The following is a 453,576-nucleotide window of genomic DNA, read 5'->3' on the forward strand; positions in this document are numbered from 1 at the left end:
GTCATTTCGGCGTTCCCTCCGCGGATTCCGGCATCAGACACCACCCACGCTAGGGGAGACGGCCTCGGTGGTCTTCTCAACGATTGCCGCAGGATTCAGGAGTTCTTCCCGCAACCGAAAAGAATCCGGCCTCCGTCGATCTTGTTAAATTCCCGTTATGGTCGATTTCGTCGTGGTTGGGGCCGGTGCGTCCGGTTGCGTCCTCGCTAACCGGTTGAGCGCGGATCCGTCCGTCTCCGTCGTGCTGATCGAAGCCGGGTCGTCCGACGATCATCCGAACTTCCAGGTCCCCGTCGCCGGTGGGAAGTTCTTCAAGACCCGGTACGACTGGGATTTCGACACCCATCAGGAGCCGCACCTCGGGGGGCGGCGGGTCTACCTGCCGCAGGCCCGAGTCGTCGGCGGCGGAAGTTCGGTGAACGGCGGCGCCTATGTCCGGGGTAACCGCGCCGACTTCGACGAGTGGGCACAGCCTGGCTGGGATTTCGTCGGGATACTCCCGTTCTTCCGGCGTTCGGAGGACAACGAACGCGGCGAGGACGAATTCCACGGTGTCGGCGGACCCCTGCGGGTCAGCGACGGGCGGATGGGGAACCCCAGTTCCGCCGCGTTCATCGAGGCCGCGATCGAGGCGGGCTACCACCACAACTCCGACTTCAACGGCGTCACCCAGGACGGGTTCGGCGCGTTTCAGGTGACACAGCGGGATGGCCGCCGGGCGAGTACCTCGTCGGAGTTCCTGCGTCCGGTACTGGGCCGTCCGAATCTCACCGTCGAGACCGACCTCGAAGTGCACCGCGTGCTCGTCGAAAACGGCCGGGCGGTCGGGATCGTCGGCAACCGGCTCGACGAGATCATCGAGATCCGCGCCGAGCGCGAGGTCATCATCAGTGCCGGTACCTACAACTCGCCGAAGATCCTGATGCACTCGGGGATCGGCCCGGCCGATCACCTCCGCGCGTTCGGTCTCGACGTCGCCGTAGACCTGCCCGACGTCGGGCAGCATCTCCAGGACCATCCGCATGTCTGGCTGAGTTTCGGCCACGACCAGCCGGTGAGCCTGCTCGCCGCCGGCGAGCCCGAGCACGCCGAGCGGTACGAACGCGAGGCGGCGGGTTTCCTCACTTCGGGTGGCCCGGAGACCGGCGGCTTCGTGACGGTCTCCGGTGACGCCCCGGATCTCCAGCTCATCTGTATGCCCTTGATGGTCTCCGACGGCTTCCTCTCGCCGCCGTCCCGCCACGCGCTTTCGTTCGGCGCCTCCGTGGCGAAACCGCGCACCCGCGGGAACGTGACCCTGTTCAGCCCCGAACCCACCGCCAAACCGAAGATCGTGCAGAACTACCTCGCCGATCCGGCCGACCTGGCGATGGCGATCGAAGGCGTGCGGACCAGCCTGCAACTCTCCCGGCAGGTGGCGCTCAAGCCGTACACGCTCGACGCCATAGCGGCGCCCGCCTCCGACACGGAAGCGGATCTGGAGGATTTCACCCGACGTAACGTGCTCACCGGCCACCATCCGGTGGGTACCTGTGGAATGGGCCGCGTCGTGGATGCGCGATTGCGGGTTCTTGGAATAGAATCACTTCGTGTCGTGGACGCTTCCGTCATGCCGACGATCGTGCGGGGCAATACCAACGCCCCGGTCATCGCCATCGCCGAAAAGGCTGCGGAGTTGATTCTCCACCCGGGCATCTGAACTACGACGGCTCCTGAACTACGACGAGGAAGATTCGAGATTATGGCTGACAACACACCGCAGGCGATCGATGTGACCTTCACGGCCGAAGTGATTCCCGACAGCAACAGTGGCTGGCCGTGTGTGAACATGCCGGACTCCGCCGAGTTCTTCGGCACCGGCAAGGCCGTGAAGGTCAGCGGCACCGTGGACGGCCACGACTACGAGGCGAGCATGCTGCCGATCGGCGGCGGCGTCCACATGATGCCGCTGCGCAAGCCGTTCCGGAAGGTCATCCAGAAAGAGATCGGCGACAAGGTCACCGTGCACCTGACCAAGCGGATTTCCTAGTTGGCACAAGCGAAAGGGCCGGACCGAGTGACTCGGTCCGGCCCTTTCGTGTCGGCCTATTCGCTGCCGGTCCAGATCGGCCGCAGCTCGACGTTCTGACCGGGCGCGGCGAACTCCGCGGCGATCTCGTCGGCACGCGCCTGGTCCTTGGCCTCGATCAGGAAGAAGCCGGCGAGGTGGTCCTTCGTCGCCGAGTACGGGCCTTCGCTCTTCTTCGCCGAGCCGGATTCGTACTCGTAAAGGCTCGCTTTGGCGGGGTCACCGAGCGCTTCTCCGCCGACCAGCTCACCGTTTTCGTGCAAACGGCCGAGCAAGGCCTCGAAATCCTCGAAGTGCTTCTTGCGCTCGTCCGCGGAAAGACCAGCGAACTCCGGGGTGAATTCCTCCACCGGATGTCCCCAAGGCTCGGGGTGCGAGTAGAGCAGGACCATGTACTTCATCGTATTTCTCCTTTTTACTTACGCTTGTAGGCCCACATGGTGGCGGAACCGAACCCGGCGATCAACAGCGCGCTGGCGACGAGCACCCAGATGATCTCGCCGACGTTCGGGCTGCCGCTCATCAGGCCCCGCATCGCGGTGACCAGATGGGTGATCGGGTTCCAGCTGACCGCGGCTTCGAGCCAGCCGGGCATGGTGGACGGCTGCACGAACACGTTGGACAGGAACGTCAGCGGGAACAGCGCCACCATGCTCACGCTCATCACGGTCTTCTCCGACCGCATGGAAAGCCCGAGGAACGTCCAGATCCAGGAGAGCGAGAACGAGAACACCAGCAGCAGCGCCACGGCGCCGACCGTGCCGGCGACGCTTCCCAGGTTGTAACCCATGATCAGGCCGACGCCGATGATGACGACGCAGCCGATGAGGTAGCGCAGGAAGTCACCGAGCAGGTAGCCGACGATCGTGGCGGGTCGCCAGATCGGCAGCGTCCGGAAACGGTCGAAGACACCCTTGGCGATATCGCTGTTCACCGCGACACCGGTGTACATCGTGATCATCACGACGGTGATCGCGAGGATGCCGGGGAGCAGGTAGTCCAGGTACGCCTCGGTCGAACCGCCGATGGCGCCACCGAAGAGGTACGTGAACATCACGGTCATGATGATCGGGAAGCCCGTGACGTCGAACAGCTGCTCGGGCAGATGCTTGATCTTCAGCGCGGCCCGCCACCCGAAGGTGAGCGAGGCGGACAGCGCGCTCGGGCGCTTGGGTCGTTCGACCGACGCCAGTACCGCGTCGAGCGCGGTGGGGTCGGTGGCCCGCGTCTCTTCGGGGGCCTCGGTCGTTTCGGTCGGCTTGATGGTGGAAGTCATCGGTTCGCCCCTTCCTTGGCGGCGTTGTCCGGCGTCGTGGGCCGGTCGGTCAGCGCCAGGAACACTTCGTCGAGGCTCGGCTGCCCGAGGGAGAACTCGTCGACGACGATGTCGCGCAGCGAAAGCTCGTGCAGGGCCTTGGAAGCCCACTCGGCCATGCCGGCGTCACCGTCCACACCGGGGATACGGGCGCTGACGAGGACCTCGTCGTGCTCCGACAGCGTGGGCTGCTCCAGGAACCGCGCGAGCACACCCTGCGCGTCGGCCCGCTGGTTGGCGTTCCGCAGTCGCAGGTGGATCGCGCCGACGCCGATCGACGCCTTCAGCTGGCCCGGCGTGCCCTCGGCGATGACCTTGCCGTTGTCGACGACCGCGATGCGGCTCGCGAGCTGGTCGGCCTCGTCGAGGTACTGGGTGGTCAGCAGCACCGTGGTGCCGCGTTTGACGACCGCGCGCACGATGTCCCAGACCTGGTTGCGGCTACGCGGGTCGAGACCGGTGGTCGGCTCGTCAAGGAAGAGCAGATCCGGGGTGTTCACGATGCTGGCCGCGATGTCGAGCCGCCGCCGCATACCGCCGGAATAGTTCTTCACCTGACGACCGGCGGCCTCGGTCAGCCCGAAGGCGTCGAGAAGCTGCTCGGTGCGCGCCTTCGAGGCGGCCTTGCCGTAGCCGAGCAGACGGCACAGCAGGATCAGGTTCTCCGTGCCGGTCAGGTCGTCGTCCACCGAGGCGTACTGGCCTGTCAGGCTCACCCGCGCTCGGACGGCGTCCGACTCGCGCACCACGTCGTGACCGAAGACCTTGGCCTGTCCTCCGTCGGGACGCAGCAACGTCGCCAGCACCTTGACCGCCGTAGTCTTCCCCGCCCCGTTGGGGCCGAGGACGCCGTACACCGTTCCCGCGGGAACGGTGAGGTCGAGACCGTCGAGCGCTCGTTTCTCACCGTAGATCTTCGTCAACCCGGACGCTTCGATCGCGGGATCCCCGTCGCGGACCTTTGCCATGATTGAACCCTTCTGGTTCTGTTTACCTTTTATTGTGTCGACGGCGGATTACCACGAACAGTGATCAGGCCACGACCGCGATGTGAAGAGTTCATGGTCGTCGATCAAGGGCGCGGAACCCTCTCTTGTCGTGCTGTCTCCTTTCCCGCGCGCAGTCGAGGAGATGTCTTGGGTGCGGGACGGCCGAGAATCTTCAGCATTGCCTGCTGGCGCTTTAGGGAGGACGAAAATGAGCTGGTACTCCGACGATGGCCTGTGGTCGGGCTTCTCCGAGCTGATGTGGCCGCAGCGGCTGACGGTGGAGGCGGACGAACTCGTGCGGGAATCGCCGTTGCTGGCCTTCCCGTCGGGCTCGCAGGTGCTCGACCTGTGCTGCGGGCCGGGCCGGTTCGTCGTTCCGCTCGCCCGCAAGGGCTACCAGGTGACCGGGGTCGATCTCAACGCCCCCGTCCTGGACCGCGCCAAGCAGGCCGCCGCCGACGCGGGTGTCTCGGCGGAGCTGGTCCAGGGCGACATGCTCGAATTCGTCCGTCCCGGCGGTTTCGACGTCGTGTTGAACATGTACACGTCGTTCGGCTACTTCGACGACGCCGAGAAGAACCTTCAGGTGCTGCGTAACGCGCACACCAGCCTGGCGCCGGGCGGCAAACTGCTGCTGGAGGTGTACGGCAAGGAGATCGTCGCGAAGAACATCGGCCGCACGCACGCTTTCCCGCAGCCCGACGGAATCGCGTACATGCGGCACAGTGTCCTCGACGACTGGACGAAGCTGCGTACCGACTGGACGCTGGTCGACGGCGACACCGCCCGCTCGGCGCACATCCAGTCCTACATCTACAGCGCCGCCGAACTGCGCCGCCTGTTCGAGGACGCCGGCTTCACCGACATCGAGGCCTACGGTGGTTTCGACGGCGCGCCTTACGACAAGCGCGCCAAGCGGCTGATCGTACAGGGTGTTCGCGCCTGATCGACGCCAGTGAAAGGCCCCTTCCCGTCCGGGCGGAAAGGGGCCTTTCGCGTTCCGTCACACGGGCGCCGGAGTGTCCACAAGGGACGCCAAGAGTTCGCGGACCCGGCGGTCCATGTCGTCCCGCAACGGCCGGATCCCGGTGACCCCTTCGTGTTCCGGGTTGGGGACGACCCATTCGACGTACCGTGTCCCCTCGGCGACCGGACAGGTCGTGCAGCCCATGGTGATCACGACGTCGGCCGCCGCCACGTCCTCGTAAGTGACCTGACTCGGCACCTCGCCCGTTATGTCGACGTCCCATTCCGCCAGCGCGCCCGCCACCAGCGGATTGATCCGTTCCGCCGGATCGCAGCCCGCGGAACGCACGGTCACTCGGCCGAATCCGTGGTGCTTCAGCAGTGCGGCGGCCATCTGCGATCGGCTCGCGTTGTGCACGCATACGAAGAGGATGTCCGTCATCGCCCGCCCATTCTGTCGGTTCTGTGGCCTCGTACCGAGATTACCCGTGGAATACTCATCATCGGCACCTGGGGAAAAGAGTGGCAATCGAGGAGAACTTCATCGGAGGCGTCCCATTCGCAGCATGGGAGAAGAGGATGTCGTATGAGCACTGCCACACTTTTCCGGTGCGTGAAAAAGACGGTGGGGGTTGTCGATGACCGAGATACGGGTGAGGGGTGCCGTCATGGCACATCCCCGGCGCAGGGAAGAAGCGGAAGCGCTCGCGCGGCTCGATCCCGCCGGCGCGACGCGGGTCGTGTTGGACCCCGAACCGGATGGTCCACCGATGGCCGCGCGCACCACGAAACTGGCCTGGAGCAGTGTTCCCGACGACGCGACGCACTTTCTCGTCCTGCAGGACGATGTCCAGCTCGCCGACGGCTTCTTCGAGCACGCGCGGAAAGCGGCCGAGCGGTTGCCGGATGACGCGATCGCTTTCTACACCAACTGGAATTCCCGCAACGGCGCGGCCGTGCGGATGGCGGCGGCGGCGGGGGCGGACTGGGCGACGGCGGTCAACGAATACGCGCCCTGTCTCGCGCTGATGCTTCCCGCGGAAGTCGCCCGCGGCTATGCGGGTTACGCGGTCCGAAACCGGGACGGCTGGCCCTGCGACGTACTGATGTTCCGTTATCTCAAAGCGCTGGAAGTGCCCATCCGCATCGCGGTGCCGAACACCGTCGAGCATTCCGGCCTGCCCAGCGTCGCCGGAAACGATGCTCACGGCCTGAGGCGTTCCGCGTGCTTTTCGGGCACCGCCCCTTCGACGGCCGGTGACGTGGTCGCCGAGCACGAAGTGATCCCTTTTCACAAACACCTGACCTCCGAATGCGCCGTGCGCGGCGACAGGTACTGGGAGTACCTCGGAACAGAACGGTTCCTGCGGCGATCGGGGATTTCGCCGCAGGAGTGCAGAACCGAATTCGAGCGCGGGGTGGACCTGTCCGAAGCCGCCTGGCAGACCTGGCTGACCGCGTTCACCATGGGTCTGTCCACTGTGGAACACAGCGGTGCCGCCCTTGATCAGGCGCTCGCGACCATCGGCCCGGGTGGCTTGTGCGATCAGCTCCTCGCGTCCGAAATCGAGGCGATCACGCCTTCGCACCACGACGTCGCCGTGTGGGGGTTCGCCGCGGGACGCCACCGAGCGGCCCGTCCTCGCCGTCCGCGCGGGGGGACCGGGATCCAGGTCGCGATCACCGGCTCGGGCGGCACACTCACCGAGCACCTGTGCGGGTTGCTGGCCGATCTCGGCCACGAAATCGTCGACAGCGCGAGGGCTTCCGACGAGACGAGGCTCGTTCACCTCGGTGATATGGCGGATCCCGGCGACGTCTTCTGCGCGATCGTCGACACCGGACCTCGCGAGCACGTCCTGCGGTTCGCGACGCCGATCGGCCCGCACGCGTCGACGGAAACCCTGGTGGCGCACTGGATCCAGCTGGCCTGGACCCGGCAGGCCCTTCCGGTCGATCCCGACCGCGTCCACCAGTTCACCGATGTCCGTGACATGGCGAGCGCGATCGACGCGGTGCTGACCGGGGGACCCGTCGCGCCGGTGTACGACATCGCGACGGCGACGCTCACCGGGAACGAACTGGCGAAAGTCATCTGCGCAGCGGTCCGCGCCGTCCCGGCCGAGCACGTCACGTCGGCGTCCGGGACACCCGTGATGAAACTGGGCCTGGCCGCGGCGGAACTCGGCTGGACGGCCACCATCCCGCCCGACGAAGCCGTCCGCGCCTTCGGCAAATGGCTCGCCTACGACACGGACTGTGTCCGATGAGGATCCTCGTCGCGGGCCCCGTCCCCGAAGCCAGCGATTACGGCAACGGTGTCACGGCGCGCCGCTGGGCACATCTGCTGCGGGACCTCGGGCACGACGTCCGGGTCGTCCAGGACTACGAAGGTGGGCAGTACGACCTGCTCGTCGCGTTGCACGCACGCAAAAGCGAGGCCGCGATCCGCGCCTTCGCCGCCGAACACCCGGACGCGCCGATCGTCATCGCGTTGACCGGCACGGACCTCTACCCGGATCTGGTCACCGGAGGCGTCGACCTGAAGCTGCTCGAACGCGCCGTGCGGATCGTCGTCCTGCAGCCACAAGGACTTCTGCAGGTGCCGCTCGCCTTACGCGGCCGCACCAAGGTGATCACCCAGTCGATGCCGCCGATTTCGGGCGAGGCACCGTCGGAGGACCGCTTCGAGATCGCGTTCTTGGCGCACGCCAGGCCGGTCAAGGATCCGCTACGGCTGAGCGAGGCGGTGCGGAAACTGCCGTCGTCGTCGCGGATCACCGTGACCCACGTCGGCGGCGTGCGCGAGGACGACATCGGCGGGCGGCTGCGTGCCGAGTCCACGGAGAACCCGCGCTATTCGTGGCTCGGCCCGTTGCCGCGGCCGGAAGCACTCGCCGTGCTCGCCCGCAGTCGTCTGCTGGTACTCACGTCGCTGCACGAGGGCGGGGCGAACGTCGTCACCGAAGCACTTGCCGCCGGGGTGCCGATCGTCTCCACCCGCATCCCCGGTTCGGTCGGGCTGCTCGGTGAGGACTATGCCGGTTACTTCCCCGTCGGCGACACCGACGCGCTCGCCGCCGTGCTCGACGCGGTCGAGCACGACCGCGACGGGCTTTACACGCAATTGCGGTGGCAGTGCGCCGCCCGCCGCGCTTCGGTCGATCCGGAGCGCGAAACCGAGTCATGGGAACGACTGCTCGCCGAAGCGGTCCCAGCGAACGCCGGATACGAGGGAGTGCGATGAAACTCAGGAAGAGCGTTCCGAAGGTCGGGGGCGGTGGGGTGCACCGCGAGTTCACCGCCGAACAGACCTACGCGCGGATCGAGCCGCATCTGCGGCGCGCCGGGGTGACCCGGGTCGCGGAGATCACCTGGCTCGACCGGGTCGGCATCCCGGTCTACAACGCCATCGCGCCACGCTCCAACGACATCATCTCGGTCTACAACGGCAAGGGCCTGACCAACACCGACGCCAGGACGTCCGCGGCGATGGAGGCGATCGAGCGGTTCTCCGCCGCCCTGCCGGTGCGGCCGCAGGTCATCGCGTCCTACGAGGAACTGGTCGCCGAAGGCCGTACGGTGCTGGACCCGCGCGAGAACAACGCGGAGCTTTCCGCGCACTACCGTGACGCTCTCCCGATCTCGTGGGTCGAGGCGTACGACCTGATGAACGAGGAGTCGATCCTCATCCCGCAGGCATCCGCCGTCTACGGGCTGAAGTTCCACGAACCTCCCTGCTACAAGGTGCTTTCCACCAACGGCCTCGCGTCCGGCAACAGTCTCGAAGAGTCGATCTGCCACGCGCTCACCGAACTCATCGAACGCGATTCGATGACCAACGCCGAACTCGTGAGCAGCCAGCTCGCGCAGGTGCTGGAAAAGGGCATCTTCGTCGAGCCGCAGCCCGAGCACATCACGTCGTACCTGCGTGAGCTGCATCCGCACGTCGACCTGGAAACACTGCCGCCGCTCGCGAAGTCCCTCGTGGACAAGTTCCACGACGCCGGTTTGAAGATGCGGATCGTGCACATCACCTCGGATCTGGAGATCCCGAGCTTCCTGGCCGCCACCTCGGAGGACCTCGGCCCGACGACGTCACAGGGGCACGGCGGTTTCGGCACGCATCCCGACGCGAACGTCGCGCTCATCCGTGCCATCACCGAATGCGCGCAGGGGCGCGCCGTCGACATCCAGGCGATGCGCGAGGACATCCGGCTCCCGACCGAGAACGTGTCCAAGTACCAGAACCACGTCCAGCGGTCGGCGACCATCGACAAGGGCGCGTGGGCCTGGCAGCCGATGCGCAAACAGGTCGCGTTCGACGAGATCCCGTCGTGGACGACCGACGACGTGATGACCGACATCAAGCTGATCCTCGACCGCCTCCGCGCCGTGGGTATCGACCGCGCGCTCACCGTCGACCTCTCGCCGCCGGGGATCCCGGTCAGCGTCGTGCGGGTGATCGTGCCGCGGCTCGAATCGTGGGCCGTCGACCACTGCAAGATCGGCCCGCGCGGCGCGGCGGTCTGGAACGACACGCTGCTGGAACTGTCCGCCCGCATCCGGGAAGCCGAACTTTCCAAGCCCGCTTAGGAGATCGTCATGCGCGCAGTGGTTTTCATCGGCCCGAGCATCGATCTCGAGTCGGCTTCGGCCGAACTCGACGTCGAGTTCCTGCCGCCGGTCAAACGAGGCGACCTCGCCGAACTGCTGGCCCGGCCGGAACCGCCGGAGGCCATCGGCATCGTGGACGGGCGCTTCCTGCAGAGCCTCTGTATCTCACCGAAGGAGGTGCTCGAGGCGATGGATCGCGGTGTCACGATGTTCGGTTCGTCGAGCATGGGCGCCCTGCGGGCGGCGGAATGCTCGCCGTTCGGCATGGTCGGCGTCGGCAAGATCTACGAGGAGTACTTCTCCGGCCGGATCGACGCCGACGACGAGGTCGCCGTCACCTACGACGAGGAGAACCTCTCGGCGTTGTCGGAACCGATGGTCAACATGCGGTTCGCCATCGCCGCCGGCATCGAAGAGGGCGCGTTCGCCCCCGAGACGGGGGAGCGGTACCTCGAGATCGCCAAGGAGCTGTACTTCCCGCAGCGCGTCAACCGCACCGTGCTCATGCTGCTGCGCCGGGAACTCCCGGAGGACGAGTACGACAGGATCGCCGCCTTCTTCGCCGGCGGGGCCCCCGACACGAAACGTGAGGACGCCTTGGCGCTCCTCGCGGCGATGCGGGACTTCCTCGACCCGGCGGCCAAACCGCAGATCAAATCCGTCGACGACCGAGGTGCGCTGTGACCATCGACCCCACCCTTGCCCCGCTGTCCGGCTTCAGCCCCGAACAGCTCGAACGGTTCCTGGAGGCCGTGCGGACGTCGTCCGAGGGCGTCCAGGGCACCCTCGAGTCCCTGACCATGACGATCATGACTTCGATCGAGTGACCCGAGGCGATCAGGAATCGAGAAGCGCCGGACCGCGGCCTCACCTAGCGTGACCGGCATGGACATCAGCATTCACGGGAGCTTCCTCCCGCAGACCGACCCCGAAGCCGCACTGGCGTTCTACCGCGATCTCCTGGGCTTCGAGGTGCGCAACGACGTCGGCTACGACGGGATGCGCTGGCTCACCGTCGGCCCGCCGGGGCAGCCCGTGTCGATCGTGCTGCACCCGCCTGCCGTCGACCCCGGCATCACCGACGACGAGCGCCGTGTCATCGGCGAGATGATGGCCAAGGGCACCTACGCGGGCATCCTGTTCTCCTCGGACGATCTCGACGGCCTCTTCAAGCACCTCGCCGAGGCGGGCGCCGAGATCATCCAGGAGCCGACCGACCAGCCGTACGGCCTGCGCGACGGCGCCGTCCGCGACCCGTCCGGGAACCTGATCCGTATCCAACAGCGCGTCTGAAAGCTGAAGGGCGGAGCTGAGGGGCTTACTCGAAAGGTGACACTCCGCCATCGTGAGGTGGATGACCAGGTAGCGTCCTGCTGACGTCGATCGCGGTCGCGGGTTCACCGGAAGACACTGACGTCACCGGGTGCGGACGCGGACGCGGATCCGCTCGCCCTGCCTGCCGAAGAGGCTGAGCACCTCGACCCGCCCGCGGCCGGTGGCGCCGAACCAGTGCGGCGTCCGGCAGTCGAACTCGGCCGCCTCGCCGGGACCGAGCACGACGTCCTGGTCGCCGAGCACCAGCCGGAGCCTGCCGCGCAGCACGTAGAGCCACTCGCGGCCGGTATGCGTCCGCGTCCGGGGTTCGTCGTCGCCGGCCGGGATCGTCATCTTGTAGGCGTGGGGCCCGTCCTCGTGCCGGGTGAGCGGGATGAGGATCCGGCCGTCCGCGGGCGGTTCGAGCACTCTCGGTGAGGACACGATCTCATCGACGCGCAGGCCCAGCGCGGCGATGACCGGCAAGAGCAGCTCGAGGCTCGGCTTGCGCTGCCTGGATTCGAGCCGGGACAGGGTGCTGGTGGAGATGCCGGTGGCGCGGCTGAGCTCCACCAGCGTCACCCCCTTCTTCTCGCGGGCGTGGCGCAGCCGGGGTGCGATCAGCTCGATCGCCGCGGCGACGGCGGGTTGGCTCTCCATTCCGCCAGCACAGCAGTCCGTCCCGATTCCGGCAAAGTTCTTTGCCGAAACCGCCAGAAGCTTCGGATGCTGGCGCCATGACCGAAACCCCACGGCTCCCCGCCGGCGTCTACCTCCTCGCTTTCAGCCTGTTCGCGATGGGAAGCGCCGAGTTCCTGATGGCCGGGGTCCTGCCCTCGGCCGCCACGGACCTCGGCGTCTCCCTGTCGTCCGCGGGCGCGCTCATCACCGCGTTCGCGCTCGGCGTCGTCCTCGGCGGACCGCCGTTCGCCGTGCTCAGCCTGAAGTGGCCACGGCGCACCGCGCTGATGACCACGCAACTGGTGTTCGCCGCCGCGATCGCGGCGGGCCTGCTCGCCGACGACTACTGGTTCCTGTTGGTCACCAGGTTCATAGCCGGCCTCGCCTACGCCGGCTTTTTCGCCGTCGCCGCCGTGACCGCGATCAGCCTGGTGACCCCCGACCGCAACGCCCGGGCCTCGGGCGTCGTCGTCGCCGGACTCGGCGTCGCCATGGTGGCCGGGGGACCGGTGGGCACCCTGCTCAGTAACCTCACGGACTGGACCGGCGGCTTCTGGGGCGTCGTGGTGCTCACGGTCGTGGGCATGGTCGCCTGCGCCGTCGGCCTGCCCGCCACTTCGTCGTCGGTCCCGAGCCTCTCCGGCGAACTGCGCGCGATGCGTTCTTGGCGCCTGTGGGGCGTCTACGCGATCACGATCCTGAGCACCGCCGCGTACATGGTGTCGTTCAACTACTTGTCGGCGATGTTGGCGGACGTCCTTCCCGCCGTCTGGATCCCCGCCGTCCTCGCGCTGTTCGGAATCGGCGCCTTCGCCGGTCTGGCCGTCGGCGGCCGGATCTCCGACCGGCGCCCGCACCACGCGCTGCTCGTCGGCGTCCTCGGCATCGCGGTGTTCTCGGCACTGCTCGCTCTCTTCGCCACTTCGGCCTGGGTTGTCGTGCCGCTGGTCTTCCTGCTGGGTATCGCGGCTTTCGTGGTCAACCCGGCGCTCTACGGGCGGGTGTTCGCCATCGCCGGTTCCGCCCCGACCCTCGCCGGTGCCACCACGGTGTCGGCCTTCCAGCTGGGCATCAGCCTGACTCCGGCCTTCGCCGCCGGGGCGCTGAACCTGGGCGCTTCACTGACCGTCATCCCGTGGATCGGCGCCGCCCTGGCCCTGGTCGCCGTCCCGCTCGTGCTCCTCGATCGCTCACATGCTCGCCTCTGGGCGAGCAGCGAGCCAGGCCTTGAACACCTGCTTTGAGCGGCCCTCGACCATGTCGAGGAGTGCCGATGTGTTGACCCACCTCGACCATCCTGGCACCAGCACGGCCGACACGATTCTCAGCGGCGGACCCCAACGTCACGGCTCCGCTCCCGGGTGGAGCCCCCCCAACGACAGCAAGAGGGGTGGCCCAAGACCCCAGGTCCAGGCCCGCGGCTACACCCTCAATGGCGAAGAGCCGACAAAGGTAACCAACCTACTCGGTGTCAGCTCGCAGAAGAGGTGCTCGTCATCTTGCCGCCTTAGAGGAGTCCAATGCGGGAATTGGGGATTCTCTGGTTCTGGAGAAGTGCCGCGACCTGATCACATATTTGCTGGACGAAGTCTTTGCCGATGCGGAGCGGTCGAGGTTGGCAGATTTCGACCTGCCCCTTCAGAACGCGTCACGTTGGAGATCACGAGCGGCGCTCAAGAAGCTCGACGACAGCTTGCAATGATCTGCTGCTGTACTTCGCTGCTGTACGGGTAGTAAAAAGGCCCTTCCCGAATCCCCGGAAAGGGCCTTTGAGCTGCTGTGGAGCTGAGGGGAATCGAACCCCTGACCTTCTCGATGCGAACGAGACGCGCTACCAACTGCGCTACAGCCCCTGGTGAAACGTGCCCCTCGTTTGGGGCTCCATGAGCGTATCAGTGGCTCATGGAGCCCCAAACGAGGGGGGTCACTCTCCGGAGGCCCGGCGGAATGGCCTGGTCCCGGGCTCGTCGAGCTCGTGGAAGGCCGGGTCCTCGTCGTCGAGGTCGACGACGACGGCTTGGCGCCGGAGGCGGGACATCGGGGACGGCTTGCGTTCCACGACTTCCGGGCGTTCGGTGGCGACGACCTCGATGTTGTCGTGCGGTTCGTCGTCGGCGATCGGCGGTTGGCGTGGGCCGCGAGTGTTGTTGTAGCGGGCGAGGCGGCGCTGCCGGATGTCGTCCTCGATGCGGACCTGGCGGCGCAGGTACGCGAGGTAGCCGATGAGGACGGCGTCGACGATACCGTTGGCCCACCAGATCATCGGGGTCAGGAAGCCGGCGACGGCCGCCGTGGTGACCACGAGTACCAGGAGCGAGATCACGATCCGCTGCCGGAACGCGTACTTGGCGCGTGCGGCGATGTCGGCCGCCTCGGGGTCGAATCCGCCTCGGCCTGGCCGGTAGCCCGCGCCTTGGCGTTCTTTTTCGGTTTGCGGCCCGCGCGAGGGCTGGGGAAGCGGTTCGGCTTCCCGTTCCTCGTCTTCGAGGTCGGCGTCGAGTTCCGCCTCGAGTTCGGCCAGGTCGTCTTCTACCGATGGTTCCGTGTTCTCCGCCATGGCGAACTCCTCCGGTCCCTCGTGGCGTGTGCTCCCGCTCCGCACGACTCGCGCCGCCAGGGCCGAGTCCGTCGTCCGCGCGACCTGCTGGCGCTTGCGAGCGACCATGGGCACGAGAACGACGAGCCATGCCGCTGCGAGCGCGACGATGATCACCGAACTGGGCATCTCCCGTCACCTCCCCCGATCCACTGCTGTAGTCACGCTAGCCACAACAGTCACACACGCCGCGCAGACTCGCCGGTTTCGATCACGGAAAATGCATCACCAAATTAGGTGAATCTCACAGTTTGTGGTAACGCGGTCACTGGAACGACCCGGTGATGGGCTCAAACGCGCTCGGCGAGGCCTTTCGCGACGAGCCGGGACACCAGTCCGTCACCGGTCTCTTCCTTGGTGACGGCGTAGCAGAAGTGGTCCCGCCAGCCGCCCGCGACGTCGAGGTAGCGCTCGAAAAGACCCTCTTGCCGGTAGCCCACCTTGCCGAGAACCCGCAGGCTGGGGGTGTTTTCGGGGCGGACGGTCGCCTCGAGCCGGTGCAGGCCGCCGAAATCGAAGACATGGTCGGTGACAAGTGCGACGGCGCCGGTCGCGACGCCGCCGCGGACGATGTCCGATGACACCCAGTAACCGATCCAGGCCGACCGGAGCGACGCCCGGATGACATTACCCACAGTGATCTGTCCGGCGAAGCGTCCATCCACCGTGATGGTGAACGGAAGACACTGTCCGCGCCGGGCCAAGCCCCGCAAAGCCATCCATTGCGACGGCCACGACCAGAACGCGTTGCGATCCGGCCACGGTCCGATACCGGTCGGTTCCCACATCTCGAGGTGTTCGCGGTCCCGCAGCCGGACGCGGCTCCACTCGCCGGCGTCCCGCAGCCTGACCGGCCGCACGGCGAGGATTCCGGCTGGCACCCGGAGCGGCCCGAGTTTCGCGGGCCAGCCAGGGTGCCTGCTCTCGATCGGATACGCGACGCCGGAGATCGGTGCGCCCATTACGCCCGCTGGGCCAGGAAGGTCACCTTGACCTGCTCGCCCGCGGCGACCTCGGTGAGGTCTTCGTCGATGTTGATCAGGCAGTTCGCCTCGGCCAGCGACGCGAGCAGGTGCGCGCCGGAGGTGCCGAGCGGCTGCACCAGGTACTCGCCGTTGCCCTCGTCGCGCAGCAGTTGCCCGCGCAGGAATCCTTTGCGCCCCTTGGTCGAGGTGATCGGGGAGAGCAGCCGCGCGCCGACGATCCGGCGGTGCGGGTTGCGGGTGCCGCGCGCGGCGCGGATGAGCGGGCGGACCAGGACCTCGAACACGACGAGCGCGCTCATCGGGTTGCCGGGGATCAGGAACGTCGGCACCGAATCGGGGCCGAGCCTGCCGAAGCCCTGCACCGAACCGGGGTGCATGGCGACGCGGGTCATGTCGATATGGCCGAGGTCGGACAGCGCCGCGTGCACCTCGTCGCCCGCGCTTCCGCCGGCACCGCCCGCGACGACGACGATCTCCGACATCAGCAGACGGCCTTCGACGATTTCGCGCAGCCGTTTCGGATCGCCGGGGACGATGCCGACGCGGCTCACCTCGGCGCCCGCGTCCCGCGCGGCCGCGGACAGCGCGTAGGAGTTGACGTCGTAGACCTGCCCGACCGACGGGGTGCGGTCGATGTCGACCAGTTCGTCGCCGACGGACACGATCGAAACCCGCGGCCGCGGGTACACCAGCACCTTCGCCCGGCCGACGGCGGCGAGCAGGCCGACCTGCGCCGAGCCGATGGTGTCGCCCTTGCGGACGGCGACGTCGCCGATCTGCACGTCCTCGCCGGTCCGGCGCACGTAACCGGCGGACGGCACCGACTTGTGCACGGTGACCTTGGCCTGGTGGCCGTCGGTGTAGGCGGTCGGGACGACGGCGTCGGCGAGCGTGGGCAGCGGCGCGCCGGTGTCGACCCGCACGGCCTGGCCCGGCTGTAGCCGCCGCGGCTGGCGTGAACCGGCGGCGATCTCGCCGACCACCGGCAACTGCACCGGCTCCTGGCCGGCGGTGCGGACGTCGACGCTTCGTACCGCGTAACCGTCGACGGCGGCCTGGTCGAAACCGGGCAGCGCGTGCTCGGCGACGACCTCTTCGGCGCACAGGAGGCCTTGGGCCTCGGAGATGGCGACCCGGACCGGGCGCGGGCGTACCGCGGCGTCCAGGGTCAGCGCGATCTGATCCTCGACGGAACGGAACTGTCCCGCGTCTTCGGTCTCGGCCGCTTCGGCGATGGGCTCCGTCATGACTGGGGGATCTCGATCCGTTCGTTCGACCAGGCACGCGATGAAGGCCCGTCGGTGAACTGAAGTTCACCACCGTTACCAGGGGTGATGCGGCCCGAAGTCAGGGAAATCGCCCGATCGGGCAAGCTCCTCGTCGTCCGTGCCGCCGGGGTGGTCGCTGCGCCTGTCATAGGCGTGAAGCCTAACCTGACCACGTGGGCAAGCCCGGCAATGAACACCTGAGCAAAGCGGAGTGGCGTTCCCGGATAACCGCCGAACGGCGTTCACAGGTGTCGGAGGATCGGGCTCGGGAGGCGGTGTCGCTGGCCGCCGCGGCCGCCCCGCTGCCGGGTGCGGTCGTCTGCGCGTACGTGCCGTTCGGGACCGAACCGGGCTCGACGCTGCTCCTTGATCAACTTCTCGACCAGGGCAAACGTGTCCTGCTGCCGATCGTGCCCGACGAGCCGGGGCCGCTCGGCTGGGCCGCTTACGAAGGCCCCTCGACGCTTGGGCCGGGACGGCTGCGCGGGCTGCTCGAACCGACGGGCCGTCGGCTCGGTCCCGACACGCTGGGGACCGCCGACCTGGTGCTGATCCCCGCGCTCGCCGTCGACGACGAAGGCGTCCGGCTCGGTCGGGGTGCCGGATATTACGACCGGTCACTCTCCTTCGCCGCGCCGGACGCCGCGCTGATCGCCGTCGTCCGGGACGCCGAACTCGTCCGCGCCCTGCCCGCGGAACCGCACGACGTCCGGATGACCGGTGTGCTGACCCCGGACCAGGGCGTGGCCCCGCGGCCGGTAATACACTGACGCCCCGACGCAGTGGTTCAGAAAGGGCACAATGAGCTCTGACGCGCACCTGTCCGATCGTTACGCCGAGACGCTGGCGAAAATGCGTTCCGCGGGAGCGCACGCCATGGAACTGGCGGCCCTGCGACGGCGGCTCGAGCAGCTGTCCGAACCCGGCGCCGGTGAATTGCCGGGGAACGAACTCGAACCTCTCGGTGACATCAGCAGGCTGGTGGAGCTGCCCGAGCCGGACGCCGAAGAAGCGCGCCGGGTCCTGGACCGCACCGCCGTTCTCAAGCTCAACGGCGGTCTCGGCACGAGCATGGGGCTCACCGGGCCGAAATCGCTGCTGGAAATCAAACCGGGGAAGACGTTCCTCGACGTCATCGCGATGCAGGTGCTCTCCACCCGCAAGAAGTACAACGCGCGCCTTCCGCTGATCCTGATGAATTCGGCGGGCACCCGCGAGTCTTCGCTGGAGTCGCTCAAGAAGTATCCCGATCTCGCCGACGACGTCATCCCGGCCGACTTCCTGCAGGGGCGCGAACCGAAGATCACCGCCGACGGGAAGCCCGCCGAGTGGCCCGCGAACCCGGAGCTCGAATGGTGCCCGCCGGGGCACGGCGACATCTACATCGCGCTCGCGGTGAGCGGGATGCTCGATCTGCTGCTGGCGCAAGGCATCCGCTGGTGTTTCGTGTCCAACGCCGACAATCTCGGCGCGCTCCCGGACGCCCGGATCGCCGCGTGGCTCGGAGGCGAGGACATCCCGTTCGCGATGGAGACCGTGCTCGGCACCGCGGCCGACCGCAAGGGCGGGCACCTCGCGCGACGCGACGGCCGGATCGTCCTGCGCGAGTCCGCGCAGGTGCCCGACGGTGACGACTCGTTCGGCGATGTCGCGAAATGGCGCTTCTTCAACACCAACAACATCTGGTTCGACCTCGAACGCCTGAAGGCCTTGCAGGACGCCGACCCGGCCGCGCCGGAACTGCCGCTGATCGTGAACCGGAAGACCGTCGACCCGGCCGATTCGGCCAGCACGCCGGTGATCCAGCTCGAAACGGCGATGGGCGCGGCGATCGGTTCACTCGAGGGCGCGCGGGCCATCGAGATCCCGCGGACCCGGTTCGCCCCGGTCAAGACCACCGACGACCTGCTCGTCGTCCGCTCCGACGCGTACGTGCTCGACGACGGCGGGGAGATGATCCCCGAGTTCACCACCACCCCGCCGGTCGTGTCGCTGAGCAAGGAGTTCTACAAACTCCTGCCGGACTTCGACGCGCGCATCCCCGACGCCCCTTCGCTCAAGGAGTGCACGAGCCTCGAGGTGGACGGCGACGTCACTTTCGGGAAGAACGTCGTCGTCCGGGGCGACGTGAAGATCACCGGTCCGAAAACCGTTCCGGACGGCGAAAACCTCTAGGCCCGCTGGGCGATGAACACGTACTCGCGTCCTGGACGGTCGGGGGCGTCCCGGACGTCCAGGACGCGGAAGCCGTGTTCCGCCAGCAAAGACTCCAGGTCTTCGCGCTCGCGGAACCACAGTTTCGAATCCGAGGTGACGACCTCGCCGTCTTCGAACCGGTAGCTGTACCGGAACGAGACGAACGGGAGGTCCACCTCGGTGACCTCGCGCCACTGCTCGACCTCGCCGACACCTGGGACGTCGATGGTGTCGTGCGCGGTGTCGGCCGCCCAGTCCTCCCAGGCGCGGCGATCAGGGCGCCGGATCTCGAAGACCAGATGCCCACCCGGCGCCAGCGCGGTGTGGACACCTTCGAGAGTCCGGCTCCATTCGCCGTCGGTCAGGAAGACCTGGGCCACGTTCCCGGTCATCACCGCGAGATCGGCGCCCGCCTCACCCACCGCTTTCGCGTCACCATGGATCCAGGTGATCTTCCCTTCCGGGTCCTTGGCCTTCGCGACCTCCAGCGACGCCTCGGCGGGATCGACCCCCACGACCTCGATCCCGCGTCCGGCGAGGAGAACGGCCAGGCAGCCGGTGCCGCAGCCGACGTCGAGCACTCTCTTCGCCCCGAGTTCGCCGATGATGGCGAGGTAGTGGTCCAGGTCGTCGCGAGCGCCGTCGAAGGCGTCGTAAATCGGTGCGAGCCGGGCGTGGGCGAAGAGCGCGTCAGGCATTCGGCGACGATAGTTCCGGGACACGCTCGGGGGCCACGGATTTACGGTGGGGCCGCCAGGCCCGTTCTCCCAGCAGCGCCAGGAAAGCGGGCAGCAACACCCCGCGGACCAGCGTGACGTCGATCAGCACGGCGACCGCCATCCCGACACCCATCATCTTGTACTCGATCGCGCTCAGCGTGATGAAGACGCTGAACACGCCGACCATGATCACCGCCGCGCTGCTGACCACCCCCGCGCTCGTGCCGGTGCCGCGGACGATCGCGGCCACGACGCCGTCGCCCCGGTGTTCGCGGATCCGGCTGAGGATGAAGATGTGGTAGTCCATGCTCAGCCCGAACAGCAGGACGAACATGAACATCGGCAGCCAGCCGACCACACCGCCGTAGGGCGTGAATCCCAGCGGGGAGGCGAAATGGCCGTCCTGGAAGATCCAGGTGAGCACGCCGTAGGCCGCGCCGATCGACAGCAGGTTGAGCACGATCGACACGAGTGACACCGCCAAGGACCGGAAGGCCAGCAGCAGCAACAAGAACGCGGCCAGCAGCACGAAACCGAAGACCAGTGGCATCCCCTCGATCACCCGGTCGGCGAAGTCGCGGGCGTTCGCCGTGCGGCCCGAAACCGCGAACTCGACGCCGTCGACCTCGCCGATCGTCGCGGGAAGCACCTCGGTGCGCAGTTTCGCCAGCGCGGCGTCGGCTTCCGGGTCGCGCCCCGACCCGGACAACGGAACCCGGACGACCACCGCTTCGCCGACGTCGGCGACGGCGATCGGTTTGTTGAGCACCCCACCGGTCTCGCCGATCCGGCGTTCGAGATCCGTGATCGCGGACCGCAGGGCCGGGCTGTCCACCGGGCCGCCGTTCTCGGCCGTCAGTACCACCGTCGCGGGATAGACGACCCCGGGGAAGGCTTGCTGGGTGCGGACGGCGGCGTCGATCGTCGCCATCGACCGCGGCAGGCTCTCCGCCGGCGTCGGATCCTGCAGGCGCATGCCGAGCGCGGGCAGCGTGAGCAGGATCAGCGACGCGGTCGCGAGCCCGCCCCACAGCGCGGGCCGCCGGGTGACCGCGCGGGCCGTCGCGGACCAGAACCGCGAGTTCTCCGCGGCGGTGCGCCGTTTGCCCAACCAGGGAATCCTGCCGCGGTCGACCTTGTCTCCCAGCAGTGAGAGCAGCGCGGGCAGCACGGTGACCGAGCCGAGCACGGCCAAGCCGACCACGAACGCCGTGCTGATCGCGAGCCCGGTGAAGTTGTCTAGTCCGGTGAGCACCAGCCCGCTCACGCACAGGACGACCGTGACGCCGGAGACGACCACGACCTGCCCGGACGTCTTCGCCGAGATCCGGATGGCGTCGTCGACGGAATGGCCTCGCGCGCGTTCTTCTCGTTGCCGCCGGAGGAAGAACAGCGAATAGTCGACGCCGACGGCCATCCCGATGAGCAGGGTGATCACCGTCGTCGCGCTGTTGATCGGGGTGAAGTCGTCGACGACGGAGAGGAACCCGAACGTCGCCGCGACACTCGTGCCCGCCAGCAGCAACGGGACCGACGCCGCGACCAGCGCCCCGAAGACGATCAGCAGGATCACCAGCGTCATCGGGAGGGAAAGGAACTCCGAGCGCTCGACGTCCTCCCGGATGCCCTTGTCGACCACGGACGACAGGCTGAGATCTCCGGACAGGCCCAACCGGACCGAGGGATGCCGGGCGGCGACCACGCCGACCTGCGCGGCCGCGGTCTCGAAGTTCGGGCGGATGTCCTTCTCCTCGCCGGCGATCGAAAAGCCGACGAGACCGGACGCGCCATCGGCCGAGATCCGCTCGGCGCCGTCGGAGGCCAGCGGTGATCGGACGTCGGTGACGGAGCCGGCTCGGGTGAGTGTGGTGACCAGGTCTTCGGTCGCCCGCCGGAGTTCTTCGTTCGCGGCGAACGGCGGTGAGCCGGGGTCCTTCGCCTCGATGAGGACGTTCTCTCGTAAGGGATCGAAGGTACTCTGGGCGTTCAAGGCGGTCTGCGCGCGGCCGGATTCGCCGGGATCGGTGCTCCGGCGGCCTTCGCCGTCCAGCAGCGTTCCTGACAGCAGGGCGATGACCACGAGGGCGACCCAGCCGACGAGGGTGAGCGCGCGGTGCCGCACGGACCAGGCGGCGATTCTTTCGGGCAGCATGAACTACAGTCCTTTGCGTGAAGGAGTGAGATGCCTCGGGCGAGGTTTTTGCTTCTTCTTTCCTGGGCCGTCGAGTTGCCGCTCGGCGGCCCAGGGTCTTTTCCCGGCCGGTGGTCAGTCGACCTCCTTGAGGATCCGTTCGACCGAGCCCACACTCTTCTGGAGATCCGCGAGGCGCCCGTCGAGTTCGGTGAGTTTGCGTTCGGTCTCTTCCTGCGCCTGGACGGCCTTTTCGGCGAGCCTGCGGTATTCCTGTTCACGCGCGAGCGCGCCCCTGGCCCGGATGGTCGCGCCGAACTGCCACACGACCACCGTGATCACCACGGTGAGGAACACGAAGATGCCGATCAGCCCGGCGACCTCCTGCCATTGATACCACTTCACGGTCGTTCCCCCTGATCGACGGTGTCCGGTGAGGTGAGCGTCGGGGCCGCGGCGGCGATGGTGTCCGGGCTCAACTCGACCAGGAACGGTTTCACCTCGTAGAACTTCATCGCCTTCCCGTCCTCCGACAGCTCCAGTGCGGCCGAAACGAGCCCGGCCGCCTCCAGCTTGCGCAGGTGGAGCTGCAACAACGCCCGGCTGATGCCGAGTTCTCGCGCCAGCTGGCTCACGTACGCGCGCTCCGCGCGGAGCGCCGCGACGATCCGCAGCCGGTGCGGATTCGCCAGTGCCCCCAGCAGCCGCAGCAGCTCGTCGCCGGAGGGTCCGGTGGCGGTCATGCCGAGCTCCTGCACATGCCAAAGAAATCTAGCAGGTGCTGGCTCGGACTACCAGGTGCTCCAGCCAGACGTTCGGTTCCACGTAGACGCCGACGTCCAGCGCCGAGGAGGCGAGAACCGGCGCGATCCCGCCCGGCACGGTCGTGAGGCCGTCCCGGAGTTCGACGCCGGTCCACGCTTTCCACTGTGCGAAGGTGCCCGTGACCGTCATCGCGAACGGCGCCACCTTCACGAACCGGGCACCGAGCCGTTCGTGCGTACGCAGCCACGGATCCTCCGGCAGCCCGTCCGGGCGACGGCGAGCGATGTAGTCCTCAAAGGACAGTCCGGGTTCGTTCTCCTTCCCTGCCGGGCGGACCGGCACGACGAGTTTGCGCATGCCTGTCTCCGAGGCACGCTTCTTCAGTGCTTCCAACGCTTTCGTGGCCAGGCCGCCACCACGGCGGCCTGGCGCGACCAGCACTTCGAGTGCGATCAGCGTATTCGTCTCACGGGTGCTCATCAGGTCTTCCGCGGCCCAGATCAGGGCGGCGTCCCAGCCGTGATCCGGCAGCTCCGGGCGCTCGGCCGTCGGGAACCCGACCGGGACGGCGGCCGCTCTCGCCACCGGGACGCCGTTTTCCAGCAGCACGAGGAAGTACTCCGGCCAGCGAGCGGCCAGATGGGACGACTTCGCCAGCAGGCCAGTCTGGTCGTGCTGGAGGAATTCGCCGCCGACGCCGCCGAGACCTAGCTCGGGCTCGCGCAGGCCGGGCCGGGTGGCCAGGTCTTCGATCACGATCATGCCCTCAGTAGACCCGAGGACATGGGCTCTCACGAGGTAGTTTTCCGATATGGAGAAGGAGTTCGAGTCAAGGAACGGGCCGTGCGCCTGTCCCTGTGCGGTTATCTCACGTTGAACGAGTGCGGCGGGTTCGAGATCTGCCTGATCTGTCTCTGGTAGACGACGAGCAAGACGACCACGACGCCGACGTCGTCCGAGGCGGGCCCAACGGGTCCATGTCGCTCACGGCCGCTCGGCGGAACTTCGATCTTCACAGTGCCTCGAAGAGGCGTATGTGCACACTGTACGGCCTCCGGAACCGGACGAGATCCCCATCGACGGGAGTGCCCGCCCGCTGCCCGAACGCGCGAAGGTCAGGTAGTGACTAACGCACCGGCAGCGCGCGGCGCCGTCCGGTGAGACCGGTGGTGTTGAGGTTGGCGCGCTCGCCGGCGGAGTGCCCGTCGAGGTAGCCGCTGCCGGACAGTCGCCTCGGTGGTGCCGAGCGCAGATCGCCGTACTGCTCGTCGTATGCCTGCTTGACCATAGCCGTCCGGTCCTGGATCACCAGTTCGGCTGAGCGGTGGCCCGCGGTGGCGGTGTGGGTGCGGGCCGCGGTGTCTTCACTGTTGCGGAGCCGTTCGTAGACCGCGCCGGAGAATCCGTGCAGCCAGGTGCGCCGGTACGCGGCCAGTGATTCGCCCGCGAACACGCGGTTCCCCGGGCGGACCCTGGTCAGCTGGGTGGTCGCCTGCAGCAGCAGGCTCGTGTACAGCAACTCGGTCCGCTCCAGATCGCTGCGGAAACCGAACACGGTCACCGCGGTGACGGACTGGCCGAGCCGGTGCAGCAGGGCCCGGCAGCGCAGCGGATGCGCGATGTTGGTGAGCAGTCCCGCCTTGTCACGGCTGTAGGGGTTGTCGAGCGGGATCATGATCTGGGTGATCTCGTCGGCTGTCGCCCCGGAGTCGGCCAGCAGTGCTTGATCGATGCCGTACCGGGCGATCAGTTCGGCGGCCTTGGTGTTGTAGGACTCGGCTTCGGCCTCGGTGACCGCCGGATCCTCCGCCTTCGCGAGAAGTTTCCGGACGCGCGCGAGCAGCGTGTCGTGATCGGGCATGGCCCCCCTTCCTGATTGGGTTGAAGCGGATCAACCTAGGAGAGGGGTCCGACAATATTCGGGCGAGCTGTTCGGATCCCGGCAAGGGGGTGGTATGCCGATCGACGTGTCTGTGGTCGGTTCCGGTCCGAACGGGCTCACGGCGGCGGTCTTGCTGGTCAGGGCGGGGCTGTCGGTCGAGATCCACGAAGCGGCGGACGAGATCGGCGGGGGAACGCGGACGGCCTCGCTGTTCGACGACTACGTCCGCCACGACATCTGCGCCACCGGGCATCCCGATGGCCGCGGCGTCCCCTTCTTCCAATGGTTCGGTGTCGCCGCGCACGAGATCGACCTCCTGCGCCCGGAGATCGCGTACGCGCACCCGCTCGACGGTGGGCCGTGTCGGGACGCAGCGCGCGTGCTTTCTCGACGGCTTCGAGCCCGTTTCGCGCTTCACCGGTGACCCGCACGTCGGGGACGGCGTCGAGGGCCACGAAGCCCGCCCGGACGAGATCCTGGTCGTCGACCACCAGCACACTGGTCACCGGGTTCGCTCCTGCGGCAGATGGGGGAAGGGTCAGTTCGATCGCGAAACCGTCGGATCCGGCCGGCCCCATTTCGATCGAACCACCGTACATTCTCGTCCGCTCGCGCATTCCGATCAGGCCTTGTCCCGTCGAATTGGGTGGCGGTGTCTCGGAAGCGGAATTGCGGACACCCAGCACGAGCGCTTCCTCGCCGTATTCGAGGGTCAGTTCCGCGGATGCCTTCGTCGCGTGTTTCAGCACGTTGGTAAGCGCTTCCTGGGCGATGCGATAGGTGCACAGTTGCTGGCCGGGAGGAAGCCGCCGCGGTTCGCCGATGGTCCGCGTCGTCACCGTGAGACCGGCTCACGCACACGGGCGACCAGCGCGGGGAAGGTCGGCGAGGCCGGGCTGGGGCCGGTATTCGTGGGGTTCACGCTGTGGCGGGCGCAGCACCCCCAGCAGACGCCGCAGTTCGCCGAGCGCTTCGGTCGTTTTCGAAGACGTAGCGCGAGGTTCGCCTGCACCGAGATCACCGAAATGTGGTGGGAGACGACGTCGTGCAACTCGTGGGCGACGCGGATGCGTTCCTCGATGACAGCCTGTTCCGCTTCGAGCCGGATTTCCGTTCCGCGCGGACGGCGCGTTCCACCATCTTGTCCGCGCGGAGGCAGCCGAGCCGTCCGACGATGATCGTGCCGCGCACTGCGCGACCAGGCGTGTCGTGTCGACCACGAAGGACGGCACCTCCCCGAGCACGAGACCCAGCTCGAAAAGGACGACCCACACGATGGTCGGCGCCACCGCCTTCGCGGGCGGGTACCGCGCCCACACCGTGTACGCGGCGATGAAAGCCGCCGGTTCGCCCAGGGTGGCCTGATAGCCCAGCGCGGTGTAGACGGTCATGGTCGAAACCGAGGCGAGCAGGACCGCGATCGGATGACGGCGGCGGACGACCAGCGGGAGGGCGATCAGTACCGCGAGGTGCCGCGCCCAGTGCGAGGAGGGTAGCCGGGGCCACGGTGATCAGACAGTCGGTGAGCAGCGGCCGTGCGCGGAAGAGCTGGAAGGGCTGAACGAAGGACGGCACTTCCGAAAGTTACCGCCGGAGCGTCAAGGCGCCCAATTCCTGCGACTTTCGCGGTACTACCCTGGTGCTATACCGCCAAGGTTTACCCCGACTTCCGACTCGCGGGGATTCCGCTCGGTGATCAGTCCGGTTGACGTTGGACCAGGATGGACATCTCCATCCCCCCGACTCGGGAAGAGGATGACCCACTCCGGGTAAGAGGGCCTTCTGGGAGGGGATACCGGAACGGGCGGCCTCTTCGCCGAGCCTCAGCCAAGGTAGACGTCGAGCGTGACGGCCAGCGCCCTTTCCGGTGTCGGCGCGAAGCTCGCACCCGCCAGTCCGCCCCAGAGCCACAGTTGGGCGAGACCGTGCAGCGACGCCCACAGTGAGGACGCGAGCAGCCGCTGATCGGTGGTCGGATGCCAATCGCCGTTCTGGACCTCGGCGACCAGCGCGGCGAAGAAGTCGAACACCGCGCTGCTCACTCGCTTGAGTTCGGGATCGTCCGGATCGATGAGGTCCCGGCGGAACATCAGCTCGAACATCGCCGGATTGGCCAGCGCGAAGTCGAGATAGCCGTGGCAGGCGGCGATGAGCCGCTGCCGGGGGGTCCCGTCCGGCAGGCCGTCGCCGCGGCCGAGCAGTTCGGTGTAGCCGCGGGTGGCGACGGCCGAGAGCAAGGCCGCGCGGCCGGGGAAATGCCGCAAGGGCGCTCCGTGCGAGACACCGGCCGCCTTCGCGATTCCTCGCAGCGTCACCGCCCCGACCCCTTCTTCGGCCAGCAGGTTCGCCGCGGTGTCGATCAGGCGGGTTCGGGCGCCCACGACCGGCTCTCCTCGAGGACGGGCAGGAGGTCCGGTCGCTTGGGCAGGAAGCCGTCACCCGGCTGGCGGCCGATGAGCCGGTTGTGGAACCGGCTCATCGCGACCGGGAGGACCTCCCTGGTCACCCAGCGCAGGTCGTCCCTCAGGCCGGGTCGTCCGGCCGAACCGGGGAGCGGTTCGAGCCAGGCCGGGTCGTGCGCGACGCCGAGTTTGCCGAGCACGTGCCCGGCCAGGCGCCGATGGCCCTGCTCGGACAGGTGCAGCCGGTCCGGGCCGAAATAGCGGGAATCGTGCGCGGCGTGGTCCGGCCAGAGGTCGACGAGTGTCGCGCCGTAGCTGACGGACGCTTCGCGGATGGCGTCGTTCAGCGCGGTGATGCGCGGGCGCATGCGGTGGCCCATCGGCATGCGGTGGGAGATGTCGCTGAGGGTGAAGGTGACGACGGCCGGCGCGATCTCGGTGCAGGCGCGGATGGCCGTGTCGACGCGGCGGGCGACCGTGCGTGCGTCCCAGCCGCGGCTCATCACGTCGTTGCCGCCGCCGAACAACGCGATCAGATCCGGCTGGAGCCCGCTCGCCGCCTCGGTCTGCTCGGCGTGGATCTGGTCGAGCCTGCGCCCGCGGACCGCGAGGTTGGCGTAGCGGAAACCGGGCTCGTCCTCGGCCAGGCGTCCCGCGACGAAGTCGGCCCAGCCGCGGTAGTGGCCGCCCGCCGGATGCGGGTCCGCCAGCCCTTCGGCGCAGCTGTCGCCGAGCACGACGAAACGTTGATAACCCATCCAGGTCTCCGTAACCGCGAGTTCACTTTGTAGACACTGTCTATCAAACTGATGTGGACGCTGTCTACTCAGGTAAACGAACGATCGTGCTACCTTCGAGGTTGTGAGCACACTCGAAGTGAACGAGGTCTTCGTCGGGCGGCCGTCCGTACTCGGGATGAAGCGCGAGGTCCCGGTGTTCAGCGCGATTGCGAAAGCACGGGTGGACGCGCCGTCCCTGAAACTGGACGAGATCAATCTGGCCGGTGACGACCAGGCGGATCGCACCGTCCACGGCGGCGTCGACAAAGCGGTTTACGTCTATCCGGCGACGCACTACGCGGCCTGGTCGGCGCAAGGCTTCCCGGTGGTCACGGGCGACTTCGGGGAGAACGCGTCGGTGGCGGGCGCCGACGAACACGACGTGCGCGTCGGCGACGTCTGGTCATGGGGAGACGCGCTGGTCCAGGTCTCGCAGCCGCGTACGCCGTGTTTCAAGCTCGCGATGAAGACCGGCCGCAAGGACGTCATCCCGGCGATGATCGATTCCGGCCGCAGCGGCTGGTACCTGCGGGTGCTTCGGCCGGGTGAGGTCCCGACTTCGGGGCGCATGACGCTCGAAGAACGCGATCCGGTGAATCCGACGATCGCCGAGATCTACGTCGCGTCGTTCACCAACGTCGCCCAGTTGGACGACCAGCGCCAGGCCGCGTACTGGGCGTTGCTGGACCGGGTACTCGCGGCGCCGTCGCTTTCCCGGCAGTACCGTGGCGGCCTGGAATCAGCGAAACGGCGGCGGGGGGAACGGAATGCCGGTTGACGGCCGGGTGGCCCGCGGCGACGCGACGAGGCGGATCGTGCTGCGGCGCGCCGTCGACATCGCTTCCGTCGAAGGGCTCGAAGGGTTGTCTCTCGGCAGGCTCGCCACCGAGCTGGAACTGAGCAAATCCGGGGTGTTCGCGTTGTTCGGTTCCAAGGTGGAACTCCAGCTCGCGGCGGTCGAGACGGCGAGCGCGATCTTCGCCGAGAACGTCGTCGGGCCGACCATGGAGGTCGAGCGGGGGATCGCGCGGCTGCGCGCGCTGTGCGCGAACTGGCTGGACTACTCGGAACGCCGGGTGTTCCCCGGCGGCTGTTTCTTCTTCAACGCCGGCGCCGAATTCGACGCGCGGACCGGCCGGGTCCACGACGCGGTGGCGAACGCGAGCCGGGCTTTCGCCGAATTCATCCGGTCGACCGTCGTGGAGGCGAAGAGGGCCGGGCACCTTCACGAGTCCGTCGAGGTGAACCGGCTGGCCTTCGAACTGCACGCCCTCGGCCGGGCCGCGAACGCGGATTCGGTGATGTTCGGCGGCACGGAGCCCTACACGCTGGCCCGTGCCGCCATCACCGCCCGCCTCGACGCCGCGGCGAGCTGAACCGGCTACTTCCAGTCGACCTGCGTCGACCGGTAGAAGTCGATTCCCTGCCGAACCCACCGCGGGCTCTGCTTCGCCAGCCGGAGCCGGTACGCGTCCCAGGTGCGGGACGCCTTGGGTGACCAGCCGATCTCGGCGTGCCCCGGAAGCCGCGGGAACGCCATGAATTCGATGTTGTCACTCGTGATCAGCGTTTCCGACCACAGCGGTGCCTCGACGCCGATGACGTTCTTCTCCGTCACGCCCTGCAGATACGTGGCCGGATCCCAGTCGTAGCCGTCCTTGACCTCGATCAACGCGGCCCAGTCGAGGCCGAGCGGGGTCTGGGGGTGGTACTTCATGTCGAGGTACGCCTTGTTCGCGGGCGACATCAGGATCTTGTTACCGCGCGCCGCCGCCGCGGCGACGTTCGCGTCCGTGCCGGTCGTTCCCCAGAACTGCGGGACGGCCGAAACCGGCGGTGTCGTCTTCGCGATGTCGTGCCAGCCGGTGATCAGCTTGCCGTGCTTCGCGACGATCGGCTGCACCTTCTTGGCGAAGGTCTGGTAGTCCGCCGGAGTGGTCGAGTGGGCCTCGTCGCCACCGATGTTGATGTACTTCCCGGGGGTGATCGCGGACAGTTCGCGAACGACGTCGTCGACGAACTTGTAGGTGATGTCCTTGCCGATGCACAGCGAGCTGTAGCCGACCTCGATGTCCGTGCGCGGAGGCACCGCGACGCCGTCACAGTTCAGTTCGGCGTAGGAGTGCTGGGCCGCGTTGGTGTGTCCCGGCATGTCGATCTCGGGAACGATCGTGATGTGCCGCGAAGCCGCGTAGCGCACGAGGTCCTTGTACTGTTCCTGCGTGTAATACCCGCCGGGAGCGCCGCCGACGGCCGTCTGCCCGCCCACGGTCGCCAGCTTCGGCCAACTCTTGATCTCGATCCGCCAGCCCTGGTCGTCGCTCAGGTGCAAGTGGAGCGTGTTGATCTTGTACTGCGCGATCTGGTCGATGTAGAGCTTGACCTGCGCCGGCGTGAAGAAATGCCGCGCGACGTCGAGCATCGCGCTGCGGTAGCCGAAACGCGGGTAGTCGAGCACGGTGCCGCCCGAGACCACCCATGAGCGGTGCTGGACGGTCTTCGCTTCGATCGCCGACGGGAACAGCTGACGCAGCGTCTGCACGCCGAGGAACAAACCCTCGTCGGTGTTCGCCTTCAGCGTCACGCCGGAGTGGGAGACCTTGAGCTGATAACCCTCGGTGCCGACGCGGCCGCCCGCGTGACCGGTTTCGAGTGAGATGGCGGGGCCGCCGCCGCGGTGGCCGCTGACGACGGGCAACCGGTATCCGGTGGCGGGCCGGAGCAGTCCGGCCAGGTATTCGGCGACCTGCTTGCCGTCGCGGTCGGTGCGGATGACGGTCGCGGGGCCGAGCCGGAAGTTCGCGCGAGGGTCGGCCTTCGCGTCGACCGGTACCGGGACGACGTCGGTCACGGTCCGTTCGGCCTTCGCGTGCCGCGCCGCCGCGGGGTCCGCGCTCGCCGTCGCGGGCAGTCCGAGAGTCACGAGACTCAGGACGGCCACGCCGAGCACGGTGGTGGACAGGCGTTTACTCATGGAGCACCTCCGGTCGGGGTAACTGGAGACTCTCTGCTCTTAGAGGTATAGACCAATAGGGCAAAGCCGACAACACCCGATCGGACTACGGTGGCGTACCGGTCACCGGTCACTCGCCGCGCAAGACCGCTTTCAGGGCATCGAGAACGCCCGCGTCTTCGATCGTCGAGGGCACCGCTTCGTCGCGGCCGTCGGCGATGCCGCGCATGGTCTTCCGCAGGATCTTGCCGGACCGCGTCTTCGGCAGCGCGTCCACAAGGGACACGTCGCGGAACGCGGCGACCGGGCCGATGTCGCGCCGCACCAGCGCGACCAACTCGGCCTTGAGCGTCCCGGCATCGGCGTCGACCCCCGATTTCAGCACCACGAAACCACGCGGAAGCTGGCCTTTGAGCTGGTCCCGGACCCCGATCACTGCACATTCGGCGACGGCTGGTTGGGACGCCAGCACGGCCTCCATCGAACCGGTCGACAGCCGGTGACCCGCGACGTTGATGACGTCGTCGGTGCGACCCATGACGAACAAATAGTCGTCTTCGTCGACGTATCCGGAGTCGCCGGTCAGGTAGTAGCCGTCGTACTGCGATAGATACGCCTCGTGATACCGCTCGTCGTCCTGCCACAGGGTCGGCAGCGAACCCGGCGGGAGCGGCAGCTTGATGGCGATGGCGCCTTCCCGGCCGGCGGGGAGCAACTCGCCCACCTGGTCCAGGATCCGCACGTCCCAGCCCGGAACCGGTTTCGTCGCGGAACCGGGCTTGACCGGCATCGGCTCGAGACCGCGCGGGTTCGCCGCGATCGGCCAGCCGGTCTCGGTCTGCCACCAGTGGTCGATCACCGGCACGCCGAGCTTCCCGTGCGCCCAGTGATACGTCTCCGGATCGAGCCGCTCACCTGCCATGAACAAGGTCTCGAACCCGTCGAGCTGGTATTTCTTCACTTCGTCCGCGTCCGGGTCCACCTTCTTGATCGCCCGCAACGCCGTCGGCGCGGTGAACAGTGCCTTCACCCCGTGGTCGGCGACGACCCGCCAGAACGCTCCCGCGTCGGGGGTCCCGACCGGCTTGCCCTCGTACATCACCGACGTCGCCCCGATGAGCAGCGGCGCGTACACGATGTAGGAATGGCCGACGACCCAGCCGACGTCCGACGCCGTCCACCACACGTCACCGGGATGGACGTCGTAGATCGCGTCCATCGACCAGGCGAGCGCGACCGCGTGCCCACCGGTGTCGCGCACGACGCCCTTCGGCTTCCCCGTGGTGCCGGAGGTGTACAGGATGTACAGCGGATCGGTCGCCGCGACCGGCACCGGATCGGCAGGAGAGGCTTGCGCGACCAGTTCGGCCCAGTCGACGTCGCGTTCACCCAGTTCGGCGCGGGCGCGCTCTCGCTGCAGCACCACGACCTTGTCCGGCTGATGGACCGTGCCCGCGAGTGCCTCGTCGATGATCGGCTTGTACTCCACGACCCGTGTCGGCTCGATCCCGCACGACGCGGCCACGACGACCTTCGGTTTCGCGTCTTCGATCCGCGCCGCCAGTTCCTTCGGCGCGAACCCGCCGAACACCACCGAGTGCACCGCGCCGAGCCGGGCGCACGCGAGCATCGCGATCGCGGCCTCGGGGACCATCGGCATGTACACGATGACGCGGTCGCCCTTCGCGACACCGAGGGAGGCGAGCACGCCGGCGAACCGGGCGACCTCGTCCAGCAATTCCGCGTAAGTGAACCGGCGAACCGAATCGGTCACCGGGGAATCCCAGATCAGCGCGGCCTGGTCGCCGCGGCCGTCCCGAACATGCCTGTCGAGCGCGTTGAACGCCGTGTTCAGCTCCCCATCCGGGAACCAGCGGTAGAAGGGCGCCTTCGACGCGTCGAGTGCCCGCGTCGGCGGGTGGGTCCAGTCGATCGCCCGCGCGGCGTCGAGCCAGAAACCTTCCGGGTCTTCGAGGCTCCGCCGGTACGACTCGGAGTACATCGAATGCTCCTTCGCGCTCGGGTACGGGCTCCATCATGGACTCACCACCGGGTGAACGCCTGGTGGTAACGGCAGGGAGACGCCCGCGACAACCCGGCAACCCCGTGAGGGCCCAGGGCGTCCTAAGCTGAACCGGGGGAAACCGCCGGAAACGGTCTCAACTAGCGAGGGGAGCAGGGTCCATGGGACTAGCGAGCGCGCTGCTTTCGTTCGCGCACAGCCTGTTCGGGCCAGGGATCTGGCCAGGGGACTGGGTGTGGGCGACGAGCACCGCGGGAGCGCTGGTCGCGCTGCTGCCCGCACTGGGAGCGATGATCATCGCGATCATCCGCAAAGGCACCGGCAATCGCTACGACGTGGTGACCCTGTCCATTTTCGGCGGGATCGGCGCGATCGCCGTCTTCCTGCTGCCGTGGCTGCTGGCGACCGGCGTTTCGCAGGTCTACCAGGAGGCCGCCTCGACGAAGTCGGGCGGTGAATCCGGCTTCTCCAAAAGCGACCTGTCGACCTTCAACTCCGACTACAGCCCGCTGGTCGGCGCGCAGAGCGCGTACCTCGGCCGGGGACAGAACGTGTACGAGGTCCTGTTCTATCCGAACGGGATGCAGCTGGGTTACATCTTCTACCTGATCCTGCTGGTCGGGTTGCCCGCGTTGTCGCTGCTGTTCGTGATGCTGCAGGCACGCACCGCCTTCCGTCGCGGCCCGAAGTGGCCTTCGCGGTTCTTCTGGATCCCGTTCGTGCTGATGGTGCTGGCGAGCGTCGGCATGGGCGCGAACACCGCCGTGCACTTCTGGCTCGGCTTCCTGCCGTTCAGCGTCCTTGGCCTGATCCCGGTCGCACTGGTCGGCCCGCCGCCGTGGTCGGTGATCAACCGGCCGGACCCGCAGCCCCGGCAGAAGATCGAGCCGTACCGCCCGGAACCGCCCGCCCCGCAGCCGCAGTCGCCGCCCCCGCCGCCCAAGCAGCAGTACCCGGCGACGGCACTGGCGCAGGCACCCGAACCGCCGCCCGCACTGGCCGCGGCACCGGGCCCGGTCCCGGCGCCTCCGGGTTCCCGCAACTCCGGCGGCGGCCGCTACAAGCGTGTCCGGCGGCTCGGCCACGGCGGCTTCGGCACCGTCTGGGAAGCGATCGACACGCAGCTCAACCGCACTGTCGCGCTGAAGATCGCGCACGCGCCGGATCGTGACACCGAGGAGCGGATGCAGCGCGAGGCCAGGGCACTGGCCGTCGTGAACCATCCCAACTGCGTCCGCGTTTACGACCTCGTCGAGGAGCCCGACGGGCTCGCGCTGGTCATGGAGTACCTCGAAGGCAAGTCGCTGTCCGAGATCGTCGACTCGCAGGGCCCGCTCGACGACATCGCCGCCGGACGGCTCTGGTCGACCATGGCGGGCGCGCTCGCCGCGGCGCACGAAAAGGGTGTGCTGCACCGCGACCTCAAGCCGTCGAACATCATCCTCGACCGCAACGGGCTCGCCCACCTCATCGACTTCGGCATCGCCCGCAGTCAGGGCGACTCGAAGATGACCGCGACCGGGATGATGATCGGTACGCCGGACTTCGTCGCCCCCGAGCAGGCGATGGGCTCCCCGGCGAGCCCGGCGTCGGACGCCTGGCAGCTCGCCGCGACGGTCAGCTACGCGCTGTCTGGCCAGCCGCCGCGCGGTACCCGGGAGACCCCGATGGCCGCGCTGATGGCCGCCGCCCGCGCCGAACCGGTCTCGAAGCTGCCGAACCGCAGCGCGCACGCCCGGATCCTCATCGCGTCACTCGACCAGGAGCCCCGCCGCCGTCCGACGCTCGCCGCCGTGCGACGCGACGTCGAAGGCTGGCTCGCCCGTGCCGGCAAGTCACCGGACGGCCCGGTGACCCAGATCGTGCCACGCCGCCCTCCGCAGCAGCAGCAACCGCAGCAAACGCGTCACCAGCAGCCGCAGCCGCAGCCGCAGCGTCACCAACGCTGACCTGTGAAAAGAGAGCAAGGGACCTTTGCTAGCGTTCGTTAGCACACTAACGAACGCTAGCAAAGGTCCCTTGCTCTCCCTCAGGCGATGATGACCCAGGCCCCGTCGCGCCACGCCATGGTGAACGTCTTGGGGTCGCCCGCCATCATCGCCGCCTGCGGTGAGATCGCCCCCGGCGGGACGACGACCTTGTCCGGGCCCTTGCTCTGCACCTTCGCGCGGTCGACGCGGGTGAGCTTCAACTTCTTGAGGTCGTCCTCCGAGAACATCTCGAACTGCATCGGAGTGAGGCTGCGGCACTCCTTCATTCCGCCGTCGAAGGCCGGCGCGGTGATCCGGCAGACCGTTTCGAGGTCCTTGGCGCCCAGCGCGTGGTGGTAGTCCTCCATCGTGCTCGCGGCCCCGTCCGGGGTGTGCGCCGCCGCGCTCCCGGTGGCGGGCTTGGTGGCCACCGAGGCGGACGTCGCCGAAGGCCTCGAAGCGCTGGGCGGCGCGGTCGTGCTCGCGCTGGTGGCCGGTGTCTCCGCAGTGCTCGGAACAGCCGAAGTCTGCGGCGACGCGGTTCCCGGCGTCTGCTCCTCGCAACTCACGATCAAGAGCAACGCCGCGGCCGCACAGGCCGCTCCGAGCGGTCGGATCGTCATGGTGCCCCCTGTCGAACTGCTATTGACCAGGGGAGAGTAACAATCAAGCCCTAAGTGTCACAGCTGAATCGGAAATCCCGACCTTGACGGGCGCTCTGGTCCACTGAAGACATCTGCATGTATCTACATTCAGTTCGGCGTACGACACACCGACCGATCACCGCGGCACTGAACACGACATTGTCTCCGGTGTTCGCGCTGCTCTTGCAGCTACCGGATCCCCGGTTGCGGCCGTCGGCGGTGTCGCTCGCCTGCATCGTCGCGGTCACCGCGCTGGTCGCGGCCGGGGTCTTCGCCCGCGCCCGCCTTACGCGTCGCCGGTTATCAGATCGAGTACCACCGCTGCCATGATGAGCTGAGCGGAGACGCAGGTCCGCTTCATCGCTTCCTTCTTCTTGCCGACGAAATCGACCTGCACGACCTGCCCGTTGGTGAGCTGGACGCTCACCGCGCAGGTCTCCTCGGTCTGCTCGAACCTGGCCTTCAGTGTGCCGAATTCGCCGTTCCGTACGTCCGCGCCCGCTTTCGGGGGCACGGCTTCGAGACCGCCTGTGCCGGTCGTGTACATGCCGACGGCCTTCGCGTAGGCGACGTCGTGAGCGCAAGTCGGTCCAAGCGGACTCTCACCCTTCTGAGCGCCTTCGCGGCCCGCGTTGACGCCGGCATAGTTCGCATGAGTGAACTTGACGACTTCGCAGACGTCCGCGTTCTCCAGTGCCTCCGTCGGCGGTTCCTGAACGGTGCTCGGTGGTGGCGTGCCTCCGGCGAGCGGAACGAATTTCTTCAGGACCACTTCGGCGACCTTCTTCGCCAGTTCGCAGTGCTCGGCCCGAACCCCAGCTTCGTCGCTGTCGACGTCGTACGCGTCGACAGCGATCGAGGCGTACGCGCGGACGTCCATGTTGACCGAGCAGAAGGTCACCGGATCCGGGTCGAAGGCGTATTTCCGGCCCTTGATCCCGGCGATCTCCACCGGTTCCATCACCGGGGAGTCCTGCGTGATCCAGCTGTAGGGGCTGTACGCGTGCACCTGCGCGCCCTTGTTGTTCGGGAACACGAACTGGCAGCCGCTGAGCACGCCCTTGGTGCTGACCAGGCCGAGCGGCCGCAGGTCCGGTTTGATCGACTCCAGCCAGCCGCAGCCTTCTTCACCCTGTTTCGCGGGCAGGCCCAGCGGCTGGTCGAGTACCTGATCACTGAACCCCGATCCGTCCGCGGGCGGATCGTACCGCGGATATTTGGCATCACCACTGCTCGCCGCTGGTGCGGAACCCTCGCGGAAGGCTTTTCCGTCGACGGCACTGGAACACCCGGCGAGCAGCAGGGCGATGACCACGAGATACGGCCAACGAGACATGACGACCCCCAGAAATACTCAATTCGGTCGGGAGTCTAAGTCGCTTTCAGGTGTTTCGCTGGGCCTTGGGCCGACAGGCAAGGGTCACTTCCAGGACGGAAGCCACAACTCGGCGTTCCAGTGCTCGTTGGTGATCGCATTGCCGTTGAGGATCGGCCACAACCAGGCGAAATTGGCCACGACGAGGCCCACGTAGAGGGCGACGACGAGCATACCGGTGCCCCGGCGTTCGAATCCGCGTTTCGCGGCGCCGAGGATCTGGCCGAGGATCAGCGTCAACCCGAGTATCAGGAACGGCGCCAGCGGCGTCGCGTAGAAGAAGTACATCTGGCGGTCGAGGTTGGTGAACCACGGCAGGAAACCGGCGAAATAGCCGACGAGCACGGCGGCGTAGCGCCAGTCCGCGCGGAAGACCGACCGCCACAGGCTCCAGCCCAGCATCGGCAGCGCCAGCCACCACATCGCCGGCGTCCCGATCAGCATCGTCGCCCGGATGCAGGTCGACTCGCCACAGCCGGTCGCGTCGGTGCCGCCCGCGTACGCGTAGAGCATCGGCCGCAGCCCCATCGGCCAGGTCCAGGGCTTCGACTCCCACGGATGTGGTTTGTCCTTGGGCGTCACCAGGTTCGCGTGGAAGTCGAGGACGTTCATCGAATACTCGCCGAGTGACCGCAGCGCGGGTGGCATCCAGGCCCAGAAACCGGGGTCGAGGTCCTTGATCGCCACGTAATTGCGGTCGGTCGCGGTCTCGCTCGCGAACCAGGCCCAGTAGCAGGCGAGGTACACCAGGATCGGGATGACGACGATCGCCCACAGCGCGGGCAGCAAGTCGCGGCGCAGCGTGCCGACCCACGGCCGCCGCACCCCGGCAGCGCGGCGCGCGGCGACGTCGAAGAAGACGGTGAGCAGCCCGAACGCGGCGATGTAGTACAGCGCCGACCACTTGACGCCGAAGGTCAGCCCGATCATCAGGCCGCCGGTGAAGCGCCACCACCGGAAACCCAGCTTCGGACCGAACCGGGACTCGTCGATCCAGCCTTCGCGGACGGCCACGGCCAGCCGCCGCCGCACCTGGTCGCGGTCGCACAGCACACAGGCGAACGCGGCGAGCACGAACACGGCGATGAAGATGTCGAGCATGCCCATCCGCGACTGCAGGTGCAGCACGCCGTCGCTGATCACCAGGATTCCGGCGACCGCGCCGAGCAGCGTCGAACGGGTGAGCCGCCGGGCGATCCGGATGGTGAGGAAGACGATCAGCGTGCCCGCCAGCGCGGGCATGATCCGCCAGCCCCAGGCGTTGTAGCCGAACATCCACTCGCCGATCGCGATGAGATGCTTCGCCAGGGGCGGGTGCACGATCAGCTCGTAGCCGTAGTTGTCTTCGTAACCGCCGTTGCGCAGTATCTGCCACGCCTGCGGGACGTAGTGCTTCTCGTCGAAGACAGGGGTGCCCTTGTCCGTGGGTGTCGCCAGGTTCTGGATCCGGACGATGCCACCGATGAGTGTTAGCACCAGCGTGACGATCCAGCCGCGGAGGCGGTCGGTCGGCATGCCGCGGCCGAGGAGGGTGGCCTCCCGGTCGCTCGGTGGCCGGAGCGCGTCGACCGGATCCGGCCGCACGCTCTCGTTGTCACGGGTCAGCAGCGCGGTCACGGGGCATGATCCTACGGGCGGAAGAGTGAACTCGGTGTCCGGATCTGCGAACCGGTTAACCTTCGGGAATGACAGAAGGACGCCTCGTGCTGGCAGCCACCCCGCTCGGAGACGTCCGCGATGCTTCGCCGCGCCTGTCCGAGGCCCTCGCGACGGCCGACGTGATCGCCGCCGAGGACACCCGGCGCCTGCGCTCGCTCACCGCCGCACTCGACGTTTCCCCGGTCGGACGGGTGGTCAGCTTCTACGAGGATGTCGAGATCGCCCGTCTGCCGAAACTGCTCGAATCGCTTCAGTCGGGCGAGACGGTGGTCCTGGTGACCGACGCCGGGATGCCGAGCGTCTCGGACCCCGGCTTCCGGCTGGTGGCGGCCTGCGTCGAGGCTGCAGTGCCGGTGACCTGTCTCCCGGGCCCGTCCGCGGTGACCACGGCGCTCGCGCTGTCCGGCCTGCCGTGTGACCGGTTCTGTTTCGAGGGATTCGCCCCGCGCAAACCCGGTGAACGCGCGAAATGGCTCGGTTCGCTGAAGGACGAGCCCCGTACGGTCGTGTTCTTCGAGTCGCCCCATCGCCTGGCGAGCACGCTTTCCGATGCGGCCGACGTCCTGGGCCCCGACCGTCGCGCCGCTGTCTGTCGTGAGTTGACCAAAACCTACGAAGAGGTCAAACGCGGTAATTTGCCGGATTTGGCCGCCTGGGCAAGTGACGGGGTCAAAGGTGAGATCACTGTCGTTCTCGCGGGGGCGCCGCCGCGTTCGGTGAGCGTCGTGGACCTGGTTTCGGAAGTCTCGTCGCGGGTCGCGGCGGGCGAACGCCTCAAGTCCGCCGCCGCCGAGGTCGCCGAAGCCACCGGGGTGTCCAAGAAGGAGCTTTACGACGCCGTTCTCGCGTCCCGTACCAAGAGCTAGGACAGCAAGGCCGCCGCGGCCGCGTACGCCTTCGAGGCATCGGGCTCGGCGCCGGTGATGACATCGGTGTAGATGAAGGACTCCCCGATCCGCACCAGCAGGTAGGCCAGGTCCTCGACCGGCAGTGGTGGGGTGAGCCGTCCGGCCGTGACCTCTTCGTCCAGGAACTCGCGCATCTTCGCGATCGCGCGACTTTGGACCACGCTGGCCTTCGTCGTCAGGATCCGCAGTGCCCGCTCCGGTTCGGCGCGCAGGAACTCCCGGAACGGTTTCGAGTCGTTCACGGTCCGGACGAAGGTGCCGATGAGCTCCGCGATCCCTGCCGCGCCCCGCCCGAGCTTGCCGGAAGCCCGCGCTTCGAAGACCTCGACGGTCATCGACCACAGGATCTCGCCGAGCAGCTGATCCCGGCCGCCGACCCAGCGGTGCAGGGTGGCCCGGCTGATTCCCAGCTCGCCCGCGAGATCCCGCATGTCCACCCGGCGGCCCGCCAGGAACCAGGCACGCGCGGTCGTGAACGCGCGCAGGGCGTCCGGGCGCGGCGAAGTCAGCTGGCGTTCGAGTGCGGTTTCGATGCGTGAAACATATCACGCTACGTCTCAGGGATGAGACATATGCAACGATGTCTCATCTCGACGAGGAGGATGCGGATGCGCGCAGTACAGGTGACCGAATTCGGCGGACCCGAGGTGCTCAACCTCGTCGACCTGCCCGATCCCGTTCCCAGCCCGGGTCAGCTGCTTGTCGGGGTCGACCGTATCGGCGTCAACTACGCCGATACGCACCAAGCCGAGAACTCCTACCTCGCGCCGAGCAAGCTCCCGCTCGTACCCGGCGGCGAGGTCGTCGGCCGCACCGCCGACGGCAAGCGCGTCGTCGCGCTGCTCAACGGCGGTGGCGGCTATGCCGAGCGCGCGGTGGCGGACGAGGTCACCACCTTCGCCGTGCCCGACGGCATCGACGACCTGACCGCGCTCTCCTTCATCGTCCAGGGCACCACCGCCTCGCTCCTGCTGCGCAAGAACGCCCACCTCGAGCCCGGCGAATCCGTCGTCGTGCACGCGGCCGCGGGCGGGGTCGGCTCCATCGCCGTCCAGCTCGCGAAGGCCTGGGGCGCGAGCCGGGTCATCGCGACCGCCAGCAGCGACGAGAAGCGGGGCCTCGCCCTCGAACTCGGCGCCGATGTCGCCATCGATTCGCGCGCCGAAAACATGACCGACGCGCTTCGCGAGGCGAACGGCGGCAAGCGCGTCGACGTCGTTCTCGACATGACCGGCGGCACCGTCACGGACCAGAGCATCGCGGCGCTCGCACCGTTCGGCCGCCTCGCGTTCTACGGGATGGCCAGCCGCGAGCAGCCGAAGCCGATCGAAGCCCGCAACCTTCTCGGGCACAGCACCACCGTGTCCGGAATGTGGCTGCCGCACGCCTTCAAACTTCCCGGGAACGTCTTCGGCCGCACGCTCGAAGAACTCTTCTCGCTGGCGCTCGCCGGTCAGATTCGCGCCGTCGCCGGCGGCGAGTACGCGCTGTCCGACGCGCGCGCCGCCCACGAGGCCCTGCGCTCGCGCGGTACGGCGGGCAAGCTCCTTCTGGATCCCACCAAGTAGCTCAGCCGAGCAGGCGCTCCAGCGGAGCGGACTTGTGCAGGCATTCCTGCCATTCCGCTTCGCTGTCGGAGTCGGCGGTGATCCCGCCGCCGACCCCCAGCGCGATCGTGCCGTCGTGGATTTCGAAGGTTCTGATCGCGACGTTCAGCTCCAGCCCGGCGATCGGCGAAGCGAGTCCGACCGCACCCGTGTAGACGCCGCGCGCCGTGGGTTCCAGTTCGGCGATCAGGTCCAGTGCCCGGATCTTCGGCGCGCCCGTCACCGAACCCGGGGGGAACGTGGCCGCGAGCAGGTCCCCGTCGTCCACTCCATCGGCGATCCGTCCCTCCACAGTGGACTCAAGATGCCAGACGCCTGGCGCGGGCCGGACCTTGAGCAGTTCGGGGACGCGAACACTGCCGGTGGCGCACACCCGGCCGAGGTCGTTGCGGACGAGATCCGTGATCATCACGTTCTCGGCGACGTCCTTGGTAGATTCCCGCAGTCGCTGCGCGAGGTGTTCGTCAGAGGCGTTCCTTCGCGGCAGGGTGCCCTTGATCGGCGTCGACCGGACATGCTGCCCGTGCCTGGAAAGGAAAAGTTCAGGGGAGAACGACACGACCGAGCCCCAGTCGCCGGCGACGTACGCCGCCCGGCGGGCTCGCAGGCAGCGCACACCTTCCGCGAACAACGCGATCGGATCGCCGTCGAATCCTCCGCTGAAGCGGGCGCAGATGTTCGCTTGGAACAGCTCGCCAGCTTCGATCGCGTGCACACACGCCTTCACCGCGTCGTAGTGCTCCGACGGTAGCGGACGCGACAGCGGACTGGAACTCCAAGTCGTCGTTTCGGGGAGTTCCGCGAGCGAGGATTCCACCTCGGACACTTCGTCGACCGGATCCGGGTCGCCATCGGGAACCAGGGCCTCGAACCACCAAGACCCGTCCGCGTCCAGCCGCAGCACCCGGTCGACCCAGCCCCAGACCGCTGGAGGAAGGCCGCCGGAACGGCCCGAGGGATCGGTCAGGTCATAACTCAGATAACCGAACCAGCCACCCCCGACCGCACCGGGCACCGCGTCCCGAATCGGCGGCATCCGAGTGGGGATCGCGAACGCCTCGGCCACGTCATGAACAGGAGTCAGGGAAGCGTTCAGGGCGATGACCGCGCGCGAAGAGAACCAGTCTCCGCAGAGCGCCGCCGGGGGCGCGAGCCCGAGTGACCGGGCGCGTACCCCAAGAGCCGTCAGCGCCCGCTCGGGCACGACGTCCGTCCGCAGTCTCCGGCACATCAACCGCACGCGACATTGTCGCTGCCCGAGTGGACGAAAAGGCAACCCGCGCCGAACGGAAAGTGACATCCGCGACCACGTGCGCCGACCTGGGTGACGTGGCGCGCACCCGCCGTCACCGGTGGATCGCTACAGAAGTACGTCCCCGAGCGCGAAGGGGTAGACGACGGCGTCCTGGGCGATCGGTCCGTTCACGCCGGGCAACCCGGTGCCGAACCCGTGCTGGTGCAATCCCAGTCGCGAGTGGAACCAACCCGGCCTTCCCGGGATCTCGTTGTGCCTGACCATCCACAACACCACTTCGCTGTCCGCCCATTTGTCCGGGTGCAGGCGGTTCGTCCAGCAGTCGAGTCCCGCGTACACCAGGACGCGTTCGACGCGTGCCGCGTGCCTGACGTGTTTGATCCAGGCCTTGATGAACCGGTCGTCGACGCTGGGTGCCTCCACTTCGAGCGCCGGCGCGAGCGAACCGGGCGCGAAGGCGCCGAGCGCGCTCGCAGTCCGCACGAAATGGTCCGCCTGATCGTGGACGGCTCCGGGACGCGCGTAGTGCCGTGCGCCGGTGTGGATTCCGGCGTGCTGCGCGCCCGCCAGATTGCGCTCCGCGGCGACGTCCCGCCAATTGGTGTTCTCGCTGACGGTGACTGAGGCGAACCGGATGTCGGCGCCACGCACCGCCGCCCAGTCCGTCACCGTCTCCCGGTGGGACAGAGTGACACCGTGTTCACCTTCCGGATCGATCAAAGCCACCTGTCCTCGAATTTCGCCCCAGTACGCCCGAAAGGTCACCTTACGTCCGCGGGGCGGTCGCAAGGTGACCTTTCGGTACAGCGTGTCTCAGGCGTTTTCGCGTTGGAACGTTCGTGAGCCCCACCAGATGGCCAGAACCGCCATGACCAGCACCACGACGCTCCCGGTGAACAGCGCGTCCATCGAGAAGTCGCCGCGGAAACTGTTCCGCTCGACATCCACCACGTGCCGGAACGGATTGATCCGGGAAATCGTGTACAGCCAATCCGGCGCCGAGCCCGCGGTGATCGGGATCAGGATTCCGGAAAGCAGCAGCAACGGCATGAGAACCGCGTTGAGCAAAGCAGGGAAGGCGTCTTCGCTCTTGAGGGTCAGCGCCAGCGCGTACGAGCACGACGCCAGCGTGATCGACAGAAGGAAGACGATCACCAAGCTGAGCACGACGCCGCCGAACGGCGCGTTCAGGTCGAAGACCAGATACGCCAGCGCGATGATGATCAACGCCTGGACGATGGTCTGCAACGCGTTCGCGAGCACCTTGCCCAGCAACAACGCCACCCGGCTGACCGGCGTGACCCGCATCCGCTCGACCACGCCCGAGCGGTATTCCGCGAGCAGGCCGAACCCGACGAAGGAACTGCCGAACAGCGCGAGCTGCGCGATGATCGCCGGAGTGAAGATCATCCAGCCGTCCACATCGGACAGGCCCTGTGCGTTGAGCGCCTTCACCAGCAGTGGCCCGAAGAAGAACAAATAGAGGAGCGGCTGCATGATGCCGATCATGATCCACGTCGGGTTGCGCAACGCCGCGACCATGTCCCGGCGGAAGATCAACCAGGTGTCATGCAACATGCGTGGCCTCCTTTTCCGGAGCCTCATCGACCGGTGCGTCTTCTTCGGCGTCGCGCAGGCTTCGGCCCGTCAAGGTCAGGAAGACGTCGTCGAGCGTCGGCCGATGGACCTGCATGGACGTCATCGTGATGCCCCGTGCGTCCAGCGCCCGTAGCAACTCGGGCATCGCGGTGTCCCCGCGCGGCACCCGGAACCGCACCGCGCCGTCGGTGACGGCCATTTCGTGCGCCCCTTCGAGCCTGCCCGCGACCTCCGCGGTCTCCGGCGCCGATTCCGGTGAGACCCCGATGACGACACTGTCGCCGGAAACTCTCGCCTTCAGCGAATCCGGCGTGCCTTCGGCGACGATCTTCCCGTCGTCGATGACGATCAGCCGGTCGGAGAGCGCGTCGGCCTCGTCGAGGTAGTGCGTGGTCAGGAAGACCGTGACTCCCTGCTCGTCACGCAGCCTGCGGATGTGGTCCCACAGGTTCGCGCGGCTCTGCGGGTCGAGCCCCGTCGACGGCTCGTCGAGGAAGACGAGACCGGGTGAGTGGATCAGCCCGAGCGCGATGTCGAGACGGCGGCGCTGCCCGCCCGACAAGGTCTTGGTCGCCCGCTGGTCGAGTCCGGCGAGGTCCAGTTGCTCGGCGAGGGTGACCCCGCGCGCGAGCGCGTCCGCCTTGCTCATCCGGTACAGCCGTCCTTGGAACTCGATCTCCTCGACGACCTTGCTTTCCGGCGCCGTACCGCCACCTTGGGCGACATAACCGATTCGCCGGCGCACCCCCAGTGGGTCGGCGAGCAGGTCGCAGCCGCCTACCGTCGCCTCGCCGGCGGTGGGTTTGAGAAGCGTCGTGAGCATGCGCAGCGTCGTGGTCTTCCCCGCGCCGTTCGGTCCGAGGAAGCCGACCAGTTCTCCGGCCGAAACATCGAGATCGACGCCTTTGACCGCGTGGACCTCGCCCCCATTGCGGCCCTTGCGGCGGAAACGCCGCTCAAGGCCGCGTGCCTTGATCATGTGAACCCCTTTCCGATGCCCAGCTAGTCAAATTTGACTAGCCGACGGACGCACTGTGCCTTAGGTGTCGGCTCATAGTCAAATTTGATTACTTGGGCGGTGCGCCGAACACGGCCTTGTCGTCGCCTTCGCCCGCCATCACGTACTCGCCCGCTTCGAGACGGCCGATCAGGTCCCTCATCCAGGTCACGTTCGCTTCCGCGTGCACGCTCCACAGGCGATACAGCTCGCTGACGTGCGGTGGTTTCCCCAAGTCGATCGCGTGCTCACGGGCGTAGTGGGTCGACTGAGCGTGCGCTTCCATATTCGCCAGCTGCTGTTTCAGCAGGGCCAGCACCTGGACGCGAGGCAGCGTCGGCATGAACGTGACCGCCGCCGACAGCGTGTACCCGGTCGCGTCGTCGCTCGACAACGCCCTGCCAAGGTGCACGAGGAACTCGGTCTCTCCGTCGTCGGTCACTTTGTACGCGATCCGATCGGGCCCGCCGCCCGCTTCGATGTCCTCGACTTGTTCCAGGAGGCCTTCGGCGGTCATCTTCTTCAACGCGTGATAGATCGACCCCGGCTGGACATTGCCCCACTTGTCGGCCGCCCACGAGAGAAGCTCGCGCCGGACCTGGTAGCCGTGTGCCTTCCCGTACATGCGCACGACACCCAGTACCAGCAGACGCGTGGCGGACACCGAGACCTCCGATCCTCTCCCGAACAACAATGCCTTAGACGACGTCCGTAGGCTAAACAAGCATGAGCACCCCAGTGTTGACTGCGGTGGCCTGGCCCTACGCCAACGGCCCCCGCCACATCGGCCACGTGTCCGGATTCGGCGTCCCGTCCGACGTCTTCTCCCGCTACCAGCGAATGGCCGGCAACCGGGTGCTCATGGTGTCCGGGACCGACGAACACGGCACCCCGATCACCGTCCAGGCGGACAAGGAAGGCCTGACCTCCCAGCAGACGGCGGACAAGTACACCCGTCAGATCGGCCAAGACCTGCAAGGACTCGGTCTCACCTACGACCTCTTCACCCGCACCACCACGGGTAACCACGCCGACGTCACGCAGCAGATCTTTCTCGCGCTGCACCGCAACGGCTACGTCGTTCCCAAGACCACACGGGGCGCGATCAGCCCTTCGACCGGCCGCACCCTGCCCGACCGCTACATCGAGGGCACGTGCCCGATCTGCGGCTACGACGGTGCGCGCGGTGACCAGTGCGACAACTGCGGCAACCAGCTCGACGCCGGGGAGCTGATCAACCCGAAGTCGCGGATCAACGGTGAAACGCCGAAGTTCGTCGAGACCGAGCACTACTTCCTCGACCTGACCGCGTTCGTCGACACGCTGGGCAAATGGCTGTCCAGCAAGACCGACTGGCGCCCGAACGTCCTCAACTTCACCAAGAACCTGATCGACGACATGCGCCCTCGGCCGATCACCCGCGACCTCGACTGGGGCGTGAAGATCCCGCTCGACGGCTGGCGCGACCAGCCGATGAAGCGCTTCTATGTCTGGTTCGACGCGGTCATCGGCTACTTCTCCGCGAGCGTCGAATGGGCACGCCGTTCCGGCGACCCGGACGCCTGGCAGGAGTGGTGGAGCAACCCGGACGCCCGCTCCTATTACTTCATGGGCAAGGACAACATCACCTTCCACGCCCAGATCTGGCCCGCCTTGCTCTTCGGTCACAACGGCGAGGGCGACCGCGGTGGAGCGCCGGGCAAGTACGGCAAGCTGCACCTGCCCGACGAGATCGTCTCCAGCGAGTTCCTCACGATGAGTGGCTCGAAGTTCTCGACCTCGCGCGGCACGGTCATCTACGTCCACGACTTCCTGCGCGACTTCGGTCCGGACGCCCTGCGGTACTTCATCTCGGTCGCGGGCCCCGAGACCCAGGACACCGACTTCACCTGGGACGAGTTCGTCCGCCGGACCAACTTCGAGCTGGCCAACGAATGGGGCAACCTCGTCAACCGGTCCATCTCGATGGCCCACAAGAACGTCGGCGCCATTCCGCGTCCGGACGCCCCCACCGCGGTCGACGAGGAGTTAAAGGAGCTCTCCCGCAAGGCATTCGACACCGCCGGCGCCCACCTTCAGCGGTCGCGGTTCAAGGCGGCGGCGAGTGAGGCCATGCGCGTCGTGACCGCCGCGAACCGGTACCTCTCGGATCAGGAGCCCTGGAAGCTCAAGGACGATCCCGCTCGCCGTGACAGTGTCCTGCACACCGCGCTTCAGGTCGTCTCAGACGCCAACACGCTGCTGACTCCCTTCCTGCCCCACTCGGCTCAGAAGGTGTACGAAGCACTCGGCGGTTCCGGTGTCTGGGCGGCCCAGCCCGAACTGCGGGAAGTCGAGGACCTCGACATCCCCGGCCGGATCAACCCCATCATCACCGGGGACTACAAGACCGAGCAGGCGCGCTGGAAGTCCGTGCCGATCGAGGTCGGCAAGCCGCTGGAGAAGCCGACCCCGTTGTTCGCCAAACTGGACCCGGAGCTCGGCGAGACCGGGCCCGAATGGGCACCGATCTCGAAGTGATCAGCTGATGGCTGCGGAGAAGAAGGAGCTACCACCGATCCCGGACAGGTTGCCGGTTTCGGTGGTGGACGCGCATACCCACCTCGACGCGTGCGGCGCGGTCACCGCGGCTGATGTGACAGCCATGGTCGATCGCGCCGAACGCGCCGGTGTTTCGCGGGTGATCACCGTCGCGGACGATCTCGCGGCCGCCCGCTGGGCCGCGCAAGCGTCCACTTGGGACCCTCGCGTTTGGGCCGCCGTCGCGATCCATCCCACGCGTACCAAGGATTTCGGCGAGGCCGAGAAATCCGAAGTGGAGAGTCTCGCGAGAGAGTCCAGAGTGGTCGCGGTCGGTGAGACCGGCCTCGACTACTACTGGGATTACTCGCCCCATGACGCTCAGCAGGACGCCTTTCGGTGGCACATCGATCTCGCCAAGCGGATCGGCAAGCCGCTGATGATCCATGATCGAGAGGCTCACGACGACGTCCTTCGGATCCTTGAGGAAGAGGGGGCGCCCGAGCAAGTCGTCTTCCACTGTTTCTCGGGGGATGAAAAGGTCGCTCGCCGCTGCATCGATGCCGGATACGTGCTTTCGTTCGCCGGCACGGTCAGTTTTCGCAACGCCCGAGGCCTCCATGAGGCGGCACGGATCGTTCCGGCGGACCAGTACCTCGTCGAAACGGACGCGCCGTTTCTGACCCCCCATCCGTTCCGTGGACGACCGAACGAGCCCTACTGCGCCGCCTACACCGTTCGTCACCTGGCCTCGTTCAGGGGCGAGGCGGTGCATGAGGTGGCCGAATCGGTACGAGTGACCGCTGAGCGGGTCTTCCGTTTGCCGACAGTCACCCCCAGTTGAACGGATTGCAACATTAGTGATCAGCAATGGGCCACTCTGATGAGTGACCAACGTCACGACACTCCGAGGGGTGTTTGCGCAACCCGGCAAGGTTCGTTACTGTCCCGTGATCGTGCCGGTCGGTATCCGCTCATGCGGTTTCCGGCTGTTACGCCCACAGTCACGTCAGTGCACGTCGGGGAAGCGGAACCAGGAGCGGTACAGCCTGGAACTGTGACGATGGCGCTGGCTGCGGGTGTCGGACTTCTAGAGGTGTGCCGAAGTGCGCATCGAGACGAAGGACGTTGTGGAGCGGTAGTCGAGCTCCTTGACGTCTTGGGAAAGGGAACGACCCAGTGACTGGTAGCAGTAGGCAGGATGCCTCGCGCCTCGGCGCGGAGACGAACACCTTCGCTTCCGCCGGTTCGGTTGCCGTGCTCGACCGCGACACTCACTACGGCGAGCTGGACTACTCTGATGACCCGCGCATCACGCACCAGGACATCCTGGCCGCGCTCGGTCCCGACGCCGACACCTTGATGGCCGAGATCGACGTCGACGTCGACGAGCTGATCCGCCTCATCAGCGCCGAGACCACCATGCTGCCGCCGATCGTCATTCCGGACGAAGTGGCCGAGGACCGCACCGCGGGCGCGCCGATGAAGGCCGCGACCAAGGACGAGGTCATCTCGAGCGCGACCCGCGTCTGGAAGAAGCGGTTCCTCAAGGGAACCGTCATGGCGGTACTGCTCACCCTCGGCGGTGGCGGCGCGGCCGCGATCGCGATGAACAAGAGCGTCACGCTCGACATCGATGGTCAGCAGCAGACCGTTCACAGTTTCGGCGACACGGTCGGCGAAGTCCTTGAAGACGCCGGTCTTTCGGTCGGCGCGCACGACTCTCTCTCGCCCTCGCCTCAGGCCGCGGTGGGCGACGGCGGCGTCATCAAGCTGGAGCGTGGCCGCAAGCTCAATCTGGTCGTCGATGGCGTATCGCAGGAATCCTGGGTTCGCGCGACCAACCTCAGCGAAGCCCTGAACCAGCTCGGCCGTTCCGATCTCGCGAAGTCCGGTACCTGGACTTCGATGCCGCAGAACGGTGAACTTCCGCTCGAGGGCGCCACCGTCGAGGTCAAGACCCTCAAGAACGTCACCGTCTATGACGGCGCGAACGAACCGCGCAAGGTTCAAACCAACTCGGTCACCACCAAGGAATTCCTCGGTGAGCTGCGGATGACCCTCGGCCCGGACGATGAGGCCATCGGTGGTCTCGACGTCAAGCTGGTCGACGGTGCCGAGGTCCACGTCAGCCGGACCGGCGTCACCATGATCAAACAGAACGAGGAAATCGCACCGCCCGAACAGAAGGTCGACGACCCGGAGCTCGAAAAGGGCAAGACCAAGGTCGAAGACCCGGGTACCCCGGGCCAGAAGACCGTGACCTACAAGGTCACCAAGCGCAATGGCAAAGAGGTCGGCCGCGAGAAGGTCTCGGAAGAGGTCATCACCGAGGCCAAGCCTAAGATCGTCAAGGTCGGTACGAAGAAGCCCGCCGATCCGGTCATCGGTGACGCCGGCGCCTGGGACCGCATCGCGCAGTGCGAGTCGACCGGTAACTGGGCCGCCAACACCGGCAACGGCTACTACGGTGGCCTGCAGTTCAACAAGAGCACCTGGGATGCCTACGGTGGCTCGCAGTACGCCGCTTACCCGCACCAGGCCAGCAAGGCCCAGCAGATCGCTGTCGCTGAGAAGCTCCGCGACAGCCGCGGTGGCTACGGCGCCTGGCCGCACTGTGGCAAGAAGGCCTGACCGCCAGATCGTTCTCCCTCCCCCCTGAAGGTCATCGTGTGGGTTTTCTAACTGCCCACAAGGTGGCCTTCAGGCCGTCTTGGGCAGCTGAGGCTGTGTAGCGCCGAATCTCGGCCGCCGTGACCACCAGCGCGGAGACCTTAGGTGGGTCGCGGCCCTAGATCGTTCAGCGGCGGTCTCTGCTCGCACGCTGCTGTCGTCGCGGTGCTGGCTTTGCTGGCTCTCATTCCGTGTTTGGCCGGTCGTGGGTTGGTCCGTCGGCTTCTCGGTGGGCTTCGCGGGCTGCGGCCGCTCAGCGACCGGCTCCTGCCTCTGCCGAGGCAAAGGGATATCCGGGCCGGCTTCCGCAACGCCGACGATTTCTGTGAAAGCGTCGCCGCGTCTCTCCGCCGGAGTGCGGGTGTCGGCTTCTCCGTTCGGGACCGGATGCGCGAGTGGGACTAGAAGCGCGTTCAGGCGGGCGCCTGTCTCGGGATCGAGGTCGCCGCGCATGTCCCAACGGCCAGTGCGTTTCTGACGCAACCAGAACTCGCTTCGCCGGGTCTTCGGGTTGGGGTCCTCGGTGTCGTTCCCATCTGGGTTGAGACGTGCGAGCACGTCGGTTCCAGCCATCGTCACGTCGCGCGGTCTCGCGACGCTGGCGAGATCGACCAGGTCCCTCTCGGCGTCGAGTCGGACGTTCGCGGCGATGTGCTCTGGGAGTCTCCGCAGAACCGTGACGATTCGGTCGATGCTGCCCTCGGCCAATGCGCCTGTGACGGCCGCGGCTCCGGTCAAAGGCGCGACGGGTGGAGTCGAGGTCCCGTCGCGCGCGCGTCTCGAGTTGAGTGCGAGTGCTCGAGCCGTCACCTTCTTCGCTTCGGCTCGGGGAACCCGGGCCACGTGCTCGTAGAAGACGGCGATCGAGTTGTATCCGAAGAGGTCTCGGACACCGCGTGACTCGATCTCGGCCAGGATCTGGCCGACTTCGGCGACCAGGCGTCGCCCTTCGCGTAGCCGTGTCTGCAACTCGTCGAGAAGCAGATCGGCGTCACCTTCCGGCAGATTCAGCGGGAAGGCCTTGGGAATGTTTGTGCTGGTCATCCCTCGATTGTCGAGGTTGAGTCGAACGAATGCACGGTATCGATCGGGTGCACGTTGATCACGCTCCGGCGATGTGAACCTGCACCGATCACCCTGGCGTATGACACGGGTCAGCTGGGAGAATCCGTGAGGATGGCGCGAGCGAGTTGCGGCCAAGCGGAGGCTGGCGCTGTCCTCGGGGCCGACTGGGGCTGGGGTGGTCGTCCACCGGCCAATCGCGGCTTACGAAGGCTGGCTACGATCGTCGAGTGACTGAATTGCTCGGGCCTGCGGAGATCAGGGCGCTGGCGGCCGAGCTGGACGTACGGCCGACCAAGAAGCTCGGCCAGAATTTCGTGCACGATCCCAACACGGTGCGCCGGATCGTCGACATTTCGGCAGTCGGCGAAGGTGACGTCGTGCTGGAAGTCGGGCCGGGGCTTGGCTCGCTGACACTCGGGCTGCTCGCGACCGGTGCCGAGGTCGTCGCGGTCGAAATAGACCCCGTACTGGCCGGGCGGCTCCCGAACACCGTGGCCGAACGCGGTGGGGCCGAAAGGCTGACGGTTGTCGGAGCGGACGCTCTACGGATCACGGTGGACGACCTGCCTCAACGGCCGACGGCGCTCGTCGCGAATCTGCCGTACAACGTCGCCGTTCCTGTTGTGCTGCATCTGCTCGCCGAGCTGCCCTCGTTGACCAGTGGTCTCGTAATGGTCCAGACCGAAGTCGCCGACCGGATGGCGGCCGGCCCTGGCAGTCGGACTTACGGAGTGCCCAGCGTCAAGCTCGCGTGGTACGGGAAGACACGTAAGGTCGCCGCGGTACCTCGCTCGGTGTTCTGGCCTGTTCCGAACGTGGATTCAGCCCTCGTCGCTTTCGAGCGAGGCGAAGTGGTGTCGTCCGTGGAGAGGAAGCGGCTGTTCGCCGTGGTCGATGCCGCTTTCTCGCAGCGGCGAAAAACGCTGCGGGCGGCTTTGGCGTCATGGGCCGGTTCCGCCGAACGTGCGGGGGAGTTGCTCGAAAAGGCGGGTATCGACCCCAAGACCCGCGGTGAACAGTTGGATGTTCACCAGTTCGCCCGTATCGCGGCAGCGACTGACTGATCGCCGTCGCAGGTGTGACCGGCGCCGCGCGGGCGAGTCTCGGCTGAGGTCAGCACGACAGCGTAAATCCTCTTCTCGATCCGTCTGGTCCAACCTGTCTTAGCAGGCAGCGGCCTGACGCGATCCTGAGACCTCAGCCGTGGTCTCAGGATGCGGACAGCAAATCCTGTATTATGGACACGACCAGACGTGTGATCTGCGCCTACGCGCTTGCTTTCATCTAGTGGGATCGGTTTTACTCAGTGAGCCATCCCGAGCGACTGAGAGACCTGGCTCGCCGAAGTCGCAGCAACCACCCTCAACAGGGCAGGTGCTACCGCCAGGACCGATGGAGGCTGTGCCTAATGAACAGGGTCACCCACCCGCTCCTGCTGACCAGGCGACGCGTCGTCGATGAAGGTCGCCGCACGGTAAGTGCGTGTCGACGCTCCACCGTTACTGCCTGAGTCTTTCCCTTACCTCTGAAGCCCGTCCGTTCTGGACGGTCACTCGGTGACGGTTGGCGCGCTCGAAAGAAGCAGCGCCCCCTTTGCATGGAGCCCTTCGTGATCACTGTCGAAAACCTGTCCAAGTCCTTTCCCCTCAACGGAAATCCCGTCGTCGCCCTGCGCGATGTCAGCGTGGACATCCAAGCAGGCTCGTTGTTCGGAGTCGTCGGTCCGGCCGGCTCCGGCAAGTCGACCCTCGCTCGTTGCATCGGACTTCAGGAGCGCCCGGACCGGGGCGTGGTCCGCCTCGACGGCCTGAACACCGGGACCCTTGACGGCCGCCGCCTGCGGGAGATCCGTCGGCAGGTCGGTGTCGTGAGCACCAAGCCGGAGTTGCTCGCCGAGCGCACCATCGCCGGCAACATCGCGTCGCCGCTCGAACAGCTCGGCCTCGACGGGCCGCAGCGCCGTAACCGGGTCGGCAACCTGCTCGATCTGGTCGGACTCACCCCGCGAGCGGGGCAGCGGCCGGGTGATCTGACCGAGGGGCAGCTGCGCCGAGTGGCCATCGCCAAGGCTCTGGCAGCCGGGCCGTCCGTGCTCTTGGCTGACGACCCGACCGCCGGTGTGCAGCCCGAAGAGTCCGGCGCGGTCCTGACCGTGCTCGACCGCGCGCGCGCCGAGCTCGGAGTCACCGTGCTGCTCACCACTCCTGATGCCGGTGTGGTCCGCCGTGTCTGCGACGACGTCGCGGTTCTTGAGGCTGGGGCGATCATCGAACGTGGAACCGTGCTCGACCTGGTCTCCGACCCGACCAGCCGGACCGCGCAGGCGCTGCTGCCCTCGATCGAGACCGGACGGGCGCAGACGTCGAAGTACGACCGCGCGGTGGACGTCGTGCTTGTCGGTTTCGCATCGGTCGGTGCGCTGCTGCCTGAGGCCGCCGGTCGCTTCGACGTCGAACTCGCCACCATCGGGGGCGGCCTGACCCGGATCGGCGACACGCCGGTCGGCAGGTTCCGTCTCGGTGTGCGCGGTGAGCGCGCGGATGCCGCGCTCGCCTGGATCGCCGAACGCGGTGGCCACGTGACCCACCCGGTCCGCGGGCCGCAGGGCGTCGCTGCCTGACTCCTCCACGACCGGGCCGCTCAGGACGAAATCCGTCCAGGGCGGCCCTTTCGTGTCTGACTCGTCCTGTTCTCTTTCTCCTGGTGGCAGCACAAGTGGAGCGGCCACGTAGGCTTGACTCGTGCTCGCCGTCGTACCGCCCCCAGTAACCGTCAGGGTTCCCGCCAAGGTCAACCTGCACTTGTCGGTCGGTGACGTACGCCCGGACGGCTACCACGAGCTGGTGACCGTGTTCCAGGCGCTTTCGCTCACTGACGAGGTGACCGTGGCGGTCACCGAGGACCCGGGCGTCGAGGTCTATGGCGAAGGAGAAGGTTCCGTACCGACCGGGGCCAACAACCTCGCGTGGAAGGCGGCGCAGGCGCTGGCGGCCCACGTCGGCAAGGCCGACGGCGAGTCCAAGGTCCGAGTGGTGCTTCGCAAAGGCATCCCCGTAGCCGGCGGGATGGCCGGGGGCAGCGCTGACGCGGCCGCGACCCTGGTGGGGCTCGCGTCACTTTGGAAGCTCGACATCTCCCGAGACGAACTGGCGGGTATCGCCGCCAAGCTCGGGAGCGATGTTCCTTTCGCCCTTTACGGTGGGACAGCGTTGGGTACCGGCCGAGGCGAGCAACTTGTGCCGGTGTTGTCGAGGCACACGTTCCATTGGGTTCTGGCGTTCGATCAGCGTGGTCTTTCGACCCCTCGGGTGTTCGGAGAACTGGACAGGTTGCGTGAAGAGGGCAGTCCGCCTCGGATCGGTTCGCATACTCCGGTGGTCGAGGCGCTGGCGTCCGGTGACCCGCGGCAGCTGGCACTGCTTCTCGGCAATGACCTGCAGGCGGCCGCCGTCTCGTTGCGTCCCGGGCTGCGTCGCACGTTGCGGGCGGGAGTCAACGCGGGTGCGCTCGCCGGCACCGTGTCCGGGTCTGGGCCGACCTGCGCTTTTCTGTGCGCGGATGCCCAGTCTGCAGTCGAGGTCGCCGCGGAGCTGTCCGGTGCGGGGGTCTGTCGCACGGTGCGTGTCGCACACGGGCCGGTTCCCGGCGCCAAGCTGGTAGGCGGAGACGATGCGCCGCGGCCGGCTCCGCCTCGAGTACACGCGTGAGGATGTCCGAAATGGACGTCGACTAATTCGTTGTGGTGCAAGCTTTTTGGAAAGGATCGGCTGAGGCATGGCCAACTTGGTCAACCTGGAGTCGGTGAGCAAGTCCTTCGGGGTGCGCCCGCTGCTCGACGGTGTTTCGCTCGGCGTTGCGGAGGGGCAGCGCATTGGCGTCGTCGGTCTCAACGGGGGCGGGAAGACGACGCTGCTGGAGGTCCTCGCGGGGATCAGCGAGCCGGATACGGGACGGGTGAGTCAAGTCCGTGGCTTGCGGATGGCCGTGGTCACCCAGCGAACCGAACTCCCGGTCGGCAGCACAGTCGGAGACGTCGTGCTGGAGCGCTACGGCGCCGAACATGAGTGGGCCGCTGACGCGCGGGTCAGGTCCATTATGGATGGTCTGGGGATCACTGCTCTCGGTGTCGAAACGTCGACGGCGAACCTGTCCGGTGGCGAACGCCGCCGTGTCGCATTGGCGGCGGCTCTCACCGGTGAACTCGACCTCGTGGTCCTCGACGAGCCTACCAACCATCTCGACGTCGAAGGTGTGCGCTGGCTCGCGGATCACCTGCTCAACCGCAGGATCGCGGTCGTGGTCGTCACCCACGACCGGTGGTTCCTCGACACGGTCGCGAGCGTGACCTGGGAGGTCTCCAACGGTCGCGTCGAGCAGTACGAAGGTGGGTACGCGGACTGGATCTTCGCCCGGGCCGAGCGGGCGAGGCTCGCGGCGACGGCCGAGGAGAAGCGGCAGAACCTGGCCCGCAAGGAGCTCGCGTGGCTGCGTCGCGGTCCGCAGGCCAGGACTTCGAAGCCGCGCTACCGCGTCGAGGCGGCGGAGGCACTGATCTCCGACGTGCCGGAGCCACGTGATTCAGTCGAGCTGCAGGCGTTCGCCCGCCGACGGCTGGGGAAAACCGTGCTGGAGGTCGAGGACGCAACTTTGACCGTCGGTGACCGCACTCTGCTCGATCACGTCACCTGGCGGATCGGGCCAGGCGATCGGATCGGCCTGGTCGGCGTCAACGGATCCGGCAAGACGACGCTGCTGAAGCTGCTCGGCGGGGACAAAGAGCCCGAGACGGGGCGCCGTATCCAGGGGAAGACGGTCAGCCTCGCGCACCTACGGCAGGAGCTCGACGATCTGCCGGGTGATCTGCGCGTCCTGCAGGCGATCGAAGAGGTCTCCGGAAGGGTCGTATTCGGCAAACAGGAGCTCTCCGCGTCGCAGCTGGCCGAAAAGCTGGGGTTCCCCGCGTCCAGGCAGTGGACTCCGGTCGAAGACCTTTCCGGTGGTGAGCGGCGCCGCCTGCAGCTGTGCCGGCTTCTGATGGCCGAGCCCAACGTGCTGCTGCTCGACGAACCGACGAACGATCTCGATATCGACACTTTGCAGCAGCTGGAAGACCTGCTCGATTCGTGGCCGGGCAGCCTCGTCGTCGTTTCGCACGACCGGTACCTGGTGGAACGCGTTTGCGACACGATCGTCGCCTTGTTCGGGGACGGACACGTGACCCACCTCCCGGGCGGCATCGAGGAGTACCTCGACCGGCGGGTCAAGAGCCTGGAGCAGGCCGGTGCCGACCGGAAGTCGGGCAGCGGGCAGTCCTCCGAGCTCAAGAAGAGTGCCGCGGAGCAGCGGGCGGCACAGAAGGAACTGTCCCGCCTCGAGCGCAAGCTCGACCAGTTGCACGCCAAGGAAAAGAAGCTGCACGCGGCGCTGCTCGTGGCGGCGACCGACCCGACGAAGCTCATCGAGTTGAACACTGAACTGAAAGCCGTTGAAACGGAGAAGGAGGAGGTCGAGGCCCAGTGGCTCGAGACCTCCGAAGCGATCGAGTGAGTTCACTCGACGGCGAGCGGGTGTTCCAAGGGCGGACAGTACTGTGACGCGCATGAGTCGGTTCGTGGACACGCTCGTCGCCACCGCGGCGGGGCGAGGTCAGCAGCGAGGAATGGTCACGGGGGAGCCCAAGGAGCCGGTTCGGCGGACCTGGGCTGAGATTCACGAGCAGGCGAAGCGGGTCGCCGGGGGCCTGGTGCTCGCCGGGCTCGAGTCCGGCAAGGCGGTGGCGGTCCTGGCGGCGGCGCCGTCGCTGATCGCGCCGACGGTGCAGGCGGTGTGGCTCGCCGGTGGCAGCGTGACGATGCTGCACCAGCCCACCCAGCGCACCGACCTCGCCGAGTGGGCCGAGGACACCGTTCGCGTGCTGCGGATGATCGGGTCCGATCTGGTCCTGCTCGGTGAGCCGTTCGACCAGCTGGCGCCGGTGCTCACCGAGCACGGCATCGCCTTCCAGGTGATCACTGAGTTGCTCGAGGCCGAACCGCTGGCGGAGCCAGTTCCGACGGGCGAATCCGACACGGCGCTCCTACAGCTGACCAGTGGGTCGACGGCCGATCCGAAGGCCGTTCAGATCACCTACGGAAACCTGTATTCGAACGTCAAGGCGATGGTCGATCGCGCCGAGTTCGACTTTGACGTCGATGTGATGGTTTCGTGGTTGCCCACCTTCCACGACATGGGGATGGTCGGTTTCCTGACGGTCCCGATGACGTTCGGTGTCGAACTCGTCAAGATCACGCCGCTCGAGTTTTTGTCGGGCCCGTTGATCTGGCCGCAGCTGATCAGCAAGTACAACGGCACGACCACGGCCGCGCCGAACTTCGCCTACGCGATCGTGGGCAGGCGGATGGCTCGGGAAGAGGACGACAACACTTACGACCTCTCGAAGCTTCGGATCGCGCTGAACGGCGCCGAGCCGATCGATGAAACAGCGGTGCAGACCTTCGTCGAGGCGGGAGCGCGGTTCAAGATGCCTGCCGAATGCGTCTTTCCGGCGTATGGCATGGCGGAGGCGACTCTTGCGGTTTCGTTTGCTCCGCTGTTCACCGGACTGACGCTGGACGTCGTCGAAGCCGAGGCGCTAGAGGCGGACAACCGTGCGGTGCCGGTGCCCGAGGATGACCCGAGGCGCGGCACCGACGACGTCCGTTCCTTCGCGGTGCTCGGGCCGCCCCTCGACGGGCTCGAGGCCGAGATCGTCGATGACAAGGGCACTGTGCTCGGCGAGCGCCAGGTCGGAGAAATCCGTCTGCGCGGCGAGGCCGTGACGCCGGGGTACCTGACCATGGAGGGTCCGGTCGCGACACAGGACGAGAGCGGCTGGCTGCTCACCGGTGACCTCGGCTACCTGATCGACGGCATGATCGTGATCTGCGGTCGTCGTAAGGACGTCATCATCATGGGTGGCCGGAACCTGTACCCGACCGATATCGAACGGGCGGCGATGTCGGTCGAGGGGGTTCGAGCTGGGAACGCCGTGGCCGTGCGGATCGACGCGGGTAGCCGCCGGGAGCGGTTCGCCGTCGTCGTCGAATCGAAACTCGCCGGGGATCCGGACACCGAGAAGGCGTTGGCGAAGGAAGTCGCGGCCAAGGTGCGCGACGCGGTCGACATGCGGCCCTTCGCGGTTGTGGTGCTTCCGGCGGGAAGTCTGCCCAAGACACCGTCGGGCAAGGTGAAGCGGGCCGCGACCGCCACCCAGTTCGCGAACAAGATCGCCAAGAACGCGGCGACCACCTGACACGGGAGCGTCGGACTCGCGAGGATCGCGGGCCGGCCCTCTCGCCGTGTTTCCGTGGGTCAGCGGCGTCGCCAGAGCGGCCTGCGGGTGTGAGTGTGTTCCAAAGCCGGCGCAATGTAGTAGCCGGCGGACTGGGAACGCCCGGCCAGTGTGCCTTCGACGTCACGGAGGAACGCGTCGACGGCTGCTGGGTCGTAGCCTCGTTTCGAGAGCGGTGCTTTGGCGAACGCCACGTTGTGGACGTCCGAAACCGACAGGTCGTCGTCGCCGTCGAGCGTGGCGGCGACCCGTTCGAGGAAGGCATCGACCGCGGGTTCGTGATAGCCCCGGGCGCCGATCGGCGCCCGGTCGAACTGCCGGGTTCTCGCCTCGAACGAGGTGACGGGCACTAGCGTTCCCGCAGGAAATCGACGAGGCCGCGGTCCGGAACGGCGCGTTCGGCGGTCGCCTGGTTCTCCTCACGCACGCCGGGCACACCGAGTACCTGCTGGCCGGTCCGCTGGGCGAGTTGCCCCTCGATCTTGTCGAGGAAATCGTCGACTTCGCGTTCGTCGTAGCCGCGCTTCCCGATCAGCGGACGCGAGAACATGACGTGGTGGACCTCGGCCGCCGTCAGGTCGTCCCGGTCCGAGATCGTGTTTGCGATCCGCTCCAGGAACTTGTCGACCTCGTGTTTGGCGTATCCGCGCCGCCCGATCGGGGCGTTCGGAAAAGTGGCGCCGGTGATGTCTTTGGCCGTAAACGACATGAAACTCTCTCCGGTTTCGGTGGGAATGTGATCTCCGCATTCCGTCCTAACGGGTTTGAGAGTTCCCCGGAAGAGCTCGCGCTATTTCACGACTCGATCAGGGGCGTGGTGAACGCCTTCGAGTGACGAGTTGTAACACACCGCCATGTGATCGGGTTCACCCAGCGTGGAAGGTGTTCTGGGCTGCGACGAGACCGGTGCTGATCAGCGCTTCAACGGCGTCGGCGCAGCGATCGACCTCGAAAGCGAGTTCTTTGCGTTCGACCGTCGAGAAGTCCTTCAGCACGAAATCCGCCGGATCCTGCCGTCCTGGAGGGCGGCCGACGCCGAAACGGACGCGGTAGTAGTCCTTCGTGCTCAGGGATTTGGTGATCGAGCGGAGGCCGTTGTGGCCGTTGTCACCGCCACCCAGCTTCATCTTGAGCGCGCCGAAGTCGACGTCCAGCTCGTCGTGGACGACCACGACACCGGCCGGGGGGATCTTGTAGAACCGGGCCACGCCGACGACAGGGCCGCCCGAAAGGTTCATGTACGAGCGCGGCTTCGCCAGGACCACCCGCTGCCCGGCGAGCCTGCCTTCGAGGACCTCGGCGCCGCTTTTGTGGGCTTTGAACCTGCCGCCGACACGGCCGGCGAGTTCGTCGAGCACCATGAAGCCGACGTTGTGCCTGTTGCCAGCGTATTGAGGGCCGGGATTGCCGAGGCCGGCGAGCAGGATCTGCTCGCCGGCCCCGGGAAGTACTGCTTCGGTCACGCGAGTGACTTTATTCGGCGTCCTCGGCGGGGGTGGTCTCCGCCTCGGCGTCGGCGTCTTCGCCCTCGAGCGCGGATTCGGACGGCGACTCGTTCACGGCGACGACCAGGGCATCAGGGTCGGTGACCAGGGAGGCGCCCTTCGGCAGGATGACGTCCGAAGCGTTGATCTGGGTGCCGGCGACGACGCCCTCGACCGAGACCTCGACCTGCTCGGGGATGTGCAGTGCCTCGACCTCGATCTGGATGGCGTCGAGGTCGGTGGTGACCAGGGTGCCCGGGCCGGGGGTGCCGGTGACGACGACGGGGATGTCGACGGTGACCTTCTCGCCGCGAATGACGACCAGCAGGTCGACGTGCTCGATGTAGTTCTTCAGCGGGTGGACGACGATGGTCTTCGTCAGCGCCAGCTCACTCTTGCCCTCGAGCTCGAGGGTGATGACGGCGTTGCCGCCGTTCTCACGCACGACGCGGGCGAACTCGAGGGCGGGCAGGGCGTAGTGGCGCGGGTCCGAGCCGTGCCCGTACAGCACCGCGGGGATCTTGCCGGCGCGACGCGTGCGGCGCGCGGCACCCTTGCCGAATTCGGTGCGGGGCTCAACGGATAGGCGTACCTCGGACACGGTGTAGCACTCCTTCAATTCACCAACATGTTCAGCGAAATCATGCTGAGGTGGGGATGGTTCGGGTCGGTTCTGGTGTTCGGCGGCGAGTTCCACGGGCGTGCTCGATCGCGTGTGGCCACTCAAGCCGCCGCGTCGATCACGTCGGGCACCAGGTGCTCACGGAACCCGCCTCGCCGAGACCGGGAAAGTGTAGACCAACCTGTCGTGCCGGGGTCCCGCCGGGTGGCTCGTTCAGGTGACAAGTCGGTGACAGCTGCTTTGGGAACCCGCGGATGCGGTGGTGCGTGACCCCTTTCCTAAGGTGTGATCTCTTCGCACGCGAGACACAGGGGGCGGAATGCCGGCACGACGGTTGAGGATCGGCGCGGTCGCCGTCTTGTGCTGCTTCGTGGCCGGTTGTGACGTCGCGATCGACGGGGCCGCGGGGATCTCGCCCGCCGAGCAGCAGCGGGTCGACCGGCGCGCCGAGCAGCGTGGCGCTGTGGAGAGCGCGTTGAAGGCGCTGGAGCAGGCACCCGCGGTTGTCTATAAGTCGACAATCAAGGATGCTTCGGGTAAACCCGCCGAATTGCTGTTTCGCATCACCCGCAACGGCAGCGCACACGGCGCGCTGCCGGTCGACGGCCAGACCGTCCAGGTCGTCTCGGCCGACAAGCAGTTGTACCTCGCGGCGACGCCGGAGTACTGGAAGGCGCACGGGCTCGGCAACAGTGACCAGTACGGCACCAACTGGGTCCGGACCGACAGCACGGACCTGCCGGTGAACGCCGTCGAGGTGCTCAACCCGCGCAAGGCGGCGTCGACACTCCGGACCGCGGTGTCCGCGATGAAACCGCTGACCGATCCGGTTCGGTCGAAGTTGCCCGACGGAACCGAGGTCTATGACATCCGGAGTGGGCCTGGGGCGCTCCAGGTGACCACCGCGCCGCCGCATCGCGTGGTCAGTTTCGCGCCTTCCCTCGTCGACGCCGCCGGCGGCAAGACGCTCGGTGCCGAGATGCGGGTCGAGCCGCTCGCCGGGGACGCGCTCAAAAAGCTCCAGACCGATCTGGACGGCGCGATCGGCGGGGTCGGGCAACCGTTCGACGCGCTCACCCAGGTCAGCGTCAGCGTGGTCAGCGACAAACTGGACTGTACGGACTTCGTCGGAAGCTGCCGGGCGACCATCGACGTCGCCAACACCGTCATCGGCGGCGTGAGCGGGACACCCGTGCGCCTGACACTGACCGTCGAGTTCACCGCCCAGTCCCTCGGGGGGCAGACCTGCACGGCGGACGCCAACGCGGCACCGGACACCACGACGAGCATGACCTGTGAGGTCAAGTTCAGACTGCCGAATCGGAACGCCAGCTACCAGGTCCAGGCGAAACCGTCGGCCCGCGGTGAGGTCCGGGCTCCCGTCGACGTCAACGGTGCCCGTGAAAAGCTCAAGTCCGAGTTCGCCACGCTGGGCGGCTGACCTGCACGCTCACCCCGGGGTGCGTTGCATACGTTGAAGTAGCCGATCTCGCGTTCTTAACATCGGGGTCGTCACCGATGAAAGGGAGAACGTGATGGCGAAATTGGTTGTGTTCGGAGGAACCGGGTACGCGGGCACGAAGGTCGTCGCGGAAGCACGCGATCGCGGTCACGAGGTCCTGGCGATAGCGAGGAACGCAGAAGGTGAGGGGACCAGGGCCGGATCGCTGTACGACGAGGCCTTCCTCGCCGAAGTCGCCAAGGGCGCCGACGTGCTGGTCATCGCGGTCCAGGGGCAGAGTGGCCTGCTCGAGGCGGTGCCCTCGATCGCTCAGGTCGCGAAGGACAACGGCGCGCGGATCGGGGTGGTCGGCGGGGCGGGCAGTCTGTACGTGACCGAGGGCGGGCCCCGGCTGATCGACACCCCCGAGTTCCCGGACGAGTACAAGGGCGAAGCAGGGGCACACGTCGAGGTGCTGGAAGCGTTCCGGGCGCTTCCCGAGGATGTCGAATGGTTCTACCTCAGCCCGGCCCCCGAGTTCGGCGCGTGGACCGAGGGAGGGCGCATCGGCGACTTCCGACTCGGGAGCGATGTGATCCTGAACGATGAAAACGGCAGGTCGAAGATCAGCGGTGCCGACTACGCGATCGCGTTCGTCGACGAGATCGACAAGCCAGAGCACCGCCGCCAGCGCTTCTGTGTCGCTTACTGACCTGACAGTTCCTTCACGACCGGCGCGAACGTTTCCAGCATCGGCTCGAACACCGTGATGTAGGAGAAGCCGTACCGTTCGCGACGTTCCTGGAGCTGCCGGACGATCTCGTCGACCGTCCCGAACAGCAATTGGGGCGTTTCGAGCAGGGCGTCCACGTCGAGACCGTCCTCGTCGTCGACACGCCAGGATTCGGCGGCCGCGCGCCGGTCGGCCGTGACGACGACTCGCTGGACGAGCATGTTCAGTTCGGGATCCCGGCCGTTCGTGTGTGAGCGAAAGTAGGCGACACGTTCGTCCATGCGCTCGGCGTCGTCGAGTTGGAAGGTGCCCGGTGGTTTTCCCGGTGCTTGACGAAGACCCGCGAAGCCGGCGATGTCGGCGTGACGGGCGGCGAGAGAGAGCACGCCGTCGCTGTTGCCCGCGAGGAGCAGCGGCGGGGGTGTGATCCCCTCGTTGTCGAAGTGCTCACGCAGGTGGTCGAGGCTCTTGGCGAGATACTCGATGCGCTCCTTGGCGGGAACCCACGGCAGGCCGGCACTGTCGAATTCCGATTTCATGTGGCCGGAGCCGAGGCCAAGGTCCAGCCGGTCGTCGGTCATCTTCACCGTTGTGGCGACTTCGCGTGCGAAGAGCGCGAAGTTGTAAAAAGACACGTTGGAGACGAGAGTGCCTACGCGCGGCCGTTGGGTCACTGCGGCAGCCATGGTCAAGGCTGGAAAAGGCGCGTTCCGTCCCGGCCCGAGGTGATCGGGCACGGAGATGACGTCGTATCCGAGGGCCTCGACGCGGAGGCACTTCGCGACCCAATCTTCGCGGTTCTCGGCGCCCCACAGGTTCACGCCGAACTTGAATTTCCCCATAAACGGCAACCTAGCCACGCCGGGAGGTCCGGCGCGCGTCGTTTCGCGAGGAGCTGAAAACGAAGCACGGGACCTTTGCTCTCACTCTCCGGAAGAGAGCGGGAGCAAAGGTCCCTCGCTTCGATGGGATCAGGCGTTGCCGTCGAAGAGGGACGTGACCGACCCGTCCTCGAAGACCTGCTGGATCGCCTGCGCCAGCAGCGGCGCGATGGACAGCACGGTCAGGCCCGGGAACCGCTTCTCCTCGGGGATCGGCAGCGTGTTGGTGACGATCACCTCGCGCGCCTTGCAGTTCGACAGCCGCTCGGTGGCGGGGTCGGACAGGATGCCGTGCGTCGAGGCGATGACGACGTCGGCGGCGCCTTCGTCGAGCAGGGCCTCGGTGGCCTTCACGATCGTGCCGCCGGTGTCGATCATGTCGTCGATCAACACGCACAGCTGACCGCGGACCTTGCCGACGACGCGGTTGGCGACGGCCTGGTTCGGCTTGTCCGGGTCGCGGGTCTTGTGGATGAAGGCGATCGGCCGATCACCCAGCTGCGCCGCCCACTTCTCGGCGAGCCGCACGCGGCCCGAGTCCGGCGAGACGACGGTGATGTTCTCGCCGTGGTAGGTCTTGTTGATGTGCGCGGCAAGCACGTTCTGCGCGAGCAGGTGGTCGACGGGGCCGTCGAAGAAGCCCTGGATCTGTGCGGTGTGCAGGTCGACCGTCATGATCCGGTCGGTGCCCGCGGTCTTGAACAGGTCCGCGATCAGGCGCGCGGAGATCGGCTCGCGGCCCTTGTGCTTCTTGTCCTGCCGCGCGTACGGGTAGAACGGCATGATCACGGTGATCCGCTTGGCGCTCGCCCGCTTGAGGGCGTCCACCATGATCAGTTGCTCCATCACCCATTCGTTGATGGGCGCCGGGTGGCTCTGGATCACGAACGCGTCGGTCCCGCGCACCGATTCGTTGAACCGGACGAAGATCTCGCCGTTGGCGAAGTTGTGCGCGGTCTGCGGGACGACCGTCACGTTGAGGTGCTTGGCGACCTCTGCGGCGAGCTCCGGGTGTGCGCGCCCGGAGAAGAGCATCAGGTTCTTCTTCGGTGTGCCGGACTTCGAACTCATGCTGGCGACTCCCCGTCGTTTCCCTTATCTGAATCGGACACGGCGGTGGTGTCCTGCTTCGCGGCGGAAGCTGCTTCCGCCGCGGGTGTGCCCAGCCTGCGCCGGGTCACCCAGTCTTCGATGTTGCGCTGCGGCCCGGTGGAGACGGCGAGCGCGCCCGGGGGCACGTCTTGCCTGATCACGGTGCCTGCCCCGCTGTAGGCACCGTCGCCGATGGTCACCGGGGCGACAAACGTGTTGTCCGCGCCGAGCCGCACATGGGAGCCGATCGTGGTGTGGTGCTTGTTCACGCCGTCGTAATTGACGAAAACGCTGGAACAACCGATGTTGCTGTTTTCGCCGATGGTCGCGTCGCCGACGTAGGTCAGGTGCGGAACCTTCGTCCCGGCGCCGATGTCCGCCTTCTTCGTTTCGACGAAGGCGCCCAGCTTGGCCTTGGTCCCCAGTTTGGTGCCGGGACGCAGGTAGGTGAACGGGCCGACCTTGACGCCATCGCCCAGTTCCGAATCGGAACCGTGCGTTCGCACCACCGACGCGCCCGTGCCGACGGAGACGTTCTCCAGCGTGCTGTCCGGGCCGATCTGCGCGCCTTCGCCGACCGACGTCGAGCCCTTCAGTTGCACGCCGGGTTCGATGACGACGTCGCGCGACAGGGTCACGCCCGCGTCGATCCACGTGCTCGACGGGTCGACGACGGTGACGCCCGCCCGCTGCCAGCCGCGGACGATGCGCCGGTTCAGTTCGGCGCCGAGAACGGAGAGCTGCACACGGTCGTTGACGCCTTCGGTCACCCAAGGGTCGTCGATGACCAGCGCGCCGACCCCCTTGCCGTCGCCGCGGGCGATGCCGAGGACGTCGGTGAGGTAGAGCTCGCCCTGCGCGTTGTCGGTCGAAAGCTTCGAGAGACCATCGACCAGCACCGAAGCGTCGAAGGCGTAGACGCCGGAGTTGATTTCGGCGATTTCGTGCTGTTCGGGGGTGGCGTCCTTCTGCTCGACGATCGAGGTGACGACACCGTTCTCGTCGCGGATGATCCGGCCGTAACCGGTCGGGTTCTCCACGACCGCGGTCAGCACGGTGACCGCGTTACCGGCCGAGGTGTGCTCCGTGACCAGGGAAGCGAGTGTTTCGGTGTCGAGCAGTGGGACATCGCCGTAGCTGACGACGACGGTGCCGGTCAGTCCGCCCGGCAGTGCCGAGAGCGCGCACGAGACGGCGTGCCCGGTGCCCTTCTGCTCCTCTTGGACGGCCGTGACGACCTCGCGCCCGAGCGCTTCGCCGACCTTCGCCAGCTGCGCGCCGACCGAGTCGCGACCGTGGCCGATGACCACGACCAGGTGTTCCGGGCTCAGCCCCGCCGCCGCCCGGACCGCGTGCTCGACCAGCGGACGGCCGGCGATCGGGTGCAGCACCTTCGGGGTGGACGAACGCATGCGGGTGCCCTCACCCGCGGCGAGGATCAACGTGCTCAGCGGGCCGGTCACGGCACTCCCAACATTTCACCAACGGTGGTTGTCGGGCGTTGATCCTACGTGGGCTGCCCGGCGTCCCACGCGGGGTCGGTCGGAGCATCCTCACCGGGCCATCCGGTCATCGGATCGATGGCCATCGAGTTCACCGACGACACCTGGTTCCCGCCGCCGCGTTTCGCCTGGTACATGGCCGCGTCGGCACGTGCCAGGACCTGCTCGGCCCGCTCCTGCGGGCGGAGTGAGACAAGGCCGACGGAGAGCGTGACACCGTGCGAAAGATGGTGCGGCAAAGATGCGACGGCATTCACAGAACGGCCCAGTGCTTGTTTCGCCGCTGACGCCGGAGCCCCAGGTAGAAGCACGATGAACTCGTCTCCGCCGTATCGGGCGACGACGTCGTCGCCGCGCAGGGCGTCGCGCAGCGTGCTCGCGATGACACGGAGCACGTTGTCGCCTTCGGCGTGCGACTGTTTGTCGTTGACATCCTTGAAACCGTCGAGATCGACCAGCGCGACGGCGAGCGGCTGGGCGTCCGCGGACGACGCCAGCGAACGCAGCTTTTCGTCGAGCGCGCGGCGGTTCGGGAGTCCGGTGAGCGGATCCTGCAAAGCCTGCTGGGTGATCGCGCCGTGCTCGGCGGACAGCCGTTCGTGTTCCCGGCGCGCGTTGAGCGTGGCGATCTGTGATTCCCGCAGCGACCACATCTCCGATTCGAGGATGGTCGCGTAGTCGATCAGGGACTGGCTCGCGCCCGACGCGTAGTCCGGGGTGGTGTCGAGCCTGGCCAGCTCGCGGGCGAGGTTCAGCCGCATCGACGGCAGCGAGCCGTCCTCGTTGTCCTCGCGGACCTCTTTGAGCACCTGCAACGCGTCTTCGCGGCGGCCGGCGTTGTCCAAGCAGCGGGCCAGCGCGATGGCGATGATCTCGCGTTCGTGCGGGAACACCAGTTCCGGATTCAGCAGCGCGTTCAGCCGCTCGATATGAGACGAATCGGGCGACGCCAGCGCGGCCGCCGCGGCGAGCACGCCGACCTGGTCGATCGCGGGCACGTTGGCCTTGCGGGGGAACAGCGACTCGGTGAACGGGCCTTCGGCGGCCTGCGCCATCGACGCGGCGGTGCGGAACTTGTCCGCTCCCTCGTCGTACCGCTCGATGCGTTCGAGCCGCAGGCCCCAGCCCAGCAGCATCTTGACCCGGTTGATCAGCTGGAGCGCGATCTCGTGCGGGCTCGCGCTGTCGCGGATCGCCTGCGCGGCGCGGGCGATGGCCTCTTCGGCCGCCTCGTAGACGCCCAGCTGGTTCAGCACCAGCCAGCAGTCGACCAGAGTGGTGGACAGCATCCTGTCCCAGTTGCGCCTGCCGACCTGGCGGTCCGGGACCGCGGAGTCGTCGAGGATGGCCAGCGCCCTGGCGATCTCGGTGAGGGCGGCGTCCTCCTGCTTGGCGATCACCAGCCGGCGACCGCGCATGGCGTGCGCGTCGGCCCGCATCAGCGCGAGACCGTGCCGTCTGGTGTGCGCGAGCATCTCGTCGAGCCTGGGTTCGGCTTCGGCGGCGAGACCGCGGGTGACCAGCCTGGCCATCGCCGAGTAGCGCAGCAGCTGGGCGACCAGCAGAGGTTCGCCGCGGCGCTGTGTCTCGTCGAGGAGTTCGTCGAGGCTGGTGACGATGTCCAGCTGCTCGGCGAAGCTGACGCGCTGGATGGCCGCGCCGAGTTCGCGCGCGCGACCGTAGAGCCAGGCGTCGGACATCTCCGCAAGCGCCGGCCGCCTGCTACTGGTCGTCGCGTCCTCGGTCAGCCGCACACACCCCCACCGTTGAAAACGCCGCTGGTCATCTGTTCGTCTGCTCCGCCGCCAGGATTCGAACCTGAACTGTCAGAACCAAAATCTGAAGTGCTGCCGATTACACTACGGCGGATCGATCCTGGTCAGGATAGCCATGCCGGAGACCTCCCTGTGCGCCCGGGGGTTGCGTCACAGTCGCGAGCACTCCACAAGGGACGAAACCTCCTGTACCGTAACTTACGGCATCGTAGGTAAGGTCACCCTTAGGGAAACCCTCAAGGGTTGCGCGTAGAAAAGAAGTGACTGCATGACGGCTACCCTCGACCGTTCTCAGAAGCCCGCGAAGGGCCCCAAGCCGGTAATCGACGGACACCGATCGAGCGCCGTGCAGCTCTCGGTCTACCTCGGGGTCATCTTCCCGCTCGCCGCGCTGCTCGTGGCCGTCCCGTTCGCCTGGGGCTGGGGACTGACCTGGGTCGACGTCGGCATCTTCGTGGTGTTCTACGCGATCAGCGGACTCGGTATCACCGTCTCCTACCACCGCTACTTCACGCACGGCTCGTTCAAGGCCAAGCCGTGGCTGCGCGTCGCGATGGCGATCGCCGGCAGCATGGCCGTCCAGGGCCCCGTGATCACCTGGGTCGCCGACCACCGGCGCCACCACGCCTTTTCCGACCGCGACGGCGACCCGCATTCGCCGTGGCTGTTCGGCAGCTCGCCGCTCGCCATCGCCAAGGGGTTCTGGCACGCGCACATGGGCTGGCTGTTCGAGCGCGACCAGACCAACGCGGAGCGTTTCGCGCCCGACCTGGTCAAGGATCCGGCCATCAAGAAGGTCGACGACCTGTTCTGGCTGTGGAGCCTGCTCACCCTGGTCCTGCCCGCGGTGCTCGGCGGCCTGATCACCTGGTCGTTCTGGGGCGCGGTGACCGCGTTCTTCTGGGCCGGGCTGGTGCGCGTCTGCGTGCTGCACCACGTGACCTGGTCGGTCAACTCGGTCTGCCACATGATCGGCGAGCGCCCGTTCGCCGCCCGCGACAAGTCGGCCAACTTCTGGCCGCTGGCGATCTTCTCCTTCGGCGAGTCGTGGCACAACCTGCACCACGCCGACCCGACCTCGGCTCGGCACGGTGTGCAACGCGGTCAGATCGATCTTTCCGCGCGGCTCATTTGGATCTTCGAGAAGTTCGGCTGGGCCTACGACGTGCGCTGGCCGACCCCGCAGCGCCTCGCGCGCATCGCCGCCGACAGCAAATAGCGAGGTCACGTTAGTCTTCTGCAATGGCGGGGAGACGGCGAACCAAACGTGAAGTGGTCACCGGGGCGCGTCCTGTCGCTCCGGTGGCCCGGGTGCGGATGACGGGGACCGAGCGCAGGCAGCAACTTCTCACCGTCGCCAGAGCCCTCTTCGCGGAGAAGGGTTTCGAAGGCACTTCCATCGAGGAGATCGCGCACCGCGCGAACGTCTCCAAACCGGTGGTGTACGAGCACTTCGGCGGCAAAGAAGGCATCTACGCCGTCGTCGTCGACCGTGAAACGCAGCTCCTGCTCGACAGGATGGTCTCGACCCTCCACGGTGGACACCCGAGGGTGATGCTGGAGCAGGCGGCGATCGCTTTGCTCTCCTACGTCGAGGATTCCCGCGACGGTTTCCGCATCCTCGTGCGGGATTCGCCGGTCGCGAGTTCGACGGGCACGTTCTCCACGGTGCTGAACGACATCGCCAGCCAGGTCGAGCACATCCTCGCGCAGCAGTTCGCCGCGCGGGGTTACGACGAGAAGCTGGCCGCGCTGTACGCGCAGGCGCTCGTCGGGATGGTCGCGCTGACCGGGCAGTGGTGGCTCGACGCCAGGAAACCGAAGCGGGACGAGGTCGCCGCGCATCTGGTCAACCTGGCCTGGAACGGTCTGTCCAATTTGGAGCACAAACCGAGGCTGCGCGTGTACTGAGGTGTCAGTCGCGTGGCGGTGACGTTTCCCGGCCGGTGAGCGGTAGGTCCCCCGTAGAGATCGTTCAGCTGGGGGAACATCGTGGAAAACTATCTTGCGCCCGCCGTGCAACCGCTGGTGCCGCGGAAGAGACGTGGCTGAAGCCCGTCATCCGTTTGGGTATCCTCGGCGTCATCGTCCTGGTCGGGGTTTTCGTCGCGGATCCTTTCACGGCGTCGAGCGCCGAAGTCGGCGCCTGTCTCAAGGGTGACGTCAACGACGCGGACAGTATCGAGAACGCCGAATGCGGGGGGCTGCTCCCGGACAAACAGGTGCTGTGCCTGGACGACCTCAAGAAGTGGTTCAGCGCAGGAGGCCGGTCTTCCGCAGGTGGTCGAAGATCATCTTGTCCACCGCGGAGACCCGGTCCCTGTCCGCGTAGCCGAGCCAGGCGACCTCGTCGATTTCGCTGCTGGCCGCGAGCGTTCCGGTGAATTCGGCGGTGTAGCAGGTCATCCGGACCACGACGCCTGCCTTGTGCCCGTCGGCCTGTGCCTCGAAGACCCCGGCGGACGCGATGCTCGCCGCGGTGATCTCGACGGTCAGTTCCTCGCGGACCTCGCGGACGAGTGTTTCCGTATCGGTTTCGCCGGCTTCGCGTTTGCCGCCGGGCAGGTAGAAGACGGACTTGCCGCGTGAGCGGGTGCTCAGGATCCGGCCGTCCCGCAGGTGGAGCCACGCGATCTTGTCGATCACGGCTCAGCCCAGCGCCGCGGCGGTCTCGGCGGTCGTCAGGACTTCGCCCAGCCTCGGGAACACCTTGGTGATCGCCGATTCGTGGGAGATCGCGGCGATACCGGTCATCGCGTCCGAAACGGCGATGGTCTCGTAGCCGTGGTCGGACGCGGCACGCAGTGTCGATTCGACGCCGTACTCCGTGGCGATCCCGCCGAGCACCAGCGTCTTCACGCCGAACCCGCGCAGGATTTCGTCGAGTCCGGTGCCGTAGAACGCGCCCATCGTGTGCTTGGTGATCAGGTGTTCGCCGTCGCGCGGTGTCAACTCGGCGACCAGTTCGCTGCCGGGTGGCTGTTCGTCGACGTCCGGCCGGTGCGCCCGCACGTGGACGATCGGGGAGCCTGCCGCGGTGAAGGCGTCTCGCAGCAGGACGGCGTTCGAGACGACTTCAGCGCCTTCGAGGGGGACTGTCTCCAACGCGACGATCCGCGTCTGGAGGTCGATCAGGACGAGCGCCGTCGTCGCCGGGTCAATCTTCGTCATGGCGGGAGCCTAGTGATCACCGGCGGTGGAGCGGGAATCGGTTACGCGGTCGCGGCGTTCGCCGCTCGGGGCGACCGGGTGACGAACACCGGCCGCCGCGAGCAGGTCCTCACCGAGGCCGCGACGTTGCTCGGCGCGAACCCTGTCCCGTTCGACGCCGCCGACCCGGACGCGGTGGAGCGAGCGCGTACCTCGGCCGTCAGGCGCCGGGGGTGACGCGCAGCAGCTTGTCGTCGTTGCCTTCCGAGGTCGTCACGTAGAGTGCGCCGTCCGGCGCGCTGCGGACGGCACGCAGCCTGCCGAACTTGTCGTCGAACTCCGGCGGCAGCGTCACCTCGGTGACCTTGCCCGCGTCGTCGAGGCGGAACAGCAGCAGCTTCTGCCCCTTCAACGCGGTCACGGCGAGCGAGCCTTCGAGCGCACCCCACCGCGATCCGGTGAGGAACTCGGCACCGCAGATCGCCTCGGTGATCTCGCCGGTCGTCCACACAGGACTGACGGCGTCCGGGAACCGCCGCGTGTCGGTCATCGGAACGCCTTCGTCATAGCTGGTTTCGGTGCCGCCCTTGGACGGGTCCCAGCCGTAGTTCCCGCCGGCGCGTTCCAGGTTGACCTCGTCGTCGATGGTCGGCCCGTGCTCGGCGGTGAACACCTGCCCGGAACCCGGCCGGACCGTGACGCCCTGGACGTTGCGGTGCCCGTAGGTGAACACGCGCTGTTCGTTCGGGTCCGACGACGTGATGAAAGGGTTGTCCGGCAACGGGTTGCCGGTCTTCGCGTCGACGCGCAGCACTTTGCCGCCGAGGTTCTTGCGATCCTGTGGGAAGGCGGGGCGCGCGGTGTCGCCGGTGCCGACGAGCAGCGCGCCGTCCGCGCCGAACGCCGGGCGGCAGCCCGAGTGCCGTCCGCTCGAGGTCACCGGCAGCCCGGTCAGCAGGTCCTTGACCTTGGTGGCGCTCGCGCTGTCCTCGGACAGCTTCCAGGTGACCAGCCGGATGTCGACGGCGTTGTCAGCTTCCTTGTGGGTCTGGCAGGTGATGAACTCGCGCGACGTCGCGAAGTCCCTGCTGATCACCATTCCCATCAGGCCGCCCTCGCCGCGTACGTGGACGTCGGAGAAATCGGCGGTGACGTCGCGCTTCGTGCCGTTGTCGATCAGGGCCAGCTTCCCGGGGCGCTGGGTGACGAGGATCTTCCCGTCCGGCAGGAAGCCGACGTCCCAGCCGTGTTCGAGCCCGGCGGTCACCTGCTCGACCTTCAGTTTCGTCACGGCGGGTTTCGAGGTGACCGGCGGCGCGCTCTGCACCGGTTCGCTCGACGCCCCGGAACAGGCCGTGACCAGTAAAGACAGGGTGATGATCGCGACGACGGCGGTAGTGCGCATGGCATCAGCATGCCATCGTGCTCAATCGCCCGCGAGGAACGAACCGGTCATCCGGTCAGGATCTTCGCCGTTTCGGCGTCGGCGGGCAGGAACGTCTCCAGTTTCAGTTCCGACACCGTGACGTCGGTGGCCGTCGCGAACGTCGTGATGGCCGTGATCAGCCGCAGCTCGCCCGCCGAAGTGGACAACCTCATCGGGACGGCGAACCCGAGGTGATCGGGTCCGGGCGGTTCGGGAGCCGGAACGTAACTTTCGAGTTCGGCCAGCAGCGAGGTCAGTCGCTCGTCGGGCGCGTGCGCGATCTCCTGAGTCAGCCGTTCGAGAATGTGCCGGGCCCAGTCCGCCAGGTTCCGGACGCGCGGCGCCATCCCGTTCGGATGCAGCGCGACCCGCAAGGTGTTGACCGGTTCCTCCAGGAGTTCCGGGGCCACGTCCTCGAAGAGCAGGTCGAGCGCGTCGTTGCGGGCGACGAGGACGCCGTACCGGTCGACCACGATGGCCGGGTACGGGCGGTGCCCGTCGAGCAGCCGCCGCATGCCTTCGAGGACTGGAAGGAGTACGGGGTCGTCCAGCGACGTTTGGGGGAAACCGGGCGCGAAACCGGCCGCGAGCAGCAAACCGTTGCGTTCGCGGAGGGGGAGTTCGAGTGATTCGGCGACGCGCAGCACCAGGCCGCGGCCTGGGATCGACCGGCCGCCTTCCAGGAAACTCACGTGCCGTTGGGTGGTCCCGGCCCGTAGTGCCAGTTCCAGCTGGGACAGCCGGCGCCGCTCGCGCCAGCCTCGGAGCGCGGGGCCGAATCCGGAAACCATGGTCGCCATCCTGGCCGAGACGCACTCGGTGCCGCCATTCCCTCGAAGGAATTGAGCCGATTCCCCGGCGCGGAGATGCTCCTGGCATGAAATTCGGTCTGGTCGTCCCCACTTATCGGTCCATCCTCGACGCCGGGCGCACCGCGCCGGAAATGGTCGCCATCGCGGTCGAAGCCGAACGCCTCGGCCTCGATTCGGTCTGGGTCGGCGACACCTTGGCGAAGGCCCCTATCGATCCCTTGACGTTGCTCGGCGCGTTCGCCGCCAGAACCGAACGGGTCATTCTCGGCACCGCCGCGCTGCTCCCGGCATTGCGGGATCCGTTGCTGTCCGCGAACGCGATCCTTTCCCTCGATCTGATCAGCCAGGGCCGGATCACCCTCGGCGTCGGCGCCGGGTTCGCCGGGCGCAGCGAACCGGAGTTCGCCTTCACCCGCGTCCCGTGGGAGCGCCGCCGCGCGCGGCTCGACGACATCGTCGCGCTGTGGCGGCACGTGTGGAGCGGCGAGAGCGGTCCGTTCCACGGTGAGGTCCTGCACTACGACCTGCTTCCGGAGTACCCGGAGCCGCACCGGCCCGGTGGTCCGCCGGTGTGGCTGGCCGCGTTCACGCCAGGCGCCTTGGAGCGCGCGGGGCGGCTTTACGACGGCTGGCTGCCGTACCCGCCCGACGTCACCGATTACGTCGATGGCCTCGCGAAGATCCGCGAAGCAGCTGTACGTCCGGTGACGCCCGCGCTCTTCGCGACGGTGCTCATCGAGGACGACCCGATCCGGGCCCGCGAACGGCTGGAGGACTACGCGTGGCGGAACTACGGCGCTCCGTTGGACTTCGTCGAGAAGATCCAAGTGCAGATCGCGGGCAGTCGCGAGGAGGTCGCCGAGAGGCTTCGCGAATACGCGGACGCGGGTGCCGAACACGTGCTGATCCGCATCGCCACGCAGGAACCGGCCGAGTTCGACGAGCAGCTTCCGAAGGTGGTCGAAGCACTCCCCAGGTAATGGCGCGGCGAACTGTCGGTGGCCCCACGTAGGCTAGGACGGTGACAAACGCTCCATTGTCCGGACTCCTTCATTCCATCCTTCCCGATCCGGCCCTTCGCGGGGTCGTCGAACGGGCCGGCGCCCCGCTGCTCGAACTGCAGGGCGCGATCGCCACCCGCCAGCTGGTCGCCGGCGCCCTCGCCGCGGACGAGGGCGCCGGGCGCTCCGTGCTCGCGGTGACCGCCACCGGCCGCGAGGCCGACGAACTGACCGCGTCGCTGAAGTCGTTCCTCGGCGAAGGCGCCGTCGCCGACTTCCCGTCCTGGGAGACGCTGCCGCACGAGCGGCTGTCCCCGCGCGCGGACACCGTCGGACGACGGCTGGAGGTGCTGCACCGGCTCAAGACGGGTGCCGACGACCTGCGTGTCGTCGTCGCGACCGTCCGCAGCCTCATCCAGCCGATGGCGCCCGGGCTCGGTTCGCTCCCTCCGATCGACCTGGTCGTCGGCAAGGAACAGAGCTTCGAAGGGCTGCTGGACCAGCTGGTCGAGCTGGCCTACACGCGGGTCGACATGGTCGAGAAGCGCGGCGAGTTCGCCGTGCGCGGCGGCATCCTCGACCTGTTCGGGCCGACGGCGCAGCATCCGGTGCGCGTCGAGTTCTGGGGCGACGAGGTCAGTGAGATCCGCGCGTTCGCGGTGTCCGACCAGCGGTCGCTGCCAGGAGAGATCCAGCACGTCAGCGCGCCACCTTGCCGTGAGCTGCTGCTCACCGAGCAGGTGCGCGCCAAGGCCGCCGAGCTGGCGACGACGTACGAGGCGGACGCCCAGCTCACCGAGATGCTCACCAAGCTGTCCGGCGGAATCCCCGTCGAGGGCATGGAGGCGCTCATCCCGGTGCTGTGCGAGGGCGAGCTGGACCTGCTCACCGACGCGATGCCCGAGGGCACGCACGTGCTGGTGGCGGATCCGGAAAAGATTCGTGCCCGCGCGGCGGACCTGGTCCGCACCGGGCAGGAGTTCCTCGAAGCGTCCTGGACCACGGCCGCCGCGGGCGGTCAGGCACCGATCGATCTCGGCGCGTCCGCGTACCGAGACCTCGCGGAGATCGCGAAGCACGCTCAGGAGACGAAGCGCCCTTGGTGGACGCTGACGCAGCTGGCCAGCGACGACCCCGACGTCTACCGCGTCGCGATCGAAGCCGCGCCGAACTACCGGGGCGAGGTGGAGCGGGCGACGACCGACCTGCGCGCGCACACGGCGGCGGGCGGGACGGCCGTGCTCGTCGTCGCCGGGCACGGCACCGCGGCCCGCGCGGTCGAGCAGCTGTCGGCGGGCGACGTGCCCGCGTCGCTGGCGGAAGGTCTCACCGGTCCGCTGACGGCCGGCGTCGTGACGGTGACCTGCGGCGGACTCTCGGACGGCTTCGTCTCGCCGGAGCGCGCACTCGTGGTGCTGTCCGAGTCGGACCTGACCGGCCGGGGTTCCGGCGCCGGAACGTCCACAAAGGACTTCAGTACCAAGATGCCGTCGCGGCGGCGCAACGCCGTCGACCCGCTCGCCCTCAAGACGGGCGACTACGTCGTGCACGACCAGCACGGCATCGGGCGGTTCGTCGAGATGGTGCAGCGCACCGTCGCGGGCGCGACGCGCGAGTACCTGCTGCTTGAGTACGCCTCCTCCAAGCGCGGGCACCCGGGAGACCGGCTGTTCGTCCCGACCGACCAGCTCGACGAGGTCTCCCGGTACGTCGGTGGCGAGCTGCCGACGCTGAACAAACTCGGCGGGTCCGACTGGAAGAACACCAAGGCCAAGGCGAAGAAGGCGGTCAAGGAGATCGCCGCCGAACTGGTACAGCTCTACGCCGCGCGGCAGGCGGCGCCCGGGCACGCGTTCGGACAGGACACCCCGTGGCAGGGCGAACTCGAGGACGCCTTCCCGTTCACCGAGACCAACGACCAGCTCGCCGCGATCGACGAGGTCAAGTCGGATATGGAACGCGGTGTCCCGATGGACCGCGTCATCTGCGGCGATGTCGGCTACGGCAAGACCGAGATCGCGGTACGCGCGGCGTTCAAGGCGGTGCAGGACGGCAAGCAGGTCGCGGTGCTGGTGCCGACGACGCTGCTCGCGCAACAGCACCTCAACACCTTCACCGAACGGATGAGTTCGTTCCCGGTGAAGATCCGGGGTCTTTCCCGGTTCACGAACAAGGTCGAGTCCGACGCGATCCTGGAGCAGCTGTCCTCGGGTGACGTCGACGTCGTGATCGGCACGCACCGCCTGCTGCAGACCGGGATCCGGTACAAGGACCTCGGCCTGGTGATCGTCGACGAGGAGCAGCGGTTCGGCGTCGAGCACAAGGAACACATCAAGGCGCTGCGTACGCATGTCGACGTTCTGACGATGTCGGCGACGCCGATCCCGCGGACGCTGGAGATGTCGCTCGCCGGGATCCGCGAGATGTCCACGATCCTGACCCCTCCCGAGGACAGGCACCCGATCCTGACCTACGTCGGCGCGTACGACGACAAACAGGTCGGCGCCGCCATCCGGCGTGAACTGCTGCGCGACGGCCAGGTCTTTTACGTGCACAACAGGGTTTCCTCGATCGAGAAGGCCGCGAAGCGTATTCGCGAGCTGGTGCCGGAGGCGCGCGTCGTCACCGCGCACGGGCAGATGAACGAGGACAAACTCGAGAAGATCATCCAGGGTTTCTGGGAGAACGAGTACGACGTGCTCGTCTGCACCACGATCGTCGAGACCGGGCTGGACATCTCGAACGCGAACACGCTGCTGGTGGAACGCGGTGACCTGCTGGGTCTCGCGCAGCTGCACCAGTTGCGCGGCCGGGTGGGGCGTGGACGCGAGCGTGGGTACGCGTACTTCCTGTATCCGCCGGAGGCGCCGCTCACCGAAATGGCGCACGACCGGCTGGCGACCATCGCGCAGAACACCGAATTGGGCGCGGGAATGGCCGTCGCGATGAAGGATCTGGAGATCCGCGGCGCGGGCAACATCCTCGGCGCGGAGCAGTCCGGGCACATCGCGGGCGTCGGTTTCGATCTGTACGTGCGGCTCGTCGGCGAAGCGGTCGACGCGTTCCGGCGGCACGCCGGCGCGGACACGGCGGAAGAGGAAGAACTCGCCGATGTCCGGGTCGATCTCCCGGTGGACGCGCATATCCCGCACGACTACGTCCCCGGCGAGCGGCTGCGGCTGGAGGCGTACCGCAAGATCGCGGCCGCGCCCGACCGGCCCGGGCTCGACGCGGTGCGCGAAGAACTCGTCGACCGCTACGGCCAGCCGCCCGCGGCGGTGCGGCGCCTGCTCGCGGTCGCCGCGTTCCGGCACACCTGCCGCGCGGCGGGTGTCACCGAGGTCGCCGTCCAGGGTTCGTCGATCCGGTTCGCGCCGATGCCGCTCGTCGATTCGCAGATGGTGCGGCTGAAACGCCTGTATCCCAAGGCTCTTTTCAAGGCGGTGACGAACACGGTTTCCGTGCCGAAGCCGACCGAGGGCGCGGCGGGTGGCCGCATCGGCGCCCCGGCGCTGCGGGACGAGGAGTTGCTGGACTGGTGCGCGAAGCTGCTGACAAATCTGACGAAGTCGCCGGCACCCGTCGCGTGACCGAACCCGAATCGCGATTGACGACCTGGTTCTCTCTCCGGGACCGGTATGAGAGGGTAGGCGCTGTGATGCGGATCATGGGGCGCCGTCGCGCGCTGGTCGGGGTTCTTGCCGGGTCTCTTCTCCTCACCGGGTGCAACGCCGGACCAGGTCAGGTCGGTGCGGCGGTGATCGTCGACGGCAAGGCCGTTTCGGTGGATCGCGTGCAGCAGTTGATCGACAAGGCCGTCCGTGAGCATCCGTACGGGCAGCAGCTGGCCAAGGACCACAAGCTCGACCTCGTCGGCCGCGAGATCGTGCGGCAGGAGATCCTCCACGACCTCACCGAACGCGCCGCCCAGCGCGAAGGCGTCCGGGTCGATGAGTCCCTGGTCGTGGCCGCGTTGCGGAACGACCCGCTGGCGACGCCGATGGAGGCCAAGCAGCAGAACGATCCCGCGCTCAGCGTCCAGCAGCTCGTCGCGCGGGTGCGGGACCACCGCGAATCCCTGGTCGACGCGGCGCTGCAAACCCAGCTCGCGCTGAAGTACCTGGACAAGCTCACCGTCTCGTTCGATTTCAGCTCGGTCTCCTCGGACGACGCCACCGGTGCCGACGCGGGCAAGCTGCGCGAGCAGGCGATCGAGAAGGCCCGGCGGTTCGCCGCCTCGCCGAACGCGGCCGCCGAAGTGATCCAGCAGGATCAGAAGACGTCCGACACGCAGGCGGGTACCGGCCAGAAGCTGCCGGCGATGCAGTCGCCCGCGACCGCGGCCACCGTCCTGTTCGGTCTCGAACCCAACACCGTCGCCGCGTTCCAGCCGACACCGCAGCAGCCGCTGTGGGTCGTCGTCGTGGTGCGTGAGCGGGCCGCCGACAAGCCCGTCGCGTCGGATCAGGCCGCCCAGCCCACCGCCCAGCAGCTGGCAGGAGTCGGTATCCGCCTCCTCCAGCCGTACCTCGATCAGGTCGACCTCAAGGTGAACCCGCGCTACGGCGTATGGGATGTTGTCGGCATGGACCTCGCGCCCAACGAAGCTTCGAAGAAGGGCATCGTGCTGCCTGTGCACGGTACCTCCCCGCAAAACCCGTGACCGCTGCCGTCGTCGTGATCACCCGTGGGGCGACATTGCCCGCCGAGGCACTTTCGATCTTGCGGAGCAGCGACGCCGTGTACGCGGCTTCGGATGTCGATCCCGCCGTTTTCGGGGTCCCCGCGCTCGGTGACGCGCAGGTGCGCGACCTCGTGCTCATCGCCGGTTCGCGAACGGAACCGAAGGCCGCGGCGCTGATCAGGGCAGGCGCGCGAGTGGTCGAAGCGCCCGTTTCGCCGCTGGTCGAGGCCGCCGAGGTGATGGACCGCCTCCGCTCGCCGGGCGGATGCCCGTGGGACGCCGTCCAGACGCACGAGTCGCTTCGTCAGTACCTGGTCGAGGAGACCTACGAGCTGCTCGACGCGATCGAGGAAGGTGACAGGGCCGCCCTGCGCGAGGAACTCGGCGACGTCCTGCTCCAGGTGCTGTTCCACGCGCGCGTCGCCATCGAGGACGCCGACGATCCGTTCGGGATCGACGAGGTCGCGTCCGATCTGGTCGCGAAGCTCGTCGGACGCCACCCTTACGTCTTCACCGATGCCCCGCCGGTCGAGAGCGTCGACCACCAGAACCTCAAGTGGGAAGAACTGAAACAGGCCGAAAAGAGCCGGAAGTCCATTGTGGACGGCGTCGCGCTCGGTCAGCCCGCCGTGGCGCTGGCCGGGAAGCTCGGGCAGCGCAGCGGCCGGGCCGGGATTCCGCTCGACCTGTTCCCCGACGGTTCCGAAGCGGCGGCCCAGTTGTTCCGGGTGGCCGCGACCGCTCGCCGGGCCGGTATCGATCCCGAAGGCGAACTGCGTGCCGTCGCGAAGCGGTTCGCGCGCGATATCCGCGATACCGAAATGGCCGCCCGCGACGCCGGTCTCGAACCGACGACACTCGAGGCCGACGGCTGGCGCAAGTTCTGGCCCAGCTAGATCGTCAGCACGAGCTTGCCCTGGACGCGTCCGGATTCGCTCAGTTCGTGTGCCTTCGCCGCCTGTTCGAGCGGGAGGACGTCGGCGATCGAGGCTCGCAGTGAACCGGCATCGGCCAAAACGGCGATTTCAGCCAGGTCCGCTCCGGAAGCCGACACGTAGAATTCGGCGAAACGGAGACCGAGTTCCCCGGCCTTCCGCCGGACCAGCGTCCGGTCCGGACCGTGTCCGACGATGTCGATCAGCGAACCGCCCGGTTTGAGGGTGTCCAGGGAACGAGGACCGTAGTCGCCGGAGATCGGGTCCAGCACGACGTCAACGACCAGCGATTTCGCGAAATCGCTGGTCGTGTAGTCGATCAGCTCGTCCGCGCCGAGGTTCCGGAGGAAGTCGTGTTTGGCCTCGCGGGCGGTGCCGATGACGTACGCGCCCCTGGCCTTCGCGATCTGGACGGCGAGATGACCGACCCCGCCCGCCGCGGCGTGGACGAGTACCCGGTGCCCCGGCCCGACCGGGAAGAGCCGGGTGAACGGCTGCCACGCGGTCAGTGCCGCGATGGGGAGCGCGGCCGCTTCGACGTGATCGAGACTTTTCGGTTTCGGCGCGAGAGTGTCCTCGCTGACCGCGATGTACTCGGCGTACGAGCCGTTCGGCGGGAACGTGACACCGTAGACCTCGTCTCCTGGCCGGAACCGCGTCCCTGCCGAATCGACCACTCCCGAGAAATCGAGCCCCACGGTCAGTGGCAGGTCGCCGACGACCAGTCCGTTCCGGATCTTCCAATCCGCCGGATTCACCCCGGCGGCGTGCACGCGCACCCGTACCTGGCCTTCGCCAGGTACGGGCTGTTCCGCATCGACGACATGCAGCACTTCGGGTCCGCCGAACGCGTCCTGCTTGATCATTCGCATGACGACGAGCATGTCGGTGGCCGGTACCCGTTGTGAAGTAGGCACTTCACTGGTATCTAGGTACCTCATGGGTACCTTCGATGAGCGGCGGATATTCGAAGAATGGGTGGCGGTGCACGGTCGTGACTGCCCGTCCAGGACGGTCATCGAGGTGCTCGCGAACAAGTGGGCGCTCTACGTCCTCGGTGCGATCCGGCGCTACGAGCGGCCGATGCGGTTCAGCGAACTTCGCCGTTTGCTCGACGGGATCACCCAGAAGATGCTGACCCAGACGCTTCGCTCCCTGGAACGGGACGGGCTGATCCGGCGGGATGTCTATCCCACCGTCCCGCCGCGAGTCGAGTACGGGCTCACCCCGCTCGGTGTCGACGTCGGCAGGCTGACCACTGCCGTCGCCGAATGGGCCGTCGAAAACGTCGACCAGATCTTCGCCGCCCGCTCCGCTTTCGACGAGAAAGCGTCCGCAGCCGCGCAGCCGCTATGACGCGGGACACATCCGGGTGAGAACCGTTTTGGTGGACTCGGCGTCTTGCCGGGTGTGAAGGGAACGGAACTGGACGAAGAGCAACTCGTCCGCCGCACGGCCAAGGGCGATCGCGCGGCGTTCGAGGAGCTCTACCGCCGCACGTCGCCATGGCTGGCCGTGCGCCTGCGCCGTCGCTGCGCCGACGAGCAGATCGTCGCCGAGGTGATGCAGGAGACCTATCTGGCGGTTTGGCGTGCGGCCGGGGCGTTCGCCGGTTCGGCCGTCGGCGGGAGCGCTGTCGGCTGGTTGTGGACGATCGCCGCGAGGCGGCTCGTCGACGCCTTCCGCCGCCGGGCGAAGTACGCGCAGACGCTGCCAGTGGCGGAACCAGCCGTCGCGCCGGCCGCCGAGGACGAGGCGCTGGCCGGTGCGGTCGGCGACCACGTCGGCGACGCGTTGCGCCGGCTCGCTCCTGAATTACGTCAGGTCCTGCAGGCCATGGTGCTCGACGGGCTGACCGTCCGCGAGACCGCGGTCCTGCTCGGCCTGCCGGAAGGAACTGTCAAAACCCGCGCCAGGCGGGCTCGGATCGCGATGCGGGAGGCGCTGTCGTGAATAGGGAACACGTGTCCGGACAGCTCCTCGCCGGTTATGTCCGCGGGGACGAAGGCTTGGCCGGTGACGAGGTCTGGGCGGTCGAAGCCCATCTGGAGTCGTGTGCGGAATGCCGGGAACAGCTCTCCGTGCTCAGCGTGCCCACGGTGTCGGCGCTGGTGGACGACGTCTGGGCCGGACTGGGCCCGAAACTCGTCGAAGCGGGGCCGGGGCCGATGCGGAGCCGATGGGCCGGGCGGCTGCACACCTGGGTGACGCCGGTGATGCTGCCGTGGCTGGTGATGATCGTCCTGATCCCGGCACTCGGCTTGCTGCTGGACTGGTTCGGGTTCACCAGCAGCAAGGACTACTCGTTCGTCCAGCTCTTCTCACCGGTGCTGCCGGTCCTCGGGGTCGCGGTGTCGTGGGCCAAGGGTCTCGATCCCGCGTACGAACTCATCACTTCCACGCCGAGGGCCGGGCTCTACCTGCTGCTGCGCCGGACGACGGCGGTCCTCGCCGTCGTCTTGCCGATACAGGCCCTCTCGGGCTGGCTCGGCGGCGGCGGCGGATTCGGGCTCGGTCTCTTGCCGAGCCTGGCTTTCACCACCGGGACGCTCGCACTCGGCGGGCTGATCGGGGTGGTGCGGGCGGCCTATGTCCTCGCCGGGGTCTGGATGGCGGTGATCTTGGTACCCGCGGTGGCTTCGCAAGGGCGTGCCACCGCACTCGAACCCCGGCTGCTTCCGGTATGGGGCGCGATCTTCGCACTGACCGCGGTCGTGGTGGTGCTCCGGCGGAGCGTTTTCGGCCTGCTCACCGGATCCGAACGATGAACGAAGGGGAGAACATGATGCGTGCTGTCGGGGCCGCGGAGGTCGCACCGACGACCTACGCGTGGCAGATCAAGGCGGAGGGACTGAAGGTCCGGGTCGGCAAAAACAAGTTCGCCGTGAACGGGCTCGACCTGGAACTGGGTGCGGGGGTGCACGGTCTGCTCGGCCCGAACGGGGCGGGGAAGACCACACTGATCCGGGCACTGGCGACGGTGCTCCGGCCGGCGGAGGGAGGGCTGGCGCTGCTCGGTGAATCCGTCGGGGGGTTCACCGATCAACGCCGCCTGCGCCGCCGGATCGGCTATCTGCCGCAGAATTTCGGTTTCTACAAGCGGTTCACCGTCCGCGAGTTCATCGAGTACATCGCCTGGCTCAAGGAAATGTCCAAAGAGGACATCCCGGGAGCGGTGCAGCGGTCGATCGAACGGGTCGGCCTCGCCGACCGCGCCGACGACAAGATGAAGACGCTCTCCGGCGGCATGGTGCGGCGGGTCGGGATCGCGCAGGCGATCGTGAACGATCCGGACGTCCTCCTGCTGGACGAGCCGACCGCCGGACTCGATCCCGCGCAGCGCGTGCGGTTCCGGGACCTCATGCAGGAACTGGGCCGAGAGGCCTGCGTGGTCGTTTCGACGCACCTCGTCGAGGACGTCGCGACCGCCTGCACCGACGTCGTCCTGTTCGAAAACGGGAAGCTCGTCTTCCAAGGCACTCCGGACGAACTGGCTGCCGCCGGAACCGCGGAGTACGTCGGCGACAGCCCGATCGAGCGCGGCTACTCGGCGCTGCTGGGGCACGAGCCGGGGAGGGGGAACTGGTGAACACGAGTGTCCTGCGGACCGAACTCCGCCGTTCCATCGCCCCTTGGGCCACGCTCGCGATCCTCGTCGTGGCGTTCGGTTTCCTGTACTCGTTCAGCGGACCGTGGTGGAGGGCGCCACTCGCCTGGGACGAAAACTGGGTGCCCGCCGCGGAGTGGACCCGGTTCCTGCTGATTTTCCTGTGGCCGATCGCGATCGGCGCCGGCGCCATCCAAGGCATGCGTGACAGCCGATCCGGCATGGTCGAACTCCTGACCACGATGCCGCGGCCAGGCTGGCACCGGGCCGCGAAACTCGGCGGTGCCCTGGGTGGCCTGCTGGTGCTGAGCTATCTGCTGATCTTCGCCGTCGGTGCCGTCCAAGTGATCTTCGACGGCGCGTTCTTCACCTTCGGCTGGCTGCCGATCGTCGTGGTCGGCGTGCTCGCGATGCTCGCGGGTGCCTGGATCGGGCTGGGGATCGGCCGGTTGCTGCCGCATCCGCTGACCGCGCCCGGGGTGGCCGTCGTCGCCCTCGTGACCGTGCTCGTGTTCCAGATCGCAGGGGCGGAAGGCAGCGTGCTCGTGGGCGCGCTTCCCTCCCGGCTCGCCTTGCTCTCGCCCGCGATAGACGTGATCAACGATCCGTTCAGCACCACCGCGAGCCGGATGGATCTCGGGCAGGGGATCTGGCTCGCCGGACTGGCCGCGACCGGGTTCCTCCTGCTGGCGGTCCGCTCCACGCGGGCGAAGGCACTCGCCGTCGTCCCCGCACTGGTGGCGGCCGCGATCGCGGTGCCGATCCTGCCCGCGACCTTCGCCGAGGCCAAGGTCGTCGACTCCCGCGCGACGGCGATGGTCTGCGATGGCCCGGTCTGTGTCCCCCGCATGCTCGAGCCCGAACTCGCCCGTCTCGCCGGGCCGGGCAAGGAAGCGTTGCGGCTCCTGGGAACACTGCCGGACGCGCCGGTCAAGGTCACGGTATTGGACCGGCGGCTGAGCTTTGACGAGGTGCCCCCGCGTGCCGCCGACACCGTCCTCGTCGACCTGATGGATTGGTCGATCCGTTCGACCATGAATTCGGACAACATGACGCGGACCCTGGTCGCCGGCGCCGGGACGCCGACCTGTTACTCCCTCGAAGGTGTCGATAAGTCCTTTCTGGACGAACTCATCGCGCGGTCGATCACGGCGAGCTGGTTCCTCGGCGAGTGGAAGATGCTGGGGAATTCCTGGCTGAGCGACGAGACGAAGAACGAGGTCGCCCAGAAGTCGGAGACCTTCCGTGCTCTGCCGCCCGACGTGCAGCGTTCGCGGATCATCGCGGTGCGGCAGGCAGGCCTGACCTGCCAGGGCAACGGGCTCGACATCCTCCTCGGGGGCGCCCGATGAGGTGGGCGGTGCTGTACGCGCGCTCGCGCGCCATACCCGCGTCGTTGGCGGCGCTGGTGGTGAGCATGGCCGCGCTGTGGTTCCTGGCACGGGACCGCTGGTCGGAGATCCCGGTTTCCCTGGCGCTCACGGTGGCGGTCGCGGTGATGGCGACTGGTCTGAGCGGACAGGACACCGACCTCGACCGGACCGCCGCGATCCGGTGGCTGCCCCGTCGTGGCCTGCATCTGCTGCTGATCGGTGGCCTCGGTATCGGCGCCGTGCTCCTGCCGCGGTTGTGGGAGGCGGAGCGGGTTCCGGTGGAGGTCATCGTGCGGAACGCGGCCGGATTGCTCGGCCTCGCCGGGATCGCGGCGGTGCTGTTCGGCGGAGCCTTCGGGTGGGTGTTGCCGCTGCTCGCGCTCGTGGTCGCCCTCGTGGTCAAGGTCGCGTCGTCGGATACGGACACCGTGAGCCTGGTGGTGACTTGGCTCTTCCAGCCCGGCGACGTGGCTGCCGCCACGTGGACCGCCGTGGTGCTCGCCGTGGCCGGCTTCGGGACCTACGCGGTCTTCGGTAACCGTCACTGACCCCTGCGGAAATGTCATGAAAGGGTCTTCCTGACGAATTCCGTCAGGAAGACCCTTTCATGACATTCGCGCGTCAGACGTTCCGGTTGTGCGGAACGAGATCGAGCGGGTCGTGGTCCGGGTCGTCGACGCCGAGGCTGATGATCCGCGAGGGGTGGATCCGGATCACCGCGCCGTCGAAATGACCGTCTGCCGTGCGGGCGCCGGTGAGCGCCTCCGCTCGGCCGCGGATCTCGAGGCAGCGAATCCTCGGCGGGTCCTGCGACGGCATGTCGTCCACCACGAACGCGGCCTGCCCGTTGGCGGCCACGTTCCGGAACTTCTTGCTCTTCGCCAGTTCGTAGCCGGTGATGTCGATCGTCCGGGTTTCGGTGTTGTAGGCATAACCGACGGGGCTGACCTGCAGCGTCCCGTCCGGCCGCGCCGTCGCGAGCCGTCCGAGTCCCTGGGTGGCGAGGTAGTCGAGTTCCGCTTCACTGAACATGGGACCCAGTGTGTGACCTCCACTTAACTGGAGGTCAAGCGGTTCTCGTGCGAAGCCGGCCGGACATGCGAGTTTTCTGGATCAGCTTCTCGACGCCGGCGCCGCCGACGGTGAAGTCGGGTTCGTCGAACTCGGCGGCCTGGCCCAGCGGTGCGCCGGCGCCCGATCGGACGGGCCCATAAAGGGCATTCCCAGGTCAGGGCGCACAACGCGGATCACATGACGAATCGGCCCGCAGGTGCCGTTCACCGGTGGCCGGCCCGCCTCATCCGAATGGGTCATCCACCGGCAGCGTGGCGAAGTAGTCTGACCGGGTGGCCGAAACCACCCAGTCGACTGTCGACGCCCCGGAGCACCCCGCGCGCCCTCTGCCGCCGTACGTCCCCAGGCTCGCTTTCGCGGGCGGGCTCGTGCTCACCGGCGTGATCTTGATCATGACCGTCGGGATGAACCGGCCAGGTGGGGAGGAGCCGCCTCCGCCGGCGGAACCGCAGCCCGCGCTCGCGGTTCCCGACCAGAAACCGCAGCCGGGAGTGGCGACGCCGCGAGCCGGGCTCGCCGCGCCGCCCGACCGGCCCACCGTTTCCGACGCGGCCGAACTCGAGACCTGGGCGAAACGGGTGGCCGCGAAGACCCGGATCTCCGCCACCGAACTGTCCGCTTACGGCCGGGCCGAGATGTGGCTCCGGCGGCAGAAGCCGGGCTGTCACCTCTCGTGGGCGACCCTCGCGGGCATTTCCCGCGTCGAAGCGGCACAGGGCAGGCCCGGCCCGACCGCCCTCACGCCGGACGTCTGGGCGAAACAGGCCGTCCGGGCCACCAGCGACGGGCAGCAGCCGGATCCGAAGAATCTCGATGACGTCGCCTTCGCCACCGCCCGGTACCTGTGCGCCGCCGGCGACGACATCGCGACGCCGGAGGGCTGGTGGAAGTCGATGCGGGTGTTCAACCCCGCCGTTCCCTACGTCCAGGAAGTCTTCAGTGCGGCCGACGCCTACGCGGACGCCAGCGTCGCGCCCTGATCTTCGAGCACCAGATCGAAGTTGAGCGCCGACGCCATCCGGTAGGCGTCGCCCGCCGCGACGACCAGCTGCGCCATCGGATCGACGACGTTCCCGGCCGCCCAGACGCCGTCCACGCTCGTCCGGCCCTGCGCGTCCACCGTGATCGAGCCGTCTTCGGCGCGTGCGCAGCCGAGCTGGGCGAGAAGCCGGTCGTGCGGGACGAACTTGGGGCCGACGAACACGACATCGCGTTCGACGAGTTCGCCGTCGACGAGCCGGACCCCGGTCAGCCGGTCGTTTTCGACGGCGAGCTCGGACACCTTCCCGTCGACGATCTTGATGCCCAGCCCGGTCAGCTTCGCCCGGTCTTCGGCCGAGATCTCCTGGGTATGTGCGAAGAACGTCAGGTCCTTGCTCCACTGCCAGACGATCAGCGCCTGATGGACCGACTTCTCGGAGGTGGCGAGCACGCCGAAACGCTGGTCGCGTACCTCCCAGCCGTGGCAGTACGGGCAGTGCAGCACGTCGGTGCCGAAGCGTTCCGCGACGCCGGGGACGTCCGGCAGTTCGTCGGCCAGCCCGGTGGTCACCACGATCCGGCGCCCGCTGATGACCCGGCCGCTCGCCAGTTCCACCGCTTTGTCGTGCCGTAGCCGGTGGACGACGTCCTCGACGATCTCCACGCCGTAAGCGCGGACTTCGTCACGGCCCAGCGCCAGTAACTCTTTGGGTGGAATCCCGTCCCTGGTCAGGAAACCGTGCGCGTGCGCGGCGGGGGCGTTGCGCGGGGTGCCGGCGTCGATCACCACGACCTCGCGCCGAGCCCTGCCGAGGACCAGCGCCGCGCTGAGGCCGGCGACGCCACCGCCGATGATCACCACATCGAATTCGTCGTTCATGATCCCGAGCATCCGTCTCCGGCCGATATCTGGCAAAGTTCATTGCCGGTTTGGCAAACTGGGGACATGGAGGACATCGAACGGCGGCTCGCCGAGGTCGGCCCGAGGCTCAAACAGCTCCGCAAGGAACGCGGCACCACCCTCTCCGCGCTTTCGGAGGCGACGGGGATCTCCGCCAGCACGCTATCGCGGCTCGAATCGGGCACGCGGAAGGCCACCCTGGAACTGCTGCTGACGTTGTCGGAGGCACATCAGGTCCCCCTCGACGAACTGGTCGGCGAACCCGAGCCGTCCGACCCGCGGGTCCGGATGAAACCGCAGAAATTCGGCCGGTTCACCGCCTGGTCGCTGAGTGCGCAGCCGGGTCAGCCGCAGGCGTTCAAACTGCTGATCCCGGTCGAGGACATCGAACCGGTGCAACGGACACACGAGGGCTACGAATGGATGTACGTCCTCAGTGGACGGTTGCGGGCGGTGCTCGGCGACCGCGACTTCACGATGGGACCTGGCGAGGCCGCCGAGTTCGACACGCGGGTGCCGCACTGGTTCGGGAGCGCGGGTCCGGGTCCGGTGGAACTGCTGGTGCTGTTCGGCAAGCAGGGCGAGCGGGCCCACCTGCGGGCCAAGTCCAAATGAGTGTCAGTCGCGCAACGCGATCCGCGCGCTGACCTCGCTGATCGCTTCCAGATATTCCGGGATCGGATGCATCGCCGACGCTATCCGCATCTGCGCGAGCGCCTCGGTCAACCGGCCGAGGCGCTGGAGGGTCCGCCCGAGCACGAACCGCGCGTAATGATCGGTGGGGTCCAGTTCCAACACCCGGGTGAAGGCGCGCTCGGCCCGCCGCAACTGTGCGGAGTGGAAGTACGCCCGGCCCGCCAGCAGCTGCACGCTCGGTTTGTCGGTCTCCTCCTCCAGCAACGGCTGGAGTGCCTTGAGGGCGTCGAGCGGTTTGCGGCTTTCGACCAGCGCCTCCGCCTGCCGGAAGGCACGGAACCGGGATTCACCGGACGAGTCCGGACCGGGTTCGGGGTCAGGTTCGGCATCCATCATGGTCCGCTCCACGATACCCCTGGGCAGGGTCGTTCACGAGGAGCTGAAACGGTCATGGTGGACTGTCCTGTCATGAGCAGTGCCGAAGAACGCGAGCCCGGCTATCTCGGGCTAGCGCCGTACCTCTACTACTCCGACGCGACCGAAGCGGTCGCGTGGCTGGTCAGGGTGTTCGGGTTCACCGAGGAAGTGCGCTTCGCCGACGCCTCCGGCGAGGTGTTCCAGGCCACGCTGCGCGCCGGCCCGGCCAAGATCCAGCTGGCCGGGGTGGGTCCCGAATACTGGGACGCCAAGGGCGTCGACGGCCCGGTCGGTCAGCTGAACATCATCTACGTCGCCGACGCCGACGCGCAGTACGAGCGGATTCGCGCAGCCCTCGGCGACGACGCCGACCTCGACGCGCCGCAGGATCAGCCCTACGGCGCCCGCGTGTTCACCGTCTCCGACATCGGCGGCAACAGCTGGACGTTCTGGCAGCAGTTCTCCGACACCGTCGAGCTCCCGTCGGGCTGGCGAGAAGTCCGCGCAGGTGAACCAGTCGCCGAATAGGTACCGCGGAGCGCGGCTTCTCCGTTGAGGGTGGTGGCGGGAAGGCACGCGCACCGCGCGATGTGGCGCGTGCCTCCAACGGGTGAACCACGCCGACGGCTAGGCTGAGGCCGGTCACCGCAGGCACAACCCACATGAGGAGCATGGCGTGGCGCTCATCGAGCAGGTAGGCGCTCGCGAGATTCTGGACTCGCGAGGCAACCCGACGGTCGAAGTGGAGGTGGCCCTCGACGACGGCACGCTGGCGCGGGCCGCGGTCCCCTCGGGTGCGTCCACCGGCGAACACGAAGCCGTCGAGCTGCGTGACGGCGACACCGGCCGGTACAACGGCAAGGGTGTCGAGCGCGCGGTCGCGGCCGTCCTCGACGAGATCGGCCCGGACCTGGTCGGCACCGACGCCGTCGACCAGCGCATCGTCGACCAGAAGCTGGTCGACCTCGACGGCACGCCGGACAAGGGGCGCCTCGGCGCGAACGCCATCCTCGGCGTTTCGCTCGCCGTCGCGAAGGCGGCCGCCGATTCCGCCGAATTGGAACTGTTCCGCTACCTCGGCGGGCCGAACGCGCACGTGCTGCCGGTGCCGATGCTGAACATCCTCAACGGTGGCGCGCACGCCGACACCGAGGTGGACATCCAAGAGTTCATGATCGCGCCGATCGGCGCCGAGTCGTTCCGCGAGGCCCTGCGCTGGGGCACCGAGGTCTACCACTCGCTGAAGTCGGTGCTGAAGGGCCGCGGCCTGGCCACCGGCCTTGGCGACGAAGGTGGCTTCGCGCCCAGCCTGAAGAACAACCGTGAAGCGCTCGATCTGATCCTTCAGGCGATCGAGAAGGCCGGATACGCCCCGGGCCGCGACATCGCGCTCGCGCTCGACGTCGCCGCGACGGAGTTCTTCTCCGACGGCGCGTACACCTTCGAAGGTGCGAAGAAGAGCGCCGAGCAGATGTCGGCCTACTACGCCGAACTGCTGCGCGACTACCCGCTCGTGTCCATCGAGGACCCGCTGAGCGAGGACGACTGGGACGGTTGGGTCCAGCTGACCGCCGAGGTCGGCGAGAAGGTCCAGATCGTCGGCGACGACCTGTTCGTCACCAACCCGGACCGCCTCGAAGAGGGCATCACCCGCCGCGCCGCCAACGCGCTGCTGGTGAAGGTCAACCAGATCGGCACGCTGTCGGAGACCCTCGACGCGATCTCGCTGGCCACCTCGTACGGCTACAAGTCGATGATGAGCCACCGGTCCGGCGAGACCGAGGACACCTTCATCGCCGATCTCGCCGTCGCGACCGGTGTCGGCCAGATCAAGACCGGCGCCCCGGCGCGCGGTGAGCGGATCGCCAAGTACAACCAGCTGCTGCGGATCGAGGAGACCCTCGCCGACGCGGCGCGTTACGCCGGCGACCTCGCCTTCCCGCGGTTCAGCCCGGAGGGGTGAACCGGAAGTGGTTTTCGATCTTTTGAAGTCGCGCCGTTCCGCCGGTAGGCCCCGCTATCGCGATGGCAGGGCGCCCTTCACGTGCTCGCCGGGCTTGGTTGCGGAACGCCGCGCCCTGGCAGCGCGATCGCGGTCGGCGCGATAGAGATGATGGCGGACCGGGGGAGGGCGCGGACCCGTCGTAGCGGGCGCGCGACCGGCGGCGGCTCCAGCAGGGGCCGCCGGCCGGAGCGCGCCCGGCGAACCACGACGACGGAGGTCCGCACCCGAACCCGGCTGCGCCGCAGCCTGGCGGCGAAGAGGGCATCGGGTGCCGCGAAGGTGCTCGGCATGTCCACCACCCGCCGGGCCGCGGTGGTGGCGATCGTGGTGTGCGCGCTGGCGTTCACCATCGCCGTCCCGCTGCGCACGTACCTCAGCCAGAAGTCCGAAGTGATCGAGCAGCAGCAGCTGCAGTCCGAACTGCAGCGGAGTGTCGCCACCCTGGAAGGTCGCAAGGCCGAACTGAGTGACCCCGCGCAGATCGAGGCGGAGGCCCGTAAGCGCTTCGGTTTCGTGAAGCCCGGCGAGACGCCGTACATCGTGCAGCTCCCCGAGGACAAGGCGCCCGAGCAGGGGCAGCCGCAAGGCCAGCAACCGGTGCCCGCGGGCTCCTGGTACGAGAAGCTGTGGGCCCAGGTCGCGGGCGATTGAGTTCCCCGCCCCGGTTAGCCTTATGGGCGTGAACAGCACGGAAAAGTCCTCTTATGAGCCTGTGACCGACGCCGACCGCGAGATCATCGCGGACCAGCTCGGCCGGGCACCCCGTGCGCTGCGCGCCGTCGCCGCGCGCTGCCCGAGCGGCCACCCGTCGGTCGTGCAGACCAGCCCCCGCCTCGACGACGGCACCCCTTTCCCGACGCTCTACTACTTGACCTGCCCGAAGCTGACCTCGTTGGTCGGCACGCTCGAGGCGTCCGGGCTGATGAAGGAGATGACCGACCGGCTCGCGGAGGATCCCGAGCTGGCGTCCGCCTACCAGCGGACCCACGAGAGCTACCTCGCCGAACGCGACGCCATCGACTCGCTCGGCCACGAGGTCAGCGCGGGCGGGATGCCCGGACGCGTCAAGTGCCTGCACGTCCACCTGGCGCACACGCTCGCCGTCGGTCCAGGGGTGAACCCGTTCGGGGACGAAACCCTCGCGCTGCTTAAGGCGAACGGGTGGCCGTCGGGTGACTGCCAGGGGTAACGCCTGCCCCCGCTATACAGATAGTTCCTCCAGGTGGGTTAATTCACCCGATATCGACCAACTGGTCCGCCCCAATGGGGTGAAACCGGTCACCGCATGCGGCAGGCTGGGTACCAGGTGTGGGTGGTCGGGGTGGGCAAATAACGGATCGCCGAGTCGTGATCCGCCGGGAGGGTTCTGAGGTATGCGCGTGAGGCACGTGCCAGGCGCGGTGGCCGGTCATGTCCGGAGGCTCTGTCTCCGGCACCGCACGATCGCCGCGGTGACCGGAGGGGTCCTCGCCATCGTCCCGGCCGGTGCCGCGGTCGTCGGGGCGGGCAGCTGGGCCGCGACGGCGAGCACGATCCACTCCGACAACGTCGCCCTCGTCGGCGGCTATGACCCGAAGAACCCGCTCGTCCAGCAGATCGGCGTCGACGGCAGCCTGCCGAACGCGCCGACCCCGCTCCCGCTCCCCGCGGACGAACTCCCCAACGGACCGCTCGGCATCCCGGTCACCGCGCTCGCCGCGTACCGCAACGCCGCCGACGTCCTCATCGCCGAACAGCCCGGCTGTCATATCGACTGGGCGTTGATCGCGAGTATCGGCCGGATCGAGTCCAACCACGCGCGCGGCGGATTCGTCGACGCCAAGGGCAACACCCTCGAACCGATTCTGGGCCCGCAGCTCAACGGCGCCGGTCCGTTCGCGGCCATCCCGGACTCCGACGGCGGCAAGTTCGACGGTGACACGGTCTGGGATCGCGCCGTCGGCCCGACGCAGTTCATCCCGTCGACTTGGAAGGGCTACGCCTCTGACGGCAACGGCGACGGCGAGTCCAACCCGAACAACATCTTCGACGCGGCGCTGGGCACCGGCCGGTACCTGTGCTCCGGCGGGCTCGATCTGTCCAAACCGGATCAGCTGCGCGCGGCCGTGTTCCGCTACAACCACTCCGACACCTACGTGAACACCGTGCTGATCTGGGCCGAGGCCTACCGCACGGGGGTGATGCCGACACCGGACAGCAAGGTGCCCGTCGGTGCCCCGAACGCCGCCGCCGCACCGCCGCCCACCTCGGTTCCACCGCCTCCAGTGCCGTCGACGCCGCCCGGTTCGGTGACGCCGCCGCCTTCGTCGACCTTGCCGGGGACGAATTCACCCTCGTCGTCGAAATCGACGACGACGACCCCGAAGCCGCCGCCGTGCTCGCCGGTCACCGTGACGGAGACGGTCCAGACTTCGAGCACGAGCCCGACGAGCACGAGCCAAACCCCAAAACCGCCGCCGACCTGTACCTCGCCGACGACGACCACAACGACCACGACAGTGACGTCACCGACCAGCAAAGCCACCGGCCCCACTTGATCGGCATTGTCTAAGCTCGGAGCATGCCTCGTGTTGCCGCGATCGACTGTGGAACCAACTCCATCCGCCTGCTCGTCGCCGAGCTGACCCCCCGCCACGACGGGACGGTCGACCTGCGCGACCTGCACCGCGAGATGCGGATCGTCCGCCTCGGCCAGGGCGTGGACGCCACCGGCAAGCTGGCTCCCGAGGCGCTCGAGCGCACCCGCGAGGCGCTGGCCGACTACACGGTCGCCGCGCGTCGCAAGGGGGCGGAGAAGGTCCGCATGGTCGCGACGTCGGCGACCCGTGACGCGAGCAACCGCGATGAGTTCTTCGCGATGACACGCGAGGTGCTCGGCGTCGAGGCCGAAGTCATCAGCGGCGACGAAGAGGCCCGGCTGTCCTTCACCGGCGCTGTCGGCGAGCAGGATCCGGACGACGGCCCCTTCGTGGTGGTCGACGTCGGCGGCGGTTCGACCGAACTCGTGGTCGGTACCTGGGACGGCCGCCAGGCCGAGGTCATCGCGGCCAAATCGGTCGACATCGGCTGCGTCCGCATCACCGAACGCGCGCTGAAGTCCGACCCGCCGACCGAGGCCGAGATCGCCGAAGCCCGGGAGCTGGCCGCCAAGGTGCTCACCGAGGCCTTCGACGTCGTGGACGTTTCGACCGCGAAGACGTGGATCGGTGTCGCCGGGACGGTCACGACGCTGACCGCCGTGGCGCAGGGGCTGTCCGAGTACGACTCCGAGCGCACTCACCTTTCGAAGCTCTCCCACGCCGACATCGACCGTGTCGCGCAGTCGCTGCTGACCGCCGACCACGCGACCCGCGCCGCGAACCCGGTGATCCACCCTGGCCGGGTCGACGTCATCGGCGGCGGTTCGGTGATCGTGCAGGTACTGGCCGAGCAGTTCGCCACACGCAGTGGTCCCGGCGAATTGGTGATCTCCGAGCACGACATCCTCGACGGGATCGCGCTGTCGCTGGCCTGAACGGCGGGTTTTCTCTTACGTGAAGCCATTTCTTTAGGTGATCAAGCGGTGACCTCCAGTCCGGATTGACCCATTCGGCGGAGCTTGGTTCCTACCAACGTTGTGCTCTGACCGGGTGGTCCGGCACACCGTCACACATTTGCAACACCAACGCACTGTGATCGGGTTCACCTGTCCCATAGCGTCGTCTCACCTTCTGGGCGGTAGGGCGCGACCAGCGCCCGCCGGACTATCCGACGACGAGAGTTGGAGGGGACATGCGGGCTTCACGCGGGTTCTGGGGAGCGACGGCGGTGGTGGCCACGGCGGCCCTGCTGCTGACGGCCTGTGGAGGTGGTGGGTCCAGTCAAGACAAGGGGTCCGGTGCCGCCGACGCCAACGCGGCGGTCTCGGTCTACGGCACCGAGCCGGAAAACTCGCTGATTCCCGCCAACACCAACGAACTCGGTGGGTCCAAAGCCCTCAAGCCGGTCTTCTCGGCGCTGGTCGGCTACAAATCCGACACCGCCGAGCCGTACAACCTGATGGCCGAATCGATCACCACGACCGATTCGAAGGTCTTCGACATCAAGCTCAAAAAGGGCTGGAAGTTCCACGACGGGACCGAGGTCAAGGCGAAGAACTTCGTCGACGCGTGGAACTACAGCGCGAACGGCAAGAACGGCATGCAGAACGCGTCCTTCTTCGAGCAGATCCAGGGCTACGACGAGATTAGCGCCAAGGAGCCGGCGGTCAAGGAGATGTCCGGGCTCAAGGTCGTGAACGACTACGAGTTCCAGGTCACCCTCAAGGGGCCGTTCTCCGTGTTCGCCACCAAGATCGGCTACCTCGCTTTCGCGCCGCTGCCGGACAAGTTCTTCGCCGACCCGGAGGCGTTCGCCAAGGCCCCGATCGGAAACGGACCGCTGAAGTTCGTTTCGCGCACACCGAACCAGAACATGAAGCTCACCCGGTACGACGAGTACCAGGGTGAGGACAAGGTCAAGTTCAAGGATCTGGAAGTCCGCATCTACACCAGCCAGGAAACCGCGTACCAGGACCTGCTGAGCAACCGCCTCGACTTCATGGAGGCGCTCCCGCCGGCGGCGAAGGCCGGTGGGAAGTACAAGACCGACCTCGGTGAGCGGCTGGTCGAAGGGAACCTGCTCGGCATCAGCGCGCTCGCGCTCCCATACTACGTCCCTGGCTACAACAACCTGGACCTGCGCAAGGCGATCTCGCTCGCCATCGACCGCGAGCAGATCGTCAAGACCGTCATGAACGACACCTACTCGCCCGCCGACGGCTATGTCTCACGCGGTATCGAGGGTTACCGGCCCGGCGTCTGCGAGTTCTGCAAGTTCGACCCGGTGAAGGCCAAGGAGTTCTGGGCGAAGTCCGGGTACACCGGCAAGCTGACCATCGCCTCGAACGCGGACGGCGGCCGTAAGGAACCGCTGGTCGCGGCGTGTAACAGCATCAAGAACGCGCTCGGCGTCGAATGCGACTTCGTCCCGGCGACCGACTTCGGCCAGTGGCGCAGCATCGTCAACGGCAGGCAGCTGACCGGGATGGGCCGTTCCGACTGGTCGGCCGACTACCCGTCGATCGAGAACTACCTGAACCCGCGCTACAAGAGCATCGGTTCGTCGAACGACTCGACGTACAACAACCCGGCCGTCGACGCGCTGCTGAAGCAGGCGGACCAGACCGCCGACAAGGCGGCCGCGATCAAGCTGTACCAGCAGGCGGAGGACCTGATCGCGAAGGACCTGCCGCAGATCCCCGTGTGGGAGGAGAAGGGCGTCGGCGGCAAGTCGAACCGGCTCAAGGTCGCGAAGCTCGACTTCGGCCGTCTCGCGGATTACTCGTCCATCGAGGTCGCCGCAAAGTAACCGCGTGGTCGTGCGGGCCGGGAGCGGCGGATCACCGCTCCCGGCCCGCCGGAACCCCGGCTCCCACCACGCGATCCCCAGGACGGCACGCCCATGTCCCAGTACATCCTCCGACGACTGCTTCAGCTCATCCCGGTCTTCTTCGGCACCACTTTCCTCATCTACGCCCTCGTGTGGGCGGTGCCAGGTGACCCGTTCGCCGGCAAATGCGGGCAGGTCGCCTGTCCGCCCGCCTACATCGAGATGATGACCGCGAAGTTCAACCTCGACGATTCGATCTTCGTCCAGTACTTCAAATACCTCGGAAACCTGTTCACCGGCGACTGGGGTGAGACCTTCAACGGCGTCTCGGTCGGCGAGCTGATCGGGAACGCCTATCCGGTGACTGTCCGGCTCGCGCTCATCGCCGTGGCCATCGAGGCGATCATCGGGCTATCCGCCGGCATCCTGACCGGCCTGCGCGGCAAGGGCTTCCTCGACAACCTCGTGTTGATGTCCACCACGTTCCTGATCTCCATCCCGGTGTTCGTCACCGCGATCGTGCTGCAGATCATCCTGGGATCGGAACTGGGCATCATCGACGCGAGCGTGTCCGAGGACGCCACGATCGGCGAACTGATCGTGCCCGGCATCGCGCTGGGCAGCCTGTCCATGGCCTATATCGCCCGGCTGACCAGAACGAGTATCGCGGAGAACCGGCACGCCGACTACGTCCGCACGGCCGTCGCGAAAGGACAGCCACGCAGCCGGGTCGTCGGTGTGCACCTGCTCCGCAACTCGGTGATCCCGGTGCTGACCTTCATCGGCACCGACATCGGCGCGCTCATGGGCGGGGCCATCGTCACCGAAGGCGTGTTCAACATCAACGGCATCGGCGGGCTCATCTTCCGCGGCATCCAGAACCGGGAGGGCGCCACCGTCACCGGCGTCGTCGTCCTGCTGGTGATCGTCTACCTGCTGGTGAGTCTCATCGTCGACCTGCTCTATGCCGTTCTCGACCCGAGGATCCGTTATGACTGACCCGAACGTGGCAGGCGGCGTGTCCTCTGTGGACATCGCGGCCGCCGGTGTCGCCGATGATTCGGCGCTGGCGCACAAGCCACGCAGTCTCGGTGGCGACGCCTGGCGGATGTTGCGCCGCAGGCCGTCCTTCATCATCTCCGCCGCCATCATCGCGCTCGTCGTGTTCATCGCGATCGCACCCGATCTGTTCAGTTCCCGTCCGGCCGGGTTCAGCGATCTGACCCACGCCAACGAGGGACCGTCCACGGACGCCTGGTTCGGTTACGACAACCAGGGCTACGACGTCTACGCGAGGACCATTCACGGCGCGCGGGCGTCGTTGCTGGTCGGCGTCTTCGCGACGGTGCTGACCATCCTGATCGGCTCGATCGTCGGGATCGTCGCCGGGTACTACGGCCGTCTCATCGACAGCCTGTTCTCGCGGATCGGCGACGTCTTCGCGGCGCTGCCGTTCGTGCTCGGCGCGATCGTCATCCTGACGACGTTCAACGCCCCGGGCACGAACCCCGGCGCGGTCACCATCATCATGCAGGTGGTGTTCTCGATCGCGGCGCTGAGCTGGCCGGTGGCGATGCGGATCATGCGGTCGGCGACGCTGGTGGCCAAGCAACTCGACTACGTCAAGGCCGCGCGTGGGCTCGGCGCGAGCACGCCACGCATCGTGTTCCGGCACCTGCTGCCCAATACGGTCGCACCGGTGCTGGTTTACGGCACCATCGCGCTCGGCGCGTTCATCGGCGCGGAGGCGACGCTGGCCTACCTCGGTGTCGGCGTGCGGCCGCCGGTCGTTTCGTGGGGCGTGATGATCAGCGACGCACGGGACTACTTCCGAGTGAACCCGCACATGCTGTTGTTCCCGGCCGGGTTCGTCACCGTCACCGTGCTCGCGTTCGTCATGCTCGGTGACGGGGTCCGCGACGCGCTCGACCCGAAGGCCCGGTGATCGGCTGTGTCCGACGAACTGTTGCTCGAGGTGGAAGACCTCCACGTCGAATTCCGTACGTCCGACGGCGTCGCGACCGTGCTCAACGGCGTCGACTACTCCGTGCGCGCCGGGGAAACCCTCGCCGTGCTGGGAGAGTCCGGTTCGGGCAAGAGCGTGACCGCGCAGACGGTGATGGGGATCCTCGACAGCCCGCCCGCCGTCGTCACCGGTGGGGCCGTCCGCTATCGCGGCGAGGACCTGCTCACCGCCACCGAAGAGCGGCGGCGTGCGGTCCGGGGCGGGGAGATCGCGATGATCTTCCAAGACGCGCTCTCCGCGCTGAACCCGGTCTTCACCGTGGGGTTCCAGATCGAGGAACAACTGCGGGTCCGGCTCGGTATGTCCAAAAAGGACGCACGCAAGCGGGCGATCGAACTCCTCGACACCGTCCGCATCCCGGCCGCCGCCCGGCGGATCCGCGAGTACCCGCACCAGTTCTCCGGCGGGATGCGGCAGCGCGCGATGATCGCGATGTCACTCGCGCTCGACCCGGACCTGCTGATCGCGGACGAACCGACGACCGCGCTGGACGTCACCGTGCAGGCCCAGATCATGGACCTGCTGGCGGAGATCCAGGCCGAGCGGCGGATGGGGCTGATCCTGATCACCCATGATCTGGCGGTGGTCGCCGAGGTCGCCGACCGGATCGCGGTGATGTACGCGGGCCGGATCGTCGAACAGGCCGACGTCGCCGAGTTGTTCCGTTCGCCGGGGCATCCCTACACCGAGGCGCTGATGGCCTCACTGCCGCGGCTCGACCTCAAAGGACAGACGCTGGAGACCATCAAGGGACTGCCGCCGAGCCTGCTGAACGTCCCGCCCGGTTGCCCGTTCCATCCGCGCTGCCCGCGGGCGGAGAGCCGGTGCGAGTCCGAACGGCCCGCCCTGCACACCCTCGGTTTCGGCCGGGTCAGCGCCTGTCATTTCGCCGACGAGGTGGTGAGCGGTCGTGTCTGAACCCATTCTGCGGGTCGAGAACCTGGTGAAGTACTTCCCGGTGCGGGCCGGGGTTCTCTTCAAACGCACGATCGGCCAGGTGAAAGCGGTCGACGGGGTCTCCTTCGATCTCATGCCAGGGGAAACCCTTGGTGTGGTGGGGGAATCCGGTTGCGGTAAGTCCACCTTGGCCCAGGTGCTGATGCGGCTGGAGGAGCCGACGGGCGGGCTCGCGACCTTCGAAGGCCGTGACATCTTCGCCTTGCGGGGAGCCGAACTCAGGAAGTTGCGGCGCGAGATCCAGATCGTGCTGCAGGATCCGTACACCTCGCTGAACCCGAGGATGACGGTCGGCGACATCATCGGCGAGCCCTTCGAGATCCACACCGAGGTGGCGCCGAAGGGATCGCGGGCGGCGAAGGTGCGGGAGTTGCTCGACGTCGTCGGGCTGAATCCCGAGCACATCAACCGCTATCCGCACCAGTTCTCCGGCGGGCAGCGCCAGCGCATCGGGATCGCGCGGGCGCTGGCGTTGCGGCCGAAGGTCATCATCTGCGACGAACCGGTCTCCGCACTGGACGTTTCGATCCAGGCGCAGGTGATGAACCTGCTCGGTGAACTGCAGAAGGAATTCGGCCTCTCCTACGTGTTCATCGCACACGACCTGTCCGTTGTCCGTCACCTTTCCACGCGGGTCGCGGTGATGTATCTCGGCAAGATCGTGGAAATGGGCACGGAAGAGGAGATCTACGAACATCCGTCGCATCCGTACACCCAGGCGCTGCTGTCCGCGGTCCCGGTCGCGGATCCGGCGCTGCGCGGACAGCGGCAGGTGATCCGCCTGGAAGGGGACGTGCCGAGTCCGCTGGATCCGCCGTCGGGCTGCCGGTTCCGTACCCGGTGCTGGAAGGCGCGGGATTTGTGCGCGGATCAGGAACCGGAATTGATCACGCGGACCGGTGGGCATTTGTCCGCCTGCCATTTCGCGGAGGAGAAAACCGTCGTTCCTTGACTTTGGTAGGGACTTGGTTTGCGTTAATCGTTTCTATGGAGGCAGGAAATGAAAAGATCCAGATCTCTCGTCTTCGCGCTCGCGGTACCGCTGTTCGGCGCTGTCGTGGCTGCGCCGACGGCGTCCGCGCAGCCGCAGCTTTCCGGGGCGGCGACCGAATTCTCCGTGCTGGCCCGTGAAGGGCAAGGTGTCGCTTCGGTGGAAAAGGCGATTCGCGCCGCCGGGGGAACCGTCGTGACGAGCAACGCCGCTGTCGGCTTGGTCACCGCGACCGCGCCCGCCAACGGTTTCGCCGAACGGGTCTCCGCGGACCGCTCGGTTTTCGGTGCGGCCAAAGCGAAGCCGATCGGCACCGCGCCGAAGAACGGCAAGGCGAAGCCCAAGCCGAACGTCGTCGAGAAGGAGGGCCGCGGTGCCGCGTCGGCCAAGAAGCCGGCAAAGCCGAAGACCGTCGGCATGGACCCGCTCGACGATCAGCTCTGGGGTCTCCAGTCCGTCCGTTCGGACCTTTCGCGCACCAAACAGCCGGGCGACAAGCGGGTAAAGGTCGGCATCATCGACACCGGTGTCGACGCGAGCCACCCGGACATCGCGCCGAACTTCGACCTCGCCGCGTCGCGGAACTTCACGAAGGACATCGTCTCCGACGTGAACGGCGCCGTCGTCGACGGGCCGTGTGAATACCGCGGCTGCAAGGACCCGGCGGACCACGACGACAACGGGCACGGCACGCACGTCGCCGGCACCATCGGCGCCGCCGCGAACGGCTTCGGTGTCTCGGGCGTCGCGCCGAACGTGACGCTGGTGAACATCCGCGCCGGGCAGGACTCGGGCTTCTTCTTCCTGCAGTCGACCGTGGACGCCATCACCTACGCCGGCGACGCCGGTGTGGACGTCGTCAACATGAGCTTCTACACGGACCCGTGGCTCTACAACTGCACCTCGAACGCGGCGGACACGCCCGCGCAGCAAGCCGAGCAGCGCACCATCATCGAGGCGACGACCCGTGCGCTGAACTACGCGCACCGCAAGGGCGTCACCCAGGTCGTCTCGCTGGGCAACCAGCACAGCGACCTCGCCGCTCCGCAGCAGGACGTGACGAGCCCCGGCTACCCGTCGAACAGCACGCACCCGCGGCCGATCGACAACGCGAGCTGTCTCTCGCTGCCCATCGAAGGCCCGCACACGATCGGCGTTTCGTCCTTCGGGCCTTCGCAGGCGAAGGCGGACTACTCGAACTACGGCGTCGAGCAGATTTCGGTCTCCGCGCCCGGTGGTTACTTCCGTGACTACTTCGGCACCCCGTGGTACCGCACGGTCGAGAACCAGATCCTCTCGACGTACCCGCGCAACGTCGGCGTCGCGGAAGGCAACATCGACGCGGCCGGGAACATCACTCCCGACGGTGTCACCGCCGGTGTCCAGAAGGCGACCGCCGCCGACGGACGGGTCGGCTACTACCAGTGGCTGCAGGGCACGTCGATGGCGTCGCCCCACGCGACCGGTGTCGCCGCGCTCATCGTTTCGCATTACGGCAAGGGTTCCCGCGACTTCGGGATGAACCCGGACGCGGTGCAGCGAGTGCTCGAGGGCACGGCTTCGGACATCGCCTGCCCGGTGCCGCGGACCGTCGACTACCTGAAGGAAGGCCGGGACGCTTCGTTCACCGCCACTTGTACGGGTGACGCTTCGTTCAACGGCTTCTACGGTCACGGTGCCGTCGACGCCTGGTCGGCCGTCACTCGCGGTTCCCAGTACCTGCGAGGCTGATGCTTTAGCTTCTCCGGATGCCATGAACGGTCCGTTCCTTGCGAAATTTGCAAGGAACGGACCGTTCATGGCGCGATGGGTTGGGCTGTCAGGCGGCCCGATCTCTTCGGACCACAAAAATGGCTGGCCTCGGGCGGCGTGCCGCGGCCTCGGCAGCGGCACGGAGCTCGGCGATGACCTTGTCCGGCTCGTCGCGAATCCGGGACGGCAAGGTTTGCACGACGACGATTCCTGCGGCCGCGTATCGATTGTTGCGGTGGAGAGTCTTGCGGTAAGCGTCCCTGCCGAAGTGGAAGGCATACGAATCGATTTCCCATGCCATGGCGAGCTCATCACACCATGAGTCGGGTTTGCCGATGTAGTTGCCGGAAGCGTCGTAGATCTTGACGTTCTGCTCGGCTGGAGGCAGCCCTGTTTTCTTCCAAATCGCCAATGCCGCTGCTTCGGGTACCGACTTGACCTCGGCCGCTAGCTCTCGGAGCACGGCACGCGGAAGGGCCGTTCCGCGTCTGCTGCCCGACTCGAGTTCGCCGCTCAGCTCATCGACTGTGCACAGACCTGTCTCAACGGCTTCGATGAGCACGGCTCTAACCGGGTCGAGGACGCGGATACGCCTAACGCCGTCCAGGACAGCTCGAGCCGGCGCCGCCAGTGGGACTCCTTCGATCACGCGACGTTCCGGCATGGTGATCGTTCTTTCGATGATTGTGAACTTGACGCTTCGCACTTTGCGCTGTTCGGGAATGAGTACGTGGACGGTTCCGTGAGGTCCGGCCTGGCGTAGGCCATACCGTCGCGCGGCCTCGAAGCCGGTGACAACCCCCAGGCCGTCGGTGAGCATCAACGCCGCTTCGACTCGTTGTCGCGCGGTCGGTTGTTCCTTCGAGAGAAGGACGATGCCTGGGAGCAGATGAGTCCATCTTCCGCCAGGCTGGCATCTTCGGTACGACGTGCTTTGCGTGACCCCCAGTTCCTCCAGGGTCGCCACACGGATGACGTCGTATCGGCTGTGTTGACGTAGGTATGAGTCTGTAAGCGGAGCTCTGGATAGGTACATGTCGACATCGTGAACCGGAGAACCGACAGAACTCGGTGCCAGAGTGCTATGAACGGTCCGTTCCTTGCGAAATTTGCAAGGAACGGACCGTTCATAGCACTAGGCGAGGCAGTAGGTGACGAAGGTGAGTCACCGCCCCGAAGCGGCTTTCACGAACTTCGCCAGATCCTTCGACTGCCGCACCCGTGACTCCTCGTTCACGTACATCATGTGCCCGGCGGGGTAGTACGCCGTGTCGATGTTCTCCCGCAGTTCCTCGGGAATCTGCAGGCGCGCAAGGACGTGTTCCGAAGCGAAGTAGGGTGTCGCGCCATCGTAGTGACCGAAAGCGACGTGCACCCGAAGGTGCGGATTGGCGCGCATGGCCGAGGCGAGGGAGTCCACAGAGGACACCGAGCGCCCCTCGAAGTCCGAGTACGACCAGGCCTTGAACACGTCCGTCGAAAGGACCTCGTACGGCAGGTCGTTTTCGTAACCCAGTTCCGCGCGCACGTAGTGGTTGAGCCCGGCGGCGTAGGCGCCGATGATCCGTGAAATCGACGGATCGTCGCTCATGTGCTCGCGGCCGCCGTCGGGCTCCCAGGTGGTGAACCGGCCGTCCATCCGGCCGACGACAAGACCCTTTCCCCGCAGCAGCTCGGTGAAGTACCGGACGTGCTCGATCCGCAGGTTCACGCGGTCCACATAGGACTCACCTAGTCCCGTCAGGGAAGCGAGTGTCGCGACGGCCTCGGCGCGGTCCTGTGTGGATAGACGCGCGCCGCGCGCGAGAGCCCAGGGGAGTTCCTTGGCGGCGAAGTCTTCGGCGTCCGCGAGGACGTCGTCGAGCGGGCGGTCGCCGTGGAGGCCGTGGTAGTGCGCGATCGCCGCGTACGTCGGGACGTAGAGCGTGTACGGCAGGTCGTTGCCCTCAGTGAACCGCAACGTGCCGAGATCCAGCACCGACGAGATCAGCAGCAGCCCGTTCAGGTACATCCCGTGGCGTTCCTGCAAATGCGCCGCCAGCCCGGCCGCGCGGAGCGTGCCGTACGACTCGCCCGCCAGGAACTTCGGCGACAGCCAGCGCTGTTTGCGCGAGACCCACAGCCGGATGACCTCGCCGATGGACTCGATGTCGGCCGTGTACCCGTGGTACTCCTTGGCCTTCTCGCCGTCCACGGCACGTGAGTAGCCGGTCGACACCGGGTCGATGAACACCAGGTCGCTGTGCGCCAGCAGGGTTTCCTGGTTGTCGGTCAGCCCGTAGGGCGGTGCGACCGGGTCGTCGACGTCGCCGGACAGCACGCGGCGCGGTCCGAGCAGGCCCATGTGCAGCCAGACGCTCGCGGAGCCGGGACCGCCGTTGAACGCGAACGTGACCGGACGCGTGCCGGGTTCCGCGTCGTCGAGCGTGTACGAAGTCACGAACACCTCGGCCTTGGCCTTGTGGCCTTCGGACTTGCCGTCGGTGTTGACCTCCTTCCGCAGCACGATCCGCCCGGTCTGGGCCGTATACGCGAGCTTTCTGCGCTTGAGCGTCAGCGTGTGCTTCGTCGTGACCAGGTCGTCGATCGGCTCGATCTTGGTTTCCACCGACGGGGTGTCCTGCTCGTCGGTGGACTTTTCCTCGGGATTGGTGTCCGGCATGGTCCCAACTTACTGGCAGTCTGTACGGGTGGACATCGTCACGACGCATGATCGCCCGAACACGACCGCCGAAGCGATCGAACTCCAGGAGACACTGCGTGGCCTGGTCGATCGCGAGGACCGTTGTCCACAAGAGATCGTGACGGTCACCGGGCTGGACGTCGCCTACGACGAGGACAGTGGTCTCATCGCCGCCGCCGCGGTCACTCTCGAAACCGCCGATTTCCGCGTCGTGGAAAAGCGGACCGTCGTCTCCGAGGTCTCGTTCCCATACGAACCGGGCCTTTTCGCTTTTCGTGAGCTGCCCCCGCTGCTCGAAGCGTTGCGCGCGCTCGAGCGCACCCCGGACCTCCTGGTCTGCGACGGGCACGGGCTGGCCCATCCGCGCCGGTTCGGGCTGGCGTGCCACGTCGGCGTCGTGACCGGCTTGCCGACCCTCGGTGTCGGCAAGACCCGTTTCATCGGCGAACACGGCGAGCCAGGGCGGGAGCGTGGCGCCAAGGAACCCCTGGTGGACGACGGCGAGGTCGTCGGAATGGTCCTGCGCACCCAGGACGGCGTGAAGCCCGTCTACGTCTCCGTCGGCCACAAGATCTCCCTGGACAACGCTTGCCGTCAGGTACTGCGGTTGTGTCCGGAGTTCCGGCAGCCGGAGACGACCCGGCACGCCGATCGTCTCTGCCGCGACGCACTGAAAGAGGCGTCATGAAGTTCCGCACCGTCGCCGAACTCGACGCCGAGGTCGTCGGCTGCCGCGCCTGTCCGCGGCTGGTCGCGTGGCGCGAGGAGATCGCCGTGGTCAAACGCGCTGCCTTCGCCGGCGACACCTACTGGGCCCGGCCTGTGCCCGGGTTCGGCCCGCCGGACGCGTCGCTGGCGATCGTCGGCCTCGCCCCCTCGGCGCACGGTGCGAACCGGACCGGTCGCATGTTCACCGGCGACCCCTCCGGTGACGTCCTGTTCAAGGCCCTTCACCGGGTCGGTGTCGCTTCGCAGCCGACGTCGACCCATATCGGTGACGGTCTCGAACTGCGCGGGACCCGGATGGTCTCCCCGGTGAGATGCGCGCCACCCGCCAACAAGCCCACACCTGAGGAACGGGACACCTGCCGATCTTGGCTCGCCGAAGAGCTCACCTTGCTGAGGCCGACGCTTAAGGCCGTCGTCGTGCTCGGCGCGTTCGGCTGGCAGGCCTTGCTGCCGGTGCTCGCCGAGGCGGGCTGGACGGTGCCGACGCCGCGCCCGAAGTTCGGACACGGAGCCGAGGTGAGACTCGGTGACCTGCGCCTCTTCGGCTGTTACCACGTGTCGCAGCGCAATGTCCAGACCGGCCGCCTGACGCTTGACATGGTGTGCGACGTCCTGGCCTCCGCGACCTCGGCGGCCGGCCTGAACTGAATCGGTGCGGAAACCGTGGCGACGCTGGTCACAGCGGGATGGGGTATCCGAGCGATCTCAGCTGATGGGTGCGACTATAGAAATATGGCTGGTGTTAAGTCGGAACCGACACGGATCCTCGTCCTCGGTGGTGGGTACGTCGGGCTCTACACGGCGTACGGGCTCCAGAAGATGCTCCGGGCCAACGAAGCGTCCGTGACGGTCGTTGACCCGCAGCCGCACATGACCTATGCCCCCTTCCTGCCCGAGGCGGCGGCCGGTGCGATCGAACCGCGGCACGTGGTCGTGCCGCTGCGGCGCGTGCTCAAGCGCTGCCACGTGCTCACCGCACGGGTGACGAAGATCGAGCACGACCGCAAGGCCGTCACGGTCGAGGCCGCCGACGGCCACGTCGAGCAGCTGAACTACGACGTCCTCGTGGTCGCGCTCGGCGCTGTCGCACGCATCCTGCCGATTCCGGGCCTGGTCGAGGAAGGCATCGCCTTCAAGACCATCGGTGAGGCGATCTACCTGCGCAACCACGTCATGACGAAGCTGGACGAGGCCGCCAGCACGCTCGATCCCGAGCAGCGTAAGCGCCTGCTGACGTTCACCGTCGTCGGCGGCGGGTTCGCCGGTATCGAGGCGCTCGCCGAACTCGAGGACATGACCCGCTTCGCGGTGGAGCACTACTACCCGAACCTCAAGGTCGAGGACATCCGCTGGGTGCTCGTCGAGGCGGCGGGGCGGATCCTCCCCGAGGTGCGGGAGACGCTCGGTGTGTACACCGTCGAGCAGCTCGAGAAGCGCGGCATCGAGGTCTATTTGTCGACAGCGGCGAAGTCGTTCGAGAACGGTCACGTCGTGCTTTCGGACGGCACCGAGTTCGACACCGACACGATCATTTGGACCGCCGGTGTGAAGGCGAACCCGGTGCTCGCCAGTTCGGATCTGCCGCTGGACAAGCGCGGCCGCGTCGAGGCCACCGCCGCGATGCAGGTCGTCGGGCACCCCGACGTCTGGACAGCCGGTGACAACGCCGCCGTGCCGGACCTATCACGCACCGAGCAGGACCCGACCGCGACCTGCCCGCCGAACGCGCAGCACGCCGTCCGCCAGGCACGGCTGCTGGCGAAGAACATCATCAAGGTGATCCGCGGCGGCAAGCCGAAGGACTACTACCACAAGAACCTGGGTGCGGTGGCCAGCCTCGGCCTGCACAAGGGTGTCGCCGACGCGCTGAACCTGAAGATCAAGGGCTTCCCGGCCTGGCTCTTCCACCGCGCGTACCACCTCAAGGCGATGCCGACGTGGAACCGCAAGATCCGCATCCTGTTCGACTGGATGCTCGGCGGCCTGTTCCGGCGTGAGGTCATCTCGCTCGGCCAGATCAACAACCCGCGCGAAGAGTTCGACAGGCTGTCGAAGTCCTGAGTTCGTAGGTTCCGTGAAGGTCTCCTTTCCTACTTTGAAAAGTAGGAAAGGAGACCTTCACGGCGTTCAGGGTGTGTCGGTGCAGGTCGTTACCCGCCGTTCCGCTCGCCACTGGCCTGGCTCCAGTTGACCTGGCGAAACATGTCTTGGAGACAACGCGCACGCCCGCTCTCGGAACAGACGTTTCCGCTGGCCGCCTTGTCGATCAAGTTTCTGCTCACTTTGTCCGCGGTGTCCACGATCATCCACAGAACCTCAACGGCTGGACCGCGGCGTTCGCTCTTGTGACCGTGACGACCGTGGCCGGCGCGCTTGAGCCTTTCTGCGGCTCTACCGGCTACGTGACAATCGACGAGTGGAATGAGCTCGGTCTCCGGTGATTCGAGTATCGGCGTACTGAGGCGGCGAACTGATGGTCATCGCCTAGGATGTCGGTGCCCCGGTAGCCCAACTGGCAGAGGCAGTCGACTTAAAATCGACCCAGTGCGGGTTCGATCCCCGTCCGGGGCACTTGCAGCGTCCTCGCCACGATCGTCAGATCCGCTCCGCGTCGGCGAGTTCGATCATTTCCGTCCAGTTCAGGCGGACGCCCTCGGCTTCCGCGGCGAGACCTTGGGCCGGGGTGGGTGTTCGGCCAACTCGGTCTCATAGCGGCCCCCACCGGCCTGGGAGACGCTCGTTCGGCCCAATCCCAACTGGTTGGCGCGGTGCAGGATCGCGGCTCCAAGGTGACCGCTTCGACAGGCCCGCCGAAGCGCGGTAGTACCTCGACGGCGACATTCATCGTGAAGAGGACATGACAGACGTCGCCTTCGGCTCGAAACCGGGTGATGGCGCGCCGCACGGCGTCGGTGGCGTCATCGAGCTGGTCAGGGGTTCTCGTGTGCTGGCCGATGTTCGCCGGCTCGGCCGACCGGGCGATCTCAGCCAGTGTTTCCTCGCCAGTTCCCGGCGTGGTGAGGAGGCCTTCGCGACTCCGGCATGATGCGGGGCATGACCGAGCCCGCCCATCCGTTCGCCCCGCCCGCCCACGAACGCCACTGGATCGAAACCGTCACCGAACTGGCGAAGGACTTCGCCGCAAGCGCCGCCGAGTTCGACGAAACAGCCGAGTTGCCCATCGCCAACCTTCGCGCCTTGCATGCGACCGGGCTCGACAGGGCGACCCTGCCCGCGGAGTTCGGTGGCGAGGGCCTCAGCTATCGGTCCTACGGCGAGATCGTCAGGATCCTCAGCGCGGCTTGTTCCTCGACGGCGTGCATCTGGGTGATGCACATCGGCGCCGCCGTCGGACTGGTCCAGCTGTCCGCTCCCGAAGTGGGCCGCTTCTACGCCGGGGAACTCATCGAGGGCAAGCGGTTCGCCAACGCGCTGTCCGAACCGAGCAGCGGCAACATGTTCCTGATGCCGCAACAGATCGCCGAGCCCGTCGACGGCGGGTTCCGGCTCACCGGCGCCAAGCGGTTCGTCTCCGGCTGTGAGGCCGCCGAGCACTTCCTGGTCAACGCGCTCGTCGACGGTGTGCCCACCTTCTTCGGTGTGTCACCGGACGACACGATGACCTTCGTGCCCATCTGGGACACGATGGGACTGCGAGCCAGCCGCAGCCAGCTCGTCTCCTTCGAAGGGACCGTACTGCGGGAAGACCGCAGATGCCCGCCCTCGACCGAACGGCGCCCGAACCACATCGGAGCCGGGCTCGCCTTCCTGTCACTGGGGATAGCCGACGCGGCGGAGGAGGCACTGATCTCACATTCCCGGAGCCGCGTCATCCCCGTGACCGGGCAGCCGCTCGCCGAAATGCAATGGCTTCAGTTCGAGGTCGCGAACGTCCACACCCGCCTCGAAGCCGCTCGCGTGTACTCCCGGAACATGGCGTGGCTGGCGGATCGGAACTCACCGGAATTCCTGCCCGCGACCATGACGGCGAAGGTGCTCGCGAACGACATCGCCCGCGACGTCGCGCAGCTGGCGCTGAAAGCCGGCGGCGGCTCGGGCTTCCTGCGCACTTCGCCGATCCAGCGGCTGTTCCGGGACGCGCAGGCGGGTGGGCTGATGGCCTATTCGGCCGAAGTCTGCAAGGACCGGATCGGGAAGACGGTGCTCCTGCCGCAGGACTGACCTCGGATGACCGGCCGGGTGACGTCAAGCCCGGCCGGTCCCGCCGAAGCGGGTCAGCAGCAGCCGGTGCCGCAGCAGTCGCAGTCGCACCAGTCGTCGATCCGCATGGTCATCCACCTCCTCCCTTGGGTTCGCGGTCAGGCGGGCACCATGCGCCGGGAAGGGGATCGGCGCAGTTCTCGCCGGTCATCCCGGACAGCATGGAAGTGAGTTCGGCGTGCAGCGCGCCGAGTCGCGTCATCTCCGCTTCGATCTCGGTGAGATGGCGTTCCAACATGGTTTCGGCGGGTTCGCAGGGGCACACCCCGGTGTCGCGGACGCTCAGCAGGTCGCCGATCTCCGTCAGCGTCAGCCCGAGCCGCTGGGTGCCGCGGATGAACCGCAGCCTGTCGATGACGTCCTCGTCGTAGCGCCGATGCGCCCCGGTCGTCCGCGCCGGCGTGGGAAGGAGGCCGATGCGCTCGTAATAGCGCACGGTGTCCGGTCGCACGCCGGCCCGGGAGGTCACCTGGGAGATGGTCAACGCCGCCGGCGTCGCGTCGGTTCGCATGATTCGAGGGTAGAACCTGGACCCGGCTCCAGAATCAAGCTCGAAATTCCGCCGGGCTCGTGAGGAGAAGACGACGGCACGGCGCGTCCGCATCATCGGAGAGGGTGCAAACGGCGAGAGGACGGCACGGTGACTGATTTCCGGAACGTGATCAAGGACCTCACCGCGGAAGGTGAACAGGTCGACGCCCTGGTGGCCGATCTGGACGACGCGGGCTGGGCGTCGCCGACGCCCGCCGTCGGCTGGTCGGTCAAGCACCAGATCGCTCACCTTTCCTTCATCTTCAAGATCGCCGGGCTGGCCGCGGCCGAGCCGCAGAAGTTCGTCGAACTCGCGAAGACTTCGATGGCGCGCGGGTTCGACGCCGCCGTCAACGCGGCTCTCGACGACTACCTCGGTGATCCCGACGAGGTGGTGCTGGGCCGGTGGCGCGCCGAACGCGACGCGGGTATCAAGGCGCTCGCCGCCGTCCCGGCGGACCAGGTCGTGCCGTGGCTGGTCAACCCGCTGCCGCCGGCCATCCTGGCCTGCGCCGGGATGATGGAACTGTTCGCACACGGCCAGGACGTCGCGGACGCGCTCGGGGTGCGCCCGGAACGGACCGACCGGCTCGCGTACCTGGTCGGTTTCGCCGTCCGGGTGCGGGACTTCGGCTACGAGGCACGAGGCCTGACCCCGCCGGAGCAGGAATTCCGGTTCGAGATCACCTCGCCATCCGGGCAGTTGTGGACGTTCGGTCCCGAGGACTCGCGGCAGCGGGTCACCGGCAGCGCGGAGGACTTCTGCCTGCTGGTCACGCGGCGCCGCCACCGCGACGACCTCGACGTCCGTGCCGAAGGAGCGCTGGCGGACCACTGGCTGGACATCGCGCAGGCGTACCGCGGTCCCGCGGGCGAGGGACGCAGGCCAGGGCAGTTCGACCGCTGAGAACCGCGCCTGCTTCCACGGTGAGCACGGCATCCTGGAAGTCGCGGCGGACCCCACGCGATGCGATCGTCGGTGCACACGGGGTCTAGGAGGCGATCGTGGCACGGGTGTGGTTGATCAGGCACGGCGAAAGCGAGACGAACGCGGGCCTTCCCGGCGGTGAGCCGGGGGCTTCGGCCCTGACCGAACTCGGCAGACGGCAAGCCGTCGAGGTCGCGGAATCGTGGGCCGAACCGCCCCGGTTGATCGTGACGTCACCGTTCTTGCGGGCGCGGCAGACGGCCGAGCCGACGATCGAGCGGTTCCCCGGCGCGGAACGCGAGGAGTGGCCTGTCCAGGAGTTCACCTTTCTCGGCGAACTCCATGGACTGGTCACCACCACCGCCATCCGCAGACCGCACACCGAGGCCTACTGGGACCGGGCCGATCCGCACCACGCGGTGAACGGCGCGGAATCCTTCGCCGGGCTGGTCGCCCGCACCCAGGAATTCCTGGCACGGGTGGGAGAACGGGAACCAGGGCCGATCGCCGTCTTCACGCACGGGCTCTTCATCCGCGCCGTCATGTGGTCACTGCTGACCGGGACCACCACCCCGGACAGCGAGGCCATGCGCGGATTCCGCACGTTCGCCGACACCTACCCCGTGCCGAACGGTGACATCACCGAACTGCGGTACACACCCGGGAAGCGGATCCCGCGAATGGTAATCCCGCTCGCCTCCCGGTTCGCCGTCCGCTAGGGCTTCAGCAGCAGCCGGAGTTCGTTCACCCCGGTCATGTTCGGGCTGGGGATGAACGACGGCGGGGTTCCCGGGTCGGTGCGCAGGTCCGGGAACCGATCCAGCAGGATGTTCAGCGCCGTCTTGCCTTCGAGCCTGGCGAGCGGGGCGCCGACGCAGAAGTGGATCCCGCGGCCGAAGGCCAGATGGGGGTTGTGCTTCCTGGCCGGGTCGAACTTGCCCGGATCGGTGAACGCGCGCGGATCCCGGTTCGCCGCCGCGACCCAGACGAAGAGCATGCTGTCCGCCGGGATCGTCCGGCCGCCCAATTCGACCTCGGCCGTCGTGGCGCGCGCGACGAGCGCGAACGGGCTGAGGAAACGCAATGACTCCTCGATGGTGGCGGGCAGCAGCGAACGGTCCTCTCGGACGCGCCGGTACTCGTCCGGATGGGAATCCAGGCACAGCACCGTGTTCCCGAGCAGCATCGTGGTGGTGATATGCCCGGCGAGCAGCAGCACGTTCGCGAAGTTGACGACTTCGTTCCGAGTCAGCTTCCCGCCGTCGACCTCGGCTTCGACGAGTTTGGTCAGCAGGTCCTCGCGCGGGTTCCGCCGCCTGTCGTCGACGTGCTCGGAGAGGTAGTCCACCAGGTTGTTCAGCTGCTCACTCGTTTCCTCGGCGGCCTTCTTGTCCTCCTCCGTCTGCTTGAGCAGCGACAGCTGCTGGCTGTTGTTCAGCAACGTGTCGACCCATTCCTTGAACAGATCGCGATCGCTCGCCGGGATACCGAGCAGTTCGGCGATGACGATCACCGGCAGTGGATAGGCCAGGTGGTTCACCAGTTCCATCGAGTCCGCGCCATCGACGGCGTCGAGGAGTTCGTTCGTCAACGCGGCGATCCGCGGTTCGAGATCGGCGACGACCTTCGGGGTAAAGGCGTGGCTCACCAGCGTGCGCAGCTTCTTGTGGTCCGGCGGGTCCATCTGGAGCAGGTTGCCTTCGGTGAATTGATCCTTGTCCGGAGACATCTCCTTGGGGATCAGGCGGGCGGTGTCGGAGGAGAACAACTTGGGATCACTCAAGGTCTTCAATGCTTCGGCGTGGCCGTAGACGTGCCACATGCCCGCCTCGGGATCGAAACGGACCGGGTCGGCCGGGAATTCGCCTCGAAGCCAGAACTGGCTTTCGTGGACGCCCCAGGTTTCGGCGATCGTGGTCATGGCTTGCCCCCTTCTTCTCGTGGTGGAAGAGCTCGGGTCAGACGGGCTCCTCGATGCCGTCCTGCTGGTAGATCCAGGCGCGATAGGACGAGACCAGCTCCCGGAACGCTTGGATCACTTCGGCCGCGGTAGCGGCCACATTCGCCGGGGACGGCGGCTCCGGCGGCTCGAACGCCCTCCGGATGATGTGCGCGAGAGCGTCGGCCTTCTCCTCGGATGTGAGGCCGGTGCCGTCGGTGGTGAAGCTGTCCATCAGGTAGAACCCCAGCGCCGAGGCGCGCAGGGTGAAGAGCAGGTCCGGGATGTCGTCGCGCAGCAGTCCCCGGTCGGTCATCGTTTTCAGGTACCGCTCGGTGACGACCGTGTCCTGATCCTGCAAGGGATTTTTTTCCAACCGGCCCAGCAGTTCGGTGTTGCCGGTGATGAGCGCGCCCAGCAACGGATTTCGCTGGGTGTAAAGGAAGACAGCCCGCTGGAACCGATGCGGGATGACTTCCGCCGGGTCTTCGTCCAACCGATCGATAAGACTCTCGGCGGCCCGGAGCGATTCACGCAGGAGCAACGCGTGAAAGAGGTTCTCCTTGGCGCGCCAGTGCAGATAGACCGTGCCCTTCCCGACGCCGGCCTGATTCGCGATGTCCTCGATGGTCACCTTGCGATAGCCCAGCCGCGTCAGCAGGACGCCGGCCGCGTCGAGGATGCGATCGGCGCGGCCGGCGGTGCGGTCCGGACGTTCTTCCACGTACGCTCCCAGTCTCTGACTTCATGACCGAATTTGCTTATCTGGTCATCCGGTCACTTCGACGGTAGCGCCGGGTGGACGGGTCCGGCAAGGAAAACGACGGTTTTCAACGCAGCCGGTGGTGAGGAAGAAGTTCCAGAGGACCGGCGTCGCGTTGATGACGGTCGGAGTGGCGGAGTCGTTGTTCGGTGTCGTGCTCGGCCAGACGTGCCCGGCGCCTTCGACCCGGTAGTGCCGAAGCGAGCAGCCGAGCCAGCGCTGGACGGTGACGTCGGTCCTCGGTGAGTACTGGATCGGGTGTGGGAAGCAGCCGTTCCGGTCCGCCCACCCGGCGAGCCAGTCCGGGAGTGCCGGCAGGCCTTTGGCGGGATTCCCGGTGTAGGGGATCGTCGTGTCGGCGGTGCCGTGGAAGTCGAGAATCGGCGCCGGGCGCGACGGGTCGCACTCGCCGCCCTGCGGATAGAACGCGCCGGCGACCGGGGCGAACGCCGCGATCCGGCCCGGCATCCGGCAAGCGAGGAAGCCGACGAACCCGCCACCGTTCGATTTGCCCGTCGTGTAGATCCGGCGGGAGTCGACGCACAGTTCCCGCTGAAGCGTGTTCAGCAGATCGCTGGTGAAGAGTACGTCGTGGGCGGCCGCCGAGTAAGGCGCGCCAGTCCAGGCCGATTCGCCGTCGGTGCCCGGAAGGCCTTGCGAGTAGACGGAAATCGCGTCAGGCGCGGAAACCCGGACAGGTCCTCCTGATACTTCGACGTTCGCTTGTGGCCGTGGAACGACAACACCAGCGTGGTCGGCCGCGACGGCCGGTACCGCGCGGGAACGTGCACCGTGTATTCGCGGACCAGGCCGCCGGACGTCAAGGTCCGCAGTGCCGTCGTCCCGGCTGGCACCGGTGACGGACGATGACAGCCGGTGGTCGGCACCGGGTGATCGATCGGCGTCGGGGCGGCCGACGCGACCGGTGCGGCCAGCAGGCTCAGCCCCGGCAGCGGCGGGCTGCCGTCAGCGCGAGACGGTGTAGGTACTTCGTGGGACCAGGCACGCGATCCTTCTTGATCGGGCGGCGGGGTGGTGATCAGGGTCACTCCCGGCACCGGCCTGGTCGGCATCGTGTTCATTGAGTTTTCGGACCGCTGTTCACGTCATCCCGCCGAGTGGTCGGCGTGACCACCGTGCCGTACCCGCGGCCGATCAGCCGCAAGCCTGTTTCGCCGCGAGTACCCGAGTCAGTGCCTCGTCGACGCGGGCGGCCGGAAGCTCGCCGGACGCGAGCGCCTTCTCCACCGTGGTCAGCACCGTGTCGACGTTGCCGCCGGACGACCACAACGCCTGATCCGCTCCAGCCTGCAAGGCCTTAAGCACCGCCGTCGGCAGCGGGTACTGCGACGTGATCGCCTTCATCGCCCCGAGATCGTCCGTGATCACCGGGCCGTCGAACGCGTAGTCCGTCCGCAGCAGCCGGTACGCCGGCGCCGACAGGGTCGACGGCGTGCCGCCGGTCAGGTCGGGCACGTCCAGATGTCCGACCATGACGCCGATCTCGCCGTACTCGCCGATGTCGCGGTACGGCACCAGGTCGACCTTCCGCAGCGAGGCCAGCGGCGGCGTCCGCACCAGTCCCTTGTGAGAGTCCCCGGTGGCGTGCCCGTGCCCGGGGAAGTGCTTCAGCACCGGTTGCACCCCGGCGTCCCGCAAGCCCTGCGCGAACGCCAGGACGTATTTACGCGCGACTTCGGGGTCCGCGCCGAACGACCGGTCACCGACGATGTCGCGGTCCGGCTGGTCCGTGATGTCGGCGTCGGGCGCGTAGTCGACGGTGACGCCTCGGGCCCGCATCTGCTTGCCCCGCTCGGCGGCCTTCGTCCGCACCTGTGCCGGAGTCATGGTCGCGGCCATTTTCCGGGCACTCGGCATATCGCCGTCGAGGGCGTCGATCCGCTGAACACGGCCGCCTTCCTCGTCGATCGCCACCGACACCGGGACCTTCGCGGCCCGTTGCACCTCGTCCAGCGCGCGGTTCCGCAACAGGGCCGTCTCGTTGCCGCCGAGGAAGATCCCGCCGATCTGCTGATCGCGCACCAGCTTCACCGCCGCCTGCGGATCGCCGGCGTTCACGCCGACCACCATCAGCTGGGCCAGCCGCTGCCGGGGGCTCATCCCGGCGATGACGGCTTCGCAGCCCCGAGCAGGTGCCTGCTCCGCCCTCGGTGACGGCGAGGGAGTGGGCGGGCTGATGCTGGACGGGCTCGAAACAGTGTCGCCGCGCGGCGGTACCGTCCCCGCCGGTTGTGCCGATCCGGCCTGTTCGCTCGCCGTACCGCACTGCACGCTGGTGGCCAGAACGGCCGCCGCTCCCAGGATGACGGCCGCCCATCGCTTCGTCGTCTTCGGTCGCCCGGAGTTCATCAGCTCGTTTCGTTCGTCGTCCATGCCGATACCGACGGTAACGCCAGTTGCCCTTTAATACGCGCTCGCGTGCCCTTTTGTTCGTGCTCGCGAAGCTCGGGCCTCGGCCCCACCTCCTCTCCATCCCGTGTTCTCCCTCGTCAACCCGCTGTTCGTGCTTGACAACTCGATCTGCTCCGTCGTAGATTACCACATGGTTATGGAACCGCAAGGTTATTGACGGCCGTTCGCTGCCGGGACGTGAGAGAACGATCGTGAGAACTGGACTCGTGAGAACTGAAAGGCGGGCGACCGTGGCCCAAGATCTGCTCGATGACACCTTCGCGGCGCTCGCCGACCCCACTCGCCGCGCGATCCTCGCGCGGCTCGCCTGCGGCGAGGCCACTGTGACGGAGTTGGCCGAGCCGTTCGCGATGAGCCAGCCCGCCATCTCCAAACACCTGAAAGTGCTGGAGCGGGCGGGGCTGGTGGCGCGGGGACGTGATGCCCAGCGTCGCCCCTGCCGTCTGGTGGCCGAGCCGCTGAAGAACGCGAACGAATGGCTCGGCGACTACCGCCGCCACTGGGACGAGGCCTTCTCCCAGCTGGACCTCGTCCTCGACGAGGAACTGCGGCATCCGGAACGCCGGGACGAGACCGATTGACCACCGCACGAGCGGAAAGGAACAGCACGATGGGACGCACTCTCAGCGTGGCGAAAGCCGGCGATCTCGAGATCGTCATGACGAGGTCCTTCGACGCGTCGAGGGCACTCGTGTTCGACGCGTGGACCAAACCGGAGCTGGTGCGCCGCTGGTTCGGCCCGCGCGACTGCGAGGTCGTCGAATGCGAGATCGACCTGCGGGTCGGCGGCGGATGGCGCTACCTGCTGCGCCACGGCGGCGGGATGGAGATGGTCCTGCGGGGCGTCTACCAGGAGATCAGTCGTCCGGAAAAACTCGTCTCCCTCGAGACGAACGAGGACTGCGACGCCTCGGAAGGTCAGGTTCTGGTGACCCTGACGCTGGTCGAACACGACGGCGTCACCACTCTGACGCAGGTGCTGCGGTACGGCTCGAAGCGGATCCGGGACGCCGTGCTCGAATCCGGAATGGAGCGGGGCGTCGGTGAAGGGTTCGACGAACTGGCCGAGGTCGTGGCCGTCCCGGCGGGGGCGTGAACGAGATGAACGCCATCGCGGACCGGTATCGCGTCCGGGCCGACGCCTTCGAGGGCAAGGTCGCCGCCGTCGAGGCCGGGCAGTGGGAGAACAGATCCCCCTGCGAAGGGTGGAACGCAAGGGATGTCGTCGGGCACATCGTCGACATGCACGGAGCGATGCTGCGTCCCCTCGGACGAGGACTCGGACCGGCGCCGGCGCTCCTGACGGACCCGCTCGGCGCATTCCGGGCGGCCCGGGCCGCTGTCGAAGCCGTCTTCGCCGATCCCGTGCTCGCCGCCACCGAACACGAAACGCCGATGGGGAGGGTGAAGGCAGAACAACACATCGACCAGGTCGTCAGTGCCGACCTGGTGGTCCACGGCTGGGATCTCGCCCGTGCCACCGGCCAGGACGACACGATCGACCCCGAGGAGGTCGCCCGGATGTGGCCCGGCGCCCAGGCGATCTCCGAGGAGATGAGGACCCCGGGTGCTTTCGGACCGGGCATCGTCGTTTTCGGCCCCGAAGTGAAGGTGCCCGACGACGCGCCCTTGCAGGACAGGCTGCTCGGGTTGATGGGTCGCGACCCGAGTTTCCAGCGGGAGCCATGAAGGTCAGATATGGAAGCCCCGGTGCCGCCAGGCGGGGGCCGGGGAAGAACCGGTACCTCGGCGGTGTCGGTCCCCGTTGGCCGCGGCCAGGACACGCTCCGGAACCGACAGAAAGGTGGTGAGCAAGGCGATCTGATTCTGGATCCGAGTCTTGGCGATCTCCAGTTCGCCGGCCAACCCCGGTGAAAGCACCAGGTGCGTGCCGTCGCCCGAAACACAGGGAAGGAGTTCCGTGATCTTGCCGCTGCACAACCCGGCCGAATAGAAGAGCTGAATCCGCGGAACCCGGACCTGCCGGACCGATTCGCGCCCCGGTTGCCCCGGCGGACCACGACGTCTACTACGGCGCACGGCTTGACGGCTGCACCGATTTCCCGGCGTTCGAACCGGGCTCGGCGAAGTTCGCCTGTTTGGCGCGCAGCTGATCTTCGCCGCCCGATCTACAGTGCGGGGATGGTCAAGACGGCAGTGGAAATCGCGGCGGCTGTGCGTACCAAGGAACTCGACCCGGTCCAGGTGACTCGGGAGGCGCTGGCCAGGATCGCCGCGGTGGACGGGGTGGTCGGTGCGTTCCGCCGGGTCCGGGCCGAGGAGGCACTCGCGGAGGCCGCCGCCGTCGCCGAACGCGCGGACCTGGCCGACCTGCCCTTGGCGGGAGTGCCGATCGCGGTCAAGGATGTCGCTCCGGTCAAGGGCGAGTACGCCTCCTGGGGATCGCGTGCGGGTTCGTCGACGGTGTCCACAAAGGACGGTGAGATAGCGCGGCGGCTACGTGCCGCCGGTGCGGTGATCATCGGCCTGACCCGGGTGCCGGAGCTGTGTGTCTGGCCGTCGAGTGACGATCCGGACGGGACGGCGCGCAATCCGCGCAATCCGTCCTACGCCGCGGGCGGTTCGTCGGGCGGTAGTGCCGCGGCCGTCGCGGCCGGGCTGGTGCCCATCGCGCACGGTACCGACGGCTTGGGCTCGATCCGGCTTCCGTCCGCCATATGCGGGATCGTCGGTCTCAAACCGGGTAAAGGCGTGGTCCGCGTGCCGGGGGAGAACGGCTGGTTCGGCCTGTCCACGCACGGTCCGATGACGACCACCGTGGCCGACGCGGCCGTGCTGATGTCGGTCCTCGCCGAACAGCCCGGCCTGGCGGACCTCGCCGACCCGAAGCGGTCCCGCATCGCCCTGTCGACCCGGGCCCCGCTGGCCACGGCGCCGTTGCCGCGGGCGTTCGGCCGAGCGGTCGCGCGGGCCGGTGAGCTGTTCAGCGCGGCCGGGCACACCGTCGCGTCCGGAACACCTCGGTACAACCCCGGGGCCATCGGCGGTATCGTCGCGCGCTGGGCCGCAGGCCCGGCCGAACAAGCGGCCGAGTTCGACTTCCGAGCGCTCCAGCCGCGGACGCGTACCCATGTCCGTCTCGGCCGCCTCCTGGCTTCTCGGATTCGGGAGAGCACCCGTGAGCGATGGCTGGAGCGCACCGAGGAGTTCTTCGCGGAGCACGACGTCCTGGTCACGCCCATGCTCGCGAGCCTCCCGCTCAAAGCCCGCACGTGGCACGAAAGCCGATGGATCGCCAACGCGCTGCCGTCCCTGCGGGTCGCGGGGTTCGCCGGGCTGTGGAATCTCGCGGGCTATCCGGCGATGTCGGTGCCGGTCGGCGTGCACCCCTCGGGGATCCCGGCCTGCGTTCAGCTCGTCGCCGCCCCCGGCGGGGAAGCGCTCCTCCTCGGCCTCGCCGCCCAGCTCGAAGCGGCCAATCCCTGGCCCCGCACCACGGCCTCCTGACCCTGGAAAGAGAGCAGGGGACCTTTGCTATCACTCTCCAAAAGAGAGTGATAGCAAAGGTCCCCTGCTACTTCGCGCTGGTCAGGAGCCGGTTTTGGCGGGCGACGGCTTCTGCCCGTTCGACTTCGGACCGTTCTGCTCGCTCTGTCCGTTCTTCGGCGCAGCGGCGGCGGGCGCCGAAGAAGCGGGCTTGGCGGGAGCGGCTTTGGCCGGAGCCGGAGCGGCGGCCTTCGACGCGGGCGGTTCGGCGGGCTTGCCCGCCGGCTTCGTCCCCTCGGGCTTGCTGTCGCCGCCGACGAGCTTCGAAGCGTGCGGGATCACCGACTCCTCGGGCAGGGCCGCGAGCATCGCTTCGCTGCCCTTCAGGACCTCGTCGGCCTGCATCAGGCTCTTGCGGGCCTGCTCGCGAATCTCCGCCAGCCGCTCGACCTTCCGTTGGGCGGCGGTCGTGCGCTGGGCGGCGGTCGTGGTGGCCTCGTCGAGTCGGCGCTTGGCCTCGGTCGTCGCCTCGTCGACGCGGCGCTTGGCCTCCGCGGTGGCCTCCGCGATCCGGCGTTCGGCCTGGTTCTTGCTGGCCGTCTGCTGGTCTGCGATGTGCTTTTCGTGCGACGTGCGCTGAGCCGTGATCGTCTGGTCGAACTCGCGCTCGATCTTGCGGCGCTTGCGCTCGGCCTCGTTGTCCAGCAGTTCCCGGCGCTGGGCGGCCTCGACGGTCAGTCGCTGGACCTCGGCCCGCGTCTCGGCGAGCGCGGATTCGTGCTCGGAGTGCAGCGCGTCCGCCTGCTTGTCCAGTTCGGCGACGAGCCGCGTGTAGCGCTCACGGAGTTTCTTCGAGGCCTCGCTCGAGGACGCCCAATGCTTCTCGGCCGCGACCTCGGCGCGCTTCGTGACCTCTTCCGCGCGCGCCTGCGCGAGCGTGACGGTGCGCTGCATCCGCTCGTCGAGGTCTTCGAGCCGCTCCGGCGGCTTCTTCAGCTCCTCGACTCTGGCGTTGAGCTTCGCCACCTCGTGGCGCACGGTTTCGAGTTCGCGCGAGGCCGACGTCGCCTGCGCGATCGCGGCGTCGCGGTCGGTGATCACGCGATGCAGCTGGGCTTCGAGATGATCCAGATACTGGCGCACTTCGTTCCGGTCGAAGCCGTGCCAGGCCTGGGTGTACTCGCGCCGCAGGGGCAACAGGCCGTTGTCTCGCTCGGGAACCATGGTCACGACGGTACCTGCGTACCCGGCGTCGCCGTTGTCAGGCTTGGTGATTCACCGACGTGTGTCTGCCCTCAGCTGCTGTCCCTCACCTGAACGGCCGCCACCCGTGTGCGCAGTGTCACCAATGGAAGCCGCGGCTGAGCCGGGCGAGGGTCATCGCGGCTCGGGACAGATGCTGCTCGCCCTTCCCGATCTTGAGCCCGCCGCCGCCACCCGCGGCCGCGGAGTCCGGGAACACGCGGAATCCTTGGTAGGCCACCGCATCCGTGAGTCCTGGCGTGAGCGTGTAGGCGAGCCCGATGGCCTGCCCGGCAGGCGTGCCGATGTGCTTCGGACGTTCCTTCAACGCCTTCATCACCATGTTCGCGGCCTGATCCGGCGATTTCGTCGGAAACGCGTCATAGATCTTGGTCGGCCGGATCATCGGCGTGCGCACGAGTGGCATGTGGATGGTCGTGAACGTAATCCCGTCGCCGTGGGTCTCGGTCGCGGCGATCCGGGAGAAATAGTCCAAAGCGGCCTTCGACGCCGCATACGCCGAAAAGCGTGGCGCGATTCCCTGCACGCCGATCGACGAGACGTTGACGATATGCCCGAATTTCCGCTCGGACATCTGCGGCAGCACCGCGAGGATCAGCCGGACCGCACCGAAATAGTTGATCGCCATCGCGCGCTCGTAGTCGTGGAACCGGTCGTACGACAGTTTGATCGAGCGCCGGATCGACCGGCCTGCGTTGTTGACGAGCATGTCGATCCGGCCGTGATCGGCGAGCATCGCGTCGACGGCCTTGAGTACCGACTCCTCGTCGGTGAGGTCGGCCGGGTACACCGACGCCGTACCGCCGGCGGCGATGATCTCGTCCCGGACCTCTTCGAGTTCGTGCTGCCGCCGCGCCACGAGCAGCGGCACCCCACCGGCGGCCGCGACCTTGATCGCGGTCGCCCGGCCGATCCCCGACGACGCGCCGGTGATGATCACGCGCCGTCCGTCCAGCTCGCCGCGCGGGCCGTGCTTGCGGGCGCGGAACGGGTCCAGGTGTTCACGCCAGTAGCGCCACAGCGTGGGCGCGTAGTCCTCGATCCGGGGCACCTCGACGCCCGAGCCGATGAGCGCCTTGCGCGTCGACGCCGACGAGAACACCGACGGGAACGCCATGGTCTCCAGCAGCACCGGCGGGATACCGAGGCGCTCCATCACGGCGTCGCGCGCGATCGTGAAGCCGGGGATGTGCTCGCTCAGTTTCACCAGGTTGACGATGCCCTTGGACACCCGTTCGTTGAGCTGCACGGAGATCGTCGGAGCGCCGGCCGCCTTCGCGAAGGCGTTGTAGACCGAGACGACCGGCTGCGGTTCCGGGTTGACCAGGTGGAACGCGCGTCCGTCCAGGCCCGGCGTGGTGATCAGGGCGTTCAGCGACTCGGCGACGTAGTCGACCGGGACGACGTTGGTGTCGCCGAGGTCGGGGCCGACGATCGGCAGGTCAGGCAGCCCGGCCAGCCTGCTGATCGCGGGGAACAGGTAGTACGGGCCGTCGATCTTGTCCATCTCGCCGGTCTCGGAGTTCCCGACCACGACCGCGGGCCGGTACACCCGCCACGGCACGTCCTGCTGCTCGCGCACGAGGCGCTCCGCTTCGAACTTCGTGCGGTGGTACGGCGTGACGAGCCGCTGGCCGACGTCGAACATCTCCTCGGTGAACATGCCCTCGTGGTCTCCGGCGACGGCGACCGAGGACACGTGGTGCAGGCGGCCGGCGTTCAGCTCGGCGGCGAGCGCGATCACCTGCGCGGTGCCTTCGACGTTGGCCTTGATGCTGTCTTCATCGTCGGCGGTGAGGTCGTAAAGGGCGGCGAGGTGCACGACGTGATCGACTCCGCGAAGCTTCTCTCGGTCGTCTTCGCCGACCCCGAGCAGCGGCTCGCCGAGATCACCGGTGACGAGGGTGACGCGTTCCGGATGCGGCCAGGCGTTCACGAGTTTCGCGAGCTTGTCCCGCGAAGAAGCGCGGACGACGAGCGCGACCTTGTCGACGTCCTCCCTGGTGAGCAGCAACCGGGTGAACTGGCGCCCGATCAGTCCGGTCGCCCCGGTCACCAGAAAAGTCGCCATCTGCTTCACCCTTCACCGTGCTCGCCCGCGTCCACCGGCATTCTGCTGCATCACGACGGCGCTGACCACCACGGCACCCGCGAAGTTACTCGCGGGTAGCTAGGCCGGGTCGGCGATGACGACCCGGTTCTCGGCGTAGCCGGTTTCCCCGCCGACCCAGCGGCCGCCGCAGGTGACGAGGACGATCCGATGTCGACCGGACTGGCCGAACAGCTCGTCCGCCCGCTGCGGCAGCTCGTTCTTCTTCAACGTGATCAGCTGGGAAACCTTGAATCGCCAAGACTTACCCGCCTTGTCGACCACGGTGACGGCGCCGCCGATCCGCTCGGTCCACAACTCCGCGAACGGACCTGTCGCGCCCTTCCAGTTCACGTGCCCGGCGAACACGCTCGCCCCGGTCGCCGAACTCAGCTCGGCACCCCACCAGGTCACCTCGCCGAGATTCTCCGGCACCGGCAGCTCCGCGCCCGGCCCGAGTTCCTTGCGGATCAGCTTCGCCGCGCCGCCCGCGGGCAACCGGATCGTTCCGGGGCCCTGCGGCTTCGGGGCTTCGGGTTCCTTCGACGACGACGGCGGCGGCGCGGGAGGCGGCGTCGTGGGGACGATCTCCGGCGGAGGCGGGACTTCTTGTTGCGCGGGCGCCGCCGGGGCACCGCCCGCGACGGAGACGGAGGCGGGCTGTGCCGTCCCCGTCACCACGGTCGTCGGCGGCCAGACGATCAAGGCCGCGACGAGGTCCGCGCACAGGACCGTGACGGCTCCCAGCGCGAACCCGCGTCGTACAGACATTCCTGAACCCTCTTAGCGTCGCGAAGACCGCCGCGCGGCCATGCCTACCATCAGCGAACCGAGCAGCGCGAGCGCGCCGACGCCGAGGATCCCGGCGGTCGACGCCGAGTTCTCGACGGTGCCCTGCATCATCGCCACCGGCTGGTCGCCGGCGGGAATGGTGCGCGGTACCTCGTTGGGCGTGTTGGCGACCTTGAGCGCCAGCGTCTCACCCGGTTTGACCTCGCCGCAGGCGGACGGCGGATTCTTCGGGTCGAACGCGTTGGTGTAGCCCGGCGGTGCGCTGACCTCGACCACGCAGATCTCCTGCGGGGTCCGCAGGTTCTCCACCGTGACCGTCCCGGTCTCGCCCTCGGTGGTGACGACGGCGGGCTTGCCGTCGGCTCCGTTGAGCGGCTTGCCGTCGTGGCCGACGGCCGCGGTGGTCTTGTCCTTGGCGGTGATCCGCAGCGCGGCGCCCGCGATGCCCTTCTCGGTCTTCGTGTCGACCTTGGTCACCTGGACCTTGCCCGGCTTCGAGACGACCGCGACACCCTGGGCCTTCAGTTCCTTCTCGCCACCGGTCGAGACGACCTTCTGCACACCGGTGTCGACCGGGAACTGCACGTACGGCCGGTCCGCGGGGGCGGACAGCGTGCTGGCCAGCTTCGGCTGGTCACCGGTCGGTGTCACCTTGACCGTGAGGGTGCCGTCCTCGCCCGTCTTCACCGTGGCGGCCTTCTCGGCCTTGGCGGTCGAGGTCGACGCGGGTTTGGTGGTCTCGCCGCCTTCGACGGTCGCGTTCGACGGTGTGAGCTTCACCGGCACCCCGGAGATGCCCTTGCCCTTGGCGTTCTTGACGCTGATCGTCCACTCGCCCGCGGTGCCGATGTGCTGGTCTTCCTTCGGCGGCGCGATCGCGGTGGTCCACGGCCCGCGGTTGGCCTCAGCGTCCTTGGTCAGCTTCACGACGGCCGTGGCGGCGGCAGGGTGCTGCGCCTTCAGCTTGTCGAGATGGTCCTGGATCTTGTAGCCGATCTTGTTGGAAGGCAGTTCCGGGTTGGTGTCGGCGTCGGACCGCGGCTTGGCCGTCCAGGAATGGAGCAGGTGAGCGAGCGCGGCGGCTTCGGCGTTGTCCTGCGTGCCGCCGTAGCGGAGGAGCAGATAGGAGATGTTGGCCGCGATGTCCTCCGGCAGCTTCTGTCCCCACTTGTCGAGCAGTTCGTCGCCGGGCTTGTACTCCTCGTTCGTGTCCGGCGCCTTCTGCTGGAAGCTCACGCAGAACACGTGCTTGCCGTTGACGACGTAGGAGCCGAGCCAATCGCTGGCCTGGTCATGGCCGCCGAACGGCTGGCCGGGTGTGACGGCGTGGCCGACGCCCTGTTTCGGGTCGGCAGAGGCCGGTGTCGCCGCGACGGTGGTGGACAGCGCGCCCAGCAGGCACGTCGCGATCAGGCTGGTCAAGGCGCGCGAACGCACGCTCGGGCGTGTTGTCCACCCCATGGTGTGTTGACTCCTTTGGCCGTGCCCTGCCCCGGCGCCTTTACGTCGATGCAGGTCACACGATCGATAGGTTCCCCGACACGCCTTCGGTGATTATCCGAACACGCATCGTGCAGGGTGGCCTGTGATCAGCGGTTTTGGCAAGAGGTCATCAGGTGGGGTATCGGTGAACGGTCGTGATCGCCGCCGCATACGGTGTGGGGGATGGGCCCCGTGTCGAATGTGAGTAAAGTCGTCTTTACTTCGACGGGAACCGGGCGGCCCCCGCGGTCGTTGAACCCGATGCAGGTGCCAGTAGATCCAGGAGGATCAGGTGCGATCCAGTAGCAACCCGGCGTTCCGGAACCTGCCGCGTGGCGCGGCGGAGTACGGACCCAACGTAGGCTTCAACCAACCCCAGGGCGGCGTGCCCGGCTACGGCCCTCCGCAGACCTCCGCCGGTGCCGACGACCGTCCGATGACCGTCGACGACGTCGTCATCAAGACGGCGCTGAGCCTCGGCACCGCGCTGGTGACCGGTGTGCTCACCGCGATCTGGGCGATCAGCCAGATCCCGATGTCGGCGTCCGGCAAGATCCTCGGCATCCCCGGTGCCGTGATCGCTGCGCTGGTCGGCTCGATGATCGTCGGCCTCGTGATTTCGCTGGTGATCATCTTCAAGAAGATGCCGAGTGGCCCGCTCACGCTGGCGTATTCGGCCGTCGAAGGTGTCTTCCTCGGTGCGATCAGTGGCCTCTTCGAAGCGCTGTACCCCGGTATCGCGCTGCAGGCGATCGTCGGCACCGCCGGTGTCTTTATCGCGATGCTGGTCGTCTACAAGACGGGTGCCGTCAAGGTCACCCCGAAGTTGACGAAGTGGATCATCGGCGCCGTGGTCGGTGTCGCGATCATGATGCTGGTCAACCTCGTCACCAGCCTTTTCTTCAATTTCAACCCGCTGCGTGACGGTGGTCCGATCGCGATCATCTTCAGCCTCGTGGTGATCGGTGTCGCGGCGTTCAGCTTCCTGCTCGACTTCGACCAGGCCGACCGGATGATCCGCGAAGGCACGCCGTCGAAGTGGTCCTGGTACGTCGCCTTCGGCCTGATGACCACGCTCGTCTGGCTGTACCTCGAGATCCTGCGGTTGCTGTCGTACTTCCACAGCGACTGATCCAGGTTCACCGCGAAAGGGCGCTCCGAGCGATCGGGGCGCCCTTTTCCGTGTCGGTGAATACTCTGCTGACATGACCGAGCGCAAACGTTCGATGTGGTTCTGGGTGGGCATCCTGGTGCCGGTCGCGATCGTGGTGATCAGCGCGGCGACCTGGGTCACCGGGTATCTCTCCAGCGCGGACGGCACCGTGGTGGGCGACTGCTACGCGGTCACCACTTTCGGCGACGTCGATGCCGAACCGGCGAAGGCGGACTGCGGTTCGAACGAGGCCAACACGAAGCTCGGCGCGAAGGCCGGAAGCGGCGATGCCTGCCCTCAGGGCGAGTACGACCAGCTGACCGTCGACCGGACGTTCTCCTCGTCCAAGCTCTGCATGATGATCAACGCCAGGCAGGGTGACTGCTTCGAGAACTTCTTGGCCGACAGCGTGGCGTATCAGAAGGTGGAGTGCTCGGATCCCACGAAGGACGCGGAGGTTGTGAAGGTCATCGACGGCACTTCGGGCGATACGGCTTGCGATGAGACCGGGGCGACCGATCTCAAGAGCTACTCGACGCCGCCCTCGACGGTCTGCGTCAAAGCCGGTAAATAGGGACCTCAACCAGGAACTTTCACTCGTATGGGGCCCCGATAGGTGGTGTTACTCACGGTGAGTGTTTGATAGCGAGGTTCTCATTCCTCTTCACAACTGTGAGGTTTCTCGGTGACCACTTCCCAGCCGGCCCCTGGGGGCCAAACGCCGGTGGGACAGCCCGACGCTTTCGGTCCGCCTCCCGGCGTTCAGCCGGCGGCGCCCAAACGGTCCAAGCTCGCGTGGCTGAAGATCGCCCTTCCGATCGTGATCGTCGTACTCGTCGCCGGCGGGTACGCGATCAACTACTTCACCGGCACCGACGGTGCCAAAGTCGGTGACTGCCTCGCGGTCACCGAATTCACCAGTAAGGCCGACCCGAAGCAGGCCGACTGCGGGACCGCCGACGCCAACGTCAAGGTCGCGGCGAAGGTGGGCGACAACGAGTCCTGCCCGGAAGGCGGGTACGACGAGTACTCGCAGACCGGCCGTATCTCGTACAAGCTCTGCCTGATGGTCAACGTCAAGCAGGGTGACTGCCTGGCCAACTTCGGTGCCGGGACCACGGGCTACAAGAAGGTGCCGTGTTCGGACCCGGCCAAGGAGGTCGAGTTCCTGAAGATCGTCGAGGGACAGATGGACAAGGCGGTGTGCGAAGGCACCGAAGCCACCAACGTCATCAGCTACTCGACCCCGCCGACCACGATGTGCGTCATCAAGGGCGACAAGTAGCCCTCGTTTCGCGTGAAGGCCCCTCTCTCGGTTCAGCCGAGGGAGGAGGCCTTCATGCGCTCCGGGACCGAAGCGGGGGAGCAAGGGACCTTTGCTATCACCGCCGCCATCCGGCCGTGGGTGAGCAGCCATTCGTCGCACAGTGTGGGACGGGCTGCGACCGGGTGGTCACCGGCCCTAACGTTGCTCGTCCCCGACCCGCCGATCGACCTGGAGCCCTGGTGGCGACGACAGAAACCCAAGCCGGTGAGAAGAAACTCCTCGACTTCCCGACCTCCTGCGCTGCCCCGATCCCGCGACCGGAGGAACCGGTCAAGTTCGTGCCGCTGGCCGTCGCGGGTGCCCTCGCGGTCGGGTTGACCTGGTACGTCTGGGCGGCGCACGGGGCGAAGTTCGGCGTCCTGCTCATTCTCGGCCTGCTGCTCGGCCTCGCGCTCTTCCACTCACGCTTCGGCTTCACCTCGGCCTGGCGCCAGCTGATCGCGGTCGGCAACGGCCAGGGGCTGCGAGCGCACACGCTGCTGCTCGGGACGGCCGCGACCCTGATCGCGTTGATCGTCGGCACCGGCTCCGGCCTGTTCGGCAGCACGCCGAACCCGGCCGCGGGCGGGCTGGGGCTCGCGCTGTTCGCGGGTGCGACGATCTTCGCCATCGGCATGCAGCTGGGCGGCGCGTGCGCGTCGGGAACGTTGTTCGCGGTCGGTTCCGGGCAGTCGACGATCGTGCTGACCCTCGGCGGGTTCATCACCGGTTCGGTCCTCTACACGTGGGCGTATCCGCTGCTGTCGGGCTGGCCCGAGTTCAAGGGGATCCTGCTCGCGGACCACGTCGGCTGGTTCGGTTCGTGGGCGATCACGGTCGCCGTCCTCGCCGCGATCGTGTTCGGCACCCGGTTCGTGCAGAAGCGCCGCAACCCGCCGCCGGTCGACGTCGTCCCGACCGCGCACGGGTTCGCCCGGATCTTCCGCGGTTCGTGGCCGATCCTCGTCGGCGCCGTCGTCCTCGGGGTACTGGCGGGCGCGGTCTTCCTGGTGTCCGGCGGGATCTGGGGCGTCACGAGCGCGTTCAGCCTGTGGGGCGCCAAGATCCTGCAGGTGTTCGGTCTCCACCCTGAGACGTGGGAATTCTGGCGGCTCAAGGCGAACGCGGCTTCGCTGGCGGCGCCGATCTGGAAGGACAAGAACAGCCTCACCGACATCGGAATCATGATCGGCGCGGGAGTCGCCGCCGCGGCCGCGGGCGCTTGGAAGATCCACAGCTCGATCCCGTGGCGGACCGCCGTCGCCGCGGTGCTCGGCGGGATCCTGATGGGTGTCGGGGCGCGGATGGCGGGTGGCTGCAACATCGGCGCCTACCTCGGCGGAATCTCGGTCGGCAGCCTGCACGGCTGGCTGTGGGGTGTGTTCGCGCTCGGCGGCACGTGGATCGGGCTCAAACTGCGGCCGCTTTTCGGGCTCGGCAACCCGGTCCCGACGGACAGCGTCTGCTGATCACTCTGCGCCACACTCCGTACGCGGGCTTGCCCTTTCGGTCCGCGTACGGGGAAAGTTGGCAGGTCAAACCCGTGTTAGTCCTGCGTCGGAGATTCGTACGTGATGCCTCGACATGTCGGGGCTCGCGGATCCGCGGTGTTCTGGGTGTGGGAAGGGGACTTTCCCCGCATGACATGTGGGGAAGGTCCCCTTCGCGTCACAGGAAGGCCGGGGTCCTCGCTGCGGCATCGGGCCTGCAGGGACTAGGACAGGCGCTCCAGCACCATCGCCATGCCCTGGCCGCCGCCGACGCACATCGTCTCGAGGCCGAACTGCTTGTCGTGGTGCTGAAGCGAGTTGATCAGCGTCGAGGTGATCCGCGCGCCGGTCATGCCGAACGGGTGGCCGACGGCGATCGCGCCGCCGTTGACGTTCAGCTTGTCGAGGTCGATCCCGAGGTCCTGGTACGACGGGATGACCTGCGCGGCGAACGCCTCGTTGATCTCGACGAGGTCGATGTCGCCGACCGACATCCCGGCACGGGCGAGCGCGCGCTTCGACGCCTCGACCGGGCCGTAGCCCATGATCTCCGGCGACAGCCCCGAAACACCTGTCGAGACGACGCGGGCGAGCGGTGTGAGGCCGAGCTCCTTCGCCTTCGTGTCCGACATGATGATCACCGCGGCGGCGCCGTCGTTGAGCGCGCAGCAGTTGCCTGCGGTGATCCGGCCGTCGGGGCGGAAGACCGGCTTGAGACCGGAGACGCCTTCGAGGGTGACGCCGGCGCGCGGGCCGTCGTCCTTCGAGACCACGGTGCCGTCCGGCAGGGTCACCGGGGTGATGTCCTTGGCCCAGAAGCCGTCCGCGATGGCCTTCTCGGCGAGGTTCTGCGAACGGACGCCGAACTCGTCCATCTCCTCGCGCGAAACGTTCTTCAGGCGCGCGAGGTTCTCGGCTGTCTGGCCCATCGCGATGTAGACGTCCGGGAGGACACCTTTCTCGCGCGGGTCGCTCCAGTTGTCGGCACCTTCGGCGGCCACCTGCGCGGTGCGGGCCTCGGCGTCGGCGAACAGCGGGTTGTGCGTGTTCGGCCAGGAGTCCGAGCTGCCGTTGGCGAAGCGCGAAACGGTCTCGACGCCCGCGGAGATGAACACGTCGCCTTCGCCCGCCTTGATCGCGTGCAGCGCCATGCGGGTGGTCTGGAGGCTGGAGGAGCAGTACCGCGTGATCGTGCAGCCGGGCAAGTGGTCGTAACCGAGCTCGACGGCGACCGCGCGGCCCATGTTGAAGCCCTGCTCGCCACCGGGGAGACCACAGCCAAGCATGAGGTCTTCGATCTGCGTCGGGTCGAGTTCGGGAACCTTGTCGAGCGCGGCGCGGACCATCTGCACGGTGAGGTCGTCCGGGCGGATGCTCACCAGCGATCCCTTGCCGGCGCGGCCGATCGGGGATCGGGCGGTGGAGACGATGACGGCTTCGGGCATGGAACGACACTCCCTTGTTTTCGATCCAGACACGCGCTAAGCGGCTGCTCACCTCGCATCCTCCACCGGAGCGCGGTGCGGGTCAAAGGCGAACGCGATCCACGCCACTCTTTCCGATGCCCCGGCTCCGGCGCCGGAGTTGAGTGGACACATCCCGACCTGCGGCGTTTAGGCTGTCAGTGTGGATTACGTCGAGCACATCGTGGACCTCGTGGGCAACACCCCTCTGGTCAAGCTGAACGCACTGGCCGAGGGGCTGCAACCACTCATCCTGGCCAAGGTCGAATACGTCAACCCCGGCGGGAGTGTCAAGGACCGCATCGCGCTGCGGATGATCGAAGCCGCGGAGCGTTCCGGCGAACTGAAGCCCGGCGGCACCATCGTCGAGCCGACGTCCGGCAACACCGGCGTCGGGCTGGCCATGGTGGCGCAGCGCAAGGGGTACAAGTGCGTGTTCGTCTGCCCGGACAAGGTCAGCGAGGACAAGCGCAACGTGCTCAAGGCCTACGGCGCCCGCGTCGTGGTCTGCCCGACCGCGGTGGCGCCGGAGCATCCGGACTCCTACTACAACGTCTCCGATCGCCTCGTCCGTGAGATCGAGGGCGCCTGGAAACCGAACCAGTACGCCAACCCGGAGAACCCCGCCAGCCACTACCACTCGACCGGCCCGGAACTCTGGCGCCAGACCGAGGGCAAGATCACGCACTTCGTCACGGGCGTCGGCACCGGCGGCACGATCTCGGGCACCGGCAAGTACCTGAAAGAGGTCAGCGACGGCCGCGTCCAGGTCATCGGCGCGGACCCCGAAGGCTCGGTGTACTCCGGCGGGTCCGGACGGCCGTACCTGGTCGAGGGCGTCGGTGAGGACTTCTGGCCGGAGACCTACGACCGGAGCGTCGCCGACCAGATCGTCCCGATCTCGGACGCGCACTCCTTCGACATCACGCGTCGTCTCGCGCTCGAAGAGGGTCTGCTCGTCGGTGGCTCGTGCGGGATGGCCGTCGCCGCCGCGCTCAAGGTCGCCGAGGGTCTCGGCCCGGACGACGTCGTGGTCGTGCTCCTGCCCGACGGCGGCCGCGGCTACCTCACCAAGGTCTTCAACGACAGCTGGATGTCCTCCTACGGCTTCCTGCCGCCGGACTCGAGCGGCGCGACCGTCCGCGACGTCCTGATGAAGAAGAGCGGTTCGCTGCCCAGCCTGGTGCACAGCCACCCGAACGAGACGGTCGCCGAAGCGGTGGCGATCCTCGCCGAGTTCGGCGTCAGCCAGATGCCCGTGGTCAGCGCGGAACCGCCGGTCATGGCGGCCGAGGTCGTCGGCGCGGTCAACGAACGCGATCTGCTCGAAGCGCTGTTCACCGGCAAGGCGCAGCTTGCCGACCGGCTCGAGCAGCACATGTCGCCGCCGCTGCCGACCATCGGCGCCGGGGAACAGGTGGGTTCGGCGATGGACGCGCTCTCGGGCGCCGACGGCGCACTGGTGCTGGTCGACGGCAAGCCGGCGGGCGTCGTCACCCGGCACGACCTGCTCGCGTTTCTCGCGGGGCGGTAAAGAGAAATTTCATCGGATGGTCGGGTCGGGGCGTTACGAGCGGCCCACCCGGCTATCCGATAGCGTATTGGGTGAGTTGAACTTCTATGTCCTCGTCAAGGGGGTTCAAGACCCAAATGAGCGCTCCGCAGCCACCGGATCAGCCTTGGGGTGGCGCCCAGCCACCGCAGGGACCCCCGAGTGGCCCCCAGCCGCAGCAAGACAACCCGTTCGGTTCCCCGGAACCGACCCAGGTGGTGCAGCCCGGCCCGCCCGCTCAGCCCGATTACGGGCAAGCGCAGTACGGGCAGCCCTCGTATGAGCAGCCCCAAAGCGGCGGGTTCGGCGACACGCCGGAGCCCACACAGGTCGTGCAGCCGGGTTCCGGCGACGCGAACGCGACCCAGGTAGTGCAGCCGGTGAACTCTGGCGGGGAGACCCCCGCCAGCGAGTCCACCCAGCTCGTGCCGCCGGGTTCGCAGCCGCCCGCCATCCCGTACGCCCCGCCGCCGAGCGCGGCCGACAACCCGGCCGCCGGTGCCTACGGCGCCCAGGGTGGCGGTTTCGGTCAGCAGCAGGGCTTCGGCGGGTCCCCGCAGGGTGGGTTCGACCCGTCGCAGGGTCAGCAGCAGCCCGGTTACGGCCAGCCGCAGCAGGGCTTCGGCGGACCGCCGCAGGGCGGTTTCGGCCAGCAGCCCGGTTTCGGCGGGCCGCCGCAGGGCTACAGCCCCGCTCCCGCCGGTGGTGGCGGCGGGAACCCGTTGTTCGGGTTCATCGCCGGTGGTCTCGTCGGCCTTCTCGGACTTCTCGCGCTGGTCTTCAGCTTCGTGTACTTCGGCGACGCGAGCGAGTTCTCCGAAGGGGTCGACAGCCAATCCGCCAAGATCGGTCAGGAGGCTGTCGACAAGCTTCTCGACCAGTTCGGCCTGGCGTCGCCCGGCACCGTCTGGCTCTACGTGATCTTGCTGCTGGTCGCCTCGATCATCGCGACGGCGGCCGGTGCCGGTCTCGCGCTGGCGAGCAAGCTCCCGGCCTCGCTCAAGAAGATCGTGCCGATCGCGGTCACCGCGGGCGGCGCGCTGCTGCTCCTCTTCGGCATCCTGCTCCTCGGCGCCACGACCGCGTCGGGTGAAGGGATCCCGCGAGAGGTCAGCATCGGTATCGGCCTGCCGCACCTGATCTTCGGCATCCTGATCCTGATCGTCGGGGTACTGGGCCTGATCCCGCCGACCGCGCAGTTCGTCGGTCTCGGTGGCGGCGGCTCGGTGCTCGGTGCCCAGCAAGGCGGCCAGCCCGGTGGTTTCGGCGGCCCGCCGCAGGGTGGCTTCGGCCAGCCGGGTCAACCGGGTCAGCCGGGTCCGTACGGTCAGCCGCAGCCGGGCCCCTACGGTCAGCCCGGTCAGCAGGGGCCGGCTGCGGGCGGATTCCCGCAGCAGGGTCAGCCCGGTGGTTTCGGGCAGCAGCCCGGCCAGTCCGGTCCGCCCAGCGGTGGTTTCCCCCAGCCGGGTCAGCCGCCGCAGGGTGGCTACGGCCAGCCCCCGCAGCACGGTGGTTTCGGGCAGCAGCCCGGTCAGCAGGGGCCGCCGAACGGTGGTTTCGGCCAGCCGGGTCAACAGCCCGGCCAGCCGCCGCAGCAGTGGTGATTCGCCTCCGCTGAACGGTTTCGCTCGGAACGCCCCCAGCCGGTCGGCTGGGGGCGTTCTGTTTTCGCCGGTGTCCGCCGAATCTCCGTCACGACCAGGGCCATCGGGCTAGGGTGAGCGCCGTTAACCGACACCCGGCTGATGGGGGCGACGTGACCGGACCGTACGGATATCCCTCGCAGCCAGGACCGGCCGGTTTCGGATACCCCGCACCGCAGACGAGGCCGACCGGGGCGACGGCGATCATCGCGGCGTTGTCCGGGCTCGTCGCCGCGGGGGCCGCCGGGTACATCCCGGTCTACTTCTTCCTCAGGCTGCCGTCCGGATTCAGCCTCGGCGATCTCCCCGGTCTCGTGCTCACCGTGCTGGGGCTGTACCTGCTGGCCGCGCTGCTCCTGCTGATCGGCGCGCTGTCGGCGTTCTTCCGCTCGGTCGCCGGCGCCGTCCTGCTGGTGCTCGGTTCCCTGATGGTGATCACCGCCGTCCTGATGGAACCGTTGGCGTTCAACGGGACCTACAGCCAGTACTTCCGCCTGCAGTTCGAGTTCAAGACGTTCGTCGCCATCGCGCGGGTGGTCATGTTCGCGGTCGTCCCGCTCACGCTGATCTTCGCGATCATCCCGCCGACGCTGAAATATCTGCGCTGGCGGCCTTCCCCGGCGCAGCCGTACCGGCCACGGAACCAGGTGCCCCGCCAAGGCGGCTGGTGACTCGAGACCAATCTTCGGCGACCGCGATCAGCGCGGCCGTCCTCGCTCTACTGCGCGGCAGCCGTCGAAGCAGAAGCGGCTTCCCGGCTGGTAGCCGGGCTGGCAGGATGAAGCGAACATCTCGGCAGGGGGAGCGATGACGTACCAGCGGTTCCCGCCGCAGGGTGGCTATCCACCGCCTGGTGCCTACCCGCCACCGGGAATGGCGCGGCAACCTAGCGGTGCCACCGGGATCATCGCCGGGGTCCTCGCGATACTCGGTGGCTTGTGGTTCCTCGCCGGCCTCGCGTTCCACCTCATCGAGCTCTCCCATGTCGTCGTTTCGTTCCTCCTGGTCGGCGCGGTGCTCGACTTCCTCACCGCGGCGTTGCTCTTGAGCGGCGGAATCCTGCTGCTCCTGCGCAAGGGCGCCGGGCGAGTGCTCGCCGTGATCGGAGCCGGGTCCACGCTCGGGTTCGTGGCCCTGACCTTCGTGCTCCGGGCGATCGGCACGGATTTCTCTTTCTCGTACAGCGGCGTGACCCTGCGGTTCGGCGTCGGCGTGCTCCTCATCGTGGACCTGCTCCCGGCGATCGCAACCCTCGTGCTGGCGCTGATCCCGCCGACCGCGCGCTGGTTGGCGGCCGAGAAGCAGCCGGCGATGGCCATGCCGCCGCAGAACTTCGGATATCCGCCCGCGCGGCCCGGATACCCGCCCGCTCCCGGACCGCAGCAGGGCCAGCCACCCGGACAGTGGTGAGTTCGCTCCCAGACGATGGGATCCCGAGGGAGTGGTCGTACCCTGGACGGTATGGCCGACGACTACTCTCTACTGGGCTTCGAGACGCGCGCGATCCACGCCGGGCAGACGCCTGATCCCCGGACCGGCGCGGTCATCGTGCCGATCTACCAGACCTCGACCTATGCGCAGGACGGCGTCGGCGGCACGCGCGAAGGCGACTACGAGTACTCCCGTACCGCGAACCCCACGCGCACCGCGTTGGAGGTCGCGCTCGCGGCGCTCGAAGGCGCCCGGCACGGCCTCGCCTACTCGTCGGGAATGGCGGCCAGCGACGTCCTGCTACGGGCGACCCTGCGCCCCGGTGACCACCTCGTGCTCGGCAACGACGCGTACGGCGGCACGTTCCGGCTGATCGACAAGGTGCTCAGCCTGTGGGGCGTCGAACACACCGTCGCCGACCTGGGGAACATCGCCGAGGTCCGCGCGGCGATCCGGCCGGAGACGAAGCTGATCTGGTGCGAGTCGCCGACCAACCCGATGCTGGGGATCGCCGACATCGCCGCGTTGGCCGAGGTCGCCCACGGCGCCAGCGCCCGCCTGGTCGTCGACAACACCTTCGCCACCCCGTACCTGCAGAACCCGCTTTCGCTGGGTGCCGACGTCGTCCTGCACTCGACGACCAAGTACCTCGGCGGGCACTCCGACGTCGTCGGCGGCGCGATCCTGACCAACGAGGACGAACTGCGCGAGCAGCTGTTCTACCTGCGCAACGCGGCGGGCGCGGTGCCCGGCCCGTTCGACGCGTGGCTGACCCTGCGCGGAATCAAGACGCTCGCGCTGCGGATGGAACAGCACAGCGACAACGCCGAACTGATCGCCCGGATGCTGCTGAAGCACCCGAAGGTCGAGCGCGTCTACTACCCGGGCCTGCCGGAGCACCCCGGCCACGAGATCGCGTCGAAGCAGATGCGGCGGTTCGGCGGGATGATCTCGTTCACCCACGTCGACGGTGAACAGGCCGCGTTGGGCGTCGCGTCGAAGACGAAGCTGTTCATCCTCGCCGAGTCGCTGGGCGGGATCGAATCGCTCATCGAGCACCCGGGCCGGATGACCCACGCGAGCACCGCCGGGTCCACCCTGGAGGTGCCGGACAACCTGCTGCGCCTGTCCGTCGGCATCGAGGACGGCAGCGACCTGGTCAACGATCTGGCCACAGCCCTGGGCTGACCGCCGCCGAGCCCAGAGGGGGAGCAAGGGACCTTTGCTACCGTTAGCGTAGCCATGCTAACTAAGTGAGAGCAAAGGTCCTTTGCTCTCTTCGTACTGGTCAGCGCGGTGTGGTGGGAAGAACCGCCCGGTCACGGTCGGAAGTTGCTGGGTGTGACGCCGCTCTTCGCGTCCGCCTCGTGCGAGGTTCCCTGCGGCGCGGCGGGCAGTTCGGAGCCGTCGACGCAGCCGCCGACGAGTTCGATGTGGTTGTCGTGCCGGATGTACTGGCCCGGGTCCACGCATCCGGCGCGATCGACCGTGTAGACGGCGGCGCCGGTCAGCAGCGCGGCCGAAGTGAGGGCCAGCACGACCGGGAGCATCCCGGCGGAACGGGTCGCCCGGACCCTGCTGATGTTCCCCCGTGCCATGCGCACTCCCTGGTCGCTTTCGCCGCCACCGTCAAGAGTACCCGGACGGTGAACTTGTCACGTGGCGTATCCGCCAGGTGGCATGATCCGGTCAGTGAACGGTCGGGTTGATCAAGGTAGTCCCACCCGGAACCCAGGCGCGCACACTCCGGAGCATTCGAGTGTGGAGAATTCTCCAAGGGTGACCGGTCAAGGGTTCGGTCATCGAGACCAGTGGGCAGGCAATACAGTTTCGCCAGAACCCGAATCCCCACTCGGCACAACCGGCCCGCGAAGTAGTGAAGACCTCCTTCGCTACTTTGAAGGTCGGGGTCCCGGCAAGGTCGAAGTTTTGCAGGTCAGGCGGTTGTTCGTCGCGGGGTCACACCGGTTGCGGAGCTTGACCAACTGGGGTTCAGGGACATGTCTTCTCCACTCGGCCCCTTGCAGGCACCAGAAATGTCAAGTCCGGATCACGAACAGCAGCGCTGCCCAGCTCTGCGACTTTGCCGGGACCCTGACTCTGAAGGTAGGCAAGGAGGCCTTCACGGATAAGCGACCCGCAAGGGCGACAGAGTCCTAAGTGGACGTTTGGCCGGTGATGGCGGCGACCGCGAGTTCGCGTTCGGGCTCACCGACCTCCGGCAGGGTGAACCGCAGCGCCCGGATGTGGGTGAGCAGTTCGGGATCGGGCGTCACGTCGTGCTCGCGCAGGTAGTAGGCGACCGCGCCCGGCCAGTACCACCGGCCGTCCGTGCGGAAGTTCAACGGCACCAACGGTTCCCGGTCGGGCTCGAACGCGTCGGCGTCATAGGTCCGCGACGCGAGGACGACCGGCGCGCCGTCGAGGTAGTCCAGCACGCGGTCCCGCTCGGCGGGTGACAGCGGCTCGCGGTTCACCACCGGGCGGCCCGACTCGTCGAGGCCGTCGTGGACACGTGGCGAGCGCAGTGCTTCCGGGGCTTCGGCGGGCGGAGTGGCGACCAACGGTTCGGTCGGCGGCGCGGCTTCGAGGCCGGCTCGCTGCCGCAGCCACCGCGGGATGTTCTGCTCGGCCCGCGGGAAGAACCGGAGTTCGTCCTGGAAACCGATCGGTGGCGGTGCTTGTCGCCACGGCGGCTCGACATCCGGGAGGAAGTCCGTGCTGAGCACCGTCGCCGAGCCGTAGACCAGGATCGCGCTCAACCAGGTCCCGCGGCCGGGCTGGTACATCCCCGCACGCAGGTTTCCGAGCAGCTGCACGGCTTCCGGGTTCGGTTGTACCGGACGCGGCAGACCGTCCTGACCGGTGACGAGCAAGTCGATCTCGACGTGCCTGCCCGCCGCCCGGTACTCGACGCGCAGCTGCCGCCAGCCGGGTGGGAGCGGGGTCGCGAGGGCATGGCCGATCTGCCAGACGAGCTGCTGTTGCTGCGGCTGGTTCAACGGCATCGGCGGCTGGGTCATCGTCGGTCCTCAGTCGGTCTTGGCGCCGGAGGCCGCCAAACCCCGCTTGAACCAGTCCGGCATGTACGCCTCGCCGCGGGGGAACCGTTCCTGCTCCAGCGCGAACTCGTCCGGTGCGGGATACGGCTGGAAGTCGGGCTCGTTCTGCCAGTTGTACTGCGCGCGGAACCGCGACGGAGGCTCGATGACGAGCCTGGCCGAGAACCAGGTTCCTTCGCCTTCCTGGTACATCCCACCGCGCAGCCGCTGGAACATGCGCCACGTCTCGACGGACGGTTCCCACACCTGGTAGGTACCGTTCGGGTCGAGCACGCCGACCGCGACGTCGATGTTCTTGCCGACCACCCGGTAGTCCAGCACCACCTCACGCCAGCCCGGCGGCAGGGCGCCGACCACCGACAAGGTGATCTCGCCCAGTAGCTCGTTCTGTGCGATGGGGTCGAGCTGAGGCCATTGAGCCATCCGGTAGATCCTCCTCGTGGTCACCGCTGGAGTAGCGGTGACCCATCATGGCACGGTGCCGGGTTCAGGCCGGTGTTTCCCGCTCCTGCTCCAGTTGTGCGCCTTGGGCGACCAGATTCCGCAACCACGGCGGAACGTGTTCTTCGTCGCGCGGGAACGCTTCCAGGTCGCGGGTGAAGGTGGTCGGGTGCAAGGGCGGCCACCATTTCGGATCCTCGTCGAAGTTGAACGAGAACTCGGGTGCCGCACCGGACGTCATCACGAGCGTCGCCGAGAACCACGTTCCGCGACCTGGTTCGTACATCCGGGTGCGCAGCTCACGGAAGCCGCTCCGCACCTCGGCGGGCAGCTCGATATCCCCGCTCCGGCCGTCGCCCAGCCGGATTTCCGTGGCGTAGTCGTAGGCCAGCACCGTCGCGGACACGGTGAGGCTGATCCTCGCCCAGCCGTCCGGCGCGGCCGTCCGCAGAGCCGAGGCGATGGCACCGGTGAGCACGTCCGTCATTCGTTCGCTCCGTAGTGGGTACGCGCGCCGTAGTTGACATTGGAGGGATCGTTCGGGAAGTCGCGTTGCTTGGTCACCCGCGACAGCTCGACCGGTTTCCCGTCGGGACCGGGGACGGGAACGCCCTGGCTGTCGACCTCGTACACGACCTCCTGCCAGCGCATGGTCACGTTCTCCGGAACGCCGTTGCTGCTGCCTTCGGTCCTGACCTGGTAGTTCTCGATCTCGTGCCCTGGCCGCTCGGCATAGTGGCCGAGTTCGACCTCTTGGGCCCGCCAGGAAGCCGCGTGAACCCAGCCGTCCCGGTAGTTGCCGCTGTTGGAGGCGGCCATCTGGGGATGCATGTTGACGTACTCGCCGGGGCCACCCATCTCGTTCGCCGCGAGGTGACCGCCCGCCCAGTGAACGTGATCGAAATCGTCGGCGTACTCGGGATGGTTCGCGAAGGCGGCCTTGCCCTCCTTGTTGGACCTGTCCTGCGAAGCCTGGTCCCGGAAGTCCTCGTTCTGTCCTCGGAAGGCCGGGTCGCCGGTCATGGCGGTCGGCCTCCCGTTCTGTCCGACCTCGAAGGTCCACGCCTTGCTCGGGTCGTGGAAGTTCGCGACCCGGTACTGCGTGCCGGGCTGCAACGGGTAGCGCAGATCGGGGTTGTGGAACGGCTTCTGGGTGCCCGGGGACGACTCGACGTGCGTCACCTTGCCGTCGGCGTCGGTGAAGAACCGGCTGGTGGCACCGTTCTTGTACTCCACCTTGTACTCGGCGTTCCCCGCCAGTGGCCTCTCGCCGCGCAGTGCCTGCGGAACCCCTTCGGGATCCAGCTTGCGGTTTCTGGTGCGCGGCTCGACGTCGTCGATGACCTTGGGCGACTCGATCGGATCGTGCCCACCCGGCCGGTCCCGCTGTCCGGTGAAGTCCGAGTCGTCCCGGCGGTTCCAATCGGCGAACCGCTCGTTGAACTCCGGCGAATCGCGGCTGATCGTCCGGGGACGCGGAACGTCGTCGTAGGGCGGGTGGCCGGCGTCGTCGCCGTCGCCGCGGCTTTGGGCGCTGTCGGCGTCCACGTCCTGCTTGTCCGCGTGCGACGTGTCCGGTGTGAAGCCGTCGTCGCTCGCCCGGCGGGCGGAGCCGTCGGGGCTGTGGACGTCCCACTCGCCGTTCGGCGGGATCCGGGGACGGGTGCGGCCGTCGGGGCCGACCTCGTAGTCGGAAGAGAAGACGCGCCCGTTCGAGTCGGTCCACGCGGGCCTGCTCGGCGCCATGACCTCGGTGTCGAGTTCCCGCGACAGACGGCGCGCGAAGTCGTTCGACCCGGCGTCGCAGCCGATCAGCCGGATCGGCCTGCCGTCGTAGTCACCGTTGCGGCGCAGGATGTCCGCGAATTCCTCCGGGGTGTAGGTGCGGTTGCCGATGCGGGCGTGCCCGTCCGGGGTGACGTGCACGTCGACCGTGTAGCGGCCGTCCGGGTCCGGGTGGACGCGGTGCGGCAGGTCGCCCATGTCCGGGTCGCCGCGGTGGTACGAGCTACCCGCGGGGGTGCCTTCGGAATGCCGCTGATTGACCTCGTCCGGTGTCAGCGGACGGTCCGGCTCGCCGTCGGGGCCGCGATCGTGCGGTGAACCGTCGGGGTGGCCGTCTGGGTCCTGGCGCGGTCCGTGCCCGTCGGGACCGTGGCCGTCCGGCGAACGCGGCGGGCCGGTGTGACCACCGGGACCGCGGCCGCCGGGGCCGGTGTTGCCGGGACCCGTGCCGCCGGGCCGGTTGCCGGGGCCGGGCGTGCCGGTGTGTGGCTGGGCTCCTGGACCGAAGTCGTTGCCACGGGCGACGGGCTGCGGCTGATGCGGCTGGTTCGGCCGCCCGCCGGGACCGGTCTGGCCGAGACCACGGCTGGGGCCGGTGTGGGTGTCGGGACCGCGTGAGGCGTGCGTGTCCGGTGTGCGCGGCGAACCGGGCGTGCCCGTCCAGCCGCCGCCCTGCGGCCTGCCGCCGGGCGGACCCGGGGCACCGCCGGGCGCGCCACCCGGGGCGCCTTGGGGCGGCATGCCGCCGGCGACCGGCTGACCCTGCGGTGGGACACCGGGCGAACCGTCGCCACCGGTACCGCCGCGCTGTGAAGGAACGTGTGACGGGCCGGCGTCGCCGAGACGCGGTGCCGTGGGCGCGGTACCGCTGGTCGTCGTGCCGCTGTCGGTCGGCCTGGTGGGGCCGCCGCCGCTGTCACCGCCGTGGTGGCCGGGCGACGGGTCGGACCGCGGGGTGGGCGAGCCGCCGCCGTCACCGCCGTGTGTCCGGGGCGAGCCGCCGCCATCGCCGGCGTGGCTGGGGGAGCCGCCGCTGTCGGTCCGGGTGTGGGGTGCCGGGGAACCACTGTCGGGTGTGTGGCTGGGGGAGCCACCGCTGTCGGTCCGGGTGTGCGGGGCGGGAGAACCGCCGTCCGGGGCGTGGTTCGGCGAACCACCGCTGTCGGCCCGGGTGTGGGGTGCCGGGGAACCGCTGTCCGCAGCGTGGCTGGGGGAGCCGCCGGTGTCGGCCCGCGTGTGCGGTGCCGGGGAACCTCCGTCGAGTGCGTGGTTCGGCGAGCCGCCGGTGTCGGTTCGTGTCTGCGGCGAACCGCCGCTGTCCGCGCGAGCCGGGCTCGGCGAGCCGCCGTCGGGCGCGCGGTTCGGAGTCCCGGAATCGCCGGGCGATCCGCCCTCGGACCGGGTGTGCGGAGCTGAGGGGTCGGAGCGCGGCGACGAGCCGCCACCGTCCGGTGTGCTGCCGAGGTTTGAGTCCGAAGTGGACGGTGAGTCGCCATCGCCGGTGCGACCGGGAGATCCGCTTTCCGAACGGGTCGGCGAGCTACCATTGTCTCTTGTGGACGATGCGCCGCCACCGTCGCCACCGCGAGTGGTGGTGCTCGACGGGGTGTCGCCGGAACCGCCGGTGCGCGAGTCGCCGTTCGAGCCCGAGTCGCCCGAGCCGTCACCGGAGCGGCCGGAGCCGCCCGAACCACTCGAGTCGCCGTCGGAGCCGTTGGAGCCATCGCCCGGACCGTCGGAGCCGTCGCCGGAGCCGCTGCCGGAACCGTCGCCGTCCGGACCGTCCCCGGAGCCCGTGCCACCGCCGTCGGGCCCGCCGGACCCGCCGCCGCGGCCACCACGCTGGACGAAGCCACCCGCCTTGATGTTCTTGGGGTTGAGCGCGTCGAGCCCGGTGATCTTGCCCGCGATCTTGCCGAAGATCTTGATGATCTTCTCGAAGACGTCGACCAGCTTGCCGAGCAGGGGCGAGACCCGCCGCATCGCGTCGCACAGTTCCTTGAGCTTGTCGGCGATCTTCGCGGCCCACTTGGCGATCGCGGTGACGGCCTGCGCGACCACGATCGGCGTGCCGAAACCGAGGGAGAACACCGTCTCCATGACCCACGCGATGAGCTTGCCGACCGCGTCCGCGATCAGCTGGCGGATGAATTCGCGGACGAACGCGACGATCTCGCCGAAGATCATCACGACGGTGCTGATCGCGCCCGCGACCGTCGCCGCCCCGCTGATCGCCTCCGCCTGTTCCGCGGCCTGCTTGCGGTACTGGTCGGCGGCCTCGCCGGTCCAGCCGGAAGTGCCGTTCTTGACCGTGTTCGAGAACTCGACCTGGGTGTCTTCCAGTTTCTTGGCGACGTTGCCCCAGGTCTCGGAGTACGACTGGATCACCGGCGGATCGCCGGCCACCGCGTCCAGCATGTCCTTCAGCGGCTGCATGTGTTCCATCAGGAACGACGCCACCGACGACAGCAGGTAGCCGAACGGGTCGATCGCGGCGCTGGCGATCTCGCCGGCGAGGCTCAGCACGCCGAGCCCGCCGCCGATCCAGTCGCCGTTCGAGATGCCGTTGAAGGCGTCCATGGCCGACTCGGCGACGCCGATGCCCGCCGCGTAGCCGTATTCGCTGTTCCCGGCTGTCAGCGGTCCTGGGCCGTCGCCGTCCGTCGGCGCCTTCGCGACGAGCGGATTCCCCTCGGGCATCAGTCAGGCACCTGCGCGTTCTTGAACTCGGCGGCGAAGTTCTCGTCCTGCGTCCGATAGGCGTTGGACGCCGATCGCACGTTGTTCGCCACAGCGGTCGCGGCCTCGACGGCCTTGTTCAGCGCGTTGAGACCGAACTCCTCGACCGGGTCGAGCATCATCCGGAACGGCTGGCAGATGATGCCGTACGCGTCGGTCGGCATACTCACCTGCCGCGCGGCGTCGACCGCCGTGCGCAGCCCGTCGGCGATGCCGTCGATCTGCTTGGCGTGCGCGTCGAGGTCGGAGCCGAGCTCATAACCCTTGCCTGCCATGGTTTCTCCCCTCTACCAGGCCGGATGAACGTCTAAGAAAGGATGCTGCCGCCGAAGTCGTCATCGTCGTCCTGCGTGCGGCGCCGCCGCGGGATCGGCTTCGGCTGCGGCGGGTTCGCCTGCGCGGGCGGCGGGGGCTCTTCCTCGTCCGGGCCGAAGCGGTGGTGCCGCTCGGGCTCCGGCGGAGCGAGGTCCTCCTCCGGCGGAGCTTCCGGGAAGGTATTCTGCGCTTCCGCGATCACGCGGTTCGCCGTCTCGTCGGTAGTGCCGACCGTTTCGGCCATCGCCGCCTGCAGCAGTTCCGGGATCCGTGACTGCGCGAGCTGTACGAGCCGCATGACCTGCGACGAGACCTCGGCCATCCGCTTGCCGCTCGCGGCTTCGGCGATGACGAGGTTCGTGAGCAGGCCCTTCGAGTCGATCGTCACTTCGATGGTGTTGTCCTTCGACCGCTCGGTCACGGTCTGCCCCTGCACGCGGGCGGCCATCGCCTGATAGCGCGCGGCGGTCTCCTGGATCTGCTTCGTCCAGTTGTCCACCATCTGTTCGCTGGCGTCGACGTTGTCCGGCATCGGGACCCTTCCACAAGCTGCAAGCTGACGTCTTCACACTGACGGTCCGAAGACGGCTCCGGTTCCGGTGCGCTCGAAGTTTAGTTCTCGTCCGGTGTACCACCCCCGGCCGACAAAGTCGGTCCCATCACGCAGCGAAAGGGCCCTTCACCACACAAAGTGCGATGAAGAGCCCTTTCACGCCCTGCGAACTGCCGGGGTCAGAGGTTGCCTCGGCGCCGCGCCGATGGCGCCTCGCCGTTGAAGATTGCCTCGGCGCCGCGCTGATGGCGCCTCGCCGTTAGAGATTGCCCCGGCGCTCCTGCTCACGCTCGATGGCCTCGAACAGGGCCTTGAAGTTGCCCTTGCCGAAGCCGAGCGAGCCGTGCCGCTCGATGAGCTCGTAGAACACCGTCGGGCGGTCGCCGATCGGCTTGGTGAAGATCTGCAGCAGGTATCCGTCCTCGTCGCGGTCGACCAGGATGCGGTGCTCCTTGAGCTTCTCGATCGGCACCCGGACCTCGCCGATCCGCGCGCGCAGCGCCGGGTCGTCGTAGTAGGAGTCCGGGGTGTCGAGGAACTCGATGCCCGCCGCGCGCATCGCCTTCACCGTCGTGACGATGTCGTTGGTGGCCAGCGCGATGTGCTGGCAGCCCGCGCCGCCGTAGAACTCGAGGTACTCGTCGATCTGCGACTTCTTCTTCGCGACCGCCGGCTCGTTGAGCGGGAACTTGACGCGGTGGTTGCCGTTGGAGACGACCTTGCTCATCAGGGCCGAGTACTCGGTCGCGATGTCGTCGCCGACGAACTCCGCCATGTTCACGAAGCCCATGACACGGCGGTACCAGTCGACCCAGTAGTCCATCTTGCCGAGTTCGACGTTGCCGACACAGTGGTCCACGGCCTGGAACAGCCGCTTCGGCGCGCCTTCGGGGCGGACGACCTTGCTCTCACGCGGCTCGTAGCCGGGCAGATAGACGCCCGTGTACTTCGACCGGTCGATCAGCGTGTGGCGGGTCTCGCCGTAGGTCGCGATCGCGGCGATTCGCACGGTGCCGTGCTCGTCGGAGACGTCGTGCGGCTCTTCGAGGACGGTAGCGCCCTGCGCGCGGGCGTGGTCGATGCACCGGTCGACGTCGGCGACCTCGAGCGCGAGGTCGATGACGCCGTCGCCGTGGCGGCGGTGGTGTTCCAGCAGCGGGGAGTCGGGCCTGACGCCGCCGGTGATCACGAAACGGGCCGAACCGGACTTCAGCACGAACGACTTGCGTTCGAAGTTCCCGGTTTCGGGGCCGGAGTACGCGATGAGCCGCATCCCGAACGCGACCTGGTAGAACCAGGCCGTCTGCGTGGCGTTGCCCGCGATGAACACCACCGCGTCCATCGACTTCACCGGGAACGGGTCGGTCGAAGAGTCGTGGTCGACGAGCCCGACGAGCTGACGCAGCTGGTCATAGCTCACGTCGTCAAGAGCACCCTGGGGTTCCACTGTGTGCGTCATGCCAAGAAGCATCCGAGCACGTGACAAAATGTGCAATGGTCAAAGATTTTGCTGCACACTATGCCTAGCGAAGCCTGGGATGGCGCGGTCATAGTGGACAACCTGTGTAGGAGGTAGGGCGCGATGTCGGAAGTACTCGACGCGCTGGACGCGCGGCTGCTGCTGTTGCTCACCGACTCGCCGCGGCTCGGCGTGCTCGAATGCGCGCGCCGTCTCGGCGTCGCGCGGGGCACCGTTCAGGCCCGGCTGGACCGGCTGACCGAACGCGGCGTCCTCGGTGGCTTCCCGCCCGAACTCGACCTCGCGGCGATGGGATACGGCCTCACCGCGTTCGCCGTCCTGGAGATCGCCCAGGGCCGCCGGGCCGAGGTCGCGGAGGCGCTGACCGCGATCGACGAGGTGTGCGAGGTCTACGCGACGACAGGCCAGGGCGACCTCTTCGTGCGGATGGTGGCGCGCGACAACGACGATCTGCAGCGGGTGGTGGACGAGGTGGTCGGCGCGCCGTACGTGCGGCGGACGTCGACGTCGATCGCGTTGTCGACACCGGTTCCGCCGCGCGTCCGGCCGTTGCTGGAACGGCTGGCGAGGAGCTAGCGCAGCTGGTTCAGATACCGCGCGGCCGACCGCTGGACGGCCTCGTGCCCGTCGGTGCGGATGATCGCGTCCCACCAGGCGCCGTAGATCGCTGGGAACTCGTACGGTTCGAGCAGTTCGGCCGCGCGCCGGACGACCTCCGGGCGCTCCGGGATCAGGTTCGGGTAGCTGTACATCATGCCGACGAACCGGCGGTCCGGGATGACCTGCAGGATGTCGCCCGAGAGCACCGCGCCGAGGCCGTTCTCCCCACCGGGCCAGTGCAGCACCGTCCCACCGGCGAAATGCACACCGAGGTTGATCAGCCGCAGGTCGGGGGCGACGTCGAGGGTCACGCCATCCCACAGTTTGATCGCCGGATCCGGCCTGCCGATCCACTGCCGGTCGCTCTCGTGCAGGTAGATGGGCGCGTCGAAGGCGTGGGCCCACTCGACCATGGTGGTGTAGTAGTGCGGGTGGCTGATCGCGATGCCGGTGATCCCGCCGAGTTCGCGAACCCGCGCGACGAGGTCGTCGTCGATGAAGCCCGCGCAGTCCCACAGGAAGTTGCCGGAGTCGGCTCTGACCAGCAGTGCGCGCTCGCCGATGGCGAAGTTGGGGGTGGACCCGACTCCGATGAGACCGGGTCCCTGCTCCTCGACGCGAGCCGTGTACGTCCCGCTCGCGCGAACGGTGTCCAGATCGGTCCACCGCTGTCCGGCCTGCGGGATGTACTGACGTTCGTCTTCGCAGATCGGACAGTCGGACCGGGGTTCCGCGTACTGCGTGCCGCAGGCGACGCAGATCGGTAGCTCGCTCATCGTTTCCCTCCAGATTTCTCTGGAGGTCACGCTAACGGCTCATCCGCGTGCCCGGCCATATCGGCCGGGCACGCGGAGGCTCACTTGCCGGTGTAAGGCACGGCCTTGACGAGCGTCACCTTCTGGATGCTGCCGTTGGGCAGCTCGTACTCGCGGGTTTCGCCCTCTTTGGCGCCCAGCAGCGCCTTGCCGAGCGGGGACTCCGGCGAGTAGACGTCCAGGTTGCCCTCGGTGCCCTCCTCGCGGGTCGCCAAGAGGAAGTTCTCGTCCACGTCGTCACCGTCGTAGCGCACGGTGAGGACCTTGCCAGGGCCCGCGCTGCCGTCGTTGGCGGGCGCCTCGCCCACCTTGGCCGAGCGGAGGAGCTCCTGGAGGTGGCGGATGCGGGCCTCGTGCTGGCCCTGCTCTTCGCGGGCGGCGTGGTAACCGCCGTTCTCCTTGAGGTCGCCCTCTTCCCGGCTGTCGTTGATCTTCGCGGCGATGACCGGGCGGAGCTCGATGTAGTGGTCGAGTTCCTGCTTGAGCCTGTCGTAGGCATCCTGGGTCAGCCAGGTCACCTTTGTGTCGCTCACGGTCACCATCTCCTAGTAGGGCCTGCCAGGCTTGGGTGTACAAGCCGGCCACCAGACCGGCATGGCGCGCCGGCCTGGCTGAGATAAAGGAAAAACACGGCCCGTCTTGGGCCGTGCCGGTAGATCAGAGTAACACGGCGCGAGGCATCGCCGCCGGTCGAATTCGGTCGCGCCCCGGCGTTGGGCGCCCGTTTCACCCCGTTGGCCGCTATGGCCTTGACAGGTACCGTGGTACGTCGTAAGAGCATCCGAAGATATCAGCCGTGACCGGCTTTCCGATGCTCTTGATGGTGGTAGTCACCCGGCTGTTCTTCGAACCAGGCTGAAGCAGGACCTCTTTGCGTCCGCTTTCGGCCCCGGCCTTGTCGCGGACCCGGACGACGCACACTCCCGGACGGTTCACGTCGTCCCTGGTCACGTTGATCGTGATCTCCATCGCGTCGCCCGGCTTCTCAGCGAACAAGACGCGTTCGCCCTCGATGGGCGCGCTGCCGAAATTCGTGTACATCACGTAGGCGAGGCCGCCGCTGACCAGCAGTGCGATCAGCAGGTACACCAGCCGCCGCCAGCGGGCGGGCCGCGCGGCACGGGTCTTGCCGTACCGGCTCTCAAGCAGGTCCGTCCGGGTGCTTTCCGTGATGGAAGCATCCTGTCCCGTGCTCAACCCGGGCCTCCCGGTTGGTGTCGTCTTGCTGGCAGGGACAATGAGGTCAGATGCGAGTGGTCCCCCTCGAGTATCCGCGCCCGGTCGCGCGGGCCGTCAGGCAGGGTCGTGGGGGAATAGGGAACGAGAAGGGGACGTTCGGAGCATGGTGCTAGCCGATGAACCGCCGAAGTCACGCCTCCGCCTGATGGCGGTGCACGCGCACCCTGACGACGAGTCGAGCAAGGGCGCCGCCACGATGGCCAGGTACGCCGCCGAGGGGCACGAGGTCATGGTCGTGACCTGCACCGGTGGCGAAGCGGGCAGTGTGCTGAACCCGGCCATGGACCGTCCCGACGTGCTGGCCAACATGACCGAGGTCCGCCGGGAGGAGATGGCCCGCGCGGCCAAGATCCTCGGCGTGAGCCACGTGTGGCTCGGGTTCCTCGACTCGGGCCTGCCCGAGGGCGACCCGCTGCCCCCGGTCCCGGAGGGCTCGTTCGCGGTCGTCCCGCTCGAAGAGTCGACCGGTGCCCTGGTGAAGGTCATCCGCGAGTTCCGCCCGCACGTGATCGTCACCTACGACGAAAACGGCGGGTACCCGCACCCCGACCACATCCGGACGCACGAGATCTCGGTCGCGGCCTTCGACGCCGCCGGCGAGGCGGAGCACTACCCGGACGCGGGCGAGCCGTGGCAGCCGTTGAAGCTGTACTACGTGCACGGGTTCTCGCGCGCCAGGATGACCGTGTTCCACGAGGGCCTGCTCGAGCGCGGCCTGGAGTCGCCGTACGAAGAGTGGCTCAAGTCGTGGGACCCGGAGAAGGCCGACGTCATGGAGCGGGTGACCACCCGAGTCGAGTGCGGCGACTACTTCGAGCAGCGTGACGAGGCCCTCAAGGCGCACGCCACCCAGATCGACCCGAACAGCCGCTGGTTCGCCGTCCCGCGCGACCTGCAGCGCGAGGTCTGGCCGACCGAGGAGTACGAGCTGGTCCGCTCACTGGTGGACAGCACCCTGCCGGAGGACGATCTGTTCGCCGGTTTGACGGAGAGGGTGGGCTAGATGAGTTTCTCGGTGCCGGCGTTCGCCGTCGTCGGAGTGACGGTGTCGTCGCAGTTTCTGGCGCAGCAGCCCGGCAACGGCGACAACGGCGGCCAAGGTGAGGACTTCGGCAAGTCGTCGCCGGTGGGTTTCCTGATCCTGATCCTGTTCCTGATCGCCGTCGCGCTGCTGGTGCGGTCGATGACCAAACACTTGAAGCGGCTTCCGGAGAGCTTCGACGAGCCTGCCGCTTCGTCGGAGGCGTCGCCGGAGGCTTCGGCCGATGAGGCACCTGTGGTGAAGGCCGCGGCTGAGGAGCCTGTCGCGAAGGCCGCGGAGAAGCCGGCCGCCAAATCCGACTGAGCGTGTGATGAACGGGACTTTCATTGCAGAATTCGCGATGAAAGTCCCGTTCATCACAGTGTCGAAGCGGGTCAGAGGCGCGGGTCGACCGGATCCGACTCCAGGGCCAGTACGGCGAACACGCACTCGTGCACCCGCCACAGCGGTTCCCCGCGCGCCAGCCTCTCCAGCGCCTCCAGTCCCAGCGCGTACTCGCGCAGCGCGAGCGCCCGCTTCCGGTTCAGTCCGCGTTTGCGGAGCCGCGCGAGGTTCTCCGGCAGCGTGTAGTCCGGCCCGTAGATGATCCGCAAGTATTCGCGCCCGCGCACCTTCACTCCCGGCTGCACCAGCCCGCGCGTCCCGCGGGCCAGGTTCGCCGCCGGTTTGACGACCATCCCCTCGCCGCCCGCGCCGGTCAGTTCCAGCCACCATTCGACGCCGCGCGCCACCGACGCCGGGTCGGTGGTGTCGACCGACAGGGTCCGTGTACGCGTGAACAGGTCACCGGTGAGCCGGTCCAGCAGCGCGAGGTGCCAGTCGTGAGGCCGGTCATGGTACGACCGGCCTTCCGAGGCCAGTACCTGGAACGGCGCGATCCGGACGCCGTCGAGGCCGTCGGTCGGCCAGCAGTAACGCCGGTACGCCTGCCGGTAAGCGTCCACAGTGGACTCGCGGACACGTGTTCGCGAAAGCAGTTCGGACACGTCGATCCCGCGAGCGGCGGCGGCGTCCAGTGAGGCGACGGCGGCGGGCAGCACGGACTGCGCCGCCGCGCCGACGGCCGCGTACTGGCCCGAGATCAGTGATCCGGCCTTCGCGCTCCACGGCAGCAACTCCGCGTCCAGCAGCAGCCAACCGGTGTCCAGCTCGTCGAACAGCTCTGACGCGGCCTCGCGCACACCCGTGAGCAGCCGCGTGTTCTGCCCGGGAGTGAAGAACGGCCGCCCGGTGCGGGTGTACACCGCGCCGGGACCGCTGATCCCGAACCGCGCGGGAGCCACGTCGTCGTCACGGCACACGAGCACGATCGCCCGCGATCCCATGTGCTTCTCTTCGCACACGACGGATTGGACGCCCGACGTGCGGAACTCGGCGAAGGCCTCCTCGGGGTGTTCGAGGTAGTCCTCGGAGGCGGACGTCGAACACGGTGCCATGGTCGGCGGCAGGTACGGCAGCAGACGCGGGTCGACGGCGAACCGGCTCATCACCTCGAGTGCCGCCGCCGACTGCTCGGCGGAAACCCCGACCCGGCCGTGGTGGCGGGTCTGGATGATCCGTTTCCCGGTGACGTCGCCCAGTTCCAGCACCGCGGGCTCGCGTCCGTCCAGCGGCCGCTCCGGTTCGAGCGGGCGCGCCGGCTCGAACCAGACCTTTTTCGCCTTCACCGAGACGACTTCCCGTTCCGGGTAGCGCAGAGCGGTCAGCTTGCCGCCGAACACACAGCCGGTGTCGAGGCACATGGTCCCGTTGATCCACTCCGGTTCCAGCGTCGGCGTGTGTCCATAAAGGACCATCGCGGTACCTCGGTAGTCGCGCGCCCACGGCAGCCGCACCGGCAGGCCGTACTCGTCGGTCTCGCCGGTGGTGTCGCCGTAGAGCGCGGTGCTCCGCACCCGGCCCGACGCGCGTCCGTGGTACTTCTCGGGCAGGCCCGCGTGCGCGACGACGAGCTTGCCGCCGTCGAGGACGTAATGCGCGATGAGTCCTTCGCAGAAGGCGTGTGCCTTCGCGCGGAAGTCCTCGTCCTGTGCGGAAAGCTGCTCCAGTGACTCCGCGAGGCCGTGCGTCACCTGGACCTTGCGCCCGTTCAGGGCGCGGGTCAGTTTCTGTTCGTGGTTCCCGCAGACGACCAGCGCGTTGCCCGCTTCGGCCATCGCCATCACGCGGCGCAGCACCCCCGGTGTGTCGGGTCCGCGGTCGACGAGGTCGCCGACGAACAGCGCGGTGCGTCCTTCGGGATGCACGCCGTCGGCGTAACCCAGTTCGCTGAGCAGCTCCTCCAGTTCCTCGCGGCAGCCGTGGACGTCGCCGATGACGTCGAACGGCCCGGTCAGCTCGCGGCGGTCGTTGCGCAGCGGTTCGACGACGATCTCCGCTTCGGCGACCTCGCCTTCGCTCCGCAACACGTGGACGCGGCGGAAACCCTCGCGCTCCAACGACTTCAGCGAGCGGTGCAGTTCGCCACGCTGACGGCGGACGACGTGCTCGCCGAAGTCGCGGTCCGGCCGGGACTCGTTGCGTTCCTGGCAGAGCTTCAGCGGGAGATCGAGGACGATCGCGGTCGGCAGGACGTCGTACTCCTTCGCCAGCTTCAGCAGGCTCGCCCGGGAAGCGCGTTGGACGTTCGTCGCGTCGATCACGGTGACCTTGCCTGCTGCGAGCCGCTTCGCCGCGACGTAGTGGAGCACGTCGAAAGCGGCGGCCGACGCGCTCTGGTCGTTCTCGTCATCGGCCACCAAGCCGCGGAAGTAGTCGCTGGACAGCACCTGTGTCGGCGCGAAATGCGTCCGCGCGAAGGTCGACTTGCCGGAGCCGGAGGCCCCGGCGAGCACGACGAGGGACATGTCGGGAATGGTCAGTTTCATGCCAAGGCCTCCTTTCGAGACGTGAAGACCGCCATTTGGGTGGGCGGTCCTGATTCCTGGGACACCTGTCCCACTGGTAGCTGACGGACGTCGTAGCCGCGCCGGGCCGCGACGCCCTCCGCCCACGAACGGAACTGCTCCCGTGTCCACTCGAAACGGTGGTCGGCATGCCGGAACCGGCCTTCTTCGAGAAACTCGAAGTGCCGGTTGTACTCGGCGTTCGGCGTCGTGACGAGCACCGTCCGCGGTGCGGCGACGCCGAACACGGCGTGCTCCAGCGCGGGCAGGCGCTCCTCGTCGACGTGCTCGATCACCTCCATCAGCACCGCCGCGTCGTACCCGGCCAGCGACGGGTCCGCGTAGGTCAGCGCGGACTGCCGAAGGGTGATCCGAATCTTGTCCTCGAGCCGTTTGCCGGCGATGTCCAAAGCGCTCGCGGAAACGTCGACACCGACGATCTCGGTGAACGACGGTTCGTTCTGGAGCACCCGCAGCAGCGCGCCACCGCCGCAGCCGAGGTCCAGGACGCGCCGCGCGCCCGCCGCCCGAAGTGCCGCGAGCACGCTCCCGTGACGCTGGACGGCCAGCGGCTCTGGCCGGTCCGGCGGCTCCGTGACCCGCGCTTCGGCCTCGGACGGCACGTCCTCCGCCTCGGCCAGCCGGGCAAGCGCGTACGAGACGATCGGGCGGCGCCGTTCGAGGTACCGGTTGGTGATCAGGTCCCGTTCCGGATGGACGGCGAGCCAGCCCTCGCCTGCCCGCAGCAACTTGTCGGCTTCGTCCTGGCCGATCCAGTAGTGCTTGTCGCCGTCGAGAGCGGGCAGCAGGACGTACAGGTGGCGCAGCGCGTCGACGACCCGGTGCGTCCCGGTCAGCCTGAGATCGACGTAGCGAGAATCGCCCCACTGCGGGAAGTGCGGGTCGAGCGGGATGGTCTTCGTCTCGACCTGCCAGCCGAGCGGCTCGAAAAGCCTGTGGACGACCTCGGCGCCGCCTCGCGCGGTCAGCGACGGCATCCGGATCTCCAGCGGGAACGCCTCGTCCACCAGTTCCGGCCGGTTCGCGCACCGGCCGGACAGCGCCGTGGTGAAGACCGCCCGCAGTGCCACCGCCAAATACGAGCCACCCGCGTACGGCCGGTCGTTGACGTACTGGGTCAACGACGTCGCGCCGCCGCGCACGAGGTCGATCGGGTCGATCTCGACCAGCAGCGCGACCGTGCAGCGCTCTTCGGACGCCTCGGGGTAGAAGACGTGCGCCGTCCCGGCCGACAGCGTGAACGACTGCGCCTTCTCCGGATGCTTGTGCAGGAGAAAGCCCAGGTCGGTGGCGGGGTCGCGGGTGGTCGTCATGGTGAGGAGCACAGGGTGAGTGTCTCGCAGACGGCCGCCGCGGCGCGCGTGCTTTTGAGCATGCGACCCTGGAGGCATGTCGAATCGCCTGAAGGCCGCGACCAGCCCGTATCTGCTTCAGCACGCCGAGAACCCGGTGGACTGGTGGCCCTGGGGAGAAGAAGCGCTGGCCGAGGCGAAGCGGCGGAATGTGCCGATCCTGCTTTCGGTCGGCTACGCGGCCTGCCACTGGTGCCATGTCATGGCGCACGAGTCCTTCGAGGACGAAGCCACCGCGACGCTGATGAACGCGAACTTCGTCAACATCAAGGTCGACCGCGAAGAACGCCCGGACATCGACGCGGTGTACATGGCCGCCACGCAGGCGATGACCGGCCAGGGCGGTTGGCCGATGACGTGCTTCCTGACCCCGGAGGGGGAGCCGTTCCATTGCGGCACCTACTACCCGCCGTCGCCCCGGCACGGGATGCCGTCGTTCTCGCAGCTGATCGTCGCCGTCGCTGAGGCCTGGGGTGAACGTCCGGAGGAACTGCGCTCCGGCGCCCAGCAGATCATCGCTCACCTCACGGAGAAGAGCGGCCCGCTGCCCGAGTCCGTTGTGGACGGTGCCGCGCTGGACGGCGCGGTCTCGTCGTTGCGCGAGGAATACGACCCCGAGACCGGCGGATTCGGGGGAGCGCCGAAGTTCCCGCCGACGATGGCCTTGACCTTCCTTCTGCGCCACTACGAACGCACCGGCTCCGAGGACGCCCTCGCTCCGGTGAAGCACACAGCCGAAGCGATGGCACTCGGCGGGCTCGACGACCAGCTCGGGGGCGGGTTCGCGCGCTATTCGGTCGACGCGCGCTGGGAAGTGCCGCACTTCGAGAAGATGTTGTACGACAACGGTCTGCTCTTGCGCTTCTATGCTCAGTTCCATGGCGTGACCGGGCTCGGGTACGCGCGCCGGATTGTCGAGGAGACCGCGGAATTCCTGCTGCGCGACCTGGGGACGGCCGAAGGCGGGTTCGCCGCGTCGCTCGACGCGGACACCGACGGCGTCGAGGGGCTCACCTATGTCTGGACGCCCGCGCAGCTCGTCGAAGTGCTCGGAGAGGAAGACGGTGCGTGGGCGGCCGGGTTGTTCCAGGTGACCGAGCGAGGCAACTTCGAGCACGGCGCGTCGACGCTGCGGCTGCGTGAACCCCATCCCGAAGACGCGGAGCGCTACGAGCGGGTTCGCCGGGCACTGCTGACAGCGCGCGACGGACGCCCTCAGCCCGCCCGCGACGACAAGGTCATCGCCGCGTGGAACGGGCTCGCGATCGGCGCGCTCGCCAAGGCTGGCGCCCGGCTCGGCCGTCCACAGTGGATCGACGCGGCCGCCCGTGCGGCGGCTTTCCTGATGGACAACCACTTCGTGGACGGACGGTTGCGCCGGACCTCGCGCGACGGCGTCGTCGGCACGACCGCCGGAGTGCTGGAGGACTACTCGTGTCTCGCCGAAGGGTTGCTCGAACTCCACCAGGCGACCGGGGAACCGCGTTGGCTCGCCGACGCGATCACCTTGCTGGACCTCGCTTTGGCCCATTTCGGCATTCCGGACTCGCCGGGCGCCTACTACGACACGGCCGACGACGCGGAAGTCCTGGTGCAGCGGCCTTCCGATCCGACCGACAACGCGAGCCCGTCGGGGGCTTCGGCGCTGGCGAACGCGTTGCTGACCGCGTCCGTGCTGGCCGGGCACGACAAGGTGGGCAGCTACCGCGAGGCGGCCGAGCGGGCGCTGGCGCGGTCTGGACGGCTCGCCGCCCACGCGCCGCGGTTCGCCGGGCACTGGCTTTCGGTCGCCGAAGCCGCCGCCGCGGGGCCTGTCCAGGTCGCCGTGGTCGGACCGGACGCCGCTTCGCGTGAGGACCTGCTGGCCGCTGCCGTCGCGTCGCTGCCGGACGGCGCCGTCGTCGTGAGCGGGAACCCGGACGCCGACGGCGTGCCGCTGCTCGCCGACCGTCCGTTGGTCGAGGGAGCCGCCGCCGCGTACGTGTGCCGTGGGTACGTGTGCGAACGCCCGGTCACCCAAGCCGAAGAACTGCGCGCCCAGCTCGGCTGAGGGCCTTCACCGCGGCGATCACCGGCCTGACCGTGAGGCTCAGTGAGCCTTTGCATTCTGTCGCGGGGATCCCTTTCACGGACAACCGCCTCGGCCTGCACCGATGCAAGGGCTCACCAGTCCCACGCCATAGGGCGGAGGCCGAAGGCATCACCACCGGGCCGAGGCGTTCCCACCGGCTTTACCGCGACCTGCGGTCCCTTCGCCCTGGCCGCCGTCGACTTCGGCGGAACACCCGTCACCGTGAACATCCGGGTCGATTTGCGTCCGTCGGAGCAGGTGAGGGTCGCGACGTACTCGCCGGGCGTCTTCACCACATTCCCGAACCCGCCGTGCGTCCCGAAGTTCCCGCCGACGGTCCACTGGATCGGCGCGGCGAGGCCCGGCGACGTCACCGGGCCGCCCGGGAAGCAGCCGCCCGCCGCGGCCTTGGTCTCGGCGTAGATCTGTTCCCCGGATCCGAGTTCGCTCGGGCCGAGGTACCAGCTGGGATCGGTGGTCGCCGTGGCCGGCGCGATCACCGCCAGTTGAGCCGCTCCGAGCACGAAAGCGCCGATCATGACTTTCTTCAGCATGCCGTTCCCCTTCCCGATGACTACTGAAGGGAACACGTCCGCACAGGTCATCGGGTTGCCCTGGATTACGCCGGAGGAGAACACGACTGAATCTCGGTCGCCGCGAGCGTAGCGTCGGTAGCGTTGTAATCATGTAATCGCGGGAGCGAGCATGCGCACCTACTTCAGGACGGCGAGGCAGATGGGACGCGGTAACTGGAAAGGCCGGGGCGGCTGGCAGCAGGCGGAGATCCCGCCGGCGGACGACGCGGGCGCGTGGTTCGGCGGGCGGCTCCCGGAGGGCTGGTTCACCGGAGACCCCGAGGTCACGGTGGATCGCGAGGAGATCGTCATCGTCGGCGAACTCCAGCCGCTCACCGGCGAATACGCCGACGACGCCGCTCGCGCGGCGGCCGAGGACGGCCGGATCAGCCGGTTCCGCGAGGAGACCCGTGACGAGCGGATCGAGATCGCGCGCCAGGCCGAGCACCGGTATCAGCGCAAGGTCGCCTGGGGCGCGAGCCTCGGCGGCACGAGGCATCTGTTCACCACGCATTCGGCGCCGGTCATGACCAGGCTGCGGCAGCCGGAGCGCCTGGTCCTCGACACCCTCGTGGACGCCGGCGTCGCGCGGTCGCGGTCGGAGGCACTGGCCTGGGCGGTCCGGCTGGTCGGGGAACACGCGGACGCCTGGCTCGCCGAACTCCGGGAGGCGATGACCAAGGTCGACGATCTCCGCTCACAGGGACCGGACCTTTCCTGAAGCCGGGGTCCGGCCCCCGAGTCGGGTTTCCGCCGTCTTGAACGAAGTCCTCTTGCGAAAGAAGGCGTCATGGACGGCGGAATCGCCCAGCGGCGGCTGATCGCGGGCGGCCTGGCGGTGGCGGCGAGCCCCTGCTCGCGCCCACCGCCTCGGCGGCCCCGTGCACGGTCTCGATCCCGGTACTTCCCTGGCCCGCGGCCAACGACCTCGTCGCGCGGGCGAAACTCCCGGTCTTCCCGGACCGGACGTTCTCCGTGCTCGATTTCGAGACGGCCAACGCGCGCGGGGGCGGGCACGTCGTCGTGCCGAAGGGCACCTTCGTCACCGGCGCCGTGTACCTCTAGAGCGATGTGGACCTGCACCTCGCCGCTCGGTCGTGTACATCCTGCCGGGCTGCAACGGCCAAACCCGCGTGTACTACCCGCGGTTCGGCCCACTCACCATCGGCAACTCCTCCAGCACGAAGTGCGGGCAAGCGGCGTTCAACGTCCGAGGGTTGCCTAACTCACACGTCCGTGGCCTGCGGGTGAGTGACTGTTGCTTCGCAGGGGTCGCGAACACCGAGAACACCCTGGAACACGTCGATGACCTGCGGTTCGAGAACACGACGATCAACGGGAAACCGGTCTGATTCGTCCTGCGCTTCCCGATGCGGTGCGGCAGGCTGGGCGCAGACCGCACCGCATCGGAGGAATCGTGGCCACACCAGGACTTCCCGCGAAGATCGACCCGGACGCGCTCACCACCGTCCTCGATGGACGGTGGGCCGAACTGCGTCGCGCGGTGCGCGCGCAGATGGCGGCCGAGAGCTTCAAGGACCCCGTCGATCTCGACGTGGAAGCACATCGTGCCCAGGTCCTCGAATGGATGCGTCTGCTCGCCCGCACCGACCGGCCGGGGCTCGGCTTCGACCCGGCGCACGGCGGAGGCGGCGACGTCGGCGGATCGGTGATGTCGTTCGAGATGCTGGGGTTCGGCGACCTCTCGCTGATGGTCAAGGCCGGTGTCCAATGGGGCCTGTTCGGCGGCGCGGTGCAGTTGCTCGGCACCGAACGCCACCACGAGCGCTACCTGCGCGAGATCAAGGATCTGGACGTGCTGGGCTGCTTCGCGATGACCGAGCACGGCCACGGCTCGGACGTCCAGCATCTGCGGACCACCGCGACCTACGACCCGGCCACGCGCGAGTTCGTCGTGCACACGCCGGACCGGGGCGCGACGAAGGAGTACATCGGCAACGCCGCCCGTGACGGCGAACTCGCGGTCGTGTTCGCGCAGCTGATCACCGGTGGCGAGTCGCGTGGTGTGCACGCCTTCGTGGTGCCGATCCGCGGCGAGAACGTGAGCGGCGTCGAGATCGAGGACTGCGGGCGCAAGGCGGGCCTCAACGGCGTTGACAACGGGCGACTCACTTTCACCCAGGTGAGGGTTCCGCGCGAGGCGCTGCTCAACCGGTTCGGTGATGTCGCCGAGGACGGGACGTACACGAGTCCGATCGAAAGCGACGGCCGCCGGTTCTTCACCATGCTCGGCACGCTCATCCGCGGCCGGGTCAGCGTCGCGGGCAGCGCCGGCAGCGCGACGAAACGCGCGCTCGCGCTGGCCGTCCGGTACGGCGAGCGGCGGCGGCAGTTCGCGCGGCCCGACGGCGACGAGGTCGTGATCCTCGATTACCGCGCCCACCAGCGGAAACTGCTGCCCGCGCTGGCGACGTCGTACGCGCTGCACTTCGCGCAGGAAGCGCTCGTCGCGAAGCTTCACGACATCGCCGAGGACGCGCCGGAGGAGGAGCAGCGCGAGCTGGAATCGCGGGCCGCCGGGATCAAGGCGGTGTCCACCTGGCACGCGACGGCGACCATCCAGACCGCCCGCGAGGCGTGCGGCGGCTCCGGTTACCTCTCGGAGAACCTGCTCGCCGGGCTGAAGGCCGACACGGACGTCTTCACCACTTTCGAGGGTGACAACACCGTCCTGCTGCAACTGGTCGCGAAGGGGCTGCTGACCAGCTACAAGGACCAGTTCGAAGACCTCAGCCCGCTCGCGACCGCGCGGTTCGTGGCGGAGCAGTTCGTCGAGGCCGTGATCGAACGGACGTCCGCGCGCAAGGTCGTCGAGCGGCTCACCGACGCCGACGACAGCGACGTGCTGTACTCGCGTGAGTGGCATCTGAAGCTGTTCGAAGACCGCGAAGAGCACGTACTCGGCGGTGTCGCGCAGCGCCTGCGTAAGGCGAGTTCGGACCCCTCCGGCGTCTTCGGTGTCTTCAACGACGCGCAGGACCACGTGCTGCGCGCGGGGCGCGTGCACGTCGATCGGGTGGTGCTGGAAGCGTTCATCGACGCTATCGAACGCTGTGCCGACGCGGAGGCCCGTGAGCTGCTGGAGCGGGTCTGCGACCTTTACGCGCTCGCGAACATCGAGGCGGATCGGGGCTGGTTCCTCGAACACGGGCGGCTGGCCTCCGGGCGCTCGAAGGCCGTCACCGCCGCGGTGAACGCGCTGTGCGCCGACCTGCGCCCGCACGCGCGGACGCTCGTGGACGCCTTCGCTATCCCCGAGCAGTACCTAGCGGCTCCGATGCTGCGGGACTGACCCCGGCACGCTGCTCGGCGAGCTCGGCCCGCAACGCCTTGACTTCGCGGGTCAGCTCGTCGAGATGCTCACGGGTGACCGCCTGCGCGTTCTCGTCGGCCTCGGTCACCCGGCGGATCAGCCACGACGCCAGCGTCGCGGTGACCACACCGAGCAGGGCGATCCCGGCCACCATCAGCCCGACCGCGACGACGCGGCCGGTGCCACTGACGGGATAACGGTCGCCGTAGCCGACCGTGGTGATCGTCGTGATCGACCACCACACCGCGTCCGGGAAGTCGGTGATCGGCGCGTCCGGCGAGGCCCGTTCCGCGTCGAGCACGGCGAGTGCCGAACAGAACACGATGAGCGCCGTCGCGCCCACCGTGTAGACCACGACGCGGCCGCGCAGCGACAGGCCCGCGTTGCGGTTGAGGACGTTGAGCACCGTGACGAGCCGGAGCAGCCGCAGCTGCCGGATCAGCGGGAGCACGATGATCAACAGGTCGAAGATGTTGTTCTTCAGGAAGGCTCGTTTGTCCTCGGCGTGTCTGAGGCGGACGCCGTAGTCCAGGGCGAAGACCGCCCAAGAGACCCAGGTGACCACCTCGCACCAGACCTTGCCGGTATGCCCGAGCGAGGGTTGGACGATCGGCCACGCGTAGGCGGCCAGGAACAGTACGGCGGCGGCGTTGAGCGGCCACTCCATCCGCTTTTCCCACATCGGGCGTCTCCTCACCTGGCCTTTCCCAGGTGCGTACGTTAGGCGATGTCGAGGGCCGTTCCATAGAGTTTCCCGGTTCTGAGGGTGATGAAAAGCCTGCGCTCGCCCGGGTCCTCCTGTGTTCGAACGACTTCGGAGAGTTCCGCTTCTCCTTCCACGACCGCGAACTTCCAGTGGTCGGCGCTGGAGACGTAGAGGGACGCGTGTGGATTATTGCGGATCTGCTTGACCTTGAGGCGGTCTTCGGTCGTGCTGATCCGGATCTCGCGGGCCTCGGGATTCCAGTCGTAGACGACGGTGGAGAGATGCGGCCGGCCGTCGCGCTTGAGGGTCGCGAGGGCGCCGAAGGTGTGCTCGGCGAGGAAGTCGCTGAGGGCGGCGGCGTCGAGCGGGCGGGGAGGTGCGTTCTTGGCCATGGTGGCGATCATGGCTGCCGTGGTGGGGGCGCGGAAGAAGGCACTTTCTTGTGCCAGAGGGAACACGCGTGTGTCTCTCCTGGTCACCCGGCCGATCAGTTGACCCGCCTTGTCCACCCTGGCCCCCGAACACGTCCGGGGTGCCTTGGCAGACGCTGTACTACCAGGGGAACTACCCGCGTTTGCGGCGGGGAAGGCGCGATGGGATCCGCAATTGGACAGCCTGATGGCCGACTCGTTTGGAGGCTGGTGCCATGCCTGCTGGTCGCCACAGCTACGCCGAAACTCGTCGGAAGCTGAAAGCGCCGCTCGGGACCGCGGGAGTACGCGGAAGATTGGCGATTGCGGCTGCTGAACGCTCCGAACCACAACGGCAACTCGGAAGTGGTTCAGCTGATCAGCTCAAGTGACGACGATCAGCTACGTGACCGGCTGACCTGCGGCTAGGCGTACATCGCCAGCCAGATCGCGATATAGTGCGAAACAGCCGCCAGCACGGTGCAGGCGTGGAAGTATTCGTGGTACCCGAACGTATCCGGGAAGTGGTTCGGCCACTTCACCGCGTAGAACACCGCGCCCAAGGTGTAGAACAGCCCGCCGACGCAGAGCAGTACGAGCGCGGGGACGCCGGCGTGCGCGCCCAGTTCGGGCAGGACGAAGACGGCGACCCAGCCGAGTGCGATGTAGATCGGCACGCCCAGCCACCGTGGCGCGTTCGGCCACAGCATCTTCAGGGTGACGCCGCCGAGCGCGCCGCCCCATACGATCGCCAGCACGATGTACCCGGTCGGCTGGGACATCGCCAGAAGGGTGAACGGCGTGTAAGTGCCGGCGATGAACAGGAAGATCATCGAATGGTCGGCGCGCTTCATCCATTCGTATGCTCGTGGGCTCCAGAAGCGACGGTGGTAGAGCGCGCTGACGCCGAAGAGGCCGAGCACGGTCAGGCCGTAGATCGACGTGGCCAAAGTGGCCAAAGGCGACACAGTGGACGCCGCGAGACTGATGAGGGCCGCGGCTCCGGCGACAGCGCCGAAGAAGGACCAGAAGTGAAGATGTCCCCGCAGACGAGGACGGGTGTCCACCAAGGGCGTGGGGCCGGACGGCTCGGGTTCGGTCTCTACGCGCACTGTTTCAGGCTACGGCACCATAGGTTTTTTTCCAGTGTCCGTGGCGCGTCCCACTGAGGCTCGCGGGGTGACTACCCTCCACTGGCGTGAGTCTTCGGTCCTTCTTGTCAGACGTCGTGTACAGCGCCTACGGCAGGCGCCTGATCCAGCAGGCCAAGGGGCGTCATCCACGCCACATCGCCATCATGCTGGACGGCAATCGCCGCTGGGCGCGCGAAGCGGGCTTCACCGACGTCGCCGACGGCCATCGTGCCGGCGCCAAGAAGATCGCCGACTTCCTGAGCTGGTGCAACGAGGCCGACGTCGAGGTCGTCACCATGTGGCTGCTCTCGACCGACAACCTCGGCCGCGCGGTCGAGGAACTGAGCCCGCTGCTGAAGATCATCACCGACGTCACCGACGAGCTCGCCGCGCCGCACACGCCCTGGCGGCTCCGCATCGTGGGAGCCCTTGACCTACTGCCCCCTGAGGTCGCGAAGGCCCTCAGCGCGGCCGCGGAACGCACCGAAGGGCGCTCCGGGATGGAGGTCAACATCGCGGTCGGTTACGGAGGGCGTCAGGAGATCGCCGACGCGGTCCGCAAACTCCTGCTCCAGCACGCCGACGAGGGCACCTCGATCCGCGAGCTCGCGAAGATCCTGGACGTCGACCACATTTCCGAACATATGTACACCTCGGGCCAGCCGGATCCGGATCTGATTATCCGTACCTCGGGTGAGCAGCGGCTTTCCGGTTTTCTGCTCTGGCAATCGGCGCATTCGGAATTCTGGTTCACCGAAGCGTATTGGCCCGCGTTCCGCCGGGTCGATTTTCTCCGCGCGATGCGTGATTACGCCTGGCGGCACCGGCGCTTCGGTTCCTGACCCGAACAGACGAAGGCCCCGGAGTGCGCACTCCGGGGCCTTCGGTGTCCACGCTGAAGATCAGTGGTTGTGGTGCTCCAGCGAGTGACGGATCGACGCTGGTGTGGTAGCAATGCCCGTGTAGGCACCTGCGACCAGCGAAGCGGCGCCATAGCCCAGTGCGCCACCGCCCTCGATGAACGTCGCATACGCGTCGCCGAACGTACCGGTGGTGTCACCAGTGGCGGCGAACGCGGTCCCGCCGACCGTCATGACGCCCGCGGCGACGGCGGAAAACGAAACCAGCCTCCTTCAGCACTTCGCACACTCCTTGGTGGAGATTATTCAGGTTCGGGGGCACCAAAATCCGGTGGGGGTGTCCCGCGGTGAGCAAATTACTCGCTATCCAGAACTTGTGACCGTCTCGTACGCCCATTGTGTGAGCGCGAAATGACCCTCTTCACTCGGTACGGTTCTTTATCTCGGTCACAAAGCGCGCTCCGCTGTCGAACGTGGTAAAACCCCGAGTTCGATCAGGCGAACGCCCTCTGTCGCGTTGATCCATCCGGGTCACGTCGACGGGCGTCCCCGAAGGGTGATCATTACTACCTACCGTGATGGTGACGAAGCGTTGATGTCGTGCGACCGACAGTGAGATGACGGTTTGGCGAATCACCGTGGTGGCTGCCTGCGCGATCGCCCGGACGCCGGTACCTTCCGGAAGTGAGGGTTCGCGTCCCATGCGGACTCTCACGGGAGGCCCTGGTCGTGGCAGTTGTCGACAGGGCGGCACAGCCGCCCAGTGGATGCGCGAGGGGGCCGGCACCCGGCCCTCGTGGCCGCGCCGTCTGACGCGGAAAGCGTCGGAAGGAGCGGTTGGCCAGGGAAGTGCCCGGCCCAGCGAGTGCGGGCGTGGTGCCACGCCCACGAGGGAGATGCCGTCGTGACTGCGCAGCGTTCACCCCGCAAGGCCTCTGGCCGTTCTTCGACCGGTGCCCCTGGCCCGGAGAAAGCCTCGATCTCGCCCGAATCCCAGCGGTCCACTTACGTGCTCGACACGTCGGTCCTGCTCTCCGACCCCTGGTCGGTGACCCGGTTCGCCGAACACGCGGTCGTGCTCCCGCTGGTCGTCATCAGTGAACTGGAGGCGAAACGCCACCATCCCGAACTGGGCTGGTTCGCGCGCGAAGCGCTTCGTATGCTCGACGACCTGCGTCGTCAGCACGGGAGGCTCGACGCGCCGATCCCGATCGGTGAGCACGGCGGCACCCTGCAGGTGGAGTTGAACCACTCGGACCCCACGGTGCTCCCGGCCGGTTTCCGCACCGACTCCAACGACCACCGCATCCTCGCCTGCGCGCTTAACCTGGCGGCGGAACGCGCGTCGGTCACGCTGGTGACCAAGGACATCCCCCTGCGTGTCAAAGCGGGCGCCGTCGGCCTCGAGGCCGACGAGTACCGCGCGCAGGAGGTGACGCCCTCGGGCTGGACGGGAATGGCGGATGTGGACGTCCCGCAGACCCTGGTCGACGCGCTGTTCAGCGGGTCTTCCGTCGATCCGGCGGAGTTCGGGATGCCCGAGGTCGGTGAGCTGCCCTGCCACACCGGTCTGAGGCTGCTCGCTGGCAGTTCGAGCGCGCTGGGCCGGGTCACCGCGGACAAGCGGATCCGGCTCGTGCGGGGTGACAAGGAGGCGTTCGGCCTGCACGGCCGCTCGGCCGAACAGCGGGTGGCGCTGGATCTCCTGCTCGACTCCGACGTCGGCATCGTCTCGCTGGGCGGACGCGCCGGTACCGGTAAGTCGGCGCTCGCGCTCTGCGCGGGGCTGGAGTCGGTGATGGAACGCCGCCAGCACCGCAAGGTCGTGGTGTTCCGGCCGGTGTACGCGGTCGGCGGCCAGGAACTGGGCTACCTGCCCGGTTCCGAGAGCGAGAAGATGCAGCCGTGGGCGCAGGCGGTGTTCGACACCCTCGGCGGGCTGGTCAGTCAGGACGTCCTCGACGAGGTCTTCGACCGCGGCATGCTCGAGGTGCTCCCGCTGACCCACATCCGCGGCCGGTCGCTGCACGACACGTTCGTCATCGTCGACGAGGCGCAGTCCTTGGAGCGCAACGTGCTTTTGACCGTGCTTTCGCGACTCGGCACGGCTTCGCGGGTCGTGCTCACCCATGACGTCGCGCAGCGCGACAACCTGCGGGTCGGGCGGCACGACGGCGTTTCGGCGGTGATCGAGAAGCTCAAGGGTCACCCGCTGTTCGCGCACGTAACGCTGACCCGTTCCGAACGTTCGCCGATCGCGGCGCTGGTCACCGAGATGCTGGAGGACCACGGATAGCCGAGCCGGGGAGTCCCTTTAGGACAGTCCTGGCGGGACTCCCCGGGCCTTCGGATCACCAGCCCGCCGGCAGTGGGCGCCCTTCCGCGAATCCGGCGGCCGACTGGATGCCGAGCAGCGCGCGCTCGTGGAACTCCTCCAGCGTCCGCGCGCCCGCGTACGTGCAGGCGGAGCGGACACCGGAGCCGATGGAGTCGAGCAGGTCCTCGACACCGGGGCGAGCCGGGTCCAGCGCCATCCGCGACGCCGAGATGCCCTCTTCGAACAGGCCCTTCTTGGCGCGTTCGAAGACGTTGTCCGTGCGCGTGCGGGCGCCGACGGCGCGCTTCGACGCCATGCCGAACGACTCCTTGTACGGCTTGCCCTGCTCGTCGTAGCGCAGGTCGCCGGGGGATTCGTGCGTACCCGCGAACCATGAGCCGACCATCGCCGAAGACGCGCCGGCGGCCAGTGCGAGCGCGACGTCACGCGGGTGCCGCACACCGCCGTCCGCCCAGACGTGCTTGCCCAGTTCACGGGCCGCGGCCGCGCATTCGGCGACGGCGGAGAACTGCGGGCGGCCGACGCCGGTCATCATCCGCGTGGTGCACATGGCGCCGGGGCCGACACCGACCTTGACGACGTCCGCGCCCGCGTGGATCAGGTCGCGTGTGCCCTCCGCGGTGACCACGTTCCCGGCGACCACCGGGACCCGCGGGTTCACCGACCGGACGGCCTTGAGTGCGGAGATCATCTTCTCCTGGTGACCGTGCGCGGTGTCGACGACCAGCACGTCGACACCCGCCGCCAGAACGGCCTCGGCCTTCGCCGCGACGTGGCCGTTCACGCCGATCGCGGCGGCGACGCGCAGGCTGCCACCGTCGTCGACGGCGGGGGTGTAGATCTCCGCGCGCAGCGCCGCGGTCTCGGTCAGGACGCCGGCGAGCCTGCCGTTTTCGTCGATGCCGAGCGCGAGACCGCCACCGTGGGCGTGCAGGCGCTCGAACACCTCGCGCGGCGGGGTGTCCAACGGGACCGTGACGAGTGCGGGTTCCGCGACGTCGGCGAGCCGCGCGAAGCGGTCGACACCGGCGCAGGCCGCTTCGCCGACGATGCCGACGGGCCTGCCGTCTTCGTCCACCACGACGACGGCGCCGTGGGCACGCTTGCCGACCAGGTTCAGCGCGTCGGCGACCGCGTCACCGCCGGTCAGCACGAGCGGGGTGTCCCACACGGTGTGGCGGCTCTTCACCCAGGCGACGATGTCGGAGACCGCGGCCGTGTCGACATCCTGCGGCAGCACGACGAGCCCGCCGCGCCGGGCGACCGTCTCGGCCATCCGGCGGCCGGCGACGGCCGTCATATTGGCCACCACGATCGGGATCGTCGCGCCGGTGCCGTCCACGGTGGACAGGTCGACGTCGAAGCGGGACTCCACGTTCGAACGGTTCGGCAAGAGGAACACGTCGTCGTAGGTCAGGTCGTGAGCGGGCCGGTGCCCGTCGAGAAAGCGCACGAGTCCCCAGGATACCCGCGTGGAACAATGTCGGCATGACCGACCGGGATCGTGACGAAGCCGGACGAGCCCGCAACGCACGTCCTCGTGACGGTCTCGGCAGGCCGCTCCCGTACGGCGCCGACGGTGTCGAGCGGCAGCCCGAGGGCATCGAACGGGCCCCCGAGGACACCATCGCCGAGGCTCAGCGACTGCTCGACGCGGGTCGCCCGTTCCACGCGCACGAGGTGTTCGAGGACGCGTGGAAAACCACCGACGGGGCGGAGCGGGAGCTGTGGCGCGCTCTCGCGCAACTCGCCGTCGGTCTGACTCATGTGGCCAGGGGAAACGGGAGCGGCGCGGTCTCGCTGCTGGAGCGTGGCGCGGACAACATCGAGCCGTTCCGCGAGAACAGGCCGCACGGGATCGACATCCCGGGGCTGCAGGAGTGGGCGCGGGCGATGGCCGAAGAAGTGAAGGTGCGGATCCGCGTCGAGCCGGTTCCGCCTCGTCTACTGGGACAGGGCTTGTAGCGCCGAGCCGGAGCGGTACAGCTCGATCAGCAGCGGCCGCAGTGCCCGCCCCGCCGGGGTGAGCCGGTAGCTGGTCCGGCTCGGGAAGCCCGGCAGTTCCTCCCGGACGGCGAGGCGTCGCGAGGTCAGGTCGCCGAGGCGTTCTGTTAGCACCTTCGCGGACAGGTCGGGCAACGCGGCGCGAAGGTCGCTGAAGGACCGGGCGCCGCTCATCAGCTCCCGGAGGACCAACGTCGTCCAGCGGCCCGAGATCGCGGCGAGCGCGACCTCGACGGGGCAGTCCGGTTCCGGTCGCCGGGTGCGGCCCCGGGCGTCGGGGACGAGTTCGCCGTCGAAGGTTTCCGTTTGGTGACCTGCTTCGCGGTCGGTTTCGCTGTCCGCATGACGCATTCCGCCAGTGTGCCCTTGACCGCCGATCCCGCCGAGCATCCCTTCGTCTTCCAGGCCGCCTTCAACACCGGATCCGCCGAAATCCTCGACACGATCTACGAACCGGGCGCCGTGTTCGTCCGTCGTGACGGCGTGCAGGTGACCGGTGCGGAACGCCGGGCCGCGAACGGCATGATCCTCGCGCTCGGGCAGCCCGTCACCGTCACGCCGCGGCAGGTGCGCGTGGCCGGTGACCTGGCGTTGTTGATCGTCGACTGGGTGATCGAGGGGCACCTCGCGGCGACGGCCACCGACGTCGCGCGCTGCGGCGAAGACGGGCTCTGGCGCTACGTGATCGACAACCCTTTCGGTCTCGGCGCACCTTGAGTACTCGACATACCGCGAGTATGTTACTTCGAGTAAGAATACTGATCGGTAGGTAACCAGCGGAGGAAGCGCGATGAGCGAGCCCAAGGAACTGCTGGCCGAACCGCTGAAACTGCGGTGCGGCGCGCTCCTGCCGAACCGGCTGGCCAAGGCCGCGTTGAGCGAGCAGCTCGGCGACCGCCGGAACCGGCCGACCGCCGAACTGGCCGAGCTGTACCGGACGTGGTCGCGAGGTGGTGCCGGGACGCTGATCACCGGCAACGTCATGGTCGATCCCACCGCGCTCGGCGAACCTCGCAACGTCGCCGTGCCCCGGCAGCCGGACGCGACCGAGTTCAAGCCGTGGGCCCGGTCGGCAGACGGGACCGAGACCCGGTTGTGGGTCCAGCTCAACCACCCGGGGCGCCAGAGCCCGCGGTTTTTGTCCCGGCAGCCGGTCGCGCCGTCTGCGGTGCCGTTCGGCGACCGCGGTATCCGCTCGGTGTTCGCGACGCCGCGAGCGCTCACCGGCGACGAGATCGAAGCGATCATCGACCGGTTCGGAGTGGCCGCGCGCGCCGTCGTCGACGCCGGGTTCGCCGGTGTCCAGATCCACGGCGCGCACGGCTATCTCGTGTCGCAGTTCCTTTCGCCGCTCACCAACCGGCGCACCGACGGCTGGGGCGGTGACGCCCCGCGAAGGCGCCGGTTCCTGCTGGAAGTGGTCGCCCGCGTACGCGGCGAGGTCGGAGACGCCGTGCCGATCGCGGTCAAGCTCAACAGCGCGGACTTCCAGCGCGGCGGCTTCAGCGAGGAGGAATCGCTCGAAGTCGTCCGTGAGCTGGGGGAAGCGGGTATCGACCTGCTGGAGGTCTCCGGCGGCACCTACGAAAAGGCCGCCATGATGGGCTCCGGTAAGGCGAGCACGGTCAGCCGTGAGGCCTACTTCCTCGACTACGCCGCGAAAGCGCGGCAGGTCACCGATGTCGCGCTGATGGTCACCGGTAACTTCACCAGCCCGGAGGGGATGGCGGACGCGCTGCGTTCCGGCGCGCTGGACGTCATCGGTCTCGGCAGGCCGCTGATCGTCGATCCGGCGCTGCCCGGACGACTGCTTCGCGGCGAGGACGTGCGAGCCGAGCGCAAAGCGCCGAAGACGGGCATTCGACTGGCGGACAGCCTGCTCGAGATCCAGTGGCACACCCAGCAGATGCACCGGGTGGCCGCCGGGAAACCGGTGGACCGCCGGCTCGGCGCGATGCGGACGCTAGTACGCGCCGGCGTCGCGGATCCGTTCAACGCCTTCCGCCGCGTCCGGGGCTGATCCATCCACGCCCCCGCCGCCACCCTCAACGGAGGAGCTCTGCTCCCAAGCCAAACTCTCGTCCTGCTCATCGCGCCTGGCGAAGGTGCGATCGAAACCGACCGCGGCCGCCGCGAGCCCGATGAACAGCACGCCGATCAGCACGCAGTTGAAGGCGACTCCGCCGTAGCCGTTGATGCCAGGGTCGACGAACGGGTACGGGTAGAACCCGACGAGCGCGCCGCGCACCAGCGTGACCGCGAGCCAGCCCAGCGGGTACAGCAGCGACCAGGACAGGACCCGCCACGACAACTGGCCGCGCGGCCCGAACAGCAGCCAGCCCGCGACGCACATCAGCGGCGACACCTTGTGCAGCATCGTGTCGGCGAACACGGCCCAGCCGTGGAGTTCGTAGAGGTCGGCGAGCGCGACCTGGAAGACGACGCCGGTCACGGTGATGCCGACGAGGCCGGTCAGCCGCAGGACGCCGAAGAGGGGCGACCGGCCCGCGACGCCGAGCGCGAGCAGCAGGCAGCCGATGCCGACCAGGATGTTCGAGTCGATGGTGAAGAAGGCCAGCAGGTTGGCCACCCGTCCGGCCGGGGTCTGGAAGGTGCCACCCGTGGTGCCCGCCGAGACCGGGATCTGCGCGGCGAGACCGGCGATCACCACCAGCGCCGTCGCCCCGAACCAGGCACGCGCGATCTTGGAAGCCTGCATTCCGCCTACTTTATGGGTGACCGGCCGGGAACGTCCCGTCACCACCGCAAGCCGCCACTCGATCGGGGGCGTCTCCCCGCCGCGTTCCGTCCTCTAGTTGCGGTAGTTGGCAGCGCGAACTACCGCAACTAGAGGACTAATTGCGGTCAGGGCTTGAGGAGGCCTCGCACGGTGTCGATGGTGTCGGCATCGGCGGCCTCCTTGTCTGGCCGGTAGCGCACGACCCGGGCGAAGCGCAGCGCCAGGCCACCCGGATACCGCGTGCTCACCTGAGCTCCGTCGAGTTCGATTTCGACGACGATCTCCGGCCGGACGTGCACCGCCCAGTCCGTGCGGTGGGTCTCGATCTCCTGGAACGTCTTCGTCTGCCAGGCCAGCAATGCGTCGGTCATGCCCTTGAACGTCTTGCCGACCATGATCGGCGGTCCGCCCTCGGGGTCGCGCGCGCCGAGATGCAGGTTCGACAGCGTGCCGGTGCGCCTGCCGTGTCCCCATTCCGCGGCGAGCACGACGAGGTCGATCGTGTGCACCGGTTTCACCTTGAGCCACGCGCGCCCGCGGCGGCCCGCCGCGTACGGCGACGCGAGATCCTTGACCATCACGCCTTCGTGCCCGGCGGCCATCGCCGCTTCCAGCACTCCCTCGGCCGACACGGGTGCGACCTCACCCGGGATGACGTGCTCGACGGCGACCTCGTGCAAGGCGGCGTTCCGTTCGGACAGGGGCGCGTCCAGCAGATCGACGCCGTCCAGATGCAGGCAGTCGAAGAAGTACGGCCGCAACAGCAGGGCCTTGACCTGCTCCTCACGGGTGCTGCCGAACCGGCTCATCGTCTCCTGGAACGGCCTCGGCCTGCCGTCGTCGGTCAGCGCCAGCGTTTCACCGTCGAGCACCACCGAGGTGCACGGCAGTGAGCGCACGAGTTCCACCAGTTCGCCGACGCTGCCGGTGATCTCCCGCAGTGTCCGCGTGTAGACGTGCACCTCGTCGCCGTCGCGGTGGACCTGGATCCGCGCTCCGTCCATCTTGTACTCGACCAGTGCCCCGGCGTGCTCGGTGATCGCCTCCTCCAGCGATTCCGCCGGGGAGGCCAGCATCGGCCGGATCGGCCTGCCCAGCGCCAGTTTGAACTCCGCGAGCCGTTCCCGGCCGCCGGTCATCGCCGCCAGACCCGTCACCGGCAGCTGCCCGGACAGCATGAACGCCCGCCGGACGTCCTCGGCCGGGATCTCGGACGCCGCCGCGATGGCGTCCACCATGATCCCTTCGAGCGCGCCTTGCCGCAGCTCGCCGGTGAGCAGCCGGAACAGGAACTCCTGCTCGGCCTTGGTCATCTTGGTCAACAGTGCCCGCAACGTCTCCGCGCGCAGCTTCACCGATCCCGAACCGGACGCCGCCCCCACCGTGCCGAGTGCCGTGTCGACCTCGGCCACGGACAACGACGGCTCGGCGGCCGGAGCCGCGTTCAGTTCGGCCAGCGTCCGCCAGCCGGTGCCGATACGGCCCTGCGTCGGCTGCCCGGTGAGGAACGCGACCACCGCCGGAAGCTCCAGCTCCCCGGCGGCGCGCAGCAGTGCGGCCAGGGTGGCGATCTTCGCCTTCCTGGACCTCGTGGCGGCCAGTTCGGCCGACGCGGTCACCACCGCGGTGAGCAACATGGGTCCATCATGACCCCGGGCACCGACAATTTCGCGTCGAAGCGGAGCCGGGTGGCTGACGGCGTTGGTCACCTGCGTGAGTACATGAAGGCCCCTTCCTTGCGCCTAGCGCAAGGTCCAGGCAAAGTCGTGGTCTCGCAGGTCAGGCGGCTCTTCGTCGCTGCCCACACCGGTTGCGGAGCTTGATCGACAGAGCTTCGGCCCCTGCAGGCACCAGCGATGCCAAGCCGGGGGCCTTCATGTACTTGGGGAAAGGAAGGCTGGGACCGGAGGTGCTGTTCCGGGCCCTCAGGCGTGCGCGGGATCCGCCACCCAGCTGGCGAGCAGGCCGAGCGCGCGTTCACTGTCGGAGCCGGGCTCGGGGGTGTAGATCACCAGCGCCTGATCCGGGTCGTCGGGCAGCCGCAGCGTCTCGTAGCGCAACCGGAGTTCGCCCACGACCGGGTTGATCATCACCTTCCACGCGTGCGCCTTCTCGCGCACGGTGTGCTTCGCCCACAGCTTCCGGAACTCCTCGCTGCCGAGCGAGAGTTCGCCGACCAGCCGCGCGAGATACGGGTCGTCCGGGTACTTCCCGCTCTCGGCGCGCAGGTTCGCGACGACCTCCTTCGCGACCGTCTCCCACTCGGGGTGCAACTCGCGGGCGTGCTCGTCGAGGAAGAACATCTTCGGGATGTTGCGCTCGCCGGGTGCGCAGGCGGCGAAGTCGAAGGACAGCGCGGAGCCGAGCGGATTCCAGGCCAGCACGTCCAGGTAGCGGCCGAAGACGAACGCCGGGGAGTGGATGGCGTTCAGCATCGTCCGCAGCTCCGGCCGGACCCGTCGCGCCCGAGGCCGTGCGACGCGTTTGCGTTTCGGCGCGGCCAGGTTCCGCAGGTAGGTCTCCTCGTCACGGTGCAACCGCAGCGCCCGGCTCAGCGAATCGAGGATGGAGTCGGACACGTTGCGTGCCCGGCCCTGTTCGAGCCGCGTGTAGTAGTCGACGCTGATCCCGGCCAGCTGCGCCAGCTCCTCGCGTCGCAGCCCGGCGACCCGGCGCTGGTTGAACCCCGTCGGCAGGCCGAGGTCGGCGGGATCCAGCGCGGCCCTGCGTGCCTTGAGGAAGTCGCCCAGTTCGGCCGTGTCGCCCATGTCGACAAGTATCCCGATGATCCCGCCCGCGTGCCTGGTCCTGCCAGACCCAGGTACTTGTGGTCCTGTTCATCTATCGCGATCTGGCCCTGTGCCGAAGGCCAAAAGGTCGACATCGTGGAGCCATGGACAGCGAACGAAGAAGTGTGGCGATCGGCGTACTGGGGGTGCTGATCGTCGGCGCGTCCGTGCCGGTGACGGGAATGCTCGACGGCTACCCGGTGCTCACCGGCCAGGCGCTGCGCTACGCGCTGGCGGGAGTGCTCCTGCTGGCGTGGGCGCGCCTGGGTCGACGTCCGTTGCCGCTGCCCGGCCCGCGCGACGTGCCGTCGCTGATCGCGCTCGCCGCGACCGGGATGATCGGGTTCCAGGCGTGCCTGCTGTTCGCGCAGCGCTACGCCGAACCCGGTCTGGTCGCCGCGTTCCTCGGCGGCACGCCGCTCGTGCTCGCGCTCGCCGGCCCCCTGACGAAGGGGAAACGGCCTTCGCGGGCGCCGGTGGCCGGGGCGGTGCTCGCCGGACTCGGGATCGCGGTGCTGTCCGGCGGCGGTGCGGCGCGCTGGCAGGGGCTGGTGCTCGCGGCGTTGGCGATGGTGTGCGAAGCGCTGTTCACACTGCTCGCCGTCGGCGTGCTCGACAGGCTCGGGCCGCTGGCGACCGCGACCTGGAGTTGTTGTGCCGCGGGCGCCGGCGGCGCGGTGGTCGGCACCATCGCCGACCCGTCCGGAGCCTGGGCGTGGCCGGACGGGCGTGAACTGATCGCGCTCGGCTACTTGACGGTCGTCGTCACGGCCATCGCGTTTCTTCTTTGGTACTCGGCGGTTTCGGCGCTGGGCGCGGACCGGGCCGGGGTGCTGGTCGGGCTCATGCCGGTCTCCGGGCTCGCCGTCTCGCTCCTGCTGGGAATGCAGGATTTCCGGTTCCCCCAGCTGATCGGCGTCGCCCTGGTGTCATCGGGCGTCGTGATCGGCTTGCGCCGCCGCGAGTTCGGTGAGCCGCGCGCACTTGACGCCGAAGTGCTTCACGACGTCGCCGCCGATGATCGCGACCATGACCGTGCGCAGCGGTCCGGCGAAGGTGACCTCCTGGACGAACTCGGTCCCGCCGTCGACCGCGGACAGTCCCAGCACGAGATCCATGGCGCCGAAGGGAATCGGCTGGCGAAGGGCGATCTCGCGGTCCTGGACCAAGGACGTGATGGTGAACGGCTCGGCGACCCGTGAGTGCACACGGCCACGGAATCCGTTCGGTACGAGGAAACCGGTCGATCCCACTTCGGCGGGGCCGTGCAGGTCGACGCGATCGAGGTCCGGATCCCAGCCGGGCCACCGGGTGAAGTCGGCCAGCGCCGCCCAGAGCGCGGACGGCCGGACGGGCAGGATTTCGCGCGAGGTTCTGGTCCAGGCCATACCCCGACAATATACGGAACTGTCAGTCTCGTAAACTGGTTCGCATGACACGAGGCAGGCCGAGGGAAGCGGGAATCGACGACGCGGTCCGCGAGGCCGTGCGGACGCTGCTGACCGAAACCGGTTACCAGCGCTGCACGATCGACGCGGTCGCGACGCGGGCGGGGGTCGGCAAGGCCGCGGTGTACCGGCGGTGGCGGTCGAAGGCGGAACTCGTGTTCGCCGCCGTGATCCACTCGGAGGATCTCGAGCCGCCGGAGGACACCGGTTCGCTGCGGGGGGACGTGGCGGCGGTCCTCGAAGTGATCGAGTCCTTTTTGGACGGTGCCGAACTGCGGCAGGCGCTGCCGTCACTGCTCGCCGACGTCCGGGCGGATCCGGTGCTGGAGGCGCGGTTCGGCGAGGTGTTCCTCGGGCGTGAGCGCGATTATCTGGTCCTGATGCTGGATCGGGGCGTCGCGAGAGGGGAACTCTCGCGACGCCCCGATCCGGCGCTCGTGCACGCGATGCTGCTCGGTCCGGTGCTGACGTGGCTACACCTGTTCACCGAGCCGCAGCCTTCGGGCGGGTTGGCGGCTTCGCTCGTCTCACCGCTCCACGCGGCTGTGGTCGCTCTCGGTGCTTAGCGGCCTCCGTGCGCCATCCGGAGCACGTCGAGCGCTTCGTCCAGCTGGGCCTCGGTGAGCTTGCCGTTCGCGACGTGACCGCGTTCGATCACGACTTCCCGGATCGTCTTCACCTCCTTGAGGGCCTGCTTCGCGACGGCGGCGGCCTCCTCGTAACCGATGTACTTGTTGAGCGGAGTCACGATCGACGGCGAACCCTCGGCGTACTCCCGCGCGCGGTCGGTGTTCACCGTCATGCCCGCGAAAACCTTGTCCGCCAGCAGCCGAGAGACCGCCGCGAGCAGCCGTGCCGATTCGAGCACGTTGCGCGCGATCACCGGCAGGTTCACGTTGAGCTGGAAGTTGCCGGCCGCGCCGGCGAAAGCGACCGCCGCGTCGTTCCCGATCACCTGCGCGACCACCTGCAGCGTCGCCTCCGGGATCACCGGGTTCACCTTGCCCGGCATGATCGACGAACCCGGCTGCAGATCCGGCAGCGCCAGTTCGGCGAGCCCGGCGCGCGGCCCGGAACCCAGCCAGCGCAGGTCGTTCGCGATCTTGTTGAGCGATACGGCGACCGTGCGCAGATGACCGGAAGTCTCGACGACGCTGTCCTGCGTCGCCTGCGCCTCGAAGTGGTCGCGCGCCTCGGTCAGCGGAAGGCCGGTCACCGAAGCCAGTTCCTGCGAAACGGCCGAGCCGAAGCTCTCGGGCGCGTTCAGCCCGGAACCGACGGCGGTACCGCCGATCGGCAGTTCGCCGAGCCGCGGCAGGCCGGATTTCAGCCGCTCGACACCGAACCGGACCTGCGACGCCCAGGCGCCCGCCTCCTGACCGAAGGTGATCGGCACGGCGTCCATCAGATGCGTGCGGCCGGACTTCACGATGTCCGACCACTCCGTCGCCCGCTTCGTGATCGCGGCGGCCAGATATTCCAGGGCGGGGATCACGTCGGAGAGCACTGCTTCCGTCGCGGCGATGTGGATCGTCGTCGGGAAGGTGTCGTTCGAGGACTGCGAGGCGTTGACGTGGTCGTTCGGGTGCACGTCGCGGCCCAGTGCCTTCGACGCGAGCGTCGCGATGACCTCGTTGGCGTTCATGTTCGACGAGGTCCCGGAACCGGTCTGGAACACGTCGATCGGGAAATGCGCGTCGTGCTTGCCATCGGCGACCTCGTCGGCGGCCTTCGCGATGGCATCGGCGACCTCGGCGTCCAGCACGCCGAGTTCCGCGTTGACCCGCGCGGCGGCGGCCTTCAGCAAGCCGAGCGCTCGGATCTGGGCGCGCTCCAGGCCCCGGCCGGAGATCGGGAAGTTCTCGACGGCGCGCTGCGTCTGCGCGCGGTAGAGGGCGTCGACGGGGACGCGCACCTCGCCCATGGTGTCGTGTTCGATCCGGTATTCCTGTTCAGCCATACCTCAAGTTTCGCGCAGTGACCGCTGGTGCGCTCGGTGTCTTTCGGCACGCGAGGGCTAGGATCGAATGTGTTCTCGATCACGCCGCCCACCACCGGCCGGGAGAGTGCCGAATGAGCGAGTCCGCTGGGGAAACGTCGTACGACCTCGTCATCATCGGGGCAGGTCCGACGGGTCTTTTCGCCGCCTATTACGCGGGATTCCGCGGCCTTTCGATGGCCGTCGTGGATTCACTGCCGGAGGCGGGCGGTCAGGTCACCGCGATGTACCCCGAAAAGATGATCTACGACGTCGGCGGGTTCGCCGAGATCCGGGGCCGGGATCTGGTGCGGGGCCTGCTCGACCAGGCGGCGCCGTGGAAGCCCGCGTATCTGCTCGGGCGCAAGGCCGAGAAGCTCGAAAGCGTCGAGGACGGCGTCACCGTCACGCTCGACGGCGGGCAGGTCCTGCGCGCCGGGGCGGTGCTGATCACCGCCGGGATCGGTGAATTCACCCCGCGTCCGCTGCCGGCCGGGGCCGGCTGGCTCGGCCGCGGCATGGTCCACTTCGTGCCCGCTCTGCAGGCACACGCCGGCCAGCACGTGGTCGTCGTCGGTGGCGGGGACTCGGCGTTCGACTGGGTGCTCGCCCTGCACCCGGTCGCCGCGAGCGTCACCCTCGTGCACCGGCGCGCGAAGTTCCGCGCGGCCGAGTCGATCGTGCGGCAGGTGCGGGAACTCGGCGTGCGGATCGTCACCGACGCCGAGGTCACCAGGTTCTTCGACCGCGACGGTGCGCTGGCGGAGGTCGAGATCCAGGTCAAAGGCGAGGCGGCGGAAGTGCTGCCCGCCGATTCGGTGGTCGCCGCGCTCGGTTTCACCGCGGATCTCGGGCCGATCGAAAGCTGGGGACTGCAGATCGACCACCGCGCGATCGCCGTCGACTCGACCATGGCGACCCCGCGCGAGCGGGTCTACGCGGCGGGCGACGTCACGGCGTATCCGGGGAAGGTGAAGCTGATCGCGACCGGGTTCGGGGAAGCGGCGACGGCGGTCAACAACATCGCGGTCATGCTGAACCCGGACGCGCATCTGTTCCCTGGTCACTCCAGCAACGCTGAGTAGCGAGTGTTAGGAACTTTTAAGCGGGCGGAGCGGGCGCGGGCGGAGCGGTCTTCTCCGCGATCCACTGCGCGTAAGCCACCACCGAAGTCGCGATCGACGGCGACGTCGCGCACACCGGGTCCGCGTTACCCGGACGGCTGATCGCGCCCAGCAGCACCCACTTGTCGTCCACCTTGGCGACTTCGGGACCGCCGGAATCGCCGTAGCACGAACCCGAATTCCCGCCCGGATTGTCGGTGCACAACTCGACGGCGCCGTCGAACTTCGCCGTGCAACGCACGCCTTCGACGATCTTCGTGTCCAGTTGCCGCAGCTTCGCCGGACCCTTGCCGCAGCCCGAACTCGGGCACGTCTGGCCCCAGCCGAGCAGCCGCGTCGGCGTTCCCGGCGCCACGACGGCCCCGATCGGGACCGGCGCCGCTGTCACCGGCGCGGCCAGCCGCACCAGCGCGAGATCGCCGCCCGCGTGTTCGGGATCGGGGTTGTAGGACGGATTCACGACGATTTCGGCGAGTTTCGCGATCTCGCCGCCTTGGGTGTTGTCGTTGCTGCCGATCCGCGCGCTCAGGTTCGCCGGGTTCTTGCCCTCGACGCAGTGCCCCGCCGTCACCAGCCAGTCCGCCGCGATCAGCGCGCCGGCGCAGAAACCCTTACCGGAGGCCGAATGCAGTGACGCGATGAACGGATACGGCTCGTCGGCCTCTCTGCCACCGATGAGGTCGCCCGCGCCCGTGGCCTGTCCGGCCGGCGTGAAGACCATCGCCGCGAACAGGACCACCAGCACGCGCTTGAGCACGGATTCTCCTTAGGGGAGCGGGGGAACGACGTCGTCTTCCAGTGAATCGTCGAGGTGGCCGTCGAAGTTGACGGACGAGTACGAGCGAAGCTTGGTCAGCCGGTGGTAGCCGTCGATCATCCGGACCGTGCCGGACTTCGAGCGCATCACGATCGACTGGGTGGTCGCGCCGCCAGCGCGGTAGTGCACGCCGCGCAGCAGGTCGCCGTCGGTGACGCCGGTGGCGCAGAAGAACACGTTGTCGCCGCGGACGAGGTCGTCGTTGCCGAGCACACGGTCGAGGTCGTGGCCCGCCGCCAAGGCTTTCTCGCGCTCCGCGTCGTCCTTCGGCCACAGGCGGCCCTGGAGTTCACCGCCGAGGCACTTCATCGCGCAGGCGGCGATGATGCCTTCGGGGGTGCCGCCGATGCCGAGCAGCATGTCGACGCCGGTGCTCGGGCGGGCCGCGGCGATCGCGCCCGCGACGTCGCCGTCGGAGATGAAGCGGATCCGGGCGCCCGCCTCGCGGACCTCCTTGATCAGCTGTTCGTGGCGCGGCCGGTCGAGGATGCACACGGTGACGTCGGAAACGCTGGAGTTCTTGGCCTTCGCGACCCGGCGGATGTTCTCCGCGACCGGCGCGGCGAGGTCGACCTTGCCGGCGGCGTCCGGGCCGACGGCGAGCTTCTCCATGTAGAACACCGCGGACGGGTCGAACATCGCGCCGCGTTCCGCGACCGCGAGCACGGCCAGCGCGTTCGGCATGCCCTTGGCCATCAGGGTCGTCCCGTCGACCGGGTCGACCGCGACGTCGCAGTCCGGCCCGTCGCCGTTGCCGACCTCTTCCCCGTTGAACAACATCGGGGCTTCGTCCTTCTCGCCCTCGCCGATGACGACCACACCGCGCATCGACACGGTCGAGACCAGCTGGCGCATCGCGTCCACGGCGGCGCCGTCTCCGCCGATCTTGTCCCCGCGCCCCACCCAGCGGCCCGCGGCCATCGCGGCGGCTTCGGTCACGCGGACCAGTTCCATCGCGAGGTTGCGATCGGGCGCTTCACGGTGTCGAGAAGAGCTGGCGGACGAGGTGGGGGTGGGCATGAGGCCTCCCGGATCAGGAACGCGGCGGGGTCCCAGTCTCTCAGATACCCACGATGGTTCGGTGGCTCAAGAGCATGGTGAACGTCACTGACCGTTGCCGCTCTCGTCTTCAACGGAGGACAACGCGGCCTCGATCCGCTCACGGGCGCCTTCGAGATGGTGCTCGCAGACCCTCGCCAGCTGCTCGCCCTTCTCCCAGAGAGCGAGCGACTGTTCCAGGGAGAGTCCGCCCGCTTCGAGTTCGCGGACGACCTCGACCAGCCTGTCGCGGGCCTGCTCGTAGCCGAGTTCGGCGGTTTCGCCACCGGGTTTGCTCACGCTGTGCTTCCTTCTACCGGACGTCGGTGCTTGCCGATACCCGCGCACACTACCGCGCCTGCCATGGCGTTGTCGTAACCCACGAAGGCGAGAGCGAACTCCTGGCCGTCACCCTCCGCGATCGCGGCGACCAGGTTCTCCTGGGCCCGCGCCACCCGTTTGCGGTGCGCGGAACCGTCCGCGAACCACCATCGGGTGCCGACGTGCTCCGCGGTGGCTTCGGAGAGCTTCCGCAACTGGGCGTCGAGGTCTCGTTTGGTCGAGACCGGCGCTGATGAGCCGTCGGCGGAAAAGAGTGCTTCGGCCTGGCAACCCGCCAGCAGGACCGTCCAGCAGTCAGCGGCGGCGTGGTCGGTCAGCAGCGCGTTGCGCAACACGCCGGGGGCGTTCGCGCGCTGGGCGGCGTCGACGGTCAAAGGCAGGAAACTCGCCGTCAACTGTTCCCCTCCGCCTCTCCCGAGACGACGGCGCCGAGCGCGCCGTCGACCACGCGGATGCGCAGTTTCGCGCCGTCCGCGACTTCGGAGACGGACCGGAGTACCTGGAGGTTGCCTTCGGCGTCGGTGTACTGCACCACCGCGTAGCCGCGTTCGAGGGTCGCCGCGGGGCCGAGCGCGGTCAGCCGCGCGCGGGCGCTGGCGATCTCCGCCTGGTCCTTGGCGAGCAGGGTGAGCATCGCGCGGCGCCCGCGTTCACGGTGGATCTCGACGTCGTCGTAGCGGCGCTGGATCGGGCCGAGCGGGTCGGCGAGCACGGGGCGGCTGCGCAGCTGCGTCAACAGCCTGACCTGGGTGTCCACCCAGCCGTGCAGGGCGCGGCGGCCGCGGTCGCGCATCTGGTGGACCCGCTGGGTCTCCTCGCGGACGTCGGGCACGATCCGCTTGCTGGCGTCGGTCGGCGTCGAGCAGCGGAGGTCGGCGACGTGGTCGAGCAGCGGGGTGTCCGGTTCGTGCCCGATGGCGCTGACCACCGGGGTCCCGGCCGCCGACACCGCGCGGCACAGGGCCTCGTCGGAGAACGGCAGCAGGTCTTCCACGCTGCCGCCGCCGCGCGCGATCACGATGACGTCGATGTCCGGGTCCCGGTCCAGTTTGGACAGCGCCTGGAGGATCTGCGGGACGGCGAGCGAACCCTGTACGGCGGTGTTGATCACCTTGAACGCGACATGCGGCCAGCGGGCCTGCGCGTTCACCAGCACGTCGCGTTCGGCGGCGGACGCGCGGCCGGTGATCAGCCCGATTCCCTTGGGCAGGAACGGGATCTTGCGTTTGCGCTCGGGCGCGAACAGGCCCTCGGCGGCCAGCAGCCGTCGCAGCCGCTCGATCCGCGCGAGCAGTTCACCGATGCCGACCGCGCGGATCTCGTTGGCGCGCAGGCTGAACGAACCGCGGTTCATGAAGAACGTCGGCTTCGCGTGCACCACGACGCTCGCGCCCTCGCGCAACGGCGGTTCGATCGTGCGCAGCAGGCCCATCGGGCAGGTCACCGACATCGAGACGTCCGCCGAAGGATCGCGCAGCGTCAGGAACGCGGTGTTGGTGCCCTGGCGGGCCGAGATCTGGGTGACCTGGCCCTCCACCCAGACCACGCCGAGCCGGTTGATCCACTCGCCGACCTTGCGGGCGACCGTGCGGACCGGCCACGGGTTCTCGGCGGTGGTGGACGGGCCCGCCGGAGCGGAGGTGGGCTCGGCGCTCACTGGCCTTCCGCGCTGTCGCCGTCTGTTTCCGCCTTCTTCACGTTTCCGATGCGACGGGCGAGCATGCCGACGAACGACGGCCGGTCGGCGTTCGCGCGTTCGTAGGTCAGCAGCTCTTCCAGCTGCGTCAGGTCGAACCGGCGCAGGCGGGCGCGCAGCTGCGGCAGGGTGAGCGTGTCGTAGTCCTCCAGCCCGGCGGGATTCGGATCGACGAGTGCCGAAGAACTGTCGAACTCGCCGTCGGCGTGGTCCTCGGCGAGCGCGCGCTCCTCCTCGGCCCACGGGTCCTCGGTGAGTGCTTCGAGGTCGTGGAAGTGACCGTTCGTCTCGGCGCGTGGTTCGGGGACCTCGGGACTTTCGGTGTCCTCGCGCAGCGGGATCACGCACGAGTCGCGTTCGTAGCGGCGTTCGGTCACGTCGGGCGGGAGGTCCTCGTCGAAGGTGGCCCAGCTGGGGGTGTCCTCGACCGGGCGAAGGACCGACAGCGCGTCGTCACCCTTGATCGCGAGTTCGGTGACGTGCTGCTGCACGCGCATGGAGAACTGGAGCACCTGGCTGACCACCGTGACGGGGAGTCCGGTGAGCTGCTTGGGAAGTTCGCGAACCCGCTCGGCGGTGGTGACGGCGAGGCCCGCGGCGACCCGGAGGGGGAGCGGGAGAGGCTTCATACGTCTAGCCTGCCGTATCTGGTCCATCCTGCCCAACCGAACGGGTGGGTCGGCTCACAGGACGTGACTCCACGCACATACTTTAGAGGGGTTCCCAGGTCACCTGAACGTGAGTGCGAGAAGCCCCCGGGGCAGCCCGTACCCTGGGGGTCATGAGTTCTGCGAGTCCCGGAATCACGCCAGCCGGCAGTCCGACGATCACCGAGTCCGGTGTGCCGGCAGGTGGCAAACGTGTCCTGCTCGCCAAGCCTCGCGGTTACTGCGCGGGCGTCGATCGCGCGGTCATCGCCGTCGAAAAGGCACTTGAGCTCTATGGCGCACCTGTGTACGTGCGTAAGGAGATCGTGCACAACCGGCACGTCGTGGAGACCCTGCGCGAACGCGGGGTGATCTTCGTCGACGAGACCTCCGAGGTGCCGGAAGGCGAACTGGTGGTGTTCTCCGCGCACGGCGTTTCGCCCGCGGTGCACGCCGAAGCGGCCGAGCGCAATCTGCGGACCATCGACGCGACCTGCCCTCTCGTGACGAAGGTGCACAAAGAGGTCAACCGGTTCGCGAAGGACGACTACGACATCCTCCTGATCGGCCACGAAGGCCACGAAGAGGTCGAAGGCACCGCCGGCGAGGCTCCCGACAAGGTGCAGCTCGTCGACACCGCCGAGGACGTCGACAAGGTCGAGATCCGTGACCCTTCGAAGGTCATCTGGCTTTCACAGACCACCCTTTCGGTGGACGAGACCATGGAGCGTGTCGACCAGCTGCGGGACAAGTTCCCCGGCCTTGCCGACCCGCCCAGCGACGACATCTGTTACGCCACCACGAACCGCCAGGTCGCGGTCAAGGCCATGGCCGCCGAGTGCGACCTGGTGCTGGTGGTCGGCTCGACGAACTCGTCCAACTCGAAGCGGCTGGTCGAGGTCGCGCTGAAGGCGGGTGCGCGCGCGTCGTACCTGGTCGACTTCGCGCACGAGGTCGACGAAGCGTGGCTCGACGGCGTCGAGACCGTCGGCGTCACGAGCGGCGCTTCGGTGCCGGAAGTGCTGGTCATGGACCTGCTGGCGTGGCTGGCCGAGCGCGGCTGGGGCGACGTCGACGAGGTCACCACGGCGAACGAGAAGATCGCTTTCGCGCTGCCGCACGAACTGCGGAAGGTCGGCAAGGCCTGAGGTCCCGATACGGAAAAGGGCCGCCCGAGGATCTTCTCAGGCGGCCCTTTCTGCTGGTCAGTGGCTCAGGTGAGAGCAAAGGTCCCTTGCTTCAGCGCTCGTCGTCCCAGGGGCGGCGGCGCGGCGGCTGACCGCCACGGCGAGGGTCGTCCGCACTCGGCGGACGGCGGCGCGGGGCACCGGGGGCGCTCTCGCCGCGAGGGTCGCGACGGCGAGGTTCGCCGTCTTCCGGCGGACGCGGGCGGCGCGGCTGACGTCCCGGCGGCGGAGGCTTGCGCACGCCGGGTTCGGCGTCGCGGCGAGGACGGCGTTCATCGTCGACCGGACGGCGGCGCGACGGCGCGTCGTCCCGTGGCGCGCCACGGCGCGAAGGCGGGGGCGGCGTCTGCCCGGTCCGGGAGGCCGGACGGCGAGGGCCCGCCGCGGCAGGCTTGACCGAGGGCTTGGCTTCCTCGCGACGTTCCGGCTTGTCGTTCGACTTCGGCTTCACCGGGGCGTCGGGATCACGTTCGCGATAGATCCGGAAGATCCCGATCGCCAAGGTGACGCCGGTGGTGATGGCCATCGTCGGGAAGCCGTTGATCAACGGGCCGCCGACGTCGACGGCTCTGGACAGCAGGTCGGTGCCCTTGCTGCCGTCCGAGGTCAGGAGGATGACCCCCGGCACGGTCACGGCGAGGACCAGCGGCGGCTGCACCATCGGGCCGAACAGCCCGCGGCGCTGGACGGCCACCACGGCGGCCACCGCGCCGAGCGCGTAGCACGCCTTGAACAGCAGGCCCAGTTCCTTCTGCATCACCATGTCGACGAAGGCGCCAAGAATGGCGAGCCCGAACCCCGCCAGTACGGCCGCCCACCAGGGCAAACCGCGCCTGGCGCCGACGAGGGGACGCTCGTCCCAGGCAACGGGCACGTCGTCGGCATCAGGATCGCTCTGGCGATCGCGAATCGCGGTCACAGGCCCCACCGTATATCCAAGCTGTGGACATACCGCCAACAGGCGGTAGGTCAATCGCCTGGTAGTGGTCATCCCCGACCACCCGGACGGATTGCCCGGACGTTTCTCGAAGGTAAGACGGGGGAGGGGGCGACAAGGTTGTCAAAAGAGGTGAAACGGAGCCTCCGGTTCCGGAAATCGCAGGTAGGCCGGACCTCCGATCCTCGCTCACGAGGACCGTCACGACGCGGGAAGCTCGTCCGCCTTCCGGATCATCGGCACCTGCGCGGGACTGCCCGCGGCGTCCGTCAGCGGGGAGACCGTGCTCCGGAAGCTTTCGAGCGCTTCCAGTTCCCGGCGCCGGGCCGAGATGAAACGCTGCAGGTGGGTGCTCGACAGGTTCAGCGCGTCGACCGCGTTGCCGGCGGCCCGGTGCGCGGCCGCGGCGCCCGCCCGGACCTGTTCGACGTCCTCGACCAAGGCTCGCTCGGTGGCGGCGAACAGCGCGGCGGACGCCAGCACGGCGAAGCCGGTGGGCCCGCACAGGAAGACCCGGCGATCCAGCGTCCAGCGCAGCAGTTCCGGGTCGGTGTCCAGCGCGGCCACCACGGCCGCGTCGGACGGGACGAACATGATCGTCCCGTAGATCGCGTCGGCCCAGCGCTGATAGCCCTTGCCCGCCAGTTCGGCCGCCCGCGACCGGAGCTGCCGGACGTGGACGCGCAGCGCGTCGAGCCGTTCTTCGGGGTCGTTGGTCTCGACCGCTTCGGCCCAGCAGGCCATGCTCGCCTTCGCGTCGACAGGCACCGTCCGCCCGCCGCCGACCCGAAGCACCATGTCCGGTTTCGCCGCGCCGCCGCCCGCCAGATCCGTTTGCAGGGTGAAGTGCAGTTCCTCGCGGAGCCCGAGTGCGCGGGCGGTCTCCAGGAGTACCTGTTCGCCCAATTCACCGCGGCCGCTGATGGAGGCGAAGGCGACCTCGTACCGGCGAAGCGCGAGTTGCTGCTGATCCCCCTTCGCCCGTTCGGCGGCGACCAGCTTCGCCGCCGCGTCCGCCCGCCGCATGCCGTCGTTGTACAGCCGCCACAGCAGCGCGACGGCGACGAGCAGCAGAAGCGCGAGCACGACGGCCGCGGTGGTGATCACCGTCGCCACCGTTACCTCCCCTCCGGATCCGAGTCGGGGACATCATGGCGGAACCCACCGACAAAAACCGGATGACGCGGTCGTGCTCCGTATCTGACCTGCGCCGTCCCCGGCGTGTCGGAAAGCGCGGCGGCGCCAAGGGCGCGCCTCCCCTTCTCGGCCGGTGCGCGGCCCTACCTTGGGCTGCGTGAAGCTCCTGCACACGTCCGACTGGCATATCGGCCGTACCTTTCACGGCGCCGATCTGCTCGCCGAGCAAGACGCCGTGCTCGGTCACGTCGCCGACCTCGTGGTCGCCGAAGCGGTCGACGTCGTGCTCGTGTCCGGGGACATCTACGACCGCGCGGTGCCCTCGGCGGAGGCCGTCCGCGTGGCGACCACCGCGCTGGGCAGGCTCCGTCAGGCCGGGGCGCGGCTGGTGCTGACGCCGGGCAACCACGACTCCGCGCCCCGGCTGGGCGCGTTCGCCGAATTCGCCGCGGCGGGCGGACTGCACCTGCGCGCCACGATCGACGGCCTCGCCGAGCCGGTGCTGTTGCCCGACGAACACGGCGAGGTCGCCCTCTACGGCATTCCGTACCTCGAACCGGAGCCCGCACGCCACGCCCTCGGCGTGCCCGAAGGCCGTGGCCACACCGGGGTCCTCACCGAGGCCATGCGGCGGATCCGGGAAGACCTCGGGAGCAGGCCGTCCGGAACGCGGTCGGTGGTGCTCGCGCACGCCTTCGTCACCGGCGGCGAGCCGACCGAATCCGAGCGGACCATCGCGGTCGGCGGAGTCGAGCAGGTACCGGGCTCGGTGTTCGACGGCGTCGACTACGTCGCACTCGGCCACCTGCACGGGCCGCAGACCCTCGCCGAGCACCTGCGCTATTCGGGCAGCCCCCTGGCGTACTCGTTTTCCGAGACGCGCCAACGGAAGTCGGTGTGGCTCGTGGACCTCGACGCCGACGGTCTGGCCGAGGTCCGGCGCCATGAACTCCCGGTTCCACGGCACCTCGCGATGCTCCGCGGCGAGCTGGCGGATCTGCTGTCAGACCCGGAACACGACGGCCTCACCGAACACTTCCTTTCCTTCACGGTCACCGACCGGGTCCGCCCGATCGACGCCATGCGCAAGCTGCGTGAGCGGTTCCCGTACGCCGTGCACCTGGACTGGCAGCCGGAAGGCGGGCACGACGGCGTGGCGCTGAAGTACGCCGAAGCCGTCCGCGGACGATCCGACGTCGAGATCACGCGCAGTTTCCTCGAGGACTGCCGCGGATCCGCGCCGTCGGACAGCGAGGAGCGGCTGGTGCTGGCGGCACTGGGCGCCGCGGGCAGGGAGCGCGAAGTATGAGGTTGCACCGGTTGGAGGTCGCCGCTTTCGGTCCGTACGCGGACCGCGAGGTGGTGGACTTCGACGCGCTCGGCGCCGACGGGTTGTTCTTGCTGCACGGTGACACCGGCGCGGGGAAGACGACTTTGCTCGACGCCATCGCGTTCGCGCTGTTCGGCACGGTTCCCGGTGCTCGCGGTGAGGTCAAGCGGCTGCGCTGTGATCTCGCCGAGCCCGACCAGGTCACCGAGGTCGTCCTCGAACTGACCGTTCAGGGCCAGCGGATGCGAATCGCGCGCAACCCCGAGTACCAGCGGCCCAAGCGCCGGGGCGAGGGGATGACCCTGCAGCAGGCGAAGGCGGTGCTGAGCTGGGTCGACACGGTGCCCGCCGGACACGTCGCCGAGGGCATCACCCGCATCGACGAGGTCGCGCGCACGGTCGAACGGCTCATCGGGATGACGCACGAGCAGTTCTTCCAGGTGGTCTTGCTGCCGCAGGGTGAATTCGCGCGGTTCCTGCGGGCGAACACGGCCGAGCGCGAGGAGTTGCTGGAGCGGCTGTTCGGCACCGAGCGGTTCTCCGACGTCGAGAACTGGTTCGCGAATCTGCGCGCCGAACGCGGCCGCGAGTTGTCGGCGCGGCAGCAGTCGCTGCGGGAGTGGGTCGCGCGGTTCGCGCAGGTCGCCCAGGAGGAGGCGCCCGAAGAGGGGCAGGTCGAGTGGGTCGACGCGGTGCTCACCGGGTCGGCCGAACGCGTCGCCAAGGCACAGGAGCGGGACGCGAAAGCCCGCGCGGCGGCGAAAACGGCTGAGGCCGGCTGGCAGGAGAACAGGTCCACCGCCGAACGGATCCGCAGGGTGCGCACCGCGTACACGCGCCTTTCGGCGATCGCCGAGCAGGCGGGACAGCGCGCGGAGTGGGCGGAAGAGGTCGAGGCGGCTCATCGGGCGGCGGGTGTGGTCGCGGAGGCCGATCTCCTCGAACGCAGGCTGGATCAGCTCGCGGAGGCCGAGGCCACGGAGGGTCTCCGCGCTCAGGAAGTGCCCGACGCCGCGGACAGTTCCGCCGCTGAACTTCGCGCTCACGCCGGCGGTTTGCGTGAAGAGGCGGGCGCTCTCGCCGAACTCGTGGCGGAAAGTGAGCAGCAGCAACGGGATCTGCTGCGCTGCGAGCAGCTGAACGTCGCCGCGGCGCAGGCCGAGAAGCAGGCCGAAGACTTCGCGATCGAACTCGCTTCCGCGCCCGGGAAGATCTCGGCCCTGCGTACTGAAGCGGTCGCCGCCGCCGAAGCCGTCGCGAAGCTCGACGGCGCCCGCACCCGTGTCGACGACCTGGCCGCCCTGGCCCGCGACGCCGACGAAGTGCCTCGGGCGGAACAGGCCGTCTCGCAAGCGCGTGAAGTGGTCAGTGAAGCCGTGGACGGCCATCAGAATGCCCGTCAGCACCGGCTGGACCTGCGGGAACGGCGCCTCGAAGGGATGGCGGCCGAACTCGCCGCGGGTCTGCACGCGGGTGAGAACTGCCCGGTCTGCGGGGCGTCCGAGCACCCCTCGCCCGCGACGCACACCGGCGGACTGGTCGACCCCGAGGACGAACGCCGCGCCGAACTCGCGGAGCAGCAGGCACACGTCCGGCGGGAAAAGGCGAAAGCCGCGTTGCAGGAAGCCGAAAGCCGCTTGGACCTCCTGGTCGGACGGCTGGGCGAGCACACGGCGGAGACACTGCGTGCCGGACTGGGCGAGGCACGGCGAGTGGTCGGCTCGTTGTCGGAGGCGGCCGGGCGCAAACCGGCCCTCGACGCGCGACTTCTCGACCTGGAACGGAAAACCGAGCAGCTGACCGAACAGCGCGGGGTGGCCGAGCGGCGTGCGGTCGAGGTCGCCGCCGAGGTGCGCGGCTTGGTGGAGCGGCTGGCCGAACGGGAACGGCGGCTGGAATCCGCGCGTGGCGAGTTCGCCGACGTCGGGACGAAGCGTCGGCACCTGCTCGGCTTCGCGGCCCGCCTCGACGCGCTGGCCGAAGCACGGCTCAATGTCGTCGGCACCCGCGAGCGTCGTGACGAACAAGCGAAACTGGTCAAGGAAGCCTTGCGGGCCAAAGGTTTCGCGGATCTCGACGAGATGCGCGCGGCGTCGCGGCCGGACGAACAGATCACGAAATTGGAGAGCAGTCTCGCCGACGCGAAGGTGATGGAGCGGGCCGCCCGTGCGGAACTCGCGCAGCCTGAGCTGTTCGGCATCTCGCCCGAGGACGAGATCGACGTCGCGGCCTCCGAGGAGCTGGCGCGGGACACCAGGGGTGAGGCCGAACAGGCGTTCGCGGCACTGCGGGCGGCCAAGACCCGGCACACGGACCTGACCGGGCTGGCCGAGCGGATGACCTCCTTCATGGCGGAACTGGTACCGGTCGAAGAGCGGTACCGCGAACTGAAGGCGCTGGCCGAGGTGGTCAACGGGCGCGGGCAGAACGCGCGCAAGATGTCGCTGCGCTCGTACGTCCTGGCCGCGCGGCTCGAGGAGGTCGCGGTCGCGGCGACCGCTCGCCTGCGGACGATGAGCCAGGGCCGCTACTCCTTCGTGCACTCCGACGCGGCCGGGGCGCGAGGCACCCGCGGCGGGCTCGGCCTCGACGTACTCGACGACTACTCCGGCACCGTGCGGCCCGCGAAGACGCTTTCCGGTGGCGAGTCCTTCCTCGCGTCGCTCTCGCTGGCGCTGGGCCTCGCCGACGTCGTCGCCGCCGAAACCGGTGGCGCGCTGCTGGACACGCTGTTCATCGACGAGGGCTTCGGCACTCTGGACGCCGAGACCCTCGACATCGTCATGAACATCCTCGACGAGCTTCGCGCCGGTGGCCGGGTGGTCGGGCTGGTGTCGCACGTGGAGGAACTGCGGCAGCGGATCCCGACCCGGCTGCGGGTGCGGAAGGCGCGCACCGGCTCTTCGGTCGAGATCCACGCCGCCTGATTCCTGGCCCTCACGTGCTATGAACGGCTCGTTACTTGCAGAATTTGCAAGTAACGAGCCGTTCATAGCAGCCGGAGCAGGCAGCTCAGGCGGCTTCGTGGGTCAGCAGCCACTGCTTCGCCGGAACACCCCACCGGAAGTTCCCCACCGCACCACCGGTCCGCACCACCCGGTGGCACGGTACGAACAACGCCGCCGCGTTCTTCGCGCAAGCCGACGCGGCCGCCCGCACCGCCGACGGACTCCCCGCCAGTGCCGCATACTCCGCGTAGCTCACCGGCTCACCGGCGGGCACCTTCCGCAGCATGTCCCAAGCGTGCTCCCGGAAAGCGCCGGACCGCTGCCGCACCTCGATGTCGGCGACCGCGTCCAGGTCGCCGTCGTGGTAACGGTGGATCGCGGTGCTCACCGGCCCCAGGTCTCGTCGCTGCTTCACCTCGCCGGGGGCCAGCGACGGCGAGATCAGTGGCGTCAGTTCGCCGACGTCGCCGGTCCAGCCCGAGGCGAGTACGGCCCCGTCACCCGCCACCACGGCGGTGAACGGGCCGATCTTCGTGTCCATTGTGGACCAATACGCGATGCTCATCTCGTCCTTTCAGTCGACAGCGCCCTTTCAAGCGCGCCACAGGTACATGCCGGCGTACGAGGACCAGGGCTGCCAGGCCCGCCCGCGTTCGGCCAGCGTCTTTTCGTCGTCGGCGATCCCCAGCGCGGCCGCACCTCGGCGCAGCGCCGGATCACCGGTCAGCAAGATGTCCGGTGCGCCGAGTACGCGCATCAGGACGTAGTCCGCGGTCCGTGGTCCGATTCCCGGGAGTTCGAGTAGCTCCGCTCGTAGTTCCAGCGGGTCGCGGCCGACGTGGACCGAAACGCCTTCCGCCAGCGCGCTGGCCACCGCGGCCACTCGCGCCGGACCGTGTTCGGCGACCAGCGCGGCCGCCGGGAACACCGTGGTCACCCCTTCCAGTGACTCGTCGCAGCTGGGCACCCGTTCGCCGAGAGCTTCCGCGAGCGACGCCGTGTCGGCGGGGGACAGCATCGCGCGCAGCACGAGTTCGTCCCCGTCCACCGCGCCGGGCACCCGGATGCCGGGGATCGCCTCGACCAGCGGCGCGAGCGCCGGGTCGGCCCCGAGGACCCGCGTGACCGCCTCGGGGTCGGCGTCGAGGTCGAGCAGCCGCCGCATCCTGGCCACCGCGCTGCTGAGGTCGCGCAGGTCGGTGAGCCGCAGGTCGCAGCGGACGTGGTCGTCCTTCGCCGTCAGCCGCACCACGCCGGCGCCGTGGGCGAGCCGCAGCGTGCGGGCATAGCCGGTCACTCCGGAATCGTCGCGCGTCACGTGCTCGACGCCGGGGACGGCCCGGTCGGCCAGGAAGGTCAGTACCCCGTCCGCGTCGAACGGCTTGCGGAACGGCAGCCGCAGGCTCAGCCGGGTCCCGGTCGGTGTCTCTAAGGCGCTGTTTTGGTCGACACTGCGGCGCCCGCGACGCAGACTCGCCGCGCGAAGCTGCGAAGGCGTCGTCGCGAACACCTCACGGATCGTCTCGTTGAACTGGCGGACGCTGGAGAAGCCCGCCGCGAACGCGACGTCGGTCAGCGGGAGCCCGGACATCTCGATCAGCAGCCGCGCCGAGTGCGCCCGGTGTGCCCTGGCCAGCGCGAGCGGTCCGGCACCGAGTTCCGCGGTGAGGACGCGCCCCAGCTGACGTTCGGAATAGCCGAGCCGTCGCGCGAGCCCCGGAACGCCGTCGCGTTCGACGGTCCCGTCCGAGATGAGCCGCATCGCCCGCGCGGCGAGGTCGGCCCGGATGTCCCAGTCCGGCGAGCCGGGGACGGCGTCGGGGAGGCAGCGGCGGCAGGCGCGGAAGCCGTTCGACTGCGCGGCGGCCGACGTCGGGTAGAAGCGGACGTTCTGCTGCTTCGGCGTCGACGCGGGGCAGGACGGACGGCAGTAGATCCCGGTGGTGGCCACGGCCATGATGAACTGGCCGTCGAACCGGGAGTCACGGGCGGCGACGGCGCGGTAACACCGTTCGGTGTCGCGCCACACGGCCCGTTCGGCCAACGTCTGCTCGGTCATGACATCGATCGTGCCACCAGGTCGAGGGCTCGGCTGGCGGAAATCCGACACGACGATCCAGGCCTCGGCGGATGTCGTGGCGGGCGGCACGTAGACTTCTGGCCCGTGAGTCTCACCCTCGGCATCGTCGGCCTGCCCAACGTCGGCAAGTCCACCCTGTTCAACGCGCTGACCCGCAACGACGTGCTCGCCGCGAACTACCCGTTCGCGACGATCGAGCCCAACGTCGGCGTCGTCCCGCTGCCGGACCCCCGGCTGGACGAACTCGCCAAGGTCTTCGGCTCCGAGCGGACCGTCCCCGCCGTCGTGTCCTTTGTGGACATCGCGGGTATCGTGAAGGGCGCCTCCGAGGGCGCCGGACTCGGCAACAAGTTCCTCGCGAACATCCGCGAAGCCAACGCGATCTGCCAGGTCGTCCGTGTCTTCGACGACCCGGACGTGATCCACGTCGACGACCGGATCGACCCGGCGAGCGACATCGAGACGATCAACACCGAGCTGATCCTCGCCGACCTGCAGACGCTCGACAAGGCGTTGCACCGGCTCGAGAAGGAGGCGCGGACCAAGAAGGAAGCCAAGCCCGCCCTCGACAACGCGGTCAAGGCCAAGGAGATCCTCGACGGGGGCCGAACCCTGTTCCAGGCGCAGAAGGAGGTCGACTTCGAGGCCCTGCGCGAGCTGAGCCTGCTCACCACGAAGCCGTTCCTCTACGTCTTCAACGCCGACGAAGGCATCCTCACCGACGAGTCCCGTCGCGAAGAGTTGGCCAAGATGGTCGCCCCCGCGGACGCGGTGTTCCTCGACGCGAAGGTCGAATTCGAGCTGCTGGAGCTGGACGACGAGGAGTCCGTGCGGGAGCTGCTGGAGTCCGTCGGCCAGCACGAGCCGGGTCTCTACTCGCTGGCCCGCGCCGGTTTCCACACCCTCGGCCTGCAGACCTACCTCACCGCCGGCCCCAAGGAGTCCCGCGCCTGGACGATCCCGCAGGGCGCGACCGCCCCGCAGGCCGCCGGCGTGATCCACACCGACTTCGAGCGTGGCTTCATCAAGGCCGAGGTCGTCTCGTACGACGACCTGATCGAGAACGGTTCCATGGCCGCCGCCCGGTCCGCGGGCAAGGTGCGCATGGAGGGCAAGGACTACCTCATGTCCGACGGTGACGTGGTGGAGTTCCGCTTCAACGTCTAGCCCTGTCTTGTAAGTGGTAAGGACGGTTCTAACCGTCCTTACCACTCAAGAGCCCTGCCTACTTCCGCAGCAGGCTGTACGCCGCCGCCCCGATCAGCTCCAGCGAAACTTGAAGCCGCTCAAGGGAAACGTTGTCCTTGATGGTGTCTTCCGGCGTGTGATAGGTCGGTTCCAGCAGTGCCGGGCCGCTTTCGCCACGCCAGCTGAAGTTGCCCGAAGCGATCCCGCGTTCGAAGAACGGCACGTGGTCGCTCGAACCGCGTGCGACCGGGCCCTTGACGCGCGGGTCGTAGCCGAGTCGTTTGGCGGCCGCGTTCACGGCCGCGGTCGTGGCGTTGTCGGCGCCGTCGACCGAGAGCAGCCAGTAGGTGATCGCCGGGTCCCAGCTGGTGGCGACCATGTCGTTCTGGAAGCAGCCCGCGATCCGCCTGGCCTCCGGGTCGGACAGGTTCGAGACGTAGTGCCGCGAGCCGATCAGCCCGTACTCCTCCGAACCCCACAGCGCGAACCGCAACGTCTTGTTCGTCGGCAGGTACCGCAGGACGCGCGCCAGCTCCAGGCACAGGACGGTGCCGCTGCCGTCGTCGTTGGCGCCGGGGGAGCCGGGGACGCTGTCGTAGTGCGCGGTCACCATGACCACGCCGTTGTCCTTGCCGGGGAACGTGGCGGGCCGCTCGGCGATGACGTTGTACGACGTCAGGTTCTTGTGGTGGGTGGCCGACGCCTTCACCTTGACCGGGCCCTTGGCGAGCCGCTCGCGCAGCCGCTCCACCTGCACCTGTGCCAGGCCGAGCACCGGGACGGTGACCGGCGTGGCGAGGGTCGGGGAGAAAGCGGACAGTTTGCGCGCGGGGTCGGCGCCGATCCGGCCGAGCAGCACGGCGACCGCCCCGCGCTGCGCGGCCGTCAAGTACGCGTCGGCCTTGTTCGTCACGGCCGCGATCAGCACGATCTTGCCGGTCAGGTCGTCGGGCAGGGTGGTCCCGTCACCGGCGTCGACGACGACGGCTTCGCGCGTGACGTCCTGCGCGCCCTGCGGCGATGAACCGGTCTGCCAGCTGTCGCGTCCGATCGACAGGCCGCCCAGGAACTTGTCGGCGATCGGGAACGGCTGCAGCGTGACCTGGTAACGCAGCTCGCGCAGTACCTTCGCGATGTAGTCCTTGGCGCGCAATTCGCCTTCGGTGCCGGCGATCCGGGGGCCGATCTTGTCGCTGAGCACCCGCAGGTGCTCCAGCGCCCGCCGCGACCGGACCCGCGCGATCACCGGGTAGTCGCCGAAGTCCAGCGACGGCGGGAACTGCGCGCCCGGACGCTGCTGCGTGGCCGCGGCGGCGGTGCCGGGGTTCAGCCCGATCGTCGCCGCGCCCGCCAGTGCCACCGCGCCCGCGAGCACCTCACGCCTGCGCAGACCTGCCATGGAACACCCCTCACTTCTCGGAGAACCTTCGTCCGAGTAGCCAATAGTCACCGGGGCGCCAGAGCAACCTCCGATCGTCCCCTTTTTCCGGTTCAGCCCACGGTGACCCGGTGGTAGGCCCGCGAGACGGCGACGACGCCGCAGGCGGCGGCCGCGATCCGCCCCCCAGAACGAACCTTCGACGGTGCGGCGACGCCGAGGAAGAGGATCCAGCGGTACTTGGCGGCCAAGGCCAGCACGAGGATCCCGGGCACGCCGAGGATGAACGGGCCGGGCGGATGTCCGGGAAACTGGCCTGCTACCAGAGTGGTATCATCAAGTCATGGCCATGACTCTGCGGTTGAACGACGAGCAGGAGCGCGCTCTCGCCTTACTGGCCGAGGCCGACGGCGTGAGCAAACACGAGGCGACTGTCCGCGCCATCACCGAGGCGGCCGCGCGCCGCGTCCGTGACGACCGTGTCCGGGCGCTGTCCAAGGACGGCCGGGAGCGCTACGCCGCTCTGCTCGACCGTCTCGCGCAGTGACCGAGTACCTCACCGTCGAAGACCTCCTGGCGCTCGCGGAAGACCTCCGGGTGCCCAAGATCCGCGATCTCGGCCTTCTCGACTCCTCCGCGCACCGGCCGCGGGCGTCGTTGATGGGCCGGGACGCGTATCCGACGCTGCACGAGAAGGCGGCGGTGCTGCTGGAGTCGCTGGCGCGCAACCACGCGCTCATCGACGGCAACAAACGCCTCGCCTGGATGGCTACGTTCGTCTTCTACGGCCTGAACGGCCACGATCTCGACGCGCCTGAGGACGACGCGTACGACCTCGTGATCGCGATGTCCGTCGGCTCGCTGAGGTACGCCGAGACCGCGGTGAAACTGGCGGTCTGGGCCAAGCCGCTCGGGTAACTTCGAACGGGTGAAGCCACTGAGTCCCGACATGTTCGCGCCCGGGTGTCCGTCGAATCTGACGCCGTTCCGGATCGGGGACAAGTGGGCCGGTCTGGTCGTGCTGTGCCTGGAAGAAGGACCGCGCCGGTTCTCCGAATTGCGGGTCCCGCTGAGGGGCGTCACGGCGAAGGTGCTCACGGAGACTCTCCGGGCACTGGAGCGCGACGGCATGATCACGCGGACGGCGTACGACGAGACGCCGCCTCGAGTGGAGTACGAGCTCACCCCGCTCGGCCGGACGTTGTTCGAGCCGATCGAGGCATGCCGCGAGTGGGCGGCGAAGCACCTTCCGGAGCTTGTCGCCGCCCGTGAGGCCTACGCGGGTTAGGCATGCCTTGCGTGCTTGGAGCCGGAACTCGTGAGTTCCGGCTCTAGCCGAGCAAGCCGAGCACGACGATCGTCAGCAACGTGATGGCGGTGGCGAAGGCGGTCACCCAGGCGCGCTGGGCGGCGGTGATGGAGGCGTTGTGCACGGCGGTTCCCCCGGTGAGAGAAGCGACAGGTCCGCCGGGAACAGCGCGTTGATCAGGCTCCGCGTTACCTCGCCGGTGTCAGTGTGGTGAAGATCACTGATCGTGCTGGTGACGCCGCTCGCGCACGGTGTACCAAAGCACTCCGGCGGCGGCCGCCACCATCGCGCCGAATGCGGAGAAGCCCACCACGATCGCCTGCGTCATCATTCGTCCTTTTCTCGTTGGTCGTACTGGGTAGACGTCCGAGAAGCGGAGTCGTGGCGCGGTCGAGGCGGAGGTCACACGGCGTCGAGGACCCCGTCGATCTGCGAAGCGAGCGCGAAGTCCTTCTTCGTCAGCCCGCCGGCGGAGTGCGTGCTGAGCCGGAACGTCACGGTCCGCCAGCGGATGTCGATGTCGGGATGGTGGTCGGCCGCCTCCGCCAGTTCGGCCACCTTGTCCACCGCTTCGATGGCCTTCGGGAAGCTCGGCAGCTTCGCCGTTCGCTCGATCGTGACCCCGTCACGGGTCCAGCCGGAGAGCTTCGTCACGGCCTCGTCGGCTTGCTTGTCCTTCAAGATTTCCGCCATGACTCCATGGTGGTACGCCGTCGGCTACGCTGCACGTTTGCCACGGGTCCCCCCTTGAAAACGCAGGAGGCTAGATGAAACGCGCCCTCCGCACGCTGGTTGCGGCAGGCACGGTGGCGGCCCTCGCCGCGGGCTGCTCGCTCTCCGGGACTCCGGGGAACGACCCGCAGGCACCGGCGACGGTCACGCTCGTGACGCACGACTCGTGGCTCGCCCCGCAGGAGGTCCTCGACGCGTTCGAGCGGCAGTCCGGGATCAAGATCTCCGTGCTCAAGCAGGGTGACGCCGGCGCGCTCACCAACAAGCTGGTGCTGACGAAGGCGAACCTGATCGGCGACGTCGCGTACGGTGTCGACTCGGCGTTCGCCTCCCGCGCGCTCACCGAGGGCGTTTTCGAGCAGTACACCAGCCCGGAGGCCGATCGTGGCCCGCAGCGCTACTCCGTCGACCCCGGGCACCGGCTCTCCGCGGTCGATCTCGGCGACGTCTGCGTCAACGTCGACACCCGGTACTTCGTGGACAAGGGGATCCCGGAGCCGAAGTCCTTCGCGGATCTGGCCGACGCCAAGTACAAGGACCTGATGGTCGCGGAGAGCCCGGCGACATCGTCGCCGGGGCTGGCGTTCCTGCTCGGCACCGTCGCCCAGTTCGGCGAGCAGGGCTGGCAGGCGTACTGGACGCAGCTGAAGGCCAACGGGCTCAAGACGGTCAGTGGCTGGGAAGAGGCCTACACCAAGGAATTCTCCGGTTCCTCGGGCAAGGGCCCGCGGCCGATCGTCGTCTCCTACGCCTCATCGCCCGCCGCCGAACTCGGCGACGACGGCAAGCCGCGCACGAAGGCGCTGCTGGACACCTGTTACCGCCAGGTCGAGTACGCGGGCGTGCTGGCGGGCGGCAAGCAGGTGGAGAAGGCCCGCAAGGTCGTGGACTTCCTGCTGTCCCAGCAGTTCCAGGTGACCGTGGCGGGCAACATGTACGTGTACCCGGCCCGCCAGGGCGTCGAACTCCCGCAGGGCTGGGCGCAGGCCGCGCCGCTGCCGCCGCAGCCGAAAACGCTCGAACCGGCCAAGATCCAGGCCGGGCGCGAGCAGTGGATCGCCCAGTGGCGCACGCTGTTAGAAGGCTGAGCACCACCAGGCTGACTCCCCGTGGCGCCGGGCTGGCCGCACTCGCCGTGCTGCCGCTCGGTTTCCTCGTGGTGTTCTTCGCCTGGCCGGTCGCGGCGATCATCGGCCGGGGTTTCGGTTCCGGCGGGGTCGGTACGGCCATCGGCGACCCGCTGACCTGGAAACTCGCGGGATTCACCGTGGCGAGCGCGGGGGTTTCGACGATCGTCGCGGTACTCGCGGGCCTGCCGGTCGCGTTCCTGCTCGCGCGGGTGCGGCTGCCGGGTGTCTCACTGGTCAGGACGCTCGTGCTGGTGCCGTTCGTACTGCCGACCGTCGTGGTCGGCCTGGCGTTCCGCGCGCTCTGGCCCGATGGCGGGTTGCTGCCCTTGGTGCTGGCCAACGCCTTCTTCAACGTCGCCGTCGTCGCGCGCACGGTTTCCGGGCTGTGGAGCCATCTCGACCCGCGCACGGTGGACGCGGCGCGGGCTCTCGGCGCGTCGCCGTGGCGGGCCTTCCGCTCGGTGACGTTGCCCGCGCTCGCGCCTGCCATCGCGTCCGCGGCCGCGGTGGTGTTCCTTTTCTGCGCCACCAGTTTCGGGGTCGTGCTCATTCTCGGCGGGGCGAAGTTCCGGACGCTGGAGACCGAGATCTACCTGCGCACGGTCGAACTGCTCGACCTTTCCGGTGCGGCCGCGTTGTCGCTGGTGCAGTTCGCCGCCGTCGTCGCCGCGCTGGTGGTGGGCGCGCTGGCCAGGCGCCGCCGGGAGAACGCCGTCCGGCTGCGCTCGCGATCCGAGACCGCGCGCCTGCCGAGGGGTGGCGAGTGGTGGGCCGTGGGAGCGGGCCTCACGGTGATCGCGCTCCTGATGACCCCGATCGTGGCGCTGCTCGTCGAGTCAGTGTCCACTTCGGACGGATGGAGTTTCGCCGGGTACGCGGCGCTCGGTGGTCAAGGAACCCGTGGCGCGCTGCAGGTTTCGGGCTGGGCCGCGGCGTCGATGTCCTTGCGGACGGCGTTCGACGCCACGATCCTGGCGATGATCGTCGGCGTGCTGGCCTCGGTCGTGCTGGTGGCGTTGCGCCGGACGCCCGGCAGGCTGGCGCGGGGGATGGGCGAGACGATGGACGCGGCGCTGATGCTGCCGCTGGGTGTTTCCGCGGTGACCGTCGGTTTCGGGTACCTCATCACGCTCGACGCGCTGCCGGGCGATCTGCGGACGTCGCCACTGCTGGTGCCGCTCGCGCAGGCGCTGGTGATCATCCCGTTGATCGTGCGGATGGTGTTGCCGGTGCTGCGGTCGGTCGACGTCCGGCTGCGGCAGGCCGCTTCGGCACTCGGTGCGAGTCCCGGCCGGGTGTGGCGCGAGATCGATCTCCCGCTGACGGCGCGTTCGCTGGTCGCGGCGGCCGGTTTCGGTTACGTGGTCGCACTCGGCGAGTTCGGCGCGACGAGCTTCCTCGCCAGGCCGGACGCGCCGACACTGCCGGTCGCCGTCGCGACGCTGATCTCGCGGCCGGGTGAACTGAACAACCAGATGGCCTACGCGGCCTGTGCGCTGCTCATGATCGTGACCGTGGTGGCGGTGGTGTTGATCGACCGGTTCGGCGCGGTCCGCGGGCAGAATTCGGTAGGGGAGTTCTAGTGTCGCTGTCGGTACGGGACCTGACCGTCCACTATGGATCTCATCCGGCCGTGAAGGGCGCCCGGCTGGACATCGCCGACGGCGAGGTGCTGGCGCTGCTCGGCCCGTCCGGTTCGGGGAAGTCGACGCTGCTGCGGGCGATCACCGGACTGGAGCCGCTGAGTTCGGGCACCGTGCGCTGGGACGGCGAAGACCTCTCCGGCGTACCGGTGCACCGGCGGGAGTTCGGGCTGGTGTTCCAGGACGGGCAACTGTTCCCGCACAAGGACGTCGCCTCGAACATCGCGTTCGGCCTGCGGATGCACGACGTCCCGCGCGCCGAGCACGCGGAGCGGGTCCGTTCGCTGCTGGATCTGGTCGGGCTCGGCGGTTACGAGCGGAGGCGGGTCACCGAGTTGTCCGGGGGGCAGGCGCAGCGGGTGGCGCTGGCCCGCGCGCTGGCGCCGGAACCGCGGTTGCTGCTGCTGGACGAACCACTGTCCGGTTTGGACGCCGGACTGCGGGAACAGCTGGCGATCGACCTCGCCGCACTGTTGCGGCGCAGCAAGATCACCGCGCTGCTGGTCACACACGACCAGGAAGAGGCGTTCACCCTCGCCGACCGGGTCGCCGTGCTGGACGACGGTGAGATCCGGCAGGAGGGCGCGGTGCGCCGGGTCTGGCGGCAACCGGTGGACGAGGGGGTGGCGCGATTCCTCGGCGTCACGACGTTCGTCGACGGCGAGGCGTCCGGCGGGGTGGTGCGGACCGCGCTCGGCGAGGCCGCGTTGCCGGACGTCGAGGACGGCGCGGTGCGGCTGGGGCTGCGACCGCACGGTTTGCGGGTGGCGTCTTCCGGAGTGGAAGGCGAGGTGGTGGCGGTGGTGCACCGGCGGGAGCATGTCCGGCTCGTGGTCGCGCTCGGCGATCAGTCCACTGTGGACGCCGTCGCGCCGGTGACCGCCGATCTCCGCCCTGGCGACACGGTGAGGCTCGCTCTGGACCCGGACGGCATCGCCCCACTCCCGCAAGTAGTCCTCTAGTTGCGGTACTCCGGTCTGGAGTCCGCGGTTTCCGCAGGGCTGCCGGGGCCCGCCTCGCATACCGTCGCTGAGAAGCGGCTGAAGGGGACTTTCCCCGCATCTGACGCAGCAAAGGGGCCCTTCACCGCGTCGCATGCGGTGAAGGGCCCTTCAGCTCCCCGGAAGCCGAGGGTCACCCGTCCCGAGTCGTGAGGCGTGCGTAGGCGATCGAGAGCCCGATGGCGATGTAGCAGGCGGCGCGTAGCGCGCCCTCGCCGAGCATCGCCGTGTCCAGCGGGTCCATCAGCACCGAAGCCGGTGCCTGTGACCAGTTCTCGTTGAGCAGGAACGGATGCAGCCACGAAACCGCGTCCAGGATGCCGAGGATGGTGAACACGATCGTCCCCGCCAGCACCGAGGCGACGACCAGCATCGGATGTTCGGTGAACGACGAGATCGCGAGCGCGACCGCGCCGACCGCCCACAGCTGCAGCGTCACCCACAGGGCCACGAGCAGGACGCGGCCCAGCGCGTCCCAGACGCTCAGCGTCGAACCGGTGAGGGTGAACATCGAGTCGGTGCCGCTGATGACGAGCCCGGTGACGAAACCGGTGAACGTCATGGACAGTACGGCGATCGCCGAAACCGTCGCGACGCCGAACGCCTTGATCGTGAGCAGCCTGCCACGGCCGACGGGGGCGAGAAGCCAGCCCCGCAGTGTTCCGTGCGCGGCCTCGCCGGCGATCGCGTCCGCCCCTGCCATCGCCGAAGCGAGCGGGAGCAGCAAAGCGAGCGTCATGGTCAGGGCCGCCACCGGCAGGATGAACCCGTTGCTGACCGCGGAGGCGAGCAAAGCGCCGTCGCCGCCGCCACCGTTGGGATCGACCGCCTCGTCGACGAGCGTCAACGCGACGCCGATGACCACCGGGATCAACGCGAGCAGCCCCAGCACGGCCAGCGTGCGGGGCCGCCGGAAGATCCAGCGCAGTTCGGCGCGATACAACCGGAGCAGACCGACACTGTCCTGGCCGGTCCGCGGGGCTGGTGCCGCGGCCAGAGCGTGCGTCACGACTCCCCCTCACGGTCTACAGTGGACTCCGGCTGGGTCAGCCGGGCGAACAGGTCGTCCAGACCGGTCCGGGCCTTCGCCGCCTCGTGCACGGCCACCCCGGCCGTCACCAGATGACGCAGGACGTCGGGGGCTTCGGCAGCGGTGAGGTCCACCCGGACACCGTCCGGCGTGAGCCTGCTGCCGATCCTGTTCTCCCGCAACGTTTCCACCGCGAGTTCGGCGTCCGGCGTCCGCACCAGCAGCGCCGCGTTCCCCGACTCCAGCAGTTCCGCGAGCTCGCCCTGGGCGATCACGTTCCCCGACTGGAGCACCGCGACGTGCGTGCAGGTCGCTTCGACCTCGGCCAGCAGATGCGAGGACACCAGCACGGTGACCCCGTCGGCGTGCAGTTCGGCGATGATCCGGCGGATCTCCCTGGTACCGGCCGGATCGAGGCCGTTGGTCGGCTCGTCGAGCACGACCATCCGCCGCGGCACGAGCAGCGCGCTCGCGAGCCCCATCCGCTGCTTCATCCCGAGCGAATAGCCCTTGTAGCGCCGGTTCGCGGCATCGATCAGGCCGACCCGCTCAAGCGCCGAGTCGACCGCTCCGGGGATCCCGGCCGAGGCCAGCCTCGGTTCGGCCGCGGCGACGCGCAGCAGGTTTTCCCGCCCGGAAAGAAAAGGGTGGAAGCCCGGCCCTTCGACCAGCGCGCCGACGTCGGGCAGCGCGTGCGCCGCCTCGTCCGGCATCCGCTTGCCGAAGAGTTCGACCTCGCCCTCGGTGGGCCGCACGAGACCGAGCAGCATCCGGATGGTCGTCGTCTTGCCCGAACCGTTGGGGCCGAGCATCCCCAGCACGGCGCCTTCGGGAACGTCGAGGTCGACGTGGTCCACGGCCACCGTGCGGCCGTAGACCTTGCGCAGGCCCCTGGTGCGGGCCGCCATGGGTACCGCCGGAGCGGACGCCTCCTGAGAGACGCCCGCCCCGGCTTCGAACGTAGTGGTCACTTCGTGGCCAATGCCTCGAAGAGGACCTGCTCCGGCACCGCGCCGACGGCGTAGCGGCCGTCGTCGGTCAGCACTCCGCTGCCGACCTTGGTGGTCACCAGCCAGCCGCTGCCCCAGGCTCCGCTGACCGGCTTGGCGAACCGCGAAAGCAGCGCCTTCGGGTCGACCTGGCGGCCTTCCTCGTCCTTGGCGGTTCCGGCCTTGGCCAGCGCGTCGGCCGGGATCTTGCCGGTGATGGCGGTGTCCCAACCGTCGCCGACGACCTTGACCTCGGACTTCGCCTGCTCGGCGAGCTCGCGGCTCTTCGGGTCGACCTCGGCGGTCTTCTCGGTCACCTTCGCGCCCTTCGGCGGGGTGAACTCGAAGTTCGACGCGGGCTGGTCCGCGAAGTTGATCTCGCTGAAGGAGACCTCGAACGCCGGTGAGGAGGTGCCGTTGGCCAGCACCGTCAGCCGCAGCGGCAGCCGCGTCTGCGAGTCGACCGCGACGCGGATCTCGCGCAGGAGCGTCCGCTCGGCCGGCTTCGGCGTCAGCACCAGTTCGTAGGCCGAACGACTGGCCACCGACGACGTCCCGTCGACGGCGATCGTGCTGCTCTCCCGCACCTTGCCGAGCAGTTCGGCGGCCGCGGTGGCCGGGTCGACGGTCTGGCCCTCGACCTTGCCCTTGTGCTCCCTGGCCAGTTCCGGCGGGATGGTGATCTTGGTGGCGGAGTTGTCCTTGGAGTTGTACTCCCAGACGGTCTCCCCGTTCTTGACGATGGTCTGCTGGCTGGAGCCCTCGGTGAGCGACACCTTGCTCTTGCCCGCGCCGTCGGTGGAGACCTGCGCCGAGTCGATGCTGAGCGCCGACGCGCCGGGCAGCGTGCTGCCGACCTGCGGCAGGCCGAGGTCGTTGTCGACCTTGACCTTCCCGTCGAACGACGGCGGCGTGGCGTTGAGCGTGGACTGCACCAGCTCTTCGGCGCTGATCTGCGGCAAGATCGGCGCGTCACCCGCGGTGGCGGGCATCGCGACGACGGCGAGCCCGCCGACGCCGAGTGCCGTCCCCACCACCGCCGCGGTGATGGCCTTCCTCTTCGGATCCATGCTGTCTCTCCCTGGTTCCCCGAACCCCAGTGTGCTCGGGTCTTGGCGACAACGCTTCCCCGGAAACGCTGAGATACCACTCAGACTCCGCCGCCGGAGCTGAGATGGCGCTGAGAGCTCGCGCGTGAGCTGGTGAAAGCGTGAATGATGAGGAACGTGAAACCTCGAGTACTGGTGGTCGACGACGAGCCCGGCGTGCGCAAGGCGTTGCAGCGCGGGCTGCGCGCCGAGGACATGGACGTGGTCACGGCGGCCGACGGGCCCAGCGGCCTGCGGCTCGCGCAGACGGGCTCCTTCGACGTCGTCCTGCTCGACATCATGCTTCCGGGTCTTTCCGGCTACCGCGTACTCGAACGGCTGCGTGCGCTCGGCGTCACCACGCCGGTGCTGATGATTTCCGCGAAAGACGGCGAGGTCGACCAGGCGGACGGTCTCGACCTCGGCGCCGACGGCTACCTCGTGAAGCCGTTCTCGTTCGTCGTCCTGGTCGCACAGGTACGCGCGGTGCTGCGGCGGGCGTCCCCGGACGCGATCCGCGGGCCGCTGCGGATCGGCGCGCTCGAAGTCGACCGGAGCCTGCGGCAGGTCCGCTACGACGGCGTCGAGGTGTCGTTCAGCCCGCGCGAGTTCGCGCTGCTGGAGGTGCTGGCAGGCCGGGCGGGAACGGTGGTCACCAAGGACGAACTGCTGCGCGCCGTCTGGGGTGACGAGCAGGCCGCGACCCGCAACGTCGTCGAGGTCTACGTCGGTTACGTGCGCCGCAAGCTCGACGCCGTCGGCGCGGGCGCACTGGTCCGTACCGTACGCGGGCACGGCTACCTCGCCTCGGACGCGCAGCTCGACGAAGTCATCGCACCGGCGGGACAGGGGTGATCGTGTCGCCGTCTTGGTGGCGCCGCCGTTCGCTCCAGGTCCGGATCACCCTCCTCGCGGCCGCCGTCACGCTCGGTTTCCTGCTCGGGCTGGCCGCGGTCGCCAGGGACAACCTTCAGCCACTGCTCGTCGGCTCGGTCGACGAAGAACTCAGTGCCCAGCTGGCCACCGCGAAGGCCGACGTCGCGACGGGGCGGCCGCCGACGGCCTCCGCGGTCACCGTCCGGGTGCTCGACACCGGCGGCGGACCGGTGGACGGCGTGCCGCCCGCGAACCTCGGGCCGTCGGACGTCCGCGCTTTGAAGGCGGGGGAATCGGTCACGACCGGCGGTGAGCACAGCTGGCGCTGGGTGGGGACCGTGGTCACCGCGCCCGACGGGCAGCAGCGGCTGGTCATCGTCGGTGCGGGTCTGGTCGGCTTCGCCACCGCTGTGCGTTCCGGTGGGCTGTGGCTGTTCGTGGTCGCGTCCGTCGGGGCGGTGGGCGCGGGGATCGCGACGTGGCTGCTGGTGCGGTTCGCGTTGCGGCCGGTGGCCCGGATGCGCGGGTCGGTGCGGGCGCTCCCGCCGGGCGCGCGGCTGCCGCTGCCCGATTCGCACGACGAACTCCGCGCGCTGGCTGAAGAGTTCAACGCGCTGCTGGCGCGTCAGGAAGAGGCCGCCGAGCGGCTGCGGCGGTTCACCGGGGACGCCGCGCACGAACTGCGGTCGCCGGTCGCGTCGATCCGCGTGCAGGCCGAGGTCGCGGTCACCAACCCCGATCCCGAACTCTCGCAGGAGACGCTGTCCGACGTCCTCGAGGAGGCGGAGCGGCTTTCCGTGCTCCTCGACGGGCTGCTGGCGCTGGCGAGGTCGGACGCGGGGGAGGCGCCGCCCGCGGAACCGGTCGAGCTGGTGAGCGAGGTGCGGGCGGCGGTCGCGCGGATGCCCGCCGACGCGCCGGAGATCCGGGTGAGCGGCACGGTCGGCACGGCGTGGGCGCTGGCCACCCACGCCGAGGTCGAACTCGTGCTGAGCAATCTGCTGCGCAACGCCTGCCGGTACGCGCGCGGGGAGATCGTGGTGTCGGTGCTCGCGGCGCGGTCCACCGTGCGGGTGGTGGTCGACGACGACGGGCCGGGCATCGAGCCGGCACACCGCGAGCGGGTCTTCGACCGGTTCTACCGCGTCTCCGATTCGCGGGCGCGGTCCTCCGGCGGCACCGGGCTGGGACTGGCGATGGTCGCGGAGGCCGTCCGGCGGCGCGGTGGCCGGGTGCGCGTCGGCGAATCACCCGATGGCGGGGCGCGCTTCCAGATCGTCTGGCAGGCGGCACGCCCTCAGTAGGGTGAGCGCGTGGTCATCGTGGGCGCCGCCATCGTGCGGAACGGACAGTTGCTGGCGCAGCAGCGGGCTTGGCCCGCCGACCACGCCGGGCAATGGGAACTGCCGGGCGGACGGGTCGAGGACGGCGAAGGCGACGAGGCCGCTCTGGCGCGTGAATGCCTGGAGGAACTCGACGTCGCGGTGACGGTCGGGGGCCGGGTCGGCGACGACGTTCCGTTGCCGGGCGGGAAAGTGCTGCGGATCTATGCCGCTTCGCTGGTCTCGGCGGGGGACGAGCCGCGGGCGGTGGAACACAAAGACGTCCGTTGGGTTTCTACAGGCGACCTCGACGGCCTCGACTGGCTACCGGCCGACCGGATCCTCCTGCCCGCTCTCTACACCCTGCTCGCAAGTACAGGAAGGCCCCCTTCCTGTACCTAGGCGCAAGGGGTCCGGCAAAGTCGAGGTTTCGCAGGTCAGGCAGCTATTCGTCGCTGCATGAGGCTGTTGATGAAGGAATTGGGACGTTAGAGTGTCCTGATTCCTTCATCGTCGCGGGGTCCTAGCGATGGTGAGTCCGGATTACCCGCAGCGGCGCTGACCAGCCGCTCTGCAACCTTGCCTGGGCCCTGACCTAGGCGCAGGGAAGGGGCCTTCCTGTACTCGATCAAGGCGTCAGCGTGGCCCGCGGAGCGCGTTTAGCCGGCGCCGATGAGCCGCAGCGCGGACCGCAGCCGGTGCTCACCGCGTTCCGCCGCCCGGACGGCACCCGCCTTCCGGACCCGTTCCAGCTCACCGGGGTCGGCGAGCAGCGCCAGCGCCCGTTCCCGGACCGGCCGCAGTTCCTCGATGAGCGCCTCGGCGACGGCCTCCTTCACCTGGCCGTAGGAGTCGTACCGGTCGGCCAGGACCTCGGGCTTCTCGTGGACGCAGGCCGCGAGGATGTCCAGCAGGTTCGCCATCCCCGGCCGGGTTTCCGGCGCGTAGGCGGGCTTGGAGCCACCGTCGGTCACCGCGCGTTTCACCTTCCGTCTGACGTGGTCGGCCTCGTCGAGGACGAAGACGACCCCAGCCTCCTCCCGCGTCGATTTCGACATCTTCCGCGTCGGCGCGGCGAGGTCCATGATCCGGGCACCGGCGGGCGGCAGCACCGCCTTCGGCATGGTGAACACGTCGCCGTAGGTGGAGTTGAACCGCTTCGCCAGCGTTCTCGCCAGTTCGACGTGCTGCCGCTGGTCCTCACCGACCGGGACCTCGCCCGCGCCCTGCAGCAGGATGTCCGCCGCCATCAGCACCGGATAGGTCAGCAGGGACAGCCGGACGCCGGCCTGGCCCTTCGACTTCTCCTTGAACTGGATCATCCTGGCGGCCTCGCCGTAGTTGCAGGTGCACTCCAGTACCCAGTTGAGGGCACCCAGTTCGCGGGCTATGTCGGATTGCACGAACACGCGGTCCGGCTCGATCCCGGCCGCGATCAGCACGGCCAGCTGTTCGGAAGCCATCGAGCGCAGCATCGCCGGATTGTGCGAGTTCGTCATGGCGTGCAGGTCGGAGACGAAGTACAGGTCGTCCGGCCCGCCCTCGTCGGCCCAGCGCCGGATGGCCCCCAGGTGGTTCCCGACGTGGACGTGACCGGACGGGGTGATCCCGGACAACCTGATCATCTGCCTTCATCCTTCCGGATTCGGGCCGCCCCAGGGCCGGGCACGAAAAAGGCCGCCCGGTGGGGCGGCCTGGTGGTGCGCTCGTCTGGTTCAGCGCAGGACTTCGGGGCCGCCGGAGGGCGGCCACCACTGAGCGTTCTGCGCGCGCACGCCGACGATGATACGCGACCCCGCAAGTAGTCCTCTAGTTGCGATCCACGCACGCGCAACTACCGCAAGTAGTCCTCTAGTGGCGGTAGTTCGACGTCGAATGATCGCAACTAGAGGACTAATTGCGGGGAGGAAAGGCGTGGGTCACTCATTCCGGGCATGTCGCGCGAGCATTTCGTATCGGCTTTGGTAGTACGCCTGTCAAAGTGGAGATCCGGGTCTACCTTCATCTCATGTAGGTCGTTCTGCTGACCTACACGGCGCCCATCGAAGAAATCGACTGCGTGCTCCCAGGCCACGCCGACTGGCTGACCGAACAGTACGAGCACGGCCATTTCCTGGCCTCCGGCAGGCGCGACCCGCGCATCGGCGGGGTCATCATCACCAGGCCCATGGTCAGGGGAAAGCTGGACGCGATCCTCGCGACCGGCCCCTTCTCGATCAAGCACATGGCCGTCTACGAGGTGATCGAGTTCTCGCCGACCCGGACCGCGCCGGAACTGCGGGCGGTCAACGAGGCGGTGGCGCTTCGACGATCTTCTAAGCCGCTTTCGCGATCTTCGTCTTCGCCTTTTTGAGGGCGAGGACGGGGCATTTCCCGCACCGTGGCTTGGATCGGCAGCATTTCTTCTTGACCTTGCCGGACTTCATCCACTTGCGCACGAGTTTCTGCGGGTCGTCGGGTTTCTTCTTGCCCACTCGCGCTCCTCGTCGGACTTCGTCGGCGACGCCCGCCTCGGCCGTTCACGTTAGGTGAGCCTAATCGATCTGGGGGCGTGGGGCTGCTCACAGTCGGGCTACAGGTATCCTGGTGTGGTCCGCGTATGGCCAAAGTCGGTCAGACGTGTCTCGAACTGTGCGAGCGCGGGCACCACACCCGAACTTGAAACCCTTTGGAGCCTTCGCGTGCCCGCAGCCAGCGCCACCGCAGTCGATGCCGGCCGCCATTCCGGCAAGACGCGACCCGACTTGCGCAACGTCGCCATCGTCGCACACGTCGACCACGGCAAGACGACCCTCGTCGACGCCATGCTCCGGCAGTCCGGCGCCTTCGAGGAGCGCGCCGAGCTCGTCGACCGCGTGATGGACTCCGGGGAGCTCGAGCGGGAAAAAGGCATCACCATTCTCGCGAAGAACACCTCCATCCACCGCGAGACCGAGAACGGCCCGGTGACGATCAACGTCATCGACACCCCCGGCCACGCCGACTTCGGCGGTGAGGTCGAGCGCGGCCTCGCCATGGTCGACGGCGTCGTCCTGCTGGTGGACGCCAGCGAGGGGCCGCTCCCGCAGACCCGGTTCGTGCTTCGCAAGACCCTCGAGGCCGGCCTTCCGGTCATCCTCGTGGTCAACAAGACCGACCGCCCCGACGCCCGGATCTCCGAGGTCGTCGAGGAGACCCACGACCTGCTCCTCGACCTGGCGGGCGACATCGAGGACGCCGACCTCGACGCGATCCTCGACCTGCCGGTCGTGTTCGCCTCCGCGCGAGCGGGCAAGGCGGGCCTCGAGCAGCCCGCCGACGGCGCGGTGCCCGAGAGCGAGAACCTCGACCCGCTGTTCGAGACCCTGATGCGTCACGTGCCGCCGCCCTTCGCGGACCGGGAAGGGCCGCTGCGCGCGCTGGTCACCAACCTCGACGCGTCGAACTTCCTCGGCCGCATCGCGCTGATCCGCATCCACTCCGGCAACCTCCGCAAGGGGCAGACCGTGGCGTGGATGCGCGAGGACGGCACCATCCAGAACGTCCGGATCTCCGAACTGCTCGTCACCGAGGCGCTCACCCGCGTTCCGGCGACCGAGGCCAGCGCGGGCGAACTGGTCGCCATCGCCGGCATCCCCGAGATCACCATCGGCGACACCCTCGCCGACGTCGAGAACCCCGAGGCGCTGCCCCGGATCGCCGTCGACGAGCCCGCCATCTCGATGACCATCGGTGTCAACACCTCGCCGCTGGCAGGCCGCAGCGGCGGCGACAAGGTCACCGCGCGCCTGGTGAAGGCGCGGCTGGACCAGGAGCTCATCGGTAACGTCAGCATCAAGGTGCTGCCGACCGAGCGCCCCGACACCTGGGAGGTCCAGGGCCGTGGCGAGCTGGCGCTGGCCATCCTGGTCGAGCAGATGCGCCGCGAGGGTTTCGAGCTGACCGTCGGCAAGCCGCAGGTGGTCACCCGGATGATCGACGGCAAGCTGCACGAGCCGTTCGAGCGCCTGTCGATCGACGCCCCCGAAGAGCACCTCGGCGGCATCACGCAGCTGCTGGCCGCTCGCAAGGGCCGCATGGAGCACATGGGCGGGCACGGTTCGGGCCGCATCAAGCTCGACTACGTCCTCCCGGCGCGCGGCCTGATCGGCTTCCGTACCGACTTCCTCACCGAGACCCGCGGCACCGGTATCGCCAACCACGTGTTCGAAGGCTACTTCCCGTGGGCGGGCGAGATCCGCACCCGCCACTCCGGCTCCTTGGTCGCCGACCGTTCCGGCCCGATCACCGCGTACGCGATGATCCAGCTGGCCGACCGGGGCACCTTCTTCGTCGAGCCGGGCGCCGAGGTGTACGAGGGCATGGTCGTCGGTGAGAACCCGCGTGCCGAGGACCTCGACATCAACATCACCAAGGAGAAGAAGCTGACCAACATGCGTCAGTCCTCCGCCGACGTGATGGAGACGCTGGCCCGCCCGCGCAAGATGGGCCTGGAGGAGGCGCTGGAGTTCTGCTCCGTCGACGAGTGCGTCGAGGTCGCCCCGGACGTCGTCCGGATCCGCAAGGTCACGCTGGACGTCAACCAGCGCGCCAAGGAACGCAACCGCAACAAGAATCGCGGCTGATCCACTCAGCGAACGCCGGAGGGCGTCTGGTCACTCAACGTGATCAGGCGCCCTCTGGCGTTTTTCGGCCGGTTGATGGTCACACAGAGTATTCGATCAGGCGTTCTTTGTTAAAATGAGCCTTTTTCGACAATTCTGTTGGGAAAGCCGTTCTCCTTTTTGGACGGTGTTCACAACGCTGGAACGGCTTCCCGTCGCGGCGAGAGGACGGCCGCGAAGACCGTCCCGAGAACGCCGACACAACCCAGCGCGAAACAAACGATCCTAAATGCGTCCGTATAGGACTCACCGGAGAGCTTCCCTCCGGTAATCGACGCGAGAACGGCACCGGCAACCGCGATCGCGATCGTTTCCGTCGCCAATCGTGCGGTGGTGAACATTCCGGCCGCCGTTCCGGAATGTTCCGGGCCGACGGAACCGATTGCCAAACCGTCCAGCAAACCCATCGTCAATCCGGTGCCCGCCCCGACCAGAACGAGCGGGACGAGCAACGAGAGCACCCCCGACGACGCGTTCATGGTCATCAGCAGAAAGGCGCCCGCCGCGCTCACGGCGACCGCGCCGGCGACGAACCACGACGACGGCAGCCGCCGCGCCAGCGCGGCCCCCACGGCCGGGAACAGGACGGTCGGCGCGGTGAGCATCAGCAGCCACACCGGCTTCCCCGGCGCCGAGCCCGACGACCTCGATCAGGTACGACGGCAGGTAGACCAGCAACGGCACCAGGATGGTCACCAGCGCGCCCGCCGCGACGGCGAGCGAGGTGAACCCGCGGTTGGCCAGCAGGGCGAGGTCGAACAACGGATCCGCACGCCTCCGTTCCACGAACGGGAAGGCCGCGGCGAACACGACGGTCAGCACCAGGGCGCCCATGACGAGCGGATGACCGAAGCCCAGTTCGCCCGCTTCGACCAGGCCGAAGATCAGCAGCCCGATCGCGCCCGTGAAGAGCGCGGCACCCGCCCAGTCGATCCGGCGCCCGGTGGTACCGCGAACGTCCGGCAGAAGCGGCGTGAGGGCCAGTACGAGGCCCGCGACGGCGGCCGGGGCGCCGAAGACGGCCCGCCAGCCCAGCAGATCGACGAGCAGGCCGCCGATCGACGGCCCGAAGGCGAGACCGATCCCGAGCACCGTCCCGACCAAGCCGAACGCCCGCGTCCGCGCCGCGCCATGGAACGTCTCGGTGAGGATCGCCAGCCCGCCGGTCACCGCCGCGGCCGCGCCCGTTCCCGCGACGAGCCGGACGAGGTCGAGGACGACGATGTTCCCGGCGACCGTGCACGCGATCCCGCCGCCGGCGAACAGCGTCAGACCGGCCACGTAGATCCGCCGTCTGCCCAGCACGTCGGCCAGAGAGCCCGCGAAGACCAGGAAGCTCGCGAAGCAGGCGTTGTAGCCGTTGACGACCCATTGGGTGGCCGCGAGGCCCGCGTCCAGGTCGTCCGCGATGTCCGTCAGGGCGACCGACGCGCCCGTGATGGTCAGCGGGAAGGTGAACGTGGACAGGAGCACGACCACGAGGACAAGCGCGCGTTTGGTCACTTCCGCAAGCTAACGGCGGCCACTTCGCCGGGCTAAGCGTTTTCCCGAGCCTTGAGCAGGAACCTCACGGCGCTCCCCGACGTCCACCGGACGGGTGACCACCTCCGGTCACGCGTCGACCGGGCCGATATGGGAATCTCGCTGCGTCGGCACAGTCCCCCGTGGCAGCATGGCGAGGGAAAAAATCGGGAGGATTCAGGCGTGCGGGTAGCGAACACAGCGGCACCCATACTGGCGTGCGCGGCCGTGCTCCTCGCCGCTTGCAGCAACACCCCGCCCCCACCCGTGGTCAGCTCGTCGGCCTCCCCGGTGAGCACCTCGACCACGAAGACGCCTTCGCAGGTCGTCGTGGGTGTCGACGACGTTCTCGGCGGCTACAACCCGCATAACTTCGCCGACGCCTCCCAAGTGACGTCGGCGCTTTCGCAGCTGCTGCTCCCCTCGGTGTTCCGCCCGAAGGACGACGGCAGCGTCGAGCTGGACAAGAGCCTGATGAAGTCCGCCGAGGTCGTCTCGCAGCAGCCGTTCACGGTCGCGTACACGATCCGGCCGGACGCCTCCTGGTCCGACAGCGCGCCGATCGCCGCCGAGGACTTCGCTTACCTCCGCGAAGCGATGCGCGACCAGCCCGGCGTCATCGGCGCCGCGGGCTACCGGCTGATCTCCGACATCCAGTCGCGCGAAGGCGGCAAACGGGTCGAGGTCGTCTTCGGCAAGCCGTACCCGGGCTGGCAGACGCTCTTCAACAACCTCCTGCCCGCCCACCTGCTCAAGGACGCCCCGAACGGCTGGCAGGGCGCGCTGGCGACGACGTTCCCGGCCGTAGCCGGGCCGTACTCGATCAAGGGCCTCGACACCGCGCGCGGAGAGGTCGTCCTGGAGCGCAACGAGCGCTATTGGGAGAAACCCTCCGCGCTGGACCGGATCGTGCTCCGTGCGGCCGATCAGGACGGCACACTGGCCGCCCTGCGCAGCGGCAACGACCAGTTCGTGATGACCAGGGCCGACGGCAACGCCCTCAAACGGCTCGGCGAACTGGGCTCCGCCGTCCAGCTGCACACGGTCGCCCGTCCCACGGTCGCGCAGATCCTGCTGCGGCCGGTGAGTTCGACACTGTCGGATCCCAAGGTGCGCGAGGGCGTCACCGCGCTGATAGACCGCGGCAAGCTGATCACCGAGGCGGCGGAAGGCGGTCCGTCGGACAAGCTCCGCGCCGACGCCCAGGTCCGCGTCCCGTCGGCCACCGGGTTCCAGCCGACGATCCCGGCCCCCGGCCCGCCGTCGGCGGCCGACCCGGCCAAGGGCGAGGAACTGCTCAAATCCGCCGGGTACACCAAGGAAGCCGGGACCTGGCGCAAGAACGGGAAGAATCTTTCGCTGGTCGTCGCCTCACCCGCGAAGCAGGAGCCGTACGCGACGATCGCCAAGGAACTGACGGCGCAACTGGTGGCCGCGGGGATCGAGGTCAGCGCGATCGCGCCGCAGCCGAGGGAGCTGTTCTCGACGCTGCTGGCCATGCCGGTGCTCAACGGGGTGCAGCAGACGACGTCGGAGGGCGCGGGCAACGTCGGCATCGACATCGCCGTGATCGGCCAGGTCACCGGCGGTGCGGACGTCGCGTCGGCGCTCGCGTCCACCTTCGGCTGCCGTCCCGACCAGCTCGCCGACAAGACCAAGGCGGTCGTCCCTGGTAACCCGCTCGGCTTCTGCGACCCGGCCCTGCAGCCGTCGATCGACGCCGCGCTGACCGGCGCCACGCCGGTCGCCGACACCCTTTCGGCCCTCGAACCGGAATTGTGGCGCCGGAATGTCGCCATTCCGTTGTTCCAGCTGGCCGATACCCTCGCCATCGGCTCTGGTATTTCCGGAGTAACCGCAGGTCCTCCGATGGTGGGCCCTTTCGGGTCGGCGGTGAACTGGACGCGTGGTCCGAAGTAGCCGATTCGAGTCGGAGTTCGCCCCTGGAGGGTGACTTTTCCCGGCGCGTTCGAGTGGTCGACTGATTCCTCCAGGTAACCACTGTATTTCTCGATGTCAGCCGCAAGTTACCCTTTGGTCACGATCCCTCCGTAACTGGTGACTGTTCGTGCATTTCCTTTCTAGCGTGCACCCGCAGTGCGCCAAATGAGTGTTGCTTGGCGTGTCATAAGCTCCGGGCCATCTCACCGGAGCGGTGTGGGGTCCTGTTCCGATCTCAGGAGCCCAGTGCTAGGAGGGCACACTTCATGAGGAAGTCCAAGGCAGTCTCCGCCTGGTCGCTCGTCGCGGCCTCCGCGCTTGTGCTGAGCGCATGCAGCGGTGGCGACAGCGGCAGTACCGACCAGAACGGGTCGACCGACATCAAGGCGATGGCGCTCGGCAAGGCGCAGAACGGCGAAAACTTCAAGCTCGCGGACACCCCGGGGTACGAAGGCACCGTCACGGTGGGCATCGACGACGGGTACTCGGGCTACAACAACGACACGCCTGACACCAACTCGTCGTACAACACCTACATCTTGACTGCTGTCCTCGCCGGCGCCGATGTGCTCGACGGCAACAACAAGGTGCTGCTGAACAACGACGTGTTCGACTCCTGGGAGGTCACCACCAAGGAGCCGCAGACGGTCGTCTACAAGATCAAGCCGAACGTCAAGTGGTCCGACAACGAGGCGTTCGACTGTGACGACATGTACCTGTCGTGGCTGGCGCACAGCGGCAAGGCGAAGACCGCGGACGGCAAGCAGGCCTTCCTCGCCGCTTCGACCACCGGTTACTCGCTGATCAACGAGGCGACCTGCAAGGACGACCTCACCTTCGAGACCAAGTACACCGAGCCGTACCTGGACTACAAGGGTCTGTTCAACTCGACCGCGATCATGCCCGCGCACATCATCGAGAAGAACACGAACATCCCGGACATCACGAAGCTGGCCCCGACCGGCGACGCGGCGCAGTTGACCGCCGCGGGCAAGTTCTGGACGAACGACTTCAAGGGCTTCAAGGCCGAGAACATGCCGGCGTCCGGCCCGTACAAGATCACCGCGTTCGACGCCAACCAGAAGGCCGTCACGCTGGAGAAGAACCCGCTGTGGATCGGTGGCAAGGGTGGCCCCTCCAAGATCGTCGTAAGGGCGATGGAGGACACCAAGGCCATGGCGACCGCGCTGCAGAACGGTGAGATCGACGTCGCGGCGTCGACCCAGCCGGACGCCACCGCGGCCAACACCCTCAAGAGCCTTTCGGCTCAGGGCGTGACCTACGGTTCGGGTTCGCAGCTGACCTTCGAGCACTTCGACCTGAACTACAAGAAGATCTTCCAGGACAAGTCGCTGCGCAAGGCGTTCTTCGAGGCGGTCAACCGCCAGGAGATCACCGACAAGCTCCTCAAGGAGGTCCAGGCCGACGCGACCCCGCTGAACAGCATCGTGTTCATGCCGGGCGAGCAGGGCTTCAAGGATCTGTACGGCAGCAAGGCCGGTCTGGGCGCCGAGGCCGCGGCCAAGACGCTGACCGACGCCGGCTGGGCCAAGGGTGCCGACGGCATCTTCGCCAAGGACGGGAAGCGCGCCGCGTTCAAGATCACGCACAACCAGAACGCCCGCCGCACGCAGACCGTCGAGATCGTCATCTCGCAGGCCAAGCTCGCCGGCATCGAGATCACCGACGAAACGGACGCCAACTTCCTGAAGGGTGGCCGTCTCGCCGCCGGCGACTACGACGTCGCGCTCTTCGGCTGGTCGGCCGCTCCGTTCAAGGCCGAGCAGAAGTCGATCTACATCACCCGTGTCGACGACAGCAGCCAGAACTACCAGGGCCTGTCCAACCCGGCGATCGACCAGGCCTTCGAGGCGGCCGTGAAGGCCACCGACGAGGCCGTGCAGCTGGAGAACTACCAGAAGGCGGACCAGGCGATCGCGGACGAGTACGCGACGCTGCCGCTGTTCCAGACCCCGTCCATGTGGGCGTTCAAGGGCATCGACCGCACTTACATGCAGTCGTACAACGGTGTCCTGTGGAACGTCGGTGAGTGGGAGCAGAAGAAGTAGGGTTTAGGCCCGCTTTTTCTCACCATTCGCCTACGCGATCCTGGTAGTACGGGGCCCGGCCAAAAGCCGGGCCCCGTACCCGCCGGAAGTAGCTGTTGACCGTGGGGTTACCGCCACTACGGTGGACAACCGGGCAGCGGTCCAGTACTTCGGCGGCCAGGCCCGGATGAGGAGCAGTTCGTTGAACCTGGTGATCTACATCCTTCGCCGTCTGGCGATCTCGATCCCCGTCCTGCTGGTCGGGACTTTTCTGTGTTTCATCATGGTCGCCGGCACGGGCGACCCGCTGGGTGAGCTGAGAAGCAACCCCGCCATGAGTCAGGAGACCCTGAACCAGATCGCGAGTCAGCTCGGTCTGGACAAGAACATCGTTCTCCGGTACTTCGACTGGCTCGGCAGCTTCGTGAGCGGGGACTGGGGCATTTCGATCGCCCAAGGCAACGCGCTGGCTCCGGTGTTCCCGAAGGTCATAGCCGCGTTCGAGGTCACCGCGAAGCTCGTCGTCGGCGCGGAACTGCTCGCGCTGGTCCTCGGCGTCCTCGTCGGTGTCGTCGCCGCGGTCAAGCAGTACTCGATCATCGACTACATCGCCACGACGCTGGCGTTCTTGCTGTTCTCGATGCCGATCTTCTGTGTCGCGATCGTCCTGAAGGGCTACGCGATCCAGTTCAACGGCTGGGTCCGGGACCTGGGACTGTCCGATGTGCTCGGTAATCCCTGGATTCGCACCACGAGCCCGGAATCGTTGAATTTCGACGGTCCAGGCGGGTTCCTGGCCAGTTACGTGGGCGCCTACCTGTTGCCGACGCTGTCCATCATGGCGATCAGCTTCGCCGCGTACAGCCGGTTCCAGCGGGCCTCGATGCTGGAGACGCTGAACGCCGACTACGTCCGGACCGCGCGGGCCAAGGGCCTCGCCAACGGGCGGATCATCTTCCGCCACGCGTTCCGGAACGCCCTGATCCCGGTGACCACGTTGTTCTCCGTCAACTTCGGTGCCGTGCTCTCGGGCGCGATCATCACCGAGTCGGTGTTCAACTGGAACGGCATGGGTAAGTTGCTCGTAGAAGCCGTGACCAAGAGCGATCCCCAGGTGATGATGGGCTGGCTGGTGGTCATCGCCACGAGCATCATCATCGCCAACCTGATCGCCGACCTGATGTACGGCATCCTGGACCCGAGGATTCGCGTTGGCTGACTTGAACTCCCTCATCGCGGCGGACTCCGCCGAAGGCAAGGTCGCCCCGGAAGCGCTGCCGGAGCCGCGCAGCCAGGGCAAGCTCGTGCTGCGCAAGTTCCTGCGGCACAAGCTGGCGATGATCTGCACGGCGATCCTGCTGATCCTCGTGCTGACCGTGATCATCATGCCGATCTTCTGGCCGTACGACTACGAGGACAGCTCTTTCCCGTCCTTCGCGAAGCCCAGCGGGGACTACCCGCTCGGGACGACGCAGGTCGGCAAGGAGATGGTGTCGCAGATCCTGCGCGGTACCCAGTACTCGCTCCTGATCGCGCTCATCGTGTCGATCGTCGCCACCACCATCGGCACCGTTTTCGGGGCCATGGCGGGGTACCTGCGCGGGTTCACGGATTCGGCGATCTCGCGGGTGACGGACCTGTTCCTGATCGTTCCGCAGATCGCGGCGGCGGCGATCCTGGCGAAGGTGTTCGGCGGGGGTGCCTGGTACATCGTCGCGATGGTGCTGGCGGCCTTCGGCTGGATGTCGATCGCCCGTATCGCCAGGGCCGAGTCGATGTCGTTGTCCCAGCGGGAATTCGTGGACGCGTCGCGCGCGTCCGGCGCCGGGACGTTCCACATCGTGTTCAAGCACCTGATCCCGAACATGGTCGGGCTCATCACGGTCAACGCGACCCTCGCGGTCGCGCAGGCCGTGCTGATCGAGGCGGCGCTGTCCTTCATCGGACTGGGGGTGCAGCTGCCGGACACCTCGCTCGGCCGCGTCATCCTCGAGAACTACTCGCAGCTGCAGAACCGGCCGGCGTTGTTCTTCGGCCCGTTCGTCGTGCTGGTGCTGATCTCGCTGACGATCAACTTCATCGGTGACGGCCTGCGAGACGCCTTCGACCCGCGGCAGCGGAAGATGAAGGCGTGATTTTCTCCGCGCGCTGACGCAAACGCGCCGAAGGGGCGCCGACCCACTGTCGAGTGGGGAGGCGCCCCTTCATCGCGTTTCCGGACCCGCGCAATTGGTCGCCTGGTTGCGGGCCACCCCGTGCGGCCGAGGGTCTCCAATGAGGCATCGGGGACAGCGACCGTGGGACGTTTCCCGTGTCCTGAAGGGGACTTTCCCCGCATGGCATGCGGGGAAAGCGCCCTTCACCGCGTGAGATGAGGGGAAAGTCCCCTTCAGCCCCCCGCCCCCCGAGTACAGGAAGGCCCCCTTCTTTGCGTCTAGCGCGAGGAAGGGGGCCTTCACGTACTTCCGGAGGCTAGTCGGCCACCGGGGCGAGCTTGCCCGCTTGCCAGGCCGCACGCCGCTCGGCCTGCAGCACCGGGTCCGCGACCGGCGCGGCCGAGAGCAGACGGCGGGTGTAGTCCTCGCGCGGCGAGTGCAGCACCTGGTCACGGGAGCCGACCTCGACCAGCTTGCCGTGCTGCATCACCGCGACGCGGTCGGCCAGCAGGTCGACGACGGCGAGGTCGTGGCTGATGAACAGGCAGGCGAACTGCAGCGAGCGCTGCAGGTCCAGGAACAGGTCCAGCACCCGCGCCTGCACCGAGACGTCCAGCGCCGAAGTTGGCTCGTCCGCGATCAGCAGCGCCGGGTCGAGCGACAGCGCCCGCGCGATGGCGACGCGCTGGCGCTGGCCGCCGGACAGCTCGTGCGGGTACCGGTTGCGGTAGTGGCCGCCGAGTTCGACCTTGTCCAAAAGGGACGCCACGCGTTCGTTCAGTGCCTTGCCCGACAGGAACTTGTGCAGCACCATCGGCTCGGCGATCGACTCGCCGATGGTCATCTTCGGGTCGAGGGTGGACGCCGGGTCCTGGAACACGATGGAGAAGTAGCGGCGCAGCGGGCGCAAATCCTTGTTGGACATGTTCGTGATGTCCTTGCCCGCGATCGACACGGTGCCGCCGGTCGGGCTCAGCAGGCGGATCGCGCAGCGGCCGACGGTCGACTTGCCGGAACCGGATTCGCCGACAAGGCCGACGATCTCGCCCTTGGCGATGCTCAGCGAGACGTCGTCCACCGCGCGGTTCTTCGCCTGGCCGCGGCGGCCGGGGTACTCCAGCACGAGGTTCTTGATCTCGAGCGCGGGCGCGTTCTCCTCGATCACGGCCGCGAGTTCGCTGTCCTCGAGCCGGATGTCCTCGGCGATCTTCGAGGCCTCTTCACTGTCAGGGGAGATGCCTTCGCCGTCGAGAAGGCGGCGTCCCTCGGGACGCTGGCCGAGCACGGGAACCGCGGCGAGCAGCTTGCGGGTGTAGTCCACCTGCGGCGACGCGAACAGGTCACGCACCGGCGCTTGCTCGACGATGGTGCCCTGGTACATCACGACCACGCGGTCGGCGAGGTCGGCGACCACTCCCATGTCGTGCGTGATCAGCACGATCGCGGTGTTGAGGGTGTCGCGCAGCTTGCGCAGCAGGCCGAGGATCTCCGCCTGCACGGTGACGTCGAGTGCCGTGGTCGGCTCGTCGGCGATGATCACCTTCGGGTCGCACGAGATCGCCATCGCGATGACGACGCGCTGGCGCAGACCGCCGGAGAGCTGGTGCGGGTACTGCTTGAAGCGCAGCGGAGGGTTCGGGATGCCGACCATCTCCAGCAGTTCGATGGCGCGCTTGTCGGCGGCTTCCTTCGAGATGTCCTGGTGCGAGCGGAGCGCCTCGCGCAGCTGCCAGCCGACGGTGTAGACCGGGTTCAGCGCGGTCATCGGCTCCTGGAAGATCATCGCGACCTCGTTGCCGCGGATCTTCTGGAGGTCCTTCTCCTTGAGGTCGGCCAGGTTGCGCTCGCCGAGGCGGAGCTCGCCCGCGATCCGGCTCGTCCTCGGGAGCAGCCCGAGCACCGACATCGAGGTCACCGACTTGCCGGAACCGGACTCGCCGACCACCGCGACGATCTCACCGGGCTTGACGTCGAATCCGATGCCCTTGACGGCGTCGACGACACCGCCGTCGGTCGGGAACGAGACGCTCAGGTCGGAGATGGACAGAACCGAACCCGATACGCCGCCGAGGTCCGACGATGCTGCTTCAGTGCTCACCAAGATGCCCTTCGTGGGGGTACATATGGTCACGGCACATCGGCCGTGACCGTGTCAACGCGCCCTCGGCGGTAAAGAGTGCCTCGGACGTGCGCGAGGATAACCGAGAGTCGCCCGACTAAGGTCGGTGCTCGGGGCTTCCGTCCCGACACCCTATAAAGGAATGCGCGCCGTGTTCGAATTAGTCTTCAAGCCGTGATCTCCGATCGGCCCGAATTACTCCTCGTACACGCTCATCCGGATGACGAGAGCATCACCACCGGTGGCACCATCGCGCGCTACGCGGCCGAAGGCGCCGACGTGACCGTTGTCACGTGCACGCTCGGCGAGGAGGGCGAGATCATCCCGCCGTCCCTCGACGGCCTCGGTTCGTGGGCTTCCGATCAGCTCGGTGGTTACCGCGCGGGCGAACTGGCGTCGGCGTGCGCCGCGCTCGGCGTCTCCCGGCACCGGTACCTCGGCGGCATCGGACGCTGGCGCGATTCGGGAATGGCCGGGACGCCTTCCGCGGCCCATCCGCGCGCGTTCTCCGGGGGTGACGTCGAGGAGCAGGCGGCGCAGCTCGCGGAGATCCTCGACGAGGTGCGACCGCGGGTGGTCGTCACTTATGACGCTTTCGGGGGTTATGGCCATCCCGATCACATCCGCGCGTACGAGATCACGATGGCCGCCGCGCCGAAGGCCGGGTCGGTCGAGCGGGTGTTCCACACGGTTTCTTCCCGTGACGCCGTCGCGGCGGGGCTCGCCGCGCTGCGCGGGCGTTCGGCGTTCCGGGTGCCCGAAGACGGCGAACTGCCGGTGACGCCGGACGAGACGATCACGACCGTCCTCGACGTCGGCGCGTACATCCCGGCGAAGGCCGCCGCGCTGCGGGCGCACGGGACCCAGGTCAGCGTGCCCGCGTCGCCGCATCTCGCGGACCACTTCGCGCTGAGCAACGACGTCGCGCAGCCGATCACGCCGTACGAGTACTTCGTGCTCGCCCACGGACCGGCCGAGGGCGCCGCCGCTGACCTGTTCGGAGGACTCGCCACGTGACCACGCCGTCACAACCACTGACGCCGGGACGGCGCTGGATGCTGGTGGTGCTGTGCTTCGACGCGTTCCTGCTCGGGCTCCTCGAGCTGTTCTTCCTCCCGCTGCGGCTCGACGGCATCGTGCTGCCGAAACTCGGCGACGCCCCGTTCCCGGTGACCGTCGTACTCGCCGTGATCACGACACCGCTGTTGGTGAGAACGACCGCCAAAGTGGTCCAGCCCTCCTTTTCGGTGATTCCACTGCTCGTCTGGGTACTAGTCGTACTCGGGATGGGCGTGACGGGCCCGGGTGGTGATCTGGTGCTGGTACAGGACTGGCGGGCACTGCTACTGATCGGCGGCGGGGCGCTGCCCGGCGCGTTGGCGCTGGGCGGAGGCCTTGGCGCAGCGGCGAAGGCCGCCAAGGGAGGCAAAGATGAGTGAAGCGATTTCGGATCGCCAGGTCGTGGCGGTGCTGCGGCCGTTCGTCCGCGCCTGCGGTCCGATGGTGGACGCGCTGCGTGACGCGGATCCGTTCGGCTTGCAGGCCAGGGGGCGGCGTGAGGACGCGCTGGAAGGCATCAAGCCCAAGCTCAAGGACAAGCTGCTCGACGGGATCACCTCGGTCAAGGTGCCCGGCACCGCGGCCTGGGCGGAGATGTCGAACTACCAGCGGACCCACTGGTGGGTGAACCGGGTCGGCCGGGTCACCGCGCTGATCACCGCGATCCCCGGCCTCGGCGGCGCGCTCGCCGACAGGCTGCCCGTGCAGGACGCGCTCGGCTCCGCGTCCCAAGGTGTTTTGCTGTGCGCGATCGCGGGGGAGTACGGCGTGACCGACGTCGGCGCCCGGGTGCGGCTGATCGCGTGGGTGCTCTTCGAACGCGACATCGACCCGGCGATCGCCGCGGGCAAGCACGCCGAACACGACGAGGCCGCCGAAGACGACGAAGCGGCGAAGCTCACTGAAGAAATCGACGAGTCGAAGAAGAAGCACGGCAAGATCACCCTGAAGGCTGCCGCGGGCACGCTGTGGCGACTTGGCCGGGGGCTGCTGGGCATCGTCGGCGAACTGGAGAAGCGTCCTCGCGGCCGTCTTTTCCACCGGGCGCTCGGGAAGTTGCCGGTGGTCGGCATGGCGGGCGACTACCTCGGCGAGCGGTCCGGTCTCAAACGCGTCTGGAAGCGGGCGCACGAGTGGTTCTCCGAGCACCCCGACGGCACCTGAACTACCTCCAGAACATGAACGCGCCCTGGCCGTACTGCGCCGCGAGTTTGAAACCGCCGACCGAGTCGAAGAGCGCGTAAGACACATCCCACAGCAACGGGGCGGCCCCGGGCACGGCGAACAGCACGGCGAACAGCACGAGCGGCGCCCACGGCCGGGCCTTCGCACCGAACTCGCGCGCGCCGGGCGAAAGATACGGCTCGATCGCGCCCCAGCCGTCGAGGCCGGGGATCGGCAGGATGTTCAGGATGAACGTGACGATCTGAAGCAGCGCAAGGAACGAGAGTCCGATCACGAGTCCGGACGCCATCGGCACCAGCGCGACCAGGAGCGTCAGCACGACGCCGACGGCGAGGTTGCTCAGCGGCCCGGCGAGCGACACCCACGACTGGACACTCCGCGACCGCAGGCGCCCGTGTTCGATCCACACCGCGCCCCCCGGCAGCGGGATGCCGCCGATGATGAGGAATACCAGCGGCAGGACGATGGACAGCACCGGATCCGTGTATTTCCGGACGTCCATGGACAGATAACCCTTATGGGCGACGCTGTGGTCGCCGCCGCGGAACGCCACGATCGCGTGGCCGAACTCGTGCAGCGTCAGTGACGCCACCCAGCCCCCGACGACGAGCAGGACCACGCCGGCGATGGTCAGCACGTCGTACTTCTGCGTGAAAATCGTGGTCTCGTCGCCGAAAGCCGCCAGAACACCGCCCAAGACGGTGAGGGCGAGGATGCCGAGGAAGATCGGGCTTGGCCGCACTGCTGATCTCTGCACCCCACCAGTCTTCCGTATGCCCGATGTGAAGTTCTCGGCGTGTCCCCTTGCGCTCCCGCGCGCGGGTATCCCCCGAACTCGCTACTCCGCTTGACCTGACCGCACTACACGGGTGTAATCACAGTGATGTCATTCGTCGCTGGAAGGGGGCGGCGGATGGTGTTTCAACACCGCCAGCCTGGGGAGTGCGTGGACAGCGAGGAGGCGGACGTGCGGTTGGAAGCAGATGGAAGGGAATGGGGGCAAGTCGTGGGTTGGGGTGAGGTCCCGGAGCAGCAATTGGGCGATCTCACCGAGCTTTTCGACGATGCCTCCGCGGAAGAGCAGGACTGGCAGGAACGGGCCCTCTGCGCGCAGACGGACCCGGAGGCGTTCTTCCCTGAGAAGGGCGGCTCCACCCGCGAAGCCAAGCGGATCTGCCTCGGTTGCGAGGTCAAGGACGAGTGCCTCGAATACGCCCTCGCGCATGACGAGCGGTTCGGTATTTGGGGCGGGCTCTCCGAACGTGAGCGTAGGAAACTGAAGAAACGAGCCGTGTGACGGCGATCTCCGGCACCCTTAGTGCGCCGGAGATCGCTTCCCGCCCCGCTTCCACATAGTGGGGCCACCAACGGGTGACAGAGTCGCGTCGTAGGGTGGCGGCACTCGACTTCGCCGCCACATCTGGAGTGCCCGTTGTCTCGCACTGCCGCGTCACCTGTGCCGCGCACGGTCCCCGTTCTGGCCATTGTGGTCTGTCACAACGGCGAGAACTGGTTGCCACTCGCGCTTTCCGCGCTGCGGCGCAGCGGTGCCCGGCCCCGCCACGTGCTGGCCGTCGACACCGGTTCCACTGACCGGACCGCCCGGATCCTCACCGACGCCGCCGCGACCGAAGGCGTCGCGGGCGAGGCGCCGGTTCTTGATGGAATCCTCACGCTTTCGAGTGACGTGGGCTTCGGTGCCGCGGTCGGCGAGGCCGTCGAGCACGCCGTCGATCGCTGGGGTGATCCCGGCGGCTGGATCTGGTTGCTGCACGACGACTGTGCGCCGGAACCCGACTGTCTCGAGAACCTGTTGGCAGCGGCCGAAAACGAACCTGCGGCGACGGTGCTCGGTCCGCTCGCGGTGGACTGGAGCGACCCTCGGCTGATCGTCGAAGCCGGGCTGTCGACCGATGCCATCGGCCACCGGCAGCAGATCTCGCCGGCGGAGACCGACACCGCGGTGCTCGCCGTGCCGAGCGCGGGATCGCTGGTACGGCGGGAGGTCTGGCATGGCCTCGGCGGCTACGACCCCGGTTTTCCCTTGCTGCGCGAGGATCTCGACTTCGGCTGGCGGGCAGGTGCCGCGGGCGGCCGCGTGCTTTCGGTGCCGACGGCGCGGCTCCGGCACGCCCGCGCGCTCAGCACCGGACAGCGGGAACCGGACGCGCTCGGCCTTTCCCTCGCGACGGCGAACCGCGCGCACGGGCTCCGGGTGTTCCTCGTCAACTGCTCCCCGTTGTCGTTTTGGTTCGGCTTGTTTCGAATTCCGCTCTTCGCGCTGTTACGCGCGCTCGCGTTCCTGCTGCTGCGCCGCACCGGCGAGGCCGGCGCAGAACTCGCGGCGACCTGGTACCTGCTGCGCGGTCGCGGCGGGCTTCGCGCGGCCCGCTCCGACCGCCGGAAGACCGACCGGCCCGGCGATGTCCGTGGTCTCTTCACCGGGCGGATGACGCGCTTGCGCAACGCGGTCCGCGCCGGCGTCGTCGGCCTCGTCCGGCGCGGTGTCGAACGGGACTTCGCCCTCGGGACCGTGCCGGAGAGCGCGGGTCAGGAAGGCGCCTGGATTCCGCCGGAGGCGTTGACGGCCACGCAAGATCGTCCGGTCGGTCCCGGCGCGCTGCCCGCGGGGGCGATGCGCGGGGTCGGCTCGAGGGGGACGGGCCTGCGGCGGCCCAGCGGGATCGTCGCGGTCGCCGTCCCCGAGAAACCCGTCGAGGGCAGGCCGAAACCGTCGCCGGTGCCGCGTGACGGCGGGCGGCGGCCGGAGCCGGAACTCGTGTTCGTCGAGGTCGACCGGAAACGGGTGCTCGGCGCGACCTTGTTCGCCCCGCCGGTGATCGTGCTCGTCGTGCTGACGGCGCTCGCGTTCGCGGTCAACGGCTCAAGGCTCGGGCTGGACCTCTTCGGCGGGAAACTGCTGCCGGTCGGCGGCCTCGGCGAGATCTGGTCGTCGTATCTCGCGCCGTGGCACCCGATCGCCGGTGGGACGGCGAGTCCCGCGCCCGCGACGCTGCCGGTGCTGGGCACCCTCGGCGCGATTTTCGCGCCGATCGGCGGACCCGCGGCGCTGGTCGCGATCCTGCTGATCGGTGACATCCCGCTCGCCGCCCTGAGTGCGTACGTGGCCACTCGGCACCTTCGCGTGCGTCGCTGGGTGCGTGCCGTCGCCGCGGCGGCGTACGGCGTGCTGCCCGCGGCCACGGCTTCGGTCGCGCAGGGGCGGCTCGACGTCGTCGTCGTGCATCTGCTGCTGCCGCTGGTGATCGCGGGCATCGTCGGACTGCTGGTCCGCGCGGATTCGCGGTGGCTGCACGTTTCCGCGCTGAGCGCGATCGGGCTGGCGCTGATCGGCGCCTTCTCGCCGCTGGCGCACGCGCTGGCGTTGGTCGGACTGGTGATCGGCTTCGTGGTGCTGCCTTCACCGACCGGGCTCGCGCGGCGGATCGCGTCGGTCGGCATCGTGGTCTTCCTGCCGCTGGCGCTGCTGCTGCCGTGGCCGAGTGTGCTGCTGCGACATCCGGAACTGCTGTTGCACGGACTCGGCGGCGGTGCGACGGCCGCGTCCGGCGCCGATCTCGCCGGGCTGGACCCCGGCGGTCCCGGCGCGTGGCCGATCGGGGTGGTCCTGGTCGCGGCCGCGATCGTCGCGCTGGTGGTCCGGCCGTCGAAGGGCGCGGGCGGCGGTGTCGCGGTCGTCGTGCTGGGCGCGCTCGGTCTCGTGGCCGTGCGGTTCGTGGCGGTGACGCCGATGTCGGGCGGCGCGCACGCGACCGGGTTCGCCGGGGTGCCGCTGCTGGTGATCGGTGCGGGGCTGCTGTGGACGGTGCTGGCCACCTGGCAGCGCGGCGGGACCAGGATCGAACCGGCGCCGTGGCCGGCGAAGGTCACGGCCGTCGCCGGGGTGCTCGTGCTGCTGGCGCTGGCGACCGGTGCGGTCGTCGCCGGCCGGGAAGGCCCGCTGGGGTCGGGTGAGCGTCCCTCCCTCGACTTGGCTTCCAGCGGACGCTCGGTTCTGGTCGTGGGCGGCCCGGGTGAGCCCGTGCGGCAGACCGGGGGGCGGCTGCCGGCCTACGGCGACGACGAACTCGCGCCGACGCCCGGCAGCGCGGACCGGCTGGCCTCGTGGCGCCGGGACCTCCTGACCGGTTCGCCGGACGCGGTGAAGCAGGCCTTCGCGGCCGCCGCGGCTTCCGGCGTGCTGTACGTCGTGCTACCCAGTGGCGTGAACGGCGCGGTGTATGTCGAACTCGCGCGCGACCTGGTCGCCCCGGCCGCGCCGACCTCGGACGGGCGTCCGGTGCTGCGGCTGCTGCCCGCGGGCGGTCAGGTGGCGTTGATCTCGCCGGAACTGGCGCAGGCGGCCGTGACCGGGAAGGGCGCGCCGGGGGTGTCGCCCGGGGTGGCGCCGGTACAGGCCGGGTTGCCGGACGTGCGGGTGCGCGTCTCGGAAGGGCCGACCGGGCGGCTGCTCGTGCTGGCCGCGGAGTTCGAGGCGGGCTGGCAGGCGAGCGTGGACGGCAAGGCCGTGCCTATCGTGCGGGCTTGGGGCCACCAGGTGGCGGTCTCGGTGCCTCCCACGCCTTCGGAGGTGGTGGTGGAGCACCAGGGCACCACGCGGAACCTGTTGCTGCTGGCGCAGCTCGCCGCGGTGCTGTTCACGCTGCTGACGGCAGTGCCTACGCGGCGGCGTCCTTCGGTGTCTTGAGGCGCTCTTCGGTGCTTTTGCCTCGCTGCGCCGCCTCTGCTCGCTGCGCCGCCTCTGCCTCGGCCGCCTCCCGGTCGCCTTTGTACGCCGATGTCCCCCATGTGGCATTGGGGACATCCGCCTACCACGACGCTCCCGTTCCCGGCACCCTGCCGCGAGTTGTCCACAGGCCGATGCACTTGTGGACAACGTGGCCCCCAAAGCTCGTTTCCCCAGGTCCCGTCGGTCCTTGCCGATACGCTGGGCTGGGGACGCCCCCCGGGAAGGGTGGGGGCTGGGCAGTGAGCGAGAGCGAGGGGCTATTCGCCTTCGATGACGTCGGGTTCGACGCCGAGGTAGCCCGCGACCTGTTCGACGAGGACGTCGTGGACGAGTTCCGCGAGTTCGCCGGGGTCCTTCGCGCGTGCTTCGAGGGGGCGGCGGTAGAGGACGATGCGGGCGCGCGTCGGCAGTCCGGTGCGGTCGACGCCGGCGGGCACGAGCCGCGAGAGCGGGACGGCGCCGTCGTGCAACACGCCGTCCACTCCGGTCGGTGCGCCATCCGAGCGAACTTCGGGGACGTCGTCGACGGCGACGTCGAGCTTCGTCAGCTCGTGCCGCCACCGCGCTTCGATCGGTTCGAGCGCGTCAAGAACCAGTGCGTCGAACCTTTCCGCCCTGCTAGCGGCGGCGGGAAGGGTCGACGGATACAGCGCTCCGCGCAGGCCCCGGCCGTGCCGGTCCCGGCGCATCCGCCGTCGCTGTCGGGAATCACGAGCCGTCGCCACGAACCGAAGGGTACGCGCTCGGCGAGTCGAAGTGCGTGTCGCCGGTACGCCGCGCTCGCGACGCGCTATCGTTCTCGATCGTGCGGAGCGTACGAAAGTGTTCGCGAACGGGTTGTCTCGAGCCCGCTGTCGCCACGCTCACGTATGCCTACAGTGACTCGACCGCCGTCGTGGGCCCACTGGCCACCGCGAGCGAGCCGCACTCCTATGACCTCTGCGAAGCCCATGCCCTTCGGCTCACCGTGCCCAAGGGCTGGGAAGTCGTCCGGCACGAGGGGGCCTTCGCCGCTCCCGACCCGTCCGCCGACGAGCTGACAGCACTGGCCGAGGCCGTGCGTGAAGCTGGCCGCTCCGACAAGCCCGCGCCCGGCCCCGAACCCGAGGGACCGTCGGGCAGGCGCGGCCACCTGCGCGTCCTGCCCGGCCGAGCCTGACGCGAGAGCCCGCCGGTAGGCTTTCGAGGCGCCAGAGGGCGTTGTAACGAGACTATTGGCGGGGAGCAGGCGTGCCAGACCTTTCGGGCATCGTGAAGGCCTATGACATTCGCGGCGTGGTCGGTGAGCAGCTGGACGTGGCGCTCGTCCGAGACCTCGGCTCGGCGTTCGCCCTGTTGATCAAATCCGAGTCGGACTCCGTGGTCATCGGCCACGACATGCGTGACTCCTCGCCGGAGCTGTCCGCCGCGTTCGCCGACGGCGTGACCTCGCAGGGCCTCGACGTCGTGACGATCGGCCTCGCCAGCACCGACCAGCTCTACTTCGCGTCCGGCTCGCTGAACCTGCCCGGCGCCATGTTCACCGCCAGCCACAACCCGGCGAAGTACAACGGCATCAAGCTGTGCCGCTCGGGGGCCGCCCCGGTCGGCCAGGACTCCGGTCTCGCGGAGATCCGCGACACCGTCGAGCAGGGCGTGCCCGCCTTCGCGGGCCAGCGCGGTTCGGTGACCCAGAAGGACGTTCTCGCCGACTACGCGGCGTACCTGCGCAAGCTCGTCGACCTGTCGGGCAGCCGCCCGCTGAAGGTCGTCGTCGACGCGGGCAACGGCATGGGCGGCCACACCGTCCCGACCGTCTTCGCGGGCCTGCCCATCGAGGTCGTGCCGATGTACTTCGAACTCGACGGCTCCTTCCCGAACCACGAGGCCAACCCGCTCGACCCGAAGAACATCGTCGACCTCCAGGCGAAGGTGCGCGAGGAAGGCGCCGACGCGGGCCTGGCCTTCGACGGCGACGCGGACCGCTGCTTCGTCGTCGACGAGCGCGGCGAGCCGGTGCCACCGAGCACCATCACCGCGCTGGTCGCGATCCGCGAGCTGGAGAAGGAGCCGGGCGGCACCATCATCCACAACCTGATCACGTCGAAGGGTGTGCCGGAGATCGTCGCCGAACACGGCGGCAAGCCGGTGCGCACCCGGGTCGGGCACTCGTTCATCAAGGCCGAGATGGCCAGGACCGACGCGATCTTCGGCGGCGAACACTCCGCGCACTACTACTTCCGCGACTTCTGGCGTGCCGACACCGGCATGCTGGCCGCGCTCCACGTCCTCGCCGCCCTCGGCGAGCAGTCGGGCCCGCTGTCCAGGCTGACCGCGGAGTACTCGCGCTACGCGGCTTCCGGCGAGATCAACTCGACCGTGGACGACCAGGTCGCCCGCATGATGGCGGTCAAGGACACCTTCGGCGCCCGCCAAGGCGCCGAAATCGACGAACTGGACGGGCTCACCGTGCAGCTTCCCGGCGGTGGCTGGTTCAACCTGCGCCCGTCGAACACCGAGCCGCTGCTCCGCCTGAACGTCGAGGCCGCCGACGCCGAGGCCGTCCGGGCGCTGACCGAAGACGTACTGGCGATTGTCCGTGGGTAACGAATGTGTCGTGAAAACACCCATAGAGATGACCCACAGGTAGGGAGTGAGCATGGCCGTCACGCTTGACGCACAGTTGCTGGAGATCCTGGCCTGCCCGTCCCCCGATCACGCACCGCTGCGGACGGGGACGACGGCCGACCCGGAGGCCGACGCGCTGACCTGTACGGAATGTGGTCGAGTGTATCCGGTCCGTGATGGTATCCCGGTATTGTTGCTGGACGAAGCCACCGAGCCGACGAACCCGGATGGCGCCCATGCCGACGGTCCCTGACGATTCCCTGCTCGACGATCCCGCGAGGCTGGCCGAGGCCGACACCGCGGGGCTTCTCCGCGCCGCGGCGATGGCGGGCGCCCAGGTCCGGTCGACCGCCGAAGCCGCGGCCGAACTCGAGCTGAGCGATCGCCTGGACGTCGGGCGCCCGCGCGCACTCGTCCTGATCGACCGGCCAGGGGTCAGCCGCACGCTGACCAGGCTGGTCGCCGCGCTGCTGACACCGGCCTGCCCGGTGCCGGTGGTCGTCGCCGAGGCGGTGCCGAGCTGGATCGGTGCCCTCGACGTCGTCTTCGCGCACACCGACGACGCCGGTGATCGCGAGCTGGCCGCTTCCTTGGAACGCGCCGCCCGGTTCGGCGCGACGGTCGTGCTGTCCGCTCCCGGCGAGGGCCCGGTCGCGGCCGCCGTCGCCGGCAAGGGGCTGATCCTCGCGCCCAGGCTCCCGGTCCCGCCGGAGATGGCCTTCCCGCGCGGACTCGCCGCGGCCCTGCTCACCGCCAACGCGCTCGGCCTGCTGGTGGCCGACCTGGAGCAGCTCGCCGACCATCTCGACGCGGAAGCCGAGAAGGACTATCTGGCCAGGGACTCGTTCGCGAACCCGGCCAAGGCGATGGCGTTGAAGGTGGCCGATCGCCAGCCACTGCTGTGGGGGCTGGACCCGGTCGCGGTCGCCGTCGGCGAGCACGCGGCACACGCGTTCGCCGCCCACGCGGCACTCGTCTGTGACGTGGAGGACTACCGCCAGGCGCTGGCAAGGCCCGCTTTGCGGCGGGCGGCGTTGTCCGGGAGCGTGGATCGCGATATCTTCGCGGACCCGGAGGAGAGGGTCGGCCTGACGCCGAAGGTGTTGCTCCTCTCGGTTCGGACGGGGCCGGCCTCGGAGGCGGCTCGCTACCAGGCGGAAGACCTGCTACCCGGTGCGGACGTGATCGCCCCGGCCGAAGAGATCGAAACGGACGAGATCGTGCGTGCGGCCGTTCTCGCGCTGCGTTTCGAGCTGGCCGCGGTCTATCTGGGGCTGGCCGTCGGCAGCATCGGCGGCGCCGGGAGGTACACGCCCGCAACGGCGTGAGGAAATGAGGGCCGGCACCACACCCGTGCCCGGCGAGGAGTTGAGGTGACAGTGGAGCTGCTGCGCAATGCCGTGCGGCCCTACGCGTGGGGGTCCAGAACGACGATCCCCGAGCTGCTGGGACGTCCGGTGCCGGCGCCGCACCCGGAGGCGGAACTGTGGATGGGCGCCCACCCCGGCGACCCGTCCCACGTCATCGGCCCGGACGGCACCGAGCGGAGCCTGCTGGAGCTCGTCGAAGCCGATCCGGTCGGCCAGCTCGGCACGGGCTGCGCCGACCGCTGGGGCGGCAGGCTGCCGTTCCTGATGAAGATCCTCGCCGCCGAAGAGCCGCTTTCGATGCAGGCGCACCCGTCGGCCGCACAGGCGGCCGAGGGTTACGCGCGCGAGGAGTCGGCCAGGATCCCGCGCGACGCCTCGAACCGCAACTACCCGGATCCGACGGCGAAGCCGGAACTCGTCTGCGCGCTGACCGAATTCCACGCGCTCGCGGGCTTCCGCGACCCGCAACGCACGATCTCGCTGCTCAAGGCGATCGAGACGCCAGGGCTGGCGAAGTACGCGGTGCTGCTGGAGGCCCAGCCGGATCCGGCCGGGCTGCGCGCGCTGTTCACCACCTGGATCACCCTGCCGCAGGCCGCACTCGACGAACTGCTGCCCGAGGTCCTCGATTCGTGCGTCGCACACATCCGGGCACGCGGCGAGTTCGACGTCGAATGCCGGACCATCCTGGAACTCGGCGAGTCGCATCCGCGGGACGCTGGTGTGCTCGCGGCGTTGCTGCTCAACCGCCTCACCCTCAGCGCGGGCGAGGCGATCTACCTGCCCGCCGGGAACCTGCATCTGTACCTGCACGGCACGGCGGTCGAGATCCTGGCGAACTCGGACAACATCCTCCGCTGCGGGCTGACCCCCAAGCACGTCGACGTGCCGGAGTTGCTGCGCGTCGTCGATTTCGCGTGCGGTGAGATGCCGGTGCAGAGCGGCACCGAAGAGGCGGGGATGTCGGTGTACCGCACCGACGCACCGGAGTTCGAGCTGTCGCGGATCGAGTGGGAGGCCGGCGACGACGGCGAGGTCGCCGTCCACGACATCGGCCCGCAGATCCTGCTGTGCACCGCGGGCGCCCTGCTGGTGACCGCCGACGACGGCGAGCAGGTCGAACTCCGCCGGGGTCAATCGGTGTGGCTCCCGGCCGCCGACCCCGCCGTCCGCGTGCGGCCGCTTTCCGGTGAGCGCACCCAGGTCTTCCGCGCCACCGCCGGCACCTGCTGACCCCTCCGCGTTTCGTCCTCTGGTTGCGGTAGTTGCGCGTGCAAGGACCGCAACCAGAGGACTAAACGCGTCCTTGGTCAAAACTGTGTGCGTTCCGTGTGGCGGGTTCCGCGATCATCATCCGAAGGGGTGACCCTGCGGTTGTCGTCGGCTCGTCCCGATCCGGGTCGGCGACTCACCGTGGGCGACTTCCGGGTGGTGCTCGTCTGAGGGGTCGGGCACCCCCCGGTCAGGCCGGGGCGGGTTCGGTGAGCGACAACAGCAGCCGGACGAGGGTCGAAGCGTTGGCGTCGTGGGGGACTTCCAATCGCTTCGCCTCTTCGCCCGCCGCCTCGGCCGCCTTGGTTTCCCCGACGGCCTCGTAGGCCCTGCGCAGCACGTGCAGGGTGAGGCCTGTCGCGGGTTTCCCGCCCATGGCACGGAATTCGTCGAGACAGCGGCGCAGGACGGGAATCGCGCGATCGGCCCGGCCGTCACCGATCCAGCTCGCCGCGATCGCGCGGGTGCAGGAAAGTTCCCGCGGCCGTTCTTCGAGCGCGCCCGCCAGCCGTCGCGCGTTCTCGTACGCCCTCACGGCGCCGACGCGCTGTCCGGCACCGGCGAGGATCGCGCCCTGTGTGCGCAACGACTTCGCCAGCGCCGATTTCGCCGTCGTCCGGCGCAGTACCCGGACCGATTCTTCGATCGTCTCCAGTGCCTCTTCCTGGCGGCCGTCGAGCATCAGCGACCACGAAAGTCCTTGCAGGGCAACGCCGAGCTGGCGTTCATCGCCGCATTCGAGCGCGAGCGCGAGAATCCTGCGGTCGATCTCCAGCGCCTCGGTGATCTTGCCGAGCCGGTGCAACGCCGCGGACTCCGCGTGCCGTGCGTACGCTCCGGGCCCGTTTTCCTCCACAGTGGACAGTTCGCGGGCCTGGGTCGCCGCGTGCAGGGATTCACCTGCCCGGCCGAGGCCGACGAGGCAGCGTGCCAGGTTCGTCTCGACCCACGCCCGCGCGGAACTGTCGCCCAGCGCCGCCAGTTCCTTCGAGCATTCGCGGTAGCCCTCGACGGCGCGTTCGTACTCGCCTCGGGCGTGCAGCAACACCGTCAGGTTCGCCTCGGCGATGACCACGATGTGCCTGTCGCCCGCCTCGCGAGCGGCGTCGCGCAAGGTCTCGTACGCCGTCCGCATGTCGGTGTAGTGGCTGTGCAGGTACAGGTACGCGCTCAGTCTTTCCAGTACCCGCAACGCTTTTCGCCGCCAGCCGACGGCGCACAGCGAAGAGACGGCGGCGACCAGGTTGGCCCGCTCCACGGAGAACCACGCTCCGGGATCGCGCAGCAGCCGCTCGACCAGTTCGCCCGGCAGCGGCTGCGCGGGGACGTCCTGATCCGACAACGGCATCGGCACCGTCCTCGGCAGGCGGCGGGCCGCCGTGTCCGCGAGGCACAGTGCCGCGTCCGACACCTTCGCGACGCTGGCCACCCGCTCGGCGTGGGTCTCCAGTTCGCGGCCGAGTTCCGTGGCGAACACGCGCACGAGGTCGTGCACGCGGAACCGCTGCTCACCCGTCGGGTCGAGACCGGTGGCTTCGAGCAGGCTGGCCTCAAGGAGTTCGTCGATGGCCGCGTCCGCGTCCTCGTCGTCGATGAGGGTCGACACCGCCCACGCCGGAAGGTCGAGGGTGCGGCAGCGGCCGATCAACCGGAACGCGCGCCGCGCCGCCGGGCTCAGCGCCTGATAGCTCAACGCGATGCTGCCGCGCACCTGGAGATCGCTGACCTGAAGTTCGTCGAGGCGCGAGACCTCGTCCTCCAGCTTCCCGGCGAGTTTCCCGAGCGGCATGCCCGGCCGCATGGCGAGCCTGCTGCCGGCGATCCGCAGTGCCAGCGGGAGATTGCCGCAGGCTTTGGCGATCCGCTCCGCGTCCGCGCGTTCGGCGTCCACCCGCTCCGGCCCGGCCAGCCGCTCCAGCAGGGTCATGGCTTCGGCGCCGGACAGCGGGGCGAGGTGGAGGCGACTCGCCCCGGCGAGCCCGGAAAGCCGCTGCCTGCTGGTGATCAGGACGGCGCTGCCCGGCGTTCCCGGCAGCAGTGCGCGGGCCTGCTCGGGACTCGCGGCGTCGTCGAGCACCACGAGGACCCGCCGATCGGCGAGACGGCCGCGATAGACCGCCGCCCGCGCCTCGACGTCGTCCGGGATGGCGGGGCCGGTGACCCCCAGCGCGCGCAACAGGTCGCCGAGGACGTCGGCGAGTTCGCGCGGGTCGGAGGCGCCCGCCAGCGGGACGAACAGCTGACCGTCGGAGAAGGACCGGCGGAGCCGGTGCGCGGTGCTGACCGCGAGGGTGGACTTGCCCGCGCCGGGTTCGCCGGTGATCACCGCGACCGGTACGCCCGTGCCTTCACCGAGCAGCCCGGAGAGCTTCGCGATCTCGTGCTCGCGGCCAGCGAGATCCGCGATGTCCGGTGGCAGCTGGCAGATCGGGAAGATCGGCGACGCCTTGGTGGACGGCGCTGGATCCTCACCGCGCAGCACGGCGGCGTGCACACGGCGGACCTCGGCGCCGGGCTCCACGCCGAGTTCCTCGACGAGGGTGGCGCGCAGATCGCGGTGGACGGCCAGTGAATCGGCCTGCCGCCCGGCGCGGTGCAGCGCGATCATCAGCTGCGCGGCGAGCCGCTCGCGCAGGGGATGTTCGGTGATCATCGCCTGGAGTTCGCCGGTGAGTTCGCCGTGCCTGCCGTCGGACAGTTCGGCGTCGACACAGTCTTCGAAGGCGGCGAGGCGTTCCGACTCGAGCCGGGCGACGTCCGCGTCGAGCCGGGGGACGTGCAGCCCGGACAGGACCGGCCCGCGCCATTCCGCCAGCGCGCGGCGATAGTGCCCGGCGGCCGCCACCGGATCACCCGCCCGCGCCGCCGCCTTCCCCGCCGCGGCTGCTGCACGGAAGGACAGCAGATCCAGCTCGCCGGGCTCGACCACCAGCCGGTAGCCGCGCGGATCCCGCTCGATCTCCAGCCCTTCGAACCGTGCCCGCAGACGGGAGACGTAGGTGTGCAGATTCGAGGAGTACGACTTGGGCGGCGTCTCCGGCCAGAGGGTCTCGACCAGGGCGTCGACGGTGACGGACGAGTTCGCGTTCAGCAGGAGGACGGCCAGCAGTGCGCGCTGATGATCGCCGCGTGGCGTCGTGCGCCGCCCGGGCGGGCTCTCTATCGTCAACGGTCCGAGCACGCCGAATCGCGGCACGGGCACCTCCCCAGGTCATGAGAGGGGCGAGACTAGCGAGGGGTTCCGACAATTCTGTGACCTGTCCTGCCCGGCGCCACGGAGCTCATCTGCACTGCTAGCCTTCGAACCCGGCATATCGGGACACCAGTTGGGGAGTTGCACGTGTCTGCAGGTGGCGGAACCAAGGCGATCATCGCCGCGCTCGTGGCGAACGCCGGTATCGCGGTCGCGAAATTCACCGGCTTCCTCATCACCGGGTCGTCCTCGATGCTCGCCGAGTCCGTGCACTCGCTCGCGGACACCTCGAATCAGGGCCTCCTGCTGCTGGGTCAGAAGACCTCGCAGCGCAAGGCGACCCGCACGCACCCGTTCGGCTTCGGGCGGGACCGGTACTTCTACTCGTTCATCGTCGCGCTGATGCTGTTCAGCCTCGGGTCGGTGTTCGCGCTGTACGAGGGCATCCACAAGATCAGCGAGCCGGAGGCGCTGACCTCGCCGTGGGTGGCCGTCGGCATCCTCGTGGTCGCGATCGGGCTGGAGTGCTACTCCTTCTACACCGCGATCCAGGAGTCGAAGAAGATCAAGGGCGACGCGGGCTGGTGGGCGTTCATCCGCCAGGCCAAGACGCCCGAACTGCCGGTGGTCCTGCTGGAGGACGCGGGCGCGCTGTTCGGCCTGGTGTTCGCGCTCGCGGGCGTCGGGCTCTCGGTCGCCACGGGCGACCCGGTGTGGGACGGCATCGGCACCGTCACGATCGGACTGCTGCTCGGCGTTATCGCGATCATCCTGATCATCGAGATGAAGAGCCTGCTGATCGGCGAGGGCGCCTCCGAGTCCGACCTCGACACGATCGTCGACGAACTCGCCGCGGGCAAGGTCGAGCGGGTCATCCACATCCGCACCCTCTACATCGGCCCGGACGAGATGCTGGTGGCCGCGAAGCTCGCGCTGGTGCCCGGGCTGGAGACCGCCGATATCGCTCAAGCCATCGATGACGCCGAAGCGCGTGTGCGCGCGAAGGTGCCGACGGCGAAGCTCATCTACCTAGAGCCGGACCTGGACCGCTCGCTGGCCTAAGCGGAGCCTGCGGTAGTCCGTGAAGGCCTCCTTGAGGGACCCTGGGTCCCTCAAGGAGGCCTTCACGGACCTCCAACCCGCCGCCGCGACCGCCGTCCGGAGCAACTGTCCGTACTCCGCCGATTACCAGCGCGACCTCCGCGTAATTCGTTGCTCTCCCACCGCGCTGCCGTCACGACCGGGCGATAGGGTCCGTGGAACCGCAGTCAGGTGTAGGAGGTCAAGGGTGCCCGGAAACGGTCTGTGGCGTACGAAATCCATTGAGCAGTCCATCGCGGACACCGACGAACCGGGGACCAAGCTCAGGCGGAACCTGAGCGCGTGGGATCTGACCGTGTTCGGTGTCGCCGTCGTCATCGGCGCCGGGATCTTCACCCTCACCGCGCGCACGGCCGGCGACTACGCGGGGCCGTCGGTCTCGCTCTCGTTCATCTTCGCGGCCATTGCCTGTGCGCTGGCGGCCCTCTGTTACGCGGAATTCGCGTCCACCGTCCCGGTGGCCGGGAGCGCGTACACGTTCTCTTACGCCACGTTCGGCGAATTCATGGCGTGGATCATCGGCTGGGACCTCATCCTGGAGCTCGCGGTCGGCGCGGCCGCGGTGTCGAAGGGCTGGTCGGCCTATCTCGAAACCGTGCTCTCCTACATCTTCGGCAAGGGCACGAAGACGACGTTCGAGATCGGCGGTGTCCCCGTCGACTGGGGCGCCCTGCTCGTGGTGGTGGTGCTGGTGACGCTGCTCGCCGTCGGCACGAAGCTGTCTTCGCGGTTCTCGATGGTGATCACCGGGATCAAGGTCGCGGTGGTGCTGTTCGTGATCGTGCTCGGCATCTTCTACATCAAGGCCGCCAACTACAGCCCCTTCATCCCGGAGGCCCAGTCCGGCGCCGAGTCGTCGGCCACCGGGGTCGACCAGTCGCTCTTCTCGGTGTTCGCGGGCAGTGGCAGTAGTTCGTTCGGCGTCTTCGGTCTGCTGGCCGCGGCGTCGCTGGTGTTCTTCGCGTTCATCGGCTTCGACATCGTCGCGACCACCGCGGAGGAGACCCGCAACCCGCAGAAGGCCGTGCCCCGTGGCATCTTCGGCTCGCTCGCCATCGTCACGGTGCTGTATGTCGCCGTGTCGCTCGTGGTCGTCGGCATGGTGAACTACAAGGACCTCGCCACTTCGGCGGGTGACGGCGGCAAGAAGACCCTCGCTTCAGCGTTCGCGGTCAACGGCGTCGACTGGGCGGCCAACATCATCTCCGTCGGGGCTCTCGCCGGTCTGACGACCGTCGTCATGGTGCTGATGCTCGGTCAGATCCGGATCATCTTCGCGATGTCGCGCGACGGGCTCATGCCGCGCGGCCTGGCGAAGACCGGCCCGAACGGGACGCCGAAGCGGGCGACCATCGTCGTCGGCGGACTGGTCGCCCTCGCCGCGACGTTCTTCCCGGCGGACAAGCTCGAGGAAATGGTCAATGTCGGCACGCTGTTCGCCTTCATCCTCGTTTCCGCGGGCGTGCTGGTGCTGCGCAGGACGCGACCGGATCTCCCGCGTGCCTTCCGGGTGCCGTGGGTGCCGGTGATCCCGATCCTGGCGATCCTCGCTTGCCTGTGGCTGATGCTCAACCTGACCGTTTTGACCTGGTTGCGGTTCATCGCGTGGATGGCGCTGGGCGTCGTCGTCTACTTCGCTTACAGCCGTCGTAATTCAATCCTCGGCAAGCAGAACAAGGGCAAGGTTCCCACGTCCGTATCGGACTGATCATTCTCGTTTCGGCGGCCCACCATTCCTCTGTAGATGGTGGGCCGCTTTGTCGGGGGCCCCGGTTTCGGTGTGAAATCGGTGTGCGATAGCGTCCGGTCTCTGCCTCACCCTGACGGGTGAACGGAACTCGTGTAGAAGCACCGCGAGTTGACCTTCGTCCCTCAAAGAGGCACCGCGCTCTGCTCGTTTGTCCCCCGATCGGTACAGGAGAGCTCTGAATGCAGATCATGTCCGGACGGCGCGTCCGCTCCGCCGTCACCGTCGTCGCACTGGCGACCGCCGCCCTGCTCGGCACCGCCGGCTCGGCGCTGGCCTGTCACTCCGATGACGACCGCGCCAAGCCGATCCCCGGCAACATCAGCAAATGCGAGCAGGTCAAGGCCGGCGGCAAGGCTTTGTCCGACTCGGACTTCAAGTTCACCGGTGGCGCCGGTGAGAAGCGGCTCAACATCACCGGCCTCGGCGAGGGCGTCAAGGTGACCGCGATCGTCGTCCTCGGCGGCGACGACGGCTACAACGTCTACGAGCCGGGCAAGCGCAAGCTCGCCGACACCCCGCCGTGGACCGAGCTGCGCGCGCCGTTCAACCGCGACGGCAGCAAGGCGAACATCGACAAGTGGTACGCGTGCGGCGAAAAGACCAAGCCGACCGAGCAGCCGAAGCCTAGCGAGCCGACGAAGACCTCGACGGCCAAGCCGTCGACGACCGCTCCGACCACCACGGAGAAGCCGTCCGACACCCCGACCAGCACCTCCGCCCCGGCCCCCGCGGTCGGTGGTAACGGTGGCAACGGTGGCGGCCTCGCCGACACCGGTTTCGACAACGCCTGGCTGCTGTGGGCCGGTGGCCTCCTGGTTCTGGCCGGTGCTGGTGTCCTGGTCCTGCTGCGTGCGCGTCGCAAGACCAACTGAAGCTAGTTAGTGCCTGAAGGCCCTCTTCCTCGTGAAGGGGGCCTTCAGCGCATTTGCGGAAAGTCCCCGAACAGCGACCCTTGCTCGCCCCAAGGGTTCTTCGGGCGGGGGCGGCCGAGCCCGGCGGCCATCGCGACGGCGTTGTCCCATTCGGCGTCGACGACGTAGTCCGTGTGCTTGAGGACGCCCGGCGCCCAGCGGTGCCGCCCGGTCGGGCCGCGCATCGGGTCCGGCAGCCAGTGATCACCGCCCAGCACCACGACGCCCTGTTCGTCGGCTTCCGCGGCCAGCGGGCCCGTCCCGCCTCCCGGCAGATAGCCGTCGCCCAGCAGTTTTCCGGCCACCACGCGATGCCGCCACGTCGTGACGCCACCACCGAAGATGTCCGTGCCACGGCACAGCGACCGCCAGCGGCCGCCGAGATCCTTGTACAGCTCCGAGAGTTGCGCCTGCGGCAGCATCGCGGGGAAGGCCCGCTGATAGCCCCATTGCAGTGGTGAGCCCGCGGTCAGCAGTCCGACGCGGTCGCGGTCCTCCGGCGGGAGGTCGGCGATCACCCGCGCCGCGGCGAGCACGGTCAGCAGGCTGCCGAGGTTGTACCCGGACAGCACGACCCTCGTGCCCGGATCGGCGAGGTGTTCTTTGACGCGGTCCGCGAGTTCCGGAACGACCTTGAGCGCGTAACTCGGCGGAACGGTCGGATGGGCAGCACGCGGCCAGAAGCACACGAGATCCGCCAGCGCGCCGAGGTGGCGGCTGCGCTTGGGTGTCGTCGCGGCGGCGAACACGACGCGCAGCAGCCCCGCCGCCAGCGCGCCGAGCGCGAACACGCCGATCCCCGAAAGCGTCGAGAACCAGCCGGGCAGCTGCCCGAAACCGAAGCGCAGCACCAGGAGCACGCCGCCGCCCGCCGCCATCGCCAGCGCGACCGCCAGCGCGAGATGGTGCAGATGCTTGCGTTCCCACGAGGCGCGGGCCCAGACGCGGGCGGCCTCCTCTTCCTGCGCCTTGCCGATCTCCATCAGCGCGACGATCTTCGGGACGCCGCGCCGCAGCCGTCGCAGCGGGACGGCCACCGCGAAGCCCAGGACCCCGAGTACGACGGCGAGCGCGAGCCCGGCGCCCCACAGCACGGTCACCAGGACGTAGGTGTCGGGCAGCCGGAGATCGCTGGCGCCGACCACTTGCCGCAGCGCGACCGCGAGTCCCGCGCCGAAGCCGCCGCCGAGCAGACCGGCGAGCGCGACGACCGGCGCCGCCGCCCAGCCACCGAGCCAGGGCCGCAACCGGTGCGGCAGGTGCTTCCAGGTCGACCGGCCGAGCAGGGCCGCGGGGATGAGCATCAGCGCGAACAGCACGGTCACCGCGACCATCGCCGCGCCCAGCGCTTCGACCGTCCCGTCCGCGCCGCCCAGCCCGCCGCCGGGAAGCCCGGCCGGCAACGGCGTCCGGCGGACGACGGCGATCCCGACCAGCGCGACCGCCGGCGCGATCAGCCCACCGCGGATCACCGGGCCCGCCGAGAAACCGACCGTCGAGGCCACCAGCGCGGCGAGGACGAGCGTCAGCGCGCAGATCCAGACGACCAGGTCGAATGTCGTCGTCGGCAGCCGGAACGGCCCGCCGAGCAACGGAAGCGCGACACAGGTCAAGGCGGCGACGGTGTGCAGTGTGCGCAGGCCCGGTGTCCTCGGCATGTCCTGTGGCTGCAGCGGGGCCGAACTGTGGACGCGGTGCAACCTGTTCCGTGACCGCCAGTCCGAAGACGGGATCCGGTCGAGCACGAAGATCAGCGCCAGCAGCGGCACCACCCCGATCGCCGTCCGCAGCGGCGCGAAATCCCGCAGGAACGAGGGCGCGCCCGCGAGACACCGTGAACCCGGTGCGAGGCATTGCGCGGCGAACAGGTCGAGCGAGACCACCGCGAGCTGGCTGATCAGCAGCATCGTCAGCAGCAGTGAGGCCACCCGCAGTATCGCCCGGCACGCCGTGCCGAGCATCGCCGCGAACCGCTTGCCCTCCGGGACCGGCGGCAACATCCAGTGCGCGACGTTCGCCAGCGAAAAGGGGAACAGCAGCGCCCAGGTCGCCTTCGCGGCGCCACCGGAGGTCATCCCGCTCCACAGGTAGCCTTCGAGGATGCGCGGGATCGAACGACCGAGCGCGGGCAGCACCGGACCGGGAGCGGGTCGGCGCAGCCGGTCCGACGGCCGGATCAGCCTGCCGATCCCGTCGCCCGCGACGTCGACCACCGACGTCGAATCCAGCAGACTTTCACCGCTCGTGCCCACTAGCCCGGGTACGCGTATTTCGACGACGCGGGTATCGGGACCCGGCATGACCACGGTGAAGGCCTCCAAACAGTTCAGTGGGCGTTGAGCCGACAACGGTACTGTTCTGGTGTCATCCAACCTTGGAGGAAGCGCGCATATGACCCCCGAAAGCGTTGCCAAGCGGCACGACACCCGCAACGGCATCGAGTTCGCCGTCGCCGATCTCGAGGCCGCCGAGTTCGGCCGCAAGGAGATCCGCCTCGCCGAGCACGAGATGCCGGGCCTGATGGCGCTGCGCCGTGAGTACGCCGAGGTGTACCCCCTGCGGGGAGCCCGGGTGTCGGGCTCGCTGCACATGACGGTACAGACCGCGGTCCTGATCGAAACCCTCGTCGCGCTGGGTGCCGAGGTGCGCTGGGCCTCCTGCAACATCTTCTCCACGCAGGACCACGCCGCCGCGGCGGTCGTCGTCGGCCCGTACGGCACCACCGAGGAGCCCAAGGGCGTGCCGGTGTTCGCCTGGAAGGGCGAGTCGCTGGAGGAGTACTGGTGGTGCACCGAGAAGATGCTGACGTGGGACGGCGAAGGTTCCGCAGCGTCCGATGATGGGACCCGGCAAACAGGTCCCAATATGATCCTCGACGACGGCGGCGACGCCACCATGCTGGTGCACAAGGGAACCGAGTTCGAAAAGGCGGGTGTCGTCCCCGCACCGGACGAGAACACCTCGGACGAGTTCCGCGTGTTCCTTCAGCTGCTGAGCGCCTCTGTCGCGGCCGACACCGGCAAATGGACCAAGATCGGCGAAGGCATCCGCGGTGTCACCGAGGAGACCACGACCGGCGTGCTGCGGCTCTACCAGCTCGCCGCGGCCGGTGAGCTGCTGTTCCCGGCGATCAACGTCAACGACGCCGTGACCAAGTCGAAGTTCGACAACCGCTACGGCATCCGGCACTCGCTGATCGACGGCATCAACCGCGGCACCGACGTCCTCATCGGCGGCAAGGTCGCGGTCGTCTGCGGCTACGGCGACGTCGGCAAGGGCGCCGCGGAATCGCTGCGCGGCCAGGGCGCGCGGGTGATCGTCACCGAGATCGACCCGATCTGCGCGCTGCAGGCGGTGATGGACGGCTACCAGGTCAAGAAGCTGGAGAACGTCCTCGGCGAGGCCGACATCATCATCACGACCACCGGCAACAAGGACGTCGTGCTCGTCGAGCACATGGCGCGGATGAAGCACCAGGCGATCCTCGGCAACATCGGCCACTTCGACAACGAGCTCGACATGGCGGGCCTTCAGCGCTACCCGGGCATCCGGCGGATCAACATCAAGCCGCAGGTCGACGAGTGGGTGTTCCCTTCCGGGGGTCCGGGCGCCGCCCCCCGGGATGAGCAGAGCCCCGATGGGAAGAGCATTCTCGTGCTCTCCGAAGGCCGCCTGCTGAACCTGGGCAACGCGACCGGGCACCCGTCGTTCGTGATGTCGAACAGCTTCTCCAACCAGGTGATCGCGCAGATCGAGCTGTTCACCAAGCACGAGGAGTACGACAAGGAGGTCTTCCGCCTCCCGAAGAAGCTCGACGAGAAGGTCGCGAAGATCCACCTCGACGCGCTCGGCGGCGAGCTCACGAAGCTGACGAAGGAGCAGGCGGAATACATCGACGTGGACGTCGAAGGGCCGTTCAAGACCGATCATTACCGGTACTGACCGCCCTTGACCGCCTGAAGTACATGAAGGCCCCCTTCCTTGCGCCGGACGCAGGGGTCCAGGCAAAGCCGAGGTCTTGCAGGTCAGGCGGTCGTTCGTCGCTGTGTAAGGCTGACGATGTAGGAATTGGGACGTTGAGTGTCCCAACTCCTACATCGTCGCGGAGTCACACCGGTTACGAAGCTTGATCGACAAGGGTTCAGGGACATGCCTTCCCAAAACCCCGGCACACGCCCGAGCGGGGAGGATTTCGGACGTTCAACGTCCCGAACTCTCCCCATTTCTTGGCCCTTGCAGGCACCGGAATGTCAAGCCCGGACTACCACCAGCAGCGCTGACCGCCCTTACCACTCACGACGCTGCGAGTGAGCACGCGCTAGCGCCACTCGACCTCGATGCCGGCCAGCCCCGGCCCGGCGTCGCTGAAGAAACCACTGGTCACGCCGCCCATGTCGAGCGGCAGCTCTTCGGACTCGACGGGTACCGCGTCGTCGCGCGTCCGGAACTGCCGCGTGCAGCGGGCGGGCAGCGCGCCGAGCGCGAACTTCAGTTGCACCAGGTAGCTCGAACACTGGTCCCGCAGCATCCGGAAGTACCCGGGCGAAGCGGTACCCGAGTCGTCACGTACCTCGAAGCAGAACACGTGGATCTCGCCCTCGGCGAGTTTCCGGTCGAAGAGCAGTTCGGTGGCCATCGTCTCGGCCTCGGCGTTGCGCCGGATCCGGCCGACGCGACAGCCCTCGGCGGTGATCAGGTCGACGTCGCCGATGTCGCAGCCGGGGTCTCCGTTGTAGACCGTGACGTACCGGTCCGGGCCGTGACGCCGCGCCCGGACCGCCAGCCGGGTGTGCAGGTTGACCTGCCGGTGTGCGGCGTCGAAGGTGATCGTGTCGTGCACCGAGAGCATCTCGAGGTCGGCGTTGTAGCGATTGGACGAGGGGTACGCGCCCAGTTCGGACAGCAGCTGATCGACGATCGAGCCCATGTCACCGGAACGGATGTCGTGGAACGACGCGGCCATCTGGTGTCCGCGTGCCCGCGCCGTCCGTGGCCCGATCAGCACGACGAGCGCGTCCGCGGGCAGTTGCAGCACCGATTCCAGTGCGCGGACCGCCGGGAGCGCCTTGGGTACCTCCGGCTGGCGCAGTCCGCGCTGCCAGTAGCTCAACGTCGACTGTCCGATTTGGACGCCACGGAGGCCGAGGTGGGCGCGGAGCCGGGCAAGTGAGAGGCCGCGATAGGCGATCGCCTGCCGGAGCGCGTGGTGGAATTCGCCGCTGCGCAGGGCCTCGACGAGCTCCTTGGGCAGGGCTTCGAGCGGTTGACGGCGCGTGCCGTCGATGATCGTCGGGGTGTCCCCGTCCGAGGCAAGCTTTCCCGCCGAGAACGCATCAGCACCGTCTCGTGTCACCGCTCGTCCCTTCACCAGACCAGTGTGTGCGCTGAGCGTGAACACCGCGGAACGTTCACGTTAGCAGCGCACTGTGAACACTACGTCCCCCGTTCGGGGTGGTTGACCCCGGAAGAGTGAGTGTTCCGGGGTGTGGAAACGCCCCGGAACGGTCCGTTCCGCCGAGTGCCCATCTTGCTCTGTGTGAGCCTGCTGTTCACCGTTGTGACCACATTGGTTCGCCATGGTGACCAGGAGGCCCGTTGTGCCTGTGTTCTCGAGGAGGGTTTGCGCCGCCGGCGCCGCGAGCGTCGCGGCGTGGCTGGCGATCCAGACCCCGGCGAGCGCGGTGCCCTCGCCGTCCGTCCGGCAGAACCCCATCGCCATGCAGGTGCAGGAAAAGTCCCAATGGTGCTGGGTGGCTTCCGGCACCACCATCGCGGCACGCCTCGGCGTGACCGTCGCCCAGAACGAATTCTGCCGGATGGCTCACGACGAGCGTCGCCCGGAGTGCGCCGACCGCCCTGGAACGCTGGGCGACGTCCGGCGCGCCTTCGGCAAGCTCGGCTTCTCGGACCCGGGCAAGTACGTCAAGGGGCGCGTCGGGTACGCCGCCGTTCGGGAACAGACCGGTTCCGGCCGTCCGGTGCAGACTCGGGTCGGCTGGGCCGCGGGCGGCGGCCACATGCACGTGCTCTACGGCTCCGACCTCGGCCGGAAGTGGGTCGCGTGGGGGGACCCACTGCTCACCGGTAACCGCTACCACTGGTCGACTTACGACTTCTACGCTGGCAACAAGTCCTTCACCTGGACTCACACACTCACCGGGATCCGGCGATGAGCGCGCGGCGGATCCTCGGGCTCGCCGGGCTGGTCGCGTTCGCACTGCTGATGTCGGCGCCCGGAGCGCGCGCGGACCAACTGTCGGGTGAAGATCTCGCGGCCGCGAAGGCGGCCGCCGACGACCCCACGCTGCGTGCCGAGATCGGTCGCTTCTTCACTCAGACGGGTGGTTCAAGCGACGCGCCGTCGGTCAGCGTCGTCGGCAAGTCTTTCCCGGTTTACGAGCTTTCGAGGGACTTCGTCGCCGGTGACGGCGCGGTCGCCGGGCAACTCGCCTACGTCGCCGTCCCGGTGACGGCGTCCGACGGGCAGACCGCCACCGTCTGGTCGGTCCGCGGCGACGACGGCGCCTGGCGCGTCGGCAACATCGCCTCGGGCGACCGGGAAAGCGAACTGGCCCGGCGGTTGCCCGCCGGTGCGACACTGCTCCACGAACCCCAGGTCGACGCCTGGTACGCGCTGCGAGACGGCCGGGTGACCCTGCTCGACTCGGGCGCCAGCGGCTACGCGGCCGGTGGGTCGGCCACCCTCGCGGAGTACCAGAAAACGGTCTCCGGCCGGTACGGCGCGATGCTCGCGAGCTCGCCGTACGCCCAAGAGGGCAAAGCCGGCGGTTACAACGCCCAGGTGATGCCTCGCGGCGACGGCGGCCCCGCGCCCGACGCGCAGGACACCGGCTTCGTCCCGCTACTGATCTGCGGCGGCTTGCTCCTCATCGGTATCGCCGGCTTCTTCCTGCACTCGAAGCGGCGTATCCCCTAGCGGACCGGTGGGCCGGACGTGAGCTGACCCGTCTGGCCCGCCGGTCGACCACCCCGTCTCAAAAACCCATCCCTGACCTCGCCGCCGCCCTCAACGGAACCGCTTCGCGGTGCTGGCCATTCCATCCATGCCCCCGCCGCCGCCCTCAACGGAACCGCTTCGCGGTGCTGGCCATTCCATCCATGCCCCCGCCACCGCCCTCAACGGAACCGCTTCGCGGTGCTGGCCATATTCTGTGGGCGTGGGACGACTCGTGGTGATCGAAGGTCTGGACGGCGCCGGCAAGCGCACGCTCGCCGACGCGCTGACCGGCGCGCTGAACGCGGCCGGAGCGAGCGTCACGTCCATCGCGTTTCCACGCTACGGCGAAAGCGTGCACGCCGACCTCGTGAAGGAAGCACTGCACCGCGGGCACGGCGACCTCGCCGACTCCGTGTACGGCATGGCGATGCTCTACGCGCTCGACCGGCGCGGCGCGGCCGACGAGATCCGCGGCCGCCTCGCCGAGCACGACGTCGTGCTGCTCGATCGGTACGTCGCGTCGAACGCGGCGTACGGCGCCGCCCGGCTCCACCAGGGCGCGGACGGCGAGTTCGTGCGATGGCTGCGGGAACTGGAGATCGACCGCTTCGGCCTGCCGGTGCCGGTCGCGCATCTGCTGCTGCGGGTCACCACCGACGTCGCCGCCGAACGCGCGCGTCGCCGCGCGGAGGGCGACGCCGATCGCGCCCGTGATTCCTTCGAGACCGACGACGCGCTCCAAAAGCGATGCTCGGTGGTCTACGACGAACTCGCCGCGTCCGGCTGGCTCACGCCTTGGCACGTCCTCGACGGCGCCGCCGGTGTCGACACCCCCGCTCTGGCTACCGAACTCCTCCGCGATTAGTCCTCTAGTTGCGGTACTTGCGCGTGCAACTACCGCAATCAGTCCTCTAGTTGCGACAACAGCCAGGAGTGGAACTCGCCGATGTGGTGCTCGGACGGCATCAGCACCCCGCCGCCGCGGTAGGCACGGGACGCCATCGCGGGTTGGCAGCGTTCGCACGCGTCGAAGTCCTGCTCGTTGACGCGGTGGAACAACTCGACCGATCGCGACACGTCCCGGCCTGACGCCATGACCTCCTTCGAGTACAGCCAGTCGCATTCGACGACCGTCCTGTCCGGTGCGAGCGGGTACATCCGGTGAAAGATCACGTGGTCCGGCACCAGGTTCACGAACACCTGCGGCCGGATGGTGATCGCGTAGTACCGCCGGTCCTGTTCGCTCGCGACACCGTCGAGCCGCTCGAAGCCCGAGCCGCCACCGATGGTGAACCCGTCGACGTCGTCGCCGAATTCGGCACCGTGCCCGACGTAGTACTGCACCGCGTATCCGTCGGCGAACTCCGGCAGCACTTCGGTCAGTTCCGGGTGGATCGTCGCGCAGTGATAGCACTCCATGAAGTTCTCGACGATCAGCTTCCAGTTCGCCTTGACGTCGTAGGTGATCCGCCGCCCGACCGAAAGCCCGTCCAGTCCGTAGCGCTCGATCGATTCCAGGTCGCCCAGCCGCTCCCGCACCGCGCCTTCGACGTCGGCCTCGAACGACGGCGGGTCCGCGGCGAGGCAGATCCACGCGTAACCCAGCCACTCCCGGAGGCGCACCGTATGCAGCCCGTACTCGGCGCGGGAGATGTCCGCCAGGTTCGCCAGATTCGGCGCCGCGATCAGCTTTCCGTCGAGTCCGTACGTCCACGCGTGGTACAGGCACTGGAACGCGCGATTTACCGTGCCCGTCTCTTCCGTGCACAACCTGGCCCCGCGATGGCGACAGACGTTGAGGAACGCCCGCAGCCCGCCGTCCCGGCCCCGGCTGACGATGACGCTCTCGCGTCCTGTCCGGACGGTCCGGAAGTCGCCGGCCGACGGCAGGTCCGCCGAACGCACGGCGCAGAACCAACCGCGCTCGAAGATCTTTTCCTGCTCTGCCGCGAAGATCCCGGGATCGGTGTAGTAGCCGCCACCCAGCGTCGGGATCAGGCTGGACGGCTGTTCGGTTCGCGTCAACTCGGCACTCCCGTCAACCGGGCGGGATCGAACAGGGCGATCGGATGCTCGGTGGTGCCGTCGACCACCAGGTCCGCGAGTACCTCACCGACCACCGGCACGAATTTGAAACCGTGCCCGGAGAACCCGCAGGCGATCACCACGCGATCGCGGGTGGGATGGCGGGAGATGACGAAATGCTCGTCGGGGGTGTTCGTGTACAGGCAGGTCGCCGCGCGCCGGAACCCGCCGGGCAGCGACGGCATCTTCCCTCCGACGAAATCTGAGATCTCGTCGACCTCTTCGGCGTGCACCGTCCGGTCGATGGTCTCCGGCGTGCACGTCTCACCGCCGCGGAAGAACGCGACCTTGACGCTCCCGGCGTCGTCGTGCGAGGGGAAGCCGTAGAACTGGCGGCCGTTCTCGCCCTCCCAGACGTAGATCGGATGCCGCTCCGCGCGGAACGGCTCCGCCCCGCCCGAGGGCGCGAACCAGTACTGGACCTGGCGTTCGATGGTGAAGTCGATCCCGAGTTCGGTGAGCAGCCGTGGCGCCCAGGCACCAGGGCAGATCACCAGTTGTTCCGCCGTGTAGAAGTTCCGCGACGTCCCGACCCGGACACCGGTGGACGTCTGGTGCCACGAAAGGACTTTCTCCTCGTGACGCAGTTCCGCCCCGGCACGCGCGGCCAGTTGGAGATGCGCCGCCACACTGCCTTCCGGCACCACGAAACCGGCGTTCTCCTCGTACAGCGCGATCTCGCCGTCGGTGGGGTTCATCGTCGGGAACCGGCGCCGGACCTCGGACGCGTCCCAGATCTCGTGCGGCAGGCCCCATCGCCGGGCGCTGGCGAGACTTCCCGTCACCGTCCGCGAATCCGGGCCGCCGAGCATGATCCCGCCACAGCGGGTGAAGATCTTCCTGCCGGAGTCACGTTCGATCCCGTCCCACAGTTCGTGCGCCCGCACCAGGAGCGGGACATACGCGGGGTCCTCGAAGTACGCCTGCCGCGTGATCCGCGAACCGCCGTGGCTGGAACCGAGGTTGTGCACCGGTGCGAACTGGTCGATGCCCAGCACCCGCTGTCCTCGCCGGGCGAGCCGGTACGCGGCCGCGCTGCCCATGCCACCGAGGCCGATGACGATGACGTCGTAGTGGCTCATGCGGCACTCCTGATCCGGGTCAGGCCGGCGTCGAACAGCGGCTCACTCGCCACGACGGCGGGGAACCGCTCGCCGAAGTACTCGATCTCCAGTGGCCTGCCCGGCACCGACAGTTCCGCCGGAAGCCAGGCATACGCGATGTTCTTGCCGACCGTGTACCCATAGGCGGCGCTGGTGACGTAGCCGACGGGGCGGCCGTCGGCGTACACTGGTTCCTTGCCGAGTACGACGGAATACGGATCGTCGACGGTGAGGCAGGTCAGTTTCCTGGTGACCGTTTCCGCCGAGCGGCCGGCCAGCGCGTCCCGCCCGATGAAGTAGCCCTTGTCCATCCGGACGGCGAATCCGAGCCCCGCCTCGTACGGATCATGCTCGGCGGTGACGTCCGTACCCCACAGGCGATAGCCCTTTTCCAGCCGCATGCTGGAGAACGCGTCGCGTCCGGCGGCGATGACGCCGTGCGCCTGCCCGGCGTCGGAGAGCGTGTCCCACAGTTCGCGGCCGAGGTCGGCGCTCGTGTACAGCTCCCAGCCGAGTTCGCCGACATAGGACAGTCGCATCGCGGTCACCGGTACTTGGCCGACGTACGCCTGCTTCGTCGTGAAGTAGCCCATCGCCCTGTGTGAGAAGTCCGTTGTGGACAGTGGTTGCAGGACGGCCCTGGCGAGCGGTCCCCACAGGCCGATGCAGCAGGTGCCCGGCGTCGTCTCGTGGATCTGCGCGGCGCCGTCGCGGGGCAGGTGCCGCCGGAGCCAGTCGACGTCGATGGCGCTGTTGACACCCACCTGGAATCGCTCGGCACCGATCCGGGCGACGGTCAGGTCGCTGCGCACGCCGCCGTCCTCGTCGAGCAACAGCGTGTACGTGACCGAGCCCGGTTTCTTGTCGAGCTGGTTCGTGGTCATCGTCTGCAGGAACGGCAACGCGCCAGGACCGGTGACCTCGACGCGTTTCAGCGACGTCATGTCGAACATCGCGACCCGTCGCCGCGCCACCAGTGCTTCGGCGCCGCCGATCGGGGACCAGTGGCGCGCGGCCCAGTCGTTGCGTGGCGGGATGCTCTCCACTTCGGGCAGGTTCACGTTCGCCTCGTACCAGTGCGGCCGCTCCCAGCCGCTCGCTTCGAGGAAGTACGCGCCGAGCCCGGCCTGCCGCTCGTAGAACGGGCTCGTCCGTAGTGGCCGCGGTTCCGCCATGGGTTGCAAGGGATGGACGACGTCGTAGACCTCGACGAAGCTCTGGCAACTGCGGGCCAGCACGTAGTCCGGGGCCAGCTGGACCGGCTCGAACCGGGCGAGGTCGCAACCGTGCAGGTCCGTGCCGGGCTGCCCGTCGACCAGCCAGCGCGCCATGGCCCGCGCGACCCCGGCCGAATGCGTGATCCAGACGGCTTCGGCGACCCAGAACCCGCCGAGGCCGGGGTGCTCGCCCAGCAACGGCATCCCGTCCGGGGTGAACGAGAACAGGCCGTTGATGCCCTCTTCGACCTTGGTCTCGCCCAGCGGCGGCAGCAGGCCGACGGCGGCGGCCCAGGACTCCTCGAAGTCCGCGGGCGTGAACGCGAGTTCCGACGGCATACCCTCACCGGCGCCGATCTCTTTGGCGGGCATCGGCATCGGCCGGTGCCCGTACGCGCCGATGCCGATCCGGTCGCCGTGCTCGCGAAAGTAGAGGTCGGCGTCCTGGTGCCGCAGGATCGGCCGGGTCGCACCGGTGAGCCCCGGCAGGGGACCGGTGCGCGCGTACTGGTGCGCCATCGGGACCAACGGGATCGCGAGGTCCACCAGTTCGCCGAGCACCGGGCCCCACATCCCGGCGCACGAGAGCACGATGTCCGCGCGGAAGCTCCCGGTCTCGGTGGTGACACCGGTGACCCGGCCGCCCGCGCTTTCGACGCCGACGACCTTCTGGCGTGCCAGGAACTTCGCGCCGCGCCCGATCGCGCGGCGGGCCTGCGCCTCGGCCGCCCGCAGCGGTTCGGCCAGGCCGTCGGAGGGAATGTGGAACCCGCCGAGGACCTTGGCCTGATCGAGCAGCGGATGCAACGCGGCGCATTCGTCCGGCCCGATCAGCCTGCTTTCGACGCCCGACGCGGTCGCCCAGCCGTGCCGCCGCTTGAGATCGGCGAGCCGCTCGGGCGTCGTGGCCACCTCCAGCCCGCCGAGCGGCCGGAAACACGGTCGGCCGTCGAGATCGAGCGCGCCGTATTTGGCGACGGTGTACTGGGCGAATCCGGTCATCGCGGCGCAACCGCTGGTCTGGAAGACCAGGCCGGGGGCGTGCGAACTGGATCCGCCGGTCGCGAACAGGTCACCCTGGTCCAACACGGTGAGATCGGTCCAGCCGCGTTCGGTCAGTTCGTCGGCGATCGCGCAGCCGACGATGCCGGCGCCGATCACGACCACGCGGGGTCTGGGGGCCATGGTGAGGGGAACCTCCTGCCTGCCCACAGTGTCCACAAGGGACACAGGGCATCGGCGTGACAGGCGCTGTTGCGGATGAGGCACGGTGTTCCGTCTTCAGCAACAAAGTGCGGCACGTGCGGGCACGCTGTCAAGAGCCCGAAACGGTCGCCCTCTTCAACCCGTGCGTGTAATGAACGGGACTTTCCTCGCAAAAATTGAGATGAAAGCCCCGTTCATCTCACTCGGCGGGGGCGTGACAGGGCCGGTCACCTCACTCCGCGAAATACCCCAGCTGAGCCGAGAGATCCGCGGAGGCCTCCGTCAGTAGCCGCACGATCTGCCGCACCCGCTGTTTCGAAAGCCGGTACGACGGACCGGAAGCGCTCATCGCCGCGACGACATCGCCGCCGGGGCCGAGTACCGGCACCGCGACCGCGTGCATCCCCAGCTCCAGTTCCTCGAAACAGGCCGCGTACCCGTCCTCGGTGACACGCTCCAGTTCGGCGGTCAGCTCGTCCGGGTCGACCGTGGTCCGCGGCGTGAACCGTTCGAGTTTCCGTCGGAGCAAGCGTTTGCGCTCGACGTCGCCCAGGTACGCGAGCAGCACCTTCCCGCTGGAGGTCGCGTGCAGCGGGGTGCGCTGGCCGGTCCAGTTCTGCGTGCTGATCGCGGCCGAACCGCGGGCCTGGCTGATGTTGATCGCGACCCCGTCGTCGGCGATCGCGATGTTGACCGTCTCGCCGAGCGTCTCGGCCAGGCCCTGGCACGTTCGCCTGCCCAGTTTCGCCAGGTCCATGCGGCCGGTGGCGGCGCCGGCGAGCCGGACGACGCCGAAGCCGATCGCGTACTTCCCCCGTTCGCCGAGCTGCTCGACGAGGCCGCGGTTCTCCAGGACGCTCAGCAGCCGGGAGGCCGTCGACTTGTGCACGCCGAGTTCACCCGCGATCTCGGTGATCCCCGTTTCCCCGTTGCGTGCCAGCAGTTCCAGCACGCTGATCGCGCGGTCGACGGACTGTACCTGGCTGGGCGTTGCGTTCCCCGCGTTCTGGTTCCGCATGACGCAACAGTAGCCGTTTCGCCCGCATCCGCTCGGCTGAGTGGGCGAATCCCTTGACGCACCGGCCCCTCGGGAGCAATTGTTGCGCAGAGCACGTCTCGTCTCGTAATACGCAACATCAACAAACCGTCGGTCCTTTCCCGGAGGCCCCGATGATCCGTGCCTGCTCCGTCTCCGAACTGCCCGAGGGCGAGGCTCTCCGGCTGGAGGGCCCCGTGCCCGTCTCGGTCTTCCACGCCGAAGGCGGCTTCTACGCCCTTGATGACACCTGCACTCACCAGGACGCGTCGCTCGCCGACGGCTGGATCGAGGACTGCTTCGTCGAATGCCCGCTGCACGCCGCGCGGTTCGACCTGCGGACCGGCGTCCCGGTCAGCCTGCCCGCGAAGAACGCCGTGCGCACGTACCCGGTCGTCGTCGACGACGGGGTGATCTACGTAGACACCGAGGCGCGCCGGGAAATTGCTTGAGAACCATCGCCGTCGTCGGGACCTCGCTGGCGGGACTCCGTTCGGCGCAGGAGTTGCGCTCGCAGGGTTTCGACGGACGGCTGGTGATGATCGGCGCCGAAGCGCCGTACGACCGGCCGCCGCTGTCGAAGGACTTCTTGCTGGGCAGGGTTTCCGTCGCGGACCTCGCCCTCGCCGGGCAAGACGACCTCGACGCGCTCGACGCGGAATGGCATCTCGGCGTCCGTGTCGAGAAGCTCGGCCGCGACGGCGTGACACTCGACGACGGCACCATGATCACCGCCGACGGCTACGTCATCGCGACCGGCGCGGCCGCCAGAACCCTTGACGCGGCAAGGAATCTGAAAGGTGTTCACACCTTGCGGACGCTCGATGACGCCGTCTCGCTGAAGCGGGATCTCACGGCCGGGCCGTCTTCGGTGGTCGTCATCGGCGCGGGGTTCATCGGCGCGGAGGTCGCGTCCGCCTGCCGTCTGCTCGGCCACGACGTCACCGTGATCGAGGCGATGCCCGTCCCGCTCGCCCCGGTCGTCGGCCCGGAAATGGGCACGGTGTGCGGTGGATTGCACGCGGAAAGCGACGTCCGGTTGATCGCGGGTGCGCCCGTCGCCGGGTTCGCCGGAGCCGATCGCGTCACCGGCGTGCGGCTCGCGGACGGCAGGGAGATCCCGGCGGATCTCGTCGTCGCCGGAGTGGGGGCGCGGCCGGTCACCGAATGGCTGACCGGTTCCGGGCTCGCCGTCGACGACGGGGTGCTGGTCGATTCCGGCTGTGTCACAGCGAATCCCCGAGTGATCGCGGTGGGTGACGTCGCGCGATACCGCTGCCGTCTGCGCGGGAGGCGGATCCGCGCCGAACACTGGACGGCCGCGAACGAGCAGGCGGGCGTGGCGGTCACGAACCTGCTCGCCGGCGCGACCGTCACGCATTTCGCACGACACGGTTACTTTTGGTCCGATCAGTACGGGCACCGGATCCAGTTCGCCGGAGTGGCCACAGAAGACGTGCGGATCGTGGAAGGCGATGTCGAGGCGAAGCGTTTCGTCGCGACCTATCACCGCGAAGACGCACTGGCCGGCGTCTTCGCGATCGACTCGCCACGGCCGTTCACCAGGCTCCGGCGTGCGCTCTAGAGGCCGAAGACCCTACTCGGATGGAGCAATTTGCCCGTTTCGATGATCTTTCTGGTGGTCACATCGCCGGGTCGCGCGCTCGTGCGGGGAAACTAGTGCGAACATAGGTTTATGAAGGCACGTGTTCTGGTCGTCGACGACGACCCTGCTCTCGCGGAGATGCTCACCATCGTGCTGCGTGGGGAGGGGTTCGACACAGCCGTCGTGGCCGACGGCTCACGGGCGCTGCCCGCGCTTCGTGAGCTGAAACCGGACTTGGTCCTCCTCGACCTCATGCTGCCCGGGATGAACGGCATCGACGTCTGCAAGGCGATCCGGGCCGAGTCCGGCGTGCCGATCGTCATGCTCACCGCCAAGAGCGACACCGTGGACATCGTCCTCGGGCTCGAATCGGGGGCCGACGACTACGTGGTCAAGCCCTTCAAGCCGAAGGAACTCGTGGCCCGCGTCCGCGCCCGGATGCGCCGCACCGAGGCCGAGCCCGCCGAGTCGCTGACAATCGGCGACCTCGCGATCGACGTCCCCGGTCACGAGGTGACGCGGGAGGGCAAGGCCATCCCGCTGACCCCGCTGGAGTTCGACCTCCTGGTCGCGCTCGCGCGGAAGCCGCGGCAGGTGTTCACCCGCGAGGTGCTGCTCGAGCAGGTGTGGGGTTACCGCCACGCCGCCGACACCCGCCTGGTGAACGTGCACGTCCAGCGTCTGCGCTCGAAGGTGGAGAAGGACCCGGAACACCCCGAGGTGGTGTTGACCGTTCGCGGCGTCGGGTACAAGGCAGGCCCGCCGTGATCACCCCATGAGAGGACGCTTGCCAAAGCTCGCCCAAGCCACGATGCGCCACCTCCGGCGCATCGTGGTTTTCGTGCGCCGCAAGGTCGTCTCGTTCAACGAACTGTGGCGGCATTCGCTGCAGTTCCGGGTCACGGTGTCGACGCTGGCGCTGTCTTCGGCCGTGGTGTTCGTGCTGGGCATGGTGCTGCAGAACCAGATCACCGAACGGCTGGTCGAGACCAAGCAGAACGCGGCGATCGCCCAGACCAGGGCGGTCGTCGAGACCGCGGCCAGTGAACTGGTCGGCGTCGGCACGGAAAGCCCGGAAGCGCTGACAGCGCGAATGAACAACGCGCTGAAGAAGATCTCCAGCACGACGACCTCGCAGGACGGCGCCGGATCGGCCGCGGGCACCTTCGAGCCGGTGCTGGCCGCGGGCGGGCGTGATCAGTCGAGCCGTCCGGTGGCCGCCGGTCCCTACGAAAAGGTGCCTGTCCGGCTGCGCCAGTTCGTGGAGACCGAGCAGGTCAGCCACCTGACCCACACGGTCGCCGAACCGGACGGCGGCAAGACGACGTACCTGATCGTCGGCGCCCCGGTGTCGACGACGATCAACCCGCTCCAGCTCTATCTGCTGTACCCGCTCACCAGCGAGCAGAACACCGTCTCGACCGTGCAGAACACGCTGCTCGTCGGCGGTCTCGTGCTGCTGCTCCTGCTGGCCGGGATCACGAACCTGGTCACCCGGCAGGTGGTCCGGCCGGTCCGGCAGGCCGCCGCGGCGGCCGAACAGTTCGCGGGCGGAGACCTGGACCAGCGGCTCGCCGTGCTCGGTGAGGACGATCTGGCCAAACTCGCCGTGTCCTACAACGGGATGGCCGCGAGCATCCAGCGGCAGATCCGCCAGCTGGAGGATTTCGGCGGCCTGCAGCGCAGGTTCACCTCCGACGTCTCGCACGAACTGCGCACCCCGCTGACCACCGTCCGGATGGCGGCCGACGTGCTGCACGCGTCACGCGAGCAGTTCCCGGCGGGGCTCGCCCGCTCCACCGAACTGCTGGTCGACGAACTCGACCGGTTCGAGGCCCTGCTCGGCGACCTGCTGGAGATCAGCAGGCTCGACGCCGGTGTCGAGGAGCTCTCGGCGGAACTGATCGACGTCCGGCCGATCGCGACAAGGGCCGTCGAACAGGTCCGGGTGATCGCCGGCAACGCGGGCAGTTCGGTCGAGCTGGTGCTGCCGGACGAGGAGGCGTCGGCCGAGGTCGACGCGCGCCGCGTCGAGCGGATCCTGCGTAACCTGCTGGCCAACGCGGTGGACCACAGCGAGGGGAACCCAGTGGTGCTGACACTGGCGGTCAACGAGACCGCCGTCGCCATCACCGTGCGCGACCGCGGTGTCGGGCTCCATCCCGGCGAGGCGGAACTGGTGTTCAACCGGTTCTGGCGTGCCGACCCGTCCCGCAACCGCCGGACCGGCGGCACCGGGCTCGGCCTCGCGATCAGCCAGGAGGACGCCAGGCTGCACGGCGGCGTGCTCGACGCGTGGGGCGAGACCGGCTACGGCGCCTGTTTCCGGCTCGTGCTGCCGCGGCAGCAGGACACGCCGATGGGGGAGAGCCCGCTGGTCCTGCCGCCGCCCGAGCACAAGGTGACCGACCCGCATGGTTCGCCGTCCGGACTGCTCGAAGTCCGCCCGGCGCCCGACGCGATCCTCGCCGAACCCGAGGAGGTCGGCCGGTGAGGCGGCTGCTGACCCTGCTCGCGGTGTTCCTGCTGGTCGCCGGATGCGCGAACATCCCGCTCGAATCCCAGCCCATCGTCGTCCCCGGGGACAAACCCGCGCAGGCGCCGGTGGACGTCCCCGAACCGCAGGCCGGGATCGACTCGCTGACCGTCACCCGCCAGTTCATCCGCAACTCCGCGACGCCGGGCACGGCCAACGCCGACGCACGGGTCTACCTCGACGACGAAGCCCGGCGGAACTGGAAGCCGTCGCCGGGGCTGACGATCATCGACGACACCTTCGGCACCGTCTACGACACCTCGTCGCCGTCGGGGAACCCGGACGAGCAGGTGGTGAACGTCCGCGGGTTCAAACTCGGCAACCTGAGTCCCGACAGCGCGTTCATCCCGGTGAAGGCCGAGTACTCGCAGCAGTACAAGCTGCGGAAGCAGCCGAACGGCCAGTGGCGGATCGTGGATCCGCCGCAGGAACTCGCCATCACCGACGAGGATTTCGCGCGCAGCTACTTCCGGGTGCCGATCAGCTTCTACTCGCCCGACTCCGGCGCTTTCGTCCCCGACCTCCGGTACATCGCGGCGAAACCACAGGCCGGGCTGCCGGGCCGGGTGATGGACCTGGTGCTGCAGGGCCCGTCGGAAGGATTGAAGGGCGCGGTCAAGGACCTGCTCGGCGGCCAGGTCACCACCGATACCAACGTGCGCAGCACGGACGACGGCACACTGGACATCAACCTGACCGGGATCGGCGGGGCCAGCCTCGCGGACCGGAACCTGATCGCCGCGCAAATCGTCCTCTCGTTGCAGACGGTGACACTGAGCCGGATCCGGTTGCTAGCCGACGGCACCGCGCTGGTGCCGGACCACGAATACTGGCGTTCCAACGAAATTCCCGCGTACAACACGGACATCGCCCCCAACTCGGAGCTGAAGGGGCTGATGACCGTGAACGGGCGGGTCCGGTCGCTCGGTGACGGGGCGCCGGTCGACGGGCCTGCCGGCAACGGCGGGTACAAGGTCATCAGCGGTGCGCAGTCCGTCGACGGCAAACGGCTCGCGGTGGTCGAAGAGCGCGACGGCAGGCAGTGGCTCCGGGTCGGCGACCTCGGCCGCGACCTCGCCTCGGTGGACCTGTTCGGCGGCAGCCTGAGCCGCCCCACCTGGCGGCCGGTCGCCCGCGGCGGCGGGGTTTCGGGCGAGGTCTGGACGGTCGTCGACCACAACACCGTCGCCAGGGTCACGCTGGCCGCTGACGGGCGCTGGGTGAAGGCAGGCGTCGACGCGACCATGCTCACCGGACTCGGTCAGGTCACCGAACTGCGCCTCTCCCGCGACGGGTCCAGGCTGGCCGCGGTGGTCAACGGGCAGCTGGTGGTCGCGTCGATCGAGCGGACCGCGGACTCGGTGGCGCTGCGGTCTCCGCGGAAGCTGCAGGAACGCGACCTCAAGGACGTCGTCGACGTCGACTGGGCGACCCAGGATCACCTGATCGTCGCGACGTCGTCGAGCACGCTGCCGGTGGTCAAGGTTCCGCTGGACGGGCAGCGGATGGACACCTTCAACAGCTCGAACCTGACCCCGCCGGTGCACGGTGTCACCGCCGCGCCGAGCAGGCAGAACCTGGTCGCGGACGCGGGTGGGCTGTGGGTGGCCTCCGAGCTGGGCGAGGTCTGGCGGCCGCAGGCGCATACGGTCACCGACGCGGACCCGTTCTATCCAGGCTGAGTAGCTTTCGCGTGCTTGGGTGGGAGGAGCGGGCTCGGACCGAGCCTCACCCCCCGGAGGCCGTCGCAGCCTGGCGGGTGAGGCTGTGTGGAAATAGAGACGTTGAGTGTCCCTATTTCCACACAGCCCTCCTGCTTCGCCCACCCTCCGCGGGAGCAGGAGGGCGACCAGGCGCCGGTGACTGTTGAGCCCGGCGGGTCGTAAGTACTGGCGTGGAGCGGTCCAGGTCGCGAAAGCCGCGTTCGCAACAGCTCCTCGCGCGAGCACCTGCCAAAGACGGCCACCCTGCGCGGGCTGTCCTGGCGGCGCCGACCGAACGATCGTGCCTTTCTCCTCAACTGGCATCCCGGGCGCGGCCTCGGGAACCGGAGCCTTCTCCTCGACTGCTGTCATGAAAGGTCTTCTTAGGACGAAATGGGTCCTCAGCGGAACTCTCATGACACGACGGGCCCCGGAACTGTCGGTCCGCGCCGCGATCCTCGACGGCATGTCCGACCTCTTGGATCTCCTCATCCCCGCCCGCTGCGCGTCCTGCGGGGCACCCGGTGCCCCCTGCTGCGCGACCTGTCAGACCGCTTGGGGTTCGCTCAGCGAGATCACCCGCGCCCCGACGGTCGGTCTCGTGCCCGTTTACGCACTGGCCCGTTACGCCGACGAAGCCCGCCGCCTGATCCTCGCCTATAAGGAACGTGGCCGTCGTGACCTCGCGCCGTCCTTGGGCAGAGCCCTCGCCGAAGCTCTGTCGCATCTGCCCGAGCAGGGTGTGGCACCCTGCCTCGTCCCGGTCCCGTCGAGACGGTCCGCCTCGCGTGTCCGAGGTGGCCCCCATGTCCAGCGCATGGCCGAAGAATGCGCGAAAGTGCTGGTGAGTAAGGGAAAACCGGCAACAGTGGCCCCGGTTCTCAAACTCGAGGCCGGGGTCCGCGACGCCGCGAGGCTCACCCGCGCCGAGCGGGCGGTGAACCTCGACGGCCGCGTCAGCCTGGTCCCGGGGGCCTGCCCCGCACGGGTCATTCTTCTTGACGACGTGATCACAACCGGAGCGACGGCCGCCGCTTGCGCGCGTCTGTTGGACATAAGCGGAATTCACGTTTCCGCGGTGGTGGCACTGGCCGCCGCCGGGTGATCAAGGGGTCACCTACAAGAGTGGTTAATGCTCGGGAACGGGAATGGGCACAAGGGCGTTGACGGGATATGAGGCAGCTTCCGGGGAACACTCCGACGGCCCGCCACCCCACCGGGGTGGCGGCGGATTCCCCCGGCGGCGTCACCCTCGGCTTTTTCCTGTCCGAAGGCTTGCGCCGTCCGCGTGAAAACAAGTCACCGGGACGACGCCCGGCAGGCCGGATTGTCCCGCTGGACGCACCGCCGTCGTCGCGTGCGGTAACGAGGTCTCACGTCCTGATATCCCCCGGCTCGGGGGCTGTTGCTCGCGGCGTGTTACAGCTAACGTGCAGCGCTATCAGCAATCCCGGCAGGCAGGGAGGTGACCAGCCCATGTCCCTGGCGCCGGAGCCGCGCTGAGTCCGCGCTCGGACATCCGACACGAGACGTCGTGGCCGCATGCCGAGTTCCCTCATCGCCCGCGATTCGGGCTTCGTCCCCGCATTACCGGCGCCCTGGTGAACACATCTACAGCTCGCAGTCATTTCAGCGAGGGAGGTCGTGTATGGACATCGTCATTAAGGGCCGCAACGTCGAGGTGCCCGACCACTATCGGGCACTCGTCAGCGAAAAGCTGGCCCGGCTAGAGCGCTACGACAAGAAGGTCATCCGTTACGACGTGGAGCTCTTCCATGAGCCCAATCGCCGGCAGTCGAAGAACTGCCAGCGCGTCGAAATCACCGGGAAGGGCAGGGGCCCCGCCGTACGCGCCGAAGCGTGTGCAGGCGACTTCTACGCAGCGCTGGATTCCGCTCTGAACAAGCTCGAGAACAGACTGCGGAAGACACACGACCGCCGGCGCGTGCACTACGGCCGCAGCCGCCCGGAATCCGTCGCCGAGGCGACTTCGATGGCGGCCGCCGGTGGCATGACCACCGACACCCGGCATCTCGCGGGTACCGCGGTGCTCGAAGCGCCCGAGGCCGAACCCATGGCCAACGGTTTCGCTGTCGAGAGCGGTGACGACTTCGAGATGCCCCAGCAGCGCTGGGATGACGGGGTGACCGAACATCAGCCCGGTCGCGTCGTCCGCGAGAAGAAACACGACGCGGACCCCATGACGGTCGATCAGGCTCTCTACGAGATGGAACTGGTCGGTCACGACTTCTACCTGTTCAACGACTCCGACGCCGGATGCCCGAGCGTCGTCTACCGGAGGCGAGGCTTCGACTACGGCGTCATCCGGCTGGGTTAGCCGGAGGCCTCCGACCCCCCTATCGCCCATGACGGCGGCCCGCACGTGGATCGCGTGCGGGCCGCCGCCGTGTCCGGCGCCCCAGGTCCCGACGGACGGTGCGTGCGCGAACACCGAGGTGTTCCCTACGATGGGGGTCGGACGGCGGTGCGTAACCCGGCGCCGCCGCACAAGACTGCCCGGGATCGGCTCGGGTGCGATCACAATCAGCTAGTGAGGTCGACCGGATGGTGCTGAACCGCCTGCTCCGCGCGGGCGAGGGCAAGATGGTGAAGCGGCTGCGCAACATCGCCGATCACATCAACACCCTCGAAGACGACGTCAAGGGACTTTCGGACACCGCGCTGCGGGCCAAGACCGACGAGTTCCGTAAGCGGAACGCGGACGGCGAGTCACTCGACGACCTCCTGCCAGAGGCGTTCGCGGTGGCGAGGGAGGCGGCCTGGCGCGTGCTCGGCCAGCGGCCCTACGACGTCCAGGTGATGGGTGGCGCGGCGCTGCACCTCGGCCAGGTGTCCGAGATGAAGACCGGTGAGGGCAAGACCCTGACCCAGGTGCTTCCGGCGTACCTGAACGCGCTGTCCGGCAAGGGCGTGCACGTCATCACGGTGAACGACTACCTCGCCAAACGTGACGCCGAGTGGATGGGCCGTATCCACCGCTTCCTCGGCCTCGAGGTCGGCATCATCCTGGCCGACCAGACGCCGGAGGTCCGCCGTCAGCAGTACGGCGCCGACATCACGCACGGCACGAACAACGAGTTCGGCTTCGACTACCTCCGCGACAACATGGCGTGGAGCCTCGAGGACTGCGTGCAGCGTGGCCACAACTTCGCGATCGTCGACGAGGTCGACTCGATCCTCATCGACGAGGCCAGGACGCCGCTGATCATCTCCGGCCCGGCCGACCAGTCCTCGCGCTGGTATGTCGAGTTCGCCCGGATGACCCCGCTGATGAAGGCGGACATCCACTACGAGGTGGACATCCGCAAGCGCACCGTCGGTGTCACCGAGAAGGGTGTCGCCTTCGTCGAGGACCAGCTCGGCATCGACAACCTCTACGAGGCCGCGAACACGCCGCTGGTCGGCTACCTGAACAACGCGCTGAAGGTCAAAGAGCTCTACAAGCGCGACAAGGACTACATCGTTCGCGACGGCGAAGTGCTCATCGTCGACGAGTTCACCGGCCGCATCCTGCACGGGCGCCGCTACAACGAGGGCATGCACCAGGCGATCGAGGCGAAGGAAGGCGTCGAGATCAAGGCCGAGAACCAGACTCTCGCCACGATCACGTTGCAGAACTACTTCCGGCTCTACGACAAGCTGGCCGGCATGACCGGTACCGCCGAGACCGAGGCGGCCGAGTTCCACCAGACCTACAAGCTGGGTGTGGTGCCGATCCCGACCAACAAGCCGATGGTCCGCGCCGATCAGGCCGACCTCATCTACAAGACCGAGCAGGCCAAGTTCGAGGCCGTCGCCGAGGACATCGCCGAGCGGCACGAGAACGGCCAGCCGGTGCTGGTCGGCACCACGAGTGTCGAGAAGTCCGAGCACCTGTCGAAACTGCTGCTCAAGCTGGGTGTCCCGCACGAGGTCCTCAACGCCAAGCACCACGACCGGGAGGCGCTGATCGTCGCTCGCGCCGGTCGCAAGGGTGCGGTCACGGTCGCCACCAACATGGCGGGCCGCGGTACCGACATCGTGCTCGGCGGCAACCCGGACCTCATCGCCGACGAGGTGCTGCGCGAGCGCGGCCTCGACCCGGTGGAGCACTCCGAGGAGTACGAGGCCGCTTGGCCGAAGGTGCTCGAGGACATCCGGGCCGAGACGAGGGCCGAGGCCGACGAGGTCCGCGAGGCCGGCGGTCTGTACGTGCTCGGCACGGAGCGACACGAGTCGCGCCGGATCGACAACCAGCTCCGCGGTCGTTCCGGCCGTCAGGGCGACCCGGGCGAGTCCCGGTTCTACCTCTCGCTCGGCGATGAGCTCATGCGCCGCTTCAACGCGACGATGGTCGAGCGGGTCATGACCACCATGCGGCTGCCGGACGACGTGCCGATCGAGCACAAGATGGTCTCCAAGGCGATCAAGAGCGCGCAGACGCAGGTCGAGCAGCAGAACATGGAGATCCGCAAGAACGTCCTCAAGTACGACGAGGTGATGAACGAGCAGCGCAAGGTGATCTACGCCGAGCGCCTGCGCGTCCTCGAGGGCGAGGATCTTCGCGAGCAGATCGAGCACATGCTGGTCGACGTCATCAACGCGTACGTCACCGAAGAGACCTCTTCGGGCTACGCCGAGGACTGGGACCACGAGAAGCTGTGGACGGCGCTCAAGACGCTGTACCCGGTCAAGGTCACTTGGAACGACCTCAACGCGGACGACGACCTCGACTCCGAAGCGCTGCGCCAAGCGCTGCTCGACGACGCCCACCGCGCGTACGACGAGCGCGAGGCCGAGATCGACGGCAAGGTCGGCGAAGGCGCGATGCGCAGCCTGGAGCGCCAGGTGATGCTCACCGTGCTCGACCGTAAATGGCGTGAGCACCTCTACGAGATGGACTATCTCAAGGAGGGCATCGGCATGCGGGCCCTGGCGCAGCGCGATCCGGTCATCGAGTACCAGCGCGAGGGCTACGACATGTTCCGCGCGATGCTGGAGTCGCTGAAGGAGGAGGCCGTCGGCTTCCTGTTCAACCTCCAGGTCGAGCAGGCCGAGCCCGCCGCGCCGTCGCCGGAGTCCGCGTCCGCGCTGCCCGCCGGTGTCGGCTCCGGGAACGGCCAGGCCGCCAACGGCGATGGACGGCACGCCCGCCCGACGCCTCCGCAGGGGCCGGCGACCGACACCGAATCCGTGCCGTCCGCCTTGCGGGGCAAGGGGCTCGGCGGCGGTTCGCAGTCCGGGCTGACCCTGTCGGGCCCGTCCGAGGACGGCGGCGTCGAGTCGCATTCGGACGGTGGCGACAGCGACGGCGGTGACCAGAACGGAACCCGCCGGGAGCGTCGTGCCGCGCAGCGCGCCGCCCAGAAGAAGGGCAAGAAGGGCCCGCGCCGCTAAACGCAATGACAAAGGGCCCTCATCGCACGCAAACGGTGAGGGCCCTTTGTCATGCCGCGATCCGGAGCGCGGAAACGCGTCGCGGCGGCTTCAACAGGTTGAAGCGTGTGCACACCCAGCCTGTCGACGTCCGCTCGAAGCGCGCGGCCAGGGCGAGGAAGCGCTCGTTCTGTTCGACGGTCGCGCAGGCCTCGATGACGCCGTCCGCCGGATGACACAGGTGGATCGACTTCGGCCGATAGCCGCCCGGCGGACGGCGACGGCCGCGGTCGAGCAGCGCGCTGTGGAGCGCCGGGTCGAGGATCGGCTGGACCTGGACCGCCGGACGGCGTCCGTCGCAGGCTTCGAGGATGGTGGTCAGCAGCCTGCTCACCTGCCGCCCGTCCAACGTGTCGGCTGCCTGCCGCGGCCGCGGTGCCTCCGCGAACCGCTCGCCTGCCAGCGGCAGGTCCAGCATGAGCTGGTTGTCCGGCGGCGACACCCGGTGCGTCAGCCTGCTCGGGCGGCCCGCGAGCCGGTACGGCGGTTCATACGGTTGAAGCCGTCTCAATACGTACGAAGTCATCAATCGTCCCCCTCCGCGGCCCCCTCGGCCACGCCCATCAGTTAAGGGACCGCCGGTGGGCGACACGGCGACAGGAACCGCCCGAGAGGATGAAACGGGCGGCAATCGCTTGTGGCCGCGCGCGGGTACGGTGGACGGGTGCTGAAGGGGCTGGTCGTCGACTACGTCGGGGTGCTGACGGACGCGGGAGCGGACGAGCTGTACGCCTTCCTGCGGGCCGCCAGGTCACGCGGCATCAAAACGGCCTTGCTCTCGAACGCCCCCGGCGCGTCGGAAGAGGCCAAACGCTCACTGGACCCGTTCTTCGACGCGCTCGTCTTCTCCGGCGAGGTCGGCGTGGCCAAACCCGAACGCGAGGTCTACCTGCTCACCGCCGGGCTGCTCGACCTGCCCGCGGACCGGTGCGTGTTCGTCGACGACGCCGCGCACAACGTCCGCGCCGCGGTGGCGGCGGGGATGGCGGGAGTGCACCACACGTCGGTCGAGGAGACGCTGACCGAGCTCGGCGCTTTTTTCCCGGCGGGCTGAAGGGGCCCTTCACCGCATGACATGCGGTAAAGGGCGCTTTACCGGCGTCTGATGCGGGGAAAGTCCCCTTCAGTCGCGGTCCGAAGCGCGGGCCCGGCGGACCAGTTCGAACGAGAGCACGGCGGCGGCCGCGGAGACGTTGAGCGACTCGACCTCACCCGGCATCGGGATCGACACCCACTCCGTCACCAGTTCGCCGACCTCGGCGCCGACGCCGTTCGTTTCCCCGCCCAGCACGAACGCCGCGCGCTGCGGCAGTTCGACGTCGAACACCGAATCCCGGGCCGAAGCGCCCAGTGCGTAGATCCCGTACCCGGCTTCGGTGAGCATTTCGGCGGCCTCGCGTGCGCTGCCGCATCGCAGCACCGGAGCGCGGAACGCGACCCCGGCCGAGGCCTTGACCACCATCGGGTCGAGGGCGGCGACCCCGCGCCGCGGCACCACGACACCCTCCAGCCCGGCGGCGGTCGCCGTGCGCAGGATCATCCCGACGTTCGCCGGGGTGGTGATCCCGTCGAGCAGCAGCACCCGCGACGGCGGCCTGCCGTCGGACAGCGCCGCGTGCAGGGACCGCATGCGCGGCGCGACGACGTCGGCCAGCACTCCCTGGTCCTGCTTGCCGTTGCCGGCCAGCACCTTGACACGATGCGCGCTCGCCCGCTGCACCGGGACCCCGGCGGCCTTCGCGGCACGCTGGATCTCGGCGGCGTTCGGCCCGCGCACAGTGTCGGCGAGAATCACCTTGTCCACTTCGAGCGCCGCGTCGTCCAATGCCTCGAGCACCGGTTTCCGGCCGTACACCGTCAGGAACCGGTCCTTCGGCGAGATCACCGACTCATCACCCACACCGGCGAGTGTCCCACTGTGTAAGGATCGGCTCATGCCCGACCGCCTCTCCGCGCTGGACGCCTCGTTCCTGTACGTGGAAGACCACTCGACCCCGATGCACGTCGGCGGCGTGGCGATCTTCGAACGACCACGCGACGGCTTCACCTACGAGCTGCTGCTGGACCTGATCGGTCAGCGCCTGGCGTTCCTGCCGCGCTACCGGGAGCGGGTGCTGGAGGTGCCCGGCCACCTCGCGCGGCCGGTGTGGGTCGACGACGTCGACTTCGACCTCAACTACCACGTCCGCCGGTCCGCGCTGCCGCAGCCGGGCTCCGACGGCCAGCTGTTCGATCTCGTGGCGCGGCTGATGTCGAGGCGGCTCGACCCGGGAAGGCCGCTCTGGGAGGCGTACTTCGTCGAGGGGCTCGCGGGGGACCGGATCGCGCTGGTGACCAAGACGCATCAATCCGTTGTGGACGGGATCGGCACCATCGATCTCGGACAGCTGATCCTCGACACCAGTCCGCAGGAGCCGGAGCCGTTCGACGACAACTGGCATCCGCGCCGGGAACCGAGCCGTACCCAGCTGATCCTCGACGCGGTCGCCGAGACCGTGCAGCGGCCGACGGAACTGGTGGAAAACGTCCGCTCCATCGCCCACGACGCCACCGCGATGGCGGGCAAGGTCACCGAGACGGTCGGCGACGTCGCGTCGGCGCTCAAGACCATGGTCAATCCGGCGCCGTCCGGGCCGCTCAACGTCCGCACCTCCGGCGGCCGCATGTTCGCCGTGGTCCGCACGCGGCTGGAGGACTACCGCGAGATCCGCGCCGCGCACGGCGGCACGGTCAACGACGTCGTGCTGGCGGCGATCAGCGGCGCGCTGCGGGAATGGCTGCTCTCCCGCGGGTCGAGCCTGACCGCGACGACCACGGTGCGCGCGCTGGTGCCGATGGCCGTCCGCGACGCCGAGACGGCCGAATACTCGACACCCGCGCTGCTCGGGAACCAGGTCGACGCCTACCTGGTCGACCTCCCGGTCGGTGAGCCGAACGCGGTCCTGCGGCTGCAGCACATCGGCCACGCGATGGCTGATCACCTCGACTCCGGCCGGTCGGTCGCCGCGCGCGGGCTGCTGACGGTCGGCGGTTTCGCGCCGGCGACGCTGCACTCGCTGGGGGCGCGGGCGGCCGGGTCCATGTCGGGACGCATCTTCAACGTGCTGATCACGAATTCGCCGGGCCCGCAGGTGCCGCTCTACGCGGGACAGGCGAAGATGGTGGAGATGTTCCCGGTCATGCCGCTGGTGCGCAATCAGGCGCTGGCGATCGGGGTCACCTCGTATCACGGCGGTGTCTACTTCGGACTGAACGGTGACCGCAAGGCCGTGTCCGATGTGGACCTGCTAGCCGGGATGATCGAGGAATCGTTGGAAGAGCTGAAGGGTGCGCACTGGTGAGGGTCTTTCTACCGGCGACGATCGCGATGCTCCGTGACCTTGAAACCGCCGGGGAGTTCCGGGCGCGGAGCGGCACGGGATTCGCGCTGACCCCGGCGTTGCGGGAGTCCTACGCCAGCGGATCCGACGAAGAACTGGAGTACGCCGCGCTGCTCGACGCCGCCAGGGCGTCGCTCCGGCTGATCGCGGCCGAGGAGAAGCCCGAGCCGCGGCGGGTGGTGATCTCGGCCGACATCGACGAGGTCACGCTGCGCCCGGATCTCGACGCCGCCGTCGTCCGGCTGGCCGGGCCGGTCGCGATCGCCGACGTCGCCGCGATCCACGTCGACGCGGCCGAGGCCGCCGAGTCCGTGGAGGCCGCCGCCGCGGTGATCGACGAGGCCGACCTCGGCGACCCGGACGCGGAGTTCACCCTCGGCGACGCCGAAGACCACGAACTCGCCTGGTACGCCCCCCAAGAACTCCCCTTCCTGCTCGAACTCCTCTGATTTCCCGCGTTTAGTCCTCTAGTTGCGGTAGTTGCACGTGCAAGGACCGCAACTAGAGGACGAAACGCGGCGTGACGGGCTGGGAACGTGACAGGGTCAGCCCGCCGGGATCTCGCCGATCTGATCCGGCGGCGGCGCCTGGATGTCGGCCCGCGTGTCCCACTCGGTGTAGCGCGTGACGATCCGGGCCATCGCGGCGTCCGGGACGCCCGAAGCGGCGAGGACGGGGGCGAGGTCGAGGATGATCCGCACCGGACGGTGCGCGTCGTCGAGCCAGACCTCCATGGGGATCTTCCCGAGCTTGCCGTTCAGTTCCCCGATGGCCTCCGCCGACAACCCGGCGGGCAGATCGCCGCCAAGCGTGGCCATGTCGACGTCCAGCCGGTAGTGCTCGATGGACACGCCGTCGAGGTCGGCGTGCCCGGATTCGGTGAGCGTGCCCGCGCGCCGGACCTGGTCGAGCGCGCGGCCGGGGTCGTTCTGCTTCGCCAGCTGGTCGATACTGCCGCCGACGACCTGCGAGAACGGATCCGCGCCATCGGCGGAGACCTTGATCCAGGGTTTCCCGCTCGGAACGTCCTCACGGGCGCTCTCGGGGACCTTGGCGAAGACGACCTTGTCGACCAGCCGGAGTTCGAGCGGTTCGCCGAGGAAGTCCGTGGTCATGGTCAGTGCGGTACCCGCTCGCGCGACCCGCACCTGCCCTTGGCTCTTCGAGCGCATGGTGCCCGCCGTGACGTCGGTGGCGAACTTCGCGGCCTTGCCGTCGATGGCGGACGCGACCCCGTCGGCGAGCGCGCGGGCGTCGGCGAACGAGACGGTTTCGCCGTCACACGCGCCGAGCAGCGCGCCGAGTGTGAGTACGACGGCGGGCAGGGCCGTTCTCCGCATGAGGACCTGCTTTCAAAGGCGGGCACTCAAGCGAAACACAGCCGGGGACCGGGACCCGATCGGGGGAATGCTCAGCGGCTGTCGCCGACCGCCTCGGGCGGCGGCGCGATGATCACCACGTCCGAGGCCCAGCTGTCGTACTTGACCGTGGCCTTGCCGAGGGTGACCCGCACCGGGCGCTGTTCGGCGTCCAGCCACAACTCGGCCGGGGCACCGCCGAGGTCGAGGACGTAATGCGTGGCGGCCGCGCCGTTCACGTCGGCCTGCTCGGACTTGGTGACCTTGCCGGACTTCGAGATCCGGTCGATCGTACGCGTCGGATCCAGCGTCTCGACGACGTCCGTCATCAGCTCGCCGTTGGCCGAGGACAGCGCGTCCTTGCCGCCGGCGGTGATCTTGACCCATTCCTTGTCGGTCTTGAGTTCCTGGACCTGGGCGTCGGACAGGTGGTAGTAGAGGACGCCGTCGGCGAAGATCAGGTCCCGCTTCTCCCCGGCGATCTCGGCGACCATGGAGAACTTGCTGTTCGGCCCTTCGTAGAGCCCGGAACTGGTCACCACGACCTTGCGGCCGTCCTCAGCGGTGGTTTCCAGCGCGATCTTCGACGAGCGGGCCTTCTGGGTGCCCGCGGCGGTCGCCGCGGCCAGTTGTGCCGCGTCGTTGAGCGGTGGTGCCGCCGGTTCCTCTGCGCCGGAACAGCCTCCCAGCAGCAGGAGAGCGGTACAGACGGCGGCGAATCCGGTGGCACGCATAGGACTCCCTCAGGTGAATGGTCTGTACCACCACCGTAGTGCCTATCGGGTGAACTTCCACCATCCGATTGTCGGGGCCTTCACGGAAGTGGTCTAGCCGACCTCGCCGGCGGGCGGCGGGGAGACGGCGACGGCCATTCCCCAGTCGCTGTAGATGCAGGTCGTCGCCGAAGAGCCGTTCGCCGGGTCGCCCATTTCGAACGACCGCTACCTGACCCCCAGGACTTGGCCGTATTGAGGCGAGACCGTCGTAGAACGCCTTCACCGTGCCCGTGACCGCTTCGGTTCCGAACATGCCGTCGATGATCGTCCTTGACGAGGCGTCCGGGCGGGTGCCGCAGCCCGTGGCCACGAGGGTCAGGGCCGCGGCCACCGCGATCAGCTTGAGCGGGGACGCATCAGCGGCCGCCGGCCTTCTTCATGATCTCCGTCATCTCGCCGACCTGGTCCGCGGGCGGCGCGGTGATGTTCACCGGGACACCCCAGTCGGTGTACTTGACCGTGGTCTTGGCGACACCGTCACCGGGGGCGCCCATGGCCTTCACCAGCGCGCTCTGGTCCGAAATGACCTGCACCGGCAGCTGGTCGGCGTTGAGCCACAGCTCGGTGAGGACGGTGACGTTCTTGCCCGCGAGCTTCGCGTTGAGCTGCTTCAGGGTCTCGGCGGGCAGCGGGATGCCGACTTCGCCCACGATGAGGGCGATGGCCTTCTCGGCCTCGATCTCGATGACGTAGTGGTTGGTCTGCGCACCGTTCAGCTCGACCTGGTCCGACTTCGTGATCTTGCCCGCCTTCGAGACCTGCTCGAGGATGCGGGACGGATCGCTGTCCTTGGCGGCCTTCGACATCATCTTGCCGAGCAGCTGTGAGATCGGGTCCTGGCCGTCGGCCGCGATCTTCACGTACGACTTGTCGGTCTTCAGCTCGGCCTTGTCGGCCGCGTCGAGCTTGAAGAACAGCGCGTTGTCGATGAACAGCATGTCGAGCTTCTTGCCGTCGCTGTCCATGATCATCGAGAGCTTGCTGTTCTCGCCGTCGTACAGGCCCTGCCCGGAGGCCGTGTTCTTCTGGGCGCCGGCGATGGTCTCCATCGTCACCTTGGACGACTTTGCCTTCTTGGTGCTCTCGCGGGTCAGCGCCGAGAGCTGGATCGGGTCGCCGAGCGGCGATGAAAGCGAGCTCTTCGCTTCGGAAGGAGCGGGGGCAGCCGTGCCCGGCTGCTTCTCGCCACCGCAGGCGGACAGCGCCAGGACGGCGGCCGTGGTGATGGCGGCGAGCATGGTTACGCGCTTCAAGTGGACCCCTCAGAAAAGTTGATCTAATCCGAACGGGTTATCGCGCGCGGGCGAAATTAGTTACCGATCGTCGTCATGTCCAGCTCTAGAACCCAAGAGGCGGCGCAAAGAGCCCAATCGCTCCGGGCTGGCGTGACCCTCGATGACCACGTTGTCGAGCGCGCAGTCCGGATCCGCGGGCGGTCCGAGGTGCCCGCAGGCCGAGGGACACTCTTCGGCGGCCGCGGCGAACTCCTCGAACGCGAGCACGATGTCATCGGCGGTCACGTGCGCGAGCCCGAACGACCGGATACCGGGGGTGTCGACCACCCAGCCGCCGCCGGGCAGGGAAAGCGCGACCGCCGCGACCGACGTGTGCCTGCCCTTGCCGACCGCGCTGACCACGCCGGTCGCCAGTCCGGCGTCCGGCACCAGCCGGTTGACCAAAGTGGACTTCCCGACCCCGGAATGCCCGACCAGCGCGGTGACCCGGTCCTTGAGCCGCCCGGTCAGTTCGTCCGGGTACTCGTCGTGCCGGGTGACCACGGCGGGGATGTCGAGGCCCGCGTAGCCGGCGAGGAGTTCGTCCGGGCTCGCGAGGTCGGCCTTCGTCAGGCACAGGACCGGCTTGAGGCCACCCGCGTAACAGGCGACGAGGCAGCGGTCGATGAACCCGGTGCGCGGCGGGGGATCGGCCAGCGCGGTCACGATCAGCAGTTGCTCGGCGTTGGCGACGACCACCCGTTCGTAGGGATCGGTGTCGTCCGCGGTCCGGCGGAGCACACTGGAGCGTTCGTCCACCCGGATGATCCGGGCGAGGGTGTCCGGTTTACCGCTCACGTCGCCGACGATGCCGACGGTGTCCCCGACGACGACCGAGACCCGGCCCATCTCCCTGGCCCGCATCGCGGTGACGACGTGCTCCGGATCGCCGTCGATCGCGCAGGTCCAGCGGCCGCGGTCCTTCCCGATGACCATCGCCGTGGAGGCATCCGCGTGCTCGGGGCGGCGTTTGCTGCGCGGTCTGGTGCCCTTGCCGGGACGGATCCGCACATCGGATTCGTCCAGCCTCTGCCAGTCCTTGCCCGTCAAACCGCCTCCTGCTCTTCGAACACCGCGGAAGAATGATCCCATGCCGCTCGCCATCGACTGGCGAGCGTGTAACGATGACTTTTCGAAGAGGAGGTTTTCGCATGTGCGGGCGTTATGCCGCGACCAAGGACCCCGCCGCGCTGATCGACGAATTCGCCGCGGTGGACCTGACCGAAGGCCGGATCCGGGCCGATCACAACGTGGCGCCGACCAAGGACGTCGCCACCGTGGTGCGGCGGCACCCGCGTGACGCCGACGGCGCGGTGCTCGAAGACGAACCGGCCGTCCGTTCGCTGCGGATGATGCGCTGGGGCCTTGTCCCGTTCTGGGCGAAGGACCCCGGAGTGGGCTCGAAGATGATCAACACCCGCGCCGAGACGGCCAAGGAGAAGCCGTCCTTCAAGAAGGCGGTCTCCTCGCGGCGTTGCCTGGTGCCCGCCGACGGCTGGTACGAGTGGCGGCGCGACGGCAAAGAGAAGCAGCCCTTCTTCATGACCGGCCCCGGCGACGGATCGCTCGCGTTCGCCGGCATCTGGGAGACCTGGCGGCCGAAGGACGACAAGGACGCGGACCCGCTGATCACCTTCTCCGTGATCACCACGGACTCGGTCGGCAGGCTCGCCGACATCCACCACCGCATGCCGCTGCTGATGCCGCGGGAGAAGTGGGACACCTGGCTCGACCCCGACCTGCCCGACGTCACCGAACTGCTCGTCCCGCCCGCCGAGGACCTGGTCGACACGATCGAGCTACGGCCGGTGTCCAGCCTGGTCAACAACGTCCGCAACAACGGCCCGGAGCTGCTGGACCGGGTCGAACCGGCCGCGGAGAGCGCCCTCTTCGATTTGCCGAACTCATGACGAAGCTGGAGATCGACACCGCCTACGGCCCCGCGCGGGCCGAGTTGCACTGCGCCGAGGAGGGTGTCGCGGTGCTGATGCTCGGCCACGGCGCGGGCGGTGGGATCGGTGCGAAGGACCTGGTCGCGGTCACGCGGGCGGCGCAGGCGGCGGGCGTGCACGTCGCGCTCGTCGAGCAGCCGTACCGGGTGGCGGGCCGCCGCGCTCCCGCTCCCGCCACGCAACTCGACACCGCCTGGCTCACCGTCGCCGACGAGATCTCCGAGCGCTTCGACGACCTCCCGATCGTGTTCGGCGGCCGGTCCTCCGGGGCCCGCGTCGCCTGCCGGACCGCCGCGGCGGGCCAGGCGGTGGCGGTGCTCTGCCTGGCCTTCCCCGAGCACCCGCCGGGCAAGCCGGAGAAGACCCGGCAGGGTGAACTGGACGCCGTCGAGGTCCCGACGCTGGTCGTCCAGGGCGAACGTGACCCGTTCGGATTGCCCAAGGCGGGTCCGCATCACGAGATCGTGGTGCTCAAGGGCGACCACAACCTCAGCGCCGACCTCGACGGCGTGTCACGCGCGGCCGCCGAGTGGCTCGAGCGCGTGCTGCGGCCGCTTGCCTGAGAGCCGTCGCCGGGCGTAGTGCACGGTGACGGCGGCCAGCAGCGGACCCCAGAGCACCAGCGGTGCGTAACAGGCGGCCATGACGATGCCGTAGACCGGCGAGTCCTCCCAGCTCCCAGTGGCCACCGAAGAACCGGCCTTCGCCCAGCCGAACAGTCCCTGGACACCGAGCACGGTCAGGGCGATCGCGCCCGCGGCCGCCGGGACGATCGCCGCGAACGGCGGGATCGGACGGCCGCGCAGCCCCGGGATCCAACGCGGCCACACCTCACCCCACGGCCGGACGAGCCCGAGGGTGAGGAACGCGAGGGCCTCGGCGAGGAAGCTCAGGCCGAAGACGTAGGCCGCGCCCCAGCCGGGGATGCCGAACTCCACCAGCCCTTGCGCGGTGAACCCGACCGGGAGGCCGAGTCCCATCGCGATTCGCCACAGCCCGGACGGCAAGGTCACCAGCAGCGTCGCGTGGGCGGCGATGTTCGCCCACCTCGGCACATCGGGCACGGTCTTGGTCATTTCGTGGCTCCCCAGGGGTCGTCGTTCGCTTACCGATGACGATTCCCGAGCGCGGCGGCGTGCTCTTCCCGCTCCGGGCCGACCCGTCTCCCTCATGAGGGTGAACTGCCACCGCCGCAATTAGTCCTCTGGTTGCGGTAGTTGCACGCGCAAGGACCGCAACCAGAGGACTAATCGCGGGGGATCAGCCCGCGATGGGGGCGACGACGGCCCCGGTGAGCCGCACCAGATCGCCCGGCGCGAGTTCGACCTCCAGGCCGCGACGCCCGGCCGAGCAGTGCACGGTCTCGAACTTCTCCGCCGACGCGTCGATCACCACCGGGAGACGGCTCCGGTGCCCGAGCGGCGAGATCCCGCCGAGCACGTACCCCGTCGCGCGCTGAGCGGCCGCGGGGTCGGCCATCTTCGCCTTCTTCCCGCCCGCGGCGGCGGCCAGCGCCTTCAGATCCAGCTGGCCAGTGACCGGCACCACGCCGACGGTCAGCTTCCCGTCGACCTCGGCGACGAGTGTCTTGAACACCCGCGCGGGGTCGAGTCCGAGCGCTTCGACGGCTTCGAGTCCGTACGATTCCGCCCGCGGATCGTGGTCGTAGGCGTGCAGAACGTGCGGCACTTTCTGCTTCGCCAGCAGCGCCGTCGCCGGGGTTCCCTTGCCTGCCATGGGCGGAGTCTACGAGCGGGCCGGGAATGCCCGGCCGGGCGCCGCTGTTGACAGCAACGTGTCCACCACACTGGAAGCTCCCCGAATCCTGATCCCGCGCACGCCGGGCGGCCAGGTGATCCGTCCGCGCGTAAACTCGACGTCGTCTCATGCGCACAAGCGCATCGACGCCGATCGAGAAGGGAACGGTTTGCCGAGCACGCAGAATCCCGCGCCGGACATGGGCACGGACGCCGAAGAGGCGGCCGCGCGGGCCGAGCGCTTCGAGCGGGACGCGATGCCCCTGCTCGACCAGCTGTACTCGGCCGCCATGCGGATGACCCGGAACCCCGCCGACGCCGAGGACCTCGTCCAGGAGACGTACCTGAAGGCGTACGCGGCCTTCGCGTCTTTCAAGGCGGGTACGAACCTCAAGGCGTGGATGTACCGCATCCTCACGAACACCTACATCAACGGCTATCGCAAGCGTCAGCGCCAGCCGGTGCAGCAGCCCACCGAGGAGATCACCGACTGGCAGATCGCCAAGGCGGAGAACCACACCTCCAGCGGGCTGCGCTCGGCCGAGGTCGAGGCCATGGACAACCTGCCCGACGCCGACGTCAAGGAAGCGCTGCAGAAGCTGCCGGAGGAGTTCCGTCTCGCGGTCTACCTCGCCGACGTCGAAGGGTTCGCGTACAAGGAGATCGCCGAGATCATGGAAACGCCCATCGGCACCGTGATGTCCCGGCTGCACCGCGGCCGCGCCCAGCTCCGTGACCTGCTCGCCGACGTCGCCCGCGAGCGGGGCTTCATCCGCGCGGGCAAACAGCAGGAGGTGGCGGGGCGATGACCGACGACTACTGCAGCGGCGCGGACGACAAGGTCAAATGCGAGGAAGCGCTCGCCGACATCTACCTGCTCTTAGACAGGGAGTGCAGCGCGGAACGCGACGCGGCTCTGCGCAAGCACATCGAGGACTGCCCGCCGTGCCTCGAGGAGTACGGCATCGACGAGCACATCAAGCAGCTGCTCGCCCGCAAATGCGGTGGCGACCACGCGCCGGACGACCTCAAGTCCCGGCTGCGGGCCTCGATCCGCCAGACCGTGCAGACCAAGGGCGCGATCACCATCGAGCGCACCGAGGTCAAGATCGAGCAGACGTTCGAATAGCCCGGCTCAAGTCGCACGAAGGCCCCCGTACCGGATCGGTGCGGGGGCCTTCGCGAGCCTGATCGATGATCAGGAGTTGGGCTTCTTGCCGTGGTTCGCGCCGTTCTTCTTACGGTCGCGACGCTTGCGGGCGCGCTTCGACATGTTTCACTCCTTGTCCAGGTGGCCCTCGCGGGGTGATACGACACCGCTGGGCCAGGGTCAACCTCTCCAGTGTGTCATGCGGCCCCCACCCTGCTTGGATGGGGACGTGTCCACCCTTTCCGATCTGCTCGCGGAGAACACCGGCATGTCCGGTGAAGCCGCGGATCATCTCCAGACCGTGGTCGCCGAATGGCAGCTGCTGGCCGACCTGTCCTTCGCCGATTTCCTGCTCTGGGTCGCCGTCTCGGAGGAGCTGCGGCCCGACGGCGGCGACTACGTCTGTGTCGCGCACGCGCGCCCGACGACGGCGCCGACGGCCCATCCGGAGGACGTCGTCGGCTCCCGGTTCACCGTGGACGAGCACCCGCAGCTGGCCAAAGCGAGCCGTGAGGTGCGGATCTGCCGCGAAGAGGACCCGCATTGGTACCGCGACCTGCCGATGCGCCGCGAGGCCATCCCGGTGGTGTTCGGCGGCACGGTGATCGCCGTCCTCAGCCGCGAGACCAACCTGGCGGCTTCGCGGGTGCCGAGCCCGCTCGAGATCGCTTACCTCGGCAGCGCCGGTGACCTGTGCCAGATGATCGTCGACGGCACCTTCCCCAGCCCGGGGAACCAGACGGACACGCATACGAGCCCGCGGGTCGGCGACGGCCTGATCCGCCTCGACCCGACCGGCACGGTGGTCTTCGCCAGCCCGAACGGGTTGTCGGCCTATCACCGGATGGGGCACGAATCCGACCTCGTCGGGCAGCGTCTCGCGCCGCTGACCAGGTCGCTCATCCGTGACCCGTTCGACGCGACCGAGGTGTCGCACCGGATCATCGAGGCGCTCGACGGCAAGCCCAGCAGCCGCACGGAGGCGGATTCCCGCCGCGGTGCGGTCGTGCTGTTCCGTGCGCTGCCGCTGCGCCCGGCGGGGCAGGCCGCCGGCGCCCTGGTGCTGGTGCGTGACGTCACCGAGGTGAAGCGCCGTGACCGCGCCCTCCTTTCGAAGGACGCGACCATCCGCGAGATCCACCACCGGGTGAAGAACAACCTGCAGACCGTCGCCGCGTTGTTGCGGCTCCAGTCACGCCGCACTTCCAGCGAGGAGGCGCGACTGGCGCTCGGCGAGTCCGTGCGCCGGGTCTCGTCGATCGCGCTGGTGCACGAGGCGCTGTCCATCTCGGTGGACGAGCGGGTCGATCTCGACAAGTTGCTCGACAACGTCCTCCCGATGGTCGGCGAGGTCGCGACGGCCGAGTCGCAGGTCGGGCTTTCGCGCAAGGGCTCGTTCGGCGTCGTCGTCGCCGAAATCGCGACGCCGCTGGTGATGGTGCTGGCCGAACTGGTCCAGAACGCCATCGAGCACGCGTTTCCCGGTGGACGGCCGGGCAAGGTCGAACTCGAGGTGGAACGGTCGGCCCGCTGGCTCGACGTCGTCATCCGCGACAACGGGCGCGGGCTGCCCTCGGGCTTTTCCCTGGAGCGCAGTGACGGCCTCGGGCTGCAGATCGTGCGGACCCTGGTGGAATCGGAACTGCGCGGGTCGCTTTCCCTTCGCGGAATGCGCGGGGAGTCGGAGGAATCCGGCGGCCGTCGCGTGGGAACCGAAGCCGCGCTGCGGATCCCGTTGTCACGACGTCTCTAATGGACTGTCCCCTGTGGACTGTCCAACCCGGACACGTTTTAGGGCCGGCGCCTGAAGAGAAGATGGCGCCGGCCCTGTAACGGTTCCGCGGGAGGACTGGGAAGTCCAGTGAAGCCCATACCCCCGTGGGGGTGTGTCGGCCTCGCTTGTTAAGCTCAAGTCGGGTACGTATCACCTCGCGACGCGGAGGCATGAAACCACCGCACCGCGGGATTTCCCGAAGCTTGGGTGTTTATCTGGGTTATTGGTGAAGCTGCTGAGTCTTGAAAACTCAGGCGGAGGTACGCGTGCCGATGTGCGTACGACGGCGCTTCAGGGCCCGTCGCTCGTCCTCGCTCATCCCGCCCCACACGCCTGCGTCCTGCCCGCTGGCCAATGCCCAAGCCAAGCAGTCGGAAGCGACGGTGCAACGGTGGCACACGGATTTCGCCTGAGTTACCTGCGACAGAGCAGGACCGCTGGTTCCCACCGGGAAGAACAGCTCGGGGTCCTCGTCTCGGCAGGCCGCGTCATGGCGCCAGTCCATGTTTCTGAGCTCCTTCATAACGGCGCGGTACTCCGCGCCATAGTCGTCATGGCGGTCGTTTTTTTGGGTGCTTGTGAATGCTTTCACGAAGCACCCGTTTCGACAAGGGTTTTCCGAAGATCGGTGAGTCAGCTCACCCGGCCGAGCGACGTGTCTGACCTGCGGTTTCGTTCCGAAACAGCCTTCCGAAGGGAAGGCCGATGCGGTGAGCGGAGGTTCTGCGTCGATGAGCGGCAGATTGCACTTTGCCGCAGGCGATCAGTGGTCCGGTGCTCAGACGATCACTGTCAGTGCACCCGGGACGCTGAAGAACTCCACTCGGTTCCGCTGGCCGACGAGGTCGCCGTCCACCTGGAAGTTTACCGGTTCATCAGCGTCGATGCGGATCATCGGGAGGTCATCGTGACGAAGGAGACGTCGCCCGCGTTGGTCGCTCTTCGTGATCAATGCCTGCCGTACATGCTTGACCACGGTGGGCAAGCGCAGACCGCTCAACGCGAACAGGCCCAATCCGGTGTCGAATGAGCTGCCCGGATTGAGATGAACGGGACGCTCACCCAAGTAACTCCATGGATCGGTATTCGACACGAAAGCGGTCAGCACTTCGGTGGGCTCTTCACCCGGGATCCGGACGGTGAGGGGCGGGCGGCCAAGCGGAGGCCGCAGATGCGACGCCACCGCGGCCCGCAGATAGAGCCCCGCGGTGGTCTGCTTGCCCCGTCGCTTGGCCACGCGGCCGACGACGTCGGCGTCCCAGCCCATGCCGGCGTTGAAGGTGAACCAGTGGCCGTCGGCGAGTCCGAGGCCGACCTTGCGGCTCCGGTCGTTCTCGATGGCGTTGAGAAGCTGATGGGTCGCTTCCACCGGATCGTGCGCGATTCCCAGCGCGCGGGCGAAGACGTTCGCCGAGCCGCCCGGCACGACACCGAGCATGGGGACGTCGCCGGTCGCGGCGGGATCGCCGTCGGCGTCCGCGAGCAGGCCGTTGACCACTTCGTTGACCGTGCCGTCGCCGCCGTGGGCGACCACCAGGTCGATCCCGTCGCGGGCGGCGGACCGCGCCACGGCCATCGCGTGGCCGCGGTAGTCGGTCTCCACCACATCGAGCTTGACCTGGCTGGCCAGCGCGTGCGCCAGCACGTCACGGCCACCGGCGGTGGTCGAAGTGGCCTGGGGGTTCACGACGAGGATGGCACGCACTACCGCAGGGTAAGTGACGTCGGCCCGAACTAGGGAGCGTCAGGTGACGCGAAGCTCAATGCCCGCGCGTCCTCGAAGCAGCACCGTATAGCCCTGTGGCGGGCGTTCCTCCTCATCGTGCCGCTGTTCCGCCGCTCGTCGTGACAAGTGCACCCGGGCCGACCGCCCGCTCATCGACGACGCCTCCAATTCTTCCCACCCGGCGGCCGGGGGAAACCGGCCGACCGGGTGGCATACGATCGAATGTGCTCACGTACGGTGACCCGCCCTGGTGGAGCGCCGTGTCCGGAAGCCTGGAAGGCTGTTTCGCCGTGTCCATCGCCGACAAACTTTCGCCCGCGCCCCGTGAAGTCCGCCTCGCCGGGGCCGTCACCGCGCTGCCGGGGCTCGTCCTGATCGTGTTCGCGATCCTGCTCCTGGTCGACGGCCAGGCCGGACCGGGGAACCTCCTGGCCGAGGTCGCCTACTACCTCGTCCTCTCAGCCGGAACGCTGGCCTGCGCGGCCGGACTGGTGCTGGGGAAGACCTGGGCGAGGTCGCCCGGCGTGGTCGTCGCGCTGATCCTGGTCGGGGTCGGCTGGTATGGCGCGGGCCCGTCCGGGCAGCCGGCGTGGGGTGTGCCGCTCGCCCTGATCGGCGTCGCCGTCATCGTGCTGCTGTTCCGCCGCCCGTCGCGTGCGTGGGCGCTGGGGATGCGGGAAGGCGAGACCGAGGAAGAGGCCGCTGAACGCGACGGCGCCGCCGGCCGTGCCGCGCGTCGGGAGCGCGAAGAGCGCGATTAGCGTCTCGTGAGGGGCAAGGACGGTTCCGGTGGACCCGTATCACTTACCCACTGAGCGGTGTCGTCCCGCAGGTCTCGCACCGAACGGCGACGCGGCGATTGAGGACGTTGAGCGTCCCCGATCCTCTCTTGATCAAGATCCGGGGTAGGTACGCGAATACGGGTCCGCTCCAGTGCGACTCACCACTCGCGATCCGGCGTCTGATCGGGCCGAGGGCGTCCTTCACCGCATCGGACGAGGTGAAGGGAGCCTTCAGCCCACCGCCGACCCCGCCCACGAACACGACGTGGTTGACCTTCTCCTCGATAAGTGCGGGACATGCCCTAAACCTGGGCGGCCAGCGCCTTGAGTGGTTCGTCGGTGAGCCGGTCCACGGCCCACTCGTCCATCGGCACCGCGCCGAGTGACTTGTAGAAGCCCTGGGCCGGGTTCCAGTTCAGCACCGACCACTCGAGACGGGCGTAGCCGCGCTCGACGCAGACGGCCGCCAGTGTCGCCAGCAGTGCCTTGCCGAGGCCGGAGCCGCGCTGTTCGGGGCAGACGTAGAGGTCTTCGAGGTAGATGCCGTGCACTCCGCGCCAGGTGGAGAAGTTGAGGAACCAGAGCGCGTAACCCACGATCTCGCCGTCGACCTCGGCGACGTGCCCGAACAGCGCCGGTGCCTCCCCCAACAACGCGGTGCGCAGCTGCCCGGGCGTGAGGTGGCATTCGTCGGGGGCGCGTTCGAACTCGGCGAGGTCGTACACGAGCTGGACGACGGCGTCGACGTCTTCTTCCCGGATTCGCCGGATACGGTCGTCGGCCATTTCAGTCCTCTGCGGTGGGGAGCAGGTTGAGGTGCTCGATCTGGGGCTCGCCGCGCTCGTCGCCGAGTACCGCGACACCGGCCGGGTCGAGTCCGAAGTGGACGCCCGCCGTCGACGGCAGTCCGATCCAGCGCGCGACCAGGACGCGGCTGAAGTGCCCGTGGCCGATCAGGATCACGTCGCCCCGTCCGAGCGGCTCCCGGACCCGTTCGATCAGCTTGTCCGCGCGGGCGTTGACGTCCTCCGCGCTTTCACCGCCCGGGATCGGGTGCGACCAGACCGTCCATCCGGGGACGGTCTCGCGGATCACCGGCGTGGTGACGCCTTCGTAATCGCCGTAATCCCATTCAGCCAGCTCTTCGGTGACCTCGTCAACGCGCAGTCCGGCCAGTTCGGCCGTCCGGAGCGCGCGGGTGCGAGGGCTGGACAGGACGAGCGCTGGGCTGCCGCCGAGCACGGCGCGCAGGGTGCCGCCCGCCGCGCGGGCCTGCCCTTCGCCCGAGGGGGTGAGCGGGATGTCGGTGCGCCCGGTGTGCCGTCCGTTGACGGACCACTCGGTCTGACCATGCCGGAGGAGGAAGAGCCGATGAGCCACGGTTGCGAATATAGCCTGCGGTCCAGTTATGCTACTGATGAGTAACATGATGAGGAGACCGTGATGGCGCAAAACCCGACCTACGCGATGTGGAACCGGCTGGCCGGGAAGCCAGTCGGCAAACAGCTGTTCTCGGCGGCGATGTGCCTGCGTGTGCCTTACTTCCGGACGGTGCTCCCGTCGGTGCGCGACCTGCGTCCCGGCCGGTGTGAGGTGACGGCCCCGAAGTGGTGGGGTGTCTACAACCACATCAAGACTTTTCACGCGATCGCGGCATGCAACCTCGCCGAGATCGCCATGGGCATGCTCGCCGAGGCGACCGTCCCGACGACGCATCGCTGGCTGCCCAAGGGGATGACGGTCTCCTATGTGGCGAAGGCCGAGACCGGCCTGCGGGCTGTCGCCGAACTCCCGGAACTGCCGGAATTCGGCGACGAGGGCTTCGAACTCCCGGTGCCGGTGACGATCACGGACACGAACGGGAAGCCCGTCGTGACCGCGACCATCACCATCTGGGTGACCAAGAAAAAGTAAGGCGCCCGCCTCACTTCGCGTTTCGTCCTCTAGTTGCGGTCCTTGCGTGTGCAAGGACCGCAACTAGAGGACGAATTGCGGTGGTCAGAGGGGCTTGAACTGGACATAGGTCACCTGTTTGAAGGTGTTCGCCCCGCTCGGCGACGGCAGTCCGAGCAAGCGGTCGGCTACTTGCGCCAGGTGTCCGCAGCCAGTGGTGCGCGGAAAGGCGAGCTGGGTGTCGATGACGCCGAACTTCACCGTCGTCGGGTTCTGCGAGATCACCTCGAAGGGCACCGCGGGATCGTCCTTGACCACGGAGCGGAGCGGCGCGTCGAACGTGCCGACCGTGCATCCCTTGGGCAGTAACGGATGCCGCAGGACCCCATAGAGATCCAGTTCGCCGTGACGTTCGTCGTTCGACAGGAAATCCGAGTAGCCGCCGTACTCCAGCTGCATGGTCGCGCCGAAAGTGCCTCGGAGCCGGGCGGGAGCGTGACGCAGTTCGCCGAACACCTGCGCGTACTTGCCGTTCACTTTGCCCTCGGAGAACGTCAGCCGCATCTCTCCGAGCGGGATCTCACGGTCGCCGATCGTCAAGACTCCTTGGGAGACAAAGGCTTCGCAACGCCAGGTCCCCGGGTCGGCGTTGACGGGCGGGGCGGGGCAGGCGGAGAAGTCGAAGTCGGGCAAGGGGGATGACGCCGCGGAGGCGTGGCCGGGCAGGACGACGAGGACGGCGGCGGACAGCGCGGCCGCGGTCGCGGCGAGAAGACGTCTCATGACCGGAAAGACTGGTCTGCTCCGGTCTGGGTCACATCGGGGAAGTCCCCCAGGGGATCCCGGAATCGTCACGTTCGGTTGAGATTAACGGTGTTTACCCCACTGTCGCGCCGCGAGTTCCTCGGGTTCACCGCACTCGACTCCGCCGCCGCTCTCGGGCTCACCAAGATTTCCATCGCGCGGGCCGGGTCTCGGCTTCGCCGAGGCGGAGTACGGTGACCGCGGCGCCGTAACCGGTGCCTACGACGACGGCCGTCGTGAATCCCGGCGCCGCTTCGACAAGGTCGACCGGGCGAATCGCACGGTGTACCGGAGTGACCCGTTCGGCGATACCCGGTCGTTCGAGGACCGATTCACCGGGTTTGGTGCTGGGTAAGGCCATCGACCTGTACGGCCGGGTGAAGGGCTACCGGAACCTCTGCGTGACCGCGGGATCGCTGATCCCGGACAGTACCGGGGTGAACCCCTTCGTGACGATCACCGCGCCGGTGGAGCGGAACGTGGAACGCGTGCCGCGGGAGGACGTCCTCGGCTGGCTCAGCCCTCGGCCCGCAACTTCTCGTAGAATTTGACGCATTCGTCGTACTGCGGCAGCAACCCCTGCTCCAGGGCCTCTTTCAGGTAAGGCGCGTCAGTGTCCTTTTCGGACACCGCGGGTTCGATGTCCTGCGGCCACGGCAGTGCGAGGTCGGTGTCCATCGGGTTGATGCCGTGCTCGCCCGCCGGGTTGTACGGCTCGGAGCAGAGATAGGCCATGACCGTGTTGTCTTCGAGCGCCATGAAGGCGTGGCCGAGGCCTTCCGCGATGTAGACCGCCTTGTACTCGGCGCTGTCGAGCAGCACGGACGTCCACTCGCCGAAGGTGGGCGAGCCGACGCGGACGTCGACGATGACGTCGAGCAGTGAGCCGCTCGGGCAGTAGATGTATTTCGCCTGTCCGGGCGGGGTGTCCGCGAAGTGCAGGCCGCGGATGGCCCCGCGCCGGGAAACGCTGGTGTTGGTCTGTGCCAGGCGAAGCCGATGGCCGACCGCTTCGGCGAACGCCTCCTCTTGGAACGGTGCCACGAACAGACCGCGGTGATCGGGGAAAACGCGAGGGGTGAACTCGAAACAATCGGGGATGCTGAGGAGCCTGGCTTGCATGCCCCCATGCTAACGAGGGGTTCCCAAGCCGGACGGACGTCTTGCTAACCTCTTCTGAGCTGCGGAAAGCCGGGCAAGTTTGTGACATCAACCGCACCAGAGGGGCACACTGGTCCGTACGCCTGTCACAATGATCCGACCGCTGCGTCCGCGGCCGTCGCCACACCCACGGCACCGATGGCCGATTGGACGCTTCGCCGACAGGCCGGCGCTACCGCGCTGGGCTGCCGTGTCGGAGGACGAGTTACCAGGATGGCCGGGCCATGCCCTTTTCGGCCTGCCCATTCACCAGTTCCCCCGCTCGCAGTCCCAGGAGTACCCAGTGACTTACGCTCGAATCGAGACTTCGCCGTCCATCGACACGGCCGAAGCAATGACGGGAAACACGATGACCACGCCAGTGACCGACACCGAGATCTTCGAAGGGCACGAGGGCGGCAAGCTCTCCGTGGCCGCGACGCGCCCGATCTCCTCGCCCCGTGACCTTTCGGTCGCGTACACGCCTGGGGTGGCGAAGGTCAGCCTGGCGATCGCCGAGGACGCGGCCAAGGCGAAGCGGTACACGTGGGCGGACAGGCTGGTCGTGGTGGTCAGCGACGGTACGGCGGTGCTCGGTCTCGGAGACATCGGCGCGAGCGCCTCGCTGCCGGTCATGGAGGGCAAGTCGGTCCTGTTCAAGACCTTCGGCGGGCTCGACTCGATCCCGCTGGTGCTCGACACCACGGACGTCGACGAGATCATCGAGACCCTGGTCCGGCTGCGCCCGTCGTTCGGCGCGGTGAACCTGGAGGACATCTCGGCGCCGCGCTGTTTCGAACTGGAGGACCGCCTCAAGGAGGCCCTCGACTGCCCGGTCATGCATGACGACCAGCACGGCACTGCGATCGTCACGCTGGCCGCGCTGCGCGGGGCGAACCAGGTCCTCGGCAAGGACATCGCCGGCCAGCGCGTGGTCGTCTCGGGAGCGGGCGCGGCGGGTGTGGCCTGCGCCAGGATCCTGCGGAACGCCGGTGTCGCGGACGTCACCGTGCTCGACTCGCGCGGCATCATCCACCCTGGCCGCGAGGGCCTGAACCCGATCAAGCGGAAACTCGCCGAGACCACGAACACCTCCGGTCTGCGCGGCGGCCTCGGCGAAGCGCTCAGGGGCGCCGACGTCTTCCTCGGCCTGTCCGGGGCGACCATCGACGAGACCCTGCTGGCCGGGATGGCCGACGACGCGATCGTGTTCGCGCTGTCCAACCCGGACCCGGAGGTTCACCCGGCCGTGGCATCGCGGTACGCCAAGATCGTGGCGACCGGACGCAGCGACTTCCCGAACCAGATCAACAACGTGCTGGCGTTCCCCGGCGTCTTCCGCGGCGCGCTGGACTCCGGCGCGCGGGCGATCACCGAGAACATGAAGCTGGCCGCGGCCGACGCGATCTTCTCCGTCGCACAGGACGACCTTGGCCCGGACCGCATCGTCCCGAGCCCGCTGGACCCGCGCGTCGCGCCCGAGGTGGCCGCTGCGGTCGCGAAGGCCGCCGAGGCCGACGGCGTGGTGTGACCGGTCCATTCGTGCCCTGAAGCGTGAGCTGAACGGGACTTTCCTGGCAAATTTGCCAGAAAGTCCCGTTCAGCTCATCCGGGGGTTGCGCATCTCAGCCGGTCGGGATGGCCAGATCGGCTCCGGCGGCGAGTACGGAACCGGTCAGCTGTGAGCCGGGCGAGTAGATCGTGCAGTGCACGGTGCGCACGCCGCGTTCCCAGCCGACGCGCTCGGGGCCCGCGTAGCTCAGGTAAGCGTCGGCACCGGCCGCGTCGAGGCGCGGGCGGTCCACGTTCTTGGCCATGATCCGCTCGCACTGGGTCAAGGCTTCCGCTTTCAGTTTCCCGTCACCGGGCCAGGGGCCGTCCGGCGCGGTGAAGGCCCCGATCGCCTCGGTGCTGTGCTTGCCACCGCACGGGGTGAGTTCGACGCTGGTGTAAGTGCCGTTGACCGTGGGCTGCTCGAAGCATTCACCCGGTTTCAAGGTGCATACGTTGGCGTAGCCGGGCGACGGGGTCGCGCACCCCGCGCTCGGCGAGGTCGCGGTGTAGCGGCCCGGGTCCGCCATGGTGTTCCCGAGCAGGGCGACCCAGCCGACGGTCCAGACCCCGGCGGCGGCGAGGCCACCGATCGCGAGACCGCGGCCCGGCCGTTTCCCCGGACCGGTCTGGGTGAGCGCGACGATGCCCAAGATGATCGCGGGCGGCAACGCCAGCGGCAAGCAACCGGTCAGGCCCAGTACGAGCGCGGCTATCGCCAGGCCGCTGGTCTTGTGCTGCGGCGGCGGGTAGGGATACCCGTACGGCGGAGCGGGCACGGCACCTGGCATCGGCGGGCCGGTCGGTGCTTGCGGTCCGCGCGGTTCGTTCATGGAACCGAACCTAGGGATGGCTCATGAAGTTCCGATGACAGCCGCCGGCTCAGGCGAGCAGTTCCGCCAGCCGGTGCCGCGGCAGGTCGATCAGCCGAGCGTCCGTCAGGTCCGCCGGGACGTCGAGGGAGACGTTCGCCAGCCGTGCGTGCGCCCTGGTCAGCATCTCTTCGGGATGGTCGACGGCGTCCGCGACGACGATGGCGTGCCGGTTGTCCGGGGTGCTCCGCAGCAACCGCAGCCGGTACTTCGCCCCGACCAGCCGGTTGAGCGCGCCCTGTGCCTCGGCGTTCGTCAGGTCGGGGTGCGAATTCGGGACGAGCAGTGCCAGCCGCCGCGCGTTGGTGCCCAGCAGAGTCCTCAGCAGCCACGGTCCGGGGTCGGCCGAAAGATCCATCGCGACCGCGTCGCCTTCCGGCCCGGAAACAGACCAGTCGACCGGTCGCGATTCCACCGCCAGCCCGCCCGCTGTGGCGACTTCGTGCAGTTTGTCCAGCAGCGACGGCTTGGCCGCGCCTGCGGACTCCACCGACTGCGGCCCGTGCGTGTAGATCGTGGCCTTCCCTTTGCCACCGCGGTTCTTCTTCGATTTCGCGGTCGGCTGGCAGACGTAGAGGTCCGCCGCGCTCCCGATCGCCTGCGCCCCGAAGTACCGGTTGAAGCCGGGCAGGATCGCTTCGAAGGTCAGCCCGAGCGTCGCGAGCGCCCGCTGCACCTGGGCGCCCAAAGCGGGATGGCGGGGGCTGTAGCCGTAAGCGAGCAACAATCGCCCATCCGAGGGTTCGGTGAGCGCCTGGACCCCGCGTGCCGCGAACAGGCCCATTCCTTCGGGGGTGTAAGGCGGATCACTGAACACGAGATCCATCCGGCCGGCCACGGTGGGTGGCAGCCCGACGCGCAGATCGGTGTGCAGGGTTCGAATGGACCGCTCGCTGAGTTCGTCGATGTAGGCCAGCACCCGATCGTCGAGGTCGACGACGGTGAGGTCCGCGTCGGGCCGCAAGGCGCGCACGGCCAGTGAAGTGAGGTCGTGGTCGCCGAGGAACAGCAGCTTCGCCGTGTCCAGGTCGTAGCGTTCGTCCAGCCACAGCGCGCGGTTCAGCACGGTCTCCGGCGTCGCCTGCACGTGGTCGAGCGCGGCCAGCGGCGGCGGCACGTTTTCGACGTAGCTGGTGATGGTCTTCAGCAGGTCGGGATCGGTTTTCCGGTCCCGCGCCTCGAAGCGCGCGTATTTCTCGCGGGCGGCGGGCACCAGCCGGAGGCGGGACTCGTTCCGCTCGAGGTCGTCGCCGAGCGCGTTCAGGACGTCTTCGACGCTCCGGCGTGGCGCGGTGCTGATCCGGACCAGTTCGCCGAGGTCACGCCAATCCGTCCGGAGCAGGGAAATCACCTGATGGAGCGGTCGCACGTGGACACCGTGCGCCGCCAGGACGTCATCGAGGAGAGAACTCACAGCGCGCAGCCTAGTGACCCGATCCCTGAGACACCGTGCCAACAGGCAGGATCTGGGCTACGGTTTTTCGACCAGACATGGGGAGAGACACGTGACTATCGAGTTCCGTGGCGTGACCAAGCGGTATCCGGACGGGACGGTCGCGGTCGACGACCTGAACCTCACCGTGGAGGACGGCACCATCACCGTCTTCGTCGGACCGTCCGGCTGCGGCAAGACCACGTCGCTCCGGATGATCAACCGTATGGTCGAGCCGACCTCGGGCTCCGTGCTGCTCGACGGCGAGGACGTCAGCGACGGCGACCCGGCGCTGCTGCGCCGCGGCATCGGCTACGTCATCCAGCACGCCGGCCTCTTTCCACACAGGACAGTCCTGGACAACGTCGCCACCGTGCCGCTGCTGTCCGGCTGGGACAAGGGCGAGGCGCGCAAGCGCGCGGCCGAACTGCTGGAGACCGTCGGCCTGCCCGCGGAACTCGGCAAGCGGTACCCCGCACAGCTTTCCGGCGGCCAGCAGCAGCGCGTCGGCGTCGCCAGGGCGCTCGCGGCGGACTCGCCGGTGCTGCTGATGGACGAGCCGTTCTCCGCCGTCGACCCGATCGTCCGCGAGGAACTGCAGGACGAACTGCTGCGACTGCAGTCACAGCTGGGGAAGACGATCGTGTTCGTCACCCACGACATCGACGAGGCCGTGCGGCTCGGCGACAAGATCGCCGTGCTCCGGGTCGGCGGGGTGCTCGCGCAGTACGGCACGCCCTCGGATGTGCTGCGCCATCCCGTCGACGACTTCGTCGCGTCGTTCGTGGGCAAGGATCGCGGCTACCGCGGGCTTTCCTTCCTTTCGGCGGACGGTATCGTCGTCGAAGAGGTCAAGCGGGTCGAGGTCGGCCAGCCGGTCGCCGGGCCGTCCGACGAGTGGCTGGTCGCGGTCAACGCCGAGGGACAGCCACGCGGCTGGCTGCGCCCGGGATCCACTGTGGACGGAGAGCTCCGCGAGACCGACCTCGTCGCGGGTGGATCACTGTACGTCCAGGGAGCACCGATCCGCGGCGCGCTCGACGCGGCGCTTTCGTCGCCCGCGAGCCTCGGCGTCGTCGTCGATGCCGACCACAAGGTCCTCGGCGTGGTCAGAGCCAAGCAGGTTCTCGAAGTGATCGAAGCGCTGCCACTGGGTTCCTGATGGGGGACTTCGTCGCGGAACTCGGGCGCTACCTCGCCAGTGCCAACAACCGTTCGCAGTTCTTCGGTAACCTGCTCGACCACATTTACCTTTCGCTGGTGCCGCTGGGGCTGGGCCTGGTGATCGCGGTACTGGCAGGCTGGCTCGGCCACCGGTTCGCCCCGGTGCGCTCCGTGCTGCTGGTGGTGTCGAACCTGCTGTACACGATCCCGTCGCTGGCGTTGTTCGTGGTGATCCCGGGCATCATCGGCTCGAAGATCCTCGACAGCGTCAACGTCATCGTCGCGCTGACCGTCTACACCTCCGCCCTGCTGGTGCGCCCGGTGCTGGACGCGCTCGACGCCGTCCCGCCGCACGTCGTCGCGGCGGCCACCGCGGTCGGCTACAAACCGGCACGCAAGTTCCTCACCGTCGAACTGCCGCTTTCGGTGCCGGTGCTCGCCGCCGGCGTCCGGGTGGCCTCGGTCAGCAACATCAGCCTGGTGAGCGTCGGCGCGCTGATCGGCACCGGCGGGCTCGGCGTGCTGTTCACCGACGGCTTCCAGCGCGAGTACTTCTCACCGATCGTCGTCGGCATCGTCGCGACGCTGCTGCTGGCGCTCATCGTCGACCTGCTGCTGGTGCGGGTGCGGAAAGTCCTCACACCCTGGGACCGGGTGGCGAACACGGCGGGGGCGAAATGATCGGCGACCTGCTGAACTGGTTCGGCGACCCGGCCCACTGGCAGGGCACGGAGGGCATTCTCAACCGGCTGCTGCAGCATCTCGGCTACACCTTGCTGGCACTGGTCTTCGCGCTGATCATCGCGATCCCGCTCGGCCTCTACGTCGGGCACACCGGCCGTGGCGCGGTGCTGCTGGTGAGCGGCGGCAACGCCATCCGCGCGCTCCCGACGCTGGGGCTGGTGACCTTCCTGTTCCTGCTCTTCACCGAGAGCGAGATCTCGACGATCATCGGGCTCGTGGTGCTCGCCATCCCGCCGATCCTCGCCGGGACGTACTCCGGCCTGCAGGCGACCGACCAAGGTGTGGTCGACGCGGCTCAGGGGATCGGAATGACCGGCTGGCAACGGTTGTGGAAGGTCGAGGTGCCCATTTCGCTGCCGCTGGTGCTCGGTGGGGTGCGGAACTCGGTACTGCAACTGGTCGCGACGGCCGCCGTGGCCGCCTACGTCGGGCTCGGCGGACTCGGCCGGTTCCTGCTCGACGGACTGGCCATTTTGGACTATCCGCAGGTGATCGCGGGTGCCGTCCTGACGACGTTGCTCGCCGTGGCGCTGGACCTCGTCCTGGCAGGCGTCCAGCGGGCGCTGGTACCCAAGGGAGTGCGACTGGCGCAGGCCGCGAGCGGGAAGAAGGCGAAGGTATGAGGCGGACGTTGGCGGCTTTGGTCGCCGGGATCGCTTTGCTGGCAACGGGATGCGGTAACCCGTTGGCAGGCGGCGCCGAGGGCGGCGCGACCGGCGACATCATCATCGGCGCGTCGGACGTCGGGGAAAGCCTTCTGCTGGCCCAGATCTACGCGGGTGCGCTGCGCGACGCGGGCGCGGAGAACGTAACCGTCCGGCCGCCTGTCGGCAGCCGTGAGGTCGTCGTCAAGGCACTGCAGGACAAGTCGCTCTCGGTGGTTCCGGACTACAGCGGGAACCTGTTGCGTTATTTCGACAAGGAGACGCAGGCGACCACGTCGCAGGACGTCTACGCGCAGTTGAAGCAAAAGCTGCCGTCCGGCTTCGAGGTGCTCGAACAGGCACCGGCCGAGGACAAGGATCTTTTGGTGGTGCGCAAGGAACTCGCCGATTCCGGGGTGAAGACCTTCTCCGATCTCGGCGCGCGCTGCAAGGACCTCGTGCTCGGTGGTCCCGGCCAGTGGAGCAGCCGCTGGAAGGACAAGATCAAGACGCTCTACGGCTGTGAGTTCGCCGAGATCCGCACGACCGACACCGGCGGCCCGGTCACGGTCGCGGCGCTGAAGTCCGGCGCGATCCAGGTCGCCGACCTGTTCAGCACGTCGTCGACGATCGCCGCGAACGGGTTCGTGCCGCTGGTGGACGACAAGAACATGTTCCCCGCTCAGAACATCGTGCCCCTCGTCGCGAAGGGGACGCTGTCACCGAAGGAGGTCAACGCGCTGAACCGGGTTTCGGCGGCGCTCACGACCGATCAGCTGACCGAATTGAACGTCCAGTTCAGTGAGGAGAAGCGGAACCCGCTCGACGTCGCCGAGGAGTTCTTGCGCCGGAACAACCTCCTCGCATCCTCCTGACCCACGCAATTAGTCCTCTAGTTGCGGTAGTTGCGCGTGCAAGTACCGCAACTAGAGGACTAATTGCGGAAGAAGAAGGGCGTGTACGAGAGCCGAGCCCACACCGGACTGTGGTGCGCGGGCAGGACGCCGAGCGGGCCGAGGCCGACCGTCGACTTCTCGTCGGAGCCGAGCCGCGCCGGGCTGCAGCAGACATGCCCGACGACTTCGCCGTCTCGTTCGGCCACGATGGACAGTGGGCCGAGCAGATCGCCGTCTTCACGGAGTTCGTCGACGAGTTTCGCCTCGACCACCGGGACACTGTGGTTCGCGAACGCGGCCAGATGGACAGCGTGGATCGCCTCGCGATCAGCCGGGGCTTCTTGCCGGAGCAGCACGCAGCCGAGTGTGCTCCATCCGAAGGTAGGATGGAAATCGATTTCCGCTCCGCCAGGTCGCGACTTTAGTAGTCGGCCATCCGTGTGTACTTCCACGGCGGTGACACGACCGGCGGGCGGGAAAGCGACCACCAGATGTGCGGATTCCCCATTCATCGTGGGCCGTACGGGCGCAAGACGCGACTAAAGGCGGGGGCCGAACGGTGACCGAACTGCGCCGATGTGCTGCCCATTACTACCGAGATGTCCGTAATGCAAGGTCTTCCTTGGGGTGAAACCGCGACTTAGTCTCAGCCTGCGCTCCTAAGTGGAACGCGCTTCACCTCTGAGTCACCCCAACGATCCGGCGGGCCTCTTCATGTCCGTGGGTCGACCCTGCCTGGGAGGAATATCTTGAACAATTCCCTGGGAACCCTGAAAAGACGCCTGCCCGCCTTCGGTGTCGCGGCGGCCGTAGCCGTGCTGACCGCACTCGGTGGCGCCACCGTCGCGTCCGCGGCGGAGGGCTCGATCGTCAACGCGGGCAGCGCCAAGGCGATCAAGGACAGCTACATCGTCGTGCTGAAGGACGGCTCGTCGGTCGAAGCCACCGCGAAGAGCCTGACGAACCGTCACGGCGGCACGGTCGAGAAGACCTTCGCCTCGTCGGTCCGCGGCTTTTCCGGCGCACTGACCGAAAAGCAGGCGAAGCGTGTCGCCGCCGACTCCGCGGTGGCCTACGTGGAGCAGAACCAGACCGTCTCGATCTCGGCGGACCAGCTGAACCCGCCGTCGTGGGGCCTGGACCGGGTCGACCAGCAAAGCCTTCCGCTGGACCAGAAGTACAGCTACAGCACCACGGCGTCCAACGTCACCGCGTACGTCGTCGACACCGGCATCCTCACCACGCACCCCGACTTCGGCGGACGCGCGACCCATGGCCGTGACACCGTCGACAACGACAACGACGCCACGGACTGCCAGGGCCACGGCACCCACGTCGCCGGCACCATCGGCGGTACGGCGCACGGTCTGGCCAAGGGCGTCAAGCTCGTCGCCGTCCGCGTGCTGAACTGCTCCGGTTCGGGCACGACCGCCGGCGTCATCGCCGGTGTCGACTGGGTCACCGCGAACGCCGTCAAGCCTGCCGTCGCGAACATGAGCCTCGGCGGCGGCGCTTCGGCGACCCTCGACCAGGCCGTGCAGCGGTCGATCGCGTCGGGCGTCACCTATGGTGTCGCGGCCGGTAACGACAACGGTGCGAACGCGTGCAACGTGTCGCCCGCCCGTACTCCGGAAGCGATCACGGTCGGCTCGACGACGAACACGGACGCGCGGTCGAGCTTCTCCAACATCGGCACCTGCCTCGACATCTTCGCGCCGGGTAGCAACATCACGTCGACCTGGCTGAACAACGGCACCAACACCATCAGCGGCACCTCGATGGCGACCCCGCACGTCGTCGGCGCGGCCGCGCTGTACGCCTCGGCCAACCCGACCGCTACCCCGGCGCAGGTCCGCGACGCGCTGGTCAACGCGGGCACCAAGGGCAAGGTGACCAACCCTGGCACCGGTTCGCCGAACGTGCTGCTCTACACCGGTAGCGGCGGCCCCGGCCCCGAGCCGACCCCCTGTGGCACGCAGACCAGCAGCGGCGCCGTCGCCATCCCCGACGCCGGTGCCGCGGTGACCAGCCCGGTCACCGTCGCGAACTGCGCCCGCAACGCCTCGGCCACCACCAAGGTCGCGGTGAACATCACGCACACCTACGTCGGCGACCTGGTCATCGACCTGGTCGCACCGGACGGCACCGCGTACCGCCTGAAGGGTTCGAGCAACGACTCGTCCGACAACATCAACACCACGTACACCGTCAACGCCGCGGCCGAGGCCGCGAACGGCGCCTGGAAGCTGAAGGTGCAGGACGTGTACCGGGCCGACACCGGCACGCTCAACAGCTGGTCGCTGACTCTCTGATCCACCCCTGAGAACGCGAAGGCCCCCTTCCTCCTGCTGGGAAGGGGGCCTTCCCGTGTCCAGAGGGACAACACGCGTGCTTGAGCGGCGATCTCGCGTGATCAGGCGGCGATCAGACGAGTTCGCCGTTCAAGCACGCGAGTTCGCCGTTCAAGCACGCGAGTTCGCCGCTCAAGCACGTGAGTTCGGAGTCGAGCGAGCAGGATCACGTGGCACCAGTTGCGGGGTTCGTCCACTAAGGACCGTCGCGAGGCCTTACCCTCGGCGCATGCAGCCCGGACCGCCCTATCAGCAGGGACCTCAGCAGCCGTATCCACCGCAGGGTTATCCGCAGCAGGGCTACCCCGGATACCCGCAGCCCGGGTACGGCCCGCCGCCGCCCAAGAAGTCGAACACCGGCCTCATCGTCGGGCTCGTGATCGGTGCGGTGGTGTTGCTCGGTGGCGGCGGAGTGGGCGCGTTCCTGCTGTTGTCCGGTGACTCCGGTTCGTCTTCGGCCGCGGCGCCGACGTCGTCCAAGAAGTCCGGGCCGCCGGACAAGTACACCTCCATGCCCGGTTGCGAGAAGATCGGGACCGGCGTGAGGAACCTGCCGCCACTGGAGACGCCGAAGGGCGAGGAGCCGGCGAGCACTTCGAACAACGAGATCGTCTACACGCGTTCGTTCTGCACCTGGCGGGAACCCGACGCACCCTCGGCGTCGGTGGCGATGTACCTCTCGAAGTCCAAGGAGCCGGGTTCGGGTGCCGGTGAAGCGTCGGCCAAGGCCGCGATCGAGAACGCCGTCGACGACGGCGGCGTGCTCATCCCCACCATGGCCAAGTCCACCAAGGCCTTGTACGCCAAGCTCGATTCAGCGAGCCAATGCCAGATCAAGTTCCAGCAGGGCAACGTCGAGGCGGAGATCATCGTGACCGGCCCCGACCCCTCCGGGAAGGTCGACCAGACGAAGTGCAAGGAGAACGCCCTGAAGGTCGCGAAGGCGACCTCCGAGGCGATCGGCTAGGCGACTTCCACGACCTGGACCTGCCCGGTCGGTCCGTCGCCGAACGGGTTTTCCCAGCCGTGCCATTCGGCGGCGAGGACGTAGAGCGAACGCCCGTCCTCGCCGCCGAGCGTGCAGGCGAAGCAGCCTCGATCGGTTTCGACCTTCTGAAGTACTTCGCCACCTTCGCGGACCCGGACGCAGTACTTGCCCGCCACGTCCGCGTACCAGACGGCGCACTCGGCATCGAGGCAGATGCCGTCGGGATGATCGCCGCCGAGTTCGGCCCACACGCGCCTGCCGGACAGCGAGCCGTCCTCGGCGATGTCGAACGCGGTGAGCCGGTTGCCGTACGACTCGGCGACGATCAGCGTCGAGTCGCCGGGCGTGATGGCCATGCCGTTGCCGAAGAGGATGCCGTCGGCGACCTGGCGGGTTTCGCCGTCCGGGGTGACGACGGCGATGACGCCGGGTGCCTGGAGGTCGTGGAAGCCGTTGACGAAGGCGTTGCCACGGCTGTCGACGACGAGTTCGTTCCATAAGGCGGCGACGGGGCTTAGATCGGCGTAGGTGCTCAGGTCCGCGTTGAGCAGGCGGGCCTCCGGGCCGGAGACGATCAGCAGACGGCCGTCGGGGAGCCAGTCGATCGAGAACGGCATCGTGGTCGGCACGTTCGCGATGACCTCGCTTTCGCCGTCCGGGGTGACGGCGAGGACCTGGCCGGCACCCCAGTTCGCCAGCCAGAGACGGCCGTCGTGCCAGCGGGCGGATTCGGGGAGCAGGAGGCCGTCGAGCACGGTCTTCATGGTGTCTCCTTCGTTCGTTTACCCCTATACGAACGGGACCCACCGGTTTCGACACCCGAAGTACAGGAAGGCCCCCTTCCTCGCGCCAGGCGCGAGGAAGGGGGCTTTCCTGTACTTCTCTCAGGCGATCAGTCGAACGCCCGCGCGATCAGCGCCTTCTGCTCGACCTCGTGCACCTTGGACGAACCGGCCGACGGAGCGGCCATCGGACGGCGCGACACGACGTCCAGGTTGGAGAACACCTCCGGGAGCTTCCGGGGCAGGTTCAGGCCGAAGAACGGCCAAGCACCCTGGTTCTCCGGCTCCTCCTGGACCCAGACCGCGGGAGCGCCGTTGTAGCGCTCGAGCGCCGCCACCAGCTTCTTCTTCGGCAGCGGGTAGTACTGCTCGACGCGGACGATCGCGATGTCGTTCGCCTCGCGCTTCGTCCGCTCGGCCGCCAGCTCCCAGTACAGCTTGCCCGACGTCAGCAGGACCTTGCGCACCTTCGACGGGTCGACGACGGCGTCGTCGATGACCGACATGAACTTCGTCTGGCCGGTGAAGTCCTCGACCGCCGAGGTGGCGGCCTTGTTGCGCAGCATCGACTTGGGGGTGAAGACCACCAGCGGCCGGTTGACTCCGTCGAGGGCGTGACGGCGGAGGAGGTGGAAGTAGTTCGCCGGGGTCGACGGCACCGAGACGGTCATCGAGCCTTCGGCGCACAGCGAGAGGAAGCGCTCGATGCGGCCGGAGGTGTGGTCCGGGCCCTGGCCTTCGTGGCCGTGCGGCAGCAGCAGCACGACGTCGGAAAGCTGGCCCCACTTGGCCTCGCCGGAGGAGATGTATTCGTCGATGACGGTCTGCGCGCCGTTGACGAAGTCACCGAACTGCGCTTCCCACATGACCAGCGCTTCGGAGTTGGCCACGGAGTAGCCGTACTCGAAGCCGACGGCCGCGTACTCGGACAGCGCCGAGTCGTAGATCATGACGCGGCCCTGACCTTCGGCGAGGCTCGCCAGCGGCGAGTACTCCTGGCCGGTCTTGCGGTCGATCAGCACCGAGTGGCGCTGGGTGAAGGTGCCGCGGCGGGAGTCCTGGCCGGAGAGCCGCACGAGGCGGCCTTCCATCGCCAGTGAACCGAAGGCGAGCAGCTCACCGTAGGCCCAGTCGATGCCGCCTTCGCGGGACATCTTGTGGCGGCGTTCCATGACCGGCTTGACCCGCGGGTGCGGAGTGAAGCCCTCGGGCACGTTGAGGAACGCGTCGCCGATGTGCTCGATGACCTCGGTGGTGGTCGCCGTCGGCACCTTGGCCGGGACCTGCTGCTCCTCCTCGACCGAGGGGCTGGCCTTCGCCACATGCTTTTCCAGCTCACGGACCTCGTTGAACACGTGCTCCAGCTGGCTGGAGAAGTCGCGCAACGCGGCCTCGGCCTCTTCGACGGAGATGTCTCCGCGGCCGATCAGCGATTCGGTGTAGGTCTTCCGGACCGAACGCTTCGTGTCGATGATGTCGTACATCGCCGGCTGGGTCATCGAAGGGTCGTCGCCCTCGTTGTGGCCGCGGCGGCGGTAGCAGATCAGGTCGATCACGACGTCCTTGTGGAACGCCTGGCGGTACTCGACGGCCAGCTTGGCCACCCAGTGCGCGGCTTCGGGGTCGTCACCGTTCACGTGGAAGATCGGCGAACCGATCATCTTCGCGACGTCGGTGGCGTACTCGCTCGAACGCGAGTGCTCGGGCGCGGTGGTGAAGCCGACCTGGTTGTTGACGATGACGTGCACGGTGCCGCCGGTGCGGTAGCCGCGCAGCAGCGCCAGGTTCAGCGTCTCGGCCACGACACCCTGGCCCGCGAAGGCCGCGTCGCCGTGCATCAGGACCGGGAGGACCGTGAAGCCCTCGCCGCCCTTGTCGAGGATGTCCTGCTTCGCGCGGACGATGCCCTCGAGGACCGGGTCGACGGTCTCCAGGTGCGACGGGTTCGCGGTCAGCGACACCCTGGTCTCGCCGTCGCCGAACATGCGGAAGTACTTGCCCTCGGCGCCGAGGTGGTACTTCACGTCACCGGAACCGTGCGCCTGGCCCGGGTCGAGGTTGCCCTCGAACTCCTGGAAGATCTGCGCGATCGGCTTGCCGACGATGTTCGCGAGCACGTTCAGGCGGCCGCGGTGCGGCATGCCGATGACGACCTCGTCGAGTTCGTGCTCGGCGGCCTTGTCCAGCAGCGTGTCGAGCAGCGGGATCGCCGTCTCGCCGCCTTCGAGGGAGAACCGCTTCTGGCCGACGTACTTGGTCTGCAGGAAGGTCTCGAACGCCTCGGCGGCGTTGAGCTTCGAGAGCACGTACTTCTGGACCGCGGGGTCGGGCTTCTCGTGCGGGATCTCGACGCGGTCCTGGATCCAGCGGCGCTCCTCGGGGTCGAGGATGTGCGTGTACTCGATGCCGACGGTGCGGCAGTAGGAGTTGCGCAGGACACCGAGGATGTCGCGCAGCTTCATCCGCTCCTGGCCCGCGAAGCCGCCGACCGGGAACTCGCGGTCCAGGTCCCACAGCGTCAGGCCGTGGGATAGGACGTCGAGGTCGGCGTGGCTGCGCTGCCGGTAGTTCAGCGGGTCGGTGTCGGCCATCAGGTGACCGCGCATGCGGAAGGCGTCGATCAGCTCGATCACGCGCGCGGTCTTGTCGACCGGGCCGTCCGGGATGTCGGCGACCCAGCGGATCGGCTCGTACGGCAGGCGCAGGCTGGTGAAGACGTCGTCGTAGAAGCCGTCTTCGCCGAGCAGCAGCTCGTGGATGCGCTTGAGGAACTCGCCCGACTCCGCGCCCTGGATGATGCGGTGGTCGTAGGTCGAGGTCAGCGTCATGATCTTCGATACGCCGAGGTCGACCAGTGCCTTCTCGCTGGTGCCCTCGAAGTGCGCCGGGTACTGCATGGCGCCGACGCCGATGATCGCGCCCTGGCCCGCCTGCAGCCGCGGCACCGAGTGGTTGGTGCCGATGCCGCCGGGGTTGGTCAGCGAGATCGTGGTGCCTGCGAAGTCGTCGGCGGTCAGCTTGCCGTTGCGGGCCTTCTTGACGATCTCCTCGTAGGCCTGCCAGAACTGCATGAAGGTCATGTTCTCGGTGGCCTTGATGGAGGCCACGACGAGCGTGCGAGAGCCTTCCTTGCCCTTCATGTCGATCGCGAGACCGAAGTTCACGTGCTCCGGCGTGATCGCGAACGGCTTTCCGTCGATCAGCTGGTAGTGCCGGTTCATGTTCGGGAAGTTCTTCAGCGCACGGACCATCGCGTAGCCGATGAGGTGCGTGAAGGAGATCTTGCCGCCACGCGTGCGCTTGAGGTGGTTGTTGATGACGATGCGGTTGTCGGCCATCAGCTTCGCCGGGACGGCACGCACACTCGTCGCCGTCGGCACGGACAGCGAGGCGTCCATGTTCTTCGCGATCGCGGCGGCCGCGCCACGGAGCTGCTTCGACTCCGGCTCGGCGTCCTTCTCGGCCGTCTTGGCGGGAGCCTTCGCCGGGGCCTTCGCAGGCGCTGCCTTGGGCGCGGCGGCCTTCGCCTCGGTCTTCGGAGCGGGCTTCGCGGGCGCGGCGGCCTTCGCCTCGGTCTTCGATGCGGTCTGCTTCGCGGTGGACTCGGCGTTGCGGACCGTCTGCGGCGACGGCGGGGAGGCCTGACCGTTGGTGTCCGAGCCCTCCTTGGCGGTCTCCGCGAAGGTCTGACGTGCGTCGTCAGCCTTGGTCTGCGCGGCCTGCGTTGGCTTGAAGTCCGCGAAGAAGTCGTGCCAGGCGGCATCGACTGAGGTGGGGTCGGCGAGGAACTGGTCGTACATTTCCTCGACGACCCACTCGTTGGGGCCGAATTGTGACGCAGGGCTGCTGCTGGACACGGCTTGGACTCGCCTCTATCCGTCTCGAGATCTTGAACACCGCTGATGCGCCTACCAGGCTAACCCCCTCGGCGGCAGCCGTGTGATGGAACTGGCCTGTGTGAGGCGTGGCGCACTAGGTGATGGGTCACTGTCTCGATCAAGAGATCGAAAATCCGCCACTCGCCGAAGCGGTCCGCTGCCGTTCGGGGGAGCGGGGGACCTTTGCTTCCGTTTCACGGTCTGTGCAGGTCAGGTCACTGTTTGGTCGGAAAAGGTTGGTGAGGTGGTCGTGCCGGGACAGCCTGGAGTTCACGTCGGCGGGTTTTGCTGAGCGGAGGATGCGGCCGGTGTCGTGCCGGCCGCCGTTCACCCGCGAGGTGGTGGCAGACGATGTGGCTGGACGAGTGTCCGTCGTTCTGGGACGAGGGACGGGTGCGCCCGGTGGTCACCGAATCGGGCAAGGTCGTCCTGAGGTGCGACTCGTGCGCCGCGGTCTGGCCGACGCTCTCCGACTTCAAGGAGATGGAGCACGTCGAGCCCGACGAGCCGGACTGGGCGGTGACGGCCGGGGTGCACGTCCGGCCAGGGACCTTCCGGTGGGCGTCGGCCCAGGACCTGGAGGTCGCCGGGATGGGTGGCCTCTCGTGGCGCTCCTAAGCGGGTTACGGACTCTCCGCGGGTAGCAGCGTCTTCGACGCGGTCCGCGCCGACCTCGCCCTTGGTCGAAGTGACCGCGGTGATCCATTTGTCGACATAGCGATCGACTGCTTCATCACTCAGCCCCATCTGGCCTCGCGTCGCCACGTTTCCCGGTCGAGATGAACGTCGCAGTCGTAGTAGTGGCTGAGCGCCGCGTGTTCGAGCGCCCACACGAAGCCTCGCGGGTGAGGTCGAGCGCGTGGACGCGCTCCTGACCAGGTTTGGCGGCCCAGCCGCGGCGTACGCCCTCCAGAGAAAGGACGGCGGCACGGCTTGTCAGGGCCAAGGAGTCCTTCACGGACTTGGAGGGCAACCGCGCGACAGGGCCGCACGAGACTTAGCCCAAGGACCACAGGCGTGCGTAGTGGCCGCCTGCGGCCACCAGTTCCGCGTGCGTGCCTTGCTCGATGATCCGGCCGTGGTCCAGGACGACGATCCGGTCCGCCTTGGCGGCGGTGGCGAGGCGGTGCGCGACCACGAAGGTCGTGCGGCGGCGCGCGAGTTGTTCGGTCGCGCGCAGGACGGCGGCTTCGGTGGACGGGTCGAGGGCCGCGGTCGCCTCGTCGAGCAGGAGGACGTCCGGGTCCACGAGTTCGGCGCGGGCGAGGGCGACGAGTTGGCGTTGTCCCGCCGAAAGCGAGCGCCCGCGTTCACCGACGGGCTGGTGGAAACCGGCGGGAAGCGCGGCGACGCCGTCGAGCGCGCCGACGGATCGGACCGCCTCCTCGACCTCCGCGTCCGTCGCGGAAGGCCTGCCGTAGCGCACATTGTCGGCGACGGTCCCCGAGAACAGATGCGCTTCCTGAGGTACTACGCCCATTCGCGCGCGAAGGGCGGCCAGGTCGTACTCGCGGATGTCGGTTCCGTCGATCCGGACCACGCCGCCTGTCGCGTCGTAGAAGCGCGCGACGAGCTTCACCGCTGTCGACTTCCCGGCGCCCGTCGCGCCGACCAAAGCGACGGTCTCCCCGGCCGGGACCTCCAGTGAAAGCTGCGTCAGAGCGGGCTCATCTGTTGCGGTGTAAGCGAAATCGACGTCCTTGAACGAGACCTCGCCTCGTAGTCGCTCCGGGACCGCGACCGGTTTCTCCGCCTCGGGAACGGAAGTCGGCGTGCGTAACAGGTCGCCGATCCGGACCAGGCCGACCCGCGCCTGCTGGTAACCGTCGAAAACCGAAGACAGTTGCTGGATCGGCGAGAAGAACTGGCCCAGGTACAACAGGAACGCCACCAGTACACCGGCCGACAGCGTGCCCGCCGCGACCCGGTTCGCGCCGACGATCAGCACGACGACCTCGGCCAGTCCGGAAAGCATCGCGGCGAAGGGGAAGTACGTCGCGACGAGGCGCTGCGCGCGCAATCGCGAACGTCGGTACTCGTCGCTGCGGGAAGCGAACTTCTCCGCTGTTCGCTCCTCGCGCGTGTACGCCTGCGCGACCCGCAGCCCGTTCACGTTCTCCTGCATGTCCGCGTTGACCACACTGACACGTTCCCGCGCTTCGGTGTACGCCTTGGACGAGGCGCGCCGGAAGATCACCGTCGCCACGACGAGGATCGGCAGCACCGCGAGCGCGTACGCCGCCAGCCCGATGTCGGTGATCATCAGCGCCGCCGCGATCCCGACCAGCGTCAGCGCGCTCACCACGGCCTGTGCGACACCGGTCTGCAGGAACGTCGAGAGCGCGTCGACGTCGGTCGTCATCCGGGTCATGATCTTCCCGGACAGTTCGCGTTCGTAGAAGTCGAGCCCGAGCCGTTGCAGATGCGCGTAACTGCGTACGCGCAGCGAATACAGCACCGTTTCGCCGACCCGCGCGGTCATCTTGGTCTGGAGGTAGATCGCGAGCCAGTCCGCGACGATCACCAGCGCGCCGATCCCGGCGGCCAGCCAGATCACCGCCTCCATCCCGGTGCGCACGCCGTTGTCGATGCCGTACTGGTACAGCGCGGGCATCGCGATGGTGGCCAGCGCGTCCGCCGCGACCAGCCCGATCACCACGGCGAGCGGGCCGCGAACCGGTTTCAGCAGGCGGCCGAGGCGGAACTTCGGTTCGGCCGCGGTGATGTCCGTGCCCGGGAGCTTCGGTGTGTCCGTGGCCGGCGGCAGTTTCCGGACGCCTTCGAGGAGTTCCCCGGTCGGCGGCAGGTCGATGTCCCATTCGCCGCCGGTGCCCTTGCGCTCGCCCGCCAGCTCGTCGGCCTTGTCCTGTTCCGGCCAGAGGGCGGGGGTGATTCCCGCAGGACCGCAGTCGAGGCCTTCGCAGCGGTGCGGTTCCTCGACGTCGTCACCCGGCCCCGCGACGAGTTCGCGGAACAGCGGGCAGCGCGCGAGCAGTTCCTCCTCCGTGCCGATGTCGACGACGCGGCCCTTGTCCAGCACGGCGATCCGGTCGGCGAGGGCGAGGGTGGAGCGGCGGTGCGCGATCAGCAGGGTCGTCCGGCCCGCGGTGACCGAGCGCAGCGTGTCGTGGATCGCCGCCTCGGTGACCGTGTCGATGGCGGACGTCGCGTCGTCGAGGACCAGCACACGCGGGTCGGTCATCAGCGCCCTGGCCAGGCCGAGCCGCTGCCGCTGACCACCCGACAGCGTGAGGCCACGTTCGCCGACGAGCGTGTCGTAGCCCTTGGGGAGACGCTGGATGAATTCGTCCGCCTCCGCCGCCCGTGCGGCCGCGCGGATCTCCTCGTCGCTCGCGTCCGGCCTGCCATAGGCGATGTTGTCGCGCACCGACGAGGAGAACAGGAACGCTTCCTCGAAGACGACGCCGATCGCGCTGCGCAGGTCGTGCTGCCGGAGGTCGCGGACGTCGAGGTCGCCGACCTGGACCGAACCGCTGTGCACGTCGTAGAACCGGGGCAGCAGCAAGGAGATCGTCGACTTGCCGGAACCGGCGGTGCCGACCAGGGCCAGTGTTTCGCCTGGCAGTGCTTCGAGGGTGAGCCCGTCGAGGACCGGATCCGATCTTGTGTAGCCGAAGGAGACGTCCTCCAGCCGGACGCCGAGCGGACCTTCGGGCAGCGGCCGCGCGTCCGGGCTGTCGACGACGTCCGGCTGCGCGTCGATCAGTTCGTTGACCCGTTCCGCGCCCGCGCGGGTCAGCTGGGCCTGCACCACGAGGCTGGAGATCATCCTGGCCGGGCCGATCAGGATGGACAGATAGGTGGCGAAGGCCAGGAAGGTGCCCAGGCTGATTTCGCCCTTCAGCGCGAGCACACCGCCGACCGCCAGCACCGCGACCTGACCGGCCGCGGGCAGCGCCGCCGTCGTGGCCGTGGGCAACGAAGACAAGCGGGCCGCGCGCAGACGTTCGGCGAAGAGCTTCTTCGCCGTCCTCTCCAGCTTCGCGACCTCGCGCGCTTCCTGGCCGAAGCCCTTCACCACGCGTACGCCGGTGACGGTCTCCTCGACCTGCTGCGCGACGTCGGCCGCGCGCTGCTGGGCCGCCCATGTCGCGGGGAAGAGCCGCTTGCGGCTCACCGCCATGATGATCGCGATCGCCGGGGCGACCACCATCGCGATCAGGGTCAACGTCGGCGACATCCACAGCATCGCGCCGAGGGACAGCAACGCGAAGATCACCGAGCCCGCCGAAAGCGGGACCTGCATCAGGACCGACGTGACCAGCTGAAGATCCGAGATCGCGCGCGAGGCGACCTGCCCGGTGCGCAGCGCGTCCTGCTTGCCGCCGTCGAGGCGGGAGACCGCGTTGAACACCTGGCGGCGCAGATCGTGCTGGACGTCGAGCGCCAGCCGCCCGCCGACGTACCGGCGGGCGAACGCGTTCCCGAAGGTCAGCACCTGCAGCACCGCCATCACGGCGGCGAGCACGCCGAGACGGGAGGTGTCGCCGGCGACGGCCCCGTCGAGCGCCTCCCGGATCAGGAGAGGACCGGCGGCCTGCAGACCGACACCGATGATCGCCGCGCCCAGCGACAGCACGACCAGCCAGGGATGTTTCCAGCACGAAGCGGCCAGACGGCGGATCCAGCCTCCGGCGGGTACGGGGGTGGTCTCACGGGCCGGACTGGCTTGACGCGGACGAGGTGGAGCTGTGGTCACCCCGCCAGCCTATGCGGCCCTACCGACAGGACCGGCCGGTTCGCGGAGGCCGAACGAGATGAACGGGACTTTCCTCGCAAAATTTGCGAGGAAAGTCCCGTTCATCTCACGGGTGGGCAGCGACTACGTGATGTCCTTCTTCTGGTTCACGGCCCAGCCCGCCAGGAAGAAGGCCATCGTCCAGCCGAAGAAGATGAGCGCGGAGGCCCACCACGAGAACGCTCCCGGCGCACCGGCCGCGTACTGCAGCACCCACGCCGTCTCGTCCTCCAGCGCCGGCACCTTCACCCCGGCGGCGCCGAACGCCTCCGCGCCGATGGCGCCCACGATGCCGTTGACCGTGCCGTTCGGCAGGATGCCGCCGAGCCAGGTGATGTCCGCGGCACCGAACATGACGAAGACCAGGACGTTCTCGACGACGAGCATCCAGATGGTCAGTGTGATGATGCTGCCGACCACGCTGCGCCACACGGCGCCGACGCCGATGCCGAACAGGGTCGCCAGGATCGTCGCGAGGACACCCGCGCCCAGCACACCGAGCCACTGGCCCGCCGACGGCAGGCGCTCGCTGTCGACGGTGATCACCGTGCCGAGGCTCGCCGCCGCCACGATGATCACACCGTAGATGGCGCCCCACGCGACGTAGGTGATCATCTTCGCGCTCAACGCCGAAACCCGGTTCGGGGCGGTGAGGAACGTCGTGGTGATCGTCTTCTTCGTGTACTCGCCCGCGAGCGCGAAGACACCGAAGATGATCGGGATCATCGTGCCGATGTTGATGCCGTGCCCGAGGGCGAGCAGGCCGACCGGCAGCTGACCGGTCGAGATGCCGAGCGCCTCGGTCAGCTCACGGGTGTCCGAACGCCCGAGATAGTTGCTGAAGTCGTTGGTGATCATGCCCCAGAACAGGGCGAACGCGAAGGCGAAAACCACCGCGGGGATCATCAGCGCCCACCACGCCTTGAGCGTGAGCGTCTTGCGGAACTCCGCCTTGATCAGGTTGCCCATCAGCCCTGGCCTCCCCAGCCCTCGTTCTGGCCCTGCTGCTGCGCCTGCTGCTGAGGCGGCGCCTGCTGGTACTGCTGCTGTTGCGGGGGCTGGCCCTGCTGGAACTGCTGCTGCGGCGGCGCGAACCCGGGAGCCGGGGTGTTCGGCGGCGCGAACCCGGGCGGCGGCGTGTTCTGCGGGGCATAGCCGGACGGCGGACCCTGGTACCCGGGCGGCGGACCCTGATACCCCGGGGGCGGACCCTGGTAGCCGGGCGGCGGGCCCTGCTGGAAACCGGGCTGCGGCGCGGCGTACTGACCCTGCGTCAGCTGGAAGAACATCCGCTCCAGATCCGCGGTCTCCTCCTGCATGCCGTAGACCGCGATGCTCGCCTTGGCGGAGATGTCACCGATCTGCTGCACCGTCGCACCGGAAACCGCGACCCGGCCGTCCGGCGTCGGCGAAACCTGGGTGATGCCCGACTCCTGCAACGCGGAGACGAGGCCGTTCGTGTCGGCGGACTGCACCAGCACGCGCGACTGGTTGCTCTTGCGCAACTGGTCGAGCGAGCCGTTGTACCGCGTCATGCCCTGGCTGATGATGATGACCTGGTCGATCGTCTGCTCCACCTCGTTCAGCAGGTGGCTCGAGACCAGCACCGTGCGCCCCTCACGCGCGTACGCGCGCAGGAAGTTCCGAAGCCACAGGATGCCTTCGGGGTCGAGACCGTTCGTCGGCTCGTCCAGCACCAGGACCTGCGGATCCCCCAGCAACGCCGTCGCCAGCGCCAGCCGCTGCCGCATACCGAGCGAGAACCCGCCGGCCTTGCGGTCCGCCGCCGACGAAAGGCCGACCAGGCCAAGGACCTCGCCCACCCGCTGATCCGGCATCCCGATCGCCGCCGAGTACACGCGCAGATGATTCCGCGCCGTGCGACCCGGGTGGAAGCCCTCGTTCTCCAGCACCGAACCGACGACCCTGGCCGGGTTCCCCAGCTGGTCGTGCGGGCGCCCGTTGATGGTCGCCGTGCCGTTCGTGGGCGTCACCAGCCCGAGCAGCATCCGGAGCGTCGTGGTCTTCCCCGCCCCGTTGGGCCCGAGGAACCCGGTCACCGAACCCGGCTCCACCGTGAAACTCAGATTCTGGACCGCGTTGACCGCACCGAACTGCTTGCTCAGATTCTGCACCGCGATGCGGCCACTGCCGTCGTGCATACCGTCCCCTTTTGTTGGCCAAGGCCGATCACGCGACATCCTGCCTCACCGGGTGAGTCCGCACCCGCGGAAGGGGGCAATCCACCGAAAGCGACCTTCGTCACGTCCAGTGCGGTGACGATTCCGTCCCTCAGCGCAGCCATCGCTGGACCGAATGGCCCCTGACTACCGCATATCCGGCGTAGAGCGCGGAAAATCACCGACCGCGACAGAGGTCGGTGAAGAAATAACTCCGAAGACATGCCAACCCCATGCAGCGCGACGGCGACTTATTACCTACGATGTAGGAGGCGGCCCGCTCCCAGTGACCCCCAGGCTGGTCGAGCGGGTCGCCCTCAGCCCCTTTGCCCCACTTCGGTCGACGCTGGCGCGTCTTTCCGAAGGTGGGGCTTCGTCGTATCGCCCGGGGGGCGAGCCCCCCCCGGACCCCCACGGTGCGTGAAGCTGCGGTTGGCGGGTGGGTGGCCTACGGCGCGGGGCGTCGTGGCCTGGTGAGTGGCCGAAGGCGCGGGGCGGCGTGGGCTAGCGAGTGGTCCTCGGCGCTGGTGTCAAGGGCGCGGGATGGTTTTGGGAAAGGTTGGGTGCCACCCTGTCGTCGTGAGTCGGCGACGGGAAAGTGACCAGTGTGCCGCGAAAGTGGGGATTCGGGTGTCGGAAGGGCGCGAAAAGGAGCGAGGGACCTTCGCACTGGGGTGGCAAAGGTCCCCCGCGTGGGAGTGTGGCTAGGGGTCAAGCCAGGACGGCGGCCAGGTCCGTGGCGGGCAGGCCGTGCGCGGCCGCGACGGGGGCGTTCGTGAGGGCGCCGGCGTGCGTGTTGAGGCCCTTCGCGAGCGAAGCGTCCGCCTGCAGCGCCTTCTGCCAGCCGAATTCCGCCAACTGAACGGCGTACGGCAGCGTCACGTTGGTCAGGCCGTAGGTCGACGTACGCGGGACAGCGCCCGGCATGTTCGCGACGCAGTAGAACACCGACTCGTGGACCTTGTAGGTCGGCTCGTCGTGCGTGGTCGGCCGCGAGTCGGCGAAGCAGCCGCCCTGGTCGATCGCGATGTCCACCAGCACGCTGCCCGGACGCATCCGCGAAACGAGGTCGTTCGAGACCAGCTTCGGCGCCTTCGCGCCGGGCACGAGCACCGCGCCGATGACCATGTCGGCCTCCAGTACGGACTGCTCGACCGACAGCGCGTTCGAGGTCACCGTGCGGATGCGACCGCCGAAGTCGTTGTCGATCTGACGGAGGCGGTCGACGTTGGTGTCGAGGATCTCGACGTCCGAGCCGAGGCCGAGCGCGACCCGCGCGGCGTTGAGACCGGCGACACCGCCACCGATCACGACCACGCGCGCCGGGTGGACACCGGGGATGCCGCCGGGCAGCACACCGCGGCCACCGCTCGGCTTCATCAGGGAGAACGCGCCCACCTGCGGCGCCAGCCTGCCGGCGACCTCGGACATCGGCGCGAGCAGCGGCAGCGCGCGGTTCGGGGTCTGCACCGTCTCGTACGCGATCGCGGTGGTGCCGGCGGCCAGCAGCGCGTCGGTCAGCGGCCGGTCCGCGGCGATGTGCAGATAGGTGAACAGCACCTGGTCGGCGCGCAGCTGCGGGTACTCCTCGGCGATCGGCTCCTTGACCTTGAGCACGAGTTCGCCCTCGGCCCAGGTCTCCTCCGCCGTCGCGAGGATCTTCGCGCCCGCGGCGAGGTACTCGTCGTCGGTGATGGACGAGCCGAGGCCGGCACCGGTTTCGACGAAGACGTCGTGGCCGCGCCCGGTCAGTTCATGCACGCCCGCCGGGGTGAGCGCCACCCGGTATTCGTGCCTCTTGATTTCACGGGGGACGGCGATACGCACGGAGTGCCTCCTGCGGCGGGTCTACGACAAAGGTGCTGCCACTCACGGTGAGCCACCTGGACGGCGGTGTCATCGTGCGCCCACGACAAGGTTGAGCACCGATCATGGTCTTTCCGGCACAATCGCTTGACCTCCAGTCAACTGGAGCTCGCACCTTGTGGCACATGAGAGCCGTGTGGTTGAAGGAGTTCGGCGGGCCCGAAGTGCTCGTCGCCGGCGACGCCCCCGATCCGGTCCCCGCCGAGGGCCAGGCCCTGATCGAGGTGGCGTTCGCCAACATCACGTTCGTCGAGACGCAGTTCCGCGCCGGCGGCGGTGGGCCGTTCCGTGCCGAACTGCCGATGATCCCCGGTAACGGCGTCGGTGGCGTGATCAGCGCGGTCGGCGAAGGAGTCGATCTCGGCCTGGTCGGGAAGCGCGTCGTGACCTCCACCGGCGGATCCGGGGCGTACGCGCAGCGGGTCGCGGTCGCCGCCGATTCCGTCTTCGAGGTACCGGACGCGCTGGCCCTCGACGCCGCGGTGGCGATCCTCGCCGACGGCCGGACGGCGACGGCGCTGGTGGCCGCCGCGCGCCTTCAGCCGGGGGAGCGCGTACTGGTCGAGGCCGCGGCGGGCGGTGTCGGTGGGCTGGTCGTCCAGCTCGCCAAGGCCGCGGGCGCGGAGGTCGTCGGCGCGGCGGGCGGACCGGCGAAGGTCGGACACGTCCGGGAGCACGGCGCCGATCTGGCGGTCGACTACCGCGAATCGGATTGGTCGGCGAAGGCGGGCGCGGTCGACGTCGTCTTCGACGGGGTCGGCGGCGGGATCGGGTCGACGTCGTTCGGGTTGCTGAGGCCCGGCGGCCGGATGCTGATCTACGGGTTGTCGAGCGGCTCGTGGACCGAGGTGTCCGACGAGGACGCCGCCGCCCGCGGGGTCACGGTGATCCAGGCCCTCGGCGGGCGGGCGGAGATGCGGGCGTTCACCGAGTCCGCGCTCGCCGAGGCCGCCGCCGGGCGGCTGGAACCCGTGATCGGGCAACGGTTCCCTCTCGAACGCGCGGCGGACGCGCACGCGGTCATGCAGTCGCGTGGCGCGATCGGCAAGACGCTGCTCGAGGTCTGATGCCGGAATCCCCGGCCCGGTGAGAGCAAATGGGATGCGCGATTTCGTTCTTGCCTGCACGATGATCCCGAGGCGAAAAGGACGTCTGGGTCCGGACGCACGGCCGTGTTCGCTGGGGGTGAGCGCGGCCGTGCGACCCGCGAATGGGGAAATGCAGCACGATCGAGTCAAGATGTTGATCTTACTGGCCGGTAAGCTGCCATTCTGTTCCGCATGACAAATCAGGACTGGCGGCGGGAGCGGCGTGTTCGCACCGTCGACACCGAAGGCAATCCGGCCGATGTCATCGTCGGCCTGGTCGAAACTCCGGGGCACGGTTACGAAGCCGCGCTGCGGGTCGACGGTGGCCCCGGTGTGCTTCTGCCGCTTTACCCCGGCGCCGATCTGCTCGCCGCGGTACGGCAGACCATTGAGGACGGATATCGCGCCAGCGCGCACTAGCCCGCCGGATGTGGTGAAAGGGTCTTTCCTGACGGCAGCGCTGATTCAAAGCGTGTCTTGAAAGACCCTTTCATGACGTCTGCGCACGGTTTTGTCGCACGACAAAGTGTTCGTTATTGAACAGAACGAAGTGGAATCCCGTGTCAGCTCCACCGCAGCGAAACGAGTTGCGTGATCAACGCCAGCCGGACGTCGGGATCGTCGAGATCCAGCGGCACGAGGCCGAGCAGTCGCCGCATGCGGTACCGCAGGGTGTTGGGATGGATCCGCAGTTCCTCCGCGGCGGCGCGTGGGTCGCCGGGATGCCGGAGCCATTGGTAGAGCGTGTCGACGTAGCCGCTCTCGTGGGCTTCGTCGTGCGCGTGCAGCAGGCCGAGCGGGCCGAGTTCGGCCACCTTCGCGGTGCTCGCGGCCGTGGCCCCGCGATGTAAGGACAGAGCTGTCCATGCCTCGTCGAAGACCACGACACGGCCGGGGACGAGCTTGGCGCGCAGCAGGCCCAACGCCTCGTCGGCCTGGGCCCGTGACGTCGCGAGTTCCCCGATCTCGCAGGCGGAACCCGCGGCCGCCCGCGGGGTGCCGCCTCGCCTTGGTGTCGGCAGGGCTTCGAGCGCGGCCCGGAGTTCGTCCCAGCCCTCGCCGTCCGGAACGACGGCGTAGAGCACGCCGCCGAGTTCGGTGGCCACCGGCCGCCTGCCGACGCCTTGGGAGATCCGTTCGAGGAGGGCGAGCCGCAACCCCTCGTCGTCACGGCCGTCGCCGCCGGAGACCTCGATGACGACGACGCGGTGTGGCACTTCCGACAGGTCGAGTTCCGCGATCGCCTTACGCGGGCTGGCCTTCCCTTCGAGCACGGCACGCAGGAGTTCGGCCGAGACGCGGCGTTGGGAGTCGGTGTGCGCGCGGCGGCGCAGCAGGTGCAGCGCGACGACGGGCGCCGCGTCGGCGAACGCGGCCGCGCGTTCGTCGGAGACCGGGCCCGCGACGACCGCCCACATCGAACCGAGCAGTTCGCCGCCCATCCGGATCGGCACGATGAGCCGGGGCAGGGTGCCGTCGCGCTGCGCGGGCACGAAGATCGTTTGCCGCCCACGGGAAAGCTCGCGGAACACGCCTCGCGAACGGAACCGCGCGAGCACGTCGTCGGGGATGCGGCGGCCCATGATGGTGGACACGCGCGCCGAGTCGGTCAGGTCCTGCCGGGCCGAGTAGGCGAGCACCCGCGAGTTGGTGTCCTCGATGGTGACGGGCGCGTCGACGACCGAGGCGACCGCGTCGGCGAGCCGGAAAAGATCGCCGGAACCGGGGCCGCCGCCGTCCTCCAGTGCGTCGGACTCGTCGGCGAGCGCGTCGAGGACGGTCCTGAGCAGCCAGACGAGCTGGGCCCACGACGTCGCCGAGCGCACTTCGATCAACGCGATGTCCGCCGACTTCGCCGCTCGCTTCACTGACGGTTTGGCCGCGAGCGGAGGTTTCAGCAGGACGGCGGCGGCGCCTTTCGCCGCGCCGAGCTTGACCAGTTCCGCGGCGTCCGACGTGTCGGTGATGGCGACGCCGAGCACGAGGTCACCCGCGGCGAGGGTGGTGCCGGGTTCGGCGATGACGACATCACCGACGGCCGGGGACTCTTCGGGCACCTGCAGGGCGTGCAGCAGCGTCGGACCGACCCGGTCGACAACGCTGCGCACGGAAACCATGCTTTATTTTGCGCCCGCTGACGAAAACGCGCCGCAGGGGCCGTCCCGAAGATCGCTCCCGTCGAGCGCCGAGGGGCCCCTTCATCGCGTTTTCGTGGGCCTTCGGCCCAAAGAGAGCGGGCGGGGTGAAGTCTCCTCGTCGCGCTGACGCGCTACCCGAGGAGACGTCCGCCGGTCACCTGAGGCACACGTCAGACCTCGGGTGGCGTCCTGGCATCGATGTCTTCCGGGGTGAACCGCTCCCGTTTGGTCGTCAGCGCCCACCGGTGCCCGTCGGGATCGACGATCCGGCCATACCGCTCGCCGAAGAACATCTCCTCGACCGGCGCCTCCACCCGCGCGCCCGCGAACACCGCGCGTCGCACGAGGTCGTCGGGGTCCTCGGTCTCCAGGGTCAGCAGCATCGGCGTGCCGCCGAGGGTCGCGGGCGCGAGCGCGTCCAGTTGCGGGATCTCCTGGCTCACCAGCAGCCGCGCGTCGCCGACGGCGAGTTCCACGAACAGCACGACACCGTTCGGCAGCACGTTGCGGAACAGCTCCACGGCCCCGAATGCCTTGCCGTAGAACAAAAGTGATGTGTCCACGTCCTTGACGAACAGATGGGGGACGAGCCCGAGCGCCCGGCTCACGCCGACTCTGCCCGCTTCAGCAGCCCCGCTTGACCGGCCACGGCGACCAGCCGGCTCAGGAACTCAGCCTCGCGCGCGGCGACGTCCCGGCCGGCGCGGGTCAGCCGGTAGTAGCGGCGGCGCGAGTCGTGCGGCTGGTCTTCGCTCGCTTCGGGAGCCTCCTCGACCAGGCCGTCGGCGACGAGCCTGGCCAGTGTCCGATACAGCGTGCCCGGCCCGAGCCGGTCGGCGCCGCCGCTCACCTCGTCGACGAAACCCATGATCGCGTATCCGTGCGCGCGACCGCCCTTGCCGCTCGCGAGGGCCAGCAGGGTCTGGAACGCCGCAGGGGTGAGCTGGGGGTTGCCGTCGGCCATTCGGGAAGCATACGCTCCGGTCCCGTTATATCCATGATGGATACAAAGGAGCTGGACGTGGCGATTCAGGGAGTCAACAAAATCGTCGTCGGGGTGCGGGACCAGGAACGGGCGAAGCGGTTCTGGTCGGAGGTCGTCGGATTCGAGATCACCACCGACGCGCCCTACGACGACCAGGGGAACCGGTGGGTCGAGGTCACCACCGCCGACGGCGCGACGGCACTCGTACTGAGTACTTCGCCGGAGGACCTCAAACGCTTCGAGGTGCGCGACGAGATCCCGACGGCCAACTTCTTCTTCTACGCCGACGACATCGGAAAGACGTACGAGGAGCTTTCGGCGAAAGGTGTCGAGTTCCCGGCTCGCCCGGAGAAGCAGCCCTGGGGCTGGTGGGCGATGTTCGTCGACTCCGAGGGCAACCGGTTCGCCCTTCAGGAGAGGAATCCCACCCCCTGAGAGTAGTTGGGTGCTCCGTACGGCGGAGCTAGCTTCGGTGGCAACAGGCCGTATCCCTTGACCGCTAGGAGAATCGCGATGAGCGCGGATGGATGGTCATTCGAGACCAAGCAGATCCACGCGGGTGCGGCGCCGGACACCGCCACCGGCGCGCGGGCCACCCCGATCTACCAGACCACCTCGTACGTGTTCCGCGACAGCCAGCACGGCGCCGACCTGTTCAGCCTCGCCGAGCCGGGCAACATCTACACGCGGATCAACAACCCCACGCAGGACGTGCTGGAGCAGCGTCTCGCCGCGCTCGAAGGCGGCGTCGCGGCGCTGGCGTTCGCCTCCGGGAGCGCGGCCACGACGGCGGCCATCCTGAACCTCGCGAACGCGGGCGACCACTTCGTCTCCAGCCCGTCGCTCTACGGCGGCACCTACAACCTCTTCCACTACACGCTGCCGAAGCTCGGCATCGAGGTCTCGTTCGTCGAGGACCAGGACGACATCGAGCAGTGGAAGGCCGCGGTCCGGCCCAACACCAAGCTGTTCTTCGCCGAGACGCTGGCCAACCCGGGTAGCAACGTCCTCGACATCCGCGCGGTCGCCGACGCCGCGCACGAATCCGGTGTCCCGCTGGTCGTGGACAACACCGTGCCGACCCCGTATCTCGTTCGCCCGATCGAGCACGGCGCCGACGTCGTGGTCCACTCCGCGACCAAGTACCTCGGCGGCCACGGCACCACGGTCGCCGGTGTGCTGGTCGACGGCGGCACCTTCGACTTCGGCAAGGACCCCGCGCGTTTCCCCGGTTTCACCGAGGCCGACCCGAGCTACCACGGTCTCAAGTACTGGGAAGCACTCGGCCCTGGCGCGTACGCCGCCAAGGCCCGCGTCCAGATCCTGCGCGACACCGGTGCCGCGATCGCACCGCTGAACAGTTTCCTGATCCTGCAAGGGATCGAGACGCTGTCGCTGCGTCTGGAGCGGCACGTGTCCAACGCGCAGGCGCTGGCCGAATGGCTGGAACAGCGCGACGAGGTCGAGAAGGTGTATTACGCCGGGCTGCCGTCGAGCCCGTTCCATGAGGCCGCGAAGAAGTACCTGCCGAAGGGCGCGGGCGCGGTTCTTTCGTTCGACGTGCGTGGCGGTGTCGACGCCGGACGGGCCTTTGTGGACGGTACGGAGTTGCACAGCCAGCTGGTCAACATCGGCGACGTGCGCAGCCTGATCGTGCACCCCGCTTCGACGACGCACAGCCAGCTTTCACCGGAGGAGCAGGTGTCGAGCGGTGTGACGCCGGGGCTCGTGCGGCTCGCTGTCGGACTGGAAGGGATCGAGGACCTCAAGGCCGACCTCGAGGCCGGATTCCGGGCGGCCAAGGCGGCTCTGTGACCGAGGCTCGCGATCTCCCTCCCGCCACCGGTGCGTGGCGGGAGGGAGATCCGCCTGGCCGGCGCCGGTTCGTCACCGGCGCCCAGGTGCTCGAAACGGGGCAGGAGTTGCCTTTCACGCTCGCCTACGAGACTTGGGGTACGCTGAATGCCGGTGCCTCCAACGCTGTCCTCGTCGAGCACGCGCTGACCGGTGACAGTCACGCCGTCGGCCCGGCCGAGGACGGCCACGTCAGCCCTGGCTGGTGGGACGGGCTGATCGGCCCCGGCAAGGCGATCGACACGGACGCGTTCTTCGTCGTGGCCCCGAACGTGCTCGGCGGCTGCCAGGGCTCGACCGGTCCGTCGTCCTCGCATCCGGATGGAAACCCTTGGGGCAGCAGGTTTCCCGCTGTCACCGTGCGGGACCAGGTGGCCGCCGAAGTCGTCCTCGCCGACGCGCTGGGCGTCGGCAGCTGGGCCGCGGTGCTCGGCGGTTCGATGGGCGGGATGCGCGCGCTGGAATGGGCGGTGAGTGAGCCGGGCAGGGTCGAGTCGCTGCTCGTCCTCGCCTCGACGGCGCAGGCGTCGGCCGACCAGATCGCCTGGGCCGCACCGCAACTGCACGCCATCCGGTCCGATCCGGGCTGGCACGGCGGCGACTATCACGACGTCCCCGGCGGTGGCCCGGACGCCGGTCTCGGCATCGCGCGCCGGATCGCGCACATCACCTATCGCAGCGAAGGTGAACTGTCGCAACGATTCGGCCGCCGGTACCAAGACGACGAGGACCCGCTGCGCGGCGGCCGGTTCGCCATCGAGTCCTATTTGGACCATCACGCCGGGAAGCTGTCCCGCCGGTTCGACGCCGGCAGCTACGTGGTGCTCACCGAAACGATGAACACCCACGACGTCGGCCGCGGCCGGGGTGGCGTCGCGAACGCGCTCGGCCGGATCACCGCGCGGACGGTCGCCGCCGGAGTGGACAGTGACCGGCTCTACCCGCTGTACCAGTCACAGGCGATCGCGGACGCCGTCACGGGCGCGGAATTCGCCGTCATCGGCTCGCCGTACGGGCACGACTCGTTCCTGATCGAGACGGAACAGATCGCGCGGCTGGTGAAACTGCTTCTCGGCTAGTCGGCGACGGTGTCCGAGTCTTGCGGTGGTGGTGAGTGGCGATTTGGGCTTCTTTGAGGGGTAGGGCATCGGTGGCGTCGGAGGGGTGTGTGGATATAGGGACGTTGAGTGTCCCGGTTTCCACACGCCCCGTCCGGTTCCGGTGGTCATGGGGGCTGTCGTGCGGGACTGGGTGGATTTTGGGTCATCTGACGTCCCGAAATCCACACGGTGAGTTCGGCAGCGGGACCGTGTCCGTGCGCGACCTGGCCGACGTTAGTCCGCGACGGCGTCCGAGATCCACGGCGCCACCGGCAGGTCCCGGTCGAGGCATTCCGTCGACAGCCGGATCGTCCAGCGCAGGGCCTGCAGCACCAGGCTGTCGACCTCGTCGGGTGCGGCGTTGGCGAGCGCGATCTCGACCTGTTCCTGCGCGGCCTCGCTGTTGCCGTGCACCTCGGCCAGGAGCGTGCGCACGGCGGTCCGCACGGGCGGATCCGCCTGATCGATGGAGACCTCTTCGCCGTCCTCGTCGAACACCTGCACCTTGACCGGCGCGCTGCCGCCGTCGCCCAAAGTCGACACCATGACGCTGCATTCGCCGAAGAGCATCATTACGAGTTCTTTGGTCTCTTCGGAGCGGGCCTGCGGCTCGACGGCGGTCGGCGTGAGCTCGTCGAGCGCCTCGGCGTCCTCCCCGAGACTGATCGCCACGAGCGCACGCTGCGCCTTTTCGACGAGCCTCCGCTCGTACTCGCTCCTGTCCGGCTCCACGTGCCTATCAAACACCAGAGGACGGAAGAGTGGCGATAGGCCGAAACCCGGACGGGGTCACTTCGCGGCGCGTAGTGCACCCAGCGCGAGACGGCAGAGCATTTCGGCGAGTTCGTTGTCACCGAGATGGCGGTTGTACGGCGTCGAGTTGATCAACCCGAAGACCGCGTGCGCCGCCGACCGCGCCTGCCGCTCGCCGATCCCGGGGACGGCGTCACTGATCGCGCGCACCCACACTTCGACGTACTGCCGCTGGAGGGCCCGGACCTGCTTGCGGTCACTGTCGGTGAGATTGGCGAGGTTGCGCTCCTGGACGGTGATCAGCGCGGGATGCGCGAGCGCGAACTCTACGTGAAAATCCACCAATGCTTCGAGAACCTCGCCGGGCTCGTCCCGCTGGCTCGCCCTCGCCGTCCCGCCGTCGAGGAGGTAGCGGCTGATCGAGTTCAACATCTCGCCGAGAATGGCGTCCTTGCTGCGGAAATGCCGGTACAGCGCCGGACCGGAGATGCCGACCGCCGCGCCGATGTCATCGATGCCGACGCCGTGGAAACCGTGGTGGGCGAAGAGTTCGGAGGCGGCGGCCATGATCTGTTCGCGCCTGTTCGCCTTTTCGCCGTTCACGAGTGGGGTGGGGTTCGCCGGCATCTGGCCATATTAAGGCTGTGTGTTAGCGAGCGCTAACACGCGGCCGTACCTCCAGCTTGAGCCAAGCGGGTTACCTGGGGAAATGACCCTTTTGCGTGGAGCTGCCACCTGGTAGTGCTTTGTCTTGTTAACTTGTCACGAAGGAGTGACCATGGCCGTCCCTGCTCGGATCAAAGCGTTTTCCTTCACTCGTTCAGTCGCGGCCCTGGGGGTCGCTGTCCTTGCCACCTTCGGTCTCGCCGGCACCGCTCAAGCGGCGACCAACTACGTGGCGCTCGGTGACTCGTACTCGTCCGGCGTCGGTGCCGGCAGCTACGGGAACTCGGGCGACTGCATGCGCAGTGCCAACTCCTATCCCCAGCTGTGGGCCAACGCCCACGCCGGGACCACGTTCAAGTTCGTCGCGTGCTCGGGGGCGCGCACCGGCGACGTACTGAGCCAGGCCGCGAACGTCACCTCCAGCACCACGCTGGTCACGGTGTCGGTCGGCGGCAACGACGCCGGATTCGCCGACGTCATGACCACCTGTACCACCGGCAGTGACCAGACCTGTATCAACCGGGTCAACACCGCGAAGAACTACGTCAACAACACGCTGCCCGGGCTGCTGAACAACGTCTACAGCACGATCAAGTCGAAGGCTCCGGCCGCGAAGCTGGTCGTCCTCGGCTACCCGCGCTTCTACACGGTGCCGGGTTCGTGCTCGGTCGGGCTCAGTGACACCAAGCGCTCCGCGATCAACTCGGGCTCCGACACGCTGGCGTCGGTGCTCTCGGCGCGGGCCTCCGCCCACGGCGCGAAGTTCGTCGATGTGCGGAGTGCGTTCACCGGGCACAACATCTGCTCGTCGGCCAACGACTACCTGCACAGCCTCACCTGGCCGATCGTGAACTCCTACCACCCGACGGCCGCCGGACAGCGCGGCGGCTACTACGCCCCGCTGGTCGCCGCGATCGGCTGATTTTCACCGGAGTACGTGAAGGCCCCCTTCCTTGCGCTAAGTGCAAGGAGGGGGGCCTTCACGTACTTGCGGGGTGCGGTGGACAAGCGAGGTTAGTGGCCGTTAACCTACGAGGGCGAGTTAACGACGGCTAACTTGGCGACGAGGAGCCATGGACACACCCGTACTGAGTACTTCGGCCGATCCGGGCAGCGACGACTACGCCCGCGGCGTCACCTCCCATGTCGAGCTGGTCGAGGATCTGCGCGAGCGGCTCGCCGCGGCCCGGCTCGGGGGCCCGGAGAAATCCCGCACCCGCCACGTCGAGCGGGGCAAACTCCTGCCGCGCGACCGGGTCGACACCCTCCTCGACCCGGGTTCGCCGTTCTTGGAGCTGTCCCCGCTGGCCGCCACCGGACTGTACGACGACGAGGCGCCATCGGCTGGGATCATCACCGGAATCGGGCGGGTCTCCGGCCGCGAATGCGTGATCGTCGCCAACGACGCCACGGTCAAGGGCGGCACCTACTACCCGATGACCGTCAAGAAGCACCTGCGCGCGCAAGAGGTCGCGCTGCACAACAATCTGCCGTGCGTCTACCTGGTGGACTCCGGTGGCGCGTTTTTGCCGAGGCAGGACGAGGTCTTCCCGGATCGTGAACACTTCGGCCGGATCTTCTTCAACCAGGCGACGATGTCGGCGCGCGGTATCCCGCAGATCGCCGCGGTGCTCGGTTCCTGCACCGCCGGCGGCGCGTACGTCCCGGCGATGAGCGACGAAGCGGTCATCGTGCGCAATCAGGGCACCATCTTCCTCGGCGGCCCGCCGCTGGTGAAGGCCGCGACCGGCGAGGTCGTCACGGCCGAGGAACTCGGCGGCGGGGACGTCCACTCGCGTCAGTCCGGCGTCACCGACCACTTGGCCGAGGACGACGCCGACGCGCTCCGCATTGTTCGCTCGATCGTGTCTACTTTGGGGCCGCGTACCCCGCGCCCGTGGGATGTCCTTCCGACCGAGGCGCCGGTCGCCGACCCGAACGAGTTGTACGGCGTCGTCCCGACCGACCCGCGCGTGCCCTACGACGTCCGCGAGGTCATCGCCCGGATCGTCGACGGCAGCCGGTTCGGCGAGTTCAAGAAGGAGTACGGCTCGACGCTGGTCACCGGGTTCGCCCGGATCCACGGCCACCCGGTCGGGATCGTCGCGAACAACGGCGTGCTGTTCGCCGAGTCGGCGATGAAGGGCGCGCACTTCATCGAACTGTGCGACAAACGCTCGATCCCGCTGCTGTTCCTGCAGAACATCACCGGCTTCATGGTCGGCAAGGCCTACGAAGCCGGAGGCATCGCGAAGCACGGGGCGAAGATGGTCACCGCGGTGGCCTGCGCGCGTGTGCCGAAACTGACCGTCGTCATCGGCGGCTCGTTCGGCGCGGGGAACTACTCGATGTGCGGCCGCGCGTACTCGCCGCGGTTCCTGTGGATGTGGCCGAACGCGCGGATCTCGGTCATGGGCGGCGAGCAGGCGGCGTCCGTGCTTTCGACGGTCCGCCGTGACGCCATCGAGGCACGCGGCGGCGAATGGTCCACAGAGGACGAAGAGACCTTCAAGGATCCGATCCGCGAGCAGTACGAGGCGCAGGGCGGCCCGTACTACTCGACGGCGCGGCTCTGGGACGACGGCGTGATCGACCCGGCGGACACCCGCACGGTGCTCGGCCTCGCGCTGTCCGCGGCGGCCAACGCGCCCCTTTCCGATGTCAACTACGGCGTTTTCCGGATGTGAGCATGTTCGACACGGTTCTGGTCGCCAATCGCGGGGAGATCGCCGTCCGCGTGATCCGTTCGCTGCAGGGGCTCGGTATTCGTTCGGTCGCGGTGTACAGCGACGCGGACGCCGACGCCCGGCACGTCCGCGAGGCGCATACGGCGGTCCGCATCGGCCCCGCCGAGGCGGCGAAAAGCTATCTGTCCATTCCGGCGATCGTCCAAGCGGCGCTCGACACGGGCGCGCAGGCGGTCCACCCGGGCTACGGTTTCCTCGCGGAGAACGCGGAATTCGCCCGCGCCTGTGCCGAGGCGGGGTTGGTCTTCATCGGCCCGCCGGTCGAGGCGATCGACGCCATGGGCGACAAGATCCGCGCCAAGGCGACGGTGTCCAAGGCGGGTGTCCCCGTCGTGCCCGGTGCGTCCGATGTGGACATTCCCGAAGGTGGTTTCACCGCCGCCGCTGAGAAGGTCGGCTATCCACTGCTGATCAAACCGTCCGCCGGTGGTGGCGGCAAGGGTATGCGGCTGGTGAACGCGACGTCCGAATTGGCCGCCGCCGTGGAGTCCGCTCGCCGTGAGGCCAAGGGTTCCTTCGGTGACGACACGCTGCTGATCGAGCGGTTCGTCACCACGCCGCGGCATATCGAGATCCAGGTGCTCGCCGACACGCACGGCAACGTGATCCATCTCGGTGAGCGCGAGTGCAGTCTGCAGCGGCGTCACCAGAAGATCATCGAAGAGGCGCCGTCGGTCCTGCTCGACGGTCCCTCGCGCGCGCGAATGGGCGCGTCCGCCGTCGAGGCCGCCCGGTCGGTCGGGTACGTCGGCGCGGGAACGGTCGAGTTCATCGTGTCGGCCACCGCGCCGGACGAGTTCTTCTTCATGGAGATGAACACTCGTCTCCAGGTCGAGCATCCGGTGACCGAACTGGTGACCGGGCTCGATCTCGTGGAGTGGCAGGTCAAGATCGCCGCCGGCGCCGTGCTCACCGTGTCTCAGGAAGACGTCCGCTTGGACGGTCACGCCGTCGAAGCCCGGGTCTACGCCGAAGATCCCGCGCGCGGTTTCATTCCCACCGGCGGAACCGTGCTCGCCGTCCATGAACCGACCGGTGAGGGCGTGCGCGTCGACTCGTGGATGAGCGAGGGCGCGGTCATCGGTTCGAATTACGACCCGATGCTGGCCAAGGTGATCGCCTGGGGGCCGGACCGCGCCGCCGCGCTGCACCGCCTCGACCTGGCGCTCGCCGACACCGCGTTGCTCGGTCTCGGCACGAACGTCGCGTTCCTGCGCGGGCTGCTGGCGGACACCGATGTCCGGAACGGCAAGCTCGATACCGGCCTCGTCGACCGGCGACTGTCCACTTTGGTCTCCGAAGAGGTGCCGCCGGAGTTCTTCGTGGCGGCCGCGCTCGATCGGCTGCTCTCCTTGCAGCCCCAGGGATCGGTCATCGACCCGTGGGACGTACCGGACGGCTGGCGGCTCGGTGCGTCCGGCGGGATCGATTTCGCCCTGAAGTCCGGAAGCTCCGAAGCCGTTGTGCGAGTGCAGGGCACCCCGGCGAACGCGCTCGTCAGTGTCGACGGCGGTGTCCCTGTGCGGGTTTCGGCGCGGCGCGAGGGCGAGCTGCTGGAAGTCCGGCACCCCAGCGGATTCCACCGTTACCGGCACGCCGCCGGACGCGGGAAGACCGTCTGGCTCGCGCGGGACGGCCACAGCTTCGCGATCGGTGAGCGCGAGCGGCTGCGGTCGGCCGCCGGTGCCGCGGGCGGCGCGGGACCGGTCACCAGCCCGATGCCCGGCACCGTGCTCGTGGTCAAGGCCGCCGCCGGCGACGTCGTGAGCGCCAAGACGCCCCTCGTGGTCGTCGAGGCGATGAAGATGGAGCACACGATCACCGCGCCGATCGACGGCGTGGTCAGCGAACTCCCCGTCCGGGCGGGCCAACAGGTCGCGCTGGACGAAACGGTAGCCGTTGTGACACCCCAAAAGGATGGCCAATGATCGACTTTCGGCTGGATGACGAATACGAGGCGCTGCGCAAGACGGTCGAGGAATTCGCGCGCTCCGAGGTCGCCCCGGTCATCGGCGACCTGTACGAGCGGGAGGAGTTCCCGTACGAGATCGTCGCGAAAATGGCCGAGATGGGCTTGTTCGGGCTGCCCTTCCCCGAACAATACGGCGGCATGGGTGGCGACTACTTCGCGCTGTGCCTGACGCTCGAGGAACTCGCGCGGGTCGACTCGTCGGTCGCGATCACCGTCGAAGCCGGGGTTTCACTGGGCGCCATGCCGATCTACCGGTTCGGCACCGAGGAGCAGAAGGAAAAGTGGCTCCCGGAACTGTGCGCCGGGACCGCGCTCGGCGCTTTCGGGCTCACCGAACCGGGCGGCGGTTCGGACGCCGGCGCCACCCGCACGCGGGCGAAACTCGACGGTGACACCTGGGTGATCAACGGCAGCAAGTCGTTTATCACCAACTCCGGTACCGACATCACGAAACTGGTCACGGTCACCGCCGTGACCGACGTGAAGGAGAACGGGCGCAAGGAGATCTCGGCGATCATCGTCCCGTCCGGCACCCCGGGCTTCGCGGTGGCGCCGAAGTACTCCAAGGTCGGCTGGAACTGCTCGGACACGCACGAGCTGTCGTTCGACGACGTCCGTGTCCCGGCGGAGAACCTCGTCGGCGAACGCGGCCGGGGCTACGCCCAGTTCCTGTCCATTTTGGACGAAGGCCGGGTCGCGATCGCCGCGTTGAGCGTCGGACTCGCGCAGGGATGTGTCGACGAATGCCTGCGGTACGTCAAGGAACGCGAGGCGTTCGGGCACAAGATCGGTGAGTACCAGGCGATCCAGTTCAAGATCGCCGACATGGAAGTGCGCACGCACACGTCCCGGCTGGCGTACTACGCGGCGGCTTCGAAGATGCTGCGCGGCGAGCCGTTCAAGAAGGAGGCGTCGATCGCGAAGCTCGTCGCGTCGAACGCCGCCATGGACAACGCGCGCGACGCGACACAGATCTTCGGCGGGTACGGCTTCATGAACGAGTTCCCGGTGAGCCGGTTCTACCGGGACGCGAAGATCCTGGAGATCGGGGAGGGCACTTCGGAGGTGCAGCGGATGCTGATCGCGCGGCACCTCGGCGTCTCCTGACCCGTGAGTTACGGCTTGACGCACACGATAACTATACCGGTATAGTTATCGGCATGGTCGAGTTGAAATCCGCCACCGAGCTGGACGCCATGCGCGAGTCCGGCCGTGTCGTGGCGCGGACGTTGCAAGCGGTGAAGGACGCGTCGGCGATCGGCGTCAGCTTGAAGGAGCTGGACGAGATCGCCGCGCAGGTGATCCGGGACGCCGGCGCGAAACCGTCGTTCCTGCACTACCGGCCCCATTCCGCCCCGACGCCGTTTCCCGCCGTGATCTGCGCGAGCGTCAACGACGCCGTGGTCCACGGCATCCCGTCGGACTATCGCCTTCGTGACGGGGATCTGGTCAGCATCGACTCCGGCGCCTACATCGACGGCTGGCACGGGGACTCGGCGATCAGTTACGTCGTCGGCGAGGCCGATCCGGCCGACCTCGAACTCATCGCGACCACCGAACGCGCGCTGGCCGCCGGTATCGCGGCCGCGATACCGGGCAACAAGATGGGCGACATCTCCCACGCCGTCGGCACCGTCGGTCGCGAGGCTGGGTACGGCCTCCTCGACGGCCACGGCGGCCACGGCATCGGCCGCGCGATGCACGAGGACCCGCATCTGCCGAACGAGGGCAGGCCGGGCCGCGGCATGCGGCTCAAGCCGGGGCTGGTGCTCGCGATCGAGCCGATGCTCATCGCCGACGGCGTCGACGACTACCGGATCGCCGAGGACGGCTGGACGCTGCACACCGTGAACGGTTGCCGGGCCGCGCACGTCGAGCACACGGTCGCGATCACGGCGGAAGGCCCGCGCGTCCTCACGATGTTGTAAAACGGGAGGATGAGCGATTTCATCATCCGTAAGGGTGGTTCTGGGGACTTCCAAGCGTTGCTGGACATGTTCGACGACGCCGTCGCGTGGCTGGTCGAACGCGGTAGCGGTGGCCAGTGGGGAACCGAGCCGTGGTCCACGGTCCCGAAGCGGATCGAGCGGGTGCGCGGGATGGCCGGCGAACACGGGCTGTACATCGGCGAGGTCGGCGGCGAGGTGGCCGGGGCGATCATCCTCGGCGACGCGATGCACTACGCGCCGCCGGTCGGCGAACCCGAGCTCTACATCAGGCTGCTGCTCACCTCGCGCCGCTTCTCCGGGCACCGGGTCGGCTCGCGGCTCCTCGAGTTCGCGCTGGCCGAGGTGCGGGAACGGGGAATCGGCCTGCTCCGTGTCGATTGCTGGGCCGGCGGCGACGGTGGCCTGCAGCGTTACTACGAGCGCCAAGGTTTCACCCCGGCCGAGCGTTTCGACGTCAACGGCTGGATCGGGCAGGTGCTCGTACAGCGGCCGTAGGGCTGGCGTCATCGTGACTTCCGGTGCACCATAGTTGACAGATCGCCAACAGTGCCCCGGACAGCGAAGTCGCAGAGGAGCCCAGCATGGCCAGGCAGCAACCGCGTTCCCTAGCAGGCAAGGTCGTCGTGATCACCGGGGCGGCGCGGGGCATCGGGGCAGGCACCGCGACGGCCCTGTCCCGGCTCGGCGCCAAGGTGGTCATCGGCGACCTGGACCAGGTCCTCGCGGAGAAGACCGCGGCCGAACTGGGTGCGGAGGCGCTGCCGCTCGACGTCACCGACACCAAGGGCTTCACCGAGTTCCTCGACGAGGTCGAGCGGCGCGTCGGCCCGATCGACGTGCTGATCAACAACGCGGGCATCATGCCGCTCGCGCCGCTCGACGAAGAGGACGACGCCGCGACCCGGCGCCTGCTCGAGATCAACCTGCACGCGGTCATCCACGGCACTAGGGAAGCCGTGAAGCGGATGCGCCCGCGTGGCACCGGCCACATCGTCAACATCGCGTCGATGGCAGGAAAGGCCGGATTCCCCGGTGCCGCCACCTACTGCGCCACGAAACACGCCGTCGTCGGTTTGTCGGAATCAGTGCATCTGGAACTGCACGGAACGGGGGTGCTGGTCTCGTGCGTGATGCCCGCCGTCGTGCGCACGGAGCTGGCCAGCGGGCTCGGCGAGGCGAAGTTCTTCAAGTCGGTGCAGCCGGAAGATGTGGCGCAGGCCATTGTCGATGCGTTACGCCGTCCCAAATTCGACGTCTTCGTTCCCGCGTCGCTGGACGCCATGGGCAGGATCACACGGCTGCTCCCGCGGCGCCTCGGCGAAGGACTCCTTCGCGCCCTGGGCGGCGACAAGATTCTATCCTCCGCAACGCATTCCAGCGCTCGCGCGGAGTACGAATCGCGTGCCGCGCGGAGTGCGCCGACGGTGGAAAAGGATGCCGATTGTTAACTCGGACGGCCCAGTCACTGTCCGAAGTGGACGGCCTGTGACGGTGACGGTGTTGAGTCGGGCGCCCGCACGCGGCAAGATTACGGCTTACCGCGTTGATTCCTCAGGAGGCACCTCATGGCAACACCCCCGGCACGGCTCGCCGCCGCCGCGTCGAACGTCGTCGGGAAGGTGCTGCACGGTGGTGTCGCCGATCTTCGCCCGGTGCCGCGGGTCCTGCTCGACCAGGGCCCCAACCGTTCGGTGTACCGGCTGACGAACGGCAAGGACCCGGTGTCCGGCCCGCCGGTGCTGCTGGTGCCGCCGCTGGCCGCGCCCGCGCTGTGCTTCGACCTGCGCCGCGGTTGCAGTCTCGCCGAGCACCTGGTCGACGGCGGCCGCAACACCTACCTGGTCGACTACGGGAACGTCGCCTTCTCTGACCGGCGCCTCGGCATCGAGCACTGGATCGAAGAGGTGCTCCCGCGCGCGATCCGCAAGGTCAGCGAGGACTCCGGCGGCCGGGGCGTGCACGTCATCGCCTGGTGCCTCGGCGGGATCTTCTCCCTGCTGACCGCCGCCGACCAGCCCGAGCTGCCGATCGAGTCGATCGCGACCATCGCGTCGCCGTTCGATTTCACCGCGATCCCGCTGATCGCCCCGTTCCGCCCGCTCGTGGATCTCACCGGCGGCCACCTGCTGACCCCGATCTACCGCGTGCTCGGCGGCGCACCGTCCTATTTGGTCAGCCGGGTCTTCCGCGCGACCGGTATCAGCAAGGAGATCACCAAACCGCTGGCCATCCTGAAGAATCTCGATGACCGGGACTATCTCGCACAGATCGAGGCCGTCGATCACTTCATGGACAACATGATCGCCTACCCCGGGCGCACGTTCGGCCAGATCTACCACCGGTTCTTCCGCGCCAACGACCTGGCCGAGGGCACGGTGGACCTCAACGGCCGCATCATCGCGCTGTCCGGGATCAAGGTGCCGACCCTGGTCATCGCCGGGCAGAACGACACGATCGCCCCGCGCGCGGCCGTCGAACGGCTCACCGGTCTGCTGGACAACTCGCCGTCGGTGACCTTCGAGACCGCGCCCGGCGGGCACCTCGGCGTCCTCACCGGACGGAAGGCGCGCGGCACCACCTGGCGCCACCTCGACCGTTTCCTCGACGAGCAGGTCGCCTGAGCTTCAGTCGGCGAGTTCGTCGCTCTTGCGCTGGGTCATGGCACTGCGCAACGACTGGCGTGGCGCGATCGTGTCGACCATTTCGGTGATCTGGAGCCAGGCTTCGGTGATCTCCGCGGTCGCGCGGTCGCGTTGCAGGACGATGGTGGACAGCACCAGCGCCGTCATCCCGACAGAGGCGTCGAAGGCCTGTACGTGCAGCAAGCGGGGGACAAGCTCGTAGGAGCCGTAGGGGCCGAGCCCTCGTACGGCGGCGAAGATCGTGAAGGTGCAGACGCACAAGGAACACAGCAGTGCCCCGACCTGCCGGAAGCGCAGCGCCGCCCAGACGAGTACTGGGAAGACCACGAACAGCTTGGACGTGGTGATGGACGCGAGAAGCGCCGTGCCGGTGCCCACGATGGCCAGCGCGATCGCTTCGCCCCAGCGCGCCGGCGAGACTCGCTTCGGCAGGCGGAACTTCGGCGCGAGGAGTAACAGGGGGGTGATCGTCAGGACTCCCATCGCATCGCCGGTCCACCACACGAGTGCCGTGGGCCAGAAGTCCCCGGCGCCCAGCGCGCCGCCGAGGACCAGGACGCCGGTGCCCAGTACGGCGCTGAGGGCCGTGCCCCCGATCGCCCCGATCGTCACCAGGAGGACGGCGTCGGGAAGCCGGTCGAGCCGGTTGCGGAAGCCCAGCCGCCGCATCACCGCGTAGGCCAGCATCGGGCCGATCGTGTTGCCCGCGGAGATCGCCATGACGGTGGCGAGTGAAGGCCCGATGGCGATGTTCGTCAGGAGGGCGCCGAGGAAGATTCCCGGCCAGAACCGCGGACCGAGCAGCATCGGCACCGCCAGCGCGACCCCGGCCGCCGGCCACAGCGGCGAGATCTGCTCCCGCACGATGGCCCACTGGATACCGATCTGGCCGGTCGCGAAATAGCAGGCCGTCACGGCGAGGACGACGAGACACCTGCGTGCGACGGGGGAGAGCTGTCGAGCGGCGAGCCTCATCGCGACTCCGGGCCTCGCGGACAGGGGAGATTCGAGAGTACCTCTGCCCGGTCGTCGCGGTGGTTCACTTGATGGTGTTGTCGTGCTGGCGAGTTTGTGGGGAATAGACAAGAAAAGGGGCCCGTGCAGCTGCACGGGCCCCTTCACGACACTTCGGACGCTACTTGAGCTCCGCGCTCGTCTTTCCCAAGATCCGGCGAGCCACGATCAGCTGCTGGATCTGCTGTGTCCCCTCGAAAATGTCGAGGATCTTCGCGTCCCGGCTCCACTTTTCCAACAGCGATTCCTCGGTGTAGCCCCACGTTCCGGCCAGCTCTACACACTTCAGCGTGATTTCGACGACCGAGCGGCCCGCCTTCGCCTTGGCCATCGACGCCTGCAGCGAGTTCGGCTTGCGGTTGTCGGCCATCCACGCCGATTCCATGGTCAGCAGGTACGCTGATTCGTAGTCGGCCTCCAGCTGAAGGAACGTCGCGGCCGCGGCGTGCTGGCTGTGGACGGGCTTGTCGTAGTCGATCGTCACCCCGGCGTCGGTGAGGATCTTCCGGGTCTCTTCCAGTGCCGCGCGGGCGACACCGATGGCCATGGCGGCGACCAGCGGGCGGGTGTTGTCGAAGGTCTGCATGACCCCGGCGAAACCCTTGGCGGTGTCGATCTCCGGCGTGCCGAGAAGGTTTTCCTTGGGCACACGGACGTTCTCGAAACGCAGCACGGCGGTGTCGGAGGCGCGGATGCCGAGTTTGTGCTCGACGCGCACCACCTCGAAGCCGGGCGTGCCCTTCTCGACGACGAACGACTTGATCGCCGCGCGGCCCTTCGTCCTGTCCAGAGTGGCCCAGACGACGACGGCGTCGGCGCGCTCGCCCGCGGTCACGAAGATCTTCTCGCCGTTGATCACGTACTCGTCGCCGTCGAGGCGCGCGGTCGCGGTGATCGCGGCCGAGTCCGAGCCGCAGTCCGGTTCGGTGATCGCCATCGCGGCCCACAGCCCGGAGAACTTCTTGAGCTGTTCGTCCGTCGCGACCGAACCGATGGCGGCGTTGCCGAGACCCTGACGCGGCATCGACAGCAGCAGACCGACGTCGCCCCAGCACATCTCGATCGTGCCGAGCACGATGTTGAGGTTGGAACCGTTGCGGTTGCCCGGTTTCTCGTTCTTCTCGGACCGGCGGACCCCCGCCGCGCCCGCGCCGCCCTCACCGGAGGAGTTCAGCCCGTCCAGCAGCGCGGCGAACATGTCGAGTTCGGCCGGATAGGTGTGCTCGGCGCGGTCGTACTTGCGTGAGATCGGCCGGAACACCTCGGCCGCGGCCTGGTACGCCTGGTTGATCAGGCCGCCGGCCTTCTTCGGAACCTCAAGGTTGATCATGATTGCCTTTCGAAAGTCCTAGGCCGTGCCGTCAGGGGCCGCCTGGGCGCGAAGACCGCGAACACGACTTGCGTGGCACGGCCTAGAGCAGGACTGCGCCTTCCATCACGCCGATCGCGCGGAGATCGCGGTACCAGCGTTCGACCGGGTGTTCCTTGACGAAGCCATGCCCGCCGAGCAGCTGCACCCCGGCGCTGCCGATCTGCATTCCCTTGTCGGCGGCCAGTTTCCGGGCCAGCGCGACCTCACGGGCGTACGGCTTGCCCTGTTCGGCGCGAGCGGCGGCGCGCAACGCGACCAGCCGCAGTCCTTCCAGCTCGATGGCGATGTCGGCCACCGAGAACGCGACGGCCTGCCGGTGACTCACCGGCTCGCCGAACGCCTTGCGCTCGTTGACGTAAGGCACCACGTAGTCGAGGACGGCCTTCGCGGTGCCGGCGGCCAGCGCGGCCCAGCCGAGCCGTGAGAGCCGGACGACCTCGGTGAAGACCTCGGCCTTGCCGCCGCCCAGCAGTGCACCGGCTGGCAGGGCGACCCTCTCCAGGTGCAGCTTGCCGGTGGCCGCGCCGCGCAGGCCCATCGCCGGCTCGGTCTCGATGGTGACGCCCGTGTTGGACGACTCCACGAGGAACAGCGCGGGACCGCGCCCTTCGAGCTCTGCCGAGACAATGAACAGTTCGGCGTCCGCGGCCCTCGGAACCAGCGACTTCACGCCGTCGAGCTGGTAGCCCTTGGGCGTGCGGCGGGCCTTGGTGGCTGGCTTGAACGGGTCGAACAAGGCCGTGCGCTCCTGCAGCGCCAGTGCCGCGGCCGGGACGTTCTCGCCGACGAACGCGGGCAGGTAGTCCGCCTGCTGCTGCTCGTCGCCGTAAGCCACCAGCGCGGTGCTGACCGCGGACGGCGCGAGTACCGCGACCGCCAGGCCGAGGTCGCCGTGCGCGAGGGCCTCGGCGACCAGCGCGTTCGTGACGACCGACCGTTCGGTGCCGACGCCACCCAGCTCCTCGGGGATGCCGACGAGCGTGATGCCGAGTTCGGCGGCGCGGCTTAGCAGGCCTTCGGGCGCCTTGAGCTTCGCGTCGGCGTCGGCCGCGGCGGGCCGCAGCTGTTCGGCCGCGAACTCCGTCACGGTCTCGACGATGAGCTGCTGATCCTCACTCGGGGTGAGGTCGAACAGTCCCGCGTCCCCGGCCGGCGCGAGCCGCGCGGGCTTGCCGAGCTTCTGGGCGGACTTGAAGGTCCGTCCCGCCGCGCCCGCGACCCGGAAGCCGTTGCGCGTCCCGGCACTGACCAGGTTCTGCACGGGCTTCCGAAGTCCGGCCCGTTCCATGACCTTGCTCCCGGCCAGCCGGGTGAGCGCGGACAGGCCGAAGCCCATCGCGTCTCGTTTCCTAGGCGCACCCACGGTCAGTCTCCCTGCCTCGCTTACCTACTCGTGAGTAGGTTATCGCCCTTTGGGCGGATGCGCTACCAGGGTGGCGGCGAACGTCACGCGCGTGAGTGATTTGAGTGGTCCGGGCGACCCGGATTACTCACAAGCCACCAGCTTTCGCCGTCGGGCTGCGGCCGGCAGATCCGTGAAGGACTCCTTGAGGGACTCTGGGTCCCTCGAAATTCCCCTCACCCTTGCCGGAACGACACCGCGCCTGGCTCCGAGGTGGTCCGAGATCGTCAACACCGAACTCGGTGAAGTGCGCCTTCGTCGCGTCGCACTCGGCGAAGGTCCCTTTCACCCCAGGTCCCGCGACTGCGTGCCGGACGGCCTTCTTCGCTACTTCAGGGAGGTGATCGGCGCCTTTGCAGTACACGCGAGTTGCTCGAAGCTGACTTTCAGACGTCGAGAACCGCGTGCATCAGCGTCGTCAGCTCCGCCTCGATGTTCGGGCGGCCGTTCACCCGCCGGGTGCGCGCGAGGTCGTTCGCGATGGTCAGCGCCGCGTGCACGGTGATCTTCACTTCGCGCAGGCTCAGCTCCGGACGGACTTCCGAAGCCAGTGCGATCCAGCGCGCGACGTAGTCCCGCTGGACTCGAAGCAGGTCCGCCTTGTCGCGTTCCGGCAGCTCCATCGGGCTGCCGGAGAACGACACGAGCAGCTCGGGTGTGTGCAGCAGGGTGTGCACATAGGACGCCGCCAGCCTGCGCAGCGCGTCCCGCTCGTCGTCGGTCCGAAGTGCGCGTTCCGCGGCGAGGGCCAGCCTGTCCGCGGCGCGGTGCCCGATCGCCACCATCAGCGCGGCCTTGCTGGGGAAGTGCCGGTACACGCTGGGCCCGGCGATCCCGGCCGCCGCGCCGATCTCCTCCATGCTCACCGCGCGGAATCCGCGTTGTCCGAACAGTTCGGTCGCGGCGGCGAGGATCTGCTCGCGCCGGGACGGCTCACCGAGCGCGATCGACGGCGTCTCGGGGGACGGCTCGACAGGTTCGGGCAGTGTGACATGCAGCACCGATTCCGCCAGCTGCACGAGGATCTGCGCGAAACGTTTCTTCGCCACGGACGTGTGATGGACGGACACGCTGCCGAAGACACTCAACCCCGCCCAGCACAGCAACTCGGCGTCGTCGGCGGTCAGTTCGGGACGCAGCGCGAGCAGTGCCTTGGACCACGCGGCGAGCACCGCGCCCGACCGGCGGCGGATCTCGCGGCGGCCCTCCCTGGGCAGGTGCCTGCCCTCCCAGCGCCACAACGCGGCGACCTCGCGCCGCTCCACCGCCTGCGCGGCGAGCGTCCTGAGTAGGGCGTTGACCTGGGCGGGGACCGTCATGTCGAGGTCGGCGAGCGTCTCGAGGGTAGCCGTTTCCATATCGTCGATTCCGGACAGCACGACGTAGGACAGCACCGCCTGCTTGTCCGCGAAATGCCGGTACAGCGCGGGCCCGGTGATCCCGGCCGCGGCGGCGATGTCGTTGATCCCGACCCCGTGGAACCCGCGGGCGCGGAACAGCTCCGCGGCGAGGCCCGCCAGCTGGGCCTTGCGGTCGCGCGGTCGGGCTGAACGCTCGGTCGGGTGATCCATAGGTGAACACACGATAGCGCCGGTTGCGTACATCGCAACCCATTGACACCATGGGGTTATCGCGGTTTATGTTAATGACCATTAGCATGGCTACTGGCCGGTACGATCCGGCTGTGTTCATCCTTGATACAGCGCCGTACGCGGAGGAGTTTTTCTGTGACTAGCGAGGCCTACATCTACGAGGCGATCCGTACGCCTCGCGGCAAGAACAAGGGAGGTGCCCTCCACGGCACCAAGCCGGTCGATCTCGTGGTCGGCCTCATCGAGGAACTGAAGGTCCGGCACCCGAACCTCGACCCTGCCGTGATCGACGACATCGTCCTCGGCGTCGTGTCCCCGGTCGGTGAGCAGGGCGCCGTGATCGCGCGCACCGCCGCGCTGAACGCGGGCCTTCCCGAAACGGTCGCCGGCGTGCAGCTGAACCGCTTCTGCGCCTCCGGTCTCGAAGCCACCAACACCGCCGCGCAGAAGGTGCGCTCCGGCTGGGACCAGCTGATCATCGCCGGTGGCGTCGAGTCGATGTCGCGCGTGCCGATGGGCTCCGACGGCGGCGCGCTGTTCATGGACCCCGCCACCGCGTACGACAACTACATCGTCCCGCAGGGCACCGGCGCGGACTTGATCGCGACCATCGAGGGCTTCTCCCGCGAAGACGTCGACGCGTGGGCCGTGCGTTCGCAGGAGAAGGCCGAAGCGGCCTGGTCCGGCGGCTACTTCGCGAAGTCCGTCGTCCCGGTGAAGGACATCAACGGCGTCACGATCCTCGACCACGACGAGCACCGTCGCCCCGGCAGCACCGTCGAGGGCCTCGGCAAGCTCAAGCCCGCCTTCGCCGGTATCGGTGAGCTGGGCGGCTTCGACGCCGTCGCGCTGCAGAAGTACCACTCGGTCGAACGCATCAACCACGTCCACACCGGCGGAAACTCGTCCGGCATCGTGGACGGCGCCGCGGTGGTCCTGGTCGGCAACGAGCAGATCGGCAAGGACTTCGGCCTGACCCCGCGCGCCCGCATCGTGGCGACCGCGACCGTCGGCTCCGAGCCCACGATCATGCTCACCGGCCCGACCCCGGCCACCGAGAAGGTCCTCAAGCTCGCCGGTCTCACCCCGGACGACATCGACCTGTGGGAGCTGAACGAGGCCTTCGCCTCGGTCGTGCTCAAGTGGATCAAGGACCTGCACCTCGACGAGGAGAAGGTCAACGTGAACGGCGGCGCCATCGCGATGGGGCACCCGCTGGGCGCCACCGGCGCGATGCTGGTCGGCACCGTCGTGGACGAGCTGGAGCGTCGTCAGGCGCGCCGCGCCCTGGTCACCCTGTGCATCGGCGGCGGCATGGGCGTCGCGACCATCATCGAGCGGGTCTGAGGAAGAGACAATGACTGAAGCGAAGACCATCCGCTGGGAGCAGGACGCCGACGGCATCGTCGTGCTCACCCTCGACGACCCGAAGCAGTCCGCCAACACGATGAACGCCGACTTCCGCGAGTCGCTCGGCGTGATCGTGGACCGCCTGGAGGCGGAGAAGGACAGCATCACCGGTGTCGTCCTCACCTCGGCCAAGAAGACCTTCTTCGCCGGTGGTGACCTCAACGACCTGATCAAGGCCAAGCCGGAGAACGCGGCCGAGATCACCGAGAGCAGCGGCCTGATGAAGGGCCAGATGCGACGGCTGGAGCAGCTGGGCAAGCCGGTCGTGGCCGCCATCAACGGCGCCGCGCTCGGCGGTGGCCTCGAACTCGCGCTCGCGACGCACCACCGCATCGCGGCCGACGTCAAGGGCAGCCAGATCGGCCTCCCCGAGGTCACCCTCGGCCTGCTCCCCGGCGGCGGTGGCGTGGTCCGCACCGTACGTCTGCTGGGCATTCAGAGCGCGCTGCTGAACGTGCTGCTGCAGGGTCAGCGGCACCGCCCGGCGAAGGCGAAGGAACTCGGCCTCGTGCACGAGCTCGTCGGCACCGTCGAGGAACTGGTCCCGGCCGCGAAGGCGTGGATCAAGGCCAACCCCGAGGCCGGCGTGCAGCCGTGGGACGTCAAGGGCTACAAGATCCCGGGCGGCACCCCGTCGAACCCGAGCTTCGCGGCGAACCTGCCCGCGTTCCCGGCGAACCTGCGCAAGCAGATCAAGGGCGCCAACATGCCTGCCCCGCGGGCGATCCTGGCCGCGGCGATCGAGGGCTCGCAGGTCGACTTCGACACCGCGATCACCGTCGAGACCCGCTACTTCATCAGCCTCGCCACCGGCCAGGTCTCGAAGAACATGACGAAGGCGTTCTTCTTCGACCTGCAGAGCATCAACTCCGGCGGCTCGCGGCCGGACGGCTTCGAGAAGTACACCGCCAAGAAGGTCGGCGTCGTCGGCGCGGGCATGATGGGCGCCGCGATCGCGTACGTCTCGGCGAAGGCCGGTATCGATGTCGTGCTCAAGGACGTCACGCTCGAAGGCGCCGAAAAGGGCAAGGGCTACGCGGTCAAGCTGGAAGAGAAGGCTCTCTCCCGCGGCAAGACCACGCAGGAGAAGTCCGACGCGCTGCTCGCCAAGATCAAGCCGACCGACAAGGCGGAGGACTTCGCCGGCGTCGACTTCGTGATCGAGGCCGTGTTCGAGAGCGTCGAGCTGAAGCACAAGGTGTTCCAGGAGATCGAGGGCTTCGTCAACCCGGACGCCGTGCTGGGCTCGAACACCTCCACGCTGCCGATCACCTCGCTGGCCGAGGGCGTGCAGCGGACCGAGGACTTCATCGGGATCCACTTCTTCTCGCCGGTGGACAAGATGCCGCTGGTCGAGATCATCTGCGGGGAGAAGACGTCGCCCGCCACGCTGGCGAAGGTCTTCGACTACACGCTGCAGATCAAGAAGACCCCGATCGTCGTCAGCGACAGCCGCGGCTTCTTCACCTCGCGTGTCATCGGCACCTTCATCAACGAGGCCGTCGCCGCGTTGGGCGAAGGTGTCGAGCCCGCGTCGATCGAGCAGGCCGGTTCGCAGGCAGGCTACCCGGCGCCGCCGCTGCAGCTGATGGACGAACTGACCCTGACACTGCCGCGCAAGATCCGCAAGGAGACGCGCGAAGCGATCGAGGCCTCCGGTGGCACTTGGGCGCCGCACGCGTCCGAGGCCGTCATCGACACGATGCTCGACAAGTACGACCGCAAGGGCCGCTCCACCGGCTCGGGCTTCTACGACTACGACGAGGCGGGCAAGCGGACCGGTCTCTGGCCGGGCCTGCGCGACGCGTTCAAGTCGGGCAGCGCCGAGGTTCCCTTCGAAGACCTCAAGGAGCGCATGCTGTTCGCCGAGGCGCTCGAGACCGTGAAGTGCTTCGACGAGGGTGTGCTGACCACCATCGCCGACGCCAACATCGGCTCGATCTTCGGCATCGGCTTCCCGGCGTGGACCGGCGGTGTCATCCAGTACATCAACCAGTACCAGGGTGGCCTGCAGGGCTTCGTCGACCGCGCCAACGAACTGGCCGCCCGCTACGGCGACCACTTCACCCCGCCCGCTTCGCTGGTCGAGAAGGCCGCGAAGGGCGAGATCTACGAATAACCCCGTGCTATGAACGGTCCGTTACTTGCAAATTTTGCAAGTAACGGACCGTTCATAGCGTCCGGGGGCTAGCGCGACGACGGTTCCAGTGCCACGTGCGGCAGCCGCCGGTCCAGCCATCGAGACAGCCACCAGGCGCGTTCCCCGAGCAGCCGCATCACCGCCGGCACCACGAGACAGCGGATGACGAACGCGTCCACCAGGACCGCCACCGCGAGCCCGAGGCCGAACTGCGCCAGCATCCGATCCGGGTTGAGCGGGAAGGCCCCGAACACCAGGATCATGATCACCGCCGCGGCCGTGATCACCCCGCCGGTGGAGGCGAGCCCTTCTCGGACGGCGTGGCGCGCGTCGCCGGTTTGCCGCCATTCCTCGTGCATCCGGGACACCAGGAACACCTCGTAGTCCATGGAAAGCCCGAACACGATCGCGATGATCAGCACCGGCACGAACGCCTCGATCGGCCCCGGCCGCACTTCGAACAGGCCGTCGCCGAACACGGCCGTCATCACGCCGAGCGCGGCGCCGATGCTCAGCAGGTTCAGCACGGCCGCCTTGAGCGGGATCAGGATCGAGCGGAACACCACCATCAGCAGCAAAGCCGACAACCCGACGACCACCAGGACGAACAGCGGTAACCGGTCGCCGACGGCGTCCGCGAAGTCCACCGCCGCCGCGACCGAACCGCCGACCAGATACTTACCGGGCAGGCCCGGCAGCACCTCGGTCCGCGGCCGCTCGACCAGTTCACCGGTCGCCTCGTCCTGCGGCGATGACGTGGGGAAGGCGAGGACGGTCATGACGCCCTGTCCCATCGGTGGCGTCGCTTTGGCGATGCCAGGGGTGGCTTCGAGTTCCCGTTGCAGCGCAACGCCGTCACCGTTCTCCGTGACCACGATCAGCGGCTCGCTGAAGCCGGGGCCGAAGCCTTCCGACATCAGGTCGTAGGCCTGCCGGGTGGTCGACGTCTCCGGATCCGTGCCGGCGTCCGCGAAGCCGAGGCGCATGCCGAGGGCCGGGAGTGCGAGTCCGATGAGGACGAGCAGGCCGACCGCGAGCGGCACCAGCGGCCGCCGCTGCACCGCGTCGCCGATTTTGCCCCAGGCCTTGCCGTGTTCCCGCTTCTCGGCGTGTTCGCGGATGCCCTTCTCCAAACGACGGCCGAAGAGGGAGAGCAACGCGGGCAGCAGGTGATCGACGCGAGCATCGTCACCAGAACGGTGAGCGCCACCGCGAGGGCGACACCGCGCAGCGAGCCGAGACCGAGCGCGAGCAGCCCCAGCAGTGCGATGATCACCGTGCCGCCGGCGAACAGCACCGAACGTCCCGCGGTGTCGAGTGCGCGCCGCGCCGCTCGTTCACGGTCGAGACCGCCCAGGATTTCGCTGCCATAGCGGGAAAAGATGAGCAGCGCGTAGTCCACGCCGACGCCGAACCCGACCAGCATCATCAGCGGCGATCCTACGTGATTGACAAAACGAATTTTTACGTTCAAACTTGTTTTTGTGATCAAGGGCGTGGCGTGGTGAAGGACGTGGAGTACCTCGAGCGGCTCGAGCAGGCAGAGGCATTGCTGAAGCCGCGACGGGTGGACGTCCTGCGGCAACTGGCGGAGCCGCGATCCTGCACCGAGGTGGCGGCGGTGCTGGACCAGACTCCGCAACGGGTCTATTACCACGTGAAAAAGCTGGTGGAAGCCGGTCTCGCCACGCAGGTGTCGGAACGCAAGGTGCGCGGCATCGGTGAGGGCGTGTATCAGGCGAGCGCGCGTTCGTATTGGTTGTCGCCGGGGGTGGTCGGCCGGATCGGCCCGCGGGCGGTGCGGGACGAACTGAGCCTCGGCTATCTGGTGGACCTCATGGAGGAGGTCCAGGCGGATGTCGCCGTGCTCGACAGGGCCGCACCGGAACTGCCGTCGATCGGCGTCTCCGGTGAGATCCGGGTGGAGCCGGAGCGGCGCCAGGAGTTCCTCGACGAACTGAAGACGACTTTGCAGGATCTGTTCACCCGCTACGGCGGCGCGGAAGGCGACGCCTTCAAGCTGGCCGTGGCCTGTTACCCGAAAGGAGATGCCCGTGACTGAGCCGGCGAGTTTCCAGGTGCGCGTGTGCGCGCCGATCGACGAGGTCTGGCGCGCACTGATCGACCCCGGAGCACTGCGCACGTGGTTTTCCGAACACGCGGAAGTCGACTTGCCGTCCCGCTACGAGTTCTGGGGCCGCTACACCCCGGACGGCGAAGTCCCGCGTCAGCGGCTGTTGCTGGCCGAGGACAACGTCCTGCGGTTCGCCTGGACCGTCGACGATACGGAGACCGTTGTCGAACTCAAGCTGGCGGAGGACGGAGACGGGACCTCTTTGTCGTACAGCCAGACCGGTCTGCCGGACTTTGCCGCGCTGATGGCGGACACGGACTCGCCGCTCGGCATGATGCACACGTTCTGGGCGCTGGCGGTCGCGAACCTGGTCGACCACGTCGAAGGACGTCCGATCACCGCCCGTTGCGATCTCACCTCACCGGTGATGCGGGAAGAAGTGCGCATCGACGCGGCGCGACCGGAGGTCTACCGCTCGATTACCGATCCCGCCGAGTTCACGCGCTGGTTCGGCGCGCGGATCGAAGCCGAGATGCGTGTCGGCGGACGCTGGGCGATGGGCTCGCTGGAGATGGACCCGGACCCGGCGAAGATCGTCGATCTGGTGCCCGACGAAAGGATGACGCTCGCGTACGAGGAAGGCATCGTGACGTCCTGGGAACTCGAGGACTCCGGCGGTGGTACCAAGCTGACTTTCGTCCAAAGTGGATTCGCTGGCGAGAAGCCGCCGTATGGCTCCTGGATGGGCTGGCTCAGCGGCTTGGCCGAACTGCGGCGGTTCCACGAGGTCGACATGTGGCTCCCGATCTGGGTCGACGTCCATCTGGACGGAATGCCCGAAGGACTCATCACGCTGGAGGGGAAGTAGGAGGTTCCGATGTTGCTCGAAAGGCAGAAACGCGATCGTCTACGGTGCGGCGAAAGGGATCGGCGGCGCGGTGGCACGCGGGTTCGCCAGGGGGGCGCGACCGTCCACCTCGCCGGTCGTACGCTTGAGAAACTCGACGCGCTGGCCGAAGAAATCCGGTCGGTGGGAGGGAAAGCCGAGACCGCGCGGTTCGACGCGCTCGACGAAGTGGCCATCGACGAGCATGCCGCTTCGGTGGTTTCTTCGGCGGGCAGCGTCGACATCTCGATGAACGTGATCACGCACAATGACGTCCAGGGCACCCCGCTGGTCGAGATGTCCTTGGCGGACTTCGAAAGCCCGGTACGGACGGCGATACGGACGAACTTCCTGACCGCGCGGGCGGCCGCCCGGCATATGATCGGGCAGGGGTCGGGGGTGATCCTGATGTTCGGCGGCGACGGTGATCCGTTGCCTGGATACCACCTCGGCGGGCTGCAAGTCGCGTTCAGTGCGATGGAAGCGTTGCGGCGAGGGCTGGCGTGCGAACTTGGACCGCACGGCATCCGCGTGGTGACCCTGCGTACCGCCGGGATCCCGGAGACGATCCCCGCGGGCGCCGGGCTCGACGACGCCATCCGCGACATGGTCGACTCCACGATGCTCAAGCGGACCGCGTCCTTGGAAGACGTCGGCCGCGTCGCTGCCTTCGCCGCGTCCGACCACGCGCGCGGCATGACGGCGACGGCGCTGAACATCAGTTGCGGCGCGATGGTCGATTAGGCCGTGTCTCCCAAACTGAGGTTGGCAGGTTGGGCGAGGACACGCGCACGCGTTTCTTTTCGGCCGGAGGACTCGGGTTTGCGGAGGGCGGGCCGCTGAGATGGCTGGGTGAGTGACCAGCGGATGCCATGGCCCGGCTACGAAAATCCGATAGCGCGCTGTGAGAGACACAGACTGACCCCTGTCCGGCGGTAACACCGGCGAACGATCTCCCGACTACGCGGCACTACCACGTGCCGGGGAGGCCGTTATGCCGAAAAGAACGACGAAACTGGGCGTGGCACTGGCGATCGGGCTTCTGGTCGCCGGGGGCTGCGGTGTGGAGACCGTGCCCACCGGACGGGTCACGCCGCAGAGCGGCTCGGTGTCGACGTCATCGACGCTGTCGACGCCGATCAGCAGCTGGACGCCGCCCACCACGACCACGTCCACTCCGGCACCGACGCCCCAGCAGGTCGTGCCGCCGACCACTGCCGCGGTCGAGGTGCCGAAGCAGGTCGAGCCGCCGCCGTCGAGAGCACGGCCCAAGACGACGCCCACGGCGAAGGCGCCGAATCTGGCGGAGTGCGGAAGCGACTACTACCGCAACACCGACGGTGTCTGTGTCCACCGCCCGGCGACCGGACCCGGGGCGGCAGACGGCGCGACCGCTATCTGCAAGGACGGTTCTTATAGCTACAGCCAGAATCGCCGCGGTACCTGTTCCGGACACGGTGGGGTCCGCACTTGGTTGTGATCCTGTCGGTCAACCATTCACCTCGAAGGGTGGTGCTGGGTAAGGTCGGATCATGGGACGCGCATGGTGAAACCGGTCGGCCGGGCGCCTTCGCCCCGAATCTTCGTCGTCGTACTCGCCACCTGTGGTCTCGTGGCCTCGTTCATGCAGACGCTCGTCATCCCGCTGATCCCGGCTTTTCCCCGGCTGCTCAACGCGGCCCCGTCCGACGCGTCGTGGGTGGTGACGGTGACCCTCGTCGCCGGGGCCGTGGTGATGCCGGTGAGCGGCAGGCTCGGCGATCTCTACGGTAAGCGCAGGTTGTTGCTGATCAGCCTGGGGTTCCTGGTCGCCGGTTCGGTGGTGTCCGCGCTGACCAGTTCGCTCGCGCTGATGGTCGTCGGCCGTGGGTTGCAGGGCTGCGCGATGGGTGCGATCCCGTTGGGGATCAGCATCATGCGCGACGAACTCGCGCCCGAACGCGTCGGCGCGGCGATCTCGGTGATGAGTTCGACGCTGGGGGTCGGCGGTGCCATCGGGCTTCCCGTGTCGGCCCTGGTCGCGCAGAACGCCGACTGGCACGTCCTCTTCTGGGCGTCAGCGGGGCTCGGGCTCGTCTGCGGCCTGCTGATCCTGTTCGTGGTGCCGGAGTCACCGGTGAAGACACCCGCGCCGTTCGACTACCTCGGCGCGGTGGGGCTGACGGCCGGACTGGTCTGTCTGCTGCTGCCGATCGTCAAGGGCGGTGAATGGGGCTGGGGCAGCGGTCGCACGGTCGGCTTCGCCGGGACCGCGGTGGCGATCCTGCTGGTCTGGGGCGTCTACCAGCTTCGGCGCCGCGATCCGCTCGTGGACCTGCGGGTCTCCGCGCGGCGGCCGGTGCTGTTCACCAACCTGGCGTCGATCATGATCGGGTTCGCGCTGTACTCGATGGCACTGTCGTTCCCGCAGTTGCTGCAGGCGCCCGCGTCGACCGGCTACGGCCTCGGCCTGACGATGGTGCAGGCCGGGCTCTGCCTGGCGCCGAACGGGGTGGTCATGTTCATGCTGTCGCCGGTTTCGGCCCGGCTCATCGAGCGCTACGGACCGCGCACGACGCTGATGGTCGGCGCCACCACCATCGCGGCCGGTTATGTCTTCGCGACCTTGTTGATGGACAACGCCCTCGAGCTGATCACGGCCTCGATCATCATCGGTGGCGGCGTCGGCATCGCCTACGCGGCGATGCCCGCGCTGATCATGGGCTCGGTCCCGGTCACCGAAACCGCGTCCGCGAACGGGCTGAACTCACTGATGCGGTCCGTCGGCACGTCGACGTCCAGCGCGGTGATGGCGACCATGCTCGCGTCGCTGGCGATCACCGTCGGCGGGGTTTCGGTCCCTTCCGCTGAGGGCTTCCGGATGAGTTTCGTGGTCGCCGCCGGTGCGGCGCTCCTGGGTCTCGCGCTGACCGCTCTCGTCCCGAAGCAACGCCAGCCCGAACCTCTGGTGGCCGCGGTCCACTAGCCCCGTGAGATGAAAGGCCCCTTCATCGCGAATTTCGCGGTGAAGGGGCCTTTCATCTCACGCACTCAGAACAGCGTCGGAACGATCGCGTCGATCAGGTGCGGTCCCGGCTCGGCCAGCGCGCGCTGGAACTGCTCGGCGAGCTCCTCGGCGGTCGTCGCCCGTGTCGCGGGAACGCCCAAGCCCTCGGCGATCTTGACGAAGTCCATGTCCGGCCGCGAGAGGTCGAGCAACTCGTTCGCCTTGGGGCCGTTGGCGTCCGCGCCGACGCGCTGCAACTCCAGCCGCAGGATCGCGTACGCGCGGTTGTTCAGCAGGACCGTGGTGACGTTGAGGTTCTCCCGCGCCTGCGTCCACAGCGCCGAAATCGTGTACAGCGCGCTGCCGTCGGACTGCAGGTTGATCACCGGCCGGTCCGGGGCCGCGACGGCCGCGCCGGTCGCGACGGGCATGCCGTAGCCGATCGCGCCGCCGGTCAGGGTCAGTACGTCGTGTCGTGGCGCCCCCGCGGTCGCGGCGGGCAGCAGCAGACCGGAGGTGTTCGCCTCGTCCGCGATGATCGCGCGCTCCGGCAGCAACGCGCCGATCACCTCGACCCAGTTCTGCGGTGTCAGCGGCCCGGACGGCAGCGCGGGCCGGGTGGCCTCCTGCAGCACCGGCTCGGTCTCGGCGGCGACCAGATCCGCGATGTCGTTCAGGGCACGCGGGACGTCCTGCCCGACCTCGGCCAGCACGTGGACCTGCGCGCCTTCTGGCACCAGGTTGCTCGCCTTGCCGGGGTAGGCGAAGAACGACACGGGCGCCTTCGTCCCGGCGACGATCACGTGCTTGATCCCGTCGAGCTGGTACGCGACCTGCTCGGCGAGGTAACCCAGCCGTTCGATCGTCGGCAGGCCCTCTCCGCGCTCAAGTCGCGAGGGGAAGGTCTCGACGAACGCCTTCACCCCGGTCGCGGCGGCGATCCGGCTGGTCGCGCGCAACCCGGCTTCGCGGCAGCCGCCGCCGCCGACGAGCAGCGCGACCGGTTCGCCGCTTGCCAGCACCTCGGCGATGTTCTTCACCGTCGTCGCGTCGACGGTCTGCGGGATCCTCGGCGGGATCGGCGCGCAGGGCTGGCCACCCTCGCCCCACGACGCGTCGGCAGGGAGGATCAGGGTCGCGATCCGCCCGGGCGCGTCCTGCGCCGCGGCGACCGCCGCTGCGGCGTCGGCGCCGACGTCCTTCGTGTGCTCGGAGCGGCGGACCCAGCCTTCGAGGGAACCGGCGACGGCTTCGATGTCCGATTCGAGCGGGGCGTCGTACTGCTTGTGGTAGGTCGCGTGATCACCGATCACGTTGACGATCGGGGTGTGCGCGCGGCGCGCGTTGTGCAGGTTCGCCAGCCCGTTCCCGAGGCCGGGGCCGAGGTGCAGCAGGGTGGCCGCCGGTTTGTCGGCGATGCGCGCGTACCCGTCCGCGGCGCCGGTGACGACGCCTTCGAACAGGCCGAGCACGCCACGCATCTCGGGCACGGTGTCGAGCGCCGCCACGAAATGCATCTCCGAGGTGCCCGGATTCGAGAAGCACACGTCGACGCCGCTGTCGACCAGTGTGCGGATCAGGGACTGGGCGCCGTTCATCTCACTCACTTTCAAGCCCTCTCAGCGAAAAGAACACCGGGGTTGAGGATCCCGGCCGGGTCGAAGCTCTCCTTGATCCGGCGCATCAACGCGATCTTCGCCGGGTCTTCCAGGTCGAGGAAATAGCCGGCTTTGGCTTTCCCGAGGCCGTGCTCGCCGGAGATCGCGCCGCCGAGTTCCATGCCGAGCGCGAAGATGTCGGTCAGCAGTTTCTTCCGCTTCTCCTGGTCCTTGCAGAAGATGGCGAGGTGGACGTTGCCGTCACCTGCGTGTCCGCAGCCGAGTGCGCCCGTCTCGCGAGACAGCGCCATTTCCCTGGTCCGCCGCAGGAATTCCGGCATCGCGGACCTCGGGACCACCACGTCGATGATGTCGTCGGCCCCGACCGCCTTGGCCGTCCAGAACGCCTTCTCGCGCGCTTCGATCAGCTTGCGCGCGGAGCCGCCTTCGAGCACGTACACGTCCATCGCGCCGAGATCGCCCAGCAGACCGCCGAGTTCCTCGATGTCGGCGTGCAGCCGGTCATTGTCGCGGTTTTCCAGTGCCACCACCAAGTACGCCTGGGCGGAGTCGCGGATGTCGTCCGGGACGCCGAGGCTGAGTTTCTCGTTGTAGCTGATCGCCGCGAGTGTCAAGTTGTCGATGTACTCGACGATGTGCGGCGCCAGCCCGCTGGAGATGATTTTCGGGACGACGGTCATCACCTCGTCGAAGGTCTCGAACGGGGCGAGCACCGTGGCGCCGTACGGCAGGCGCGGGTACAGCTTCACGATGACCTCGGTCGCGATCGCGAGCGTGCCCTCGGAGCCGATGATCAGCTGGGTCAGGTCGTAGCCGGTCGAGATCTTCGAGGTCTTGCCGCCGGTCCGGATGATCTCGCCGGTCGGCAGGACCGCCTGCAGGCCCACGACGTTGTGCCGCGTGACGCCGTACTTGACCGCGCGCATGCCGCCCGCGTTCGTCCCGACGTTGCCGCCGACACTCGCGCTCAGCTCACCGGGGTAGACCGTGTAGCCGAGCCCCGCCTCGGCGGTCTTTTCGTCCAATTCGGACAGGGTGACGCCGGGCTGGACGACGGCGACATGGTTTTCCGTGTCGATCTCCAGCACCGCGTTCATTCGCTCGAACGAGATCACCAGGCTGTCTTCGCGTGGCTGCGCGCCGCCCGAAAGCCCGGTGCCCGACCCCCTCGCGGTCACCGGCACGCCGGTTTCGCCAGCTGCCTTGAGCAGCTCCGCGACCTCCTCGGCGCTTCCCGGTTTCGCCAGGTAGGCGGGCTGCCGCGGGGTAGCGGTCAAAGCCTCGTCGTGTGCGTAGTCCTCAGGGATCGCCTCGCCGGAAAGCAGATTCGTGTCCCCGACGATCTCGGCGAACCGTGCCGCAACATCGCCCATCGACAGCCCTTCCTCGCGCCTTTGCCTGGTTACCGAAGCGTAGTACGTCGTGGGCGGCGATGGCCATGAATCATTTTCATGTTTGACCGTATTCGGCGGGCCATCGGCCACAACCTCGCGACAACCTCATTCGGTTACCCATGTCGCAGCGGGTCGCGGCGGCCCGCCGGAAGGGGTGGACGCTCGATGGGACCAACGATGAGACGGATCACGACGCTGGGGGCGGCGCTCGCGGTCACGTTCGGGCTCGCGGTACCAGTGGCCGAAAGCGGCGAGGCGGGCTGCACGGCGCCCGTGGTGAACGCCGGCGGCGTCAGTCAAGCCGAGGGAACGAGCGCCGGGTACACCACCCTCCTCTTCACCGTTTCCGTCGCCGACGGCGGTTGCGCACCGCAAGGTTCGGTCGAGTACCGGACGATCGAAGGCAACGGCTCGCCGATCGATCCGGCGGTCACCGCGAAGGAGGGTGTCGACTACCTGCCGACCGGCGGCACGCTGACCTGGTCCGGGAGCGCGGGCGCGCAGACCATCGCGGTCAAGGTCCGCGCCGACGCCCTCGTCGAGAACGACGAGATGTTCTCTCTCCGGCTTTACGGAGAGCGGGGCGTGCGGATCGGGCACAGTGTGGGCGTCGCCTGGGTGGCCGATGACGACGCGGCCAAGACCGGGCCGCTGGCCACCACCCAGGAGGGCGAGATCTGCTGGTCGATCCCGCCCAATTTCGCACCGGGCAGCACCTGCAGGGTGCCCGTCGTGCTCTCCCGGCCGTGGACCGGGCCGCTCACGATCCGCTATCGCACCGAGGGCTCCGGCCACGTGCCGGTGAAGGACGGTGTCGTCACCTTCCCACGCGGTGAGACCAGGGGGTACGCCGAATTCACGTACCTGCCCGATCAAGCAGGAAAGGCGCGGGTCGAATTCTTCGGGCCGTCGCAGGGCAGGCTCGTGTACGCGACCTCGACCGTGGTGATCAGCCCCGCCCGGTGACGAGGTCGGCGTCGGCCGTCGCGTTCGCCCGCCGGTACAGCTCGATCGCTCGAGCCCAGTGGGCGGCCGCGGCGGCCGTGTCGCCGCACCGCGTCTCCAGATCGCCGAGGTCGCGGTGCAGATGAGCCTCCTCGTACGGATCCGGGACACTCTCCCGGACCGCGAGGCCGCGCTCGAGGTTTTCCCTGGCCGCCGCCAGGTCGCCGAGACCCACGTGGGCGCGCCCGAGCCGGTCGAGCGCGGCGGCTTCGCTGTGCCGGTTCCCGACGTCCCGGCTGATCGACAGCGCCTGGTCGAAATCGTCCCGCGCGGCCCGGAAGTCGCGGCGGGAGAGATGGACCTGACCGGCGTGCAGCAGTGACTCCCACTCCTGCCACCGGTCGCCGATCGCCCGGGACGCGGCCAGCGCCTTCCCGAGATGCTCCAGCGCGACGTCGTGATCGCCGAGTTCCTCGTAGGCCTCGCCGAGCGTGTCCAGAGTGGCTGCCTCCAGCCGGGCGTTGCCGAGTTCGCGGAACGCCTCCAGCGCGTCCGTCAGCGGGCTGAGGCCGTCCATCGGCTGGCCGCGGCGGATGTAGGCGTGGCCGAGGTTGCGCTGGGACAGCGCGCGCCCGAGCCGGTTACCCGCCGAGGTGCACCGTTCCACCGCGAGCCGGTACGCGGTGATCGCCTCGTCGAACCGGCGCAGCGCGGCATAGGCGTTCGCGGTGTTGTTGTAGATGTGCCCTTCGCCTTCGAGATCTCCCGCGGCGCGGGCGGCCTTCAACGCGCGGGCGTTGGTCTCGAGCGCGTCGGTCAGCCTGCGGGTCATGAAGTAGGCCGCGCCCAGCGCGCGCAGCATTTCCGCCTCCGCCAAGGGATCGTCGAGTTCGGCGGCCGCCACGGCTCCCTCTCGGCAGAGCCCGATCCGCTCGTTCCAGCCTCCCGTGGTGTCGTAGAAGCTGGTGAGCAGATAGGTGAGCTGCCAGGCGGCGGTGCTGCGGCCGTGTTCGCGCGCGAATCGCACCACGGGCAGCAGATTCGCGCGTTCGGCACCCAGGAACGCCAATGCCGCACGCCTTTCCGCCGGGAACGGCCGCTCGGGCGCGGGGTGGCGCAACGCCGGGGTGACCAGATCGCGGTTCGGATCGATGATCCGGTTCGCCTCGGCGGCGACGTGCAGGTACCAATCGATCAGCCGGTCCGCCGCCTCGGCGCGGCTCGACGTCGTTTCGTCGGCGCGGGCGCACGCGACGGCGAACTCGCGGATCAGATCGTGGAAGCGATAACGGTCATGGCCCGCCGGGGTGATCAGATGCGCGGCGGACAGCGCGGCGACCGCGGCCCGGCCCGCTTCGGCGGGCACCCCGCACAACGCGCTTCCGAGGGCCGAGCTGAACGACGTCCCCGGAGTCGACCCGGACAGCCGGAACAGGTGCGCCGGCGCGTGCTCCAACGGCAGGTAGGCGCTCGCGAGAACGGTCTCGACGGTCCGAGAATCTCCTTGTACCGCAAGGGTTTCCAAGCGTCCGACGCCGGTGAGTTCGTGGGTGAGCTCCGCGATCGGACGGCCCGGTTCCCCGGTCAGGCGCGCGGCGGCGATCCGCAACGCCAGCGGCATCCCGTCGCACAGCCTGGCCAGCCGCGCGGCCTGCCCGGGTTCGCGGGCGACCCGGTCGGCGCCCAGTACCCGGGTGAGCAGGGTCATCGATTCCGGGTCGGCCAGTGCGTCGAGGGCGAGCACGCGGACGGCGTGCCTGCTGCCGAGCGCGGCCAGGGTCTGCCTGCTGGTCACGATCAACATCGCCTTCGCCGTCCCGGGGACGAGCGGCAGGATCTGGTCGACGCTGCCCGCGTTGTCGGCGACGATCACGCAACGCCTGCCGTGCAGCAGCGAGCGGTAGAGCGCCGCGCGTTCGGGCGTCGCGTCGGGCAGCCGATCGTCGGGGAGGCCGAGCCCCCGCGACAGATGGGCGAGCGCGTCGCCCGGCGAGACCGCCTCGTGCGGGTCGTGCCCGGCGAGGTCGAGGAAGAGCTGGCCGTCGGGGAAGCGGTCCGCGATGCTGTGCGCCCACTGCACGGCGAGCGCGGATTTACCCATCCCGGCGGCGCCGGAGATGACCACGACCGGCGGTTCGGGTTCGTCGAGCAGCCGGTCCAGTGACGCGAGTTCCTGCTGCCGTCCGGTGAAATGCCCGACACGGGCGGGAAGCTGCGCCGGCGCCGTGCCCCGCGCGGGCGTGTCGAGTTCGGGCGCGCGGCGCAGGATCGCCGTATGCAGGTCGACCAGCTCCGGGCCGGGGTCGGCGCCGAACTCCTCCGCCATGCCCCGGCGTACGATCTGGAAGGTTTCGAGCGCTTCGGCGTGCCTGCCGCAACGATGCAAGGCGAGCATGTGCAGCGCGGCGAGTCGCTCACGGTACGGGTGCCCGGCCCGCAGGCGCGGCAATTCCCGGACGACCTCTTCGTGGCCCCCGAGCCGGAGTTCGGCGTCCCACAGTTCTTCCCAGGCGGACAGCCGAAGTTCCTGGAGACGCTCGACCTCGTGGAGCCCCCAGCCGTCGAGTTCGGCGTCCGCGAAGGCTTCGCCGCGCCAAAGCCGCAACGCTTCGCGCAAGGCGGTCACCGCTTGGCCGGGATTGTTCCGTTTGGCGGCACGAAGCTCCTCTTCGAAACGGAGAGCGTCGACTGAGGATGGCGCGACCGTCAGGAGGTACCCGGGTTTGCGTGTCAGCAAGACCGGTGGGAATCCACAGTCCTCCAGTGCCTGCCGGATCCTGGCGACGTGGCTGTGCAGGGTCTTCACCGCGGTGCGAGGCGGATCCTCGCCCCAGAGGACGTCGACCAGCCGGGGGATCGGGACGACCGAGCCCGCGTGCAGGGCGAGAACGCCGAGCACGGCTCGCTGGCGGGCGCCGTGCAGCTCCGCCCGCCCGGTGGGGCCGATCGCTTCGACCGCGCCCAGCACCCGTAATTCCCCTGGCCCGGGCACCCTGCTCCCTCCGGCATGTGACCTCGGTGAGCGTATCCGGGCGAAGACTCACCGAAATCGGCCAATTAGGGCACAAGATTCCGACAACCGCGCCACAACCAGCCTGTCCGACGGTCAGCGGGTCGAATGTTTCGCCCAAGGAGGGAAACATGATCAGCAGGAACCCGCGGCGCCGGCGAACCTTGATCGCCTCAGCCGCATTGGCCTTCGCGACGTTGTTCGCGGGAGTCACGCCGGCGGTACAGGCCGCGCCGGAGGCACGCAGCGACGTCTTCATCCGGGACAACGCGTCCGACGTGGGCTTCGAGTCCTCGAGCGGCTCGCTCTACTCCAGTCCCGACGTCCGGGTGTGCTTCTCGGCGACGGTCTTGTGCGCCACCGACGACCCGATCGTCCAGGGGACCACCGCCTACATCCACGTCACCGCGAACCGCCCCGGCCCGTACGGGGACGACCTCGAAAACGGGAACCTGCAGGTCTGGTACACCAAGCAGGGCACCGTGGCGCAGTGGCCGAACCAGTGGACCTACATCGGGTCGAAGACCAACGTGGCCGTGCCGTTCGGCACCAAGACGGTCGTCATCCCGTGGCAGGTCCCGATCGGCTCGCACTTCTGCCTGCTGGCCCGGTGGCTTTCGCCGACCGACCTGCCGACGGAAGGTCTGAGCACGTCCGCGAATACGCGGAACAACAACAACATCGCCTGGCACAACGTGAACGCGGTGCCCGCGAAGATCAAGGTCCCGCAGTTCCGGCCGATCGTGTTCGGCTGGGACGGCCGTGAACCCACGGCGGTCGGCGACATCGTCTTCACCCAGCCGGGCAAGCCGTTCACCGGTCCGGGACGGATCACCATCGACCTCGGTCCCGACCTCGCCGCACGCTGGCGGGCAGGCGGCGCGAAGGGCGAGGGCATCGAACGGGTCGGCGAGACCGAACTGGCCATCGTGAACCCGCAGAAGGCCCGGATCAGCGGGCTGACGTTCAAGTCGGGTGAGCAGGTGCCCGCACAGCTGAGCTTCACCGCGGGCGCCGAAGCTCTCGGTGGGAAGTACACCGTCCACGTGACCCAGGTCGACCAGCGCGGCAACGAAGTCGGCGGCGTCGAATACCGGATCACCGGCGTTCAGTAAGCCAGGGAGGGGTGCCGGCCTGTGGGCGGTGAGGGTGGGGAACCCTCATCGCCCGCAGGCTTTTACGCGCGTGCGAACGAAAGCGTCTCGCCCTCGACACCTCGCAGCCAGAGGTCCTGCGCGGCCTCCGCCATTTCGGCCAGTCCCTCTTCGATCGTCGCGAACACGTTGCCGGGCACCCAGCCCGCGTCGCCGTTGATCAGCAGGTTGTTGCGGCCGTAGAAGATCGCGAGATCCGTCGCGCCCTGGTCGCTGTGCGCCGCACTGTCATCGTCGTAGCCGTACGCCGGGTTGCCGATCTCCCACGCCTCGAACCCGAAGTACACGACATCACCCGGAATCGGGGTCACCGTGGGGTTTTCGCGTCCCGGTTTCGGTTCGGCGAAGGGTGGCACGAGGGTGTAGACCTCGTTGCGCGCGTACTTCGCGTGGTAGGCGGAACCGCTTTGTGGCAACGCGTCCCACACCGCGCGGCAGGTCCGCGGGGCCTCGGTGTCGAGCAACCGGGCCCGGCAGGACACTCCGCGCTTGTCGAGGGTGATCGTGATGTAGCGGGCCATCACTCGACCCCCGCCACGACGTCACCCCAGATCCGCAGCGCTTCGTCGACCTGCTCGGTGTCGACGATCAGCGGCGGCACCATCCGGACGACGTTCATGTACGCCCCGCAGGTCAGCAGTAGTAGCCCGTTGGCTGACGCGGCTTTCTGGGCCGCCTGGGCCTTCGCCGTGTCCGGCTCGCCGTCCGGCGTGGTGAACTCGGAACCGACCAGCAGCCCCAGTCCGCGGACGTCGCCGATCGACGGCGACTTGTCCGCGATCACCCGCACACCTTCGAGCAGCTGGCGTCCGCGTTCGGCGGCGTTCTCGACCAGCCCCTCCCGCTGGATCACCTCGAGCGTGGCGATCGCCGCCGCGCAGGCCACCGCGTTACCGCCGTAGGTGCCGCCCTGTGAACCAGGGAGCGCCTTCGACATCAACTCCTCGGACGCGGCGATGCCCGAGATCGGGAATCCGCTCGCGAGTCCCTTCGCGATGAGCACGATGTCCGGCCGTACTCCGAAGTGGTCGTGTCCCCAGAACTTCCCAGTCCGGCCGAAGCCGGTCTGGATCTCGTCCATCACCAGCAGGATCCCGTGTTTGTCGGCGCGTTCCCGCAGCCCGGCGAAGAACTCGGGGTTCGCCGGGACGTACCCGCCCTCGCCGAGCACCGGCTCGATGAAGAACGCGGCTGTCTCGTTCGGCGCGCAGACCGTCGCGAATAGATAGTCCAGCTCGCGCAGGGCGAACTTCGTCGCGGTCTCCTCGTCCCAGCCGTAGTGGAAAGCGTAGGGGAAGGGCGCGACGTGCACACCGGACATGAGCGGCGAGATCCCGGCGCTGAATCGCGTGCCCGAAGTCGTCATGGTCGCCGCCGCGACGGTCCGGCCGTGGAACCCGCCCTGGAAGACGATGACGTTGGGCCGCTTGGTCGCCTGCCGCGACAGCCGGAGTGCCGCTTCGACCGCCTCACTGCCCGAGTTCGCGTAGAAGAGGGAATTCAGGCCCTCGGGCAGGACGCCGCCCAGCTTCTCGGTCAGCTCCAGCATCGGCTTGTGCATGACCGTCGTGTACTGCCCGTGGATGAGCTTGCCGATCTGCTCCCGCGCCGCGCTCACCACGTGCGGGTGGCAGTGGCCGGTGCTGGTCACGCCGATACCGGCGGTGAAGTCCAGGTGACGTTTGCCATCGGTGCCGTAGAGGTAAACCCCTTCACCGTGGTCGACCACGACCGGCGTTGCCTGCTTGAGCAGCGGTGATAGCTGGGCCATGGGCTGCGCTCCTAGGTCGGCTGAGCTGTTGTCGATTGTTGACAATATCCATAGCATGGCGTCCGGGACAACATGGAGGAGCGTTGGGATGAGCTCGATCAGTGAGGCCGGCGTAGTCGCGGCGGTCGACAAGGAACTGTTCATCGGCGGCACGTGGGTGCCCGCCACGAGCGGGAAGACCTTCCCCGTTCTCGACCCCTCGACAGGTGAAGCCCTGTGCGAGGTGGCCGACGCGTCACCGGCGGACGGTGTCAGCGCACTCGACGCCGCCGTCGCCGCACAGGCCGACTGGGCGAACGTCGCCCCACGCGAACGCGGCGAGATCCTGCGCCGCGCCTACGAGCTGCTCATCAAGCGCGCGGACGAACTCGCGCTGCTGATGACCCTCGAGATGGGCAAGCCCCTCGCGGAGTCGAAGGGCGAGATCACCTACGCGGCCGAGTTCTTCCGCTGGTTCGCGGAAGAGGCCGTCCGGATCGACGGTGGCTTCGCCGTCTCGCCCAACGGCGCCGGCCGCTTCCTGGTGACGAAGCAGCCCGTCGGACCGTGTCTGCTGATCACGCCGTGGAACTTCCCCATGGCGATGGGCACCCGCAAGATCGGGCCCGCGGTCGCGGCAGGCTGCACGATGATCATCAAGCCCGCCGCTCAAACCCCCCTTTCTATACTGGCCCTCGCGGCGATCCTCGCCGAGGCAGGACTGCCCGAAGGTGTGCTGAACGTGCTCACGACGTCGGACTCCGGCGGTGTGATGGAGCCCCTCATCCGGGACGGCCGTGCCCGGAAGCTGTCCTTCACCGGCTCGACCGGCGTCGGGCGGAAGCTGTTGGAACAGTGTGCGGACAAGGTGCTCCGCACCTCGATGGAACTCGGCGGCAACGCTCCTTTCCTGGTCTTCGAAGACGCCGACCTCGACGCGGCGGTCGAAGGCGCGATGACCGCGAAGATGCGCAACATCGGCGAGGCCTGCACGGCCGCGAACCGCTTCTATGTCCAGCGAGGCATCGTCGACGAGTTCTCCCGGCGCCTCACCGAGCGCATGGAGGCCCTGCCGATGGGCCGCGGCACCGAGGAAGGTGTCGTCGTCGGCCCGCTCATCGACGAAGCCGCGGTCGAGAAGGTGAGCGGCCTCGTCGCGGACGCCACCGAGCGAGGGGCACGCGTCCTCACCGGTGGGTCTACTGTGGACGGTCCGGGCAACTTCTATCAGGCCACGGTGCTCACTGACGTGCCCAAGGACGCCAGGCTCGCCTCAGAGGAGATCTTCGGGCCGGTCGCCCCGATCACTCCGTTCGACAGCGAGGACGAGGCCATCGCTGCGGCGAACGACACCGAATTCGGTCTCGTGTCCTACGTGTACACCTCCGATCTCAAACGGGCGCTGCGGGTTTCGGAACGACTGGAGGCCGGCATGATCGGCCTCAACCAGGGGCTGGTCTCGAACCCGGCGGCGCCGTTCGGCGGGATCAAGCAGTCGGGGCTCGGTCGTGAAGGCGGCACCGTCGGCATCGACGAGTTCCTCGAGACCAAGTACATCGCGGTGGCTCTGTGATTTCTCAAGCAGTGACTTCGCAAGCCGGGACCTCTTATCGCATCGCCAGCATTCCCGGCGACGGGATCGGCGTCGATGTCACGGTCGAGGCCCGCAAGGTGCTGGACCGTGCTGCGGCGTCACATGGCTTCTCCTTGTCCTGGAAGGAATTCGACTGGAGCTGTGAGCGGTACACCAAAACCGGCTCGATGATGCCGGACGACGGTATCGAGCAGCTTTCCCGGTTCGACGGGATCCTCCTCGGTGCCGTCGGATTTCCCGGTGTGCCGGACCATGTCTCGTTGTGGGGTCTCCTCATTCCGGTGCGGCGCGCGTTCACCCAGTTCGTCAATCTCCGGCCGGTCCGTTTGTTGCCGGGGACGACGTCGGCACTGGCCGGCCGAAGCGCCGAAGAACTGGAGATGGTGATCGTCCGAGAGAACTCCGAGGGCGAATACTCGGAGATCGGCGGCAGGCACAATCGCGGTCAGGGGAACGAGTTCGTCTTACAGGAATCCGTGTTCACGCGGGTCGGGGTGGAGCGGATCATCCGTTACGCCTTCGAGCTGGCGAAGACACGGACTGGACGCGTTTGCTCGGCGACGAAGTCCAACGGGCTCATTCACTCGATGCCGTTCTGGGACGAGATCTTCTTCGACATCGCTTCGGAATATTCGGACGTACACGCTGAACAGTGCCATGTCGACGCCCTCGCCGCGCGGATGGTGCAGGCACCGGAACGGCTCGACGTCGTGGTCGCTTCCAATCTTTTCGGCGACATCCTGAGCGACCTGGCGGCGGCCGTGACGGGCGGGCTCGGAATGGCGCCTTCGGGCAACATCAATCCATCTGGCGAGTTTCCTTCCATGTTCGAAGCGGTGCACGGCAGCGCTCCCGACATCGCCGGACAGGGCATCGCGAATCCGGTGGCGCAGATCCTGGCGGGTGCGATGCTGCTCGATCATCTCGGGGAAACCGCTGCGGCACAAGACGTTCACGCCGCGGTGGAGAAGGTGCTCGAGGAAGGGACCGTGCAGACCCCTGACCTCGGGGGGAAGTCCACCACCGCCGAACTCGGGTCCGCGGTGGTCGCCGCTCTATCTTGAACCATCCGCATAGAGGCGTGTCAAGTCCCGGGATGTCATGAATGGTCCGTTCATGACTTCGGGTGGGGCGAGCCGGTCGCCAAGGTGACGCGTGAAGTACATGAAGCCCCTTCCTTGCGCCAGGCGAAAGGAAGGGGCTTCATGTACTTCACATTGTTTCCGCGATGCCGGTCGAAAGTCCGTGAAGGCCTCCTTCCCTACCTTGAGAGTCAGGGTCCCGGCAAAGTCGCAGGGCTGCTGGTCAGCGCGGCTGGTGGTAGTCCGAGCTTGACATTTCTGGTGCCTGCCAGGGTCGAGCGGGGGGATTTGGGACGGTGAACGTCCGAATGTTCCCCGCTCGGGCGTGTGCCGGAGGGGGCATGTCCCTGAAGCTCTGTAGCTCAAGCTCCGCGACCGGTGCGAACCCGCGACGATGGAGGAATGGGGACACTCAACGTCCCGATTCCTTCATCGTCAGCCTTACGCAGCGACGACTAACCGCCTGACCTGCAAGACCTCGACTTCGCCGGGACCCTGACCTTGAGAGTGGGGAAGGAGGCCTTCACGGACTGGGTTGTCGTGATTGGTTTTGGTGGTCTGGCTTTGCCTACCCGTTGGTTTCGGCGACCGAGTCCGCCGCCGAAGCCTTGAGCAAGTCCGAGGCCGGAGCTGCCACGAGACGATGAAGGAGTCCCGAATCCTTCATCGTCACCCTCGGACACCGCTCACGACCCACCCGGTCCGGCCACCCGAATTCCGGTGGGCCAACACGCCAAAATTCGTGAAATTCCCTGCCCTGCAAAGGAAAACGCGGATAAAAGGCCTCTGTGTCGCACGAGCGCTCACTCGAGCCGTGAGTTTTTGTCGGTGCCTCGGTGCACAGTGTCGATCATCGAATTCGACGACTGGAGGAGTGCTGATGTGCTGGCATTGTGACAACCTTGGGAAGACTCGCGACGACTACCTCATCGAGGAGGTCCGCCCGCTGATCCGGAAGTACGGCTGGATGGTGCAGACAGTCGAGCGCGGAGCCGTCCAACCCGGTTTCGCCTACACGGTCGGGCTCACTGATGCCGGGCTGCCGGAGCTCGTCGTCACCGGCCTGAGGGAGCGAAGATCCGGGCAGCTGCTGAACTATTTCGCTCAGCAGGTGGTCCGGTCGGGGCCGCCGGAATCCGGCGAGGTGCTGCCCGCGGCGGTGGGATGGCCGGCGTTCGAGATCGTTCCGCTCAGTTCACCGTCGGCGCACATGCTCACTGCCGTCCTTCTGTACGGCGACGATTTCCGTGCTCTGCAAATGGTCTACGAGGACGAGCACGGAAACTGGCCGTGGGACAGGGAGTTTCGCGGCGGGACCGGCGGGCAACCGGTTCTGGGGGCGCGGGGCCGTGGCTGAATTCTCAAGGCACCGCGGGTGCTTCGCCCTCCCGCAGACTGGTCCCCGGGGCCAGCCGCTGGACCGCGTCCTCCATGTGGGCTTCCAGCAACGACAGCGCGGTCTCTTCGTCGCCCGCCCGCAGGGCCTCGATGATCCGGGTGTGCTCGGTGACCCGTTCTTCGACCTGCTGGTAGGTCCCCTGCAGTGCGGTGAGGCACATCCGGGTCTCGATCAGCAGGGTTCGCGCCATGCGCACGAGCCGCTTGCTGCCGGAAGCGGCGATCAGTGCCTCGTGGAACCGGAGGTCCGCCCACGACAGGGCGGTCGGATCGTCGTCGTCGGCGGCGACGGCCATGGCTCCCACGGCCTGTTCGAGTTCGGTGGCGACCTTCTCCCGGTCGCCGCGCAGGGCTCGCAGCATCGCGGCACGCTCGATGGCCGAGCGTGCCGAGTAGATGTCGTAGACGTCGCCGGGTTCGAGGTCGATCACGAACAGGCCGCGGTGACGCTCGCTGCGCAGGAGCCCTTCGGAGACGAGGTGCTGCATCGCCTCTCGCAGCGGTCCCCGCGAGACTTGGAACCGGGAGGCCAGGTCGGTTTCACCGAGTTGGGTGCCGGGAGGAAGGGCGCCGGTCATGATCGCGTCCCGCAACTGGCGCGCGATGATCCCGGCGGTCGATTCCCGGCTGACCGGCTCGATATCCGGCAAGGACATGGTTCAGTTGCCTCTCTTGCCGAACAGCGCGCCCAGTGTTCGGACGAGCGGAGCCTTGCCGGTGAGCCGGAGGCCTTCCCAGACGGTGACCTGATTGGCGGTCAGCACCGGCTTGCCGAGCCGGGTCTCGAGCGTGTTGATCTCGCCGAGCGTCCGCATGGCGGTGTCGGGGACGAGCAGCGCGTCGGCGGCCGGATGGTCGCGGCTCACCGCGAGTTCGAAGACGGCTTCCGGGCTGAGTTCGCCGACCTCGGCGGCGGTGTCGATGTCCGCGCTGCCCATCGAGACCACTTCGATCCCACCCGCGCCGAGGAACTCGACGAACAATCTGGCGACGTCGTCCGGGTAGCTGGCGGCGACCGCGACCCGCCGGACGCCGAGTGCCTGAGCGGCGTGGACGAAGGCGAAGGAGGTGCTCGACGCCGGGACGCCGGCGACGGCGGCCAGCCGGTCGGCCTGGTCGCGAGCGCCTTCCCAGCCGTAGACGAAGCTACCGCTGGTGCATGCCCACACCACCGCGTCCGGTTCATGCTTGGCCAGCAGCGCGGCACCGTCGGCGAGACGGCTTTCGCTGCCGAGGTCCAGGAGTTCGGGTACGGCGTGCAGATCGGTCCCGTAGATGTGCTCGACCGGCAGCTTGATCCCGGCCATGTCCCCGCCGAGGAGCTGCTCCGCGAGCGGGTAGTCGTCTTCGGCCGCGTGGTCGGGGTAGATGAACCCGATCGTGGTCGTCTCGGACGGGGGCTCAGGCGGAATGAGCGGCGTGATGGGCACGAGACCTCCGGAGGGCAGATTGTCGACAATCGTAGGGGAAGAGGTCAATCGACCTCGCGGAGCCACTTGCCGGGCCCGACGATCGGCAGGTTCATCCGCCGGAGGCAGGCCCACATCGTGAGCTGGTTCGCGGTGAGGACGGGTTTGCCGAGCGCGCTTTCGAGTGGCTCGATCAGATCGTAGGTGGGGAGGTTGGTGCAGCTGACGAAGATGGCGTCCGCGTCGGCGTGGTCGGCGGCGAGGATGCGTTCGGCGATGGTCCGGTAACTGACCTTCCAGATGCCGCCGCCCAGGCCGAGGTGGTCGCTCGAGACGGTGCGCACGTCGAGTTCGGCCAGGAAGTCGTGCAGCTTCCCGGTCAGGTCACCGTCGTAGGGCGTCAGCACCGAGACCTGGTGGAGGTCGAGCTGGTGCAGGACCTCGGCCAGCGCCCCGGAGGTGGTGACGGCGTCCGACGCTCCGGCGTCGCAGATCGCCTTGGTCAAGGAGCGCTCGTAGTCCACACCGTTGACGAAACTGCCGGAGGTGCACAGATAGGCGACGACTTCGGGCTCCACATGGAGTACGTCTCTCGTGGCGGCGGCGAGATGCCTGCTGTCGCTGACGAGCTGGGCCATCTCCATGCTGACGGGCACGGGTTCGTACGGCGTCCGTGCCAGATGGAGGGAGACCTCCATGGGCACCCAGCGCCACAGCTCTCGTTCTAGGGCAAGGTCGAACGGAGCGATCACGCCGATGCCGCGCTGCGCCAAGGGCCCTTCGAACTCCAATAAGTCGAAATCCAAGTCTCAGCCTCCGGAGAACTTCTGCTGCCACAGGTCCGGTGCTCCGGGGGTCGTTCCTCGGATTGTTGACAATCATACGAGCCACTTTTACGGTGTCAACGTGATCGCTTCGGAGACCCCTGTTCTGGCGGTGCTCTGCGGAGACACTCGCCCACCGGATATGCGCGCCATCGAAGCCGAAACGGTGGTTCGTTACACCGACGAGGCCGGGTTGGCTGACGCGTTGTCCGGAGCGGACGCGCTCTTCGTCTACGATTTCCTGTCGACCGCCGTTCCGGGTGCCTGGCACGCGGCCGACCGGCTTCGCTGGCTGCACATCGCCAGCGCGGGCGTCGATCCCGTGCTGTTCCCCGGGCTGCAGGAGAGCGACGTCGTGCTCACCAACTCGCGCGGCGTGTTCGACGGCGCGATCGCCGAGTACGTCCTCGGGGTCGTCCTCACGTTCGCCAAGGACTTCGTCCGTTCGTGGGACCTGCAGCGGCAGAAGCAGTGGAAGCACCGGGAGAGCGAACGCGTCTCCGGTCGCCGGGTCCTCGTGGTCGGTACCGGGCCGATCGGCCGGGCGATCGCGCGGCTGTTGCGGGCGGCCGGGATGTCGGTGGCCGGCGTCGGGCGACGTGCCCGCACGGGCGATCCCGACTTCGGGGACGTGCACGTGTCCGCGGAGCTGACACGCCATCTCCCCGAGGCGGACTACGTCGTCGCGGTCGCGCCACTGACGGAGCAGACGAAGGGAATGTTCGACGCCCGGACCTTCGCCGCGATGAAACCCGGCGCGCGGTTCGTCAACGTCGGCCGCGGTGAGCTTGTCGTCCCCTCCGACCTGGTCGGCGCCCTCCGGGACGGGCCTCTCGGAGGGGCGGCGCTCGACGTCTTCGACACCGAGCCGCTCCCGTCCGAGAGTCCTTTGTGGACCATGGAAAACGTGCTGATCTCGCCGCATATGTCGGGTGACTTCGTCGGCTGGCGGAATACTCTGGTAGAGGTGTTCGCGGACAACTTCCGTCGCTGGCGCGCGGGGGAGCCGCTGCGCAACGTCGTGGACAAGCAACTCGGATACGTGCCGTCGGAGACGCTTCGCCAAGGTTAGGGGCCGGATGAACGACACCAAGTTGACCGCGAGCGAGCTGGTCGCCGCGTATGCCACCGGAGAACTGTCACCGGTCGAGGCCACCCAGAACGCTTTACGCGTCATCGAAGAACGCGACGGCGAGACCAACGCCTACTGCCTGGTCGACGCCGATGGCGCACTCGAACAGGCGAAAGCGTCCGAGATCCGCTGGCGCGACGGTAATCCGATCGGCTGGCTCGACGGTGTCCCCGCCTCGATCAAGGACATGTTCCTGACGCAGGGCTGGCCGACGCTGCGCGGTTCGCGGTGCATCGACCCCGACCAGCCGTGGGACGTCGACAGTCCCGTCACCGCCCGCCTACGCGAAAACGGCTTGGTGCTGCTGGGAAAGACCACGACGCCGGAACTCGCGTGGAAGGGCGTCACGGACAACACACTGACCGGGGTCACCCGTAACCCGCACGACCCGTCGACGACGGCGGGAGGATCCAGCGGTGGGAGCGCCGCGGCCGTCGCGGCCGGGATGGGCGAGCTTTCCGTCGGCACCGACGGCGGTGGCTCGATCCGGATTCCGGCTTCGTTCTGTGGAATCGTCGGTCTCAAGCCGACACACGGCCGGATCCCGCTGTTCCCGGCGAGTCCGTTCGGCCCGCTTTCGCATGCCGGACCGATGGCGCGTTCGGTGGACGACACGGCACTGCTCCTCGACGTCCTCGCGATGCCCGACTACCGTGACCCGGCCGCGCTCGCTCCGCCTGTCTCGACCTTCCGCGAAGCCGTCCGCAGGGACGTACGCGGGCTGATCGCCGCCTACTCGCCGACACTCGGCTACGTCGATGTCGATCCGGAAGTCGCGGCGATCGTCAAATCGGCGGTCCAGTCGCTGGGCGACGCGGGCCTGCACATCGAAGAGACCGATCCCGGCTTCGCCGACCCCAAGCCCGCCTTCGACATCCTGTGGTCGACGGGTGCGGCCAAGTGGCTGGACACCTTTCCCGCCGGATCGGATACCAAGGTCGATCCCGGCCTTCGGAAGGTGTGGGAATTCGGCAAGACCTTCTCGGCGAGCGAATACCTCGGCGCCAACGCCGAGCGGGCCGCGCTGGGCATCCTGATGGGGGAGTTCCACACGCGCTACGACGTGCTGATCACGCCGACCCTCCCGATCCCCGCCTTCGAAGCCGGGCACGAGGTGCCACCGGGCAGCGGGCTGAGCGGCTGGCCGGACTGGACGCCGTTCACCTACCCGTTCAACATGACCCAGCAACCCGCCATCAGCGTCCCGGCGGGCCGCACCTCCAGCGGCCTTCCGGTCGGCCTGCAGATCGTCGGTCCTCGGCACTCCGACGACCTGGTGCTCGCGGTCGCGAAACTCCTCGAGGAGGTCCGTCCCTGGCCGTGACCCGGGGAAAGGGAGCAAGGGACCTTTGCTATCGCCCGGCGGGGTCGCGAGGTCCGGGAGGTCAGGATCGGGCGGCGTGGGTCTTCCTGACCAGGCCGCGCACCTGGCCGCTGCACAGGGCGAAAAAGGTGGCGACCACGACCAGCCCGGCGCACGCGAGCAAGGTCGTGTCGGTCCCGAAGTGCTGTGCGGCCGGCCCCGCCGCCATCTGGCCGAGCGGCAGGGCGATGTAGGAGCCGAGCATGTCGTAGGAGTAGACGCGTGCGAGCTTTTCCTCGGGCACGTTCTCCTGCAGCGAGACGTCCCACGCCACCACGAACTGCTCGAGCGCCACGCCCGAGAGGAACATGACCGCCAGCAGCAGGGGCAGCAAAGGCGCCTGGCCGAGCAGGATCAACGGTGGTGCTTCGAAAAGGATCACCGCGACCCCGATGAACAACGCGCGCCGCGGCTGCCACCGAGCCACGAGGACCCCGCCGACGAGTGAGCCGACCGTCTGCGCCGCGAGGGCGAATCCCCAGCCGGAGCGGCCGAAGGTGCTGTCGGCGACGACGGGTCCCAGCACGGCGATCCCGCCCGCGATGACGGCGTTCACCACCATGAACTGCACGACCACGACCCACACCCAGGTCCGTGACCGGAACTCGCGCCAGCCTTCGGCGAGTTCCGCCAGCGGGCGGCTGCCGGGGATTCGTTCCCGGCGGCTGAGGCGGATGCGCCGATAGGACAGGGCGGAGCCCAGGAACAACAGCGCGTTCCCGCCGAGCGCCCAGCCGGGACCGGCCGCGGTGACCAGGATGCCGCCCAGCCCGGCGCCGCCGATCCGGCCGGAATTCGAGAGCAATCGGCCCAGCGCGTTGGCCTGCGCCAGCAGGGCGGCGGGCACCGTCAGCGGGGTGAGTGACGCCGAGGCGGGCGCGGAGATCGCGGTCACCGCCCCGTTGACCACGCTCAGCCCGACCAGCAGGGGGATCGACGAGAATCCACAAAGGACGCTCGCCGCGATGGTCGCCTGGGTCAGTGTCGCGGCGATTTCGGTGCCCTGCAGGATCACCGAGCGGGGCAGCCGATCCGCCAGTACCCCGCCGAACAGCAGCAACACCACGCTCGCCACCGACCGCGCACCCACGACGATGCCGATGTCGACGGCCGAACCGGTCAGGTCGATCACCGCGAACGCCAGCGCGAGCGGGGCGACGGCATTGCCGAACTCCCCGAACGTGCGGCCGCCGATCAGCCAGCGGAAGTTGTGGTGGCGCAGGGGTTCGCGCAGTGACGTCACGATCGTGTCATTTCGAACAGCGAAACCGTCGCGCTGACCGGGATCGTGCCCCGGGTGCGTGGCGGCCGGGCTGCCGAGTGCAGGATCCTGCCCAGTTCGCGGGCGTGTTCGAGCGCCTGTTCCCAGGTCTCGCGGTCGACCCACATCTCCGCGTCGGTCGTCGCGCCCCGCTCGCCGGGGACACGGAATTCGCTGCGGCGCTTCAGTTCTTCAGTCATCGCCGCGATGAGAAGCTGCTCCTCCTGCGGATTCGCCGCGGTGAACCGCCCGCCGGACTCCGGGTCGTGCCGGTAACGCTTCGCCAGACCGCCCCGGATCCGGACCTCCTCGGCGACGTCGAGTAGTCCCGCTTCGTGCAGCCGTCGGAGGTGATAGCTGACATTCGCTTGTGTCTCACCGAGTTCGCGCGCGGCTTCGGCCGCACTCATCGCGGCACCGGTCAAAAGAGACAGAATGCGCAGTCGCACGGGATGGGCGAGGGCACGCAACTCGTCAAGGCTGGAGGACTCGGTCACGGGGCCGAGTATCGACTGCCGGGACGTCGACCGTCAAACAGTTATTTGGGGGTTTCGTTGGTCGGGCGATGCGGTGCAATGATCCGATGTGTGTTCTGCTGAGGTACGCGTACGACGACATTGGGCAGGAGCGGTCTCGAGGATCGCCTTCGGCACCTGGCAGCTCGGCGGGGGCTGCCGAGGCGATGCTCGGGAAGGCGTTGCGCGAGGAACTCAAGCGTGACCGCGACAACCTCGTCGTCGCGACGAAGGGCGGCATCAAACCGCGTTCCGAACGGCCGCGCGACTCCCGGCGCGAGTGGCTGACGCAAGGAATCGAAAACAGTCTCCGCTTCCTCGACGTCGACCACATCGACCTCTACCAAGTCCACCGGCCCGATTCCGACGCCCCGGCCGAAGAGACCGCGGGGATCCCGCAGGAGTTCGTCGACGCCCGGGAAGATCCGGCACATCGGCGTTTCGAACTACGACGCCGCGCGACTGGCCGACTTCGACAAGACCCGTCCGGTGGAAACCCTCCAGCCGCCGTATCACCCTGTTCCGTCGCGACATCGAAACCGATCCCCTGCCGTACGCACGGGAGAACGACATCGTTGTGCTCGTGTACAGCCCACTGGGCAGTGGCCTGCTGACCGGTTCTTTCATACCGGAGACGACGTTCGAGAAGACCGACTGGCGCTCGCGCTCGTCGGGGTTCACGGGAGAGACCTTCCGGCACAACCTCGCCATCGTCGACAAGCACGAGGATTTCGCCGCGGACGAGGGAACCTCGGTCAGTCGGCTCGCGATCGCGTGGACACTCGTCCAGCCGGGTGTGCACGTCGCGATCGTGGGCGCGCCCACGGCCGATGTCGACCTGACCACGGACGATTTCGCGGAGATCGATCGCCTCACCGCCGACGCCGTTCCCGTGTCGGGTGCGAGCCCCGAAGGCATCGCTAGAGCTTGAATTCAGTACCGTCCGAGGGAAGCGAGGCGCCACCGTCCAGCACTGCGGCGTGCTCCGGCGAGGACGGGTCTACGACAGGGTTCGTGTTGTTCAGATGCGTGTAGGCCCAACGCGGGCCAGGCCGGAGCTTCGCAAGACTGCCGGTGATCGGCAGATGCCCCATCGCCAGCTGGGCGCCGTCGCCGACCTCGGCCGCGGTGGCGCCTGACATCTCGTCCGGCGCGTAGAAGGTTCCATCCAGCAGTACCAGATCCGCGCCGTCGGTAAAGGAGTCGAACCCGTCCGGCCAGCTCTTCAGACAGGGCGCGTACACGAAGACGCCACCGGTCCGGACGTCCTCGATCCGGTACGCCACCACCCACGGGCCGTCCTCAGTGGACGAACGCGCGTACTTCGGACGTTTGTCGCTCACGGGAAGCGAGCTCACCCGGAGCCCGTCGATGGCGATTTCCGACGCCGGAAGCCAATCCCAGCCACCGTAACCGTCGATGATCGACCGTGCGGGGAACTGCTCGGACAGCGCGTGCAGGACCGCGTCCGGTGCCCATACCGGGAGTCCGCCGGCTTCCCGCAACAGCAGCAGGCCCAGTGAATGGTCGAGTTCGGCATCGGTGAGCAGCACCCCGCGCAGCGGGATCTCCCTCGGCCCCGGCCCGGCCCGGAGCGGTGGGGTGGCGAGGATCTGCGTGCGGATGTCCGGTGACGCGTTGAGCAGGTACCAGCCCGCGCCGTCCGCGCTCACCGCGACGCAGTCTTGTGTCCGAGGCGGTGCGCCCGAAGCGCACAGGGCGCAGGCACAGTTCCATTGCGGGAAGCCGCCGCCCGCCGCGGTGCCGAGCACGATCACCCTCATCGCGGCGCCCGCATCACGAGTTCGTCTGTTTTCGGGGGTGTGGCGAGGATGAGATCGACGACGTCGCGCCGCGGCGATCGAGAGCACACCGGATCCGTCGCCGCGGCGTCGCCGGTCAGCTGGAACGCCTGGCACCGGCAGCCGCCGAAGTCGATCGAACGCCGGTCGCAGGTGCCGCAGGTGTCCGGCATCCAGTCCTCACCGCGGTACGCGTTGAAGGAACTGGATTCGTACCAGATCCAGGCCAGCGGCGAGTCCCGCACATTGTCGAACTTCAGTGTCTCGATCGCGGTCGACGCGGGGCACGGCAGCACGTTCCCGTCGGGCGCCACGGTCAGTTGCCGCGCGCCCCAGCCGTACATGCACGGTTTCGGGTACCGCTCGTAGTAGTCGGCGACGACGTAGATGATCTGCATGGTGCCGCGCAGCCGTTCGGTGGCCGCGCGCACGATCGGCTCGGCCTCGTCGAGTTGCCGCCTGGTCGGCATCAGGGCGTCGCGGTTCTCCCACGCCCAGCCGTAGTACTGCGTGTTGGCCAGTTCGAGGCGGTCCGCGCCCATTTTCTCCGCCAGGCCGATGATCCCGGCGAGCTGGTCGTGGTTCTGCCGGTGCAGGACGACGTTCACCGAAAGCGGCAGCCCGGTCTTCTTGATCAGTTCGGCGACGACCAGTTTCCGGTCGTGGGCCCGGGCACCCGCGAGCCGGTCCGCGCGCTCGGCGGTCGCGCCTTGGACGGACAGCTGGATATGCGCGATGCCGCGTTCGACGAGATCGTCCAATCTGGACTCGGTCAGTCCAAGCCCGGACGTCACCAGGTTGACGTAACAGCCCAGTTTCGTGGCGTGCTCGACCAGCACGGGAAGATCCGGCCTGGCGAGTGGTTCGCCGCCGGACATGTGCACTTGGAGCACGCCCAGTTCCCGAGCCTGCGATAGCACCGACAGCCATTCCTCTGTGGACAGTTCGCCGGCACGGGTGATCAGTTCCACCGGATTCGAGCAGTACGGACAGTGCAGCGGACAGCGATGGGTCAGTTCGGCCAGCATCCCCAGTGGCGCCGCCGCGGTGGAGGTGTTCAGGTCCATTCGACGATCCGCCGATCTCCCAGCCGGGACAGGACGTCCAGGATCTCTTCCTCTCGTACGCCGGAATAGCGCTCGCGTAAGGCCGAAGCGATCGCCGCGACGTCTCCGACCCCGTCGCAGAGTGAGAGAACGGCCGCCGCGGTCGGATTCGGGACGAGTACGCCTTCGGGGAACAGAAGGACGTGCGTTTCCCTGGTCTGGTCATAACTCAGCCGGACACCTCGCCGCAGACGCGGTACCGAGCCGATCTCGGGTGTCATCGCTACTCCTTGGCCGCGGCGCGCTCGATGGCGTCGAGCATGGACCAGAGCACGTCGGTCTTGAACGAAAGCGCGGCGATCGCCTTCTCCTGCTGTTCACGGGTGACGGCGTGCCGCACGACGATGTCGAGTGTCCCCTCGCCCTCACCGGAGACCTTGTCGATGCGATTGGTGAAGTAGGCGAGGTCTTCCCGCGCGATCCATGGGTAGTTGGCCAGCATGCCGGCGACCCGACGTTGCATGAGATGGCCGGCGAACATTTCGGTCAGCCCCGAAGCGACCGCTTCGAGCCAGGGCTTCGTGCGGGCGAAATTCACGTAGGCGTCGACGGCGAATCGCACGCCGGGAGCGACGTGCCGCTGATCGAGAACCTCTTCGCGGGCGAGCCCGACCGCGGTGCACAAACGGAGCCACCGCTCGATTCCGCCGTCTCCGGCTTTCATCCCGTCGTGATAGACGATGCGGTCCAGCCATTCCCGGCGGATTTCCGGCACCGGGCAGTTGCTGATGATCGCCGCGTCCTTCTGCGGGAGCACGCACTGGTAGTACCAGCGGTTCGCGGCCCAGACCTTCAGCTCGTACTCGGACAGGTCGCCGCCGTGCATCCGGTGGTGGAACGGGTGCGTACCCCAATAGCGGTGGGAAAGCCCGCGCAAGGCCGCGACGAATTCCGGCGGCGACATCGGCGCGGCGGAAAGGGGAAGAGACACGGTGCAGCACTCCAGCGGCTCGCTGATCGGGACGGCGGCCCGGTGGTGGGGGACGGCCCCCACCACCGGGTGGGAATTCAGTCCTCCATGCGGGCCGCGTATGCGGTGACTTCCATGGGAGTTTCGTACTCGACGAAGTCGGGCGTGGTCCATACCTCGATGGGTTCGATCATTTTCGTACTCCTCGGATCGCTGACGTTCATCCCCGGAACGTCCACATGGGAACGAACCGGGCCGAGCACCGTCACCCTAGAAGCGCGTCGCCGATTCTGACCAGACGTAAGGTGCAAGTTCGAGCGGTGTTTTGTAAAGTTTCCTACCTATGGGGGATCGAGTCGTCACATCGGTCACGCTCGGCGCACACAACGGTTAACGGCAAGCGCTTTCCTTACCCCGACCAGTGGTGTCCGTTTCATCCCATGGTGTGTTTGTATCCAACTTGACGGGCGAACCCCGGCCGCCCGTCTTCCGCCGCCATCCGAGCTCCAGGGGTGTAGCTGAAGGAGGCGTCCCATGTCCTTACGTCGTACTCTCGCCGTCACGTTCGCCGCCGCGACGGCCGTGTCGATCGCGGCCGTTCCGGCGGCCGCCGCCGAAGCGCCGTCCATCCAGGCGATCAGACAGCTCGCCAGTGGCCTCAAGCAGGCCTGGTCGATCGATTTCCTGCCCGACGGCACCGGTCTCTTCACCCAGAAGGACGCCAAGACGATCAGCAGGATCGACAAGGCGGGCAAGGTCACCACGGTCCAGACCATCCCCGGAGTGAGCGTCACGGCGGAGGCGGGCTTGCTCGGCATCGCCGTCTCGCCGAAGTACGCCACCGACGAGACGGTCTTCATCTACTACACGACCAGCTCCGACAACCGCATCGCCAAGCTGAAGCTGGGGCAGCCGCCGACGCCGATCGTCACCGGCATCCCGCGTGGTTCGCAGTACCACCACGGCGGGCGGATCAGGTTCGGCCCCGACGGCTACCTCTACGCGGGCACCGGCGACGGCCAGAACGGCGCCAACGCGCAGAACAAGAACTCCCTCGGCGGCAAGGTCCTGCGTGTCACCACCGACGGCGCGGCCGCTCCCGGCAACCCGTTCAACAGCCGCGTCTACTCCTACGGCCACCGCAACGTCCAGGGTCTGACCTGGGCGAACGGACAGCTGTACGTCTCCGACATCGGTGCCAACAAGCTCGACGAGCTGAACAAGATCGACCCGGGAAAGAACTACGGCTGGCCGACCTGCGAGGGCCCGTGCACCACGGCGGGCATGACCAACCCGGTCAAGGCCTGGCCGACGTCTTCGGCGACGCCGAGCGGGCTGGCGGCCTACAAGGGCTCGCTGTACCTGGCCTCGCTCAAGGGCGGCACGTACAAGCTCGACCTGAACGGCAACGGCGGCAAGCTCTGGACCAACCTCGGCCGCACGCGTGACGCCGTCGCCGGTCCCGACGGCCAGCTGTACACGATCACCCCTGGCGCCCTCTACGTCTCCGACGGGAGCTGACCCCCGCGCAATTAGTCCTCTACTTGCGGTTCACCGCCGCAAGTAGAGGACTGGTTGCGGTAGTTGCGTGTGCAAGGACCGCAACTAGAGGACTAATTGCGGGAGGAGGCGGAGACCGCGTGTTCGAGTTCGGCGAGCGCGGTGTCCAGATGGGTCAGGATGCGCTGCAGATGCGGGACGCTCCGGCGGCAGCCGGTGATGCCGAAGTCCAGGTTGTCCCCGTTGCTGGTCAGCGTGATGTTCAGCGCCTGCCCGTCGAGCAGGACCGACGCCGGGTAGATGCCGTCGAGCGACGCGCCGTTCCAGTACATCTGCTTGCGCGGCCCCGGCACGTTGGAGATCACCAGGTTGAACGGCGGTTTCGTGTTGTTCACGAAGCCAGGGATCGGTGACACGCCGAGCTGGGCGACGTTGATCCCCGACAGCAGCAGCGTCTGCAGCGGAGTCAGCTCCGAGAAGAGCTTCTTCCCGTTGCGCATGGACGCGTTGATCGCCGCGAGCCGCGCGGCCGGATCGGTGAGATGGGTGGCGAGGTTGCACAGCAGCGCGCCGATGTTGTTGCCCGCCGCGTCACCACTGTCCTTGCGTCGCAGGGAAACCGGAACCATCGCGGTCAGTGGCGCGTCGGGAAGGGCGTTCTGTTCGATCAGGTAGTCCCGCAGCGCGCCCGAGCACATCGCGAGGACGACGTCGTTGCGCGATACCCCGGCGGCGGTCGCCACCTTGCGCACCCGGTCCAGCGACCACGACTGTGCGGCGAACCGCCGGGCCCCGCCGATCGGCACGTTCAGCATCGTCTTCGGCGCCTGTGACGGCAGCGTGAGCTTGTGTTCCTGGTACGCCTCCCGCGCCACCTTCAGCGCGGCGGGGGCGATGCCGGCGAGCTGGTTGACCGTCTTGCCCATGGTCTGGAACAGGGAGGGGGGCGCCTTGCCGTTGTGGCCGCCGTCCGGTTTGGGCCGTCGGCCCCACGGCGGCGGACAGTCCAGGTCGTTCGGGTCGTCCGACAGCGTGCCCTGCAGATGCCGCAGCGCCGAGACGCCGTCCATCAGCGCGTGGTGGATCTTGCTGTAGAGCGCGAACCGGCCGTCCTGCAGGCCCTCCACCAGGTGGATCTCCCACAGCGGGCGGTGCCTGTCGAGCAGGGTGCTGTGCCAGCGTCCGGTCAGTTCCAGCAGTTCGCGGATCCGGCCGGGCTGGGGCAGCGCCGAATGCCGGAAGTGGTAGTCGAGTTCGAGATCGACATCCGTCGCCCAGGCGATGTGCCCGGCGGTGTTGACCGGCCGGGCGGGACGACGCCGGAACACCGAGCGCATGTTGTCGGAATCGAGCAGCTTCCGGCGGACGTCACGCAGGTAGTCGGGTCCGGCGTCCTCGGGTTTCTTGAACAGCTGCAGCCCGCCGACGTGCATGGGATGTTCGCGCGTCTCCACGAGAAGGAACATCGAGTCGGTCACGGGCATGAATGGCATCGTCGGACCACCTTCCGCGCGGCGGCGTGCGAGCACGCCGGGTGCGAGAGTCTACGCACACCGCAACCACCTTCTCACGCTTTAGGGTGACTGACATGACGATCCCGACCGATCCGAAGACGGGCAGGTTCGAGGCACGTTTTCCCGCCGAGAACCCCACAGGAGAGTTCCGTCGGTCCGCCAACCATTTCGACGCGCGCGTCACCGCCGACGGCCGCGAAGGCTGGCCGGTGGAGGCGGGAAGATACCGGCTGGTGGTGAGCCGGGCCTGTCCCTGGGCGAGCCGGGGGCTGATCGTCCGGCGGCTCCTCGGTCTCGAGCCCGCGCTGGGCGTCGCCGTCGCCGACCCGATCCAGGACGACAAGAGCTGGCGGTTCACCCTCGATCCCGATGACCGGGACCCGGTCTTGGGCATCAAGTACCTGGCCGAGGCCTATCACGCCGCGGATCCGCACTACATGGGCGGGATCAGCGTTCCGGCCATTGTGGACATTCCGAGCAAGCGGCTCGTGAGCAACGACTATCCGCGGATCACGCTCGATTTCTCCACCGAATGGACCAGCCTTCACCGGCCCGGCGCGCCCGACCTCTATCCCGAGCGGCTGCGCGACGAGATCGACGCCGTCAACGTGGGGGTCTTCGCCGATGTCAACGCCGCCGTCTACCAGGCCGGTTTCGCGACCGGGCAGGCCGCGTACGAAGACGCGTACACCCGGCTCTTCGCCATGCTGGACGTGCTTTCCGAGCGGCTGGAACACCAGCGCTACCTCGTCGGTGACACGATCACCGAGGCGGACATCCGGTTGTTCACCACGCTCGTCCGCTTCGATCCGGTCTATCACGGGCATTTCAAGTGCAACCGGAACAAACTGGCCGAAATGCCGGTGCTGTGGGCCTATGCCCGCGACCTCTTCCAAACGCCGGGCTTCGGTGACACCGTCGACTTCGACCACATCAAGCGGCACTACCACGCGGTGCACGAGCAGGTGAACCCGACGCGGATCGTCCCACTCGGACCGGAGCTGTCCGGCTGGGCGGCGCCGCATCACCGGGAGCGGCTGGGCGGGCGCCCGTTCGGCGACGGCACACCGCCGGGGCCGCCGCCCGAGGACGAACGGATCGGGGAACCGGATGGAGCCACTTCCTGAACGCACCGACGTCGTCGTGATCGGCGGCGGCATCATCGGGGTCAGCTGCGCGTACCGGCTCGCCGCCGCCGGTGTCTCGGTGCTGCTGCTCGAACGCGACAGCCTGGGCGCTGGCTCGACGGGGAAGGCGGCCGGCGGGATCCGGTCGTCGTTCACCACCAGGGTCAACATCGAGATCGGGCTGCGCGGCCTGGCCGAGTACGCCTCCTTCACCGAGACGTACGGGGCGGAGATCGACTTTCGCCGCGACGGCTACCTGTACCTGGTCACCGACCCCGCGGACCTGCCGGAGTTCGAGCGCTGTGCCGAACTGCAGAACTCCTACGGTGTGCGCAGCCGGCTCGTCGAACCGGCCGAAGCGCGGCGGCTCTCCCCGCTGATCGACACCGAAGGTGTGGTCGCGGCGCTGTGGTCGCCGGACGACGCCAAGGCCACCCCGGACTCCGCGGTCCAGGGCTACGCGCGGGCGGCCCGCGCGCACGGCGCGATGTTGAAGACCGGTGTCGAAGTCGTCGGGATCGAACGCGACGGCGACGAGATCACCGGCGTCCGGACCAGCGAAGGCATCGCGTCGACGGGGGCGGTGGTCTGCGCGGCGGGGGCGTGGTCGGGGCGGGTCGGCGAACTCGCCGGTGTCGACCTCCCGGTGCGGCCGTTCCGCCGTCAGGTCGTGTTCACCGGCCCGGTCGCAGGCCTGCCCGAATCCGTGCCGCTGACCATCGAGATGCCGTCGGCGTTCTACTTCCACCGTGAGGGCCTCGGCCTGGCGATGTCCTTCTGCGACGGTGACGGCGATCCCGGGTTCGACACCCGATACCAGCCGGGCGACTGGCTGCCGAAACTCGCCGAGATCGCCGCGCGGCGGGTGCCCGCCGTGCTCGGCGCGGGGATCCGCGGCGGCTGGGCCGGGCTGTACGAAGTCACCCCTGACCGCAACCAGATCGTGGGGGAAAGCGTCCACCTGTCACGGTTCTTCTACGCGACGGGGTTTTCGGGACACGGGTTCCAGATGGGCCCGGCCGTGGGAGAGCTCGTGCGGGACCTCTACCTGGGGCGGGTCCCGGCCATCGACATCACCGGCCTCGACGTGCGCCGCTTCACCGGCGACCGGGCCTCGACGAAGGAGCACAACATTGTCTGACGGGTTCATCGAGGTCACCACCGAGGCGGAGCTGCGGGAGATCCTGCCGCCGCCGCTGGAACGGACGGCGAACAAGGCACGGCCCAAGCTGCACGAGATGGACCGGCGGTGGCTGGCGGAGTCGCCGTTCGTGCTGATCGCGACGTCGTCGGCGGACGGCACCTGCGACGTCTCGCCGAAGGGCGATCCCGCCGGGTTCACGCTGGTAGTGGATGACACGCGGATCGCGATCCCGGAGCGTCCCGGCAACCGCCGCGCCGACGGGTTCCGCAACGTGCTGTCGAACCCGCACGTCGGGCTGATCTACCTGATCCCGGGCCGCGGCGACACGCTGCGGATCAACGGCCGCGCGCGGCTGGTGCGGGAGGCGCCGTTCTTCGACGACATGATCGTGCAGGGAAGCAGGCCGAAGCTCGCGCTGGTGGTCGACATCGACGAGATCTTCCATCACTGCCAGAAGGCGTTCATGCGGTCGAAGCTCTGGTCGCCCGAGACCTGGACGCCCGGCGCGTTGCCGTCCAGGGCGGTCATCTCCAAGACCTTCGAGCGGCCGGAGGACAGTGTGGCCGACCTGGAGGCGTATTACGAGCCAAGCAGGTATTCGGCCGGTCTGTACTGACCTCGTGATCGGTAAGGACGGTTCTAACCATCCCTGCCACTTACGAGGCAGTAGGTCACGGTTGCTGGATCGTTGAACGATCTGGCACTATCGGCGGGGTGCCTTCACCCACCGGAGCCCAGCATCTGGCCGACGCGCTGACCGCTCTGGGGACCGAAGTCGTCTTCGGTCTCCCCGGGGTGCACAACCTGCCGTTATGGGAGGCGCTGGCCGATACGGAAATCCGGCTCATCGGGGTCCGGCACGAGCAGACGGCCGGGTACGCCGCCGACGGTTATGCCCGCGCGACCGGGAAACTCGGCATCGCCATGGTGACCACGGGGCCCGGCGCGGCGAACACGCTCGCCGCCGTCGGCGAGGCGATGGCCTCGGCCGCGCCGATGCTGGTCATCGCGACCGACATCCCGTCCACGCTGCGGCGCCCGGGCGTGGTCCGCGGTGTCCTGCACGAGACGTCGGACCAGCAGGCGATGTTCGCGCCGGTCACCAAGGCCGGGTTCACCGTCCAGAGCGCCGACCAGGTCGCCGCCACCCTGCACCGCGCGGCCCGGCTCGCGCTTCAGCCGCAGAGCGGGCCGGTCTACCTCGGCATCCCCACCGACTTCCTGTCGGAGCGGACGCCTGCCCGTCGTCCGCCGAGGTCGCACGCCCGGCCGTTCGAGATCCCCGACCTCTCCGAGGCCGAAGCGCTGCTGGCCACCGCCGAGCGGCCGGTGATCTGGGCGGGCGGCGGCGCGCTGCGCGCCGCGGCGGGTGAGGCGATCGGGAAACTCGCCGAACGGCTGGCCGCCCCGGTGCTCACGACTTTCGGCGCCCGAGGGCTCCTGTCGGCCGACCACCCCTGTCTCGCCCCGAACCCGGTGCACGCGCCCGAAGTCGGCGCGCTGTGGGACGAGGCCGACGTCGTCCTCGCCATCGGCACCGACTTCGACGGGCTGATGACGCAGAACTGGCTGATGCCGCCGCCGAAGAAGCTCATCGCGATCAACGTCGACCCGGACGACGCGGCCAAGAACTACCAGCCGGACATCACGCTGGTCGGTGACGCCCGCGTGCTCACCGAGGCGCTGAAAGTGGAGGAACGGCCAGGGATCGCGGCGCTCGTCGGCAGGCTCGCCAAGGTCTCCGCGCGGGTCCGGCAGCGGATCAAGGAAGAGGAGCCGCAGGCAGCGGACCTGCTGTCCACTTTGGACGAAGTGCTGCCCCAGGACGCCGTCGTGGTCGCGGACATGTGCGTGGCCGGGTACTGGATCGGCGGGTTCCATCGCGTCCGCGCCCCGCGCAAACTCGCGTACCCGATGGGCTGGGGCACACTCGGCTACGGCTTCCCGGCCGCGCTCGGCGCCGGTGCGGCGGACGTCGGGCGCGCGATCTGTATCAGCGGTGACGGCGGTTTCCTGTTCGGCTGCGGCGATCTCGCCACGCTGGCGCAGGAACAGCTGCCGGTCACGGTGATCATCGTCGACGACGGCGGCTACGGGATGCTCCGGTACGACCAGGACCGCGCCGGGGTGCCGCGCCGCGGCGTCGACTGGGACAGCCCCGATTTCGTCGGCCTCGCACGGTCTTTCGGGGTGCACGCGGGTCGCGTCTCCGGGTTCGGGCGCGCGTTCCGGCGGTTGCTCGGCGAGTTCGTCGAGTCCGACGAGCCGAACGTGCTGGTCGTGCGCGCGAAGATGGCACCGCCGCTCAACACCTCGCCGCGCTGGTACCGCAAGGGTTCTTCGTGACCGGCCTCCGCGTCGGTGTGGACATCGGCGGCACGTTCACCGATCTCTGCGTGCTCGACGAGACCGGTGTCATCGCTGTCGGCAAGGTGTTGACGACGCACGACGAGCCCGCCCGCGCGGTCGAGGAAGGTCTCAAAAGGACACTCGCCGACGCTGGGCTGGACGCGGCCGACGTCGAGCAGTTCGTGCACGGCACCACGCTGGTCACGAACGCGCTGATCGAACGCAAGGGATCGCGCACCGCGCTGCTGGCGACCGCCGGATTCCGCGACGTGCTGGAGATGCGGCGTGAGCACCGGTACGAACTTTACGACCTGCTCATCGAACTCCCCGCCCCGCTGGTTCCGCGCCACCTGCGGTTCGACGTCCCCGAGCGGATCCTCGCCGACGGGACCGTCCACACCGGACTGGACGAGGACTACGTCGCTCGTCTCGGCCGTGAACTCGACGCCCGCGGGATCGACGCGGTGGCGATCTGTTTCCTGCACGCCTTCACGAATCCCGCACATGAACGGCGGGCGGCCGAAGTGCTCGAGGAGGTCGCGCCGCGGCTGCGGGTCGCGTTGTCCAGCGAGGTCGTCCCGGAGATCCGCGAGTTCGAACGTGCGTCGACCACGGTCGCCAATGTCTACGTCCAGGACCTCACCGAACGCTACCTGCGCGACCTGGAACGGCGCTCGCACAAGGCCGGGGTCCGGCCGTCGCCGCACATCATGCTGTCCAACGGCGGGATCGCGACCGTCGACACGGCCGCGCGCTACCCGATCCGCATCCTCGAATCCGGCCCGGCGGGCGGGGCACTGGCCGCCTCCGCGATCGGGGCGGGCGCCGGTGTCGAGGATCTACTGTCCTTCGACATGGGTGGCACGACGGCGAAACTGTGCCTGATCGCCGGCGGTGCCCCGCTGGTGACGCACGAGTTCGAAGTAGACCGGAAGTACCGGCTGCTGCCGGGATCCGGGCTGCCGGTCAAGGTGCCGGTCACCGACATGATCGAGATCGGCGTCGGCGGCGGCTCGATCGCCCGCATCGACGCGCTCGGCCTGCTCACCGTCGGCCCGGATTCAGCCGGTTCCGAGCCCGGCCCGGTCTGCTACGGGCGGGGCGGCACCGAACCCACCGTGACCGACGCGGATCTCGTGCTCGGCTACCTGGATCCCGCGTATTTCCTCGGTGGCGGAATGACTTTGGACGCCGAAGGCGCGCGAGAGGCGATCCGCTCGAAGATCGCCGGACCGCTCGGCGTCAGTGTCGAAGAGGCCTCCTGGGGTATCCACACCAGCGTCAACGAGGACATGGCCAACGCCGCCCGCGTCCACGCCGTCGAACGTGGCAAGGATCCGGGGAAGCTGCCGATGTTCACTTTCGGCGGCGCCGGGCCGGTGCACGGCGTCGGCGTGGCGCGGGCGCTCGGCGCACCCAAGGTGGTCGCCCCTCCGGCGGCTGGAGTACTGAGTGCGGCGGGATTCCTCACCGCGCCGCTGGCCTTCGACTTCGTGCGCTCGGCGCGTTCGGCGGTACTCGATCTCTCCGGGGAGCAGGTCGGCGCGCTGTTCGCCGAGATGGAGGCCGAGGGCAGGGAACTGCTGGGGAAGTCCGGTGTGGACGGTGCGCGGGTGACGCACCGTCGGATCGCCGAGATGCGGTATTCCGGGCAGGGTTACGAGATCCGCGTGCCGGTCGAGCCGGGGAACCGGCCGGAGTCGCTGGTCGACGCGTTCACCGAGACCTATCGGACGCTGTATCGGCGGACCGGGCCGGACGTCGCCATCGAGGTGCTCAACTGGCGTGTCGTGTCGAGCGGTCCGGTACCCGAGGTCACCCTGAGACTCGCGGTCGCCACGGCCGAAGGTGACGCGCGCAAGGGCAGCCGTCCGGCGTACTTCCCCGCCGAGGGTGGATTTGTCGACACGGCTGTGTTCGATCGATACCGGCTCGAGCCAGGTGATCGCGTCGAGGGTCCGGCCATCGTCGAGGAGCGCGAGTCCACCGTGGTCATTCCTCCGGGCGCTCGGTGCGTGGTCGGCGGAGACGCCAGTCTGGTGGTGACGGTGTGAGCGTCGACCCGATCCTCGTGGGTGTGCTGGGAAACCGCCTGCACTCGATTCTGGCCGAGCAGCAGAACGCGCTCGTCAACACGGCCTTCTCCTCCGTGGTGCGGGAGTCGCTCGATCTCGCCTGCGCGGTATTCGACTCGCGCGGCGAGATGATCGGCCAGTCCGTCGGTGGGACTCCCGGCCACATCAACGCGATGGCGACCGGGATGCACCACTTCGTCACCGCGTATCCGCCGGACACCCTGGTGCCCGGCGATGTCCTGCTCACCAACGATCCGTGGCAGACGGCGGGGCAGATCAACGACATCACCGTCGCCACGCCGGTGTTCCTGCGTGGACGACTGGTCGCGTGGTTCGCTTCCTGTTGCCACGCGCCGGATATCGGTGGCCGGCTCGTTTCGGCCGAAGCCAACGAGGTCTTCGAAGAGGGTTTGCGCCTGCCGATCATGAAGTTCTTCCGCGCGGGCGAGGTCAACGCGGATCTCGAACTGCTGATCCGCGCGAACGTCCGCACCCCGGAAGAGACCATCGGCGACCTGTACGCCCAGGTCACGGGGAACGAGGTCGGCGCCGCGAGTCTGGTTCGGTTGCTGGAGGAATTCGAACTGGAGTCGCTCGACGACGTCGCCGCCGAGATCATGAACCGCTCCGAGCGCGCCTTGCGGGAAGCGCTGGCGAAACTGCCGGACGGCACCTACACCAGCGAACTGGTGACCGACGGGTTCGACGACGAAGAGGTCGTCCTCAAGATCACCGTGACCATCGACGGCGACGAGATCCGCCTCGACTTCGGCGGGTCGTCGCCGCAGAGCCGTCGCGGGATCAACGTCGTCCTCAACTACACGCGGGCGTACGCCTCGTTCGCGGTCAAGGCGGCCATTTCCCCGGAAGTGCCGCACAACGCGGGTTCGTTCCGGCCGGTGCACGTCACCGCCCCGGAGGGATCGGTGCTCAACTGCACGCCGCCCGCGCCGGTCGCGTCCCGGCACCTGATCGGGCACTTCCTGCCGTCGCTGTTGATCACCGCGCTCCATGAAGCGTTACCGGGCAACGCGTTGGCGCACAGCGCGGACGCGTTGTGGATGACGATCTGGCGCGGCGCCGACGCGGCGGGCGACGAGTTCATGCTCAACGTCTTCCAGACCGGCGGGATCGGCGCACGGGCCACGAAGGACGGTCTCAGCACCACCGGGTTCCCGAGTGGACTGCGGTCCACTCCGACCGAGATCATCGAGACGATGGCGCCGCTGATCCAGTGCGAACGCGTGCTGAGAGCGGATTCCGGCGGCGCCGGACGACGACGCGGCGGCCTCGGCCAGCGCACGTCGATTGCGCCACGCGGCGAGATCTCGTGGAGTGTCAACGGGAACGTCGATCGAGTGCTTCGACCGGCGTCCGGTGTGGACTCGGGGCATGACGGCGCCGTCGGCCGGTTCGGGCTCTGCGGTGGGACAGACCTGCCGTCGAAGAGCCGGGTGAACCTGCGGCCGGACGACGTCGTGGACGTGATCCTGCCCGGCGGTGGCGGATACGGCGATCCGTTCGACCGGGAGCCGGAGGCCGTGCTCGCCGACGTCGTCGATGGCTACGTCTCGGTGGAAGCGGCGCGCGAACTGTACGGCGTCGAGGTCACCTATCACGGAGAACCCGGGGCGCTGGTGCGGCTTCCGGAAGACTACAGAGGGAAGAGATGAGCATGGGGCGGCTGGCCGGCAAGGTCGCGGTGGTCTTCGGCGGCGCGAGGGGTATCGGTCTCGCCACTGTGAAGGAGTTCGTAGCCGAGGGCGCGACTGTGTTCTCCAGTGACATCCGCGAACCCGCGGAATTCGTCGACGGTGCCCGACACTCCCTTGTGGACGCCACCGACGAGGTGCCGGTCGATGAGTTCGTGCGCGGGGTGCTGGCCGAAACCGGCCGGGTCGACGTGCTGTTCAACAACGTCGGCATCCACCTCGGAAAACCGCTGACGGACACCACGCCGGCGGAGTTCGACAACATCTTCGCGCTGAACGTGCGGGCCGCCTTCCTCGGCACGCGAGCCGTCCTGCCGCACATGATCGCGAACAAGGCGGGCAGCATCATCACGACGTCGTCCAACGGCGGCGTGATGGGCCGCCCCGGCGACCCGGTGTACAACGCCACCAAGCACGCGCTGGTCGGCATGATGAAATCGATCGCCGTCGCGCACGCACACCAGGGGATCCGGGCGAACACGGTCAACCCGGGCGCGATCGACACCGACATGTTGCGCGGCACGCTCGCCTCCCCGGAGGAATTCGAGACCGAGCAACACCAACTGACCGCGAGCACACCCGCCGGACGGGTCGGCGAAGCGTGGGAAGTCGCGAAGGCCGTCGTCTTCCTGGCGAGCGACGAATCCCGGTTCATCAACGGGGTCGCGCTCCCGATCGACGGTGCCAAGGCCGCCGGCGCCATGCCCGGCAACCGGTACAGTCTCGACTTCGAACTCGGCGTCAGGTAGCGCCATGTCCACTCCTGCCGCCGAGGAGACACTGGCCGGCGACCGGCCCCTGCTCGAACGGAGCGGGACGGCGGAACGGGTCGCCGGGATCCTGCGCCAGCGCATCACCGAAGGTGTTTTCCCGCCGGGGTCGAGGCTTTCCGAGCCGTCGATCAGCGCCGCGCTCGGCGTGTCGCGCAACACCCTGCGCGAGTCGTTCCAGTTGCTGGCGCACGAACGGCTCGCGGTGCACGAACTCAACCGTGGCGTGTTCGTCCGGGAGCTGACCGCGCAGGACATCTCGGACCTCTACGTCATGCGGCGGGTCACCGAATGCGGTGCGCTGCGGCGTGCGTCCGAACTGTCCACTGTGGATCTTTCGGGCATCGCCCGCGCGGTGGAGGAAGGTCTCGCCGCGGCGGACGAAGGTGACTGGCAGGTGGTCGGGACCGCGAGCATCGCGTTCCATCAGGCGATCGGCGACCTGGCGGGCAGTGAGCGGGTCAGCACGACGATGCGCCAGGTGCTGGCGGAGACGCGGCTCTTCTTCGTGCTGGCGGAGAACACGCGTACGTTCTTCGAACCGTTCCTGGAGCGGCACGAGCGGATCCTGCGAGATCTGGAGCGAGGGCGTTTCGGGCCCGCGGAGGCGGCGTTGGAGAAGTACCTGCGGGATGCGGAGAAGCAGCTTCTGGCCTTTTACGACCGTCGAGGCTGAGCGTCCGTGAAAGCCTCCTTCCCTACTCTCAAGGCAGGGCCCCGGCAAAGTCGAGATGGTGGTCAAGCGCGGCCGCCCCCCGGTGTCGCGGAAGCCACTTTCGCGACATCAGACGTCCCGAAAGTGACAGTAGCTACCCAAGACACTCATGGCTCTGGCACGAATCGCCACTCGCGACCACCCCGACCCAACCCATTCCGGACACTTGACGAGTCCAGGCCCGGATCGCCAAGAGCGGCACTGAACTGCAGTTGCGCGACTTTGCCGAAACCCTGCTCTCAAGGTAGGGAAAGGAGGCCTTCACTGCCTTGAGAGTCCTTCGGGCGCCGCACGGATGGAAGGCTCGGGGAGCAGTCTCCGTCGCTGCGTGGGGGGCGGATCGCCACAACTGCTCCTTACCCAGGGTGAAAAGCACATCGCACGCGCGTCACTCGCCAGCCCAGTCCCGGGGCGTTTCAGCCCTCTGGCCAGGCGGCGACGAGCGCGCCAGCGAGACGACGCATAGTTCGTTCAGAATGCTCAACTCTGAACAAACTCACGCATCAAACAACAGGATCGACGGGCGCGGGTCAAGGGCCGGGGGATGGGGTCGGAATCCGCCGACGGTCGCGCTGACATACCGGACAGGTCCGCGCGGTGAACTGTGCACGATGGAGTGTTCGCGCCGCGGCCGGATCCGGGTGAGGATGGGGGCACGAGCACAAGGAGGAAGATCATGGTGTCGTCGGCGTCCGCGCACAATCCGCTGTGGCATCCCTTCGCGGACATGGGGGCGGTCGATGGCGACCGGCTGGTCATCACCCGCGGTGAGGGTTCCTACGTCTGGGACGACGAGGGGAAGCGCTATTTCGACGCGACCGCGTCGCTCTGGTACGCGAATTTCGGGCACGGGCGCGAGGAGATCGCGCAGGCCGTCGCGGACCAGCTGCGGACGCTCGATTCGTACAACCTGTTCGGCTACAACGCCAACGAGCCCGCGCTGAAACTCGCCGAGCGGGTCTCCGCGCTCGCACCGGAACCGGGTTCGAAGGTGTTCTTCGGCTCGGGCGGCGGTGACGTCATCGACACCGCGGTCAAGATCGCACGATCGTATTTCGCGCATACCGGGCGCCCGGAGAAGGTGCACGTCATCGGGCGAGTGCAGGGTTACCACGGCACGCACGGTTTCGGCACGGCCGTCGGAGGCATCGCGGCCAACGCCGTGGGCTTCGGGCCGCTGCCGGGCGACATCTCGCACGTGCCGTACGACAGCGCCGAAGCGCTCGAAGCGGAGATCCAGCGGGTGGGCCCGGAGCGGGTCGCGGCGTTCTTCTGTGAACCGGTGATCGGCGCGGGTGGGGTCCTGCTGCCGCCGGAGGGTTACCTCGAGACGGTCGCCGAGATCTGCCGCCAGCACGGCGTGCTGTTCGTCGCGGACTGCGTGATCGCCGCGTTCGGGCGCCTGGGGACCTGGTTCGGGATCGACCGGTGGCCGGTGAAACCGGACATGATCACCACGGCGAAGGGCATCACCGGCGGGACGATCCCGTTGGGCGCGCTGATCGTCTCGCCGAAGGTGGCCGAGCCCTTCTTCACCGGCAAGCCGGGTGCGCCGGTGTTGCGGCACGGCGCGACCTACGCGGGGCATCCGGTCGCCTGCGCGGCGGGGAACGCGACGCTGGACATCTACGAGCGTGACGGGCTCATTCCGCGCGGGCGGGAACTGGAGAAACCGCTGGCGGACGCGCTTTCCGGGCTGGCGTCACACCCGTTGGTCGGCCAGGTGCGGGCCGGGCTGGGTTTCCTCGGCGCGGTGGAACTGAAGGCCGACTTCCTGGCGTCCGACGCCGCTGCGCCGAACCGGTTGCAGCGGATCGCGCGGGAGGAAGGCGTCCTGGTGCGGAACCTGGCCAAGGGGATCGCGGTCTCGCCGCCATTGATCGCCGGAGAGGCCGAACTGGGCCTGCTCGCTTCGGCCTTGCCGCGTGCGCTGGACCGCCTCGGCTGAGTCACCCGGCGACGGCGGTCACCTGTGGCCGCCTACCGGAACGCGTTCCGGTAGGCGCCGGGCGAGACGCCGGCCTGTTTGAGGAAGTGGTGCCAAGGCCGCTGAGCTTCGCGATCCTCCCCACCGGGAGGTCGGTCGATTCCAGCAGGCTCTGCGCTTGGGAAAGACGCTGGGTAACACAGTCAGGGTCCCGGCTATGTCGCAGGGTTGCTGGCGGTAGTCCGGGCTTGACGTTTCTGGTGCCCGCAAGGGCCGAGTGGGTGCCGGAGGGGGCATGTCCCGGAAACTCTGTCGATCAAGCTCCGCAACCGGTGTGACCCCCGCGACGAGAGGAATGGGGACACTCAACATCCCAACTCCTACATCGTCAGCCTCACACAGCGACGAAGAGCCGTCTGACCTGCAAAATCTCGACTTTGCCGGACCCTGACTTCCAAGTCCGTGAAGGAGGCCTTCACCACCTCGCGAGCCTCGGAACCCCGGCGAGCATCGTGACCGTGTGGATTTTGGGACCTCTGACGTCCCAAAATCCACACAGTGCCCCCTTGTGCGCCACCTCCTACGGATGCAAAACGCAATGAAGGGGCCTTTCACGGCGAATTTCGCTATGAAAGGCCCCTTCATGGCATCACCTCCGCGATCAGGGACGCGGAGTGTGACGCGCACGAGGGCCTCGCGCTCGGTCATGAAGGGCGCAGCCGACGGGACCAGGTCCCTTCATGACACCCCCAGTGCGACGGGCCCGCGTGGGCCCGCCTCAGCAGAGGCGGAGTTCGGTGCCCTCGGGGTCCGCGATGGTGAACCACGCGGACGGCCTCGGTACTACCTGGAAGTCATACGCCATACCGGCACATTAACCACCCGCCCCGACAATTCCGGGAGTTCATACCCGCTGACCACGGTGAACCGCCACTTGTCGACCCCGCCGCCCATGATCTCGGCGTAGCGCCGGGCGCCGTCCGCGTTGGCGAAGCGCACCTGCTGGCCATTGGTGAGATGGGTGATCTTGACCGCCATCCGTGTCTCCTCTGCTCCGGTGCCGGCCCGCGGAGCTTCCCCCTCCGGGGCCGGCGCGGACAGTAGAACACACGTTCGATAGACGTGGCCAACCGAACCCCCCGCACGGGTCATCGCCGCATGGTCACTCTCGGCCACGCGTCCAGCCCGCGGGCGATTTCGTGGCTTCGGATGGCTCGCAGCCCCTCGGTGAGAGCCTCCTCGCCGAGCGTCACGAAGCCGAGCCGGGCGTAGTACGGCGCGTTCCACGGCACCTCGGCGTACGTCGTCAGCGTCAGCCCCGCGAGTCCTTCGCGCGAGGCCCACTCCGAGGCGTGCTCGATCAGTCGCCGCCCGAGACCCTGTCGCGCGTGGTCCGGATGGACGGACACCTGCTCGATGTGGCCGTAGCTGTCGACGACCTCGGCGAGCAGGTACGCCACCGGGCCGTTCCCGTCGTCGAGGACCCAGGCGCGCCCCGCGCTCCGGTAGGCCGCGAGGTCCGCGAGCGAGGGCGGGTCGTCGTCGGCGATCGCGGCCATGCCGAGCGCGCGGAACGGTTCGCCCGCGGCGCGTTCGATGTCCTGGAGCACGGGCAGGTCTTCGGGCACGGCGAGTCGGATCACGGATCGAGTTCTACCCCGCCGCGAGAGTGATCGCGCGCGAATTTCCGCCGCTTCAGAGGGAAAACGACGAAACGGCCCGATGGATCCTGCCCGCGTACGACTGAAGGGTGACGATGGCGGCCCGTTTCGCGTCGTCGCTGATCCGCGTCGCGGGGGCGGCCAGGCTCAGCACCGCGGGCCGATGCCCGGTGCTCGGGATCGGCACCGAACACGACCAGACGCCGTCGTCCAGTTCGCCCCAGCTGACCGAATACCGGTTGAGATGAGCGCGTTTGACCTCTTCCCGCACGGTCGGCCCGCGACGCTGGACGATCGACGAAAGCCGCCTTTCGCGTTCGCCTTCCGGCAGCATGGCGAGCAGCATCTTGCCCGACGCGCCCGCGCCGAGCGGGACGGAATGGCCGGGCTGGAAGGTGAAGCGCATCGCGCGTTCGCATTCGACCCGGTCCGCGCAGACCGCCGCGTCACCGAAATGCTGGAACAGCAGGACGGTCTCGCCGAGGTCGCGTGCGGCCTCCTCCATCGCCGGACGCGCCAGCCTGGCGAGATCGTTGGCCAGCTGGGCGGCCCGCGCGAGCGGCATCACCTGGCTCGTCACGTGATAGCGCCCGGTCCTGCCCTCCTCCAAAAGCTGTAGTTCCTTCAGTAGTGCGACATAGCGGTACGTCGTGGCGACCGGGGTACCGATCCTCGCGGCCAGTTCGGCGACGCTCGCGTCCCAGCGCCGTTCGGAAAAGGAGAGCAGCAGCTGCAGTACTTTCCGTGAGCTGCTGGCGCCGGGGGTGCGTTTCGGGGGAGCGGTGGAGTCCAGGGATCGTGCGGCAGGCGTCATCTCGACCTCTCGCCGGGGCAATCACAAAGAGTCAAGAAAGTAGCACATTGTGTGAATTGCGGACCAGGGTCTTTGGTCCACGAACAAGCGGACTTCCTGCCGGGTTCGGACCATGGAAAGTCGTTGGCGGGCAATATCGCCCTGGTCGCCGGAGCGACTCGCGGGGCCGGGCGGGGAATACCGCTGGTGCGACCGTTTACGTGACCGGTCGCAGCACCGTGAGCTGGTGGCCCGGGTCGACGCCGAGGAGGGCGCGCCGAACATCCTGGTCAACGACATTTACGGCGCGCCCATCCAAGGGAATAAGACGGTCTGTGGGTCCACTTTGGACACCGGGTTGCGGACGTTGCGGCTCGCCATCTCGCTCCCGCTCATGATCAGGAATCCGGGCGCGCTGGTCACCGAGTGCAACTCGCGGAACGCCCACGATTGGAACCGCATGGCGGTACCGCGGTGACGGTCACGCCAGGTTGGTCGCGTTCCGAAGCGATACTCGACGCTTATCGGGTGACCGAGAGAATTGGCGGGACGCGACGAAGATCCAGCCGCTTTTCGCCATTCTTGGAAGCCCGGCCTTCGTCGGCGGGGCGGTCACGGCGCTGGCCGGTGACACGGTTTCACCGTCCAGGATCCCGGCAAGCCGGCGGACGCCACCGGCTACCGCTGAGGCGTCCGCCGCAGGAACGGCGTGAGCAGGCCCGGCGCGGCCCGCTCCGCCATCGCCAGCCCGGCCGATTCGCCGACGTCGACCACGTGATAGCCGCCCCGGCCCGCCGCGATCGGGGCGGTCACGGTGATCAACCCGCCGCGGCGCTGGAAGAACGAGCGGCTGACGACGATCCCGGTGACCCCCTCGCGCCGGACCGCCACCGTCGCCCGCGCCAGCGAACCGGAGCGGCTGACCAGGTACCGCCCGACGATCGCGTGGCCGAGGTTACGGTAGCGGTCCCAGCCCACGAGCGCGGCGAACGGCACCAGCCCGAGCGCGACCTGCCACATCCAGTCCGGCAGGAAATCGATCCACGCGAGGCTGAACAGCGCCGCCGCCAGGATCAGCACGCCACCGATCGCCCGGGTCAGCCGCCGGGTCAGCGCCCGTCGCGGATGCCGGTTCAGCGGCACGGTCGCCGGGTCGAAGTTCTCCCGCAGCACCTCGGCCGCGACCTCGTGGACCCGGCCGACGGGCGCGGGCGGCAGCAGGAGACCCCCGCCCTTGTCCCCGCCTTTGCCCTCGCGCAGCCCGCCGGCGATCGCGGTGAGCCGCGCCCCGCCCGCGATCCGCAGCGGCAGCGGTTCCTTCACCTCGACGCCGCGAAGCCGGTCCTCTTCGATGGACACCGAACGCGTCGTGATCAGTCCGCGCCGGACGTGCAGGGTGCCTTCGGCCTCCCGGGTGAGCTTGAAGTTCCAGAACGACAGCACGTAGCCGCCGACGGAAAGCAGCGAGACGACCACCAGCAGGGCGACGGCCGCGATCACGACGATCAGCCACACCGCGGTGTTCGCCAGATCGTCCAGGAGATCCCGCAGCGGCCCGACGTTCTCCGGGTCGATGTTCAACTGGTGCGCGAAATGCCAGACCGCGGCGAACATCGCGCCCACCACGGCGAGCCCGGACAGCGTGAACGGCGCGTACCGCACCCACTTCCGGTCGACCTCCGCCACGACCTGCTCCGGCGGCGGCGCGGACTCGGCTTCGGTGACGACTTCCTTACGGTGCAGGAGCACCGTGCGCAGCCGGTGTGCTTCGGTCGCGCTGACGGCGTCGAGCACCAGCTGGTCGCCGCCCGCGCCCTGGCCTGCCGAATGCCGTCCGGTGCCGATGCGCACGGCGCTGAGGGAGAACAGGCGGTGCTTCGGTTCCGAGGTGACGTCGACCGTGCGGACACGGTCGAGCGGAATGGCACGATGCTTGCGCAGCAACAGTCCGGTGGTCCATTCCACCTGGCCGCCGGCGATGCGATAGCGCGACGTGAGCACGTGCGAGATGCCGACGAGCACGGTCAGCGCGGTGATGCCCAGCCCGATCCACTCCCAGCCGTTGCCCCGGCCGAGGAGCACCGTCCCGATCAGCACCGGCAGCGATTTGACGACGTCGAGCACCGGCCGGATCAGCAGCATCCGGCGGTCGAGGCGGTACCACTGGTCGACGGCGGCGTCCGGCGGAGCTTCGGTGCTCATGTCGCGTCACCGGGGGTGGCCTGCGTGGTCTTCGTGAGTTCCGCGGCCAGCGCCAGCGCGTCGGCGTGGTCGAGCCCGGCGATCTTCACCGGGCCCGCGGCCGACGCCGTCGTCACGGTGATCTTCGCCAGCTTGAACAGCTGCTCGACCGGGTCTCGTTCGATGTCGACGGTCTGGATCCGCGAGATCGGCGCGATCCGCCAGTCCTGTTTGAGCCAGCCTTCCTGGGTGTACACGGCCTCGCCGGTGACCTCCCAGCGGTGGATCCGGTAGCGCCACTGCGGCATGACCAGCAGATGCAGCGGCGCGAGCACGCACGAGATCGTCAGTGTCACCGTGAGCCACGTCGGCGGGCCGTCGCTCGTGACCACGAACACCGCCTGCACGCCGGCGAGCACCGCCCAGCCGACCGCGGCCCACACCGTCCAGTACCCGATGGCGCGGCGGCTGACCCGGTTGGCCGGCGGGCGCAGGCTGAGCCGTTCCGCCGGTGCTGTCTCCTCTGTCACCCCTTCAGCCTGCACCACCCCGGCACCACCCCGGCACCGACCGCCCACGACAACCGTCACGCTTGGATAGGATCTCGGCCACCATCGGCGGAATGGATGCCCCCTGTCGGGGCGTTGCCACCCGTAGAGGTGTACGCACGAAACCTGGAGGATCTGGTGGCGCTGGACCCGGAAGACCTGTACGAGGTGGACTCGGACGTCCCTGACCTCGGCGGGGCCGTGCTCCTGCACTACTTCGACGGGTTCATGGACGCGGGTTCGGCGGGCAGACTCGTCGCCGAGCACCTCCTGAACTCGTCCGAGCACCGCGTGATCGCGCGCTTCGACGTCGACCGGCTCATCGACTACCGCTCGCGCCGACCGAGGATGACCTACTCCGTCGACCACTGGGCGGCCTACGACGCCCCCGAACTGGTCGTCCACCTGCTGCACGACGCCGATGGCGTGCCGTTCCTGCTGCTCACCGGGCCGGAACCGGACCACGACTGGGAGCGGTTCTGCGCGGCCGTGCGAGCGCTCGTCGAACGCTGGGACGTCCGGCTCACCACCGGCTTCCACGGCATCCCGATGGGCGCGCCGCACACCCGCCCACTCGGCTTGACCGCGCACGCGACGCGGAACGAACTGGTCGGCGAGCACCGCCCGCTGCCCAACCGGCTTCAGGTGCCGGGCAGCGTCGCCGGGCTGCTGGAGTTCCGGTTCGGTGAGTGGGGGCACGACGCGTCCGGGTTCGCCGCGCACGTGCCGCCGTACCTGGAGGACTCGACGTACCCGAGTGCGGCACTGCACCTGCTCGGGGCCGTCGCCGAGGCGACCGGGCTGAACCTGCCGGACGGTGATCTGCGGGAAGCCTCGCAAGAGGCCGAAGCCGAGATCGCCCGCCAGGTCGCCGGATCGGAGAAGGTCGCCGACATCGTGCGTGCGCTGGAGCAGCAGTACGACACGTTCATGGAGGCGTCCGACAAGGAGAGCCTGCTCGCGGAGTCGGTCGAGCACATGCCGACCGCGGAGGAACTGGGGACACAGTTCGAGCGGTTCCTGGCCGAGCAGCAGAACGGTGGCGACACGCCGGAGCGCTGATCGCCTCGCCTGAAGTACATGAAGGCCTCCTTCCCTACTTTCAGGGCAGGGCTCCGGCAAAGTCGCGCAATTGCCGTTTCGGTGTCGCGAAAGCCACTTTCGGGACCTCTGGTGTCGCGAAAGTGGCTTTCGCGACACCGGGGGGGCGGCCGCGCTTGACGTCTGAGTCACGTTTGGTCGGGGGTGGGTAAGTCGGGTGGGGGCGGATCGGTAGTTGCTTGCCCACGTGTGGTCAGGCCGACGGCGCGGGGCCTCGGGCCTTGATTGACGGAGGATGGGGGACATCCGACGTCCCCGATCCTCCGTTGATCATGGTCAACTCGGTCGAGTGGGGAGGATGACACCGTTTTCAGCCAGTAGGCAAAACGGGTCGGGCAGAAACCGAATCGCCACTCACGACGCGCTTGACCAGCTCTGCGACTCTGCCGGGACCCTGCGCCTAGGTACAAGAAAGGGGCCTTCATGTACTTGGGGAAGCGTCAGTGCCAGCCGAGCGAGGCGATCACACCCCAAGTGCTCTGCAGCCCACTCGAACTGCCCAGCCCGGCCGTCACCATCCCAGGCGTACCGGGAACAGCGGCGAACCCGAGGATCGAGCTCCCGTCAGCCGCCTTCGCCACCTCCGGCGGAAGAGCGTCCTTCCGCCATTCGGTCCCGTTCCACACCGCCATCAGGATGTGACCGTCACCGGGTACCCAGCCCGCGGTCCACAGCTTCCCGGCGCCGTCGAGCGCGGCGGCGTTGACCTCGTCGAACGGGACGGCGGGCAGCGGGCTCCACTTCTGCCCGTCCCAGCGCGTGACGAACGCCGGGATGCCGGTCGCGTTCCATTCGTTCACCCGGCCGACGACGTAGGCCGAGCCGCGGCCGTCGGGCACGACGTGGTTGACCAGCCAGCCGGTGCGGTAGTCCGCCGGAACGGGCACCTCGACCTGCCGCCAGCCCTTGCCGTTCCAGTGCAGCAGGAACGGGGTCTCCTTGCCGTCTGCCGCCACGGACGTCGCGGACACCCAGAGGTCGTCGTCACCCGTGCCGCTGACGCGGGTCGGTCGCAGGGGACGGGCGCCGATCTGCGGGATCTCGACCTGCTCCCAAGCCGTGCCGGTCCAGTGTTCGAAGTGGTCCACGGACTTGTTCGTCTTGAAGTCGTAGTCGTAGGTGATCAGCCACACCGATTTCGGCGAGAACGCGGCGATGTCGCTGGTGAAGCCTTCCATGCCCGATGGTGGTTTCGGGCGTTCGATGTCGGTCCACGCTCGGCCGTCCCACCGTTGGACCAGCGTCGACGAGCCGGCCGCAGCCGGACGGGCAGGCCGCGGACGCCGGGGATCCGCGACCTGCCGGGTGCCCATTTCGACCGTGCGGTCACCGGCGGCCCAGACGTTGTCCGGTGCCGAGGCGGAGACCTTGGTGAACCGGGCGCTGGTGCCGGTGACCGGGGCCGGGGTGGTGTCGGCCCAGGTCGTGCCGTCCCACCGGACCGCGACCGGGACCTCGGCGCTGCCGGTCCAGGTGCTGCCGACGGTCCAGGCGTCGTTCGTGCCGGTGGCCGCGACGCCGTAGTAGATCCGGTTCACCGTGCTGTCCAGCGGTTGTTCGAGCCGCCAGCCCTCGCTCGCCGACGCCGTACTCGTGAGCAGGCCGGACAGGCCGAGGACCAGGCCGGACACGGTCAGCGCGGATCGTCTTGCTACGCCTTGCATCTGGGACCCTTCCAGTTGTCGCGGGAGTGCAGGTGAACTCCTTACGAACCACCCGCCCGGAAGGTTGCCCCGGTCAGTGGTCGATGGCGACCATTTCCCTCGAATGCTTCGGCCGTTCGATCTCGTCGACCAGCGCGACCGCGAGATCCGCGTAGGAGAACGGTCCGGCGTCCTCCGCGCGCGGCAGTACCCGGTGGTCCCCGCTGCGGTATCCGCCCGTGCGTTCGGCATGTTCGTCGATCATCGCGGGCGGTGGCGCGACGATCACCCAGTCCAGCCCGCCGCCGGACGCACGGAGGACCTCCAGTTGCGCCGTGTGCCCGAGCGAGAACTCGCGGTGCGCCGACGGCCAGCCCGGCTGGTCGTGGAAAGCGACGCCCGGTGCGATCTCCAGCGCCGATCCGACGCCGACGACGACCAGCCGCGTGACGCCGGCCCGGCCGAGGCCGTCGATCAGCGCGTGCGCGGCGGCGGGGTAGTACTCCTGTGACGGCAGATCCGCGCGGTAGACGGAACTGACCGCGGCGTCGTGCCCGGCGGCGGCCTTCGCGACGTCGTCGGCGACCGTGACGTCGGCGGCGATCAAGGTGACGTTGTCCCCGGCGAGATCCGCGTGACGGCGGGGATCCCGGACGGCGGCGGTCACCAGGTGGCCCCGGCTCACGGCTTCGGCGACGGCACGGCGTCCGCCACGTCCGCCTGCCCCGAAGATGACGATCCTGCTCATTGCGCTCCCTTTTTCGTGCCGGTACTCGGGTCACCGGCGACGAACGCGATGGTAGGAGCGGACCCCTCGGTTACCGCAACGAAACCGACCCCTCGGGTGTTCTGGCCCCGTTCACTCGAATGGTGCTGGTGTAGCGTCCCGGAATGCGTCACCCGGTACCCTGTTCAGCGACGAAGACCTCGGGCCGATCGGCCCGAGGCGCCCTCGGCAGGGCCTGTACCGGTTCGCCCGGCGATTCCATGATCCTTGTACCGAGGAACTGAACCTGGTCGCCACGGAACTGCGCGCGGAGATCGTCCGGCAAGGGGAGCGCTGCTTCGCACGTCCACAAGAGACTCTCGCGTACGCGCTTCCCTCAGCCCGTCAGGAGGTGCGAACCAGCCGTCGATCGCGAGCCGCATCCGGGCGAGAACGTCCTTTTTGGTCAGGTCGCCCACCATCAGGCTCACCGCGGCCCGGGGCGACCTTGAGCCGTTCGGCCAGTTCGTTCAACGCGATCCAGAGGCTCATCCCGGACTCGCGTCGGCGTTGAACCGGCTGCGTGCGGAGCGCGAAACCGTGGCTCGCGCACTGCTCGACCCTTGACGACTTGTTGCGGGGTAAGGGAGAGCTACGAAGAGGCGAATCTGCTCCCGGCGCTCCGCGAGGACGGCGCGATGTCGCCCTGAGCGGCTGCTTTTGTCACAGCTTGGGAACCACTGGCCGAAGGCGCGTGCTCCGGACCTGGGAATATACGGCGGGGTTACTCCGAGCGGGTGAGAACCTCAGGCCGCTGGAAGGAGACGACGGTAACGAATGTCCGTTCCTGGGCGACTGATCGTTGTCCGCACCGATCGGCGCGACGCCCCCGACCGGAATAGTGAGAACCGATGAAGCTTCGAAGAGCCTCACTTCTGTCTCTCGTGGCCGCCGTGGCCGCGATCATGTTCGTTGCGCCGTCCTCCGCCCTCGCGGCCCCGCCGACCAGCGCGGTGGAGGTCTCGCCGACCACCGTCCAACGTGGACAGACGTTCACCGTCGAGCAGACCGTCTACAACGCCGACGCGACGTCGACCATCGAAGGTGGCAAGGCGACGCTCTACGGCAAGGAATCCTCCCTGCCGGGGATCGTCGACCTGGTGTCGTGTCCCGGCGCGTTCGCCTGCGACATGCTCGGCGGCAGCATCCGCGGCGGAGTCGGCACCGTGACGCCCGGCCAGAGCAAGACCGTGCTGTTCACCTTCCGGGTCAAGGATGACGCCCCACTGGGCAGTGTCACCCTGCAGCACCAGTTCGTCGGTGACAACTACAGCTTCGAGATCCTCGACGGCCCCGTGCTGACCATCACCGGCGCGCAGAGCGCCGCCGATCTCGGTGTCACGCTGACCGCGTCCCCACGCGGGATCCTGACGTCGACGATCGAGTACACGGTCAAGGTCACGAACTCCGGACCGGGCACGGCGTCCGGGATCCGGGTGGCGTCGACCCCCGGCAACGGGCTGCGGTTCACCGGCTCGTCCACCTGCTCGAACCCGGGCGGCACGAACGTCGTCAACTGCGACGTCTCGTCGCTCGCGTCCGGAACCAGCGCCACGGCCAAGTTCTCGGTGGCCGCCGGACTGCTGGCCCTCGGGCCGGTCAAGACGACCGCGAAGATCACGCAGAGTTCCGTCGCCGACCCGAACGCGGCCAACAACACCGCGTCGTCGACCTGCACCGCGATCACCGGGCTCCTGCTCATCTGCTAACACCCTCGCCCTTCGGCACCTGATCGCGAGAACTTCGCGATCAGGTGCCGAATCCCGTGCGGGGGTCAGCGCAGGCGGACGGCCCGTGCGTGAAGATAACGCTGGTGCGGCAGGCTCGTCGCGCGCCGTGCGGCCTCCACATAGGACTCGACGGCCCTGACGACATCTCCGGCCATCTCGAACAGATGCGCGCGGAGCCGTCAGGCGAGACCGGACATCGAGTCCGGACCTTTTCGAAGGGATTCTCCCTCAGCCGGGGACCGATCGGCGACTTTGGCCGCCCGCTCGATTTCCGCCAGCCGGTTCTCCCAGAAGGCCTTGTCCTGCCCCCGCCGGGCAGCCACCTCGACCTCGCCGTCCAGTTGCTCGCGCAGGATGTCGGCGTGCCCGGCGTGACGGCTGGTCTCCGTGAGGATGTGGACCAGGACGTTGAACAGCATCACGTCGGGACGCGGCCACCAGGGAACGTGGCCGGGCGAATCGAGGGGGAGAGCGGCGATGGTCGCGTCGGCGTGTTCCCAGACGCGCCGGTAGCGACCGGTGATCTCCTCGCGGGTCTCGTGCTCGGTCGCCCACAAGTCGGTGCCGCGCGGGCCGGGGTCGTTCCACCGGGGGACGGGCTCGGGGAACGGCCGGCCGAAGACCTCGCCGAAGTACCGGGACTCCCACACCGACAGGTGCTTGACCAGGCCGAGCAGGTTGGTCCCGGTCGAGGTCAGCGGACGGCGGATGTCGTACTCGGACAGCCCGTCGAGCTTCCGGAGCATCGCCTCACGGAGCTCTCGCAGGTCGCCGTGCAGGTACTTCTTCGCGAAGTCATCGATCATGACCACGAGCATGCACGAAGGCGGGTTCCACCAGGGAACGGCGCCGCGTGGCGCGCAGGGCGACCGAGCACGCCAGCCCGAGGACCAGCATGCCTATCGGGAGCAGGAAGGCGGTCTTGACCGCGTCCGTGAGCGCGGCGTCGGTGATCCGCAGGGCGAGTTCCCCTGCCTGGACGGCGATCTCCGGTGGCAGGTCCGCCGGGAGCACGGGTGCCTCCCCGCCGAACTCGGCGGCGGCGCCCGCCGCTCCGGCCTCTCCGGTGAAGCCGCTGACGAAGCGTTGCCGGAATTCGGCGGGCAACGCGGCCGCGGCTTCGTTCGCCCTGCCGACCATCGAGGCACCGGTCTGCGCCTGCAGCACCACACCGACGGCCGCCCCGCCGAGGACCCCGCCGATCTGCCGCGCCGTGTTGAAGATGCCCGACGCGCTGCCGACCAGCGAACGCTCGACCGAGTTGAGGGTCACGTTGCCCATCGGGGAGAAGATGAACCCGACCCCGAGACCGCACCACAGCAGTCCGGGGATCAGGGACAGCGGTGAACTCGCCGGGATGACCACCAGTGCGAGGACGCACAGGCCGCCGCACAGCGAGAACAACCCGAACATCAGCGGGTACTTGGGGTTCATCCGGTCCGACAACCGCCCCGCGAACGGCGCGACGGCGCCGGACATCAGGGCGAGTGGCGCGGTGAGCAGGCCGGCATCGGTCGGGGACAGGCCGAGTACCGACTGGAGGTAGATGGCCAGCAGCAAGAGCGTGCTGGTCATCGCGAACCCGACCATCACCGCGGACGCGGCGCCGAGGGAGAAGTCGCGGTTGCGGAAGATCCGCAACGGCAGCAGGGGTTCGCGGCGGTTGACCCGTTGCCACAGGACGAAACCCCCGAGCAGCAGCACTCCCGCCCCGACGATGTCGAAGATCGCGATCCCCGCGCCGACGGTCCCCCAGCCGTAAGTCTGTCCATTTTGGATTCCGAAGACGACACAGACGAGACCCGCGCCGAAGAGCAGGATGCCGGGAACGTCGAAGCGGTGCGAGTTCCCCGGTCGCCAGTCGGGCACCCGGACGGCCGTGAGCGCCAAGGCGACCAGCCCGATCGGCACGTTCGCGAAGAAGATCCACTCCCAGCCGAGCCTGTCGACGAGCACACCGCCGAGCACCGGCCCGGTGATCATGGCGACGCCCGCGACACTGCCCCAGGCGCCCAGCGCCGGACCGCGCTTGTCCGGCGGGAACAAATGCGTGATGAAGGCCGTCGTTTGCGGGGTCATCAGCGCCGCGCCGAGACCCTGCACCGCGCGGGCGACGATCAGTGTCTCCACACTTCCGGAAAGCCCGCACCACAGTGACGCCCCGGTGAACACCACGAGCCCGGCGACGAAGACGCGCTTCGGCCCGAACCGGTCACCCAGCCTGCTGGCGGGCAGGATCGGAACGGCGTAGGCGAGCAGGTACACGCTGGTCACCCAGATCACCGCGGTCAGTTCGGTGCCGAGTTCGCGCACCATCGAAGGCACCGCGGTGTTCACGATGGTCATGTCCAGCATGACCATGAAGAAACCCAGGCACAGCGCGAAAAGCGCGGACCAGGGTTTGACTCGCTTCGTCATCGTTCTTCCCGTCCTCGACGGCGAGGGGACGACGAGTGAGGCCCGGAAACCACTCGCCGTCCACCCCCGGTCAGCCTGCCTGCCGGACCATGTCGCCGGTGCGCGGCAGGGCCGACGGACGGCCGATGCCCTGATAGGAAAGGCCCGTCGTGGCCACGGTGAGCGGATCGAGGAGGTTCCGGGTGTCGATGACGGACCGGCCGTCGAGCCGGTCGGCGATCCGCGCCCAGTCGAGAGCGCGAAACTCCGGCCATTCCGTCAGCAGCACGATCGCCGCCGCGCCGTTCGCCGCGTGATAGGCGGTTCCCGTGATCCGCACCCCGTCCGTCACCCCCGGCACCGGGGCGTGGACGCTGGGGTCGTAGCCGAACAGTTCCGCGCCTTCGGCGGCCAGCCGTCCGGCGACAGCCAGCGCCGGGGAGTCCCGCAAATCGTCCGTCCCGGCCTTGAACGTCAAGCCGAGCAGGCCGATCCGGACGCCGGCCAGGTCGCCGCCGACGGCCTTGCGCACCTTGTCGACCACCAGTTCCTGCTGCTTCAGGTTGGTTTCGATCGCCGCTCGCAGCAGGGAAAAGTCGCTGCCGGCCGACTCCGCGATGTGCAGCAGGGCGAAGGTGTCCTTCGGCAGGCAGGAACCACCCCAGCCGGGGCCGGGTCGCAGGAACGACTTGCCGATCCGTGCGTCGTAACCCATTCCCAGCGTCACGTCGTCGATACTCGCGTCGAGGTACTCGCACAGTTCGGCGACGGTGTTCACAAAGGACAGACGTGTCGCGAGATAGCAGTTGGACGCGTACTTGATCATCTCGGCGCTCGCGGAATCGGTCACCAGGACGGAAGTGTCGAGCTTCCCGTACAGGTCGGCGACGCGCTGGGCGGAGACCGGGTCACGATCGGCCGAGCCGACCACGATCCGGTCGGGATTCAGGAAGTCGTGGACCGCGGACCCTTCACGGAGGAACTCGGGATTGGACACGACCGCCACGTCCGTTCGATCGATCAGTTCCGCGACGCGGGCCGCCGTGCCGACCGGCACCGTCGACTTGTTCACCACGACGCATCCGGGCTGCAGGAGTTCCCGCAACTCGGCCACCACGAACTCCAGCGTCGTCAGATCCGCCGCGCCGGTGGCGCTCATCGGCGTCGGCACGCAAAGGATCACGATGCTCGCGTCGGCCACCGCCGCGCTCGCGCCGAGGACGAAGCCCAGCCTGCCGGACGCCAGCCCGTCCACCACCAGTTCGCAGATCCCCGGCTCCCGGATGGTCGCCTCACCTCGGCTCAAGGCGTCGACCTTGTCCCGGTCGACGTCCGCGCACACGACCTGGTGTCCCAGTGACGAAAGGCAGGCGGCCGTGGTCAACCCGACATAGCCCGCGCCGATCACGGCGACCTTGGTCCCGAACGTTGCATTCATTTCCCTTGACCCTCCTGTTTTCGATGCCGCCGGGCGGGGCGAAGCCGTCCCGCCCGGCGGCATCGAGATGCGAATTCCGTGTTCAGGTGAACAAGCCGTGCGTTACTTCGCGTGCGGGATCGCCCGGATTCCTTCGTAGGGGGTTTCCCTGCCGAGGTAGTCCACCGTCTCGAACAGCCCGATCGCGTCCATCGGGTAGCGAGCGCCCGCCTCCGCCGCGAAGATGCAGGGAAGGATCTGCTTCCGCTCCGAGGCGGCTGCCTGGTTGCTCTTGCGAATGTGCTTGTGGGTGTGGATCAGAATGGGCATGTAGCCCCCGCCGAGGAACGAACCCGCCTGCAGGACGGCCCCGCCGACGCAGTCGATCACGCAGCCCTTGCCGAGGATCGCGTCGCGGCCCTGGTAGTAGTAGGAGGGCGTGGCGAGGGTGCCGTGCTCCACATGGAAAACGCCGGCCGCGAGGCCGATGATCGAGCGGCCGCCGGTCCGCAGCACCGATCGGTAGAAGTCGACCAGGATCGGCCGCACGGTCGTGTCCGGGAGCTGGAATTCCCCGCACATCAGCGTGATGCGCATCAACTCCGCGAGGGTGAGGTTGCTGCCGTTCTCACCGGGGAACTCCTGGTCCCATGGCACCAGGTAGTCCGACGGGGACACCATGGTCGTCCCGACGTCCTCGAGGATCAGCCGCTCCGGCTCACCCGCCGGCTCCGTCACCTGGACCCCGTTCCCGAGGAGCCGCCCGGCGAGCAGGTACCGGCTCTCCAGGGTTTTCGCCCTGCTGGCCGCGATCAGGATGTTGAGCCTGCCGGTCACCGTGTCCGGGATGTCGAAAAGGTGGTCGATGCCGTCGGTGGGGACGGCGATCTTCGCCTGCAGGCCGCGGACAGGCAGCGGTTCGTAGGAGTCCACGACCTCCTTGAGAGCCCCGGCGAACTCGCCCGTCCCGAGCTGGGCGAGCTTCTCCGCGGCCAGCGCCCGGTAGTCGAAGGGAATGGACGTCGACGTCGACAGCACGATGTCGGCGAGCTGGGCGCGATACCGGTCGTCGTCGAGGGACGACGCGGCCAGTTCCAAGGACAGGTATGGGGAATTGTCACCGGGACCGTGGACCCAGCTCGCGGTGAAGGGAGCCTCGAAGCGGCACGCCTGCGCGAACAACGCGCGGGCGGCGGCGTCGTTCTTGATCTGGCTCGTCACCTGCGCCAAAGCAGCTTCCTTGTCGGAGACTTCGGCCAGCATGTCCTTGGCCGGCCTCAGCAGTGTCGAAAGGTCTTCAATGATCAGCGTCATGCTTCGCTCCCAATTCGTGTGAACTTCTCGTCGGTTACCCGGTGGTCGAGGTGATCGGATTCCGTTGTGCTGGGGAAGGTCCCGGTGAACATGGCCGAACCCAGCGCCGCCAGGAACCGGTGCTCGGCCGGCCGTATCACCGTGGTGCCCTCGTCGATGCGGTGCAGGAGTTCCAGCTGGGTCAGAAGCGCCTCCTTGAAATGGTTGACGGCGATCACGGAACGGCGTGCCGATGCCGCGTCCGGAGGACACGTCGCGTTCCGGAGGTGGACGACGTGCAGGTTCTTGTAGTCGAGGTCCGAGTCGAAGAACGGCTCGAAGACCAAGGTGACGTGTTCGCCGGAATCGAACTCCACGTCGGCGAACCGATACCGGAATTCGGACCCGTAGGGAATTTCGGAGGGGTCGAGGTAGTTCCGTGAAACGCCTTCGGAGAACGCGAACTCCGCCAAGCCCGCGAAGGCGATGGCGCCGGTCGACGACGTGTAGAGCTCGACGTCCGGCAGTCCCGCGGCCGAGGTCCGCACCCGCATTTCCGCGGTCACCGACTCCGGCATCGTGCGCAGATACGTCCGATACTGCTCGGTGGGAAGGATCGCGCGCAGAATGCTCAGCATGTGGAAACCCTCGTAGCCGGCTTCGCCGTACTGGGTGTCGACGAACCTGCCGTTCGCGACGTCGAGTTCCCGGTTTTTGGTGAATTCCACGGTGATCTTCTTGATCGGACCGGATGCACCGACCTGCCGCACGGACTCCGCGAAGTGCCGCACGGCCTCACTGCGGGAGTACACGTCGTTGACGATGATCCGGGCGCGGGGATTCCGTCGGATCGTTCGCTGGAGAGCGGCGAGGTCTTCCGGGTAGCAAGCAGGTTTCTCGAGCAGGACGCGGGCATCCGGCTGAATCCGGAGAATTTCGCCGACGACGGAAAGATGCGTGGCCGTCGGCGTGGCGACCACCCAGGCGTCGACACCCGAGGGATCGGGAACGTGATCGACGCGGTCCCAGTCGGCGTTGTTCCCGGTGTCCACGGTGCGGATCCGGTGACCCGCCTCGCCGTAGCACGTGGCATAGAGCGACCCGATCTTGCCGAGCCCGACGATCACGATCTTCAGCTCATTCGGCGATGGTGACGGCATGAGCCTTCCCTCCCCGCGTCCGAAGGGCGTGGCCGGCGGCGGACGTTCCGGCCGCCCGGCCCAGTACGGATCCCGCCATCAGCCCGGTGCCACCCGGATATCCCTGGTCGTAAAGGCCGCCGACGATCACGCCCGCCGCGTAGAGGCCGCTGATCGGTTCGCCGCCGCCGCGCACTTCGGCGTCGGCGGTCACGGACAGCCCGCCGTAGGTGAAGGTCAGGCCGCAGACCACCGGAACGAACAGGAACGGAGGTGTGTCGAGGCGTTTCTGTCCTTGCCCGGAATTCAGGCGCCGGACTTCGGCTGTCAGGTGCTCGGCGTCGATACCGAGCCGTCGTGCGCCTTCCTCGACCGAGGAGACGATCACCGCCGCCGGGTCGCCGAGGTAGCCGTCCGGGAGTGTGCCGGCCGAGACGACCTTGTCGTCGAAGATCTGGAAGGCGATCTTTCCGGGCTGCTCCTGGATCTTCTGTCCCAGTGTGACGTAGTTGAGGTTGCTGTAGCCGGATTCGTCGAAGAAGCGACGCCCCTGCCGGTTGACCACGATGCCCAGCGGATAGGCGTACCTGGCCAGGCCGTGGGATTTGTGCATCTGGCCCGGCAGCATGTAGTCGGGCAACTTCACGCCCTGCGGCGTGGTGTGGCACTTTTCCCAGTTGCCCGCGACGTCGGCGCCGATCTCGACGGCGGCCGTCAGCGGCGCGCCTTCGTTGAACGGGACGCCTCGCAGCTTGACGTTCCGCCAGTCCTCTCCGAGGTGGAGTTCACGCAGTCGCGTGTTCGCCTCGAAGCCGGCCGATGCCAGTACCAGCGCGTCGGCGAGCACCGGGAACGCGGGCCCCGAACCGTGGAGCAGATACCGGTCGTCGGCGGCCTTTTCGAAATCGGTGACCGCGCTGTCGTAGAAGACCGCTCCACCGAGCCCCTCGAACCGGGCGAAATTCCGGTCCTGCAGACTCTGGCCGCCGCCGTCGAGAACGATCGGCACATCGCCGGGAAGCGGGGTCGGCCTCGGTGCCCACCGCTGGCCGAAATCGCGCATCCAGGTGATCGTGTCCGTCGAACGGCGAATGATCGATTCGATCAGGGCGACATCCACCTGACTTCCGGACACCTTCAACCAGTCGCTGAGATACTGTTCGTCCGTGTATTCCGATCGGCCGGCCAGTATCTCTTCGGCCCGGTGTTCGTCAGCCTCCCGGAGCAGGCCCGCGATGAATGATCTTCCTTGCCAGGAGAAACGCATGGTCCTGGTCAAGGAACTGTTCCCGCCGCGAAGTTCCTTCGGCGCGGCTTCGAGGACGGCGACGGAGGTCGCGCCCGCCTGCAGTGCGGCTATACCCGCACAGAGACCCGCATTCCCCGCCCCGACAATGACGACCTGCCGCTCGGCGACATCACTTTGCCCACTGCGCATCAACAACGCTCCACGTAATCCGGTGTTCGCCATTTCTGATTGACCGAGTTCGAGCCAGGCCGCGTGGCCGGGCGGTCGGCAGGCATTCGGGGTAACGGCGCCTGCCGTTATCAACTCACGATCACTGAGTCGATTCGGTTATCAGGAAACCGTTCGTTCGCGAACTGTCGGTCCGCTGCCGGGATCACAGCTCTCTTCTCGCGTGTGCTCAGAGTCGCGGCGCGCGAGGGTGCTCCCCGGTATCAAGCGGACGGCTGCTCATTCACCCCTCCGAGCAGGCCTGATCGCTTCCCCAATGCGGGCGGCGACGAGCGCCGCCCGATCTTCAGAACAGAATTTCAGTGGATGCCTTCCGAGGTAACCCTGGTGTTTCCGTCGAGTTTCCCGTCGCCACTGACGATGATCCCGCCGGTTCTTTTCGATTGCTCACTTCCGGAGCCCAGGCATTTCCGCGCCTCCCCCGGTGCGGTTGATGTGGGACCAACACTGATCAGCCTGACTTCCTGGCCAGCGCATGGGCAACCTCCGGCCAGTTCGGGCTTGTACGAAACCGTTCGAGCGCGCCCGAACAGCAGATTCCGGCGCCGCTGATTGGCGGTATCGCCGCCGAGATGGCCTCAGTCAATCTAGAGCGATGATCGTTGAAGAGGGGGGCGATGATGGGGAGTCGCCGACGGAAGGCCTGCCACCGGACTCGGCCGGTTCACCGGCTGAGTTCACAGCGGCACTGCGTGTATTGAGAACATGGTCCGGACTGACTTATCGGCAGTTGTCCGGAAGGGCCGCGGAACTCGGGGGAGCACTTCCGGCGAGCACCATCGCGACCACTCTCGGCCGCACCACCTTGCCTCGCGAGTCATTCGTCGAAGCCTTCACGCGCGCGTGCGGACTCGGTGACGAGCAGGTGCGGCGGTGGCTCGAGGCCAGGACGCGCATCGCGATGGGAAGCCCGTCGCGGGCCGAGGAACGGGCCGCCGACGACGAGAGGGTGAACGCCGTCGCGCGGCCGGAGCCGGCACCGCGGCGCTGGCAGCGCTGGCGCGCGCCGTTGATCGTGGTCGTCGTCCTCGTCGTCCTCGTCGGCACGCTGGGATATCTGATCTCGCCCTTCGACACGCCCTCGGAGAACAAGGTCGCCGAGGCCCTGATGCCCGGGCTCGCCCTCCGGGAGATCGGCAGCTGGGCGCAGATCCGGCCGGCCCGCTCTCCCGAGCTCTGCCTCGCCGAGGGGAAGGACCGGACCCAGCTCTACTCCGGCACCATCGTCGCCCAGCAACCCTGCGGGGAAGCCGCCTCGCCCCGCGTGTTCATCGACCCGATCGGGGAGGTGAACGCCGTGCAGATCCAGTGGCACCATCCGGACACCGGGGTCGGCTGCCTCACGGTCGTGAACGAAGGAATGGGACACGACCTGGTCGAGCCCCGCGACGACTGTGGCGACGACAGTGCGGACCAGTTGTTCACCATCGCCGCGGCGGGCCCGCCCGAGGCCGCGTACTACGTCATCAGTCCCGTCGGGACCAGCCAGTGCCTCGGCCTGCGTGACCTGGACACCGACGCGGGTACCGAGGTCGTCCGGGAACGCTGCTCCGGCGCGCCCGACCAGATGTTCCTCATCGATCTGATCCCGCCTCCTTGAGAGCGGGACCTTGACCGGTCCAGACCAATTGCGCCCTAACTCAGCGTGCCGATCCGCGCGCCCGTGATCACTCCACGAGAAAGGTCGGAACACCGGGAACCGAGGACGACCTCCCGACGACTTGTGGGGCTGAGTCGTGCGGCCCGGCGAGCGGAGAGAGATGCACTGGTACGAGGACGACGACCTGTGGGTCGGCTTCGCGGACGTGATGTTCCCGTGCGGCCGGGCCGAAGAGGCCGAACGCCTGACGGCCACGTCGCCGCTGCTCGCGGTCACGGAAGACACGAAGGTGCTGGACCTGGCCTGCGGCCCGGCGATCCACGTCGTGCCGCTGGCGAGGAAAGGCGCCGACGTGACCGGCGTCGACCTCAGCCCGGCCATGCTCGAACGCGCGCGTGAGGCCTGTGAAAGCGCGGGAGTCGCCGCGAAGCTGATCGAGGCCGACATGCTCGAATACGTCGAGCCCGGCGCGTACGACCTGATCATCAACATGTACACCTCGTTCGGTTACTTCACCGAGCCCGGCGACAACCTCACCGTGCTGCGAAACGCCTACGCCAGCCTCGCGCCCGGCGGCAGGCTGTTGATCGACGTGCTCGGCAAGGAGGTGCTCGCCGGCTGGGTCGGCCGCCCGAAAGCGGTCGACGTCGACGGCGGGACGGTGTTCATGCGCGACACGATTCTCGACGACTGGACCCGGCTCAAGACCGATTGGACCCTGGTCCGCGAGGGTGTGGCGAAGCAGGCGTCGATCCTGTCCTTCCTTTACAGCGCCGCGGAACTGAAGGCGCTGTTCGAGACGGTGGGCTTCACGGACGTCGAGTGCTTCGGCGACTTCGACGGCTCGCCTTACGACAACCACGCGCGCCGCCTGATCGTGCGTGGTGAACGTGCCGGCTGAAACGCTTCGCCTGTTCGCGGAGCCCGACGACGAGACCGCCCGCCCGCTCCGGCTCACCGGTCCGGTGGTCCTGTTGTCGGCGGCGCTCCTGATCTCGCTGATCGCGGGCATCGCGCTCGGCCCGACCGCCGTCGCCCTCCCGGATGTTTTGCGCTACCTGGGAAAGGCGATCGTCGGCGGCACCATCACCGGAGACGAGGTCGCCGGGTACTCGATCGTGTGGCAGGTCCGGACCCCGCGGGTGCTGCTCGCGGCAGTGGTCGGCGCGGGGCTCGCGGTGGTCGGGGTCGCCGTGCAGGGCCTGGTCCGCAACGCCCTCGCCGATCCGTTCGTGCTCGGGATCTCCTCGGGCGCCTCGGTCGGCGCCGCCGCCGTCGTGGTGTTCGGCCTCTTCGCCGGGCTCGGTGTGCTGGCGCTGTCGACGGCCGCGTTCCTCGGCGCGCTGGGCGCGACGGCGCTGGTCTACCTGGCCGCCCGCAGCAAATTCGGCCTGACGCCGTTGCGTCTCGTGCTCACCGGGGTCGCGCTCACCTATGCCTTCCAGGCCGTGATGAGCGTGCTCGTCTACCTCTCGCCGAACGGCCAGGCCGCGCAGACCGTGCTGTTCTGGCTGCTCGGCAGTCTCGGGTCGGCGACCTGGGCGTCCCTGCCGCTGGCCGCGCTCGGGGTGGCCGTCGCGATCGTGGTCCTGCTGCGGTACGGCACCGCGCTCGACGTCCTGTCCATGGGCGACGAGACCGCGATGAGCCTCGGCACGGACGCGGCCGCGTTGCGCCGCTGGCTCTTCCTGCTCACCGCGGTCGTCACCGGCCTGCTGGTGGCGGTGAGCGGCTCGATCGGGTTCGTCGGGCTGGTCCTGCCGCATGTGGTGCGGATGGTCGCCGGTTCGGGACACCGTCGCGTGCTGGCACTCGCGCCGCTGGTGGGCGCGGTCTTCCTGGTCTGGGTCGACCTGCTCGCCCGCACCCTCGTCGCGCCGGAGGAACTGCCGCTCGGCGTGATCACCGCGCTGATCGGCGTCCCGGTGTTCCTCGTGGTGATGCGGCGGCGCGGTTACGCGTTCGGGGGTCGCTGATGTTGTCCCTGACCGAACTTTCCGTCGAGGTGGCCGGTTCGGCGTTGCTCCGCGAGCTGTGCCTGGACGTCGGCGCGGGCGAGGTCGTCGGTCTCCTCGGCCCCAACGGCAGCGGCAAGTCGACGGCGTTGCGCTGCGTCTATCGGGTGCTGACACCGTCCGGCGGCGCGGTCCTCCTCGACGGCACCGACCTCGCGGAGCAGGGCCTGCGCGACACCGCCCGCCGGATCGCCGCGCTCACCCAGGACAGCCGCGCGGATCTGGATTTCACCGTCGAGGAGGTCATCGCGCTCGGCCGGTCGCCGCATCAGCGCGGCAATCTCCGGTTGTCGGCCCGCGAACGCGCGCTGTGCCGGGAAGCGTTGCGGCGCCTGGAAATCACACATCTCGCGCAGCGCAGTGTGCTGACGCTTTCGGGTGGTGAACGCCAGCGCGTCCTGGTGGCGCGGGCACTCGTCCAGGAGCCGGAGGTCCTGGTCCTCGACGAGCCGACCAACCATCTTGACGTCCGGCACCAGGTGGAACTGCTGAAGTTCCTGCGCGACTGCGGGCTCACCGTCCTGGTCGCGCTGCACGACCTGAACCTCGCCGCCGCAATCTGTCACCGGATCGCTTTGCTGCGTGGTGGATCCCTCGCCGCCTGCGGGACACCGGCCGAAGTGCTCACGCCCGAAACGGTCCGCGCTGTCTTCGGCGTCGAGGTCACCCAGGTGACCCATCCCGTGACCGGTGCGCTCCAACTGCTTTACGACCTTCCCGCCGAAGAAACCGAGGGGATCTCACGATGAAGCCGTCCAGGGTGGCCGCGCTCTTCGCCGCGGCACTGCTCCTGAGTGCCTGCGGTGCCCAGGTCGAGGCCGGACCGGCCGCGCCGGCACAGGCCACGGTGACCAACTGTGGTGCGCAAGTCACCTTCCCGGCGCCGCAACGTCCGGTGGCCTACGACGTTTCCGGTGCCGAGAAGATGTTCGCGCTCGGACTCGCCGGCCGGATGCGCGGCTACGTGATGAACTCCCTCGGTGATCCGTCGATCGCGAGTTCGCCGTGGAAGGACGACTACGCGAAGGTCGAACGCCTCGGCACTTCGCGGGTCACGCGCGAGATCCTGGTCAACGCCAAAGCGGACTGGGTGATCGCCGGGTGGAACTCCGGGTTCAGCGAGGAGCGCGGGATCACCCCGAAGCTGCTGGACCAGGTCGGCATCCGCAGCTACCTGCACACCGAGACCTGCTGGGAATATCCCACCGCGAAGGCCGAGGTGACGCCGTTGGAGGCGCTCTACACCGACCTGCGCAACCTGGGCGACATCTTCGGAGTCCGCCAGCGGGCCGACGAGCTGGTCGCGGAACTCAAGGGGCGCTTCGACAAGGTCCGCTCCGGAGCGCCTAAGACCCCACCCGCCAAGGTGTTCGTCTACGACTCCGGCACCGACCAGCCCTTCACCTCCGGGAAACACGCCGCTCCCAACGACATCATCGACGCCGCAGGTGGCACTAACGTCTTCCGCGAACTCCAGGACGGCTGGGGCAGCGTCGGCTGGGAAGCGGTGGTGAAGGCCGAACCCGAGGTGATCGTCGTGGTGGACTACGCGGACCAGCCCGCCCAGGACAAGATCGCGTTCATCAAATCCGCGCCACAGCTGACGAACACACCCGCCGTGCGCGACAACCGGTTCCACGTCGTTTCCTACGGAGACCTCGTGAGCGGCCCGCGCAACGCCGCGGGGGCCGAGTCGCTGGCCGCCTACCTGCGGTCGGTCGGCCGGTGAACGCGATGCCCGTCGAGATGGAATCCTTGGTGCACGAGCACGTCACGGACGCGATCAAGACACCGGCGCTGATCCGGCTCGCGCCGAACGTCGTGCTGATCCGGTTCGAAACCCTCAAGGTCTACGCGGCGCTCGGCGCGGTCCGGTCCTTGCTCGCCGACGGTGTCGTCCGAAAAGGACAGACGCTGATCGACAGCTCCAGCGGGATCTACGCCCTCGCGCTGGCGATGGCCTGTCACCGCTACGGTCTGCGCTGCCACATCGTCGCGTCCACCACCGTCGATCTCACCATGCGTTCGCAGCTGGAGATCCTGGGCGCGACCGTGGACCAGATGCCGCCTTCGGAGGACCTCCGCCTCGACCAGCGGCGCCGGGTCACGCGCGTGCACGAACTGCTGGAGTGCCATCCGGACATGCACTGGATGCGCCAATACCACGATCCCGTGCACTACCTGGGTTACCGAGAGGTCGCCGACCTGGTAGCCCGTGCGCTGCCTGCCGGGCCGCTGACCGTCGTCGGCAGTGTTGGCACCGGCGCGTCGACCGGCGGGATCGCGCGGTCGCTGCGCGAACGCGATCCGGACGTCCGCCTGACCGGGGTCCAGCCGTTCGGCAGCGTCACCTTCGGCAGTGAACGGTTCACCGATCCGGACGCGATCATCGCGGGCATCGGCAGCGCCATCCCGTTCGAGAATGTCGATCACGAACTGTACGACCGGATCCACTGGCTGGACTTCGTGCACGCCATGGCCGCGACCATCGGCCTGATGCGTGATCACGCCGTCTTCGCCGGGCTTTCCACCGGTGCCGCGTATCTGGCGGCGGGCTGGGAGGCGGCGCGGAACCCGGACCGGACGCACGTCGTGATCGGCGCCGACACCGGACATCGTTACACGGCAAAGGTCTTCGCGCGGCACCGCGAGGCCGTCGACCCGGCGGGTCTCGCGCCACGCGAGATTGCTTCGCTGGACGACCTCGCCCTGCCGTGGGCGGTGATGGACTGGCGACGCCGCCGATTCGGGGAACCTTCGCTGCCTTCCCAGCAGTCGTACCGAAAGGATCGGGCATCGTGACCGTCGTCCTGCTGGAAGCACTCACCTTCGGCCTCGGCAGGCTGGCCGACGCGGCGGCGGAAGCCGGGCGAAAACTGGTGCTGTTCACCGGAAACCGCGATATCTACCGTTACGAACTCGGCACGCTCGGACCGGACAGGCTCGAGGTCGTCGACATCGACACCGCCGACATCGCGGCCTGCGAAACCGCGTTGCGTGCCATCCCGGATCTCGCCGGGATCATCAACTCGACCGACACCTGGGCGCTGCCGGGCGCGGAACTCACCGCCCGGCTCGGCCTTCCCGGCCCGGACGCGGCGGCCGTCCGCGTGCTGCGGGACAAGGGTGCGGTGCGCGATCTGCTGTACGAACACGGGCTCACCCGTGGTCGCCCGGTACCCGTCATGGTCGCCGAAGAACTCGGGTTTCCCTTGGTGGTCAAGGATTCGTCGGGGACGTCGTCACGAGGAGTGTGGCTCGTCCGCGACGCCGCCGAACTCGAGCGAGCGAGGCTGGAGGCGAAAGACACGCCACTCAAGGGGCATCTGATCGCCGAACCGTACTTCGCCGGGCCACTCTACAGCGCGGAAACCGTTACTTGGCAAGAAAGAACCCGGCTGCTCGGAGTACTCTCCCGTCAGCTGTCGCCCGAGCCCGTGCGTCGCGAGGAAGCCGCCGCGTTCCCGGTGGCCTTCCCCGACGCCGAGCACGCCGGACTGGCCGAGTGGATCGGTCAGGTACTCAAGGCCGCCGGGCACGAACAGGGCTTCGCGCACACCGAATTCGTCCTCACCGCCGACGGGCCGGAGGTCGTCGAGATCAACATCCGGATCGGCGGGGCGATGCTCGGCGAGGCACTGTGCCGCTCTTTGGCCACCAACGTCTATTCCGCGATGATCTCCATGGCGCTGGGCGAGGAGCCCGATTTGCTCACCCAAAGGTTCAGCGAAGGACCGGGTGTCGGGTTCGTCCTGGCCTATCCGGCCGAGGAAGGCGTGCTGACGGGCTGGTCAGGGCTCGATCGGCTACCCGGTCTGCCCGGCGCGCCGGAGTGGTATCCGACGGCGAGCCCCGGTGACGAGATCCGGCACCTCGCGGATCAGCGGTCCTGTACGGGAATCGTGCTGGCCGAGGGGGCGACGGCCGAACTCGCGCTGCATCGCGCGCTCGCCGCGGCGGGTGGGATCACGCCGGAGATCGCTTCTTGAGGGTCTCAAGGAGCGGGCACGCATTTCTTCGCGGCGGCGACGGCGGCCAGTAGATCCGGCGTTTCCTTTTGACCGACGCGAAGGGGTCGGTGGTCTCCATGAGCGGCTCCAGTGCGGTCTGGCTCTGGGAGGAGTCCAGCTGCCACGTTCCGGCGTGAACACGTTCCGGAGGGGAGATGGGTTGCCTGAGGAGTTCAGCCGCAGCCGCCCAGGAGCCGCGCCAGCTCGTCGGGCAGCAGCGGCGGTTCCGGCAGCGGGCTCGCGGCCGTGGCACGCATCCCGTCGAACAGCAGGGCGAGATGGCGGCGCCAGGCCTCCGGCCGGACGGCCGCGGTCGCCTCCACGGTGCGCGCGATCCCCCAGGTCACGAAGGCCATGTCCTCGAGGGTGAAGTCGCCGCGGAGGGCCCCGCTCTCCTTGGCGCGCTCGATGACACGGGTCATGAGGCCGTACCCGCGTTCGAGGTCCTCGGTCTGCGGCGGCCGTGTCGAGGCCAGCTCGTTGTAGCCGCGATCGGCGGCCTGCAGTTCGCAGATCCGTTCGATGAAGGACGTCAACCCGGCCCAGGCGTCGTCGAAGGCCAGCGCGTGTTCGGCGATGGCCGCGACAGTCTCGGTCCGGTCGGCGAACGCGGCGTCGACCAGATCCGTGCGCTGAGGGAAGTGGTTGTACAGCGTGCCGATGCTGACACCGGCGGTCTTGGCGATCTCTTCGAGCGCGACGTCGAGTCCTCGCACCGCGTAGAGCCCCCTGGCGGCCTCGACCAGCAGGTGGCGGTTGCGCTGGGCGTCCTTCCGGAGGGGTTTGGTCACGCCCGCATCGTAGCCAAGTTGAAGCTGGCCTCAAGTTGTGTGTACCTTCGAAGAAGTTGAGGAGACCCTCAACTTTAGTTTCTGGGAGGACATATGACCAAAACGTTCGCGATCTTCGGCGCCGGGCCGGTGCTGGGACTGTCACTCGCCCGCCGCTTCGGCCGCGAAGGTTTCCGCGTCGCCCTCGTCGCGCGCACCACCGAGAACCTCGACGCCCTCGTCGCCGAACTCCACGGTGACGGCATCGAGGCGAGCGGGTTCGCCGCCGACGTCTATGAACCGGCCCGGATCGCGGCCGCCGTCACCGCCATCGGCCGGATCGACGCGGTCGCGTTCAACCCCGGCGGCGGGAACAGGGGGGAGGGCATCGCGCCGGTACTCGACGTCGATCCGGAGAACCTGAGGCTCATCCTGGACCGGTTCCTGGTGTCCGCGGTGGCACTGGTGCGAGCCGTGCTGCCGGACATGACCGAGCGCGGCGACGGCGCGATCCTGTTCACCGCCGGTCAATCCGGCCTGCACCCGGTGCCGTTCCTCGGCAACGTGGGGATGGCACAGGCGGCGTTGCGGAATTACTTCCACAACCTGAACTCCGTGCTCGCCGAGAAGGGCGTCTACGCCGGAGCGGTCAACATCGGCGCGCTGATCGAGGGCAGCGTTCCGCACCAGGTGCTCACCTCGGGGCCGCTGGACTTCGAACCCGAGGTGATCCACCCGGACGTCTTCGCCGACGCGTTCTGGAAGCTCTACGCGACGCGTGAGGCTGCCGAAGTGCTGGTCGGTTCGCTCGGGAAGTAGTTAACCGAGGTGGTCTTGAGTGGCGATTCGGGATAGGGCCGCCCGGTCCAGGTACCTACCGGCGGATAGGTCGGGATCGAAGGTCCGTGAAGGCCTCCTTCCCTGCGCCAGTGTCGCGTGATCCTGCTTGCTTGACGTTGGGTTTCGTTCCTCGGACGGCGATCTCGCGTGATCAGACGGCGATCTCGCGTGATCAGACGGCGGTTACGCGTGATCAGACGGCGATCTCCGGAGATCGCCGTCTGATCACGGGTAAGACCTGCAGGATCACGCGACACTAGACGCAACGAAGGGGCCTTCATGTACCTCAGGTGACCAAGGCGCCGGCGACAGTCACGACCACAGTGACCGATGCCGTACCCCAGCTACTGCTCGATGGCGTAGGCCTCGATCTCGACCTTCATCTTCGGGTCGAGCAACGCCGAGACCTCGACCATCGTGGCCGCGGGCAGCACGTCGCCGAAGGCTTCGCGGTGGGCCCGCGCCACCAGGTCGGCGTCCTTGATGTCGGTCACGTAGGTGACCGTCCTGACCACCGCGGACAGGCTCGAATCGGCCTCCCGCAAAGCGGTCTCGATGATCGAAAGCACGGCCGCCGCCTGCTCGTACGCGTCACCTGACCGGAACGGCTCGCGCGCCGTCGTCCCGGACACGTGGATGTGCTCGCCGACGCGCACCGCCCGGCTGTAACCAAAAATCTGCTCGAAGTCCCCACCGGAGGAGATGTTCACCCGCTCAGTCACGATCCGAACGAAACCACACCGGCGGCCGGAGCGGAACCGGATTCGCCTCACCCTCGATCAGTCAAGTTCAGGTGGTGCCCCGACTTTCGAGTCGAGTGTGGTGATAGGGCTCGTAGCATCGGGCTGAGTTCGCTCGTCACCGGGAGGCTCTTCGTGGTCGTCGCACAGTGCCGCCCCAGGCGGCAAGGTCACCTGCACACTGACGCCGCCGTGGCCGACTACCTGGCCGGTGTCCTCAGTGGAGCGACCTGCAACGGCGACGTGAAGGCCACGAGTGGCTCGGTCGCGCCGACCGAAAGCTGCTTCGCCGGCACGGCAAGCAACGCGGTCACCTCCACCACTCCTGGCGCCCGACGACGCGGCGGATGCCGCGGTGCGCACGCCGCCGGGTCCGGCGCTGAGCGGCCGGATTGCGTTCTCGGGCAGTGAGGCTTGTTCGTACGGGCAAGCCTCACTGCCCGGTGCCACGGGGGATCCGCGATCCTGCCTAGGATGCCTTTTGCAGGAACAGTGTTTTGTGCTCTTTTTCGGCTTGAGGCGTGGTGAACGGTTTGCCGGCCGTCCGCGTCGTCGAGCCGTGCCCCGTGGTGACCCTGACCAGACCGAGCAAGGCGGCCCATGCAACCCAACTTCGACGCCGGTGAGGATTTCGCCCTCCTCCTGGAGCGGGAAGCCAAGAAACTCGAGGAAAGAGCCAGCGCGCTGACCGCCGCGTTCGCCGCGTCCGCCTCCACCGCGCAGTCGGCGGACGGCTCGGTGACGGTGAAGGTCGAGGCCAACGGCTCGCTGAGCTCCATCGAGTTCAGCAACCGGGCGCTCACGCTGGGGGCGGCCAGACTCTCCTCACTCGTCATGCAGACCGTGCGCGAGGCCCAGCGCAGGACCGTCGAGAAGGTCACGGAGTCCTACACCGAGATCAACGGCAACGACGAGGCCGCGGAACTGGTCCGCACCTTCATGCCGAAGGTCGAGGACGAAGAGGGCGGCGCGCAAGAGAGCCCCGAACAGGACAAGTGGACGCCGGAGGCGCACAACGAGGACCGGCCGCCGCAGCCGGGCCGGTGGATGCCGCCGCCGCAGCCGGGTGGCGCCCGGCCGCAGGCTGGTCCCCCGATGCCGCCGCAGCCGGGCCGCCCCGTGCGGCCCCCGAACCCGCCGGCGCCGCCGCGCACCCGGCGGCCGTCCAGCCCCGACGACGACGAAATGAGCCCGTGGTGAGCGGTGGACGCGAGGTCACGACAGAGGCGCTGAGGGAATTCGCCAAGCACCTCGACCGGCTCGAGGAATCGCTGCAGAAGAGCGCCGACATGGTGGGCAGCTGTGTCGCCGACCCCGGCCTTTTCGGCATCTTCGGCGGCCAGGCCTACGGCGCGGGCGCGAGCATGCACTGTGGCAAGGCACGCGACCAGCTGAACAAGTACGCGGAGAACATGCAGAAGTTCTCCGACAAGATGCACGAGGCCGCGAAGCTGTACGAGTCCAACGAGCAGGACTCGGAGAAGCTGATCACCGCCGCCGGCGACGGGATCGACGAGGTGAAGGTCAAGTGAGCGAGTACCACCGGAACGATTTCGGGAGCAATAGCGGCGTCAGCGCCGACGACTTCAAAGACGAGAAGAACGACTTCCTCGCGGGCAGTGGTGACACCGCGGGCGCGGGCTTCTTCGATTCGGCGTTCGCGCTGAAACGGGCGACCAACGAAGGCGACGCCCTCTCCATCACGATGGCCTCGATCGGGATGGGGATCGAGATCCTCGGCATGGTCCTCGACCCGATCGGGTCGTTGCTCACCGCCGGAATCGGCTGGCTGATGGAGCACATCGTCATCTTCCGCTGGCCGCTGGACTTCCTGCTGGGAGACCCGAAGGGCATTGAGGCCGCCAAAGAGGCGATCTACGAAGAGGGCAAGACGGTGAAGCAGTGGTCGGAAGACCACAAGAAGTCCACCAAAGACCTCTTGGAGACCTGGAAAGGTGACGCCGCCGAAGCGTTCCGGTCCGACATGGAGGGTGTCGCCGAGCAGCTCGACGCGCTCGCCGGCTACGTCAATCTCGCCGGCAAGCAGATGGGCATCGCGGGCGCGATCATCGGCGCCGTCCGCGGCATCGTCCGCGACATCATCGCCATGACCCTGGCCGGCATCCTCAAGGCCGCGATCGTGGCGGTCGCGCTGGCGCCCGTCACCTTCGGCGCCTCGATCATCGCGGCGATCACCTCCATCATGGTCACGGTCGGCGTGGCGATCGCGAAGATCGCCAAGCAGATCGCCGACATCGCCAAGCGGCTCGCCGAGATGCTCAAGGCCCTGGCCAAGACGCGCGGGGCGGCCGACGACGTCGTCAAGATGAAGCTCAGCGGCAACATCGACAAGATCAAGGTCCCGGTGGGAGGCGGCAAGAAGCCGCCGCCGCAGGCCGCCCCGCCCGGGGCGCCGCGGATCGAGGACGTGAAACCCGACCCCCTGGCCAAACCCAAACCGGACAAGCTCGGCGACCAGGCCGGGTGGATCGTGCGGGAAAAGCTGTTGAAGGAACTGCGGGCCAAGGGCGAGCTGTCCGAGGGCGCGATGAAGAAGCTGATGGAACGGTTCGACTACTGGACCAGCTGGCCGATGCCCGAATTGACCAAGAGGATCGGCAAGACCGCGGCGGAAAACATCGAAAAGGTCACCAAGATCCTGAGCGATCCGACCTACGGTGCCTCGGGTATGGCAGGGAAGACCATCGTCGAGTTGACGAAAGGCATCCCACCCGCGGCGAACGAAAAACCGCCGGAGGAATGACGGCCACCGGAGCCTCGCACCGATCGAGGTGCGAGGCTCCGGTCATGAGGGGGATACGTGTCAGGAAACAGGCCGGTCGTGCGGGCCGCCCACCGGGACGACGTCATGGCCATCTGTCACTTCGGCGAAGAGCACGTCCGAGCCCATTACGCCCCGCTGATCGGTGCGGAAGCCGCGGACGAGCAGATCCGGAAATGGTGGCACGAGACGAACATCGGCGGGGCCGTCGCCCGCGACTCGGTGGTGGTCGCGGTCGACGGGAACGTGATCGGCGTCGGGCAGCGCGGTCTCGACGGCGATGACCACGTGATCTACAAGCTTTACGTGCACCCTGGGCATCGTGGCGGCGGGCTGGGCCCGCGGTTGCTCGATGCCCTCATCGGACAGTTGCCCTCGGACACCGATCGGCTGTACATCGAGCACTTCGTGGCCAACGAGCGTGCGGGTGCCTTCTACGAGCGCGAAGGTTTCACGGTGGAGCGGATCGAACCGAGTTCCACGGAGGACCCCGGTCTCGGCGTGGTCTGGCGTGTCCGCAACCTCCGCTAGCCGAGATTCCGGGCGAAGGGGCCGTCGAGCCAGCGGTCGACCTCACGCTGACCACGCAGGCGGACGACGACGAGGTCCGGATGCCGGTTCTCCTCGATGACCTTGTGCACGCGTGCCCGGATCATCGGGTGGTAGCGCCAGGCGAGCTTGACGATGTGGTCGGGATCGGTGAAGAAGGTGTGCAACGGACCCTCGACGTTGCCACCGGCGATCTTCGAGCCGCGCCCGACACGGCGTTTCAGCGTCCGGATGACCGCGCGGGTCACGGTCACGGCGCGCGGATGATCGAGCCAGACCAGCGCGTCGAGCCGTTCGGTCATCCGCTCCCGAACCTCTTCGCCCTGCCATTCGATGGCCCACTCGTCGCCGTCGAGGAACTTCAGGACGTCGGCCTGCCAGGTCTCCCGCACCGTCCAATTCGGTCCGTGGAAGAAGGACTCGAACTCGACGAACGGCAACCCCAGGCGTTCGCACAGAATTCGTGCCAGCGTCGACTTGCCGGATCCGGCGGGCCAGCCACCGCGACCCGCCGGATCCGTCGTTCGGGAAGGGCATCGTCCGGCCCGATGATTTCCATGACGGGAGCATAGGGACTGAGCGGTAAGGACGGTTATCCGTTTTTACCCGCTACGAGACCCGCCCGAGGAAGGCCAGGAACCGAGTCTGCTGGTCGACGTCCGGTGCCGGTTTCAGCTTGGCCCGAAGGTGCCCGGCGTGCGGCTGATGATCAACCGGGCGAGGGAGAACGACGGCGCGACGAGATCAGCTCCATGCGCACCTTCACGCCGAGTGTCGAAGGTCAGTAGCGCCAGGTGGTCGGTGACCGTCGCATCGGGGCGGTTGGCCACGTACCACGACGGGGCGGGCCGGTCGAGTAGGTCATCGGTGACGACGGCGGCGGTCGCGTCGCGGGTCGCGCGCCATCCGGCCAGCGGGTCGTCGCCGGCGAGTTCGCCGGGATTCTCGGAACCCGCCGGGCCGTTTCGTACCGTGTACTCCTGGCCCGCCGCGTGATGGCGCAGCACTTCCCGCCCCCAGATGACGTGACCCACCACGTCACGCACCGTCCAGAGTTCGCACGCCGACGCCTTGTTCCCCTGTTCCGCCGGGACGGCGTCGAGCACGGCGTCGAAGGCGTCTTGGCCCGCTGGTAGCGATCCAGGGTTTCGTTGGTCTCCATTGTTCTCCCTTTTACAACTTCAAAGTCGCCCTGATGGCCTTCGTCAGTTGTTCGGGACCAGAATCAATTCCTGGTCGAGCGCGAGGGCGTACGGGATGACGGTGCCGTCCGGCCTGCAGAGCGGCGTCGTCGAGACCGTCCGGGCACTTGAGATAGGCGACGAGCCTCTTCTGACCGGGAGCGTCTTCGTGTGCGACGACGGCGGCCTGCGAGATGCCCGGATGCGCCAGAAGGGCGGCTTCGACCTCTCGGGGTTCGCTGCGGTAGCCGCGGATCTTGACCTGGTCGTCGAGGCGCCCGAGGTACTCGATGTCGCCGTTCGCGTTGTGGCGGACGATGTCCCGGTCCGGTAAAGCCGGTCTCCGGCGGTGATCACGCCATCCGCGCGGCCTGGCCGAAGGAGGAAGTTAGGAAACAGTCCTGGCTTCGATCATCTCGTCGGTCCAAGAGATCTTCATGAAACGGTCGAACACGCCGATTCAGTGAAAGGCTTTGCATTCTTGCCGTGGTTCGAGATATCGAGCGCGGTGGTTCACGGTTAGCGGAATTATGCGCCTCGATGTATTCGGTCGGCCGTCTGTCAGGCGGAGAGTGAATGCCGGGCCGCGCGGCGAACCCGAGGCGAGTGCTCGACGGCTCTGACCAGACGGACCCCGAAGGGCGCGCCGTCTCAGACCCCGCCCGGGCACGTCGTTCTGCCGGAGAATGCCAAAAACCGCGCTGAATTGTCCTTAGCGCGGTTCGTTGTGCTGCGTGCCCTCGGCAGGATTCGAACCTGCGACACCTGCCTCCGGAGGGCAGTGCTCTATCCCCTGAGCTACGAGGGCGTAGCCGCCTGAGCGACTTCGGAAAGCTTAGCGCATCCCGTCCGGCGTCCTCGCAGGCGGTGGCCGTTAACCGTGGTGATGGTCCACGAGGCGGGCGAGGAGCCGGGTCAGCTGCTCTCGCTCGGCGGGTTCCAGTGGCGCGAGGAAGGCGTCTTGGGTCTCGCTGACCAGGTCTTCGAGGTGCTGGAGCCGCTGGACGCCGGTGCCGGTGAGGGTGATCAGGTTGCGTCTGCCGTCGGCGGGGTCGGGGGCGCGCTCGACGTGGCCCGCGCCGGTGAGTTCGTTGATGACGGCGACGACGTCGCTGCGGTCGATGCCGGTGGAGCGGCTCAAGGCGGCCTGGCTGGACGGGCCGTTCTCGTCGATGGCCGCGAGAATCCCGTAGTGGTACCGGCGGGCTCCGCTGCGGGCGAACTCGTCCATCGCGAGCCGGTGGGCCACGGTGGCGGCCTGGTTGACCAGCCAGCTGGCCTTGCCGCGAAGCCGGACGGGTGCGGTGCTCATCGGGACAGCGTAGCGTTGGTGACACCAACGGACTGGGAGAATATCGTGATCGAGCCGTTCGAGGTGCGGATCCCCGAAGCCGCCATCGCCGACCTGCGAGCCCGGCTGCGTGCCACTCGCTGGCCCGAGCCTGCCACTGTGGACGATTGGACGCAGGGTGTCCCGCTGGAGTTCGCGCGGGAGCTGTGCCGCTACTGGGCCGAGGACTACGACTTCGATTTGGCCGCGCGGGTCAACGCTTTCCCGGGGTTCAAGACCACTGTGGACGGTCTGGGTATCCATTTCCTGCACGTCCGTTCGCCGGAGCCGGACGCGACCCCGCTCGTACTCACGCACGGCTGGCCGGGTTCGGTCGTCGAGTTCCTCGACGTGCTCGGCCCGCTGACCGATCCCGCCGCGCACGGAGGTGACCCCGCGGACGCGTTCCACGTCGTCGCGCCGTCGCTGCCGGGGTTCGGCTGGAGCGACAAGCCGTCGTCGACGGGGTGGAACGTCGAGCGCATCGCGCGGGCGTGGGACGAGCTGATGGGCCTGCTCGGCTATGAGCGCTACGCGGCGCAGGGCGGCGACTGGGGCGCCGGAGTGACGAACATGCTCGCCAAGGTCGCGCCGGAGCGGTTGATCGCCGTCCACGTGAACATGGCGGGCGTCCCGTACGACGAGGCCAAGCTGGGTGAACCGACAGCGGAGGAGAAGGCGGCGATCGGCGATCTGGCCCGGTTCCGCACGGTCGGGTCCGCGTACTCGCAGCAGCAGGGCACCCGCCCGCAGACGGTCGGCTACGGGCTCACCGATTCGCCGGTGGCGCAGGCCGCCTGGATCGCCGAGAAGTTCTGGGAGTGGACCGACAACGACGGCTCACCGGAGACCGCGCTGTCCTGGCGGCAGATGCTCGACGCGATCTCCGTCTACTGGTTCACCGGAACGGCTGCTTCGTCGGCGCGGATCTACTGGGAGAACAAGGAGCGGGACGTTTCCGCGATTGAGGTTCCTTCGGGTATCTCGATCTTCCCGCGCGAGATCATCCGGCCGTCCCGGCGTTGGGCGGAGCTGCGTTACACCGATCTTCGCTGGTACGAGGTGTTGGCCAAGGGCGGTCACTTCGCGGCGTTCGAGCAGCCTGAGGTCTTCGTCGGCCAGTTGCGGGGGTTCTTCCGGTCGCTTCGGTAGCGGTGCGTGTCGGTTTCAGGTGCTGGGAAGGCCCTCCTGGGGGATGGCTTCCTTGTATGGCTTAGGACATGGTGAACTTAGGCTCACCTGTATTGCACATATGCGCATGTGACAATATATTCGGCCTGTCGACTTCACGAGAGGCGGAGCAATGGGTCACGGGCACGGGCACGGGACAGCGTCGCCGTCGAGCGCGTCAGGCCGCTACCTCAAAAGCCTGACGATCGTCCTGGTCATCGGCGCCGGCTTCATGGTCATGGAGTTCATCGTCGGGTTCGCCACGGGCTCGCTCGCGCTGATCTCCGACGCCGCGCACATGTTCACCGACGTCCTCGGTGTCGGCATGGCGCTGGCGGCAATCATGCTGGCCCGGCGCAGCGGCCCGACACTCACCCGCACTTTCGGGTTCTACCGGGCCGAAGTGCTCGCGGCGCTGGGCAACGCCATCCTGCTGTTCGGCGTAGCGGGCTACGTCCTGATCGAGGCCATCGGCCGGATCAGCGACCCGCCTGTCGTGCCCGGCCTGCCCGTGCTGCTGGCGGCGGCCGCGGGTTTGGTCGCGAACATCGTCTCCTTCCTGATCCTGCGCAAGGGCGCGGAGGAGAGCATCAACGTCCGGGGCGCTTACCTCGAGGTCCTCGCCGACCTGATCGGCTCCGTCGGCGTACTGCTGAGCGGTGCGATCACGCTGATGACCGGTTGGCGCTACGCCGACCCGATCATCGGCGTCGCGATCGGCCTGTTCGTCCTGCCCCGCACCTACGCCCTCGCCCGCCGCGCGCTGCGGATCCTGTTCCAGCACGCGCCGAAGGGGGTCGACGTCGCCGGGATCCAAGCCGAACTGGGCGCGCTGAAGGGCGTCGAGGACGTCCACGACCTGCACGTCTGGACGCTGACTTCGGGCATGGAGGTCGCCTCGGTGCACCTCACCATCGCGCCGACCGTCGAACAGGCCACGGTGCTGACCGAGGCGCAGAACCTCCTGGCGAACCGCTACTCGATCGAGCACGCGACGCTGCAGATAGAAGTGCCCCAGTGCGCGCGACGCTGCCGGGAACTCTCCTGGTAGCTCCACCCCCTTCACGCAATTCGTCCTCTAGTTGCGGTAGTTGGCAAGACGAACTACCGCAACTAGAGGACGAATTGCGTGAAGGGGGAGGGTGTCAGTCGGGGAGGGGGGCGGCGCCCCGCTCCTGGAGTAGGCCCTTCATCAGGGTGATCTCGGCACCCTGCGAAACGAGCATGCTCCGCGTCAGCGACTTCACGTCCGCCACGGAGGTGTGATCGTTGCCGTACTGCGCCATCGCCGTACCGCCCATGTGGTGCCGCAGCATCAGCTGGAGGAAGAAGACGTCCATCTCCTTGCCGGTCAGCGACCGCAGTTTGGCCAATTCGGCCGACGTCGCCATGCCCGGCATCGGCGCGCCGTTCGACGGCTTCGGGTCGGCGCCACCGTGCCCGGCGTGCCCGGACATCGGTTCGGTCATCCAGGTCATGTACGCGCCGGTCGTCTGCTCGGGCTGGCCCCACAGGCCCAGCCAGCCCTTCATCCGGCCGACCTGGCCGGTCTGCGTGCGCTCGATGTCGAACGCGAGGGTCTTGATCGCCGGATCGGCCGTGTGGTCCCGCGCCCAGCCCGCCATGGTGACGGCCTGGAGGTGGTGCACCGACATGTCCTGCGCGAAACCGACCTCGATCGACCCCGCCCCCGGGGTCGTCGACTCCGGGCCTGAGTCGAGCAACCTGGTCGTCAAGGCGCCGAGGCCGAAGCCGAGGATCAGCATGACGACCAGGGCCGCCCCGATCACCAGCCACCGGCTCGCCGCCGACCGCGAAGTGTCGTCCGGTTCGTCGATGTACTGGAGATCGGGGTCCATCTGGCTCACTACTTGCTCGCGGGCGCCGAGGGCTGGGTGGCCGGGGGCTGCGACGGCTGACCGGCGCTGGGCTGCCCGTCCTGCTGGGTGCCCGCGGTGCCCTTGTAGTCCATCGGCTTCGCGTCCGGCCCCGGCGGGGTCGGGTCGAACTCGCCCGGCTCGATCTGCGCGTCGCAGGTGGCGTCACGCTCGGGGTACGCGCCGTACGGGTTGGTGCGCAGCGCCGCGATGAACTGGTCGATCCGTTCGTCGGAGGCGCTGTCCAGCTTCAGCTGGTGGCCCCAGGACTGCAGCGAGATCGGCTTGTCCAGGTTCGGGTACGGCGACATCACCGTGTACGGCTTGCCCTCGACGCGGACCTTCAGCAGATCCAGCGCCTCGCCGGTGACCTGCTGCGGGTTGTAGGCGATCCAGATCGCGCCGTGCTCGAGACCGTGGACCATGTTCTCGTTGCGGACGGCGTTCGGGTAGACGACGCCGTTGCACGCGGCCCAGGCCTGGTCGTGCGGGCCACCGAAGGGCGGGAGCTTGTCGTAGGCGACGCGCTCGGCGGCCGTGACGTGTGCCTGGCCCGGGTACTCAGCGGTGACGACCCCGGAGATCCGCTTGGAGGGATCCGGGTCCTGCTGCGAAGGCGCGAAGGCGGCCGCGGTCTCTTCACGGGTCTTCTGCTCGCGCTTCGGTGCTGAGGCGACCATGTAGTAGGTGACCACCGAGGCCGCCAGAGCGACGATCGCGACGACCGCGATGATCGTGCCCCAGGGCGTGCCCTTCTTGGACACGACGGAACTACGGGCGGCCTTCATGGCGTCCTTCGACGACGCGCCCTTTTTTCTGGTTGTCCCGTTAGCCATGGCTCCTGCGTTCTCCGAAGGGGTGGTCCCTGCGCGGGCCAGTGTAGAGACCGCACGTCTGATCACCGTGAACGCATCGGATGATCACCGGCTTGGCTCACACCTTCCGGCGGTCGCTGCGAAGCCCCGACCAGCTGACACCTAGAATTCCGCGAGTGACTCCCGCAGCTCTCGCCGACCTGGTCCGTAACTCAGCCGTGCAGGTTCTCACCGCGCGCGGCCTCGACGATTCCGTGCTGCCGGAGAAGGTGACGATCGAACGTCCCCGCAACCCCGAGCACGGCGATTACGCGACCAACCTGGCACTGCAGGTGGCCAAGAAGGCGGGGATGAAACCCCGCGACTTCGCCGACGCGCTGGCCGAGGCCCTCGCCGCGGCCGACGGCATCGACTCGGCCGAGGTCGCCGGGCCGGGCTTCCTCAACCTGCGGCTCGCCGCCGACGCGCAGGGGCAGATCGTCCAGCAGGTCCTCGACGCCGGGGACAAGTACGGTCTCGGCGACGAGCTGGCCGGGGTCAAGATCAATCTCGAGTTCGTCTCGGCGAACCCCACTGGCCCGATCCACCTCGGCGGCACTCGCTGGGCCGCGGTCGGCGACGCGCTGGGCCGGGTGCTGTCCGCACAGGGCGGTCTGGTCACCCGCGAGTACTACTTCAACGACCACGGCGCGCAGATCGACCGCTTCGTCCGGTCCCTGATCGCGGCCGCCAAGGGCGAGCCCGCCCCGGAGGACGGGTACGCGGGCGGCTACATCAACGACATCGCCGCCGAGGTCCTCCGCCAGGAGCCGAGTGCGTTGTCGCTGCCCGACGACCAGCGCGCCGAGACCTTCCGCCGGGTCGGCATCGAGCTGATGTTCACCGAGATCAGGCAGAGCCTGCACGATTTCGGCACCGATTTCGACGTCTACTTCCACGAGAACTCGCTGCACGAGTCCGGCGCCGTCGCGTCGTCGGTGCAGAAGCTGAAGGACTCCGGGAACCTGTACTTCGAGGACGGCGCCTGGTGGCTGAAGTCCAAGGAACACGGCGACGACAAGGACCGCGTCGTCATCAAGAAGGACGGCAACCCGGCCTACATCGCCGGTGACCTCGCCTACTTCCAGGACAAGCGCAAGCGCGGTTTCGACCTCTGCATCTACATGCTCGGTGCCGACCACCACGGGTACATCGCCCGGCTCAAGGCCGCCGCCGCCGCGTTCGGCGACGACCCGGCCGTGGTCGAGGTGCTGATCGGCCAGATGGTCAACCTGGTCGCCGACGGCAAACCCGTCCGGATGAGCAAACGCGCCGGAACCGTGATCACCATGGAGGACCTCGTCGGCACCGTCGGTGTGGACGCGGCCCGCTACGAGCTGATCCGCTACTCGGTCGACTCCACTTTGGACATCGACCTCGACCTGTTGCGCAAGCACTCCAACGACAACCCGGTCTACTACGTCCAGTACGCCCACGCGCGGCTGGCCTCCTTGCAGCGCAACGCTTCCGACCTCGGTCTCAAGCCCGAAGTACGTATTCCCGCCGAGGGCTCATCAACACAGACCGATGGCGATGTCGACTTCGGTTTGCTTACGCTGCCCGCCGAGGGCGATCTGATCCGCACACTCGGCGAATTCCCGACCGTCCTCCGCCGAGCGGCGCAGCTGCGTGAACCGCACCGCGTCGCCCGGTACCTCGAAGAACTCGCCGGCGCCTACCACAAGTGGAACGCCGTCGGCCGGGTTCTCCCGAAGGGCGACGAGGAGACCACCCCCCTCACGTTCTCCCGGCTCGCGCTCTGTGAAGCGACTCGCCAGGTGCTGGCGAACGGCCTCACCGTGCTCGGTGTCTCCGCTCCGGAGCGGATGTGATGGGACACGGCGCCGAAACGACGCCCGCGCTCCACCCGAAGGGCTCGCTAACACGGAGGCAGGGCGTCCTACGAGCGCGACGTAACTTTTTCGACCTACCTGACGCCCTGGCTACGCGTTCGCGCGGCCTTGATCGAGCGGAGTAACGCAGAATGGCTCACCCCGCCGGCCCCCGCCACGCCGACGTCTACCCCCACGCCGACGCCTCCGGTTTCCCGCCGTCGAGTCCAGCGGAACTCGACAGGCTGTATCCGAAGGTCTGGCCCCGCAACACCTTCCGCGGAGGGGACGGCGTCGTGCGCATCGCGGGCGTCGACGTCCGCGAACTCGCCGAGCAGTACGGCACGCCGCTGTTCGTCGTCGACGAGGCCGACTTCAAGTCGCGCTGCGCCGACTACGCCGAGGCGTTCGACGACCCGGCTCTCGTGCATTACGCGTCCAAGGCGTTCCTGTCCATCGAGATCGCCCGCTGGGTGGCCGAGCAGGGGTTGAGCCTGGACGTCTGCAGCGGCGGCGAACTCGTCGTCGCGCAGCGCGCGAACTTCCCGGCCGAGCGGATCACCTTCCACGGCAACAACAAATCGCTCGACGAACTCGAAGCGGCCGTCGAGGCAGGCGTCGGCACGGTCGTGGTCGACTCGTATTACGAGATCGCGCGGCTGGCCGATGTCGCCGTCCGGCACGACGTCACGCAGAACGTGCTGATCCGGGTCACGGTCGGCGTCGAGGCGCACACCCACGAATTCATCGCGACCGCCCACGAGGACCAGAAGTTCGGTTTCTCGCTGGCCTCCGGTGACGCGGCGGAGGCCGTGCGCCGGGTGCTCAACGCGCCGTCGCTCAACCTGATCGGCCTGCACAGCCACATCGGTTCGCAGATCTTCGACGCCGACGGTTTCGAGGTCGCCGCCCGCCGCGTGGTCGGCCTGCTGGCCGAACTCGCCAAGGAGCACGGCACCGACCTGCTCGACCAGTTGTCGATCGTCGACCTCGGTGGCGGTTTCGGCATCGCCTACACCGACAAGGACAACCCGCCCCCGCCCGCGCAGATGATCACGCAGATCCGCGAGATCGTCCGCAAGGAATGCGAGTACGCGGGCCTTCCGGTGCCGAAGATCGCCGGTGAGCCCGGCCGCGCCATCGCCGGCCCCGGCACGATCACGCTGTACGAGGTCGGCACCATCAAGGACGTCTCGCTCGGCGACAAGGCCGCCCGGCGTTACGTCAGCGTCGACGGCGGGATGAGCGACAACATCCGCACCGCGCTCTACGACGCGGTGTACGACTGCCGTCTCGTTTCCCGCTCCGCCGACGACGACGGGGACGGCCAGGCCGCCGCCGCGCTGTCCCGGGTCGTGGGAAAACACTGTGAGTCCGGCGACATCGTCGTCCGGGACTGCTGGCTCCCCGACACTCTTGCTCCCGGCGACCTGCTCGCCGTGGCGGCCACCGGGGCGTATTGCTACTCGATGGCCAGCGGATACAACCGGCAGCCGCGGCCCGCGGTGGTGGCCGTGCGCAACGGCAGCGCCCGCGTGCTGCTGCGGCGGGAGACGACGGACGACATGCTGCGCCTGGAGGTCTAGCAAGTGTCTACTGTGGACGGACGCGTGATCAGGGTCGCCCTGCTCGGCTGTGGGACGGTCGGCGGTGAGGTCGTCCGGCTGCTCACCGAGCAGGCCGATGAGCTCGCCGCCAGGGCCGGCGCCAGGGTGGAGCTGGCAGGCATCGCGGTGCGGCGCCCCGACAAGCACCCCGAGCTGCCACCGGAGCTGGTGACCTCCGACGTGACGAAGCTCGTCACCTCCGACGACGTCGACGTGGTCGTCGAGCTGGTCGGCGGGATCGAGCCGGTGCGGCAGTGGCTGGTCGACGCGCTCAAGGCCGGAAAATCCGTTGTCACGGCCAATAAAGCGCTGATGGCCGAGCATGCCGCGGAGCTGTTCGAGGCCGCCGACGCGTCCGGCGTGGACCTGTACTTCGAGGCCGCCGTCGCCGGGGCGATCCCGTTGCTGCGCCCGCTGCGCGAATCGCTGGCGGGCGACCGCATCACCCGAGTGATGGGCATCGTCAACGGCACCACCAACTTCATCCTCTCCGCGATGGACCAGACCGGCGCGGGCTACGCGGAAACGCTGGAAGAGGCCAGCAGGCTCGGATACGCCGAGGCGGACCCGACGGCCGACGTCGACGGCTACGACGCCGCGTCCAAGGCCGCGATCCTCGCCTCGCTCGCGTTCCACACCCGTGTCACGGCCTCCGACGTGCATCGCGAGGGCATCGCCGACGTCACCGCGTCGGACCTCGCCGCGGCGAACGTGCTGGGCCGCACGGTGAAACTGCTCGCGATCTGCGAGCGCGTCACCTCCGACGACGGCGCCGAATCCGTCTCGGCGCGGGTGCATCCGGTGATGATCCCGCGCGGCCACCAGCTCGCCGGGGTCGGCGGGGCGTACAACGCCGTCTACGTCGAGGCCGACGCCGCCGGTGAGCTGATGTTCTACGGTCAGGGCGCCGGTGGCGCGCCGACCGCGAGTGCCGTGCTCGGCGACCTCGTCGCGGTGGCTCGAAACCGGGTCGTCGGCGGCCGTGGCCCGCGCGAATCCGCGCACGCCGCGCTCCCGGTCAGGCCGATGGGCCAGACGCCGACGCGCTACCACGTCAGTCTCGACGTGGCCGATCGAGCGGGCGTGCTCGCCCAGGTGGCCCAGGCGTTCGCCGGGCACGGTGTCAGCATCGCCGCGGTGCGGCAGCGGGACGCCAACGACACGGCCAGCCTGGTCGTCGTCACCCACCTGGCGCCGGACGCCGCTCTGCGGTCCACTGTGGACGACATTGCGAAGCTCGACGTGGTCAACCAGGTCGTCAGTGTGATGCGTGTGGAAGGCGAAGACCAGTGATTCCCCAACCATGGCCAGGAATCATCCAGGCCTATCCCGACCGGATCCCGGTCCCGCCCGGCGCGAAGGTGATCACCCTCGGCGAGGGCAACACCCCGTTGCTGCCCGCGGCGCACCTCTCGGAACTGACCGGCTGCGAGGTCTACCTCAAGGTCGAAGGCGTGAACCCGACCGGGTCGTTCAAGGACCGCGGGATGACCGTCGCCATCACGCACGCGCTCGCCAGCGGGCTGCAGGCGGTCATCTGCGCCTCCACCGGCAACACGTCGGCGTCGGCCGCCGCCTACGCGGCCCGTGCCGGGCTCACCTGCGCGGTGCTGGTGCCTCAGGGCAAGATCGCGATGGGCAAACTCGCTCAGGCCGTGCAGCACGGCGCGCGGATCCTGCAGGTGGACGGCAACTTCGACGACTGCCTCGAACTGGCGCAGAAGACCGCGATCGATTACCCGGTGACCTTGGTCAACTCGGTCAACCCGGTGCGTATCGCCGGTCAGAAGTCGGCCGCGTTCGAGATCTGCGACGTACTCGGCAAGGCGCCGGACATCCACTGTCTGCCGGTGGGCAACGCGGGCAACATCACCGCTTACTGGGCGGGATATTCCGAGTACGCCGGGGACGGTGTGGTGAAGAACACCCCGCGCATGTTCGGTTTCCAGGCGGCCGGTGCCGCGCCGCTCGTGCACGGCGAGCCGGTGGCCGATCCGGACACCATCGCGACCGCGATCCGCATCGGCAGCCCCGCGTCCTGGGACGGCGCGATGAAGGCGAAGAACGCCTCTTCCGGGCTGTTCGAGGCGATCACCGACGAGGAGATCCTCGAGGCGTATCGGCTGCTCGCCCGCAAGGAGGGCGTGTTCGTCGAGCCCGCTTCGGCGACCAGCGTCGCGGGCCTGCTCGCGACGGCCGCCGACGGACGCCTGCCGAAGGGCTCGACCGTTGTGTGCACCGTCACCGGACACGGCCTGAAGGACCCGGCCACGGCGCTGGAAGGCAACGTCGAGGTCGAACCGCTCGCCGTCGACCCGACCGCCGTCGCCGCGGCGCTGGACCTGCGATGACGCTGATCGAGGTCAAGGTCCCGGCGTCTTCGGCGAACCTCGGCCCGGGGTTCGACACGCTGGGACTGGCGCTGGCGCTCTACGACCGGGTCGAACTCCAGATCACCGACGCGGGGCTCAAGATCGAGGTGATCGACGTCGGCGCGGGCGACGTGGACGACGTCCCGACCGGCGAATCGCACCTGGTCGTCCGTGCTTTCCGGCGCGGCTGCGAGCACCTCGGCCTCCGGCCGCCGGGCCTGCACCTGCGCTGCTTCAACGCCATCCCGCACGCCCGCGGCCTCGGCTCGTCCGCGGCCGCCGTCGTGACCGGTGTCGCGGCGGCGTACGCGCTGGCTGAGAAGGCCCTGGACGACGACGCGCTGCAACTGGCGGCCGAGTTCGAAGGGCACGCCGACAACGCCGCGGCGAGCCTGCTGGGCGGCTTCGTGGTGGCCTGGAACGAGGGCGAGCGGTTCCGCGCCGAACGTCTCCAGCCGCACCACGACATCCGGCCCGTGGTCGCGATCCCGGCGTTGCGGTCCTCGACCGACGCGACGCGCGGACTGCTTCCCGCCCAGGTCCCGCACGCCGACGCGGCGTTCACGGCCGGCCGTGCGGCGCTCGCGGTGCACGCGCTCACCGCGCGCCCCGACCTGTTGCTCTCCGCTACCGAAGATCGGCTCCATCAGCATTACCGGGCGCCCGCGTACCCGGCGAGCAGCGAACTCGTGCGCGCCTTGAGGGCCGAAGGGGTGGCCGCGGCCATTTCCGGGGCCGGTCCGAGCGTGCTGGCGCTGACCACCGAAGGAATACTCCCGACGGGTGTCGACGTCACATCCTTCGACGTCACCGAGCTGCCGATCGATCCGGGTGGAGTTCAGGTTGCGGCTCAGTAAAGCCTCGGTCACAGGCGACGCCCCACGTCCCGCCACGCGGGGGGTGGTTGTTGCACCGGGCCGTGGTGCGGTCTACCCTCGGGGGCGTTCGATCACCGTGCGTTTCCGCACCCGGTGCCGGTCCAGGTGGACAGTGTCATCCTTGGCCCGCATCCTTCGTTGATCCGCCAGTTCCGTACACCGCCTGGCAAGCGGGAGTGGCGGAGGGACGCAGGCGGGTTCCCGGTTCCGGCGGTGCCGAATTCCGCTTCCTCCGTTTGGAGGACGCAAACCCCTGTGCAGGAGGCCTTTTCTTGGTCCTGTTGGAACAGCTCTGCTGTGTTCAATACGGCTGAGGAGCTGATCGCCCGTATCGGGGGCCAGATACGCCGTTTCGCAATCGGACGCGAACGGCGGTCCGCTGATCCACCTGGAGGCGTGGATCGGTCAGGAAGGACATTTGTGAGCAACACCGATCTTTTGAGCGACGTCGAAGGTGGCGCCGCCGAGTCGAACGGCGTCGTCGCTCCCAAGCGCACGGTCGGCGGATTGACCGGCAAGACCGTCGCCGAACTGCGCTCGATCGCTGGGGACCTTGGCATCGGCGAGACCACGGGTATGCGTAAGGGTGACCTGATCGCGGCTATCCGCGAGCGCCAGGGCAAGACCAAGCGCAAGTCCCCCGCCGCGGCGAGCGAAACGCTTCCGCTCGAGGGGATCGACGCGCCACGGAAGGCCCCCAAGGCCGAAGCACCCAAGGCGGAGGCCCCGAAGCAGGAGGCCCCGAAGGCCGAAGCGCCGAAGGCGGAAGCCGCCCCGGCCGAAGCCCCACGCGCCGAGAAGGCCGAAAAGGTCTCGGAGAACGGCTCCGCGCCCGCCGCCGAGCGGCCCGCGCAGCAGGAGAACCAGCAGGACGGCCAGTCGCAGCAGGAAGAGGGCGGCCGTAGCCGTCGTCGCCGCGGCTCCAACCGCGCCGCGGGTTCACCCGAGCAGGGTGGCCAGCAGCGTGACCGTGGTGAGCAGCGTGAGCGCGGCGAGCAGCGTGAGCGCGGCGAGCGGAACGAACGCGGCGACCGTGGTGAGCGTGGCGACCGCAACGAGCGCGGCGATCGTGGTGAGCAGGGCGGCAACCGCCAGGGCAACCGTGACGGCAACCGCGACAACCGCGGCCAGGACAACCGCCAGCGCAACCAGCAGGGCGGTGGCCAGGACAACAGCCAGCGTCAGGGCCAAGGTCAGCAGGCCGACGACGACGAGGAAGGCGGCCGTCGTGGCCGTCGCTTCCGCGACCGTCGCCGCCGGGGTGCCGGCGGTGGCCGTGAACAGGCCGGTTCGCCCGACACCGAGATCCGCGAGGACGACGTCCTGCTGCCCGTCGCGGGCATCCTGGACGTGCTCGACAACTACGCGTTCGTGCGTACCTCGGGCTACCTCGCCGGGCCGAACGACGTGTACGTCTCGCTTTCGCTGGTCCGCAGGTACGGCCTGCGCCGCGGTGACGCCATCACCGGTGTCGTGCGCCAGCCGCGGGACGGCGAGCAGCAGCGGCAGAAGTTCAACCCGCTGGTGCGCGTCGACTCGATCAACGGCCTGGAGCCGGACGAGGCGAAGCGGCGTCCCGAGTTCACCAAGCTGACCCCGCTGTACCCGAACGAGCGGCTGCGCCTCGAGACCGAGTCGCACAAGCTCACCACCCGCGTCATCGACCTGGTGATGCCGGTCGGCAAGGGGCAGCGTGCCCTGATCGTGTCTCCGCCGAAGGCGGGTAAGACCACGATCATGCAGGACATCGCGAACGCGATCTCCACGAACAACCCCGAGTGCCACCTGATGGTCGTCCTCGTCGACGAGCGTCCGGAAGAGGTCACCGACATGCAGCGGTCGGTGAAGGGTGAGGTCATCGCCTCCACCTTCGACCGTCCGCCGTCCGACCACACCTCGGTCGCGGAGCTGGCCATCGAGCGGGCGAAGCGCCTGGTCGAGATGGGACACGACGTCGTCGTGCTGCTCGACTCGATCACTCGTCTGGGTCGTGCGTACAACCTGGCGGCTCCGGCATCCGGCCGGATCCTCTCGGGTGGTGTCGACTCGACGGCGTTGTTCCCGCCGAAGCGTTTCCTCGGCGCGGCACGCAACATCGAGAACGGCGGCTCGCTGACGATCTTCGCCACGACGATGGTCGAGACCGGGTCCACCGGTGACACGGTCATCTTCGAGGAGTTCAAGGGCACCGCGAACGCGGACCTCAAGCTCGACCGGAAGATCGCCGAGCGGCGGGTGTTCCCCGCGGTGGACATCGCTCCGTCCGGTACCCGCAAGGAAGATCTGCTGCTTTCACCGGACGAGCTCGCGGTCATCCACAAGCTGCACCGGGTGCTGCACGCGCTGGACTCGCAGCAGGCCATCGACCTGCTGATCTCGCGTCTGCGCAAGACGAAGACCAACCTCGAGTTCCTCATGCAGGTCTCGAAGACGGCCCTCGGCTCGAACGACGACGACTGATCTTTCGGTCTCGAAGTACAGGAAGGCCCCCTTCCTTGCGCCAGGCGCAAGGAAGGGGGCCTTCCTGTACTTGAGATGCGGCGAGATCGCAGCCAGACAGGGGCGTTATGGGCTCGCTACCAGAGCGGATCGTCGTCTACGGCGTCACCGGTTCGGGGAAGACGACCCTGGCCCGGCGGCTGGCCGAGCGCACGGGTCTGCCGTGGCATTCGGTGGATGACGATCTCGCCTGGGAACCGGGCTGGATCGCCGTGGCCGACGAGGAACAGCGGCGCCGGATCGCGCGGTTGGTCGCCGAGGACCGCTGGGTCATCGATGGCATGTTCGCCAAATGGCGTGACATCGCAGTGCCCAGGGCCGAGCTGATCGTGGCGCTGGACTATCCGCGCTGGGTTTCGCTGAGCCGTCTGGTGCGCCGGACGGTGGTGCGCTGCGTCACCCGTCGCCCGGTCTGCAACGGCAACGTCGAAACGCTGCGGGGGATGTTCTCCGGCGACTCGATCATCGTGTGGCACTTCCGGTCCTTCGCCCGCAAACGGCGGACCCTCCGCGACTGGGACGCGGATCCCGGAGTGCCGGTGGTGCGGCTGACCTCGCCGCGCGCGACAAGGCGTTGGCTGGACGTCGCGGCCGCCGTTGAAACGCGGATCGTGTAGTGCCCCCCAATGTGGCATTGGAGACCCTCAACGTCCCCAATGCCACATCGGGGGCACTACACGACTCACGAGATCAGGTGCTCAGCGGTGCGGGACGGCGGCAGGAGTCCAGCCGCGGTAGTTGTTGAAGTAGTGCACGCTCGACGCGTGGCCGATCTTGCCGCCGATGCTGGAGGCGTAGATCCCGCCGGAACCGTCGGCGATGCCGACGTGCCCCCACTGGCTGATGTTCCAGTACACGAAGGAGCCCTTCGGCGGCGTTCCGGTCGTGTGCTTCGGGCTCGCGCCGTTCCAGTGGGCGTTGGCCGAGGCCCAGACGCCAGTGGTCCCGTACGCGTTCTCGACGGCCTTCTCGCAGAGGCCCTGGTACGCGGTGGAGCCGGCTTTGTTCTTGAACCACTGGACGGCACCGGCGGGCGTGCCGTCTCCGGCGCCCTGGATCGTGAGGTCTCCCTCGGGCACCGTGGTGAACGTGCCCGCCGCGGGGTTGATGTCGGCGGCGGTGATGGTGGCGCCCGCTTCGGGGGCGGCCGGAGCGGCCGCGGCGACCGGAGCCATGGCGAAAGCCGCGATGGCCAGCGCCGCGACGGACGCGGGCTTCGCCACCTTGGCGAGGATAGTGCGCATGATGCAAACCTCCCGTGGAGTATTTTCCAACAGGGGGACGGTCTCGTGAACGAGTACAAATTTCGTACAACTCGGTGTCGATGGTTGACTACTCCACGTGTCGGAATATGCCGGGGGAGGGGTGCGTTAACCCCACTGCCAGCGCATCTGGCAAACTCATCCGCTGAAGTCCGGCACCGGTTCACCCCGCTCGGGGACCCGGGGCCAACGAGAGAGGACACCATGAAAAGCGGTATTCACCCCGAGTACGTGGTCACGGACGTGAACTGCGACTGCGGTAACACCTTCACCACGCGCAGCACCAAGACCTCCGGCAACCTCCACGTCGAGATCTGCTCCAACTGCCACCCGTTCTACACCGGCAAGCAGAAGCTCATGGACACCGGCGGCCGCGTCGCGCGCTTCGAGGCTCGCTACGGCAAGCGCAAAAAGGCCGAAGACGCCAAGTAGCTTGAACGACGGCGCCTACCCGCATGTCCGGGTAGGCGCCGTTTTCGTGGTGTTGCAGCCTTGGTTGGCCCGGGCAGTTGAGAGGTGGAGTGGTGGATTCGAGTTCACTAAGGGGTCTGCTCGAAGAGCACGCCCAGCTGGAAGAGCAGCTGGCCGATCCGTCCGTGCACGCCGATCAGACACGCGCGCGCAAGCTCGGCCGCCGATATGCGGAGCTGAGCCCGGTCGTCAAGACGGTCCGAGAGCTCGACGCCGCCCGCGACGACCTCGAGACGGCGAAGGAGCTGGTGTCGGAAGACGCGACCTTCGCGGCCGAGGCTGAGGAGATCTCCGCCAAGATCCCCGTGCTCGAGGCCAAGCTCACCGAACTGCTCCTGCCGCGCGACCCGTACGACGGCTCCGACGTGGTCATGGAGATCAAATCGGGTGAAGGTGGCGAGGAGTCGGCGCTGTTCGCCGGCGACCTGCTGCGCATGTACCTGCGCTACGCCGAGCGTCACGGCTGGAAGGCCGAAGTGCTCGACTCTGTCGACTCGGACCTCGGCGGCTTCAAGGACGTCACCGTGTCCATCAAGAGCCGTTCGGCCGCCATCGACGGCGTTTGGGCGCGGTTGAAGTTCGAGGGCGGGGTGCACCGCGTGCAGCGCGTGCCGGCCACCGAATCGCAGGGCCGCATCCACACTTCCGCGTCCGGCGTGCTCATCTACCCCGAACCCGAGGACGTCGAGGTCGAGATCGACCCGAACGACCTGCGGATCGACGTCTACCGCTCGTCCGGCCCCGGCGGCCAGAGCGTGAACACGACCGACTCGGCCGTGCGCATCACGCACCTCCCGACCGGCGTGGTCGTCTCGTGTCAGAACGAGAAGTCGCAGATCCAGAACCGCGCCCGCGCCCTGCAGGTGCTGCAGGCCCGCCTCCAGGCGATCGCCGAGGAAGAGGCCGCCACGAAGGCATCGGACGCCCGCCGCTCGCAGATCCGCACCGTCGACCGCTCTGAGCGGGTCCGCACCTACAACTTCGCCGAGAACCGCATCGCCGACCACCGGGTGAACTACAAGGCGTACAACCTGGACCAGGTCCTCGACGGCGACCTCGACGGCGTGCTGGACGCGCTCATCACCGCGGACCGCGAAGAGCGACTGGCCGAACACGCGGGCTGACGGCCAGTGTCGGACGACAGTGTCGCGTACCCGGCGATGCGGGAGATGGTCGCGAGGGCCGTCGAGGCGTTCTCGGATGTCGATTACCAAGGGCGAGAGTGGGTCCGGGGAGAGAGTCGGCCCGCGCGCCTGGACAACTTCACGACGCAGCTGAACGCACTGGACGATGTCCAAATGCTCGAAGCGCCGGAAAACACCATCGGCGACATTTTGCGTGACGAGCGTGAGGTGGCGGTCTTCGGTCCGCTGAGCGACGCTTTCGAGAACCTGTTCGGCAAGCTGGGCACGAAGCTGTCGGACGAGGAATACCTGAATTCGGCCGAATGGCCTCAGGTGGTGGCCGCGGCCAAGGCCGCCTTGGCGGTCCTCTCGGAAACCAGGTAGCCGGACGGCTGGTGTCGCGTGACCGGGTGTTGCCTGCCGAAGGATGGCGCCAGGCAGGCACGATCACGGCACAGCTAGCCCGGTTCGGTGGCGAACGGGTCGTCCTCCAGTCCGGTGTGGATGGCCCGGACGGACATGCCCACGTGGGAGAGCCGCTCGGTCACCTCGTTCGTGACCCGGCGGAGCGCCTCTTCGCCACTTTCCCCGGCGACGGCAGGGAAAGCCGACAGCAGCACCGCTTCGCAGGGCCCCGCGTCCGTGCTGATCCGGACCAGCGACGCCGAAAGGTCGGTCGCGGGCCCGCCGCACAGGTCCACGGCCAGCCGTAGGTCGCCGGTGGGGACGTAAAGATGCACCCGCGAAATGACATCTGTTTCCTCACGCGGGGTGAAATCGTGCCGGGGGACGTACGCCGGTTCGCGCGGATCGGTGCCGCCGACGGCCGCCATCAGTGAATAAAGCGTGTATCCGTCGGCTTGGGTGTCGTAGGCGTCGTAGCTTCCGTAATGGCCGGTCTCCGGCGTGCCGCGGATTTCGAAGAATTCCGCATTCAGGCCGAAGTGGAAAAGCGCCGGTACCGCGGCCCGGTGCAGCGTCTCGGCGGGTTCCTCGCCGTTCGCCGGAGGCGTGCGATAGCCGACGGAGACTGAGTAGCCCTTCCAGTCGCCTTCGGGGTCCGCACGGCAAATCTCCAGCTCGGTGGCTTCGAACTCACCGATGAGACGTTCGCCCAGCGCGGTGGCGGCGGCGAAATCGCCGGTTTCGATATTCGCGGATATCCGCGTGACGACTTCCGTTTCCCGGAGATCCATGACTATTTCGCTGGCCCTTCGGCGAGTGCGGGTGTGCCAAGCCTACGCGGACTGCACGTCGGGTGGAACGACACCCGTCCTGTGAGGGTGCTCGAGGACACGCGTTTTGTGGCGTGGCGTCATATGTGGTCGCGAGGTTTTCTCCAGCGGTGAAACTTTCGCAGGAATCAATACGTCGGCCGGCAGATGCGCGTCGAGCATCTGCCGGCCGACGTCGGCGCCGCGAAGTCGGGTCTTAGGCGAACGTAGGCCCGGCATGACACCTACTGGTCAGAGCCAGGACCTCGGCGCCGGACCGTTGTCGAAGCGCCCTTCGTTGAGTTGCTTCTGGAAGTACTCGTCCATATAAGTCGCCCGATAGGTTCCGTCCAGGAGGCCGACAGCCTTCGCTTCGGCCTTGCCAAGAAGGCGAAATGGTCCTTCGAGAGGTCCTGCACCGCCGTACTCACCGAACCGATGGCCCGAGCCCGTCACGGCATTCCAATAGACCTAGGGTGGATCAGGGAACGATTCGAGGAGCGCCGGGTAGTTTCCGACAATCGGCCGAGTACTGTTCCTGATCAACCTATGGCCAGTGTAGATCGGAATGTGTCGAGCGCGATGGCACCGACGTCGCCGACCTGCGGTCGAGAGGAGACGCCTGCCAGTAGCCCGACGGCAAGGCCCATGGTGTCAGCCCCGAGTGCAACCGCCAAGTGATGCCCTCGCGGCTCCGCGGGGATCGCGACGACGTCGCCGACCTGCGGCTGTGCGTTCTTCGTCGCAGGTTAAGGACAAAGCCTGAATGTTCTCGACCCGCGATGTCGGCGAAGGGACGGTTACTGGCCTCAAGCACCTCGAGGATGCGGCTCGCGAGGTTTTCGGTCGACATCGTCTGGGGGCTACCTGCACTACTCCGGTCGATGAGAAGTGTCAGGAACGCGCTTGCCACGCTGAAGGTGTTGTCGTTGAGCGAAACGACCCTGTCTGAAGGCTCAGCTTTGTACCAACTGTTGTCCTTCTTCTTCGCCTTCATCAGAAGCGGAAAGGAAGCATCAGCAAGAGTGCTGTCTCCTGGCTGAACCGACATACTCAGGATTTCGAGGAATTCTCCGAGTGTCGGTTCTCCGTCCATCTCTTCGGCGAACGCCTCGAAGACATGATCCAGTGACTCCAGGGCGGCTCGCAGATCGTTCGCTGCCAGCGGCGGGTTCACGGGCAGCTCCCGCCTCGCAGCTGCTTAAGCCGCGCCTCGTGGCCTTCATACTCCGGCATGCTGCGCTCAGCGAGTGGGTTCTGGCGGTTGCCGCGAAAGTCCCCTTCCCTGCGGCCGATGTAGGTCTTGTTTTCTTGGCTGAGTCGATGCTCCAGCAAACGGCCTCCCCGTACGTCCGCTGTTCGGAATGGGATCCAAGTAGTCGCCATCGTCCTTGTTGAACCGTCTGGGACAACCTCGTCCACTCAGTCGGTCGAAGTGGACTGCGATACGACCGGAACCCCGAGAACGCACAAACCTGCGGATGAGCGTCAGCCGGAGATGGACGCCGTCTCCGGCTCGTGTTCCTCGGCGACCGGCACCTCTTCCTGGCGCCGAGGCAGGAACGAGAGTGCGGCGAAGGCGGCGGCGAGCAGGGTCGGGTAGATCGTCAGCTGCTGGTGCTTGACGTTCTCGATGCCTTCCGCGAGACCGGAGACCAGGAGCTGGCCCATCGCGAAGAGCAGGAACATGAGCACCACGATGCCGACGTCGCGGCGCCCGGCGCGATTACGGAAGGCTCGCAGCCCGGCCCAGCCGATGAGCAGCCAGATCGGCAGCAGGGCGAACAGCCCCAGCGGCGCGATCGAGCCGGTGATCCCGGACAGCACCGGGATCCGGTACTCCTTGGCGAGCGGTGGCTGCCCGGCGTGCTCGCCGAAGCTGCCGAGGTTCGGCACCCGTGCGGTCAGCGTCTCCTGCGCGGACCTGTGCAGCATCTCGACCACCCGTCCCGGGTGATCGAGGTAGTACTGGGCGACGTTGCGGCGGCTGATCTTGTCGCGGTACTGGGCGTATTCGGGGTCGCGCCACGCTGCGTTCGCGCTCCACCAGCCTGTGCCGACGTACCGGGCGAACTCCGGCGGGAGGCCCAGCGCGGCGAGGTCAGCGGTGGTGTCGTGGTTTCCGTCCACGATCCCGTTGAACACGACGTGGTACATATTGGCCTCGCGGTACTCAGCGTTGGCCGAGTCGCCCGCGCCCTGCACCAGCGCGGTACCCGTGCCGACGACGGCGAGCACGGCCAGCGGCAACGCCCACCGGGCGAGACCGCGGCTGCCCGCCGGGCGGACGAACAGCAGCGCGAGCGCGAACAGCGGGATCAGCAGCAGCGTCTGCGACTTCGCGTTGATGCCGATCATCGCGCCGAGCACGGTGACCGCGGCGCCGGTGTAGCGCCACGGCCCGGTGCGGTGCATCAGCAGGAGCCCGCCGGCGAGCAGGAGCATCCCGACGAACGCGGCGCCCTCGCTCAGCACGGAGGCGAAGTACCCGAAGAAGGCCGAGTCCGCGGCGACCAGCAGCAGCGCGGCCGTGGCGATGACGCTGTTCCGGACCGAGAGGCGCAGGCCGACGACGATCGCGGCGATCCCGCCCGCGACCAGCAGACAGCCCAGCACGCCCAGCACCAGCAGGTTCAGGATCGCCGACGAGCCGAGCAGCTGCCCGACCTCGCTGGCGATCTTGTCGATCCAGCTCTGGCTGGAGATGTAATCGCTGTTGCAGGCCGGGGCGGGGCCGTAGGAGAAGCGGACGAAGTATTCCGAAGGCCGGTTCAGCTCGCGGGCGCCGAGCTGGCACAGGATGCGCCAGCCGTCGCCGTTGTCCGCCATGCCGATCGGGCGCGGAACCAGGAAACGGACGAGTAGGACCCCGAGTGCGGCTAGAAATACGCCTGAGGTCAGTCGGATTTCCCAGGTCTTCACCCGCGTCACCTTAGAAGATTCCGGAGGGTGATCAGTTCGTGCCCTCTCCAACGCTTGAGGAGAGGAACTTCTGGATCACGCCGAGCCATTCGTCGCGGGCCTCGACGCCGATGCCGTTGCTTCTCACCAGTGGCGGCGAAGATGAGGAACTTCGCCAACAGTCGCCGGACGCCGCCCAGCGAGAGCCGGTTGTCCGGTTTCGTGAACCCGGGGTGCCGGGTCGCGGCGCGAACTGCGGCTCCGGTGCCGGGTGCGGGCGAGGCCATCGAGGGTGAAGGTCAAGCACACCGCACCTTCACGACGACGCGGCCATCACCGTGAGGCAGATCCGCGCGCTGCTCACGGCCGGGCTGGCCACGCAGGTCATCGTCATGGTGCGCCGTGCGTGAACGGCGAACTGCCGCAACTCGACCTGTGCCCGACGGTCGTGGCGGAGATCCGGCGCGAACTGGCCGAGATGGACGACCACATCGACACGCTCAGGCGGCGTCGCGGGACACTGGCCGGATATCTCACCGTCGACGCGTAGGGGAGCAGCGTGGAAGCCCTGGCCAGGTTCGGGTTCGAACTGGGTGTGCTCAAACGGATCCGGCGGGCCGGGTGGTGGCAGGCGGGGGTCCGTGATCCCGAATCGGTCGCCGAGCACACCACGCGGGTCGCGCAGCTGGCAGGCCTGCTGGCGGCCGAGGGCGGCGCCGACCCGGCGAAGGCGGCGTACCTCGCGCTCTGGCACGACACGCAGGAGACGCGGACCGGGGACCTCCCGCATACGATCAAGGGTTTCGTCGAGAAGCCGGACCCGCGAGCGATCACCGCCGCGCAGACGTCGGCACTTCCCGGCGCCGCGCGCGACTCGGTGCGCGAGGCCGTCGACGAATACGAGACCGCGAAGAGCCCGGAGGCGCTCTACGCACGCGACGCGGACAAACTCGAGATGCTGCTCCAGGCCGTCGAGTACCGCGATATCGGCGTACAGAACGTCGACGAGTGGATCGCTTCGGCGACGAAGAGCCTTCAGACCGACCTCGCGCGGCGAGTGGCCGAAGCGGCGCTGACGTTGTCGTCACTCTCGTGGCGGGTGCGCTGAAAGGAATCGATACCCTGAGCCCGCGTGTATCGACCGCGGCACGCGTGCCTCGTATGTCAGGCTTGACCCTGTGAAGGAACACCAGTGAACCGGCAGCCGTTGCGCCTCGCCATCATGGAAGCGACCCGCATTCTCACCGAGGCCGGGGTGGCGTCACCCCGCTCGGACGCGGAGATCATCGCCTCCCATGTCCTCGGCGTCGAACGTGGCCGCCTGCCGATGGTGCCGCTGGTGGACCCGCCGGTCATCGACGCGATCGGCCAGCTCGTGAACCAGCGGGCCAAGCGGATCCCGCTGCAGTACCTCACCGGCTGGGCCGCGCTCGGCGACATCACGGTCAACGTCGGCGCCGGGGTGTTCGTCCCGCGGCCGGAGACCGAACTGCTCCTGGAATGGGGTCTCAAACTGCTGCACGGACGCGAGTACCCGGTGGTGGTCGACCTGTGCACCGGCTCGGGCGCGCTGGCGCTGGCCGTGCAGCACGCGCGGCCGGACGCCGTCGTCTACGCCGTCGACATCGACGCGCAGGCGCTCGCCTGGGCCCGGCACAACGCCGACGTCCACGCCGACGCGGGGGACACACCCATCCGGCTGTACTCCGGCGACGTCGCCGACAGCACGATGTTCGCCGAACTCGACGGGCTCGTCGACCTGGTCCTGTGCAACCCGCCGTACGTGCCCGAAGGCACGCCGGTGCCCGCCGAGGTCGCCGAGCACGACCCGGCGCGGGCGGTGTTCGCGGAGGAGAGCGGCCTGGCGGTGATCCGGCACGCGATCGCCGCCGCCGCGCGGCTGCTGCGGCCCACCGGCGGGATGGCGATCGAGCACGACGACACGCACGGCTCCGCCGTCCCGGCGCTGGTGCGGGCGCGCCGGGTGCTGACCGACGTCCGGGGGCACCTCGACCTCGCCGGTCGCCCGCGTTTCGTCACCGCCCTGCGCGTCTCCTGACACCCGTCTCTCCCGCGGTTAGTCCTCTAGTTGCGGTACTTGCACGTGCAAGTACCGCAACTAGAGGACTAAACACGGGAGAGGGGCCGCCGGATGGTTAGCGGGACTCACGACTTCCGGCGGTGCCCAGGGCAAAGCCCACCTCCTACCGTCGATCACGGCCGCCTCATCGGCGGTCCGACTGGGAGGTACCCCGATGCGATCGTCTCTCCGACGAGCTCCACTCAAAACACTCGCCGTCCTCGCCGCCGTCACCCTGTTGCCCGCTTTGGTCGCCCAGCCCGCGTCCGCCGCGGTGCCGGTGAAGGGCTGGCCCGCCCCCATCGACGGGTCGACCTGGGAGAACCAGGACCACATGACGTGGGACGACTACCGCAAGCCGCCCGGCACCAACTGGGCCGATCCCGCGCTGAAGCCGACCAAGCGGACGTTCAAGGGCGCCGTGGTGCTCGCGGACTACCCGGACCAGGAGTTCGCCGTCACGCAGGCCCCGCATTCGACGGTGTTCGGCAACCCCGGCCCCGCCGCCAGCAACATCCCCCGCGCGAACGTGGCGAAGTTCTACCAGGACTTCCTCAACAAGCCCCAGGCGCTCAACCAGGGGCATACGATCAACGAGTACTGGATGGAGGACTCCGGCGGCAGGATGGGCGTCGAACTGACCGCGTTCGGACCGTACCGGCTGCCCGGCAAGTCCTTCGAATACGGCATGGAGTTCCAGCCGGACGCGTGTCCGCCTGCCGCGAACTGCAAGCGTGACCTGCGCGCCGACGCGGGCGCCGCCTGGCGGGCGGACGTGGGTGACGTCTCCAAGCAGTTCGACTTCATCTTCTATCTTTCCGCGGGCCAGGACGAGAGCGCGACCTGGCAGGAATTCGGCGTGATGAAATTCGGTGAGCCGGGGAACGTGCCCGACGAGTTCGGTCCCGGTGTCGCGGGAATGCCGAACGCCGCATCCACCCGCTACGTCCCGTGGACTTCGTGGAAATCCGCGGCGAGCATCTGGCCGAACGCGGTCACCGGTTCCTCGACCCAGGCGGAAAGCTCGGGTCAGGCGGTTTACGCGCACGAATTGAGCCACATCCTCGGCATCGGCGACAACTACAACAACCCGTTCGGCACTCCGCCGTCCAGGACCTACACCGGTCCGTGGGAGATGATGTCGCGCGGCAGCTTCAACGGCCCCGGCGGACCGCACACCCGCTGGCAGATCCCGGCGACGCAGGGCGGCTCGATGGGATCGCACCACATGCTGCGCACCAAGATGAAGCTCGACATCATCGACCCCGAAGACGTGCTCAAACTCGACCGGAACCAGCTCGCCAAGACCGGCCCGGTCTCGACGCGGATCACGGCGCGTTCGGTCCTGCCGGGACAGGGCGCCTACAGCGGAATCAACATCGCGCTCAGCGGCGGGGACCTTTCGCCGAAATGCGATCGCTCGAAGGATCCCTTCTGCGACGGCGGCGGCTACCACAACTACACCGTCGAGGTCGTCGATCGGATGGGCAGTGATTCCTTCGCTCCCGATTCCGGCGTTCTCATCGCGAAAACGAAGAACCAGGACAACGCGCCGTTCGAATGGATCGTCGACGCGCATCCGGCCGACATCGGCATGACCGACTACAAGAAGCCGGACGGCACCCCGGTCCCGATCCCCATCGGCGACTACCGCCAGCTCAACGACGCCGCGTTCAAGGCGGGCACCGGCTCGGCGAGCAAGTACGAGTACACCGACGAGGCGAACCGGCTGAAGTTCCTGGTCTCGGACGTCGAGCGCGACCGCAAGGGCGTGCTGTCCTACGTCGTCACGGTGGCCTCGCTCGACGGCGCCGGCTCGCAGGCCAGGGGCGTTTCGCTGTGGCCGTCGATCCCGGCGTTCGCCAAGCAGGGGATCGCGACCTGCTCGTTCCCGGTGTTCAACACGGGCAACGCGAAGGGCTCGGCCGCGCCGTACAACACCGACACCTACCGCCTGAGCGCGTCCACCACGGCGAAGGGCTGGGAGGTCCGGCTGCCGAACGAGCTGTCCACCGTCCCGTTCGGCGGGCGGTCGTCGGCGACGGCGCACGCCAAACGGGCCGGGGGCGGTGACCACGTCGCGCAGATCAAGCTGACCGCGACGTCGATCGCCGATCCGGGCAAGACGGCGACGTCGTTCTGTACCGCTTTCGCCTTCTAGAGGGGCTGAAGGGGACTTTCCCCGCATCTCACGCGGTGAAGGGAGCTTTCCCCGCATGCCATGCGGGGAAAGCTCCCTTCAGCCGCCTCTAACGACTCAACTGACCTGCGAGACGCGAAGGCCTCTTTTCGTGCGTCTAGCGCACCTTCGCGAGCCCCCGAATAGCGCAGGACTACGCTCATCTGCCATGAGCGCGGTGTACGACTGCAGCAAGCGTGAATCACGGGCCGACGGGCTCGCCGCGGCGGCGAGCGCGGTCCGCTCCAGCCGTCTCGTCGTCCTGCCGACCGACACGGTCTACGGCATCGGCGCGGACGCCTTCGACAGCGGCGCCGTCCAGTCACTCCTGCGGGCCAAAAACCGCGGCCCGGACATGCCGGTCGGTGTCCTCGTCGGCTCCTGGTCCACTGTGGACGGGCTGGTGCTCGGCACGCCGCCGGCGGCCCGCGCGCTCATCGAGGCCTTCTGGCCCGGCGATCTCTCCATCGTCCTGCCGCACGCGCCGAGCCTGCAGTGGGACCTGGGCCAGTCACGCGGAACGGTGATGCTGCGCATGCCGCTGCACCCGGTCGCGCTGGAACTGCTGCGTGACGTCGGCCCGATGGCCGTCTCCAGTGCCAACGTCTCCGGTCAGCCACCGGCGTCGAACGCACAGGAAGCCGTCGACCAATTGGGCGACAGCGTCGCGATCTACCTCGACGGCGGGTCCACAGGCGACCCCGTTCCGTCCTCGATGGTCGATCTCACCGGCGACGACCCGGTCATCCTGCGGGAGGGCGCGGTCAGCCGCGCCGCGATCGCGGAAGTACTGGGAGTGCCCGCGGAGTCACTCGCTTAGGACACGGCCTGATCCCCGAGTCCTAGTACCGTCCGCCGCCGTATCCCCCTGGCGCGGTAGCGTGTTCGAGTGACTTGGACCTCGGCGGCGTAACGCACCATGCCTCCTACGCAAGGCCTCCCGATCCGGGAGTACATCCTCGTCGCCCTCACCGCGGCGGCCGTTACCTTCCTGCTCACCGGAGTCGTGCGGCGGTTCGCCATCCGGATCGGCGCGATCGCGAACCCGCGGGCCCGCGACGTCCACGTCACGCCGATCCCGCGCATGGGCGGCATCGGCATCTTCCTGGGCGTCGCAGCGGCGATGGGGCTCGCGCACCAGCTGCCCGCGCTGAGCCGCGGCTTCGACTTCTCCTTCGACTCGCTGGGCGTCCTGCTCGCCGCGGGCGTGATCTCCCTGATCGGCGCGCTCGACGACCGGTTCGAACTGGACGCCTGGACGAAGCTGGCCGGTCAGGTCATGTGCGCCGGGATCCTGGTGATCTTCGGCGTGCAATGGGTGTCGTTCTGGGTGCCGTGGGGCGGCGGGAGCGATTCCTTCGGCCAGGTCCTGGTGCTGGACAAGAACCAGGGCGCGCTGCTGACCGTCGTCCTGGTGGTCGTGATGGTCAACGCGATGAACTTCGTCGACGGCCTCGACGGGCTCGCCGGCGGCCTCGGCTTCATCGCCGCCGCGGCGACCTGCTCGTTCTCCCTCGGCCTGCTCGACTCCTCGGGTGGCGACGTCGGCGCGTACCCGCCCGCCCTCATCGCGGCCACGCTCGCCGGGGCCTGTCTTGGCTTCCTGCCGTACAACTTCCAGCCCGCGAAGATCTTCATGGGCGACTCGGGCTCGATGATGATCGGCCTCATGCTGGCCGGTGCGACGACGTCCGCGTCGGGCCGGGTGCCGTACCCGCAGTTCAGTGGTAAGGACGCGCTCGCGCTGCTGTCCCCGCTCGTGGTGGTCGCCGCGGTGCTGTTCGTGCCGCTGCTCGACTTGATCATGGCGGTCATCCGCCGCACCCGCCGCGGCGAAAGCCCGTTCGCCGCGGACAAGATGCACCTGCACCACCGCCTGCTGGAGATCGGCCACTCGCAGCGCCGCGCGGTGCTGCTCATCTACTTGTGGGCGGGTCTGCTCGCGTTCGGCGCCGTCTCGGTGACGTTGTTCGACGACGCCGCGGTTTTCTGGATCGTCGGATTCGGTTTCCTGCTGGCGACCCTGGTGTCGGTCGTCCCCAGGCTGCGGTCGCGGAACCGGACCGCCTGAACGGCGGAAAGCAGACTGCCTGAAAGACGGGATCGGCGCGGGCCTACACTTCTCGGCTGAGACGACCAGGGAGCTTTCTGTGAGCGAGACCGAGAAGACCGTCGAGGCGGAGGAGAACCCCCACGCCAAGGTGGTTCTGCAGGCGGCCAACGCGATGATGAAGGCTTCCCTGAAGCTGGTTCCGCCCGCGGTGCTGATCTGCGTCGTGGTGTTCACCATCCTCAATGGACTCCCTGGCCTGCTCGGCTCGGTCATCGGCGGTGTGCTCGCCATCGGGTCCGCTATCGCGACGCTGGGCCTCATGCGCTTCAGCGCGGGTATGGACCCGATGTTCGTGATGGTGATCGCTCTCGGTGGTTACGTGCTCAAGCTCATCCTCCTTTTCGCAGCGCTGAGCCTGCTTCGCGGCGTGACCGCGATTTACCCGATGGCGCTCGGCGTCACCATGATCGTCGCGATCCTCGTGGCCGCCGCCGTGGAGTTCGCGGCGTTCCGCAAGACCAAGATCCCGACGATCATCCCCGCTTCCCGCTGATCGGGGGACCTAGGTCCTGACCTGGGACGGGACCTAGGTCCTCGGCCGATCGGGGGCAATGTAGTACGCCTGTACGGCCCGTCCGGACCTGCTGATATGGTCCGCGTATGGGCGGCGGCCTCGGCTGCCGGCTCCCCGATGACGAACCCCGAACAGCAGTGTGGCGACGGTGTCGAATCGTCCCCTCTTACCCGCTGGCAGGCGTCTGTCTCCCGGGGCGCAGCATCGAGAATCCTCGTGTGCGGAACGTGAAACCATGTTCAGCACATCGTGGGGTGGCCGCCTCCGACGGCCCGATACGTGTCGGGTACGTTAAGTCCAGATCGTGACGATTCCCCCGGCGGAGTGAACGCCGGCCGGGAGAACCGGAAGGAGCCCAGTGGGCGCGCTGGTACTAGCCGAGGGTGCGGAGTTCACGCCGCCAGGCGTCAAAGACTTCAACCTACCGCCGTTGTTCGGCTCCGGCTATTGGTTGAGCTTCACCAAGCCGATGCTGCTGGTGGTCATCTCCCTGATCATCCTCATCACCTACTTCATGGTGTCGTCGCGCCGGTTGAAGGTCGTCCCCGGTAAGGGACAGTTCATCGCCGAGTCGATTTACAACTTCGGCCGCAACAACATCGCGCGGGAACAGATCGGCTCTGCCGACTTCAAGCCGTTCATCCCGCTGATCCTGGGGCTGTTCAGCTTCATTCTGGTGAACAACCTCTTCGGGATCATCCCGTTCTTCCAGTTCCCGACGATGGCGCGTATCGGCTTCCCGGTCGCACTGGCGTTCCTTGTCGTTTACCCGGTGTACCACTACGTCGGTTTCAAACGGCACGGCTTCAAGGGTTACCTGAAGAAAGAACTGGCACCGGCGGGCATTCCCGGGTTCGTTCTGCCGCTGTACTCCACCATCGAGTTCGCGCAGAAGTTCTTCATCGCCCCGGCCACGCTGGCCATCCGAGTCTTCGCCGCGATGTTCGCCGGGCACCTGATCATCATGGTCTTCACGCTCGGCGGGAGCTTCCTGCTGACCGAGGGCGAAGGCATCGTGAAGGTCGCGTCGCCGGTGGCGTTCCTCTTCGCCATCGCGATGACCTTCCTGGAGGCATTCATCCAGGTCCTGCAGGCATTCATTTTCGCACTGCTGTCCGCAGGGTACATCGGCGCCGCGCTGGCGTCGGAGCACTGAGAAACACCAAAGCCCCCGATCCGCGTGAGTCGCGCGGACCGAGTTTGAAGGGAAACGCACGTGAGCAACATCGTTCTTGCGCAGGCCGCCACCGAGGCTATCAACCTCAACAAGGGTCTCGCGGCCATCGGTTACGGCCTCGGCGCGATCGGCCCCGGTATCGGTGTGGGTCTGATCTTCGCCGCCGTCATCAACGGCACCGCTCGTCAGCCGGAGGCCCAGGGCAAGCTGCAGAGCATCGCCTTCTCGACCTTCGTGCTGACCGAGGTGCTCGCGCTGATCGGTATTGTTATCTACTTCCTCGCCTCCGCCTAGGGCTGAGTTCCGCTCATCGCTTAAGGAGACGTTGTGCTGAAGACCGAGTTGGTGTTGGCCGCCGAAGAGGCGCCCAACCCGATCGTGCCGCACATTCCCGAGCTCATCCTCGGTTTCATCGCCTTCCTTCTGCTGCTGTTCGTTCTGAAGAAGTACGTCGTCCCGCGTTTCGAGACGGCATACGAGGAGCGGACCAAGCTGATCGAGGGTGGCATCGAGCGGGCCGAGAAGGCGCAGGCCGAAGCCGAAGAAAACCTTGCGCAGTACAAGGCGCAGCTGGCGGAAGCCCGTTCCGAGGCCGCGAAGATCCGCGATGACGCCCGGCTCGAAGCCGAGCAGATCAAGGCGGAGCTGCGGGCCGAGGCGGAGTCCGAGTCCCAGCGCATCGTCGCACAGGGCCAGGCTCAGCTGCAGGCCCAGAAGGCGCAGATCATCGCCGAGCTGCGCGCCGAACTCGGCCGTAACTCCATCGAGCTGGCCAGCCGCATCGTCGGCGAGTCGCTCGCGGACGACGCGCGCCGTCACGGCACCGTGGACCGGTTCCTTGCCGAGCTGGAGACCGCGAGTGCCGCAGGCGGAGCGGGGAAGTAGACCAGAATGACGCTGCATGCTGCGAGCCGTGAAGCGCTCGACCTCGCCGAGAATCGTCTCGGCGAGGTTCTGGCCGCCGCGGGTACGGACCCGGCGACGGTCGGCGACGAGTTGCTTTCGGTCGTCACCCTGCTGGGCCGGGAGATCGGCCTGCGCCGGGCCGTCGCCGACGGTTCGGCTTCGCCCGAAGCCCGGATCGGCCTCGCCCGCGGGATTCTCGCGGGCAAGGTTTCCGAACCGGCCCTGCAGGTGCTCGACTCCGTGGCGGGCAGCCGCTGGTCGAGCCCGCGCGAACTGACCGACGGGCTCGAGGCCCTCGGCCGCTCGGCGCTGCTCACCAGTGCGGAGAAGTCCGGGAACATCGACACTGTCGAAGACCAGCTGTTCCGGGTCACCCGTATCGTTGCGGGCGCCCCGGAGCTCGAACGGGCACTGTCCGACCTGGCCGCCCCCGCCGAGGCGAAGCGGACCCTCGTCCGCAACCTGTTCGCCGACAAGGTGGACGTGGTCACCGAGACCCTCGTCGAGCAGGTCGTCCTGCGCGCCAAGGGCCGCGGGGTCGCCAACGCCCTCGAGCGGCTGGTCCAGCTGGCCGCGGAACGCCGTGAACGCTCGGTCGCCCAGGTGACCAGCGCGAGCGCGCTGTCCGACGAGCAGCAGGCTCGGCTGAGCGAGAAGCTCAACGCCCTTTACGGGCGGCAGCTCGCGCTGCACGTCGAGGTCGACCCGTCACTGGGCGGCGGACTCGTCGTCCGCGTCGGCGACGAGGTCATCGACGGCAGCACCGCGGGGCGCATCGACGCCCTGCGTCGCCGGTTGGCTGGCTGACCCACATCAACGACTTTGCACACTGGCACGAACGAAGCGAGAGCGGGATTGAAATGGCGGAGCTGACGATCTCCTCGGATGAGATCCGTAGCGCGATCGAGAACTACGTCTCGAGTTACGCCCCGGACGTGAGCCGGGAAGAGGTTGGCGTCGTCATCGACGCCGGTGACGGTATCGCCCACGTAGAGGGCCTTCCCTCGGCCATGGCCAACGAGCTGCTCGAGTTCCCCGGCGGGGTCCTCGGTGTCGCGCTGAACCTGGACGCGCGCTCCATCGGTGCCGCGATCCTCGGTGACTTCGAGACCGTCGTCGAAGGCCAGCAGGTCAAGCGCACCGGTCAGGTCCTCTCGGTTCCGGTCGGCGAGGGCTACCTCGGCCGCGTCGTGAACCCGCTGGGCGCCCCGATCGACGGCCTCGGCGAGATCGAGACCAGCGAGCGTCGCCCGCTGGAGGTCAAGGCCGCTTCGGTGGTCGAGCGCCAGCCGGTGGCCGAGCCGCTGCAGACCGGTATCACCGCGATCGACGCGATGACCCCGATCGGCCGTGGACAGCGCCAGCTGATCATCGGTGACCGCAAGACCGGTAAGACGGCCGTCGCGGTGGACACGATCATCAACCAGAAGGCCAACTGGGAGACCGGCGACCCGAAGAAGCAGGTTCGCTGCATCTACGTCGCGGTCGGCCAGAAGGGCTCCACGATCGCCGCCGTGAAGAAGTCCCTCGAGGACGCCGGCGCGATGGAGTACACCACCATCGTCGCGGCCCCCGCGTCGGACTCCGCCGGCTTCAAGTGGATCGCGCCGTACACCGGCTCGGCCATCGGCCAGCACTGGATGTACGAGGGCAAGCACGTCCTCATCGTGTTCGACGACCTGACCAAGCAGGCCGACGCGTACCGCGCGATCTCGCTGCTGCTGCGTCGCCCGCCGGGCCGCGAAGCCTTCCCCGGCGACGTCTTCTACTTGCACTCCCGTCTCCTCGAGCGTTGCGCGAAGCTCTCGGACGAGCTGGGCGCGGGCTCGCTGACCGGTCTCCCGATCATCGAGACCAAGGCGAACGACGTGTCGGCCTACATCCCGACCAACGTCATCTCGATCACCGACGGTCAGTGCTTCTTCCAGTCGGACCTGTTCAACGCCGGTCAGCGCCCGGCCATCGACGTGGGTATCTCGGTTTCCCGCGTGGGTGGTGCCGCGCAGGTCAAGGCGATGAAGCAGGTTTCGGGTTCGCTCCGGATCGACCTGTCGCAGTACCGCGAGCTGGAGGCCTTCGCGGCCTTCGCTTCGGACCTCGACGACGCGTCGAAGGCGCAGCTCGAGCGTGGCGTCCGCCTGTACGAGGTGCTCAAGCAGCCGCAGTACTCGCCGATCCCGGTCGAGGAGCAGGTCGTCACGGTGTACCTCGGTACCAACGGGCACTTCGACTCGGTCCCGACCGAGGACGTACGCCGCTTCCGTGACGAGTTCGTCGACTCCGCGCGTCGTAAGCACGGAGAGCTCCTCAAGGACATCCGCGAGTCGGGCAAGTTCTCCGACGAGACCGCTTCCGGGCTGGTCGACGCGGTGAACGAGTTCAAGAAGGAATTCACCACCGCCGAGGGCAAGAGCCTGACCGAGGTCTCCGACGCGATGGACGCCGAGAAGGTCGGGCAGGAGACCGTCAAGGTCAACAAGCCCGCACCGAAGAAGTGAGCTGGTAGCTCATGGCCGCACAACTCCGGGAACTCAGGTCGCGTATCAAGGCGACCAAGTCCATCGGCAAGATCACCAAGGCGATGGAGCTCATCGCCACCGCGCGCATCACCAAGGCGCGGGCGAAGGTCGCGGCGTCGCGGCCCTACTCGGACGAGATCACGAACGTGCTCTCCGCGTTGGCCGGCGCTTCGTCCAACCTCGACCACCCGTTGCTCGTCGAGCGGCCGAACGCCACGCGCGTCGCGGTCCTCGTGATCACCAGCGACAAGGGTCAGTGCGGTGGATACAACTCCAACGTGCTGAAGGCGACCGAGGAACTCCTCACGCTGCTTCGTAAGCAGGGCAAGGAGCCGGTGCTGTACGTGACCGGCAACAAGGGCCTGAGCTACTACCGGTTCCGCGGCCGCGAGGTGACCGAAGGCTGGACGGGGTTCTCCGACCAGCCCGGTTATGTCAACGCCTCGACCGCCGGTGAGCTCATCGTCGAGTCGTTCCTCAACGGCGCCGACGACGAGGAGGGCAACGCCGACGGCATCCTGGGTGTCGACGAGATCCACGTCGTCTACACCGAGTTCGTCTCGATGCTCACCCAGCGTCCGGTCGCCAAGCGCGTCGCGCCGCTCGAGGTCGAGTACACCGAAGACGAAGAGGAGAAGCCCGCCGGTCTGCTCCCGAGCTACGAGTTCGAGCCGAACGCCGAGAAGCTGCTCTCCGCGTTGCTGCCGAAGTACATCAACACGCGGATCTTCGCGGCGATGCTCGAGTCGGCGGCGTCGGAACTCGCCGCTCGCCGTACCGCGATGAAGGCGGCGTCGGACAACGCGAACGATCTGGTGAACTCGCTGACGCGGGAGGCGAACCAGGCCCGCCAGGCGCAGATCACCCAGGAGATCTCCGAAATCGTCGGTGGCGCGAACGCGCTGACCGCAGCAGGAAGTGATGACTGATGACCAGTACTGAAACCCCGCGTGCCAAGGGGCGCATCGTCTCGGTGACCGGCCCGGTCGTCGACGTCGAATTCCCGCGCGGTTCCGTTCCCGACCAGTTCAGCGCGCTCAAGGTCGAAATCGAGTTCGAGCAGCTGCGCAAGACGGTGACCCTCGAGGTCGCCAGCCACCTCGGTGACAACCTCGTCCGCACCATTTCGCTCCAGCCGCAGGACGGCCTGGTGCGTGGTGCCGAGGTGACCAACACCGGCGGCCCCATCACGGTGCCGGTCGGCGACAAGGTCAAGGGCCACGTCTACAACGCGCTCGGCGAGTGCCTCGACGAGCCCGGCTACGGCGACGACCTGGAGCGCTGGGGCATCCACCGCAACCCGCCTTCCTTCGACCAGCTCGAGGGCAAGACGACGATGCTGGAGACCGGCCTCAAGGTCGTCGACCTGCTGACCCCGTACGTCGAGGGTGGCAAGATCGGCCTGTTCGGCGGTGCCGGCGTCGGCAAGACGGTGCTCATCAAGGAGATGATCACCCGTGTCGCCCGGAACTTCGGTGGTACCTCGGTGTTCGCCGGTGTCGGCGAGCGCACCCGTGAGGGCAACGACCTCTTCCTGGAGATGTCCGAGGACGGCGTCATCAACGACACCGCCCTCGTCTTCGGCCAGATGGACGAGCCGCCCGGCACGCGTATGCGCGTCGCGCTGTCCGCGCTGACCATGGCGGAGTACTTCCGCGATGTGCAGAACCAGGACGTGCTGCTCTTCATCGACAACATCTTCCGGTTCACCCAGGCTGGTTCCGAGGTGTCGACCCTGCTGGGCCGGATGCCTTCGGCCGTGGGTTACCAGCCGACGCTGGCCGACGAGATGGGTCAGCTCCAGGAGCGGATCACCTCGACCCGTGGTCGTTCGATCACCTCGATGCAGGCGATCTACGTCCCCGCGGACGACTACACCGACCCGGCGCCGGCGACGACGTTCGCCCACCTGGACGCCACCACCGAGCTTTCGCGTGGTGTGTTCCAGAAGGGCATCTTCCCGGCGGTGGACCCGCTGGCGTCGACGTCGACGATCCTCGACCCGGCCATCGTCGGTGAGGACCACTACCGCGTGGCCTCCGAGGTCATCCGGATCCTGCAGAAGTACAAGGAACTGCAGGACATCATCGCGATCCTCGGGATGGACGAGCTCTCGGAAGAGGACAAGCTCACCGTTCAGCGCGCACGCCGCATCGAGCGGTTCCTGTCGCAGAACATGCTGGTCGCCGAGGCGTTCACGCAGATCCCGGGCTCGACCGTGCCGCTGTCGGAGACCATCGAGTCCTTCGACCGCATCACCAAGGGCGACTTCGACCACTACCCGGAGCAGGCGTTCCTGGGTATCGGTGGCCTCGAAGACCTCGAAAAGAAGTACAAGGAAATCACCAAGAAGTGATGTTCCGATGAGCGGCGGGATCGGTGTCTACTGTGGACGCTGGTCCCGTCGTTCGCATACAGGGAACTTCGACCATTACACTCGGTGCCAGCACCTGAGGTGAAGGGAAGCTACGTGGCTGAGATTTCTGTCGAGCTGGTAGCCGTCGAGCGCCGTCTCTGGTCCGGTACCGCCACGTTCGTGGTGGCCCAGACCACCGAGGGCGAGATCGGCATCATGGCCGGTCACGAGCCGGTTTTGGGCCAGCTCGTCGAGGGTGGCGTCGTGAAGGTGACGACCACGGACGGCGAGACCGTGACCGCCGCGGTGCACGGCGGGTTCCTGTCGGTCACCGCGACCGGCGTGAGCATCCTCGCCGAGAGCGCGGAGCTTTCGCACGAGATCGACGTCGATGCGGCCAAGAAGGCGCTGAGCGGCGAAGACGAGCAAGAGCGGGCTAGGGCGACCGCCCAGCTTCGCGCGGCCGGTCAGTCGGTCTGACCGGGCGACGGGCAGGGGCCGGGCCGTGGAAATCGCCGTGGGTGTTCTCGGGGCCCTGACCATCCTGGCCGTCGTCGTGGCCTGGTATTCGTTGCGGTGGGTCCGGATGCGCCGCGGTGGTGGCGTGAGCGTCGCGCTGCGGTGGCGTCCGGACGAGGCGCGGTCCAGCTGGCATCTGGGGCTGGGCCGCTACGAGGGCGACGAGTTCGTCTGGTTCCGGGTGTGGAGCATGCGGAACGGCCCGGACCGGGTGTTCCAACGGGCGAGTATGGAGATCGCGGACCGGCGCGATCCCTCCGGCACGGAGGCGTACGCCGTCCCCGACGGCTCGATCGTCCTGCGGTGTGAGTCCGCCACGCAGGAGGCGATCGAGATCGCGATGGGCCCCGGCGCCCTCACCGGCTTCCTCTCCTGGCTCGAGTCAGCCCCACCCGGCCGCCGCCTCCCGCGCGCTTCCTGATCACGCGTGTTCTCCGTCTGATCACGGATCTTGTCCATCTGATCACGCGAGTTCGCCCTTCGAGCACGCCGTATGCTCGCGCCGTGACCATCGTCGACATCCCCGGTTCGAAGTCGATCACCGCCCGAGGCCTGTTCCTCGCGGCCGCCGCCCACGGAACGACCGTGTTGAGCAGGCCGCTGCGTTCGGATGACTCCGAGGGCTTCGCCGAGGGCCTTCTCAAGCTTGGCTATGAGGTTTCCCGTTCCTCCGACGAGTGGACGATCGACGGCAGGCCTGCGGGTCCCGCCGTCGACAGCGCCGACGTCTTCTGCCGCGACGGCGCCACCACCGCCCGTTTTCTCCCGGCTCTGGCCGCCGCCGGTCACGGCACCTTCCGGTTCGACGCTTCCGAGCAGATGCGCGCCCGTCCGCTGGGACCGCTCACCGATGCGCTGATGGAACTGGGCGTCGACCTCACCTTCGAAGCCGCGCCGGGCCACCATCCGCTGATGGTGCGGGCCGCCGGGATCAAGGGCGGGGACCTGACGCTGGACGCCGGCCTGTCGTCGCAGTTCCTGACCGCGTTGCTGCTGGTCGGCCCGCTGACCACGGAGGGGCTGCGGATCACCGTCACCGACCTCGTTTCGGTGCCTTACGTGGAGATCACCCTCGCGATGATGCGGCGCTTCGGCGTCGAGGTCATCCGGGAGGGCGACACGTTCATCGTGCCGCCCACGCCGTACCGGGCCTGTCACTACGAGATCGAGCCCGACGCTTCGACGTCGAGCTACTTCTTCGCGGCGGCGGTCTTGACCGGGCAGTCGGTGACGGTGCCGGGCCTTGGCGACGGCGCGCTGCAAGGGGATCTGGCCTTCGTCGAGGTCCTGCGGCAGATGGGCGCGGACGTCGAGGTCGGCCCGGACGCCGTCACCGTGACCGGAACGGGCGGGCTGCGCGGCGTCACGGTGAACATGCGCGACATCTCCGACACCGTGCCGACGCTCGCGGCCATCGCGCCGTTCGCGGACGGGCCGGTGCGGATCGAGGACGTCTACAACACGCGGATCAAGGAATGCGACCGGCTCGCGGCGTGCGAGGAGAACCTGCGCGCGATGGGTGTTCCGGTGGAGACCGGGCGGGACTGGATCGAGATTCGGCCTGCGTCGCCCGCGGGGGCGCTCGTGAAGTGCCGTCGGGATCACCGGATCGCGATGGCGTTCAGTGTCACGGGGTTGCGTACGCCGGGGATCACACTGGACGACCCGGGGTGCGTTAAGAAGACCTTCCCGGCCTTCCACGACGCTCTCGTCTCCCTTCGCGCCTCCTGGGGCCTGTGAACCTCTCTGCCGCAATGTTGCGGTCACGTGGGCGGCTTCGGAAGCGACGCGCACATGAGATCTTCACCGACCGGCATTTCTACCGGGCTGCGAACGTGATCCCCGTCTATTCTCGGCGTATGACTCAGAGCGAGGACGCGAACCGCTGGAGCCACCTTCCCGATTCCGTGTCCCTGGAGGACACGATCACGATGAAGGCGATCGACCCGGGCAAAGACGGCACGCCCGACGTCGACCTCGAGCGCTATTGGGCGGCACAGGAACAGGGCTGACCGAAGCTGAAGGACGCCTTCCCCGCGTCTTACGTGGGGAAAGCGTCCTTCGCTGCGTCTTATGTGGGGAAAGCGTCCTTCAGCTCGCGCCGCCGGGCTGCCACAGGATGTCGCCGTCCGGATTCGCCAGCCGCGACAAGATGAACAGCAGATCCGAAAGCCGGTTCAGGTACTTGATCGCCAGCTGATTGGTCGCGGCCCGCTCGGCCTCGTACAGCGCCCAGCCGGAACGCTCGGCCCGGCGCGCGACAGTGCGGGCCTGGTGCAGGAACGCCGCCCCCGGGGTACCACCCGGCAAGATGAACGACGTCAGCTTCGGCACGCGCTCGTTGAACTCGTCGCACCAGCCTTCCAGCCGCTCGATGTACCGCTCGGTGATGCGCAGCGGCTCGTACGGCGGGTTCTCCACGATCGGCGCGCACAGATCCGCGCCGACGTCGAAGAGATCGTTCTGTATCCCTCGCAGTACGTCGGCGATCTCCCCGGAGAGACCGCCCATCGCGAGCGCGAGCCCGATGACGGAGTTGGCTTCGTCGACGTCGGCGTACGCGGACAGCCGCGGTGACGTCTTCGGCACGCGGGAGCCGTCGCCGAGTGCCGTGGTGCCGTTGTCGCCGACCTTCGTGTAAACGCGGTTGATGCGAACGACCATGGAGCCGACTCTACCGGCCCGGCGTAAGGCAAATCCGGGCGAGAGGGCATGATTGGCGCCCATGAGCGAGCACTTCGACGTGCACGGCGGAGCACGGCTGGTCGGCGAGGTCGACGTGGTCGGGGCGAAGAACAGCGTCCTGAAACTGATGGCCGCGGCCTTGCTGGCCGAGGGTACGACGACCATCACGAACTGCCCCCAGATCCTGGACGTCCCGCTGATGGGAGACGTCCTGCGCAGTGTCGGCTGCGACGTCGTCATCGACGGCGACACCGCCAAGATCACCACTCCGGCCGAACTGTCGCACCGGGCCGATTCGGCCGCGATGGGCAAGCTGCGCGCGTCGGTGTGCGTGCTGGGTCCGCTGGTCGGGCGGCTCAAGCGAGCCGTCGTGGCGCTGCCGGGCGGCGACGCCATCGGCTCCCGCCCGCTGGACATGCACCAGAACGGCCTGCGCAAGCTGGGCGCCACCAGCACCATCGAGCACGGCTGCGTCGTGGCGAAGGCCGACGGTCTGCGCGGCGCGCAGATCTGGCTGGACTTCCCGAGCGTCGGCGCCACCGAGAACATCCTGATGGCCGCCGTGCTCGCCGAGGGCACCACGGTCATCGACAACGCCGCACGCGAGCCCGAGATCGTCGACATCTGCACGATGCTGATCGAGATGGGCGCGAAGGTCGAAGGTGCCGGCACCTCGACCCTCACCGTCGAGGGCGTCGAGAAGCTGCACCCGACCGAGCACCGCGTGATCGGTGACCGGATCGTGGGCGCGACCTGGGCGTTCGCCGCCGCGATGACCCGGGGCGACCTGACCGTCCGCGGCGTCAACCCGCATTACCTCGACCTGGTCCTCGACAAGCTCCGCCTGGCGGGTGCCGAGGTCGAGACGTTCGGCGACAAGGGTTTCCGCATCGTCCAGACCGAGCGCCCGAAGGCGGTCGACTGGGTGACGTTGCCGTATCCCGGCTTCGCGACCGACCTGCAGCCGTTCGCGGTGGCGCTGTCGGCGGTGTCCGAAGGCACCTCGATGATCACGGAGAACATCTACGAGGCCCGATTCCGGTTCATCGAAGAGATGATGCGGCTCTCCGGCGACGCGCGCACCGACGGGCACCACGCCGTCGTCCGTGGCGTGGAGAATCTCTCCAGCGCGCCGGTGTGGGCAGCGGACATCCGCGCGGGCGCCGGGCTGGTGCTGGCCGGGCTGTGCGCGGACGGCGTCACCGAGGTCTGGGACGTCTTCCACATCGACCGCGGCTACCCGCATTTCGTGGAGAACCTGAACCGTCTCGGCGCGCGGATCGAGCGCGTCTCGGGCGAACCCGACCGGGCCTAGCCTTCGAGCACGAGTGCGGCGCCGAAACCGACCAGCGCGGTTCCGGTGACGCCGTCGAGTGCGCGCCGGACCTCGCGTCGTTCCAGCCAGGTCCGCACGCGGTGCACGAACAACAGCAGCGCCATCAGCCAGATCGCGCCCAGCACCGCGACGGTGTAGGCGAGCAGCAGGGCGTCCCACGCCGAGGTCGTCACGGGGTCGAGGAACTGCGGCAGCACCGACAGGTACAGCACGAGGACCTTCGGATTGGTGATGTTGGAAAGGAAGCCTTCGCGGAAGCGACGGAATCCGCTCGCCCGTTGGTGCTTCGCCGCCGCGACACCGGCGTAGTCGCCCCGCCACGCGCCGCGCAGCGCCTGGAAACCGAGGAAGACCAGGTAGGCGGCACCGACCCACTTCAGCGTCACGAACACCGGCTGCGACTGCGCGATGACGACGCCGAGGCCGAGCGCGGCGGCGGTGCCCTGGACGGAGTTGGCCACGAAGATCCCGGCCGTCGCCAGCAACCCACCGCGGGTGCCGCCGGACAGCGAGTTCTTGAGCATCACCATCGTGTCCGGTCCCGGCGCGAGGACGATCAAGACGACGATGAGCAGATAGCTGCTGTACGAACTCCACGTCACGGTTGCCGACGCTAGACGCCGGGCGCGGACGAGTCTCGCGAATTTCGGTCACAGTCGCCCGCCACGATTCCGGCGAACCCTGGTCAGCGGGATGAAGCGGGCTTGTCGTCCGCTCATGTATCTGGGGATACGGGGCTGGTGCCCGGTGAAACTGGATCCGAAGTGCCCGGAACTGCTCGACATGGAGCATCCGGCCGTGGCTCGTGACCTGATCGCCTCGGCGCAGCGAGAGGTGCGCCGAGGCCCGTAGGTAACCGACGAACGGACACTGCCGCCCGCCTCCCGGACGGGTAGTGTGCGGTGCCATGCATGAGGGGCAGATCGACCTCCTGCCGGGCGAACGGGTCATCTGGGCCGGGACTCCGGTGCGCAGGCCCCTCTTCAACCCCGGTGACTGCTTCAATGTCCCTTTCGGCCTGCTCTGGCTGGCCGCCGTCACTTTGTTCTTCTTCTACAACCACGAAACGGCCTTCCTCACCGTCGCGTGGGTCGTGCTCACCGTTGCCGGCGTGTTCCATCTCGTCGGCAGGCCGCTCATCAGGTACCTCAGGCTCGCCTCGACCACCTACGCCGTGACGGACGGCCGGGTCATCGCGACCAGTTCGCTGGTGCGCCGCAAGGAGGAGTCCGCGGCACTGGCCGAACTGGCGGATCCCGTCGTCACCCCCGGGCCCGGCAAGACCGGGACGATCACGTTCGGCAGGCTCGGCGTGCTGGTGTGGGCGTCGGCGAACTTCGGCGCGGGTTCCGGGAAGGACCGCAAGCCGCCAGTCATCCTGGTGGGTGTCAGCGAGGCGGCGAAAGTGCGGGAAAAGCTCGCGAAAGCCGTTGACGAGGCACGACAGCGCCAGGAACCGGCCGTCGGAGAATGACCCGACTGTGTCCGATTCAACTACGCGGGTGATGTTACCGGCCGGTACACTCAAGCGGTCGTCCAGCGCCGGAGGTGTACCGTGCCCTATCCCACGGACCGTGAACGGGACCGCCCCTGGGTGATGCGGACCTACGCGGGCCACTCGTCCGCGGCCGCGTCCAACGAGCTCTACCGGCGCAACCTCGCCAAGGGGCAGACGGGCCTTTCCGTCGCCTTCGACCTGCCGACGCAGACCGGCTACGACCCGGACCACCAACTGTCCAAGGGCGAGGTCGGCAAGGTCGGCGTCCCGGTTTCCCATCTCGGCGACATGCGGCGGCTCTTCGACGGCATCCCGCTCGCCGAAGCCAACACGTCGATGACGATCAACGCGCCCGCCATGTGGCTGCTGGCGCTCTACGTCTCCGTGGCGCGCGAGCAGGCCGAAGCCGAAGGGCGAGACGTGGACGAGGTGCTGGCCAAACTCACCGGCACCACGCAGAACGACATCATCAA

Annotated in this window: 424 protein-coding genes, 4 tRNA genes, 7 pseudogenes and 1 riboswitch (2 of these 436 running past the window's edge); of the genes and pseudogenes, 243 read left to right on the forward strand and 192 right to left on the reverse strand. The window is 68.1% G+C overall.

Annotated features, from left to right (window positions below; genetic code table 11):
• Nucleotides 1–5, reverse strand: partial view of an aspartate aminotransferase family protein gene (locus tag ACM6LR_RS12975; protein WP_414939642.1) — the 5' portion only. Its footprint begins 1,351 nt before the window's first position; 5 of the gene's 1,356 nt are visible here — the first part of the coding sequence; its start codon is at nt 3–5; its stop codon lies beyond the left edge, outside the window.
• 152 nt (nt 6–157) lie between these two features.
• Between ACM6LR_RS12975 and ACM6LR_RS12980 the strand changes: the two genes are divergently transcribed.
• Both ACM6LR_RS12980 and ACM6LR_RS12985 read left to right on the forward strand, forming a co-directional pair.
• Nucleotides 158–1,699: a GMC family oxidoreductase gene (locus tag ACM6LR_RS12980; RefSeq protein ID WP_414939643.1), complete on the forward strand. Its 1,542-nt coding sequence runs from the start codon at nt 158–160 to the stop codon at nt 1,697–1,699.
• Between the two features lie 42 nt (nt 1,700–1,741).
• A complete protein-coding gene (locus ACM6LR_RS12985; protein ID WP_076159141.1) occupies nt 1,742–2,029 on the forward strand; it encodes a DUF1905 domain-containing protein in 288 nt (95 codons plus the stop codon).
• A gap of 56 nt (nt 2,030–2,085) precedes the next feature.
• Here ACM6LR_RS12985 and ACM6LR_RS12990 read toward each other — a convergent pair whose 3' ends face one another.
• Genes ACM6LR_RS12990 through ACM6LR_RS13000 form a run of 3 tightly spaced genes read right to left on the reverse strand, consistent with a single transcriptional unit; the run spans nt 2,086 to nt 4,351 of the window.
• The gene (locus tag ACM6LR_RS12990; protein ID WP_414943872.1) at nt 2,086–2,469 is read right to left on the reverse strand and encodes a YciI family protein; all 384 of its coding nucleotides are present in this window, start codon (nt 2,467–2,469) and stop codon (nt 2,086–2,088) included.
• Nucleotides 2,470–2,483: 14 nt separating this feature from the next.
• The gene (locus ACM6LR_RS12995; RefSeq protein WP_414939645.1) at nt 2,484–3,344 is read right to left on the reverse strand and encodes an ABC transporter permease; all 861 of its coding nucleotides are present in this window, start codon (nt 3,342–3,344) and stop codon (nt 2,484–2,486) included.
• Nucleotides 3,341–4,351, reverse strand: coding sequence for an ATP-binding cassette domain-containing protein (locus tag ACM6LR_RS13000; protein ID WP_414943873.1), 1,011 nt, complete (start codon nt 4,349–4,351; stop codon nt 3,341–3,343). Before ACM6LR_RS13000 ends, ACM6LR_RS12995 begins: the two co-directional genes overlap by 4 nt.
• 229 nt (nt 4,352–4,580) lie before the next feature.
• Between ACM6LR_RS13000 and ACM6LR_RS13005 the strand changes: the two genes are divergently transcribed.
• Nucleotides 4,581–5,318, forward strand: coding sequence for a methyltransferase domain-containing protein (locus ACM6LR_RS13005; RefSeq protein WP_414943874.1), 738 nt, complete (start codon nt 4,581–4,583; stop codon nt 5,316–5,318).
• Nucleotides 5,319–5,375: 57 nt separating this feature from the next.
• Here the strand turns inward: ACM6LR_RS13005 and ACM6LR_RS13010 are convergent, their stop codons facing one another.
• Nucleotides 5,376–5,780 carry a low molecular weight phosphatase family protein gene (locus ACM6LR_RS13010; RefSeq protein WP_414943875.1) on the reverse strand — a complete coding sequence of 135 codons (405 nt, stop codon included), beginning with the start codon at nt 5,778–5,780 and terminating at the stop codon, nt 5,376–5,378.
• 226 nt (nt 5,781–6,006) lie between these two features.
• Between ACM6LR_RS13010 and ACM6LR_RS13015 the strand changes: the two genes are divergently transcribed.
• The 6 genes from ACM6LR_RS13015 to ACM6LR_RS13040 are packed head-to-tail and all read left to right on the forward strand — an operon-like array spanning nt 6,007 to nt 11,248.
• Nucleotides 6,007–7,608 carry an NAD-dependent epimerase/dehydratase family protein gene (locus tag ACM6LR_RS13015; RefSeq protein ID WP_414943876.1) on the forward strand — a complete coding sequence of 534 codons (1,602 nt, stop codon included), beginning with the start codon at nt 6,007–6,009 and terminating at the stop codon, nt 7,606–7,608.
• Nucleotides 7,605–8,585: a selenoneine biosynthesis selenosugar synthase SenB gene (gene senB / locus ACM6LR_RS13020; RefSeq protein WP_414943877.1), complete on the forward strand. Its 981-nt coding sequence runs from the start codon at nt 7,605–7,607 to the stop codon at nt 8,583–8,585. Before ACM6LR_RS13015 ends, senB begins: the two co-directional genes overlap by 4 nt.
• Nucleotides 8,582–9,934 (forward strand): YcaO-like family protein, encoded by a 1,353-nt coding sequence (locus ACM6LR_RS13025; protein WP_414939652.1) that lies wholly within the window; start codon nt 8,582–8,584, stop codon nt 9,932–9,934. The genes senB and ACM6LR_RS13025 overlap by 4 nt, the downstream gene beginning before the upstream one ends.
• A gap of 9 nt (nt 9,935–9,943) precedes the next feature.
• Entirely contained in the window at nt 9,944–10,639 is a 696-nt protein-coding gene (locus ACM6LR_RS13030) for a TfuA-like protein (RefSeq protein WP_414939653.1), read from the forward strand.
• Nucleotides 10,636–10,782 carry a hypothetical protein gene (locus ACM6LR_RS13035; protein WP_414939654.1) on the forward strand — a complete coding sequence of 49 codons (147 nt, stop codon included), beginning with the start codon at nt 10,636–10,638 and terminating at the stop codon, nt 10,780–10,782. Before ACM6LR_RS13030 ends, ACM6LR_RS13035 begins: the two co-directional genes overlap by 4 nt.
• 58 nt (nt 10,783–10,840) lie before the next feature.
• The gene (locus ACM6LR_RS13040; protein WP_414939655.1) at nt 10,841–11,248 is read left to right on the forward strand and encodes a VOC family protein; all 408 of its coding nucleotides are present in this window, start codon (nt 10,841–10,843) and stop codon (nt 11,246–11,248) included.
• Nucleotides 11,249–11,371: 123 nt separating this feature from the next.
• Here ACM6LR_RS13040 and ACM6LR_RS13045 read toward each other — a convergent pair whose 3' ends face one another.
• The gene (locus ACM6LR_RS13045) at nt 11,372–11,929 is read right to left on the reverse strand and encodes a helix-turn-helix domain-containing protein (protein WP_414939656.1); all 558 of its coding nucleotides are present in this window, start codon (nt 11,927–11,929) and stop codon (nt 11,372–11,374) included.
• 77 nt (nt 11,930–12,006) lie between these two features.
• Between ACM6LR_RS13045 and ACM6LR_RS13050 the strand changes: the two are divergent.
• A pseudogene (locus tag ACM6LR_RS13050) lies at nt 12,007–13,140 on the forward strand (MFS transporter); the annotation flags it as partial.
• A 590-nt stretch (nt 13,141–13,730) separates the two neighbouring features.
• Here ACM6LR_RS13050 and ACM6LR_RS13055 read toward each other — a convergent pair.
• The 4 genes from ACM6LR_RS13055 to glp all read right to left on the reverse strand — a co-directional run bounded on the left by ACM6LR_RS13055 (nt 13,731) and on the right by glp (nt 16,779).
• A tRNA-Ala gene (locus ACM6LR_RS13055) sits at nt 13,731–13,803 on the reverse strand.
• Nucleotides 13,804–13,874: 71 nt separating this feature from the next.
• Nucleotides 13,875–14,675, reverse strand: coding sequence for a gephyrin-like molybdotransferase receptor GlpR (gene glpR, locus ACM6LR_RS13060; RefSeq protein ID WP_414939759.1), 801 nt, complete (start codon nt 14,673–14,675; stop codon nt 13,875–13,877).
• 161 nt (nt 14,676–14,836) lie between these two features.
• Nucleotides 14,837–15,508, reverse strand: a complete 672-nt coding sequence (locus ACM6LR_RS13065) for a GNAT family N-acetyltransferase (RefSeq protein WP_414939760.1) — start codon at nt 15,506–15,508, stop codon at nt 14,837–14,839.
• Entirely contained in the window at nt 15,508–16,779 is a 1,272-nt protein-coding gene (gene glp, locus ACM6LR_RS13070; RefSeq protein WP_005155621.1) for a gephyrin-like molybdotransferase Glp, read from the reverse strand. Before glp ends, ACM6LR_RS13065 begins: the two co-directional genes overlap by 1 nt.
• Nucleotides 16,780–16,997: 218 nt before the next feature.
• Here glp and ACM6LR_RS13075 point away from each other — a divergent pair, with 218 nt between their 5' ends.
• The gene (locus tag ACM6LR_RS13075) at nt 16,998–17,570 is read left to right on the forward strand and encodes a 5-formyltetrahydrofolate cyclo-ligase (RefSeq protein WP_414944027.1); all 573 of its coding nucleotides are present in this window, start codon (nt 16,998–17,000) and stop codon (nt 17,568–17,570) included.
• A gap of 31 nt (nt 17,571–17,601) precedes the next feature.
• On the forward strand, nt 17,602–18,975 hold the full coding sequence (locus tag ACM6LR_RS13080; RefSeq protein ID WP_414939761.1) for a UTP--glucose-1-phosphate uridylyltransferase: 1,374 nt from the start codon (nt 17,602–17,604) through the stop codon (nt 18,973–18,975).
• Here ACM6LR_RS13080 and ACM6LR_RS13085 read toward each other — a convergent pair.
• The 6 genes from ACM6LR_RS13085 to ACM6LR_RS13110 form a co-directional block, all read right to left on the reverse strand.
• Nucleotides 18,972–19,694 (reverse strand): class I SAM-dependent methyltransferase, encoded by a 723-nt coding sequence (locus tag ACM6LR_RS13085; protein WP_414939762.1) that lies wholly within the window; start codon nt 19,692–19,694, stop codon nt 18,972–18,974. The genes ACM6LR_RS13080 and ACM6LR_RS13085 overlap by 4 nt on opposite strands.
• Entirely contained in the window at nt 19,687–21,867 is a 2,181-nt protein-coding gene (locus tag ACM6LR_RS13090; protein WP_414943878.1) for an MMPL family transporter, read from the reverse strand. The genes ACM6LR_RS13085 and ACM6LR_RS13090 overlap by 8 nt, the downstream gene beginning before the upstream one ends.
• Nucleotides 21,868–21,981: 114 nt before the next feature.
• Nucleotides 21,982–22,251, reverse strand: a complete 270-nt coding sequence (locus tag ACM6LR_RS13095; protein WP_414939764.1) for a hypothetical protein — start codon at nt 22,249–22,251, stop codon at nt 21,982–21,984.
• Nucleotides 22,248–22,589 (reverse strand): ArsR/SmtB family transcription factor, encoded by a 342-nt coding sequence (locus ACM6LR_RS13100; protein ID WP_414939765.1) that lies wholly within the window; start codon nt 22,587–22,589, stop codon nt 22,248–22,250. Before ACM6LR_RS13100 ends, ACM6LR_RS13095 begins: the two co-directional genes overlap by 4 nt.
• 28 nt (nt 22,590–22,617) lie before the next feature.
• Entirely contained in the window at nt 22,618–23,373 is a 756-nt protein-coding gene (locus tag ACM6LR_RS13105; RefSeq protein WP_414939766.1) for a GNAT family N-acetyltransferase, read from the reverse strand.
• 364 nt (nt 23,374–23,737) lie between these two features.
• Entirely contained in the window at nt 23,738–24,472 is a 735-nt protein-coding gene (locus ACM6LR_RS13110; protein WP_414939768.1) for a DUF2786 domain-containing protein, read from the reverse strand.
• A gap of 94 nt (nt 24,473–24,566) precedes the next feature.
• Between ACM6LR_RS13110 and ACM6LR_RS13115 the strand changes: the two genes are divergently transcribed.
• The gene (locus tag ACM6LR_RS13115) at nt 24,567–24,917 is read left to right on the forward strand and encodes an NAD(P)-binding protein (protein WP_414939769.1); all 351 of its coding nucleotides are present in this window, start codon (nt 24,567–24,569) and stop codon (nt 24,915–24,917) included.
• A gap of 411 nt (nt 24,918–25,328) precedes the next feature.
• On the opposite strand, the gene ACM6LR_RS13120 is transcribed toward ACM6LR_RS13115, so the two are convergent.
• The 3 genes from ACM6LR_RS13120 to ACM6LR_RS13130 form a co-directional block, all read right to left on the reverse strand.
• Entirely contained in the window at nt 25,329–25,544 is a 216-nt protein-coding gene (locus ACM6LR_RS13120) for a hypothetical protein (RefSeq protein WP_414939770.1), read from the reverse strand.
• Nucleotides 25,545–26,316: 772 nt separating this feature from the next.
• Nucleotides 26,317–26,874, reverse strand: a complete 558-nt coding sequence (locus ACM6LR_RS13125) for a TetR/AcrR family transcriptional regulator (RefSeq protein ID WP_414939771.1) — start codon at nt 26,872–26,874, stop codon at nt 26,317–26,319.
• Entirely contained in the window at nt 26,853–27,653 is an 801-nt protein-coding gene (locus ACM6LR_RS13130; protein WP_414939772.1) for an SGNH/GDSL hydrolase family protein, read from the reverse strand. The genes ACM6LR_RS13125 and ACM6LR_RS13130 overlap by 22 nt, the downstream gene beginning before the upstream one ends.
• A 103-nt stretch (nt 27,654–27,756) precedes the next feature.
• On the opposite strand from ACM6LR_RS13130, the gene ACM6LR_RS13135 reads away from it, so the two are divergent.
• Together ACM6LR_RS13135 and ACM6LR_RS13140 are read left to right on the forward strand one after the other, a co-directional pair.
• The gene (locus ACM6LR_RS13135) at nt 27,757–28,452 is read left to right on the forward strand and encodes an MOSC domain-containing protein (protein ID WP_414939773.1); all 696 of its coding nucleotides are present in this window, start codon (nt 27,757–27,759) and stop codon (nt 28,450–28,452) included.
• Nucleotides 28,442–29,050 (forward strand): TetR family transcriptional regulator C-terminal domain-containing protein, encoded by a 609-nt coding sequence (locus ACM6LR_RS13140; protein WP_414939774.1) that lies wholly within the window; start codon nt 28,442–28,444, stop codon nt 29,048–29,050. The genes ACM6LR_RS13135 and ACM6LR_RS13140 overlap by 11 nt, the downstream gene beginning before the upstream one ends.
• Nucleotides 29,051–29,055: 5 nt before the next feature.
• On the opposite strand, the gene ACM6LR_RS13145 is transcribed toward ACM6LR_RS13140, so the two are convergent.
• Nucleotides 29,056–30,648: a family 20 glycosylhydrolase gene (locus ACM6LR_RS13145; protein WP_414939775.1), complete on the reverse strand. Its 1,593-nt coding sequence runs from the start codon at nt 30,646–30,648 to the stop codon at nt 29,056–29,058.
• A 109-nt stretch (nt 30,649–30,757) separates the two neighbouring features.
• A complete protein-coding gene (locus ACM6LR_RS13150) occupies nt 30,758–32,629 on the reverse strand; it encodes a propionyl-CoA synthetase (RefSeq protein WP_414939776.1) in 1,872 nt (623 codons plus the stop codon).
• Between the two features lie 182 nt (nt 32,630–32,811).
• On the opposite strand from ACM6LR_RS13150, the gene ACM6LR_RS13155 reads away from it, so the two are divergent.
• The gene (locus ACM6LR_RS13155; RefSeq protein WP_414943879.1) at nt 32,812–34,599 is read left to right on the forward strand and encodes a serine/threonine-protein kinase; all 1,788 of its coding nucleotides are present in this window, start codon (nt 32,812–32,814) and stop codon (nt 34,597–34,599) included.
• Nucleotides 34,600–34,679: 80 nt separating this feature from the next.
• On the opposite strand, the gene ACM6LR_RS13160 is transcribed toward ACM6LR_RS13155, so the two are convergent.
• Entirely contained in the window at nt 34,680–35,051 is a 372-nt protein-coding gene (locus ACM6LR_RS13160) for a hypothetical protein (protein ID WP_414939778.1), read from the reverse strand.
• Here ACM6LR_RS13160 and ACM6LR_RS13165 point away from each other — a divergent pair.
• Entirely contained in the window at nt 35,044–35,283 is a 240-nt protein-coding gene (locus ACM6LR_RS13165; protein ID WP_414939779.1) for a hypothetical protein, read from the forward strand. The two genes, ACM6LR_RS13160 and ACM6LR_RS13165, sit on opposite strands and share 8 nt — an antisense overlap.
• Nucleotides 35,284–35,550: 267 nt before the next feature.
• Here ACM6LR_RS13165 and ACM6LR_RS13170 read toward each other — a convergent pair whose 3' ends face one another.
• Both ACM6LR_RS13170 and ACM6LR_RS13175 read right to left on the reverse strand, forming a co-directional pair.
• Nucleotides 35,551–36,600, reverse strand: a complete 1,050-nt coding sequence (locus tag ACM6LR_RS13170; RefSeq protein WP_414939780.1) for a hypothetical protein — start codon at nt 36,598–36,600, stop codon at nt 35,551–35,553.
• Between the two features lie 84 nt (nt 36,601–36,684).
• Complete coding sequence (locus ACM6LR_RS13175; protein WP_414939782.1) at nt 36,685–38,256, reverse strand: dolichyl-phosphate-mannose--protein mannosyltransferase; 1,572 nt, start codon at nt 38,254–38,256, stop codon at nt 36,685–36,687.
• A 68-nt stretch (nt 38,257–38,324) separates the two neighbouring features.
• Here ACM6LR_RS13175 and rsmI point away from each other — a divergent pair, with 68 nt between their 5' ends.
• A complete protein-coding gene (gene rsmI, locus ACM6LR_RS13180) occupies nt 38,325–39,164 on the forward strand; it encodes a 16S rRNA (cytidine(1402)-2'-O)-methyltransferase (protein ID WP_414939783.1) in 840 nt (279 codons plus the stop codon).
• Here rsmI and ACM6LR_RS13185 read toward each other — a convergent pair.
• Complete coding sequence (locus ACM6LR_RS13185) at nt 39,161–39,637, reverse strand: QsdR family transcriptional regulator (protein ID WP_414939784.1); 477 nt, start codon at nt 39,635–39,637, stop codon at nt 39,161–39,163. The genes rsmI and ACM6LR_RS13185 overlap by 4 nt on opposite strands.
• 177 nt (nt 39,638–39,814) lie before the next feature.
• Between ACM6LR_RS13185 and ACM6LR_RS13190 the strand changes: the two genes are divergently transcribed.
• Nucleotides 39,815–40,774: a quinone oxidoreductase family protein gene (locus ACM6LR_RS13190; RefSeq protein ID WP_414939785.1), complete on the forward strand. Its 960-nt coding sequence runs from the start codon at nt 39,815–39,817 to the stop codon at nt 40,772–40,774.
• A 1-nt stretch (nt 40,775) separates the two neighbouring features.
• Here ACM6LR_RS13190 and ACM6LR_RS13195 read toward each other — a convergent pair whose 3' ends face one another.
• The 5 genes from ACM6LR_RS13195 to ACM6LR_RS13215 all read right to left on the reverse strand — a co-directional run bounded on the left by ACM6LR_RS13195 (nt 40,776) and on the right by ACM6LR_RS13215 (nt 45,328).
• The gene (locus ACM6LR_RS13195) at nt 40,776–42,053 is read right to left on the reverse strand and encodes an aminodeoxychorismate synthase component I (protein WP_414939786.1); all 1,278 of its coding nucleotides are present in this window, start codon (nt 42,051–42,053) and stop codon (nt 40,776–40,778) included.
• Between the two features lie 120 nt (nt 42,054–42,173).
• Nucleotides 42,174–42,788 (reverse strand): glycoside hydrolase family 25 protein, encoded by a 615-nt coding sequence (locus ACM6LR_RS13200; protein ID WP_414939904.1) that lies wholly within the window; start codon nt 42,786–42,788, stop codon nt 42,174–42,176.
• 93 nt (nt 42,789–42,881) lie between these two features.
• Nucleotides 42,882–43,646, reverse strand: coding sequence for an ABC transporter permease (locus tag ACM6LR_RS13205; RefSeq protein ID WP_414939787.1), 765 nt, complete (start codon nt 43,644–43,646; stop codon nt 42,882–42,884).
• Nucleotides 43,636–44,646, reverse strand: coding sequence for an ATP-binding cassette domain-containing protein (locus ACM6LR_RS13210; RefSeq protein ID WP_414939788.1), 1,011 nt, complete (start codon nt 44,644–44,646; stop codon nt 43,636–43,638). Before ACM6LR_RS13210 ends, ACM6LR_RS13205 begins: the two co-directional genes overlap by 11 nt.
• Before the next feature lie 88 nt (nt 44,647–44,734).
• Complete coding sequence (locus tag ACM6LR_RS13215) at nt 44,735–45,328, reverse strand: PadR family transcriptional regulator (protein WP_414939789.1); 594 nt, start codon at nt 45,326–45,328, stop codon at nt 44,735–44,737.
• Nucleotides 45,329–45,390: 62 nt separating this feature from the next.
• Between ACM6LR_RS13215 and metG the strand changes: the two genes are divergently transcribed.
• The 3 genes from metG to ACM6LR_RS13230 all read left to right on the forward strand — a co-directional run bounded on the left by metG (nt 45,391) and on the right by ACM6LR_RS13230 (nt 49,818).
• On the forward strand, nt 45,391–47,184 hold the full coding sequence (gene metG / locus ACM6LR_RS13220) for a methionine--tRNA ligase (RefSeq protein ID WP_414939791.1): 1,794 nt from the start codon (nt 45,391–45,393) through the stop codon (nt 47,182–47,184).
• A 7-nt stretch (nt 47,185–47,191) separates the two neighbouring features.
• A complete protein-coding gene (locus tag ACM6LR_RS13225) occupies nt 47,192–48,028 on the forward strand; it encodes a TatD family hydrolase (RefSeq protein ID WP_414943880.1) in 837 nt (278 codons plus the stop codon).
• 413 nt (nt 48,029–48,441) lie between these two features.
• Nucleotides 48,442–49,818 carry a transglycosylase family protein gene (locus tag ACM6LR_RS13230; RefSeq protein WP_414944028.1) on the forward strand — a complete coding sequence of 459 codons (1,377 nt, stop codon included), beginning with the start codon at nt 48,442–48,444 and terminating at the stop codon, nt 49,816–49,818.
• A 69-nt stretch (nt 49,819–49,887) separates the two neighbouring features.
• Here ACM6LR_RS13230 and ACM6LR_RS13235 read toward each other — a convergent pair whose 3' ends face one another.
• Nucleotides 49,888–50,901 carry a DUF222 domain-containing protein gene (locus ACM6LR_RS13235; protein ID WP_414939793.1) on the reverse strand — a complete coding sequence of 338 codons (1,014 nt, stop codon included), beginning with the start codon at nt 50,899–50,901 and terminating at the stop codon, nt 49,888–49,890.
• Between the two features lie 248 nt (nt 50,902–51,149).
• Here ACM6LR_RS13235 and rsmA point away from each other — a divergent pair, with 248 nt between their 5' ends.
• The 5 genes from rsmA to ACM6LR_RS13260 all read left to right on the forward strand — a co-directional run bounded on the left by rsmA (nt 51,150) and on the right by ACM6LR_RS13260 (nt 58,213).
• Nucleotides 51,150–51,986, forward strand: coding sequence for a 16S rRNA (adenine(1518)-N(6)/adenine(1519)-N(6))-dimethyltransferase RsmA (gene rsmA, locus ACM6LR_RS13240; RefSeq protein WP_414939794.1), 837 nt, complete (start codon nt 51,150–51,152; stop codon nt 51,984–51,986).
• A 244-nt stretch (nt 51,987–52,230) separates the two neighbouring features.
• A riboswitch (SAM riboswitch) is annotated at nt 52,231–52,321 on the forward strand.
• A gap of 210 nt (nt 52,322–52,531) precedes the next feature.
• A complete protein-coding gene (locus ACM6LR_RS13245) occupies nt 52,532–53,542 on the forward strand; it encodes a methionine ABC transporter ATP-binding protein (protein WP_414939795.1) in 1,011 nt (336 codons plus the stop codon).
• A gap of 121 nt (nt 53,543–53,663) precedes the next feature.
• The gene (locus ACM6LR_RS13250; RefSeq protein ID WP_414939796.1) at nt 53,664–54,629 is read left to right on the forward strand and encodes a 4-(cytidine 5'-diphospho)-2-C-methyl-D-erythritol kinase; all 966 of its coding nucleotides are present in this window, start codon (nt 53,664–53,666) and stop codon (nt 54,627–54,629) included.
• 67 nt (nt 54,630–54,696) lie between these two features.
• A complete protein-coding gene (locus tag ACM6LR_RS13255) occupies nt 54,697–56,469 on the forward strand; it encodes an ATP-binding cassette domain-containing protein (protein WP_414943881.1) in 1,773 nt (590 codons plus the stop codon).
• A gap of 52 nt (nt 56,470–56,521) precedes the next feature.
• The gene (locus tag ACM6LR_RS13260; protein ID WP_414939798.1) at nt 56,522–58,213 is read left to right on the forward strand and encodes a fatty acyl-AMP ligase; all 1,692 of its coding nucleotides are present in this window, start codon (nt 56,522–56,524) and stop codon (nt 58,211–58,213) included.
• A 59-nt stretch (nt 58,214–58,272) separates the two neighbouring features.
• Here the strand turns inward: ACM6LR_RS13260 and ACM6LR_RS13265 are convergent, their stop codons facing one another.
• From ACM6LR_RS13265 to ACM6LR_RS13280, 4 genes are all read right to left on the reverse strand, one after another.
• Nucleotides 58,273–58,602 carry a DivIVA domain-containing protein gene (locus ACM6LR_RS13265; protein WP_414939799.1) on the reverse strand — a complete coding sequence of 110 codons (330 nt, stop codon included), beginning with the start codon at nt 58,600–58,602 and terminating at the stop codon, nt 58,273–58,275.
• The gene (locus ACM6LR_RS13270; protein ID WP_414943882.1) at nt 58,602–58,961 is read right to left on the reverse strand and encodes a DivIVA domain-containing protein; all 360 of its coding nucleotides are present in this window, start codon (nt 58,959–58,961) and stop codon (nt 58,602–58,604) included. Before ACM6LR_RS13270 ends, ACM6LR_RS13265 begins: the two co-directional genes overlap by 1 nt.
• A 157-nt stretch (nt 58,962–59,118) precedes the next feature.
• On the reverse strand, nt 59,119–59,715 hold the full coding sequence (pth, locus tag ACM6LR_RS13275) for an aminoacyl-tRNA hydrolase (protein WP_414943883.1): 597 nt from the start codon (nt 59,713–59,715) through the stop codon (nt 59,119–59,121).
• 10 nt (nt 59,716–59,725) lie between these two features.
• Nucleotides 59,726–60,337 carry a 50S ribosomal protein L25/general stress protein Ctc gene (locus ACM6LR_RS13280; RefSeq protein WP_414939802.1) on the reverse strand — a complete coding sequence of 204 codons (612 nt, stop codon included), beginning with the start codon at nt 60,335–60,337 and terminating at the stop codon, nt 59,726–59,728.
• Between the two features lie 340 nt (nt 60,338–60,677).
• Here ACM6LR_RS13280 and ACM6LR_RS13285 point away from each other — a divergent pair, with 340 nt between their 5' ends.
• A complete protein-coding gene (locus tag ACM6LR_RS13285) occupies nt 60,678–61,799 on the forward strand; it encodes a hypothetical protein (RefSeq protein ID WP_414943884.1) in 1,122 nt (373 codons plus the stop codon).
• A gap of 94 nt (nt 61,800–61,893) precedes the next feature.
• Entirely contained in the window at nt 61,894–62,511 is a 618-nt protein-coding gene (locus ACM6LR_RS13290; RefSeq protein WP_414943885.1) for an NAD(P)-dependent oxidoreductase, read from the forward strand.
• Here the strand turns inward: ACM6LR_RS13290 and ACM6LR_RS13295 are convergent.
• From ACM6LR_RS13295 to ACM6LR_RS13315, 5 genes are all read right to left on the reverse strand, one after another.
• Entirely contained in the window at nt 62,505–63,374 is an 870-nt protein-coding gene (locus tag ACM6LR_RS13295) for a TIGR03621 family F420-dependent LLM class oxidoreductase (protein ID WP_414943886.1), read from the reverse strand. The two genes, ACM6LR_RS13290 and ACM6LR_RS13295, sit on opposite strands and share 7 nt — an antisense overlap.
• A 129-nt stretch (nt 63,375–63,503) precedes the next feature.
• The gene (locus ACM6LR_RS13300) at nt 63,504–64,484 is read right to left on the reverse strand and encodes a ribose-phosphate diphosphokinase (protein ID WP_414939805.1); all 981 of its coding nucleotides are present in this window, start codon (nt 64,482–64,484) and stop codon (nt 63,504–63,506) included.
• Nucleotides 64,481–65,968 (reverse strand): bifunctional UDP-N-acetylglucosamine diphosphorylase/glucosamine-1-phosphate N-acetyltransferase GlmU, encoded by a 1,488-nt coding sequence (gene glmU / locus ACM6LR_RS13305; protein WP_414943887.1) that lies wholly within the window; start codon nt 65,966–65,968, stop codon nt 64,481–64,483. The genes ACM6LR_RS13300 and glmU overlap by 4 nt, the downstream gene beginning before the upstream one ends.
• A gap of 44 nt (nt 65,969–66,012) precedes the next feature.
• Nucleotides 66,013–67,761 (reverse strand): diguanylate cyclase domain-containing protein, encoded by a 1,749-nt coding sequence (locus tag ACM6LR_RS13310; protein ID WP_414939807.1) that lies wholly within the window; start codon nt 67,759–67,761, stop codon nt 66,013–66,015.
• Between the two features lie 43 nt (nt 67,762–67,804).
• A tRNA-Gln gene (locus ACM6LR_RS13315) sits at nt 67,805–67,876 on the reverse strand.
• A 174-nt stretch (nt 67,877–68,050) separates the two neighbouring features.
• On the opposite strand from ACM6LR_RS13315, the gene ACM6LR_RS13320 reads away from it, so the two are divergent.
• Together ACM6LR_RS13320 and ACM6LR_RS13325 are read left to right on the forward strand one after the other, a co-directional pair.
• Complete coding sequence (locus ACM6LR_RS13320; RefSeq protein WP_414943888.1) at nt 68,051–69,001, forward strand: acyl-CoA desaturase; 951 nt, start codon at nt 68,051–68,053, stop codon at nt 68,999–69,001.
• A 98-nt stretch (nt 69,002–69,099) separates the two neighbouring features.
• Nucleotides 69,100–69,693 carry a TetR family transcriptional regulator gene (locus ACM6LR_RS13325; RefSeq protein WP_414939907.1) on the forward strand — a complete coding sequence of 198 codons (594 nt, stop codon included), beginning with the start codon at nt 69,100–69,102 and terminating at the stop codon, nt 69,691–69,693.
• Nucleotides 69,694–70,035: 342 nt separating this feature from the next.
• On the opposite strand, the gene ACM6LR_RS13330 is transcribed toward ACM6LR_RS13325, so the two are convergent.
• Entirely contained in the window at nt 70,036–70,428 is a 393-nt protein-coding gene (locus ACM6LR_RS13330) for an NUDIX hydrolase (RefSeq protein ID WP_414943889.1), read from the reverse strand.
• A 3-nt stretch (nt 70,429–70,431) separates the two neighbouring features.
• Nucleotides 70,432–70,953 (reverse strand): isochorismatase family protein, encoded by a 522-nt coding sequence (locus ACM6LR_RS13335; RefSeq protein WP_414939810.1) that lies wholly within the window; start codon nt 70,951–70,953, stop codon nt 70,432–70,434.
• A gap of 12 nt (nt 70,954–70,965) precedes the next feature.
• Between ACM6LR_RS13335 and ACM6LR_RS13340 the strand changes: the two are divergent.
• A pseudogene (locus ACM6LR_RS13340) lies at nt 70,966–71,139 on the forward strand (3-oxoacyl-ACP reductase); the annotation flags it as partial.
• Between the two features lie 13 nt (nt 71,140–71,152).
• Here ACM6LR_RS13340 and ACM6LR_RS13345 read toward each other — a convergent pair.
• On the reverse strand, nt 71,153–72,337 hold the full coding sequence (locus ACM6LR_RS13345) for a PQQ-dependent sugar dehydrogenase (protein WP_414939811.1): 1,185 nt from the start codon (nt 72,335–72,337) through the stop codon (nt 71,153–71,155).
• A 47-nt stretch (nt 72,338–72,384) separates the two neighbouring features.
• On the reverse strand, nt 72,385–73,149 hold the full coding sequence (locus ACM6LR_RS13350; RefSeq protein ID WP_414939812.1) for a helix-turn-helix domain-containing protein: 765 nt from the start codon (nt 73,147–73,149) through the stop codon (nt 72,385–72,387).
• 86 nt (nt 73,150–73,235) lie between these two features.
• Here ACM6LR_RS13350 and ACM6LR_RS13355 point away from each other — a divergent pair, with 86 nt between their 5' ends.
• The 4 genes from ACM6LR_RS13355 (at nt 73,236) to ACM6LR_RS13370 (ending at nt 79,751) form a co-directional block, all read left to right on the forward strand.
• Entirely contained in the window at nt 73,236–74,150 is a 915-nt protein-coding gene (locus tag ACM6LR_RS13355) for an LLM class flavin-dependent oxidoreductase (RefSeq protein ID WP_414939813.1), read from the forward strand.
• Nucleotides 74,151–74,206: 56 nt separating this feature from the next.
• Nucleotides 74,207–77,761 carry a transcription-repair coupling factor gene (mfd, locus tag ACM6LR_RS13360; RefSeq protein WP_414944029.1) on the forward strand — a complete coding sequence of 1,185 codons (3,555 nt, stop codon included), beginning with the start codon at nt 74,207–74,209 and terminating at the stop codon, nt 77,759–77,761.
• A gap of 68 nt (nt 77,762–77,829) precedes the next feature.
• A complete protein-coding gene (locus ACM6LR_RS13365; protein WP_414939814.1) occupies nt 77,830–78,834 on the forward strand; it encodes a hypothetical protein in 1,005 nt (334 codons plus the stop codon).
• A complete protein-coding gene (locus ACM6LR_RS13370; RefSeq protein WP_414943890.1) occupies nt 78,831–79,751 on the forward strand; it encodes a MazG family protein in 921 nt (306 codons plus the stop codon). The genes ACM6LR_RS13365 and ACM6LR_RS13370 overlap by 4 nt, the downstream gene beginning before the upstream one ends.
• Here ACM6LR_RS13370 and ACM6LR_RS13375 read toward each other — a convergent pair.
• Nucleotides 79,748–80,674 carry an NADP-dependent oxidoreductase gene (locus ACM6LR_RS13375; protein ID WP_414939909.1) on the reverse strand — a complete coding sequence of 309 codons (927 nt, stop codon included), beginning with the start codon at nt 80,672–80,674 and terminating at the stop codon, nt 79,748–79,750. The genes ACM6LR_RS13370 and ACM6LR_RS13375 overlap by 4 nt on opposite strands.
• Before the next feature lie 55 nt (nt 80,675–80,729).
• Here ACM6LR_RS13375 and ACM6LR_RS13380 point away from each other — a divergent pair, with 55 nt between their 5' ends.
• Genes ACM6LR_RS13380 through ACM6LR_RS13405 form a run of 6 tightly spaced genes read left to right on the forward strand, consistent with a single transcriptional unit; the run spans nt 80,730 to nt 85,318 of the window.
• Nucleotides 80,730–81,146 (forward strand): winged helix-turn-helix transcriptional regulator, encoded by a 417-nt coding sequence (locus tag ACM6LR_RS13380; protein WP_414939816.1) that lies wholly within the window; start codon nt 80,730–80,732, stop codon nt 81,144–81,146.
• Nucleotides 81,147–81,200: 54 nt separating this feature from the next.
• Entirely contained in the window at nt 81,201–81,743 is a 543-nt protein-coding gene (locus ACM6LR_RS13385; protein WP_414939910.1) for an RNA polymerase sigma factor, read from the forward strand.
• A complete protein-coding gene (locus ACM6LR_RS13390; protein ID WP_414939817.1) occupies nt 81,740–82,558 on the forward strand; it encodes a zf-HC2 domain-containing protein in 819 nt (272 codons plus the stop codon). Before ACM6LR_RS13385 ends, ACM6LR_RS13390 begins: the two co-directional genes overlap by 4 nt.
• A gap of 17 nt (nt 82,559–82,575) precedes the next feature.
• Nucleotides 82,576–83,379, forward strand: coding sequence for an ABC transporter ATP-binding protein (locus ACM6LR_RS13395; RefSeq protein ID WP_414944030.1), 804 nt, complete (start codon nt 82,576–82,578; stop codon nt 83,377–83,379).
• The gene (locus ACM6LR_RS13400) at nt 83,376–84,749 is read left to right on the forward strand and encodes a hypothetical protein (protein WP_414943891.1); all 1,374 of its coding nucleotides are present in this window, start codon (nt 83,376–83,378) and stop codon (nt 84,747–84,749) included. The genes ACM6LR_RS13395 and ACM6LR_RS13400 overlap by 4 nt, the downstream gene beginning before the upstream one ends.
• Entirely contained in the window at nt 84,746–85,318 is a 573-nt protein-coding gene (locus ACM6LR_RS13405) for a hypothetical protein (RefSeq protein WP_414939819.1), read from the forward strand. The genes ACM6LR_RS13400 and ACM6LR_RS13405 overlap by 4 nt, the downstream gene beginning before the upstream one ends.
• Before the next feature lie 73 nt (nt 85,319–85,391).
• On the opposite strand, the gene ACM6LR_RS13410 is transcribed toward ACM6LR_RS13405, so the two are convergent.
• Nucleotides 85,392–85,802 carry a PPOX class F420-dependent oxidoreductase gene (locus ACM6LR_RS13410; protein ID WP_414943892.1) on the reverse strand — a complete coding sequence of 137 codons (411 nt, stop codon included), beginning with the start codon at nt 85,800–85,802 and terminating at the stop codon, nt 85,392–85,394.
• A 314-nt stretch (nt 85,803–86,116) separates the two neighbouring features.
• On the opposite strand from ACM6LR_RS13410, the gene ACM6LR_RS13415 reads away from it, so the two are divergent.
• A complete protein-coding gene (locus tag ACM6LR_RS13415; RefSeq protein WP_414939821.1) occupies nt 86,117–86,824 on the forward strand; it encodes a murein transglycosylase in 708 nt (235 codons plus the stop codon).
• Here the strand turns inward: ACM6LR_RS13415 and ACM6LR_RS13420 are convergent.
• Entirely contained in the window at nt 86,797–87,717 is a 921-nt protein-coding gene (locus tag ACM6LR_RS13420) for an NAD(P)/FAD-dependent oxidoreductase (protein ID WP_414939822.1), read from the reverse strand. The two genes, ACM6LR_RS13415 and ACM6LR_RS13420, sit on opposite strands and share 28 nt — an antisense overlap.
• 54 nt (nt 87,718–87,771) lie before the next feature.
• Between ACM6LR_RS13420 and ACM6LR_RS13425 the strand changes: the two genes are divergently transcribed.
• Nucleotides 87,772–88,341, forward strand: a complete 570-nt coding sequence (locus tag ACM6LR_RS13425) for a helix-turn-helix domain-containing protein (RefSeq protein ID WP_414939823.1) — start codon at nt 87,772–87,774, stop codon at nt 88,339–88,341.
• 3 nt (nt 88,342–88,344) lie between these two features.
• Here ACM6LR_RS13425 and ACM6LR_RS13430 read toward each other — a convergent pair whose 3' ends face one another.
• A complete protein-coding gene (locus ACM6LR_RS13430; RefSeq protein ID WP_414939824.1) occupies nt 88,345–88,758 on the reverse strand; it encodes a tetratricopeptide repeat protein in 414 nt (137 codons plus the stop codon).
• A 72-nt stretch (nt 88,759–88,830) separates the two neighbouring features.
• Between ACM6LR_RS13430 and ACM6LR_RS13435 the strand changes: the two genes are divergently transcribed.
• From ACM6LR_RS13435 to ACM6LR_RS13490, 12 genes are all read left to right on the forward strand, one after another.
• The gene (locus tag ACM6LR_RS13435) at nt 88,831–89,307 is read left to right on the forward strand and encodes a VOC family protein (RefSeq protein ID WP_414939825.1); all 477 of its coding nucleotides are present in this window, start codon (nt 88,831–88,833) and stop codon (nt 89,305–89,307) included.
• A 148-nt stretch (nt 89,308–89,455) separates the two neighbouring features.
• The gene (eno, locus tag ACM6LR_RS13440) at nt 89,456–90,742 is read left to right on the forward strand and encodes a phosphopyruvate hydratase (RefSeq protein ID WP_414939826.1); all 1,287 of its coding nucleotides are present in this window, start codon (nt 89,456–89,458) and stop codon (nt 90,740–90,742) included.
• 330 nt (nt 90,743–91,072) lie between these two features.
• The gene (locus ACM6LR_RS13445; protein ID WP_414939828.1) at nt 91,073–91,435 is read left to right on the forward strand and encodes an FtsB family cell division protein; all 363 of its coding nucleotides are present in this window, start codon (nt 91,073–91,075) and stop codon (nt 91,433–91,435) included.
• 22 nt (nt 91,436–91,457) lie between these two features.
• A complete protein-coding gene (locus ACM6LR_RS13450) occupies nt 91,458–91,973 on the forward strand; it encodes a DUF501 domain-containing protein (RefSeq protein WP_414943893.1) in 516 nt (171 codons plus the stop codon).
• A gap of 184 nt (nt 91,974–92,157) precedes the next feature.
• On the forward strand, nt 92,158–93,321 hold the full coding sequence (locus ACM6LR_RS13455) for a lytic transglycosylase domain-containing protein (protein WP_414939830.1): 1,164 nt from the start codon (nt 92,158–92,160) through the stop codon (nt 93,319–93,321).
• A gap of 23 nt (nt 93,322–93,344) precedes the next feature.
• Nucleotides 93,345–94,298 (forward strand): exopolyphosphatase, encoded by a 954-nt coding sequence (locus ACM6LR_RS13460; RefSeq protein WP_414939831.1) that lies wholly within the window; start codon nt 93,345–93,347, stop codon nt 94,296–94,298.
• A 257-nt stretch (nt 94,299–94,555) separates the two neighbouring features.
• Nucleotides 94,556–96,172, forward strand: coding sequence for a peptide ABC transporter substrate-binding protein (locus ACM6LR_RS13465; RefSeq protein WP_414939832.1), 1,617 nt, complete (start codon nt 94,556–94,558; stop codon nt 96,170–96,172).
• Between the two features lie 93 nt (nt 96,173–96,265).
• Nucleotides 96,266–97,192 (forward strand): ABC transporter permease, encoded by a 927-nt coding sequence (locus tag ACM6LR_RS13470; protein ID WP_076159395.1) that lies wholly within the window; start codon nt 96,266–96,268, stop codon nt 97,190–97,192.
• Nucleotides 97,185–98,138: an ABC transporter permease gene (locus ACM6LR_RS13475; protein WP_414939833.1), complete on the forward strand. Its 954-nt coding sequence runs from the start codon at nt 97,185–97,187 to the stop codon at nt 98,136–98,138. The genes ACM6LR_RS13470 and ACM6LR_RS13475 overlap by 8 nt, the downstream gene beginning before the upstream one ends.
• Before the next feature lie 6 nt (nt 98,139–98,144).
• Entirely contained in the window at nt 98,145–99,137 is a 993-nt protein-coding gene (locus tag ACM6LR_RS13480; RefSeq protein WP_414939834.1) for an ABC transporter ATP-binding protein, read from the forward strand.
• Nucleotides 99,130–100,128, forward strand: a complete 999-nt coding sequence (locus ACM6LR_RS13485; protein WP_414939835.1) for an ABC transporter ATP-binding protein — start codon at nt 99,130–99,132, stop codon at nt 100,126–100,128. Before ACM6LR_RS13480 ends, ACM6LR_RS13485 begins: the two co-directional genes overlap by 8 nt.
• 48 nt (nt 100,129–100,176) lie before the next feature.
• On the forward strand, nt 100,177–101,898 hold the full coding sequence (locus tag ACM6LR_RS13490) for a S8 family serine peptidase (protein ID WP_414943894.1): 1,722 nt from the start codon (nt 100,177–100,179) through the stop codon (nt 101,896–101,898).
• Between the two features lie 88 nt (nt 101,899–101,986).
• On the opposite strand, the gene ACM6LR_RS13495 is transcribed toward ACM6LR_RS13490, so the two are convergent.
• Nucleotides 101,987–102,739: a hypothetical protein gene (locus ACM6LR_RS13495; RefSeq protein ID WP_414943895.1), complete on the reverse strand. Its 753-nt coding sequence runs from the start codon at nt 102,737–102,739 to the stop codon at nt 101,987–101,989.
• A gap of 345 nt (nt 102,740–103,084) precedes the next feature.
• A complete protein-coding gene (locus ACM6LR_RS13500; protein ID WP_414943896.1) occupies nt 103,085–104,581 on the reverse strand; it encodes a S10 family peptidase in 1,497 nt (498 codons plus the stop codon).
• A gap of 28 nt (nt 104,582–104,609) precedes the next feature.
• Here ACM6LR_RS13500 and nfi point away from each other — a divergent pair, with 28 nt between their 5' ends.
• The 6 genes from nfi (at nt 104,610) to ACM6LR_RS13530 (ending at nt 109,513) form a co-directional block, all read left to right on the forward strand.
• Nucleotides 104,610–105,290, forward strand: a complete 681-nt coding sequence (gene nfi / locus ACM6LR_RS13505) for a deoxyribonuclease V (protein ID WP_414939839.1) — start codon at nt 104,610–104,612, stop codon at nt 105,288–105,290.
• Nucleotides 105,287–105,979, forward strand: coding sequence for a uracil-DNA glycosylase (locus ACM6LR_RS13510; protein WP_414939840.1), 693 nt, complete (start codon nt 105,287–105,289; stop codon nt 105,977–105,979). Before nfi ends, ACM6LR_RS13510 begins: the two co-directional genes overlap by 4 nt.
• An 84-nt stretch (nt 105,980–106,063) precedes the next feature.
• A complete protein-coding gene (locus ACM6LR_RS13515) occupies nt 106,064–107,392 on the forward strand; it encodes an NAD(P)/FAD-dependent oxidoreductase (protein ID WP_076159416.1) in 1,329 nt (442 codons plus the stop codon).
• A 436-nt stretch (nt 107,393–107,828) separates the two neighbouring features.
• A tRNA-Leu gene (locus ACM6LR_RS13520) sits at nt 107,829–107,902 on the forward strand.
• Nucleotides 107,903–108,188: 286 nt separating this feature from the next.
• On the forward strand, nt 108,189–108,377 hold the full coding sequence (locus ACM6LR_RS13525) for a hypothetical protein (protein ID WP_414939841.1): 189 nt from the start codon (nt 108,189–108,191) through the stop codon (nt 108,375–108,377).
• A gap of 8 nt (nt 108,378–108,385) precedes the next feature.
• The gene (locus tag ACM6LR_RS13530; RefSeq protein ID WP_414939842.1) at nt 108,386–109,513 is read left to right on the forward strand and encodes an acyl-CoA dehydrogenase family protein; all 1,128 of its coding nucleotides are present in this window, start codon (nt 108,386–108,388) and stop codon (nt 109,511–109,513) included.
• A gap of 109 nt (nt 109,514–109,622) precedes the next feature.
• Here the strand turns inward: ACM6LR_RS13530 and ACM6LR_RS13535 are convergent, their stop codons facing one another.
• Nucleotides 109,623–110,063 (reverse strand): heavy metal-responsive transcriptional regulator, encoded by a 441-nt coding sequence (locus ACM6LR_RS13535; protein ID WP_414943897.1) that lies wholly within the window; start codon nt 110,061–110,063, stop codon nt 109,623–109,625.
• 129 nt (nt 110,064–110,192) lie between these two features.
• On the opposite strand from ACM6LR_RS13535, the gene ACM6LR_RS13540 reads away from it, so the two are divergent.
• Together ACM6LR_RS13540 and ACM6LR_RS13545 are read left to right on the forward strand one after the other, a co-directional pair.
• On the forward strand, nt 110,193–110,990 hold the full coding sequence (locus ACM6LR_RS13540) for a TIGR03084 family metal-binding protein (RefSeq protein WP_414939844.1): 798 nt from the start codon (nt 110,193–110,195) through the stop codon (nt 110,988–110,990).
• Between the two features lie 98 nt (nt 110,991–111,088).
• Complete coding sequence (locus ACM6LR_RS13545) at nt 111,089–111,730, forward strand: histidine phosphatase family protein (protein WP_414939845.1); 642 nt, start codon at nt 111,089–111,091, stop codon at nt 111,728–111,730.
• Here the strand turns inward: ACM6LR_RS13545 and ACM6LR_RS13550 are convergent.
• The 4 genes and pseudogenes from ACM6LR_RS13550 to ACM6LR_RS13565 all read right to left on the reverse strand — a co-directional run bounded on the left by ACM6LR_RS13550 (nt 111,727) and on the right by ACM6LR_RS13565 (nt 116,107).
• A complete protein-coding gene (locus ACM6LR_RS13550) occupies nt 111,727–112,932 on the reverse strand; it encodes a cytochrome P450 (RefSeq protein WP_414939846.1) in 1,206 nt (401 codons plus the stop codon). The genes ACM6LR_RS13545 and ACM6LR_RS13550 overlap by 4 nt on opposite strands.
• 37 nt (nt 112,933–112,969) lie before the next feature.
• Entirely contained in the window at nt 112,970–113,674 is a 705-nt protein-coding gene (locus ACM6LR_RS13555; protein ID WP_414939847.1) for a TetR/AcrR family transcriptional regulator, read from the reverse strand.
• Between the two features lie 106 nt (nt 113,675–113,780).
• Nucleotides 113,781–114,719, reverse strand: a pseudogene (locus ACM6LR_RS13560) (alpha/beta hydrolase family esterase).
• 149 nt (nt 114,720–114,868) lie between these two features.
• Nucleotides 114,869–116,107 (reverse strand): glycoside hydrolase family 3 N-terminal domain-containing protein, encoded by a 1,239-nt coding sequence (locus ACM6LR_RS13565; protein ID WP_414943898.1) that lies wholly within the window; start codon nt 116,105–116,107, stop codon nt 114,869–114,871.
• A gap of 269 nt (nt 116,108–116,376) precedes the next feature.
• Here ACM6LR_RS13565 and ACM6LR_RS13570 point away from each other — a divergent pair, with 269 nt between their 5' ends.
• The 4 genes from ACM6LR_RS13570 (at nt 116,377) to ACM6LR_RS13585 (ending at nt 119,614) form a co-directional block, all read left to right on the forward strand.
• Entirely contained in the window at nt 116,377–116,727 is a 351-nt protein-coding gene (locus ACM6LR_RS13570; RefSeq protein ID WP_414939849.1) for an ArsR/SmtB family transcription factor, read from the forward strand.
• A gap of 29 nt (nt 116,728–116,756) precedes the next feature.
• Nucleotides 116,757–117,242: an SRPBCC family protein gene (locus tag ACM6LR_RS13575; RefSeq protein WP_414939850.1), complete on the forward strand. Its 486-nt coding sequence runs from the start codon at nt 116,757–116,759 to the stop codon at nt 117,240–117,242.
• A gap of 5 nt (nt 117,243–117,247) precedes the next feature.
• A complete protein-coding gene (locus ACM6LR_RS13580) occupies nt 117,248–117,835 on the forward strand; it encodes a TIGR03086 family metal-binding protein (RefSeq protein ID WP_414939912.1) in 588 nt (195 codons plus the stop codon).
• Nucleotides 117,836–118,288: 453 nt separating this feature from the next.
• Nucleotides 118,289–119,614, forward strand: a complete 1,326-nt coding sequence (locus ACM6LR_RS13585) for an amidase (protein ID WP_414939851.1) — start codon at nt 118,289–118,291, stop codon at nt 119,612–119,614.
• A gap of 81 nt (nt 119,615–119,695) precedes the next feature.
• Here the strand turns inward: ACM6LR_RS13585 and ACM6LR_RS13590 are convergent, their stop codons facing one another.
• The 4 genes from ACM6LR_RS13590 to ACM6LR_RS13605 form a co-directional block, all read right to left on the reverse strand.
• Nucleotides 119,696–120,817 carry a cell division protein DivIVA gene (locus ACM6LR_RS13590; RefSeq protein WP_414939852.1) on the reverse strand — a complete coding sequence of 374 codons (1,122 nt, stop codon included), beginning with the start codon at nt 120,815–120,817 and terminating at the stop codon, nt 119,696–119,698.
• Nucleotides 120,818–120,935: 118 nt separating this feature from the next.
• Nucleotides 120,936–122,927, reverse strand: coding sequence for an SDR family oxidoreductase (locus ACM6LR_RS13595; RefSeq protein ID WP_414943899.1), 1,992 nt, complete (start codon nt 122,925–122,927; stop codon nt 120,936–120,938).
• Nucleotides 122,928–123,026: 99 nt separating this feature from the next.
• Entirely contained in the window at nt 123,027–123,716 is a 690-nt protein-coding gene (locus ACM6LR_RS13600) for a class F sortase (protein ID WP_414943900.1), read from the reverse strand.
• Nucleotides 123,717–123,728: 12 nt separating this feature from the next.
• Nucleotides 123,729–125,198 carry a SpaA isopeptide-forming pilin-related protein gene (locus ACM6LR_RS13605; protein ID WP_414943901.1) on the reverse strand — a complete coding sequence of 490 codons (1,470 nt, stop codon included), beginning with the start codon at nt 125,196–125,198 and terminating at the stop codon, nt 123,729–123,731.
• Nucleotides 125,199–125,511: 313 nt separating this feature from the next.
• Between ACM6LR_RS13605 and ACM6LR_RS13610 the strand changes: the two genes are divergently transcribed.
• From ACM6LR_RS13610 to ACM6LR_RS13625, 4 genes are all read left to right on the forward strand, one after another.
• Nucleotides 125,512–126,351, forward strand: a complete 840-nt coding sequence (locus ACM6LR_RS13610) for a Bax inhibitor-1/YccA family membrane protein (RefSeq protein WP_414939856.1) — start codon at nt 125,512–125,514, stop codon at nt 126,349–126,351.
• Between the two features lie 73 nt (nt 126,352–126,424).
• Nucleotides 126,425–126,946 carry a hypothetical protein gene (locus ACM6LR_RS13615; RefSeq protein ID WP_414939857.1) on the forward strand — a complete coding sequence of 174 codons (522 nt, stop codon included), beginning with the start codon at nt 126,425–126,427 and terminating at the stop codon, nt 126,944–126,946.
• A gap of 111 nt (nt 126,947–127,057) precedes the next feature.
• Entirely contained in the window at nt 127,058–127,657 is a 600-nt protein-coding gene (locus ACM6LR_RS13620; protein ID WP_414939858.1) for a hypothetical protein, read from the forward strand.
• Between the two features lie 221 nt (nt 127,658–127,878).
• Complete coding sequence (locus ACM6LR_RS13625; RefSeq protein WP_414939859.1) at nt 127,879–129,147, forward strand: YeeE/YedE family protein; 1,269 nt, start codon at nt 127,879–127,881, stop codon at nt 129,145–129,147.
• Nucleotides 129,148–129,392: 245 nt separating this feature from the next.
• Here ACM6LR_RS13625 and ACM6LR_RS13630 read toward each other — a convergent pair whose 3' ends face one another.
• Complete coding sequence (locus tag ACM6LR_RS13630) at nt 129,393–130,613, reverse strand: acetyl-CoA C-acetyltransferase (RefSeq protein WP_414939860.1); 1,221 nt, start codon at nt 130,611–130,613, stop codon at nt 129,393–129,395.
• A gap of 181 nt (nt 130,614–130,794) precedes the next feature.
• Between ACM6LR_RS13630 and ACM6LR_RS13635 the strand changes: the two genes are divergently transcribed.
• From ACM6LR_RS13635 to ACM6LR_RS13655, 5 genes are all read left to right on the forward strand, one after another.
• Nucleotides 130,795–132,165: a cystathionine beta-synthase gene (locus ACM6LR_RS13635; RefSeq protein ID WP_414939861.1), complete on the forward strand. Its 1,371-nt coding sequence runs from the start codon at nt 130,795–130,797 to the stop codon at nt 132,163–132,165.
• A gap of 116 nt (nt 132,166–132,281) precedes the next feature.
• Nucleotides 132,282–133,787 (forward strand): hypothetical protein, encoded by a 1,506-nt coding sequence (locus tag ACM6LR_RS13640; protein ID WP_414943902.1) that lies wholly within the window; start codon nt 132,282–132,284, stop codon nt 133,785–133,787.
• Nucleotides 133,788–133,939: 152 nt separating this feature from the next.
• Nucleotides 133,940–134,497, forward strand: a complete 558-nt coding sequence (locus tag ACM6LR_RS13645) for a hypothetical protein (RefSeq protein WP_414939863.1) — start codon at nt 133,940–133,942, stop codon at nt 134,495–134,497.
• A 136-nt stretch (nt 134,498–134,633) separates the two neighbouring features.
• Nucleotides 134,634–135,236 (forward strand): hypothetical protein, encoded by a 603-nt coding sequence (locus ACM6LR_RS13650; RefSeq protein ID WP_414943903.1) that lies wholly within the window; start codon nt 134,634–134,636, stop codon nt 135,234–135,236.
• A 51-nt stretch (nt 135,237–135,287) separates the two neighbouring features.
• Nucleotides 135,288–136,445: a cystathionine gamma-synthase gene (locus ACM6LR_RS13655; RefSeq protein WP_414943904.1), complete on the forward strand. Its 1,158-nt coding sequence runs from the start codon at nt 135,288–135,290 to the stop codon at nt 136,443–136,445.
• A 131-nt stretch (nt 136,446–136,576) separates the two neighbouring features.
• On the opposite strand, the gene ACM6LR_RS13660 is transcribed toward ACM6LR_RS13655, so the two are convergent.
• The 8 genes from ACM6LR_RS13660 to hppD all read right to left on the reverse strand — a co-directional run bounded on the left by ACM6LR_RS13660 (nt 136,577) and on the right by hppD (nt 145,611).
• Nucleotides 136,577–136,855 (reverse strand): hypothetical protein, encoded by a 279-nt coding sequence (locus ACM6LR_RS13660; RefSeq protein ID WP_414943905.1) that lies wholly within the window; start codon nt 136,853–136,855, stop codon nt 136,577–136,579.
• A 558-nt stretch (nt 136,856–137,413) separates the two neighbouring features.
• Complete coding sequence (locus tag ACM6LR_RS13665; RefSeq protein ID WP_414939868.1) at nt 137,414–138,280, reverse strand: ferredoxin; 867 nt, start codon at nt 138,278–138,280, stop codon at nt 137,414–137,416.
• A 9-nt stretch (nt 138,281–138,289) separates the two neighbouring features.
• The gene (locus tag ACM6LR_RS13670; RefSeq protein ID WP_414939869.1) at nt 138,290–138,742 is read right to left on the reverse strand and encodes a hypothetical protein; all 453 of its coding nucleotides are present in this window, start codon (nt 138,740–138,742) and stop codon (nt 138,290–138,292) included.
• Nucleotides 138,743–138,806: 64 nt separating this feature from the next.
• Nucleotides 138,807–139,247, reverse strand: coding sequence for a hypothetical protein (locus ACM6LR_RS13675; protein ID WP_414939870.1), 441 nt, complete (start codon nt 139,245–139,247; stop codon nt 138,807–138,809).
• Complete coding sequence (locus tag ACM6LR_RS13680; protein ID WP_414943906.1) at nt 139,244–143,245, reverse strand: hypothetical protein; 4,002 nt, start codon at nt 143,243–143,245, stop codon at nt 139,244–139,246. Before ACM6LR_RS13680 ends, ACM6LR_RS13675 begins: the two co-directional genes overlap by 4 nt.
• On the reverse strand, nt 143,245–143,559 hold the full coding sequence (locus ACM6LR_RS13685) for a type VII secretion target (RefSeq protein WP_414939872.1): 315 nt from the start codon (nt 143,557–143,559) through the stop codon (nt 143,245–143,247). The genes ACM6LR_RS13680 and ACM6LR_RS13685 overlap by 1 nt, the downstream gene beginning before the upstream one ends.
• 32 nt (nt 143,560–143,591) lie before the next feature.
• Nucleotides 143,592–144,131: a YbaB/EbfC family nucleoid-associated protein gene (locus ACM6LR_RS13690; protein WP_414939873.1), complete on the reverse strand. Its 540-nt coding sequence runs from the start codon at nt 144,129–144,131 to the stop codon at nt 143,592–143,594.
• Nucleotides 144,132–144,411: 280 nt separating this feature from the next.
• Complete coding sequence (gene hppD / locus ACM6LR_RS13695) at nt 144,412–145,611, reverse strand: 4-hydroxyphenylpyruvate dioxygenase (RefSeq protein ID WP_414939874.1); 1,200 nt, start codon at nt 145,609–145,611, stop codon at nt 144,412–144,414.
• Between the two features lie 123 nt (nt 145,612–145,734).
• Here hppD and ACM6LR_RS13700 point away from each other — a divergent pair, with 123 nt between their 5' ends.
• Nucleotides 145,735–146,208 (forward strand): Lrp/AsnC family transcriptional regulator, encoded by a 474-nt coding sequence (locus ACM6LR_RS13700; protein WP_414939875.1) that lies wholly within the window; start codon nt 145,735–145,737, stop codon nt 146,206–146,208.
• On the opposite strand, the gene ACM6LR_RS13705 is transcribed toward ACM6LR_RS13700, so the two are convergent.
• From ACM6LR_RS13705 to ACM6LR_RS13715, 3 genes are all read right to left on the reverse strand, one after another.
• A complete protein-coding gene (locus ACM6LR_RS13705; RefSeq protein ID WP_414943907.1) occupies nt 146,205–147,008 on the reverse strand; it encodes an MBL fold metallo-hydrolase in 804 nt (267 codons plus the stop codon). The two genes, ACM6LR_RS13700 and ACM6LR_RS13705, sit on opposite strands and share 4 nt — an antisense overlap.
• A gap of 80 nt (nt 147,009–147,088) precedes the next feature.
• Nucleotides 147,089–147,589 carry a transcription elongation factor GreA gene (gene greA, locus ACM6LR_RS13710; protein WP_414939877.1) on the reverse strand — a complete coding sequence of 167 codons (501 nt, stop codon included), beginning with the start codon at nt 147,587–147,589 and terminating at the stop codon, nt 147,089–147,091.
• Nucleotides 147,590–147,788: 199 nt separating this feature from the next.
• Nucleotides 147,789–148,244 (reverse strand): DUF4307 domain-containing protein, encoded by a 456-nt coding sequence (locus tag ACM6LR_RS13715; protein WP_414939878.1) that lies wholly within the window; start codon nt 148,242–148,244, stop codon nt 147,789–147,791.
• Nucleotides 148,245–148,389: 145 nt separating this feature from the next.
• Here ACM6LR_RS13715 and mca point away from each other — a divergent pair, with 145 nt between their 5' ends.
• Nucleotides 148,390–149,289, forward strand: a complete 900-nt coding sequence (gene mca, locus ACM6LR_RS13720) for a mycothiol conjugate amidase Mca (protein WP_414943908.1) — start codon at nt 148,390–148,392, stop codon at nt 149,287–149,289.
• On the forward strand, nt 149,290–149,631 hold the full coding sequence (locus ACM6LR_RS13725; RefSeq protein WP_414939880.1) for a hypothetical protein: 342 nt from the start codon (nt 149,290–149,292) through the stop codon (nt 149,629–149,631).
• 71 nt (nt 149,632–149,702) lie between these two features.
• Here ACM6LR_RS13725 and ACM6LR_RS13730 read toward each other — a convergent pair whose 3' ends face one another.
• Together ACM6LR_RS13730 and ACM6LR_RS13735 are read right to left on the reverse strand one after the other, a co-directional pair.
• Nucleotides 149,703–152,195, reverse strand: coding sequence for a polynucleotide kinase-phosphatase (locus ACM6LR_RS13730; RefSeq protein WP_414943909.1), 2,493 nt, complete (start codon nt 152,193–152,195; stop codon nt 149,703–149,705).
• On the reverse strand, nt 152,192–153,559 hold the full coding sequence (locus ACM6LR_RS13735; protein ID WP_414939882.1) for a 3' terminal RNA ribose 2'-O-methyltransferase Hen1: 1,368 nt from the start codon (nt 153,557–153,559) through the stop codon (nt 152,192–152,194). Before ACM6LR_RS13735 ends, ACM6LR_RS13730 begins: the two co-directional genes overlap by 4 nt.
• A 64-nt stretch (nt 153,560–153,623) precedes the next feature.
• Between ACM6LR_RS13735 and ACM6LR_RS13740 the strand changes: the two genes are divergently transcribed.
• On the forward strand, nt 153,624–155,636 hold the full coding sequence (locus tag ACM6LR_RS13740) for a thioredoxin domain-containing protein (RefSeq protein WP_414943910.1): 2,013 nt from the start codon (nt 153,624–153,626) through the stop codon (nt 155,634–155,636).
• Between the two features lie 113 nt (nt 155,637–155,749).
• Here ACM6LR_RS13740 and ACM6LR_RS13745 read toward each other — a convergent pair whose 3' ends face one another.
• Entirely contained in the window at nt 155,750–156,211 is a 462-nt protein-coding gene (locus ACM6LR_RS13745) for a hypothetical protein (protein WP_414943911.1), read from the reverse strand.
• A gap of 181 nt (nt 156,212–156,392) precedes the next feature.
• Between ACM6LR_RS13745 and ACM6LR_RS13750 the strand changes: the two genes are divergently transcribed.
• From ACM6LR_RS13750 to ACM6LR_RS13760, 3 genes are all read left to right on the forward strand, one after another.
• Nucleotides 156,393–156,953, forward strand: coding sequence for a hypothetical protein (locus ACM6LR_RS13750; RefSeq protein WP_414939913.1), 561 nt, complete (start codon nt 156,393–156,395; stop codon nt 156,951–156,953).
• A 376-nt stretch (nt 156,954–157,329) separates the two neighbouring features.
• Nucleotides 157,330–157,584, forward strand: coding sequence for a hypothetical protein (locus ACM6LR_RS13755; RefSeq protein WP_414943912.1), 255 nt, complete (start codon nt 157,330–157,332; stop codon nt 157,582–157,584).
• 65 nt (nt 157,585–157,649) lie between these two features.
• The gene (locus ACM6LR_RS13760; RefSeq protein ID WP_414939886.1) at nt 157,650–159,545 is read left to right on the forward strand and encodes an acyl-CoA dehydrogenase; all 1,896 of its coding nucleotides are present in this window, start codon (nt 157,650–157,652) and stop codon (nt 159,543–159,545) included.
• On the opposite strand, the gene ACM6LR_RS13765 is transcribed toward ACM6LR_RS13760, so the two are convergent.
• The 3 genes from ACM6LR_RS13765 to trhA form a co-directional block, all read right to left on the reverse strand.
• Nucleotides 159,502–160,248 (reverse strand): potassium channel family protein, encoded by a 747-nt coding sequence (locus tag ACM6LR_RS13765; RefSeq protein WP_414943913.1) that lies wholly within the window; start codon nt 160,246–160,248, stop codon nt 159,502–159,504. The genes ACM6LR_RS13760 and ACM6LR_RS13765 overlap by 44 nt on opposite strands.
• Before the next feature lie 38 nt (nt 160,249–160,286).
• Nucleotides 160,287–160,781 carry a pyridoxamine 5'-phosphate oxidase family protein gene (locus tag ACM6LR_RS13770; protein WP_414943914.1) on the reverse strand — a complete coding sequence of 165 codons (495 nt, stop codon included), beginning with the start codon at nt 160,779–160,781 and terminating at the stop codon, nt 160,287–160,289.
• A gap of 326 nt (nt 160,782–161,107) precedes the next feature.
• Nucleotides 161,108–161,749, reverse strand: coding sequence for a PAQR family membrane homeostasis protein TrhA (gene trhA, locus ACM6LR_RS13775; RefSeq protein WP_414939914.1), 642 nt, complete (start codon nt 161,747–161,749; stop codon nt 161,108–161,110).
• A 131-nt stretch (nt 161,750–161,880) separates the two neighbouring features.
• Here trhA and ACM6LR_RS13780 point away from each other — a divergent pair, with 131 nt between their 5' ends.
• Nucleotides 161,881–162,657 carry an isoprenyl transferase gene (locus tag ACM6LR_RS13780; protein WP_414939890.1) on the forward strand — a complete coding sequence of 259 codons (777 nt, stop codon included), beginning with the start codon at nt 161,881–161,883 and terminating at the stop codon, nt 162,655–162,657.
• A gap of 60 nt (nt 162,658–162,717) precedes the next feature.
• Here ACM6LR_RS13780 and ACM6LR_RS13785 read toward each other — a convergent pair whose 3' ends face one another.
• Both ACM6LR_RS13785 and ACM6LR_RS13790 read right to left on the reverse strand, forming a co-directional pair.
• Nucleotides 162,718–162,909, reverse strand: coding sequence for a hypothetical protein (locus ACM6LR_RS13785; protein ID WP_414939891.1), 192 nt, complete (start codon nt 162,907–162,909; stop codon nt 162,718–162,720).
• Nucleotides 162,910–163,096: 187 nt separating this feature from the next.
• On the reverse strand, nt 163,097–163,378 hold the full coding sequence (locus tag ACM6LR_RS13790) for a hypothetical protein (RefSeq protein WP_414939892.1): 282 nt from the start codon (nt 163,376–163,378) through the stop codon (nt 163,097–163,099).
• Between the two features lie 306 nt (nt 163,379–163,684).
• On the opposite strand from ACM6LR_RS13790, the gene ACM6LR_RS13795 reads away from it, so the two are divergent.
• Nucleotides 163,685–164,971, forward strand: a complete 1,287-nt coding sequence (locus ACM6LR_RS13795; RefSeq protein ID WP_414944031.1) for a PhoH family protein — start codon at nt 163,685–163,687, stop codon at nt 164,969–164,971.
• Between the two features lie 55 nt (nt 164,972–165,026).
• Here ACM6LR_RS13795 and ACM6LR_RS13800 read toward each other — a convergent pair whose 3' ends face one another.
• A complete protein-coding gene (locus tag ACM6LR_RS13800; protein ID WP_414943915.1) occupies nt 165,027–166,466 on the reverse strand; it encodes a GuaB1 family IMP dehydrogenase-related protein in 1,440 nt (479 codons plus the stop codon).
• 35 nt (nt 166,467–166,501) lie between these two features.
• On the opposite strand from ACM6LR_RS13800, the gene ACM6LR_RS13805 reads away from it, so the two are divergent.
• The gene (locus ACM6LR_RS13805; protein WP_414939894.1) at nt 166,502–166,978 is read left to right on the forward strand and encodes a DUF309 domain-containing protein; all 477 of its coding nucleotides are present in this window, start codon (nt 166,502–166,504) and stop codon (nt 166,976–166,978) included.
• On the opposite strand, the gene ACM6LR_RS13810 is transcribed toward ACM6LR_RS13805, so the two are convergent.
• The gene (locus tag ACM6LR_RS13810; RefSeq protein WP_414939895.1) at nt 166,958–167,368 is read right to left on the reverse strand and encodes a winged helix-turn-helix transcriptional regulator; all 411 of its coding nucleotides are present in this window, start codon (nt 167,366–167,368) and stop codon (nt 166,958–166,960) included. The genes ACM6LR_RS13805 and ACM6LR_RS13810 overlap by 21 nt on opposite strands.
• On the opposite strand from ACM6LR_RS13810, the gene ACM6LR_RS13815 reads away from it, so the two are divergent.
• A complete protein-coding gene (locus ACM6LR_RS13815) occupies nt 167,360–167,734 on the forward strand; it encodes a YybH family protein (protein ID WP_414939896.1) in 375 nt (124 codons plus the stop codon). The genes ACM6LR_RS13810 and ACM6LR_RS13815 overlap by 9 nt on opposite strands.
• Before the next feature lie 73 nt (nt 167,735–167,807).
• On the forward strand, nt 167,808–169,037 hold the full coding sequence (locus tag ACM6LR_RS13820; RefSeq protein ID WP_414943916.1) for an NADH:flavin oxidoreductase/NADH oxidase family protein: 1,230 nt from the start codon (nt 167,808–167,810) through the stop codon (nt 169,035–169,037).
• On the opposite strand, the gene ACM6LR_RS13825 is transcribed toward ACM6LR_RS13820, so the two are convergent.
• The 3 genes from ACM6LR_RS13825 to ACM6LR_RS13835 form a co-directional block, all read right to left on the reverse strand.
• On the reverse strand, nt 168,981–169,736 hold the full coding sequence (locus tag ACM6LR_RS13825; RefSeq protein ID WP_414943917.1) for a Pr6Pr family membrane protein: 756 nt from the start codon (nt 169,734–169,736) through the stop codon (nt 168,981–168,983). The genes ACM6LR_RS13820 and ACM6LR_RS13825 overlap by 57 nt on opposite strands.
• Before the next feature lie 146 nt (nt 169,737–169,882).
• Entirely contained in the window at nt 169,883–171,394 is a 1,512-nt protein-coding gene (locus tag ACM6LR_RS13830) for an ATP-dependent DNA ligase (protein WP_414939544.1), read from the reverse strand.
• Between the two features lie 288 nt (nt 171,395–171,682).
• Nucleotides 171,683–172,525 carry a helix-turn-helix transcriptional regulator gene (locus tag ACM6LR_RS13835; protein ID WP_414943918.1) on the reverse strand — a complete coding sequence of 281 codons (843 nt, stop codon included), beginning with the start codon at nt 172,523–172,525 and terminating at the stop codon, nt 171,683–171,685.
• A 125-nt stretch (nt 172,526–172,650) separates the two neighbouring features.
• Between ACM6LR_RS13835 and ACM6LR_RS13840 the strand changes: the two are divergent.
• Nucleotides 172,651–173,481: pseudogene (locus tag ACM6LR_RS13840) on the forward strand (DMT family transporter); the annotation flags it as partial.
• On the opposite strand, the gene ACM6LR_RS13845 reads toward ACM6LR_RS13840, so the two are convergent.
• Entirely contained in the window at nt 173,476–173,934 is a 459-nt protein-coding gene (locus tag ACM6LR_RS13845; RefSeq protein ID WP_414939542.1) for an SRPBCC family protein, read from the reverse strand. The pseudogene ACM6LR_RS13840 and the gene ACM6LR_RS13845 sit on opposite strands and share 6 nt — an antisense overlap.
• A gap of 44 nt (nt 173,935–173,978) precedes the next feature.
• Here ACM6LR_RS13845 and ACM6LR_RS13850 point away from each other — a divergent pair, with 44 nt between their 5' ends.
• Nucleotides 173,979–174,560, forward strand: coding sequence for a TetR/AcrR family transcriptional regulator (locus tag ACM6LR_RS13850; RefSeq protein WP_414943919.1), 582 nt, complete (start codon nt 173,979–173,981; stop codon nt 174,558–174,560).
• On the opposite strand, the gene ACM6LR_RS13855 is transcribed toward ACM6LR_RS13850, so the two are convergent.
• Complete coding sequence (locus ACM6LR_RS13855; RefSeq protein WP_414943920.1) at nt 174,557–175,954, reverse strand: class II fumarate hydratase; 1,398 nt, start codon at nt 175,952–175,954, stop codon at nt 174,557–174,559. The genes ACM6LR_RS13850 and ACM6LR_RS13855 overlap by 4 nt on opposite strands.
• 113 nt (nt 175,955–176,067) lie before the next feature.
• On the opposite strand from ACM6LR_RS13855, the gene ACM6LR_RS13860 reads away from it, so the two are divergent.
• The gene (locus tag ACM6LR_RS13860; RefSeq protein WP_414943921.1) at nt 176,068–177,057 is read left to right on the forward strand and encodes an NAD(P)/FAD-dependent oxidoreductase; all 990 of its coding nucleotides are present in this window, start codon (nt 176,068–176,070) and stop codon (nt 177,055–177,057) included.
• A gap of 16 nt (nt 177,058–177,073) precedes the next feature.
• Here the strand turns inward: ACM6LR_RS13860 and ACM6LR_RS13865 are convergent, their stop codons facing one another.
• The 6 genes from ACM6LR_RS13865 to ACM6LR_RS13890 form a co-directional block, all read right to left on the reverse strand.
• Nucleotides 177,074–177,853 (reverse strand): S1 family peptidase, encoded by a 780-nt coding sequence (locus ACM6LR_RS13865; RefSeq protein WP_414939538.1) that lies wholly within the window; start codon nt 177,851–177,853, stop codon nt 177,074–177,076.
• A gap of 9 nt (nt 177,854–177,862) precedes the next feature.
• Nucleotides 177,863–178,933, reverse strand: a complete 1,071-nt coding sequence (gene glpX, locus ACM6LR_RS13870; protein WP_414939537.1) for a class II fructose-bisphosphatase — start codon at nt 178,931–178,933, stop codon at nt 177,863–177,865.
• 84 nt (nt 178,934–179,017) lie between these two features.
• Nucleotides 179,018–179,251: an exodeoxyribonuclease VII small subunit gene (locus ACM6LR_RS13875; protein ID WP_414939536.1), complete on the reverse strand. Its 234-nt coding sequence runs from the start codon at nt 179,249–179,251 to the stop codon at nt 179,018–179,020.
• Complete coding sequence (locus ACM6LR_RS13880) at nt 179,248–179,688, reverse strand: hypothetical protein (RefSeq protein WP_414943922.1); 441 nt, start codon at nt 179,686–179,688, stop codon at nt 179,248–179,250. The genes ACM6LR_RS13875 and ACM6LR_RS13880 overlap by 4 nt, the downstream gene beginning before the upstream one ends.
• Nucleotides 179,685–180,950: an exodeoxyribonuclease VII large subunit gene (xseA, locus tag ACM6LR_RS13885; RefSeq protein WP_414939534.1), complete on the reverse strand. Its 1,266-nt coding sequence runs from the start codon at nt 180,948–180,950 to the stop codon at nt 179,685–179,687. Before xseA ends, ACM6LR_RS13880 begins: the two co-directional genes overlap by 4 nt.
• Nucleotides 180,947–181,618 (reverse strand): lipid droplet-associated protein, encoded by a 672-nt coding sequence (locus ACM6LR_RS13890; protein ID WP_414939533.1) that lies wholly within the window; start codon nt 181,616–181,618, stop codon nt 180,947–180,949. Before ACM6LR_RS13890 ends, xseA begins: the two co-directional genes overlap by 4 nt.
• Before the next feature lie 152 nt (nt 181,619–181,770).
• Between ACM6LR_RS13890 and ACM6LR_RS13895 the strand changes: the two genes are divergently transcribed.
• A complete protein-coding gene (locus tag ACM6LR_RS13895) occupies nt 181,771–182,784 on the forward strand; it encodes a 4-hydroxy-3-methylbut-2-enyl diphosphate reductase (protein ID WP_414943923.1) in 1,014 nt (337 codons plus the stop codon).
• Nucleotides 182,785–182,875: 91 nt separating this feature from the next.
• On the opposite strand, the gene ACM6LR_RS13900 is transcribed toward ACM6LR_RS13895, so the two are convergent.
• Together ACM6LR_RS13900 and rmuC are read right to left on the reverse strand one after the other, a co-directional pair.
• On the reverse strand, nt 182,876–183,742 hold the full coding sequence (locus tag ACM6LR_RS13900; RefSeq protein ID WP_414939531.1) for a DUF6542 domain-containing protein: 867 nt from the start codon (nt 183,740–183,742) through the stop codon (nt 182,876–182,878).
• A gap of 219 nt (nt 183,743–183,961) precedes the next feature.
• Nucleotides 183,962–184,876 carry a DNA recombination protein RmuC gene (rmuC, locus tag ACM6LR_RS13905; protein ID WP_414939530.1) on the reverse strand — a complete coding sequence of 305 codons (915 nt, stop codon included), beginning with the start codon at nt 184,874–184,876 and terminating at the stop codon, nt 183,962–183,964.
• 178 nt (nt 184,877–185,054) lie between these two features.
• On the opposite strand from rmuC, the gene ACM6LR_RS13910 reads away from it, so the two are divergent.
• Together ACM6LR_RS13910 and ACM6LR_RS13915 are read left to right on the forward strand one after the other, a co-directional pair.
• Nucleotides 185,055–186,206: an exonuclease SbcCD subunit D gene (locus tag ACM6LR_RS13910; RefSeq protein ID WP_414939529.1), complete on the forward strand. Its 1,152-nt coding sequence runs from the start codon at nt 185,055–185,057 to the stop codon at nt 186,204–186,206.
• A complete protein-coding gene (locus ACM6LR_RS13915) occupies nt 186,203–189,154 on the forward strand; it encodes an AAA family ATPase (protein ID WP_414943924.1) in 2,952 nt (983 codons plus the stop codon). The genes ACM6LR_RS13910 and ACM6LR_RS13915 overlap by 4 nt, the downstream gene beginning before the upstream one ends.
• A gap of 85 nt (nt 189,155–189,239) precedes the next feature.
• On the opposite strand, the gene ACM6LR_RS13920 is transcribed toward ACM6LR_RS13915, so the two are convergent.
• Nucleotides 189,240–189,740, reverse strand: a complete 501-nt coding sequence (locus ACM6LR_RS13920; protein ID WP_414939527.1) for a methylated-DNA--[protein]-cysteine S-methyltransferase — start codon at nt 189,738–189,740, stop codon at nt 189,240–189,242.
• 27 nt (nt 189,741–189,767) lie between these two features.
• Nucleotides 189,768–191,234: a DNA-3-methyladenine glycosylase 2 family protein gene (locus ACM6LR_RS13925; protein ID WP_414939526.1), complete on the reverse strand. Its 1,467-nt coding sequence runs from the start codon at nt 191,232–191,234 to the stop codon at nt 189,768–189,770.
• A 105-nt stretch (nt 191,235–191,339) separates the two neighbouring features.
• Between ACM6LR_RS13925 and ychF the strand changes: the two genes are divergently transcribed.
• A complete protein-coding gene (gene ychF / locus ACM6LR_RS13930) occupies nt 191,340–192,422 on the forward strand; it encodes a redox-regulated ATPase YchF (RefSeq protein WP_414939525.1) in 1,083 nt (360 codons plus the stop codon).
• Nucleotides 192,423–192,480: 58 nt separating this feature from the next.
• Here the strand turns inward: ychF and ACM6LR_RS13935 are convergent, their stop codons facing one another.
• A complete protein-coding gene (locus tag ACM6LR_RS13935) occupies nt 192,481–193,842 on the reverse strand; it encodes a M28 family peptidase (protein WP_414939524.1) in 1,362 nt (453 codons plus the stop codon).
• A 92-nt stretch (nt 193,843–193,934) separates the two neighbouring features.
• Nucleotides 193,935–194,096 carry a hypothetical protein gene (locus tag ACM6LR_RS13940; RefSeq protein WP_414939523.1) on the reverse strand — a complete coding sequence of 54 codons (162 nt, stop codon included), beginning with the start codon at nt 194,094–194,096 and terminating at the stop codon, nt 193,935–193,937.
• Between the two features lie 68 nt (nt 194,097–194,164).
• Between ACM6LR_RS13940 and ACM6LR_RS13945 the strand changes: the two genes are divergently transcribed.
• From ACM6LR_RS13945 to ACM6LR_RS13955, 3 genes are read left to right on the forward strand one after another with little or no spacing between them, the layout of a single operon-like run.
• On the forward strand, nt 194,165–194,368 hold the full coding sequence (locus ACM6LR_RS13945) for a hypothetical protein (protein ID WP_016337139.1): 204 nt from the start codon (nt 194,165–194,167) through the stop codon (nt 194,366–194,368).
• Nucleotides 194,365–194,739: a type II toxin-antitoxin system death-on-curing family toxin gene (locus tag ACM6LR_RS13950; protein WP_414939522.1), complete on the forward strand. Its 375-nt coding sequence runs from the start codon at nt 194,365–194,367 to the stop codon at nt 194,737–194,739. The genes ACM6LR_RS13945 and ACM6LR_RS13950 overlap by 4 nt, the downstream gene beginning before the upstream one ends.
• A gap of 31 nt (nt 194,740–194,770) precedes the next feature.
• Nucleotides 194,771–195,109 (forward strand): winged helix-turn-helix transcriptional regulator, encoded by a 339-nt coding sequence (locus ACM6LR_RS13955; protein WP_414939575.1) that lies wholly within the window; start codon nt 194,771–194,773, stop codon nt 195,107–195,109.
• Between the two features lie 423 nt (nt 195,110–195,532).
• Here the strand turns inward: ACM6LR_RS13955 and ACM6LR_RS13960 are convergent, their stop codons facing one another.
• Entirely contained in the window at nt 195,533–195,823 is a 291-nt protein-coding gene (locus tag ACM6LR_RS13960) for a 4a-hydroxytetrahydrobiopterin dehydratase (protein ID WP_414939521.1), read from the reverse strand.
• Nucleotides 195,824–195,897: 74 nt separating this feature from the next.
• Between ACM6LR_RS13960 and ACM6LR_RS13965 the strand changes: the two genes are divergently transcribed.
• From ACM6LR_RS13965 to ACM6LR_RS13975, 3 genes are read left to right on the forward strand one after another with little or no spacing between them, the layout of a single operon-like run.
• The gene (locus tag ACM6LR_RS13965) at nt 195,898–196,950 is read left to right on the forward strand and encodes a thiamine ABC transporter substrate-binding protein (RefSeq protein WP_414943925.1); all 1,053 of its coding nucleotides are present in this window, start codon (nt 195,898–195,900) and stop codon (nt 196,948–196,950) included.
• An 11-nt stretch (nt 196,951–196,961) separates the two neighbouring features.
• Nucleotides 196,962–198,575 (forward strand): ABC transporter permease, encoded by a 1,614-nt coding sequence (locus ACM6LR_RS13970; RefSeq protein WP_414939574.1) that lies wholly within the window; start codon nt 196,962–196,964, stop codon nt 198,573–198,575.
• Nucleotides 198,575–199,597 carry an ABC transporter ATP-binding protein gene (locus ACM6LR_RS13975; RefSeq protein ID WP_414943926.1) on the forward strand — a complete coding sequence of 341 codons (1,023 nt, stop codon included), beginning with the start codon at nt 198,575–198,577 and terminating at the stop codon, nt 199,595–199,597. The genes ACM6LR_RS13970 and ACM6LR_RS13975 overlap by 1 nt, the downstream gene beginning before the upstream one ends.
• 172 nt (nt 199,598–199,769) lie before the next feature.
• Here the strand turns inward: ACM6LR_RS13975 and ACM6LR_RS13980 are convergent, their stop codons facing one another.
• Genes ACM6LR_RS13980 through ACM6LR_RS13990 form a run of 3 tightly spaced genes read right to left on the reverse strand, consistent with a single transcriptional unit; the run spans nt 199,770 to nt 202,725 of the window.
• On the reverse strand, nt 199,770–200,645 hold the full coding sequence (locus ACM6LR_RS13980) for an ABC transporter permease (protein WP_414943927.1): 876 nt from the start codon (nt 200,643–200,645) through the stop codon (nt 199,770–199,772).
• Complete coding sequence (locus ACM6LR_RS13985) at nt 200,642–201,637, reverse strand: ABC transporter ATP-binding protein (protein ID WP_414939516.1); 996 nt, start codon at nt 201,635–201,637, stop codon at nt 200,642–200,644. The genes ACM6LR_RS13980 and ACM6LR_RS13985 overlap by 4 nt, the downstream gene beginning before the upstream one ends.
• Nucleotides 201,634–202,725 carry a LolA family protein gene (locus ACM6LR_RS13990; RefSeq protein WP_414939515.1) on the reverse strand — a complete coding sequence of 364 codons (1,092 nt, stop codon included), beginning with the start codon at nt 202,723–202,725 and terminating at the stop codon, nt 201,634–201,636. Before ACM6LR_RS13990 ends, ACM6LR_RS13985 begins: the two co-directional genes overlap by 4 nt.
• A gap of 144 nt (nt 202,726–202,869) precedes the next feature.
• Here ACM6LR_RS13990 and ACM6LR_RS13995 point away from each other — a divergent pair, with 144 nt between their 5' ends.
• Genes ACM6LR_RS13995 through ACM6LR_RS14005 form a run of 3 tightly spaced genes read left to right on the forward strand, consistent with a single transcriptional unit; the run spans nt 202,870 to nt 205,343 of the window.
• Entirely contained in the window at nt 202,870–203,598 is a 729-nt protein-coding gene (locus ACM6LR_RS13995; RefSeq protein WP_414939514.1) for a response regulator transcription factor, read from the forward strand.
• A complete protein-coding gene (locus tag ACM6LR_RS14000; protein ID WP_414939513.1) occupies nt 203,595–204,923 on the forward strand; it encodes an ATP-binding protein in 1,329 nt (442 codons plus the stop codon). Before ACM6LR_RS13995 ends, ACM6LR_RS14000 begins: the two co-directional genes overlap by 4 nt.
• A 9-nt stretch (nt 204,924–204,932) precedes the next feature.
• A complete protein-coding gene (locus tag ACM6LR_RS14005) occupies nt 204,933–205,343 on the forward strand; it encodes a (deoxy)nucleoside triphosphate pyrophosphohydrolase (RefSeq protein ID WP_414939512.1) in 411 nt (136 codons plus the stop codon).
• A gap of 257 nt (nt 205,344–205,600) precedes the next feature.
• On the opposite strand, the gene trpS is transcribed toward ACM6LR_RS14005, so the two are convergent.
• The gene (gene trpS, locus ACM6LR_RS14010) at nt 205,601–206,566 is read right to left on the reverse strand and encodes a tryptophan--tRNA ligase (RefSeq protein WP_414939511.1); all 966 of its coding nucleotides are present in this window, start codon (nt 206,564–206,566) and stop codon (nt 205,601–205,603) included.
• A gap of 395 nt (nt 206,567–206,961) precedes the next feature.
• Here trpS and ACM6LR_RS14015 point away from each other — a divergent pair, with 395 nt between their 5' ends.
• Complete coding sequence (locus ACM6LR_RS14015) at nt 206,962–207,294, forward strand: YciI family protein (RefSeq protein WP_414944032.1); 333 nt, start codon at nt 206,962–206,964, stop codon at nt 207,292–207,294.
• A gap of 328 nt (nt 207,295–207,622) precedes the next feature.
• Nucleotides 207,623–209,545 (forward strand): translational GTPase TypA, encoded by a 1,923-nt coding sequence (gene typA, locus ACM6LR_RS14020; protein WP_414939509.1) that lies wholly within the window; start codon nt 207,623–207,625, stop codon nt 209,543–209,545.
• 285 nt (nt 209,546–209,830) lie between these two features.
• Here typA and ACM6LR_RS14025 read toward each other — a convergent pair whose 3' ends face one another.
• Nucleotides 209,831–211,087, reverse strand: coding sequence for an MFS transporter (locus tag ACM6LR_RS14025; RefSeq protein ID WP_414943928.1), 1,257 nt, complete (start codon nt 211,085–211,087; stop codon nt 209,831–209,833).
• Nucleotides 211,088–211,315: 228 nt separating this feature from the next.
• On the opposite strand from ACM6LR_RS14025, the gene ACM6LR_RS14030 reads away from it, so the two are divergent.
• The 4 genes from ACM6LR_RS14030 to ACM6LR_RS14045 all read left to right on the forward strand — a co-directional run bounded on the left by ACM6LR_RS14030 (nt 211,316) and on the right by ACM6LR_RS14045 (nt 217,229).
• Complete coding sequence (locus ACM6LR_RS14030; protein WP_414939573.1) at nt 211,316–213,025, forward strand: ABC transporter family substrate-binding protein; 1,710 nt, start codon at nt 211,316–211,318, stop codon at nt 213,023–213,025.
• A 287-nt stretch (nt 213,026–213,312) separates the two neighbouring features.
• The gene (locus ACM6LR_RS14035; RefSeq protein WP_414939507.1) at nt 213,313–215,115 is read left to right on the forward strand and encodes an ABC transporter family substrate-binding protein; all 1,803 of its coding nucleotides are present in this window, start codon (nt 213,313–213,315) and stop codon (nt 215,113–215,115) included.
• 181 nt (nt 215,116–215,296) lie between these two features.
• Nucleotides 215,297–216,313, forward strand: a complete 1,017-nt coding sequence (locus ACM6LR_RS14040; protein ID WP_414939572.1) for an ABC transporter permease — start codon at nt 215,297–215,299, stop codon at nt 216,311–216,313.
• Nucleotides 216,306–217,229 carry an ABC transporter permease gene (locus tag ACM6LR_RS14045; protein ID WP_414939506.1) on the forward strand — a complete coding sequence of 308 codons (924 nt, stop codon included), beginning with the start codon at nt 216,306–216,308 and terminating at the stop codon, nt 217,227–217,229. The genes ACM6LR_RS14040 and ACM6LR_RS14045 overlap by 8 nt, the downstream gene beginning before the upstream one ends.
• A 337-nt stretch (nt 217,230–217,566) precedes the next feature.
• Here ACM6LR_RS14045 and ACM6LR_RS14050 read toward each other — a convergent pair whose 3' ends face one another.
• Nucleotides 217,567–219,348, reverse strand: coding sequence for an ABC transporter ATP-binding protein (locus tag ACM6LR_RS14050; RefSeq protein WP_414939505.1), 1,782 nt, complete (start codon nt 219,346–219,348; stop codon nt 217,567–217,569).
• Between the two features lie 195 nt (nt 219,349–219,543).
• Between ACM6LR_RS14050 and mshB the strand changes: the two genes are divergently transcribed.
• Genes mshB through ACM6LR_RS14065 form a run of 3 tightly spaced genes read left to right on the forward strand, consistent with a single transcriptional unit; the run spans nt 219,544 to nt 221,592 of the window.
• Nucleotides 219,544–220,386, forward strand: a complete 843-nt coding sequence (mshB, locus tag ACM6LR_RS14055; protein ID WP_414939504.1) for an N-acetyl-1-D-myo-inositol-2-amino-2-deoxy-alpha-D-glucopyranoside deacetylase — start codon at nt 219,544–219,546, stop codon at nt 220,384–220,386.
• Nucleotides 220,383–220,808, forward strand: a complete 426-nt coding sequence (locus tag ACM6LR_RS14060; protein WP_414943929.1) for a hypothetical protein — start codon at nt 220,383–220,385, stop codon at nt 220,806–220,808. The genes mshB and ACM6LR_RS14060 overlap by 4 nt, the downstream gene beginning before the upstream one ends.
• Nucleotides 220,801–221,592 (forward strand): hypothetical protein, encoded by a 792-nt coding sequence (locus ACM6LR_RS14065; RefSeq protein WP_414939502.1) that lies wholly within the window; start codon nt 220,801–220,803, stop codon nt 221,590–221,592. Before ACM6LR_RS14060 ends, ACM6LR_RS14065 begins: the two co-directional genes overlap by 8 nt.
• Before the next feature lies 1 nt (nt 221,593).
• Here ACM6LR_RS14065 and ACM6LR_RS14070 read toward each other — a convergent pair whose 3' ends face one another.
• Nucleotides 221,594–222,355 carry a site-2 protease family protein gene (locus ACM6LR_RS14070; RefSeq protein ID WP_414939571.1) on the reverse strand — a complete coding sequence of 254 codons (762 nt, stop codon included), beginning with the start codon at nt 222,353–222,355 and terminating at the stop codon, nt 221,594–221,596.
• A 171-nt stretch (nt 222,356–222,526) separates the two neighbouring features.
• Between ACM6LR_RS14070 and ACM6LR_RS14075 the strand changes: the two genes are divergently transcribed.
• Both ACM6LR_RS14075 and ACM6LR_RS14080 read left to right on the forward strand, forming a co-directional pair.
• Nucleotides 222,527–222,910, forward strand: coding sequence for a WhiB family transcriptional regulator (locus ACM6LR_RS14075; RefSeq protein WP_007028952.1), 384 nt, complete (start codon nt 222,527–222,529; stop codon nt 222,908–222,910).
• Nucleotides 222,911–223,045: 135 nt separating this feature from the next.
• Nucleotides 223,046–226,321, forward strand: a complete 3,276-nt coding sequence (locus tag ACM6LR_RS14080; protein WP_414939501.1) for a glycosyltransferase — start codon at nt 223,046–223,048, stop codon at nt 226,319–226,321.
• Between the two features lie 299 nt (nt 226,322–226,620).
• Here the strand turns inward: ACM6LR_RS14080 and ACM6LR_RS14085 are convergent, their stop codons facing one another.
• Nucleotides 226,621–227,052: a metallopeptidase family protein gene (locus tag ACM6LR_RS14085; protein ID WP_414939570.1), complete on the reverse strand. Its 432-nt coding sequence runs from the start codon at nt 227,050–227,052 to the stop codon at nt 226,621–226,623.
• Between the two features lie 116 nt (nt 227,053–227,168).
• Between ACM6LR_RS14085 and ACM6LR_RS14090 the strand changes: the two genes are divergently transcribed.
• From ACM6LR_RS14090 to manA, 5 genes are all read left to right on the forward strand, one after another.
• A complete protein-coding gene (locus ACM6LR_RS14090) occupies nt 227,169–227,522 on the forward strand; it encodes a DUF3499 domain-containing protein (protein WP_083255246.1) in 354 nt (117 codons plus the stop codon).
• 71 nt (nt 227,523–227,593) lie between these two features.
• A complete protein-coding gene (locus ACM6LR_RS14095) occupies nt 227,594–228,949 on the forward strand; it encodes a phosphomannomutase/phosphoglucomutase (RefSeq protein ID WP_414939500.1) in 1,356 nt (451 codons plus the stop codon).
• Nucleotides 228,950–229,001: 52 nt separating this feature from the next.
• Nucleotides 229,002–229,223: a Trm112 family protein gene (locus ACM6LR_RS14100; protein ID WP_409490459.1), complete on the forward strand. Its 222-nt coding sequence runs from the start codon at nt 229,002–229,004 to the stop codon at nt 229,221–229,223.
• Complete coding sequence (locus ACM6LR_RS14105) at nt 229,207–230,298, forward strand: hypothetical protein (RefSeq protein WP_414939498.1); 1,092 nt, start codon at nt 229,207–229,209, stop codon at nt 230,296–230,298. Before ACM6LR_RS14100 ends, ACM6LR_RS14105 begins: the two co-directional genes overlap by 17 nt.
• Nucleotides 230,299–230,349: 51 nt before the next feature.
• Nucleotides 230,350–231,573 carry a mannose-6-phosphate isomerase, class I gene (gene manA, locus ACM6LR_RS14110; RefSeq protein ID WP_414939569.1) on the forward strand — a complete coding sequence of 408 codons (1,224 nt, stop codon included), beginning with the start codon at nt 230,350–230,352 and terminating at the stop codon, nt 231,571–231,573.
• Nucleotides 231,574–231,802: 229 nt separating this feature from the next.
• On the opposite strand, the gene ACM6LR_RS14115 is transcribed toward manA, so the two are convergent.
• Nucleotides 231,803–234,808: a BTAD domain-containing putative transcriptional regulator gene (locus ACM6LR_RS14115; protein WP_414943930.1), complete on the reverse strand. Its 3,006-nt coding sequence runs from the start codon at nt 234,806–234,808 to the stop codon at nt 231,803–231,805.
• A gap of 144 nt (nt 234,809–234,952) precedes the next feature.
• Between ACM6LR_RS14115 and ACM6LR_RS14120 the strand changes: the two genes are divergently transcribed.
• The 3 genes from ACM6LR_RS14120 to ACM6LR_RS14130 all read left to right on the forward strand — a co-directional run bounded on the left by ACM6LR_RS14120 (nt 234,953) and on the right by ACM6LR_RS14130 (nt 238,528).
• Nucleotides 234,953–235,867, forward strand: a complete 915-nt coding sequence (locus tag ACM6LR_RS14120; RefSeq protein WP_414939496.1) for a cation diffusion facilitator family transporter — start codon at nt 234,953–234,955, stop codon at nt 235,865–235,867.
• Nucleotides 235,868–236,093: 226 nt separating this feature from the next.
• The gene (locus ACM6LR_RS14125) at nt 236,094–237,614 is read left to right on the forward strand and encodes an amino acid permease (RefSeq protein WP_414943931.1); all 1,521 of its coding nucleotides are present in this window, start codon (nt 236,094–236,096) and stop codon (nt 237,612–237,614) included.
• A 221-nt stretch (nt 237,615–237,835) separates the two neighbouring features.
• Nucleotides 237,836–238,528 (forward strand): LPXTG cell wall anchor domain-containing protein, encoded by a 693-nt coding sequence (locus ACM6LR_RS14130; protein WP_414943932.1) that lies wholly within the window; start codon nt 237,836–237,838, stop codon nt 238,526–238,528.
• 44 nt (nt 238,529–238,572) lie between these two features.
• On the opposite strand, the gene ACM6LR_RS14135 is transcribed toward ACM6LR_RS14130, so the two are convergent.
• The gene (locus tag ACM6LR_RS14135) at nt 238,573–240,867 is read right to left on the reverse strand and encodes a hypothetical protein (protein WP_414939493.1); all 2,295 of its coding nucleotides are present in this window, start codon (nt 240,865–240,867) and stop codon (nt 238,573–238,575) included.
• Nucleotides 240,868–240,958: 91 nt separating this feature from the next.
• Here ACM6LR_RS14135 and ahcY point away from each other — a divergent pair, with 91 nt between their 5' ends.
• Complete coding sequence (gene ahcY / locus ACM6LR_RS14140) at nt 240,959–242,509, forward strand: adenosylhomocysteinase (protein WP_414939492.1); 1,551 nt, start codon at nt 240,959–240,961, stop codon at nt 242,507–242,509.
• 376 nt (nt 242,510–242,885) lie between these two features.
• On the opposite strand, the gene ACM6LR_RS14145 is transcribed toward ahcY, so the two are convergent.
• Complete coding sequence (locus ACM6LR_RS14145) at nt 242,886–243,920, reverse strand: hypothetical protein (protein WP_414939491.1); 1,035 nt, start codon at nt 243,918–243,920, stop codon at nt 242,886–242,888.
• Between the two features lie 250 nt (nt 243,921–244,170).
• On the opposite strand from ACM6LR_RS14145, the gene ACM6LR_RS14150 reads away from it, so the two are divergent.
• The 3 genes from ACM6LR_RS14150 (at nt 244,171) to ACM6LR_RS14160 (ending at nt 246,390) form a co-directional block, all read left to right on the forward strand.
• Nucleotides 244,171–244,740 carry a papain-like cysteine protease family protein gene (locus ACM6LR_RS14150; RefSeq protein WP_414939568.1) on the forward strand — a complete coding sequence of 190 codons (570 nt, stop codon included), beginning with the start codon at nt 244,171–244,173 and terminating at the stop codon, nt 244,738–244,740.
• Nucleotides 244,737–245,504, forward strand: coding sequence for a hypothetical protein (locus ACM6LR_RS14155; protein WP_414939490.1), 768 nt, complete (start codon nt 244,737–244,739; stop codon nt 245,502–245,504). Before ACM6LR_RS14150 ends, ACM6LR_RS14155 begins: the two co-directional genes overlap by 4 nt.
• Nucleotides 245,505–245,757: 253 nt before the next feature.
• On the forward strand, nt 245,758–246,390 hold the full coding sequence (locus ACM6LR_RS14160; RefSeq protein WP_414944033.1) for a dTMP kinase: 633 nt from the start codon (nt 245,758–245,760) through the stop codon (nt 246,388–246,390).
• 38 nt (nt 246,391–246,428) lie between these two features.
• On the opposite strand, the gene ACM6LR_RS14165 is transcribed toward ACM6LR_RS14160, so the two are convergent.
• The 4 genes from ACM6LR_RS14165 to ACM6LR_RS14180 form a co-directional block, all read right to left on the reverse strand.
• Entirely contained in the window at nt 246,429–247,550 is a 1,122-nt protein-coding gene (locus ACM6LR_RS14165) for an aromatic ring-hydroxylating oxygenase subunit alpha (protein ID WP_414939489.1), read from the reverse strand.
• Entirely contained in the window at nt 247,547–248,692 is a 1,146-nt protein-coding gene (gene solA / locus ACM6LR_RS14170) for an N-methyl-L-tryptophan oxidase (RefSeq protein ID WP_414943933.1), read from the reverse strand. Before solA ends, ACM6LR_RS14165 begins: the two co-directional genes overlap by 4 nt.
• Complete coding sequence (locus tag ACM6LR_RS14175) at nt 248,689–251,115, reverse strand: GcvT family protein (RefSeq protein WP_414943934.1); 2,427 nt, start codon at nt 251,113–251,115, stop codon at nt 248,689–248,691. The genes solA and ACM6LR_RS14175 overlap by 4 nt, the downstream gene beginning before the upstream one ends.
• 253 nt (nt 251,116–251,368) lie before the next feature.
• The gene (locus ACM6LR_RS14180) at nt 251,369–252,154 is read right to left on the reverse strand and encodes an IclR family transcriptional regulator (protein ID WP_414943935.1); all 786 of its coding nucleotides are present in this window, start codon (nt 252,152–252,154) and stop codon (nt 251,369–251,371) included.
• Nucleotides 252,155–252,306: 152 nt separating this feature from the next.
• On the opposite strand from ACM6LR_RS14180, the gene ACM6LR_RS14185 reads away from it, so the two are divergent.
• The 8 genes from ACM6LR_RS14185 to secA all read left to right on the forward strand — a co-directional run bounded on the left by ACM6LR_RS14185 (nt 252,307) and on the right by secA (nt 263,414).
• Nucleotides 252,307–252,624 (forward strand): bifunctional 3-phenylpropionate/cinnamic acid dioxygenase ferredoxin subunit, encoded by a 318-nt coding sequence (locus ACM6LR_RS14185; RefSeq protein WP_414939485.1) that lies wholly within the window; start codon nt 252,307–252,309, stop codon nt 252,622–252,624.
• Nucleotides 252,621–253,757, forward strand: coding sequence for an NAD(P)/FAD-dependent oxidoreductase (locus ACM6LR_RS14190; protein ID WP_414939484.1), 1,137 nt, complete (start codon nt 252,621–252,623; stop codon nt 253,755–253,757). The genes ACM6LR_RS14185 and ACM6LR_RS14190 overlap by 4 nt, the downstream gene beginning before the upstream one ends.
• A gap of 111 nt (nt 253,758–253,868) precedes the next feature.
• Nucleotides 253,869–254,546, forward strand: a complete 678-nt coding sequence (mtrA, locus tag ACM6LR_RS14195) for an MtrAB system response regulator MtrA (protein WP_005150760.1) — start codon at nt 253,869–253,871, stop codon at nt 254,544–254,546.
• 43 nt (nt 254,547–254,589) lie between these two features.
• Nucleotides 254,590–256,272 (forward strand): MtrAB system histidine kinase MtrB, encoded by a 1,683-nt coding sequence (gene mtrB, locus ACM6LR_RS14200; protein ID WP_414939566.1) that lies wholly within the window; start codon nt 254,590–254,592, stop codon nt 256,270–256,272.
• Nucleotides 256,269–257,996, forward strand: a complete 1,728-nt coding sequence (locus tag ACM6LR_RS14205) for an LpqB family beta-propeller domain-containing protein (protein ID WP_414943936.1) — start codon at nt 256,269–256,271, stop codon at nt 257,994–257,996. Before mtrB ends, ACM6LR_RS14205 begins: the two co-directional genes overlap by 4 nt.
• Nucleotides 257,997–258,483: 487 nt before the next feature.
• Entirely contained in the window at nt 258,484–259,122 is a 639-nt protein-coding gene (locus ACM6LR_RS14210; protein WP_414944034.1) for a ComF family protein, read from the forward strand.
• Between the two features lie 543 nt (nt 259,123–259,665).
• Nucleotides 259,666–260,355 (forward strand): ribosome hibernation-promoting factor, HPF/YfiA family, encoded by a 690-nt coding sequence (hpf, locus tag ACM6LR_RS14215; protein ID WP_414939482.1) that lies wholly within the window; start codon nt 259,666–259,668, stop codon nt 260,353–260,355.
• Nucleotides 260,356–260,582: 227 nt separating this feature from the next.
• The gene (gene secA, locus ACM6LR_RS14220) at nt 260,583–263,414 is read left to right on the forward strand and encodes a preprotein translocase subunit SecA (RefSeq protein ID WP_414943937.1); all 2,832 of its coding nucleotides are present in this window, start codon (nt 260,583–260,585) and stop codon (nt 263,412–263,414) included.
• Between the two features lie 49 nt (nt 263,415–263,463).
• Here secA and ACM6LR_RS14225 read toward each other — a convergent pair whose 3' ends face one another.
• Nucleotides 263,464–263,979 (reverse strand): Rv3235 family protein, encoded by a 516-nt coding sequence (locus tag ACM6LR_RS14225; RefSeq protein WP_414939480.1) that lies wholly within the window; start codon nt 263,977–263,979, stop codon nt 263,464–263,466.
• Between the two features lie 138 nt (nt 263,980–264,117).
• Here ACM6LR_RS14225 and ACM6LR_RS14230 point away from each other — a divergent pair, with 138 nt between their 5' ends.
• Nucleotides 264,118–264,507, forward strand: a complete 390-nt coding sequence (locus ACM6LR_RS14230) for an HAD-IA family hydrolase (protein ID WP_414943938.1) — start codon at nt 264,118–264,120, stop codon at nt 264,505–264,507.
• Nucleotides 264,508–264,576: 69 nt separating this feature from the next.
• On the opposite strand, the gene ACM6LR_RS14235 is transcribed toward ACM6LR_RS14230, so the two are convergent.
• Nucleotides 264,577–265,353, reverse strand: coding sequence for a TrmH family RNA methyltransferase (locus ACM6LR_RS14235; protein WP_414939478.1), 777 nt, complete (start codon nt 265,351–265,353; stop codon nt 264,577–264,579).
• A gap of 34 nt (nt 265,354–265,387) precedes the next feature.
• Here ACM6LR_RS14235 and ACM6LR_RS14240 point away from each other — a divergent pair, with 34 nt between their 5' ends.
• Nucleotides 265,388–266,794: a WS/DGAT/MGAT family O-acyltransferase gene (locus ACM6LR_RS14240; RefSeq protein ID WP_414939477.1), complete on the forward strand. Its 1,407-nt coding sequence runs from the start codon at nt 265,388–265,390 to the stop codon at nt 266,792–266,794.
• Entirely contained in the window at nt 266,791–267,282 is a 492-nt protein-coding gene (locus tag ACM6LR_RS14245; protein WP_414939476.1) for a DUF6912 family protein, read from the forward strand. The genes ACM6LR_RS14240 and ACM6LR_RS14245 overlap by 4 nt, the downstream gene beginning before the upstream one ends.
• A 96-nt stretch (nt 267,283–267,378) precedes the next feature.
• Here the strand turns inward: ACM6LR_RS14245 and ACM6LR_RS14250 are convergent, their stop codons facing one another.
• From ACM6LR_RS14250 to rsgA, 4 genes are all read right to left on the reverse strand, one after another.
• Nucleotides 267,379–268,173, reverse strand: a complete 795-nt coding sequence (locus ACM6LR_RS14250) for a hypothetical protein (protein ID WP_414939475.1) — start codon at nt 268,171–268,173, stop codon at nt 267,379–267,381.
• A gap of 71 nt (nt 268,174–268,244) precedes the next feature.
• Nucleotides 268,245–268,925, reverse strand: a complete 681-nt coding sequence (locus tag ACM6LR_RS14255) for a hypothetical protein (protein ID WP_414943939.1) — start codon at nt 268,923–268,925, stop codon at nt 268,245–268,247.
• Between the two features lie 398 nt (nt 268,926–269,323).
• Nucleotides 269,324–270,220, reverse strand: coding sequence for a hypothetical protein (locus ACM6LR_RS14260; protein ID WP_414939473.1), 897 nt, complete (start codon nt 270,218–270,220; stop codon nt 269,324–269,326).
• 60 nt (nt 270,221–270,280) lie between these two features.
• On the reverse strand, nt 270,281–271,291 hold the full coding sequence (gene rsgA / locus ACM6LR_RS14265) for a ribosome small subunit-dependent GTPase A (protein ID WP_414939472.1): 1,011 nt from the start codon (nt 271,289–271,291) through the stop codon (nt 270,281–270,283).
• Nucleotides 271,292–271,392: 101 nt separating this feature from the next.
• On the opposite strand from rsgA, the gene ACM6LR_RS14270 reads away from it, so the two are divergent.
• Both ACM6LR_RS14270 and ACM6LR_RS14275 read left to right on the forward strand, forming a co-directional pair.
• Nucleotides 271,393–272,151, forward strand: a complete 759-nt coding sequence (locus ACM6LR_RS14270; protein WP_414939471.1) for an SOS response-associated peptidase — start codon at nt 271,393–271,395, stop codon at nt 272,149–272,151.
• Nucleotides 272,148–272,756 (forward strand): alpha/beta family hydrolase, encoded by a 609-nt coding sequence (locus ACM6LR_RS14275; RefSeq protein ID WP_076159797.1) that lies wholly within the window; start codon nt 272,148–272,150, stop codon nt 272,754–272,756. The genes ACM6LR_RS14270 and ACM6LR_RS14275 overlap by 4 nt, the downstream gene beginning before the upstream one ends.
• On the opposite strand, the gene ACM6LR_RS14280 is transcribed toward ACM6LR_RS14275, so the two are convergent.
• Nucleotides 272,706–273,269 (reverse strand): hypothetical protein, encoded by a 564-nt coding sequence (locus tag ACM6LR_RS14280; RefSeq protein ID WP_414939470.1) that lies wholly within the window; start codon nt 273,267–273,269, stop codon nt 272,706–272,708. The genes ACM6LR_RS14275 and ACM6LR_RS14280 overlap by 51 nt on opposite strands.
• Before the next feature lie 184 nt (nt 273,270–273,453).
• On the reverse strand, nt 273,454–273,930 hold the full coding sequence (gene ybaK / locus ACM6LR_RS14285; RefSeq protein WP_414943940.1) for a Cys-tRNA(Pro) deacylase: 477 nt from the start codon (nt 273,928–273,930) through the stop codon (nt 273,454–273,456).
• A 190-nt stretch (nt 273,931–274,120) separates the two neighbouring features.
• Here ybaK and ACM6LR_RS14290 point away from each other — a divergent pair, with 190 nt between their 5' ends.
• Nucleotides 274,121–274,759 (forward strand): sigma-70 family RNA polymerase sigma factor, encoded by a 639-nt coding sequence (locus tag ACM6LR_RS14290; RefSeq protein ID WP_414939564.1) that lies wholly within the window; start codon nt 274,121–274,123, stop codon nt 274,757–274,759.
• The gene (gene rsrA, locus ACM6LR_RS14295) at nt 274,756–275,079 is read left to right on the forward strand and encodes a mycothiol system anti-sigma-R factor (protein ID WP_020631335.1); all 324 of its coding nucleotides are present in this window, start codon (nt 274,756–274,758) and stop codon (nt 275,077–275,079) included. Before ACM6LR_RS14290 ends, rsrA begins: the two co-directional genes overlap by 4 nt.
• Before the next feature lie 69 nt (nt 275,080–275,148).
• On the opposite strand, the gene ACM6LR_RS14300 is transcribed toward rsrA, so the two are convergent.
• Entirely contained in the window at nt 275,149–275,223 is a 75-nt protein-coding gene (locus ACM6LR_RS14300) for a 50S ribosomal protein bL37 (protein ID WP_369299112.1), read from the reverse strand.
• A gap of 106 nt (nt 275,224–275,329) precedes the next feature.
• Between ACM6LR_RS14300 and ACM6LR_RS14305 the strand changes: the two genes are divergently transcribed.
• Nucleotides 275,330–276,853, forward strand: coding sequence for a sensor histidine kinase (locus tag ACM6LR_RS14305; RefSeq protein WP_414939468.1), 1,524 nt, complete (start codon nt 275,330–275,332; stop codon nt 276,851–276,853).
• A gap of 271 nt (nt 276,854–277,124) precedes the next feature.
• On the opposite strand, the gene ACM6LR_RS14310 is transcribed toward ACM6LR_RS14305, so the two are convergent.
• Together ACM6LR_RS14310 and ACM6LR_RS14315 are read right to left on the reverse strand one after the other, a co-directional pair.
• Complete coding sequence (locus tag ACM6LR_RS14310; protein WP_026466945.1) at nt 277,125–277,379, reverse strand: WhiB family transcriptional regulator; 255 nt, start codon at nt 277,377–277,379, stop codon at nt 277,125–277,127.
• A 273-nt stretch (nt 277,380–277,652) separates the two neighbouring features.
• Nucleotides 277,653–278,579, reverse strand: coding sequence for a diacylglycerol/lipid kinase family protein (locus tag ACM6LR_RS14315; RefSeq protein WP_414939467.1), 927 nt, complete (start codon nt 278,577–278,579; stop codon nt 277,653–277,655).
• A 281-nt stretch (nt 278,580–278,860) separates the two neighbouring features.
• On the opposite strand from ACM6LR_RS14315, the gene ACM6LR_RS14320 reads away from it, so the two are divergent.
• Entirely contained in the window at nt 278,861–279,361 is a 501-nt protein-coding gene (locus ACM6LR_RS14320) for a hypothetical protein (protein WP_414939466.1), read from the forward strand.
• 323 nt (nt 279,362–279,684) lie between these two features.
• Here ACM6LR_RS14320 and ACM6LR_RS14325 read toward each other — a convergent pair whose 3' ends face one another.
• Nucleotides 279,685–280,167 (reverse strand): GNAT family N-acetyltransferase, encoded by a 483-nt coding sequence (locus tag ACM6LR_RS14325; RefSeq protein WP_414943941.1) that lies wholly within the window; start codon nt 280,165–280,167, stop codon nt 279,685–279,687.
• Between the two features lies 1 nt (nt 280,168).
• Entirely contained in the window at nt 280,169–280,762 is a 594-nt protein-coding gene (locus tag ACM6LR_RS14330) for an acid phosphatase (RefSeq protein ID WP_414943942.1), read from the reverse strand.
• 63 nt (nt 280,763–280,825) lie between these two features.
• Between ACM6LR_RS14330 and ACM6LR_RS14335 the strand changes: the two genes are divergently transcribed.
• Complete coding sequence (locus ACM6LR_RS14335; protein ID WP_414939463.1) at nt 280,826–281,296, forward strand: hotdog fold domain-containing protein; 471 nt, start codon at nt 280,826–280,828, stop codon at nt 281,294–281,296.
• Nucleotides 281,297–281,380: 84 nt separating this feature from the next.
• On the opposite strand, the gene ACM6LR_RS14340 is transcribed toward ACM6LR_RS14335, so the two are convergent.
• Nucleotides 281,381–282,058: a hypothetical protein gene (locus ACM6LR_RS14340; protein WP_414943943.1), complete on the reverse strand. Its 678-nt coding sequence runs from the start codon at nt 282,056–282,058 to the stop codon at nt 281,381–281,383.
• Between the two features lie 274 nt (nt 282,059–282,332).
• On the opposite strand from ACM6LR_RS14340, the pseudogene ACM6LR_RS14345 reads away from it, so the two are divergent.
• Nucleotides 282,333–282,630: pseudogene (locus ACM6LR_RS14345) on the forward strand (GMC family oxidoreductase); the annotation flags it as partial.
• Here the strand turns inward: ACM6LR_RS14345 and ACM6LR_RS14350 are convergent.
• Entirely contained in the window at nt 282,596–283,201 is a 606-nt protein-coding gene (locus ACM6LR_RS14350) for a dTDP-4-dehydrorhamnose 3,5-epimerase family protein (protein WP_414939461.1), read from the reverse strand. The pseudogene ACM6LR_RS14345 and the gene ACM6LR_RS14350 overlap by 35 nt on opposite strands.
• A 388-nt stretch (nt 283,202–283,589) precedes the next feature.
• Between ACM6LR_RS14350 and ACM6LR_RS14355 the strand changes: the two genes are divergently transcribed.
• The gene (locus tag ACM6LR_RS14355; RefSeq protein WP_414939460.1) at nt 283,590–284,750 is read left to right on the forward strand and encodes an NAD(P)-dependent malic enzyme; all 1,161 of its coding nucleotides are present in this window, start codon (nt 283,590–283,592) and stop codon (nt 284,748–284,750) included.
• A 94-nt stretch (nt 284,751–284,844) separates the two neighbouring features.
• Here ACM6LR_RS14355 and ACM6LR_RS14360 read toward each other — a convergent pair whose 3' ends face one another.
• Nucleotides 284,845–285,603 carry a DUF4190 domain-containing protein gene (locus ACM6LR_RS14360; RefSeq protein WP_414939459.1) on the reverse strand — a complete coding sequence of 253 codons (759 nt, stop codon included), beginning with the start codon at nt 285,601–285,603 and terminating at the stop codon, nt 284,845–284,847.
• A 49-nt stretch (nt 285,604–285,652) separates the two neighbouring features.
• Nucleotides 285,653–287,056, reverse strand: coding sequence for a bis-aminopropyl spermidine synthase family protein (locus ACM6LR_RS14365; RefSeq protein WP_414943944.1), 1,404 nt, complete (start codon nt 287,054–287,056; stop codon nt 285,653–285,655).
• A 91-nt stretch (nt 287,057–287,147) separates the two neighbouring features.
• On the opposite strand from ACM6LR_RS14365, the gene ACM6LR_RS14370 reads away from it, so the two are divergent.
• From ACM6LR_RS14370 to ACM6LR_RS14385, 4 genes are read left to right on the forward strand one after another with little or no spacing between them, the layout of a single operon-like run.
• Entirely contained in the window at nt 287,148–288,236 is a 1,089-nt protein-coding gene (locus ACM6LR_RS14370; RefSeq protein ID WP_414939457.1) for an ABC transporter ATP-binding protein, read from the forward strand.
• Nucleotides 288,236–288,919, forward strand: a complete 684-nt coding sequence (locus ACM6LR_RS14375; RefSeq protein WP_414939456.1) for an ABC transporter permease — start codon at nt 288,236–288,238, stop codon at nt 288,917–288,919. Before ACM6LR_RS14370 ends, ACM6LR_RS14375 begins: the two co-directional genes overlap by 1 nt.
• Nucleotides 288,916–289,605, forward strand: coding sequence for an ABC transporter permease (locus ACM6LR_RS14380; RefSeq protein WP_414939455.1), 690 nt, complete (start codon nt 288,916–288,918; stop codon nt 289,603–289,605). The genes ACM6LR_RS14375 and ACM6LR_RS14380 overlap by 4 nt, the downstream gene beginning before the upstream one ends.
• A complete protein-coding gene (locus tag ACM6LR_RS14385; RefSeq protein ID WP_414939454.1) occupies nt 289,602–290,501 on the forward strand; it encodes an ABC transporter substrate-binding protein in 900 nt (299 codons plus the stop codon). Before ACM6LR_RS14380 ends, ACM6LR_RS14385 begins: the two co-directional genes overlap by 4 nt.
• 59 nt (nt 290,502–290,560) lie before the next feature.
• Here the strand turns inward: ACM6LR_RS14385 and ACM6LR_RS14390 are convergent, their stop codons facing one another.
• Entirely contained in the window at nt 290,561–290,878 is a 318-nt protein-coding gene (locus ACM6LR_RS14390) for a GNAT family N-acetyltransferase (RefSeq protein ID WP_414939453.1), read from the reverse strand.
• 393 nt (nt 290,879–291,271) lie between these two features.
• On the opposite strand from ACM6LR_RS14390, the gene ACM6LR_RS14395 reads away from it, so the two are divergent.
• Both ACM6LR_RS14395 and ACM6LR_RS14400 read left to right on the forward strand, forming a co-directional pair.
• Nucleotides 291,272–292,834 (forward strand): S8 family serine peptidase, encoded by a 1,563-nt coding sequence (locus ACM6LR_RS14395; protein WP_414939452.1) that lies wholly within the window; start codon nt 291,272–291,274, stop codon nt 292,832–292,834.
• Between the two features lie 268 nt (nt 292,835–293,102).
• Nucleotides 293,103–293,840, forward strand: a complete 738-nt coding sequence (locus tag ACM6LR_RS14400) for a hypothetical protein (protein WP_414939451.1) — start codon at nt 293,103–293,105, stop codon at nt 293,838–293,840.
• Here the strand turns inward: ACM6LR_RS14400 and ACM6LR_RS14405 are convergent.
• Both ACM6LR_RS14405 and ACM6LR_RS14410 read right to left on the reverse strand, forming a co-directional pair.
• Nucleotides 293,837–294,625 carry an SMP-30/gluconolactonase/LRE family protein gene (locus ACM6LR_RS14405; protein ID WP_414943945.1) on the reverse strand — a complete coding sequence of 263 codons (789 nt, stop codon included), beginning with the start codon at nt 294,623–294,625 and terminating at the stop codon, nt 293,837–293,839. The genes ACM6LR_RS14400 and ACM6LR_RS14405 overlap by 4 nt on opposite strands.
• 128 nt (nt 294,626–294,753) lie before the next feature.
• Nucleotides 294,754–298,500 carry a multifunctional oxoglutarate decarboxylase/oxoglutarate dehydrogenase thiamine pyrophosphate-binding subunit/dihydrolipoyllysine-residue succinyltransferase subunit gene (locus ACM6LR_RS14410; RefSeq protein WP_414943946.1) on the reverse strand — a complete coding sequence of 1,249 codons (3,747 nt, stop codon included), beginning with the start codon at nt 298,498–298,500 and terminating at the stop codon, nt 294,754–294,756.
• 372 nt (nt 298,501–298,872) lie between these two features.
• On the opposite strand from ACM6LR_RS14410, the gene ACM6LR_RS14415 reads away from it, so the two are divergent.
• Nucleotides 298,873–299,139 carry a hypothetical protein gene (locus tag ACM6LR_RS14415; protein WP_414939448.1) on the forward strand — a complete coding sequence of 89 codons (267 nt, stop codon included), beginning with the start codon at nt 298,873–298,875 and terminating at the stop codon, nt 299,137–299,139.
• Nucleotides 299,140–299,518: 379 nt separating this feature from the next.
• On the opposite strand, the gene ACM6LR_RS14420 is transcribed toward ACM6LR_RS14415, so the two are convergent.
• The 4 genes from ACM6LR_RS14420 to ald all read right to left on the reverse strand — a co-directional run bounded on the left by ACM6LR_RS14420 (nt 299,519) and on the right by ald (nt 307,287).
• Nucleotides 299,519–303,241, reverse strand: coding sequence for an ABC transporter ATP-binding protein (locus ACM6LR_RS14420; protein WP_414939447.1), 3,723 nt, complete (start codon nt 303,239–303,241; stop codon nt 299,519–299,521).
• 123 nt (nt 303,242–303,364) lie between these two features.
• Complete coding sequence (locus tag ACM6LR_RS14425; protein WP_414939446.1) at nt 303,365–304,249, reverse strand: ABC transporter permease; 885 nt, start codon at nt 304,247–304,249, stop codon at nt 303,365–303,367.
• On the reverse strand, nt 304,249–305,442 hold the full coding sequence (locus tag ACM6LR_RS14430) for an ABC transporter ATP-binding protein (RefSeq protein WP_414939445.1): 1,194 nt from the start codon (nt 305,440–305,442) through the stop codon (nt 304,249–304,251). The genes ACM6LR_RS14425 and ACM6LR_RS14430 overlap by 1 nt, the downstream gene beginning before the upstream one ends.
• A 729-nt stretch (nt 305,443–306,171) precedes the next feature.
• The gene (ald, locus tag ACM6LR_RS14435) at nt 306,172–307,287 is read right to left on the reverse strand and encodes an alanine dehydrogenase (RefSeq protein WP_414939444.1); all 1,116 of its coding nucleotides are present in this window, start codon (nt 307,285–307,287) and stop codon (nt 306,172–306,174) included.
• A gap of 164 nt (nt 307,288–307,451) precedes the next feature.
• Between ald and ACM6LR_RS14440 the strand changes: the two genes are divergently transcribed.
• Nucleotides 307,452–308,393, forward strand: coding sequence for a zinc-binding dehydrogenase (locus ACM6LR_RS14440; RefSeq protein ID WP_414939443.1), 942 nt, complete (start codon nt 307,452–307,454; stop codon nt 308,391–308,393).
• Nucleotides 308,394–308,606: 213 nt separating this feature from the next.
• Nucleotides 308,607–308,834: a hypothetical protein gene (locus ACM6LR_RS14445; RefSeq protein ID WP_007033850.1), complete on the forward strand. Its 228-nt coding sequence runs from the start codon at nt 308,607–308,609 to the stop codon at nt 308,832–308,834.
• 143 nt (nt 308,835–308,977) lie between these two features.
• Here ACM6LR_RS14445 and ACM6LR_RS14450 read toward each other — a convergent pair whose 3' ends face one another.
• The 3 genes from ACM6LR_RS14450 to ACM6LR_RS14460 form a co-directional block, all read right to left on the reverse strand.
• On the reverse strand, nt 308,978–310,531 hold the full coding sequence (locus tag ACM6LR_RS14450; protein ID WP_414939442.1) for a PucR family transcriptional regulator: 1,554 nt from the start codon (nt 310,529–310,531) through the stop codon (nt 308,978–308,980).
• Between the two features lie 191 nt (nt 310,532–310,722).
• Entirely contained in the window at nt 310,723–311,160 is a 438-nt protein-coding gene (locus ACM6LR_RS14455) for a VOC family protein (RefSeq protein ID WP_414939441.1), read from the reverse strand.
• A complete protein-coding gene (locus ACM6LR_RS14460) occupies nt 311,157–311,516 on the reverse strand; it encodes a PadR family transcriptional regulator (protein WP_414939440.1) in 360 nt (119 codons plus the stop codon). The genes ACM6LR_RS14455 and ACM6LR_RS14460 overlap by 4 nt, the downstream gene beginning before the upstream one ends.
• 57 nt (nt 311,517–311,573) lie before the next feature.
• Here ACM6LR_RS14460 and ACM6LR_RS14465 point away from each other — a divergent pair, with 57 nt between their 5' ends.
• From ACM6LR_RS14465 to metX, 3 genes are all read left to right on the forward strand, one after another.
• Nucleotides 311,574–311,972 (forward strand): VOC family protein, encoded by a 399-nt coding sequence (locus tag ACM6LR_RS14465; RefSeq protein WP_414939439.1) that lies wholly within the window; start codon nt 311,574–311,576, stop codon nt 311,970–311,972.
• A 78-nt stretch (nt 311,973–312,050) separates the two neighbouring features.
• A complete protein-coding gene (locus ACM6LR_RS14470) occupies nt 312,051–313,352 on the forward strand; it encodes a bifunctional o-acetylhomoserine/o-acetylserine sulfhydrylase (RefSeq protein WP_414939438.1) in 1,302 nt (433 codons plus the stop codon).
• The gene (metX, locus tag ACM6LR_RS14475; protein ID WP_414939437.1) at nt 313,349–314,470 is read left to right on the forward strand and encodes a homoserine O-acetyltransferase MetX; all 1,122 of its coding nucleotides are present in this window, start codon (nt 313,349–313,351) and stop codon (nt 314,468–314,470) included. Before ACM6LR_RS14470 ends, metX begins: the two co-directional genes overlap by 4 nt.
• Before the next feature lie 255 nt (nt 314,471–314,725).
• Here metX and ACM6LR_RS14480 read toward each other — a convergent pair whose 3' ends face one another.
• Both ACM6LR_RS14480 and ACM6LR_RS14485 read right to left on the reverse strand, forming a co-directional pair.
• Nucleotides 314,726–315,223 (reverse strand): hypothetical protein, encoded by a 498-nt coding sequence (locus tag ACM6LR_RS14480; RefSeq protein ID WP_414939436.1) that lies wholly within the window; start codon nt 315,221–315,223, stop codon nt 314,726–314,728.
• Nucleotides 315,224–315,280: 57 nt separating this feature from the next.
• Nucleotides 315,281–315,871: a TetR/AcrR family transcriptional regulator gene (locus ACM6LR_RS14485; protein ID WP_414939435.1), complete on the reverse strand. Its 591-nt coding sequence runs from the start codon at nt 315,869–315,871 to the stop codon at nt 315,281–315,283.
• Between the two features lie 151 nt (nt 315,872–316,022).
• Here ACM6LR_RS14485 and ACM6LR_RS14490 point away from each other — a divergent pair, with 151 nt between their 5' ends.
• The 8 genes from ACM6LR_RS14490 to ACM6LR_RS14525 all read left to right on the forward strand — a co-directional run bounded on the left by ACM6LR_RS14490 (nt 316,023) and on the right by ACM6LR_RS14525 (nt 325,199).
• Nucleotides 316,023–316,832 (forward strand): SGNH/GDSL hydrolase family protein, encoded by an 810-nt coding sequence (locus tag ACM6LR_RS14490; protein ID WP_414943947.1) that lies wholly within the window; start codon nt 316,023–316,025, stop codon nt 316,830–316,832.
• 151 nt (nt 316,833–316,983) lie between these two features.
• Nucleotides 316,984–318,597 (forward strand): carboxyl transferase domain-containing protein, encoded by a 1,614-nt coding sequence (locus ACM6LR_RS14495; RefSeq protein ID WP_414939433.1) that lies wholly within the window; start codon nt 316,984–316,986, stop codon nt 318,595–318,597.
• Between the two features lie 2 nt (nt 318,598–318,599).
• Complete coding sequence (locus tag ACM6LR_RS14500) at nt 318,600–320,585, forward strand: biotin carboxylase N-terminal domain-containing protein (protein ID WP_414943948.1); 1,986 nt, start codon at nt 318,600–318,602, stop codon at nt 320,583–320,585.
• Nucleotides 320,582–321,736 (forward strand): acyl-CoA dehydrogenase family protein, encoded by a 1,155-nt coding sequence (locus tag ACM6LR_RS14505; RefSeq protein WP_414939431.1) that lies wholly within the window; start codon nt 320,582–320,584, stop codon nt 321,734–321,736. Before ACM6LR_RS14500 ends, ACM6LR_RS14505 begins: the two co-directional genes overlap by 4 nt.
• Before the next feature lie 53 nt (nt 321,737–321,789).
• Complete coding sequence (gene map / locus ACM6LR_RS14510) at nt 321,790–322,557, forward strand: type I methionyl aminopeptidase (protein WP_414939430.1); 768 nt, start codon at nt 321,790–321,792, stop codon at nt 322,555–322,557.
• Between the two features lie 9 nt (nt 322,558–322,566).
• A complete protein-coding gene (locus ACM6LR_RS14515) occupies nt 322,567–323,073 on the forward strand; it encodes a GNAT family N-acetyltransferase (RefSeq protein WP_414939429.1) in 507 nt (168 codons plus the stop codon).
• 86 nt (nt 323,074–323,159) lie between these two features.
• On the forward strand, nt 323,160–324,026 hold the full coding sequence (locus ACM6LR_RS14520) for an SDR family oxidoreductase (protein ID WP_414939428.1): 867 nt from the start codon (nt 323,160–323,162) through the stop codon (nt 324,024–324,026).
• 117 nt (nt 324,027–324,143) lie between these two features.
• Nucleotides 324,144–325,199, forward strand: a complete 1,056-nt coding sequence (locus ACM6LR_RS14525; RefSeq protein ID WP_414939427.1) for an alpha/beta fold hydrolase — start codon at nt 324,144–324,146, stop codon at nt 325,197–325,199.
• 3 nt (nt 325,200–325,202) lie between these two features.
• Here the strand turns inward: ACM6LR_RS14525 and ACM6LR_RS14530 are convergent, their stop codons facing one another.
• The 4 genes from ACM6LR_RS14530 to ACM6LR_RS14545 form a co-directional block, all read right to left on the reverse strand.
• Complete coding sequence (locus tag ACM6LR_RS14530) at nt 325,203–326,195, reverse strand: MASE1 domain-containing protein (RefSeq protein WP_414939426.1); 993 nt, start codon at nt 326,193–326,195, stop codon at nt 325,203–325,205.
• A 160-nt stretch (nt 326,196–326,355) separates the two neighbouring features.
• Nucleotides 326,356–327,564, reverse strand: a complete 1,209-nt coding sequence (locus ACM6LR_RS14535) for an acyl-CoA dehydrogenase family protein (RefSeq protein WP_414939425.1) — start codon at nt 327,562–327,564, stop codon at nt 326,356–326,358.
• Nucleotides 327,565–327,646: 82 nt separating this feature from the next.
• On the reverse strand, nt 327,647–328,942 hold the full coding sequence (locus ACM6LR_RS14540; protein ID WP_414939563.1) for an acyl-CoA dehydrogenase family protein: 1,296 nt from the start codon (nt 328,940–328,942) through the stop codon (nt 327,647–327,649).
• A 452-nt stretch (nt 328,943–329,394) separates the two neighbouring features.
• Nucleotides 329,395–330,579, reverse strand: a complete 1,185-nt coding sequence (locus ACM6LR_RS14545) for a TetR/AcrR family transcriptional regulator (protein ID WP_414939424.1) — start codon at nt 330,577–330,579, stop codon at nt 329,395–329,397.
• A 156-nt stretch (nt 330,580–330,735) separates the two neighbouring features.
• Here ACM6LR_RS14545 and ACM6LR_RS14550 point away from each other — a divergent pair, with 156 nt between their 5' ends.
• Both ACM6LR_RS14550 and ACM6LR_RS14555 read left to right on the forward strand, forming a co-directional pair.
• A complete protein-coding gene (locus tag ACM6LR_RS14550) occupies nt 330,736–331,947 on the forward strand; it encodes an acetyl-CoA C-acetyltransferase (protein ID WP_414939423.1) in 1,212 nt (403 codons plus the stop codon).
• 10 nt (nt 331,948–331,957) lie between these two features.
• The gene (locus ACM6LR_RS14555; RefSeq protein WP_414939422.1) at nt 331,958–334,129 is read left to right on the forward strand and encodes a 3-hydroxyacyl-CoA dehydrogenase NAD-binding domain-containing protein; all 2,172 of its coding nucleotides are present in this window, start codon (nt 331,958–331,960) and stop codon (nt 334,127–334,129) included.
• A 68-nt stretch (nt 334,130–334,197) separates the two neighbouring features.
• Here ACM6LR_RS14555 and ACM6LR_RS14560 read toward each other — a convergent pair.
• A pseudogene (locus ACM6LR_RS14560) lies at nt 334,198–335,588 on the reverse strand (MMPL family transporter); the annotation flags it as partial.
• A 66-nt stretch (nt 335,589–335,654) separates the two neighbouring features.
• Here ACM6LR_RS14560 and ACM6LR_RS14565 point away from each other — a divergent pair.
• From ACM6LR_RS14565 to ACM6LR_RS14585, 5 genes and pseudogenes are all read left to right on the forward strand, one after another.
• Nucleotides 335,655–336,212: an ArsR/SmtB family transcription factor gene (locus ACM6LR_RS14565; RefSeq protein ID WP_414939562.1), complete on the forward strand. Its 558-nt coding sequence runs from the start codon at nt 335,655–335,657 to the stop codon at nt 336,210–336,212.
• A complete protein-coding gene (locus ACM6LR_RS14570; RefSeq protein ID WP_414943949.1) occupies nt 336,199–337,092 on the forward strand; it encodes an SRPBCC domain-containing protein in 894 nt (297 codons plus the stop codon). Before ACM6LR_RS14565 ends, ACM6LR_RS14570 begins: the two co-directional genes overlap by 14 nt.
• Nucleotides 337,093–337,126: 34 nt before the next feature.
• Nucleotides 337,127–337,854: pseudogene (locus ACM6LR_RS14575) on the forward strand (SDR family NAD(P)-dependent oxidoreductase).
• 250 nt (nt 337,855–338,104) lie between these two features.
• Nucleotides 338,105–338,590: a DUF3761 domain-containing protein gene (locus ACM6LR_RS14580; RefSeq protein WP_414943950.1), complete on the forward strand. Its 486-nt coding sequence runs from the start codon at nt 338,105–338,107 to the stop codon at nt 338,588–338,590.
• A gap of 63 nt (nt 338,591–338,653) precedes the next feature.
• The gene (locus ACM6LR_RS14585; protein ID WP_414943951.1) at nt 338,654–340,075 is read left to right on the forward strand and encodes an MFS transporter; all 1,422 of its coding nucleotides are present in this window, start codon (nt 338,654–338,656) and stop codon (nt 340,073–340,075) included.
• A 65-nt stretch (nt 340,076–340,140) separates the two neighbouring features.
• Here the strand turns inward: ACM6LR_RS14585 and ACM6LR_RS14590 are convergent, their stop codons facing one another.
• Together ACM6LR_RS14590 and ACM6LR_RS14595 are read right to left on the reverse strand one after the other, a co-directional pair.
• Nucleotides 340,141–341,694 (reverse strand): acetolactate synthase large subunit, encoded by a 1,554-nt coding sequence (locus tag ACM6LR_RS14590; RefSeq protein WP_414943952.1) that lies wholly within the window; start codon nt 341,692–341,694, stop codon nt 340,141–340,143.
• Between the two features lie 11 nt (nt 341,695–341,705).
• Entirely contained in the window at nt 341,706–343,088 is a 1,383-nt protein-coding gene (locus ACM6LR_RS14595; RefSeq protein ID WP_414943953.1) for an FAD-binding oxidoreductase, read from the reverse strand.
• A gap of 198 nt (nt 343,089–343,286) precedes the next feature.
• Between ACM6LR_RS14595 and ACM6LR_RS14600 the strand changes: the two genes are divergently transcribed.
• On the forward strand, nt 343,287–344,075 hold the full coding sequence (locus tag ACM6LR_RS14600; RefSeq protein WP_414939415.1) for a Calx-beta domain-containing protein: 789 nt from the start codon (nt 343,287–343,289) through the stop codon (nt 344,073–344,075).
• Here the strand turns inward: ACM6LR_RS14600 and ACM6LR_RS14605 are convergent.
• Nucleotides 344,059–347,022, reverse strand: coding sequence for a BTAD domain-containing putative transcriptional regulator (locus ACM6LR_RS14605; RefSeq protein WP_414944035.1), 2,964 nt, complete (start codon nt 347,020–347,022; stop codon nt 344,059–344,061). The two genes, ACM6LR_RS14600 and ACM6LR_RS14605, sit on opposite strands and share 17 nt — an antisense overlap.
• A gap of 173 nt (nt 347,023–347,195) precedes the next feature.
• Here ACM6LR_RS14605 and ACM6LR_RS14610 point away from each other — a divergent pair, with 173 nt between their 5' ends.
• On the forward strand, nt 347,196–348,179 hold the full coding sequence (locus ACM6LR_RS14610; protein WP_414939414.1) for a hypothetical protein: 984 nt from the start codon (nt 347,196–347,198) through the stop codon (nt 348,177–348,179).
• 62 nt (nt 348,180–348,241) lie between these two features.
• Here ACM6LR_RS14610 and ACM6LR_RS14615 read toward each other — a convergent pair whose 3' ends face one another.
• On the reverse strand, nt 348,242–348,739 hold the full coding sequence (locus tag ACM6LR_RS14615; RefSeq protein ID WP_414943954.1) for a DUF3830 family protein: 498 nt from the start codon (nt 348,737–348,739) through the stop codon (nt 348,242–348,244).
• Nucleotides 348,739–349,989, reverse strand: coding sequence for an aspartate aminotransferase family protein (locus ACM6LR_RS14620; protein ID WP_414943955.1), 1,251 nt, complete (start codon nt 349,987–349,989; stop codon nt 348,739–348,741). Before ACM6LR_RS14620 ends, ACM6LR_RS14615 begins: the two co-directional genes overlap by 1 nt.
• Before the next feature lie 88 nt (nt 349,990–350,077).
• Here ACM6LR_RS14620 and ACM6LR_RS14625 point away from each other — a divergent pair, with 88 nt between their 5' ends.
• The 3 genes from ACM6LR_RS14625 to ACM6LR_RS14635 all read left to right on the forward strand — a co-directional run bounded on the left by ACM6LR_RS14625 (nt 350,078) and on the right by ACM6LR_RS14635 (nt 354,001).
• A complete protein-coding gene (locus ACM6LR_RS14625) occupies nt 350,078–351,541 on the forward strand; it encodes an NAD-dependent succinate-semialdehyde dehydrogenase (RefSeq protein ID WP_414939411.1) in 1,464 nt (487 codons plus the stop codon).
• Between the two features lie 11 nt (nt 351,542–351,552).
• A complete protein-coding gene (locus tag ACM6LR_RS14630; protein ID WP_414939410.1) occupies nt 351,553–352,626 on the forward strand; it encodes a tartrate dehydrogenase in 1,074 nt (357 codons plus the stop codon).
• Between the two features lie 898 nt (nt 352,627–353,524).
• Entirely contained in the window at nt 353,525–354,001 is a 477-nt protein-coding gene (locus ACM6LR_RS14635; RefSeq protein ID WP_414939409.1) for a DUF4262 domain-containing protein, read from the forward strand.
• Between the two features lie 4 nt (nt 354,002–354,005).
• On the opposite strand, the gene ACM6LR_RS14640 is transcribed toward ACM6LR_RS14635, so the two are convergent.
• Genes ACM6LR_RS14640 through ACM6LR_RS14650 form a run of 3 tightly spaced genes read right to left on the reverse strand, consistent with a single transcriptional unit; the run spans nt 354,006 to nt 356,257 of the window.
• Nucleotides 354,006–354,698 carry a GntR family transcriptional regulator gene (locus ACM6LR_RS14640; RefSeq protein WP_414939408.1) on the reverse strand — a complete coding sequence of 231 codons (693 nt, stop codon included), beginning with the start codon at nt 354,696–354,698 and terminating at the stop codon, nt 354,006–354,008.
• A gap of 3 nt (nt 354,699–354,701) precedes the next feature.
• Complete coding sequence (locus tag ACM6LR_RS14645) at nt 354,702–355,472, reverse strand: maleate cis-trans isomerase (RefSeq protein ID WP_414939407.1); 771 nt, start codon at nt 355,470–355,472, stop codon at nt 354,702–354,704.
• A gap of 44 nt (nt 355,473–355,516) precedes the next feature.
• Entirely contained in the window at nt 355,517–356,257 is a 741-nt protein-coding gene (locus ACM6LR_RS14650) for an Asp/Glu/hydantoin racemase (protein WP_414939406.1), read from the reverse strand.
• A gap of 100 nt (nt 356,258–356,357) precedes the next feature.
• On the opposite strand from ACM6LR_RS14650, the gene ACM6LR_RS14655 reads away from it, so the two are divergent.
• The gene (locus ACM6LR_RS14655; protein WP_414943956.1) at nt 356,358–357,347 is read left to right on the forward strand and encodes a D-2-hydroxyacid dehydrogenase; all 990 of its coding nucleotides are present in this window, start codon (nt 356,358–356,360) and stop codon (nt 357,345–357,347) included.
• Nucleotides 357,348–357,354: 7 nt separating this feature from the next.
• Nucleotides 357,355–358,731, forward strand: a complete 1,377-nt coding sequence (locus ACM6LR_RS14660) for an amidase (RefSeq protein ID WP_414939404.1) — start codon at nt 357,355–357,357, stop codon at nt 358,729–358,731.
• A 61-nt stretch (nt 358,732–358,792) separates the two neighbouring features.
• Here the strand turns inward: ACM6LR_RS14660 and ACM6LR_RS14665 are convergent, their stop codons facing one another.
• The gene (locus tag ACM6LR_RS14665) at nt 358,793–360,013 is read right to left on the reverse strand and encodes an MFS transporter (RefSeq protein ID WP_414943957.1); all 1,221 of its coding nucleotides are present in this window, start codon (nt 360,011–360,013) and stop codon (nt 358,793–358,795) included.
• Nucleotides 360,010–360,528: a helix-turn-helix domain-containing protein gene (locus ACM6LR_RS14670; RefSeq protein ID WP_414939402.1), complete on the reverse strand. Its 519-nt coding sequence runs from the start codon at nt 360,526–360,528 to the stop codon at nt 360,010–360,012. The genes ACM6LR_RS14665 and ACM6LR_RS14670 overlap by 4 nt, the downstream gene beginning before the upstream one ends.
• A gap of 185 nt (nt 360,529–360,713) precedes the next feature.
• Here ACM6LR_RS14670 and ACM6LR_RS14675 point away from each other — a divergent pair, with 185 nt between their 5' ends.
• Nucleotides 360,714–361,160, forward strand: coding sequence for an aldo/keto reductase (locus ACM6LR_RS14675; protein WP_414944036.1), 447 nt, complete (start codon nt 360,714–360,716; stop codon nt 361,158–361,160).
• Entirely contained in the window at nt 361,118–361,477 is a 360-nt protein-coding gene (locus ACM6LR_RS14680; protein WP_414944037.1) for an aldo/keto reductase, read from the forward strand. Before ACM6LR_RS14675 ends, ACM6LR_RS14680 begins: the two co-directional genes overlap by 43 nt.
• Here ACM6LR_RS14680 and pqqB read toward each other — a convergent pair.
• The 5 genes from pqqB to pqqA form a co-directional block, all read right to left on the reverse strand.
• Nucleotides 361,467–362,330 (reverse strand): pyrroloquinoline quinone biosynthesis protein PqqB, encoded by an 864-nt coding sequence (pqqB, locus tag ACM6LR_RS14685; protein WP_414939400.1) that lies wholly within the window; start codon nt 362,328–362,330, stop codon nt 361,467–361,469. The two genes, ACM6LR_RS14680 and pqqB, sit on opposite strands and share 11 nt — an antisense overlap.
• A complete protein-coding gene (gene pqqE, locus ACM6LR_RS14690; protein ID WP_414939399.1) occupies nt 362,327–363,415 on the reverse strand; it encodes a pyrroloquinoline quinone biosynthesis protein PqqE in 1,089 nt (362 codons plus the stop codon). Before pqqE ends, pqqB begins: the two co-directional genes overlap by 4 nt.
• Nucleotides 363,406–363,675: a pyrroloquinoline quinone biosynthesis peptide chaperone PqqD gene (gene pqqD / locus ACM6LR_RS14695; protein ID WP_414939398.1), complete on the reverse strand. Its 270-nt coding sequence runs from the start codon at nt 363,673–363,675 to the stop codon at nt 363,406–363,408. The genes pqqE and pqqD overlap by 10 nt, the downstream gene beginning before the upstream one ends.
• A 2-nt stretch (nt 363,676–363,677) precedes the next feature.
• Nucleotides 363,678–364,358, reverse strand: coding sequence for a pyrroloquinoline-quinone synthase PqqC (gene pqqC, locus ACM6LR_RS14700; protein WP_414944038.1), 681 nt, complete (start codon nt 364,356–364,358; stop codon nt 363,678–363,680).
• Nucleotides 364,359–364,462: 104 nt separating this feature from the next.
• Nucleotides 364,463–364,558 (reverse strand): pyrroloquinoline quinone precursor peptide PqqA, encoded by a 96-nt coding sequence (gene pqqA / locus ACM6LR_RS14705; protein WP_076160001.1) that lies wholly within the window; start codon nt 364,556–364,558, stop codon nt 364,463–364,465.
• 340 nt (nt 364,559–364,898) lie between these two features.
• Between pqqA and ACM6LR_RS14710 the strand changes: the two genes are divergently transcribed.
• Entirely contained in the window at nt 364,899–365,885 is a 987-nt protein-coding gene (locus ACM6LR_RS14710) for a PQQ-dependent sugar dehydrogenase (RefSeq protein ID WP_414943958.1), read from the forward strand.
• A gap of 92 nt (nt 365,886–365,977) precedes the next feature.
• Here ACM6LR_RS14710 and ACM6LR_RS14715 read toward each other — a convergent pair whose 3' ends face one another.
• Entirely contained in the window at nt 365,978–367,357 is a 1,380-nt protein-coding gene (locus ACM6LR_RS14715) for a WS/DGAT/MGAT family O-acyltransferase (RefSeq protein WP_414939396.1), read from the reverse strand.
• A gap of 95 nt (nt 367,358–367,452) precedes the next feature.
• Here ACM6LR_RS14715 and ACM6LR_RS14720 point away from each other — a divergent pair, with 95 nt between their 5' ends.
• The 9 genes from ACM6LR_RS14720 to ACM6LR_RS14760 all read left to right on the forward strand — a co-directional run bounded on the left by ACM6LR_RS14720 (nt 367,453) and on the right by ACM6LR_RS14760 (nt 379,218).
• Nucleotides 367,453–368,505: a glutathione S-transferase family protein gene (locus ACM6LR_RS14720; RefSeq protein ID WP_414943959.1), complete on the forward strand. Its 1,053-nt coding sequence runs from the start codon at nt 367,453–367,455 to the stop codon at nt 368,503–368,505.
• On the forward strand, nt 368,489–369,646 hold the full coding sequence (locus ACM6LR_RS14725) for an NAD(P)/FAD-dependent oxidoreductase (RefSeq protein WP_414939394.1): 1,158 nt from the start codon (nt 368,489–368,491) through the stop codon (nt 369,644–369,646). Before ACM6LR_RS14720 ends, ACM6LR_RS14725 begins: the two co-directional genes overlap by 17 nt.
• Entirely contained in the window at nt 369,639–370,265 is a 627-nt protein-coding gene (locus ACM6LR_RS14730) for a pyridoxamine 5'-phosphate oxidase family protein (RefSeq protein ID WP_414939393.1), read from the forward strand. Before ACM6LR_RS14725 ends, ACM6LR_RS14730 begins: the two co-directional genes overlap by 8 nt.
• A gap of 98 nt (nt 370,266–370,363) precedes the next feature.
• Nucleotides 370,364–371,995, forward strand: a complete 1,632-nt coding sequence (locus ACM6LR_RS14735; protein ID WP_414939392.1) for a thiamine pyrophosphate-binding protein — start codon at nt 370,364–370,366, stop codon at nt 371,993–371,995.
• On the forward strand, nt 371,992–374,052 hold the full coding sequence (locus tag ACM6LR_RS14740; protein WP_414939391.1) for a hydantoinase/oxoprolinase family protein: 2,061 nt from the start codon (nt 371,992–371,994) through the stop codon (nt 374,050–374,052). The genes ACM6LR_RS14735 and ACM6LR_RS14740 overlap by 4 nt, the downstream gene beginning before the upstream one ends.
• Entirely contained in the window at nt 374,049–375,746 is a 1,698-nt protein-coding gene (locus tag ACM6LR_RS14745; protein WP_414943960.1) for a hydantoinase B/oxoprolinase family protein, read from the forward strand. Before ACM6LR_RS14740 ends, ACM6LR_RS14745 begins: the two co-directional genes overlap by 4 nt.
• A 2-nt stretch (nt 375,747–375,748) precedes the next feature.
• On the forward strand, nt 375,749–376,534 hold the full coding sequence (locus ACM6LR_RS14750; protein ID WP_414939388.1) for an SDR family NAD(P)-dependent oxidoreductase: 786 nt from the start codon (nt 375,749–375,751) through the stop codon (nt 376,532–376,534).
• A 4-nt stretch (nt 376,535–376,538) separates the two neighbouring features.
• Nucleotides 376,539–377,231 (forward strand): GntR family transcriptional regulator, encoded by a 693-nt coding sequence (locus ACM6LR_RS14755; RefSeq protein WP_414939387.1) that lies wholly within the window; start codon nt 376,539–376,541, stop codon nt 377,229–377,231.
• Between the two features lie 715 nt (nt 377,232–377,946).
• Nucleotides 377,947–379,218 (forward strand): aspartate aminotransferase family protein, encoded by a 1,272-nt coding sequence (locus tag ACM6LR_RS14760; protein WP_414939386.1) that lies wholly within the window; start codon nt 377,947–377,949, stop codon nt 379,216–379,218.
• Between the two features lie 822 nt (nt 379,219–380,040).
• On the opposite strand, the gene ACM6LR_RS14765 is transcribed toward ACM6LR_RS14760, so the two are convergent.
• The 3 genes from ACM6LR_RS14765 to ACM6LR_RS14775 all read right to left on the reverse strand — a co-directional run bounded on the left by ACM6LR_RS14765 (nt 380,041) and on the right by ACM6LR_RS14775 (nt 381,672).
• A complete protein-coding gene (locus ACM6LR_RS14765) occupies nt 380,041–380,235 on the reverse strand; it encodes a hypothetical protein (protein ID WP_414939385.1) in 195 nt (64 codons plus the stop codon).
• 110 nt (nt 380,236–380,345) lie between these two features.
• Complete coding sequence (locus ACM6LR_RS14770; RefSeq protein ID WP_414939384.1) at nt 380,346–380,840, reverse strand: GNAT family N-acetyltransferase; 495 nt, start codon at nt 380,838–380,840, stop codon at nt 380,346–380,348.
• Between the two features lie 52 nt (nt 380,841–380,892).
• The gene (locus ACM6LR_RS14775) at nt 380,893–381,672 is read right to left on the reverse strand and encodes an IclR family transcriptional regulator (RefSeq protein ID WP_414939557.1); all 780 of its coding nucleotides are present in this window, start codon (nt 381,670–381,672) and stop codon (nt 380,893–380,895) included.
• A 112-nt stretch (nt 381,673–381,784) separates the two neighbouring features.
• Here ACM6LR_RS14775 and ACM6LR_RS14780 point away from each other — a divergent pair, with 112 nt between their 5' ends.
• The gene (locus tag ACM6LR_RS14780) at nt 381,785–382,129 is read left to right on the forward strand and encodes a hypothetical protein (protein ID WP_414943961.1); all 345 of its coding nucleotides are present in this window, start codon (nt 381,785–381,787) and stop codon (nt 382,127–382,129) included.
• Nucleotides 382,130–382,329: 200 nt separating this feature from the next.
• Here the strand turns inward: ACM6LR_RS14780 and ACM6LR_RS14785 are convergent, their stop codons facing one another.
• Together ACM6LR_RS14785 and ACM6LR_RS14790 are read right to left on the reverse strand one after the other, a co-directional pair.
• On the reverse strand, nt 382,330–383,853 hold the full coding sequence (locus tag ACM6LR_RS14785; RefSeq protein ID WP_414939382.1) for a PH domain-containing protein: 1,524 nt from the start codon (nt 383,851–383,853) through the stop codon (nt 382,330–382,332).
• Entirely contained in the window at nt 383,850–384,362 is a 513-nt protein-coding gene (locus tag ACM6LR_RS14790; RefSeq protein ID WP_414939381.1) for a PH domain-containing protein, read from the reverse strand. Before ACM6LR_RS14790 ends, ACM6LR_RS14785 begins: the two co-directional genes overlap by 4 nt.
• A 156-nt stretch (nt 384,363–384,518) precedes the next feature.
• Between ACM6LR_RS14790 and ACM6LR_RS14795 the strand changes: the two genes are divergently transcribed.
• On the forward strand, nt 384,519–385,442 hold the full coding sequence (locus ACM6LR_RS14795) for a proteasome assembly chaperone family protein (protein WP_414939380.1): 924 nt from the start codon (nt 384,519–384,521) through the stop codon (nt 385,440–385,442).
• Between the two features lie 479 nt (nt 385,443–385,921).
• On the opposite strand, the gene ACM6LR_RS14800 is transcribed toward ACM6LR_RS14795, so the two are convergent.
• Together ACM6LR_RS14800 and ACM6LR_RS14805 are read right to left on the reverse strand one after the other, a co-directional pair.
• Entirely contained in the window at nt 385,922–387,145 is a 1,224-nt protein-coding gene (locus tag ACM6LR_RS14800; RefSeq protein ID WP_414939379.1) for a hypothetical protein, read from the reverse strand.
• Nucleotides 387,146–387,218: 73 nt separating this feature from the next.
• A complete protein-coding gene (locus ACM6LR_RS14805; protein WP_414943962.1) occupies nt 387,219–387,872 on the reverse strand; it encodes an NAD(P)-dependent oxidoreductase in 654 nt (217 codons plus the stop codon).
• 869 nt (nt 387,873–388,741) lie between these two features.
• Between ACM6LR_RS14805 and ACM6LR_RS14810 the strand changes: the two genes are divergently transcribed.
• Nucleotides 388,742–389,599, forward strand: coding sequence for a DUF11 domain-containing protein (locus tag ACM6LR_RS14810; protein ID WP_414943963.1), 858 nt, complete (start codon nt 388,742–388,744; stop codon nt 389,597–389,599).
• A 200-nt stretch (nt 389,600–389,799) separates the two neighbouring features.
• Here the strand turns inward: ACM6LR_RS14810 and ACM6LR_RS14815 are convergent, their stop codons facing one another.
• The 6 genes from ACM6LR_RS14815 to ACM6LR_RS14840 form a co-directional block, all read right to left on the reverse strand.
• Nucleotides 389,800–390,426, reverse strand: coding sequence for a DinB family protein (locus ACM6LR_RS14815; RefSeq protein WP_414939376.1), 627 nt, complete (start codon nt 390,424–390,426; stop codon nt 389,800–389,802).
• Nucleotides 390,416–392,038 carry a DHA2 family efflux MFS transporter permease subunit gene (locus ACM6LR_RS14820; RefSeq protein ID WP_414939375.1) on the reverse strand — a complete coding sequence of 541 codons (1,623 nt, stop codon included), beginning with the start codon at nt 392,036–392,038 and terminating at the stop codon, nt 390,416–390,418. The genes ACM6LR_RS14815 and ACM6LR_RS14820 overlap by 11 nt, the downstream gene beginning before the upstream one ends.
• A 70-nt stretch (nt 392,039–392,108) precedes the next feature.
• Nucleotides 392,109–393,455, reverse strand: coding sequence for a UDP-glucose dehydrogenase family protein (locus ACM6LR_RS14825; RefSeq protein ID WP_414939374.1), 1,347 nt, complete (start codon nt 393,453–393,455; stop codon nt 392,109–392,111).
• A gap of 102 nt (nt 393,456–393,557) precedes the next feature.
• Nucleotides 393,558–394,748 (reverse strand): hypothetical protein, encoded by a 1,191-nt coding sequence (locus ACM6LR_RS14830; protein WP_414939373.1) that lies wholly within the window; start codon nt 394,746–394,748, stop codon nt 393,558–393,560.
• On the reverse strand, nt 394,745–395,887 hold the full coding sequence (locus tag ACM6LR_RS14835; protein WP_414943964.1) for a Gfo/Idh/MocA family oxidoreductase: 1,143 nt from the start codon (nt 395,885–395,887) through the stop codon (nt 394,745–394,747). Before ACM6LR_RS14835 ends, ACM6LR_RS14830 begins: the two co-directional genes overlap by 4 nt.
• Complete coding sequence (locus ACM6LR_RS14840) at nt 395,865–397,304, reverse strand: FAD-binding protein (RefSeq protein ID WP_414939371.1); 1,440 nt, start codon at nt 397,302–397,304, stop codon at nt 395,865–395,867. The genes ACM6LR_RS14835 and ACM6LR_RS14840 overlap by 23 nt, the downstream gene beginning before the upstream one ends.
• Before the next feature lie 634 nt (nt 397,305–397,938).
• Here ACM6LR_RS14840 and ACM6LR_RS14845 point away from each other — a divergent pair.
• From ACM6LR_RS14845 to ACM6LR_RS14875, 7 genes are all read left to right on the forward strand, one after another.
• Complete coding sequence (locus ACM6LR_RS14845) at nt 397,939–398,943, forward strand: helix-turn-helix domain-containing protein (RefSeq protein WP_414943965.1); 1,005 nt, start codon at nt 397,939–397,941, stop codon at nt 398,941–398,943.
• 160 nt (nt 398,944–399,103) lie between these two features.
• Nucleotides 399,104–399,844 (forward strand): class I SAM-dependent methyltransferase, encoded by a 741-nt coding sequence (locus ACM6LR_RS14850; protein WP_414939369.1) that lies wholly within the window; start codon nt 399,104–399,106, stop codon nt 399,842–399,844.
• Nucleotides 399,825–400,919 carry a FecCD family ABC transporter permease gene (locus tag ACM6LR_RS14855; protein WP_414943966.1) on the forward strand — a complete coding sequence of 365 codons (1,095 nt, stop codon included), beginning with the start codon at nt 399,825–399,827 and terminating at the stop codon, nt 400,917–400,919. The genes ACM6LR_RS14850 and ACM6LR_RS14855 overlap by 20 nt, the downstream gene beginning before the upstream one ends.
• Nucleotides 400,919–401,707, forward strand: a complete 789-nt coding sequence (locus ACM6LR_RS14860; protein ID WP_414943967.1) for an ABC transporter ATP-binding protein — start codon at nt 400,919–400,921, stop codon at nt 401,705–401,707. Before ACM6LR_RS14855 ends, ACM6LR_RS14860 begins: the two co-directional genes overlap by 1 nt.
• On the forward strand, nt 401,704–402,687 hold the full coding sequence (locus ACM6LR_RS14865; RefSeq protein ID WP_414939366.1) for an ABC transporter substrate-binding protein: 984 nt from the start codon (nt 401,704–401,706) through the stop codon (nt 402,685–402,687). Before ACM6LR_RS14860 ends, ACM6LR_RS14865 begins: the two co-directional genes overlap by 4 nt.
• Before the next feature lie 5 nt (nt 402,688–402,692).
• Entirely contained in the window at nt 402,693–403,760 is a 1,068-nt protein-coding gene (locus ACM6LR_RS14870; protein ID WP_414943968.1) for a cysteine synthase family protein, read from the forward strand.
• A complete protein-coding gene (locus ACM6LR_RS14875; RefSeq protein ID WP_414939364.1) occupies nt 403,757–404,947 on the forward strand; it encodes an ATP-grasp domain-containing protein in 1,191 nt (396 codons plus the stop codon). The genes ACM6LR_RS14870 and ACM6LR_RS14875 overlap by 4 nt, the downstream gene beginning before the upstream one ends.
• Before the next feature lie 194 nt (nt 404,948–405,141).
• Here the strand turns inward: ACM6LR_RS14875 and ACM6LR_RS14880 are convergent, their stop codons facing one another.
• Nucleotides 405,142–405,759 (reverse strand): TetR/AcrR family transcriptional regulator, encoded by a 618-nt coding sequence (locus tag ACM6LR_RS14880; RefSeq protein ID WP_414939363.1) that lies wholly within the window; start codon nt 405,757–405,759, stop codon nt 405,142–405,144.
• A gap of 93 nt (nt 405,760–405,852) precedes the next feature.
• Between ACM6LR_RS14880 and ACM6LR_RS14885 the strand changes: the two genes are divergently transcribed.
• Complete coding sequence (locus ACM6LR_RS14885; RefSeq protein ID WP_414939362.1) at nt 405,853–406,557, forward strand: SDR family NAD(P)-dependent oxidoreductase; 705 nt, start codon at nt 405,853–405,855, stop codon at nt 406,555–406,557.
• A gap of 365 nt (nt 406,558–406,922) precedes the next feature.
• Here ACM6LR_RS14885 and ACM6LR_RS14890 read toward each other — a convergent pair whose 3' ends face one another.
• Complete coding sequence (locus ACM6LR_RS14890) at nt 406,923–407,300, reverse strand: RidA family protein (protein ID WP_414939361.1); 378 nt, start codon at nt 407,298–407,300, stop codon at nt 406,923–406,925.
• 618 nt (nt 407,301–407,918) lie between these two features.
• Here ACM6LR_RS14890 and ACM6LR_RS14895 point away from each other — a divergent pair.
• Genes ACM6LR_RS14895 through ACM6LR_RS14910 form a run of 4 tightly spaced genes read left to right on the forward strand, consistent with a single transcriptional unit; the run spans nt 407,919 to nt 410,631 of the window.
• Complete coding sequence (locus ACM6LR_RS14895) at nt 407,919–408,518, forward strand: YbaB/EbfC family nucleoid-associated protein (RefSeq protein WP_414939360.1); 600 nt, start codon at nt 407,919–407,921, stop codon at nt 408,516–408,518.
• Complete coding sequence (locus ACM6LR_RS14900; RefSeq protein ID WP_414943969.1) at nt 408,515–408,850, forward strand: type VII secretion target; 336 nt, start codon at nt 408,515–408,517, stop codon at nt 408,848–408,850. Before ACM6LR_RS14895 ends, ACM6LR_RS14900 begins: the two co-directional genes overlap by 4 nt.
• Complete coding sequence (locus ACM6LR_RS14905) at nt 408,847–410,082, forward strand: WXG100 family type VII secretion target (protein ID WP_414939358.1); 1,236 nt, start codon at nt 408,847–408,849, stop codon at nt 410,080–410,082. The genes ACM6LR_RS14900 and ACM6LR_RS14905 overlap by 4 nt, the downstream gene beginning before the upstream one ends.
• A 57-nt stretch (nt 410,083–410,139) precedes the next feature.
• Nucleotides 410,140–410,631 carry a GNAT family N-acetyltransferase gene (locus ACM6LR_RS14910; protein ID WP_414939357.1) on the forward strand — a complete coding sequence of 164 codons (492 nt, stop codon included), beginning with the start codon at nt 410,140–410,142 and terminating at the stop codon, nt 410,629–410,631.
• On the opposite strand, the gene ACM6LR_RS14915 is transcribed toward ACM6LR_RS14910, so the two are convergent.
• From ACM6LR_RS14915 to ACM6LR_RS14935, 5 genes are all read right to left on the reverse strand, one after another.
• Complete coding sequence (locus ACM6LR_RS14915; RefSeq protein ID WP_414943970.1) at nt 410,628–411,041, reverse strand: adenylate kinase; 414 nt, start codon at nt 411,039–411,041, stop codon at nt 410,628–410,630. The genes ACM6LR_RS14910 and ACM6LR_RS14915 overlap by 4 nt on opposite strands.
• Nucleotides 411,042–411,320: 279 nt before the next feature.
• Nucleotides 411,321–411,755 (reverse strand): maleylpyruvate isomerase N-terminal domain-containing protein, encoded by a 435-nt coding sequence (locus ACM6LR_RS14920; RefSeq protein WP_414939355.1) that lies wholly within the window; start codon nt 411,753–411,755, stop codon nt 411,321–411,323.
• Nucleotides 411,756–411,822: 67 nt separating this feature from the next.
• A complete protein-coding gene (locus ACM6LR_RS14925; RefSeq protein ID WP_414944039.1) occupies nt 411,823–412,149 on the reverse strand; it encodes an AMP-binding enzyme in 327 nt (108 codons plus the stop codon).
• A gap of 416 nt (nt 412,150–412,565) precedes the next feature.
• Nucleotides 412,566–412,638, reverse strand: a tRNA-Arg gene (locus ACM6LR_RS14930).
• A 66-nt stretch (nt 412,639–412,704) separates the two neighbouring features.
• Nucleotides 412,705–413,142, reverse strand: a complete 438-nt coding sequence (locus ACM6LR_RS14935; RefSeq protein ID WP_414939354.1) for a MarR family winged helix-turn-helix transcriptional regulator — start codon at nt 413,140–413,142, stop codon at nt 412,705–412,707.
• A 42-nt stretch (nt 413,143–413,184) separates the two neighbouring features.
• On the opposite strand from ACM6LR_RS14935, the gene ACM6LR_RS14940 reads away from it, so the two are divergent.
• A complete protein-coding gene (locus ACM6LR_RS14940) occupies nt 413,185–414,312 on the forward strand; it encodes an epoxide hydrolase family protein (RefSeq protein ID WP_414939555.1) in 1,128 nt (375 codons plus the stop codon).
• Nucleotides 414,313–414,463: 151 nt separating this feature from the next.
• Complete coding sequence (locus tag ACM6LR_RS14945) at nt 414,464–415,381, forward strand: cation diffusion facilitator family transporter (RefSeq protein WP_414939353.1); 918 nt, start codon at nt 414,464–414,466, stop codon at nt 415,379–415,381.
• 94 nt (nt 415,382–415,475) lie between these two features.
• On the opposite strand, the gene ACM6LR_RS14950 is transcribed toward ACM6LR_RS14945, so the two are convergent.
• Both ACM6LR_RS14950 and ACM6LR_RS14955 read right to left on the reverse strand, forming a co-directional pair.
• Entirely contained in the window at nt 415,476–416,189 is a 714-nt protein-coding gene (locus ACM6LR_RS14950; RefSeq protein ID WP_414939352.1) for a DUF305 domain-containing protein, read from the reverse strand.
• Between the two features lie 8 nt (nt 416,190–416,197).
• The gene (locus ACM6LR_RS14955; protein ID WP_414939554.1) at nt 416,198–416,995 is read right to left on the reverse strand and encodes a DUF3105 domain-containing protein; all 798 of its coding nucleotides are present in this window, start codon (nt 416,993–416,995) and stop codon (nt 416,198–416,200) included.
• A gap of 203 nt (nt 416,996–417,198) precedes the next feature.
• Between ACM6LR_RS14955 and argS the strand changes: the two genes are divergently transcribed.
• From argS to ACM6LR_RS14990, 7 genes are all read left to right on the forward strand, one after another.
• On the forward strand, nt 417,199–418,893 hold the full coding sequence (gene argS / locus ACM6LR_RS14960; protein ID WP_414939351.1) for an arginine--tRNA ligase: 1,695 nt from the start codon (nt 417,199–417,201) through the stop codon (nt 418,891–418,893).
• A 152-nt stretch (nt 418,894–419,045) separates the two neighbouring features.
• Nucleotides 419,046–420,479 (forward strand): diaminopimelate decarboxylase, encoded by a 1,434-nt coding sequence (gene lysA, locus ACM6LR_RS14965; protein WP_414939350.1) that lies wholly within the window; start codon nt 419,046–419,048, stop codon nt 420,477–420,479.
• Between the two features lie 3 nt (nt 420,480–420,482).
• Nucleotides 420,483–421,793, forward strand: coding sequence for a homoserine dehydrogenase (locus tag ACM6LR_RS14970; RefSeq protein WP_414939349.1), 1,311 nt, complete (start codon nt 420,483–420,485; stop codon nt 421,791–421,793).
• Entirely contained in the window at nt 421,790–422,851 is a 1,062-nt protein-coding gene (thrC, locus tag ACM6LR_RS14975; RefSeq protein ID WP_414943971.1) for a threonine synthase, read from the forward strand. Before ACM6LR_RS14970 ends, thrC begins: the two co-directional genes overlap by 4 nt.
• A complete protein-coding gene (gene thrB, locus ACM6LR_RS14980; protein WP_414943972.1) occupies nt 422,848–423,729 on the forward strand; it encodes a homoserine kinase in 882 nt (293 codons plus the stop codon). The genes thrC and thrB overlap by 4 nt, the downstream gene beginning before the upstream one ends.
• Nucleotides 423,730–424,170: 441 nt before the next feature.
• Nucleotides 424,171–426,210 (forward strand): transcription termination factor Rho, encoded by a 2,040-nt coding sequence (gene rho, locus ACM6LR_RS14985; RefSeq protein WP_414943973.1) that lies wholly within the window; start codon nt 424,171–424,173, stop codon nt 426,208–426,210.
• Nucleotides 426,211–426,317: 107 nt separating this feature from the next.
• Complete coding sequence (locus ACM6LR_RS14990; protein WP_414943974.1) at nt 426,318–426,866, forward strand: AAA family ATPase; 549 nt, start codon at nt 426,318–426,320, stop codon at nt 426,864–426,866.
• Between the two features lie 81 nt (nt 426,867–426,947).
• Here the strand turns inward: ACM6LR_RS14990 and ACM6LR_RS14995 are convergent, their stop codons facing one another.
• Nucleotides 426,948–427,493, reverse strand: coding sequence for a CHAP domain-containing protein (locus ACM6LR_RS14995; RefSeq protein ID WP_414939344.1), 546 nt, complete (start codon nt 427,491–427,493; stop codon nt 426,948–426,950).
• A gap of 222 nt (nt 427,494–427,715) precedes the next feature.
• On the opposite strand from ACM6LR_RS14995, the gene rpmE reads away from it, so the two are divergent.
• The 3 genes from rpmE (at nt 427,716) to ACM6LR_RS15010 (ending at nt 429,490) form a co-directional block, all read left to right on the forward strand.
• A complete protein-coding gene (gene rpmE / locus ACM6LR_RS15000; protein ID WP_414939343.1) occupies nt 427,716–427,943 on the forward strand; it encodes a 50S ribosomal protein L31 in 228 nt (75 codons plus the stop codon).
• Between the two features lie 92 nt (nt 427,944–428,035).
• On the forward strand, nt 428,036–429,106 hold the full coding sequence (gene prfA, locus ACM6LR_RS15005) for a peptide chain release factor 1 (protein WP_414939342.1): 1,071 nt from the start codon (nt 428,036–428,038) through the stop codon (nt 429,104–429,106).
• Nucleotides 429,107–429,112: 6 nt separating this feature from the next.
• Nucleotides 429,113–429,490: an SCO4402 family protein gene (locus ACM6LR_RS15010; protein ID WP_414939341.1), complete on the forward strand. Its 378-nt coding sequence runs from the start codon at nt 429,113–429,115 to the stop codon at nt 429,488–429,490.
• 74 nt (nt 429,491–429,564) lie between these two features.
• Here ACM6LR_RS15010 and ACM6LR_RS15015 read toward each other — a convergent pair whose 3' ends face one another.
• From ACM6LR_RS15015 to ACM6LR_RS15025, 3 genes are all read right to left on the reverse strand, one after another.
• Entirely contained in the window at nt 429,565–430,302 is a 738-nt protein-coding gene (locus ACM6LR_RS15015) for a hypothetical protein (protein ID WP_414939340.1), read from the reverse strand.
• Nucleotides 430,303–430,867: 565 nt separating this feature from the next.
• Nucleotides 430,868–431,497 carry a hypothetical protein gene (locus ACM6LR_RS15020; protein WP_414943975.1) on the reverse strand — a complete coding sequence of 210 codons (630 nt, stop codon included), beginning with the start codon at nt 431,495–431,497 and terminating at the stop codon, nt 430,868–430,870.
• Nucleotides 431,498–431,808: 311 nt separating this feature from the next.
• Entirely contained in the window at nt 431,809–433,242 is a 1,434-nt protein-coding gene (locus tag ACM6LR_RS15025) for a hypothetical protein (protein ID WP_414943976.1), read from the reverse strand.
• A gap of 385 nt (nt 433,243–433,627) precedes the next feature.
• Between ACM6LR_RS15025 and ACM6LR_RS15030 the strand changes: the two genes are divergently transcribed.
• The 18 genes from ACM6LR_RS15030 (at nt 433,628) to ACM6LR_RS15115 (ending at nt 449,596) form a co-directional block, all read left to right on the forward strand.
• The gene (locus ACM6LR_RS15030) at nt 433,628–433,771 is read left to right on the forward strand and encodes a hypothetical protein (protein ID WP_414939337.1); all 144 of its coding nucleotides are present in this window, start codon (nt 433,628–433,630) and stop codon (nt 433,769–433,771) included.
• Nucleotides 433,772–433,780: 9 nt separating this feature from the next.
• Entirely contained in the window at nt 433,781–434,329 is a 549-nt protein-coding gene (locus tag ACM6LR_RS15035) for an HD domain-containing protein (RefSeq protein WP_414939336.1), read from the forward strand.
• 84 nt (nt 434,330–434,413) lie between these two features.
• Complete coding sequence (gene prmC, locus ACM6LR_RS15040) at nt 434,414–435,280, forward strand: peptide chain release factor N(5)-glutamine methyltransferase (protein WP_076162398.1); 867 nt, start codon at nt 434,414–434,416, stop codon at nt 435,278–435,280.
• A 196-nt stretch (nt 435,281–435,476) separates the two neighbouring features.
• The gene (locus ACM6LR_RS15045; protein WP_414939335.1) at nt 435,477–437,462 is read left to right on the forward strand and encodes a M6 family metalloprotease domain-containing protein; all 1,986 of its coding nucleotides are present in this window, start codon (nt 435,477–435,479) and stop codon (nt 437,460–437,462) included.
• A 187-nt stretch (nt 437,463–437,649) separates the two neighbouring features.
• On the forward strand, nt 437,650–438,300 hold the full coding sequence (locus ACM6LR_RS15050; RefSeq protein WP_414943977.1) for an L-threonylcarbamoyladenylate synthase: 651 nt from the start codon (nt 437,650–437,652) through the stop codon (nt 438,298–438,300).
• A gap of 99 nt (nt 438,301–438,399) precedes the next feature.
• The gene (locus tag ACM6LR_RS15055) at nt 438,400–439,551 is read left to right on the forward strand and encodes a glycosyltransferase family 4 protein (protein ID WP_414939333.1); all 1,152 of its coding nucleotides are present in this window, start codon (nt 438,400–438,402) and stop codon (nt 439,549–439,551) included.
• A gap of 79 nt (nt 439,552–439,630) precedes the next feature.
• Nucleotides 439,631–440,086, forward strand: a complete 456-nt coding sequence (locus ACM6LR_RS15060) for a hypothetical protein (protein WP_414943978.1) — start codon at nt 439,631–439,633, stop codon at nt 440,084–440,086.
• A 379-nt stretch (nt 440,087–440,465) separates the two neighbouring features.
• On the forward strand, nt 440,466–441,263 hold the full coding sequence (gene atpB, locus ACM6LR_RS15065; protein ID WP_414939331.1) for a F0F1 ATP synthase subunit A: 798 nt from the start codon (nt 440,466–440,468) through the stop codon (nt 441,261–441,263).
• Between the two features lie 60 nt (nt 441,264–441,323).
• Nucleotides 441,324–441,578 (forward strand): ATP F0F1 synthase subunit C, encoded by a 255-nt coding sequence (locus tag ACM6LR_RS15070; protein WP_414939330.1) that lies wholly within the window; start codon nt 441,324–441,326, stop codon nt 441,576–441,578.
• A 33-nt stretch (nt 441,579–441,611) separates the two neighbouring features.
• The gene (locus ACM6LR_RS15075; RefSeq protein WP_414939329.1) at nt 441,612–442,169 is read left to right on the forward strand and encodes a F0F1 ATP synthase subunit B; all 558 of its coding nucleotides are present in this window, start codon (nt 441,612–441,614) and stop codon (nt 442,167–442,169) included.
• A gap of 6 nt (nt 442,170–442,175) precedes the next feature.
• Nucleotides 442,176–442,997, forward strand: a complete 822-nt coding sequence (locus ACM6LR_RS15080; RefSeq protein WP_414939328.1) for a F0F1 ATP synthase subunit delta — start codon at nt 442,176–442,178, stop codon at nt 442,995–442,997.
• A gap of 53 nt (nt 442,998–443,050) precedes the next feature.
• Nucleotides 443,051–444,688, forward strand: coding sequence for a F0F1 ATP synthase subunit alpha (gene atpA, locus ACM6LR_RS15085; RefSeq protein ID WP_414939327.1), 1,638 nt, complete (start codon nt 443,051–443,053; stop codon nt 444,686–444,688).
• 11 nt (nt 444,689–444,699) lie between these two features.
• Nucleotides 444,700–445,638: a F0F1 ATP synthase subunit gamma gene (locus ACM6LR_RS15090; RefSeq protein WP_414939326.1), complete on the forward strand. Its 939-nt coding sequence runs from the start codon at nt 444,700–444,702 to the stop codon at nt 445,636–445,638.
• Entirely contained in the window at nt 445,638–447,065 is a 1,428-nt protein-coding gene (atpD, locus tag ACM6LR_RS15095) for a F0F1 ATP synthase subunit beta (protein WP_414939325.1), read from the forward strand. The genes ACM6LR_RS15090 and atpD overlap by 1 nt, the downstream gene beginning before the upstream one ends.
• A 114-nt stretch (nt 447,066–447,179) precedes the next feature.
• Nucleotides 447,180–447,545, forward strand: a complete 366-nt coding sequence (locus ACM6LR_RS15100) for a F0F1 ATP synthase subunit epsilon (protein WP_007028324.1) — start codon at nt 447,180–447,182, stop codon at nt 447,543–447,545.
• A gap of 25 nt (nt 447,546–447,570) precedes the next feature.
• A complete protein-coding gene (locus ACM6LR_RS15105) occupies nt 447,571–448,005 on the forward strand; it encodes a DUF2550 domain-containing protein (RefSeq protein WP_414939324.1) in 435 nt (144 codons plus the stop codon).
• Between the two features lie 83 nt (nt 448,006–448,088).
• Nucleotides 448,089–449,324: a 3-phosphoshikimate 1-carboxyvinyltransferase gene (gene aroA, locus ACM6LR_RS15110; RefSeq protein WP_414943979.1), complete on the forward strand. Its 1,236-nt coding sequence runs from the start codon at nt 448,089–448,091 to the stop codon at nt 449,322–449,324.
• Between the two features lie 119 nt (nt 449,325–449,443).
• Complete coding sequence (locus ACM6LR_RS15115) at nt 449,444–449,596, forward strand: hypothetical protein (RefSeq protein WP_414939322.1); 153 nt, start codon at nt 449,444–449,446, stop codon at nt 449,594–449,596.
• 79 nt (nt 449,597–449,675) lie between these two features.
• On the opposite strand, the gene ACM6LR_RS15120 is transcribed toward ACM6LR_RS15115, so the two are convergent.
• Complete coding sequence (locus ACM6LR_RS15120) at nt 449,676–450,248, reverse strand: cob(I)yrinic acid a,c-diamide adenosyltransferase (protein WP_414939321.1); 573 nt, start codon at nt 450,246–450,248, stop codon at nt 449,676–449,678.
• A gap of 61 nt (nt 450,249–450,309) precedes the next feature.
• Between ACM6LR_RS15120 and murA the strand changes: the two genes are divergently transcribed.
• Nucleotides 450,310–451,584, forward strand: coding sequence for a UDP-N-acetylglucosamine 1-carboxyvinyltransferase (gene murA, locus ACM6LR_RS15125; protein WP_414939320.1), 1,275 nt, complete (start codon nt 450,310–450,312; stop codon nt 451,582–451,584).
• Here murA and ACM6LR_RS15130 read toward each other — a convergent pair.
• Entirely contained in the window at nt 451,581–452,207 is a 627-nt protein-coding gene (locus tag ACM6LR_RS15130) for a LysE family translocator (protein WP_414939319.1), read from the reverse strand. The genes murA and ACM6LR_RS15130 overlap by 4 nt on opposite strands.
• A 115-nt stretch (nt 452,208–452,322) precedes the next feature.
• Between ACM6LR_RS15130 and ACM6LR_RS15135 the strand changes: the two genes are divergently transcribed.
• The 3 genes from ACM6LR_RS15135 to ACM6LR_RS15145 form a co-directional block, all read left to right on the forward strand.
• Nucleotides 452,323–452,457 carry a hypothetical protein gene (locus ACM6LR_RS15135; protein WP_414939318.1) on the forward strand — a complete coding sequence of 45 codons (135 nt, stop codon included), beginning with the start codon at nt 452,323–452,325 and terminating at the stop codon, nt 452,455–452,457.
• Between the two features lie 55 nt (nt 452,458–452,512).
• Nucleotides 452,513–453,079 carry a hypothetical protein gene (locus ACM6LR_RS15140; protein ID WP_414939317.1) on the forward strand — a complete coding sequence of 189 codons (567 nt, stop codon included), beginning with the start codon at nt 452,513–452,515 and terminating at the stop codon, nt 453,077–453,079.
• Nucleotides 453,080–453,160: 81 nt separating this feature from the next.
• A protein-coding gene (locus ACM6LR_RS15145) for a protein meaA (RefSeq protein ID WP_414939316.1) crosses the window boundary here: on the forward strand, nt 453,161–453,576 show its beginning. Its footprint extends 1,606 nt past the window's final position; 416 of the gene's 2,022 nt are visible here — the first part of the coding sequence; it begins with the start codon at nt 453,161–453,163; its stop codon lies off the right edge, out of view.

Source organism: Amycolatopsis sp. cmx-11-32 (assembly GCF_047608695.1).
Lineage (GTDB): Bacteria > Actinomycetota > Actinomycetes > Mycobacteriales > Pseudonocardiaceae > Amycolatopsis.

Bases quoted from the DNA above. Each gene is read 5' to 3' on its own strand.
- ACM6LR_RS14675 (WP_414944036.1), top strand. From the start codon at position 360,714: ATGCTCGGGAAGGCGTTGCGCGAGGAACTCAAGCGTGACCGCGACAAC.
- ACM6LR_RS14765 (WP_414939385.1), bottom strand. From the start codon at position 380,235: ATGGCGGTCAAGATCACCCATCTCACCAATGGCCAGCAGGTGCGCTTC.
- ACM6LR_RS14310 (WP_026466945.1), bottom strand. From the start codon at position 277,379: ATGGACTGGCGCCATGACGCGGCCTGCCGAGACGAGGACCCCGAGCTG.
- ACM6LR_RS13835 (WP_414943918.1), bottom strand. From the start codon at position 172,525: ATGGGCGACACGGCCGAACTGGGCGACTTCCTCAAGGCACGCAGGGCC.
- ACM6LR_RS13790 (WP_414939892.1), bottom strand. From the start codon at position 163,378: ATGGGACGCGAACCCTCACTTCCGGAAGGTACCGGCGTCCGGGCGATC.
- ACM6LR_RS13455 (WP_414939830.1), top strand. From the start codon at position 92,158: ATGCGCGTGAGGCACGTGCCAGGCGCGGTGGCCGGTCATGTCCGGAGG.
- ACM6LR_RS14355 (WP_414939460.1), top strand. From the start codon at position 283,590: ATGACCACGCCAGTGACCGACACCGAGATCTTCGAAGGGCACGAGGGC.
- ACM6LR_RS13670 (WP_414939869.1), bottom strand. From the start codon at position 138,742: ATGGCTCAATGGCCTCAGCTCGACCCCATCGCACAGAACGAGCTACTG.
- ACM6LR_RS14255 (WP_414943939.1), bottom strand. From the start codon at position 268,925: ATGCGTGCCACCGGATTCGCCGCCGTCTGTACCGCTCTCCTGCTGCTG.
- ACM6LR_RS14520 (WP_414939428.1), top strand. From the start codon at position 323,160: ATGGCCAGGCAGCAACCGCGTTCCCTAGCAGGCAAGGTCGTCGTGATC.
- ACM6LR_RS15135 (WP_414939318.1), top strand. From the start codon at position 452,323: ATGTATCTGGGGATACGGGGCTGGTGCCCGGTGAAACTGGATCCGAAG.
- ACM6LR_RS14470 (WP_414939438.1), top strand. From the start codon at position 312,051: ATGAGCGCGGATGGATGGTCATTCGAGACCAAGCAGATCCACGCGGGT.
- pqqA (WP_076160001.1), bottom strand. From the start codon at position 364,558: ATGATCGAACCCATCGAGGTATGGACCACGCCCGACTTCGTCGAGTAC.
- ACM6LR_RS13045 (WP_414939656.1), bottom strand. From the start codon at position 11,929: ATGGAGAGCCAACCCGCCGTCGCCGCGGCGATCGAGCTGATCGCACCC.
- ACM6LR_RS13805 (WP_414939894.1), top strand. From the start codon at position 166,502: ATGACCGACCGGGATCGTGACGAAGCCGGACGAGCCCGCAACGCACGT.
- ACM6LR_RS14570 (WP_414943949.1), top strand. From the start codon at position 336,199: ATGCCCGTGACTGAGCCGGCGAGTTTCCAGGTGCGCGTGTGCGCGCCG.
- ACM6LR_RS14715 (WP_414939396.1), bottom strand. From the start codon at position 367,357: ATGCCATTCATGCCCGTGACCGACTCGATGTTCCTTCTCGTGGAGACG.
- ACM6LR_RS13510 (WP_414939840.1), top strand. From the start codon at position 105,287: ATGAAGTTCCGCACCGTCGCCGAACTCGACGCCGAGGTCGTCGGCTGC.
- ACM6LR_RS13915 (WP_414943924.1), top strand. From the start codon at position 186,203: ATGAGGTTGCACCGGTTGGAGGTCGCCGCTTTCGGTCCGTACGCGGAC.
- ACM6LR_RS13850 (WP_414943919.1), top strand. From the start codon at position 173,979: ATGACACGAGGCAGGCCGAGGGAAGCGGGAATCGACGACGCGGTCCGC.
- ACM6LR_RS14955 (WP_414939554.1), bottom strand. From the start codon at position 416,995: ATGAAGGCCGCCCGTAGTTCCGTCGTGTCCAAGAAGGGCACGCCCTGG.
- ACM6LR_RS13585 (WP_414939851.1), top strand. From the start codon at position 118,289: ATGGTCAAGACGGCAGTGGAAATCGCGGCGGCTGTGCGTACCAAGGAA.
- ACM6LR_RS14800 (WP_414939379.1), bottom strand. From the start codon at position 387,145: ATGCAAGGCGTAGCAAGACGATCCGCGCTGACCGTGTCCGGCCTGGTC.
- ybaK (WP_414943940.1), bottom strand. From the start codon at position 273,930: ATGGCAGGCAAGGGAACCCCGGCGACGGCGCTGCTGGCGAAGCAGAAA.
- pqqE (WP_414939399.1), bottom strand. From the start codon at position 363,415: ATGGACCTGAACACCTCCACCGCGGCGGCGCCACTGGGGATGCTGGCC.
- ACM6LR_RS13145 (WP_414939775.1), bottom strand. From the start codon at position 30,648: ATGAGTAAACGCCTGTCCACCACCGTGCTCGGCGTGGCCGTCCTGAGT.
- ACM6LR_RS13065 (WP_414939760.1), bottom strand. From the start codon at position 15,508: ATGGGCGCACCGATCTCCGGCGTCGCGTATCCGATCGAGAGCAGGCAC.
- ACM6LR_RS14860 (WP_414943967.1), top strand. From the start codon at position 400,919: ATGTTGTCCCTGACCGAACTTTCCGTCGAGGTGGCCGGTTCGGCGTTG.
- ACM6LR_RS14840 (WP_414939371.1), bottom strand. From the start codon at position 397,304: ATGCGCAGTGGGCAAAGTGATGTCGCCGAGCGGCAGGTCGTCATTGTC.
- ACM6LR_RS13475 (WP_414939833.1), top strand. From the start codon at position 97,185: ATGACTGACCCGAACGTGGCAGGCGGCGTGTCCTCTGTGGACATCGCG.
- ACM6LR_RS14380 (WP_414939455.1), top strand. From the start codon at position 288,916: ATGATCGGCGACCTGCTGAACTGGTTCGGCGACCCGGCCCACTGGCAG.
- thrB (WP_414943972.1), top strand. From the start codon at position 422,848: ATGACGCTGATCGAGGTCAAGGTCCCGGCGTCTTCGGCGAACCTCGGC.
- ahcY (WP_414939492.1), top strand. From the start codon at position 240,959: ATGACCCCCGAAAGCGTTGCCAAGCGGCACGACACCCGCAACGGCATC.
- rpmE (WP_414939343.1), top strand. From the start codon at position 427,716: ATGAAAAGCGGTATTCACCCCGAGTACGTGGTCACGGACGTGAACTGC.
- ACM6LR_RS13580 (WP_414939912.1), top strand. From the start codon at position 117,248: ATGAACGCCATCGCGGACCGGTATCGCGTCCGGGCCGACGCCTTCGAG.
- glp (WP_005155621.1), bottom strand. From the start codon at position 16,779: ATGACGGAGCCCATCGCCGAAGCGGCCGAGACCGAAGACGCGGGACAG.
- ACM6LR_RS13325 (WP_414939907.1), top strand. From the start codon at position 69,100: ATGACGGGGACCGAGCGCAGGCAGCAACTTCTCACCGTCGCCAGAGCC.
- ACM6LR_RS13190 (WP_414939785.1), top strand. From the start codon at position 39,815: ATGCGCGCAGTACAGGTGACCGAATTCGGCGGACCCGAGGTGCTCAAC.
- ACM6LR_RS12985 (WP_076159141.1), top strand. From the start codon at position 1,742: ATGGCTGACAACACACCGCAGGCGATCGATGTGACCTTCACGGCCGAA.
- ACM6LR_RS14540 (WP_414939563.1), bottom strand. From the start codon at position 328,942: ATGGGCTTCGGCCTGTCCGCGCTCACCCGGCTGGCCGGGAGCAAGGTC.
- ACM6LR_RS14385 (WP_414939454.1), top strand. From the start codon at position 289,602: ATGAGGCGGACGTTGGCGGCTTTGGTCGCCGGGATCGCTTTGCTGGCA.
- ACM6LR_RS14430 (WP_414939445.1), bottom strand. From the start codon at position 305,442: ATGCACGACGGCAGTGGCCGCATCGCGGTGCAGAATCTGAGCAAGCAG.
- ACM6LR_RS14755 (WP_414939387.1), top strand. From the start codon at position 376,539: ATGTCCACTCCTGCCGCCGAGGAGACACTGGCCGGCGACCGGCCCCTG.
- ACM6LR_RS13550 (WP_414939846.1), bottom strand. From the start codon at position 112,932: ATGACCACGATCGCCGAAACCTGGGGCGTCCACGAAAGCCAGTTCTGG.
- ACM6LR_RS14760 (WP_414939386.1), top strand. From the start codon at position 377,947: ATGGTGTCGTCGGCGTCCGCGCACAATCCGCTGTGGCATCCCTTCGCG.
- ACM6LR_RS14335 (WP_414939463.1), top strand. From the start codon at position 280,826: ATGGCGCAAAACCCGACCTACGCGATGTGGAACCGGCTGGCCGGGAAG.
- ACM6LR_RS14835 (WP_414943964.1), bottom strand. From the start codon at position 395,887: ATGCCGTCACCATCGCCGAATGAGCTGAAGATCGTGATCGTCGGGCTC.
- ACM6LR_RS14950 (WP_414939352.1), bottom strand. From the start codon at position 416,189: ATGGACCCCGATCTCCAGTACATCGACGAACCGGACGACACTTCGCGG.
- ACM6LR_RS13965 (WP_414943925.1), top strand. From the start codon at position 195,898: ATGAAACGCGCCCTCCGCACGCTGGTTGCGGCAGGCACGGTGGCGGCC.
- ACM6LR_RS13380 (WP_414939816.1), top strand. From the start codon at position 80,730: ATGGGTACCTTCGATGAGCGGCGGATATTCGAAGAATGGGTGGCGGTG.
- ACM6LR_RS13525 (WP_414939841.1), top strand. From the start codon at position 108,189: ATGACAGACGTCGCCTTCGGCTCGAAACCGGGTGATGGCGCGCCGCAC.
- ACM6LR_RS13960 (WP_414939521.1), bottom strand. From the start codon at position 195,823: ATGGCGGAAATCTTGAAGGACAAGCAAGCCGACGAGGCCGTGACGAAG.
- glpX (WP_414939537.1), bottom strand. From the start codon at position 178,933: ATGCCCACCCCCACCTCGTCCGCCAGCTCTTCTCGACACCGTGAAGCG.
- ACM6LR_RS13290 (WP_414943885.1), top strand. From the start codon at position 61,894: ATGGCGAAATTGGTTGTGTTCGGAGGAACCGGGTACGCGGGCACGAAG.
- ACM6LR_RS13490 (WP_414943894.1), top strand. From the start codon at position 100,177: ATGAAAAGATCCAGATCTCTCGTCTTCGCGCTCGCGGTACCGCTGTTC.
- ACM6LR_RS13750 (WP_414939913.1), top strand. From the start codon at position 156,393: ATGGGACGCGGTAACTGGAAAGGCCGGGGCGGCTGGCAGCAGGCGGAG.
- ACM6LR_RS14490 (WP_414943947.1), top strand. From the start codon at position 316,023: ATGGCCGTCCCTGCTCGGATCAAAGCGTTTTCCTTCACTCGTTCAGTC.
- ACM6LR_RS14640 (WP_414939408.1), bottom strand. From the start codon at position 354,698: ATGTCCTTGCCGGATATCGAGCCGGTCAGCCGGGAATCGACCGCCGGG.
- ACM6LR_RS14400 (WP_414939451.1), top strand. From the start codon at position 293,103: ATGCAGCCCGGACCGCCCTATCAGCAGGGACCTCAGCAGCCGTATCCA.
- ACM6LR_RS13855 (WP_414943920.1), bottom strand. From the start codon at position 175,954: ATGGCTGAACAGGAATACCGGATCGAACACGACACCATGGGCGAGGTG.
- ACM6LR_RS14710 (WP_414943958.1), top strand. From the start codon at position 364,899: ATGTCCTTACGTCGTACTCTCGCCGTCACGTTCGCCGCCGCGACGGCC.
- ACM6LR_RS14375 (WP_414939456.1), top strand. From the start codon at position 288,236: ATGGGGGACTTCGTCGCGGAACTCGGGCGCTACCTCGCCAGTGCCAAC.
- ACM6LR_RS13655 (WP_414943904.1), top strand. From the start codon at position 135,288: ATGGCCGACGACTACTCTCTACTGGGCTTCGAGACGCGCGCGATCCAC.
- ACM6LR_RS13925 (WP_414939526.1), bottom strand. From the start codon at position 191,234: ATGACCGAGCAGACGTTGGCCGAACGGGCCGTGTGGCGCGACACCGAA.
- ACM6LR_RS13600 (WP_414943900.1), bottom strand. From the start codon at position 123,716: ATGTCTGTACGACGCGGGTTCGCGCTGGGAGCCGTCACGGTCCTGTGC.
- ACM6LR_RS14995 (WP_414939344.1), bottom strand. From the start codon at position 427,493: ATGCGCACTATCCTCGCCAAGGTGGCGAAGCCCGCGTCCGTCGCGGCG.
- ACM6LR_RS14525 (WP_414939427.1), top strand. From the start codon at position 324,144: ATGGCAACACCCCCGGCACGGCTCGCCGCCGCCGCGTCGAACGTCGTC.
- ACM6LR_RS13420 (WP_414939822.1), bottom strand. From the start codon at position 87,717: ATGCTCGGGATCATGAACGACGAATTCGATGTGGTGATCATCGGCGGT.
- ACM6LR_RS13615 (WP_414939857.1), top strand. From the start codon at position 126,425: ATGACCGAGCGCAAACGTTCGATGTGGTTCTGGGTGGGCATCCTGGTG.
- mca (WP_414943908.1), top strand. From the start codon at position 148,390: ATGGTGCTAGCCGATGAACCGCCGAAGTCACGCCTCCGCCTGATGGCG.
- ACM6LR_RS13825 (WP_414943917.1), bottom strand. From the start codon at position 169,736: ATGCAGGCTTCCAAGATCGCGCGTGCCTGGTTCGGGGCGACGGCGCTG.
- ACM6LR_RS13375 (WP_414939909.1), bottom strand. From the start codon at position 80,674: ATGCTCGTCGTCATGCGAATGATCAAGCAGGACGCGTTCGGCGGACCC.
- ACM6LR_RS13860 (WP_414943921.1), top strand. From the start codon at position 176,068: ATGAGCGAGTCCGCTGGGGAAACGTCGTACGACCTCGTCATCATCGGG.
- ACM6LR_RS14495 (WP_414939433.1), top strand. From the start codon at position 316,984: ATGGACACACCCGTACTGAGTACTTCGGCCGATCCGGGCAGCGACGAC.
- ACM6LR_RS14850 (WP_414939369.1), top strand. From the start codon at position 399,104: ATGCACTGGTACGAGGACGACGACCTGTGGGTCGGCTTCGCGGACGTG.
- ACM6LR_RS15055 (WP_414939333.1), top strand. From the start codon at position 438,400: ATGCCTCCTACGCAAGGCCTCCCGATCCGGGAGTACATCCTCGTCGCC.
- ACM6LR_RS14035 (WP_414939507.1), top strand. From the start codon at position 213,313: ATGAGGAAGTCCAAGGCAGTCTCCGCCTGGTCGCTCGTCGCGGCCTCC.
- ACM6LR_RS13105 (WP_414939766.1), bottom strand. From the start codon at position 23,373: ATGATCGTGATCGAAGACCTGGCCACCCGGCCCGGCCTGCGCGAGCCC.
- ACM6LR_RS13650 (WP_414943903.1), top strand. From the start codon at position 134,634: ATGACGTACCAGCGGTTCCCGCCGCAGGGTGGCTATCCACCGCCTGGT.
- ACM6LR_RS14325 (WP_414943941.1), bottom strand. From the start codon at position 280,167: ATGGCCGACGACCGTATCCGGCGAATCCGGGAAGAAGACGTCGACGCC.
- ACM6LR_RS14780 (WP_414943961.1), top strand. From the start codon at position 381,785: ATGGAAAGTCGTTGGCGGGCAATATCGCCCTGGTCGCCGGAGCGACTC.
- ACM6LR_RS14555 (WP_414939422.1), top strand. From the start codon at position 331,958: ATGACTGAAGCGAAGACCATCCGCTGGGAGCAGGACGCCGACGGCATC.
- ACM6LR_RS14805 (WP_414943962.1), bottom strand. From the start codon at position 387,872: ATGAGCAGGATCGTCATCTTCGGGGCAGGCGGACGTGGCGGACGCCGT.
- ACM6LR_RS13080 (WP_414939761.1), top strand. From the start codon at position 17,602: ATGAGCTCTGACGCGCACCTGTCCGATCGTTACGCCGAGACGCTGGCG.
- ACM6LR_RS14580 (WP_414943950.1), top strand. From the start codon at position 338,105: ATGCCGAAAAGAACGACGAAACTGGGCGTGGCACTGGCGATCGGGCTT.
- ACM6LR_RS13260 (WP_414939798.1), top strand. From the start codon at position 56,522: ATGAGTCGGTTCGTGGACACGCTCGTCGCCACCGCGGCGGGGCGAGGT.
- ACM6LR_RS13575 (WP_414939850.1), top strand. From the start codon at position 116,757: ATGGGACGCACTCTCAGCGTGGCGAAAGCCGGCGATCTCGAGATCGTC.
- ACM6LR_RS13410 (WP_414943892.1), bottom strand. From the start codon at position 85,802: ATGTTCAGTGAAGCGGAACTCGACTACCTCGCCACCCAGGGACTCGGA.
- ACM6LR_RS14440 (WP_414939443.1), top strand. From the start codon at position 307,452: ATGAGAGCCGTGTGGTTGAAGGAGTTCGGCGGGCCCGAAGTGCTCGTC.
- ACM6LR_RS14595 (WP_414943953.1), bottom strand. From the start codon at position 343,088: ATGGGCGATGTTGCGGCACGGTTCGCCGAGATCGTCGGGGACACGAAT.
- ACM6LR_RS14485 (WP_414939435.1), bottom strand. From the start codon at position 315,871: ATGCCGGCGAACCCCACCCCACTCGTGAACGGCGAAAAGGCGAACAGG.
- ACM6LR_RS14935 (WP_414939354.1), bottom strand. From the start codon at position 413,142: ATGAGCACCGCACCCGTCCGGCTTCGCGGCAAGGCCAGCTGGCTGGTC.
- ACM6LR_RS14250 (WP_414939475.1), bottom strand. From the start codon at position 268,173: ATGCGGAGAACGGCCCTGCCCGCCGTCGTACTCACACTCGGCGCGCTG.
- ACM6LR_RS14845 (WP_414943965.1), top strand. From the start codon at position 397,939: ATGATCGTTGAAGAGGGGGGCGATGATGGGGAGTCGCCGACGGAAGGC.
- ACM6LR_RS13255 (WP_414943881.1), top strand. From the start codon at position 54,697: ATGGCCAACTTGGTCAACCTGGAGTCGGTGAGCAAGTCCTTCGGGGTG.
- lysA (WP_414939350.1), top strand. From the start codon at position 419,046: ATGGCTCACCCCGCCGGCCCCCGCCACGCCGACGTCTACCCCCACGCC.
- ACM6LR_RS13450 (WP_414943893.1), top strand. From the start codon at position 91,458: ATGGGCGTGAACAGCACGGAAAAGTCCTCTTATGAGCCTGTGACCGAC.
- ACM6LR_RS13500 (WP_414943896.1), bottom strand. From the start codon at position 104,581: ATGCCGGACACCAATCCCGAGGAAAAGTCCACCGACGAGCAGGACACC.
- ACM6LR_RS13460 (WP_414939831.1), top strand. From the start codon at position 93,345: ATGCCTCGTGTTGCCGCGATCGACTGTGGAACCAACTCCATCCGCCTG.
- mtrA (WP_005150760.1), top strand. From the start codon at position 253,869: ATGAAGGCACGTGTTCTGGTCGTCGACGACGACCCTGCTCTCGCGGAG.
- ACM6LR_RS13765 (WP_414943913.1), bottom strand. From the start codon at position 160,248: ATGTGGGAAAAGCGGATGGAGTGGCCGCTCAACGCCGCCGCCGTACTG.
- ACM6LR_RS13730 (WP_414943909.1), bottom strand. From the start codon at position 152,195: ATGAAACTGACCATTCCCGACATGTCCCTCGTCGTGCTCGCCGGGGCC.
- ACM6LR_RS13320 (WP_414943888.1), top strand. From the start codon at position 68,051: ATGACGGCTACCCTCGACCGTTCTCAGAAGCCCGCGAAGGGCCCCAAG.
- ACM6LR_RS13955 (WP_414939575.1), top strand. From the start codon at position 194,771: ATGTTCGCGCCCGGGTGTCCGTCGAATCTGACGCCGTTCCGGATCGGG.
- ACM6LR_RS15050 (WP_414943977.1), top strand. From the start codon at position 437,650: ATGAGCGCGGTGTACGACTGCAGCAAGCGTGAATCACGGGCCGACGGG.
- ACM6LR_RS13350 (WP_414939812.1), bottom strand. From the start codon at position 73,149: ATGGTTTCCGGATTCGGCCCCGCGCTCCGAGGCTGGCGCGAGCGGCGC.
- ACM6LR_RS13660 (WP_414943905.1), bottom strand. From the start codon at position 136,855: ATGGCACGGGGGAACATCAGCAGGGTCCGGGCGACCCGTTCCGCCGGG.
- solA (WP_414943933.1), bottom strand. From the start codon at position 248,692: ATGAGCCACTACGACGTCATCGTCATCGGCCTCGGTGGCATGGGCAGC.
- hpf (WP_414939482.1), top strand. From the start codon at position 259,666: ATGGACATCGTCATTAAGGGCCGCAACGTCGAGGTGCCCGACCACTAT.
- ACM6LR_RS13130 (WP_414939772.1), bottom strand. From the start codon at position 27,653: ATGGGTTATCAACGTTTCGTCGTGCTCGGCGACAGCTGCGCCGAAGGG.
- ACM6LR_RS14990 (WP_414943974.1), top strand. From the start codon at position 426,318: ATGGGCTCGCTACCAGAGCGGATCGTCGTCTACGGCGTCACCGGTTCG.
- rsrA (WP_020631335.1), top strand. From the start codon at position 274,756: ATGACCGACGACTACTGCAGCGGCGCGGACGACAAGGTCAAATGCGAG.
- ACM6LR_RS14810 (WP_414943963.1), top strand. From the start codon at position 388,742: ATGAAGCTTCGAAGAGCCTCACTTCTGTCTCTCGTGGCCGCCGTGGCC.
- ACM6LR_RS12990 (WP_414943872.1), bottom strand. From the start codon at position 2,469: ATGAAGTACATGGTCCTGCTCTACTCGCACCCCGAGCCTTGGGGACAT.
- ACM6LR_RS13090 (WP_414943878.1), bottom strand. From the start codon at position 21,867: ATGCTGCCCGAAAGAATCGCCGCCTGGTCCGTGCGGCACCGCGCGCTC.
- ACM6LR_RS14225 (WP_414939480.1), bottom strand. From the start codon at position 263,979: ATGACTTCGTACGTATTGAGACGGCTTCAACCGTATGAACCGCCGTAC.
- ACM6LR_RS13295 (WP_414943886.1), bottom strand. From the start codon at position 63,374: ATGGGGAAATTCAAGTTCGGCGTGAACCTGTGGGGCGCCGAGAACCGC.
- ACM6LR_RS13920 (WP_414939527.1), bottom strand. From the start codon at position 189,740: ATGAGCATCGCGTATTGGTCCACAATGGACACGAAGATCGGCCCGTTC.
- ACM6LR_RS13640 (WP_414943902.1), top strand. From the start codon at position 132,282: ATGAGCGCTCCGCAGCCACCGGATCAGCCTTGGGGTGGCGCCCAGCCA.
- ACM6LR_RS13690 (WP_414939873.1), bottom strand. From the start codon at position 144,131: ATGCCGGACAACGTCGACGCCAGCGAACAGATGGTGGACAACTGGACG.
- ACM6LR_RS14820 (WP_414939375.1), bottom strand. From the start codon at position 392,038: ATGACGAAGCGAGTCAAACCCTGGTCCGCGCTTTTCGCGCTGTGCCTG.
- ACM6LR_RS14405 (WP_414943945.1), bottom strand. From the start codon at position 294,625: ATGAAGACCGTGCTCGACGGCCTCCTGCTCCCCGAATCCGCCCGCTGG.
- ACM6LR_RS13425 (WP_414939823.1), top strand. From the start codon at position 87,772: ATGGAGGACATCGAACGGCGGCTCGCCGAGGTCGGCCCGAGGCTCAAA.
- ACM6LR_RS13140 (WP_414939774.1), top strand. From the start codon at position 28,442: ATGCCGGTTGACGGCCGGGTGGCCCGCGGCGACGCGACGAGGCGGATC.
- ACM6LR_RS14945 (WP_414939353.1), top strand. From the start codon at position 414,464: ATGGGTCACGGGCACGGGCACGGGACAGCGTCGCCGTCGAGCGCGTCA.
- ACM6LR_RS13225 (WP_414943880.1), top strand. From the start codon at position 47,192: ATGGCTGCGGAGAAGAAGGAGCTACCACCGATCCCGGACAGGTTGCCG.
- ACM6LR_RS13010 (WP_414943875.1), bottom strand. From the start codon at position 5,780: ATGACGGACATCCTCTTCGTATGCGTGCACAACGCGAGCCGATCGCAG.
- ACM6LR_RS14500 (WP_414943948.1), top strand. From the start codon at position 318,600: ATGTTCGACACGGTTCTGGTCGCCAATCGCGGGGAGATCGCCGTCCGC.
- ACM6LR_RS13115 (WP_414939769.1), top strand. From the start codon at position 24,567: ATGCCGATCGACGTGTCTGTGGTCGGTTCCGGTCCGAACGGGCTCACG.
- ACM6LR_RS14620 (WP_414943955.1), bottom strand. From the start codon at position 349,989: ATGGCCCAGCTATCACCGCTGCTCAAGCAGGCAACGCCGGTCGTGGTC.
- ACM6LR_RS15090 (WP_414939326.1), top strand. From the start codon at position 444,700: ATGGCCGCACAACTCCGGGAACTCAGGTCGCGTATCAAGGCGACCAAG.
- ACM6LR_RS13785 (WP_414939891.1), bottom strand. From the start codon at position 162,909: ATGACGGTCGGCGGGACCGCGTTCGCCGCCACTGGTGACACCACCGGT.
- ACM6LR_RS13430 (WP_414939824.1), bottom strand. From the start codon at position 88,758: ATGATGGATGCCGAACCTGACCCCGAACCCGGTCCGGACTCGTCCGGT.
- ACM6LR_RS13150 (WP_414939776.1), bottom strand. From the start codon at position 32,629: ATGTACTCCGAGTCGTACCGGCGGAGCCTCGAAGACCCGGAAGGTTTC.
- ACM6LR_RS13405 (WP_414939819.1), top strand. From the start codon at position 84,746: ATGAGGTGGGCGGTGCTGTACGCGCGCTCGCGCGCCATACCCGCGTCG.
- ACM6LR_RS13270 (WP_414943882.1), bottom strand. From the start codon at position 58,961: ATGTCGTTTACGGCCAAAGACATCACCGGCGCCACTTTTCCGAACGCC.
- map (WP_414939430.1), top strand. From the start codon at position 321,790: ATGGTCGAGTTGAAATCCGCCACCGAGCTGGACGCCATGCGCGAGTCC.
- ACM6LR_RS14825 (WP_414939374.1), bottom strand. From the start codon at position 393,455: ATGAATGCAACGTTCGGGACCAAGGTCGCCGTGATCGGCGCGGGCTAT.
- ACM6LR_RS14350 (WP_414939461.1), bottom strand. From the start codon at position 283,201: ATGCAAGCCAGGCTCCTCAGCATCCCCGATTGTTTCGAGTTCACCCCT.
- glpR (WP_414939759.1), bottom strand. From the start codon at position 14,675: ATGCCCAGTTCGGTGATCATCGTCGCGCTCGCAGCGGCATGGCTCGTC.
- ACM6LR_RS14870 (WP_414943968.1), top strand. From the start codon at position 402,693: ATGCCCGTCGAGATGGAATCCTTGGTGCACGAGCACGTCACGGACGCG.
- ACM6LR_RS13345 (WP_414939811.1), bottom strand. From the start codon at position 72,337: ATGCGCACTACCGCCGTCGTCGCGATCATCACCCTGTCTTTACTGGTC.
- ACM6LR_RS14505 (WP_414939431.1), top strand. From the start codon at position 320,582: ATGATCGACTTTCGGCTGGATGACGAATACGAGGCGCTGCGCAAGACG.
- ACM6LR_RS15045 (WP_414939335.1), top strand. From the start codon at position 435,477: ATGCGATCGTCTCTCCGACGAGCTCCACTCAAAACACTCGCCGTCCTC.
- ACM6LR_RS14155 (WP_414939490.1), top strand. From the start codon at position 244,737: ATGAGCGCGCGGCGGATCCTCGGGCTCGCCGGGCTGGTCGCGTTCGCA.
- ACM6LR_RS14615 (WP_414943954.1), bottom strand. From the start codon at position 348,739: ATGGCCCGCTACATCACGATCACCCTCGACAAGCGCGGAGTGTCCTGC.
- ACM6LR_RS13725 (WP_414939880.1), top strand. From the start codon at position 149,290: ATGAGTTTCTCGGTGCCGGCGTTCGCCGTCGTCGGAGTGACGGTGTCG.
- ACM6LR_RS14425 (WP_414939446.1), bottom strand. From the start codon at position 304,249: ATGGGCAACCTGATCAAGGCGGAGTTCCGCAAGACGCTCACGCTCAAG.
- ACM6LR_RS14815 (WP_414939376.1), bottom strand. From the start codon at position 390,426: ATGATCGATGACTTCGCGAAGAAGTACCTGCACGGCGACCTGCGAGAG.
- ACM6LR_RS13155 (WP_414943879.1), top strand. From the start codon at position 32,812: ATGGGACTAGCGAGCGCGCTGCTTTCGTTCGCGCACAGCCTGTTCGGG.
- ACM6LR_RS14535 (WP_414939425.1), bottom strand. From the start codon at position 327,564: ATGATCAACCTTGAGGTTCCGAAGAAGGCCGGCGGCCTGATCAACCAG.
- ACM6LR_RS13000 (WP_414943873.1), bottom strand. From the start codon at position 4,351: ATGGCAAAGGTCCGCGACGGGGATCCCGCGATCGAAGCGTCCGGGTTG.
- ACM6LR_RS14130 (WP_414943932.1), top strand. From the start codon at position 237,836: ATGCAGATCATGTCCGGACGGCGCGTCCGCTCCGCCGTCACCGTCGTC.
- ACM6LR_RS14240 (WP_414939477.1), top strand. From the start codon at position 265,388: ATGCCCGACCGCCTCTCCGCGCTGGACGCCTCGTTCCTGTACGTGGAA.
- ACM6LR_RS14270 (WP_414939471.1), top strand. From the start codon at position 271,393: ATGTGCGGGCGTTATGCCGCGACCAAGGACCCCGCCGCGCTGATCGAC.
- ACM6LR_RS14610 (WP_414939414.1), top strand. From the start codon at position 347,196: ATGATCAGCAGGAACCCGCGGCGCCGGCGAACCTTGATCGCCTCAGCC.
- ACM6LR_RS12995 (WP_414939645.1), bottom strand. From the start codon at position 3,344: ATGACTTCCACCATCAAGCCGACCGAAACGACCGAGGCCCCCGAAGAG.
- pqqC (WP_414944038.1), bottom strand. From the start codon at position 364,358: ATGTCGCCGCCGGAATTCGTCGCGGCCTTGCGCGGGCTTTCCCACCGC.
- ACM6LR_RS14750 (WP_414939388.1), top strand. From the start codon at position 375,749: ATGGGGCGGCTGGCCGGCAAGGTCGCGGTGGTCTTCGGCGGCGCGAGG.
- ACM6LR_RS13945 (WP_016337139.1), top strand. From the start codon at position 194,165: ATGGCCATGACTCTGCGGTTGAACGACGAGCAGGAGCGCGCTCTCGCC.
- ACM6LR_RS13015 (WP_414943876.1), top strand. From the start codon at position 6,007: ATGGCACATCCCCGGCGCAGGGAAGAAGCGGAAGCGCTCGCGCGGCTC.
- ACM6LR_RS13185 (WP_414939784.1), bottom strand. From the start codon at position 39,637: ATGCGGGATCTCGCGGGCGAGCTGGGAATCAGCCGGGCCACCCTGCAC.
- ACM6LR_RS14545 (WP_414939424.1), bottom strand. From the start codon at position 330,579: ATGGATCACCCGACCGAGCGTTCAGCCCGACCGCGCGACCGCAAGGCC.
- ACM6LR_RS13830 (WP_414939544.1), bottom strand. From the start codon at position 171,394: ATGTTGCTCACCGCGGTGGTGACCGCGTCGGCCGAACTGGCCGCCACG.
- ACM6LR_RS14515 (WP_414939429.1), top strand. From the start codon at position 322,567: ATGAGCGATTTCATCATCCGTAAGGGTGGTTCTGGGGACTTCCAAGCG.
- ACM6LR_RS13745 (WP_414943911.1), bottom strand. From the start codon at position 156,211: ATGCTGAAGAAAGTCATGATCGGCGCTTTCGTGCTCGGAGCGGCTCAA.
- ACM6LR_RS13810 (WP_414939895.1), bottom strand. From the start codon at position 167,368: ATGCGTCATGCGGACAGCGAAACCGACCGCGAAGCAGGTCACCAAACG.
- ACM6LR_RS13030 (WP_414939653.1), top strand. From the start codon at position 9,944: ATGCGCGCAGTGGTTTTCATCGGCCCGAGCATCGATCTCGAGTCGGCT.
- ACM6LR_RS14105 (WP_414939498.1), top strand. From the start codon at position 229,207: ATGCCGACGGTCCCTGACGATTCCCTGCTCGACGATCCCGCGAGGCTG.
- ACM6LR_RS13815 (WP_414939896.1), top strand. From the start codon at position 167,360: ATGACGCATTCCGCCAGTGTGCCCTTGACCGCCGATCCCGCCGAGCAT.
- ACM6LR_RS14075 (WP_007028952.1), top strand. From the start codon at position 222,527: ATGGTGTTTCAACACCGCCAGCCTGGGGAGTGCGTGGACAGCGAGGAG.
- secA (WP_414943937.1), top strand. From the start codon at position 260,583: ATGGTGCTGAACCGCCTGCTCCGCGCGGGCGAGGGCAAGATGGTGAAG.
- ACM6LR_RS13285 (WP_414943884.1), top strand. From the start codon at position 60,678: ATGCCGGCACGACGGTTGAGGATCGGCGCGGTCGCCGTCTTGTGCTGC.
- ACM6LR_RS14720 (WP_414943959.1), top strand. From the start codon at position 367,453: ATGACGATCCCGACCGATCCGAAGACGGGCAGGTTCGAGGCACGTTTT.
- ACM6LR_RS13995 (WP_414939514.1), top strand. From the start codon at position 202,870: ATGATGAGGAACGTGAAACCTCGAGTACTGGTGGTCGACGACGAGCCC.
- ACM6LR_RS13470 (WP_076159395.1), top strand. From the start codon at position 96,266: ATGTCCCAGTACATCCTCCGACGACTGCTTCAGCTCATCCCGGTCTTC.
- ACM6LR_RS13085 (WP_414939762.1), bottom strand. From the start codon at position 19,694: ATGCCTGACGCGCTCTTCGCCCACGCCCGGCTCGCACCGATTTACGAC.
- ACM6LR_RS14775 (WP_414939557.1), bottom strand. From the start codon at position 381,672: ATGACGCCTGCCGCACGATCCCTGGACTCCACCGCTCCCCCGAAACGC.
- ACM6LR_RS14100 (WP_409490459.1), top strand. From the start codon at position 229,002: ATGGCCGTCACGCTTGACGCACAGTTGCTGGAGATCCTGGCCTGCCCG.
- ACM6LR_RS13565 (WP_414943898.1), bottom strand. From the start codon at position 116,107: ATGGACGACGAACGAAACGAGCTGATGAACTCCGGGCGACCGAAGACG.
- ACM6LR_RS14135 (WP_414939493.1), bottom strand. From the start codon at position 240,867: ATGCCGGGTCCCGATACCCGCGTCGTCGAAATACGCGTACCCGGGCTA.
- ACM6LR_RS13355 (WP_414939813.1), top strand. From the start codon at position 73,236: ATGAAATTCGGTCTGGTCGTCCCCACTTATCGGTCCATCCTCGACGCC.
- senB (WP_414943877.1), top strand. From the start codon at position 7,605: ATGAGGATCCTCGTCGCGGGCCCCGTCCCCGAAGCCAGCGATTACGGC.
- ACM6LR_RS14885 (WP_414939362.1), top strand. From the start codon at position 405,853: ATGACCAAAACGTTCGCGATCTTCGGCGCCGGGCCGGTGCTGGGACTG.
- pqqB (WP_414939400.1), bottom strand. From the start codon at position 362,330: ATGAGGGTGATCGTGCTCGGCACCGCGGCGGGCGGCGGCTTCCCGCAA.
- ACM6LR_RS13740 (WP_414943910.1), top strand. From the start codon at position 153,624: ATGTCGAATCGCCTGAAGGCCGCGACCAGCCCGTATCTGCTTCAGCAC.
- ACM6LR_RS14635 (WP_414939409.1), top strand. From the start codon at position 353,525: ATGTGCTGGCATTGTGACAACCTTGGGAAGACTCGCGACGACTACCTC.
- ACM6LR_RS15115 (WP_414939322.1), top strand. From the start codon at position 449,444: ATGACTCAGAGCGAGGACGCGAACCGCTGGAGCCACCTTCCCGATTCC.
- ACM6LR_RS15140 (WP_414939317.1), top strand. From the start codon at position 452,513: ATGCATGAGGGGCAGATCGACCTCCTGCCGGGCGAACGGGTCATCTGG.
- mtrB (WP_414939566.1), top strand. From the start codon at position 254,590: ATGCGCCACCTCCGGCGCATCGTGGTTTTCGTGCGCCGCAAGGTCGTC.
- ACM6LR_RS14895 (WP_414939360.1), top strand. From the start codon at position 407,919: ATGCAACCCAACTTCGACGCCGGTGAGGATTTCGCCCTCCTCCTGGAG.
- ACM6LR_RS14445 (WP_007033850.1), top strand. From the start codon at position 308,607: ATGACAAATCAGGACTGGCGGCGGGAGCGGCGTGTTCGCACCGTCGAC.
- metG (WP_414939791.1), top strand. From the start codon at position 45,391: ATGAGCACCCCAGTGTTGACTGCGGTGGCCTGGCCCTACGCCAACGGC.
- ACM6LR_RS15120 (WP_414939321.1), bottom strand. From the start codon at position 450,248: ATGGTCGTTCGCATCAACCGCGTTTACACGAAGGTCGGCGACAACGGC.
- ACM6LR_RS14725 (WP_414939394.1), top strand. From the start codon at position 368,489: ATGGAGCCACTTCCTGAACGCACCGACGTCGTCGTGATCGGCGGCGGC.
- ACM6LR_RS13235 (WP_414939793.1), bottom strand. From the start codon at position 50,901: ATGACCAGCACAAACATTCCCAAGGCCTTCCCGCTGAATCTGCCGGAA.
- ACM6LR_RS14865 (WP_414939366.1), top strand. From the start codon at position 401,704: ATGAAGCCGTCCAGGGTGGCCGCGCTCTTCGCCGCGGCACTGCTCCTG.
- ACM6LR_RS13395 (WP_414944030.1), top strand. From the start codon at position 82,576: ATGCGTGCTGTCGGGGCCGCGGAGGTCGCACCGACGACCTACGCGTGG.
- ACM6LR_RS13680 (WP_414943906.1), bottom strand. From the start codon at position 143,245: ATGCCCGAGGGGAATCCGCTCGTCGCGAAGGCGCCGACGGACGGCGAC.
- ACM6LR_RS12980 (WP_414939643.1), top strand. From the start codon at position 158: ATGGTCGATTTCGTCGTGGTTGGGGCCGGTGCGTCCGGTTGCGTCCTC.
- ACM6LR_RS13435 (WP_414939825.1), top strand. From the start codon at position 88,831: ATGAGCAGTGCCGAAGAACGCGAGCCCGGCTATCTCGGGCTAGCGCCG.
- trpS (WP_414939511.1), bottom strand. From the start codon at position 206,566: ATGATCAGGTTGTCCGGGATCACCCCGTCCGGTCACGTCCACGTCGGG.
- ACM6LR_RS13300 (WP_414939805.1), bottom strand. From the start codon at position 64,484: ATGAGTTCGAAGTCCGGCACACCGAAGAAGAACCTGATGCTCTTCTCC.
- ACM6LR_RS13205 (WP_414939787.1), bottom strand. From the start codon at position 43,646: ATGTTGCATGACACCTGGTTGATCTTCCGCCGGGACATGGTCGCGGCG.
- ACM6LR_RS13530 (WP_414939842.1), top strand. From the start codon at position 108,386: ATGACCGAGCCCGCCCATCCGTTCGCCCCGCCCGCCCACGAACGCCAC.
- ACM6LR_RS14625 (WP_414939411.1), top strand. From the start codon at position 350,078: ATGAGCTCGATCAGTGAGGCCGGCGTAGTCGCGGCGGTCGACAAGGAA.
- ACM6LR_RS14180 (WP_414943935.1), bottom strand. From the start codon at position 252,154: ATGCGGAACCAGAACGCGGGGAACGCAACGCCCAGCCAGGTACAGTCC.
- ACM6LR_RS13110 (WP_414939768.1), bottom strand. From the start codon at position 24,472: ATGCCCGATCACGACACGCTGCTCGCGCGCGTCCGGAAACTTCTCGCG.
- ACM6LR_RS13700 (WP_414939875.1), top strand. From the start codon at position 145,735: ATGTCGGAAGTACTCGACGCGCTGGACGCGCGGCTGCTGCTGTTGCTC.
- ACM6LR_RS14585 (WP_414943951.1), top strand. From the start codon at position 338,654: ATGGTGAAACCGGTCGGCCGGGCGCCTTCGCCCCGAATCTTCGTCGTC.
- ACM6LR_RS14175 (WP_414943934.1), bottom strand. From the start codon at position 251,115: ATGGCCCCCAGACCCCGCGTGGTCGTGATCGGCGCCGGCATCGTCGGC.
- hppD (WP_414939874.1), bottom strand. From the start codon at position 145,611: ATGACGCACACAGTGGAACCCCAGGGTGCTCTTGACGACGTGAGCTAT.
- ACM6LR_RS13595 (WP_414943899.1), bottom strand. From the start codon at position 122,927: ATGGCGACTTTTCTGGTGACCGGGGCGACCGGACTGATCGGGCGCCAG.
- atpA (WP_414939327.1), top strand. From the start codon at position 443,051: ATGGCGGAGCTGACGATCTCCTCGGATGAGATCCGTAGCGCGATCGAG.
- ACM6LR_RS15080 (WP_414939328.1), top strand. From the start codon at position 442,176: ATGACGCTGCATGCTGCGAGCCGTGAAGCGCTCGACCTCGCCGAGAAT.
- ACM6LR_RS13630 (WP_414939860.1), bottom strand. From the start codon at position 130,613: ATGCCCGAAGCCGTCATCGTCTCCACCGCCCGATCCCCGATCGGCCGC.
- ACM6LR_RS13705 (WP_414943907.1), bottom strand. From the start codon at position 147,008: ATGAGCGAGCTACCGATCTGCGTCGCCTGCGGCACGCAGTACGCGGAA.
- ACM6LR_RS13675 (WP_414939870.1), bottom strand. From the start codon at position 139,247: ATGACGGACGTGCTCACCGGTGCCATCGCCTCGGCTCTGCGGACGGCC.
- ACM6LR_RS14415 (WP_414939448.1), top strand. From the start codon at position 298,873: ATGTGGCTGGACGAGTGTCCGTCGTTCTGGGACGAGGGACGGGTGCGC.
- ACM6LR_RS13210 (WP_414939788.1), bottom strand. From the start codon at position 44,646: ATGATCAAGGCACGCGGCCTTGAGCGGCGTTTCCGCCGCAAGGGCCGC.
- ACM6LR_RS14460 (WP_414939440.1), bottom strand. From the start codon at position 311,516: ATGGCCGACGGCAACCCCCAGCTCACCCCTGCGGCGTTCCAGACCCTG.
- ACM6LR_RS13040 (WP_414939655.1), top strand. From the start codon at position 10,841: ATGGACATCAGCATTCACGGGAGCTTCCTCCCGCAGACCGACCCCGAA.
- ACM6LR_RS14785 (WP_414939382.1), bottom strand. From the start codon at position 383,853: ATGAGCACCGAAGCTCCGCCGGACGCCGCCGTCGACCAGTGGTACCGC.
- ACM6LR_RS14830 (WP_414939373.1), bottom strand. From the start codon at position 394,748: ATGACGCTGATCATTGAAGACCTTTCGACACTGCTGAGGCCGGCCAAG.
- ACM6LR_RS13335 (WP_414939810.1), bottom strand. From the start codon at position 70,953: ATGACGAAGATTGACCCGGCGACGACGGCGCTCGTCCTGATCGACCTC.
- murA (WP_414939320.1), top strand. From the start codon at position 450,310: ATGAGCGAGCACTTCGACGTGCACGGCGGAGCACGGCTGGTCGGCGAG.
- ACM6LR_RS14210 (WP_414944034.1), top strand. From the start codon at position 258,484: ATGTCCGACCTCTTGGATCTCCTCATCCCCGCCCGCTGCGCGTCCTGC.
- ACM6LR_RS14065 (WP_414939502.1), top strand. From the start codon at position 220,801: ATGAGTGAAGCGATTTCGGATCGCCAGGTCGTGGCGGTGCTGCGGCCG.
- ACM6LR_RS13170 (WP_414939780.1), bottom strand. From the start codon at position 36,600: ATGTCTCGTTGGCCGTATCTCGTGGTCATCGCCCTGCTGCTCGCCGGG.
- ACM6LR_RS14280 (WP_414939470.1), bottom strand. From the start codon at position 273,269: ATGACCAAGACCGTGCCCGATGTGCCGAGGTGGGCGAACATCGCCGCC.
- ACM6LR_RS14340 (WP_414943943.1), bottom strand. From the start codon at position 282,058: ATGAGACGTCTTCTCGCCGCGACCGCGGCCGCGCTGTCCGCCGCCGTC.
- ACM6LR_RS13935 (WP_414939524.1), bottom strand. From the start codon at position 193,842: ATGGCAGGTCTGCGCAGGCGTGAGGTGCTCGCGGGCGCGGTGGCACTG.
- ACM6LR_RS14185 (WP_414939485.1), top strand. From the start codon at position 252,307: ATGATCCGTGCCTGCTCCGTCTCCGAACTGCCCGAGGGCGAGGCTCTC.
- ACM6LR_RS13495 (WP_414943895.1), bottom strand. From the start codon at position 102,739: ATGCTCACCGACGGCCTGGGGGTTGTCACCGGCTTCGAGGCCGCGCGA.
- ACM6LR_RS14085 (WP_414939570.1), bottom strand. From the start codon at position 227,052: ATGCGCCGGGACCGGCACGGCCGGGGCCTGCGCGGAGCGCTGTATCCG.
- greA (WP_414939877.1), bottom strand. From the start codon at position 147,589: ATGGTGACCGTGAGCGACACAAAGGTGACCTGGCTGACCCAGGATGCC.
- pqqD (WP_414939398.1), bottom strand. From the start codon at position 363,675: ATGACACCCGAGATCGGCTCGGTACCGCGTCTGCGGCGAGGTGTCCGG.
- ACM6LR_RS14590 (WP_414943952.1), bottom strand. From the start codon at position 341,694: ATGAACGGCGCCCAGTCCCTGATCCGCACACTGGTCGACAGCGGCGTC.
- atpD (WP_414939325.1), top strand. From the start codon at position 445,638: ATGACCAGTACTGAAACCCCGCGTGCCAAGGGGCGCATCGTCTCGGTG.
- ACM6LR_RS13665 (WP_414939868.1), bottom strand. From the start codon at position 138,280: ATGACCCAGCCGCCGATGCCGTTGAACCAGCCGCAGCAACAGCAGCTC.
- ACM6LR_RS13515 (WP_076159416.1), top strand. From the start codon at position 106,064: ATGGCTGGTGTTAAGTCGGAACCGACACGGATCCTCGTCCTCGGTGGT.
- ACM6LR_RS13365 (WP_414939814.1), top strand. From the start codon at position 77,830: ATGCGGATCATGGGGCGCCGTCGCGCGCTGGTCGGGGTTCTTGCCGGG.
- ACM6LR_RS13005 (WP_414943874.1), top strand. From the start codon at position 4,581: ATGAGCTGGTACTCCGACGATGGCCTGTGGTCGGGCTTCTCCGAGCTG.
- ACM6LR_RS14360 (WP_414939459.1), bottom strand. From the start codon at position 285,603: ATGAACGAACCGCGCGGACCGCAAGCACCGACCGGCCCGCCGATGCCA.
- ACM6LR_RS14450 (WP_414939442.1), bottom strand. From the start codon at position 310,531: ATGGTTTCCGTGCGCAGCGTTGTCGACCGGGTCGGTCCGACGCTGCTG.
- ACM6LR_RS14600 (WP_414939415.1), top strand. From the start codon at position 343,287: ATGAGACGGATCACGACGCTGGGGGCGGCGCTCGCGGTCACGTTCGGG.
- rsmI (WP_414939783.1), top strand. From the start codon at position 38,325: ATGACAGAAGGACGCCTCGTGCTGGCAGCCACCCCGCTCGGAGACGTC.
- ACM6LR_RS14275 (WP_076159797.1), top strand. From the start codon at position 272,148: ATGACGAAGCTGGAGATCGACACCGCCTACGGCCCCGCGCGGGCCGAG.
- ACM6LR_RS13990 (WP_414939515.1), bottom strand. From the start codon at position 202,725: ATGGATCCGAAGAGGAAGGCCATCACCGCGGCGGTGGTGGGGACGGCA.
- ACM6LR_RS13590 (WP_414939852.1), bottom strand. From the start codon at position 120,817: ATGGTTCCCGAGCGAGACAACGGCCTGTTGCCCCTGCGGCGCGAGTAC.
- ACM6LR_RS15015 (WP_414939340.1), bottom strand. From the start codon at position 430,302: ATGGATCTCCGGGAAACGGAAGTCGTCACGCGGATATCCGCGAATATC.
- ACM6LR_RS13820 (WP_414943916.1), top strand. From the start codon at position 167,808: ATGAGCGAGCCCAAGGAACTGCTGGCCGAACCGCTGAAACTGCGGTGC.
- ACM6LR_RS13895 (WP_414943923.1), top strand. From the start codon at position 181,771: ATGAGTTCTGCGAGTCCCGGAATCACGCCAGCCGGCAGTCCGACGATC.
- ACM6LR_RS13845 (WP_414939542.1), bottom strand. From the start codon at position 173,934: ATGGCCTGGACCAGAACCTCGCGCGAAATCCTGCCCGTCCGGCCGTCC.
- ACM6LR_RS14530 (WP_414939426.1), bottom strand. From the start codon at position 326,195: ATGAGGCTCGCCGCTCGACAGCTCTCCCCCGTCGCACGCAGGTGTCTC.
- ACM6LR_RS14660 (WP_414939404.1), top strand. From the start codon at position 357,355: ATGAACGACACCAAGTTGACCGCGAGCGAGCTGGTCGCCGCGTATGCC.
- ACM6LR_RS13890 (WP_414939533.1), bottom strand. From the start codon at position 181,618: ATGAAGCCTCTCCCGCTCCCCCTCCGGGTCGCCGCGGGCCTCGCCGTC.
- ACM6LR_RS13685 (WP_414939872.1), bottom strand. From the start codon at position 143,559: ATGGCAGGCAAGGGTTATGAGCTCGGCTCCGACCTCGACGCGCACGCC.
- ACM6LR_RS13605 (WP_414943901.1), bottom strand. From the start codon at position 125,198: ATGGGGTGGACAACACGCCCGAGCGTGCGTTCGCGCGCCTTGACCAGC.
- ACM6LR_RS13100 (WP_414939765.1), bottom strand. From the start codon at position 22,589: ATGACCGCCACCGGACCCTCCGGCGACGAGCTGCTGCGGCTGCTGGGG.
- ACM6LR_RS13445 (WP_414939828.1), top strand. From the start codon at position 91,073: ATGTCCACCACCCGCCGGGCCGCGGTGGTGGCGATCGTGGTGTGCGCG.
- ACM6LR_RS13465 (WP_414939832.1), top strand. From the start codon at position 94,556: ATGCGGGCTTCACGCGGGTTCTGGGGAGCGACGGCGGTGGTGGCCACG.
- ACM6LR_RS13535 (WP_414943897.1), bottom strand. From the start codon at position 110,063: ATGCGAACCGACGCGACGCCGGCGGCGTTGACCATCTCCCAGGTGACC.
- ACM6LR_RS13025 (WP_414939652.1), top strand. From the start codon at position 8,582: ATGAAACTCAGGAAGAGCGTTCCGAAGGTCGGGGGCGGTGGGGTGCAC.